The sequence below is a fragment of the Paenibacillus jepli genome, from assembly GCF_047238105.1.
Lineage (GTDB): Bacteria > Bacillota > Bacilli > Paenibacillales > Paenibacillaceae > Paenibacillus_D.
This window is the reverse complement of the sequence record NZ_JBDFMD010000001.1, coordinates 1,700,001-2,161,373: the sequence shown is the minus strand read 5'-3', so window position 1 is coordinate 2,161,373 and position 461,373 is coordinate 1,700,001. Positions and strand designations below refer to the sequence as shown.

The following is a 461,373-nucleotide window of genomic DNA, read 5'->3' as shown; positions in this document are numbered from 1 at the left end:
CGCCGGCTTCATCTCTCTGGTGGATAGTCGGGTTGCGGCGTTGTTCGTCGATCAGGCCAGCCAAGGGAAAGGCCTGGGCAAAGCCTTGCTGCGCCACGCAATGACGCTGCGCCCCAAGCTGGATCTGCAGGTGTACCAGAAAAACGAAGCGGCGGTAAACTTCTATACAACTCAGGGCTTTGCCGTTGTCGAAGAATGCACCGACCCCCATACCGGCGAGGAAGAATACGTCATGGCGTGGGAGCATTCTTAAACCCGGCCACACAACAATGCTAATCCTGTTCCGTATGCAGGAAGCCCCGCCAGTCGATCCGACCGGCGGGGCTTGCGTATCTTGACCGGGCGACGGACCGGAGCCCTCGTCGGCCTGGCTAATCCTACACCGGGTCAATCATTGACCCCATACATCGTTCAGTCCTGAAAGGAAATCAACACTCATGCCAATACTTCTGTTTGTCATTGCCATCATCCTCGCCTCGCTCAATATGCGTCCTGTCATCACGTCCGTGCCTCCGCTGCTCGGCGAATTCCAGAGCGAGCTGGGGATGAGTGCACTGGCTGTCAGCTTGCTTACCTCTCTCCCCGTGCTCTGCATGGGGGTGTTCGCGCCGCTCGCCGTCACGCTTGGGCGCCGGATCGGCGTGGAGCGGGCGATCCTCGGAGCGATGGTGCTGATCGGCTCCGCGACGGCGATCCGGGCCTTCACTACGGCAGCGCCGCTGTTCATCCTCACGGCGTTCCTGTCCGGCATCGGCATCGGCATCGCCGGGCCGCTGCTCTCGGGCTTCATCCGCCAGCGGTTCGCCAACGGCTCGCTGCTCATCAGCGTCTACTCGGCCTCGCTCGTCCTGGGCGCTGCGCTGGCCGCAGGCTTCTCGGTGCCGCTCTACGAATGGCTCGGCGGCTCCTGGCAGCACGCGCTGGCGAGCTGGGGACTGCTCGCGGCAGCGGCAGTGCTCTGCTGGGGCTTGGTCGCCGCGAAGCCTGCCCCGCGTGCGCCGGACTCGGCAGGCTACCGGCTGCCCCTGGGAGACAAGAAGGCATGGCTCCTGACCCTCATGTTCGGGCTGATGGCCAGTATCTTCTACTCGATGACAGCCTGGCTGTCGCCGATCGCCGAGTCGATGGGGTATACCAAGCAAGAAGGTGGTATGATCCTGACCGTCTTTACCCTGATCCAGCTGCCGATGAGCTTCCTGATCGGCTGGCTCGTCGCCAAATATCAGCGGCTGGCGATGTGGCTGGTGCTGTGCAGCATCAGCGAGCTGATCGGACTGGCGATCCTGCTCGCTGCCGGCTCGCCCCTGATCGGGGGGCTGCTGATCGGGATCGGCGCCGGCGGATTGTTCCCGCTCGCACTCCTGCTGCCGTTTATCGTCACCCGGCGCCCTGAGGAAGTCAGCTCGTGGTCAGCGCTCAATCAGGGCGGCGGCTACATGCTGGGTGCCGTCGGGCCGCTGCTGGTCGGCCGTGCCGTCGACTGGACCGGCAATTATCAGCTGGCGCTGTACGGACTTGTCGCCGCAGTGCTCGTCATGATGACGCTGCAGATCGTCGTCGGCAGCAGCCTGCAGGCGAAGATCGCCATCAAACCCGGCGATTGAAGCTGCGAGGAGCGAGCAGGTCCGGTGCGCTGGGCGTTTCGATATTTCGACTGCATCGAAGCTGGCAATACGCAGTTTTGGGACCGGGAAAATATTCTTACTGAAACAGTGTGTCCAAACCCCATGAGGGAAGGACGCACTGTTTTTTTGTCATGCAACCGGCCGCTAACCGGACTTGTGGCGAAGTGGCGAGTGCAGCATCGGTAGGGGACGAGAGCAGTCTGCCGTAGACAAACGCATCAAGCGGAGAGATGCATCATCTGCAGCCAGGGGGAGAGATGCATCACCGCTGTCCCTTACTGCGAATAGGCAGACAAGGTCCCCGCATCATACGATGAAGTCACAATAACAGTCTGTTGAAAATGAAGTCCTTTCAATAGCCTGCAAAAGGAGGTAGATGCCCATGCCCGAAGCTTCGGCTGCGAGCGGCAGGCTGCAGCAGCCTGTGGCCAAGAAGTCCCAGACCGGCTGGCGTGAGGTGTGGCGACGGCTCAAACAAAGCCGGTATTACTATGTAATGTTTCTGATCCCGTTTTTGTTTTTCGTTATTTTCTGCTACGTGCCGATGTTCGGCATCATCATTGCCTTCAAAAATTACAATGTGTTCGACGGCATCGCCGGCAGCCCTTGGGTCGGACTCCAGCACTTTAAGAACTTTCTGTCCGATCCTTACTTCTTTGTATTGATCCGCAACACGATGCTGATCAGCGTCTACCAGATCATCTTTGCCTTCCCGGCGCCGATCATCCTGGCGCTGCTGCTCAACGAGCTGCGTCATGTCCTGTTCAAGCGGTTCGTGCAGACGGTCAGTTACTTGCCGCACTTTCTGTCTACGGTCGTCGTGGCCGGGATGATCGTCAACTTTGGATCCTTTGAAGGGCTGATCAATCAGTTCCTGGGCTTGTTCGGAGTAGAGCCGATCCATTTCCTGATGATGCCGGAGTGGTTCCGAACCATCTATATTACCTCGGAAATATGGCAGGGCATCGGCTGGGGCTCGATTATCTATCTGGCTGCGCTGTCCGGCATCGACAGCCAGCTCTATGAGGCGGCGAAGATCGACGGGGCGGGCCGCTGGCGGCAGATGTGGCATGTGACGCTGCCCGGCATCGCGCCGACCATCATTATCATGCTGCTGTTCAGCATCGGGGCGATCATGGCGGTCTCGTTCGAGAAGGTGCTGCTGCTCTCCAACGGCTCCAACTTTGAGACCTCCGATGTCATCGCGACCTATGTCTACAGGCGGGGGCTCGTCTCCAGCGACTTCAGCTATGCGACTGCGGTTGGATTGTTCAATTCTGTCGTGGCGCTCATCTTCCTGACGACGGCCAACTATCTCAGCCGCAAATACAGCGAAACCAGTCTATGGTAGCAGAAAGGAGTCCGCTATGAGGACAAGTGTGGGCAGCCGGATATTTGATACGGCCAATGTCGTCTTCCTGTTGGCCCTCGTATTCGTCACCTTCTACCCGATCTATTATATCTTCATCGTCTCGGTTAGCGGCGGCAATGCCGTCATGCGCGGCGATGTATCATTCTGGCCGGTCGATTTGAACTGGCAGACTTACCTTCTGGTGTTCGAGGACCCCTCCATCGGGCGGTCTTACTTCAATACGATTCTGTATACGACGGTCGGCACGGCCATCAATCTGATCTGCACGACGCTGTGCGCATATCCGCTCTCCAAGCGGGATTTCTACGGGCGCGGCTTTTTCACCCTGATGATCGTATTTACGATGTTTTTCAGCGGCGGCCTCATCCCGTCCTATCTGCTCGTGCAGAACCTTGGCATGATGAATACGATGTGGGCGCTTGTCATCCCCGGCGCCATCAGCGTCTGGAACATGATCATCATGCGGACGTTTTTCCAGAACATTCCCCACGAGCTGTATGAATCGGCGGCGCTGGACGGGGCTTCGGAATTAACGTCACTGGTGCGAATCACGCTGCCGCTGTCCAAGCCGGTGATGGCGACGATGGCCATGTTCTATGCGGTGGGCCACTGGAACAGCTTCTTCCCGGCGATGATCTATCTCGATGAGAAGGCCAAGTTCCCGCTGCAGATCATCCTGCGCAACATGGTCGTGATGGGCGAGATGTCGAGCCAGTCGCAGGAGATCAGCGGTGTCTTCGCCAGCGTCACGGCGACGAATATCAAGTATGCGGTCATCATTATTGCCGTCGCGCCGATCCTGCTGATCTATCCGTTTATACAAAAGTACTTCGTCAAAGGCGTCATGGTAGGCTCCCTCAAGGGATAACCAGCGGTTGTTCAGCCTGTTTCCAGCAGTCATCCAGTTGACCGGCAGGCAGGCTCGAATAATAATAAGACTAAGAAGACAGGGGCGATCAATCAATGGCAAAACGAATGGGTTACTGGGTAACGCTAGGCCTCGTATTCACACTGCTGTTCTCAGCGTGCAGCGGCGGAGGTTCAGGAAATGGGCCGGGCAGCAATGCGGGAGGCGATGCGGGAGGCAATGGGACACAGACTCCGAGCGCTTCGACGGAGACGGAAGGCCAACCGCAGATTACGGTGCGCATGATGCGCGGGGAGAATCCGTCGCAGGTGATCAAGACCGACACACCTGTGCTGCAGGAGATTGCGCGTCAGACGGGGGTCACGATCAACCTGGAGCCGGTGCCGGGCAGCAACTATCTGGATAAGAAGCGGGCGCTGCTGGCAACGAACAACATTCCCGATATTATGGGCGTGGAAGCGAGTGAAGTGGCGGAGTTTGCAGGTACGGGCATGTTCGTGGCCATCTCGGACTACCTGGATCAGATGCCTAACCTGCAGGCGGCGATCGAGGAGAATCCGGAGATCAACAAACTGTTTATCGACGGCAAGCTCTACTCTCTGCCGATTACGGAGAAGTTCAAAATCCAGGGCGGCAAGACGCTGCTGATGCGGATGGATATCCTGGAGGAGCTGGGACTGGATGCGCCGACGACATTTGAGGAGCTGTACGAGGTGCTGGCAGCGATGAAGCAGGCGTATCCCGACTCTTACCCTTGGACGACGCGCGGGATGTCTTTCATGGATGCGTTCTCATTCGGCATGGGCAGCGGCTACGGCATGACGCTTGATCCCGACTCGGACAAGTATTTTTACGGGACCAACAAGCCCGAGTTCAAGGAAGTGCTCTCTTACCTGAATCGGCTGTACAGCGAGCGGCTGCTTGACCCGGATTTTGCGGTCAACACCAAGCAGAATTGGGATGAGAAGCTGAGTACGGGGCGTTCCTTTTTCTACTATGACAATAACCAGTTCGCGGTCAACTATAATACGATTCTCCAGGAGAGCAATCCGGAGGCCCGCTTCGACCGGCTGCCGTATCTGGAGAATGCTCAGGGCCAAACCCGGGGCTGGCTGTATCCCAAAGGCTGGCTGATCGACAACTATGTCATCAGCTCCAAGACTAAAAATCCTGAAGCACTGATCAAAATGTTCGACTGGATGTACGGCGAGGAAGGCACGACGGTCACGAACTATGGCGTCGAGGGCGAAACGTATGAGGTCGTGAACGGGCAGCCGGAGATCAAACCGGAAATACTGGAACAATACGTCACTGCTTCGGATCCGGCACGCGTCATGATGTCGGAGATCGGAGGCGGTCTGCTGGCACTGGCTGTACGCGTCGACGAAGGGCCTACCCGGCAGATGGCGCCGCCGGATCTTGTCCGCTGGGGCGAAGAGCTGGTAGCCGATCCGGGGGCAATTATCGTGCCGGGTCTGGCGCCCGCCTTCACGGATGAAGAGAATGACCGCATCAAGGACTATACCACCCGGATCTCCGTCCTGGAGCAGGATGTGGTGAAGTTCATCATCGGCACCAAATCCCTTGATGAGTTCGATGCGTGGGCGGGCGAGCTGACAGCGGCCGGAGCCGAGGAGATGGAGCAGATCTACAACGACGCTTATAACCGTACCAAATAAGTCGCTTTTGGTCACGAAGGGATAAACACGAATTGAAGGAGGACTTGAAGATGACGAAGTGGCTCGCTTTGCTGAGAGTAAACAAGTTGTTCTTCAAGATCCTCCTCTATTTTTTGTCGCTGCTGGTGCTGGTTATCGTCATCGGTGTGTTCTCGTATACCAACTATGTCAAAGAGTTCAAACGCGATTACCATGACAAGCTGACGATGAACCTGCAGTCCTCTGCAGATGCGATCGACGGTTATCTGCAGATGATCCACGAATCGGGCGTCGGCTTCTTTGGCGATCCGGTGGTGAAGCGACTGCTCAAGCCCCGGTCCAGCTATACGGAAGATGATCTGGCGGAGTTGTATCTGCTGCCGCAGAGCGTGGGGCGGACGCGTTACAGCTTGAACCGATTTATCGACGAAGTGTTTGTCTACGCAGATGACAGCCATGTGTATACGGCAAGCGGGCTTAACGCGTTCGATTCCTTCTTCGGCAAGTTCTATCGCTATTTCGACTATGATGCTGCTTATTGGACCAGTCGTCTGGAGAGCCGTTCCTCTATCGAAATCCTATACCCCGCTACCGTGGACAACTCTTTCGGCACGAAGCGGGTCATCTCGTTCATTGCAACCAACCGCGACGGCGCGCATCCGGCCGTTCTCGTAGCGACGATACGGGAGCGGACGCTGCTAAGGACGATGGAGGTCATCCTCGAGCCGGGCGTGACCCGGGTCCTGGTCGTGGACAGTCAAGGCGAGATCGTGCTGGGCTCGGATTCGTCTTTTGCATCGTTTGAGGCGCTGCAGCAGATCCGGGGAGGGGAGGCCGAGACGCTGGTAGAGCCGAGGACTGCGGCTGCGGAGGTGTCGCTAACCGGGCAATCATTTACTGTCTCCTCGGTGACGAGCGGACTATACGGGTGGACGTTCTATGCGCTGACGCCAGTGGATGAGTTTCGCCGCCAGGCATCGGGCATGCTCGATCTGATCGTCGGCATCTGCGTGCTGCTGGTCGTGATCGGCGGGCTGTTCTCCTTCATCTTCTCCTTCCGCATCTACAATCCGATCCGCAAGCTGGGCGAGGTGCTGGCCCAGGAGCAGAGCGGTCTGAACTGGGGCAAAGAAAGCCAGGCGCATGCCGGTGACCTGCAGCAGATCGGCAGCGGCATTCATGAGCTGATCTCCTACCGGCTGCGGTATCAGCATGAACTGCACACGCTCACCCAGGAATACCTCGATCAGTCGCTGCTGCGGCTCATGCACGGGATTGACCAGCGCCAGGATCAGAACGAGGAGCTGCTGCGGACGATGCGGCAGCGGCTGGCTTTTGACCAGTCCGGATTTGTGTGCATGATCGTGTCTGTGGAGTTCCTGACGCCGTTCTATCAGGACATCCAGGACGTCGACCGGATCGTCATTCAGAGCAAGCTGAAGAAGATTATGGACGGGCTGCTGCGCGATTTTATTACGGTGTATGTCCTCGAGTCCCGCAAAAATACGTTTTTGTGCGTCGTCAATGCAGAGGACGGGACGATTCGCGAAGCCATCGGCCAGGGATTGGAGCGGCTGGTGCAGACCTTTATCCATGATTGGGCCTACTGCCGCATCCATGTTGGGGTTGGCAAGTTTCATGACCACGTACAGGGCATTACGAGATCCTACCGCGAGGCGGTTGCGGCCCTGCATGCGATTGAAGATAATGAGCCGTTTACTGTCCGGTATGCCGAGGATCTGGGGAGCGCCGGCGCTCAGCACTACTCGTTTGCCGATGAGAACCGCCTGCTCAATCTGCTGAAGGTGGGCGACAAGGAAGGGCTGGAGGAGATGGCGGATGAGCTGCTGGAGATGTCGGAAAAGCGGAGCGCGCCCTACCGGGTACGGACGCGGTTGCTTGCTGAGATGTACCAGACGGCGATGCGCTATGCCCGTGAACGTGGAATGGATGCGGAGTCCCTGCTCTCGGATGAGGAGCACGGCCGGATGACGGGTCCGCTGGAGCGGCCGGAGGATTTCCGGCAGAGCCGGGCGCTGCTGGTACGCCTGTTCCACGCTATCGCAGATCGCGAGGCCGACAACCACCGCCCGCCAGGCAAGTCGACAGAGCTGGCACAGCTGATCAAACAATATGTGGAGTCGCACTTCACCTCCGATCTGTACCTTGAATCCATCGCCGAACAGATGGGCGTCTCGATGAAATACGCCTCGCGCGTATTTAAGGGCAAGTACGATATGAATCTGACCGACTATATCAGCTTTCTGCGGATCGGCAAGGCGAAGGAGCTGCTCGCAGGCGAGCAGACCATTGCCGAGGTGTCGGAGCAGTGCGGATTTTTTAACCGGACGACCTTCCTCCGGACCTTCAAGCGTCTGGAGGGTGTGTCGCCCAATGATTATCGCAAGCTGATACGAAAGGATGAGCGACGTGACAATGCAGCATCTTCCTGATGGAAGAGAGTATATCAACGCGATTGGCATGCAGCTGGTGCGCATCGAGCCGGGCACCTACCAGCGGGGCAGCGACAGCGGCGACCTCGACGAGCAGCCTGTGCATCAGGTGCGGATCAGCCAGCCGTTCTATATGGGCAAGTATCAGGTGACTAACAAGGAATATGAGCGCTTCGATCCGCGGCATCGCGAGCTGCGGGGCAAGCTGGGCTTCTCCTGCAGCGATGACGAAGCGGTCGTCTTCGTCAGCTGGCACGAGGCTGTGGCCTACTGCCGCTGGCTGTCGGAGCGCGACGGCCGGCCCTACCGGCTGCCTACGGAAGCCGAGTGGGAATACGCCTGCCGGGCTGGATCGGAGACGGCGTATGCGATGGGCGAGGAGTTCCCCCGCAGCCAGTACCGGAACCAGCAGCACAGCTGGTATCCCGACCCGGTCAAGACGAAGCGGGAGTTCGAGGTGGTGCCGCTGACGGTGGGCGAGTTCCCGCCCAACGACTGGGGCCTGCACGATATGCACGGCAATGTCGAGGAGTGGTGCCAGGACTGGTACGGCCCCTACGTGGAAGGGGAGCAGACAGATCCTGTGGGCAGGGTGGATGGGGACTTCCGCGTGACACGGGGCGGCAGTCATTCGACCGATCCGCGCTATCTGCGCTCCGCCGAGCGGATGGCGACGTTGCCGGAGGACAAGCATTGGCTGATCGGCTTCCGCGTTGTATTGGCAGAGCCGGTGGCGACGGAGCCGCTGCCGCTAGCTGAGCCCTATCCCTATCAGCTGGGAGTTTCGCAGACGGTGCCCTGGGAGCAGAAGCATACGCCGGCGGGAGTGGGAGAAGGCGGAGCTCCGGGCACGGATGCGCCTGGGTCCAACAGATCCGGAGCGGCAAAGGTGATGGGCGCTGGCCCGGCGGAAGAAGGGGCGTCTCGTGCGGGAGCGGGGGGACAAGCGCGAGTGACGGATGCTGGAGCTGGTGCGGAAGAGCAGGGTTCTCAGACGGGGCAGCGCGAAGCGTTCGGCGGAGGGGATGCCTGCCCCGGCGGGCAAGGAGCGCTCGCGCGCTTGACCGATGCGTCATATTTTGCCCGGCCCCGGGTCTATGTCAAGCTGACGCCGACCGAGCGCGGGCCGTTCTTCCGTCACAATCACTCGCCTTATGTGGCTGAGACGCCCAATGGCGATCTCCTCGCCGTCTGGTTTACAACCAATGAGGAGAGCGGGCGCGAGATGAAGCTGGTGGCGAGCCGGCTGCGCCATGGCCATGAAGAGTGGGATGAGGCGTCGCTGTTCTGGGACGCGCCGGACCGCAATATGACGGCGGGCGCGCTCTGGCTCGATGAGCAGGGCAAGCTGCTGCATATTACCGGACTGGGTGCGGCAGGCACATGGGGCACGCTGGTGCAGGTGCTGCGGACCTCGGAGGACAACGGCGTCACCTGGAGCAAAGGCCGCATCCTCTACCCCGAGCACGGCGTGCGGACGATGCCGATCCCCTCGCTGTTCCGGATGAACGATGGCACGCTGGTGTTCTCCTGCGATGCAGAGACGGGCAGCACGGGCGGCAGCACCGTGTGGCTCAGTGAGGACGACGGCGATTCCTGGTTTGACAGTGGCGGCTTGATCCGCGGGATCCACGCGCCGGTCGCGGAGATTGCCGGGGGCCGGCTGCTGGCCTATGGCCGCGGCGATGAGGTGCATGGCCGGATGGCGCGGAGCATCTCTCCGGACCGGGGCAAGAGCTGGGTGTACAGCGAGAGTGAGTTTGATCCGATCGGGATGGGGCAGCGCGCCGTCATGCGGCGGTTGCAGGAAGGCGTGCTTTTCCTGGCGTCATTTGCAGACGGCATGGAGATCCGCGACCGCGACGGCGAGCTGCGTCCGGTGTATGGGCTGTTCGCCGCAGTCTCGCTCGATGACGGGGAGACGTGGCCCTACAAGCGGCTGGTGACCACTGATGAGGATGGCGGCAAGTGGGACGGCGGCGCCTGGACCGGCGAGTTCCGGATGGATCGCTCGCATGCCGAGCCCAAGGGATATCTGGCGATGGTGCAGGCGAAGAACGGGCTCATCCATCTGCTCAGCAGCCGCATCCATTACTGCTTCAACCTCGAGTGGGTGATGGCGCTGTCGCCGGGGCTTGGTGGAGAGGGCGCAGAGCCGGAAGCAGCAGATGCGGGGAAGAGCTAAGCCGATGAGTAGCTTGTGCGGAACACATGGGAGGGTGAAGTGATGAAGAAGCTGTACGGTGTGACGACAGCGATGGTGACGCCGTTTGATGCGCAGGGCGCGGTGGATCTGGGCAAGGTAGAGGCGCTCACCGAGTTCCTGATCAGCAAGGGTGTGCATGGCCTGTTCCCGCTGGGGACAACGGGCGAGATGATACGGCTCTCGGAGGAGGAGCGGATGGCAGTTGCAGAAACTGTGGTCCGGCAGGCGGCGCGACGGGTCGTCGTCTACATCCATGCGGGCGCGATGACGCAGCCGGAGACGATCCGGCTGGCTCAGCACGCGCATGCCATCGGTGCGGATGGCGTCGGCGTCGTCACGCCGATGTTCCTCGGCGCGAGCGACCGCGAGCTGGAGCAGTACTATGTCACGGTGGCCGGGAGTCTGCCGCAGGACTTCCCCGTCTATCTGTACAATATCCCGCAGTGCTCGGCCAACGACCTGAAAGCCGAGGCGGCAGCGCGCATCGCGGAGCGGTGCGTCAATGTGGTGGGCGTAAAGTACAGCTGGCCGGACTTCCTGCGCACGGACGAATATCTGCGCATTGGCGGCGGACGCTTCGCGGTCATGCAGGGTGCGGACCGCCTGATGCTGCCAGCGCTGGCGCAGGGCTGCGACGGCGTCATCTCGGGCGTCTCGTGCGCGTACCCCGAGCCGTTCGTGGCAGTGTATGACGCCTACAGGCGCGGCGATCTGGAGCAGGCGCGGGCGCTGCAGCGGGTGGCGACCGCCTACTGCGAGGCGCTGCGCAGCGGCAGCAACATGTCGTACTTCAAGGAGGCGCTGCGTCTGCGCGGGGTAGACGTCGGCGTCATGCGGGCGCCGCAACTCGACCTGCAGCCGCTCGAGCTGGAGCAGCTGCAGGCGGAGCTGGCAGCGCTGCCGCCGGTGTCCGCGCTGTAGCGGCTCGACTGGCCGGGAGCGCAGCTGCAAGGGAGAAAAGGTTCGTTACAGCGGCCGGCTTGGCACTGCAGTCCCTTGGTCCGGCGCCATATAAACGGATAGACCTTGGCCCCAAGCGGTGGATCAACCGCTAGCCGGCCAAGGTTTGTTCAAATATAAGGTGCTTTCAAAGCTAGTTTTGCTTTGCAAAATTCTTAGGCGAAGCCGGTTCACCTTGGTCGTTGCCGATGGCAACTGCGGCCTCTGGTCCATGAAGCGGGAGTCATCCTATGGTACAATAAGGAATTAGACAGGGCTCAGCGCCCGCTGCCATCACGTGACCGGGAGGATGCCATGCGACAATTTCCAGACCAGATTACATTCCGCTACCCTTGGCGTTCGTACCAGCAGCGCATCCTGGACGGACTGGATGTCCATCTGCAGAGCCGGCATCTGCATCTCGTGGCACCGCCCGGCTCCGGCAAGACAGTGCTCGGGCTGGAGGTGATGCTCCGCGCCGGCCAACCGACGCTGATCGTGGCGCCTACACTGACCATCAAGCAGCAGTGGGCGGAGCGGTTCACAGAGTTGTTCCTGCAGAGCAATGAGCGGCCGGACTGGCTCTCGACATCCCTGAAGGAGCCGGCGTTTGTGACCGTGACGACGTATCAGGCTCTGCACAGTCTGTATAAAGAGGATTCGGGTGGACCGGAAGAGCAGGACGATCCGGACGAGGAGATGACGGACACTTCAGAGGAAGACGGGGATGACGTTGTCGGCGCCCTGGCAGCGATCCAGGGGATCGGTTTCCGCACGCTAATCCTCGATGAGGCGCATCATCTGCGGGCGGCGTGGTGGCGCAGCACGTTGAGATTCCGCAAGGAGATGGAGCGGCCGACGGTCGTCGCGCTGACGGCGACGCCTCCTTATGATGTACAGCAGCTCGAGTGGCAGCGTTACGTAGAGCTGTGCGGCCCGATCGATGCCGAGATCAGCGTCCCTGAGCTTGTCCGGGAGGGTGAGTTATGCCCGCATCAGGATTATATCTATCTCTCGACTCCGGTCGAAGCCGAAGCCGGGCCGCTGCGCATCTTTCGCTCCGAGGTCTCCCGCCTGCGCGTTGATCTGGTCGCAGACGAGCAGCTGGCGCAGCTGGTGGCAGAGCATCCGTGGATCCGCGAGCCGTCGATGCATGTGGAGCAGATCCTGGATTCACCGGGCTATTACTCCAGTATGGCGATTTATCTGCGCGCCTGCGGCCGCGATGAATGGCAGGGCGCTCTGGATATCCTCGGCCTGAAGGCCGCCCGGATGCCTGCACTGGATGAGGAGTGGCTGGAGGAGCTGCTGACAGGCCTGCTCTATCGCGATGATCAGGTGGACGTCGAATTCCCCGAGCTCCAACAGTTGGCCCGGCGATTAACCCGGCTGGGAGCCGTCGAGCGGCGCAAGGTATATCTGCGCTCGACGCCTACCTTCGACCGGTCGCTCATCCACAGCGTCTCCAAGCTCCACAGCATCGAGCGGATCGTAGCATTCGAAGCAGAGCAATTGGGGGAGCGGCTGCGGATGGTCATTCTCTCGGACTACATTCGCAGAGAGGATCTGCCGAAGGCGGCCGGCGATGAGCAGCCGCTGACCCGCTTGGGCGTGGTGCCGGTGTTCGAGCTGATCCGCCGGCAGCATGGCGGAGAGCTGGAGGCGGCGATCCTGACCGGCTCGCTGGTCGTCCTGCCGGTCTCCGCGCTGGAGCTTGCCCGGACTTGCGCTGCTGGGCTCGGGCTGGAGCTGCACAGCCGGCCGCTCGCTCACGATCCGCGTTTTGCGTCTCTTGCGGTAAGGGACGGCAATCGGTCCCAGATCGTGGCGATGATGACCGAGGTGTTCGCGCGCGGCGGTGTCCGGGTGCTCGTCGGTACGGCGGCTCTGCTCGGGGAAGGTTGGGATGCGCCGAGCATCAATTCGCTCATCCTTGCTTCCTACGTAGGCTCATTTATGCTCTCCAACCAGATGCGGGGGCGGGCGATCCGTACCGAGCGCGGCAATCCTGACAAGGCATCGGCCATCTGGCATCTCGCCTGCGTCGATACCGGGATGCCAGGGGGCGGACAGGACCTGGCATCGCTGGGCCGGCGTTTCCGGTCACTCGTAGGCTTGGCTGTGACCGGGGAGACGATCGAGTCGGGGATCGCCCGCATGGGCATCGACGAGGGTCAGTTCCCGCAGGAGCGGATCTCCCGCATGAACAGGGGGACGCTGGAGCGGGCCGCGGCTCGCGACCGGCTGCGGGAGAAGTGGCTGGCGGCCATCACGCTGGAGGGCGCCATGACCGAGGAATTGCTCATGCCGAAGGAGCGGGCGCCGCGTCCGGTGATCTTCGGCGATACGATCAAGTCGCTGCTGGTCATCGCCGGGACGACCTTCCTGGCCGTGTCCTCCGAACTGCTCTCCGATCAGCGGATCGTACTAGCCGATATGCCGTTCTGGCACAAGCTGCTGCTCGGCGCGGGCATCGGGGCTGTGGCCAGCAGCTACTGGCTGCTGCGTGCGCTGCGGCTGTCGCTGCGCCACCGTTCGATCGAATCCAGCATCGGCCAGGTTGGCTATGCCGTCTATGCAACGCTGTACGAGATGGAACTTCTCACAGAACAGCCGAGTATCCATCGGATCGCGGTGGAGGAGCAAGGCGGCGTCTTCGTCTGTTGGCTCAAGAGCGGTACAACCCAGGAGCAATCGCTGTTCCTGGCCGCCATGCGGCAGGTGCTCGATCCGATCGATAACCCGCGGTATCTGCTGTACCGGGAGTCGAGGGGGCTGTTTGGCGTCAGGCGGGATTACCATGCGCTGCCCGAAGAGGCGGCCCGCCGCAAGGAGCACGCCGAACGTTTCCTTTACTGGTGGCATCGCAAGGTGGGACCTGCGGAGCTCATCTATACGCGGACTGCCGATGGCCGCAGGCTGCTGCTGACGGCACGGGCCCAAGCGATGTCGGCTCACTTTGCGGCAAAGTCCGAGCGAGTCAGCGCCTGGCGCTAGCCGGGGTCCACAGGCGCCGCGAAGCGCTGCGCGTGGACGAAAGCGGGATGCATCTGATAGAATGAGGGCAGGCAACGAAGAGATAATAGTGGAGGAAGGAAGCAAGCCATATGCCGATCATACAAGCGCTCGATCGGGCGCTGCGGATCCTGGATCTGTTCGATGAACAGACCCGGGAGCTCAAGATTACTGAGATCAGTGCCCGGATGCAGTTGCACAAAAGCACGGTGCATTCCCTGCTGCGGACGCTGCAGATGCACGGCTATATCGCCCAGGATGAGCAGAGCGGCAAGTACCGGCTGGGGATGACGCTGGTCGAAAAAGGCCAGCAGATGCTCCAGGGAATGGATTTGCGGGATCTGGCGCGGCCGCATCTGCAGGCGCTTGCGCAAGCGAAGGGGCAGACGACGCATCTGGTTATCCTGGACGGAAGTGAAGGCGTATACATCGACAAGGTGGAGGGCGCCAAGGCGGCCATCCGCTACTCGCGCATCGGGCGGCGGGTGCCGCTGCACAGCAGTGCAGTAGGCAAAGTCTTGGCCGCGTACCAGGGCGAAGCGCAGCTGCAGCGGCTGCTGCAGAGCTACAGCTACATGACTCGCACCGAGCGAACGATCAGCTCAGAGGCGCAGTTCCGGCGCGAGCTGGAGGCGGTGCGCAGCGAAGGGATCGGCTACGACCGTGAAGAGAATGAACCGGGTGTGCGCTGCGCGGCAGCGCCGATCTTCAACCATGCCGGCGGCGTAGCAGCGGCCATGAGCATCTCGACGATGGTCGCCCATGTGGATGATGCGGAGCTCGCCGAGCTGGTAGGACTGCTCCGGCAGGAGGCGGCAGCAATCTCTCGGAAGCTGGGATACCGCGAAGTCATCTGAATTCATCCATACAGGCATCAGACGATAACTGCGTATGCACGGGCTCGGATTTGCAACCTTGCCTTCTCTGTCTCGTCCAATAAGTATTGAGAGTTGGGAGGAGATGGCAGGATGCTGCACAGAGGGGTCCAGCGTTGGTGGATGATCGCGCTGGCGGGGCTGCTTGTCTTTGTATGGCAGCCTGGAGGCGCCAGCGCGCTGGATTGCGCCGTTGATTATAATCCCGAAGAGGCGTATCAGTCATACGACGGCATCGTCCTGGCGAAGGTGGAACGGGCCGGTCCTGCGATCGGATCCGCAGACACCAGGGTGCGGATCATCGTGGAGCGCAGCTTCAAAGGCATTCAGCAGGAGAGGATGCATTTTTGGGAGGATTCGTTCTGGGGTACAGGGAGTGCGCCGAGTGAGAAAGGAAAGCGTTATTTGTTCTTCTTGAACAAGACTGCCGGAGGGTGGAAAAGCCAGCTCTGTTCTCCCTCGATGAACGCGGCTGACGCTGGCAGCATGCTGGCTTATCTGGCCGATTATGAACTGCCCATCACTGAGACGGGAACAGCACGAGATCCCGGCTGGCTGCTCTTCGGCGGGATCGTGCTCGTCGTCGGACTCATGGCAAGCGTGACGTTCCTGATCAGAGGGAGGCGACGCGGCACGTCGCGGCAGTGATTTGTTCAGATCCGGATTCCCATTGCTCGGCGGTTGTGCTATAATAGCCGCAGAGTGCGAACAATTGTTCCTATTGGAATCGGAGAGGTGCAGCCATGGATTTGGGTAAATATGCAGAGGTCGATGCAGCGATTGCTTATATCCACCAGCATTTGTACGAGCCGATCGAGCTGTCTCAGCTTGCGGATCATGTCTCCTATAGCAAGTACCATTTTGCGCGGATATTTAAGGAGCGTACAGGACTGTCGCCGCTCTATTACATCTCTGCGCTGCGCCTCCAGAAGGCCAAGGATCTGCTCCTGACGACCAATCTGACGATCCGCGATATCGGCCTGGAGATCGGACAGCAGAGTGTCGGTACGTTCTCCACCCGTTTCATCGAGCGGGTCGGCATGTCTCCGGCGAGATTCAGGCAGTCAAGGGAGTCGGCCGGGACCACCTTGGGTTCGCTGCAGGCGCTGGAGGATTGGCAGGAGCGGCTCGTGTCGGTGGATCCTGCTGCCAGGCTGACGGGTACGATCCGGACAGAGGCGCCCTTCGAAGGTGTTATCCTGATCGGGCTGTTTCCGCGGCCGATTCCCGAGGGGGTCCCGCTGTACGGCACACTGGTGAACACGAGCAGCTTTTGCTTTACCGGCGTCAAGCCGGGCACGTACTATTTGATGGCAACTACTATATCCTGGGGGACGGGGGCGCTTGACTTGCTGATGCCTCGATCGACCCTCAGGACACGTTCGCGGACGCCGATTGTGGTGCGTCCTGGAGTGCCGTCGCCGCCGCTTGAGATCACGCTGCACCCGCCCCGCCTGGATGATCCGCCGATCTTGATCTCGCTGCCGCTGCTGATGGAGCGTTTTATGAGCCGTATGCATGGTGCCAGCCAGCTTTCAGGGAGACAGCCATGAGAGCAGGAGTCCAGACTGTAAGCGCGGACATTTGAGAACCAAACTCTCTGTTTGTTGTAACCTTTTCCCATTATGTTTCGTCTGGAGGTTGAGGTAGTCTCTGTACACATACGAAGAAGGAGCGTGAAGATGATGAAGAAATGGATGTCTGCGATGATGGCCGCAGCTTTTGTAGTTTCGCTTGTGCTGCTGCCGAAGCCTGCTGATGCTTGCTCTTGCATGCCTTCCCCCGGTCCGGCCGAAGAGATGGAGCGCCAGGAATTTGTGTTCTCCGGCGAGGTTGTGGAGATCGAGGAGCCTGCGGTTGTGGAGAGCTCCGGCGATCCGGTGACTGTGCATTTCGAAGTCGACACCGTATGGAAAGGCGAGATCGGCGCCCAGACCCAGGTATGGACGGCATACAGCAGCGCCACCTGCGGCTTCCACTTTGAAGTCGGTCAGCAATATATCGTGTACGGCACGATAGATGAAGAAGGCGGCCAGCATGTCGGTCTGTGCTCGCGGACAGCTCCGCTGGATCAGGCTGCTGAAGATCTGAGCATCCTGGGCGAAGGCGTGAAGCCGGGAGACGATGAAGGAGAAGCTGATCCGGTTGAAGCCGAAGAACCGACAGTAGAGGCGGAAGAGCCAGCAGAGCCTGGAGTTGAAGTGGAGGAGCCAGCCGTTGAGCAGCCGGTTCCCGTTGATGCTTCCGGCATCAGCATTGTCCTCGAGGGTGAGCGACTGGTATTGGATGTGCCGCCGTTCCTTCATAACGGCGTAACCTATGTACCGGTACGGGCGGCCGAAGCGATCGACGGCATCGAGATCGGGGCTTGGGACAGTGAGACCAAGTCTGTAACGATCCGTCACGAGTCTGGCGCTGTGCTGACCCTGAGAGCGAGCAGTTCGCTCTCCAGTGACGTGCAAGCGCTGAGCCTGGCCGAGGGCGAGCCCGTTCTCGTCGACGGTCGTATCATGGTGCCGGTGAGATTCATCGCCGAGTCCTTGGGATTGAGCGTCTCGTGGGATGGCGCCAGCAAGACGGTTTCGATCCAGCGTCCAGTTCAATAATTTAAGCATCTCCCACAAAGAGACCTTCTCCGGCTGGAGAAGGTCTCTTTGTGCTTGTTTAGGAAATGATGCAACTTTTGAAAATGTGGATAAGTAGATCGACGGAGTATGGAAGAAGACCGCTGAGGGTAGGGCTCGCTCACGATCGGACACAGTAGCCCTATTTTCGAGCAGGGAGTCTATTGTGTCCGTATCGCAGTGCCAACCTGCGTGAGCAGGTTTTGTTCAAATATAATTGACCTCATCCCTGCGCCAGCTGCGCAATCCGATCTGCATATTGCGGATGCAGATGGGACCAATGTTCCTCGCGATCGTCGATTGTGCGGCCGCCGAGCAAGGCTTCGATGACGTCCAGGCAGACGTGCCAACCGGCCAGATCCTTGGGCGAGTGGTCGGTAAGCTGACGGATTTTCTCGATCAGGACAAGCTTGCAGCCAGCCGGCTCAGGGTAGAGCTCGAATCGCACCTGATCCTCGCCCCAAGTATACTCCAGCACTTCCTGCCATTTCATCTCCAGGATCCGCAGCTCTTCGAAGGTACCATCCTGCATATCGAACTTGATCAGACCGCCCTCCTCCAGCGTCTCGACTTCCAGCTCGGAGAACCAGCGCTTGAGCTTGTCATTCTCAGTAAGATAGGCCCATACACGGTCGACGGGGTGTCCCAGATGCCGCTCGAAGCGAGCGGTGGTTCCTTCCGGAGTTTGGCTTAACAGGGCTAACATAATTGTCCTCCTTCAGATTATCAATTCTCTGATTCATCCAGTGCTTGCTCTAGCTGATCCAGCTTATCGGACCAATACTGGCGGTAAGGCTCAAACCAATGATCAACATGCTGCAGCGGGAGAGGATTCAAGCGATACAGATGCTGCTTGGCCTCTTTGCGCAGCGTCACCAGTCCTGCTTCCCGAAGGATGCGCAGATGCTTGGACACACCGGGCTGGCTGAGCGGCATCAATTGGACCAACTCGCCAACCGAGCGTTCGCGCATGCGTATCAAGTCCAGCATCTGTCGACGGTTGGGTTCGGCCAGGATCTCAAACAAATGATTCGTGTTATTCATAAATATATATTACTTCAATTTCATATTTCTTTCAAGTTATATTTCCGTTAAGGAATATGTACTCTACAGCTCTTACATTGACACGTCATAACTGACCAGATGCGTAACATATAATAGAAGAAACTAGTTGCTTGTTATTGTCACCATCAAAGCAATGGGCGAATACACTGGGCTTATGCATCATCAATCAGTTGGAAATGATAGTAGGCAAAGCGGCAAAAAAGCGGTATGCTAGGAAAAGCTGAGTGGAGCGTGACTATCAGGCGTATGAAAGGGTAAAATCATGGACGGGAATGTATTATTTGCTTTTGGCCTTACATTGATGGCAGGACTGGCTACAGGCATCGGAAGTCTGATCGCCTTTTTTGCTTCGACGACGAACACCAAGTTTTTGTCTGTATCGCTTGGCTTCTCGGCAGGTGTGATGATCTATGTGTCGATGATCGAGATTTTCGTCAAGGCACAGGATGCGCTTGTCTCAGCCAAGGGCGCAGAGGCAGGGAATTGGATTACAGTGGGTGCTTTCTTTGGCGGGATGCTGCTGATCGCGATGATCGACCGATTCGTCCCCAAGCAGGGCAACCCGCATGAGATGAAGAAGGTCGAGGATGCGGAGAAGCAGGTCAAAGACAAAGATCTGCTGCGGATGGGCACATTCACAGCCTTGGCTATCGCGATCCACAACTTCCCGGAAGGGATCGCTACGTTTACCTCGGCCCTGCAGGACCCGGGACTCGGGATCGCTATTGCAGTAGCCATCGCGATCCATAACATCCCCGAAGGCATTGCCGTCTCGGTGCCGGTCTACTATTCGACAGGCGACAAACGCAAAGCGTTCAAGCTGTCGTTTCTCTCAGGCTTGTCTGAGCCTGTGGGCGCGGTGGCAGCGTATTTTATCCTGATGCCTTATCTAAACGATACGATGTTCGGCATCATCTTTGCAGCGGTTGCGGGGATCATGGTGTTCATATCGCTTGACGGGCTGCTGCCCGCCGCCAAAAAATACGACGAAGGCCATTTGCCCATCTACGGACTCATTGCAGGCATGGCTGTGATGGCGATCAGTCTGTTGCTGTTTATCTGACAGGTTTATTATTCTCGTTCCCCGTCTAGTTGATGGGGACTATTTTGCATGGGAACCGAGAAAGGTTTACAATTTGGAGATAAAATTGTGATACCACGGAGACAGCTTATGGGTAATATGAGGTATATCCATCATATTCCTATAAAGAAGGTGCTTACAACGATGAAAAAAACGTCAACAATGTTGCCTCACGCCAAATTGTGGACTCTGACCGGTCTAGCTGCAGTGTTATTGGGAGCTCAGACGGCGGCGCCCGTCACCGTGCTGGCGGCCCCGACCTCTGCGCCGGCAGTAATAGCGTCTGCTGCATCGGAACAGGTCTATAACCGTTTCCTGGAGATGGTCCAGGCACCTAACCGGATCGGCTCATCCCTTGCGTACCTGCGGGCCCATATTACTGAAGTTACGCCTTATCAGGCTTCCCTGATGGTACTGCGTCTGGAGAACGCCCTCAAGCGCAATCTGCCGGCGATCGAGGAACGGTTCTTCGCGAGCAGCATCCAGGAAACGATCGGCAGCGTCTATCAGCCGGGGTTCGGCTTCGGCGATGTCCGCAGCCGGATCTCCGATACCGGGGTGCAGCAACTGCTCAACCAAGCCTCCGCCCAAGGGTACAAGCTCGAGACAGCGGAAGGGATGTATTATCCGATTATCAATTATTCGATCTTCCGGGAATTTCAAGAGCATGTGAATGAAGATATTCGGACGTACATCAATATTATGGCGGAGGAGTCCAAGCAGGCGTCAGTAAAGGATGCTGCGTTGGTCATCGGCTATCAGCAGCTCGTCAGACGGACACTGGCTATGGAGCAATTCGTGCTCAAGTTCCCGAACTCCAACCGGACGGCGGACGTCAAGGAACGGTTCGAGTTATACAAGAGCTTTACGTTTTACGGGACGAACAATACGCCTTTGTTTGATTATGAAACCAAGGCGATGAAGGAGAATGCACGGACCGGCTATACGAACATATTGCAATGGGTGTCGGTTGAATCCAGTCCTTACCTGGATACCCTGGCTGAATTTATGGATCTAGCAGCGGCCAATGATTATCAAGAAACGGCGGAGATCAGAGATTTTGTCCGCAATCAGGTATCGGCCAATTAAATCTTGAACAGTGTTTCAGTGTAGAGCAGGCTCTTCATCTCCTCTTGGGATGTGAAGGGCTTTTTTGTAGTGAAAATGTTTGAAAAGTATTAAGAGTATAAGCTCTCTTGTCGATACTATCCTTATGGAAAATTAATCTGAGTCATAAAATTCCTTGATTTCATTCCTTTTTTTCAAAAAAATAGAAGACGAATTATTCAAAATGAATAGATTTTCATAATTTCCTAAATAGTAATCTAACTTAATTTAGGTATACTAGAATAGTGAATTGAGCAGGGAATGCCATAGGGGGTGGATCAGGATCAGACGACAATGTGTGAGGATGCGAAATCGATGACGATGAAGTGCAGCGGCCATGACAACGCAGTCCCAATACCACAATCGGAGGTAGGATAAATTTTGAAATACAATCGAATATTGACTTGCATGCTCGTCGTTGTCCTTAGTCTGGGATTAGTCGGCTCAGTAAGCGCAAGGGCGGCAGAAATGACCCGGACGTTTCAGGCCTCACAGGATTATAGCGGCGTACAGGGCCAAGGCCAGTGGTTCAACCAGCGGCTATCGGGTACGGTATATCTGGATCTGGATTACCACGAGCAGTCCAAGCAATGGCAGGCCGATACCAAATATCCTTGGATATCCGCCACAGCGATGCATCCCGGACAGGACTTTGACGCGGTGCGCAAATGGGTGTCTCCAGGCAAAGGCAAGATCCGCATCTCGGGCACAGTGAGCAAAGGGGACAGCGAGGGCGACGGCGTATTGGCTACCATAAAGCGGAACACAGTTACGCTGTGGAGCTCCGAGATCAAGAGCGCTGAACCTGTTCATCCAACAGGAGTCGAGGCGATCGATGTTGACCAGGGAACCGAGATTTACTTTATCGTCAACCGGGTGAACCGGATCAATAACGACCACACGAATTGGAATCCGACCATCCATTATGAAGGCAATAAGCCGGGCGCGACCGCTCTCCCTCAGACACTTCAGGCCAAGGCGCCGCTCAGTGCCGAATTATCAGTTCAGGCTTGCGGGGCCGTGCCAAATGATGATAAAGACGATTATGCTGCATTTGTCGCTTGTATCGCCAAAGCACGCAGTACAGGACAGGAGCTGTACGTGCCTGAAGGAAGGTACCACCTGAGCAATATCATCACCTTGGACGGGGTTAGCATGAAAGGGGCAGGGATGGCTTCGACAGTGCTGATCTCAACCAACCCCGCTCGGGGCTCGATCGATATCAGAGGGGAAGGCGTCAAGGTCAGTGACTTCAAGCACGTATACAATACCACTGTACCGCGCGGTGACGGGTCCAATGAGAAGAACAGCTTCACGGTCCGGGGCGCCACAGGGTTCGAGCTCTCCAATCTTCATGTGGTCAAATCCAGTACCGCCGGCATTATGGTACGGGATGGAGCCTCAGACGGGTTAATCGCCCACAACATCGTCGAGTCGACGGGGGCAGACGGGATCCATGTCACCAGCGCCAGTCATAACATCCGGATCGAGTCCAATCACGTCAAGGCTACCGGCGATGACGGCATTGCAGTCGTCAGTTATGCCAAGGACCCGGCGGTCTCCCGCGACGTAACGATCCGCAAAAACAACATCGGCCATCAATCCAAGGCCAGAGGGATCGCCATCGTCGGCGCGCAGGACGTGCATATTGAGAACAACAATATCAAGGATACCATGATGGCCGGCATCTACATCTCCGTCGAGAAAACGTATGATACACGCAATGTAGAGCGGGTAACCGTCGTTGGCAACACGATCGATCATAGCGGGATGGACGCCGTTGCCAAGCATCCGAATATCCTCGTCTATGCATCTCAAGGGATGATCGACGAGGTCAAGTTCACGGGCAATACGATTACCAACGCAGCATACAGAGGGATAGGCGTTTGGGGAACCGGCCAAATCAAGAATATCTACTACAGCCAGAATAAACTGGTCCATCTCAAAAGCGGTGCAACTACCTTTACAAGCGGAACGATTCATCTGAGCGACAATATCGGTTTCTAAACATACAGACGAAACCATTCATTCCAAAGTTCATGAGAATATCATCAGAATTCTTTATCGGCAGCAGCTGCAACTGATGTCGATATGTCCGGGCCGATACCAGCTGCAACTGGTGTCGGCCTTGTTAATTACTAATATGTTATGGATGGCTGAAGCGAGCATTCATTGGCCGGAAGCCCTGAATTAATGGACAGCCTAGGCTATCATTACCCACTGCCCGATTCAATTAAACGTTTTCAGCCGCGGAAGTTTTGATTGGGATTCTCTCATCCTTGTTTATGACCACCCATTGGTGGTGATACGATAGGTAATAGCTTCAGTACCGTTAAGGTGCGGGGGTGATCGATCAGGATGGGGGAATGATATGAGCAAGACTGTCAGCAACAAACGGGTATGGCTGGCCGGCGCGACGCTGCTGCTGGTGCTGGCCGGCGCGGCGGTGCTGCTCTGGAGTCCATGGCAAGAGCCGCGGGATCCCAGAGGCTTGTCCTTGCTCGATTGCGGCGCTGTGCCGGATGATGGAGAGGACGATTTCGAGGCGATCAAACAGTGTATCGCAGAGGCTAGAGCGTCCGGGGGACAAGTGTTTATCCCGGAAGGCCAGTTCCATGCCAGCGATATCATCGAGATGGATGGCGTCAGCTTGATCGGCGCAGGACCCGAGGTGTCGGAGATCGTGTCGACCAATCCGGCGCGGGGGTCCATAGACTTGTCAGGCGAGGATGTCGCATTGCGTGATTTCAAGCATACGTACGAGTCGACCGTCCCCCGCGGCAACGGGGCCAACGACAAGAACAGCATCACGGTGAGGGGAGCCAACGGGTTCACGATCTCCGGCATCCATATCGATAAGTCCAGCACAGCGGGTATCTTGATCCGGGATCAGGCCACGGATGGCATCATCCGGGACAATCTTATCGAGAACACGGGTGCGGATGGCATCCATGTAACCAGCGGCAGTAATAATATGCTGATCGAGGGCAATGTTGTCCGCCAAGCGGGTGACGATACGATCGCTGTCGTCAGTTACGCCCGGGACGGGGGAATCGCCCATCGGATTACGATCCGGGACAACGATGTCGGCTACCAGTCGCGCGCTCGCGGGATCTCGGTCGTCGGCGGAGAGGATATCGAGATCGAGGGCAACACGATCCAACTGACCGACATGGCAGGGATCTATATCTCCGTCGAAGAGCAGTACGACACCAATAATACGAATCGGATCACGGTGCATAACAATATCATCGACTCGACAGGTCTGCGGGAGAACAGCGATCATCCCAATATTCTGGTCTATGCGTCTCAAGGGACACTGGATGACGTGACATTCACCAACAATACGATCAAAAATGCGACCCACAGCGGCATCGGCGTCTGGGGAGAAGGACAGATCGGCGATATCTATTTCCGTGCCAATAAGGTGATAGATTCTGCAGGCTCACCGACCGCTTTCAAAAAAGGAGATATCCATCTCGAAGAAAACCAAGGTTTTGAGTAGTGAACTAATGCTTTAGTATTGTTTTTCTAATATTTGGGTTTTTCAGCCGCGGTTGCTTATCGCGGTTTTTTTGCGCGTCTATATTAATTTATACTCATGCTAATTTCTATTTTTTGTAAGTCAGAAGATCGTTGATAACGCTTAATAAAAACGCTTACCTGCAATGATACTCGTTTTAATCAGAAAATAAAAGTTAATTCTTATCTTACTCAGATTAAAAAATTTTATTATTCATAATGTGAACTTTAAGGTCATTAGGACTTTAGTCCGCCTGATTCATTGTGTAAATGTGTTGTTTATAATTGCAAATACAAACGAGAGGACAAGCGTCAGGGAAACAAATGAGGAGACGGAGGTAAACCATGGAATTACAGGGATATTTGAGGGTTCTCAAACAAAGGTGGTGGATCGCCGCTGTATTGGCGGTTATGAGCTGCACTGCGGTATTTGTCTACAGCAATTACTATGTCCAACCGGTGTACCAAGCTTCAACCGATCTCATCGTCAATAAGCCGGCCGATACGGCCGCGACGACCGGGCAGCCGCAAGTCGATCAGAATTCGATCAATACGAATCTCATGCTCATCAACACGTACAAGCAGATTATCAAATCGCCGGCTGTCCTGCGACAGGTACTGGAGACCAACCCCGGCCTGGGGTTGACGACGCAGGAGCTAAACGAGAAAGTTACGATCGACTCGGTGCGAGATACTCAGATGATGACGATCAGTGTTCAGGACAGCTCGTATGAACAAGCTGCAGCGATCGTGACGGCGGTGTCCAATGGATTCCGCGAACGGGTCTCGACGGTTATGAACCTGGACAACGTAAGTGTGTTGAACGCAGCCGACCCGGCAGACAATCCTGCTCCGATCAATACCAACCACAACGTGTTGTATTTGTTCGCGCTCATGGTATCCGTCATGGTGGGGCTGGGGCTGATCTTCCTGCTCGACTACCTGGACGATACTGTCAAGTCGGAGCACCAGATCGAGCAGGTGCTGGGACTGACACTGCTCACCAAAGTCCCGAAAATCCGGAGCAAAGATATGGCAAGGCAGGCAAGCATGAAGGTCAAGCAGCCTGAGCAGGCCGCGGTTCTTCGCTCCAATAACAGCAGAGTGTAGTAAAACAAACCATAATCAGGTACGCGGATTGTTTTGGCCAACAAGTCTGTATAGGATGAACCGAATGAGAGGGTGGGCATGGCATATGGCAAGAGGAAGCAATGAATATCTGTTGGTTACAAAAGAAAACCCGAGCTCGTCGATCTCTGAAGCCTATAAAACACTGCGGACTAATATTCGTTTCTCTGCAGTGGGCAAGGCAGTCAAGGTACTCTTGGTTACTTCGGCCGGTCCGGAAGAAGGGCGGACGACCACGGCGGCCAATCTGGCGGTTACCTACGCGCAGGAAGGCAAAAATGTGCTGCTGATCGACGGTGATCTGCGGCGGCCGGCCATCCATCACATCTTCAACCTGCCCGGCAATCTGGGGCTGTCGGATCTGCTCGTAGATGATCGCAGGCCGTCCGGTGTTATCTCCAAGTCGGGTGTGAAGGGACTATCGATCCTGCCGGCGGGCAGCATCCCGCCCAATCCGTCGGAGCTGCTCGGCTCGGTCCGAATGGATGAGATCCTGCAGGAGCTGCGTGAGGGATATGAGGTCATCATCATCGACTCGCCTCCTGCATTGTCTGTCACCGATGCCCAGATCTGGGGAGCGATGAGCGACGGCGTCGTGCTGGTCATCCGTTATGGCAAAGTGCCGTTGGAGGACATCCGGACGCTGAAGTCGGGGATGGAGCATGTGCAGGCCCAAATACTGGGCGTTGTCTTGAACCGGAGCACCAGGTCCAAAAAAGACAGCTACTACAAAAACTACTACGGGAGGAATAGCGGATGAACAACCGGAAGTCAGGGGCAGCCGTCTACGCCGCCGTGTCGTCAGCCCCAGGGGAGAACGCATCTGAAACGGTGAAGACGGGACTGCATTTTGCGTTCGTCAAACGCAGCATGGATCTGCTGGCTGCAGGCTTCGGTCTGATCTTCCTGCTGCCGGTCTTCCTCGTCATCGCCGTATTGATCAAGCTCGAGGATCCCAAAGGACCGGTATTCTTCCGGCAGCCCCGGATCGGCAAGCATCACAAGATGTTCACGATCTACAAGTTCCGCTCGATGGTGACGAGCAGCGAGCAGCGGCTGAGGGAAGACAAGGAGCTCTACCAGAAATATGTCGACAACAACTATAAGCTCGAGCAGGATGAGGATCCGCGGATTACCCGAATCGGCCGCTTCCTGCGCAAGACGAGCCTCGACGAGCTGCCTCAGCTGATCAATGTCATCAAAGGCGAGATGAGCCTGGTCGGTCCCCGCCCGGTCGTCGCCGAGGAGCTCAAAGAGTATCGCGAGAAGAAGAGCGAATTCCTCTCGGTCAAGCCCGGGATTACCGGCTACTGGCAGGTGAGCGGACGCAGCGACGTCGGCTACCCCGAGCGTGTTGACCTCGAGCTGCATTACGTCTATAACCGGACGATCTGGCTGGATATCAAGATCCTGTTCTTCACCGTTTGGAGCGTATTGCTCAAGAAGGGCGCTTATTAAAAAGGGGATGAAGTAGAAGCCTGCGCGGGTCGGATCATTCTTCCGATCGCTGTTGTCCCCAGATTTCTTGATTCTTTTATCCCTTCCAGGGTAGAAATCCGGGGACAAAGGCGAGCGTTCCACTTCTCCAGAACGATTCCGCCCTCTCCGGCACTTTTTCATCTCATTTTGAATAGCTGAAGAAAAAAGCAAAGGATGGATATCACGATGAAAGTAGCGATCGTTCACGATTGGCTGACCACCTACGCGGGGTCGGAGAAAGTGTTGGAGCAGATGCTCCAGCTGTATCCAGAGGCGGATCTGTATGCGACCGTCGACTTTCTTAGCGAAGAGGACCGGGCTTTCCTGCAGGGCAAGCCTGTCCGCACCACCTTTATCCAACGGATGCCGATGGCCAAGAAGAAGTACAGGCAGTATCTGCCGTTCATGCCGTTTGCGATCGAGCAGTTCGACCTGTCGTCCTACGACCTGATCCTCTCCAGCTCGCATGCCGTATCCAAAGGCGTGATCACCGGGCCCAACCAGCTGCACGTCTCCTACGTGCACTCCCCGATCCGCTATGCCTGGGATATGCAGCACCAGTATCTCCGCGAGTCCAATCTGGAGCGGGGGATGAAAGGGCTGCTCGCCAAGCTGATCCTGGGCCGCATGCGCATGTGGGATTACCGAACCTCCAACGGCGTCGATTCCTTCATCGCCAACTCGGGCTTCATCTCCAAAAGGATCTGGAAGGTCTATCGCAGAGAATCGGAGGTCATCTACCCGCCGGTCAACGTCAAGGCTTTCGCCTACAACGAAAAGAAGGAGCCCTTCTACCTGACCGCATCGCGGATGGTGCCTTACAAGAAGATGGATCTGATCGTCCAGGCCTTCGCCGCCATGCCGGACAAGAAGCTGGTCGTTATCGGCGACGGACCGGACATGCCCAAGGTCCAGCAGCACGCCCAAGGCGCGCCGAATATCGAGGTGCTCGGTTACCAGTCGGATGAGGTGCTCATCGATCATATGCAGCGCGCTCAGGCGTTCGTGTTTGCCGCCGAAGAAGACTTCGGCATCACCGTCGTCGAAGCCCAAGCCTGCGGTACGCCGGTCATCGCCTTCGGCAGAGGCGGCTCGCTGGAGACCGTGCGGGGACTCGAGGAGACCAATCCGACCGGCGTGTTCTTCCATGAGCAGCAGGTCGACTCGATCGTGGACGGCGTACGGCGTTTCGAGCAGGAGCGGGCCCGGATTGCTCCGGGCAACTGCCGCAAGAACGCCATGGGCTTCACGCCTGAAGCCTTCCGCAGCAATCTCAAGCAGCACATCGACCAGAGGGTCCATCAAGCGAGCAAGCCTCCAAGCAAGCAGATGGCTGTGCTTTGAATAAATACCTATGTGATGATTGGAAGCCTGGGTTGGGTGTAGTTGGTGAAAGATGCCAAAGAGGTACGGAATTGTCCTGGAGAAGCGATAGCGCTCGCCTTTGTTCCCGGAATTCACCCTTATCCATGGAGTTCAGAAAATTCTGGGAACAACAGCGATCGGAAGGACAATCCGTTACCCGCGGGCTTACTTTTTCACCGCCTTTAACTACATCCCTATAGGCACCACACATCACAATGAAAAGGAGTGACCCCATGAAGTTGACGTTTATCGGAACAGGCTACGTCGGTCTCGTCTCAGGCGTATGTTTCTCGAAGCTGGGCAATCACGTCACTTGCGTGGACAAGGACGAGGCCAAGATCGCCAGGCTGAACGCCGGCGAAGCACCGATCTATGAGCCCGGCCTGGAAGAGCTCATGGCCGAAGGCAAGCAAGCGGGACGGCTGCAATTTACAAGCGGACTGGCCGGTGCGGTGCAGACGGCGGAGGTGGTCTTCATCTGCGTCGGCACGCCGTCGCTGCCGAGCGGTGAAGCCAATCTGGCGTTTATCAAGCAGGCGGCACAGGATATCGCACTGGCGATGAACGGCTACAAGGTCATCGTCGTCAAGAGCACCGTGCCTGTCGGCACGAACGATCTGATCGCCTCGATCATCGGCCAGCTCAGCCCGCATCCGTTTGATGTCGTCTCCATCCCCGAGTTCCTCCGGGAAGGATCGGCCATCAAGGATACGCTCCATCCCGACCGGATCATCATCGGCACTGACAGTCCGCAGGCAGCCGAGCGGCTGACCGAGCTGCATCGGCCGCTGACCGAGCGGATCATGGTGACGGAGCGCCGGAGCGCGGAGATGATCAAGTACGCCTCCAATGCCTTCCTGGCGACCAAGATATCATTCATCAACGAAATTGCGAATATATGCGAGAAAGTCGGCGCGGATGTGACGCAGGTGGCCAAAGGCATGGGCTACGATCAGCGGATCGGCGGCTCCTTCCTGCAAGCGGGCATCGGGTATGGCGGCTCGTGCTTCCCCAAGGACACCGACGCGCTGATCCAGATTGCGGGCAATGTCGACTATGAGTTCAAGCTGTTGAAATCCGTAGTCGAAGTGAACAAGGACCAGCGCTGGAGCGTCATCGACAAGCTGCTTCATTCGCTGGGAGAGCTAAAGGGCAAGCGGATCGGCATCTGGGGACTGGCCTTCAAGCCCAATACCGATGATGTGCGAGAAGCGCCGGCACTGGACATCATCGCAGCGCTGCTGGGAGCGGGCGCCGAGGTGCAGGCTTATGATCCGGTGGCAACCGCCAACTTCCGCAGCGTGTTTGGCCGCGAAGCCGAGGTGCAATGGATGAACAGTCCGCTCGCCGCCGCCGAGGCCTGCGACGCGCTGTGCCTGCTGACCGATTGGTCCGAATTCGCTTCGATCGATCTGGTCCGCGTCCATGGGCTCATGCGCAGGCCGATCCTGATCGACGGGCGCAACGTCTACACCAAGGAGCAGATCGACGGCGCTGCCCTCCAGTACTATTCCGTAGGCCGTCCGCAATACGGCAGTCTCGAAGCCTATGAGGAACTGCCGATCAAGCTGTAGAACAGGGGAGATCACCGGCATGAACAAGAAACCATATCAAGGGTTCTCCTTGTGGTGGATGAATCCGACCTATCTCTTCGTGCTGGTGATGGGGGTCGTCATCAGCGGCGCCTACCTGATCCCCGCTGCAAGCTATGAAAGTTTCTATCGGGTAGACAAATTTATCAACGGCCAGAACATCTGGTACAGCATCCTGCCTGCGGTCTTCTTCGTCGCAGGGACGATGCTGGCGCGGATCACGACCCGGGGGATGGCGCCAGCGGCCGTCTTCGAGAAAAGCGTGATTCAGCGGGAAGGCTTCGTGCGATTCTGCATCGGGCTGCTGTTCGCCTTCACCATGTTCGGCTATATGGCCTGGTTCCTGATCATGGTTCGAAACGGATTGTCCGTCGGACTGTTCCTCAACGTGCTGCGGGGCGAGCCCGGGGCCATCTACCAGATCACCCACAACTTTGAGATGATCACAGGCGTCACTTCGTTTACGAACTTTGGCATCCCATTTACAATTCTGGCCGTTTACTACATGTGTCTGCACCGTCGGCTCACGTATATCCCGATGCTGGCCGTCGTCTCGACGTTGACGCTGTTCCGCGCGATCTTCTTCTCGGAGCGGCTGGCGATTCTTGAGATCATGCTGCCGGCGGCGATCATCTTCATCGCGATGCGCCTGAAGAGCGGACGCAGACTGCCCCTGGTAAGACTTTATCCGCTGTTTGCGGTAGGCGGGCTGATCGTATTCTTTGGTCTAAGCGAATATTTTCGCTCCTGGACAAGCTACTACGTCAACATCTACCCCTCCTTCTGGGACTTCATGGTGACGCGGTTCTTCGGCTACTACGTAACGGCGATGAATACGGGCACGCTTTATATCGAGCAGCTCGGTTTCCAGTCGCTGCCCTTTCCGTACTTCACCTGGGAGTGGATGTGGAATTTTCCGGGTATCGGAGGTCAGGCTTATCCGGCTGCCTTCGGCGTTGTTCCCGGTACTGAACTTACGAATACTCTGGAGACCCTGGGCAACCCGGAGTTCAACAATCCGTCGGGATTGCTGCTGCCCTATCATGATTACGGCCTCGCAAGCTCCATGGTGTACTGGCTGATCATCGGCTTTGTCAGCGGACTCTTGTACACCTGGTTCCAGAAGGGGCACACCTTCGGCATGATCCTCTACCCCATCTGGATGGTCGGGATCCTGGAGGTGCCGAGGTATCTGTATTTTAGCAGCGGCAGATTTTTTCCATGCTGGATTGTGCTCCTGATCTTCGCGCTGGTGATCCATTACAATACACGCAAAATGCCAAGCTGGCATCTGGTAGGAGGGAAAAGCGGATGAGTACGACAACGATCTATATCAACGGCAGGTTCCTGACGCACAGCATCACCGGCGTGCAGCGCTACGCGATGGAGCTGATCCGTCAGATGGATGCGATGATCGGCGAAGGCGACCCGGCTTTTGCGCCATACCGCTTTGTCATCCTGGCGCCGCACGGCGAGCTGCAAAAGCTGGAGCTGACGCACATCGAGCAGCGCCAGGTCGGGCCGCTCAGCGGTCACCTGTGGGAGCAGCTGACACTGCCGCTTCATACGACGGACGGCTTCCTGCTCAACCTGTGCAATACCGCGCCGCTGTTCAAGCGGAGCCAGGCGGTGACGATGCACGATGCAGCCGTCTACGCCGTTCCCCAGACCTACTCCTGGGCCTTCAAGGCCTGGTACAAGATCGTCTTCCGGACGGTCGGGATGACCGCCAGGCGCATCATCACCTGCTCGGAGTTCTCCAAGCAGCAGTTGATAAAATACGTGGGCATCAAGGAAGACAAGCTGCAGACGATCTATCACGGCAAGGAGCATATGCTGGATACGCCGATCGCAGACGGATATACCGAGGCGAAAGGGCTGGAGCGGCCGTTCGTGCTGGCCGTCAGCAGCATGAGCCCCAACAAGAACTTCCGTGCTATCGTCGCGGCCCTGGAGCTGATCGGCGACAAAGACTTCGACGTGGTGATCGCCGGCGGCAAGAGCAACATCTTCAACGAGACAACGCCCGGCGGCGAATCGTCCGGCAGGGTCCACTATCTGGGCTATGTGGCAGAGGAGGAGTTGCGGGCGTTGTACGACAAGGCAGCATGCTTCGTCTTCCCGTCGTTCTACGAGGGGTTCGGGCTGCCGCCGCTGGAGGCGATGGCCTGCGGCGCTCCGGTGATCGCCTCGGGGGCCGCCTCGCTCCCCGAGGTGTGCGGGGATGCGGTACTCTATTGCGACCCGCATGACCCGCAGGATATCGCCGATCAGATCCGCCGGGTCATGGGCGATCCGCAGCTCCGCGAGGAGCTCCGCGCCAAGGGCAGGGCGCAGGCGGCCAAGTTCTCCTGGAGCCGCTGCGCCCGCGAGACGATCGGCGCCGTCGCCCGGGCGCTGGGCACGAGCGAGGTGTACCGGGAGCGGCAGGCCGGCAAGAGCGCGATTGCCAGAAAGTAATCTCACTGTAAAAGAGGGGTCAGCGCAGATGAATATCATGTTCGCAAGCCATACGTATATGGGCGGGCCGTTCGTAGTCGGCTCGCACCATCTGGCCAGAGAGATGGAGAAGCTGGGACACGCCGTCCTGCACGTGAGTACGCCGATCACGCCGTTCCATCTGCTCAAGCTCCGCAACCCGGACTACCGCGAGCGGTTCCGGATCCTGACTGGCCGCAGCAAGAGCGCCAGCCCGCGCCTCATCAACTCGGTGCCGCTCTCCTGGTTCACCTGGAAGATGGCCGGACCAATCTTCCAGCGGACGGGCAAGAACTGGATGGTCCCGTCCATGAAGCAGCTGCTGCGCAAGCACGGCATGGACAAGGTCGACATCCTGTTCATCGACCAGCCGAGCTTCGTCGGTCTGGAGAAGGTGGTGAAGCCCGAGGTGACCGTGTACCGGCCTACGGATCTGTACAGCAAGCTGACGGGCAACGAGACGATCGCCGCTGCCGAAGCAGCGATCCTGGCTGACGCGCAGGCGCTCGTCTCGACATCCTCTCCGGTGCTGGAAGAGCTGCAGGGCTACAATCCGCAGATCCCGACACTGCTGCTGGAGAACGGCGTCGAGTACGACCACTTCGCCAGCTGCGCGCAGGAGCCGGAGGAGCTGCGGGATATCCCGCATCCACGTGCCACCTACGTCGGCGCGCTCGACGAGCGGCTCGACCGCGAGGCGCTGCTGCGGCTGGCACAGCAGCAGCCGGACACGAGCGTCGTCATCATCGGTCCGCATACGCCGGAGGACGAGGCCTACTTCGCCGGCTGTCCCAATGCTTATCTGCTGGGTGCCAAGCCGTATGCGCGGATGCCGGACTTCCTGCACCACTCGGATCTGGCGCTGCTGCCGCTCAGCGACCACTCGGCCAACCGGGGCCGCAGCCCGATGAAGCTGTACGAGTATGCCGCAGCCGGCCTGCCGGTCGTCGTCACGGAGACGCCGGAGCTGCTGCGCCGGCAGGAGGATTTCCTCCACTTCTACCAGAGCAGCCAAGACTTTCCGGCCAAAGTACAGGAGGCGCTGGCGCTGCGGCAGGACAAGGACCGCGTCCGCAGCCTGGCCCGCAGCCACGCCTGGGATGCCAAGGCCACGCGCCTGCTTGATTTCGTAAGCAACTTGTAAGGAGGAGCCCGGAGACCATGTCATTAAAAGGCAAAGGCATAGCTGCGATGAAATGGTCCAGCTTGTCCACCGTCATATCTATCGTGATCCAAATGCTGCAGCTCGTCATCCTCTCACGCCTTCTCAGCCCGGAAGACTACGGTCTGATGGGCATGATCATGGTCGTCGTCGCTGCAGCCGTAAATTTCAGTGATATGGGAATCTCCAACGCGATCATCCATCGCCAGGACGTGACGCGCAATCATTTGTCGACACTGTATATTCTCAATATCGGTACCAGCGCAATACTCTGTCTGGTCATCTTCCTCTCGGCACCACTGGTGGCCGCATTCTACAATGAGCCGCGCCTGGTCGAGCTGGTGCAGTGGATGTCGCTGCTCTGTTTGTTTCCCGCCTTCGGGCAGCAGTTTGAGGTGATGTTCCGCAAGGAGCTGAAGTTCAATAACATCGCCAAGATTCATATCCTGGGCTACACCTCCGGGTTTGTCGTCGCGGTACTGGGCGCATTTTTCGGCTATGGCGTCTATGCGCTGATCGGCTCGCATCTGACCAATGCGCTGGTGCGTTCCCTCGGTCTGGTGGCGATCGGCTGGCGCGTCTGGACGCCTAAGCTGCACTTCGCGCGGACCGATCTGAAGGGATATCTCAGCTTTGGCGTCTATCAGATGTCCTCCAATGTGCTGCAGTCGCTGATCTCCAATCTCGATTATCTGATCATCGGCCGGCTGTTCGGAGCGCAGGTGCTGGGGTATTACAACTTCGCCTACCAACTGGTGTATATGCCGCACCAGAAGATCGGCCCGCTGGTCAATACCGTGGCGCTGCCGCTGTTCGCCAAGATGCAAAACGATACGATCCAGCTGCGCGAGGGCTTCCTCAAGGTGCTGAACGGTGTCACGATGCTCAACGCGCCGATCTATCTGGGAATCGTCGTCACGGCGCCGGTACTCGTACCGTTCGTCTTTGGCGACCAATGGCTGCCGAGTGTCGTGTTGATCCAGATCCTGGGGGTCATGATGCTCATCCGCTCGATGATCATCCCGATCCAGCCGCTGCTGCAGTCCAAGGGCAGAGCGGATATCTACTTCCGCTACACGCTGATCAACGTGGCGCTCCAAGTACCGATCCTGATCATCGGCGGAATGGTTGGCGGCAGCGTAGGCGTCGCACTCGCATTCATCCTGGTGCAGGTGCTGCTGTTCGGCATCCAATACACGTATGCGGTACGCAAGATGGTGGGCCCTTGTCTGCCCAACTATCTGCGAAGCGTCTTGCCGGGCTTGCTGTGCGGGAGCGCAATGCTTGCCGGGGTGCTGCTCTTCAACTACCTGTATGAGCTGATGATCGGCAGTGTGCCGCACTTCATCCTGCAGGTCGCGGTTGGCATGATCCTGTACGGGGTCATCGTCTACACCTTCGTACCGGAGGTTGTTCAATTCGCCAAGGAGATGGTCAAGCGCAAGGTCGGCAAGAACAAAAAAGCGCCATCCGTTTGAGGGCGCGAGAAATGAGAACCATTAAGAATTCATCATAAACATAACCCTGTCCGCACAATGCGCGTCTGGAATAGAAGGACCAACAAACCAACAGGAGGTTATCCCAATGTCAAAAATCAAAAAAGCGATTATCCCGGCGGCCGGTCTGGGGACTCGGTTCCTGCCAGCAACCAAAGCCATGCCCAAGGAAATGCTGCCGATTGTAGACAAGCCGACGATTCAATACATCGTAGAGGAAGCGATCGACTCGGGGATTGAAGATATCATCATCGTCACCGGCCGCAGCAAGCGGTCGATCGAAGATCACTTCGACAAGAATCATGAGCTGGAAGCCGACCTGGAGGACAAGAATAAAAACGAACTGCTGGACATCGTCCGCGAGGTGACCAATCTGGTCGAGATCCATTGTGTACGCCAGAAAGAGCCGCTCGGACTGGGTCATGCCATCTGGTGCGCCCGCAAATTCATCGGCAACGAACCGTTCGCCGTCCTGCTCGGCGATATGATCATCGACAGCAAGGTGCCTTGCCTGAAGCAGATGATGGATGTGTACGACGAGCGTGAGGCGAGCGTGATCGCGGTGGAGGAAGTACCGTGGAAGGACGTCAGCAGCTATGGCGTCATCGAGGGCAAGCGCGTATCGAACCAGCTGGAGCTGATCACGAACCTGGTGGAGAAGCCCAAGACGAACCCGCCGTCCAATCTGGCGATCATCGGCCGTTACATCCTGGACGCCGAGATCATGAATATCCTCGAACATATCCAGCCAGGTGTCGGCGGCGAGATCCAACTTACCGACGCGCTCAAGGAACTGGCCCATCTGCAGGAGATGTACAGCTTCAGCTACGAGGGCAAGCTCTACGATGTCGGCAGCAAGATCGGCTATCTGAAGGCCAATATCGATTTTGCCCTGATGCGCGATGAGCTCGGCGGCGATCTGCTCTCCTATATGGAGCAAGCCGTCGCCAGCCGCACCCAGCCGATTGAGAGCAAGATCGAGGCTGTCCTCAAGGAGCGCGAGCGTGAAGCGAAGCTTAAGATTGTCTAGTAAAAATAAAGGTCAAAAAATCGGTTTTCAGCACCGAGAAGGTTGGATGCAGGAGGAAATGAGGAGCGGAGCGTAGTGGCAGCTACGTGAGCACCGGAAGTTCCGACTGCATTCAAACTTCGATGTCGAATAAGCTTCAAAGCAACACATCGTGATCAAAAGCGCTTTTTTGACTTCATTTAGGAGGGGATTCTATGAAGCTTGTATTGTTATCTGGAGGTTCCGGCAAACGGCTCTGGCCGTTGTCCAACGACGCACGTTCCAAGCAATTCCTGAAGGTGCTGGAAAACGACAAGGGCGAAATGGAATCCATGGTCCAGCGGGTATGGGGACAGATCCGGTCGGCGGGATTGGATCAGCAGGCGGTCATCGCGACCAGCAAGCTGCAGGTTGATATTCTGCAAAATCAGCTGGGAGATGTGCCGATCGTCCCTGAGCCTGAACGGCGTGACACCTTCCCGGCGATCGCGCTGGCCGCTTCGTACCTGTACTCCGTCCAGGGCGTAAGCCTGGATGAGACCGTCTGCATCCTGCCTGTCGATCCGTATGTCGAGGATCACTTCTTCGAGCGGATCAAGGCACTGGAGACTTCGCTCCAGGCGTCAGGAGCCAATCTGGCGCTGATGGGCGTCAAGCCGACTTATCCGTCTTCCAAGTACGGCTATATCGTGCCGTCAGCGGATGCCATGGACGCCGACTATCGCGCCGTCAGCCGGTTCACGGAGAAGCCGACCGAAGCGCAGGCGCAGGCGCTGATCGCCGAGGATGCGCTCTGGAACTGCGGCGTCTTCGCCTTCAAGCTCGAATACATCGTGACCAAGCTGCTGGAGCGGGGCTGGCCGGTCATGTATGAGGAGCTGTCGCAGCAGTATCAGGAGCTGCCGAAGATCAGCTTTGACTACGAGGTCGTCGAGAAAGAGGATCGGATCGTCGCCGTAGACTACGATGGCTACTGGAAGGATCTCGGCACCTGGAACACGCTGACGGAGAACATGGGCGTGCAGCAGATGGGCAACGGCGCGATCTGCGAGGCGTCCCGCAATACTCACCTGATCAACGAACTGGATATCCCGGTTACGGTCATCGGCATCTCCGATGCGGTCGTCGCGGTAAGTCCGGACGGCATCCTGGTCGCCGACAAGCAGGCGAGCCCGAAGATCAAGGATATGGTGCTGCCGGGTCAGATGCCGATGTACGAGGAGCGGACCTGGGGCTGGTACCGGGTGCTGGATTATGCCAAGTATGAGGATGAGGACGAGGTGCTCACCAAACGGATCGGCCTCAAGCCGGGCAAGCATCTCAACTATCAGAAATATAGTCTGCGGGCTGACACCTGGACGATCATCAGCGGCGAAGGGCAGCTGGTGAAGGGCCAGGAGATTATCCCGGTCAAGGCAGGCGATGTGTTCCATATCCCGGCTAATGAGTATCGTGCGCTCAAGGCTGTGACCGATATGGAGATCATCGAGATTCAGAAAGGCAACGTGCTGGAGTGTGTAGAAGAGGCCTTGGAGCATGTACAGAGCTGGGAAGAGCTGGAGAGTCTTTGTCTGTCGGGCAGGATCCCGTCATGAAGCGGCGGATCATCTATGGCACGCTGGCTGCCTTTAGCGTCATCGGACTGGCGCTTGGCATCTATCTATACCAGATGTACGATTCGGTGAAGGACACCGTAGCAGCCATCTACGAGCCGCTGGAGCCGCCGGCGCTTGCTGATGATCCACGGGCCACTGCATCCGCTGCCGAGGAAGAGCAGACGGATGAGCTGATCGAGACAGTCAACGGTGCAGAGCCTGGGCTGATCGATCCCGCAGCGGTTCGGGGCAGCGCCCTGACTGCGGGTCCGGTGGACCTGGCGAACAAGGAGCCGTTCACCCTGCTGATCATGGGAGTCGATGAACGGATGGGCGACCACGGCCGTTCCGATACGATCATCGTGCTGGCAGTCAATCCGGCGCAGAACGCGGTGCTGATGTTCAACATCCCGCGCGATACGCGTACGGAGTTGATCGGCCGGGGGACGCAGGACAAGATCAATCATGCCTATGCCTTCGGAGGCACCCGGATGGCGGTCGATACCGTCAGCGATTTCCTGGGCGTACCGATCAATTATTATGTCAAGGTCAATATGGAAGGTCTCGTGCAGATCATCGATATACTGGGCGGCGTCAAGATCGACAATCCGTTCACCTTCCGTTACGAGGGCGTCACCTATACAGAGGGACCGCTGTCGTTGAACGGCCGGGACGCGATGATGTACACTCGGATGAGATATGACGATCCGCGCGGTGATTTTGGCCGCAATGCGAGACAACAGCTTGTCTTGTCCGATCTGATCGACCGCGCCAAGCGCATTTCGACGGTTACGAAGATCCCGGATATCCTCCAAGAAGTCGAGGAGAATACGCGGACCAATCTGACCCTGGACGATATGACAGACATCTACACACACTACCGCCATCAGGCGAGAGATATTTACAAGGACGAGATCAAGGGCTCCGGCAAGCATATCGACGGTATCTACTATTATATAGTGGATCAAGCCGAGCGCGACCGGATGCGGAGCAAGCTGGCTGCTCACCTGCAGCCTTAGCCGGCAAGAAAGGAAACGGGACGAGGAGGGCGCGAGTCTGACCTGAGGCGCATGATCATAAGAAATATGTTTAACGCATCGGAAGCAAGGGTAATACTGCATAATTTCGGGGCCAGTGTCGGGCACACATGCAGGCGCGTCGCTATAAACTCGGCAAAGAGAGGTCGAGGCGGAGCGCAACTATTAATGATGAAGGGGAATGGTTATGGGGAAAATTATCATTGTTGGCGGTCAGATGGAGAATAAAGGCGCGCAGGCGATGACATTTACAGTAATCAACGAGATTCGCAAACGTTATCCCGGCAAAGAGATCTACGTCAACTGTCAGGATCCGGATAAAAACTATAATTTCAACCTGCTGCGCATTGGCAGAAAGCTAAAGCTCGAGATGATTGGCGGACTCTATGGAATGCTGGGCAAAGTGCTGCCCAAGGCGTCTAACGTCAATGTCAACCGTCAGGAAATGGAGGCGCTGCTGGGGGATACGGATCTGATGATCGATATTAGCGGCTTTGCACTGTCGTCGCAGTTCAGCTTCCGTCATTCCCTCAATTATATGGCGAATATCATGCTTGCCAAGAAATATAATGTTCCGATGGTGCTGATGTCTCAATCATTTGGCCCGTTCGACTACAAGGGGATAGATAAGCTGATCATCCCGCCGCTCATCCGCAAGCATATCAGCTATCCGAAGCGGATCTATGCCAGAGAGTTTGAGGGCCAGCGGTATATGAGCCAATATACGAAGGACAATCTGCACAAATCCGTAGATATCGTCCTGCAGGGCAGCGAATTCAATATCGATCATCTGTTCCGGCCGGGCACCTACCAGACGGGAGCAGGGGTAGCGGTAAAGCCGGATTCGGTCGCGATTATTCCCAATGTGAAGACGATGAAATACGGCACCCGGGAAGAGATGCTCAGCCTTTACCAGAAGATGGTGGATCAGCTGCTGCTGAAAGGCAAGCACATCTACCTGCTGCGCCACTCTACGGAGGATCTGGAGATCTGCAAGGAGATCAAAGGGCGCTATCCGGAGCAAGAGCGTGTTGTGCTGCTGGAAAAAGAATATGACTGCATCGAAATCCATCATATTCTCAACCAGTTCGACTTTATCGTCGGCTCCCGGTATCACTCGATCATCCATGCCTATAAAAATGGCATCCCGGTGCTGGCGTTGGGCTGGGCTACCAAATACAAAGAACTGCTAGGCATCTTTGGCCAGAGCGATTATATCTTCGATGTGCGAAACCTCGAACACGCCGAGCGGTCGATCGGGCTTGCGCTTACGCAGATGATCGATCGCCGCGACGAGGAGGCGGCCAAGATCCGCGCCAAGATGGAGGAGCTGCAGGAAGTGAATATCTTCCATGAGGTGCTCGGCGATCTGCCCGTGGATGCGCTAACGCATGCAGCACCGGTGGAACCGGTGCAGGAGCAGGCGCAAGGCGAGCCTGCCGCACAAGCGGCAGGGGCGTAGACCGGTAGACTCCGCGGCCAGGTCGATTCATTTTTACTCCCAGCGTATCTTTGGACTAGCCAATGTCGTTCAGATTTTATAGACTTGGATAAAGAGTCATATCAAGCACGCCAAAAAGGAGTGATAGCAGATGGCTCACAAACGATTTACGCTTGCGGAAGCGACCGCGATGCTACCTGAGCTGAGCGCCGACCTGAAGCAGCTGCAGGAAGTCACTCAGGAGCTGCAAAAACAGTACGTGGAGCTGCAAAAGATCAAAGCCAGATATAAGCAGGCTCAGGCTGCAGGCGTAGCTGCCGGAAGAGATGAAGATCCATTCTTCGAGCTTGAGGCGAGGCTGGAGTTCCTGCAGATGGAGGCCGAAGTGGATATCGCCAACTTTGCCCGGAAGGGTGTCTTGCTGAAGATGATCAGCCCCGGTCTCATCGACTTCCCGGCTGTCATCGATGGCGAGGAAGTGCTGATCTGCTGGAAGGAAGGCGAGGAGCGGATCACGCATTATCACGGCTGGCATGATGGGTTTGGCGGCCGCAAGCCGCTGCCGGATGATCAATGACGGGCCTTGGGAATACGGCTGAACCGCCAGCAGGGGATCAAGTCGAGCAGAAGACTACTGCCGGAGAGCATGTCCGCCGGCCCGTTATCGCGCTATCCGGCGCGAGCGGCTACATTGGACGTAATCTATGGCAAGCGCTGACGGCAGACGCAGATGTAATCGCGCTCTCCCGCAGCGGCGGCGAGCGCCAGGACACCGCATCGGTGACCTGGCGCTCGTGTGATTTTTATGACCTCGATGAGGCCATAAAAGGGCTGGCTGGTGCAGACTATGCGATCTATCTGCTGCATTCCATGATTCCGTCGGCCAAGCTGACGCAAGGCAGCTTCGAGGATATGGATGCGATCCTGGCAGCGCACTTCGCCCGTGCGGCACGGACATGCGGCATACGCCAGATCATCTATCTGAGCGGGATGATCCCGCCGGATACGGACAAGGAGGCACTCTCTCGCCATCTGCGGAGCCGGCTGGAGGTCGAGGAGATCCTGGGCGCTTGCGGCGTGCCGGTGACCACGATCCGTGCCGGCCTGATCGTCGGCCCCGAAGGCTCTTCCTTCCCGATCCTTGCCAAGCTGGTGCGGCGGCTGCCCTTCATGATCCTGCCCCGCTGGACGAGAACCAAGACGCAGCCGATCGCGCTCTCCGAGCTGCTGCATGCGATCCAGGGCAGTATCGGCGTCCGCGAGCTGGAGGGACGGGTGATCGATGTCGGCGGCCCGGACGTGATGACTTACGCGGAGATGCTGGACGAGACCGCCCGGCTGTCCGGACGCAAGCTGCGTTTTGTGCCGTTTCCTTACTTCTCGGTCTATCTCTCCCGGCTCTGGGTCTCCCTCGTCACAGGCACACCCAAGGCGATAGCCTATCCGCTGATCGAGAGTCTGATCCATCCGATGGTAGCGGCGAGCAGGCACTGCGTAGCGGGACTAAGCGACGGGAAGATCTCGTTCCGGGACGCGGCGGAGCAGGCGCTGGAGGAAGAGCGGGAGCAGAAGCAGAAGGACAAGAAGAAGGAGGCAGCACAGGACGAAAAAGACACAGCACCGCGTCTGCCCGCTGCCGACAAGCGTGCAGCGCAGTCCGACGTCCGGTCCGTGCAGCGGCTCATCCTGCCCGAGGGCAAGGATGCGGCCTGGGCGGGGGCCTATTACTTGAAGTGGCTGAGCCGGTTCGCCGGGCCGGTCTTCCGGGTGACGGAGGAGGGGCTGATCAGCCGCCTCTACCTGCGCGGCTTCCGTAAACCGCTGCTCCAGCTGACGTATGATGAGGAGAAGAGCAGGCCTGATTATGCCAGTTACCGCATCTCCGGCGGCGCTTTTGCCCGGATGTCGGAGGTGCACAAGGGGCGCCTCGAATTCATCCAGCTCTCAGGTGGGCGGGAGTGCGTGGTGGCCATCCACGATTACATGCCTTCGCTGCCGTGGCTGTTCTACAAGTACACCCAGGCCAAGCTGCATCTGCTGGTCATGTGGCTGTATAGGCGGCATTTGTTGCGGGTGAAAGGTGCCTGATAAATGAAAGGCGTATACGGCCAGCAAAACGATCTGTGGTGCTTACCCGAGCATCGCAGTTTTTTTTATGTGTACAATAACCGGGACTTCCTCCTGAGCAAATCGGGGCCGGATGAAACGATTTCGTATACGTACAATCATGATGGAAGCCGGAGCAGCATGGTAGATCGCGGCACGCAGATCACATCCTATACGTATCACCAATTCTCAGGACAGTTGACGGGGGTAACGTACCCGGACGGCAAAACCCTTGCCTACACGTATGATAATCGAGGGAATCGTGCCAGCATGACAACTCCTTTTGGAGATCTGGCGGAGTATGAATATGATGTGGTCAATCAGTTATCTAGCGTGAAGTGGAAAGAGGCCCCAGTAGCATCCTTCAACTATCTTGGGAATGGTCAATTGGAGACCAAGAATGCGGGATATAATCTGCTCACACAAACGTATAGTTATACGGATGGAAGGCTGACGGGACTGGAACACTTGCAAGGCGTCAATGTTGTCCGGAATTACACGTATGATTATGACAAAAATGCAAACATAACGGCTATTAATGAGTACAATTTCCGACCCAATTCGTTGACATCAAGTGAGACGTTTGCCTATGATAATCTCAATCGAATCAGTACGGCCTCCTTGCTAGATGAAACTTACACGTATGACAACCGTGGTAATCGTCAGACGATAATGACCGATGCCGAGATGGATCTGAGCGACGTGAGCTACGAATATGATGCGTGGGATCGCCTCACCAAGGTTACCAGGGAGGGGCAAGTTGTCGAATATGCCTATAACGGCGACAACTTGATGGTTGAACGTAAGCATAATGGAGTCACAACAAGATACTACTACGACGGAGACCAGATTATTGCGGAAGGAACCGTTGGAGGCAATGGAAATGTTGCAGAGGTGGCAACGTATATACGGAGTGGAACGGAACTTATTTTGCGGGATGATGCATATGAAAATAAAGGCTACTATCTGCATAACGGACACGGTGATGTAACCGAAATGCTTGCCATTAACGGACAAGTGCTCAATCAATATGAGTATGATATCTGGGGCAAACCACTGCGAATTCAAGCGCCGATGGATAATCCCTTTCTGTACTCGGGAGAGTATTGGGATGATACAACGCAATTGCAGTATTTGCGTGCCAGGTGGTATGATCCTAGCGTAGGGCGGTTTATTAATGAGGATACGTATGAAGGGGAGTTGAATAATCCTTTAAGTCAGAATCTTTATACCTATGTGCATAATAATCCGGTATTCTGTTTTTTACGAGGTGAACTTAAAAACGTGGGAATCAGCAGCAAGTCGGCATGAAAGGCCACCTTTGGAATTTAAAACGAAGGTGGCCTTTCATATTTTTCATACTCAGAACTATGACGAATGCTATAGCAAATGCTATAATGAAGTATCGGCTCGGAGGTGAAACAATGTCTTTGAGTAATATAGTCAAGCAAATCAGGGAAGAACTTGAAATTAGCCAAGAACAACTTGCAAGGGAATTGAACATAAGCTTCTCAACAATAAATCGCTGGGAAAATAATAAAAGTACTCCAAGTCGTTTGGCAAAAGATCGACTTTGGGCTTTCTGTGAAAATAAATCAATATCCACAGCAGTTATTGACCAATTAAAAAAACAATTAGTGGGTGGAACAAGTGGCACGAGCTGATTTGCTTTTTGAAGTAATTAAACACGGTCTTTCTGGAGATATGCCTCATTTAAGACGAGCAGTAGAAGCGATATGTGCTGAAGAACGGGCAAAGCAGCATACTATTGTGGCTAGTCGCATTGAGGAATTACTTAAAAACACCAAAAACGAAATACGTAACAATCAAGCTAGTTTCCCTCTCATAAAACAGGTGTCTAACGAGCAAAACTTCATCTCAGAACTAGTTCCAAAAAAAAGACTTGACCAGCTAATCTTACCCGAAGCGGTTTTGCAGTTATGTAAGGAAGTTGTCGAAGAACACAATCGTGCGGATTTATTACGTTCATATGGTCTGGAACCCAGAAATAAATTGTTATTTATTGGTCCTCCAGGTAATGGAAAAACTTCATTAGCTGAAGCTATTGCTGAGTCACTAATGATTCCCCTCTTGTCGGTAAAGTATGAGAGTATCGTTGGAGCCTATCTAGGTGAGACGGCAATAAAACTTGCCAAGCTATTTGATTATGCAAAGACCCGACATTGTGTTCTGTTTTTTGATGAATTCGAAACGTTAGGAAAAGAACGCGGAGACGTACATGAAACTGGAGAAATAAAAAGGGTCGTTAGCTCACTTCTATTACACATCGATTCGTTACCAAGCTATGTTATTGTTATTGGTGCAACCAATCATGAAGGATTACTGGATAAAGCCGCATGGAGAAGGTTCCAATTACACTTAGAATTACCTTACCCAAGCAGGGCTAATCTAGAATCATGGTTCGCCCAATTTGAGAGACGTACGGGCTTCAAGTTCGGTTTAGAATGCAGCACATTAGCAAAAAAGGCCTTAGGATGTAGTTATGCTGAAGCTGAAGAGTTAGCAATATCAATTTACAGAAAGTACATATTGCAACTTCCTAATACAGATGCTAAACATCTAACATCAAGTACACTCAGATTATGGGAAGCGCAGAAGAAAGCTAGAAGAGCGACCAATAATTCAGAGGTGAACAATAATGGCTGAAAGACCACTAATTCTATTCAAAAAATTTGAAGAAGCCAAGAAAGCAAACCTTAATGGGAGACCACCTAAATTTGCTGTACCATCAGTAGAGACCCAAATGTCTAAACTATCTCCAAAATTCCAAGAATTACAGAGTGCTATTGATAGAAAGACTATTGCAATTCAAAATTCACCTTCAGGCATTAATCCAGATAGCGCATTGGTTCTCGAAACCGTAGGATCAGTAGATAGCTTTTATAGTGTGATTAAGAACATTGAAGATTTGGAATTAATGTTAGATATAACTTTAGATGGAATAGAAAAAGATGAGGATTTTTATTTAATCGACAACCAAGGTAACTTAAAAGATGGTGACCTACCTGGGAAGTTATACTGTGTATTAACAAATAAAAAAGCATTAGATCAACTAATTTCCCTTTGGAAACAATATGTTCAGAATCCTAATATGACATTTCGGCGAGGCTTTAATGGCGTCAAGGATATGTTTAATCAACTTAAAGAAATCAGATATTGGAGCCCTCAAGATCGTATTGAGGAAACAAGAGTAGTAGATTATTGGCAAGAAAGCCTTCAGTTCAACGGAGACGAAAATGTCAATTTTGAAATTGAGCTCTTTTTTAGAAAAACCACTGAGCAGAGAAACAATTCATCTTTAGTTGTAACAGATGCTATAAAAAGCATGGGAGGGCTTGTTCTTTCGGAATGCGTCATTCCGAATATTATGTACCACGCTATTCTTGTTACTTTACCAAGGAATCAGATTGAACTGCTAGTTAATAGCTATGAGCAAGTCGCACTTACACGCGTTGATGATATTATGTTTTTCAGACCTGTAGGACAAATTGCATTTCCTTTTCATCTTTCTGAAACTGATCAAGAACCCACATCCAAGACTCCCCACCAAGCACTCAAAATAGATCAACTGAGCGAAGACCCTATTGTAGCGATCCTAGACGGCTTTCCTATGCAGAATCATTCTTTTTTGGAAAACCGACTCATTGTTGATGATCCAGATAATTGGGCAAATGAATATGTTGTTAGAGATAGAGTACACGGTACAGCAATGGCATCGTTAGTAGTCCATGGAGATTTAAATGGTCTCAGTTCCCCTATAGATAGCAAAGTTTATATCAGACCTATCTTAAAACCCATGAGAGATTTTAATGGTAAATTAACTGAATGTGCTCCTGACGATGTCTTATTGGTTGATCTGATACATACTGCTGTCAGAAGAATTGTTGTTGGGGATGAAAATAATAGAGCCATCACATCAGTAAAAATAATTAACCTATCATTCGGTGACCCTTCCAGAGTATTTATTAATATGATGAGTCCTCTCGCGCGGTTACTTGATTGGTTGAGCTACACTTATAAAGTCTTGTTTATCATTAGTGCTGGTAATCATAATCAAAATGGAATTGATATTGGGATTCCTTTTGACGAATTTAAGAGGCTTGCTCCCGAAGAAAGAGAGACCATAATCTTACAAAACTTAAACAGCAACAGCAGAAACATCAGGTTGTTATCTCCAGCCGAGAGTATTAACAATCTTGCCATTGGGGCATTATTCAATGATTTTTCCGATGCTGCCGAGAATGAAAGATTTATTTTTCCCTATAAGCAACCGTTACCTAGTCCCGTTTCAGCAATTGGTTTAGGGTATAATAGATCGATTAAACCAGATATCTTCTACAATGGTGGTAGAAAGTTTATAAGAGAATCACTAGGTTCGACAGTAATTAATTGGATTCCGTTACCTACAAGACCGCCGGGCTGCTGTGTAGCCACTCCAGGTCAAAACAATGAAATTAATGAAGTTGCTTACACATTTGGGACTAGCGATGCTGCCGCGCAAGTTTCACATGAGGGGGTTAAATGTCACTCTGTCTTACGAGAAATTTTCCTAACACAAACTGGAGATGATATTCCGAATAACCACGCTGCCCTGCTCATAAAGGCAATGCTTGTTCACGGAGCAACATGGAATCATAACATTGTTATTGCCAATGCTTTGGAAATTGCAGAAAATCGAATTTTTAGATGGTTAGGAAATGGCGTTCCTGACATTAGCCGAGTAATGGAATGTGCTAAAAACAGAATGACATTAATCGGATACGGTGCTCTTCAAAAAGGCAAGGCTCATGTATATCAGCTTCCAGTCCCATTTGAATTTAATACAAGACGTTTTTTCAGGAAGCTTACAGTTACTCTTGCTTACTTTTCACCTACTACCTCATCCAGACAAAAGTATCGGTCAGCACACTTATGGTTCAATATAGAGAATAACAAACTTACGCCTAACAGGCTTAATACTGATTATAAAGCTGTACAAAGAGGTACTACACAACATGAAATATTTTATGGAGATCAAGCAACTGCATGGAACCCTAATGACTTTGTTAATATACGAGTAAATTGTCGTGAAGATGCAGAAAACACGATACCAGATATTGAATATGCAGTACTTGTCACATTCGAGCTGGCTGAGGAGATATGTGAACAACTAGACATCGATGTATACGAAAGCATAACTACAAAAATTAGAGAACTTGTCCCTATTACACCAAGTTCGCCCAACTGATATCAGGTTAGGTAAACTTGCACAAAATAATGAGCCTGCCACCAAATCTGGGCAGCAGGCTTGTATTCGTATTCGCTTTATAGGGATCGTTCCGATTCATGACGTTTTCCGGTTCGAAGTCAATACCGCTGATCGCATGTTCGTACATAGCTTGTTCTCACTCGTATCGTTCGAAGTACAGTAGGTTGACAATAATTCGTTAAATCGCTTCATATTTCTCTCTGTGATGGTCAGCATACCATGTCCGCTCACTACAAGAAGCTTGTTCACAAGTGGAAGGGAGTTTCACTTGGTCCATCCCAAAATATTTGCCGCCGCGCCCCATTGAAAAGCCATAATGGCTTTCTCCGTGGCGGTCATGTCCACGGCCAGCAAATCCGGTGATCTGTTTTTTACGAGGTAAACTTAAAAACTTGGGAATCAGCAATAAATCGGCTTGAAGGGCCACCTTCAGAATCAAAATGAAGGTGGCCCTTCCGTATAACGTCCTTGAATTCACAAACCTTCACTGCCTTAAGTGACCACGGGGAAACGGGAACGGCCGCGACGCGGTTAGGCAGTGAAGGTTTGTACGGCTATATCAGCTTCCTTGCCACTGAAAATGTGAAAATGCTCCAATCGAATCGGATTCTATTACTCCGGTCTGAACCAAGCCTCGTAGCTGCGCAGCGTGGATACGGTGTTAGGCGAAGTAATTGCCTTTATTAAGTAGGCTATCAAGAGTCAATTTCCTTATTATTGAATTTAAATTCTATAGTTGCGTTTGCGTTTATATTTTGTAAATAATTATTGATAATTGCAACAAACTTGTTCACCTCTTCACTTTTAAAATGCATAGTGTTAACATTGCGTCCTAAACCAAGTGTAAAAATATAAATCCATTTTTTTTTCAGTTGAAGTCATTTTTCTGACCCCGATACAATCGACAAATGCAGCTGTCAATAGCTCAGTTATTATTAATTCCCTATCTATATTGGTACTTCTTCTAAAGTCGGTCTCATACTCTTCATAACTTCTTTTGTCTACATCCATAATGCAATTATGTATTAGCTTAAGCCTTGCCTTCATTGCTATCGATAATGTTTCATTCCTAATTTTTGGAACTGGAAAATTTGAATATTGTTCTATTGTGAACGCACCTTTTGCTGATTCTTTCAGAGTCTTTTCAATAGATAGCATTCTAATGATATTTTTATAGATGTCTGGTCTAATAATTTTAATTAGTTTTATAGCTATTTCATCAATGTCAAACTCGGAAGTTACTACTATTGAAAACTTGTCTGCTAAAGTTAGACTGTACTTAGCCACATCCTCTTTATTAATGTTTAACCAAATTGGTAATATTATTTTTTTGTTTAATAACATTTCTTTAGTTTTTAGGCTAACATATTCGTGATCAGTCCAAGTTTTTTCGAAAAAATCTTTGCTTAGGATGACAATACCAAAAGCTGATTCTTGTAATCCTTTCTCAATAGAAGCTATCAATGAATCACCATGTTCTATTGAAAATTCATCATACCAAACGTTTACTTTATAAACTTCAGACAATTGATTAGCCAGTTGTCTAACAAATATGTCTTTATCTTCTGAAGCATGTGATATAAATACATCCCACATAGTGTACTTCCTCTCTATTTTTTGATCCTGCATGAAATAGAAAGCCCACTGCCAAGTTCAGGCAACAGGCTTGGATTGCATGCATATTCACTTTATCGTGAGTGCGCTGATTCACGATGCTTTTCCGGCTCGAAGTCAATGCCGCTGATCGCATGTTCATATAAAAACTGCTTAATTTGGCTCATATCGTTCGTCGTATAGTAGGCTGACAACAATTCGTTAAACCGCTCCATATTTTTCTCTGTAATGGTCAGCATACCATGTCCATTCTCGACAAGAAGCTTGTTCGCAAGCAGGAGAGAGGTTCGCTTGTTTCCATCCCAAAACATTTGCCGCCGCGCTCCCCATAGGAAAGCCGTAATGGCTTTCTCCGTAGTGGTCATGTCCGTGGACAGCAAGTTCTCCAATTCTTGTTCGATCTCGCTCCGCACCGGGAGCGGCGGTACATAATCCGTGCCTGAAATTCCAACACGCCCGGTTCTTAAAGCGCCCCATTCGAGCGCTTCATTCCTCGCGACGTATTCATTGAGTTTGCAAATGAGGGGAAGTGTAGTCGGCTCATCAATCGCGTTCAACAAATAACGCCAGGCATTCCTCATATTAAGGACGGCTTGTATGTCATCCAGCGTTACACCAGGAACATTGACACCGTTCAGTATCGTTTGGGTTTGCGAAAAAGTAATATTCCGGTTTTCCATCTTCATGCCGCAGTATATATTTTCGTCCCGTTTCTTCTTAGCCAGAAACAGGCTTTGTTGTTTGGTCAGCGCATATTTATTTGAAAGTGGTTTCATTTTGTATCCCTCCTGCCAGTTATCATTATATTTGGTTTTGAAATCAAAATCACCTATATTGCCTTAAATAAAAGTGATTACTCACTTGAAATGCGAATAGAAATGAAGTATATTTAATTCATAAATGAGTAAGTACTCACTTTTTTCATTATAGGGAGGGTATTCGGATGACTATTAACAATGAAATCTGTGTACAAACGAGAGGAGTTACACGTACATTCGGCGGCCTGGAGGTTCTGCACGGAATCAGCTTGGCTGTGCGGAGAAAAGAAATATTCGGGCTGCTTGGCCCGTGAGGCTCCGGCAAAACGACATTCGTGAAATTAATCGCCGGCATCGACGAAGCCACAAGTGGAGAAATCGAGGTGTTGGGCACGCGAATGCCTAAGCTCTCCATGATGCAGTGCATCGGCTACATGGCCCAATCCGACGCAATGTATAGCGAACTGACAGCAAAGGAGAATCTGATGTTCTTCGGCGCACTGTTTGGGTTAAAGGGTGCGGAGATGAAGCGGCGGATCGACAACGTTATGGAGCTCGTGGATTTGACCCGTCACTTAAATCAACCCGTCGGCACCTTTTCCGGAGGCATGAAACGCCGCTTGTCGCTAGCGATTGCCTTGATGCATGAGCCCGAAGTTCTGATCCTCGACGAGCCTACCGTCGGGATTGATCCGGTGCTCCGCCAATCGATATGGCGCGAATTCGATAACCTCAGCAGGCAGGGCACGACGATTATTGTGACCACCCATGTCATGGACGAAGCGGACAAATGCCATCGGCTCGGCATGGTCCGGGATGGTCATCTGATTGCCGTTGGTTCGCCCGATAAGTTGAAGCAGGAGACCGGAAGCTTGACAATCGAGGAAGCCTTCTTGTTTTATGGAGGTGCACGGGTATGAGAGTGCGAGCTCTGATTGTACGTATCATCCGCCAGTTCATTCACGATAAACGTACGTTGGCTTTATTGATCATTGCCCCGCTGCTTGTTTTGTCCCTCATGTATCTTGTATTTAATGGAGAGGCTTATCAGCCGAAAATCGGGGCGCTGCAGCTGCCGGCTCCTTTGGTAGACCGCTTAGAGCAAGCCGAATCGCAAGTGACGCTCCTTCAGATGGACGATGAGGCGGAGGAGGCGCTCGCCAATCAGGAGATCGACGCCATCATCCGTTTCCAGGACGGCGGGCCCCATATCACACTGGAGGGCAGCGATCCCGCCAAAAGCCGGGCGGTCATGCTGTTGATCCAGAAAGCATGGCAAGGGGAATCGGCCAGCGCGGGGCAAGCGATCACTTTCGAATATTTGCATGGGGGCGCTGATTTGTCTTCCTTCGACACCCTGAGTCCCGTATTTATCGGTTTGTTCGCTTTCTTCTTCGTATTTCTGATCGCGGGTGTTTCTTTCCTGCGTGAGCGAACGAGCGGGACGTTGGAACGGTTGCTTGCTACTCCGCTGCGCCGCTGGGAAATTGTTGTTGGCTATATGGCGGGCTTTGGCATCTTTACCGGCCTGCAGTCGGTGTTGATTGCCGGTTATACCATATATGGTCTCGGCAGCATGATGACGGGCTCCTTCGGATATGTGCTTTTAATCATGCTGTTATTGTCGCTCACCGCGCTGAGCTTTGGTACCTTTCTGTCCGCATTTGCCCAATCGGAATTTCAGATGATCCAGTTCATTCCGTTAGTGATCGTGCCGCAGGTGTTTTTCTCCGGGTTGTTTGATCTGGATAGCATGTCCCCGTGGCTGCGCTGGATTGCTCATATTACACCGCTTAAATATGGGGCCGATGCTTTAAAGGACGTGATGATTCGAGGCGGCGGGTGGCACTCCATTGCCACAGACGTTTATGTACTGGCCGGTCTGTCCTTTGCTTTCATGGCAGCCAACGTCGTCGCCTTGCGAAAACATCGCAAAATATAGTACGCTGGTCTAGAAGATTGGTGAAAAAGTGCCGGAAGTGGGGCGGAATTGTCCTGGAGAAGCGGAGCGCTCGCCTTGGTTCCCGGAATTCAACCTCAACCAGAGGTTATGATTCAAGAATTCTGGGAACCACAGCGATCGGAAGGACGATCCGCACAACGCAGGCCTAATTTTCACCACACTTCTAGATGGAAGAAGCATCTGAACTTGAAGGGGGAGAGGCCTCTATGTCGAGCAAGAGGGAACAGTGGCTGGAGGACCTGATCCGGATGACGGAAGAGGATACAGAGAAAAAGACGGAGAAACAGATCAGAATCTTAGAAGCGGCTACGGAAATTTTTGCGGAAAAAGGCTTCAATGCCACTTCAACGAGCGAAATCGCACAACGGGCCGGCGTTGCTGAAGGAACGATCTTCCGGCATTACAAGACCAAAAAGGATCTGCTGTTATCCATCGCCGGACCTATTATGATCAAGCTCGTGACGCCTTTTCTAATGCGGGATTTTGCCAAGACGATTGATATGCCCTACGATCGGGCGGACACATTTTTCAGAGCGCTTGTCAAAGACAGGATCAAATTTGTGCGCGAGAACACGAATATCATTAAAATTCTAATACACGAGGTGCCCTTTCAGCCTGAGTTAATGGCTCAGGTACGAAATCTCGCATCAGAGATTGTATTCCAACGGGTTCAGAAAGCTATCGCTCATTTCCAGAAAGAGGGCCAACTGGTGGAGGCTCCGTCATGGCGGCTTGTGCGCGTGGGGGCCAGTGTCATGATCGGCCTCATCCTGACACATGTACTCATCATACCGGACTTCCCGTTCGATGAAGACCAAGAGATTGATCAGACGATAGACTTGTTGATGTACGGCATCGCAAGCCGGGCTGACTAACTGGCCATTCCTTCGGGTCGTTTTAATCTGAATCAAAGAATCTAAAAACCACCTGCGCGAGCTAGGGCTAGCCCTAACAACACGCAGGTGGTCTATTCCCGTTTATCCCCGCATCAAAGACTCGGCCCCGTCGATGTAGATATCGACGCCGGAGATATGGCTTGATTCCTCGGATGCGAGGAAGAGCACCAGGTCTCCGCACTGCTCGATCGTGCCGGACTTGAACTCGAGCGGCTGGCTGCCCTTCGGATATTCGATCGGCATCTTGACCTTCTCCAGCGACGGCGAGATGTTGGTGTTGTCGTCGATGTTGGTGTCGATGGCTCCCGGACAGACGGCATTGACGCGAATCTTGGACGGCGCCAGCTCCAGGGCGATCATCTTCATAAAGGCGACCTGGCCGGCTTTGCTTGAGCTGTAAGCCGTTGCGCCTGTGTTGGAGAAGATCCGGTTGCCGTTGACGGAGCTGGTGATGATGATGCTGCCGCCGCCGTTCTCCTTCAGGAATGGGACGGCGTACTTCACGGTCAGGAACGTTCCCTTCAGATTAATGCCCAAGGTCTGATCCCAATCGTCGACCGTGAGCTCTTCGATCGGCGCCCAGGTGCCGTTGATCCCGGCATTGGCGAAGACGATGTCGATGCGGCCGTGCTTGTCCACAACCGCTTGCATGGCTTTCTCGACCATCTCGGGCTTGGCGACATCGGTCTCGTATACGTCGGCTGTACCGCCGGCTGCTTCGATCTGAGACTTTACCTCATTGGCGTTGTCCAGCGTCCGGTCCAGCATACAGACGATGGCGCCTTGCTCTGCCAGCTTCAGTGCGGCGCCTTTGCCGATCCCGGATCCGCCGCCGGTGATGACGGCTACTTTGCCTTCGACTCGTTTTTCGCTGCCCATGTCTATCCACTCCTTTTTTATAGTAAGGTTCCCCAAACATCTATAGATGATTAAACGGTTCCACTTCACATGAAGCAGCTTGGATGGGGTTTTTGTTGTTGTAAACTCGGCGGAAGCCGTCAGAGCAGAGGCCGCAGGCAAAAAAAGGCGAGGGAGCAGCCCCATGTCATTAAGATAGAAAACTTAATGACATGGGGAGCAGCTCCCTCGCTTGAAGGCTTACATCTCATTTATGGAAGGTCGGGCCGATACGCTGCCGCTGCTCTCGCGCTCGCCTCCGCTCTCAGCCGAAGGAGCATCAGAGCTGCGGAGCGGGATCTCGCGCATGAAGACGACGAGGATGAACGCGACGACGAGCAATCCGGCTCCCGTGAGGAAGACCGTGGTCAGCGCGTCGCTGAGCGCGCCCCGCATCATGCCGACCATCTGCATCGCGACCGATTGCAGCTCATCGGGCAATGAAGCCGTCAGACGCTCCAGCTCCGGTTGATTGGTGAGCAGCTGCGGGTCCATAAACGGTTGCAGCTGCTGCATCACTTCCGGGTCAGCTGCGGCCGGGTTGCTCGCGCCGGCATTGCTCATGGCGGCGCTGATATTATGCGCCATCCGCGAGATCATGATCGAGCCCATGACCGCAATGCCGATCGTACTGCCGAGGTTGCGGAACAGCTGGGAAGAGGCGGTGACGACGCCCAGCTCGCTCGGCGAGACCGCATTTTGGGCGGCCAGTGTGAAGACGGGCATCCCCAATCCCAGTCCGATCCCGAAGACGATCATACTGACGATGGCGACAGGAATATTGTCCATATACGCCATGATGACCATCCCCACCGTCATGATCGCCATGCCCAGCAAGGCGAAGCGCTTGTACTTGCCCGACTTGGTCATCCAGCGGCCGGTCAGGGCGCTCAGGACGATCATGGCAATCGACATCGGCATCGTCACATAGCCGGAGTACGTAGGCGAGATGCCTTCGACGCCCTGCACGAAGAATGGCAGATAGATCAAGGCGCCCAGCATGCCTGCGCCCATCAGGAAGCCGGCAATATTGGAGATCGTGACGACCGAGTTGCTGAACAGGGACAGCGGCAGTACAGGACTCTGCACCTTGCGCTCTACTAATACAAAGAGGAAGATGCTGACCAGACAGGCCGCGAACAGGCCGATGATCTGCCAGGAGAGCCATGCATATTGGGTACCGGCCCAAGTAAAACCTAACAGCAGCGGGATGATGGCTGTCGTCAGGAACAGGGAGCCGAGATAGTCCACTTTCTCGTTGTAGTTGCGTTGCGGTTTCGGGAACAGCCGCCAGATCATCGCGAAGGCGATGAAGCCGATCGGCAGGAAGATCCAGAAGATCCATTCCCAGTTCATATGATCGACCATCCAGCCGCCGAGCGTAGGGCCCAGGACGCTGGAGAAGCCGAAGATGGCCATCATCATTCCTGTCCACTTGGCACGCTCCCGGGGGGCGAACAAGTCGCCGATCGCCGTAATAGCGGTCGCCATGATAATCCCGCCGCCGACGCCCTGGATCCCCCGGTAGAGGATCATCTGGCCGATCGTACCGGCCGTGCCGCACAGGAAGGCGCCGATCATGAAGAAGATGATGCCCAGCAATAGAAACGGCTTGCGGCCGTAGATATCCGAGAGCTTGCCGACCAGCACAGTGGCGATGGTAGAAGTCAGCATATAGATGGTGATGACCCACGTATACAGGTCCATGCCGTTGAGCAGGGAAGCGATCCGGGGCATCGCCGTACTGACGATTGTCTGATTGATCGCTGCAAAGAACATGGCCGCCATGATGGCGATCATGATCAGCACTTTTTGTCGTTGGGATAAATGTTCGATGATAACCTACTCCTTATTTGTCGTTTCGATCAACTCATGCATATGGTTAAAAATGCGAAACAGATGTGCCTTGTCTTCATCTGGTATTTGTTCAAAAATACGCGCATAAAGCTCATTATACCGCGCTCCGAGCTCCTCTTTGCGCAAGAGGCCCTCTTCCTTAATCTCAAGATAGACGACACGACGATCAACCTCGTCACGAAAGCGCGAGATGAGTCCGTATCGGATCATGCGGTCGGCCATCCCCGTCACAGCACCGGGTGTGACGGACAGCAGATCGGCGAGATCGGCTACCTTAAGTTTGCCATGGGCAGCCAGCAGATGCAGCATCCGGTACTGGCTGATCGTAAATGAATCCGGGCTGCCCCGGTTCCAGGCGTCATTTGCCTTGCGGATGAGCGTCTTGAACAATTGAAACAACTCGAGCGACTGCTCGGTCTGGGACATCAGTCCGCCTCCTGTCTCCAAAGTAATTACTCTTATATATGAGTGCTCAATCATTTATATCCCAATCATTTAAGAGGATATATTTTAGACCTAAACAATTAACATGTAATGTACTTTACTCCTGTTTGTGATGAATGTCAATGGCTTATCATGAAGGTCCTGCAGACGCTGAAACATATAAAAAAGCAAGCAGAATGCCGTCTGCTTGCTTCATCTCGAATCGCGGCCTCATGCCGGTCAACTCGCAACTTCGGTAAATCTGGCGTCCCAAACGTCCTGTACGTAATCCGGATCGCGGAGCGGCTCCTGGACGGACGTCCGCCAGGCTGCCGGATCGAGCAAGGTAGAGATCGCACCATACTGCTCGCCGATATCGGAGCGGCTGATCTCATAGTTCACATCAGTAAATTGATACCGGATGACCTCGAGATTGCCGATCAGGGCGATAGCGGCGGTCGAATTATAGATCAGTGAGCGCTGCAGATGGAGCTGTGCGGTATCGGTCGCTGCTGATTCAAATCGAAGTACCGCTGTCAGCTCGTCGGGGTACAGCTGAAATGTAAAAGCCAAGTCTTGCAGCGGCAGATGGCCAAACAGCTGGGTCAGATTGCCTGCGTTGCCCATGTACAGATGCCGATAGGGCAGCACCTCATCCAGATGATGGGTCAGCGGATCGAGCTGCTCGGCCCGGTAACGCTCCTGCTGCGCCGCCTGGCGGGGGAGATAGCCCGCCTCCATATAGACGAACATCCCTGCACCCAGGACAAGCAGAGCCAGAAGGATCGAGATACGGGGCTTCATGGCTGCTCACTCCTCTCATGGCGATGCAGAAGTCGCAGCGCTGTCGTGCCAGTCAGCGGGATGACGATGCTGAGCGCTGGCAGCATATAGCGGTATAGGAGGGAGGCGAACTGGTACGGTCCATCGATCCTCACAGGTCTTCCGAACCAGAGGTTGCTGCCAAAGTGCAGCGCCGAGGTGTTGAGCCACGAGACGATGATGTACACGCCCCATAGAATCCAGAGGATCCGCACCACCCGCGCGACCTTGACGGTTCGTACAGTACGCCAACTATCCGACCCGCCATGACTGACGCTGCGGCGCAGCAGCAGATACCAGATCCCGACCCCGACAATGCTGACAATCAGACACGATTGAGCAAGCATCCCGGCCCCTACGGCCCGCGCCGGAATCGTGAAGATCCAGGCGGTCAGCAGATAAAACAGTATCCAGTGAGCCAGCTCCAGTTGGAATGGCTTAACGGCAATCCGGACATGGTCATCCATTAGGCCGTCGATACTGGTCAGACTTGCGGCCGCTTGGCGCCGGGCTTCATCCGCAGGTATGCCCTGGGCTTCCAGGTCAGCAGCTTTGGCTTCCAGGTTGCCCAGGATCTCCTCCTTTAACTCCCGTACCCTATCACTCTCCCGGTAGCCCCGGAACAGCTCATCGACATGTTGCTTCAAGTTACTCATCAGCTGCTGTACTCCTTTCTATCAACTTCCCGATCAACCGGCTGGCGTGATGCCAGTCGGCTACGGCTTTACGATACGCGGCTTCGCCGGCGGCAGTAATCCGATAATACTTGCGCCTGCCGCCCTGGCTCTGGTCGCCCCAGTAAGACGAGATCAGGCCGCCTGTCTCCAGCCGCTTCAGACTGGTATAGAGCGAAGGCTCCTTCAGCTCATATTGCCCCTCGCTTGCCAGGGCGATCGCTTTGATAATCTCATAGCCATAATTGTCTCCCTCGCTGAGGAACCGGAGGATGATCGTATCGATATGTCCCCGGATCAGCTCGCTGCTGATTCCCTGCTCTGTCATGGTGAGCCGTCCACCTCCTGTAAAAGCATTATGCCGCATATTACTATGTGTGTCAATGTACTTTGTGTGAGATTATACTTCCGCTTGGTAATCACCGCAAAAAAAAGCACCTGCTCGTCATAGACGAGTCAGGCGCCTTCTCAAAGGACGATAGAGACCTAGGCCGCGGATCGACCGGGAACCGGGTTAGCGATCCGATGGTCAATTCTCTAAGTTCAAGCGGTTTAGACGGAGTCCGAAGCAGACTGGACATGCGTTACTGTCTTGCCGCTCTCGCAGCGGTAACGATAGTTCTGCTCACACAGCTTGAGCAGCTCGGCTTTGAGTCCCCGCCGGGGCACCGTCACACGGATACCCTTGCGGCCGGACCGGCGGAGGGCAGACTGAACTGCGGCCGCGTCGGCTGCCTGGCTGACGATCAGCTCGTCCGGTCCGCTCTCGCGATAGTGACTGAGCAGGAATAGGTCCGGGGCATACTCCCCCGCCGATCCGGCATAGGGGTGCAGCGCAAACGACCGCAGCATGCCCTCCTGCACTCTGGCGATCAGCACTTCGCGCTTGCCGAAGTACAGCACCTCCTGGATCGTGCCGAGCTCGCGGTCGACGATCTGCTTGGCTGGCAGCTGCTCCAGGATACGGATGTGCGTGAGCATATTGCCTGCCCTTTCATATTCCATCCGCTCGGCATACTCTGCCATCTTCTCCCGCATCGCTTCGAGCAGTTGGCCGTCCTTGCTCGTCAGGAGCTGCGTGGCCTGGCGGGCCGTGTCGCGGTAGGCTTCCGGGGAGATGTGTCCCTCGCAGACGCCGCTGCATTTATGGATATGATAGAGAAGACAGGCCCGCTTGGGCAGTGTGGTGCAGCTGCGCAGCCGATAGTGGTCCGTGATAAAGGCGAGTACGGCATTGCGGAAGCGGGAGCTGTAGTACGGGCCGAACCGGTGCGGGTTATCCCCGTAAGGGGATCCTGTAGTTCTGGCGTCAGCTGGACGATCGGCAGGCTCGCGGCGGTCGCGGTACAGCACGTCGATCCGGGGCAGCGGCTCGTCCGTCATTTGCAGATAGGCATAGCCGCTGTTGTCTTTTTTCAGTGCCCGGTTGTAGGCTGGCTTGTGAATCTTGATCAGATTATTCTCCAGGATCAGACTCTCGGCTTCGTTATTGACGATCATCACCTCGATCGAGGCGATCTCGCTGACCAGCTGGATCAGGCGCTTGCGCGTGTGTCGGGTATGGAAGTACGAGCGCAGCCGGTTGCGCAGGTGCTTGGCCTTGCCGATATAGATAATCGTCCCTTCGCTGTCGCGCATCAGGTAGCAGCCGGGCAGCTCGGGATAGTCATTGGCTTTGAATTGAAAGGTGATCGGAGTTCACCTCCGTTTTTATGATGGCGAACATTAGTTCCACTATTCATAGTACAGGAAGGCCGTAAAGATTTCTAGATCGAAAATTCCACTAAGTCAATTATTAGTATCTAATGGTAGAAATTTGATATTTATTGTTCGGTATGGAGGATCAAGATGAAGGTTGAATAAGATCATATTTCCCCATTTGGACCAGATTGGTGACGAATGTTGTCGTGGATCAAGGTGGACCGTTCCTCGTAGTAAATTACCTTCCTGATTGTAGAACATTAGTGGTCGGGAGGGTTTTCTTCCAGGTTGATTTTAAGCAAATATACCTTTTTCTCCTCTTGAATCATGCGCTCCAACTCTGCGGAATCTTGCAGATTGTAGGGGTGGAGACTCCTCTCGTTCACCCGGTAAGCAGCCAAGACTAAAGTTTCCCCATAATGCAATGGTACGGTATCTCCAGGAGCGTAAGCTTGATTCCACGTGGAGATCCCCCCTTCGGGCAGAGAAAACATCGACTGATCCGCATCGTTAGATGCGAACACATCTCCCAAAAACATCAACATGGCTGCAGCATCGCTATTCGGGAAGAGGACGGACCATCCGAATGGCCCTTCATGCTCCGGTTCCAGGAAAAGGCCGGTGGACAGCTCCATCATCCGCGGCGGGTCGGCAAGCTCGCCGTCTTCATAGCTCTCTGCGTAGAACTCAATCCAGCTTTTGTCGGCTTCTGTAAGATTGAGGTTGTAATAGAGCAATTCTCCAAGGTGGAGATCCTTGAAGGTGCCGGTATGGGGCGAATCTTGGAGAATTGTGATGAATGCAGGTGCATCACTGATTTCGTTGCTTGAGTGGCTACAGCTTGTGGCAAGCGGAATCAGCAATAGAGTGAGGCCGATAAGGGTTAATTTCAGGTTGATTTTCATCATATACCTCTCTTGGTGCAAGAATAGTGGCAGAGGATGTCGCAGGACGCAGCCCGCAGCAAGACCAGACAGTCCGGCTCTTATTATGACACACCTCCTAATATTTTCCTAGTTGACGGCGATACATCGGCTGGCTATGCTCTCTTGTAAGTGAAGCACGCACGCATGGCTGGTCATCCCGCCCTCGCAGCCCCTCATTTGCCCAAGCCTACGGGAGGAGTCATAATATGTTCTATTCACTCAAAAGCCGGCTGATCGCCGTCTTCATCCTGCTCTTCGTCCTCACCTTCGGGACGTTGTCCGTAGTGCTGTTCAACGAGGCGCGTACCATCATCCGCTCGTATATCGAGTCCTCCGCCTTGGAGAAGATGGAGGAGTATGGCTCCTACGTCAGCATGGTGCAGACCCAGGTGTACGACCTGGCCTCGATCGTCTTCAACAGCGAGCAGACCCGGATCTGGGACAACAAGGTATCCGACCCGGAGGCCAGTGCCGGGGACAAGATGTTCGCCCATATCGAGATGAGCGCTTTTCTCACCCGGACGACCAATAGCTACTCCAGCGTCTCCAATGTGGCGATCTACCGCCAGGAAGGCGTATGGGTGGGCGCCGAGCAGGCGATCGTCCAGGAGACGGACTACATGCAGCAGTCGTGGTACATCGACTTTTTTGCCCAAGGGCGGCACTGGATGTCGGCGCACACAGACGAGGCTGAGCTGATGCGCAATAATCCGCACCCCGTCGTCAGCATGCTGATGCCGATCGGTACGTTTGAACCGACACTGGCCAAGAGCGTCATGAAGGTGAATGTAAGCGCAGACTATTTCCTGCGTCCGCTCAGCCGCATCCATCTGGGGGAGAGTGGTACGATCTATCTGCTGGATGACCGCGGGCAGCCGGTACTGGGGCAATCGACGTTCGGAGATTATCCCGGAACGGGGGAAGCGCTCAAGGAGATCCGCAGCGGGGGGAGCCGCAGCGGCGTCATCTACCGGGAGGACGGGCAGGGGATGGGTGATATCATCGTCTTCAAAAAACTCCCCCGCACCAACTGGACGCTCGTCGGCTTCGTCACTGAGGAGGATCTGTATGCACCGCTGTTCAAGCTGCGCAACAGTATCGTCGTCTTTGCTTCGATCCTGCTCGTCGTGGCGGTGCTGCTGGCCGTCTGGTTGTCCCATGGCGTGACCAAGCCGCTCTCGCGACTGGTGCTGGCGATGCGGCAGGTGCAGCGGGGCGACTTCGACAGCGCCGAGCAGCGGCTCCCGGAGCCGCGGCAGACGATGGCCAGCGAGATCGGCTTTGCGACGTCCACCTTCCGGACGATGGTCGGGCAGCTGCGCCAGCATATCAAGACCGAGTTTGAGCTGAAGCTGCTGCGTCAGCAGGCCGAATACAAGGCGCTGCTCATGCAGATCAATCCGCATTTCCTCTTCAACACGCTGGAGCTGATGAGCAGTCTGGCGATGCAGCGCCGTACCGAGGATACGGTGGAGGTGATCGAGTCGCTCGGCAAGATGATGCGCTTTTCCCTGAAGTTCAGCGACGACCTCGTCATGCTGGAAGAGGAACTGCGGTATGTGCGGGATTATATGACGATCCTGCAGGTGCGCTTCGGGGAGCGGCTGGAAATCCGGCTGACGCAGGACGGCGAGCTGGAGCGGATCAGAGTCATCAAGTTTATCCTGCAGCCGCTGATCGAGAATGCGGTCAAGTACAGCTTCCGGGAGCAGGCGCAGGCGCGGGTGCATATCGATATCAGCCGGCGTGAGGGCAGGCTGTGCCTGATCGTGAGCGACAATGGTCCGGGCATCCCTTACGAGGTGGGCGAGCAGCTCCGGCAGCAGCTGGCGTCTGTGCAGGTGGAGACGATGCTGGACAATCGGACCGGCCAGATCGGCCTCGGCAATGTCCTGGCGCGCTGCAGATTATATTACGGCGACCAGTTCGAGATGCACTGGGGTCCCGGACTGGATGGGGGCACCCGGATCGAGCTGAGCTTGCCGGCACAGGAGGTGGAGCGGGATGTACCGCGTATTGATCGTCGATGATGAGCCGGAGATCCGTCAAGGTCTGCGGCTCAAGGTGAACTGGGAGGGGATCGGGCTGCATGTCGCCGGCGAGGCTGGACATGGCGGCGAAGCAGCCGAATGGCTGGAGCGGGAGCCGATCGATATTGTGATCACGGATATGAACATGCCGGTCGTGGACGGCTTGTCCTTCCTCGACTATTGCCGGGAGCAGCATCCGGAGCTGCGGCTGATCGTCATCACGGGCTATGAAGACTTCCAGTATGCCCATGCCGCGATCCGCAACCGCGTGCGCGATTACCTGCTCAAGCCTGTTACCCGGGATGAGCTGACTTCGGCGCTGCAGCGGATCAAGCAGGAGCTGGACGGGGAGCGCAGCAGCCGGGACGAAGCTTCGGCCCTGCAATGGCAGCTCTCGCGCTACTACAAGGAGATGAAGGAGCATTTCATCGTCCAGCTGGTCCGGGGCGAGCTGGCGCATGCGCATGCCCAGTCCATCCAGGAGCATGCGGGGCGATTCCGACTGGAGTCGTGGGGCGAGGCGGAGGTGCGCTTCCTGACAGTCGGTATGGCGTCTGGCGGCGCTTCGGGAGAGGATGCCCGAGCGAGGACGCCCGAACAGTTCCGATTGGCCTTGGAGTTGCTCTGCCGCGAGTTTGTCGAACGTCGGGGAGAGGGAGAGGTGCAGACGGGTGGCAGTAATACGGCTCAGCTGGAGGTGTTCCGGGATGCGAGCTGTCCAAAGCTGGAGGTATTTCGGGATGCGAGCTATCCGGGACTGATGCATCTCGTATGCCGCGGGACTGCAGAGGCAGCCGGAAGGGTCGCTGCGTTGCTGCAGGCCGAGATCAGAAGGCTTGCGCGGCTGGAGACCAGCGTCGGTTTCGGTGAGCCGGTTAATGGTTTTGGAGAGTGGAAGGACGGTTATCTGTCAGCGCTCATCGCCTGGAACATGGCCGGGAGCAACCTTGCCAACGAGGAGCAGTCGGCGGCTGGCCAGGCAGCGGTGTTGATTCCGGAGGAGACGGTGAAGGTGATGCGACGCTACCTCTCGCGGGGCGAGCTGCCCGCCTTCCAGGGCGCGATGAGGGAGGCGCTGGAGGAGGCATATGCCGCGTCGCGTGCGGGATTTGTGAAGATGATCTTCCAGCTGTCCTTGCTATTGGAGAGTGCCGCAGCCGATGCACAGCTGGGGTTGAATAGCCGGGAGCAGCTGTGGCTGCGTCCGGAGCTGGCACTTGGCATGGACACTGTGGCCAAGGCGGAAGCCTATCTGCTGGAGATGGCAGCCAAGCTTGCGGACCGCGCAGCCGAGAGCGCCGGCGATGCCGATCAGAGCGTGATCGAAGCGGCCAAGCAGTTTATCGAGGAGAACTATCGCTACGATCTGAACCTGACGATGATCGCCGAGCGGTTCAACTATCACCCGTCGTATTTCTCCGAGTTCTTCAAAGCCAAGGTGGGCCGCACCTTCATCCAGTACCTGACTGATGTGAGAATGGCAGAGGCGGTGAGGCTGCTCAAGGAGACGACGCTCAGCCTCTGGGACATCGCCGAGTTCACCGGCTTCTCCAATGCCAGCTACTTTAGCGCCAAATTCAAGAAGGTGTACGGCGTCTCACCGTCAGAGTATCGCAGCGGGCAGGGGAAGTGAGCGAGATCGTCGTCGGCACGGGCCCGCGCGCGGTGTAGTGCGCCGGAACAGCCGGAGTAACTGCCGAATGGCAGTCGGATAAGTTGGCGAGGGCCGTGAGCGCCGAAATAACTGCCGAATGGCAGTTGGATGAGCTCGCATGGGGCGCGAGCGCCGAACTAACTGCCGAACGGCAGTCGGATAAGCTGGCGAGGGCCGTGAGCGCCGAAATAACTGCCGAACGGCAGTTGGATAAGCTCGCATGGGGCGTGTGCACCGGAATAACTGCCGAACGGCAGTTGGATGCGCCCGCATGGGGCGCGAGCGCCGAAATAACTGCCAAATGGCAGTTGGATGAGCTCGCGAGGGGCGTGTGCACCGGAATAACTGCCGAACGGCAGATGGATTCGCTCACATGGGGCGCGAGCGCCGAAATAACTGCCGAGTGGCAGTTGGATGGGCTTGTGTGGGGCATGAACGCCGAAATAACTGCCGAATGGCAGTTGGATGCGCCCGTGTGGGGCGTGCGCGCCGAAATAACTGCCGAACGGCAGTTGGATGGGCTTGTATGGGGCATGAACGCCGAAATAACTGCCGAACGGCAGTTGGATGCGCCCGTGTGGGGCGTGCGCGCCGAAATAACTGCCGAACGGCAGTTGGATGGGCTTGTGTGAGGGACGAGGCGCCCAACCAGGGGTAAAATGTTACTTGGATTTCCGCAAGCGTGACGTCGGGCTAGCCGGAGGCTTGCTCCCCAAACCGCACCAGCACATGCCAGAGCAGCTTGAGCTCCTGCAGCACCTGGGCCGGCTCGCCGCGGTCCTGCCAGCGCTCGGGGTGGCGCCGGACATCGACGGCCGCAGCGCCGATCCGGGCGGCATCGACGCGGCCGCCCTCGGCGATGCGCGCGGCGAGTGAAGGCATCGCCCGTCCGCGGAAGTCCGGCGGCACCTCTGCGGCGTCCATGGCGAAGCCGCTGTGCCAATGCAGCGCCAGCCGGTATGACTGGCAGAGCTGCTCCAGCGCCGCGCCAGCCGGCGTGCCTCGGAACGAAGGATCCGCGACCAGCGCCTCGGCGTCCTCAGCCAAGGATACCGAGCCATGCACCTGGGCTTCGACATAATGATTGAGATTGCGCGCGGGCTGGCCGCGCAAACGCTCAGCCACGGGAGCCGCCAGACGCTCCCGCAGATGCGCGATCAAGCGGGGCGGTGTCAGGTTGCGCTCGCCAACCGCAAAGTCGGCGAGAAACGCATCCCGCAGGATCGCGGCCATCATGCCGTCAAAAGCACGGTACGTGCACTTCTCTTCCGGCAGCTGGTGCGAGTCGAGGTAGGTGAAGGTGGCGCGCTCCGAGACGGACGGCTTCAGCAGCAGATAACACGAGCCGAAGCGCGGCGAAGGTCCATCTGGATGCAGCATCAGGTCGAGCGCGCCATACTTGGGGCGCTCGCTGCCATCAAACCCGCTATCACGATCCCTAAGATCGCCGCTCTCATCGGACTCGTCACTCCCAACCCCGCCGCTCTCATCGGACTCACCACCGCCACTCCCAAGCCTTCCACTGTCCCCAGACTCGCCACTCCTAAACTCGCTCCCGCCGCTCCGGGACTCGCTGCTCCCGCCGCTTCTAACCTCGCTGTGATAAGCACCGCCAAACAACTGCCGCTCCCACAGATCACGCTGGCCGCCGGGATAGGCGGTGACACTGCCGTTCGAGATGCCGCTCTCGAACTGGTTGGTGTACATTCCCTGCGCCAGCAGCGACTCAGCTACCGTGACCCCTGTGTGAACCAACCGGTCCGGGTGGAAATGCAGCGCAATCCGGGCATGCCGCTTGAGCGACAACACCGCCTCCCGATAATCCCCGTCCGAGATATCGCACATCGCCCGGATCTCCGCCAGCACCTGCTGAGCAGCAGACTCCCGACCGAGCGCATAGTCCGTGATGTGATCCAGTGCCGCCTGCTGTGCCTGGGTCAACTGATAGGACATGTTCTCCAGCACTTCCTTCCCGCTCCGTTTTGCTATACCATACCATCTCGTCGTTCCTTGCGCCATTTCGTTTTGCTCTACCATACCATCCCGTTTTCTCCTGCGCCACGCCTTCTACCCCCCATCCGAAAAAATTAATAGCCAACTCCCGAAGAAATGCGATTCATCACCAGCTGCCTCCCCGGTAAGATGGAATCAATCACATGCTGCAACCAGAGGAGGAGGCCTGCTATGCGCGCCGCCAAACGGCTCAAAATCACTCAGCACAACCGAACCGCTTATCTGTTCCTGCTGCCTTGGCTGATCGGTTTTCTCGGCTTGACTGCCGGACCGATGCTGGGCTCGCTCTACCTCTCGATGACCAAGTACGATCTGCTGAGTCCGCCAACGTGGATTGGATTAGACAACTTCCGGCAGATTTTTACGGAAGACAGCACGTTTAGCGGCTCGCTGTGGCTGACCTTCACCTACGTGTTCCTGTCCGTGCCGCTGCGCCTCGCATTTGCCCTGTTCGTGGCAATGGCGCTCAACAAGGGCATTCGCGCCCTCGGCATCTACCGCACAGTCTATTACATCCCGTCGCTGCTTGGCGGCAGCGTCGCGATCGCCATCGTCTGGCGGCAGATCTTTGACGGCGGCGGCGCCGTCAACAAGCTGCTCAGCTTTTTCGGCATCACCGGCCCATCCTGGATCTCACATCCGGACTATATCGTCTACACGATCGTTACGCTCTCGATCTGGCAGTTCGGCTCGGCGATGGTCATCTTCCTGGCCGGTCTGAAGCAGGTCCCCGGCGATCTGTACGAGGCTGCTCAGATGGACGGCGCCGGCAAGATCGGGCAGTTTTTCAAGATCACGCTGCCGATGCTGACGCCGGTCATTTTCTTCAACCTGATCATGAGCATGATCAATTCATTCCAGGTGTTCACCCCGGCCTTCGTGATCGGCGACGGACGCGGCGGGCCGCTTGATGCGACGATGTTCTACACGCTCTATCTGTACCTGCAAGGCTTCTCTTACTTCAACATGGGGTATGCCGCAGCGCTCGCCTGGATGATGCTGCTGATCATCGGCGGCTTCACGGCAATCTTGTTCCTCACCTCGAAGTTCTGGGTCTTCTACGGGGACAGCAAGGATGGGAGGTAATCACTGATGCAAGCCAAGCTTATCTACACCAAGGGTCTCAAGCATCTGCTGATCATCGGCTTCGGGCTGCTCATGCTCTATCCGGTCCTCTGGCTGATCAGCAGCTCGTTCAAGCCCAACACGCAGATCTTCTCGCAGCCGGGACTATGGCCTTCGACGTTCACGCTGGATAATTACATCAACGGCTGGCGCGGGCTGTCGGGCATCTCCTTCGGGACGTTTTTCCTGAATTCGGCGGTCATCTCGGTACTCAGCGTACTGGGCAATGTCATCACCTGCTCGCTCGCGGCCTTTGCCTTTGGCCGGCTCAACTTCCGGCTCAAGAGCCTGCTGTTCGCGATGATGCTGGTGACGATCATGCTGCCGTATCACGTCACACTGATCCCGCAGTATATCATCTTCAACGAGCTGTCGTGGATCAACACGTATTACCCGCTGGTGCTGCCGAAATGGCTGGCCACGGACTCCTTTTTCATCCTGCTGATGGTGCAGTTCATCCGCGGCATCCCGCGGGAGCTGGACGAGAGCGCGACGATCGACGGCTGCGGCCAATCGCAGATCTATTGGCGCATCATCCTGCCGCTGCTGCTGCCCGCGCTGATCACGACGGCGATCTTCACCTTCATCTGGAGCTGGGACGATTTCTTCAGCCAGATGATCTACCTGAGCGATGTCCGCCTGTTCACCGTACAGCTGGGGATCCGTTCGCTGTTTGACCCGTCGGGCTCGTCGGATTGGGGCGCGCTGCTGGCCATGTCGACCTTGTCGCTGGTGCCGATCTCGCTGATCTTTATGATCTTCCAGCGTTATTTCCTGGAAGGGATCGCGACCACCGGGTTAAAATAAACGGAAGCGCGATCCGCTCCACGCAGGTCTAGTGTTCACCGAACTTTTTATCCGAAAAAATAACGAATCAACAGCCGAAGGAATCGCATTCATCCGGCTGGGGGATTGGCTTAACATAGCAAGTGTAAGCAAGCAGGACAACTACTTGTATGGGGGAGAAAAAAACGATGAAAAAACGGATGCTGATGGTAGCGCTGATCATGGTACTGACATTCGTAACCGCTTGTTCCGGGGGCACGAGCAGTCCCGGCGCGGGAGGCGGCAACACGCCGGGCAATGAAGCACAAGGCGGAACGACCACACCGCCGGCAGGCAGCGAAGACGCAGAGGTCGAGCTCCGCATCATGTGGTGGGGCGACCAGAAACGCGCCGACATCACCAACCAAGTGCTGCAGCTGTTCCAGGAGAAGCACCCGAATATCCGTATCATCGGCGAGTTCTCGCCGGCTACTGGCTACTTCGACAAGCTCAATACGCAGCTGGCGTCGGGTACGGCGGCGGATGTATTTTTCCTCGGCGGCAACGTCGTCGACTACGCGACCAAAGGCGTACTGCTCGACCTCGAACCCTATGTAGGCAACCAACTGGATCTCTCCGACATGGACGAGGCCATGATCGAGTATGGCGACCTTGGCGGCAAGCTGGTTCATATCTCTGCGGGCGCCAATGCGAGAGGCATCGTGCTGAACGAGCGGCTGTTCGAGGAAGCGGGGATGCCGCTGCCGGAGGACGGCTGGAACTGGGAAGACTATGCGCGCATCAGCAACGAGATCGCAGGCAAGCTGGACGGCGTCTATGGCAGCTACAACTTCACAGTGGAAGGCATGGACATCTACCTGAAGCAACACGGCAAGCAGCTCTATGACATGGAGAACAACCAGTTGGGCTTTGAGGAAGCGGATATCGTCAACTGGTTCCAATATTGGGAAGAAACCGCACAGGGCGGCGGCATCGTCACCCCTGAGCTGGCCGTCTCGCATCCGCAGGGCGACACGAGCAAATCGCTCATCGTCACCGGTCAGGTCGCGATGGGTCTGATCCCGTCCAACCAGTTGGCCGCGCATCAAAGTCTGACCGAAGACAAATTGACGATGGTCCAAGTGCCGAGAGGCGAGAAGGGGACCGGTGTCGTCTTCGAATCGAGCCAAGGCCTCTCCGGTTACGCCAAGACCGAGCATCCGGAGGAAGTAGCGATGCTGATCAATTTCTTCATCAACGATCCGGAAGCCGCCAAGATCCTCGGCAACGACCGCGGCGTGCCGGTGACGGCCCAGAACCGTGCGCTGCTGGAGAAGGAGACCGACGAAGTGCAGCAGATCGTCTATGATTATACGAGCCGCGTCTCCGAAGCGACGAAGACCGAGCCGTTCAACGTCAGCTACAACATGCCGGGCAACACCGAGTTCACGACGCTGGCGGAGAAGTCGGTACAGGAGATCGGGTTCGGACGCAAAAATGTCGAGCAGGCAGTAGCGGACTTCTACAGCGGCACCGTACGCATCTTCAACAGCAACATCCAAGCGCAGTAATCCGGCCGCAAGCAAGAGGATAGGATAGCAAGGCCCAACAGGCTGCCGTGCCCCGGCAGCCTGTTGGCATGAATAGCGGTTGCAGTTGGGAGCAAGCTGCGCGATTGAAGCGGTCGTTGCCGAGAAGCCAGAGTCCAAGGGTGTGCAACCCTGACAGGGGCGGTACGAGTGATGAGTGGTGTGAAGCCAGACCTGCGGGGACGGTGTACATGCTAACGCCGGCAGACGCCCGGATATTGTCCTGCTATGCCGATCAAGACTGGCGTACTGGCAGGGCTTATGTCATGATCGGTACAAGCAACAAAACCAGGAGAGGGTGTAGCGGATGAATGATTCATTGCTGAGCAGACTGCGGGAGGCGGACCTGCAGACACGTGTAGGCGAGCTGGGCAAACCGGGAGACGAGGCGGTGCTCCGTCGATTCGCAGCGACGGGCGTGCAGTTTGCAGCGGCCGCAGGCAAGCTTGAGAGCGTCTGGGAGCTGGCCGTAAGAAAGCTGTTGGACTGCATCGTACCGACAGGGGGAGGCGAACCGATCCTGCATGAAGGCGGCATCTACCTCGGGTGCTGGCTGGAGAGTACAGGCACGATCAATGCCGAGCTGCTCTCGCGGTTCGTCCCGGAGGTCTCCGAGGCGACGTACCTTTCGTTTGCAAAGCATCAGCGGGAGGACGGCATGTTCCCCTACAAAGTGACCGAGCAAGGTCCGGCCTACCGCCAGATCCAGCTGGTGACGCCGCTTGCCCGCAGCGTGTGGCGGCATTATGCGCTGCATGGCCGGGACAAAACATTCCTGCGCACGATGTACGAGGCGATGGCACGTTACGACGCGTGGCTGGCAGAGTACCGCGATACGCGCGGCACAGGCTGCGTCGAAGCGTTCTGTACGTTTGATACGGGGCACGATCTGTCGCCGCGCTTCTGGCATGTGCCGGATACGCCGCATCAAGGCGACGCAACGCAAGTTGACCCCGACTCGCCCATGCTGCCGTTCCTCGCTCCCGATCTGACAGCCAATGTGTACTGCCAGCGTCTCTATCTGGCGCGGATGGCCGAGGAGCTGGGAGAGAGCGGCGCAGGGTGGCGGACCAAGGCCGAGGCGTCGCTGCAAAGCTTGTTCCGATATTGCTTTGACGAAGACGACCATTTCTTCTATGACCGCGACCGCCATGACCAGCACGTCAAGGTGCAGTCGGACGTGCTGCTGCGGGTGCTGGCGTGCGAGGTCGGCGACCGGGCGTTTTTTGATGCGGCGCTGCGGCGGTATCTGCTCAATACGCGCAAGTTTTTTGCCAAGTACCCGTATACCTCGATCGCTATGGATGATCCGCGCTTCGATCCGAGCTCCAGCTACAACAGCTGGGCTGGTCCGTCCAACTTCCTCAGCCTGATCCGCACGGCGCATGCGTTCGAGACGCATCACCGCTATGTCGAGCTGACCTGGGTGATCCAGCCGATCCTCTCGGCGATGGCGCATACGGAGCGGTTCGCGCAGACGCTCAGTCCTTGGACCGGCCAGGAAGGCTTCACCGAGACCTATTCCCCGGCGATCCTCTGTCTGCTCGATTTCGTCGAGCGGCTGAGCGGCATTCTGCCGACGGCGGAGGACGAGCTGTGGTTTACGGGCCTCATCCCCTATGCGATGGATCACGGCGAGACGGTCGCCGGAGAGACGGCTTACAGCAGGGACACAGACGGTGTGAAGTATGAGCTGGTCAACACCCGCGAGGGCTGCGCGATCTACCGGGACGGCGAGCTGCATATGCGGTTCCCATACGGCGTGCGGATCGTCACCGACCGGGCGGGCGCGCTCCTCGGCGTGATCGGCATGAGTGCCAGAAGCATCGAAGGCGCGGTGTTCTACGGAGGCAGGGAGCTCCCGTTTGTCGCAGCGGGCAACGACTGGCTCGCGTATCGCGGCGGGACGCTCCAGGCGGAGCGGCAGATCGGCGTGGTGCCGCCGGCCTACGCTTGAGGCGGGGGCTGATCGATTGCGTGTGGTCTTCGTGGCATTGGCGCGGTGCGGGCAGGGCGGAGTAGGAGAGGGCGTTTGTGAACGCCTAGCTGGCGGGTGCCCGGGAGTAGGCCGAAGAGCCAACCAGGGGTAAAAAGTTACTTGAATCCGGTCAAAGTCGGTCGGGGCGCCCAATGAGGGGTAAAATGTTACTTGAATCGCGGGAAAAGCCGGTGGGTGCGCTAACCAGGGGTAAAAAGTTACTTGAATTCCGCAAAAATGGGGCGGGACGCTCGAGCAGGCGGCATACAGTCCACCATAGAAAGGATGAAGCAAAGATGGCCAAACTAACCAATCAAGAGGTGCAGATCCGCGACCCGTTCGTCGTACCGGATCTGGCAACGAGGCGGTATTTTTTGTTCGGCAGCACGGACAAAAACATCTGGGGACCCGGCACAGGCTTCGACGCTTATGTTGGCGACGATCTGCAGCACTGGGAGGGACCTTATCAGGTGTTCCGGCCGGACGAGGATTTCTTCGCCGACAAGAACTTCTGGGCACCGGAAGTTTACGCGCATGACGGCAGCTATTACATGTTCGCCACCTTCCGCAGGCGGGACAACGATCTGCTCGGTACGGCGGTTCTGGCCGCAGAAGAGCTGTTGGGACCGTACAAGCCGCACAGCGACGGGCCGGTGACGCCGAAGGCGTGGAGCTCGCTCGACGGCAGTCTGTACATCGACGAGCAGGGCGATCCGTGGATGGTCTTCTGCCACGAGTGGCAGCAGGTCGCAGACGGTGAGATCTGCGCGATGCGCCTGTCGGCCGATCTGCGGCAGGCGGTCTCCGAGCCTGTCGTCCTGTTCCGGGCTTCGGAAGCGCCGTGGACGACGCCGTTCCATGCGCCGCGGTATCCGGACCAGGACAATTATGTGACCGACGGGCCGTATCTGTTCCGCTCCCCGAGCGGCGAGCTCCAGATGTTGTGGGCAGGCTTCATCAACAACCGGTACGCGCTCGGCATCGCCACCTCCGCATCCGGCACCGTAACCGGCCCTTGGAAGCATGGCGAAGAGCCGCTGTACAGCAATGACGGGGGGCACGGCATGGTGTTTCGCACCTTCGACGGTGAGCTGATGCTGACGATTCATACGCCGAACCGTACGCCGGATGAGCGGCCGATCTTCCTGCGTCTGACCGAAGGGGCGGACGGGGGAATCCAGGTCGAGGAAGACATTGCGCAGCAAGACACATGATGATAGAGTGGCCTTAGCAGCGTCCCAAGACGGGCTGGGTGCTCGATCGAGAGGGCATCCCCGGGCTGGGGGTGTCCTCTTCCGTATGCGGGACCTCCAGCCGTTCGGACGTAACGCATTCAGAGAGGGGAAAAGTCAACATGACCAAACCGCAGCTGGTGCTGGATGTCGCAGGCGTGCTGCTCACCAATCTGTCTCCGGGTCTTTGGAAGGCGGCAGCCGGAGCCGCGGGTATATCCGGGGCTGATGTGCAGGCGCGGTTCCGGGCCGAAGCCCGAGAGGCGCTGTGGCATGGCCGGATGAGTGAAGAAGAATTCTGGCACTGGTTCACCGGAGTGCTGCCTGGCATCGATCCCGCGCTGCTGCAAACGGCGCTAAAAGCGAACCTCCAACCGCTCCCGGCACTTGGGGAAGTCGCGAGGTGGAGCCGGACGGCGGACGTCCATCTGCTGACCAATCACCGGCATGAATGGCTGGAAGAGCCGCTGTCTGCCATTGGCGACACGATTGCTTCGCTAACCGTATCCAGTCAAGCGGGCGTATGCAAGCCCGATCCCCGGATCTACGATCGCGTGCAGAGCAAGCTGCCGTCTGCGGCCCTCGTCATCTTCGTCGATGATCAGGACTGCAATCTCGCGCCGGCGCGCGCGCTCGGTTGGCGAACCGTGCTGGCGGATCCGGCAGCACGGTGGATCGCCGAGGTCGACCGGTTGCTGCAGACTGCGGCGGAGGCCCGCTGCCCCCTTTGCGGCGGAGACAACAGGTGCGGTGTGCTAAGAGGGACGGCCATCGAGGACTGCTGGTGCTACCGAACGGCGGTCCCCCGCGAACTGCGAGAGCAGGTGCCGGAAGAGCTGGCAGGCAAAGCTTGTATCTGCGAAGCGTGTGTCGCCAGACACCGTGCGTCTCGTGACTGAAGGGCGGCATGGCCGGAGCTGAATCCGTTATGATCCATCCCATGCGATCGGATTGTCCGACGCAAGCCGTTTTACACAAGCCGTACTCAAGTCAGTGCGCAACGGACAGTCCGCGCAGCCAATGCACTGACCTTTAGTTTTACCCGTCAAGGGGCCCAGCCGCGTCGGAGTATAGAACAAGGATACCAGGGTATCCATCATCTTCCATCGAACCGGAGGACGAAACCGGGAGGGCTGTACGCCAAAGACCCTTGGTTTTTTAGGCCAAGGGTCTATAAACACAGCGGTACAGCCGCTCGGGAGGTGAAGGGCAAGCCAGGGTGGCGGGGGTGCGCGCCTGAATGCTGACCACGGCCGGGTTAAGCAATAGCAACATCGACGGCTACCTGCGTTGCTCTTTAAGCGTACGCGCGAACTTCGACGACTTCGGCGCGCGGGCAGCCGTTGGTCGCCTCAATCACCAGCCGGAGCGCGTCGGCGCGGACCTCCTCGGCCAGGGTGTGGTTCCGCTTGCGCTTGTAATTGTCCGTAACCTCTGCGATCGTTACCCAGGCGTCGCCGATCCGCACTTCCAGCCGGTAATCCTTCACCAGCTCCGGGATCGCTTCAAAGGGCGTGCGGTGGTGATGCAGATTGATCAGGTCCTCATTGACATCGTCGTTGAACACGAGCTGCACCGTACGTAGGCTGACCGGCGAGCGCCAGTCGTATTGAAGCCATGCCGGCTCGCCGTCTGCGAGCAGCTCTGAGCTCCACAGCTGCGGACCGCCGTACGGGCGGAGATACCCGCCGCTGGTACGGTCCGGCCCATAGGCGGTCGTCTCCGGGTAAGCCCGCAGACAGACCGCCCTGCGGCGCAGGCCGTTCATGCTCCATTCCTTCAGCGGCTGCGGCCGTGTCCCGGCATCCGGGTCTAGCTGCGGCGCATCCCCCCGGAGGAAGAGCAGCATTCCCGACTGCTGGCCACCCGTATGAACGCTGATATGCGGGTTGGCGGCGAGAATCAGGAAGCCGTTCCGCTCGCTCTCCGGCTGCCAGCTCAGCGGCACCTCGATCCATTGGCTGGCACCTTCAGGTACCCGCAGCGTCGTCCGTGCGATCTCGGTGTGAGGGACATAGTTCTCGGGACGGCCTGTATCCCACAGCGAGACGGTCAGCTCTGTATCCGCGGCGGCATCGATCAGCAGCTCGATGCGCTTCAGCTCGGGAGCGACCGGCAGCAGGATACCGAGGTCCGCCTCCGCCAGCGCGTGCGTACCGTCCGCATCCTCGACCGCGAAGCGGGATAGCGTGCTGGAGGCGGTAACCTGGGCTTGACGGATCAGATCCTCCGGGTCGGCGCTGCGCAAGCCGATGATCGACGCATCCTGGCGCAGCATCTGCTGCTGCAGCTCGGCCATGTGCTCGCGGTGGATCGCCCTCGGCGAGACGCCTCGCCGGACCGCCAGGGCGGCGCCGCTGCCGGCTGCCTCGCCGATGACCGCGCAGGTGGCCATGACCCGGGTCGTGCCGAAGGCGACATGGCTGGCGCTGATATCCCGTCCGGCAAACATTAGGTTCCGGGTATTGGCGGAGTAAAGTGAGCGGAACGGGATATGATAGATCCCGTCGGCGAACAGATGCTTGGAGCCGCGTTCGGTCGCGTACACGCCTTGCGGCGGATGCAGATCGATCGACCAGCCGCCGAACGCTACGCGATCCTCGAACGGTTCCTGATTCAGGATGTCCTGCTGGTTCAATACATAATCGCCGACGAACCGGCGGTATTCGCGTTTGCCGGGCACCGAGCCGATCCACTCCAGCGTCATGTTGTCGCTATCAAATTGCCCGGAGTTTTTGATGTAATCCCAGATGCCGTAGATGACCGACCACAGCTCGTCGCGGATCCGCTCGTTGTCATGTACGGTGTCCAGCTCGCCGCCCCATTCGATCCACCAGTAAGCGCAGCCGTTGTCTCCGCTGCGGATGACCCGATTCAGCGGAATACTCGTCTCAGCGATGTTCTTGGCAAAGGAAGGCGGCGTGAACTTGACCGGGTGACCCGCGTCCTTCGTATAGAACAGCATGGTGCTGCCCAGGGTGATGTCATCCGCAACTTCCGGCGCCCAATCCTCCTGGTATTCATGTCTGGCCTCGCGTCCGATCCGGAAGTCTGCACCGGCGAGGAAGCCGACCAGCCCATCGCCGGTACAGTCCAGATAGATGGCGCTTTCAAAACGGATCCGGCGCTCGGAGCCCATCATCCAGCCAGTGATCGAGCGGATCATGCGATCCTCGCGGGGGCCATCCGCTTCCACCTCGTGGACATCGGTATTGAGGAACAGCCGGATATTGGGCTCTGCGCGTACCGCCTCCAGCACGACCAGATCCCAGATGTATGGATTGCCGTCCATATTGCGGTATTGATTCTCTACGAACAGCTCGCCCATGACGCCTGTCTCCCGGGCATACCGGTTGGCCCCATGGGCGGTCGCGCCGCAGACCCAGACCCGCACCTCGCTGCTGGAGTTGCCGCCCAGCACCGGCCGGTTCTGCACCAGTGCTACCTGCTGGCCCATCCGTGCTGCGGCGATCGCCGCGCAGACGCCTGCCAGACCTCCGCCGACGACGGTAATGTCGCTTGCTACGGTTTCATTTTTCATCGTTCATCTCACCTCATGTAAATAGTTATATCTTTGATTTCACTATACGACAGCTTATAATGAAATAAAATGCAGTTGATTTCAAAATAACATATACTTTATTTCATAAACAGCCTTCAGGCGGAAGGAGGATGACGCATGCGCTATCGATTTGTGAGCCATATGTACTGGTTCCGCAAGGAACGGTTCCTGCTGGAGCGGGACCGCTATGCGGTATGGACGGTGTTTGCCGTGGAGTCCGGCAGCTTCCGTTATGAGATCGACGGCGAGAAAGGTGCCGCTGGGGCGGGGGATCTGGTCATTTGTCCGCCGCAGCGCTCGTTTGCCCGGGAGGTGCTGGAGCCGCTGACGTTTCACTTTTTTCACTATCAGGTGCACAGGGATGAGGAGCGAACGGACGAGCCGCTGGAGTATCCGGTCCTCTGCAGGATTCAAGATAAGGGGCGGCTATTCTCCACTTACCGCTACATCCGCAGCGTCATGGACAGGGAGGAGCCGGAGCGTGCGCACAAGCTGGAGCATCTGCTATGCGATCTGATGCTGCTGGCGGAGGAAGGGGAGGAGCTTGGACGTGCGGAGCAGGAAGCGGGTGAGCATGGAGAGGATCAAACGATGCTGCACGCCAGACGGTGGCTGGATGCGCATGCTACGCAGGGCACTGGCATCCGGGAGCTCGCGGGGCAGCTGGGAGTTACGCCGGTACAGCTGACGAGGAGATTCCGGGCGGCACACGGTGTCAATCCTCAGGATTATGTAACGGAGCTGCGGATTCGCGAGGCGGGCCGGCTGCTGGCCGGGACCCGGCTCCCGCTTCATGAGATCGCCGGCCGCTGCGGCTATGAGAACGGCTATTATCTGAGCCGCGTCTTCCGCAACAAGACCGGACTGAATCCGTCCCAGTACCGCAAGCAATATCAGGTCTGAGCCCTGGGGAGAGAAGCAGCCTCGTAGAGGTTGTGTCAAGAACGAACTCGATTCGTTTGGCAGAACTGAACGACTGAAGTGTTGGTGTAACATGTGTTATACCTGGAAAAGGGGGGGGCTCCATCATCGACCGATGTTGGGGCCCCCCTTCTTTACTGCGCTATTAATTTGCGGTTTAGCTGCTGCCGTAGAGCTGACCGCATGCGGCATCGATGTCGCTCCCGAACTGGGTGCGCACCGTGACGTTTACACCTTGTGCCCGCAGCAGCCGTACGAAACCGTCTATCCTGGCCTGGTCCGATGACTGATAGCACCCTGGGGTCACGTCGGTTGAATTGTAGGGAATCAGATTGACGTGATACAGATATGTCTGAGGACCTCTCTCCTGCAGGAGGGCCGCTAGCGCTTCGGCGTGCTGCTGTGAATCGTTCTGCTCGCGAAGCAGGATATAGGCCAGGTATACCTTCCTGCCTGTTGCAATAATATGGCGGTCCAGCACCGCCAACACATCCTGGAGCGGAAACGTGCGATTGATCGGCATCAGCTCGCTCCGCTCGTCGTCGAAAGGCGAGTGCAGCGAGAAGGTCAGATTGATCTGCGGGAAAGCCTGCGACAGACGCTCGATACCGGGGATGAGACCGATCGTGGATACGGTGATCCTGCGGTGTCCCAGCCCGAAGCATCGGGAATCCGTCAGCATGGTCAGAGCTTCGAACAGATGGGGATTGGCCAGCGCTTCTCCCATGCCCATGAAAGAAACGCTGTCCAACCGGTGACCATCGAGGCGAAAATAGAGCAGCTGGTCCGTAATCTCATCGGCCGTCAGATTCCGCTTCAGCCCTATCGTGCCTGTCGCACAAAACCGGCAGCCGTACCCGCACCCGCACTGGCTGGATATGCAATACGACTTCCACCCTCGCTCGTATCGCAACTGGACGGCTTCCACACGCTCTCCTCCCGGAACGGCAAAAAGCAGCTTGCTCACTTGTCTGGAGGTCTTCTGCGCGACCGGCGTCAGGCTCAGCACCGTCTCGCCGAGATGGCGGATCAGTTCATTTCTCACGTGCTTGGGCAGCATGGTCATCCGGTCATATTCACCGATATGCTGCTTGAATATCGCATCCAGGATTTGCAGGTAACGGTACCGGGGTTGGTTCAGACTGGTCAGCAGCCGCTGGATGCGATCATATTTTGAAGTTGGTTTCATGAGACGTCTCCCTTTAAGCCGGAGAACATGCAGCGCATTTCATTAACCAACCAGGTCTAGAGGGAGCGACGTGGCGACAGCAGAGTGGCGCTACGTGCACCTATCCGCAGGTGGAAAATGCTCCGGCATCCGTTTGGTATTCTGGTGAACCGAGCCAACGGACAATGAACGATTCACCTGATCAACTACGGGTTCGAACATGGTTTTCAGCCTCCTTCAATTTGGTTGTGAACATAAAAAATGAGCTGCAAGAAAGTTACCTTTCTTACAGCTCAAATATGAAACGATCCTGCTCTTCGGTCAAAAGAGAAAGCGGAAACGACATGATCTGAGTGAAAGAAAACGTAACTTTCCTGCTTGAAAAGAATAAAACACCGAATGTTTTACCCTTTACCTAAGCAAGAAATATTACATCTTCTCTCATCTCCTGTCCTTAAAAGTTGAGACCATTGTAGCATAGCCTCCGGGCCGGATCAATCCGACTGCTCGGCTGCAGGAGAAGGGAAGGCGGGATTCGCCGCATCGTCCGCCCCGTTCCCGGCGGTGTTTCCTGCCTCATCGCCTGCCGTTTCAGCCGCGCCATCTGCGGCCTCCTGAGGCAGCGGACGCGGCTTGCGCGTGACCGGCTTCGGCGGCTTGGCGGCCTCCTCGGCAAAGTAAACCTGCAGCTCCGCCACCTTGCGGGGATCCGCGAGCATCGGCTTGTCCTTGCCATAGTGGGAGACGAACAGCTCCCATGTCGGCACGGTCTTCTGGGCGTGCATGGAACGGATCGCGTTTTTGACGATGCGCCGTTCCTTGGCATTGCTGAACACATCCTTGTACTGTTTGCGCTGCTCAAAGTCCAGCTGGCTGAAGACGCTGCGGAAGATCTCCGCCGTCATCCGGGCATCGTCCAGCGCCCGGTGCGCCGACCCGGAGGCCGGAATGCCCAGTTCCTGGATCGCGGCCTCGACGCTCACATCATTGGTAAGCTGCTTGCACTTGAGATAGCCTTTGAGCAGATCATAATAATAGACCGACAGCCAATAGGCGTCATCGAGCTTGTGCATACGGGTATCCAGGACGATCCGCTTCATGTCCTCGCCGCCCCAGGTGACGAGCAGCGGTTCGTCGCTTTCCTGAAGCCAGTCCATGAAGGCGCGGATGACCTTGGGGAAGCGGCTTGCCGTGTCGATATCGGCCTGGGGGATCCCCGTCTTCTTCTTGATAAAAGAGTTGAGCTTGGCAAAATAGACCGGCTTGATCAGCGCGGAAAACTCGCCGGTCTGTTCAAGCGAGCTGTTCAGCCGGACGGCGCCGATCTCGATGACCTCCATCGGCAATTCGCTGGCGAACTTGCGCCCGTTAAATTCAATATCCAGTATGATGTAATCCATCGTCTTCGTAATCCTCCAGTAAGATGCACGTCTCTTCCTTCCATTCTAGCAGAAAATACCCCCTAAAGGGAAAGGGAGTATCGTAGTCCGCTCTGATCCGTCACTCGGGCCGACCGCCCGGGGGCTGGCGACAGCCGCGGCACCAGGTCGCCGCATAGCGGCAATCAGCGTGAACAGGACGTAAAACGCGCAGTATGTCCCATCGATGGGCAGCGTGAAGGCACGCGCCGCAAGCAACAAGCCAGATCCAGCTGATATGTACTTAAAACTCATTTTTAAAGCGGGCTGTAGCGGGGATAGAACAAAAAACGCCCGCTAACTTCGGCCCGTCCCAATATTTGAACCTGATCGAAGCCGACGATGGTAAACATGGTGGATTGACCGTTGGATACCCGAAGTGTGCTGACCAGCGTTTCATTGCACAGAAACAACATCCGGATATCGCCCATCTCCCCGGGATTGCAGGTGATGACGCCGGAGCCGTAGACCAGTTCGTTGGAGGTGTAGACTGTGGTGGATTGCTCGCTGCCGATGCGCCACTCGCATTCCAGACAGTCTTGAGCCATCCCCTCTCTTTCGAGATTGCAGCGATTGCCGTTATCCGGTGCCATCGTCGATCTCCTTCCTCCCCTTGCAGGTATTCGCCTTATGGGAGCAGTCTATTACGGCGGGGCCGGGGCAGCGCGGGACAGATGACCATTTCATCGAAAAATAAGCGGATGTCTAGGGCTGATGCCATGCTATGCCCATAAGTTAAAACAAAGATTAGCTAATGGTAAATGCCGGCAGGTACAGAAGGCTTCTATGCCTGTAAGGGGGAGAGCATGAGCAGATGCAAGCGCAAGGCCAGAGCAGTGCAGGCTAACAAACAGGCCAGGGTAGTGCAGGCTAACAAACAGGTTAATATAGTTCAGGTTAACTGCCCGGGCAAAAAGAGCAGCCGGCGGAAAAAGCGGATCCGCTACCGTCCCCGCCCGGCGGGCTACTATCTTGCTGCCGGACGGATTTTCCAGCGCTGCGGCGAAGGGATACGCACGTATTATCATGCGCCTAACGGACCTTGCGACACTATCGTAAGAATTGATAACGATACGCGCTGTACCATGCACATCCGGCTTGAGCAGCAGAACGGCCGCTTCATTACCGGGGAGGCCGAGCAGGGGCAACAGGTTTCCTTTGCCGTGCCTGCCCTGCTGAAGCTCACTATCGAATGTCGCGGTGGGGGCGGCATCTGCAAAGGCTTTTACCGGATCCAGCTGCTGCAGTAGACCTGACTTGACCAACTACGAGAGGGAGTGACTGCGCTGAAGCAACAGGATGACGGAGGGAACCGCTCGGTACGTCTGCAGAATGTTCTGGAATTGTGGTATGTCTGGCTGTCGGCCGGACCGGCCGTACTGTGCGGGCAACGGGAGATGGAACGGATGGAGGCAGCAGTGAGATCACTGAGCGAGACGGGCGATTTCATGGAGAGCAGCGCGATCGTCAAGGCGGACTGGTTCTTGAATGAGGGCTCGCAGCAGATGCTCGAGCGGATCCGGGAGGATGCTTACGATAGTTATGAATAATCATGGACAGCACTATATCGACTGTATCGGGAGAGGCTGCGCTGCCTGGCGCCGCGGAGATGACGAGGAAGGCAGACAATGGTTCCAGCAGGCTTGTCTGCTCTGGCTGGCGGAGCTCCGTCAGCCGGATCGCGAGGCGTCTACAGACAGCGACGGCATGTCCGCGCCGCAGGCAGCGCTGCGGACGATGGAGCAGATCTTGCTGCTGCTGCAGCGGGAGGATGTGGCGGCGGCCACCGATCTGCTGGAGTATGAGCTGCTGCCGGAGCTCCGCAAGCAGTTCGGCAGCGACAGGGCAGAGACGGATGAAGAGCCCGGAGGACGCGACCGATGACATCGCTGCTGGAGTTGAATCGGGCTGCCATGCCGCAACATCTGCAGGAGCTGCTGCCGGGACGTCATCCGGAGATAGCCGTCGTCCGCGGCGAAGCGGGCTGGCCGACCGCGCAGCTGCCTTCGCCGGCTACCGGCGAGCGGGTACATCTGAACAGCATGATCGACCCGTGGCGAGAAGCGGAGGCCTGGGCGGACTCCCTCGCGCTCGGGCAGTCCAGGATCGGGTTCGTGTATGGCTGCGGATTTGGCTATCCGCTGCTGGCTTATATGAAGCGGATGCCGACGGAGCATCAGCTGTTTGTGTTCGAGCGGGACGCCGCCCTGTTCCTGGCGATGCTGTCTGCCATCGATGTGCGGGCACTATTTGGGGATCGCCGGGTCCATTGGCTGATCGGCGAGCCGGAGGCGCTCAAACGTCAGCTGGCTGCTTACATGGGGGGCGACTTCCTCGTCCGGTGCGCGATGATGAATACGGCCTTTACCCCGTGGGCCCACCGCAATGACCGGTCATTCTATCTGTCGCTGCATGAGTCGCTGCACGGACTGCTGGGTTTGATGCTGCGCAGCGGCGGCAATTCGGTGCACGACACGCTGGTCGGGCTGTACAACACGGTTGCCAATGCGCCGGCCATCGCTCAGGCCGCGTCGCTGACCTCGGTCAAGGATGCATATAAGGGCCGGCCGGCCTTTATCGTGGGCAATGGGCCGTCGCTGGACGGCAATGCTGAGCATCTCCTGCGGGCGCAGGGCAAGGCGCTGATCCTGACGGCAGAGTCGGCGCTCCAGCCCTGCTTGCGGCGGGGGATCATTCCCGATGCCGTATGTGTAACCGAGCGTACCCCGCAGGTGTATCACATTCATTTTCGGGACCGGGAGCTGCCGCAGGAGTTGGCCGTTGCAGGGCTGACGCTGGTCGATCCGCGGGTGCCGCCGCTGTTTGGCCGCCGCTGGCTGCCTATATTCCGCAGCGTCGAGACGTCAGGACGCTGGGTGCAGCGGGCCCTAGGCGAGCGCAGTGCGCTGAACGGCGGCAGCTCCTCGGCGCATCTCGCGTTTGAGCTGGCCTTGTGGGCAGGGGCGGATCCGATCGTATTCGTCGGCATGGATCTGGCTTTTGGCAAGGATAAGGCGACGCACAGCCGGTTGTCCGACTATGCAGACGGGCCGCTGACCGAGCAGGTGAAGCAGCTCCAGGCCGAAGAAACGCTGATGGTGCCCGGCGTACACGGCCAGCCCGTGGCGACGACGAGGCTGTGGCAGGAGTTCCGGCTGTGGCTGGAGCATCAGATCAGTCTGTACCCCGGGCGTCGCTTCATCGATGCGACGGAAGGCGGCGCCCGCATCGAGGGCACGAGCCTGGCCGGGCTGGAGGAGACGGTCGGGCGCTGGTGCAAGACTGCGGCCGGTCCGAGGCTGGCAGCGCGGCTGGCCGCAGCGGCACCGCCGGAAGGGGCACCGCCGGAAGGGGCACCGCCGGGAGCGGGTGCCACGCAGGAGGTGCTGCAGCAGGAGCTGGCAGCGATATGCCAGCAGCTGCAGACTTGGCACAGCCGGGCGGCGGACGACAAGCGCAGCTGCAGGGTCATCCGCGAGGCCTGCCGGCTCCACAGCTGTTACGAGGGGCTGGCACTGCCTGCTTTCGTTGGCGAGCTCGCAGCCCGGATGGACCGGGCCTATATCGGCTATACGACAGACGAACAGTTGTCGATCTATCTAAATCCCATCATCTATGCGTTCCAAAAACGGACTGTCGAGCTTGGCGCCATCGACACCCTCGCGCAGCTGGAGCGGCTGGCGGCCGTGCAGGAAGAGATGTTCTCCTATCTCCAGCGGCTGTGCGGCGCCCTGCACGAACAGTTTGACGCGCTCGCCGTCAAGGCCGTGACAGCCGGCTGACCGAGCGGAAGCTCAGCACCAGCGAATCACCCAAACGCACTGCAGGACAGCACACCAACTGAATAAACGCACATATTGTATATGACAGGCAGAATCCCCAGTTCGTTTGTCTCCTCCTGACATAGATTGGATTATCTACCCCCAAAGGAGGAGTTCAGCTATGAGTTGTTCCACTAATTCATCCTGCTGCCAAAAACCGATCGTCAGTGTGTGTCTGCCGGAGCAGACCTTTCCGGTCGCCGCGACGACCGGCAGTACGCTGTTTGGCCCAAACCCGGCTCCCATCGCGGCTTCCGGCGTCATCAGCAATGAGTCGACTAACGCGGCCGTCCTGGATGTGACCTTCTATCGCGGTACGGCTGTCATCGCGACATTGTCGGGCATCGCCTCGGGTCAGAGCCGCGCTTTTGCGGTGACAGGGTTTACGACGATCAGTGCCACACCTACCGTATCCGCTGCTGTAGCTAACCTGTGCATGACCGAGTTTTTCCGTCCTTCAGTTTAGCCATTCGGTAAGAAAGCAGTTCGGCCGTGGCCGAGATTCGCTTTACCTGGCGCAATTTTGGTCACGCCGGCGCTTCTCCGCCGCCGGAGGTCCGCGGCTGTCCTTGTCTGCGGGCAGGGAACAGTGTACTTACCTTTATAAATTGGCCAGCCGGACCAAGCGGTCCGCAGCCTGCTGGGAGGCCCTCGGCACGTGGTAGCGGCAGGAAAGGGTCGTTGCAGCTGGCCGCACGATCTGAAGGGAGGAGCATGATGCACCATAACCCTGCCGGGCAACACTTCCCAGTCGTCCTGATGGCGGGGGGACTCGGCACCCGGCTGTTGCCGTTGACCGAGGCATGCCCCAAGCCGTTGCTTACGATCGGCCGCAAGCCGATCCTTGAGATTCTGCTGGAGGCGTTGATCCGCCAGTCCTTCCGGGAGTTCTATATCGCAGTAAACTATAAGCGTGAAATGATCGAATCGTTCTGCGGCGACGGCAGCAGGTTCGGCATCCGCATCCGCTATCTGCGGGAGACGCGCCAGCTCGGGACGGCGGGTGCGCTGGGATTGCTGCCCAAGAAGCTTGAACGGCCGATCCTGGTCATCAATGCCGATCTGCTCACTGATCTGGACTGCCGGATGATGATCCGGCATCATCTGAACAGCGGCGGCGCGGCTACGATGGGGGTACGCGAGCATCTGCTGACCGTCCCTTACGGCGTCGTGGAGGCGAACGGCAGCCAGTTCGAAGGCCTGGTGGAGAAGCCGGTCCAACGGCTCCTCGTCAATGCGGGCATCTACGTGCTGGAGCCGTGGGCCGCCCAGCGGATACCACCCGATATCCCGCTCGGCATGCCGGCATTGTTCGAACTGTTGAAGCGGCAGGGAGAGCGGCTCACCGTGTTCCCGATTGCCGGGGAGTGGCTGGATATCGGAACGCCGGAGTCCTATGCCAGGGCCAACAGGGAGTACGGGGAGGTCTATACGTGAATGCACTGATCATCGGTTACGGGTCGATCGGTCAGCGGCACGCCCGTCTGCTTGCCGGACTGGGCTGCAGTGTCAGCGTCGTCAGCAGCCGACCGCTGCGGGGGATGTGCGCATATCCTACGATTGCGGAGGCGATGTACAGCGATTCATGGGATTATGTGGTCATTGCCAACCGGACGCATCAGCATCATACCGCGTTGAAGACGATCCGACAGCGGGGGTACAACGGGGATGTGCTGGTGGAGAAGCCGCTCTTCGACCGGCTGCGGGAACTGCCCGGGTGCTCCCTGGAGCGGGTCTATACCGCCTATAATCTGCGATTCCATCCGATTCTGCAGCGATTGCGCGAGCTGCTGCAGGGTCAGCGTGTGCTGTCCGCGCAGGTGTATACCGGTCAGTATCTTCCGGGCTGGCGGCAGCAGGATTACCGCGGTGTCTACTCTGCGAGACGGCATGAAGGCGGCGGCGTGCTGCTCGACCTCAGTCACGAGCTGGACTATCTGCTCTGGCTGTTCGGGCCCTGGCATCATCTGGTAGCGACCGGCGGGCAGTACAGCTCCCTTGCGATCGACAGTGACGACATCTATGTCTTGCTGGCCCGGATGGCGCATTGTCCAATCGTCAATCTGCAGCTTAACTACGTAGACCGCCAGCGGCAGCGCCAGATCATCGTCAATACAGACGAGCATACGTATACGGCAGACCTGATCGCGGATACGCTCAAGACCGACGGCGAGACGGAGCAATATTGCCTGGATCCGGACATTACCTATCTGGAACAGCATAAGGCGCTGCTAGGAGGCCAAAGGGAGCTGTTGTGTTCGGTGGGGGAGGCCAACGCAAGTCTGTATATGATCGAGCGTGCGCAGCATTCCGTAAGGATCGGGGGGTGGGTGAGCAATGAAAAGGTTATGCACGATCTGCGCGCGGGGCGGGTCGAAGGGCATTCTTCATAAAAATATCCGGCTGCTGAACGGGACCCCGCTGATCGCTTATACGATCAGGCAGGCGCTCGCATCGTCGCTGTTCGCTCTGGTGGCGGTCAGCAGCGACTCCGATGCGGTCCTGTCCGTCGCAGCCGCTTATGGCGCGCATGTGCTGGTCCGGCGTCCGGCTCACCTGGCAAGCGACGAAGCTCCCAAGCTGTCGGCGATCCGTCATGCGGTGGCGGCGGTTGAAAGACGGCGCGGCAGCCGTTATGAGACGATCGTCGATCTGGATGCGACGGCGCCGCTGCGACTGACGGGGGACATCCGGGAGGCTGTGCGGCTGCTGGAGGAATCCGGGGCGGGCAATGTCATTACGGGTACGCCGTCGCGCCGTTCGCCTTACTTCAACATGGTCGAGTACAAGCCGGAAGGCGGCGTGGGGCTGGTGAAGCAGCCGTCTCCATCCGTCCACCGAAGACAGGATGCGCCGCTCACCTATGACATGAACGCCTCGATCTATGGCTGGCGGCGGGACGCGCTGATGGCGGGAGACACGCTGTTCAGGGACGATACGCGGCTGTATGTCATGCCGCCAGAGCGTTCATGGGATATCGACAGCGAAGCGGACTGGGACTACGTGGCGTACCGGATGGCAAGAAGCGGTACGGGCGCGGATGCGCAGGGGTAAAGCGATGTTGCATCTTAAGGAAGGGGAGACAGCGTATGGCGGGTCGGTTTGACTTAAGCGGACGGACAGCGGTCGTCACGGGCGGGCTGGGAATACTGGGACGGCCCATCTGCGAGGCGCTGGTCCGGCATGGCGCCCGAGTCGCTGTCGTCGATCTGGACGGGCCGGGAGCGGCACGCCGCGCCGCCGAGCTGTCCGAGCTTGGCGGCACGGCCTGCTTCGGCTGCGGCTGCGACGTTGCCGATCCGGGAGCGGTATCGGCGATGGTGGAGGCGTGCGCAGACGCGCTCGGCGGTATCGATATCCTGCTTAACCATGCGGCGAGCAAGTCGCGGGATGCGGCAGCATTTTTTGCCCCGTTCGAGGAGTATACCCTGGCGCAGTGGCGGTCGATCATGGCCGTCAATCTGGACGGCATGTTCCTGACTGCCCAAGCGGTCGGCAAGCAGATGCTGCGTCAGGGCAGGGGCGGCTCGATGATCTTCACCTCGTCGATCTACAGCGTGCTGGCACCTGACGATCGCATCTACGAAGGGTCGCTGTATGAAGGCCGGCCGATTAACACCCCTGCGGTCTATGCCGCCTCTAAGGCCGGGGTCAATGGCTTGGCGACCTATCTCGCCGTCCGCTGGGCCAAGCAGGGAATCCGCGTCAATACGCTCATCCCGGGCGGCATGCAGAGCGGTCAGAACGAGACGTTCATGGCGCAGTACGGTGCCCGCGTGCCGATGGGCCGGATGGGACGGCCTGCCGAGCTGGAGGGCGCGGTGCTGTTCCTGGCTTCTGATGCTTCCAGTTATGTGACCGGTCATCAGCTCTTCGTCGACGGGGGACTGCAGGCCTGGTGAAGGTGCGGCATGGGTCAGTATGGGCAGTATCGGGGGCAGTAGTTTGTATGGCTGGGGGGGCAAGCTGGGCCGGCGTACAGGGAAGCAGCATGCTCCTGGTAGTGGGGAGCAAGCCTCCGTCAGCTGTGGTTTCCACGTCTGCGCTTGCCGCCGGTGCTCTGCCGCCGCTTGAGCTGCCGCCGTGGCGGACCTAATAGCGCCTATTCCAGACAAGTCCCCGGTTTTGGGATGACAAAAGGACAGAGGATCCTTTATTTGACTCGCGAGGGCCCATGCGATCCCTTTCCGAAGCAAATAGCGGATTGTCTGTCCGTTTGACGTGCTGTTATCCCTCTACTGTGCATATCAGCGACTCCTGTGTCCGGAACGAACCTATCGCAGAAATCATTCCCGTCCGGCCCTTCAGCGCGCCGGATTGCCCTTGACGGTACTGCGGGCCGGTACCGAACGGGTGACAACTGCACCGGCTCCGATTATTGCATTGTCGCCCAGCGTCAATTTGCCCAGGACGGGATGGCCGGGCAGGATGACCGCTCCGGCCCCTACATAGACGCCATCCCTCAGCCGGACATTGCCGCACAGATTGGCGCCGGGGCCGATCGTCGCGTAGTCGCCAATCTCGCAGTCGTGTGAGACAGTGCAGTTCGGATTGTAGATGCCGAAGCGGCCGTAAGAGATCGAGGAGGTAAACCGTACCCCGGCCATGATGATATTGCCCGGCTTGGCGGGCAGCAGCGCGCGCTGGGCGGCAGGGAGCGTAGCCGACGGATGGACGAGACTCGTATAGGGCAGGTCCGGATAGCAAGCGTGCAGGCGCTGACGGATCCGCGGATCGCCGATGGCGATGGCGAACCGGTAGCCTTCTGTTACCAGCCGTTCGATCTCATCCTCCGGTACGGTATGGAAGGCGCCGCCGCTCGGGCAGGGATCTGCGGGATGGATCAGGACCGCCTTGCTATAGCCTAGCTCCATCCCCAGATGCGCTGCCTCGTCGGCGAGTCCCGAGGTGCCGAACAGGGCAAGCTTCATCGGATCTGCTCATCCTTACGGTAATCGCGGTCGGCGCATGAGCCCAGCAGCTCCCAGTAGCGGGCAGGGGACATACCGGTGCCGGGGCGTTTGATCGCCAGATTGCGTTCGGTGAACGGCTCGCCGGCAGCGATCGGAGCGGCGGCGACGAGGCTGCGCCGGACAAGCGCTGCGGTCTGCAGCTCGGGCGTCGCCGGGAGTTTGGCCCCGGAGCCGAGCGCCTGCTCGACCTGGCGGATCCCCCGGACCATCTCCGCGAACGCTGCAGGCTCCAGCGAGGCCTGCTGATCCACCCCGGGGAGCATCCGATCCAGCGTCAGGTGCTTCTCGATGACACAGGCGCCGCGGGCTGCGGCAGCGATGGCGATAGCGCTGCCCTCGCTGTGGTCAGACAGCCCTGCAGCCAGTCCGAAGGCGCTGCTCAGCGTATCGATAGACCGCAGGTTGCAGCTGGCGGGCGGGGCGGGATATTCGCTGGTCGCATGGAGCAGGATGACATGGCGCTGCAACGCAGCTTGCCCCGCCGGGGAGACATACGCGTGGCGAAATGCGGCCGGGGAAGGGGGATCGGGCAGAGCGGCCTCATCTGTCTCGCCTGCGAGCAGCCCGTAGGCAAGGACAGCCAGCGCCTGCTCGACTTCGGCCAGCGTACTCATGCCGGTCGACAGCAGGAGGCACCGTCGGTAGCGGGCCGCTTCAAGCAGGAGCGGCAGATGGGTAAGGTCCCCCGAGCCGATCTTGATCGCAGGCGCGGCGAGCTGTCGTGCCAGGAAATGGAGCGATGGGCTGTCGAACGGCGTGGCGAGCAAGTCGATCCCCCGTGCGACGCAATCGTCACGCAGCTCCAGGATCGTCTCCTCCGGCAGCTCCAGCGCCTGCAGCAGCTCCCGCTGCGTGTGGCCGGCGTCTGCGGTGCGGCGCTGGTACTCAGCCAGCGGGGCGTCGTCGCAGACGAGCAGAGAGGTGTGGAACAGCTGCAGCTTCACGGCATCGGCGCCTGTGCTGGCAGCCGCTTCGACCAGGCTCGGTCTAACCGTGGCGAACCGTTATGATTGACGCCGATCTCGGCAATGATGTAGACCGGCCTGCTCTGCGCCGGATCAGTAGGGACAGGAGGTACTGGCATTTGGTTGCTCATGGGGTTACACCTCGTGAAAAAGTTTGGGGCCCGCCGCTTCAAGGGACAAGCGCGCGAGCAAGGCTGCGGCGATCCGCTCGCTGCTGTTGCCGTCGCCGTACGGATTGACGATGCTGCTGCGGTCCATGCGCAGCGCCTGATGGATCGCCGCTGCGATCATGCCGGCACGGGCCTCGCAGTGAAGGACGGAGTCTCCCCTGTAACGGCCCTGCTGTCTGCAGCCGATGTCGACGGTGGGCCTGCGCAGCGAGGGAACCTCCAGCAGGCCGCTGGAGGAGTTGCCGACGACGGCATCGACGGCCTGCACCAGACTGAGATACATTCGCGTTCCGAGCGAGACGTAGCTCCAGCTGCGGGGTCTGCTGCGGACGAACGCATCGATCATCGCTGCCATCCGTCGGCCCTGGGCATCCGCATTGGCGCCCGTAAACAGCAGGCCGATCCCCTCGTCAAGCCGCTGCAGCGCTTCAAGCAGCTCCTGCAGCTCGCGTTCGGCTCCTTCCTCCGACAAAGTAGCCGGGTGGTAGGTGACAAGCAGATTGACAGGCTGCAGCGCACAGCCGAGCGATTCCTCGATCTCCTGCCGGCTCAGCAGCCGGCAGCTGCGGACGGCATCGATGCCGGGATGGCCGACCGTCAGGACGGCGGCAGGACTCTCACCTAGCTGGATGACCCTCCGGCGGGCGGCTTCATGAGAGACCAGATGCAGCTGGGCCAGCTTGGTGATGCTGTGGCGGTAGCCGTCGTCGAGCGCGCCGCCCGTCACATCTCCGCCTGCGATGTGAGCGAGCCGGATGCGGGCATTGTAGGCGGCGAGGGCGGCTGCCAGGATCTCGAATCTGTCGCCGAGGACAACGACCCAGTCCGGCCGCAGGCGGGCGAGGGCGTCGGCGAATCCAGCAAGCCCGAGCGCCATCGCCTTGCTGGTCCCTGCCGCCGTATCGCTGGCGAGCAGGGTCTCGATGCGGGCTGCAATCGGGAAGCCATCGGCTTCGATCTGCCGCCAGCTATTGCCGAACTCAGGCGCCAGATGCATGCCGGTGACCGCCACTTGCAGCTCCACCGCCTCCTCGCGCTGCAGGATATGGAGCAAGCCATACAGCAGACCATAGTCGGCGCGGCTGCCGGTAACGACGCAGATGGCCGGTTTAGCCACCATCTCTCCTCCCTTCCAGATGTGGACTGCTGGGCAGGCACACGGTTCTTGCGCATAGCGATTCCGTACCGGAGAGATCCATACGCGGACATTTCCGGTACATGGTCAGCTGATGCAAGGGGGTCCACAGCGGCCTGGCAAGGATGCCCTCGCCATGCAGCCGCTCCAGCAGCGGCTGCAGCAGCGACTCCCGGCCGGGCTCAAGCAGCAGCGCATTCAACCAGTAGTTGCTGCGGGCGCGGCGGGGCTCCACCAGCATCTTCGCGCCGGTAACGCCCCGCATAGCTTCCCGGTAGCTGCGTGCCAGCCGGCGCTTGCGGACGAGGCTGTCCTCCAGCCGCTCAAGCTGTGCAAGTCCGAGGGCGGCGTTGAGCCCGGGCATCCGGTAGTTGAAGGCAACGGCGGTATGTTCGTAGCGCCACGGATGGGCTTGTTTGGCCGCAGCCGCCAGATGCCGCGCCGCTGCGGCGAGCTCATCGTCATCGGTCAGCATCGCCCCGCCGCCACCGGTCGTGATGATCTTGTTGCCATTGAAGCTTATGGCCGCTGTCCTTCCCCAGGAGCCGCACGGTATGCCGTCCCTGTGACTGCCGAGCGCGGCTGCCGCATCCTCGACGAGCGCCAGCCGGTGCTTGCGGCAGATCGCGGACAGGGCGGGCAGATCAGCGGGATGGCCTAGCACATGGACTGCAACGAGCGCGCGGATCGTCCGGCCGGTGCGGCGATTGCGGCAGCGGCCGCGGGCCATCTCTGTCTCATCCGCCAGATGACGCTCCAGCTTCTCTGGAGAGAGGCCGAGATCCGGCAGACTGCTGTCGGCAAAGTGCGGGATGGCGCCGCAATAGGCCACCGCATTGGCCGTGGCTACGAAGGTGAGTGCAGGCAGGATCACTTCATCCCCGGCCGTCACGCCTGCTGCGAGCAGCGCGAGATGAAGGGCGGCGGTGCCGCTAATAACAGCAACGGCATGCCGGACGCTGGCCGTTCGGGCCAGTTCGGTCTCGAGGAGGGATACCTGCTCGCTAACCGCCGATACGTAGCCGGTTGCCAGGCAACGCAGAAGCTGCTCCTGTTCGCGCTGTCCCAGCTCCGGCTCGTGCAGCGCGACGGGGCGGCGCTGCTCCTGCAGGACAAGCGAGATGCGCGAGGAGAGCTCCGCCAGCAGCGCTTCGCCTCTGGTCATAGATGGTAGCCCCGGCTGGCGTAGCGCTCCAGATGGCCGCTGCTGCCGAGCCATTCGGCTGTCTCGAGCATGCCCCTGAGCAAGCCCTCCCGCCCGTCGTAGTCCGGTGTCCAGTGCAGCAGACGGCGGGCTTTGGTATTGTCTGCGCATAGCCTGGTGACTTCGCTGTCCTCGGGCCGCAGGCGAAGCTGCTCCGTCTCGATGACCGCTTCGACGCCGAGTGCATCCGCGGCCAGCTTGGCGAGTTCGCCGATCGAGATCTCGAAGCCGCTGCCGAGATTAATCGACTCGCCTACGGCGCCGGGAGCGTCGGCTGCCGCCAGAAAGCCGCTGACCGTATCCTGGACGAAGGTGAAGTCCCGGGTCGGATGGAGCGCGCCGAGTCGCAGCACGGGGAGGCCGCTGCTCAGCTGGGCGAGGATGGTCGGCAGCACCGCCCGCAGCGATTGTCGGGGGCCGTATGTATTGAAAGGCCGGATGGTGACGACGGGCGTATGAAAAGCATAGTGAAACGAGGCCGCCAGCTGATCGGCGCCGATCTTGGTGGCCGCGTAGGGAGACTGCCCCTGCAGCGGATGCGTTTCCGACATAGGTACATAGCAGGCGCTGCCGTAAACCTCGCTGGTGGAAGTGTGGATCAACCGCTCCAGCTCCAGCTCTCGGACGGCCTGGAGCACATGAAGCGTGCCTTTGATATTGGTATCCACATACGACTCTGGAGCGTGATAGGAATAGGGAATCCCGATCAGAGCCGCCAGATGGAAGACGATCTGCTGGCCGGTCAGCGCTTTGCGTACGGCATAGGAATCCCGGATATCTCCGGCTACGATACGCAGCTGGGAGCGGACATCCTGGGGGATGGCGTCGAGCCAGCCCGTTGAGCCGTCTGGCTGATACATGACAAATGCCGTGACCTCGGCCCCCGCCCGCACGAGCCGCTCGGTCAGGTGGGAGCCGATAAAGCCGCATGCTCCCGTGACGACTGTTTTTTTGCCTGCAAGCCTCATCCTGTCACCACCTTCAACTGTTTATACACTTTATTGCGGGAGCGGCCCGAATATGCAGCCTGTCGATTGATGTCGCGTACCTGCGGCAGCAGAGCGGAGAGCTGGTGCTGGACAGGACATGCGCAGTGACCATCTCGGGGATGTCCACATGTAATAGAGAGAGAAGCTAGATTAGCTCAAAAGAGAGGAGGACTGTCGATGGCTCCGATATGCGGGAATCATCATTGTGTGATCAAAGGCGCGTGCTGCTGTGGCGGTCAACAGGTGTACTATGAACCCCGGCGGGGTCCGGCCGGTCCTCCAGGTCCACCAGGCCCGCCCGGTCCGGAAGGGCCAGAAGGTCCACGGGGGCCCCGGGGAGTGACGGGAGCGACAGGAGCGACAGGAGCGACGGGTGCGACGGGTGCGGCGGGAGCGACGGGAGAGGCGGGAGAGGCGGGAACGACGGGTGCGACAGGGGCCACGGGAGCGACGGGAGCGACAGGAGCCACGGGAGCGACAGGAGCCACGGGAACGACGGGAACGACGGGTGCGACGGGAACGACGGGTGCGACAGGGGCCACGGGATCGACGGGAGCGACGGGAGCGACGGGTGCGACAGGGGCCACGGGAGCGACGGGAGCGACAGGGGCAACATTCAACACATCGGGCTCTGCCGCAAACAATGTCGGAGCGACCATCGTCCTTACTGTATTAAATCCGACGGCTAACATCCCTTTTCCCAACGCCCAAAACTTTTCGTCCGATATTACCGTCAACAACCCGACAGCAACGATCTTTACCGTGAATACGGCCGGACGTTATCTGATCACTTATGTGATCTATTCCGGGATCAGCATTGTAGCAACTTATCAGTTATTTCGTAACAACGTCGGAGTCAATGGCACCCAACTCACAATTGCGGGAAATGTACCGATTGCGCACAACCAGATTGTGTTGACCCTGGCTGCGGGGGATACGCTCAGAGTTACTGTCACCACTACCGTAGCCGGTACATTAACGCTTGCTGCAGGCTCTACGAATGCAACCTTCTCAATCGTACGAGTAGGATGATAGATTATAGACAGGGGGTGCCATCCCAACAATCTTCTGGAACCAAAACGAGCTCCGGGTCACCTGCCGTTGCCAGACATAGCACCGCTCAACTTTTGGCCGTTCTAAGCATGATTCAGTGTTACTTTGAACTGTCGGACAGGACAATTAGGACTAGCTCCTAAAAATAATTGCAACCTAAATCTTCCTCGTTACGTCTAATATAACAAGTCACCAAGCAGCACATGATCTGTAGGGCTTATCGCTGAACTGTTCCGAGGCACAGGGGAAAAAGCAAGATTGCCCAGGACAGAAGCGACTGCTCCCATCCAGCTCATGGCAAGTTTTTTTACAGACATTACCGATTCAAGAACCACATATTGGAGTAATAGAAGGATGGGATTACTTCGTGTTACCAGAGATCTTGCAAGGGGAAGCAGGATCGGATCAGTAGGGTTCAGACAACAGAAATTCTGAATGCTTGAACTGATAGGATACCAGGGTAACCTATGTGGACGAGAGAGGGAGAGGAACCGGATGAGAAAACAACTACGCGCAGGCATGATTATGATGCTGGCTGCGGTACTGGTCACGATGACGGCCTGGACCGGGACAGCTGATGCCAACACCAATCGTATTTCGTCCAGTCAAGATCAATTGATCGTCGTCAACAAGAAGACCAACAAGCTCGCTTTTTTCGAGGGCGGCAAACTGGTGCAGGAATATACGGTAGCCACCGGGCTGACGCCCGATCTGACGCCGGAGGGTAAGTTCAAGATCGTCAATAAGATCAAGAACAGACCCTACTACAAAGAGGGCATCAAGGGCGGCGATCCCACCAATCCGCTGGGCGACCGCTGGATCGGTCTCGATGTCAACGGGACCAAAGGAACGACCTACGCCATTCACGGCAACAACAACGAGCGCTCCATCGGCAAGTATGTAAGTGCCGGCTGTATCCGGATGCATAACAAATCGATTCACGAGCTCTTCGAGAAGGTCAAGGTGAATTCGTATGCTGTTGTAACGACCTCTTCGCTATCCTTTGAAGAGATTGCTCGCAACAATGGTTACGATGTGGGCCCACAGAAGTATAATGGCAAGATCGTTATCAATGGCACGGAGCAAAAGCTGACCCAATCCATGATCATGTCCGACCAGCGTATCTTCGTACCAATGCGTGATCTGTTCCAGCTCTTGGGTGCGACGGTGCAATGGGACAACACGACCAAAACCGTGACAGCATATAGTAGAGGACTCGTCCTGGTGCACAAGCCGCTGACCGGGTCGGCCACGGTTAACGGAAGCTCGGTCAGCATCAACACGTCCATGATGCACAACGGTTCGGTGATGCTGCCGCTGCGGGATATCTCGACGCTGTCGCAGTTCGACGTTCACTGGGAGTCCAAGAACAATACCGTATATCTGACTAGCAAAGCTACTGCAACAAGCAAATAGGCGTGTAGCCCCCTGCCAGAAAAACCGTTAGTTGCCGAATGTATTCATTCAGCAGACTAGCGGTTTTTTCTTGCGCTTATTCGAAAAAATATGTGCAGCACAAATTATCTTGCGGTTTTTGAAACCATTTGACCCAGAATTTCGTCTTTTTTTAGGGGTAATGCTGCATCCTCTGTGAAAAGCAAAAATGATAGAAAAAGAGTAAAGAGGATAAGTCTATCTGGGGTCTGGCGCTAACTCCAAAGCCTACAAAGTCGCCACTACTCCGGGTGAGCTGCCGAGAGAGTGAAATACCTGCCAAGCGGCAGTTGAATAAGACTGTAGCGGGAATGTTGCTCAATGCGATTCGCAAGACTGCAGCCGGTGCAGATGCGGGTCTCGTGGCAAAGATAATAATCGTCGCGGTACCACATAATCTTAGTACTAGGAAGCAAGCGAATATTAACGTAATATAAAGACACGGCACGTTAATGAAAGGCAATCATTCGGAGATTGACAGCGTATATGAATACTCCCGCCACTTGCCGATCCTGAAGCACGGCTGAAGTGGGGGTTTCAGATGTCTCAACCTGACTTTCTCAGGATGCTTAACACCTGTGGAGTTGACACGTTGACGGACTGGTTACCATCCAACCCCTCTATCCCATCCATGCGTTTGGCACGTATGTTTGGGAATACTTTGCGCAGGAGGTTGGCCGCTCCATTCACATCGGCATGAATCATGCCGAGCGGGCTCACATACAGCCCACGGTGGACCCGCTTGCCGGAGAAGGCACAGGTCACCGCCTCATCAAAACGCGGTAACGGATCGTGATCCTGGAAGCTTGCTTTGGACGTATATGCTTCTTCGGTCACGATCACCGTGATGCCTTGCTCTGCTGCCTTATACTGGATCATCCCAATGAGCAGCCCGTGCGGGAGGTGACAGAACGACTGATTGTTGCACCGTCCCATGCCGGTGCCTTGCTTCCATCCTGTGTTTTGACCGATCACGATGGTGCCGATACGCGCCTCCACGGCCAGCCTGACATGTGATGACTGATCTTGTGAAACAGGTCCTTGATTCGGCGATAGCGCTTCAGGTGTAAGCGTTCCAGTCGTTTCGACGTATGCAGGCCTTCTCGCGGGTCCTTGCCGTGGCGAAGAATACGCGAGTAGTGCGCTTTCATCTTGTTGTAGTATTGATTGATCGCTTTGACGATCCCGCCCTTCACGAGCATCGGCTGCGCGCCGGTTGTCGTGACCATGGTTGCGAGATTGTCCACGCCGAGATCAATCGCCATGCAACATGCAGATGGAGCAGCGTCCGCTACCGGTTTTGGCACTTTCAGAGGGCGAGCGAAGATCAGTTCGACAACATAGTGCCCATGACGAGGGACGACACGCACTTGCTTAAGTCTGCCGTCCTTACAGCCCAGCTTGCCGATGTTCAGTTGCCGTTTTGTTCGGGGGAGTTTAAGATACTTCCCTTCTTTGATGACGCAGTCCTGATTCAAGAACACCACTTCCTTCACCTTGCTTCGAGCATAGCCCGGCATCTTCGGCTTGCCCGTGAATCGCTCCGGCTGTTGTCGGTACGCCTTCATACTGGCGAAAAAGGAAGCCCAGTTCTGAAAAGCCACCTTCAGGATGCCTTGGCTGCTCTGTGCAGGAAGCGCGCGGTAATCCGGCTGGTTCATCACCCTGAACAAGGCATCCAGGAAGGCATACGAGAGGAAGGGCCGCTCCGGCGAGGGCAACACAAAGGGACGAGCACGATTTTTCGCGCTTCTTCGCTCGTTCATCGCATCCAGATGCGCGGAGAGGGTATCCATCACTTGCCGTTGCAACGGCTGGCAAGCAGCAGACTGCCCCCTGGCAGTAAACACTTGCCGGACAAGGTGAAACGGCTGTCGCCGTTACCGCGCAGTCAGTTTCATTCCGGAGAAATACAAGCTTAGTAGATAAGAGAATCATATACGTTCTAGTATTTTATAAAAGGTAGCCGTATTATACAGATTCTTAGCATGTTGGCACGTTTCATCGAGGTAAGAAAATAACGGATTCCCTGGCTTGATCCACACTTGAAACGTTCGATATTCGGATTTTGGCACGGACATGAGGTCACCTCCTTCCTCACTCAATAAGCGAATGTATGTTCCTATTTATTATACCGTCGCAAAGGAGAAAAGGAAAGAAGATTTTGTGGGCTAGACGAGAAGTCGCCGATTCACCTCACCAGTTGAAGAAGTGGGAGTCCTCTCGGCGAAAGTTGATAGATAATAGAGAAAAAGGGAAGTTGAGAGAATTAAGGTGGAGGTCGAAAGGCATGGCACGCGAAAAGGAGATACATATTGTGTTGACGGATACCGGCACGGTGCTGAACCGGGCGATCCGATGGTGTACGAAGGATCCGCTCAATCACGCATCGATCGCCTTTGACCGTGAGTTGAGGGAGGTCTACAGCTTCGGTCGCAAAAGTCCCGGCAATCCATTGATCGGCGGTTTCGTGCAGGAGGACATGTACGGCAGGCTCTTCAGAGACGCATCCTGCGCCATCTACTCTTGCCGGGTCAGCGAGCAAGTATACGATCGCATCCGCAGGCGGGTGCGGGCGATGCACCGCAAGCAGGAGTTGTATACGTACAACTTCGTCGGTCTGTTCGCGCTGCTGCTCAATATTGAATGGCGCCGGAACCGCGCCTACTTCTGTTCGCAGTTCGTCGCTTATTTGTTCGAGAGCAGCGGGATGCCGCTCGTGAACAAATCGCCGCTGATGACGACGCCCGGCGATCTGGCACGCGCTCGATTCCTCCGGCTGGAGTACGAGGGCAAGCTTCAGCACTACGCCTTCCTCGGCGAGTCCGCGATGGCTCGGCGGCCCGCAGCGGCAAGCCGTCTGCGCAGGCTGCTTACCCTGCCGATTGCCGGACTGCAGAAGATGCTGCCTTATTGAGACCTGACGTCAGTTTACCGCGAGTGCATCGTTACACATCAGAGACCTTTACCCTGGCCTTGGACACCGGGGTAAAGGTCTTTTTGTGGAGCGAGTTCAGGTTTGTGTCTTGATCAGGTGCGCGATGGAACGGGTCTTGGCAATCTGCATCGCCAGCTGGCCCAGCTCTTCAAAGCTTAAGGTTCTCAACTGTCCAATCAGCGGATCGGGTACGCGGCCCCCGCCCAAGATGCTCTCCGCAATATCCAGTACGGCTTCGATACGAGCCTCGTACTGCTCCGGAGTGATTTTTCTCATCCAGTCCCTCTCCATTCTTCAGCGGTAATCCTATCATTATTAGAGCATATTAGAACGTAAACTGATGATTGCCTATTTTGGCTGCCGCGCTGCGGGAGTTGAAATAGGTGGACGTGGAGATGTCCGGATTATAGAAGAAGAGCGCACCGCTCGTAGGGTCCACGCCAGCAGCGGCATCCAACGCCGCCTGATAAGCCGTCGCATCCGGCTTCATGTTATAGCGGCCGTTGTGGACGACGGTAAAGGCATTGGGCTGCATGATGACATCCCGGACCGTGTCCGGGAAAAGGTCGGACGTCATCCGGTTCAGGATGACAGCGCCAACCCCGACCTGGCCGTCGTAGCTTTCTCCTCTGGCTTCGGAGTAGATGATCCTGGCGATCAGGTTGATTTCTTCCTCGGTCAGGCTATAGCCCTGGTTATCCAGGCTGCCTAGCGTCTCCGGTCCGGCGATGCCGTCGACCAGCAGGCCGTTGGTCTCTTGATATCGAATCACGGCCTGCTCAGCGGCCTGTCCGTAAGTAGCGTTGATGGCGTCCGAATAATAGCCAAGCGCATGCAGACGGGTTTTCAGTTCCTTGACGGCAGCCCCCTGGCTGCCGAGCTTGAGGAGCGGCGTCGACGCCTCGGCTTTGCCTACAGCTGCGGTTGCGGTTATGGTCATGAGGACAAGAATAAGCAGAAGAAGTCTTTTCATCGTTGTTGTTATCCCTCCGAAACATGAATTTGTTGTGAGCAAGGGTGGTTATATAAGAAAGTAAATGTGTTCTCATCTACTTAGCTTATATTTCTCCGGAATGAAACTAACGGTTTCGCCAAAGAATGGCAACAGCCGTTTCACCTTGCCGGTACTGATTCTAGCACAGTTGATATCGCGTATTGAATAATCCTTATAGAATTATAATGATATTAAAACGTTCTAATGCAACCCGAAACAGGTTAAAAACGTTGGCTGACCTGGTCGAGCAGGCAGCTTGACAAATCATCAGTTAATAACTAAACTGATAACAACAAACAAGCAAAGGAGGGCGGCGGGATGACAGAAGAGGGCGAGCGATCCGGGAGGATGCCTAGCGATGACAGGCTTGGCCTGTTGGTCTGGTACCGCTTGTCCCGGGCTTACAACCAGAGCCTGCGGGCATCCTCTCTGCATTTGAAGCAGTGGGACCTGACCGTAGCCCAATTCGATGTCCTGGTACAGATTGGTGCCCAAGAGGGTCTCACACAGCAGGAGCTGGGAGAGAAATTGTTCGTCACGAAGGGCAATGTTACCCAATTATTGGGCAAGCTGGAGGAACAGGGCTGGATCAGGCGGGAGAAGCGCTGGAAGAGCAAGCATCTGTCGCTGACAGCAAAGGGCCGCGAACTGATAGATGCGGTGGCGCCGCGGCAGGAACGACAGCAGGCCTCCCATTTTCACGGGTTAAGCAAGGAAGAGAAGAAGCAATTGATTACCCTGCTGAAGAAGGTTCAACCGATGCAGCAAACGGACGATAATCATTAAAGGAGGCAACAACCAATGGAACTGACATTAAAAGGCATCCATCACTTGTCGGCGATTACGGCCAAGGCGGCAGCCAATTTTGATTTTTATACTAAAGTAATGGGCATGCGGCTCATCAAAAAAACGGTCAACCAGGACGATACCAGCGTCTATCACTTGTTCTACGGGGACGAGAAGGGCAACCCGGGTACCGAGCTGACCTTCTTCGAGATCCCGATGGCAGGCCGCAGCCGCGAGGGCGTGAGCAGCATCTCGGGAACATCGCTGCGCGTCGCGTCGAACAAGGCGATCCTGTATTGGAAAGAAAGATTCGAGCAGTTCCAGGTGGACCACGACGAGATCACCGACCGCGGCGGCAGGGAGACGCTGGCCTTCCGCGATCCCGAAGGGCAACGGCTGCTGCTCGTCTCCGACGAGACGAACGAAGGGGTCGCCGGGGGGACACCGTGGGACCGCAGTCCGGTACCGGCCGAATACGGCATCACGGGTCTGGGTCCGATCTATCTGACGGTTCGGGATCCCGAGCCGACAGTCCGGACGTTGACTGACCTGATGGGCTTCCGTCCGGCAGGCAGCTATGCTTCTGTAGTCGAGGGCCAGCCGGACATCCTCGTTTTTGAGACGGGAGAGGGCGGCACAGGCGCGGAGATTCACATCGAGGAGCGGTCCGATCTGCCTCGCGAGCAGCAGGGGCGCGGCGGCGTCCATCATGTGGCCTTCCGGGTCGAGGATGAAGCCGAGCTCCGCGCGTGGGTAGAGAAGCTTCGGGCAGCGCGTGTGCCGAGCTCGGGCTTCGTCGACCGTTTCTACTTCCGCTCGCTGTACTTCCGCGAGCCGAACGGCATCCTCTTCGAGCTGGCCACGGACGGTCCCGGTTTTGATACGGACGAGGAACTGGCGCATCTGGGCGAATCCCTGGCCTTGCCGCCATTCCTGGAGCCTCGGCGTCGGGAGATCGAGGCGGGACTGCAGCCGCTGGATACGGCAGGACAGGGTAGGTAAGAGGCGGACATTCGTCAGAGAGGGAACAGACCGTTCACACGGATCACTAGATGAGGAGGAATCATAAGATGAAGCATCGATTCGAGCAAGGAAGCGATCCTGGAGCGCCAGTACTGCTGCTGCTGCACGGTACCGGAGGCAATGAGGATGATCTGCTGCCGATCGGCCGCATGATCTCCCCGGGGTCGTCACTGCTGGGGGTTCGCGGCAATGTATTGGAGGCGGGCATGCCGCGGTTTTTCCGGCGGTTGTCCGAGGGGGTGTTCGATGAGGAGGATCTGATCTTCCGTACCCGGGAATTGCATGATTTTGTGGACGAGCAAGCGGAAGCCTATGGATTGGACCGGAGCCGGATCGTCGCTGTCGGTTACTCCAACGGCGCCAACATCGCTGCGAGCCTGCTGTTCCATCATGCCGATACGCTGGCCGGCGCTGTGCTGCTGCATCCGATGGTGCCCCGCCGCGGCGTGACGCTGCCCGATCTGAGCCAGGTAGGCGTCTTCATCGGAGCCGGGCGCAACGACCCGCTCTGCCCGCCGCAAGAGAGCGAGGAGCTGGAGCGGCTGCTGACGGGAGCAGGAGCCGATGTAACGCTGCATTGGGAGAACCAGGGTCATCAGATCTCGCGTACAGAAGTGGAAGCAGCGGCGAAGTGGTTCGCCCAGGTCTTTCCAGGTTAAAAGCTCCATCAGGGGGAGTGTCATCCATGAAGCAAGTAATGCAAGCAGCAAACCTGCGGGAAGCATACGTAGTCGGCAATTTCCAGCGGCAGCTCGGCGTTTCCGGCGACTGGCTGCCGGATAGTCCCGCTACCCGGATGACCGATATCGGCGGCGGCATGCACAAGCTGACGGTACGGCTGACGGCGGGAGATTATGAATACAAGGTGGTTCTTGGCGGTAGCTGGGAGGAGAATTATGGCGCCGGCGGCGATGCGGGCGGCGGCAATATTCCATTCAAGCTGGAGCAAGCGGGGGAGATCACGTTCCTCTACTGCGAGGATGGCGGGAGACGGCGGATCTCTGTGTGGCCGGGCGAGCCCGACGGGGCTCAGTTGGCCGAGGCGAGCTGGGACGAACTGGACGCGCTCTGTTATTATGATGGCGACGACCTCGGCGCGGTGTACAATGACGGAGCTGCAGTCTTGAAGCTGTGGGCGCCCAAGGCGGACGCGGTGACGGTCTGGTTCTACGATAAAGACGATCCCGAGCTGGCGATCGGCGGGGTGTCCATGACGCGGCAGAGCTGCGGCGTGTGGTCGGCCTCCGCCGAGCCTGCGGATTTTCAGGTGGACGACCTGAGGGGCTACTATTATCAATATGAGGTGAAGCACGGCCGACGCTCCAGGCGAGTGCTGGACCCGTATGCACGGTCGATGGCGCCTTTCCGGGTGAATCCGGCGGGCATCCCGCTCGGCGGCGACCGCGATGCCGTGGGCAAAGCCGCGATCGTCGACCTGAGCCGGACCGAGCCGGAGGGCGGCGTGCGGCCTGCGGCTATCCCAGGCTATCAGCGCAGAGAGGACGCGATTATCTATGAGGTGCATATCCGCGACTTTACGTCTGATCCGGCGATAGCGGGGGATCTGACTGCGCGGTGGGGTACCTTCCGTGCCTTTATCGACAAGCTGGCGTACATCCGCTCGCTTGGCGTTACCCATATCCAGCTGCTCCCGGTCATGGCATGGTATTATGGCGATGAAGCGGCGATGGGAACGCGGGAGCTGGAGCCGTCCACCTACAATAACCAGTACAACTGGGGATACGACCCGCACGGCTACTTTGCGCCGGACGGCGCTTATTCCGAAGATCCCGGCGATCCGGAGCTGCGGATCCGCGAGTTCAAGGAGCTGGTCGAGGCGATCCATGCCGCCGGCATGGGGGTCATTCTGGATGTCGTCTATACGCATATGGCCAAGCATTGGCTGCTGAGCGACATCGTGCCGGGCTATTATTTCTGGGAGGATGCGGACGGCAAACTGCTCGGGGGCTTTGGCAGCAATCTGGCGACCAATCACAAGATGGCCGAGAAGCTGATGATCGACTCGGTCGCCTACTGGTTCTCCGAATACAAGATCGACGGGATGCGGTGGGATATGATGGGCGATGCGACGTATCCAGCCGTCCAGCGCGCGTATGATGCGGCCCGGGAGATCTGTCCAGACGCGCTGTTCATCGGTGAAGGCTGGCGCACCTTTGCGGGTCATCAGGCCGAGCCGGCTCTGCAGGGTCTAGCTGCCGATCAGGACTGGATGGACAAGACCGATGACGTCGGCGTCTTCTCCGACGAGTTCCGCGATGAACTCAAGGGCGGCTTCGGCAACGAGGGCGAGCCGCGCTTCCTGACCGGCGGCGCACGCAGCATCGCTGCACTGTTCCGCAACCTGAAGGCACAGCCCGCGAACACGCCGGCCGATGCGCCAGGAGATATGGTGCAATATATCGAAGCGCATGACAACTTGACGCTGCATGATGTCATTGCCCTTACGCTGCAGGTGGATCCAGGCGAGGCGAAGGCTGAGCGGGAGATTCACCGGCGGATCCGGCTGGGGCAGGTGCTGCTGCTGACCGCGCAAGGTACAGCCTTCCTCCATGCCGGGCAGGAATACGGCCGCACGAAGCGTTGGGAGGGGGCAGGCGCACCTGCCAGCCAGGCGCATACACTGCGCGACCGGCTGGGAGAGACGATCGGCTATCTGATCCACAACTCCTACGATTCTTCGGATGCGATCAACCGCTTCGACTGGGCCAAGGCGACCGATCCGGCGCTGCATCCGGTCTGTGCGCAGACGAGCCGCTACACGGCAGGGCTGATCCGGCTGCGCCGTTCGGCCGATGCCTTCCGATTGCCTGCACAGGCGCTGGTGAATCGCTGCGTGACGCTGATCGGGGCGCCGGAGATCCGCGAGCATGATCTGGTCATCGCCTACCGCTGCAGCGAACCGGAAGGGGAGGCGTCATACTACATCTTCGTCAACGCCGATACGCATGAACGCCAGTTGACCTTGGAGACGGATCTGACTGGCGGCGAGGTCCTCGTCGACGGCGAGCGAGCCGGCATCGAGCCGCTGCAGCAGCCGTCAGGGTTCTCACTGACGGCAGGTGGGATCACCCTGCAGCCGCTGACGGCGGCGGTGATCCGGGTCCGTGAGCTCGCTGAGCTGGAGGCGTGATCCGGCTCCTGCTCCTGGAGGTCGCAGAGCGGGAGGCGCTTGTCTAACCGGGTGAGAGTCTGTATAGTAGAGGGAAGCGTATGCTGTGGCGCATGGGCGGGATAAGAAATTATATACAACGGTAGGAGGCGGTAGAGATGGCACGTTATCTGTTCTCATATGAAGTGAAGTCCACCGGCCGCAAAGGCGAGTTCAGCTGGTCTGCGGATTCGGAGGCGGAGGCTCGCGAGCTGGTGCACGCCAAGATCACCGACTTTGAATTCACAGAGCCGGAAGACATCGTCGTCGGCGACCTGCTCGAGGTCAAGGAAACGACCGGCAATCAATATTACGAATGCGAAGGCTGCAGCGCGTAAGCGGCCTTGAGCACACGAAGGGCGGTGCAGAGGTGATCTGCACCGCCCTTTTATTGCGCAGCTTAGGCTCATAGCGGTGTGCCAGGCTGCAGAGATGCGTGTGGATGCCGCTGCAACGAACCTTTTCTTCCCTTACAGCGGCCCACCCGGCTTACCTGCCTGCTGCAACGCACTTTTCTTCCCTTACAGCGACCAACCGGGCTTACCCGCACGCTGCAACGAACCTTTTCTCCCTTACAGCACCCAACCCAGCTTACCCGCACGCTGTAACGAACCTTTTCTCCCTTCCAGCGACCAACCCGGCTTACCTGCATGCTGTAACGAACTTTTCTTCCCTTACAGCGTCCAACCCGGCTTATCCGCACGCTGCAACGAACTTTTCTTCCCTTACAGCGACCAACCCAGCTTACCCGCACGCTGTAACGAACCTTTCTTCCCTTACAGCGTCCAACCCGGCTTATCCGCACGCTGCAACGAACCTTTCTTCCCTTACAGCGACCAACCCAGCTTACCCGCACGCTGCAACGAACCTTTTCTCCCTTACAGCACCCAACCCAGCTTACCCGCACGCTGCAACGCACTTTTTGTATCTCCGCGGCCCGCTTACACCATCACCTTGCCCAAGGCGCGCACATACAGCCATTGGGCGACGACGAAGTAGAGTAGCTGCAGCGCGAGGAATACGCCTGATGCGAGCAGTACCGGGCCAAAGAACACATGGATCCCGATCGCAGACAGGAACGGCTTGACGACGACCATCGTCTGGATGGCAGAGACGACGATCGGCACGAAGAACAGGATGGCGATCTGCCGCACCGCCGAACTCCGCATCTCGGCTGCGCTTAGTCCGATCCGCGAGAGCGCCTGATACATCCTGGCATCGCCGGCCAGATCGGTATGCAGCTTGAAGTACAGGAAGCTGGCGGAGCAGACAGAGAACAGCAACGCGATGAACATGCCGACGAAGGTATACAGCATCGTAGCCTGCTTTACTTTCATAAACTCAGAGCCGCGGGCGTACAGATAGCCGCTGCCCTCATCACTTTCCGACAGACGTTCATCCACCAGTGCCCCGACAGCAAGCTCTGGCGCATCTCCGGCCGGCGGCCCCGTATTCCACTCGGGAACATAGTAGCGGTACGTCTCATAATTGACGAATCCGTCTGCCTTGGCCATCGCCTCCTGAACGGGTGCATAGGTCTGATCATCCAGGACCAGCAAGCCGCCGGGATTGGTGACGCTCGCTGCCTGCTCATGCAGCTGGACGTTGACAGTAACTGCAGCTTCGGGCTCATGGATCAATCCAATCGTGTCTCCCTGGACCAAAGGGGACGTCTCGATCTCATCCGTGTGGATGACCAGCGCAGTCCCGGGAGCAAGCTCTGCCGCCGGTATGTCCAGCGCTTCCGCCATGGCATTGTAAACGGATAGCGGGAAGGTCTGCATGTAATGATCTGCTCCGTCTGGAAGCGTGATCCGGCTGTAGAGCTGGCGCGAGACAATCTCGCGGTAGACGATGCCCTCTGACTCCAGCACCTCCCGGATAGCTGCGGGGGTTTGAGGGGAAACTGCCTCTTCGTACGCGTTGTACTCATAAGCGAACGGTCGAGCTTCAAACTCCTGCCGGTTCGTCTGATCGATCGCCAGGATGATGCCGGTGCTCATACTGGCGAGTGCCGTCATGACCGTGATCAGGAAGAGCATCCGCGCATTATCCCGCAGCTTGTAGGCCATCTCGGAGATCCAGAGCAGATGGACGCCGCGCCAGACCCGGCTCCGATTGCGCTTCAGGCGACGCATGGTCAGGACGGACAACTGGGAATAGAAGAAATACGTGCCGGCGATGCCGCTGGCGGCGGCGACCAGGATCGTCAGCGGGGTCAGAAAAACCCATAGCGACAGGAAGCCGATGATCAGCAGCGCGATACCAAAGAGCGACAGCAGAATCGACACTTTGGGTTCTTTTTTGGGCTTGCTGCTGCCCTTGAGCAGCTCCAGCACCTGATTGCGCCGCAAGAAGGCGATCGTGCAGACCGAGACGACGGCGAACAGCACAAGGAAGGCGCTGACGGTCAGGATCATTGCCGATACCGGCAGGTACATCGGCAGGCTATCCTGGCCGAAGGTGTTGGCGCTCAGCCCGAGGAACCAGAAGGACAACGGGAAGCCGCCGGCCAGACCAGCCAGGATGGCGATGACGCCGACGATCATATTCTCGGTGAAGATGAGGCGGTTCAACTGTCCCGGGCTCGTGCCCAGGATCGTAAGAATACCGAACTCCTGGTTGCGCGACTTCAGAAAAGCACTGATCGAATACAACACAAAGAAAAAGGCGAAGACATAGACGATCACGGAAGCCGCCGCCAAACCCGCCGCTGTGCGGGGGCCGGTATCCGTCTCGCGGATGGCCGGATGAAGGATGAATACGGCATACGTGAAAAACAGCGTCACCATAAACGCGCTGCTCAGCAGATAAGCCAGATACGCGCGCAGGTTGCGGCGGACATTGTTAAAGGCGAACTGTCGAAAGCTCATCGGCATTGCCTCCCCACGATGACAGCATGTCGATGATCTGCTGGAAGAATGCCTGACGGCTCTCTCGCTGGTGGATCTCGCCTGCCAATTGACCGTCCTTGATAAAAATAATCCGATCGCAATAGCTCGCCGCCAGCGGATCGTGCGTCACCAGCATGATCGTCGTACCATCCTCGCTGTTGATCGCGCTGAGCGCCTCCATCACATTGCGGGAGCTGCGCGAATCGAGCGAGCCAGTCGGCTCGTCCGCCAGGATGAGCGACGGCCGGCTGATGATGGCGCGGGCAATCGCCGTGCGCTGGCGCTGGCCGCCCGATATCTCATAGGTGCGTTTGCCGAGGATATCGGTGATGCCGAGGCGGGTTGCAACCTGCTGCACCAGCGCTTCCATCTCGCTTAGCTTGCGGTAGTCGAGGGTCAGCGGCAGGACGATATTTTCTTCTACCGTCAACGTATCCATCAGATTGAAGTCCTGGAAGACGAAGCCGAGCTGTCTGCGGCGGAATTCGGCCAGCTCCTTCTTCTTCATGCGGTTGGGATCGACGCCGCCGATCGAGAGCTGGCCCGAGCTGGGCTTGTCGATCGTCGAGACCATATTGAGCAGTGTCGTCTTGCCGCTCCCCGATGGTCCCATGATACCGACGAATTGTCCTTTGCTCACCGTCAGCTGTATATTCGTCAGGGCATGGGTAGTCACTTTGCCCGGGTAGATCTTGTTTAGTTGTTTGACCTCCAGCATATTCATAACGTATGATTCCTCCCCTGATTGCCGGGCCCTGCCCGGTATGGATGAGCGGCGGCATGTTGTCCACGACGCTGAACATCCTTATTTGTGAATGACTTTATCGTACCTGTCAAAGTTCTTTTTCTTTATGATTTTCTCTTAAATTTTCCTTAAACCTGATCCTGGCCTGCCGTGTGATGAGATGACTTTACTTGCAGACGATTTTCCCTTACTCTTGTTAAGGGAGTGATGCGCTTGCAGCCGGTATCCGGCTCGGGCATATCGCATTTTACGATGGATAGTGGGGGATACCGAATGACACGTATTGGAGCAATCGAAGCCGGCGGGACCAAGTTTGTATGCGGCATCGGCAATGAGCATGGACAGATCGAGGACCGGGTCAGCTTCCCGACCGGCAAGCCGGAAGAAACGCTGGCGCAGGTCATTTCTTATTTTAAGGACAAGCAGGTGGAGGCCATCGGGGTCGGCACGTTTGGTCCGATCAATATCGACCGCAACAGTCCGCAATACGGCCATGTAACGACGACGCCCAAGCCGGGCTGGACGAACTATCCGTTCCTGGGGACGCTGAAGGCCGCGTTCGATATTCCTTTCGGCTGGGATACGGACGTCAACGCCGCGGCGCTGGGAGAGGCGACGTGGGGCGCAGCCAAAGGGCTGAACAGCTGTGTCTATTACACAATCGGCACTGGCGTAGGTGTCGGTGTCTATACAGAAGGCAGACTGGTGCATGGTCTGGTCCATCCCGAAGGCGGGCATGTGCCGATCAGGCGTCATCCGGAGGATACATACGAGGGCTTCTGCCCGTACCACGGCGACTGCCTCGAGGGATTGACGGCGGGGCCTGCGCTGCTCGGACGCTGGGGCGTTCCGGGGCATGAGCTGCCACAGGATCATAAGGCCTGGGAGATCGAAGCGTTCTATATCGCCCAAGCGCTGACAGGAGCGATCCTGATGCTCTCGCCGCGCAAGATCATCCTGGGCGGCGGGGTGATGCACCAGCTGCACCTGTTCCCGCTGATCCGGGCAGAGGTGCTGCGCAATCTGGCAGGCTATGTGCTGGCACCGGAGATTATCGAGGGGATCGACAGCTATATCGTGCCGCCGGGGCTTGGCGACAATGCGGGACTGAGCGGCTCGCTGGCGCTGGGGCTCGAAGCGTTGGCTGGGAACTGAGCGATCCGTTAAGCTTGGAGGGAGGACATTATGGCCAAAGGCAAGTATTACGTCGTCTGGCAGGGCAAGCAGCCGGGCATCTATACCAGCTGGCCGGAGTGTCAGAAGCAGGTGAACGGCTATACGGATGCCAAGTACAAGTCATTTGGCACCAAAGCCGAGGCTGAGCAGGCGTACCAGAAAGGCTGGAAGGGCTACTGGGGCAGCAAGAGCGGTGCGGCTGCGGGGACGGCATCGGCGAAAAGCGGCGGGGTCCGCCGCACCAAGACTGCCGAGCCGGCTGGCGAGATCGACTATGACAGCATCTCCGTCGACGTCGGCACCAGGGGCAATCCGGGCCCTGTCGAGTATAAGGGCGTGGACACCCGGACTGGCGAGATTATTTTCTCAAAAGGACCGATCCGTAAGGGCACCAACAACCTGGGCGAGTTTCTCGCCATCGTGCATGCCCTCGCCTTGCTCAAGTCGCAAGGCAGCAGCAAGACCGTGTATACCGATTCGGTCAATGCGATGAAGTGGGTCAAGGAAAAGACCGTGAAGACGACCCTTCCGCGCGATGCCAGCACCGAGGAGATCTGGACCATGATCGACCGGGCGCTGCAATGGCTGCAGACGAACACGTACGACAACAAGGTGCTGAAGTGGAATACCAAGGCGTGGGGCGAGATCAAGGCGGATTATGGCCGTAAATAACGCCGTAAATAACGGCGGGAGTCTGGCGAGCAGCCCAGGGGGAGACCCGTTTGGGCATCGTCCAAACATCGGTCACAAAAAAGTTGATTTGTCCTGTTTCAGCTGTGAGGGGCTGGGGTAATAGGAATCAAGATGGGAAGTGAATGTTAGAATCAGACGACAGAACGGATGCCACACGTTGTCATTCCGAAAGGTTGTTGATTGCTATGCACTCTCAATCAAGGAGGAGAAGAAGGAGAGTACGCTTGCTCCGATATTTCTCCGGTAAGGTCCCGCATAGCTGGAAGCTGGCTTAATGGCGGGGAATCGAACGGCACGACCCTATACTTTTCAATCGCTTCCCATTGATGATGGGCCCTGCGGCTTTGATGCCGCAGGGCTTTTTATTTTTGGGGCTCCTTGCAAAGTACCTGATTATGCTTCGAAAACAAGCTCCATTTTGGAGATTTTCGTCTCTTGTGAATAAGTTGTGCTGCCGGCTCAGTTGGATGCAGCGCTCCGCAACCAAGAGTAAACAGTTACTTGAGTGCGGCCGTTTGATAGAAAACCGCCTAACCAAGGGTAAAATGTTACTTGAATCCGGCCCGATTGGTGGGCCCGATCAGTTGGCTTCTGCCGGGGGTGTCCCGTTAGCGGCAATTGTGACCGCACTCCAAGGCTAATCTGCGTGAGCAGGTTTGGTTCTGTTGGCTCTGGTTAGGTCAGGTGAGATGGACAGAGTAATTGAGCTGATTTGGACTCACATGTGGGTAAGTTGGGTGTTTTTGTGGATGGATTGAGGATAACTCGAAGGTTAATGTGAATAATTAATAGAGTTATGTGCATAAAACAGAGGGTTTTGTGGATATCCATGTGGATAACTATGGGCGAATTTTGGGTCCGGTAACCCTAAGCGCCAAAATGGCGCTAAGAGGAGCGCTTCGCCCACCGTAAGCGCCAAAATGGCGCTTGATCGGGATGGGAGCGCTGGGGCCCCAGAGTCGAACGATGATAGTGTTACAACACATGATGGACAAGCAACTGGCGTGCCGAAATCCAGCAACTAAGTGGATTGATTAGCTTTCCAAATGATTAATGAGCATAATATTCAGACAAAAACCGGGAAAATGGGGATAACTAATGAGGGTTTTGTGTATAAGTAGGGGTGAATTGTGTGTAACTCCGACCTAGTTGTGGATATCTTTGCAGTGCTGAGAGTTACTCCCCAGCCAACAGACGGGATATAAAAGGCTCCGCAGCCAGGGACAGACGACGTTCGCCGTGTATCGCGAGCCCGATCCCGCGCGCAGGTACCGGGCGCTCCGTAGCCAGCTCGACTAGACGACCTGCCGCCAGCTCCTCCTGGATAAAAGCTCGGGTCAGCAGGGCGACGCCAAATCCAGAACGTGCGAAATCAGCCAGCAGCTCAACGCTGCCCAGCTCGATGTCCGGCTCAAAGACACACTGGTCCGCCGCAAACCATTGCTCGGCAAAGGAGCGCGTACTGCTCTCCTCGGAGAACGACAAGAGCGGCAGCTCTGCCAGCTCACGTGTCGAGAGCGGCCGCTCCGTCAGATGACGGAACGACGGTCCGGCGAAAAAACCGTCCTGGAGCTCCGCCAGCGGCTGGATCGTCAAGCCTTCTCCGTCAGCGGGCAGATGGACCAGACCGCAATCGAGCTTGCCCTCGCGGACATGCTGCAGGATCTGCGCGGATCTGCCTGGAGACAGCCGGATGCGGATGGCGGGATACTCGGCATGGAATGCATTGAGATGCGGCAGCAGCACATGCTTGATCAAAGACTGACTGGCGCCGATCCGCAGCTCGCCCCCGGTCCGCTGTCTGATGGCGGCGATGCGCGCCTCTCCGGCTTCAAGGACAGCTAGCGATTGCTCGACATAGGCGAGCAGCGCTTTTCCCTCCTCCGTCAGCTCGACTCCCTTGGACAGCCTGTGGAACAGGACAACGCCCAGCTCCGACTCCAATTGCTTGATCGCATAGCTCACCGATGGCTGGGTTACATACAATTGTTTGGCGGCGTGGGTCAGATTGCCGGTGCGGGCGGTATAGAGGAAGATGCGGTACCACTCCAAATTGATCATGGCATAAATCCTTTCTATGACAAAGGATGATTATTGCAATTTCATTTATTTCATAAACTTGATTATACTTGTTGTTAACTGGTTTGAACAGCAAGCGGGGACGACCATCTCCCCGATCAAGGAGGGCTATACATGGCAGGCAGTACGTTTGGAGAACGATTGACATTGACCACCTTTGGCGAATCGCATGGCGAAGCGGTAGGCGTGATCGTCGATGGGGTGACGCCCGGCGTGGAGATCGATGAGGCTTATATCCAGCGGCAGATGGATCGCCGGCGGCCCGGACAGTCGTCCGTAACGACGCCGCGCAAGGAATATGATGTGATCCGGATTCTCTCCGGGGTCTATGAAGGCCGGACGACCGGAGCGCCGGTGGCTATCATGCTGAACAACCACGATATGCGTCCCTCGGCGTACGATGCGATCCAGCACGCATACCGACCGGGGCATGCCGACTATACGTACCAGGTCAAATATGGACATCGCGATCACCGCGGCAGCGGCCGGGCTTCCGGCAGGGAGACTGCCGGGCGCGTTGCAGGCGGCGCGGTGGCCCGCAAGCTGCTGGAGCAGCGCGGCGTGGAGATCGTGGCCTACACGCGGGAGATCGGCGGCATCGTATGCCAAGTGACCGATGAGTCGCAGATCGAGCGCAACCCGGTGCGGGCTTGCGACCCCGAGGCGGCGGTGGAGATGGTCCGTAAGATTGAAGCGCTCGCGGCGGCAGGCGACAGCTGCGGCGGGATCGTGGAGTGCCGGATCCGGGGCGTGCAGCCGGGTCTGGGCGAACCGGTCTTCGACAAGCTGGACGCCGAACTGGCGCATGCGATGCTCTCGATCGGTGCGGTCAAAGGCATCGAGTTTGGCGCAGGCTTCGCCGCCGCAGCGATGCAAGGCAGCGAGCACAATGATGAGATGGACAAGAACGGCTTCGTAACCAATCATGCCGGCGGCATCGTCGGGGGGATCAGCACTGGCGCCGAGATCGTCTTCCGCGTAGCGGTCAAACCGACGTCTTCGATCTCGGTGCCGCAGCAGACTGTCAATCAGGCCGGCGAGGAGCAGACGATCGTCACCGAGGGCCGGCATGATCCCTGCATCTGCCCGCGAATCGTGCCGGTGGTGGAAGCGATGGCTTGTCTCGTGCTGGAGGATCATTATAAACGGCACGCAGCGCTGCACGGTTGAGCGTCGGCCAAGCCCAACCATGCCCCGCAAGCTTAGCTGTGCGGGGCATGGTTGTGAGTAGGGATGAGCGTAGGGCGGTACGGCGAGCTCCAACGCCCCTTTGTGCCGCTATTGCGGCGAAACGGGCGGCTCGTCTAGCAGCAACACTCCTTTGTGCCGCTGCAGCGGCGAAATGGATGGCACGGTGAGCTCCAACGCTCCTTTGTGCCGCTACAGCGGGGAAATGGGTGGCTCGGCGAGCTCCAACGCCCCTTTGTGCCGCTATTGCGGCGAAACGGGCGGCTCGTCCAGCAGCAACGCCCCTTTCTGCCGCTCCCCCGCAACGAGTGGCTTCCCTGGCAGGTTTTGCGCAATCTGAGCTAACGCGATATCAGCTTACACTGACGAGCCCGGCGAACTCACTTGCAGCGCGGCCGCCGCCGTGCAGAAGCGCTCCAGCGCCTCGGCCAGCACCGCGCGCGGGCAGGCGACGTTGATGCGCAGATAGCCGGAGCCTTCGTCGCCATAGACGGAGCCTTCGTTGAAGGCGACCCGGGCGTCCTTGTACATCAGGTTCTTGAGGCCGGAGATGTCCAGCCCGAGCTCGCGGAAGTCGACCCAGAGCAGATACGTCGCCTCCGGCTTCATCGGCACGGCCTGCGGCAGATGCTCCTGCAGGTAGGAGATCGCGTAGGACATGTTCTCCTCGACATAGGCCAGCATCGCATCGAGCCATTCGCCGCCCTCGGTGTAGGCTGCAGTGATCGCGTCATTGTTGAAGTAGTGCATCATATGGATGCTAAGCGCCTTCAGCCGGTAGTCGAACCGCCGCTTGAGCTCCGGGTTGGTGATGACGACATAGGACGACTGCAGTCCGGGCAGGTTGAACGTCTTGGTCGGCGCGAGCGCGGTGATCGTCCGCTTCGCCAGATCCGGCGAGACGGCAGCGGTCGGCAGATGCTTGTGGCCGGAGAGCACCAGATCGGCATGGATCTCGTCGGAGGCGATGATGACATCGTAGCGGGCGCACAGCTCGCCCAGACGCTCCAGCTCCTCACGAGTCCAGACGCGGCCGCCGGGGTTATGGGGACTGCACAGCAGCAGGAGCTTGGCGCCGCCCTGCATCAGCGTCTCCAGATGGTCGAAGTCCATCTCGTAGCGTCCGTCCTTGATGACGAGCGGGTTGTTGGCCACGGTGCGGCCGTTCATCTTGATGACGTCATAGAACGGATAGTAGACGGGCGATTGCAGGATCACCGGACTGCCGGGCTCGCTGAACAGCTCGACGCACAGGCTGAGCGAGGTGACGACACCGGGTACGTCAGTGATCTGGCTAGGCGTGACTTCCCAGCCATGACGGTCCCGCAGCCAGCCGACGATCGAGGCGGCATAGTCCTCGGAGCGGAACGTATAGCCATAGACGCCTTGCTCGGCGCGCCGGATCAGCGCTTCCTTGACGGCCGGAGGACTGGGGAAGTCCATATCTGCCACCCACAGCGGCAGAATATCCGGATCGCCGAACAGCTTGGCGGATTGATCCCATTTATACGAGTGGGTGTTGCGGCGGTTCGGTACTTGGTCGAACGAGTGATTCATATACAGCTTCCTCCTATCGTAATTTCATCTTGTCTCCATCAATTTAGTACGTATTATAGCACGAACCGGACGTTGCATCCTACCTGGAAGAGATCTGGTATAATTGCAGACACGACGAAGTTAACGGCTATGACCACGCAGAGGGTCAATAGTATTCCCGGCCCAGGATCAACGCGCCGGATCAAGAAGAAAACGTCTGCCGGTACTCCGACGGGGTCAAGCCATGGATCTTCTTGAAGCTGCGCATGAAGCTGGTGACGTTGGCATAGCCCACCTGGCTGGCGATCTCGTTGATCGTCAGGTCGCTCTCCAGCAGCAGCGTCTGCGCTTCTTTCATCCGGACCTGGATGATATAGTCCACGAAATTCATCGTCGTATGATCTTTAAACGACCTGCTCAGATAGCTCTGACTCATGTTGAACATCCCGGCGAGATAATGGAGGGAGATGTCCGGATTGGCGTAATGCTCATTAATATAGTGGATCACTTTTTCGATCGTGTCCCCGGTCCGCTTCCTGGTTTTTTGCTTTTCCAGCAACCGGTCGATAATAGAGCTCACGATCTCATGAAGCAATCGCTTCATATCCTCGATCGTCTCGCATTGCTCCAGATTCTGCTCAATCTGAACATAATCCTCTTGCAAGTAGGCGGCCACCTTCTCGTCTGCGGAAGCCCTCCCGGCCCGATAGATGAGCTGCATGGCGAATTGCACCATCCCGTGATGAGTAAAGTTGCTATCGGCAGCGATGTCGAATATGACATCCATAGCCCGCTCCGCCCCTTCACGACTCACTTGTCTGATCGCTTCCAGCAGACGCTCCGCATGATCGTACACCTGAAGAACACCGCTCGTATCCTCTGCGATATCCATCCGTGTAATTACCGAATTCCGCCCCATGACCATCTTGTAACGTATCAACTGCTGCGATTCCTGGAACGACAGTTTGATGTCGCTGAATGCCCGGTGATGGCCGCCCACTCCGATACTGATCGTCCGCTTGAAGTACAGATCGACGGCTTTGCGCAGCGCATGGGCAAAGGAAAACGCGATTGATGCGTTCACCTCCGGCTGTTCGTCTTCAAAGTTGATGAGAATGGCGATCTGGAATTCATTGATCTGGATTGCGGCGCCGCGCAGCCCGTGCTCGTCGGCATGGAGCAATTCTTCGGCGACGTTGCAGATCGCATAAAGATACAGGTTCATATCCTTGTTCTGGTCATGCGAGAAGCGGTTGTCGAGCTCGGCAGTCATAACCAGGAAGTGCTCCGGACGCAGATAGATCCCGATCGTGTCGAAATACGTCTTGGCCGGCTCATAACGCGAACGATGCCCGGTAAAGATATCGAAGAGGATCTGCAGCTTGAGCGCCGGCTTGCTCTCATGCAGCTGCCGCTCGGCATCGGAATAGCTGGTCATCACATGCCGAATCCGGTTTTCCAGCGAGCCGAGGCCCGCCACGGTCTGTCTGCTCTTCAGACGCGGCCCGTGGGCCGGTTTTTCGATCAACTGTTCGATCTTATCGATGAATTGCTCCACAGGATGGAACCATGCCCGGTTCACGAACACCACGGAAGCGACGGACAGCAGGATCAGGAAGGCGGCGAGCGCGATCAGAATATTCCTTATGGTGAGATACAGGTCGCTGACTTGCTTCTGGGAGACGATGTAGACGACCTTCCACCCCGTGTAGGGAGAGGCAGAATAGAATACCCATTCGGCATCGCCGCCGTTTTTATGATGAATGGAGCCGCTGTCTTTGCGGGACAGCACTTCCTCGGCATATTTGTCGGAGGAGATCGTTTGACCGATTCTGGACTTGTCGTTGTGCGATAGAATCGTGCCCTGATCATTGATCAAAAAAACATTTCCGCTCTGGTTGAAACGAAGATCCGAGAACAGCCTGGATACGCTCTCTTCCTGGATGTGAAACGCAATCATCCCCGTTCGCTTGTCCGGCTTCTCGGCGACGGGGTAATGCCTGATCAAGGTTAGCGTATGCCGGGATACTTCCCGGTCGCTTGCAACCGGATCTGCCGTCCATGAATAATAGGGGCCCGCATCGCGGTAAGCTGCGATCCATTCCATGCTGTTCTGGCCTGGCAGCAGCTGATTGTGCGAATCACCCGACAGCACCGTATCATTGCGTTTGGAGTACAGATAGATCGAATAAATCGAGGGATGCGCGCTTTTCAAACTGTTTAATTGATTCTGGAGCTCCGACAGCCGGATTAAATAGTTCGACTCCTGACTCCGAAGGGTGCCGTAGTAGAACTGTGCATCATTCGTGTTCAGCAAATGAATCGCGGCACGGTCGATCTCGCTCAGCGTCCCGTCGATCCGTTTATTGATCTGATCGAGCATATTGAGATTGGAGAGCACCACTTCGTCCTCCAATTTTTGCGAACCGCTGACATAGGAGATAATCACCGTGCTGAAGATGATGATGACCAGGAGCAGGATGTAGACAAATTGAATGCGATCGGATAACCTTCTCATACGTTTGGTACCCCCAACTGTTGTTGCCTGCGTGTGTTTTTTTGTATTCCTACATCTTAATAAGCGCACGCTGGCGTGGCAAGTCGCATTTTTCAACCGGGCTTGCATTTCTTGCGATGGCTCCAAAAAACGCGAAATGTAAGCCGAAAATCAATGTTGTGACTGGCGGGACGGCTTGAATTCTCTTATAGTGAACCACATCGGGATGCGGAAACGCTTACTGACACTATTCCACTGAGGAGGTCATCAGATGCGCATCAATAAAAGAAAAGGGGCTTCAGGCATCATCCTCACCCTATTATCGGTCACGCTGCTCGTCAGCGCCTGCAGCAACGGGGGAGGCGGGGCAGCCAGTCCGGGCGAGGAACCGCAGCGGAAATTCTCGGCTTCCATCTATGATCGGGGCGCGATAGCGGCCGACCAGGGCACTTATGAAAAAAACAAATGGACCGACTGGATCGATCAGCAATCAGGCACTGACGTGACCTGGGTGCCCATCCCCCGCTCGCAGGAGCAGGACAAGCTGAATGTGATGGTCGCCTCCGGCCAGGCGCCGGATATCATTACTTCCTATGACCGGGCCATGCTGGCGCGCTTCATCAACCAAGGCGTCGCGCAGCCGATCGATGACTATATCGAGCAATACAGCACGTCGTACAAAGCTTATCTGGAGGAGCATCCGGAGCTGATCCCGCATCTGACGTTTGACGGGGAGATGTATGCGATCGCAAGTCTGAGACCGACCCGGGCGCAGACGCAGATCTGGATCCGCCAGGACTGGCTGGATGCCCTGGATCTGTCTATGCCGACCTCTGTCGATGAGCTGCTGGATGTCGCCAGAGCGTTCCGCGACGGCGATCCGGACGGCAATGGCGCGAACGATACGACGGCGATTGCGATGTCCTCCGCCTATGGCGCCATCATCGATGACTGGTTTATGGCGCGCAGCGGCGAGTGGTTCCTGGAGGACGGCAAGGCGATGCTTAATTTCTTCACCGGGCGGTTCGAGGATTCGCTGGCTTTCCGCAAGCTGGTGTATGAGGAAGGGCTGGTGGACAAGGAGTTTGTCACCGATCAGAATCATGCCAGACAAAAGCAGCTGTGGGTCACAGGCAAAGCGGGCATCATGTTCGGCACGATGCTGGACGGACCGTACCCTGAGTTTTTTGAAAATCAGCCCGATGCGGAGATGGTTCCCGTCCCGCCGCTCGCTGCCAAGTATGGCACCAACGGGTACCAGAAGGAACAGCCCAACTACTTGCTATCGATCATGAATAAGGACGCCAAGGACCCGGAAGCAATCATCAGATTCGTCGATTGGATGATCGAGGACGGCTGGAAGCCGCTGACGTACGGCGAGGAGGGGGTCCACCACGAGATCCAGGGCGAGCAAGCGGTCATCATCGATTCCGAGAAGTTCAAGAATGAAGTTTCTTTCATGGGAGAGTACCGAATCGTCCACCAGGAGCAGATGACGCCGGAATCGCTGATGGCAGCTGCGGGAGACGACCCGATCCAGCAGCAGATCGCGCGACTGCGCGGCGAGATGATCGAGATCTCCGAGGCCACGCCTTACCGCAAGGATTTCCCTTATCCGCCTACGGTCAATGAGTTCTCAGACGTATCCGGCCAGTTCGGCAAAAAGTGGAGTGAAGTCGTCACGCAGGTGACGATGGGAGGCCCTGCCCAGACACCGGAGTGGGGTGTGGAGCAGTTGCGCAAGGAATGGAATAACCTGGGCGGACCGGCGATCGACGAGCTCGTCCAGGAATGGTATGAGACCAACAAAGACAACTTGAACTAACGGCAGACGGTCAGGCTGCCCGCAATAAGCCGGAGAGGCATGGAATCGAATCGGCTTTCTTGTGAGGGCAGCCTGAAACGGAGCCGCTGTGCGTTAGGGTATGCCCAAGCAGACAGGAGGACGAACAACGATGAGGGATGAACAACGGTTGCTGGAGGCGCTGGAGCAGCGCTGGGCGGCATGCCGGTCTTACCAGGTGAAGGAGGCGGACAGCCACTGGCGAGGGGCGTTGGAGATCCCTGACGAGCAGTACGAGGGGATGTCCGCTCAGATCGAGGCTGGGCTGCAGCTGACGGTGCCCTTGTATTGCCATGCCGGTTCGAGCTGGTACCGCGACGAGGAGCTGCTCGGGGTGATCGAGGAACAGATCGCGTATCTGCTTCGCTCCCAATATCCCTCGGGCTGCGTCTCCTTGATCAATTGCAATATCGACTCTCCGCCGGACACGGCTTTTGCCGTCCATATCGCGTCTCTGAGCTACCATGCGCTGGCGTCGGTTGGGGCTCCGGAAGCAGGGGCAGCCTCTGATCAGTTAAAGCTGTTCCTGGAGCGGGCGATCCCGTGCCTGCTGACCGGCGGCGTCCATACGCCCAATCACCGCTGGGTGATCTGCGGGGCATTGGCCTTGCTGTATGAGATCTTCCCCGACGAGCGGCTGCGGGAGCGTGCCGACAGCTATCTGGCAGAGGGACTGGATATCAATGCCTCCGGCGAGTGGACGGAGCGGAGCAATGCGGTCTACAATGCAGTCTGCTGCGACTTCCTCTATCATACCGCGCGGGTGTTTGGCTATGACGATCTTCTCGAACCGATCGCCAGCAATCTGAAGATGATGACCTATATGCTCCATCCGGACGGCGTCATCGTCACGGAATACTCCAGCCGCCAGGACCGCGGCAGGAAGTTTCAACTGAGCGATGAGTATTATGTGGCCTTTACTCTGATGGCCGCACACACTGGCAATGGCGAGTTCAAGACGATGGCAGGCGAAGCGATCCGTCATCCGAACAATCCCGGGATCGCGCTGCTGTACTGGATGAGGTTCCCGCAGGTCATGAGCAGCGAGATCGTACCGGCCGCGCTTCCTGAGACTTACGAGGTGATGCTCAATGAAGGCAGCCAGGCTCCCGTCTCGGGCGCTCTGCCGCTCATCCGAACGTCCGTGCATGCCGGCTCGCCCCTGGTCCGATACAGGCACGACGAACTGAGTGTGACGATCGTGTCGGGGCAGCCGGAATGTCTGTATGTGCAATATGGCCAGGCGAGAATGATCGGTCTGCGATGGTCACTGGGCTGGTTCGGCATCGCAGGCGCGCCGATGCAGCAGCTCGTCAAGCAGCGGGAGGGTGTCTATGAGCTGTCGATCGAGCTGGAGGGCTCCTATCGCGGGCCGTTGGCAGGCGCGGACAAGGGCCGGACCGGACGCTCCGTCTTTGATTATACCAACACAGGCCGCGACAAAACGCATATCTCCAAGCTCAGGCTGCGTGTCGTCATCACATTAGAGACGGATGGCTTGTCTGTTCAGCTGCATACCGACGGGCATCCGCATATCTTTGCACAAGCAGTGCTGGTCTTTGATGGTTCAGGTGCTGTTGCGGGGGAGGGATGCGAGCGGCTCGCCGATCATCTGTATCTTCAGACGGCTGGCAAGCTCGTTTACCGGAGCGGGGACGACATCATCGAGGTGACCGGCGGCGGCGCGGAGCACCGCTATGCCTGCCTGCGCAACGATCATATGGACCCGGAGGCCTTGAACGTGATCTGCAACTATGTGACGCCGATGGCGGCAGAGCTTCGCTTTGCATGCAAGAAAGCGGGGAAGGGAGTGACACCATGATGACCAAGAGCAGTGGTGTGATGCAAAGCGAGGCGATTCGATGAATCAGGGCAGCTCTCGCATGTGGAAGGATATCGTCCGGGACAAATATTTGTATTTGTTTTTGCTGCCGGGACTCATTTTCTTCGTCCTGTTTAAATATGCGCCGTTGTATGGCGAGATCATCGCCTTCAAAGACTTTCGGATAATGGACGGGATCTGGGGCAGCGAGTGGGCGGGGCTCAAGCATTTTGACCGCTTGTTCAGCGACCGGGATTTCTGGATCATCTTGCGCAATACGCTGCTCCTGAACCTCTACAGCATCCTGTTCGTCTTCCCGGCGCCGATCGTGCTGGCGCTGCTGCTGAACGAGGTCCGCAGCCATTGGTTCAAACGGTCGCTGCAAAACATGCTGTATCTGCCGCATTTCATCTCATGGGTCGTGCTGGGGGGCGTCATCATCTCGATCCTCTCGCCGAGTACGGGGCTTGTGAATATCATCCTGTCCAAAGTGTTCGGCATCACGCCGATCTACTTCATGGCCAGTCCGTTCTGGTGGCCGATCGTCTTCACGCTCTCGTCCATCTGGCAGACGGCGGGCTGGGGGACCATCCTGTATCTCGCGGCGATGGGCAATATCGACCCGCAGCTCTACGAGGCGGCCAAGATCGACGGAGCGAGCAAGCTGAGACAGATCTTCCATGTCACCTTGCCGGGGATCCGGGGCACCATCGCGATCCTGCTCATCCTGCAGATGGGCAAAGTGATGGATGTCGGCTTCGAGCAGGTCTTCAACCTGCAGAACAGCGCTGTCTTCAGCGTGGCGGATGTCATCAGTACGTACGTCTATCGTATGGGTCTGCTGGGCGCGCAATATAGCTATGCCACGGCGGTAGGGTTATTCCAGGGCATCATCGGACTGATCCTCGTACTGCTCGTGAACAAAGCGATCAAGTCGATGGGGGAGGGAGGACTATGGTAAACGTCAACCGAGCGGCCCGGGTGTTGAATGGCCTGTTCCTCATCCTGTGCGCCTTTGCGGCGCTCTTCCCGATGCTCAATGTGCTTGCCGTCTCCTTCAGCAGCAGCCGCTCGATCCTGGCGGGCGAGGTGTTCCTGTGGCCGGTCGAGTTCAATATTCAAGCCTTTGCAAAGCATTTCGAGTCAGGTCTGCTGTTCACGGCGATGCGCAACACGGTCATCATCACCGTCGTCGGGACGCTCCTGCAGATGGCTGCGACGACGCTGACGGCCTATTCGCTGTCCAAGAAACGGCTGCGGGGCCGGGCATTTTTCCTGCTGATGATCCTCTTCACCATGCTGTTCGGCGGCGGGCTGATCCCCATGTTCCTGCTGCTGCGCAACCTGCACATCCTCGACACCTTTTGGGCGATCTGGCTGCCGGGGCTGATCAGCGTCTACAACCTGTTCGTCATGAAGTCCTTCTTCGAGGGGTTGCCCAAGGAGATCGAGGAATCTGCGACCATCGACGGTGCCAACGATCCTATGATCCTGGGGAAAATCGTCCTGCCGCTCAGCAAGCCGATCCTGGCGGCCTTGTCGCTGTTCTACGCGGTCGGCCTGTGGAACGTCTATGCGCAGGCCCTGTACTTCCTGACCAGCACCAACCTGATGCCGCTCATGGTCCGATTGTACCAGCTGATCCAGGTCAACTCACTGGACAGCATGCTCGACAACTCCGAGCTGAACCTGGTCCAGCCGGAGAGCATCAAGGCCTCCGCCATCGTCATCTCGGTCTTGCCGATCCTGTGTGTTTATCCGTTCTTGCAGAAGTATTTTGTGAAAGGGGTATTATTGGGGTCGGTTAAGGGGTGAGTAGGGGAGTGTGATGAGGAGTTTGCTAGATCGTATTGCGGGAAGAAGCCTCTTTTCTGCTTTGGGCAGAGAGGGGCTTCTTTTGTCGATGGGTAAGATAGTTCTAGCGAAAATAAAAAATTCCAGATTTGGGTTAACTGGGCCTTTAGACCCTGTTATAATGAAAGGAGGAAAATAACACTTATTCAACTAGAATATTGTACCTACAACGGTAACGGAGAGGCTGGGAGCCGGGACCATGCCTTGCAAGCCGCACTTCTACACGTTCATCTTGACCCGACCAGAGACAATGATTTCAACGTGGGTGTCCACAAGTGCAACCAGGCTATCGTCAACTGAAAAATATCGCTCCTACGGTGATATCCTCATCCACTTCATCGACCAGGAAGAGACGTTGAATCTCGGTCCTGCTGATTTGAGGAAACCAACTATGAGCACGTCCATCTGTGCTGATTGATGGGAACGTGATTGGGTTTTTGAAGTGAGGGAAGATTGATTTTTCGACTACGCAGAAGACCATTGTTATGAAAGATAATTAACAGAAAGATATGGCTGATAGGTTTCGGAATAGGCTATATCGAGAAGTTAGTGAAAAAACTTTAGGTGCAGTAAAGTTTAGGAGTGTGAGAGCATGAGACCAGAGGAAGAACTTGTGAAAGAGATCATTATTCAACATATTAAAAGCTCGGAAGACAAGGACGCATACGCAATTAATGGTGAAGATCCACCAGACTACTATTTGAGTAATAATGGTAAGAAAATAGCTTTAGAAGTAACTAACGCTGAAGATGTGTTTCTTAACGATGAAGGGGAAATTGAACATGCAAGAAGGGGGTTAGACACTTCTATTAGCAAATATATCAGAACATTAAGAGAGAAATATGATGGTCATATCCCGAATAATGATTCTATTATTATATTTTTCGAAGGACCGTTTACTGACTTTCATAAGTTTAAAAAACACCTTGATGGTTATATAGACGATATTTGTAAGTTTAATAAACAGGCAGATGATGAAATTAAGTTATTTGGTGGAAAAATCAAATTAAAGAGGATAAGTAATAATGTGAATAAAATAGTTGGTATTATTGGGGTTAAGTCGAATAGGTTCTCGGGGAACATTGAAAAACACGCGGAAGTAATATTGAAGAAAATAATTGAAACGAAAGAAAGAAAAATAGATGGTTCCTCAGTAGATGAAAAATGGATAGGAATTTTAAATAATTGTGTGCTAGCAAATATAGATACTTTCCGGAGGGTATTTAAGCGGATAGAAGTAAAGCATGATTTTAAAAGAATATATATTGTTGATCATGAGGGTAGTATCAGAGATGTCCTCAATTGATTTCACTATAACCGTATTCATGCGGCAGGATAAGTCTTAGATATGTCTGTATCTCGTTTTTGATTCGTTTATCGGTTAGTGTTGTGAAACCTCTCCTAACCTGTATAGAGAGTGGTTTTGTGAGGTTATTGCCTGTAGTGAAGGGATGAATTCAAAAGCAACTGGCGGACATCATCGCTTTTAACGTAACATAATAAATAATGTAAAAAATATTGTTTATGAAGAAGTTTTGGAGTTCGTAGTTCAAGGGTCATCCATGATTATTATGAATTTTATAGCAGTCGTCTATTTTTTAGTATTACTATTAGCGTAATGGCCAGCACGAATACGATAATCAACACGTGAGCGAAATGAACTTTTCTCAGAAAATGAATGTAACGAATGTAGCGCAATCTTCTTAGAAGTATAACGGTAATAAAATATACATGACTTATGGAGGATTATTATGAAGGGTTTATTGTCAAAATTTTTTGTAGGTTTTCTAATTACATTGTTTGTCGCTTTCCCCTCAGTGATAGCCGCTTCTGATGATTCCGGACTTACACTTCAAGTCAAAACCCATCAAAACGTTATGCCTGGCGAGGAAATATTTCTTCAAATCAAATTTTCAGACCAGGAGGCGGTAGAGCTAAGCGGCCTTGATAAAGCTGAAATTGTCCTCCAGTACGACGAAAAAGTATTTTCGACCGAAGGAAGGTTAATGGTTGATGAGGCTGGTAGAGAGGTGTGGCGCGATGATATGCATACATACCGCTCAGTGCACGAAGGGATTGACGCTTTTGGGCTTGGCAGACCTTATCCGCAAGACGTAGATCCATCAGATGGGATGCAGGAGATCGTCCTTACACTGAACGGAGACGAAGTGATATGGGCGCCCGAATGGGAGCGCGAAAACATCTTAACCATTGGCTTGTTTGTACGTAAAGACGCACCTGCAGGCACATCGGTGATAAGCTTGCGGAATACTATACTGACGGATCGTCATGGCAACGTTCTTAAATATCAAGTCTCTCAACCGAACGTGACAGTTCAAACTCCCGTCGCTCTGGATGTCGTTAAAGGAACTCTACAGCCTTCACCAGATCCATTTATCCTTACTGTTGGTCATGGCACTGAAATGAATTCCAGTGCCTACTTTTTAACAGGCCCCAAATCTTACATTACTAACATGCTTGAATGGGAGTCTTCGGATCCTACGATATTCGAAGTCACCCATAAAGGCTCTGTTCGGGGTGTAAAGCCCGGCACGGCCACGCTAATCGTCCGATATGGTGAAATCAAAGCCCATCATCCGGTAATTGTAATTAGCTCCTCCGAAAATCACCCGCAAACTGAGAGACACTATAATAACCGGGATTACATCCAGGTCAGAGTGGATGACAGTCTGAGCGCAATGGGGCGACTTGTTGATGGTCACACCTACATCCAACTGAGGGCACTGGGTGAATCGTTGGGATTTAACATAGGTTATGATCAGCAGGGAAAACACCCCATTATCAATGGCACCCCAGTGAAAGCATTTAAGAATCTGGACGGCAAAACCTATATAAAAGCCAGGGACATCCAGCCTTTGCTTGGAACCGATTTTCATTGGGATAACAACAACAAAATTCTTTCTATAAGTAAAAAGTAATTGCTATACAAGACTTATACTTAATAATCAAGATCCGTTTTGGCGATTGCAATAGTTACTCCAAAGCCGATCCTGATATTATCTTTATGCGGATGAAAGAAGATCACATGAATGCGAACCTGATTTGGGGGAAAATGAAAGCCAAGCCCAAAATAGCCCTTGAGGGTGAGTAGTGAACCGTAGTCTATTCTCAGTGTAAAGTCGAAGTCGAAAGCATGTTTGGTCAAATCAAGGAGAACCGCAACTGGTCGTTTCGTCGAGTTCGGGATATGGCATTGGCCCACAATCTCCTAATAGTGGCAGGCATCAACCTCGCTATAACTCATGTAAAGCATGCATACAAAAAGAGTGGACGGAAAACCTTATGTTTTGGGACTGACCCCAAAGCGTGAGACAAATTAAAACACCTTCAAGAGAAGCCAACAGCTTTACTTGCTCATCGGTAAGCCGCCGAGGTTTGCCAAGTGAATGGCCAAGAGCTAGACCTTCAATTCCCTCACGAGTATAGCTATGAATATACCCGGCGGTGGTTTTCTCCGTGCGTTTGATCATCTTCGAAATGGCTTAAATTGTGTGTCCCTCAAGCCGATGGAGAACGGCTAAGTAACGCTCATACATCCGTTTGTCGGATGTCTCGTGGAGAGCCTTTTTAAGGATTTGCTTTTCTTCGGTCGTTACCATAAGATCACATCCTAAATGGTTGTTGTTTCCTCTATTAACTCATTTAGGTCAGGTCAATTTTCCGAGGTGCAATTCTTTAATTCAATCTATATAGCAGATTGAAAAGTTGATCAATTAACGAGAGGTGATTTCCCAATGTTAATTAAGAAAAATCTGGATATTGAAGCGATATTGGAGGCAATGAACAGAGATCATCTTGTATTATTTGTCGGTGCAGGGGTTTCAGCAAATTCTAATTTGCCCAGTTGGACGGGGCTTGTAAAAGAATTTGCAACTGGATTAGGTATTAATAGGGAGATAAGCTCAGATGACTTTTTAAAAATTCCGCAATATTATTACAATCAAAGAGGGAAAAATGAATACTTAAAAAAGATAATTGAAATTTTCGATACACCATTGTCTCCGAATATAATACATAGTTACATTTTAAAATTTAAGCCTAGACATATAATAACAACAAATTATGATAATTTAATTGAACAAGCAATAGAGAAAAATTTCATGTTTTATGATTCAGTAAAAGAGGATCTTGATCTTCCCTATTCATCTAATGGAAGAATGCTTATTAAAATGCATGGGGATTTATCCAAAAAAAATATTGTTCTAAAAGAGGATGATTACTTAAACTATTCTACTGAATTCAAATTAATAGAATCTTATGTGAAATCAATTTTTATTAATAACACAGTACTTTTTGTAGGCTATTCACTTCAGGATTATGATTTGAAATTAATACTGAAAAATCTGCAAGGGATACTAGGTGACCACTTTCAAAAAGCCTACTTGATTGATTCTTCAGAAAATCCTAGACTTTCTGTGGAAAAGGATTATTTCAAAAATCTCGGTGTGAATTTGATTGATATATTTGATATATCAAAAGAGTATTCTGATAAAGAAATTTCTGAACTAAAAGCTCCTCAAGGAAAAAACATTGTTAGAATTCTAGATTATATTCTTCAATATAGAGAGTCAGTTAGCAATCCCTTAGATTTTTGTTATGATAAATTTCAGGCTTTTGATAGCTTGAATGCAGTTAGATTGAAAGATATAATTAATTTACTCGAAATAGGTAATTACTTCATAGAAGAAAGAACAACTTTAAAAGTGTTTCCCACCAATGATGATAATTTTTTTATTGGTCTTATTAATCGTTTAAATGCTATAAAAAAGTCATATGAAAAACAAGATGGTGAAACAAAACGTAAATATGACTATATTAATTCTACGTTCGCAAAGACAAAACTGTCAAAGGTAATTGTTGAAGATCAAGAATTTGTATTTGATGTATCATATCGAAATGAGCCAGATATCATCAAAAATGTATTATTTAACGATTATTATTCAGTAAATCTTGTAGCCAAACAAGATTATAAAATGATTAGTGATTTCGAAAACAAAATCGTTAATGAACTAATGAGGGCATATGCAAAATACTTAGTCAATCAATTTGTCTCTGCATTTGAAATCCTTGAGAAAATTTCAATAGAATCTTATCGTAAAAAAGATTTTATTCTGCTATATATTATTGAATTCAACAAGAGATATTTAATTAGGAAACTTAAACGTAACAAACTAGGTGTTCAGACGGTAATCTTGGGAACTGACTTAGGAGAAAGCGTTTTTGTTGAACAAATCGCTACAATTATTGAAGTATATGAAAATTCTAATCTTAAAATAAATGATGTTTATGATATGTTGGCTCGAAAAGATAAGGATAAAGTGAAATTCATTCATGATTTATTGCAAGAACAAGGATATGTATCCCAACAACTACTTCGTATTAAAGAGTTAACTGAGAAAGTGGAAAAGGATTTAAATACCAAATTCAGTAATCCTGATTCTACATCAGTTAACAATATGGTCAGTGAAGTACAGGAGTTTTTTGATTATACGCATAGTAATTTTATTATGTTGGATCAATACTCAGAAGTGAAAGAGTATTACTATCTTTATATAAAATCATTGCTCAGTACTTATTCAGTTAAAGAAAAGTCCGAAGTTCAAACAACTGAAGATGCTCTTTTTTCTGGATTTTTGTTTCATCGATTACCGAATCATCGTTTTTCAACTAAAGATGTCTTCATAACCTTGAAGTATATGGATTGGAAAAAATTGAATGAATTATTAGAAGAATATAATATAGATGAAATTGAAATATCGTTTCCTAGCATTCATTTAAAGGGACTATTCTCAAACTTAATCACAAGCTATTTAAAAATTGAGTATGTTATTGGTTTGAGAGAGAATTTGAAAAATATGTTATGTTTATTTTGTAAGATAAAGATCAATAGGGATGACTTAAATGAGTTAATTGATAACTTGCTAAGGCTATTGAGTTCAACGTATGTGGAGCATGAAATCTACATCGCATTATTAAATTTTTTATATGCCCAAAAGAAAAAACAGAATATAGAACATTCGGTTATTACCGAATTAATTATAAATTTTGTAAAAAAAATATTAGATTTAAAGTATAATGGACATCAAGGAGGATTTGAACTTGAAGCGCTCAATTATAACGGATACATTCAAGGACTAGTCAATCTAATCGACAAGAGTGAATTCGACAATATTAGTATTGAAATAGATATAAAAAAGTTAATCCTCTCGATTGAACATGGAAATCTATCAAATAATAAGTGGAGCATTATACTTCGAGTTCTAATACCGCTGTATAGATTTTTGGATCCAGTAGATCAGAAATCAGTAAAAGCAACTATAGAAGAGTTCTTATTACAAAACTTTGATGTTAAGATATATGGTGCAGCTTGTGATAATGATATTTTGCTTTCAACTGTGAGTTATGAAGAAAGACTATTTCTAAAAGTACAACAAACAAAAAATGAAATTGAAAGAAGTTCATTGAGAAGTTATCCTGATCCTTTAAGAAGCGAGTTAGGAGTAGTGGTTGTACTTTTACGGCATAACAAGATAATTAATAATGAGCCTTTCAAAGAGTTTATTGGAATTGATGACTTTTATGATTTAGTGCTTCAAGAGGATAATTTTGATTATCAGAAGTTCAACTTGGAGTGGTTTCCATACCTCAATGAAGATGAGGTCAAGAAAATACTCAGTAATCCAATTAACAAGGGAATTTTAAGAAAAAAATTCATAAAATCACTTATGGAAGATAAACTCGAAACTAAGATCAAACAGTTTTATTTGGACTATTTTGAGTCATGAAGTATTTAAAAAAGTGATGGTTCTCAGTGTACTTCAAACCACATCTCCAAGGAGATGTGGTAAGAAACACACCCAAAAGTGAGCGGCGGGAAGCGTTGATTTTATTGAAACATAGGTTGAAGTCGGCAAGAACCTGAAATGCACTGAACATAGTGTTTTGTCCTGCTACTTGTTTAATGGCGGAGAGTTTGCCAATATAGCACTAGCTGTAACCACCCTGTCACATCCCCACTCCCTAACCAATGCACTAATCTGATATAATGGAAGCCAACTGGTATTCGGACACATTGCATCGGAAGGGGGAGCAGCCATGGGCGTGCCTGTAGGCGTGTGGATTGCGGCGGTTATTATCTTTATCATCTTGACCTGGATGACGTTCTGGGTGACGAACAAGGCGTATTCACGCAAGTGGGAAAACGAGAAGGATCATGATAGTTTGAAATCCTGAGCATTCATCTACCACATAACGAAGCACCATCTACCGTTAGCGCGGAGGATGGTGCTTTTTTCATTGCTTTTGAAGAGTCGGGTTGTACCAATCGCCTACTCCTACTCGGCCACGCTTGTAAGCAGCGAACGAAGTGCCGCGGCGCGGGAGCCGGAGATGGTATACATACTATTGTTGGACGCCATAATGATGATCCGCTGCAGTCCGAGTTGTCCCAGGTTCCCGGTCCAGTATGAGGCGACAAGCGCGAAAACGGCAAGTACAACGGCGAGTACGATAAGCGTTCGTCTAACCAACCCGCAACGCCCCCTTCCAAATCGTGGATACCTATTGGACGCTGCAGGAGGGGTTGAAGTTGCTGTGATACCCTACACCCAATTCACCAAAGGCACAACAATCGCCCCATAAGCAAACGCACAGATGATGACAAGCGCCGGGTGAATCTTGCGGATCTGCATCGCCCAGAACGCTACAGCTGCGATGAGCAGGGACTGGATGATGCCGATCGAAGCGATCGAGCTGTCTACAAACTGCCATGTCAGGAGCACCATCATGATCGCGATGACGGGCTGCACGAGCAGCGTGATGCCTTTGACGATGGGCGATTGACGGTGCTTGCGTAGGATCCGCAACATGAGCACCAAAGCGATAGCCGACGGAGCGATGGTGGCGAACAGCGCGATGAAGATGCCGATCCAACTGCCTGCGTCAAAGCCGACGAAAGCGGCGATCTTGGTCGCGATCGGGCCGGGCAGCGCGTTGCCAAGGGCGAGGATGTTGGAGAACTCCTCCGGTGTCGCCCAGCCGTGATTATCGACCACCTCTCGGTACATGAGCGGGATCGACGCTGGTCCGCCGCCGTATCCGAGCACATTGGCCACGAAGAATCCGACGAAGATGTTCCACCATTCAGTCCATGCCACTGCTCATTCCTCCCCCTTTCCTATGCTGCTGGTCGCGGATCCGTTTCTCCAGCTTGCGCTCCTGGCGCAGCTTCAGCCTCGCCACTGTATTCATATGAATCGCTCCGTAAGCGATGAAGATCATGATGACGACCGCAGGATGAACCTTTACCCCTTGGAGCATGGCAAAAGCCAAGGCAAAGAAGCCGATGCCTGCCGGAATGCCCAATCCTTTGACGGCTTTCTCGCCGAATTCGTATGCCATGACGCCGAGCATGACAGCCACCACGGGAATAACCGCGCCGATCATCCCCTGGATGATGGCAGAGCCGCTCAAAAACTGAACAAAGCTCAGCAATGCGATCATCGCCACACTGGAAGGCAGGATGTGCGCGAGCACGGAAATGACGGCCCCAAGCACGCCCTTCTGATGATAGCCCACATAAGCCGCCATCTTGGTGGCGATCGGGCCGGGCAGCGCATTGGCCAGCGCCAGAATCTCGCCGAACTCCTCGTCGTCCATCCACTTGTAGGCCGTTACGGCCTCGTAGCGGATGAGCGGGATAACGGAAGGCCCGCCGCCGTACCCGAGGATGCCGGTCTTGATCATCGCCCAGGACAGCTGGCCGTATTTGTTGTCTGCAACTGCTTCACTCATCGCTACAACCTCATCCCCATCCGGCTTTTGTAACGGTTGATCAGCAGCTGGCACTCGACGCTCATGATTCCGGGCAGGGTGTACAGTTTGTCTTTCATGAACTGCTCCATCTCCTCATTGTTGCGGAACAAGCCGTGCATATGGAGCTTGCTCGGTCCGGTCATATGATAGAGGCTGGTGACGAAAGGCTCGGTCGAGAGCTGATCGGCCACAGCATGCAGATGCTTGGGCTCCACCTCGACATTGAAAAAAGCGGACACCCGGATACCGATCTTCTCGGGGTTGATGACCGCAGTGAAGCGCTCGATGACGCCGGCGTCGGTGAGGGCGCCTACGCGGGCCTGGACGGCTACTCTGGAGAGACCGACTTCCTTCGCCAGATCTGTATAGGAGATACGTCCGTTCTCGTGCAGCAACGCGACGATCTTGCGGTCCGTGTCATCGAGTACGACCGGTGACGGTTCTGGATTGCTTTTTGCACTCATATGCTTCCCGTTCCCTTCTGGTTCGACGGATTACCAAATGAAATGATAACGTCCTTTTTACTTTCTATATGATCAAATATATACGCCTATTCGTTCGTTTTCAATATATTTTTTCGTTTTTAGCTGACATAACGGTTGAATGTTGACGAGCGAGATGGTAGATTAGAAACAGGAAATCATGTGAAGTTATCTATCATTTAGAGATGGGGATGGACGGGATGAGGCAAGCAGTGATAGGTTCGCAAGCGATGGTCGTCAGTCCGCATCATCTGGCGTCGGCAGCTGGTGCGCGCATCCTGGAACGCGGGGGCAATGCGTATGATGCGGCGATCGCGGTCAGTGCCGCGCTGGCTGTCGTCTACCCGCATATGACCGGGCTCGGCGGGGATTCGTTCTGGCTCGGGTGGCATCACCTGGAGGGCAAGGTACGGGGATACAATGCCAGCGGCCGTGCAGGCAGCAGCTGCACGATCGATGCCTACGAGGGGATGGATGCGATCCCGAATCGCGGCGTGCGCAGCGCCTTGACGGTGCCGGGCATGGTCGACGGATGGGCGGCTGTGCATGGCGAATACGGGCGCTTGCCCTGGGCGGAGGTGCTGGCTCCGGCGATCGGCTATGCGGAGGACGGCTTCCCGATGTCGCCCGATCAGGCGGCGCATACGATGGCGCACCGGGAGATGCTGGCGGCGACCGAGGCGACGGCAGCCGTCTACCTGCCGGGCGGTGTCCCGGCGGCGGCCGGCGAGCGGTTCCGGCAGCCAGATCTGGCACGGACGCTGCGGCGGATCGCCGAGCAGGGCAGAGACGAGTTCTATAAAGGAGAGACGGCGAGCGAGATTGCCGGTTATCTGGCCAAGCACGGCGGCCTGCTGACGGCGGAAGACCTGGCGGCGCACCGCGGCGACTGGGTAATGCCGGTGACCGGAGGCTACCGCGGCTACGAGCTATACCAGATGCCGCCCAATTCGCAGGGCTTCACCGGGATTATGACGCTGCAGATGCTGGAGCATTTTGACCTGTCCACGGTTCCGCACGGTTCGCACGACTATTACCAGCTCTGTATCGAGGCGCTCAAGCGGAGCTTCCGCGACCGCAACCGCTATTTGAGCGACCCGGCATTTACGGAGGTGCCTTTGGAGAGACTGCTGTCCCGGGAGTATGCGGCGACGTTGGCTTCAAGCATCGACCTCAAGCAGGCTGCCGACGAAGAAGCCGTCTCACTGGGCAGCGACACGGCTTATGCGGCGGTCGTGGATGAGGAGGGCAATGCTGTCTCCTTCATCCAGAGCTTGTACTTCGAGTACGGCTCGGGTGTCGTCGCCGGGAATACCGGGGTGCTGCTGCAGAATCGAGGCTCCTTCTTCTCGCTGGATCCGGAGCATGTCAATGTGCTGCAGCCGGGCAAGCGCACCTTCCATACGCTGATGCCGGCGATGGCTCTCCGGGGCGGCAAGCCCGCCATCCTCTACGGCACGCAGGGCGGCGAGGGCCAGCCGCAGACGCAGACGGCGATCTTCACGCGGATGGTCGACTACGGCATGGACCCGCAGCAGGCGATCAACGAGCCGCGCTGGGTATGGGGCCGCACCTGGGGCGAGGCGACGCGGGAGCTCAAGGTGGAGAGCCGGGTGGCGCCGGAGGTGCTGGCTTCGCTGGCGGCGGCGGGGCATCAGGTACGTGCAGTCGGTGATTATGACGGCATCATGGGCCATGCCCACGCGATCGTGCGGGATGAGCACGGCTTCCTGCAAGGCGGCTCCGATCCGCGCAGCGATGGTGCGGCCATCGGGTGGTAAACCCGATGTGTATAAGCGTCAGGACCAGGGCAGCAGCGACAATCGAATTTGTGCTCAGGACGGATGACGGGCGAAGCGAGCGGCCTCGAATTTCGGAACGTTTCAGGAGAGTAGACGGGGTGGTGCTCGCATCGTGTTGCGACATACAGCATTTTCTAAACGGGGGAAGGGGAGAGAGGGAAGAATGACTAACAGCGCGGCAAGCGAGACACAGGTGAGCGGGATCGCCGCTGGCGGGGCCTATATTAATAAGGAGCTCCATCTGAAACCGACGGGGAGCGGCAGTCTGGACGGCCTGACCTTTGCAGTGAAGGACGTATTCGACATCGCTGGACATGTATCATCTGCCGGTAATCCGGACTGGCTGCGGACGCACGGTCCGGCCGAGACGCATGCAGCGGTAGTGCAGCAGCTGCTGGGTGCAGGTGCGGCGATGCGGGGCGCGACCGTAACGGACGAGGTCATGTACAGCATCAATGGCGAAAATGCCCACTACGGCACGCCGCTCAATCCGGCAGCCCCGGGACGGATCCCGGGCGGCTCCTCGAGCGGCTCGGCTTCGGCGGTAGCCCAGGGCTTGGCGGATATCGGCATCGGTACCGACACCGGCGGCTCTGTAAGGGTACCCTCAGCATATTGCGGACTATATGGCATGCGGCCGACGCATGACACCGTGGACGCTAGCGGGCTGATCCCGCTGGCGCCGAGCTTTGACACGGTCGGCTGGATGGCGCGGAGCGCAGAGGTCCTGCTGCGTGCCGGTCGCGTGCTGCTGGGCGGGCAAGGGCAAGATGGTGTCAGCACGGAGCGACCGGACGAGACTGCAGGCGCATTTCAAAAGCTGCTGGTGGCCGAGGATATGTGGGCGCTGGCTGACGCTCCTACCCGCGAGGCGCTGACGGCGTATCTGCCTGAGTTGGAGCGGCGTGTAGCTGCGGCCGAACGGGTAACGCTGGCGCCGGAAGGGCTGAGCGAGTGGATGGCCGCCTTCCGCCATATCCAGGGTATCGAGATCTGGGAGGCGCATGGCGCGTGGATCGGCGAGGTGCAGCCGGCATTTGGACCGGGCATCGCCGACCGCTTCGCCTGGGCCGCGACGCTGCGGCGGGAGGACCATGAAGCGTCCTACCGCAAGCGCGAGGAGGTGCGGGAGCGGCTGCTCGGATTGCTGGACGGCGGCGCAGTCATCGTCGCGCCGACCGTGCCCGGCATCGCGCCGCTGCAGGGGCTGAGCGGCGAGGCGGTCGAGCGCAGCCGGGTGGCGACGCTGCAGCTGAGCTGTCCGGCCGGGCTGGCGGGGCTGCCGCAGCTGACGCTGCCGCTGCGCGGCGAAGGCGGCATGCCGGTCGGCTGCTCGCTGATCGCCGGCCCGGGCCAGGACCTGCGGCTGCTGGAATTGGCGGCGGTGCTGGCAGGCAGCGCTTAGCGTAGGCTGAGTGCGGGGCGCTCGGGAGCTGGCAGGAGGCGCCTAAGGGCGCGGGAGAGTTGGCAGGAGGCGCCTAAGGGAGCTGGAGAGAGTTTGGGGTCGGCGGGTGAGATGCGGCATCGCTCCTCTGGCTGGCGGCTGACAACGGCGCATATTCGGAGATGTCTGCATCACGGCCGGAGGTGCCTGCCGCTGTTGTTTGTTGATAGGCTACTGATGATGATCTGCCGACGCCGGCAGGTCTTTTTGTCATTCCCGCCTAAGGATGCCAGCACTCTAAGGCTAATTTCTAGATCTGCAGCCGCACAAGCATCAATGAAATTCTGGGTTGCCATTATCCAATACTTGGGTTAAAGTAGGTAAAATCATTTGCCGAGGAGGCAGACTCTATGTCCATTAGCATCGCTGCAACAGAGGAAGACATCCTGGCTACATATCCGCTGATGAAGCAGCTTCGTCCGCATCTGGAAGCTTCGCATTACAGTCAGCGCATCCGGGAGCTGCAGGCGGATCGCGGGTACCATTTGGCCGTCTTGGTCGACGAGGGTAGCGCCCGGGCCTGTGCCGGTTTTCGGCTATGCGATTCCTTGGCGTGGGGCCGGCATCTGTATGTGGACGATCTCATCACCGATGAGGCGAGCCGCGGCAAGGGGTATGCGGGACAACTGTTCGACTGGCTGGAGGAGGAAGCAAGCAGACTCGGGTGCGCCGAGCTGCATCTGGATTCGGGCGTGCATCGGCACGATGCGCACCGTTTCTACCTGAATCGCAAGATGAACATCACCTGCCACCATTTCGCTATATCGTATGATCGCCCGTAAGCGGGAGACGATTCGCCGCCATGCCCGTCACCCATTCGAAAGGAGGAAGCGCCATGCAAGAGCATCTGGACCGCATTCGAGACGAGTTTCAAAAACAAGCCAGAGGCTTCGCTAATCCGCAGTTGACCATGAATCAGGAGGGTTACCTCCAGTGGATCCTTGATAGTCTGACCCTATCGAAGTCGATGACCGTGCTCGATGTCGCAGCAGGCACCGGCATCCTGAGCCGGGCGATCGCGCCTCACGTCCTGCAGGTGGTGTCGGCGGATCTGTCGGATGATATGATCAGGGAAGGCATCAGACTGAATACGGAGCACAAGCTGGACAACATCGTCTACCGTCAGACGGATGCGGCAAGCCTGCCTTTTGCGGATGGGGCGTTCGATCTGGTTGTAAGCCGGTTTGCCTTTCACCACTTTGTCGATCCTGGCGCGGTGCTGGACGAGATGGTCCGGGTCTGCAAGCCGCAGGGAAGAGTTGGCGTCATCGACATGTCGGGGCCGGAAGATCCGGTCCAGTATGAGGGTTACAATCATTATGAACGACTGCGCGATCCGTCCCACACGTACGCGCTTCGGCACAGTTACCTGACAGAGCTGTTTCAGGAGCGGCAGTTGGGCCCGGAGCGAGCGGACTTGCTCGATGTACCGGTGCACGTCCAGCGTTGGATGAATCTCACCCAGCCGGCACCCGAGGTGAGGGACCAGATCGAGCGGGAGCTGCGGGAAGATCTGGCGAGTCCGGAGCGGCAGACGGGCATGCGTCCTTACGAGCAATCGGGCGAGCTGAAGTTCATGCAGCAGTGGTCCAAGATCATCGGCATCAAACCGCAACAAAGAGCAGTACGCCAGCTTTGATGAACACTACAACTATTTTGAGTACGATGTCCAGGCTGAAGCGCTCGATGGATGAGAGACTGCCAACACGAGGCTGTGCCAAAAACCAGCTTGCCCTCAAAAGTGCCAATGGGTGCGGAATCGAGTCTGGGGCATTCTGAAAAACAGACTTACTTGGCGGGACAGAGCGACTGATCCAAGTGAACTGGACGGAACTCACAGGCGCTATTTCGCTAAAACAAGGCGTTCCCCGGGCGTAACGGAGCTGTGCGCCTTTATTGGCAGCAACAAGCGTGCATTCGAGGTTTTTTGCCGGATAAAGGCTTCCAGTTCCGTTAGCATCGTTCTTGACGGGGAAATAGGCGGCATAAGGTACCTGAGTTGAGTTGGCGGCATCTCCATCCACCCATCCATCCACTCATGCACCCATCCACAGGCCGGTCATCTGTTACGAACGAATCGTGGCGTCCCTCGATCATCAACCGATGATTGTTGGGACAGCCCGGAGGCGGATAAGCCCTCCCGACAAACGGTATCCGGTTGTTCCACCGCTCTCATCCTGCTGAACTCCGCGTACAGGAGGCGGCGTCCAGAGAGCGGTTATTTCGCGTTGTGCCAAAGCCCCGCCGCCGGCTACCCCTGTGGTTCGCCGCCGCCATAGTGCTCGATCACCTGCTGCAGGTACGGCTCGCCTTCGGCCATCAGGTCCCGCTCCCCCTGGCTCCAGCTGGCGCGGTTTTCGTCTACCCGCTGGAACGCTGCCGTGATGGCGGGGTCGCCCGACGTCACACGCGCCACCATCGCCTGCCAGTCCTCGAACAGCGCCTTCGCCAGATCGGAGGCGAGCGGGACGCCGGAGGCATGATAGGCGGCAGCATAAACCATCAGCCGGCGGAATTCATCGTAGAAGTCCAGCATCTCTTTCCGGGTGGGGAACAGCTTGCTGAATAGTGCGAGGTCCGCCTCCGGAAAGGCGTACTCGCCCCAATGGTCGACCGGATCAAGCTCCAGCGCCTGCATCAGGCAAGACAACACCTCCCACGGCATGCTGTAGCCGGCCGAGAGCAGGTTCTGGGACACCTCGATGCCGTGCAGCTTGGCCTGTACGCTCTCGAGCTGCCGGTGCAGCAGCCTGCTCTGCGCCTCCAGCATCGCTTCCATCGAAGCTTTGGAGCCCGCCGACGCCAGCTTCACCTTGATCTGCTCCAGAGAGAAGCCCAGGCTTTTGTAAAAGTTGATCTGGGTCAACCGCTGCAAGTGATCCTCGTCATACACGCGGTGTCCATTTTCATCTCTGGTCGCTGTGAGCAGACCTTCATTATCGTAATACTGGAGCGTCCGCCGGGATACTCCGCTTATGTCGGCCAACTCCTTGACCGTGTAGGTTCGTCGCATAGGGCAGTCCTCTATTCAATGGCAAGAATGAACGCATCGATCGCGGCAGCCAGCTCCGCCGGATATTCGCCGTTGATGGCATGGGAAGCCTCTTCGATGACGAGCACCTCACTCGATGGGTGGGTCAAGCCTTCCCGGGCTGCCGCCTCGGCTTGCTCAGGATGATGAATCGTCGAGCTCCCCGCGATGATGGCCAGGACAGGAAGGGACAGCGCGGTCAGATCTTCCTTCTTGAATTCGGTGGGCATCGGCAGCTTGCTCTTGAACGCACGCATCCCTGTCTCGATCAGTCTAGCGGTCGGATCATCCTCGTCGATCACCGCGCCGCCGGCGATATAGCTCAGCATCCGCTCGCGGATCGATTGGGGGACGATCGGCAGCGAGGCGGGGATCGAGACCAGCACCATCTTCAGCGGAATCGGGCCAAAGACATGGACGGGATCTACCAGAATCAGCGAGGCCACTTGCGGCACATCTTCCTGTAACATTACATTGACCGCGCTCCAGCCGCCGAAGGAGAGACCCAGCAGATGGAGGCGGGGTTCATCCAGTGCAGCGATGACTTCACGCAGCCATATGGCCTGATCCTCATTATCCTCGATCCGGACCTGTTCGACGCTAAGGCCAGGCTCTCCCAATAAGTCTATCGTATAGACCGGGCGCTCGCGAATCAAGTCGGCCAGGTTGGCCTCCCACATCGGAGTGGACGCCGACTTGCCGGGCAGCAGCAGGAGCGGGGTTTCATCCATCGCAGCAGGCTCCTGAAATTTATACAGCCGCACCTCACCAAACGATGTGACGATCGTCCTCGTCTCCACAGGGACAGGCAGATGCTGCATCGCTTCCTCGTAAACGGTCTTGAACTCCGCTTCGCTCTCCGCACTCACAAATCCCGACAGGGAGCCGTCATCATAGAACAGCACGAATCCCAGTACTCCGATCACAAGAGTGATGATGATAACGCCGGTCCAAAGCAGCTTTTTCTTCATGATGTCTCTCTCCTTATATCCTGATATGGTCTCAGCTTATCCTATTACGTTGCGTAATAGGCAAGGGGGGGAGAAGGGGTTCGGGAGGGATCGGCGCCGTCATCGAAATAAACTTCCTCAGATTTTCAATCTCTTCATTCTGTCATAACATCCCGCTGATATTCGATAGGTAAAGTTGAAAAGGCTCTGTGTGCGCAGGTGCGGACATGGAGGTCCAGGCTTTTCGATGCCTATACCTGAGCGACAGTTGACGGGAAGAGGGAGGAATAAAACGTGAAACGAATAGTGAGACAGCTGCATGTGGTGTTGGCTTCATTGTTGGTCTTATCTCTGCTCCAGCCGGCGGCGGCCCGCGCGGCGATGCCGGAGCTGCCCGAGACCGGGTACGGCAAGGTGCTCGATGTCCGCAAAACCGAGCTTGCGCCGGGAGCGATCTATACTTGGTATGACCTGGAGGATCACCGGGGCAATCAGAAAGTACATATGGTGGAATTTGACCCGAACTCGCCGCACTTGGAGCTGCGAGCTGGCACCAAGGACGGCTATGTGTACGGGATGAAAGGCGTCACCGAAATGGCGGCTCATCTCGATGGCCCCGGCAATCGGGTCATCGCAGGCGTCAACGGAGATTTCTACGACATCTCCGGTACGGCGACAGGCGTACCCAACGGCATGTTCATGGACGGGGGCAAGATCCTGACGAGCCCGTCTTCAAGCTTTGCCTTTGGACTCCGGGCCGACGGCACATCGATTTATGGTTCGCCCCAGCTCGACCGGTCGATCACGATCGGCGGAGCGACGACAAACCTGACCCATATCAACCGGCACCGGGGCGCCAATGCGCTGGTGCTCTATACGTCGGACTATTATACGTCGACAAGATCCGGGGCGGACGGCACTGAGGTGGTCCTGGATATCGTCTCCGGCGAGGTGAAGAGCGGCGAGACGATGCAGCTGCAGGTACTAGAGATCCGCAGCGGGCAAGGAGATACGCCGCTTGCGGCGGGACAAGTCGTCCTCTCTGCCTCGGGATCGGCGGTGCCGGCGATCGCCGGACTGCAGCCGGGCGACGAGGTGTCTGCCAGCTTCCAGCTGCAGGGCGAATGGGCGGACGTGCTCCTGGCCATCGGCGGCAACGGCCCGCTGGTGAAGGATGGCGTGCCGCAGGATACCGGCTTCAATGCCGGCGTCCATCCCCGTACAGCCATCGGCACCAAAGCCGACGGTTCGATCGTGCTCTTCGAAGTGGACGGCCGGCAGCCGGGCACCAGCGAAGGCGTCCAGACCAATGAGCTGGAGCGGATGCTGCTCGATGTCGGGGTCGTCGATGCGATGAATCTGGATGGCGGCGGCTCGTCGACCTTCGTCGCCCGCATGCCGGGCACGGGCGGCGTCCGGATGATGAATACGGGCTCGGACGGCGGCGAACGCCGCACCGGCAACGGACTTCTGCTGATCAATACGGCGCCGGAGCTGGGCGAGGCCGCGCGCCTAGCTGTCTCGCCGGGCGCGGAGCGTATCCTGCAGGGCTCCACCCTTACCTTCAGCGCCGCCGGCATCGATGCCAACGGCCACCCGGTAACCGTAGCTGCAAGTCCGCAGTGGCAAGTGACGCCGGAGCTCGGGACGATCGATGAGCAGGGCGTCTTTACGGCTGGCGACCAGCCGGGCTTTGCCGCCGTGCTAGCCGCTGCCGCAGCGGTTCAGGGCGAGGCGGCTATCGAAGTGGTGACCGTACTCGACTCGCTGCACTTCCCCGAAGCCAATCGGTCGCTGGCTCCCGGTGCGGAGCTGACGCTGCAAGTGACAGCGCTGCGCGACGGTCAGCGCATCCATGCCAGCAACCGCAGCTTCACGTGGGAAGTGACCGGCGACATCGGCACCATCGATGAGAACGGCCGCTTCACGGCAGCCGATGACAGCGGCCTGGAAGGCCAGATCATCGCCAGGTATGGCGAGATTGAAGCTGTCATGCAGGTCGTGATCGGCCAGCCGCCGGTCATCCTGGAGGGCTTCGAGGACGGGATAGGCGCTTATCGGGCTACAGGCGCCCAGTTCCGCTCGGTCAACATTGAGGAAGTGACGGATCCCGACTATGTGCGCAGCGGCGAGAAGTCGGTCAAGCTGCAATATGACTTTACCGGCACCAGCGGCACCTCCGGCGTGTACCTGCAATCAACCGCGCCGGGCAACCTGGAGATCCCTGGTTATCCCCAGAAGATCAGTATGTGGGTATATGGCGACGGCAACAATCATTGGCTGCGCGGACAGATTACCGACGGCAACAATGGGACGATCAATCTGGATTTCACCGACTCCGTCCCCGGTGTGGATTGGACAGGCTGGCGCTATGTCGAGGCGGACGTCCAGCAGGGGCGGCCGCTGCCCCTGCGGATGGTGCAGGCGGTCCGGTATATGGAGACGAGCAACCTGAAAAAGGATGCCGGCGCCATCTACATCGACGATATCCGTGCCGTCTACGGTCCCATCGAGGAGGATCGTACGCCGCCAGTCATCCGGGCGCTGAGCCCGGCGCCCGATGCGATCGTCACCGAGGCAACCCCCGAGATCAGAGTGATCGCGGAGGATGCGGGCTACGATCCGGGTCAGCACCCGGGGACGACGCTGATCGATCCGGACAGCATCCGCGTGTACCTTAATGACGAGCGGGTGGAGCATAGTCTGTATCCGCCGGAAGGACGCATCGCGTACCGCCCGGTGACCCCGCTCCCCGAGGGGCGTCACAAGGTGAAGGTGGCTGCACGGGATCTGAGCGGCAACCAGACGATCCGCGAGTGGTATTTTACGGTCAATATGGGCTCGCCCTACTACGCCTATGAGACGCCGGAGACGGTCTTCACCGGCCGGACGTATACGCTGGACATCTCGGCTGCCCAGGCGGCGGAGCTGACCGGCGGCGATCTGTCCTTTACCTTCGACCCTGCTAAGGCGGGGAATCTGGAAGTGGTCCGGGGCGCCAAGCTGACGGAAGAACAGCTGGCGTCGGCGGTGAACGACACGACCGGGCAAGTGAGTCTGGAATTCAGCCGATTGGACGGCACGTTGCTCGCCGAGGAAGATTGGATAGCTCAGATTCGCTATACGATCAAGCCGGATGTCCTCGGTCCTTATATTATGGATCAGGTGGAGGGAGGAGTCTCCGGGGAGCATGTGATCGCCTTTGCCTCGGGCACGATCGAGACGGCAGACGGCGCCTCGCAGCCGTTCATCGGTCATTCGCCAAGATCGCGGGTCGAAGCGGAGCTGAAGCTGACGTGGGATCATTATGCGACGGCTTTGGGCGAGCCTGCGGTCTTCACAGTCGCCGAGATGGCCGGGGGAGCCAAGGTTGAGGGGGCCGATCTGCTAGTAGACGGCGAGCGGCTCGGCAGCGGACAGTCCGGTGCGGACGGCAAGCTGACATCGGCGGAGGCGACCGGAGAGGCGGGCGCCTACCGGGTGCAGGCCGTGCGCGGCGACGCGTACAGCCCGATTATGACCTTCACAGTAGCTCCTTCGGCGGGCACACGCGAGCCTTATAATATCAGCGTGACGATGGGCAATGACGCGCAGTCCAGCCGCCAATTTGCATGGCATACCCACCCGGAGGTAACGGATACGGTCGTCGAGCTTGTGGAGCAAGCGGCGTTTACCGATTTTGAGGCAGGCGACGTCATCCGGATCCAGGGCGAGAGCTCGACTTATACGACGTTCAAGGATGGGACGATGCGTGTGCACAAGGCGACGGCTGCCGGGCTGGAGCCGGGTACCGCCTATGTGTATCGGGTAGGCGATGGTGCCGGTTATGTGAGCGCACAGGGCACATTCCGTACGAGCGATCCTGATGCAGCATCGACGCAGTTTCTGTTCCTGACCGACTCGCAAGGGGGAGATGCCAGTCAATTTGAGACATGGGGACGGACGCTGGACAAGGCGCTGACTTATATGCCGGAGCCGGAGTTCCTGCTGCATGGCGGGGACTTGATCGACAAAAGCTTCGAGCAGCGGGAATGGAACTGGTGGTTCGAATACGCCCAGGAGGAGCTACTGAACACGACGCTCGTCCCGGTCATCGGCAACCATGAGGTGAACGGAAGCAACGGGTACGGCGATTACCTGGCTCACCTCAACAACCCGGATAATGGTCCGGTTGGTTCGCAAGGCATCAGCTTTTCCTTCGACGTGCAGGATACCCATATCGTCGTGTTGAACACGGAGGGGAGCGTCGCTAGCTTCCAAGAGCAGGCGGAGTGGCTGGATCAGGATCTCGCCGCGAGCGACAAGAAGTGGACGGTGGTAGCGCTGCATCAGGGGCCGTATGGCAGTACCTATGCCAACACCAACGTTCAATCGCTGTGGGTGCCGCTGTTCGACAAGTATGAGGTTGATCTCGTCTTGAGCGGTCATGATCATATCTACCTGCGAACTTATGCCATGCAAGGCAATGAGATTTCCCCGGATGGTCGGGGGACGCGATATGTCATCGGCGGCTCGTCGGGAACCAAGTTCTATCCGTTGACGCCAAGGCCGTATCAGGAGGTTGTGTTTGCCGAGAGGGAGCAGGTGTACACCGCTGTCCAGATCGAGGGCGACGAGTTGACGCTCACTGCCCGGGCGGTTCATGGCAATGCGGAGCAAGAGGTTGACCGGTTCACGCTGACCAAGGAAGATCGGGAGGAGCCGGTGCCGGTAACTGTGACCGTGGATCCGCCGACAGCGGGGATGGCGCTGCAGGAGACGCTCCAGCTGCAGGCGACAGTGACGCCGGAGACGGCGCCGTCGCAGGAAGTAACGTGGTCGGTCGTCGACGCACAGCCGGAAGGCGCAGTGACTGTAGACGAGCATGGGCTGGTGACGGCAGTCATGCCGGGGACGGCGACTGTGCGGGCGACCAGCGTGTTGTCTGAGGACGCTTATGCAGATAGTGTGATCACGGTGGCCGATGCGGTCGTCGGTATCGAGCTGCAAGGCTTGCTGGAGCTGAAGCCGGGCGAGTCGGATCAAGTCAGTGTGGAGGCAGTCTATGCTTCCGGAGAGCGGACGCCGCTCTCGGAAGGGCTTGTGTTCTCCAGCAGCGATCCCGAGATCGCGGCGATCGATGAGCAGGGCTTGGTGACGGCGATGCAAGTGGGCGAGGCCGAGATCTCCGTCAGCTATGGCGACCTGGAGGATGCGTACCGACTCACAGTGACCGAGGCTGATCCGGTACTGACAGCTATTGAGCTCGAAGGACCGGCTGAGCTGGCTGTAGGCGAGGTGGGCAGTACCGTTACTAATGCCGTGTATAGCAACGGTGTGAGAGAGCCGCTCACCGAACGGCTGACTTTCGCAAGTTCCGATCCCGAGGTCGCGGCTGTGTCGGAGGCGGGCGAGATCACCGCATTGTCCGAGGGCACGGCGACGATCCAGGTCACCTATCTGGAGCTGACAGCAGAGTTGGAGGTGCGGGTCTATGCGGAGACGATAGAGCCGGAGCTGGATCGTCTGGAGCTGTCGGGACTGCCTGCGACACTAACGGCCGGACAGCGGCGGACACTCACTGTCGAAGCGATCTACACTGACGAGACGCGTAGGGACGTGACCGAGGAAGCAGTATTCGCCAGCAGTGAAACGCGGGTCGCTGACGTGTCGGAAGCAGGCGTCGTCACTGCGCGTCAGGCGGGCCGCACCGAGATTACAGCCAGCTATGAAGGCTTGACGGCAACGGCAATGCTGCAGGTGCAGAACGCCTGGGCGCCAGACCCGCCGACAACACCGGAGCCTCCTGTGACTGAGGAGCCTGAGGAGCCGGCAGTGCCGGAGCAACAGGAACAGCCGGAGCCGGAGCAACCGGAGCCGGCTAAGCCGGGGCAACTGGAGCCGACGATGGAGCAGCTGCAGTCTGCGAGCGGCGGTCGCCCGGTCGTCCTGGCCTATGAGGGCAAGCTGTCGACACTCGTCCTGCCGGGCCACGCAGCCGAGCTGCTGGGCGGGTCGGCGCTGACTGTGACGGCGGATAATCTGACACTGACGATCCCGCGGTCGGTATTGGCGGAGCTGATGCGCGAGCTGCCTGCCGGGGACCGTCAGCGAGGCAAGATCACGCTGCAGGTCGCGCCGCTGACACCGGGGCAGACGGTGCAGTTCGTAGCGGAAGCGTCCGCGCAGAGCGGCGCAGCCGTCCGCGCAGCGAGCGAGGTGCTGACGTTTTTGCTTCATGCAGAGGATGCTGCAGGGGCTGTCCGTATGCTGGATAAACATCCGACTGCAATCTCGATTACCTTGCCGGTCGACCCTGATATCGATCCTGCACTGACAGGTCTGTACGGGGTGACGGAAGCGGGAGCACTGGTCTATATCGGCGGCAAGGTCGAAGGCGGCCAGTTGACCGCAGAGCTGGCACAGTTCAACAGATATGCTGTTCTGGAGTATGACAAAACTTTTGCAGACTTGCCTGCCCAGCATTGGGCCGCGATGACGGTGAAGCGGCTGTCGGCCAGACAGCTGGTAAACGGCGTCGCCGAGGACCGCTTCCAGCCGACAGGGCAGGTGACGCGGGCGGAGTTCGCCGCGATGCTCGCACGCGTCCTTGGTCTGGAGAGCGGAGGCAGTACGTCGTTTGCCGACGTCCCTGCTGACCAATGGTACGCGCAGGAAGTAGCTGCGGCGCATTCGGCAGGCATCGTCAATGGTGTGGACGGGGACAGCTTTGCGCCGAAGGCGCGAGTTACCCGACAGGAGATGGCGACGATGCTCATCAGAGCTTACGTGTATGCTACGGGCAATACGCCTTCGGCGGAATCGGGAGAATCCGGCTTTACCGATCTTGCCGGCGCGCCTGTTTGGGCGCAAGCCGCGATCGGCGCCGCACGCGGGTTGGGATTGATCCAGGGCCGAGAGCCCGGCCGCTTCGAGCCGGCAGGCCACGGCACCCGCGCCGAGAGTGCGCAGCTGATCCTCAATCTGGTGCAGCTGCTGGAGAGCGGCGAGTAATCATACCTTTGTCGACGGTGACCAATCCAGGTGATTATGAACTGCATCCCGTCAAGTAGACAGTAATAAAAGTGAATTAAGCGGCCTTTGTCCACAATTCCGTGGGACGGAGGCCGTTTAGTTTTGCCTGAAGCCCTTCATGATCTTGATGTTTCTTTCGTTGACCCCCTTAGAGACGACGAGGTCGTTTTATCTTGAAAAATAAGACCCCCATGCCGCTGCTCAACTACTTGTCTTATTGTACTCCGGAATGAAACTTGCTGTGCCGTATGCTTTTGAAGCCATTTTGCTTTGCGAAACTTTTCGGCGTAGCCGTTTCACTTTATAGAACAACATGTCCGAACGATAAAGTAGCGGATCGCTCTAAGCCCCAAAACGGTACTTACAGCCCCGCTCCGACGCCCGTGCGGAGCAAGGTCCTTGCCAAGCCTAAGCCTATTCGCAGACGTGGCATGGGGCGAAAGTAGCCGGCGGCCGTGTGACAGGGCCGAGTGGCGAAGGGTCCTCCCGCCTCAGCCGGGCAGAAGCAGGAGGTGGAGTGTTCAAGGAAAAGTGTACGCGAAAAAACATTGCGCTAAGGTGTAATGCACATGCAAAAAGAAAGACGGTGAATAGGATGAGGAGATAATGTAATTCGATAGGCAAGGAGGTTCAACTGATGTCACAAGGTAACATTCCTAATATTACCCCCGTCATTACAATCACTCGAGATGATGCGGTCACTTTATTGTTATCTTCCATAGCCATGGAAGAATTGGGATTAAGTCATATCATCAACGCCGAAGGGGAGAAGCTCCAGTACATCCTGGGGACGCTCCCTGGGCTGACGGGGCCGCCTGCTACCATAAGCGATATTCTCAATGTCAATGCTAGCGTCAGGGATACGATTCGTGCGCTGACACAGAAAGAGTGGCTCCTGCAAAACAAGCTGGACAGCATCTTGTCTACGCCGATATCGATTGGTCCTACAGGAGCAACAGGGCCCACTGGTCCGTCGGGAGGTCCTCCCGGTCCGACCGGCGCGACAGGGGCAACGGGTGCTACGGGAGCAACAGGAGCAACGGGGCCGACGGGGACCTTTGATCCCGGTACGGTGCTGTTCAATGTCCTTGGTCCAACGGGCGCGGCAACGGTGGAACTCGGTGAGAACATAACCTTCTCATCGGACACGTTGGATATCCTCGTCACGCAAGGGTCCGCCAACGTATCGATCGAGAGCCGGAACGTAACCGGCCCGACTGGCGTTGCTGGAGCCACGGGTGCGACAGGCGCAACTGGAGCGACTGGCCCGACCGGAGCAGGCGAGACCGGAGCAACGGGAGCTACTGGAGCGACGGGTGCGACGGGTTCAACAGGAGCGACTGGCCCGACGGGGGCAGGCGAGACCGGAGCAACGGGAGCCACCGGAGCGACGGGTGCGACGGGCTCAACAGGAGCGACTGGCCCGACGGGGGCAGGCGAGACCGGAGCAACGGGGGCTGCCGGAGCCACGGGTGCGACGGGCTCAACAGGAGCGACTGGCCCGACGGGGGCAGGCGAGACCGGAGCGACAGGAGCAACAGGAGCGACGGGTGCGACGGGCTCAACAGGAGCGACTGGCCCGACGGGGGCAGGCGAGACCGGAGCAACGGGGGCTACCGGAGCGACGGGTGCGACAGGCGCAACAGGAGCGACTGGCCCGACGGGAGTGGGTGTCACGGGTGCGACGGGAGCCACCGGAGCTACCGGAGCGACAGGTCCGACCGGAGTGCTTGGCCCCAATCCTTTTGATGTGTATGTACTGGCAGGATCGGTTGGCGGAAACGGTACACAGGCCAGTCCGTTTGGCACGATACAAGAAGGTGTAACGGCTGTGTCGCCGACGGGCACCGTGCATATTCTCGGTGGTACCTACCCTGTTGCTACACAGATTGTAGTTAACAAGGCCGGTGTCGTGCTCAAAGGATACCCAGGCACACTGATCTCCCTGCAGGCCGCTACGATTCTCTTTCTCGTTACCGGCAATGGGATCACTTTGGACGGTCTAACGATTACAAGCAATGCTGCCTATGCAGTGGAATTCATCCAACTGGCGGGAACAAATCATAAGCTGGTGAACAACGTTATCTTTGGCCCTCCGCAAGCAGGACCATCAACCGGCTGGGTTGTGAATCGTGGCTTTGTGACACAGTCCAATGTAGTGAATCTGATTGTTCAGAACAATCTATTTTATTCACTGCGGCAGCCAGCCTATTTGAATCCAAACTCAACAGGAAATATTCTGAATAATGTTGTATACAACACGCGTGGGTTTGTAGTGGATGGAGCTGTCTTTGTCTTCTCGGGCAATGCATGGGGAAGCCCGGTCAACGCAGTGGATATTGCACTCTTAGTCGGTACGGTAGCTGGTCCCCCCTATGATCCGTTAGCTGAATTGGCGGACAATAACAGTAATGCTTCGATCAGCGACCAGCGTTAAGCGAGCCCTCCTGCTACGCTGCCATACTGACCAGTATGAAACCAAGCTCTCAAGGCTCTTGCCTTGGGGGCTTGGTTTGTTTCAAATATAAGAAAGTATATGTTTACACATCTACTTGGCTTCTATTTCTCCGGAATGAAACTTGCGACGCCGCCAGAGGACGGCGATAGCCGTTTCACCTTGTTTATGTACACAACCCCTCTTTACATCACCTTAACATAACTCCTTATGTCAACTTATCTGTCTGCAGCTTTGTTTTTCTTTTGTAAAATGGATTGACAGACTTATTATTATGATATAATGTTATAACCAGTTAGACGAAAGTGGTTATATCCTTTCGACACAATTCTACACGATACGACGAATTATTTGGAGGCGCTCAAGTGTTAGACGAAACGCTGCCTGTAACGCTGCAGTTTCAGCTGCGTAGCAGGATATTGGAAAAAATCGAACAAAAATTTTGGCCGCCCGGCGCCCAGATTACCAGCGAGCGGGAGCTGTGCGAGGAGTACGGCGTCAGCCGGATGACGGTAAGAGAGGTGCTGCGGGCACTCGTCCAGGAAGGCGTCCTGGTGCGCAAGCAGGGAAGAGGCACCTATGTGTCGCTGCCGAAGTTCGAGCATGAACTGACCAGCTCGTACAGTCTCTCCCGTGAGATCGAACGCGAAGGGCTGCGGTCCCACTTCCAGCTGCTGGACTTCAAGAAGTATGCCGCGCCGGTGTTCCTGCGTCCGGTGTTCGCCCTCTCAGCCGACGATCCCGTCTACGAGATCACCCGGCTGCGTTATATCGGCGATGAGCTGTTCGCCTGGGAGCGGGCCTATACGCCCTGCAAGCTGCTGGAAGGGGCGGGCGAAGAGGAGCTGCAGCGGGAAGGGCTCTATCCTACCGTATACCGCGCCTCGGGTCTGATCGCCGAGACGGCCGAGGTGGAGACCGAAGCGGTCAACTGTCCGCCGGAGATCGCCGAGCTGCTCGGGATCAAGAAGAAGACGGCTGTGCTGCACCTGACCCGCATTACCAAGGCGCAGGGGCAGAGCATCGAATATTGCGAGAGCTATGTCCGCAGCGAGAAGTACAAATACAAGTACAAGCAAGCTTTGCGCAAGAAGGCTTTCCAGGATCGCGACGGCCTGCATCTCGACGGCATGTAACCGCAACCCCAGCCGCTTGGTACAGCCGGAGCCCGCCAAAGGGACGGGATTCGGTTCATAGTATCAAATTTATATGTGTATTGGGATCCCCGCAGAGCACCTGATTAGGCTGTGATGCGAAGACGCCACTTTGTGGGGATCTCTTACCTTATATTAAGCTTCATCATACAAGGAGGGTATTGTTTTGAGAAAAGTCAGTTCGTCACTAGCGTTCGTCCTGCTGTCCAGTATGATCTTGTCCGCCTGCAGCGGCAACAACGGTCCGTCGGGTGCACCCGAGGATACGCCGGCGCCAGGCAATAGCGGGAATAGTCAGGCTGCTGAGGTGGTAAACGCATCGGGCTTCCCTATCGTGGACGAGCCGATCACGCTTCGTGCGATGGTACAGCTGAGTCCCGTGCAGCCAACCGACTGGAACGACATCCTGATCTGGCAGGAGTATGAGAAGATGACGGGCATCCGCATCGACTGGGAAGCCTACACCGCCGCAGACATTACCGAGAAGCGCAATCTGGCGCTGGCCAGCGACCAGCTGCCGGATATTTTCTACCGCACCCGGATGCCGGACAACGACGTGGACAAATATGGCGTCGAAGGCTCGTTCGTCCGTCTCAACGATCTGATCGATCAATACGCTCCCAACTTCAAGGCGGTGCTGGAGAAGTATGATGATGTGCGCAAAGGTGTGGCTACCGCCGATGGCAGCATCTACGCTTTGCCGAATCTGACCGATTCGCCGAGTATCGAGATTACCCGCAAGCTGTTCCTGAACACGGACTGGCTGGAGAAGACGGGCCAGCAGATGCCGACGACGATCGATGAGCTCTATGAGGTGCTGGTCGCCTTCCGCGACGGCGATCCCAACGGCAACGGCCAGCAGGACGAGATCCCGCTCGCTGCCGACTCGCTCGATGAGCTCCTACTGGTGCTGCGTGGAGCATACGGCCTGGGCAACATGGGGATCGGCAACAATAACTGGGATATCGATCCGGACTCCGGCGAGCTGCGCTTCTTCCCGGCCAGCGAGCGCTATATGGAGCTGCTGACCTTCGTGAACAAGCTGTATGCCGAGAAGCTGATCGACCAGGAGATCTTTACAACCTCCGGCACAGACGTGCTGGCCAAGAACGAGCAGAACCGGCTCGGCGGCTTCTCCTTCGGCAATGTCGTCGGACGCGCCAACTCCAACGCGGACAGCTTCGCCGGACTGGATGCGGCGCTGACCGGACCGCATGGCGACCAGTTGTACACAAGCGCGCGCGGCCATCTGGGCGCCCGGGGGGCCTTCATGATCAGCAAGTCCAATCCGCATCCCGAAGCCTCGATGCGCTGGATTGATCATTTTTACAGCGATGAGGGCATCCGCATGCTCTACCTGGGCATCGAAGGCGAGACGTATGCCAAGGATGCGGACGGCAATTATGATTTCCTGCCAGAGATCGTAGACAATATTCCGGAGGGCTCCTCCTTTGACCAGGTGGTATCGCAGTACGTGCCTTATGCTGGCGGCTCGATCCCGACGCTGATCATGGAAGACTACTTCAAGGGCGGCGAGACCCAGCCGTCGGCCAAAGCTGCAGCTGAGAATCTGGCGCCGTACCTGCCGGATGAGCTGTGGGCGCCGTTCAGCTTCACCACGGAGGAAGCGGACGAGAAGCTGGCGATCGAAGCGGATATCAACGCGTTGGTTACGCAGCGGACGGCCGAGTTCGTCCAGGGCAAGGCTTCGCTGGCGGACTTCAGCACCTATGTGACCCAGCTCGAGCGCATGGGCCTGAACCGGCTGAAAGAGATCTACGAAGCGGGTTACGCACGCTACCAGGAATAGCCGAGAAGATAGCAGAGGAGGATCCGGAACAGGCGGGATCGGCCAGGAACCGATTGGAGGCGATCCCGTCTCCTCTCCTCGACTACTTGTCTCTAAGCAATAGCACAACATAGCTTCCTTCATCAAAGGAGTGTGGATATGGCCTCAAGTTACGAAAGGGGAAGCCGGAGGGCGCTGCTGCCGCGCTCGGTACGCAAAAATTGGGATCTCTATCTGCTTATTTTGCCGGTTGTCGTCTATTTTCTATTGATCAAATATTTGCCGATGTACGGCATCCAGATCGCCTTCAAGGACTTCTCGGCAGCCAAAGGCATCTGGGGCAGCGACTGGGTCGGCTTCAAGCACTTTATCCGTTTCTTCAATAATTATCAGTTCTGGACGCTCATCCGCAATACGATCGGCATCAGTCTCTACCAGATTGCCGTCGCCTTCCCGATCCCGATCCTGTTCGCCCTCTTGGTCAATGAGGTGCAGAGCAAGTGGTTCAAAAAGAGCGTGCAATCGATCACGTTCATGCCGCATTTCCTCTCCACAGTCGTGCTGGTCGGGATGCTGATGGCGTTCCTGTCGCCTTCGACAGGACTGGTGAACAACATCATCAAGCTGTTCGGCGGCGATCCGGTCTACTTCATGACCGAGCCGGGCATGTTCAAGTCGATCTATGTGTTCTCGGACATCTGGCAGAACATGGGCTTTGCCTCTGTCCTGTATATCGCCGTGCTGGCGGGCATCGACAAGTCGCTCTACGAAGCGGCGATGATCGACGGGGCGACCAAGCTGCAGCGGCTCATCCATATCGCCATCCCGTCCCTGATCCCGACGGCGATCATCATGCTGATCTTCCAGTTCGGCTCGATGATGGATATCGGCTTCGAGAAAATCTACCTGATGCAAAATGATCTCAACTATTCCGCCTCGACGGTGATCTCCACTTACGTGTACGAGATCGGCCTGCTGGGGTCGCAATTCAGCTTCTCTGCAGCGGTCGGCCTGTTCAACTCGGTGATCAACTTCATCCTGATCATCCTCGTGAACAGCGCAGCCAAGCGGATCAGCGGCACGAGTCTGTGGTGATGGAGGGAGCAACCAATGGAACATACCAAATCAACCAGTGTGGGTGACCGCATCTACGATTTTGTCATCTATGCGATCCTGACCGTCGTCATGCTCGGCACGCTGTATCCGCTCCTGTATATTGTCAGCGCTTCGATCAGCGATCCGCTGGCGATCGCCAGAGGCGAGCTGTGGCTATGGCCCAAGGACATCACGTTCAGCGCCTACGAGCGAGTGCTGCAGAACCCGGATATTCTGATGGGCTACCGCAACTCCATCATCTATCTGGTGGTCGGCACCTCGATCAATCTGATCATGACGACGATGGGCGCGTACGCGCTCTCGCGCAAGGACTTCAGGGGACGTTATGTACTGACGCTCATCTTCACCTTCACCATGCTGTTCAACGGCGGTCTGATCCCTACTTACCTGGTGTACAAGAACATGCTGGGTCTGTACAACAATCTGTGGGTCATGGTCATCCCCGCTGCGGTGAGCATCTGGAACCTGATCATCATGCGCACCTACTTCCAGACCTCGATTCCTTACGAGCTGCAGGAAGCGGCGTTTATGGACGGGTGCAGCAATGTCCGGACGCTGGTCTCGGTCATCCTGCCGCTCTCCAAGCCGATCCTGGCGGTCATGGCGATGTACTACGGAGTCGCGCATTGGAACTCGTATTTTACGGCGCTGATCTATCTCAATGATTCGTGGCGACAGCCGCTGCAGATGGTGATCCGCACGATGCTCATCCAGGAGGATATGGGCGGGATGGCCGGGGGAAGCGGCGAGAGCATCGTCGAGCAGCTGCTGCTCATCGAAGGCATGCGCTATGCCATCATCGTCGTCTCGAGCCTGCCGATGCTGCTGGTCTATCCGATCGTTCAGAAGCATTTCGTCAAAGGCGTCATGATCGGCGCGGTCAAAGGGTGAAACGAGTTTATTGAATTACCCTAATAAAAGCAAGGTGGAAAAATGCAGGAGAGGACGGAATCGTTATGGATCAACGCTTTCTGAAAGAAAGCGACTTCGGAAGCTTTAGCTTGGAATGCTCGCCTTTGTCCCCGGATTTCACCCCCTAGAGGGATTAGATCAATCCAAGAAATCTGGGGACAACAGCGATCGGAATAACGATCCGTTCCACACAGGCCTATTTTACTCGGGGTTTCTAAATAAAATGCAAATGGGAGAGTGCTGATGGAAGACCTACAACACGAAGACGAACAGACGGTGCTGCTTAGTAGGGGCAAGCGCGCCTGGGCCGAGCAGGAAGTGCCGGGCCATGAAGCCAATCAGGCGGTAGATGGACGGGCGGATACGTGCTGGGCGGGCGCCCCTTACTACAAATGGTGGAAAGTCGATCTCGGCAGCCTCTGCCGCATCGACCGGTTGTTCATCCGTACCCAGGCGGAGAATGATGCAGACAACTACACCCGCTACTTCATCGAGACCAGCCCGGATGATCTGAACTGGACGCTGGCGGCGGACCGTACAGATGTGGATGCTCATGACAAAGGAGCAGGCCAGAGCTATGATACCGCGCTGACAGCCAGATATGTGCGCGTGACGCTGACTTACTGCTCATCCGGAGAGACGGTGCGGATCTATGATTTCCAGGTTTATGGCAAGGCGCTGGCCGAGCAACAGCCGGCCGTGGATCGCAGTGCGCCACACAAATTTGCAGCTGTGCATGCTGACGAAGTCCATGGCTTCGAGACCGCAGAGGCGGACGATATCGAGCCGGGCGCGACCTACCCCGTCCTCCGCAGCGGCACAGCCGGCAGTTACTTGGCCTACCGAGGCGTAGATCTGTCGAAGCAGGGTGTCGACCAGCTGCGCGGCATGTTCGGCTTCAGCGACCTGGACAAGTCGAAGCGGGTGACGCTGGAGGTGCGGCTGGACCGGCCAGACGGCGAGCTCGCAGGCGAGCTGGTGCTCTTCAAACAATGGAAGCGCTGGTCCAATCTCGCAGGTCAACTGTCGACTGCCGACCCGGCCCGGCTTGCCGGCATCCGCGATATCTATCTTGTACTGCGGGAAGCCGCTCCCGGCCAGGAGCTGATGATCCATTGGCTGGCATTTGCCCGGGGCACGGCGCTGCCTGAGCCTGCTCCCCGTTCCGAGGCGCTGCCGGCGCCGGAGGGAGAGTACCGGATATATTTTGGCAATCTGCATAGTCACACCGGATTGTCCGACGGCATCGGCACACCGGACGAAGCTTATGATCATGCCCGTTATGAGGCGGGACTGGATTTTCTGGCGATTACCGAGCACAGCAATCTGTACGACCACGACCTGGATTGGAACCGCAGCCGCAAGTGGGTCGATATCCAGCAGACGGCTGCACGCAAGACGGAAGACGGACGATTCCTCGCGCTCTATGGCGCGGAGACGACCTGGTACAACCAGTTTGGCCATATGAACACGTACAATATGGATTGCTTTATCAACGCATACGAAATCAAATATAATGACATCGCTCATTATTACCATACAATCAAGCAATACCCGGATTCGATCCAGCAGTGGAACCACCCGTGGTCCTGCGGCAACCGTCATCTGGACGGCTTCGATCCGTATGATGCCGAGCTGGACGAAGTGATGCATACGATCGAGATCAACACGATCGAGTCCAAGGAGCTGGGCGGTCTCTACTATTATGTCATGGCGCTCGACAAGGGCTGGCATGTGGCGCCCGTAGGCAGTCAGGACAATCACCACGGCCAATGGGGCTCGGAGAACACGCTGCGCACCGGCATCCTGGTGGATAAGCTGACGACCGAAGATTTCTATGACGCGCTCCGGCATCAGCGGGCATACTTCACCTCGGCGCTGCATCTGAACGTCTGGTTCCGGGTCAACGGCGCCATCATGGGCTCGCGCATCCCGCGCACCGAGACGATCGATATCGAGATCAATGCTTTGTACAGCATGCCGACCGACCAGCGGATCGTCCGCATGGAGATCATCGGCGAAGGGGGCCGGGTGCTGCATGCGATCGATCAGGACGGCGATGAACTGGATTACCGCGTATCGCTGGCATGGCCGGACCGCTACTGCTTCGTGAAGATCTACCAGGAGGACGGCGAGTTCGCAGCGACGGCACCGGTATGGCTTGAAGACTAAGGGGATGAAGCCTGATGGCTTGGATAGGCGAGCAATTGATGATGCATTTCGGCAAGTATGGTGAGGTCTATCTGCGGATTACGCTCAGCGCGTTCTGCGGCTTCATCATCGGCTGGGACCGGGAGGCCAAGAGCAAGCCGGCGGGGCTGAAGACGTATATGTTCGTCTGTGTCGCCAGCGCCCTCATCACCGTCATCTCGATCTACAGCGTCGGCAAGCTGAGCGGCATATACGCCAATACGATGATGGATCCGATGCGGCTCGCCGCACAGATCGTCACCGGGCTCGGCTTCCTGGGAGCCGGCGTGATCCTCAAGGACGGACTGCAGGTCAAGGGACTGACATCGGCGGCGATGATCCTGTTCGTCGGCGGCATCGGCATCGGGATCGGCGCAGGGTTCTACGGAGTCGTGCTGTTCGCAGTCGCCCTGTGCATGACGATGGCGAGGATCGCCAACCGGATCGAGAAGCAGCGGTATCGCAAGGATCTCGCGCTGCATGCGAGGCGTTCCGACGTGCAGGAATTAAGCAAATAAGCGTGGATCTGCGCAAGCGGCGCCTGGCAACGGCATCTGGCAATGGAACCTGTGCAACGGCGCCTGTGCGGCTCGGCTAGGCACCTGGCGGCAGCTCGGACGGCTCGCTGCGCGGGGACGCGGCAGCTTGCATGCATCAACCAGGGCAGCCGAGGCTGCCATCGCTTGTGCCGCTCCCTAGCACGCAGCGTTCGGCCTTCTCATTGACAATCGACTGGCTATATTATAACGTTATGACCAGTTGGTTAGAGTGCGGCAGCGTGACTTATCGTCGCTAAGCCCACTTCGGTGAAGGAGGAGAACCTATGCTTGATGACACATTGCCCGTGACGCTGCAGTTTCAACTGCGCAGCAAGCTGCTGGAGAAGATCGACGGCCGCGTCTGGACGCCGGGGACCCAGATCCCCAGCGAGCGGGAGCTGTGCGCCGATTACGGCGTCAGCCGCATCACCGTTCGGGAAGTGCTCAAAACACTCGTACAGGAAGGCTATCTGATCCGCAAGCAAGGCAAGGGGACATTCGTCGCGATGCCCAAGTTTGAACATGAGCTCACCAGCTCGTACAGCCTGTCGCAGGAGATCGAGAAGGAAGGTCTGCAGTCGCAATTTCAGATGCTCGGATTCCGCAGATATCCGGTGCCTGACCGGCTGAAGCCGATCCTCGGTCTGAGCGGAGAAGATGAAGTATGCGAGATCACCCGGCTGCGGCTGATCAGCGACGAGCTGTTTGCCTGGGAGCGTGCGTACACCCCCGGTGTACTGCTGGAGGGCGTGACCGAGGAGCGGATCGCGAAGTCCGGGCTGTACTTCTCCATCTATCGCAGCTCGGGCTTCAGAGCGGAGGAGGCGGAAGTCGAGGTTGAGGCGGTCAATTGTCCGGACGAGATCGCGTCGCTTCTGAAGATCAAGAAGCAAGCGGCCGTTCTCTATCTGCGACGGCTGACGACCGCGCAGCAGCGCTGCATCGAATATTGCGAAAGCTATGTACGCAGCGAGACTTATAAGTACAAGTATAAGCAGCAGCTGCGCAAAAAGCCGTTCTATGACGAATCCTATGGCGGTTCCGCGAGCGCTCAGGAGTCGCAAGACTGAAGGATGTCGGCAAAGAAACGGGCAAGGCAGGACCGGGCACGCGCGATGTCCGGCTCCTTGCCCCAACCGCTGAGCGGCTGCAAACCGGAAAGGAGGCGATGCCAGGGTAGTCCATTCAGAGTATATAAGTCAGAATATTCTGTCTAATCAAACGGCAGCAAAGAAAACCTATGTGGTTCGGATGCTTCTCAAACCAGATTCCGATGACTCAGGTGTCTTTGTCATGCCCCAAAAAGGAGGCTTTATCAATGATACTTATGAAACGCTGGATGCATCTCGTCTTATCGCTGGCCCTTGTCCTGTCCTTGTCGCTGGGAGTTGCGCCTTATGCTCCGCTGCCAGTCCATGCTGCGGCTGCAGCAGAATCGACGGTTATCCAGAGTGCAGCCGATCTGGAACTCATCCGCAGTAATCCGAGCGGCAACTTCCGACTGGGGGCGGATATCTCGCTCACCGGCAGTTTTGAGCCGATCGCCAGCTTCAGCGGTACGCTGGATGGCGACGGCCACCGCATCACCGGATTGACGATCTCGGCGACCCCGGGTCAGCCGAAGGCGGCTTTTATCGTCGTCAATCACGGCCGGATCGAGCGGATCGGCTTTGAGGGGGTAGCGATTACAGGCCTTAGCACCGATTCGACTTACTGGGCCGGGGCCATCGCCGCTACCAACCGCGGGGAAATCCGGGAGAGCTATGTGACGGGCTCGGTTACGGGCGGTTACCGGAGCGCGGGCGTGGCGGTGACCAACTATGGCGTCGTCCGTCATGTGTACGCGGATGTCGAAGTGCAGGCGCTCGTGGAAAGCGGCGGCCTGGTGGCCGTCTCCGAGCCCGGCTCGCTGCTGGAGAGCTCGTATGTGATCCCGGATGTCCAATCGGTCCAGAACAATACCGGCGGGATCACGGCATATGCGTATACTGGAGCGATCATCCGCGACAATGCCGTGCTCGCCGGCAGTATCGACAATGGCGGCGGCACCAATATCGCCCGGATCGTCGGCCGCGTGAACGGGACGCCGACGCTGCAGAACAACCGGGCTTCGCAGCAAGCGCTCGTGCAGGGCAACCCGGTCAGCGGGGGCGCATTGACGGACCCGCAAGGGCTGACGACGACAGCGGCGGACCTGGCTCGCCCCGACGTCTATCTGAACGGTCTCGGCTGGAATTTCGCCACGGCGTGGCAGTGGAGCGCGGCGCTTGAGCGGCCGCAGCTGCGCGGCGCCCGTCAAGCGGCGCCGACGCCGATCGCGACGGCTGCCCAGCTGGAGCTGCTCCGTACGCAGCCGGACGGCGACTATGTGCTGACAGCCGACATCAACCTCTCCGGTTCGTTTGCGCCGATCGCCAGCTTCTCTGGGACGCTGGACGGCGACGGTCATCGCATCACCGGCCTCTCGATCACGGCTAGCGCCAGCGAGCCGAGGGCTGCGCTGATCGTCACCAACGAAGGCGTCATCGAACGATTGGGACTGGTGGACGTTGCGATTACAGGGCTGAGCACCAACTCCTCCTATTGGGCAGGCGGACTGGTCGCGGCCAATGAAGGCGTGATCCGCGAGAGCTTCGTCACCGGCTCCGTCACGGGCGGCTACCGCAGCGCGGGCATCGCGGTCACCAACTATGGGATCGTCCGCGACGTCTATGCCGACGTCCAGGTCCGTGCGCAGGTCGAGGCCGGCGGCCTCGTGGCGGTGTCCGAGCCGGACTCGCTGCTGAGCGGCTCGTATGCCGTGCCGGACGTGCGATCGGTGCAGAACAACACCGGCGGCATCACAGCCTATGCATACACCGGTGCGGTCATCCGCGACAATGCCGTGCTCGCCGGCAGTATCGACAACGGCAGCGGCAGCAACATCGCCCGCATCGTCGGCCGGGTGAACGGCACGCCGACGCTGCAGAACAACCGGGCTTCCTCGCAGACGACGGTGCTTGGCGCGCCGGTCAGCGGCGGCTCGCTGACGAGCGCCCAGGGACTGACGGTCAGCGACGCAAGCTTGAAGCAGCCTTCGGTCTATGAGCTGGACATGGGCTGGGATCTCTATGCGACCTGGGCCTGGAGCTCGGCGCTGCAGCGTCCGCAGCTGCGCACCGTGCGGGAGGCCGAGCCGACTCCGATCGCGACGGCTGCCCAGCTGGAGCTGCTCCGCAGCGCTCCCGCAGGCGATTACAGACTGACAGCGGATCTTGTCATGACCGAGGCTTTCGAGCCGATCCCTGCCTTCAGCGGCACGCTGGACGGCGACGGTCACACGATTACCGGCCTGCTCAGCGTCACGCGCACGGACCGTCCGACCTCCGCGCTGATCCTGGAGCTGACCGGGGTGATCGAGCGGGTAGGGCTGGTCGATGTCGCGATCGTCGGCAGCAGTGGTGCCACCACGCAGTGGGCGGGCGGCTTCGTGGCGACGAATCGCGGGACGATCCGCGAGAGCTTCGTCACGGGTGTCGTCACGGGCGGCTACCGGAGCGCGGGGATCGCGGTGCATAACCACGGCCGGATCCAGAACAGCTACGCCGACCTGATCGTCAAAGGACGCGGGGAAGCGGCATCGCTCGTAGCGGTGGCGGAGAGCGGCTCGCTGCTGCAGACCTCGTATGCCGTCCCCGACGTGCACTCGGAGCTCAACAATACCGGCGGTCTGACGGCTTATGCATACACCGGCGCGACGATCCGGCATAATACGCTGCTCGCCGGCCGTATCGACAACGGCGGCGGCAGCAACATCGCCCGCGTCACCGGACGTGTCAACGGCACCCCGGTCTTCGAGGGCAACCGCGCTTCCGAGAATGCGTTGGTGCAGGGTCAGATCGTCACGGGCGGGACGGCTGCGAACCGTCAGGGCCAGTCGGTCACGGACCAGACCCTTGCCCTCCAATCGACCTATGAAGGCACGCTCGGCTGGGATTTCGACCGGATCTGGCAGATGGAACCGCAGACGCAGCGGCCGGTGCTGCAAGCGTTCGAGCCGGTGCCGGAGCGGGAGACGCATCCGATCCTCTACCGTGTATTCCGCGATGAGAGCTGGACGCTCTCGGCAGGCGTCTCGCACCGGCAGATGGATTTTATCGATAGTAGAGGTCACGTACAGAAGGCAAATATTATCGACGCCGATCTGACGCTGCCGCAGAACAAAATCATCGTCGGCGTGAAGGACAATCAGGTGCCGCCGACCGACGAGAATGGCAACTATATCCGCATCGAGGATGAGAACGGCTCGGATGCGATCCGCGGTACGGTGCCGGAGCAGATGGAGACGACGATCCTGCCGGGCCGGGACGTCATCGCCGGCGTCAATGGCGAGTTCTATACCGAGCAGGGACCGGAAGGCTACATGATCAAGGATGGCTCCGATATCATCAACGGCGTGCGGGTACCGGGCGTCGACGGCAAAAACTATCCGTTCCACGGCTTCTTCGGCATCCGCGATGACGGCACCCCGCTCATCGGCAACTACAGCGACGACTGGGAGCGCGAGAAGGACAATCTGTTCCAGGCGTCCGGCGGTCAATACTGGATGGTCCAGAACGGCGTGGTGCAGGATTTCAACGGGCTGGTCATCTCGGATGAGAATCACCCGGACTTCGACTACGAGACCTACTACCGTCACAAGGACCGCCATCCGCGCACCGCAGCGGGGATCCGGGACGACGGCACTGTCTTCTTCGTCGTCGTGGACGGACGGGGCGCCAATGGCTCGGTCGGCTTCTATATCGAGGAGCTGGGACTGTATATGAAAGAGCTCGGCGCCGAAGAGGCGATCAATATGGACGGCGGCGGTTCATCGACGGCGGTGACGCGCAACAGCGTCACGGGCGCGTACGAGGTGAAGAACACGCCGATCAACCGGGTCGATGGCGTCAATACGCCTGGCGTCGCCCGGCGGGTGTTCTCCTCGCTGCTCGTCGTGGTTGATCAGCCGGAGTAAGCTGCAGCTTCTGTCTGCCTATGGGCCGACCCTCGGGCCGGCTCAGGCGGATGGATAGCAAAGGTTGGCTCGCGACATGCGGCCTAAGGCGCTAGCGTGTCCCTAGCGGCAGAAAGGGTCGTTGCAGCGTGCCGGATCAGCGCTAACGTGTCTCCAGCGGCAGAAAGGGTTGCTGAAGAGTGGCGACCCGTCACCAAAGTAACTCTAGCGGCACTAAAGGTCGCTGCCTTCGATTCAAAGTAATTAAACTAACATTTTGCCGGCCTTTTGGCCGGCTTTTTCGTGTCTGCATTCCTCGCTGCCCCGCCAATCCGCGCCAACGAACACGAAAAATCGTGTTCGTTGGCCGCAGCACCGCCTGCCCGCGTCAAACACTCCACGCAAGCGGCCGTTTCCTAATCTGCGCTTGACCCTTGCTCCTGCTCTTTACTCCTGCTTCCCACGCTCCAACTCTCCAACTCTACTCCTTCACCGACCCGATCAGCAGGCCCTTGATAAAGTACTTCTGCAGGAATGGATAGAACAGCACGATCGGACCGATCGTCAGGATCGCCGTCGCCATCTTCACCGACTCGCTGGGCAGCACGGCATTGATTCCCAGATCCATCGTGCTCTGCATGGACTGGATCATGCTGATCTCCGAGTTCAGCTTGAAGAGCAGATACTGCAGCGGATACAGCGCTTCACGGTCCACCAGCATGATGGCGTTGAACCAGTTGTTCCAGTAAGCGATGCCGTAGAACAGCGTGATCGTCGCCAGCACCGGCAGACTGAGCGGGAAGAAGATGCGGAAGGCGATATAGGCGTCGCCCGCCCCGTCGATACGCGCCGCTTCGGTCAGCGAAGGCGGGATCTGCCGCATATAGTTGCGCACCAGGAACAGATTGAACGGATTGAACAGCAGCGTCGGGATGATCAGCGCCCAGATCGTGTTGCGCAGTCCCAAGCCGGTGCTGATCAGATACCACGGCACGATGCCGGTGTTGAACACCATGGTGATGAAGAAGAAGACAGCCAGATGGTTACGGTAGCGCAGGTGGCTGCTGGAGAGCGTGTACCCCGCCAGTCCCGTAATCAACACTGCGATTGCTGTCCCGACCACCGTGACGATGATCGAGATCATATAGCTCTGATAGAGCGGCGTGCTGCCGAGCAGCAGCAGATTATAGGCGTCAAAGGAAAATTGCTCGGGCAGCAGCTGGTAACCGTTGCGCTGGATGGCCCGTTCATCGGTCATGGAGACCATCAGCACCAGCAGCATCGGCAAAGTACAGGCAAGGGACACTATCGTGATAAAAACATAGTTCAGGCTGTTAAATAACCGGTTGGCCGGCATGGGCCTCACCTCCTTATGAGAGTACATCGCGTTCCTACGCAGATTCCAAAAAAAGGTTGTCGAACTCGTATCGACATACCTACGCTGTCTGAAGCGTTCAGTCGCCTGCCTCTAGAACAGTGCATTATCCGGATTGATCTTGCGGACGATCAGGTTGCTGCCGAAGACGAGGATGAAGCCGACCACCGCCTGATACAGCCCGATCGCCATCGCCTGCGCGGGATTGCCGATATTGCGCAATGATCGGAAGACGTAGGTGTCGATGACATCCGTAGTCGGGTAGAGCAGACCGTTGTCCTTGACGATCGCATAGATCATATCAAAGCTGCCGTACATGATCTTGCCGAGCGCCAGCAGCGACAGGATCGAGATCGTCGGCAGGAGCAGCGGCAGCGTGATGTGGCGGATGAGCTGCCAGCGGCTGGCACCGTCGATGCGGGCGGCTTCGTAGTAGCTGCCGTCGATACCCGTGATCGCCGCCAGATAGATGACCAGCGAGATCCCGATATCTTTCCACACGTTGGCGCCGACGAGGATGGCCGTCCAATATTCCGGCGAAGCATACCAATTAATGGCGTTCATATCCAGCCAGGCCAAAAGCCGGTTGGCGATCCCGAACTCTGTAGAGAAGATACTGTAGACGATATAGCTGACGACGACCCAGGAGAGGAAGTGGGGGAACAGGATCGTCGACTGCGTGACTTTGGAAAATAGACGGCTGCGAAGCTCGTTGAAGAGAATAGCCAGGATGAGTGCGCACACGGTGCCGACAACAATGAACAGGATGTTCAGCTTAATCGTGGTCCAGGTAATCTGCCACGCCCGCGGCGAGGAGAAGAAGAACCGGAAGTTGTCCAGACCGACCCAGGGCGAGCCGAAGATGCCTGTCCGGTAATTGAACTTTTGAAACGCGATCACCATGTAAGGCATAGTCAGGTAACCGAACACAAGCGTATACAGCGCCGCCGGCACAGCAAGCAGATACGCCATACCGTTTTTGCGGAGCTCGCTGATCGGCGAATGTTTTTTGGCGGGTGAACTCATAGCTTCACGTCCTTACATCAGAGATTGGATTGGCGCTTATGTTCCTCAGTCTAAGGACAGCAGGGGCTCCGGGTAAACTTTGAATAGTCGATAAGGTCTACAAATGTACAATTTGAGCACTTCATTTTTGAACAATAGATTCGAAAATGAACACCGGGCTTCAACATGTTGCACTGTATCCGCTATAATCGTAGGACAAAATAAGAATGGGCGGAGGGGAGCGCGACAGATGAAGAAGAGACATCGTTTGATCCGGTACTCGGTGTATCGCAGCATGATGGTAAGTTTTTTGCTCCTGACCTCGCTCATCATTGCCGTCGTCTGCGGCGGCCTGTTCGCGTTGTTCTCATGGAGCACGGCCAAAGAAGTCGGCAACATCTCGGAATCGATGCTGCGGCAGAACAGCTACGTCGCCAAGGTCATCAAGGATCAGGTGTACAGCCTGGGCAACCAGCTGCTCAACAACAAGGAAGTGATGGCGGCGATGGTGGACCGGAACCGCGACAAGCTCAAAGCCTTCCATGCCATCAACGAAATGCGGGCCATCCAGGCCAACTATCCGTTCATCCAGATGATCGGACTCTACAATCCCGCAGCCGAGCAATATGTCAATACAAGCGGCGTCACCTATGAGGAAGAGGAGGTGCACTTGTCGCGGATCGAGGCCAGCCGCAGCGCATACTTCAACTTTATCCCCCGTCAGGTGAATACCCCGGCGTCAGGCAGCGGGACGGCCAATGTGCTGACATTCCTGCTGCTGCCGAGCTACTATACGCAGATGCCTGCCGGAGATGGCATTATCGTCATCAATATCGACGAGACGTACATCCAGCGCATGATCGGCGGTTACAAAAACTACAGCACCGACTCGCTGTTCGTCATGAACGAAGAGGGCATGGTGATCACGCACTCCGATACCGGGCAATTCATGCGGAGCGTTGCAGATCAGCCCTATACGGCCAAAGTGCTGGCAGCGACAGCGCCAACCGGTTACTTCACGATCGATATCGACGGCAAGAAGAATCTGGTCAGCTACGCCAAGTCGGAGGAGATGAACTGGGTGTTTGTGGGCGTCAGCCAATACGACAACCTGCTCTTCAATATGAACGAACTGCGCTGGTCGACGCTTGGCATCGCACTGGCCATCTTCATCGTCAGCCTGTTGATCTCGATCTGGCTCACCAACCATACGTACCACCCGATCCGCAATCTGATGGACAAGATCATCGGCCAGATGAAGATGGAGAAGGAGCAGCAGGCCATTAATGAGGTGGAACTGCTGGATACGACGTTCGCCGACATGACAGGACAGCTGAGCGCCATGGTCTCGGCACAGGCGACGGCGCGGCGGGCGGAGCTTGCGCATTTTTTCAAAGGCAGCCAGTCGGCCCCAAGTCCCGCGCTGCAGCAGGAATGGGAGGGCCAGCGCCTGTTAACGGTACTGATCCGGATCGACGCCTTCGAGCAGTTCCGGCGAGCCAACTCCGTCAAGCTCCAGTCGCTTATGCATTTTGCCATCTGCAATATCGGGGAAGAGCTCGTCGGGATGTACTACCCTTGCGGCGTGATGGTCATCGAGGAGGGGGAGCTGGCGGTGCTGGTGCGCCTGGAGCAGGACTACTGTCCGCCGCAGCTGCTCGCCCAGCTGCAGGAGCTGCAGAGCAAAGCGAGCAGCTACTTCAAGCTGGAGCTCTCGATGGGCATTGGCACCGTCGTATCGGCGATGGATCAGATCCGCGAGTCGTACAGACGCGCCTGCGAGGCGCATGAACAGCGGTTTTTTGAGGGGACGGGGAGGATCCTCGTCTATGACGCGGCTAGCAGGACAGGCGAAGAGGGCGAGGACAGGGCGTATCCGGTCAAGCTGGAGAAAAAGCTCGTCGAGGCGATCCGCACGGGAAATGCCGCCAAGTCGGCTGTAGAGGTCGACGCGATCATCAAGGAGCTGGGGCGGTGCGACTACCAGCAGGCGCAGTTTTTCCTGCATCAGCTGGCGATGAGTCTCTACAAGCAGTTTCATACCGCTACTCCTGTGGATGGTTCCGACCTGCTGTCGGCCTTCTTCCGGCAGCTGCCGGCATTTGAGACGCTTGCCGAGATCGGCGGAGAGCTGAGCGCGATTGCGGAGCAGCTATCAGAGCGGCAGCAGGATGCTGCCAGCCAGCAGAACAGCCGGGTGGTCGAGGAGGTCAAGGCCTATGTCGAGGCCAACTATGCCAGAGCCGATCTGTCATTGGAATGGATGGCGGGGCAGGTCAAACTCTCCCGAGGCTATCTGGGACGGCTGTTCAAGGCGCAGTGCGGAGTGTCGTTCAGCGACTATCTCAACCGGATCCGTCTGGAGCGGGCGAAGCAGCTGCTCGGCTCCGACGAGCCGATCCAGCAGATCAGCGAGCGGGTGGGCATCCTGAACACGACGTATTTCTATACGCTCTTCAAGAAGAATTATCAGATGTCGCCTGCGCAATACCGGGCTTCGCTGAGCAACAATTTGAAGGATGAAGCGCAATAGTGAAGTCCCTGGGACGAGTGCAAATGTGCGGAAAGCACAGGATTGAAGTTTACGGGCCGCAGCAATCTCCCTTACGCTGGGAACATCATCACATCATGCGAAAAAGGGGATGAATGCAAATGAAAGGAAGTCAACATTTTAAAATGCTGACGGCAGGGGCGCTGGCGGCGGTCATGTTGTCCGCCTGTGCCTCGCCAGGCGCCGAAGACAATAGTTCCGGGGGGACGACAGGAGGCGGGAGCGACTCGGCAAGCAAGCCGGTCCGGTATCTGCTTCCGGGCAATGCGCCGCAGGATCTGGACAGCGCTGTAGCCGCCATTAATGCCAAGCTGAAGGAAGACGGTCTTAATCTGACTTACGAGCCGACATATATTCCTTGGGACGTCTGGGATCAGAAGACCAACCTGATGATGTCGACGGGCGAAGAATTCGAGCTGGTGGCGATCATGCATGATGTGAAAAGCCCCAACGTGCTGGTGGGCAACGGCGGCATCCTGCCGATCGGGGAACTGCTGGAGGAGCACGGACAGGATCTGAGGGCAGCGATGCCGGACTGGATCTGGGAGTCTGCCGTCGTCAACGGCGAGATCCAGTATGTACCGAACTTCTGGGCGGATACCGCCTTCAACGGCGGTATGGTGACGATGCGCAAGGATCTGCTGGAGAGCCATAACCTGGGCGCGCCGCGTTCTCCCGAGGAGCTGCTGGATGCGGCGGCAACCATCAAGGAGCATTGGCCGGACGAAGACAAAAATGTCTACATCAAAATGTTGAATGAACCGGCGTATTATCTGCACAATACGTACGAGACGTTCCCGTTCACGGTGGTGGACAACGTCATCCGCGTCGACCAGGACGGAACCGTAAGCTCCTGGCTGGAGTCCGAGGAGTTCAAACAGGACGTCGAGTTCATGCGGACAGCTTACGAACGCGGACTGGTTCATCCCGACGTACTGACCGTACCGACCGAGGTCATGAACCAGGAAGAGATCGCGGGACGCTACCTGTACCGCCAGGGCGATGTCGGCATCGGCGACAATGTGAGAGAGCGGTATCCTGGCGCCGAAGTGGATATCTACTATCTGGCGGATCAACCGCATTTTCGTTCGTACGCGATCCGTAACTCCAACGGCGTCTCGGCGACGAGTCCGCACCCGGAAGCGGCGATTCAGTTCTTGAACTGGGTCTACGGCGATCAGGCCAATTTTGATCTGGTACTGTATGGCGTAGAGGGCGAGCATTGGCGCGATGGCGGCGACAACCTGCGGGAGACGCTGAAGACCAATGAGAACGGCGGGCCATCCTACGAGCTGGCCAGCTGGCTGCTCGGCCACGTCGAGATGAACCGCTATCCCACCAACTTTGACAAAGACAGGCTGGAGCGCCGCACGACGATCGCTGATGATGCGGATGTCGTGAACAGCGTCACGATCGGCTTCAACTTCGATCCTTCTCCGGTAGCGGCGGAGTATGCGAATGTCTCGGCCGAGCTCAAGACGAGCGTGGAGCCGCTGCTCTATGGCGTCGTTAGCTACGACCAGGCGTTCAGCGGCATGCTCGCCAACATGAAGGCTGCTGGACTGGACCGGGTCATCGAGGAATACCGCTCGCAGTTCGAGGCATGGCTGGCGGAGCGATAAGAACAGCAAGGGTGATCTATAGGAGTGCAAGGACGGACAGGGGAGTGCTTCGGGCGCTCGCCTGTCTTTTTTTGGGTACTTAGTGGAAGTCCATGCCCGGTGCGAAGAGCCGATCCAGCTGTGACCCTTGCCGCCGCTGCTCGGGGAGGGCTATGTACGACCAGGGGCTGGCAGCCCCGAGGGCAGAACACATGACAAGCGGCTTGCCGCCCCGCTATAATAAAACACATCAGCAAGAAAGGGGTTGTTGTCCATGCAGGCGGAGCGCGTCATCTACGAACGGTTCGGAGAACCCTGGCAGGTACTGCAGGTGGAGCGGGTCCGTCCGCAGCTGCCGGGCCCTGGAGAATTGCTCGTCCGGATGCAGGCCCGTCCGATCAATCCGTCTGATCTGATCCCGATTCGCGGTGCCTATGCCCATCGTATCCGTCTTCCGGCGCTTGCTGGCTATGAAGGCGTGGGGATCGTCGTCGAGGCAGGCGATGCGGCGGACAGGAGGCTGATCGGCCGCCGGGTGCTGCCGCTCAGAGGCGAGGGCACCTGGCAGGAGCTGGTACGGGTGCCATCGGCCACGACCGTCGAGGTACCGGATCGGCTCTGCGATGATACGGCGGCGCAAGCCTATATCAACCCGCTGACGGCATGGGTCACCTGTACGGACGTACTGGGCTTGCGCGAGGGCGACTCGCTGCTGGTCAATGCGTGCGGTTCGGCGCTTGGGCGGATCTATGCCCAGCTGTCGCGGATGCTTGGCTTCGAACTGATCGCAGTGGTGCGGCATAGCCGTCACAAGGGTGTGTTGCAACGGCTGGGCGCTGCCCATGTGGTGGTTCATGTGCCCGGGATGGATGCGGATAGGGAACCCGGAAGCCTGCGGGCGACAGTCCTGGCTGTGACCGGCGGGCGAAGTGCGACAGCGGCGATCGACTCTGTAGGCGGGGCTGCGGGGGCAGAGCTGGCTCGCTGTGTGCGTCCCGGCGGTCGGCTGCTCACGGTCGGCCTGTTGTCGGGGGAGGCGGTAGCTTGGAGCGAGGTAGCCGCTGAGACGGGGGCGCGGGTGGAGCTGTTCCATCTGCGGCACTGGAATGACCGTGTGCCGATCGTGCGCTGGCGAACAGAGCTGTCGCAGCTGCTGCTGATGATGGCGGACGGTCGGCTGACGCTGGCGGAGCCTGCGGGTCGCTATGCGCTGGCCGATGTGGTGCAGGCGGTGCAGGCTGCGGAGCTGCCGGGCGCGGGGAAGCTTCTATTGATATAGGAGCTGACGGAAGTGACCGATATAAGTAATATGCGTGAGGTAATTGACGAATTCAGCCCTAACGGATCGTAAGGAGAGGTGAACGCTATGGCGACACAAAGAGAGGGAGTAGCGAGCAAGACCCGGATCTACCTGGTCCGGCATGGTCAGACGGAGTGGAATGTCGAGCATCGCTTTCAGGGGCACCAGGATTCGCCATTGACGCCGCTCGGATTGCAACAGGCCGGGTGGCTGGCGGACGCCTTGCAGGAGGAGCCGCTCGATGCCATCTATGCGAGCAGCAGCACAAGAGCGATGCGGACGGCTGAGATCATCCGAGGGGAACGGCAACTGGCGATCCAGGCTAGCGATGGACTGCTGGAGATGAATCTCGGCGAGTGGGAAGGCGGCGTGCAAGAGGAGATCAAGGAGCAGTACCAGGAGCGGTTCGCGGCCTTCTGGGAAGATCCGGAATCGTTCCTGGTCGCAGGCGGCGAGACGTTCCGCGAGGTGGAGGCGCGTGCGACGGCGGTGCTGGAGCAGATCCTGAAGGAGCATGCAGGGCAATCGGTGCTCATCGTCACCCATACCGTCGTCCTCAAGCTGCTGATGGCTCGCTTCGAAGCGCGTCCGCTCAAGGACCTTTGGCAGCTGCCTTATATCTACCCGGCCTGCCTTTGCCACATCGAGGGCTCACACCCGGACTATGAGATCCTCCTCCATGGCGATACCAGTCACTACCGCGAGGCGCCCGTCAAAGGCTAGGCCACGGTCCAAAGTGGCAGCGCGCTTGCGGGCCGGAAGAGCGGCTTTCACAGGCTGCGGGCGAATGCGTCGAACCAAGTAACAAAAGTTACCTGGATGCGCCCGCACCCGGGCAAAGCGAGCGCTGCGCCTACTGGGCAAGCGCCGGTTCGGGGTTACAGATGCTCGCGGTTCACTTGCTCGTTGCGGATCATCTGTTCGAGCTTCTCCACCAACCGGGCATGCTCCTCGGGCGTTTTCTTGAGTCCGAACCATGTGCGCCGCTGCTCCTGCTTGAGCAACTGCAGCATATATTGCTTTTCTTTGAAGGTAAACATCACGAACTCACCCCCTGTGTCTGTTATATTGTAACTTGCCTGCTCCGGCCGAAGCAACCGGGTCATCGAGGGGAAGCAGCAGTAATAGCTGAACACACAAAGGGACCCGCAGCAACCGGGCTGCGGGTCCAAAGAGTCATGCTATATCAAAAAAGGGGGTTGAATAGAGTATACCCCGGCGATGTTAATGGTTGATGAAGCTGACATTTCAATTTGATTACAAATCCCTTACCGTCAGTTGGGAATCACGCGGTACTATGATAAAATGACAAGAGAATCGGGTATATAAGAAGTGACCAACCAACCAGGAGGGATAAGGCATGAATAAGGATCAAGAGGCGCTGCGCAGCAAGCTGTCGCCGATGCAATATAAGGTTACCCAACAGAACGGAACGGAGCCTGCCTTCCACAATGAATATTGGGATCACAAGGGCGAAGGGATCTACGTCGATATCGTCTCCGGGGAGCCGCTGTTCAGTTCGCTGGACAAATATGATTCGGGATGCGGCTGGCCGAGCTTCACTAAGCCTCTCAGAGCGGAGCAGATCAAAGAGGAGACGGACACTAGTCATTTCATGGTGCGGACCGAGGTGCGCAGCACGGAAGGCGATTCGCATCTGGGCCATGTGTTCAATGATGGTCCGCAGCCCACGGGCCTCAGGTACTGTATCAATTCGGCAGCATTGCGTTTCATCCCGCGTGATGAGCTGGAGCAGGAAGGCTACGGCGAGTTCAAACAGCTGTTCGAGAAATAACCGGGGCCGCTGATGTCCAATTTCAGGGGCCTTGGGTCCAGCGGAGCCCGCAGGATTGCCGGTTATCTGCTGCTGGGGATTGCCGCTGGGCTGCTGACACTGATATTCTTCGAGTTGGCGGAGCAGCTGCTGGACGATGAACTGATTGTCTTCGACGAGACGGTGCTTTATCACCTGCAGCAGCTCATGGGGACAAGGGAAGCGGTCGGTACGGTGATGCGAGGTATTACCCGTTTGGGCGACGGGGTGGTCCAGACCGTTTTGCTTGTTGTAGCAGCCCTGTTGTTTTGGTTTGCCGACAAGCGCCGGGATGCTGTCATCCTTGCCGTTTGTCTGGGCGGGGGCTGGCTGCTCAATTACACGCTGAAGGCTTTTTTTGGACGGGAACGTCCAGAGCTGGAGTTTCTGGTGGAGGCTTCAGGCTTCAGTTTTCCGAGCGGGCATGCTATGGTGTCGATATGCTTTTACGGCATGTTAGGTTATTTGTTGTATCGCTACTTCCGCAACAGATGGCGGCTGAGCTGGGTTTTTAATGTCGTAGCCGTTCTGACTGCGATGGCGATCGGGATCAGCCGCATCTATCTGGGCGTGCACTTTGCCAGCGATGTGATCGCAGGCTTTGCGGCCGGCGGCATCTGGCTGATTTCTTGCATCTTAAGCCTCAAACTGTTGCGTCTTCGCCGCTAGCAGAAGCCATTATGTTTATCAAGGAGGACCTTGATTTCACGACAGCCGTGAAGTCAAGGTCCTTGTTTGATTATGTATGTTTATGTTATAGTGAACATATTCGAACCTTATCGAACCGAAGGAGGAGTTATGTAATGAAAGTACGTCATGCGTCCAGCCCTGGAGAAGTCAAAGGGATGGATACTGCCGAGCTAAGGGAGCATTTTCTGATCGAAAAGGTGTTCGAGGCTGACCGGGTCCACCTGACTTATTCCCATTACGATCGTCTGATCATCGGCGGCGCACAGCCCATCCAAGAGGAGCTCGCGCTGGCAGCCGATCCATCCTGGCATGTAGGGAGCTTCTTCGAACGCCGCGAGGCTGGTATAATCAATATCGGCGGGCCCGCCATCATCACGGTTGACGGGGAGACCCATACGCTCGATCGGCTGGATGCGCTGTACATCGGCCGCGGCGTCCAGGAGGTCAAGCTGGCTAGTCAAGACAGCGGCAGTCCGGCCAAGCTCTATATTACCTCGGCCCCGGCCCACGCCGATCATCCGACGGCGAAGATGGCTATCGACACGGCTACGCCTACGGATCTCGGTACCATCGAGACCTCCAACGAGCGGACGATCTACAAGTATATCCACCAGGACGGCACGAGGAGCTGTCAGCTGATGCTCGGAGTGACGATCCTGAAGACGGGCAGCGTCTGGAACACGATGCCCGCCCATGTGCATGACCGCCGGATGGAGGCTTATCTGTATTTCGACTTGCAAGAGGATGCACGGGTATTTCATCTGATGGGCGAGCCGGAGGAGACCAGACATCTGGTTGTGGCCAATGAGCAAGCAGTCATCTCGCCGAGCTGGTCGATTCATTCGGGAGCGGGGACGAGCAATTATTCATTTATCTGGGTCATGGCTGGAGAGAATTACACCTTCCAGGACATGGATGTTACCGATATGAAGACGTTGAAGTAAAGGACCGGAGCACGACCAAGCCCGGCACTTGCTTCGCTAATTAAGGACGAAGGACGGGTGGCAGGGATGCTGGCAATCGACAGACACAAAGCGATCATGGATCAACTCGCTGAACACGGCTCGCTCAAAGTATCGGAGATGAGCAGCCGGCTCCAGGTGACGGAGAAGACGATCCGGGAAGACCTGGAGAAGCTGGAGAAGCGGGGACTGCTGCAACGGATCCACGGCGGGGCCGTACCCTGCGAGGAGAAGGGGGAAGGGCTGTACCCGCCGAGCTTTCCGAACACGCGGCAGCTGGAGGAGAAAGAAGCGATCGCAGCCAGAGCGGCGCAGGCTGTCGAGCCTCACGATATTATCGCCCTCGACAACGGGAGCACGACGCTCGCGATCGCCCGAAGGCTGGATAACATGCCGCTGACCGTCGTGACCAATGACATCATGATCATCCGCGAACTGGCGCTCAAGAATCAGATCCGGCTGGTCGTCCCCGGCGGCTACCGTCAGAACAACCTGCTGATCCAACCGGAATCGCTGGACTGGCTGCGGCGGATGAATATCCACAAGCTGTTCCTGTCCGCGACGGGGATCCATCCGGAGTATGGACTGACGATCTTTACAGCGGAGCTGCTGCCGATCAAGCGGCTGCTGGTGGACGCCTCGGGCACCGTGTGTTGTGTGGCAGATCACAGCAAGTTCGGCAAGGGGGCGCTGCATACATTTGCGACGCTCCAGGAGGTGGACCGCTTCATCACCGGTGTACAGCTGGGCGATGCAGCACAGGCGCCATTCCTGGCTCAAGGCGCGCACATCGAACGGGTGTGACAGGCAAGCCTGTGCGCCTGCCTGCGGTATGGCGTTTTGGGCAACACACCTGGACATAGAAGGGATGGATGAGGACATGAATCTATTTAATCTGAGCGGCAAAGCCGCGTTAGTGACCGGCGCCGGGCGCGGGCTGGGAAGAGATATGGCGCTGGGACTGGCGGAGGCGGGAGCAGATATCGCACTGGTCGTAGGCAGCAGCAGCGCCGCGCAGGTGAAAGCAGAAGTAGAGGCGTTGGGCCGGAAGGCTATCGTCATCCAGGCTGACCTGGCGGACACCTCTCTGCTGCCTGGTGTCGTACAGCAGACTGTGGACGGGCTGGGCCGGCTCGATATCCTGCTGAACAATGCGGGCATCATCCGGCGCACGCCGGCCGCCGATCATGCGCTGACGGACTGGCAGGAGGTCATGCAGGTCAATCTGCATGCGGCCTTCGCGCTGTGTCAGGAAGCCGGCAGACGGATGCTCAGCCAAGGCTCGGGCAAGATCATCAATATCGCCTCGATGCTGAGCTACCAGGGCGGGATCAACGTACCGGGCTACACAGCCAGCAAGCATGCGATAGCCGGGCTGACCAAGGCGCTCGCTAACGAATGGGCGGCCAAGGGCGTCCAGGTCAATGCGATAGCGCCGGGCTATATGGCGACCGACAACACCCAGGCGCTGCGCGACGACCCTGACCGCAGCCGGTCGATCCTGGAGCGCATCCCGGCCGCCCGCTGGGGCTCCGGCGCTGACCTGAAGGGAGCGGCCGTCTTCCTGGCTTCTGCTGCTTCGGATTATGTGAACGGCCATCTCCTTAATGTCGACGGGGGATGGATGGTTAGATAATTGGGTAAAAAGAAGATCGTATCCTCTGGACCAGCAGAGGAGCGATCTTCTTTTGTTACTCGAGCCTCACGCAAATCACTGACCAGATGCCATAAGAAATCCCCCCTGAGCCGCCGGGCTTCTGTGCTATAATGATCAGAGTCAACTTAAGAAAGATCCCGGCTTACCGTGTCGGGACGGAAGGACGATGACAGACCATGAGGGGTTTATCCCGTTTCGCTTTAAGACGTAATCCCGTGCCGTTGGAGCGAAGGCTCTCGAAGGAAGCGGTGACGTCGCTGATCATTCACGGCTGCTTTCAATTCGGGGCGTCGATGTCCGGGCTGTTCCTTAATCTCTACCTGTGGCGCCTTACCGGGGATCTGCTTGTAAACGGAGTTTATAATATCATTGTCTTTTTCATTACGCCGCTCGGTTTTGCGCTGGGCGGATGGATCGCCAAGAAAAAAGACCGGATGGTCACCTATCGGTTAGGTATTGTACTGATCGCATTATTCTATCTCGGCGTCATCATCGCGCAGGAGCGGGTGGTAGACTTCTATGTCGGGTTTGCGCTGTTCAGCGGGCTGGCCCAAGGCTTCTACTGGACGGGGTATCTGGTCCTGATGTACGACGTCTCGACCGACAAGAACCGGATCCGCTTCCTGGCGATCAATATGATGGTCTTCAATGCTGCCGGCCTCGCAGGTCCGGCTCTGGCGGGCTATATCATCCAGCTCAGCGAAGGTCTCTCGGGTTATGTGATGACCTTCGGCATCGCCTTCGTCAGCTTCTTCATAGCGGCGGTGATCAGCTTCCGGATCCCGACGATCACCTCGCATCACCGGACGTACTATCTCAAGCTGGTAGGCGCCGTACTGAAGCGCAACCGCAGCTGGCTGCTGTCGCTGATCGGCTTCCTGGTGCTGGGGCTGCTGCAGGGCATCATGCTGTTCCTGCCCAATATTCTGCTGTTCCAGACTGTTGGCCGGGAGGACTGGGTCGGCTATTTGGGCGTGCTGTTCGCCTTCTTGACCGTTGTCACAGGCTTCATCATCTCCCGCAAAGCGAGAGAAGAGCATGCGTACCGTTATGTGACGCTGTCTTCGATCGGGGTTATCTGCGGCGCTGCGGTGCTGCTGATCGACATCAGCACCTGGTCGGTTGTCACGTTCATGGTCGTCTTCTCGCTCTGCAATCCGCTCACGATCAACACGCTGACCTCGTATTACTACCGGATCATGGGGACACTGCCGCTGAAGGGACAGTTGCGGATCGAGTCGGTGGTCATGCGGGAGCTCTTCCTGAACATCGGCAGGGTGGTGTCGATCGGCCTGCTGATCCTGTTCGCCCGGGATGTGACGTCGATCCGCCTGCCGATGGTACTCGTAGGGGCAGCATTGCTGCAGCTCAATCTGATCTGGCTGGTCAAGCGGCGAGGACATGCCGACTAAGAGACAGGGATGGAAATTTAGTTAAGCGACCGGAACTGCAGCGGTGTCAAGCCCGTCCGCTTGCGGAAGGTGGCGACGAAGTGGCTGGGTTCGCGAAAACCGACCTGCCCGGCGATATGGCTGACGGTCCAATCCTGGCGGCTGATGAGCAGCTCCTTGGCCTTGCGGATCCGGAGATTGAGCAGATAGGCATACGGCGCGACGCCGAAGGCGCGGCGGAACAGGTCGCTGAGCCGGCGTCCCGAGATGCCGAGCTGCCCTGCCAGTTCGGCCAGCCCGAGCTCCGGGTCAGCCAGCTCCGCCTCCATCGCTTCGATGACCGGACGCAGCTGCTCCAGCTGCAGGGAGAAGGCAACGCTTCCCTGCGGCTTGCCGTATTTGCTGAGCGTGATGAGGAACCGGTAGACCTCGCTGGAGACAGTCAGCCCGAAGAGGTCCTCCGTCTGCTCCAGCTTCTCCAGCAGCCGCTGCATGCTCCAGGGCATATCAGGCTCCCAGCGGTAATACGCCGATCGATCCATATCGAGCGAGCGCAGCAGCGGCTGTGCCATCGGTCCGTCGAAGGTGAGATACATCGTCTCCCAGGTCCCTGACACCGCTTCATAGCTGTGGGGGACAAGAGGGGGCAGCAGCACGCCGCTGCTCGCCGGGAGGGCATGCTCTCTGCCCTCGAACCGGATCCGGCCTTCCCCGGCGGTCGTCTGGATCCAGTGATAATGCGGGAATCCCTCGGGGCGGACGATCGGCTCCTGATCGTTATTATGGCCGAGGCTCTCAGCGAACAGGGGCAGGGACTGCCCGCCCATCGGGGTCAGTTCGAGACGGCGGTGCGGACGGATCATGGACGAGCCTCCTTTAGGCGGTGTTGCGGTTCCGGATTATGATAGGCTGATGCGGATATCTTATATATATCCCAGCTCCAGGTGAGCGATACAATGGTCATATCGTTATATATCCAATGATAAAGGAAGTGTCCACTATGATCAACGAGAAGCTGCCCAAGATCTGGTACGGCGGCGATTACAACCCCGAGCAGTGGGGGGCGGACGTCTGGGAAGAGGATATCCGCATCTTCAAGCTGGCCGGTATCGATGTGGCGACGCTCAATGTATTCTCGTGGGCGATGATCCAGCCGGATGAAGACACCTATGACTTCTCATTTCTGGATGACACGATCGACAGGCTGTATCGGAACGGCATTTACACCTGCCTGGCTACCTCCACCGGCGCGCACCCGGCATGGATGGCCAAGCGTTACCCCGATGTGCTGCGGGTCGACTATGAAGGACGCAAGCGCAAGTTTGGCGGCCGCCACAACTCCTGCCCCAATTCGCCGACGTATCGTCTCTATTCGGAGCGGATCGCGGACAAGCTGGGCGAGCGCTACAAGGATCACCCGGCCGTCCTGATCTGGCATATCTCCAATGAATACGGCGGCTACTGCTATTGCGACAACTGCGCTGCCGGCTTCCGTACATGGCTGCAGGACCGTTACGGGACGCTGGAGAAGTTGAACCAAGCGTGGAACACCCGCTTTTGGGGCCACACCTTCTATGAATGGGATGAGATCGTACCGCCGAACGCACTGAGCGAGGAATGGAACGGCAATCGGACGAACTTCCAGGGCATCTCGCTGGACTACCGCCGCTTCCAGTCGTGGAGTCTGCTGGAGTGCTACAAGCTGGAGCGCGATGCCGTCAAGAAGCATACGCCGGATCTGCCGGTGACGACCAACCTGATGGGAACCTACCCCGAGCTGGACTATTTTGAGTGGGCCAAGCATATGGACGTCATATCATGGGACAACTATCCGTCGCTTGATACGCCTTACAGCTACACGGCGATGGTGCATGACCTGATGCGCGGGCTGAAGAGCGGCCAGCCGTTCATGCTGATGGAGCAGACGCCGAGCCAGCAGAACTGGCAGGCCTACAATTCCCTGAAGCGGCCGGGCGTGATGCGGCTGTGGAGCTACCAGGCGGTGGCGCGCGGCGCCGACACGGTCCTGTTCTTCCAGCTGCGGCGTTCGATCGGGGCGTGCGAGAAGTATCACGGCGCCGTCATCGAACACGTCGGCCACGAGCATACGCGGGTATTCCGCGAGTGCGCCGAGCTCGGAGGCGAGCTGGGCAAACTGTCCGATCAGATCCTGGATGCACGGGTGAAAGCCAAGGTAGCCATCGTCTTCGACTGGGAGAACCGCTGGGCGGTCGAGCTCTCGAGCGGACCATCGGTCGCGTTGAAGTATGTGGATGAGGTGCACAAATACTACGACGCCTTGTTCCAGCAGAATATCCAGGTCGACATGATCGGCGTGGAGGAGGACCTGAGCGGCTACGATATCGTCATCGCGCCTGTCCTGTACATGGTCAAACCAGGCTATGCCCAGAAGCTGGAGACATTTGTGAAGGGCGGCGGCACGTTCCTGACGACGTTCTTCAGCGGCATCGTCAATGAAAACGATCTGGTCACGACGGGCGGTTATCCGGGCGAGCTCCGCTCTCTGCTCGGCATCTGGGCCGAGGAGATCGACGCGCTGTTCCCTGGCAATACGAACCGGATCGTCATGGAGCAGCCGTGGGGCGCGCTGCAGGACAGCTACTCGTGCAGCATCCTGTGCGACCTGATCCATGCCGAGGGCGCCGAGGTGCTGGCGCGCTACGGCGAAGACTTCTATCAGGGGATGCCGGTCGCCACGGTCCACAAGTTCGGCCAAGGCAAGGCGTATTATATCGCGTCCAGCCCGGATGAGGCGTTCCTGCAGGGACTGCTTGCCAATCTGTGCGAGGACAAAGCCATCAAGCCGCTGCTGCCGCGCAGCGAAGGCGTCGAGGTAACCAGCCGGGAGAAGGACGGCCGCGAGCTGCTGTTCGTCATGAACCATCAGGCGGATCCAAGAGAAATCGATGCGGGCGAGCGCAGCTACACGGATCTGCTGGCTGACCGGACGCTCTCCGGCGTCATCGAGGTGCCGGCCAAGGGCGTACTGATTTTGGCGCAGGCTTAAACAGTGTACAAGGGAACGGGCACCGGGTTTGCGGTGTCCGTGCTTTGTGTGCTTGCGTCTCGTCGTCCCGCTGGGAGGTCAAGCTCCGCCCTTGCTGCCAACATATTTAATTATTTTGCCCCCAGATGTTCACATTCTTGCTCTTATTTCCACTCCGGTACGATATAATAGAAGGGACAAACTCCGCAGATTGCCCGGACTTGAGCTGCGATATTACACCGGACAGGATGGGATCTAGTGCAGGAATGGATTGAGAATTCAATAGAGCAGCTTATCGCGTTAACCGGCCTTCACGGCCATTATCTGCTGCTCGTGACGTTCCCCTTGGCACTGATCCAGGGGATTATAACGATCTTCCCATTTGCGACACTGCTGCTGCTGCATGTCACCACCTTCGGCTGGTTCGAGGGGATGATGATCAGTTGGGCTGCCGGCACGCTGGCGAGTATCGCCTGTTTTTACCTGAGCCGCACGCTGCTGAGCAACTGGATCGACCGGCGTTTCGGCGAACGGCTGGTGAAGTACCGCAAGTGGCAGACACGCATGAACAACTACGGCGTATGGGTCGTGATCCTGCTGCGGTCGCTGCCGTTCATGCCGAGCAATATCGTCTCGGTCATGGCCGCGGTGTCACCGCTCAAGCCGCTCGCCTATATCTGGTCGACGACCGTAGGCATGTTCTCGCAGGTGTGGCTGTTTATGCTGCTAACCGCAGAAGTCATCTTCCCGGAGAAGGAGATCCGGTCGATGTGGATGGGCTATATAGCGTTTTGCGGGGTTCTGATCCTGGTCCTGCTCATCGTTCTGCTGCTGGATCGCCAGCGGGAGGAACCGAGCTCGGAGCTATAGGACGCTATCCATGCGAACCAGACATTTCTTTCTGAACGGGCCTGGTCTATAATGAGATTGGATTATAGAAACGGTCTGGAGGAACGAACCTATGAAAAAACTGAAGCTGGTCCAGCAACTGTCTGATCTGGGCGTCGTGGCGGTGCTGCGCGGGGATACGCCGGAAGAAGTGGTCGAGATGGCCGAGCAGGCGATTGCCGGCGGTATCAAGGCGATCGAAGTGACAATGACCGTCCCGTTTGCCCTCAAGGCAATCGAGAAGCTGGCTGTATCGTATTCGAGCACAGCAACCGATCCCGACAAGCATGCGGTCATCGGCGTTGGGACGGTGCTTGACCCGGAGACGGCGCGGATGGCGATCCTGAGCGGAGCCGAGTTCGTGGTCGGACCTTCATTGAATCCGGACACCGTCCGTTTGTGCAACCGCTACCGCGTGCCGATCATGCCGGGGACGATGACGGTGCGGGATATCGAGGAGGCGTTGGAGCTGGGCGTCGATATCGTCAAGCTGTTCCCTGGCAATCTGTACTCGCCAGCCATGATCAAAGCGATCAAAGGTCCGCTGCCGCAAGCTAACATCATGCCGACGGGCGGTGTCTCGCTGGACAACCTTGGCGAATGGATCAAGGCTGGAGCTGCAGCGGTCGGCATCGGCTCGGACCTGACCAACGAAGCGGTCAAAAAGGGCGATTACAGCCTGGTTGCCAAGCGCGCGGCGCAGTATATCGACGCTTACAAAGCAGCGAAGGCGTAAGAGCAAGTTTCAGGAGGAGCAGGTCTGTAGCGGTGACAGGCGGATCGGCTGCTGTAAGTCTAGAAACTAGCACTGGAGCGCCGAAAGTATGCCGCCCGGTCGCTGCAAGTCTAGAAGCTAGCCTTAAAGCACCGAAAGTGTGGTGTCTGGTCGGCTGTAAGTCTAGAAACTAGCCTTGGAGCGCAGTTGTAGTAACATCCGCAGCGAAGATGCAGCAGTCAGAGCTTGCGGCGCTAATTGGTTCCATGTAATTCCTTCACGAAGACGGGCCTCATCGGCCCGTCTTTTGTGAAATTATAAGAAATTATATGTTTCACTCCTATATCAGCTTATAATTCACCGGAATGAAAGCAGCAGCGCCCCTTTCTGCCGCTGGAGCGGCGAACTCGCAGGCCCGCGCAGATGGAGCGCCCCTTTCTGCCGCTGGAGCGGCGAACGCGCAGGCCCGCAAAGCAGCAGCGCCCCTTTCTGCCGCTGGAGCGGCGAACGCGCAGGCCCGCAAAGCAGCAGCGCCCCTTTCTGCCGCTGGAGCGGCGAACGCGCAGGCCCGCAAAGCAGCAGCGACCCTTTCTGCCGCTAGAGCGGCGAACGCGCAGGCCCGCAAAGCAGCAGCGCCCCTTTCTGCCGCTGGAGCGGCGAACGCGCAGGCCCGCAAAGCAGCAGCGCCCCTTTCTGCCGCTGGAGCGGCGAACGCGCAGGCCCGCAAAGCAGCAGCGACCCTTTCTGCCGCTAGAGCGGCGAACGCGCAGGCCCGCAAAGCAGCAGCGCCCCTTTCTGCCGCTAGAGCGGCGAACGCGCAGGCCCGCAAAGCAGCAGCGCCCCTTTCTGCCGCTGGAGCGGCGAACGCGCAGGCCCGCAAAGCAGCAGCGCCCCTTTCTGCCGCTGGAGCGGCGAATGCGCAGGCCCGCAAAGCAGCAGCGCCCCTTTCTGCCGCTAGAGCGGCGAACGCGCAGGCCCGCAAAGCAGCAGCGACCCTTTCTGCCGCTGGAGCGGCGAATGCGCAGGCCCGCAAAGCAGCAGCGCCCCTTTCTGCCGCTAGAGCGGCGAACGCGCAGGCCCGCAAAGCAGCAGCGACCCTTTCTGCCGCTGGAGCGGCGTATTCGCCTGGCGTCGCACTTTCACCTAAAGTTCACCTTAGAAGTTCACAATGTCTACTCTGCTCCGCCCTATTTCATAGCACTGAAGTGTATGGCTCGGCACGCACCATAGACATGTCCCTACGTTACGATGGCGCCCCTGTCGCATGTCCGGTTTTGAACCGCCCGGCGAACGGTTAATGAGGAGATAGACCAATATCCAGTCTGGAAAGGGGATTACGCTATGCTTACCTTACATAATCAGCGTTACTGGCATGTGTATGTCGGTACCTATCAATCCGCCGCGGAGGAGGCAATCCGCCACTTGATCTTCGACTCGCAGGCCGGCAGTCTGCGCGAGGACATCGGGATCTCGGGAGCGGAGCGGCCCTCCTTCCTGACAGTCGATACGGAGCGCAACCGGCTGTATGCCGTCTGCGAGACGGATGAGCCCCAGGTGGTGGGCTATCTGCTCAACCCGCAGAGCGGTCTGCTCGAGGAGATCAACCGCCAGCCGATCCCCGGCATGCACGCTTGTCATGTCAGCCTCCACCCGTCCGGTGATTGGCTGTACGCGGTCAACTATTCCTCCGGCAACGTCTGCCTGTTCCCGATCGACGAAGAGGGACGGATCGGGGAGCTCGCCGACCAGCAGGAGCATACCGGCTCCGGCCCGCAGCAGGACCGCCAGGATGGTCCGCATCCGCACTCGATCGTCACCGAGCCGTGGAGCGGCAGGTTGCTGGTGCCGGATCTGGGCACCGACCGCATCGTCGTCTACGACCTGGATCGTCTGGCCGGCAAGCTGAGACTGCATGGCGAGGTGGAGACACCGCCGGGAGCCGGTCCGCGCCATTTGGCGTTTCACCCGGAGAGCCCGATCGTCTATTGTGCAGATGAGCTCAGCTCGACTGTCTCCGCTTACAAGTACCGGCCTGAGGACGGCAGCCTCACGCTGATGCAGACCGTGCCTACTCTGCCGGATGACTTCGAAGAGGCCAATACGTGCGGCGACATCCATGTCAGCATGTGCGGCGGCTTCCTGTACGTATCCAATCGCGGCCATGATTCGCTGGCAACCTTCCGGATCGATGAAGACGGGCTGCTGACACTGACCGGTTGCCCGTCGGTCCAGGGCCGGACGCCGCGCAATTTTGCCGTCGTACCGGATGGCCGGCATGTGCTGGTTGCCAATCAGGATACCGACTCGATCGTCGTCATGGCGCTGGATGAAGACGGCATGCCGGCGCCCCAGGGAGAGCGGTACGAGACGGGCACGCCCGTCTGCCTGAAGCTGGTTCCGGTCATCGAATAACCCGGCACGCGTGCCATCCTGCGGTAGCCTTTACCGATCAAGAACGAATGGCGGGAGGCCCGGGAATCAAGTATAATGGGAGGCAGAAGCAACGGCAGGAGGGCTGACAATATGCTTACCGAGGAAGAATTGAAACGGGAATCGCGCAACCGACGGCAGTTTTCATTTCGGCTTAATCTGTTTTTTTTCGTCACCTTCCTGGCTTTCTCGGTGCTGATCGTCCGTCTGGCGGTGCTGCAGTTCGTGGAGGGTCCGGAGCTCAGCGCCCGAGAGCATGACAACCGCACCCGCAATGTGCTGATCCCGCCGATCCGCGGCAATATCTATGACCGGGAGGATTTCCCGATCGCCTATTCGACATCGACCCAGTCGCTGTACTATACGCTGGAGCCGGGCGTCAAAGAAACGCAAGCGCGCGAGATGGCGGAGCTGCTGGCAGAGGAGCTGCGCGTCTTCGATAAGCCGGAGCAGGTGTCGCTGACCGCCGAAGAGATCTTCAAGATGATGGATATCTCCGGCAGGCTCACTTACGTCTACGAGCCGAGACGGATCAAATCGGGCCTCACCACCAAGGAGATCGCGTACTTCAGTGAACACCGCGACAAGTTCCCCGGCATCGAGATCGTCGAGGAGAGCATTCGTCACTATAGTACGGACACGATCGCGGTCCAGCTCGTAGGCTATATGAAGGGCTTCAATTCTCTCTACGGGGAGAAGAACGGCCTCAGCAAATACCGGGACATCTTCATGAACAACAAATCCTTCCCGCCCGCCGAACAATATCTGGACAAAGAAAAGGTCGGCTATGAAGGACTGGAGCTGATGTACCAGGATGAGCTGCGGGGCAAAAACGGCGTCAAGACGTATCCCGTCGATTCGCAGAGTCGGATCATCGGGCCTGTCCAGCTGACTGTGCCGGAGAAAGGCAACAATCTGCATCTGACCATCGATCGTGACGTGCAGATGAAGACCGAGGATGCCATCATGGAGCACCTCGCCAAGATCCGCAGCTCCAGCAACCGGCGGGAGTATGCGCCGCATGCCAAGACGGGCTATGCGGTGGCGATGGAAGTGAACACGGGCAAAGTCGTGGCGATGGCGAGCATGCCGGACTATGATACCAATGTGTGGAGCGACGGCATGAGCCAGGAGCAGTACGATCTGCTGAAGTTCTACGAGCCCAACGGGACGATCCGCGAGGCATATCCTTATTACGAGGACCCGAAGGTGGGGCGCAATCATCCTTCATCGCTGGTGCCGCTCGGTTCGACGATGAAGCCGCTCTCCGTCCTGCTCGGATTGAACGAGAAACTGTTCACGCCGACGACGACCTATTATGATCCGGGGTATTTCAGCTTTGGCCGGGAAGGCCATGAGGCAAGGGTCAACAATGCCAGCAATGCTGCCAACGGTTCTCTGAATGCGGCTCGGGCGATCTCCAAATCCTCCAACGCGTTCATGTCGGCGATGGTCGGCAACAATCTGTACCTGAACCGCAAGAATGGGCTGGACATCTGGCATCAATATATGGTCGATTTTGGCCTGGGAGAGCTGACCGGCAGCGGACTGCCCAATGAGAGCAAAGGCGTCATCGAATACTACAATGAAGCCAAGACCGGCAGCGCCCAGTCTGCGCTTATCTACGCGTCGTTCGGTCAGCAAGGGCGTTACACCGCTCTGCAGCTGGCGCAATATACGACGATGCTGGCCAATCGCGGCGACAAGCTGCGGCCGCAGTTTGTGGAGAAGATCACCGACGCCCAGGGCAATACCGTCCAGGAGTTCGAACCGGAGATTATGAGCCAGGTCGATATCCCTGATGCCTACTGGTCTGTGGTCCAGAGCGGCATGAGCAATGTCCCCGTCCAGGGGTTCGAGGACTTCGAATACGACTTCATCCGCAAAACGGGTACCTCGCAGCAGGATGTAGGCAACCGCAGCAGGCTCGAGAATGCCGTCTTCATCGCTTACGCACCGGCTCAAAACCCGGTGCTGGCGGTAGCTGTCGTCGTGCCGGACGGCGGCTATGGCGGCTGGGGCGCCGCCCCGATCGCCCGCAAGATCTTCGATGCGTATGATGAAGAGATCGGGCTGACCGGTACACCCAAGAAATCCCAAGCGGTAGATGGCGAACCCTCCGGGACGCCGGAGCCCTGATGCTATTCTAACGCCTGCATGCGAGCGCATGCAGGCGTTTTTGTGCATTTATGATTCGCCGGAATGAAACGTTCTGCGCCGGTGCTGCTTTAGGAGCAGCCGTGAGGAAGCAGCTGTCACATCTTTTCCCAATTCCCGGCGCATACTACCTCTGTTGCATACTTTTCCACATGGAGGTGCGCTATGCCGCATTGGCTGGAGATCGCCTTTCGCACGATGCTGGCGCTGATCGTGCTGTTCATTATTACGAAAGTGCTGGGGAAGCGGCAGATCTCTCAGCTGTCCCTGTTCGAGTACATCACCGGCATCTCCATCGGCAATATCGCCGGCTATATCTCGATCGATACCGATACGGAGTGGTATGTGGGGCTGGTGTCGCTGGCGGTGTGGGCATCGGTGTCCGTCGGTGCGGAGAAGCTGACAGTCCACAGCAAGTGGGCGCGCAATATTATCGACGGGAGGGCTGCCGTATTGATCGAGAAAGGAAACGTGATCGAGAACAACCTAGCCAAGGAGCGTCTGACGGTGGACGAGCTGCTGGGCGTGTTGCGGGATAACAATGTATTTCGCATAGCCGATGTGGAGTTCGCGCTGATGGAGCCTGGAGGCAAGGTGAATGTGATGCTCAAGTCCGAACAACAGCCGCTGACCCGGGCTGATCTCGGAATGCAGCCCAAGGAGAATCTGCCGGCCGAGACAGTCATCATCGACAACAAAATTATGGCAAAGCCCTTGCGGGACTCGGGCTATGACGAGAACTGGCTGCGCAAGGAGCTAGCCAAGCAGAAAATCAAATTCGAGGATGTGTTCATGGCTCAGATCGACGATCAGGGACAACTGCTGGTCGACAAATATGATCCTCCGGAGAACAGCAAAAAAAAATAGGCTCGCGGACGACCGTCGTGTCCAAACGAGCCTGTCCGGCTAACCTCTGCGGAGGTTTTTTTTGTACTTAATATAGGTTTCCGGCGTTGTGTATCCTACCCGATGATAATCTCTTCCTTGGGGTAATGGTAGCTCTGCTTGCGCCGGCGCTTGCGGAAGATGAACAGCAGCGAGAGGATGCCGATCCGGCCGATGAACATGAGCAGGATGATGATCCACTTGCCCGCGGTGCTGAGCTCCGGCGTGATCCCCATCGACAGTCCGCTGGTGCCGAAGGCGGAGCAGATCTCGAAGATCAGGGCGATCAGCGCGATTTGGTTCTGCTCGGTGTAGGCGAGCACGGTCATACTGAAGATAACGAGGATCGAGGCGGCGGTGAAGACGACGAAGCTCTTCAGGATATCCTCCTGCTTGATCGAGCGGCGGAAGGCACGAACATCATTGCGCCCCAGAGCATAATCGTAGAGCGTCAGCATGATCACGGCAAAGGTAGTCGTCCGGATGCCGCCGCCGACGCTGGACGGACTCGCTCCGATGAACATCAGGATCGCCAGCAGCAGCTGCGTCGGGATGCTGAAGGCCGCTACATCCATCGTCGCCAGCCCGCCGCTGCGGGTCGTGACAGAGTTGAAGAGCGAGAAGAACAGCTTCTCATGCCAGGGCAACGCTGCATAGTACAGATCTTTCTCCATGAACCAGATGCTGACCGCACCTGCCAACACTAACAGAAAGAACATGATGCCGGAAACTTTGGTGTAGAGGGAGAACTTGTACCGGTCATGCTTGCCGAAGAAATATTCCCGCAGCTCGATCAGCACCGGAAAGCCGATCGCGCCGAACATCAGCAGCAGCATCGTAATCGACTGGACGACATAATCCTGAGCAAAGTTCGAGAGCGAGCTGCCATAAATATCGAACCCGGCGTTGGTGAACGCCGAGATGGCATGAAATACACTATGGACGAACGCCGTCAGCCAGTCGTCGTAGTACCCGGCCCATTTGAAATAGACTGTGAGCAGCACTGTGCCGATTCCTTCAATATATAAAGCAAGGATAAAGACGATCCTCAGCAGCTGAACCAGGCCGGAGAGATTGTTGCGGTTCTGATCGACCATGATCAGCTTGCGGTAGGACAGACTGATGTTGCGCCCCAGGATTAGCCACAGGAAGACGCCAAGCGTCATGATGCCGATGCCGCCAAGCTGAAACATGAAGAGCAGCGCGATTTTACCGAATGCGCTGAATGACTCGGCCGTATTGACCACCGTGAGTCCTGTTACGCTGACTGCGCTGGTTGCCGTGAAGAGCGCATCCATCCAGGACAGACGGATGCCTTCGCGCCAGCTGATCGGCAGCCGGAGCACGATCGTGGAGACGATCACGGTCGCCAGATAGCCGATTACGATAAATTGCGTCGGGGTGATACGGTTCACAAAGGTTTTCCATAGTGCATTCATCTCGGGATGCTGCGCCTCCGTCACAAGAGTATTGCCACTAATCATACCTGATTCCGGACAAACAATCCATGTGCTAAAGGGAGTGCTGCGGCCAGGCGAGGGATGGCAGGTACCGTGTAGATGAGTCGTGTGTGGGCGGAGCGTGTTTTGCGTGTGCAATGGAGCGGCGGAGAGAGTAAGTGTTGCGCGTGTGTTATGGAGTAGCCGGGGGATGGGACGATGGCCGTGAGTTGAACTCGAAAAATCAGCTTCATTATGGCATTTTACGGTGAATCTGCGCAATGAACACGATATTTCATGTTTATTACGCCTTATCGCGAGAAAAATGCCAAATGAATATGAAATTTCATATGGGATGAAAGCATGACATTCCCCGAAAAAATAGACAGTTAATCAGGCCTGTTTCCTTGCAAAAGATCAGGCATCTCCCGTTTCATCCGGCTCAGATTGGCAATACTATACTATACAGCATTGTTACGTGATCAAAAGTGTTATTTGGGAAAGGGAGGGATGAAGGTGGCTATACTACCCATCCACGAGCGTCTCGCGGAGCTATGGACGCTGCGCGGGACGCGAGAACTGACAGATTCGGAACAGATGGATATGGAGCATTGCCTGGCGGTCAATGCTTCGTACTGCCGTGAGCTTGCGAATCTCCGGAATCTGTCGCTTCTTGCATCCATGACAGAAGACGAGAACTGGCAGTACGAGATCTGCACCGAGATCGAGCGCCTTGGCGGCGTCCCTCCGACTAAGCGTTACTAGCGGCCTCTGCAATTAGTACAGGTGATGAATAATGTCCTCGAAGTCAGGCTCATCCATCCGGACGTCCTCGATCCTGCCGCAGGTCTCCAGCAGACGTAGGGCATCCATCGGCCGCAGCTGCTCGCGGTTGCAGCTTACCGAGAGATGGCGGCCGTCCTGGCTGACGAGCGTCAGCAGGGGAGAAGGCGGCTCCGGAAGCGATACGGGCGACTGGAAAGTGACGTGGATGACGGTCGGCAGACCGATCCGGCTGCGCAGCTGAAGGGTGGAGCCGTCAAAGCCGATCCGGCCGTCATTGATGACGATGACGCGGCTGCACAGCTGCTCGATATCGTCCATATCGTGCGTTGTTAGCAGAATTGTCTTGCCGAGCTCGCGACCCAACTGGCCGAGCAGCTTCCGGATGCTGCGTTTGGCGGTCACATCGAGACCGATCGTCGGCTCGTCGAGGAAGAGGATCTCGGGATCGTGCAGCAGGGCGGCGGCGATGTCGGCCCGCATGCGCTGGCCGAGCGACAGCTTGCGGACGGGCATATCCAGGAAGCTATCCAGTGCCAGCAGTTCCACCAGCTCACGGAGCCGGGCATGCTTACGTGCGCCATCGATCCCGTACATCGCCGAGATGATGTCGAAGGAGTCGCGGACCGGCAGATCCCACCACAGATTGGTACGCTGGCCGAACAGCACGCCGATCCGGCGCGCCACCGCGCGGCGTGCCTTATGGGGGTTGTCGCCGGCGATCCTCACCTCGCCCGAAGTGGGATGCAGGATGCCGGACATCATCTTGATCGTCGTCGATTTGCCGGCGCCGTTGGGGCCGATAAAACCGACGAACTCGCCGGGTGCGATGCGGAAGCTGATGCCGCTGACCGCTTGTTTGTCTACATAATTTCTTGAGAACAGCATGCGGACGGTCTGGAACGGACCGTTTTTGGGCTGCAGCAGCCGAAACGTCTTGTGCAGGTCAGTGACTTCAATCATGTCTTGAGGTTCTCCTCTCACGGTTTTTTAGCTGCCGGTGCTCTGGTACCGGGAGATGCCGACCCGCCAGAACAACAGGCCCAGTCCGGTGAGCGTCAGCGCCACGGCCCAGGAGGCGAGCAGGATGAGCGGACTGTGCTCTCCCTTCAGGATATAGAGCGAGGGCAGGTAATTAACGAATGCAACGGGAATGATGCCGGTAAGTACGCCCTGGAGCCAACCGGGATAGATCGACATTGGATACTGGGCTGCCGTCTTGGCGGCGTCTTCGGTGAAGTTCTGCAGGACGCTCGTACGTGTCAGCCAGAAGCCGGTTGTCACGCTGAGCAAGCCGATGGCGAAGAGCAGGACAGCGCCGGCTCCGACCGCCATCAGCGTAGGCGCTACAGCTGTCCAGCCGATCTGGCCTTCCCTCATCATCGTGCTCATGCAGATGGCTAGAATCGCGCTGCCCTGCAGCAGCTCCCCGAACCGCAGATTGAAGTTCTGCGTCATCAGCGCCAGCAGGATCGGCACCGGCCGCAGCAGCAGTTTGTCGAGGTCGCCGGAGAGCAGATAACGCTCCAGATAGTGGACGTCGGAGGCCAGCGAGCGATAGATGGCCCGCGAGAGAGTCAGGATACCGTACAGGTAGCCGCACTCGATGAGCGTCCAGCCCTGGATATGCTCGAAGCGCAGGAGGACGACAGCCAGCATCAGGAACTCTACGGCATTGACCAAGGCGGATATCAGCGTCGAGAACCAGAAGTTGAAGCGGTATTGCATACGCGAGCGAATGCTGGCAGCGATCAAAATAGTATACATGCGCAGCCAGTTCATCCGCCCTGCACCTCCACCTTGTAGCGCATCAGACGCGTCGTCAGCACGCACAGCAGCGTCAGCGCCGCGCACCACAGCAAGCCGCCGGCCAGCAGCGAGACCGAGTCCATCCCAAGATAGATGCGGGTAGGTACATAATGCAGGTAAGGGTAGAAGGAATACGCACTAATCGCACACAGCGGGCCAGGCAGCCACTCGACGGGGATCAGAAAGCCCGACAGCAGCATGCTGAAGGCATAGTTCACATAGACAAGCCAGGATGACTCCGTCGTCCATAGGCTGGCTGCGCCGATCAGATACTGCAGACAGATCGCGATGTAGCCTGCAACGACGAGCGCCAGCGCCGTTCCGGCTACAACGGCCAGCGAGTCCGGCACATGCAGCGGCAGCACAAAGAAGTACAAGATGTAGATGGGGATGAACTTGTACACGAGTTGATAGGCGGTCTGTCCCCATTCCTTGCTCATCAGGTGATAGAACAGATGGACAGGGCGCATCAGGTCCATGGCGATCTGGCCGCTGCGGACGCTGGCCTCCATGCCGAGACCGTTCGTGGGAAAACCGGAGATCCAGATACTGGCCTGATTGAAGGCGATATAGCTGATCATGCCGCTAAGGCCGTATTCACCGAGCGACCGGCTCTCGCCGATGCCTGTCCAGATCGAGATGTAGATAAAGCCGAAGATGGCGCTTGCCAGATTTTGAACGAGATGAGAAGCGCGAAATTGCAGATTGCGGATATACGACTTGCGGGCTAGGGTAAGAAAAAGCATGCGGCACCTCCATCTGAGTCGGATTGGAATCGCACCGTTACAGTGGAGCAGGTGAAAAATAGCGTAGAGAGAGCAATATCATAGCAGCGATGAAAAGAGTTGGCAAGTCCTTTTTAAAAAGTTTATTTGACATTGATAATCATTATCACTTAAAATAGACCAAGTAAGATGATAAGGAATCGTGTTAAAACAACGATGTTGGTTTGTGATACATAATCCGCGGATGCCCCGGCTGCCAAGGGGACTGCGTAAAGGAGTGAAAGCCGTGTCACAGCAAGAAGGGCGGGGGCGCGACTGGTTATTGTTCCATTTCTCATCGGTGAAGGTGTTCGATGAGCGGACGCTGGTCGCCGCGCCGATGGGGCAGGGAGTCATGCGCAAGATCGATGCCGGGGAGTGGGAGAGCCTTGACGAAGGCTGGCCGGAGGAGACGCATGTGAACCGTCTTCATGTCCAGGGAGGCGAGGTGTACGCATCAACAAGCACTGGCTTGTGGGTGTACCGGCACGACCGCTGGGAAGCGACGCCGCTTGCGATCGGATGCTATCAGTTCCGGAAGCTCGGCAGGCTGTCGATGGCGGCGACAGAGTACGGGATCTGGAGCCAGACCGACGGGGAGTGGCATAAGTCTGCTTACGGAGAATCGATTGTATATGACTTTTTGTATCTGCCTCAATTTATCGTCCTGGCGCTGAATACGGGGATCGCCATCTATGACCGCTTGACCGACAGCTGGATGGACTATGCGCTGGGCGACGCTGTGACCTCTCTGGCTGTTGCAGCCGGCAGAGTCCTCGCAGTAACAGAGAGCGGCAAGCTGCTCCAAAGCAATGGAAGGGGCGGCTTCGAGAGAATCCGGTTCGACCACCTGTTCCTCTTCTCTGTCGTTATGCAGGGCCGCTCCGTGTTCCTCTGCTCCAACCGGGGCTTGTACCGTGTCAGCTGTATCGGCGAGAGACTGATGGTGCGCTCGGTGAAGCTCGGCTGTCCGGTTACCGATATGGATACCGACGGCGACAGCCTATATGTGGCGACGATGTTCGAGGGCGTCCTGCAGCTCGAAGGTTAGGGGCCAGGCGTCTGCTGCCTGCTTCGGCAGGCAGAGGGCTGCCTTTGGCATATCCGCATACACGGAACCACGGTCCGTAAGGTGCTGCCAACCCCCGCTCTGTCGCAATTAGGTTCTACTGAGTCCGATCCAGCGGAAGCGATTGGCCATTCTCCGGAATGAAACTTGCGACACCGCATCCTTACAAAGCTAGTTTTGCTTTGCAAAACGTTTAGGCGGAGCCGTTTCACCTTGTATGGCTGGTTGAACGAATTAAAGGGGAGCGCCTCTAAAACTTATTGATAATGATTATCATTACCTCCACCGATTTAGTCGTGTTGGCATTCCGTTCTAAAATGCGCATCGGCGCATATAAATATAATTCGGAGGTTGAAGCACATGGCAGACGTTATCATCATCTACGCAAGCATGACAGGCAATACAGAGGAGATGGCTGAAGCGATCGCAGAAGGCGTGCGTGCCGGAGGCGGCGAACCGTTGGTCAAATCGGTTATGGATGCCTCAGCGGTCGATCTAGCGAGTTACCGGGGGATCATCCTCGGCGCCTATACGTGGGGAGACGGCGAGCTCCCGGACGAGTTTTTGGATTTCTATGAGGAGATGGACGAGGTGCGGCTGGACGGATGCCGTTGTGCGGTGTTCGGTTCCGCAGATTCTTCCTATCCTGAGTTTGGCGCGGCGGTCGATCTATTGGCTGCGAAGCTGCAGCAATGCGGCGCAGCTCTAGTGCAGGAGGGACTAAAGATCGAGCTGAGCCCCAGCAGTCAGGAGAAGCAGGATTGTGTCGCGTATGGCAAGCGTTTTGCGGCACAACTGGCCGCTGAGACTGCTATACAGGGTTAGACTTGTATGTAATCTGTATGAGGAGGGATCATCATGGGTGTGCTGTATGAGATTATCCGGCGGGCCGCGAAGGGCTCGGATACCAGTGGCCGGGGATCAGAGCGGACGATCGCGGGAGGCGTGGCCGAGGAGTTGCTGCGGCTGAGCAACCGTAAAGCCGACCAAGAGCTTCTTCAGCAGTATGGACGGGAGTCCCGGAGGCTGCCGCTGCGGCATAAGCCTGATCTGTAGCCGGTGCCTCGCATACGTTCAGGCCACCGGAGGCAGCATCGGCCGTGACCAGGCCAGGCCTGCTGTCGCTTGCCTGCTGCCGTACCCGCGCGCTGGGAGCTGCGCGCGAGAAGAGAACAGCCCCGAAGGCAGAGCAGCCCAGCCGGCTCGGGGCTGCCTTGCGCCCGATTAAAGGTCAGCCAGCTTGCCCTGGCTGGCCTTTTTGCGTGCGTTTCGCGGGCGGTAGGCGCTCGCAGCCGCCCAGGCCGGCTAAGGCTGGCCGCATGCTCTCCGCGATCAGACGGATCTGTGGTAAAATGTCGTTAGTAGAGGAGGGAATGGCATGATCAAGCTGCTGATCGTGGACGACCATGCCGTAGTCAGATCAGGATTGCGCATGCTGCTGCATGGCCGTCATGAGATCGAGGTCGTCGGCGAAGCGGGCAACGGCGAAGAGGCGGTTACCCAAGCCGAAGCGCTCGTACCCGACGTCGTATTGATGGATCTCAGCATGCCCGGCATGGACGGGATGACGGCGGTGGGCGAGTTGCGGCGGCGGATGCCGGAGCTCGGCATCCTCGTGCTGACCATGCATGATGACGACGAATATCTCTTCCGGGCGATCCATCAGGGTGCGTCCGGCTACATCCTGAAGAACGCGCCGCATGAGGAACTGCTAGCCGCGATCCGGCTGGTCGCCGAGGGTAACGCTTATCTGTATCCGACCGCAACCAAGCGGCTCATGAGCGAATATATCCAGCAGGCGTCCCAGCCGCCGACGGGCGATGCGCGATGACGGCGTCTATGCCAAGCTGTCGGAGCGCGAGAAAGAGATCCTGGCATGGACGGCCAGAGGCTATGCCAACAAAGAGATTGCGGAGCATCTGATCATCAGCGTGAAGACGGTGGAAGCCCACAAGAGCAATCTGATGGAGAAGCTGGGGCTGAAGAGCAGACCCGAGCTGATCAAGTTCGCGATGAAGAGGGGGCTGCTGGATTATGACTGAGGGCAATCAGGCGTCAGGCCTGGAGAAGATGACTGCCGGCGAACTGGCCCAGGGGGTGGAAGCCTTGATGCGCCGTCTGGAGGAGGGACTGGACGATGCATCAGTACGCGCCGAACTGCAGCAGGCGCTCAAGCAGCTGGCGGATGTGAAGTTCGCCTTGGATGAATCGTCGATCGTGGCGATAACCGATGCCAAGGGCAAGATCCTGTACGTCAACGACAAGTTCTGCGAGATCTCCCAATACAGCCGTGACGAGCTGATCGGCCGCGATCACCGGATCATCAACTCCGGTTATCATGACAAAGCATTCATGCGGACGCTGTGGCAGACGATCCAGTCGGGCAAAGTATGGCGGGGAGAGGTCAAAAACAAAGCGCGCGACGGCTCTTTCTACTGGATGAATACGACGATCGTGCCGTTCGTGGACGATCAGGGCAAGCCATACCAGTATCTGGCGATCCGCAATGAGGTGACCCGGCTCAAGGAGACGGAGGACGAACTGAAGCAGATGATGGTGAAGGTGATGCATATCCAGGAGGAGGAGCGACGGCGTTTCTCCAGGGAGCTGCATGACGGGATCGGCCAAAGCCTGTTCTCGCTGCAGATCGAGATCGACCGGCTGATCCTGGACAGGCAGCTGCCGGAGCTGAAGCCGCTGCGTACGGAGGTGTCGCGGATGATCGAGGACATCCGGGGGCTCGCGTGGGAGCTGCGCCCTTCGGTGCTTGACGATCTCGGCGTCGTGCCGGCGATCCGCACCTACCTGGCGAACTTTAGCGGCCACTTTGGCATCCAGGTCGCCTTCGAGTGCAACCTGCGCTCGCGTCTGTCACACGGTAGTGAGACCGCAGTGTACCGGATCATCCAGGAAGCGCTGATCAATATTGCCCGCTACGCGGGAGTGACCGAGGCCCAGCTGAGCATCAGAGAGGATGCCGGGCAGGTACGGGTGACGATCTCCGACCGCGGCGCCGGCTTCACCCGAAGCGCGGGCGGGCGCGGCGTCGGGCTGTTCAGCATGGAGGAGCGCGCCCGGGCGATTGGCGCGAGGCTCTCGATCCAGTCGGCGCCGGGTGAAGGCACACGAATAAGTCTGACGATCGACAAAGAAAATCAGGACATGGGGGAAGGTCAATGAACGGTTGGCGAACAGGAGCAGCAATCACGATGTGTACTGTCATGCTGGGAGGCGTCTGGCAAGGGGCGGCGCCGGTCGGCGCCATATATGCGCAGGAGGCCTCTGAGCCGGGAGCAGACGCGGCCTATGGCGTCCAGCGTGAGCAGATCGCGGATCTGGGCGATTGGTCATACATGGAGATCACAGGCGTATCGCTTCAAGGGACGTTGTTCTACCAGGGTACGCGGGACGGTCTCCGGGGGGCATACGGTGCTGCCGGGAACGGAATAAGCTGGACCGCAGAGCAGAGGCAAGGCAACTATGTCGTGGTCGGCGAAGGCAGTCAGGGCGTCGTGTATGCGTATGAATACACGGACAACGGTTTTGAGGTGTTCGCTTATTCGCCTACCGGCGAAAGCCGCCGGATCGAGCACCGCCCGGGGATGGTGAACGGGCATGTCCGCCTGCTCCCGGACGAACGGCTGATGGTGGAATACTACACCGAGAAGGGCCGGCACGAGATTCGCTTGATCGATCGTAACGGCACTTTGATCTGGGAGCGGACTTTCAAAGGGCTGCTGAACATACAATTTGCACACGGAAGATTCTACGTCGTGGACACGGAATATGGCCTGCTCGCGCTCGATGGGCAGGGCAGTGTCGTGTGGCGGCATAGCGGCCGGATCGAAACGGACATGTTGCTGACTCCGGATACGTTCAGTGATACGGTCTACCTGCAGCAGCCGGAGCCTTACGCTACGCGTGTGCACGCGTTGGACGGCGCAACAGGCACCGCTCGCTGGGAACGACAGATGGTCGCTTATAACTGGCTGTTGGAAGTCGAAGACGGTTTGCAGCTCGTCGACAAGTCTTCGGGCGATCTGTATCGCTTCGATCGCAATGGCGATTATCAATGGGCTTCCCTGTTTTACCTCGGCAAGCCACTGACAGGCATCGATTATTATACGGGCGTAGTCATGGCAAGCGACCAGGGCGAGGTGATCTATCAGCCTCTGGATGAGACGGGCGGTCCAGTGGCTTACCGGCTCGATATGGAGACCGGCCGTTATCTGGGCGAGTCCGCGGTGCCGCAACTGACGGGTTCGCAGGGCTTCAGCCAGTTCACGCCAGAGGGAATCTACCATTGGGAGCAGGAGTCGGGACAGCTCAGAGTCGTCGGTTACGACGATACCGAGTTAACGGCAGCCGACGTTCCGGGCTGGCCTATCCGCACCGCACCAGGCGTGTTATACTACGCCGATGGCGGCAAGCTGTACCGGCTAAGCATCAGCGGCCTGGCAGAGTAGACAACAGTAACCGGCTTGAGCCACGAGTGAAGGGACAGGATATACCATGAATGTAATGTCAGTAGAGAACCTCAGTAAAAGCTACGGCGAGAAGCAATTGTTCGCTGACGTGTCATTTGGTCTTGATGAAGGCGACAAAGTCGGCATCATCGGCGTTAACGGAACCGGCAAATCGACCTTGCTCAAGGTCATCGCCGGCCTGGATCAACCCGACAGCGGGCGGGTCGTATTCGGCAGCAGCATCCGCGTACAGATGCTGGAGCAGAATCCGGCTTTTGACCCCGAGATGACCGTGCGGGAGCATCTGTTCCAGGGAGACAGCCCGGAGCTGCGGGCGCTGCGGGCGTATCACGAAGCGATGGCTGCGCTGGAGCTGAAGCCGGAGGATACGGGGCTGCAAGAGCGGATGGTCGCAGCGAGTCAGCAGATCGATGCGCTGCAGGCCTGGGAGCTGGAGAGCGAAGGTCGGTCCGCCCTGACCCGGCTCGGGATCACGCAGTTCGATGCCCGGCTGGGCACGCTCTCCGGCGGCCAGCGCAAGCGGGTGGCGATGGCGGCGGCGCTCATCCAGCCCTCGGATGTGCTGATCCTGGACGAGCCCACCAACCACATCGACAACGAGTCGGTGGCCTGGCTGGAGACGATGCTGCAGAAGCGCAAGGGCGCGCTGCTCATGATCACGCATGACCGCTATTTCCTGGATCGGGTCAGCAACCGGATCCTCGAGCTCGATCGCGGCCGGGCGTACTTCTACACCGCCAACTACAGCCGCTTCGTCGAGCTCAAGCTCGAGCGCGAGGAGCGCGAGGCGGCAACCGAGGCCAAGCGGCAGAATCTGCTGCGTAATGAGCTGGCCTGGATCCGCCGCGGCGCCCAGGCCCGCTCAACCAAGCAGAAGGCCCGGATCGAGCGGTTCGAGGAGCTGCAAGCGGCAGGCCCAGGCAGGTCTCAGGGCAAGCTGGACGTGTCCGTCGCCTCGGCGCGGCTGGGCAAGAAGATCGTCGAGATCGAGCATGCGGCCAAGGGCTATGGCGACCGCCGGCTGATCGAGGACTTCAGCTTCATCGCGGTGCCGGAGGACCGGGTCGGCATCGTCGGCCGCAACGGTACGGGCAAGTCGACGCTGCTGAAGCTGATCGCCGGCGAGCTGGAGCCCGACGCCGGCAAGGTAGAGCTCGGTCCTACGGTGAAGCTGGGCTGGTTCACGCAGGAGCATGAAGCGATGGATGAGCAGCTGCGCGTCATCGAGTACATCCGCGAGGCGGCTGATCAGGTACGCACCGGAGACGGCACGACGATCTCGGCTTCGCAGATGCTGGAGCGTTTTCTATTCGACTCGACTATGCAGTGGACTCCCATCGCCAAGCTCTCGGGCGGCGAGAAGCGGCGCCTGCAGCTGCTCCGCATCCTGATGACCGCGCCCAACGTGCTGCTGCTGGACGAGCCGACCAATGACCTGGACATCGCGACGCTCACCGTACTGGAGGATTATCTGGACGAATTCCCCGGCGTGGTCTTCGTCGTCTCCCATGACCGCTATTTCCTCGACCGCACGACGCTGCGCATCCTGGCTCTGGAGGGCGACGGCCGGGTGGTGGAGTCAGTGGGCAATTACTCGGACTACGTAAGGCAGACCGAGCGTACCGGCAGTGGATCGTCTGGCAAGGGTTCGTCCGGCAGCACGGCTGCCGCTGCGCCTGCAGCGCCGGCCGCAGGGCAGGCGCCGGCGCGCACGGGAGAGCGGGGGCGTGCGCTCAAGATGAGCTACAACGAGCAGAAGGAATATGAGGTGATCGACGACCGGGTCGCGGCGGCCGAGCAGACACTGGAGCGCATCCAGACGCAGATGGAGCAGTCGGCGAGTGATTCAGCCAGGCTGCAGGAGCTGATGCAGGAGCAGCAGGCGGCCGAGGCGGAGCTCGAAGAGCTGATGGACCGCTGGACGTACCTGAGCGAGCTGGCGGAGAAGATCGCGGCGCAGAAGCAGGGGTAGCCTTACTGCCTACGGCAGGCGTTATGTTCTCAACTTTCGCAGCTCTAAATCACCGATTAGGCCTTGCATCGTGCGCTCCCAGAGCATAGATTTCAGTGTATTGACAGAAATCCAACTTTTTGTTTGGTAAAATGGAATTTGTCAGGAATGTTTCGAGGAATTCAATGCGGTTACTGAGTATCCACATTTCGGGTGATACGATATTGGAAGTGGCTGGATATCATGCAGATACAATATATGCTAGACTGCAGGCCAGTTTTAAGAGAGTCAATACTTGCTGTCAACTTGATGGATGAACCATCCGCTGCCACAATTCGTTGTGGTTTTTTCTTTTTTAGAGCAAATCTTATGATGGGCTTACCGGACACAGTGGAATAAAGGTAACCATACGGGGCTTGGCGAATGAAGCTGACACCAACCGCAAAGTAAATTAAAACAATGCAAAAGGCTTTTTACTGGTATAACCTCTAAAAATAATATTTACAGGTTATAACAAAGATGGTATATTGACATTATAACTGGTAAAACGAAAATAATCAGGTTATATAAGAAGAGGAGGGCTATAGGTGAACATTCAAAAATTGCCTTGGGCAGGCATCCGTATCGAGGCAGGCGACATCGCGATTGTCATCGACCCAATTACTCGCATTCTCGAGGAGTTTGGGGGTGCTCGTGAGCCGATGTATCCGATCAACTATTTCGGCAAAGCTGATGCCGTATTGATTACGCATCTGCATGAGGATCATTTTGATCCGGCTGCGATTATTGAGGCATACGGAGCTGCGATCCCGGTCTATGTGCCAGCCGGATTGGAAGATGCCGCTCAGGCCGCAGGGTTGACGAACGTAAACGGCGCAGCAGTTTACGCATCTTTCGAGCTAGGTAGAGATGTGAAGGCGACCGCATTACCATCCGTAGATGGTCTCGGCGACATCCAAGTTGCTTGGTTCGTCGAAGGAGCAGGACGTAAAGTTATTCATTGCGGGGATACACTCTGGCACGGTTACTGGTGGAGCTTTGCTCAAAATTACGGGCCGTTCGATGCGGCATTTTTACCGGTCAATGGTGCAGTGCTTGAATTGCCTGCGATGATGCCCAGCGGGCAGCCCATCTGCCTGACACCGGAGCAGGCCGTTGCGGCAGCCGCAGTTCTCGGTACCAAAATGCTTGTGCCTATTCACTATGGAACTATGCAATATCCGCCTATCTATAACGAAACCCCGAATATTGCAGCCCGCTTGGCTGCAGCTTCGGAAGGTAAAGTGAATATCAACATGATAAAAACAACAAAAATAATAGCATTGTAATTTGTTGACGGCAGCGTACAAAACCAGTTACAGAGGAGCATCATTCATGGAACAGAAGGTATTTACACTTGGCGGTGCAGTATGGATCAATCTGGCCAATACGTTCGTGATGCAGGACAATCACAAAGTCGATGTTCTTGAAGAGCCGAATCACGTGCTACAGTGGCTTGAGGGCAATGGCCTGCTCATAGGTGAACTTCCGGAAGATCCGGAAATGGTCTCTATTCACGACACGCTGGTACGCCTCAGGTACATTTGCATAGATGCGATCTCCGATCTGCTCCGGGAAGGACGCTTGTCCGAGCGCACCTTTACCAGACTCGAGAAGAAGTCCGGCGAACTCGTTCTCGATGTTCGGATGGTGCGGCAGGATGGTGTTCCTCATTTGAGCCACGTAGGACGGAGCTTGATGGACCGGGTCAGTTACGCGGTATTGCATTCTCTGGTAGAAACGGTTGCTCAATATCCGCCGGAACGGATACGCAAGTGTGAGCACGATTCCTGCATCCTTCATTTCGTGGATACATCCAAAAGCGGTAAACGCCGCTGGTGCAGCATGGACCTTTGCGGTAATCGCCAGAAGGCGGCCGATTTTTATGCCAGAAAAAAAGAACGGTCGGGGAGTTGAACGGCGTGAATACAAGAGTAGAGGCTCCATCTTTGTCTCCTCGCCATCGGCATCGGATCCGCCATATTCCATCAGGAATCTTCAAGAGTCGCCTATTTGGCTGCCGGCTCTAACCGGGGGTTGGCACAGTCCATTTTTCAAGTCGGAGGCAACATTGGCCATTCGCTCGGTCCAATCATGACGGCCGTTCTCTTCTTCCATGTCGGCCAAGGCGGCGTGCTGTGGCTTGCGATCGCGGCGGTTGTAGCCATTGCGATCCAAATATACGTAGCGAAATGGTATGGTGGGACGCATTTATCTGATCCAAGACTACGGTGTCGGTATCAGTCAATCACAATGGTATCTGTTCGCTTTCCTTGCCGCTGCCGCTGTCGGAACTGGCTGCCGAAGATGAACAATTGAGGTGAACGAGATGACATCCCATAATAAGGATATCGCCGTGATCGGCGGGGGACTTGCCCAAACCGTTAAGTTAAATGAAGCGCTATTCAACCTAGGTCCCCATGCTATGTACGAGGGAGGAGCAGCACATCGGCCAAATCGATACCGAATCGATCCGGGGATGATGCCAGGACGAGTCTCGTCGCTCTCCCGCGATTACTCGCCTAGGCTACGCTTCGTCTGGAAATATGTACTGCCGGCACTGCGTCCATTCCACCCCGGCGTTCGCAGCACCAGGCAGTCAGGAGCGCATCTGGCCCATCTCCTCTTCAGTCCGCGAGTCGCAAGCGGCTCGTATTGGGACGGGAAGCGCCAGATCCCTTCATCGGATGAGTCTTATGACCGCAGCCGCGCCGAGGAGCTCTGGTACTGGAGCTCGGGCCGATTCGGACTACACTCTGAGATTTGACGCCGCCCATCCGGTAGTGCGATAATGCAGGCACAAGACGGCTGTTGGGACAACAAGCAATCTGTACTTCAATGAGGACGGTCACAAGGAGGCGAATCAAAACATGAAGGTGCTCGTAACGCGGCGGCTGCCGGAGCGGGTGATGGCGTATCTGGAAGAGCGGGCGGATGTGACCTGTGCAGCGGAGGACCGGGGACTGACGCGCGAGGAACTGATCGCCGGGCTCCAAGGCAAGGATGCGCTGCTGTGCCTGCTGACAGACAAGATCGACGCAGAGGTGATGGACGCCAATCCTTATCTCAGGGTCATTGCCAACTACGCAGTTGGGTATAACAATATCGATATCGAAGCGGCGACGGCCAGAGGGATCACGGTAACCAACACGCCGGATGTCTTGACGGCAGCTACGGCGGATATGGCGTGGGCGCTGCTGATGGCAGTCTCGCGCAGAATTGTAGAGGGCGATACGCTTGTCCGTTCGGGCGGCTGGACCGGCTGGGCGCCGCTGCAGCTGATCGGCGGCGACGTCACGGGGGCGACGCTGGGTCTGGTCGGTCTGGGCCGGATCGGCCGGGCGATGATGCGGCGGGCACAGGGCTTTGATATGGACATCCTCTACTGGAACCGCACCCGCCTGGCGGCAGAAGAGGAGGCGGAGCTGGGTATCCGATATGGCACGCTGGAGGAGGTGATGCGGACGGCTGACTATGTATCGATTCATGTCGCCTATACGGAGCAGACGCATCATCTCATCGGCGAACGGGAGCTGCGGTCGATGAAGCCGGGTGCCTACCTGATCAATACCGCGAGAGGCGCCCATATCGATGAGGCCGCTTTGGTCCGGGCGCTGCGGGAAGGCTGGATCGCAGGTGCAGGACTGGATGTCTACGAGCGGGAACCCGAGCTGGCCTCAGGTCTGACGAAGCTGGAGAATGTCGTGCTGGCTCCGCATCTGGGCAGCGCGACGCTGCAGACGCGGGAGGAGATGGGGATGATGGCGGTTCGCAGCATCCTGGCTGTGATGGATGAAGAGCGGCCCGATCATGTCGTCAATACCGGATTGTACGAGCAGTAGCAGGGCCGCTGTGATCATACGCCTTCATACATCAGGCGCGAGGCTGGCTGGCGAGCGGTAATCCCGCCTTAATCCTTGATCAGCTTGAGATGAAACTGCCGGGTCCGCGGGCCGTCGAATTCGCAGAAGTAGATACCCTGCCACTGGCCGAGCAGGAGCTGTCCCTCGCTGATGATGACGGTTTGGGAGGTGCCGGTAGTCATCGCTTTGAGATGAGAGGCCGTGTTGCCCTCGGCATGTCGATACTTGGGATGCTCCCACGGATAGACCTCATCGAGGCGCATCAGCACGTCGAGCTTGACGTCGGGATCGGCATTTTCCTGGATCGTAATACCTGCGGTCGTGTGCGGCGAATAGATGACAGCCAGGCCGTCTCTGATCCCCTCTTGGCGGATTAGGGCGGTGATCTGGCGCGTAATATCGATCATCTCGTCGCGTCGTGACGTTCGGAGAGATTGGGTTAGCAGCATCGGATCAGGCTCCTCTCTGGACTAGTAGTATTGTTCTCTTAAAGTGTGGCATGGCCGATAGGGGAAGTCAACTATGCTCCTGCAGTCCGCCGGTACGTGATAGAAGCAGGCTTATCGCGGGTAATCTAAAGTAAATACGACTAGAAGGAGTGCTGGCGATATGAGAGCGGATGTGATCACAGTCAAAGGGATGTCGTGCGAGCATTGTGTAAAAGCGGTCGAGGATGCGCTCGCACCACTAGGGGCCAAAGGCGAAGTGGACCTGGGCGCAGGGACCGTCAAGGTGACGTACAACGAATCCAGCGTCTCCATCGAAACGATCCGGGAAGCGATTGAGGAGCAAGGGTACGAGACGAACGCATAACATACCGGTCCCAGTGGTTAATCTTGTCCTCCAACCGGTTGAACGGAGCCTGGCCGGGCTTGTGTCAACCGGTTTTTTTGTTGTTCAGGAAAATGGCCCGCGAGAGTACAGAGCAGGAATGAGGGAGAATTGTGTGTTCTTGTACATACAAGTTGCAGATGTGCTATACTACTTTCATAAAATTAACGGATAATCGAGGTGTCCGCGTGAACGAGCAGCATCCGCCCAAGTACAAAAGACTGAAGCTGGAGATCCTGTCCTGGATTGCCGACGAGCTGTTCAAGCCGCATGAGAAGCTGCCTTCGGAGAACGAGATCGCCAAGCGGTTCGATATGAGCCGCCAGACCGTGCGTCAGACGCTGGGGGAGCTGGAGCGGGAGGGCTGGCTCTACCGCCGCCAGGGCAAGGGCACCTTCATCGCGGGCGCTCCCGAGCAGGTGCGCCCGGACGTGTCGGAGGGCATGAAGATCGGCATGATTACAACGTATATCTCCGACTATATCTTCCCGACGATCGTCCGCGGGGTCGAATCGGCGCTGCGCGCCCGGGGGGCGAGGCTGCTGCTGGCGAGCACGGACAATGAGAAGAACAAGGAGCGCGACAGCCTCGAGTCGATGCTGCGGGAGCCCCTCAGCGGACTGATCATCGAGCCGACGAGGAGCGCTGAAGGCAATCCGAACTTCCCTTATTTCCTGGCCTTGGAGTCTCAGAATATACCGTACGTCATGATCAATGAAAGGTACGCCGACGTCGATGCGCCGTGCCTCAGGGTAGACGACGAAGCGGGCGGCTGTCTGGCAACGGAGCATCTGATCGGGCTGGGCCACGAGCGGATCGTCGGTTTGTTCAAGATCGACGACTATCAAGGCGTGCACCGGATGCGCGGCTTCCGCCGGGCTCACCGCGAGCACGGGCTGCCGCTGGCGCCGGAGCATCTGATCCGATACACGACCGAAGAAAAGGAGGGGCTCCCTGCAGAGGCGCTGGCCGCCTTGCTGGCAGCGGAGCCGGGACAGCGGCCGACGGCGATCGTCTGCTACAATGACCAGCTGGCAGTCCGGCTGCTGGATGTCATCCGGGGGCAGGGGTTGACCGTGCCGATGGATCTGTCCATCGTCGGTTTCGACGATTCGACTCTGGCGACGGCAACTGAAGTCAAGCTGACGAGCATTGCTCATCCCAAGACGAAGATGGGAGAAGATGCCGTGCAGCTGCTGATGGGGCTGATCGAAGAGCGGGGAGCGCGCCTGCCGGGGGAAGACCGTGTCTATGCTCCGCAACTGATAATCCGGCAATCTACACGACGGCGAGGATAGAAACTTTTGCGTGACACACTTGTACGTACAACCTATAATGAACATTAGGCAGTCAATCAAGGAAGGGGCTGGAGGACAACATGTTGGAATCACTGAAACAATTGGTATGGGAAGCGAATATGGACCTGCCCAAGTACGGGCTGGTCACCTTTACCTGGGGCAATGTAAGCGGGATTGACCGGGACAGCGGGCTGGTCGTTATCAAGCCGAGCGGCGTGCCGTATGAAGAGCTGCGGCCGGAGCAGATGGTCGTGGTCGATCTGGACGGCAAGGTCGTCGAAGGGAGCTACAAGCCTTCGTCCGATACGGCTACCCATGTGCTGTTGTACAAAGAGTTTGCCGGTATCGGCGGGATCGTGCATACGCACTCGCCATGGGCGACCAGCTTTGCCCAGGCGGGCCGCGCGTTGCCTGCACTGGGAACGACCCATGGCGACTACTTTTATGGCGAGGTGCCCTGCACGCGTCCGATGACCGAAGCGGAGATCAAGGGAGCGTATGAGCTGGAGACGGGCCGCGTCATCGTCGAGACCTTCGTCTCGCGGGGCATCGATCCGATGCAGGTGCCGTCCGTATTGGTGAACAGTCATGCGCCGTTCTGCTGGGGTAAGGACGCGCACAATGCAGTCCATAATGCCGTCGTGCTGGAGGAATGCTCCAGGATGGCCGTTCATACCTTTGCGCTCAATCCGTCGGTGGCGCCGATGGACCAGCATCTGCTCGACCGCCACTATCTGCGCAAGCACGGGGCGAACGCCTACTACGGCCAGTCGAGATCTCCAGGCAGCGAAGATGGCGGCCATTAATCTTCAGCAAGTCCGCAATGGTTTTCTATCGGCACAGCATATCCGGCTGTGCCTTGTTTTTTTTGCGGATATTGTAAAAAGTTTCTTCCGCTTGGGAAGCTAAAGGGGTGCCTGGGGACAAATCGTTGAAATGACAACGCTTTTCAACTATACTTTTTGGTAGAAGTTCCTAATCTAACTACATCTGGAGAGCCTGCGCTATGGACAAAAGCAGAAGAAAAGAGCCCTTCCGGTATATCTTCCATACCCCGGAGGCGTGTACCTTTCAGATCAATCGGATCAATAATCAACCGGTAGACAGCAAGCGAGCGCAAGCGGAGATCATCAATCTGAGCCGCTCCGGCTGCAATATGGTGAGTGCGCTCAATCTCGGCACGGCCGAGCATGCAGTGGGACTGGTGCTCTATGCCCAGTTTAATGAAGAACCTTGGGAGCTGCATGGCGTGATCCGCTGGCAGACGCTGAAGGACGGGCTGTATTGCTACGGCATTCAGTTCGAGACCGGCGACGGCTTCCGGGAGCGCATGAACATCGAGCTGCGGCAATTGGCCGCTACCAACCGGATCATCGCCCAATAAATCAAGTGAGGTTACAGCATGAAGCATCTGCAACACGGGATCGGCGTCCTGATGCTCTGTCTGCTGGTTGCCGCATCCGGGTGCTCGGGTGAACAAGCGGCGGAAGACGGCAGGCTCACAGGCGCCGTGACAGAGAAGAAAGGCTCGGTCTTGACCTTGATCGATGTCCCTGAGGAGGGCAATTATACGACGACTTATCTGACCGTCCCGGAGAGCACGGCCGAGCAGATCGATATCGGCAGCTACGTGAGTTATCTATCGGATGATTACGATGGCGCGGAGCCGGCCTACGGGACGTCAGCGGATATCCGGGTGACGGGTTATCATCTGTCAACCTGGGCCCGCAACGATCAGCGGGTGGACGAAGTCATCGTCCGGGACACTGCAGACGGCCGGGAGGCAGGTACGGATACGAGGCGTGGCGTCACCCAGTTCACGAACATCCTCGACGATGTCGCGGAGAAAGTGCCGGAGTCCGGCCAGGAGCAGGCCGGCCCTTACATCTTCATCATGGAAGACGACCAGGATCGTGAGATCCTGTCCTTCTACATGGATGCCGACGGTCGTCTCGTCTCGGATCGGGGCATCATGCTCCCTGAGTCGGGTCAGGCTGTGGCAGACAAGCTGATGAGCTGGGCAGAAGAGCAGCTTGCTCAGGCGGACTGAGAGACGCCGACGGCGGCCGGTCAGTAGACGGCTGGAGGAGGCGGTACAGCAAGAGATACAGATTACAGAAATGGAGGCTTGTCATGGCACAATCACGGAGTCACGAGCAGTGGATGTCGGAGGTCGCGCGCACACGGGTGCCGGAGGGGATGGCGGCAGTATGGTTCCTGGGTCAAGAGAGCGTTATCCTCAAGGGCAAGGAGACGGTCATCTATATCGATCCGTTTATCTCGGGGACGCTGTCGGAGATCCGCACCTTTGCCCCGCCATTTCCGCCGGAGGCGATCGACACGATCGATGTCTGTCTGATCACGCATGAGCACATCGACCATCTCGATCCCGAGACGGTCCGCGTCCTGGCGCGGACGCAGCCGGGTACGCGTTATGTAGCCCCCGCCTGCTGCAGAGAGCTGCTGACGGACTGCGGCGTACAGCCAGAGCGGATCACCGACGCGATGGCCGGAGAATGGCTTGATATCGGTTCCGCCGAAGACCCGATCCGGCTGTTGCCGGTGTCTGCAGCGCATGAGGTGCTCGAACGCAATGAGCAAGGTTATGACCGCTATGTCGGTTATGTGCTGCAGATGAATGGACTTACGATCTACCATGCCGGTGATACGGTGATCTACGACGGACTGGCGGAGACGCTGCGGGAGCAGCGGATCGACCTGGGGCTGCTGCCGATCAATGGCGGCGACTATTATCGCCGGAGTCAGCACATCGTAGGCAACATGGACTACCGCGAAGCGGCAGAGCTGGCTGTTGCGGCGGAGATCGAGACCGTGGTGCCGTTGCATTATGATATGTTCGCAGGCAACAGCGAGAAGCCCGGCCATTTTGTGCAGTATTTGTACGAGCAGTATCCCGAGCAGAAGTGCCATGTGATGGCCCGCTTTGAGCGGTATTTGTACGCATCGGACAAAGCATTTTTGTAACTCAAGCGCCCGTAGAGGGCAATGTCATTCATGTTATGATATTGCCCTCTACGGGCGTGTTTTATTTGTGCTGGAGCAAGGCTTATAGCTTACCTCATCCTGATTTCGGCGCGTTGCTCGGCTGCGGTCGGATCCGACTGCCGTTTGGCAGTTATTGCGGTAGCATTTTGGGTTGGGGGCAACTATGGCGGGGTTATAGTTCAGCTCTTGCTGCTGTTGGAGCGCTGACGGTGACGCTTCGTTGCCAAGGCACTACACAAAGGAGCCCCTCCACAATAGGGAGGGGCTGGCTTATACGGCTACACGTAGAACAGTTCAAGGCCGACAGCATCGCCAGGCTGCAAGGGCAGATAGATCTGGCTGACCGGGAGCGGCCGGCCATTCAGACGCAGTGTATAGCGAACGTTGCTGGAGATGTAGATGCCGCTCACGGCGACGATCTGCCCGCTAAACGAGATCTGAACCACCCCCGTCTCCAGCAGGGCCTGATACACCGTGAGGCCTGGGCGGTAACGAATGTAATACGGCTGTGTGATCTGCGGGAAGGAGCGCCCGCCATTGATCACCACGGTGACGTTGCGCTGCTGGCCCGGGATTGGTATCGGCAGCGGGATCGGCAGTGGGATGGGCAACGGAAACGGCGGAAACGGCCCCGGCCCGGGTGGAAACGGCCCCGGCCCGGGTGGAAATGGCCCCGGCCCCGGTCCCGGTGGAAATGGCCCTGGTCCTGGCGGAGGCGGGAACGGTCCCGGCCCAGGTGGCGGCGGGAACGGCCCTGGTCCTGGCGGAAACGGCCCTGGCCCAGGTGGCGGCGGAAACGGTCCGGGTCCAGGACCAGGTCCGGGACCGGGGCCCGGTGGCGGCGGGATCATGCGTGACTGCTCGCCGGAGCACCCGCAGCCGCTTTTTACCGGGAGGCTGGGATAACCGTTGGGAAACTCTGATCTTCGCATCGTGAACACTCCTTTAATTGGAGACAATCTTGGGGATGTCAGCCCTGGGCGGTTGGAATGCAGGTGGATGCCCGCCCATGGGCGGAACTCGATGCAGTATTGTATGCACTGGGCGCTTATCCGGTGTCGCAGTGGTTGTAGATATGCCGGGAGTCCGATAAAATACCATTAGAAGGAATCAAGCCCTCATACAAAGGAGCAGGTAAAACATGCACAACATGACGAAGCTGCTGATGCAGCATAAAATAGTAGCGATTTTCCGCAATATTGAAGAGCAGGCAGCCGATGCGGCGGCCCAGTCCCTGATCGACGGCGGGATCCGATTAATGGAAGTCACGATGAACACGAAGGGCGCGACGGGATTAATCCGGGGATGGCGCGAGCGGTTCGGCGAGAAAGCGGCGATCGGCGCCGGGACAGTGCTCGATGTAGAGATGGCAGAGGAAGCCGTTGATGCCGGGGCGCAGTTCCTCATCTCCCCCAATCTCGACGAAGCGGTAATCGAGTATGGCATCCGGCAGGATGTGCCGGTCTGGCCCGGCGTGATGACGCCGACAGAGATCGTCCGAGCGTGGAAGGCCGGGGCGGAAGCGGTCAAAGTATTCCCGATGGCTTCGCTGGGCTTATCGTATCTCAAGGAAATCCGGGCGCCGCTGAACAACATCCCGATGATTGCTACGGGAGGCGTGGATCTGGATAATATTGGCGCGTTTCTGGAGGCGGGAGCGTGCGGAGTGGGGCTTGGCAGCAAGCTGGTGAGGCAGGATTGGATCGAGAGCGGCGAGTTCGACCGGCTGCGTAAGCAGGCGTCGCGGTTTGTCCAGGCGATACAGGAGCAGGGATAACCCCTTGAACGGGTAGCAGTTGATCCGCTTGAACGTGCAAGTCGCCGTGCGCCATCAACCAGTCGATGGCGCGCGGCACAACCGTTCACAGATGGATTCGGTGTGCGGGGTCTCTCTTGTCGCTCGCAGTGTCGCTCCACGAGAGGACACAGCCCATATACACAAAGACACCTGCGGCACGCAGCCACAGGTGTAAGAGAGAAAATATATAATAAAGGGGGGTCATGTCTAATAGTATAGAGAGACAAGCTGAACCCAACCTGAGTGTAATATTACAATTACATTACAAATCAAGTGAAGCAAATGGAGCGCGTCCAAGTTGGAGGTGCAAATTAATGAGGGGGAAAATTGGATTACAGCGGGCGGTATAAGCTATAATGTACAGAGGCAAGCCCTGTACGTTATGAAGCAAGGGGGTCTTCAATGAAAAAATTCATCTTGCGAAGTGGGATTTTACTTTCGATCGTAGCTGTTTTGCTGGCCTTGGAGTTAAAGTATGAATTTGTCACGGCAGATTCCTCCGCCATCTCCAGCGCTTCTACTTTGGAAGAGACGATCTATCAGCATCTGAGCGGTCAACAATCCGAGTTTACAATCACCTACACCGGAAGCCAGTCCGATCTTTCCGAGCAGATGCCCGGGATCATCCAGGCTGCGATGGCCAAGGATGACTATATAGCGTATATTGTGGATTCCTACCAGTACTCGATCCAGAGCTGGAGCCAGCGGGCCAAGATCAAGATCATGATAGAGTATCGGGAAACGTCAGAGCAGACCGCTTATGTGGATGAGAGGGTAGCCGACATCGTCGCCCAGATCATCCATGACGGGATGAATGCTCACCAGAAGGTTAAGGCCATCAACGATTGGATCGTCCTGAACGTCGCTTACGACGAATCTCTTCAGAGCTATACGGCGTATGAGGCACTGGCTGACGGGCGCGCGGTCTGTCAGGGGTACTCCCTGCTCGCCTACAAGATGCTCGAGGCTGCGGGAATCCCTAACCGAATCGTCGAAGGGACTGTGGATACGGGCAACCATGCCTGGAACATCGTCAATGTCAATGGCTCCTGGTATCATCTGGATGTGACTTGGAACGATCCGGTGCCGGATCAGCCGGGAGAAGTCAGCTACGCTTATTATCTGAAGACGGATCAGGAGATGCGCAAGGACCATACGTGGACACGCAGTTATCCGCCGGCAGTGACTGTGTATGCGGACACGCTGGGCAAGCTGATGCAGCAGGACACAGCGCGCGCAGCATTCTACCTGGAGTTGGAGCGCGAGCTTGGGCTGCACTGGCTGCAGGCCGAGCATGTCGCCGCCGGGGTCAACGACCTGACGGTTCGCATCCGGCAGGCGATCCAGGCAGGGGAGAGTGCCTTCCAGATCCGTTATCTGAATGGGGCAACACTCAAGGCAGATATCGATCAGGCGATGCGAGCTACCGGTCGTGTTGCTTCCTACGAGCTGTCTTACCGGGATTACGGCGATGATGGTTCCGTGCTGTTGGATGCAAAATTCACCCTTCATCGTTAGCCCGCCATGTGGCGCAGACGGCAGAACCCCCGTGTCGAGAGAGACACGGGGGCTTTGACGTTCCTAGAGGGACGCGGCGTCTAATGAGGGGTAAAAAGTTACTTGGATTCGGAAATAGTGGGGCGGCGGCGCGCCGGTCAGCCACCGTGGGCTGATGCAGGCGGCGCCGCCGCTTAAATAGTGTAAGGAATTGTGGGGCAACTACAGCCCTACTGCCCGCGGCGGCTGGCAGTCATCTGCTGCCAAACGGAGCCGGCCGCTTCCTCGCCGCGTTCGATCCGCTCCAGAGCGATCGAGGCCTGCAGCTGGATCTCGAACTCGCTGTCCCCCGCAGCCTCCCGGAGGGCGGGGATCGCAGTCTCGTCGCCCAGCTCGTACAGGAAGCGGGCGGCCCTCCAGCGGACGAGCTTGTTAGGATCGGCGAGCGCTTCGATCATCGGGCCGATCGCCGCCGGGTCGCCGAGATCGGACAAGGTATCGCCGGCGGTCCGACGGACCGACACCGACTTGTCCCGCAGCGCGGCGAACAGATGCGGCAGCGCCTCCGGACTGCGCAGGTCGCCGAGATAGACGACCGCCAGCCGCCGGATCGACGTGTTCTCGTCGGTTACGGCTCGCGCCAGCTGCGGCAGCATCTCCGGCACCGCCGTGCCGACACGCTCCAGCGCTGCATACCGGACGCGCCAGTCCGGCTCCTCGAGCAGCGAAGCCAGCTCCGCCGGCGTCGGCGGCGCCTGCCTCGGCGCCGACGCAGCCTGCTCCGCTGCCGTGGCGTCCGCGCTCAGCGCGGCGGCTGCAGCGATGAGCTCGCGCAGCCGCTCCGGCGTATAGGCCGCGGACAGCTCGGCCGCGACCTCCGCCGCGATCTCCTCGGGGTCGCCATAGCGGACCCCGAGCTCCTCGAGCTTGCGCTCGCGGATCATGCTCGCGCCCGCCGCTTCCTGCACCGCCGCCGTGAACTGCTCCGGCAGTGCCGTCCGATGCTCGCCAGCGCTCGTCTGGATGCGCAGCTGCATCGGGATGCCCCGATACGTCTGCATCAGTACGTGGGCTTCGCCAAACGTCCGGTCGCCGGCATTCTCCGCATCTGTGCCGTGCTGTCCTTCGGCGCCCCCGAGCAGTGTCCGGGCAGCCTCCAGGATCGGCTGCCAGTCGCTGCTGGGCTTGCGGTCCAGGGCGATGAAGTCCGCCGTCCGGAACAAGCTGCGGACGCCGTCGATCGCGAGCAGGCTGCGCAGCGGCTCAGGCGCCTCGGCGGCCTGGTTTTTGGTATACGTATCCCGCTGCTGGGAAGGCAGCTTCTCATCGACATTGAGCTTCATGGAATTGGGACTTGGCGTCGGTTCGATCGAAATCAGCTTCATATCGGGTACCTCCTGATCATCAAGATAACTATAGCGTTAGTGTACCCCATCTGACTGCCGATTGCGAACCCTCGGAGACGATGTATTCTCGTTTATGCTGCACCTTTTGCGGGTAATTTGCGTACAATGCGTCTCTCTTGTTATTCTAGGGGAGACATCAGAAGGCGAGGAGATGACGGTTTGCGAAGATTGCCATTCCAGAACTCAGATCCCATACAAACCGCCAAAACAATGGCTCAGTTCAAACGTTGGCGCCAAGAACGCGTGCGCAAGGCCAAATATAAAGATTATTCCTATGTGGTACCCAATACAGCTCCAGATCTGACTTACCTGGATCATAACGATTCGGAGCCTTCGATTACATGGATCGGCCACTCGACGTTTTTGGTCCAGCACTCAGGGCTCAATATCGTGACCGATCCCGTCTGGGCGGCCAAGATGGCCATGAACAAGCGGATGACCCCGCCCGGCATCGAGATTACCGATATGCCGCCGGTCGATATTGTGCTCGTCTCTCATTCGCATTACGACCACCTCAATATCTCGTCGCTGCGGCGGCTGACCGGCTCCAAGCTGCTGCTCGTGCCAGCGGGACTTCGCTCGAAGCTGCGGCTCAAGGGATTCATGCGCATCAAGGAGTTCCATTGGTGGGAGTCGATTACGATACGGGGCGTCCGCTTCACGTTCGTCCCGTCCCAGCACTCGACCCGGCGGACGCCGTGGGATATGAACAAGTCGCATTGGGGCGGCTGGGTTATCGAGCCTGCGCCGGATGCGGAGGCGCAGGACGATCCGGGGGCAGCAGAGCGTCACAAAGCTGCGATCTCTGCGCTTGCAGCTCCCAAGAGCGAGCGCGCTGAACCTGCGGCTGAGGCGCGTGAGGAACGTCCGGTCGTCGGCGATCGGCCCGTGATCTATTTTGCGGGGGACAGCGGATACTTCCGGGGATTCGAAGAGATCGGCCGGCGGTTCGAGATTGACGTGGCGCTCATGCCGATCGGCGCATACGAGCCGGAGTGGTTCATGGCGCCGCAGCATGTCTCGCCGGAGGAGGCGCTGCAGGCGTTCCTGGATACGGGAGCGAAGCTGTTCGTGCCGATGCATTACAGCTGCTTCAAGCTCGCCGACGATACGCCGCGCGAGGCGCTGGACCGGCTGGAGAGCGGCAGATGCGACTTGAAGATTGAACCGGAACGTCTGGTGATCCTCTCGCATGGAGAGACTTGGCGTCTGTCGGGAAGATAGGAGCGAAGCGGCGACCCGCTGTTCCGGGCTGAGATACGGGCCTGGACAGCGGTTTTTTGTGTATTTATAAGTGTTTATATGATTCCTGGGAGTCAGGCTAGAAAAAATGCGGCATTAGCGGCAGAAAGAGTCGTTGGAGCAGCTCAAGCTGTAGATTACGACATAATAGCAGCAGAAAGGGTCGTTGGAGCAGCTCAAGCTGTAGATTGCGACACAATAGCGGCAAAAAGGGTCGTTGGAGCAGCTCAAGCCGTAGATTGCGACGCAATAGCGGCAGAAAGGGTCGTTGAAACTGCTCATGCCGGGGATCTCGTGGCACTAGCGACTGGTCCGACCGTTCACCGCGCTCCGTAAGTACCCTTTCTTCCCTCAGCGCGTCGGAGTTGGGCGTCTTTCAAGGACGGCGTAGCCGTTTCACCTTGAAATAGCAAGAAAGTATATGATTCTCCTATCTACTTGGCTTGTATTTCTCCGACAAAGCTCTTCGCACGTCCTAGAAGGACGACGAAGTCGTTTTTTCTTATCTAGCGCGGCAACTCCCGGGAGTACAGCTTTGGGAAAGTGCACCACTTGTAGTAAGCTATATCTAATTGATAACATGCTTACACGCAACGTAACAAAAGAGGGAGGAACTGGCGATGGCACCATCCTACTGCAAAGTGTTGATCGTCGATGACGAGCAGCTGATCCGCCAGGGGATCAAATACTTCATGAACTGGGAGCAGGAAGGCTTCCAGGTCGTCGGCGAAGCCGCGAATGGCCAGGAAGCGATGGAGAAGATCGCCGAGCTGGCTCCGCACATCGTCATCACAGATATCGTCATGCCGCTGATGGACGGGGAAGAGCTGACCAAGCAGATCAAGCTGCACTATCCGGAGATTGAGGTGGTCATCCTTAGCAGCTTCGGCGAGTTCGACTATGTCCGCTCCACCTTCCAGAGCGGCGTGGCCGACTATATCCTCAAGCCCAAGCTTGACATGCAGCATCTGCTGACCGTGCTCAAGCTGGCAGCCGAGCGCATCCCGACGCTGCAAGCGACGACGCAGGGAGAAGGCGGACCGGATGTGCCGCTCCATACGCTGCTCGAACGCTGGCTCACGGGCTTCGAGGCGACAGCGGAGGAGACGGCGAGAGTCTCTGCCATACTGCCCCATCCCTATTATTGCCTGGCCGGCGTGCGTCTCGCCGCAACTGCCGGGGAGCAGCGGCCGCATGACGAACGGACGCGGCAGCAGCTTGGAGCGCTGACGGAGCGCACGCTTCCCGGTGTCGAGGTCTTGCCGCTGCCGACCAACAAGCCGGTGGCAGCATTTCTGCTGAATATGCAGGCACAGGAACTCGGCAGACTCGGCGATTGGGCCGCAGCGCTGGCAGACGAGCTCGGTGCAGGCGGCAGTATACAGACTGCGGTATGCATCAGCGAGCCGTTCACGGAACTGCAACAAGTCGGCGTCATCTACCGCGAGCGGCTGCTGCAGCTGATCGGCTATACCTTTTACTTCCCCGGCCGGCAGGTGCTGCTCGAGCAAGAACTACCCGAACCCCCGGCCCGCAGGGAAGCCTTCCACCTGAGCCGGTTCGCCGATGAGTTCAAACGCGAGCGGTTTGCCGACGCCTTCGACTACCTGCAGGAGCATGTGCAGGCTCTGGCCGACGATTACACGACGGATGTGTTCGAATACAAAACATTCCTGGGCAATCTGATCTTCAACATAACCGTCATGCTTGGCAATATGGATTACGATGTCCAGGAGCTGGAGAAAAATAAGTATGCCTACTTTAAAGCAATCGAAGAAGCGAACTATGCCGATGAAGCGGCGGCTTGTCTGAACCGTTTCATCGCGGAAGCCAGACAGGTTATCGAGACGCGCACGGCTGACACCGGCAATGTCAACATGAAGCGGCTGCTTCAATATATCGATGAGCATTATGCGGAGCCGCTCAGCCTGACCGAGCTCGCCCGTCATTTTCACTTCAATCCGTCCTATCTCTCCAGCTTTTTTACCTCGCATCACGAAGAGGGTTTTGTCGATTACCTGCAGCGCGTACGCACGGACAAGGCGGCCGAGCTGCTACGGGCTGGCGCAGCGACGATCGCCGAGATCGGCGGGATGGTCGGTTTTGCCGATCACAGCTATTTTACGAAAGTATTCAAAAAACACACCGGACTCTCCCCGAGCCGGTACCGCAGACAATATCTGGGGGATGAAAAGGAAGGATAAGGATGCAGCGGATATTCGATCGATTCAAATATAACGGCCTCTTCGTCAAAATGTTCCTGATCATGCTCATCAGCATCGTCGCCGTTGCGGTTACCGTGACATGGACAACGATCAGCATGTCCGAGCGGGTATTCATGAACACCTTCAGCCTGACCAACTCCAAAATCATCGGCCAGATCGAATCAGCGATGGACACCTACAACTATTCCATCGTGCTGACTGCCAACGGGATCTCGCAAAGCGGCACGGCCCGCAGCTTCCTCACTCAGGAGAACGGCAATTCGCTTGACCAGAATAACAGCTACTACAGCATGGGCCGCCTGTTCAGTCAGATCAGCACCGGCTTGGAGGCGTATGAGGTTGGCATCTACATCACCGGCAGCAACGGCAGAAGCTATGCGACGGAACGCACCTTCTGGCCGGTTACGGATACAGAGCTCCGCGAGCACCGGGCTACCGAACGGGCCATGGCGGAGCCGCGCCGGCTTATCTATCAGTATGACGATCCCCGCGAGGCAGGGATCCCGGGGAGTCAGCCGGCGGTGATCGTCACCAAGGCGATGATCGACCGCTCGTCGGCATCGGTCTATGGCGTGATCTACTTCTCCATGCTCGAGACGGAATTCCGCCGTTTCTACTCCAGCTTCACCACCCCGGGCAACGATGTCGTCATCATGGGATCGGATGGAGCCGTCATCTCCTCCAATCGCGAGGACTGGCTGGGGATGCAGGACCATGAATGGCTGTCGTACGCCCGCCAGATGCAGGATGACGGACTGCCCTATCTGGAGGCGGACATCGCCGGTACCGACAGCATCCTGGTCGCCAATTACAATCCGTCTCTGGATCTGTATATCCTCAACATCATCGACAAAAAAATCGCTATCGGCCAGTTTATCGATACCGATACGATTATCCTGGGAGTTACCGCCATTGTTGCGATTGCCCTGATCATCGTCTTCCTCATCTCACGCCGGCTGACCCGATCGCTGTCGCTGCTGGTGAAGCAGATTTCGACCATTTCCAAATACGAATTCGACCATCATGTGAGCGCAACCGGCAGCTATGAGACTCGCCAGCTGGCCAGTGCCTTCAATGCGATGATGGACGAGCTGCAAGCGTACGTGCGTCAGTTGGTCCATACCCAGAAGCAGCAGCGGAACGCCGAGCTGTCGGCGCTGCAGCAGCAGATCAATCCGCATTTCCTGTACAATACGCTGGCCTCGGTCAAATTCATGGTGCAGCAGGGCAGCAAAGAAAAGGCGGCGGAGATTATCAACGCGCTGATCTCACTGCTGCAAAACGCGATTGGCAACGCCAGTGAAACGATCACGATCGGCCAGGAGCTGGCCAATCTGCGCAATTATGTATTTATCAATCATATCCGCTACGGCGAACGAATCAAGGTCAACTATTTTGTCTCCCCGGATTGTATGGGCTACTGCGTGCCGAAGCTGATGATCCAGCCATTCATCGAAAATGCGTTCTTCCACGGGTTTGGCCGCAAGTCGGAGGGGCATATCTACATCATGGTCTCCCAGGATGGAGATACGCTGCTCTGCGAGGTCGTCGACAACGGCGACGGCATGGTGCTGGACGCGGGGAGCGGACTCCCGGCTCCCAGCGGCAAGCGGCAGCAGTTCACCGGCATCGGCGTAAGGAATGTCCATGAACGCATCCGGCTGTTGTATGGCGACGGCTATGGAGTGACCATTACCAGTGAGCTGGGAGAAGGGACCAAGGTCCGCATCCGGATCCCGCTGATCGAAGGGTAAAGATATTACCACTATCCAAAAATCGTACCAATAGGAAAATTAACAATCCAAAAACCTATAATAATCTGACCAAAGCTGGCAAAGATAATCCTAACCAGCGCAAACCTGCCAATGCTAAAATGAATGCAGTGAGCGGGGAAACGCTTACAGGATGATAGACAAATGGAGGTCTTGACATGAAAAAACTCTTTGCCTTGCTGTTGGTCACGGTGATGGTCCTGACGGCGTGCACGACTGGCGGCAACAACAATGAAGGGGCGGCGGAAGGCGGCAGCGCAGACAAGCTGGTCGTCTGGGCCTGGGATGCCAATTTCAATGTGAAAGCGATGAATCTGGCCAAAGAAGCCTTCGGCGGGGACATTGAAATACAGGTTATCGAAAATGCCCAGGACGATATCGTCCAGCGTCTGAATACCGGTATGAGCTCCGGCACGACCCGCGGTCTGCCCAATATCGTCCTGATCGAGGACTATCGGGCCCAAAGCTTCCTGCAGGCGTACCCGGACATGTTCTATCCGATCGGCGACAGCTTCCAGGTTTCGGACTTCGCAGATTACAAGATCGGCCCGACCAGCGCTGACGGCGAGCAGTACGGCCTGCCGTTCGACTCCGGTGTAGCAGGGCTGTTCGTCCGCACCGACTACCTGCAGGAAGCGGGCTACAGCGCAGATGATCTGCAGAACATCACTTGGGACGAGTACATCGAGATCGGGACCAAGGTCAAAGAAGCAACAGGCAAGGACTGGATCTCCCTTGACCCCAACGATCTGGGCATCCTTCGCATGATGATTCAGGCGGCCGGTTCCTGGTATGTGCAGGAAGACGGCGAGACTGCCGATCTGAAGGACAACGCGCCTTTGAAAGAAGCTTTTGAGGTGTATAAAAAAATGATGGACGCCAACATCGTGCGCATCCACTCCGACTGGAGCCAATACGTAGCGAACTATAACAGCGGCAATGTCGCTTCCGTACCGACAGGCAACTGGTTCACCGCATCGATCACCGCTGCCGAGGATCAAGCCGGCAACTGGGCGATCGTCCCGATGCCGCGACTGTCGAACAACGATTCCGTCAACGCAACGAATCTGGGCGGCAGCTCCTGGTATGTGTTAAACGTTCCTGGCAAAGAGCAGGCGGCCGAGTTCCTGGGCCAAACCTTTGGTTCGGACGTTGATTTGTACCAGACGCTGGTACAGGAGATCTCCGCCATCGGCACGTACCTGCCGGCAGCGGAAGGTGAAGCTTACAAGGCGCCCAACGAGTTCTTCGGCGGCCAGCACGTCATCTCCGACTTCGCTGCCTGGACGGGCGAGATCCCGAACGTCAACTACGGCATGAACACGTACGCCATCGAGGATATCCTCGTTGTTGAGATGCAGGCTTACCTCAACGGCAAATCCGTCGATCAAGCGCTGGCTGACGCACAGACGCAAGCCGAGACGCAGATCCGATAACCACGTGGTTGCGCCCTACAGATAAAAGCTGCGTATGTCCCGGCCGGACTTGCCGGCCGGGACATGCGGCATGCCGCAAGCCTGCGGTTTCGACAACGGTGTGAGAGAGGCGAATATCATGAATATAAGAGCAAGAACGAATGCTGTCGGTTGGTCGTTCATCGCATTGGCGGTCATCATGATCTGCATTTTCTATTTTTATCCGATGGTTCGGGCCTTGATGCTCTCGTTTCAATCGGGTACCGGCACCAATCTGTCATATGTCGGAATAGACAATTACGCTCGTTTGCTGACCGACAATACGTTTAAAACAGCGCTGTTCAACACCTTCATCTATCTGATCATTCAAGTGCCGGTCATGATTATACTGGCTATTTTTATTTCCGTGCTGCTTAATGATCCGAAGCTGAAGTTCAAAGGTTTTTTCCGGACGGCGATCTTCCTGCCGGCGGTCACTTCACTCGTTGCGTATTCGATAATTTTCAAGTATCTGTTTGCCGGCGACGGTCTCGTCAATATGTTGCTGATGAATCTGCATATTATCCAGACGCCGATTCAGTGGATTACCGACCCGTTCTGGGCCAAGGTGACGATCATTATCGCCATCACGTGGCGCTGGACAGGCTACAACATGATCTTCTATCTGTCGGCATTGCAGAATATCGACAACTCGATCTACGAAGCGGCGCGCATCGATGGCGCAAATGCCTTCACCCAATTTACGAAAATAACGGTTCCGCTGTTGAAGCCGATTATATTGTTCACCTCGATCACGTCGACCATCGGAACACTGCAGCTGTTCGACGAGGTCATGAATATTACCCAGGGCGGTCCGGGCAATGCGACGATGACGCTGTCCCAGTATATCTATTACCTCTCGTTCCGCTACACGCCTGACTTTGGTTATGCGGCTACCGTTTCGTATGCGATCGTGATCCTGATCGTGATCTTCTCGATTCTTCAGTTCAGATTGGCAGGTGACCGTAAATAATGGCAACCCTCAAACGTATTTTGATGTATGTGTTCCTGAGCGGGGCGGCGGCGATCTCGATCTTCCCGTTCCTATGGATGATCATCAGCTCCACCAACCGCTCCGTCGATGTCACCCAGGGTAAGCTGCTGCCGGGCAATGCCCTGGGCGATAACCTGAGCAAGGCCTTCGGGACGATCGACATCGTGCCGGCCCTGATGAACTCGGCGCAGATCTCCATCATTACGACATTGCTGGCGATGCTCATCTCTTCATTGGCCGGCTATGGCTTCGAGATCTTCCGCAGCCGGGCCAAGGACATCGTCTTCAGCATCCTGCTGCTCTCGATGATGATCCCGTTCGCCGCATTGATGGTGCCGCTGTACCGGATGTTCGGCAGCATCTCGCAGACGATGCCGTTCATCGGCATCGATACGATCGGCTCCGTCATCCTCCCGACGATGGTGACGGCCTTCCTGATCTTCTTCTTCCGCCAGAGCACCAAGATGTTCCCCAAGGACATGCTGGAGGCGGGCCGGATCGATGGCCTCAGCGAGCTCGGCGTTTTCTTCCGCATCTATGTGCCGACGATGCGCACCACCTATGCGGCTGCGGCGATCATCACATTCATGGCCAGCTGGAACAACTACCTGTGGCCGCTCGTCGTGCTGCAGTCGCCGGAGAAACGGACGATCCCGCTGCTGATCTCCAACCTCGGGTCCAGCTATTCGCCGGACTATGGGGTCATCATGACTGTGATTCTGATCGCGACGCTCCCGACGGCGATCGTCTTCTTCCTGATGCAGAAGCATTTCGTAGCGGGGATGACCGGCTCGGTCAAATAAGGACCTGGAGGAGAAATGATGACAACTACAGAACCTGCTCTGGCGTGGCTGAGCGACCCGGCGGTATTTGCCGTCAATCGTCTGCCGGCCCACTCCGATCATACCTACTATCGGACCCGGGAAGAGGCGGCGCGGCGGGGCGCGATGACGATGCGCCATTCGCTGAACGGCGTTTGGTCGTTCAACTATGCAGTGAACCCTGCAGCGCGGCCGGCGGAGTTCTACCGTGATGACTTCAGTACAGCTGGATGGGGCTCCATCCAGGTACCGGGACATATCCAGCTCCAGGGCCACGGACAGCCGCAGTATGTGAACACGATGTACCCGTGGGACGGCAGGGAGGAGCTGCGTCCGCCGCAGATCTCCGAGGAGCATAACCCGGTGGGGAGCTATGTGCGTCATTTCTCCCTGCCCGCAGAGCTCGCGCAAGGACCCGTCTACATCTCGTTCCAGGGGGTGGAGACGGCCTTGTATGTCTGGCTGAACGGCGAGTTCGTCGGATACGCCGAAGACAGCTTCACGCCGTCGGACTTCGAGCTGACCCCCTACCTGCGCGAAGGGGACAACAAGCTTGCCGTCGAGGTCTATCAGCGGAGTACGGGCAGCTGGCTGGAGGACCAGGACTTCTGGCGCTTCTCCGTGATCTTCCGCGAGGTGTACTTGTATACCGTACCGCAGCTTCATGTCTTCGATCTGGATGTGAGACCGGAGCTGGATGCATCGCTTCAGCAGGGCGAGGTGAAGGTTGCGATGAAGCTGCTCCCTGCCGCCCCTGCGGGTGCCCGGGCGGTTCTCTCGCTGCTGGATTCAGCAGGCCGAGAGGCAGCCTCCGCTGCCGTGCCTCTGATAGCCGGGGAGGAACAGGTCCATGCGATCCTGAGTGTATCCGATCCCTGTCTGTGGAGTGCCGAACGTCCTTATCTGTACGAGCTGTATATCGAGCTGCGGGCTGCCGACGGTGCGGTCGTCGAGGTCATCCCGCAGCGCGTCGGCTTCCGCCGCTTCGAGATGGTGGAGAAAGTGATGCAGATCAATGGCGAGCGTATCGTCTTCAAGGGCGTCAACCGCCATGAGTTCCATCCACGCCGCGGCCGCGCGATCTCGCGCGAGGATATGCTGTGGGATATCCGGACGTTGAAGCAGAACAATATCAACGCTGTCCGCACCTCGCATTATCCGAACCAGACGCTCTGGTACGAGTTGTGCGATGAGTACGGCATCTACGTGATCGATGAGATGAATCTGGAAACACACGGTTCGTGGCAGAAGATGGGGGCCGTCGAGCCGTCGTGGAATATCCCGCGCAGCGATCCGCAGTGGCAGGATATTGTGCTGGACCGTGCGATCTCCATGTATGAGCGCGACAAGAATCATCCGTCCATCCTCATCTGGTCGCTCGGCAACGAGTCGTATGTCGGCGATGTGCTGCTGGAGACGGCGCGTTATTTCCGCAGCAAAGACAGCGGCAGGCTCGTCCATTACGAAGGCGTGTTCTACGACCGCGCCTATACCGAGTGCAGCGATATGGAGAGCCGGATGTACGCCAAGCCGGCAGATATTATCGACTACCTGGAGAATGACCCGGACAAGCCGTATATCAGCTGCGAATACATGCATGCGATGGGCAATTCGCTGGGCGGCATGCGCCATTATACCGATCTGGAGGCGCAGTACCCGCTGTACCAGGGCGGCTTCATCTGGGATTATATCGACCAGGCTCTCTACAAGAAAGACCGGTACGGCAAGGAGTTCCTCGCCTATGGCGGCGACTTCGGCGACCGGCCGACCGATTACGGCTTCTGCACCAACGGTATCGTCTATGCCGATCGCACCTTATCGCCGAAGATGCAGGATGTGAAGTTCCTCTACCAGAACCTGAAGGTGTCGCCTACCCGTGAGGGTGTACGGGTGCGCAACGACAATCTGTTCACGTCGTCGTCGGACTTCGAGCTGGTGGTCGTGCTGCGCCGCGAAGGCGTGGAAGCGGGGCGTCTGACACTGCGTACGGATGTCGCGCCGTTGACAGAGCAGGTCGTACCGCTGACGCTGACTGATGGGCTGTCTCTGCCTGGCGAGTACACGATCGATGCGGCATTCGTGCTGCGCGAGTCGACGCTGTGGGCGGCAGCCGGGCATGAGGTGGCCTTCGGCCAGCATGTGTTCCGGGTGGAGGGTGAAGCGGGGGCGGAGGGACGGACTGGCAGGGACAACGGTCAAACGGGGCTGTCTGACGGTAAGGTGACAGGCGCGTCTGCGGCTGGAGGCGGGCCGGACGCGGGGTCGACAGCAGTAACGCAGCCACAAAGGGGCAGCGCTCCACTGACTGCGTGGCCGACGGGCTTCACGCCGCTCCAGGTCGCCGAGGGCGATGTCTACGTCGGTGTGCGCGGCGAGGGCTTCAGCGCGATGTTCTCCCGTCAGGGGCTTGGGCTTACCTCGCTCCGGTATGGCGACCGCGAGCTGATCGCCGCGCCGCCGGCGCCGCTGTTCTGGCGGGCGACGACGGACAATGACCGCGGCTATGCCCAAGGCTACGACGCCGCGCTGTGGTATGCGGCGAGTCTCTCCCGCAAGCTGGTCAGCTTCGACTGGCAGGCGGCAACGGACGGCGGCGAAGCGCGCTTCACGTACCGCTATGCGCTGGCGATCCATGCGGAGGTGGAGGTGTCCGTGGAGTATACGGTGACACCTGACGGGCGCGTCCGTGTCGACAGCAGGTACAAAGGGGCGGCCGGACTGCCGCGGCTGCCGATCTTCGCGCTCTCGTGGAAGGTGCCGGCGGATTACAGCCGTCTCGCCTGGTATGCGCTCGGACCGGCAGAGAATTATGCCGATCGCGCCGAGGGTGCCCGCCTGGGTCTGTTCGAGGGCACGGCAGCCGGCAATGTCGCAGGCTACCTGAATCCTCAGGAGTCGGGCAACCGTACCGGCGTCCGCCGCGTCAGCGTGCTGGACGAAGCGGGACGCGGCTTGCGCGTCAGTGCGGCGGCGGATGGCGAGCCGCTGGAGTGCAATGTCTCGCCCTACACCGCCTTTGAGCTGGAGAACGCCCAGCACCACTATGAGCTGCCGGAGATCCATTACTCCGTCATCACCGTAGCGGGGCGTCAGATGGGCGTCGGCGGCGATGACAGCTGGGGGGCGCCGGTGCATGAGCCGTACCAGATCCCGAGCGACGGCGAGCTGGCTTTCCGCTTTGTTCTTAGCCGGGAGGGGCTGTAGTCCCTGGTCCTGCGGTATTTCCCGATCTCCGCTTTGGCCTTGGAAGGCCCGGGCGGAGATCGTTTTTTCGTTTTTTTTACAACCAGACCTATTCATTTCCAGACGTGCGGCTTCCCCGCAGGCGAGGCTGTCCAGCATCAGGCAGGGCAGTCTCGCTTCCGTAAGCCGGCCTTAACCGCATTGTGCCGCCTCGCGTCAGAAAATGCCCGTCAAGACTGGTATAATCGCGGGGACAAGCGTATACTTGTAGGCAGTAATCTTACCAAGGGGGAACGACTACATGTCTACACAGCAAGTCCGCATCGGGATGATCGGCGCCGGGGCGATCGGCGATGTGCACATGAACGTATTCAAGCGGGTACCGGAAGCTCAGATGGCATCGGTTACAGACGCTTATCTTCCGCTGGCGCAGGATAAGGCGAAGATCCATGGCATCGAGAGGGTCCACGATAACCCGCAGGCGATGCTGGAGGACAGCGAGATCGATGCGGTCATCATCGGCGTCCCGAACCAGTATCATGCGCCGCTGGCGGTAGAGGCGCTCAAAAACGGCAAGCATGTGCTCCTGGAGAAGCCGATGGCGATCGACGCCGAATCCGCTCGGGAGATCGTAGAGGCGATGGAGGCATCCGGCAAAATCCTGATGATGGCCCACCAGATGCGCTGGACGGGACTGGCCCGTGCCTTCAAGCAGCATATCGAGAAGGGAGATCTGGGCCGCATCTACCACGGCAAGACCGGCTGGTTCCGCAAGAAGGGCATCCCGGGCTGGGGCTCGTGGTTCACGCGCAAGGATCAATCCGGCGGCGGCCCGCTCATCGACATCGGCGTACATATGCTGGATCTGTCGCTCTACCTGATGGGCAACCCGCGGCCGGTATCGGTGTACGGTGCGACATATGCCGAATTCGGGCCGCGCAAGCGCGGCATGGGCACATGGGGTACGCCCAACTGGGACGGTTATTATGATGTAGAGGATCTGGCGACGGCGCTGATCAAGATGGACAACGGCTCCACCCTCTCGCTGGAGGTCAGCTGGGCTGCTCATGCCGCAGGTCTCGGCCAGGAACCGTTTATCCATCTGATGGGTACCGAAGCGGGCGGCTCGATCGTCGGCGACAAAGGCACCCTGGTTACGCATGCCTTCGATCAGGTCGTCGAGGCCGAGATCAAGCATCTGGGCGGCGAAGACGACCGGACGATGATGAGCAAGCATTTCGTCTCCTGTATCCTCGAGAACCAAGAGCCGATCTCCTCCGCGCTCTCCGGCTACACCAATAACCGTATTCTCGGGGCCATCTACGAATCCTGCAAGACGGGCAACGAGATTAAGCTGACATGGTAGCGTAACGCGGGGCAGCAGCACTGGAGACGGAGAGGATCAATATGTCGCCTCAGGAAGAGATAGCAGGCATCACTTAAGCCCATAACCGAGTCTGCATCGAGGTGCAGCTCGGTTTTTTGGACTTGCTGCCATGGAGCCTGCTCCTGAGCGTGGATGAGTAGGAGGGACATTCACTTGAAGACAGTAGATTTGAATTGCGATATGGGGGAAAGCTTCGGCACATATAGATTGGGCTCCGATGCCGAGATTCTGAAGTTCGTCACCTCGGCCAATATCGCTTGCGGCTTCCATGCGGGGGATGCGGGGACGATGCGGCGGACAGTGAAGCTGGCACTCGAGCACGGCGTTGGCATCGGCGCTCACCCGGGCCTGCAGGACCTGGTCGGCTTCGGCCGCCGCCGGATGGATATCTCTCCACAAGAGGCGTATGAGATCGTCGTCTACCAGATCGGCGCGCTGTGGGGGTTCGTCCGCTCGGAAGGCGCACAGCTGCAGCACGTGAAGCCTCATGGCGAGCTGTACAATATGGCGGCGCAGGATGCCGCGCTGGCGGAAGCGGTAGCCGAGGCGGTCTACAGGATCGATCCGGCGCTCGTCTTGTTCGGACTGGCAGGGAGCAAGCTGGTGGCTGCAGGCAAGAAGATCGGTTTGCGGACCGCTTGCGAGGTATTCTCCGATCGCACGTATCAGGCTGACGGCTCCTTGACTCCCAGGAAGCAGGAGGGGGCGCTGATCGCTAATGATGAAGCCGCGACAGCACAGGTCATCCGGATGATTGAGGAAGGCAAGGTGATGTCCCGGCAACTGGTCGATGTGGACATTCAAGCGGATACTATCTGCATCCATGGGGACGGCGATCATGCGCTCACTTTTGCCCGCACCATCCGCAAGGCGCTGGCGCAGGCTGGCATAACGGTCCGGGCCGTCGGCAGGACAGCGGACGTGTAAGCGCGGGAGAACCGCAGATCGTTTATGGGGAGCCAGTCGCTCTCCGACGAAGTCATATCCGCCTCCCTGTCGAGCATAGACTGGTGCCAAGAACCGCAGCGCCGGTTTATTTGACTAGCCGAGAGGGAGGGACGCTCATGCGTGCTATCGCAGCCGCCTTACGGCGGTGTCAAGAAGAACGTCGATCTTGCGTGTGCGCCACGATCATCCGGGTGGAGGGCTCGGCTTACCGCCGGGAGGGGGCACGCTGTTTGATCCATGCCGACGGCAGGATCACCGGTATCCTGAGCGGCGGGTGCCTGGAGGCCGATATCCGGGAGCAGGCCCATACCGTCTTCGCCAGCGGCGTGCCGAAGAGGCTCGCCTACGACCTCCATGACGTGGAGGACGAGCCGTGGGGGCTCGGGGCGGGGTGCAACGGTTCGGTCACGGTCTGGCTTGAGCTGTTCGATCCCGTCAGCCTCCCGGATACGGCATCTGCGATGCTTGCTGATGGCGAGGAGAGGCTGACAGCCAAGGCGGAATACTGGGCGTTGATGGTGCTGGCCGACAGGAGCGGACGTTATGCGCCGGGGACCCGCTGGCGGCAGTCGTGCGATGCTTTGAGAGGTGAGCATGGGGGATGTAAAGCGTCAGGATCTGTAACGGCAGAGCTTGGGCTGCCTGAGAGCGGCGATGGGATATGCGCCGTGATCATAGATGGTCAGCCTGTAGAGGTGTTTGCGGAATATATCCGTCCCCAGCCCAGGCTGTACATCATCGGTGCTGGCGCCGACGCCGAACTGCTCTCGCGTGTGGCCGCCATTCTTGACTGGCCCGCGACGATCGTGTATCACCGGACCACACAAGCGGAGCCTTCGCGGTTTCCCGCTGCCGACCGGGTCCATCACGTGCCGCGAGCGGACTTCTCCAGCCTGGCTGCCCTCCCGGGCGGATATGCGGTCGTCATGACCCATCAGCTCGAGCTCGATCAGGAGGCCGTCCGGCAGCTGCTGCCTATGGAGGGGATCGTCTATGTCGGCGTCCTCGGCTCCCGCAGCCGCATCAGGCGTATCGTCACGCCTGCCGTGGCTGCCGAGGGCTTCCGTGCCGAATGGCTGCACAAGCTGCACGCGCCGATCGGCCTGGACATCGGCGGCGGGACGCCGGAGGCGATCAGTCTGAGCATCTTGGCCGAACTGGTGGCGCACCGCAATGGTCGCTCCGGCGGCCGGCTGCGCGATCTTGGCATGCTCGAGGAGGCTGCGGGAAGAGCCGGGTCCGCAAGGAGGGAAGGTGTGCGGGAGGGACAGCGACAGGTGAGCCGCGAGGCCGATGATGGAGCGGCCCCGTTATGAAACGACTGTCCGTATGGATCGCTATCGCTGCCGCCGGACAGTCGCGCCGGATGGGCATGCCCAAGCAGCTGCTGCCGATTGACGGCGTGCCGATGCTCCGGCATGTGATACGCCGGGTTATAGCTGCTCGGGGAGAGCTGGATCTGGCGGCGCTGCGAGGCTGTCCGTGTGCGGCAGCGGACCTAGAGGCGGCTGACCGCTCAGAGCCGGAGCGTCCGCCTGGCTGTCCCCATGCGGCTCCGGGTGCAGCAGCGCCTGACCTGCCGGCGCCGGCGCAGACGCGTGGCTGTCCGGAGCGTCCGTCTGGCGGCGCGACAAACGGGGCAGCCGGGTCGGGCTCCGAGTGCGCCGGCGGACTGCAGCAGGCGCAGCTGCAGGTGGCGGTCATCGCCGCCGACGATCCGGAGCTGCGGGAGCGCTGCGAGGAGGCGGGGGTGCGGTGGATTGTCAATCCCGAGACGAGGCAGGGGCTGAGCAGTACGATCCGCACGGCGGTCTTGCATGCCGAGCGGGAGGATGCGGAGGCGCTCCTGATCCTCCTTGGCGATCAACCGGACATCGATCCATCGGTGGTGATGATGGCGGTCAAGCTTTATTTGGCGGAGCAGCCGGTCATCATCCAGGCTAAATATGCAGACGGGCCGGGTCATCCGGTACTCTTCGACAGACGCCTGTGGCCCGAACTGCTGCAGCTGCAGGGTGATTGCGGCGCCCGCGCGCTGATCCGCAGCTACAGGGAATTCGTCCGTTATGTCGAATCGCCTGCGCGCGCTCCCGTCGATCTGGACACGCCGGAGGAATATGCAGCCTATATGCGCAGGCGTGGGGGAATCTGAGCCAGACAAGTCTAGCCATGAAAAAGGAGCGGAGATCTATGCACCAAAAAATGGTGCTTAGATCTCCGCTCCAAGTGCCACTTGACCGATCCAAGCGCCAAAATGGTGCTTACAGCTTGGTCTCGATCACTGCAAGCACCAAAACGGTACTTAGAGCTCTGCTCCAAGTGCCGCTTGACCGCTCCAAGCACCAAAATGGTGCTTACAGCTTCGTCTCAATCACTGCAAGCACCAAAATGATGCTACGAGCCCCGTGGCGGGCGCCATTAGCCCGCTCCAAGCGCCAAAATGCGCTACGAGCCGCGTCTAGGTAGCTGCGGTACCCGCCATCTCGTCGCCGCACTGGATGCAATACTTGGAGCTGATGTCGTTCTCCGTGTTGCAGTTGCGGCAGATGACGCGGATATCGCCCGTCGTATCCTCCACTTGCGGCTCCTCGGGGAACCGCTTGCCGCACTCGGGACAGAATTTGAGGTCGATCGGCACAACTTTGCCGCAGCTGCAGGATTTCTCGGATTTCATATTTTTGATCTTGTCCTCGATGACCTCGATATCTTGCTGGAGCAGGACGAGCTCCTCGCAGTAGTCCAATACCTCAGTTTCGGACTGGGCCAGATCCCCGGCCGTGAACGCCCGATAGACGGATTTGCCGATCTTGAGCTGGATTTTGTCCATCTCTTTTTCTTTCGAGGAGATCTGACTCTTCAGCTTGGTAATCTCCATGGTCTGTTGGGCTTTCTTGGCCGCTTCCGAAGCCCCTTGCTTCACCTTGTTAAAAAACGACATCTGTACTCTCTCCTTTGATTCGCCATGAACGAAACAGAACTTAACCAATACCATTATATTAAACCTTGGCTGGAACATTCAAACAATTTACGGTTTGAATTACAAGTATATTCGATTCTCCTATCTACTTGGCTTGTACTTCTCCGGAATGAAACTAACTGCGCCGTGTGCTTACGAAGCTAGTTTTGCTTTGCAAAACTTTTAGGCGAAGCCATTTCACCTTGATAGTAGCGTATATGATTCCTGGGAGTCAGGCTATAACTGATGAGCATAACCAGGAATCGGTCGCTGAGCTGCAACGCACCTTTTTTCCCTTAGAGCGCCGGAGCCAGACGTTCATTGAGCTGCAACGCACCTTTTTTCCCTTAGAGCGCCGGAGTCGGCCGTTCATTGAGCTGCAACGCACCTTTTTTCCCTTAGAGCGTCGGAAACGACCGTCCGCTGAGCTGTAACGCACCTTTTTTCCCTTAGAGCGCCGGAAACGACCGTCCGCTGAGCTGCAACGTACTTTTCTTCTCCTCAGCTTTCAGTCCGGAGAGCAAGCTGTTCCCAGTCATTTAAGGACGCCGCTAGCCATTTCACCTTGTCTCGACCAAAAAAGCCAACATGCAACAAACCCGCAGCCAGCCGGGTTCGGCTGATTGCGGGTTTATGGGCAAGTCGGGTCAGGCTTACACAGGAGCGTACATGCTCTCCCGCAGTGCTTTGACCTCGTCGCTATCGAGATATTCGTCATAGCTCATCGTCCGGTCGATCAGGCCTGCCGGTGTAATCTCAATGATCCGGTTGGCGATCGTCTGGATGAACTGATGGTCATGCGAGGTGAAGAGAATCGTGCCGTCAAAGTCGATCAGCCCGTTATTGAGCGCAGTAATCGATTCGAGATCCAAGTGGTTGGTCGGTTCGTCGAACAGCAGCACATTGGCGCCGTTGAGCATCATCTTGGCCAGCATGCAGCGGACCTTCTCGCCCCCGGAGAGCACGCTTGCCTTCTTCAGCGCTTCTTCGCCTGCGAACAGCATCCGTCCAAGGAAGCCGCGCAGGAAGGTCTCATCCTGGTCTTTGGAGTATTGGCGCAGCCAGTCGACCAGGTTGATCTCCACGCCGTCGAAGTAGGCGGAGTTGTCCTTGGGGAAATAGGCTTGCGTCGTCGTGACGCCCCAGGTGTACTCGCCCTGATCGGCTTCCAGCTCGCCCATGATGACCTGGAACAGGGTTGACTTGGCCACACCGTTCGGTCCGACGAAAGCGATTTTGTCGCCCTTGTTCACGACAAAACTGAGGTTATTCAGCACCTTCTCGCCATCGACGGTCTTGCTCAGCTGATCTACGGTCAGCAGCTGCTTGCCCGCCTCGCGCTCCGGCTTGAAGTGAAGGAACGGGTATTTGCGGTTGGAAGGACGGATATCCTCAAGCGTAATCTTATCGAGCGTCTTCTTCCGGGATGTTGCTTGCTTGGACTTCGAAGCGTTGGCGCTGAAGCGCTGGATGAACGCCTGCAGCTCCTTGATCTTCTCTTCCTTCTTCTTATTCTGGTCGCGGGCCATCTTCAGCGCGAGCTGACTGGACTCGTACCAGAAGTCATAGTTGCCCATATACAGCTGGATCTTACCGAAGTCGATATCCGCGATATGCGTACATACCTTGTTCAGGAAATGCCGGTCATGGGATACGACGATAACGGTGCCTTCATAGTCGAGCAGGAAGTTCTCCAGCCAGCGGATCGATTCCAGGTTCAAGTGGTTGGTAGGCTCATCGAGGAGCAGGATCTGAGGGTTGCCGAACAAGGCTTGCGCCAGCAGCACCCGGACCTTCTCATTGCCTTCGAGTTCTTTCATCTGCTTCTCGTGCATCTCGGTAGGGATCCCCAGGCCGTTCAGCATGCCGGCGGCCTCTGCTTCCGCTTCCCAGCCGTTCAGCTCGGCGAACTCGGCTTCCAGCTCACCGGCGCGCATGCCGTCTTCATCAGTGAAGTCGGGCTTGGCATAGAGCGCATCCTTTTCCTTCATCACCTCGTAGAGGCGTGCGTGGCCCATGATCACCGTTTCGAGCACCGGGTACTCGTCATATTCATAATGGTTCTGCTTCAGCACGGCCACCCGCTCGCCCGGCGAGATATGGACTTCGCCGCTGTTGGCTTCCATCTCACCCGAGAGAATCTTCAGAAACGTGGATTTGCCGGCGCCATTGGCCCCGATCAGGCCGTAACAGTTGCCGGGGGTAAATTTGATCGTGACATCTTCAAATAGCGGACGCTTGCCGTATCGCAGCGTCACGCCGCTAGTGCTAATCATCTCATCCCGTCCTTTTACTTATTTAATGTTCATCCGTTCATTATAACACACTCTGCCGGAGAGCGGCCAGAATGAAGCGGGATGTGACGCAAGCGAAAGGCGTCTGGCTATTGCCAAGCTGTCACCAACTGCTTAATATAGACAACAGACAGACCAATTGGAAAAAGGGAGAGATGTTGGCATGGGCCAGGCTACGACGATATTGTTTACCGGAGATTCCATCACGGATTGCGGACGAGGACGGGGCGAGGACCAGAATCATGTGCTGGGGCAAGGCTATCCGAATCTGATCGCCAGCAAGCTCGGCAGCCTGTATGCCGAACAGCAGCCGTTGTTCCTCAACCGGGGCATCAGCGGCAACCGTGTCTCCGATCTCTATGCGCGTATGAATGAAGACGCTATCAGCCTGAGGCCGGATCTGCTCAGCATCCTGATCGGCATCAACGATATCTGGCGCATCATGAACAATCTGCCAACCGGTGTGACCGACCGCTTCGAGCGTGTCTACCGCCATCTGCTGGAGGAGACCCGGGAGGTGCTGCCAGCGTCTGCTCTGGTGCTGTGTGAGCCGTTTGCACTGCCCGGTTCCGCAACCAGCGAACGCTGGGACGGATGGCAGGACATGCTGCGGCGCTATAGCGAGATCCTGCAGGGACTGGCAGAGGAATACGGCGCTGTCTTCGTGCCGCTGCAGGGGGCTTACGATAAGGCCGCGCAGCGCGCAGACGCGGCATACTGGCTATGGGACGGCGTCCACCCGACAGCCGCCGGTCATGATATTATCGCCGAGGAATGGCTGATCGCCGTCAATAAAAGCGAATTGGATATTTTCTTCAAACGGTAGATACGAGCAAGCCAAGGCTTTTGCCTGGGGGAGGGACCTTATGGTACCCTCCCTTTTGCCGCGTCTGCAAGTCGCGGCCGCTGCTCCTGCGGCACGCAAAGAGAATATATTTCTAGTACGCCCAAACGCCGGACTGCCGCGATGCATAGACTGGTGAGAGCTTGTCTATTGGTGATGCTGCGCCATCGATATAGTCTGACTGCGTGCCAGGATGGGCAGACTGGTAGACATAGAGGGGACAGGCTAGTTGAACCCTCGCAAACATGTTGCAGCAGGGCATCATTTAGCGCACCGGGTCAACACTGTTTCTCTAGACCCACAAGGGAAACTTCGGGTAAGATACCCCTATTGGAAGCAACTCTGGAGGTGGCTGAGCTGGAAACGTATGACAACATCAGACAAGGGGAACGGGGCGCTTGGCTCAGTATCTTCAGTTATATTGTCTTAGCGGCGTTGAAGCTGACGATCGGTTATTTGTTTTTATCCGAAGCCCTGATGGCTGACGGGCTCAACAACGCCTCGGATATCGTCGCCTCCGTCGCCGTCCTCATCGGCCTGCGGATCTCGCAAAAACCGCCGGACAAAGACCATCCGTACGGACACTTCCGCGCAGAGACGATCGCGGCGCTCGTGGCCTCTTTTATTATGGCGATGATCGGCTTGCAGGTACTGATCGGAACGGTGCGGAGTCTGTTCGCGGGTACGCATGAGGCGCCGGCCATGCTGACGTTCTGGGTGGCGGTCGCTTCATCCGTGGCGATGTTTGGCGTATATTCGTACAATCGGCGCCTGGCGACGCGGATCAAGAGCCAGGCGCTGATGGCTGCCGCCAAGGATAATCTGTCGGATGCCCTGGTCAGTATCGGTGCGGCCATCGGCATCATGGGCGCGCGCCTCGGTCTGCCGTGGCTGGATCCGGTAGCGGCGCTGGCAGTCGGACTGATCATCTGCAAGACGGCATGGGAGATCTTCTACAGCGCGACCCATGCATTGACTGACGGGTTTGATGAAGCGAAGCTTCAATCGATGCAGAGCGATGTAGCCGCCATCAAGGGGGTGCGCGAGATCAAGGATATCAAAGCGCGCATCCATGGCAGTAATGTATTGGTCGATGTCATCATCCTGGTCGACCCGTCGCTCACATTGATCGAGAGCCACCGCATCTGCGACGAGGTCGAGAAGAGGATGAAGCGCATGCATGATATTATCCATATTCATGTGCATGTAGAGCCATTCATGGGAGCCGCGCCCTCGTAGTGTTAGAATGTCTGTATGCAATGATCATAAATCCCAGAAAATGAATGAAACTTTGCGCTCAAAATTATCGTCTAATCTAGCAGAACAGACAGAAACCAGCAGATTAAAGCGCGCTTTATACCCACGGAGCCGCTTTGTTTAACCTGCCAATTTATTCCGGGTCCTAGAAGGGACCAGCGATTCCCTGCATCGCTGGTCCTATTTTTGGTCGCCCTTGATTTTTCCAATTATATTTCATTCATTTGGCAAAATAATTGGCTAACCTTGGTTTGAAAGCGGTTTCAATAATTTTGATGAGAAATTATTCATCTTTTTCCCCCGGTTTCCAACTTGGTGAAGGGGGCATCCGGTCAGCGGGGCAATTGGGCCTGCTGGAGGATGCAGAGGCAAACAGGATGGCTCTAGAATGGAGACAGCATTCGGATGAGAGGAGGACAGACACGCATCCCGATAATCCATGATGGAGGTTGAATTTTTTGAAAAAATCCTTGCTCATTGTTATAGTCCTGACCCTGCTGATGCCGCTCCTGCCCGTCACAGAGCGTGCGGAGGCCGCAGCGACCATTCAAGTCAAAAAGTCTGTCAGTTTCCGTGACCAGCCCAACACTTCTTCCCATGTTAAACGTTATCTGAAGGCCGGAGAACGGCTGACGGTTCTGGGCCAGCCCAACTCTTACTGGTACCGGGTCCGCGACGCAGGCGGCACGACAGGCTATGTGTCCTCCAGCTCGCAATACATAACCGCATCCTCCGGCGGCTCCGGAAGTACGGGAAGCGGCACGGGAAGCGGTACGGGAACGATCGTATCTTCCGTCTCATTCCGGACAGGCCCGTCTACCGGCGCGTCCCGCATCCGATATATCGGCAAAGGCGAGACGGTAACGATCCTGAGTCAGCCGAACTCCTATTGGTACCATGTACGCGACTCCAGCGGCAGGACGGGGTATGTCAGCAGCCAGGCCAAGTATATCCGGGTCGGCGGAAGCGCAGCGCAGCCCCCGGCCAGCGGCGGCACTTCGCAGAACGGAAGCGCCGAGCGGGCCATCACAGCAGGCATGCGATTCCTAGGCACTCCGTATCAATATGGCTCCAATCGCAGCAGCACGGCAACCTTTGACTGCTCGGACTTTGTCAGACGGGCATTCTTGAACGGGCTGGGCATTACCTTGCCGGCAGATTCCAGAGGTCAGGGCGCCTATGTCAAAAACAAAGGCAATGCCAAATCCAACTGGCGCAATCTCAAGCGTGGCGATCTGATGTTCTTCATGAGTTACAAAGGGACAAGCGCATCGTCGTACAGCGGGATTAACAAATCTACAGCGACGATCACGCATGTCGGCATCTACCTGGGCAATGGCCAGATCCTGCATACGTACTCCAAAGAGTCCGGAGGCGTGCGCACCGACAGTATTGCCGGCAGACATTGGGAGCATCGTTTCCTCTTCGGCGGTTCGGCGCTGTAGCCGGAACTTGTTGACAGACAAGCATCCAAACTTTAGGATAAGTTTATAGATCCAACACGATCACTTTACTAGGAGAGGGGAGTATCCGCCATGAAGAAAAATTGGCTTGCGTCGCTCGCGTCCGGCTACGGATACTCCACGGCTGTTTTTTTCTAGCATCCGGCAGACGGGAGCAGTCTGTCTATGGGTGAGGAGAAAATAGCACTATTTGAAAAGTGAAGGTGATTGGAGAATGAGCGGTATATTACGAATGAATCCGGCGGGCGTTAGCCCCCCTGTAGGCAACTACAGCCATCTGACGAGGATCCCCAGGGGAGCCGAGCTCTATGTGAGCTCGGGACAGGTCGGCACTGCAGCCGACGGCAGCATCCCTGAGTCGATCCAGGATCAGATCGCGGGCACGTTCCGCAACATCGAGGCGCTGCTGCAGTCGCAGCAGCTGCGTGCCGAGGACGTCATCAAGGTCAATATCTGGGCTACCGAAGAGTTGGATTGGACCTACTTGTACGAGCAGTGGGGCGCGTTGTTCGGAACGAGCTATCCGTCGATGACAGTGGGGTATCTGACGGCACTGGGCCTGCCGGAGCTGAAGGTCGAGATCGAGTGGTGGGCGGCCAGACTAGAGACGGATCACCAATAGGGAATCATCAATTCGTGTCGGGAGATCTGTATCCCGCTCGTGAGCCGCGGGGTTATTCCCGCGGCTCTTTGCGTGCGACGCCGCTCTGGAGGGCCGCCTGGATGACCCGTCTTCTGACTTCTTCGACAACGCGCTGGTTGAAGACGCTGGGGATGATGTAATGCGGCCCCAGTTCTTCGGGTTCGATGACGGCCGCGATCGCCTCGGCGGCTGCGAGCTTCATCGGCTCGTTGATCTCGCTGGCCCGGCAGTCGAGCGCTCCGCGGAAGATGCCGGGGAAGCAGAGGACATTGTTGATCTGGTTGGGATAGTCGGACCGCCCGGTGGCGAACACGGCGACGAGGTCCTCCGCCAGCTCCGGCCGGATCTCGGGCTCCGGGTTGGCCATGGCGAAGACGATCGGCTGCTCGGCCATCGAACGGATATGCTCGCGGGTCAGGATGCCCCCGGCGGAGACGCCGATGAATACATCCGCCTGCTGCAGCGCCTCGGCAAGACCGCCCTGCAGCCGATCCGGATTGGTATGCTCGGCATACCATTGCCACATCGGGTGCGCGTAGGTGCGGTCGGCCGTCAGGATGCCTTCGCGGTCGACCCCCAGCACATGCCGGGCCCCACCGGCGAGCAGCATCTTCGTACAGGCGGTGCCGGCGGCTCCGATGCCGCAGACGACGATGCGCACGTCGCTTATCGACTTGCCGACCAGCTTGAGCGCATTGATCAGCCCGGCATACAGGACGACAGCGGTACCGTGCTGATCGTCATGGAAGACCGGGATATCGAGCTCCTCGCGCAGTCTGCGTTCGATCTCGAAGCAGCGGGGCGCGGCGATGTCCTCCAGATTGATGCCGCCGAAGGCGGGCGCGATCGCTTTGACTGATGCGATGATGCTCTCTGTATCTTGCGTGTCGAGGCAGATAGGGAAAGCATCGACCTCTGCAAATTGCTTGAACAGCATCGCCTTGCCCTCCATCACGGGCATGGCTGCATACGGTCCGATGTTGCCCAGCCCAAGGACGGCGCTGCCATCCGAGACGACAGCAACCATGTTGCGCTTGACCGTAAGGGTGAAAGCTTTGGACGGATCCTCGTGGATGGCGGTGCAGACACGGGCGACCTCAGGCGTATAGACGCGTGAGAGATCGTCGCGGTTCTGGATGGGTGACTTGGGCGCGATGGCGATTTTGCCGCCCAGATGGAGAAGGAAGGTGCGGTCGGATACATTGACCAGCCGGATGCCGGGCAGCTCGCCAAGCGCCGCAGCGATCCGATTCGTCATCGAGGCCGCCTCGACCTTGACGGTCAAGTCCCGGATCGTCCGCTCCCGTCCCGTCTGGATCACGTCGATGGCGACGACGTCTCCGCCCGCCCCCTCGATCGCCGAAGCGGCGCGACTAAAGTTGGCCAGTTTGGTGTCCAGTTCCAGCCGCAGGATGATCGTTTTTCCGTCAAGCGATTTGCCGTTCATAGCAGTCCCTCCGTTTTGTTTCTTCTATTATTACACCAGTGGCCTACACGCATAAGCAGGTTGCTGCAGAGAAAATAATAAACCGCCGTCTTGACATGCAAGCGACGGTCGTTCTCTAGGGTGTATATCTCAGCCCGCGCAAGGCGATAAGCGGGACGGAAGGCCGCAAGGGCTTACTGCATCATCGCCAGGACGGCTTGAGAGCATTTGGTCGGGCTGTACTGCTGATTGCGCTTGTTGATCAGGGTGTGCCGGAAGCGGGAAGCCGCATAAGGCTCCTTGATCATGGTGAACCATTTGTCGATCGTCTCGGTCGAGCTGAGCATCTCGCCGAAGCCGTGCTGGATGAAGTACTCGCAGTTCTCCTCCTCCTGACCGGGGATCGGCTCGTAGAACAGCATCGGGATGCCCTTGCTCAGTCCTTCCGTGCAGGTCATGCCGCCCGGCTTGGTGATGAGCAGATCGGAGACATCCATCAGCTTGCTGACATCGTTGGTAAATCCGAGAATCTTGATGTTGGGGTGCTGGAAGCTGGGATCAGCCAGCAATTTCTCCTGCACTTTCTCGTTATTGCCGACGCAGAAGATCAGTTGTATGGTTTCCCTCCACTGGGTCATATATTCCATGATGTGGTTGTTATCGCTGAGCATTCCCCAGCCTCCGCCCATGATCAGTACCGTCGGCATGCTCTTGAGCTGGAATTCCTGCTGAATGGCCGGTTTATCATACGATGTCCAGAACTTGGGATGCACGGGAATGCCGGTTACTTCGATCCGCCCCGGCGGGATGCCGTGTGTCATCAGCTTCTTCTTTACGAGCGGCGTCGAGACCAGGTACTTGTTCACTTCCGGGCTGGTCCAGGTGCCGTGGGCATCGTAGTCTGTAATCAGCGTATATAGCGGTACATCCAGTCCAAGCCGCTTGAGCCGGGCGACGACCGCATTGGGCACCGGGTGGGTGCAGACGATGAGATCGGGCTTCAATTGGGTGATGAGCTGGGAGGTCTGGGTATAAAAAACGCGATGCAGCGCAAGCTGGGCAAAGCGGTTCAGCGATTTGTGGTACTGCGTGCGATACATCATGCCGACAAGCTTTGGCTGCTTGCTGACCGTCTTGCGGTACGCAGACATGATCCAGGGGCCGACGATCGGATTGAGAAATTTGCCCAATTCAATCACGCGGGCCTGAATGCCCGGGGAGAGCTGCTTCAGTCCCATAGCAAGCGCGTATGCAGCTTGGGTATGTCCGGAGCCGAACCCTTCGGAGAGCAGAAGTACTCTTTTCTTCCGCATCATCTCACCTACTTTTCCTAATTACCATATTACGACTTGAAAGCAGCCAAGACAAGTTCAGAAATAGCACTTGCGCCTTTCTACTACATTAAATTATCCTAAAGGATAAGTAAACCATCATGTTGGTAAGATGGACGATACAACATGATTCGACATGGGGGAGTGCTGAGATGAAGGAATCAGGACAGGAACTGACAAGCGGAACCATCGTCAAGATGAATTATAAAAGCGGTGTCTATGTCGGAGAACTGGTGGAACCGGGCTCGCCCCGCGCCGTAGTCAAGGTGCTGGCGGTGCTCAAGCATCCCGATCAGGGAGACCTGCATCATCCGTACAACCCCGACGTCCCGATGTTCCACGAACGCCGTGCGCTCAGCTACACCGAGAAGGCGCTGGTGCCGCTGCGGGACATCCAGCCGCATGCGGGCGATGTGCCGGACTACAAGGCGTCGCTGGAGCTGGCGCTGCAAGCGGAGATCGAGATGCTGGACAAGCTGAAGCGCTGGGCCGAGCGCGGTCTGCAGCAGCTGGACGGTTTGCGGCGGGAGTACAAGTAGCGCGCCGCACTCACCGCCAGACCAGGTGAAACGGCGTCACCTAAAAGTTATGCAAAGCAAAACCGACTTCGTAAGCACACGGCGTTCGGCACTTATCCGTACAGTAGCTGCGCGACCGCATAGAAGAGGGGAATCCCGACCGACAGATTGAAGGGAAAGGTGATGCCCAGTGCAAGTGTCAGATAGATCGAAGGCGACGCCTCCGGTACAGATGCGCGCAGGGCGGCTGGTGCCGCGATATACGAAGCGCTGCCCGCAAGCACGCCGAGCAGCACAGCGCCGCCGATCGACAGGTCGATGATCGAACCGACCCACACGCCAAGCGAGCCGAAGAGGACGGGGGCAAGCAGCGCGAAAGGCAGGAGCGACAGCTGCTCGCGGCGAAGCTCCTTCAGCTTCGCGCCGCACACGAGCCCCATGCCGAGCAAGAACAAGAGGAGGAAGCCGCGGTACATATCGATGAAGAGCGGGCCGACAACAGGAAGGGCTTCCTCGCCGCAAATCCAGCCAATCGCCAGCCCGCCGATGAGAAGCAGCACGCTCTTGCTAAGCAGCGCTTCGTGAACGGACGCCCAAGGAAGCTGGGGGAGAGGCAGCCACCGGGACTGTAGAGTAGCCGCTGTGGACGGCTTGCGTGCGGCACCTGCGCTCTTCCACGCCTTAAGCATGATCAGGGACACCAATATCGCTGGCACCTCCATCAGTGCGACGATCGCGTTCATGTACCCCTCGAAGCTGAGCCCCAGGCCTTCGACAAAGTCAACACCTGCACCATACGTAACGATGCTCACGGATCCATAGGTTGCTGCTAGCGCCACTGTGTTGTATTTATCAAGTCCCCGCAGCCGGAAATATCCGATGACGAGCAGCGGGATGATCATTCCCAGCATCAGTCCGGCCCACATGGGGCGCACGAGCTCCGAGACCGGATAGGCCGACAAGCCAATCCCTCCCTTAAAGCCAATGGCAAGCAGCAGATAAATACTGAGGGTATCACTTAATCCCTTGGGGAAAGCCAGGTCCGACTTTGCGAGCGCGGCGACCAGACCAAGCACAAACAACAGGACAGCGGGAGACAACATATTCGTATAGAGCATTTCCAACATCATTCATTCCTCCTTCAAAATTAGGACAAACAAAAACCGGCAACAATCGCAATGCAAGTGAGAATTCCCTTGAACATTGAGATTATTGCCGGTTTATCGAAAGCAGCCGGTCCATTGGACCCTCTGCCGATCTACTGGCGGTTATTTGGTTTTGGACGTAAGCCGCTCCTCAAGATTGCGCTCAAGCATAAACACCATGACGCGTTCGCCGGTCTGCGTGGAAAGATCCGTGTGGAAGGAGACCACGCGCTCTTCTGTAATGCTCCCGATCATGTCACCCAAATCCTTGCGCCCCGCCTCGACAAGATCGGAACGAATGCGCTTGACAGACAACATGCCATTCTTCTGCTCGGACAAGAGCTTCTCTGCTGGTGTTAAGACACCCTTCAGCACGACAACGACCATATTACGGAGAATGTCGGCTTTCACGATGACGGAACCGCGGCCCAGGAAGTCCTTCTCCCATTGCGTGAGCGCCATGCTGATCTCAGCTTCTATCTTACCTTTTGTCTTCATGGCAACCCCTTATTTTGTACTACATGATAATTTATCTCGGAATTGCGCTTTTGTCAATCCCAATTATACATTTCGATTATCGATTGATGAATGCCGTCTTTGTGTTGGCGCTGTACACAACCTGGAACCCCAGACCGTCCGCAAGCACGGCCAGAGGCACATACGTCTTCATCTCGCCATTCATCGGCTGCAGATAGGCCGGCGTGTCGATGGCGACCGGCTGACCGTTCACGTGCATCACTGCCGAATCGATCTGCAGCACCACTTCCCGGCTGCCGGAGCGGATCGTCGCCGTCTTGGCCTTGGCGTCCCAGACCGTAGTTGCCTTCATCGCATCGGCAATATCCTTGATAGCCAAGTATGTGCGGTCTTGCTTCAATACCGGCCGGTTAACCGTGAGCATCTCGCTGCCGTCTACAACAACCGAGATGCTCACGCCTTCGGCGCGCGGGGCGACCTGCCGTTCATCTCCCCAGATGGAGAGGGCGAAGGCGCCGCCGATGGCGGCATAGCCCGTCTGGTTCGGGTGGATGTCGCGGCGTATGATGTAGGTCATGCTGGCTTCTTTGCCCACGAAGGCGTCTGCGCTGTAGGCTGCTCTGACGTCGCTGCCGGCTGTTTCAAAACGCTGGACGACGGACGCTAACCGCTCCTTGATCAATCCGATGGTGTCCTGGAACAGCTGATACTGAGCCGCTGTGATCCCTGCGATCGGCAGGTTGGGCACCGGCGAGTAAAAGTCGGAGACGACGATGCTGGCCTCCGGCCGGATCTCCAGCAAGGTGCGGACCGCAGACTCCAGGGAAGCCTCGTACGCATCCAGTGCTGCTGTACGCCAGCTGTCGATCGCCTCCCGGCTCTGGTTCATTTGATCCATCAGCTCAGTGAAGTTGTTGGCGCCGATCGTGATGACTACAAGATCGGCCTGCTGCAGATCCCGGCCCAGCTGAGCCGTGCTCTTGACGATCGCGTCCGCACGCGGATCGACGGCCGCGCCTGCGATCTCTGCCGGCGTGATCTCACGGCCGTCTCTGGCGGCTGCTAGCCAGGCGTCGAGGCCTTCCGTACGCAGTCCGAGGATTCCGTAGTTGGCCACCTCGGTGCGGCCGCGGAACAGCGCCTGCTCGTAGATACGCTCAACATAACCGTAAGGCTTGGAATCCTCCGTGAAGCCGAGCTCGTAACCGGCGGTGAGGGAGTCGCCGATGGCGACGATCCGGTACGGCTCATGGACGGCGGATGATTGAGCCGCTGCAGACGGCGGGGCGGCATTCGCGGCAGCTGCGGCTCCCGAGGCAGGCAGAGCACCGATGACAAAGGTACATGAGAGCAAGATGGCGGCAGAGATTTTGCCCAGTTTCCTTATGTTGCTATACAACATGTCCACATCCTTCTGATATAATTTGTACTATCTCGGTGCTGAAAAACGACCTTTTTGAACACCATTTTATGTAAGAAGAAGCTCAAAAAGCCCGCTTTTGATCACGGAGCGAAGCCAATTGTAAATCAGGGGCAGTTTTCGTCTTGGCCGGCCGCGGGGTTTAAACAATCTTATCAAGATTATAAAAATATTAAATTGATATCGTTTTGGCGTAATGATAAAATAATGTAATACCAAAAACGCGCAAACCAGCTGTCATGCTGCGTCGAGATGTGAACAGAATGCCCCCGCGCAAGACGAAAACCATGTAAATAGTACAAACTTTTCGTGATTTTCTGCATTATGTCAGGGGTGGTCACCGTGTATGCTTAAGTCCATGCTTAGGAACCACGTGACCCTGTTGTCTTCTCTTCGGCAGTACGGCCGGGACTGACAGGTCCTGCGCCCACAGATTTATTCTATGTTAAAACAGGCTGGAGTGAAAGCTTTTTGTTGCTGAGTACAAGTGTCGCCATGAATTCTAAGCTTCTGCCGGTTGAGCGCTATGATTTCTTAGGATTCTAGGAGACTCCTACAAGAGTCAGAACACTTGTATTTTTGTCGCGGGCGCGTGCCGACCCTGAGGTGCGGGCACACCGGGGTGGCAAGCTTGCGGCTTCTGTAGCAGGAGCTGCTATTATATGTACTACTCCAGCAGCGGACCGATCAAGCAAGTTTCGGATGGGCTGGATCAAATCTTTTGATAGAAAGGTTGCATTGCATACAATGAAAGATACACGTTATGGATTGCCGCCTAAGCAAGGCCTTTATGATCCGCAGTATGAGAAAGACGCTTGCGGTATGGGGTTTGTGGCGAACATTAAAGGCATCAAATCACACACAATCGTACAGCAGGCGCTCACGGTGCTGGAGAATATGGAGCATCGCGGCGGACAAGGCAGCGAGCCGAATACCGGTGACGGCGCCGGCATACTGATCCAGATCCCGCACGGCTTTTTCAAGGGCGAGATGGCTGGAGCAGGCGTAGAGCTGCCGGCAGAAGGCGATTATGCGGTAGGTATGATCTTCTTCCCGCAAGACGAAGCGGCGCGCAGCGAGCATGAGCGGCGGCTCGAGGCGATCATCGCCGAGGAAGGGCAGACACTGCTCGGCTGGCGGACCGTGCCGACCAACGATGAGAAGCTCGGCGAGTCCGCCCGGGCTGCGATGCCTTATGTGCGCCAGGTGTTCATCGGCCGTGCGGCGGGACTCGAGGGCGAGCTGCCCTTCGAGCGCAAGCTCTATGTCATCCGCAAACGCGCCGAGCATGCGATCCGCTACTCTGGTCTTGCGGGCGGCGACATGTTCTATTTCCCCAGCCTCTCGAGCAAGAAGATCGTCTACAAAGGCATGCTGACGACGGAGCAGGTGCGCTCGTTCTATATCGAGCTGAACGACGAGTCGCTCGAGACCGCGATCGCACTCGTCCACTCGCGCTTCAGTACCAACACCTTTCCGAGCTGGGAGCGTGCGCATCCGTACCGCTACATCATCCACAACGGAGAGATCAACACGCTCCGCGGCAATGTCAACTGGATGCATGCGCGCCAATCGCTGTTCGCGTCGGAGCTGTTCGGCGAAGATATGGATAAGGTCAAACCGATCATCAATCCTGACGGTTCGGATACAGCGATGTTCGACAACACGCTGGAGTTCCTCTATCTCTCGGGACGCTCGCTGCCGCATGCAGCGATGATGATGATCCCTGAGCCATGGTCCAACCATGAGAGCATGGACGACGACAAGAAAGCTTTCTACGAATATCACAGCACGCTGATGGAGCCGTGGGACGGCCCGGCGGCGATGGGCTTCACCGACGGTACCCGGATCGGTGCGACGCTCGACCGCAACGGCCTGCGCCCGGCCCGCTACTATGTGACCAAGGACGATGTCATCATCCTCGGTTCCGAGGCAGGCACGGTGCCTGTCGATCCGGCGAACATCCTGTACAAGGATCGTCTGCGCCCGGGCAAGATGCTGCTCGTGGATACCCAGGAAGGCCGCATTATCGCTGATGAGGAGGTCAAAGCTGCCATTGCGGCGGAGAATCCTTACCGCGAGTGGCTGAGCGAGCACTTGATCGGACTGCAGGACCTGCCCGAAGCGCCTGAGCTGCCGGAACCGGATCATGCGACGGTCAAGCGCCGCCAGCAGGCATTTGGCTACACCTATGAGGACCTGCGCAAGATTATCGAACCGATGGCAAGCAGCGGCGTCGAGCCGATCGCTTCCATGGGCTACGACGCTCCGCTGGCAGTCCTCTCGGAGCGGCCGCAGCGCCTGTTCAATTACTTCAAGCAGCTGTTCGCCCAGGTGACGAATCCGCCGATCGATGCGATCCGTGAAGAGATCATCACGGCGACGGGTACGACGATCGGCTCGGAGCGCAATCTGCTGGCTCCAGAGCCCGAGAGCTGCCGTCACATCCGGCTGGACTCGCCGATCCTCTCCAATGAGGACTTCGCGAGACTGCGCCATGTGCGCCGTCCGGGCTTCAAATCGATCACGCTGCCGATCTTCTTCCCTGCGGATCAGGGTGAAGAAGGACTGCGGACCGCGCTTGCCGAGATGTGTGAAGCTGCCGACCGCGTCATCGACAAGGGTCACAATGTGCTGATCCTGTCCGACCGCGGCATCGATCGCGACAATGCGGCGATCCCGTCGCTGCTGGCTGTCTCGGCACTGCATCACCACCTCATCCGTCAAGGTACGCGGACACGCGTCAGTCTCCTGCTGGAGTCCGGCGAGCCGCGCGAGGTGCATCACTACGCGCTGCTGCTCGGTTATGGCGTGAGCGCAGTGAACCCTTATCTCGCCTTCGAATCGCTCGACGATATGATCCGCGAGAACATGCTGACCAATATCTCGCACGACAAAGCCGTGCGCAACTATATCAAGGCCGCAACCAAAGGCGTCGTGAAGATTCTCTCCAAGATGGGGATCTCGACGATCCAATCGTACCGCGGCGCCCAGATCTTCGAGGCTGTCGGCCTGAAGGAAGAGCTGGTGGATCAATACTTCACCTGGACCCCGTCCCGGATTGGCGGTATCGGTCTGGATGTGATCGCCCAGGAGGCGCTGGAGCCGCATCATCTGGCTTATGACGACAAGGAAGGTACCGAGCGTGAGCTCTCTTCCGGCGGCGAGTACCAGTGGCGCAAGGACGGCGAGGATCATCTGTTCAACCCGCAGACGATTCATACGCTGCAGATGTCTGCCCGTGCCAACGACTACAACCTGTACAAGAAGTATTCGGCTCTTGTCCAAGGCGAAGATCAGAAGCACAACACACTGCGTTCCCTCCTCAGCTTCAAGAAGGACGGCAACGTAGTGCCGCTGGAGGAAGTCGAGCCGGTCGAATCGATCGTCAAACGGTTCAAGACCGGTGCGATGTCCTTCGGTTCGATCAGTAAGGAAGCGCACGAGAGCCTGGCCATCGCGATGAACCGCATCGGCGGCAAGTCCAACACCGGTGAAGGCGGGGAGGACCCTGACCGCTACACGCCGGACGCCAACGGCGATCTGCGCCGTAGTGCGATCAAGCAGGTAGCATCCGGACGCTTCGGGGTTACCAGTAACTATCTCGTCAACGCTGACGAAATTCAGATCAAGATGGCCCAGGGTGCGAAGCCCGGCGAAGGCGGTCAGCTGCCCGGACGCAAGGTCTATCCTTGGGTAGCGGAAGTGCGCGGATCGACGCCTGGCGTCGGCCTCATCTCGCCGCCTCCGCATCATGACATCTATTCGATCGAGGATCTGGCAGAGCTGATCCATGATCTGAAGAATGCCAATCCGCGGGCTCGCATCAACGTCAAGCTCGTATCGGCTGTAGGCGTAGGTACGATTGCTGCAGGCGTGGCGAAGGGCCGTGCGGATGTCATCCTGATCAGCGGCTACGACGGCGGTACGGGCGCTTCGCCGATGAACTCGGTGCGTCACGCGGGCATGCCGTGGGAGCTCGGCCTTGCGGAGACCCATCAGACGCTGATGCTCAACAACCTGCGCGACCGTGTCGTCGTCGAGTGCGACGGCAAGATGATGAACGGCCGCGACCTGGCGATCGCCGCGCTGCTCGGTGCTGAGGAATTCGGTTTCTCCACCGCGCCGCTCGTCGTCATCGGCTGCGTCATGATGCGTGTCTGCCAGCTGGATACCTGTCCGGTTGGTGTAGCGACTCAGAATCCGGAGCTGCGCAAGAAGTTCATGGGCGATCCGGAGCACGTCGTCAATTACATGCTGTTCGTCGCACAGGAGCTGCGCGAGATCATGGCGGAGCTGGGCTTCCGTACCATCGAGGAGATGGTCGGCCGTGTCGACAAGCTGGAGACCAAACAGCTGATCGACGCTTACAAAGCCAAAGGCGTCGATCTGACGCCGTTGCTGCACCAGTCCGAGACTACCAAAGACGCGGTCCGCCACAATGTCCAGCAGCAGAACCACGGTCTGGAAGAGTCGCTGGATATGCAACAGCTGCTGCCGCTGGCGATGCCTGCGCTGGAGACCGGCGAGCGAGTATCAGGCACGCTGGAGATCTGCAACACGAACCGGGTAGTCGGCACGATCCTCGGCAGCGAGGTTACTCGTCGCTATGGAGCGGCTGGACTGCCGGAAGATACGATCAAGCTGCACTTTGTCGGTTCGGCCGGTCAAAGCTTCGGTGCCTTCGTGCCGAAAGGCATCACGCTCTCCTTGGAGGGTGATTCCAATGACTACGTGGGCAAAGGGCTGTCCGGCGGCAAGATCATCGTGGCGCCTTCGCCGGCAGCGACATTCCCGGCTGAGGACAACGTGATTATCGGCAATACCGCGTTCTATGGCGCGACCGGCGGTGAAGCCTATATCCGCGGAATCGCGGGCGAACGCTTCGCCGTCCGCAACAGCGGCGTGTCGGTTGTCGTCGAAGGCGTGGGCGACCACGGCTGTGAGTATATGACTGGCGGCAGAGTCGTCGTGCTCGGCGAGACGGGACGCAACTTTGCAGCCGGGATGTCCGGCGGTATCGCCTATGTCCTGGATCGCAAAGGCGACTTCTACAAGCATTGCAACCTGGAGATGGTTGGTCTCGAGCGGGTCGAGGAAGAACGCGACATCGCCGAGCTGCGCAGCCTGATCGAGCGTCATGTCGAGTACACGGGCAGCGTGCCCGGGCAAGCAGTACTGGCGGACTGGGAGCAATCGCTGGAGCAGTTTGTCAAGGTCATCCCGAAAGACTACAAGCGGATGCTGGCTCAGATTGAGAAGATGGAGCAATCCGGTCTCGAAGGCGAAGCTGCGCTGTTGGCCGCATTTGAAGCCAATATGCGTGAGCTGGCCCGCGTGGGCGGCAACTAAGCAGGGTCCAATAAATAGAGCTTATCCAATGGCGGTGTCAGGGTTATCCCTGCACCGCTATTTTAATATTTACGGCGATAGCCGTTTCAACTGCGTTCGACAAGACGATCAATTTAGAGCGCTTTCATCAAAAGATGAAGTCGGTATTCGACAAAATAAGAACAAAAAAGCGAAATCCGACAACGAGTATCCGACAGTCAAGCCTGTAAGTTTTTAGCTATAATAGCAGTGTTGATCTGAAGAGAATAGATAAAGGTGGGGAGTGGGAGTGCTTCTTATGGGAAACCAAGAACAAAAAGAGGAAGCCCAGGACTCTCCGGTTTTACTGGACGTAAGGGTCATCCTGGAGCAATTGGGCATTAGTTCGGCAACACTGCTGGAAGAGCTCGATCCATCAACTAAACAAAATAAAAACCCCCGTTGAAGGGGGGGTGAAAACGGGAGCCGCTGGTCGGCTCCTATTTCATGTTGCGCTCGGCTCTGACAAAAGCGATGAAACGCCGCGATTCATCAGGCGTCAGCTTGCGTCCGTCGATGGTCAGATCAAACTTCTCCAGAATCTCCTCATCGGACAACTCCAGCCGGTCCACGAAACTCCGCGTATCTTCATGTAATACCATATCTGAGATCTCTGTGCGACCTACCAGATAATCAATGGAAACCTTGAACAGATCTGCAAACTTTGAGAGCGTCTCCATGTCTGGCTCGCGCCGGTTTTTCTCGTAATGTGATAAAGCGGCCCGCGAAATTCCAAGCAGCGTCGCAGTTTGTTCCTGCGTCCACCCCTGCTGCTCGCGAAGCTGAGCGATTCGTCTGCCAGTTATCATCATGTTCCTCCTAACCCTGTTAGCATCATAATAATATGTAAAAACGACGATTGCATGCAATGATACAATTAGTCGCAAAAATAAAAAAAACTATCGCACAGGTCTTGACTTGTTACGTTCTGTATCGTAAAGTAAGGTTCATAATGATACGTTATGTATCACATTTCAGCAGTATTCTCATCTTACGACAAGTTTATTCAGTCTGTGCCAAAATTTGCGAACGGATGTGGCCTATGATTATCCGCACAAAGACCAAGACATCACGACGCAAGCAGCCGAGGCTCCGGTTGTCGCCCGCGCTGAACGCCGATCTCGCCATCTGCGAAATCAGGGGACAGGCCGTGACAACCCGCTCGAGACCGGTGCTGGTGCTGGACGCAAGTCCCGGCGGATGTTCTATTATGTCCGTATTGGACCTGCCTGTAAGTCCGGATTATGCACTGGAGCTGAATATCGCTGAGCCTTTGCGGCTTGAGCTGCGCGGACAGGTGCGGTGGAAGCGGCGGGAGGGCAATTTCTTCGAATATGGCATCGCATATGTACCCGCACCTTCGTCCTCGCTACATTATCAGATTGTTTGCCTGCTGAACCGGCTGTTACTGCAGCAAAGTCCGGCACAAGCCAAAATCCATTCCTTGTATCAGCAACTAAGCGGCCTGTCGCGGCGCTGAGGAAGCATCCCGCCTTCGGTCCCGGCACACGATTGGATTACAGATTCCTTACTTGCATCTCTCCTATTATAACGCAAAACGCGTAAAAAGTGGGATGCTGCCGTAAAAAAGGTCACCCCTGCTGCACCTTTATCACTGCGGGGACTCGGTCATGCTGTGGGCTGTTACACGCCTTAGACGTAGATCGTCGAGGGTATGATGCGAGGGTGGGTTAGATGCCCGAACATCAAATATGCTGTGCCATTAATAAACAGAGAACAGGATAGGTGATGGTTGATGAAAAAAGTCAAAAAAGCCATTATTCCCGCTGCCGGTCTGGGCACCCGTTTCTTGCCGGCCACCAAAGCAATGCCAAAGGAAATGCTGCCAATCGTCGACAAGCCGACTATTCAGTACATCGTGGAAGAGGCGATCCAATCCGGTATCGAAGACATCATCATTGTGACCGGCAAGGGAAAACGGGCGATCGAGGATCATTTCGACAATGCGTTCGAGTTGGAGCATACCCTTCTCGAGAAAGGCAAACACGATTTGCTCCGCGAGGTTCAAAAATCATCGGTTGTCGATATCCATTACATCCGTCAAAAAGAGCCCAAAGGCCTCGGCCATGCCGTCTGGTGTGCGAGGAACTTCATCGGTAATGAACCGTTTGCTGTACTGCTGGGCGACGATATCGTCCAGTCACAGGTGCCGTGCACCCGGCAATTGATCGAGCAGTACGAACAAGTCGGCGCCTCTGTCGTCGGTGTCCAGACCGTCTCCTATGAGCAGACCAACCGCTACGGCATCGTCGATCCGATGGGCACCATCGACCGGCTGGTCCGCGTCCGCGAATTTGTCGAGAAGCCGCCGCTGGGCCAGGCGCCTTCCAACCTGGCGATCATGGGTCGATATGTGCTGTCACCGGAGATCTTCGATTATCTGCAGCTGCAGGAGACCGGCTCAGGCGGCGAGATCCAACTGACCGATGCGATCCAGAAGCTCAATGAAGCCAGCGGTGTATATGCCTACGATTTTGAAGGGGTCCGCTATGATGTGGGAGAGAAGCTGGGTTTTATCTTGACGACACTGGAGTTCGCACTCCGCAACCATGAGCTGCGGTCGCCGCTGGTGAATGCGCTGGAGAGCATCCTGGAGAAGGAACTGCTGAACAAGCTGGTATCTGTCCGGGGTGAGATGAGATGAGTCTGCCTACATCGACCAAGGATCGGGAGCTTTCCAGATCTGAGCTGGAACGTTATTACCCGCTCGCTAGAGGGGCTCAGGTATTCGAGAAACCTGTTTACCTCATGATCAAACGGTGCATCGATATTCTGGGTGCGGCGATCGGCCTTCTCGTACTGTCGCCGTTGATCCTTGCTGTCGCGTTGCTGATCAAATTAGAGGATCCGCGGGGGCGGATCTTCTACCATCAGACGCGGATCGGCAAGGATGAGCGTCCCTTTCGCATGTACAAACTGCGCTCCATGGTCAGCAACGCCGATGAGCTGCTCCAGCAGCTGCGTGGGCGCAATGAGATAGAGGGTGCGATGTTCAAGATCAAGGAGGACCCCCGGGTGACGAGGATCGGCCGCATCATCCGCCGGACCAGTATCGATGAGCTCCCGCAGCTGTGGAACGTGCTGCGCGGCGAGATGAGCCTGGTCGGACCCCGGCCGCCGCTGCCTGGCGAGGTCGAAGCCTATACCGCATTTGAAAAACGCCGGCTTTCGGTTGTACCCGGGTGCACCGGATTGTGGCAGGTAAGCGGCCGCAGCCAGGTCAGCTTCCAAGAGATGGTCGCCCTTGATATGGAGTATATCCGGATGCGCAGCACGATGTATGACCTGAAGATTATGCTGCGTACGGTGCGGGTGATGATCGGCGCCAAAGACGCATACTGAGACCTAACCTCCTCCCGGTGGCAAGAATCCTTTTGCAGCGGCATACATATGAAGAAGATCATGCGTACAGAGGAGCTGACGAAGTGAACATTTTGCCAACGGGAATGGAGGACGTGCTGTTGCTCGAGACGGCCCGTTACGGAGATCATCGCGGTTATTTCGAAGAATGCTATAACGCAGAGGCGTTTGTCCGTCATGGCCTGCCGATCTCATTCATCCAGGATAATCATTCATACTCGGCGGAAGCGGGCACGATACGCGGACTGCATTATCAGCGGGCTCCCAAGGCCCAGACGAAGCTGGTTAGGGTCGGCATCGGCGCCATCTATGACGTGGCTGTCGATATCCGGCCTGATTCGCCGACTTATGGTCACTGGGTAGGCGTCATCCTCAGCGAGAGCAACGGCCGCCAACTGCTGGTGCCTGCCGGGTACGCCCATGGGTTCTGCACGCTGGTGCCGGATACGCATGTGTACTACAAGGTGGATGCGCCTTACGACAAGGGCCTGGACAGCGGTATCCTCTGGTCCGATCCGTCGCTCGGCATCGACTGGCCGGTCGCCCGGCCGATCCTGTCGGCGAAGGACGAACAGCTGCCCACGCTTGAAGCGGCTGCGGCTGCAGGTGTACTGGATGCTTAAGGTGCTGGTGACAGGCGGAGAGGGGCAGCTGGGCAGGGATCTCGTAAGTCTGCTGCAGGCCGCCGGATATGACGTCGAGGGACCCGGACGCGATGCGCTGGATGTCACCAGGCATGAGGCCGTCCGTGAATGGCTGCAGAGCAGACGCCCGGATATCATCGTGCACTCTGCCGCCTATACCGATGTGGACGGAGCGGAGCGGGCTATCGATACGGCATGGCAGGTCAATAGCGAGAGCACCCGCAATCTGGCAGCAGCTGCGGAAGCACTTGGGGCCAAGCTGGTCTACATCAGCACCGATTATGTATTCGGCAGCAGCGGGCATACGCTTCCTTATGAAGAGGCGACCCCCGTCGATCCGATCAATGTGTACGGACAGACCAAGGCTTCAGGAGAAGCCCATGTGCAAAACCTGCATACCCGCCATTTCATCATCCGGACCTCATGGATGTATGGCCGCCACGGGCGCAATTTCGTGAAGACGATGCTTGAGCTCGCCAAAGGCGATATGCCGATCCAGGTGGTGGATGACCAGGTGGGCTCGCCGACCTGGACGGAGGATGTCAGCAGGTGCATCCTGCGGCTGATCGCTACCGAAAAGTATGGGATATACCATGTGACTAATGCGGGAAGCTGTTCCTGGCATGAGTTCGCTGCGGCCATTTTTGAGCTCAGCGGCATCGACAAGTCCATACAGCCCGTCTCCTCGGCCGAGTTCCCGAGGGCGGCGAGAAGACCGGCATATTCAGTGTTGGCGCACAGCGCTTTGGCCGCAGGCGGCTTCCCGCCGATGCGGCACTGGCGGGATGCGCTGACCGACTATTTGGCTTAGCTAGGAGAGTGTGTGTGATGAGAATGGTCTTATTATCCGGAGGATCCGGCAAGCGGCTGTGGCCGCTATCCAACGATGCCAGATCAAAGCAGTTTCTCCCGGTCCTGGAGAGTCCCGCCGGCACTGCGGAATCTATGGTTCAGCGGGTCTGGCGGCAGCTGTCAGACACCGGTCTGCAGGAGCGGGCGTGCATAGCAACCAGCAAGAGCCAAGTGGAGATGATCCATGCCCAGCTCGGACACGGGACCCCCATCGTCGTCGAACCGCAGCGGCGGGACACCTTCCCGGCGATTGCGCTTGCCGCCGCCTATCTATATTCCGTTCAAGGCGTGAGTCTGGAGGAGACGATCGTGGTCATGCCGGTCGATCCCTTTGTCGAGACAGCCTTCTACGATACGATCGCCAGTCTGCCGCATGTATTGGCAGACAGCGGGGCTGATCTGGCGCTGATCGGCGTCCAGCCTACTTATCCCTCGGAGAAATACGGGTACATCGTGCCCGAGAGAGGAACGTCAACTGGCGGCGATGGCCTCCAGGTCCCGGCGTACAGCCGAGTCAGCCGATTCCAAGAGAAGCCCCGCAAGGAAGAAGCGACCGTGCTGATCGAGCAGGCTGCGCTTTGGAACTGCGGGGTATTCGCTTTCAGGCTGGATTATCTGATCAACCTGCTCATCGCTATGGAGCTGCCGATCCAGTACGAGGAGATGGCCCGGCAGTATGCCAAGCTGCCGGCGATCAGCTTCGACTTCCAGGTCGTCGAGCGTGCGGCTGATATCGCAGTGACTCCCTATGCGGGAGAGTGGCGCGATCTCGGGACGTGGAACACGCTGACCGAGGAGATGAAGCAGCCGCTGGTCGGCAAAGGCATCCTGACGGAAGATTGTCATAATACCCATCTCATCAACGAGCTGGATATCCCGATTGCGGTGGTCGGTCTCTCGGATGTGATCGTCGCGGCCAGCCCGGACGGGATCCTCGTCAGCGACAAGTCGGCCAGTCCGCGGATCAAGGAAGTGCTGAAGCCGCTGGAAGGGCGGCCAATGTATGAGCAGCGGCGCTGGGGACACTATCGCATCATCGACCACCTGATCGCCGAAGGCGGCGAGGAGGTGCTGACCAAGCGGATTGCCATCCGCAGCGGCTGCAACCTGAGCTATCAGCTGCATCTGAAGCGGAGCGAGATCTGGACGATCGTCTCCGGCACAGGCGAACTGGTCCAGGATGGCGTCTATCGCCGGGTAGGCGCCGGTGATGTCGTCCGCATCCCGGCCGGCAGCCATCACAGCATCCGAGCCGTGACGAATCTGGAGATCATCGAGGTTCAGTCGGGTCCCGAGCTGATCGAAGAGGACATTATCCGGCTGCATATGGATTGGGAAGAGATCCTGCAAGTGAGCCGAGCATGAGGAGTGAAGCCATGAGAATCGCAGTCATCGGAACCGGGTATGTCGGCCTGGTATCGGGCGTTTGCTTTGCCTATCTGGGACATCAAGTGACAGCTGTCGATCTGGACGAGCGCAAGATCAGCCGGCTGCAGCAGGGCGAGGTGCCGATCCATGAGCCCGGTCTGCAGGAGCTGATGCAGCGGTGCATGGCAGAGGAGCGGCTGTCCTTTACTACAGCCCTCGCGGACGCTGTCGGCAGCGCAGAGCTCGTCATCATCGCAGTCGGCACGCCGCCGAGTCCTGGCGGAGAAGCCAATCTTCAATACATCGAGCAGGCGGCCCGAGATATCGCGCTTGCTCTGGGAGGCTACACGATCATCGTCACCAAGAGCACCGTCCCGGTGGGGACCAACGAGCGGATCGCCGAGATCATCGGCGGCTTGACGGAGCATCCGTATGATGTGGTCTCTGTGCCGGAGTTCCTGCGGGAGGGCTCTGCCGTGCTGGATACCCTTCATCCGGACCGGATCGTTATCGGGGTGGACCGCCAGCGGCCGCTGGAGCGTCTGCGCGAGCTGCATCAGCCGCTGGCCGAGCAGATCTTCATCACGGATATCCGCAGCGCCGAGATGATCAAGTATGCGTCCAATGCTTTCCTGGCGACCAAGATTTCATTTATCAATGAGATTGCCAACATTTGCGAGAAGGTAGGCGCAGACGTGACGGAGGTGGCCCAGGGGATGGGGTATGACCGCCGGATCGGTTCGACCTTCCTCAAGGCGGGCATCGGCTACGGCGGCTCGTGTTTCCCCAAGGACACCCAGGCGCTGATCCAGATTGCCGGCAATGTGGACTATGAGTTCAAACTGCTGAAATCTGTCGTGGAGGTCAATACGGATCAGCGGCTGAATATGGTCCGCAAGCTCGAAGCTGTCTGCGGGGAGCTCACGGGCAAGACTGTAGCGATCTGGGGACTGTCCTTCAAGCCAGATACGGACGATATGCGCGATGCCCCCTCGCTCGACATCATCGCAGAGCTGCGTCAAAAAGGGGCGGCGATCCGGGCCTATGATCCGATTGCTATTCCCAATGCGCGGCATATGATAAAAGATACAGAGATTGTATGGTGCGCGGAAGCCATGGCAGCGTTAGACGGTGCGGATGCGTTGTGTCTGCTGACGGAGTGGCAGGAGTTTGCAGACTGCGACTGGGAAGAGATGAAACGGCGGATGCGGCAGCCGGTGCTGATCGACGGACGCAATCTGTACCAGGGGGCCGACGCGGCATCCTCCGGATTCATCTACCGGTCAATCGGGCGCCCTCGGCTGGAAGGCGCGGCGATGCTGGCGCCGGGGCAGCTCCAGCGATGAGCAGACGACGTAAATTACTGATGGGCTGCAGCGCATTGGTCACCGTCATCCTGCTCGGCGCTCTGGCCTATGGCTGGCGCATGTACAATGCTGTAGAAGATACTGTCTTGCGGATGTATGTGCAGGTGGAGGAAGACAAGCCGCTCTATGTCAGCAATGATCCGGAGGTGAAGCAGGCGACTAGCACACCTGCGCCGGAGCGACTAGCCAAGCGGGAGTCGGTGACGATCCTCGCGCTCGGAGTGGACGAGCGGGCGGGCGACCGCGGCCGATCGGATACGATGGTCGTGCTCCAGATCAATCCGGCGAAGGAAAGGTTGGTCATGTTCAATATTCCCCGGGATACCCGGACTGAAATTATCGGACGCGGTACCATAGACAAGATCAACCATGCGTACGCCTTCGGCGGCGTTGAGATGGCGCTGGCGACGGTGGAGCATTTCCTCGATTATCCGATCGACTACTATATCAAGGTGAACATGGAAGGCTTCGCCCGGCTCGTTGACCTGTTCGGCGGTGTTGAAGTGAACAATGATTTTGCCTTTCAACTGGACGGGCACACCTTCGCCGCGGGTCAGCTCAAGCTGACCGGCACGGATGCATTGGCCTACTCGAGAATGCGGATGGACGATCCCCGGGGCGATCTCGGACGCAATACGCGTCAGCGTCAGATCATTCAGGCGCTGCTGCAGGACGCGCTGCAGCTCTCCACTGTAGCCAGACTGGACCAGCTGCTGCAGGAAGCCGGGCAATACGTCCGCACCAATGCCAGCTTCCAGGACATGCGTTCCTTTGCTATGGGCTACCGCAACGCGCTGCGCAGCAGCCGCATGGTAGAGATCAAGGGCGAGGGCCGCAAGATCGGCGGCATCTGGTACTATATCGTGGATGAGCAGGAGCGGGCGCGGATTCAAAGCGTGTTAAAGGAGCAGTTGTAGAGCATCCGAAGCAGTATAGGACGAAGGGAGTGCGGCTGTAGGTCACATTGATTCGACAAAAAGTGAGAAAATGTGCCTATTTATAACAATATGCTACATCCAGTATCATAGACTAGTCAGCATTGCTAGTATTGGCAGTCTATGTATATGTGCATAGAGCCTCTACAACATGTGACAACTTCAGAGAAATAGGGGCTTGATGCGTATGTTTTATAAAGTGATAAAACCTTTGATTGTGGTGTTAGTATTTATTGTCTGCTTCAGCAGTTTTGTTCCCGTAATTGCGAATGACACTTCTGCTGCCAAAGGAGGGGCTTATGTGGATTGGCGTCAACAAGAGATCCCTTTCGGGCAGCATTCCTACTATCTTGCCCCGTGGCGTTCATATATGGATACCTGGGACAAGAATAAATATTTGAACAGTCTGGGCGTTGTGTTTAACGGAGTTACAGCCGCAGAGGCCGATGCCACTGCGCAGGTGTTGTCTGAAGCGGGAATCCGGCATGCTCGGGTGGAGGTTGGATGGGACACTATAAGCTATGAAAACGACAACGTCCTCAATCCACACATGGAGAGGGATCTCAGAATCCGTCTGCAGGCGCTGGCAAAACACAATATTCGGCCGCTAATTCTGCTAAATGCCAACTCTGGCGCGCCTGGACCTAACGTCGTATGGGATGGCATACTCAAACAGCCTGCTGAAGCGGGCGCACGAGAGGTCTATCTGGAGTCGGTAGATGGCATTGTACCTTATTACACTGGCTTATCTGGATTATCTATTATGATGCATCCTGTGATTACCGCTGTGGATCCCACGACGGGAAAAGCAACCTTATCTGCCCCGCTTCCCAGAGCTTTGCCGGCTGGCAGCCAACGCTTGGCTAAAATGCGGTACCAGCCTTTTTCAGGTACAGTCTGGGGGGACGGGACGCCAAATCCAGCTGCCCAAGAGACATTAGATGGCTGGGTGAAGTATGTGGCGACCATTACCACTTTCGTTAAGGATACGCTACAAAGCGGATCAGCTACCGATGCCGGCTTTGATCTTGAGGTGTGGAACGAATTAACGTTTGGTTCTCAGTTCCTGGATATTAATAACTATTACAACCCCAAACTTAACTTCTCTCAGCAGCCAACGTACACTGAGGGGAACCTGAAGGTGTCGGGGGCACAGGTTATTTTTCCTTTAACGATTAATTATGTGAATGACCGCGCGAATGAATTGCCCGGCGTCCGTGTTATAAACGGTTTTTCCAACCAGCGCCCTTGGGATAACGGCACGGAGATGTGGACGAATCAGGATGGATTCAGCCGGCATTATTATACGGGGACAGACTTTCTCGCTTCCAATATGAGTATCCACAATACGAACCTTAAAAAGGATTCCATGCTGGATGCATTTGGCAAGCCTATGGCTACACCATTTATCCCAGCCCATATCAGCTCGTTTCCGGAACGCTGGTATTATGGTTATCAGACAGAGTTTGTCGTGCGTGATCTGCAGCCATTCCCTGGCCCATGGAGCCATCATCACCGGTATGCCAATCCGGGCAATGGTCATCCAGCCGAAGTATGGATGACCGAGTCGAATCTCTACAGAGGTCCATTTGCCCAGTTTCTTCGTTATCACGCTAATGTGAGTCTAACAGATCCGCGACTGACCAGTTTGATGCATCATATGGGGACCAAAACGACACTGCGAAACTATATTTTTCAATCACACAATGGACTTGAGAGGTTGTATCTCTACGCAGCCAAGCAGAAAGACCATGAGTTTGCATTGCTGCCGGAAGCCTTCTTCTCGGAGCTGCGGAATAGCGATTATCAATTGACAGATCGTGTGCGTAAGCAGATTGGTCCGCAACTGACAGCAGTAGGGAATGTGACGCGCCTTATGAAGAGCGGGGAGACGATCGAACAGCCGCGTCACATTCAGGTTAATGGCGTACGGGCACACCAGCCCCAAGTGGTGTTCAAAGGAGACGGTACGGCTGCGAACCCGGATCGTTATCAAGTGGAGGACTTTGCGGTACTGCCCTATCAGCTTCAAAGCAATCAGTTTGCTGTAGGGTACTATGTTGTCACTAGAAATGTAACGCAAGTCTGGGACTCCAAGAAAGATCCTCTGGACCCGGGTCGTTACGATATGCAGCCTCAACAATACGATATTACATTAGATAATGTGAAAGGCAGCGGAGCAAACGTTCATGCATACGATCCGATGACAGGACAAACCCTGCCTGTTCCTGTCAAGCAGGCAAACGCCAATTCGCTGACGGTGCAGTTGGAGGTTACGGACTATCCCCGGTTTCTGATCATTCAGGAGGATGGCGTCCAGCCGCTCATTGAGCGCCCGGAGCTGGTGAGAGTCGGCGGGGGAGCGGAGCTTGCCTTCACCTCCAATGTAGAAGGTCTGGCGACGGTCACTTGGGGCACGTATCCCTTCCGTACAGGCGGCAGCTTTGTCCAGGAGACATTTGCAGGGGATCAATTTAAAGATATCATCAATAGTTCACAAGTCGGGAAAATCGATTTTCGTGATCTGCCGGCACGTAAAAGTGCCTATCGCTGGACAGGAACGATCCAGCCGCAACATACTGAGGCGTATACCTTTATTGTGGATTCCGATACGTGCAATAACAAAGTCTATATTGATGGCGAGCTTATCGTTGAGGGCTGCGGCCAGCAGAAGATGGGCAGCATCGCTCTAAACGCCGATCAAACGTATGAGTTGCGTGTGGAATATCATAATGCCAATGAAACTGTGCACCGCATAACCTTGTATTGGGCAAGCCAAAGTCAGCCGAGGGAGACGGTAGCCCCCTCTCCGGATGCTGCTAATGCCATGAAGCTGGATGTCAAAGCCGGGGAACGTGTTCGCGTTGATCTGCCAGAGATGGCCATTGGCGAAGGCGTAAAAGTAAACTTGACCAGCAACGGCATTACAGCTGTGTATCCGCGTTGGAATTATGACACACAGGGTGCGATTTGGACGAAGTAACCTAGAGGCAAGAAGAAAAGAGCTTCTTTCGGGACGATGTCATTAAGATAAGCTTCACTTAATGACGTTGTTCCCGTGGAGGCTCTTTTCTTTGTTCGCAATGGAGGGACTAAAAAATGCGTCTGCTGAGATTAAGGACCCGCGCCATTCGACAGGGGCTCTTCATCTGCTTGTTATCCGCAGTGGTGGCTATTAGCGGCAGCGGCCCGACAAGTATATCTATATCCCAACTGCGTCTCTTGGCAGGTCCTTATATTGATGTATCGCAGCAGGGGCTTCCCTTCGGCTCACATTCTTACTACCATGCTCCTTGGCGTGCCTATATGGACACGTGGGATGCCTCCCGATTATTGGAATCGTTGGGTGTGGTATTCAATACGAATCCGCAAGAGGCCGATGCGACTGCCCAGATACTGGCAGAGGCAGGCATCGTATCTGCGAGAGTGGAGATCGGCTGGGGCTCGCTCGATTATGATGATGACAGCCGACTGTTGCCGCAGCAGCAAGAGAATGTGCGGCAGGTGCTTGGGGCGTTGCGCAGGCATGGGATTCGTCCCTTGATCTTGCTCAACAGCCATTCCGGGTTGCCCGCTCCCGCCAAGAGCTGGGAGGTGGAATTGGTCAAGCCGGCTATCCAAGGAGACAAAGTCATTTATCTCTCGGAGAGCAGCGAGATCGAGCCGCACTATACAGGCTTAAGGGGAGTGGCACACTATATGTATCCGGTCATTACGGCTATTGACCCACAGACGGGAAGAGCTACGCTGTCAGCCCCATTGCCCGCTTCTTTGCCGGAAGGCAAGATCGGGATAGGAAAGTTAAAGTATAGACCCTTCTCAGGGACTCATACGATAGATGGCATGGCAAATCCGGCGGCACAGGAAACGTTGGACGGGTGGATGACCTATGTCAGAACTGTAACAACCTTTGTGAAGGAGATCCTCGGTACGACTGGTTCACAGGATGCCGGTTTTGATGTGGAAGTATGGAACGAGCTCTCCTTTGGTTCACATTTCCTATACAGCAACGAATATTACGATCCGCCCATAGAATATGGACAGAAGCTGTCTTATCGTCATGGAGACCGCGAGGAGACGGGTCCTCAAGTCATTTTGCCGATGACCGCGGCTTATGTGAAGGATCCGGTCAATGAGCTTCCCGGAGTGAAAGTCATCAATGGATTTGCCAATCAGCGGCCTTGGGATCATGGCGCCAGTCTCTGGCCAGGACAAACAGGATTCAGCCGTCACTATTACACCGGTTGGGATCCCGTAGCGTCAATGATTACCCCTGAGAATCAATCCTTGAAGCGGGACACATTGCTGAATCGGTGGGGGGAACCGGATGTGTCGGGATTCATCCCGGCGCATGTAAGCGCCTTTCCTGAAAGGTGGTACTATGCGTATCAAACAGAATATGTGGTGCGGGATCTACAGCCTTTTCCCGGTCCCTGGAAGGAGCATCACCGCTATTCCCACCCTGGGGATAATGTGCCGCCTGAGGTGTGGATGACGGAGAGCAATCTGTACCGCGGCGCCTTTGCCAAAGAGCTGGCAAATCAAAGCGGCGTGGAACTGACAAATGTCCGGCTGTCTCGTGTGATGCATTATATGGGTACTAAAAGCACTCTGAGAAATTATATTTTCCAAAGTCACAAAGGCATAAAGTTAATTCACCTCTATGCTGCTAAAAGCAAAGATACTGAATATGCACTGCTCCCGGAATCGTTCTATGAGGAACTCAAACGTTCGGACTACCGGCTAACCCCCGATGTCCGGCGAGAGGCAGGACCTCAGATCCAGGCGATCCGGAACGTTGTCGATCTGATGAAGGAGGGGGAGACCATCGATCAGCCCCGCTTTCTTGGCGTCGAAAGCATTCAGTCTGACGATGACGTGCTCGTATTTGAGGGTAATGGGACGGAAGCTTTGCCGGACCGTTATCGGCTGGAGGACCTGGCTGTTCTCCCTTTTCAGCTGCGCGACAATGCATTTGCTGTTGCATACTACATCGTCACCCGGGATATCACGCATTCATGGCATCCCGAGCAGGGGCTGCTTGACCCGGCACGTTATGATATGCAGGAGGTTGATTATGAGATCACTCTATCGAATGTGGCTGGTCTCGGAGTCTCGCTAACCGTCTATGATCCGATAACGGATGAGCAATGGCAGCCGAGACTAATAGAGGCTACTAAAACGACCCTCACCGTTCGGCTTCCGGTTACAGATACGCCGCGTTTTCTGATGATCCAGGAGGAGGGGCCCCAACCCTTGATTGTTACCCCTGTTTTAGCTGCACGGGATTCGGGTGCAACTTTCAGTTTTACAGCTACAGTGGCTGGAGAAGCACTGTTGCAGTGGGGGGCATATCCGCTGCGATCCGCTGCAGATCCTGCCAACAGATATGAATTCATTGTTCAAGCCGGTGAACAAGTTATGGTGGATCTGCCTGATCTGGTATCAGGGGATGGGATCAAGCTCATGTACACCTCAGAGCAGGGAATCGAGACCAGCTATCCATACTGGGATTATGATGTTCGGGGGGTATTCCGTGGAAGGGATAACGATTCATAACACGCGTGGCACGAGGAATAGGCTTGTTTTTGAAAAAGCTTGACGATAGAAAATGAATTTAGTATGATTCAAATATGATACAATATGTATCGAAAAAAAGTGGAGAGGGTGAAAAATATGAAACCATATGTCAAGCCGGTTGTATTGGCGCATAGCCAGGTGAAGTTTGAGACGGTGATCTCCAACTGCGTGCCGCCTAGCTTTCCTGGAACATGGCCGGGAGGAAACATCTGCGTTAATCCGGATGGAAGCTGGACGCCTCTGCCTTAATTTTTATGTTAAAGCTTCAAAACCAGCATACATGGGATTAATCGGGGATTTCCGGTTAATCTCTTTTTTTGTTGAAATTAATCGTAATGGAAAATAAATCTTGACAGCGTTTGGACGATGGACTAAATTAAAGGTGTGATACGAACTGTAACAATCTATGAAATACTAAGATGGGATGCTGGAGGAAAAAGCAATGATCAAACTACTGAACGCCTTATATAGCGACAACGGCGAACCGTGGCCGGACTTGGCCCAGACGGACCTGCTGCAGGAGATCGACCAATTCTCGATGCACGCCCAGATCTATCACCTTATGATGAGGCACCCTCATATCTCGAAACGCTTGCCTGAGCAAGTGCAACAAAGCTTTAAACGCGCACATGATCAAACGGCTATTCAGAACCTGATGCTCCAACATACAGAACGTCAAATATTGCGCCGGTTCGACGAACATCGAATCCTGGCGATGCCTTTGAAAGGTACTCGCTTTGCCGAACGATTCTTTGGTTCCATCGCAGCACGTGCTACATCGGATGTCGATCTGCTCGTGCAGCCTGCACATCTGGATCAAGCGATAGCGCTTATAACAAACATGGGCTTCACTTTAGATAAAATATTACATAATCATGCCGTGCTCTATAGACCGATAACACCAACCATTCCCTTAATGATCGAGCTTCATTGGACATTGGATAAGCCGCATCTTTCGGAGCTGCGTGATGCCCCGTTCTGGGAGAGCTCACTGCCTATGGAGGGGTATAGCGGCATACGGGAGCTTGATAGCCAGTCAACCTTTTATTTTATGATCCTCCATGGCATGCGGCACCGGATGGACTCGCCCCGCTATCTGGTTGATCTCGCACAAATGCTGTTCTATCATGGCGAGGCCATTGACCTTCAAGACCTTGCCGTGCGGGCGCGTGAGGATCGGACCTTGCGGCGTGTTCAAGGGGCCTTGTCGATTGTCTATCAGCAGTTCCCGCGGCTGCATGACCTCAAGCCTCTCCCGTTCCCCGTCATGGAGACCTATTGGACGTACGAGGCGATATACGACCGCAAACGCGGCAAGCGCGGACTGGACGACTACAAGAACCGAATGTTTTTCCGCTTCGGGATTTACGATACGTGGAAGCACCAGATTTTGTCCCAACAGCCCATCTACCGGCGGCTCGGCAAACGGCAGCCGGAACAAACGACAAAGGAGATTCCTTATGGTTGAGTTGAAGGTTCAGATCGCCGAGCACAACCTGCAAGTCCTAACCTATTCACCACATGTGGCTATTTTTTTTGAAGAGCATTATCTTCCAGCAGAAGATACCGGAGGGGAGCCCGATCTGACCCTTGTCGTCCACGACAGTTACGGATGCCCTTTCGATGGCTATGAGGTGGAAGTCAATACACATGAGAGGGTCATTCAGTTCTCGAGAGCCGATTACCGAATCGATGTCGATGAAGACTTTACCCGGGCGTCGGTGCAGGTCCATGATACCTTTGCACTGAAGCACGCCCTGATGAACCTGTACAGTGCCTTCGCCGCACATCGGGGCTGGGGGCTGCTGATCCATTCCTCCTGCATCATGGAGAAGGAGCAAGCTTATCTCTTCGCAGGTCCATCAGGAGCTGGCAAGTCTACTGTCGCTTTGCTGTCTCGACCTCGTCCCATCCTTGCCGACGAAGCGACCATCGTGAAGATAGGCGATGAGGAAGCTGTGGTGTTCGACTCTCCGTTCCGCAGCGACTACGGGTCGCCGAGCCGCCGCGATAGCGTGCCGCTGCGTGCGATTCAGCTGCTCCGTCAATCGCAGGCTAACAGCCGCGAGCTGCTTCCTGCCATGGATGGGTTGATGGGAATTATGGATAAAGTGTTCTTTTGGACTTCGGATGTGGCCTCGACGCAGCGCGTCATGCGTCTCTGTTATCGCCTGGCCGCGACGGTACCGGTATATGAACTGTATTTTCAAAAAAACGATTCGTTCTGGGAGGAGATCAGCTGATGACCAGCTATGTGTGGAGTGAACAATGCAATGAAGCTGTACAGATGGACGACGCTTGGGTGATTCTTAATCCGGTGACGTTTACGGTGACTAAGCTAAATGAAGCTGCGGGCTTGTGTTGGAATCTGCTGAGCGAGCCGCGAACCTCTGTTTCACTGGCCCAGATCCTCCAAGAGAATTATGAGATCTCAGAGGAGGAGGCCAGCAGAGACGTGGAAGCATTTCTCGAGCAAATGCAGCAGATCGGACTGGTACGGCATGCAAGCTGATGCAGATGTCATCCGTATGGTGAAGCATACCGTGCAACACCGCGGATATATCGATCTTCCTTCCCAGGGAAAAAGTATGTATCCACTGATCCGCCAAGGCGATCTGTGCCGATTCGTTCATGCTGAATTCAATGAACTGAGACCGGGAGATATCCTGCTCTTCCGGTCGCGTGAAGGGCAATTGGTGGGACATCGCTATCTGCACACACGCAGTCAGGGGGGGGAGCCGGTGCTGGTCTGCAAGGGCGACTCCAACCTGAGATCGGATAGCCCAGTTCCTTACGGAGATATCATCGGCAAGCTGTTGTGGATCAAGAAGAAGGACCGGTTGATCCTCTCCAGCCACTACCGGGCGCGTCTGTTGGGCCAGGCGTTGACCCGGTTCCCGGGCTGCTCCCGCTATATCGCACTTTATCTTAGATGGAAGAAAACTACGTGAAGGCAGAGGTAACGCCAATGAACATGCGCGCAAAGCTGACCACGAGAATGAAGCGGCTGCTGGAGATCGGCGAGATGAAAGAGCCCCTTAAGCTGATCTACGGCTATATGAAGCGGTACAAAACCCTTTATATCGAATTGTTTGTTTTTATGCTGATCGGTATTGCCTTGACAATCTCCTACACCTGGTTCCTGAAGCAGATCACCGATTCGGCCTTGCTTGGCGATGTCGCTACAGTCCGGCAGTTGATCCTCATGGGCGTACTGTTTATTCTGCTGAACGGCATCATCAACTATCGAGTCTTGGTGGCAGGAGCTTCCGCAGTGCAGCAGGTAAAACGTGATTTGAAGAGCGATCTGCTCCACCATATGTTGCGTTTGCCGGCGGGCTACTATAACAAGCATCATTCGGGGCAAATGGTGTCTCATCTGACTAACGATGTGAACGGCATGGACGGGGCGATCGGGACGAATGTACTGGAGATGATCCGACTGCCGCTGATGGCGATCGCCGCTTTTGCTTACCTGGCCACGATAAACATGGAGCTGACGCTGATCTGCGTCATCATTGGTCCGATAGCCGCGGTAGCGGGCGGGGTGTTCGGCAAGCTGCTGCGCCGCCGGAGCCGCGAGATCCAGGGATTGCTGAGCCGCATTCAAGTATTCCTGAACGATACTTTCTCAGCGCACACGGTCATTCGCGCCTTCATGATGCAGAAGAGAGTGCATCAGACCTATAGCGAGCATAATGAATCCTTGCTTCAGCTTGAGATGCGAATGGCAAAGCTGCGCGGATGGTTCCAGGTTGGATCCGGAGCAGCGGGAACAGTCGCTTTTTTTATGAGCATGGGGCTGGGGGCCGTCTATGTGGCACAGTCTAAGATGTCGGTAGGCTCACTGCTCGCCTTCGTCAGTCTGATGCAATACCTGATCTCTCCGATGACAGGCATGGCCTCGCTTTGGGGAGCCTTTCAGCGCTCCATCGCGGTTGTTGAGCGGCTGGTTGGGCTGCTGCGTGCGGATACGGAGTCGCGGTCGCTGCCAGATCCAGTTCAAGCAGTAGGGGATGCGCCAAGCCTGAGCTTCCATGATGTAACCTTTGGCTATGAGGAAGGCGAGTCTGTGTTCGAGCGCTTCAATCTTGAGGTGCCTGGCGGCACGGTTGTCGCGCTGGTAGGACCCAGCGGTTCTGGCAAGAGTACGCTATTTAATCTGACGCTAGGCTTCTACCCGCCGGGGAAAGGCTCGGTCTGTATGGATGGTACGGACACGATGGCTATGCCGATGGAAGAGTGGCGCAGTCGCATCGCTTATGTGCCGCAAGAGACGTATTTGTTCACAGGCACGATCGGCGACAATATCGGCTGCGGCCGGGAAGGGGCAACCATGGCCGAGATCGAGCAAGCAGCGATTGCAGCGGGTATCCATAGTTTTATCTCTGCCCTCCCTGACGGCTATGAGACTGAAGTTGGCGAACGGGGGGTCAAGCTCTCTGGAGGACAGCGTCAACGCATCGCGATCGCTAGAGCCATCCTGAAGGATGCGCCTATCTTGTTATTGGACGAGGCGACTTCGGCGCTTGACAGCGAGACTGAGCAAGAGGTGCAGGAAGCATTGGAGCGACTGATGGAGAACCGGACTACGCTGGTTATTGCTCATCGTCTATCGACGATCAAGTATGCCGACACCATCGTGGTTCTCGATGATGGCAAGATCGTTGAGCAGGGTGCCCATCATCAGCTTATGGAGAGCAAAGGGCTATATCACCGGCTCTATAATTTGCAGTATAAACAACAGGATAGGGGAGACTCGCTTCGATTAATGGCGAATCCGTAAATTATATGATACATTTTGTATATTTTCCAGAGGTGATTATAAAAATAACATTTGACATGATACAAAATGTATCATATATTTAGCGATAAGGATGCTACAGTTGGTAGCATTAATTTAGGAGGCTCGGAGGGAAATGACATTGGAGATTAAAGAATATGTCCGATTGATCGTGAAGCGGATCTGGATCGTTATTGCTTGTGTGATCATTGCCACGGCTACGACTGCTTACTATATGTATGCCACTTTTCAACCTGTATACGAGGCATCGACCAAGCTGATCATCAACAGTACGATCGGTCAGTCCGGCAATGAGCAGATCGACTATGGCACGTTAACTTTCACTCGTATGTTTCTGGATACCTACAGAGAGATTATCAACACTCCGGCGATTATGGAGAAAGTGGTAGAGGAACACCCCGAGCTGCAACTCACGGCCAACCACCTGATCCGGAATGTCCAAGTTCTGACTAATAACACTTCGCAAGTAATGACACTTCGTGTATTCGATACGGATTATGAGCGGGCAGCATTAACTGTCAATGCAGTCTCGCATGTGTTCAAGGAGCAAGTTCCCATCATCATGAAGGTGGATAACATCACCATCCTCAATGAGGCTCCTGTAACCGCCAATCCCTTGCCTGTGAACAACAATATTAATCAAACCATTATCATGAGCTTTGCCATCGCCCTTATATTCGGGATCGCATTATGTTTCCTGCTGGAATATCTGGACGATACCCTGAAAACAGAAGAGGATATCTCGGAAGTGTTTGGAGCGCCAACCCTTGCGAGTGTAGCCAAGATTCGTAAAAGCGATCTGAAACACAGACGTCAGCAGCAGACCAAAAAGGCAGGTGAAGCCAGTTATGCGACAATCTCAAAATAGTCAGGCCTTAATTATGGACATCAACCCGGAGTCATCGATTGCTGAGTCATATCGGGCGATTCGGACCCGCATTGCCTTTCCTTCAGACGGTAAGGAACTCAAGGTCATCATGATTACTTCTACCAAACAAGGCGAAGGCAAGTCGAGCACCGCGGCGAATATTGCCATCTCCATCGCTCAGACCGGGAAGAAGGTGGTATTAATTGATGCTGACCTGCGGAGACCTGCTTTGCACCAAATGTTCGGCGTGGTCAACCACACGGGTTTGGCTAATTACTTGGCTAATTTATCCGTGGAACCTGACGAAGTCGTTCGATCCCTGCACATTGATAATCTGTTCTTTATTCCTTCCGGGCTTACACCTCCGAATCCTGCGGAGCTGTTAACGATGCAGCGGATGGATGAGATTCTTGCATATCTCAAAAAAGTCTACGATGTCATTATTATCGATACTCCGCCTGCTCTGTCTGTATCGGATGCCCAGATCGTGGCTGCCAAATCGGACGGCGTGGTTGTGGTCGTGGAATATGGAAAGGTCAATCGATCCAATGCCAAAAAAGTAAGCTTCTACCTGAATCAAGTCAATGCCAAGCTCCTTGGGGTTGTTCTGAATAAGGTGAAACGAAAAGACCTCCGGGTCTATCAATAGCTTGCCTATACAGGTAATGTCTACTGCACCTTTATCACTGTAGATACTCGGCCATGCTGTGGGTCCCAAGCGACCTTAGACGTTTATCGTCAATGGTGTGGCGTGAGGACGGGTTGAATGCCCCTTATACCTTTATAAGCATTAAGTATGCTGTTTTGAGGACTCGATCGTATTCAAAACAGCATACTTAATGTCTATATAAAAGCGAAGTCAGTATTGGAGGGGACAACGTTGAGGAAAAAGCCAGTCATTGTATATGTGGCTCATGATGTTGGTGGACAAGGAGGGATGGAGCTTCATTTGGAAGAGATCATCACCCGCTTAAAACACCAATGCGAGCTCGTAGTCGTGTCTACAACATTAAAATTAAGCCAAAAAGAAGGCATTCGTCATATCTATATACCTGTTATTGCAAGGCCAGCACCGATAAGAATGATTATGTTTGCCGTACTGGCTACCATTCGTATTTTCTTTTTAAAACGAGACTTGCTTCATACGACGGGAGCCATAGTTTTTAACCAGGCGGATTATTCAACCATCCATTTTTGTCATGATGGCTTTATTAGAGCTGTTGGGAATACGAGGGCTAATTTGGACCAATCATTTCTAAGAAAGCTGAATAGCAGAGCTGCCACCTCAATAGCTTTGATAATGGAAAGAATGATTTATGTTCCAAAACGAACCAAACATCTGATTGCTGTTTCCAAACGAGTGCAGCGAGAACTGCTCGATGCATTCCCTTACAAGCCAACAGAAGTATCTGTTGTTCCCAATGGCGTCGACCTTACTAAATTCAAACCCGCTGAGGGGAAAGACAAAAATAGATTAAGAAAGCACTACGGTTTGGATCAAGAAAAAACCTATTTACTCTTTATGGGGGGGGATTGGCCCCGCAAAGGGTTGGATTATTTAATTGATGCATTTAATAAACTTGCGGATTCATTTCCCGATATCGGTCTGCTAGTGGTCGGAAAAGGAGATCCAACGCCTTATAAAAACCAGTTAAGACCGGAAGCTAGGGAGCAGGTTGTTTTCGCCGGGATGCAGTCTAAACCGGAAGAATGGATGGCGCTAAGCGACATTTTCGTGTTTCCCTCCAGCTATGAAACATTTTCATTGGTGGTGCATGAAGCAGCTGCTGCAGGTCTGATTATTCTTACCACTGAAGTTGGCGGTATTGAAGATTTGATTCGTAATGGGAAAGACGGAATATATATCGAACGCGATGCGGATAACATTTACCATGCCTTGAAGCAGGTCCTTAGCGATTATGACGATCATCTCCAAATGGGTGTCAGTGTGAGAGAGCGCGTTCGTTCTTTGACATGGGAAAACACATACGAAAAAATGATGAAGCAGTACATGATTGATCTCGCAAAGATAGAAAGAAGGGGAGGCCAACTTGAACATCTTAATGAATAGGAGCAGGCGGTCGATCGGAAACAACAACGGCTTGTGATGGTATAAAGCCGATATCCGTGCAATAAAAGGGAGAGAAAAGAGATGAGAGTGGGATTAATCATGCCGCTGGCTAATCAGCGTGGAGGAGCGGAGCTTATGCTTATGCATCTGCTCAAAGCTAATAAAACTTACGGTAAGATCGACTATCAGGTTGTTTTCCTGGAAGATGGACCGCTCGCACAATATGCACAAGCATTGGGCTATCCTGTGCAAGTCTTTGAGGCGGGTCGAGTGCGGGATCTACATAAGTATATTGCCTTGGTCTTTAAATTAAGGCGATGGATTAAGGAGCAGGAGATCGATCTAGTCATGTCTTGGATGAGCAAAGCGCACTTATATATCGGTCCAGCGGCTTTGCTGTCCGGCACGCCTGCAATCTGGTGGCAGCATGGAAAGAGTGGTGGAAGCTTGATGCAGAAATTGATACATGTCATTCCTGCAAAAGCTGTCATCTGTTGCTCGGCTGCAGTAGAGAGAGAGCAATCCGTCATGACCCCCAAGCTCACAACAAAAGCAATCTATCCTGCTATTGATGCAGAAGTCATGAACAAAACCATAACCATATCTGTCGATGAGGCAAGAGATCAATTAGGTTTACCCAAGGATAAAATTATAGTAGGCATAGCAGCAAGAATGCAACGGTGGAAGGGTGTGCATGTGTTCGTTGAGGCGGCTAAGCTCATTCATGAACAGAATAAGAATACGCATTTTGTCCTTATTGGCGGCGAGCATTTTTCTGAAAAAGAGTATCACACGGAGATCAAACAGCTTATAACTACCTCTGGATTGTCTGCATGCACGACATTTGGAGGGCATCAAAGCAATCCTGCCTTATGGATGCGCGCGTTCGACATCGTCGTTCATGCGTCCATTGGTTTTGAACCTTTCGGTATGGTTGTTATTGAAGGCATGGCGCTTGAGAAAGGGGTTATTGCAACAAAAACAGGCGGACCTGAGGAAATTATCAGCGATGGAATCAACGGTTTGCTTATCGAACCCAATGATCCGTCGGCATTAGCTTCTGCTATCGGAAGACTGATTGAAAAGCCGTCATTTTTGCAAGAACTGGGGAGTAAAGCGAAATTGCGGGCGGGTGACTTTCGCTCTGAACGACTGGCCGAGGATACCGCGGATTTTATTTGTTCTGAATATAACGGCCGAGTTGTACGGCGGCCTTCTCATAAAGCAAAGGCACATGGTTAAAAGGAGAGGACGTTTTTGAACATCTTAATACGTAAAGTAAAAAGCAGCAATTACGCACAGGTTGCTGTCGTATTCCTGCTTGCTGGTCTGTCAAGTTATGTATTAGGACGTTTGGTCATTAATCCTCAAATGAGCAGGTTTTTGATTTTTGCCGTCCTTTTTTTAATCTCCTTTGCCATAAGTTTAAAGAAGCCAAGGGTCGTTCTCGTGGGGCTGCTGCTCTATTTACCTTTTATGGGCTTCTTCAGAAGGCTGCTCATTCCTCATGCCGGATGGAGTCAATTTGATCCGCTCGTGCTGCTTGCGCCCGTCATTGTTCTAATGCTGGGCTCCTATTGGCTTTATCGGACCTATATGCAGCGTCAAATCATTGAAGACGATAGTACCCTATTTAAGCTTATCCGCGTTTTAGTACTCCTTGAAGTTTTACAAATTTTAAACCCTCTTCAGGGATCAATTATGGTGGGCTTCGGAGGGATATTGTTTTATATCGTTCCTTTGGCTTGGATGCTTATGGGCAGATTGTACATGAATTTACTATGGATGAAACGCATTTTTATGCTTGTTGTCGTTATAGGCGTCATAAGTTTGCTCTATTCCTACAAGCAGGTCAATTATGGTTTTTTTAGCTTTGAAGAAGCGTGGATCGAATTGGGCGGATATGCAGCTTTAATGGTTGGTCAGGGTGCGAGAGGATTCTCCTTTTTTACCAGTGCTTCGGAGTACGCGCAGTATATCACATTCGGAGCCGTGATATGCTGGGGACTTTTGCTGCAAGGCAAGAAATCGTTTAAACTGGCAGCGATTATCCTGCTACCGCTGTTTTTCTACGCGATTATGATGACCGGAAGCAGAGGTCCGCTGCTGTTCACCATCGTAGCGATAGCAATCATGACGATTATGAGTGTGAGGCAATTGAAGACGCGGGTTCTCGTTACCGGATTAGTTGCATTTGGACTGGTCTTCACCTATCAATTCATCATCTCCATTGATGCCAGTAACAACGAGCTAATCGCTCGCCAAGTGAACGGATTTGCCAATCCTACGGATGAAAAGCATTCTACGCTTGGACTGCATTGGGCTATTTTTGTGGAAGGAATTAAGAATGGATTCTCCAATCCGATTGGGGATGGATTGGGGAGTACAACCCTGGCAGGAAAAAAGTTCTCTGAAAACCACGTTAACTCTGAGGTAGACCTCAGCAACATGTTCACCTCTCTAGGGCTGTTCGGAGGGATCTTGTACATGTTCATTATTTTTCATGTATTGAAATTAGCTTTTAGACACTGCAGAGACGGTGTTGTGTTTATGTCCATTTTGGGCATTCTGATCTGCAGCATCGGTAGCTGGGCCATTGGTGGGAACTATTCAACCGCCATCCTAATCTGGCTATGTATAGGGTTTTTGGATAGATACAAGCTTTCATAAAACTCTGGATTTAAAGAAAGGAGTGAAATTTTAAGGTGAGAATCTCCATTGTCGTTCCAACCTACAAACGGATCTCCGATCTTGAACGATGCCTGAAGGCGATTGATGGATTGAAGCTCCAGCCCCATCAAGTTATCATTGTATGCCGTGATATAGATCAAGAAACGCAAGCCTTTCTGGTTGTGTGGAAAGAGCTCAAAAAAGCATACAAAAAAGAGACTAAAATCGTTACTCTTCCTGGAGTAATACATGCGATGAAGGAAGGGTTGAAACTGTCCGAAGGCGACGTAACTGCTTTTATTGATGATGATGCGGCTCCTCGACCCGAATGGCTCCAATCCTTGGCCCGGACCTATTCAACTCCGGATATTGGAGGCGTCGGGGGGAGAGACGTCATTCATAATACAACCACCGAGATGCTGCCGCAAAAAAGAGTAGGGCAGTTAACCTGGTACGGACGAGTGATCGGGAATCATCATCTGGGCTCAGGTGAGGCTAGGGAGGTGGACATCCTAAAAGGTGTTAATATGTCTTTCCGAACCCATTTGATTGAATTCCCTGATTACTCCAAAGGAGAAGGGGCGCAGGTTCATTTTGAAGTGTATCTATGTTTAAGGATTAAAAAGATGAGATTCAAATTAATCTATGACCCCAATATTATCGTGGATCACTACCCTGCGAAACGATTCGATATTGACCAGAGAAATAAAGTGGTGCCCTTGGCTATTACAAACGCCTCCTTTAATCAAACTGTTGCCTTGTTAACCTGTGCACCCACGCACAAGGTTATTTTTCGTTTTCTATATACCGCCATGATTGGAGACCGGAGTACACCTGGGTTGGCCCGGTTAGCATTAGCCGTATTACTTAGTGAGGAGAATGTGATGAAGTCTTATATACCAGCGTTAAAGGGACAGTGGAAAGCAGTCGGTTTCTACTTGAAGCATCTTTTTTCCAAATCGACAGCCTTAAAGTCCTGAAATGCCAAGGAAGGTATGAATAATGAAGCAGTTATTTATGAGGGGCATTGTAATCAACCTTGGGGTTATGGCCATCAATTTACTAACGGGTATTTTAAGTGCCAGATATCTTGGACCGGAAGGAAGGGGGATTCTAGCAATAGCCATGAGATATAGTGGGCTGTTTGCCATGATTTTTACCATAGGCCTCCCAGGCGCGGTAATTTTCTTAGGTAAATCTTTTCCTCATAGGCAAAAAGAGTTGTTCGGCACATTTTTAGTATTGGGAGGTATCATGGGAGTTATTGGCTTAACAATTGGTCAAGCCATTATTCCAAATGTGCTAAGCAGCCAGCCTCAAGAAGTTGTTATATTGGCTCAAATTGCAATGATTGCCGTCCCATTTGGTGTTATGGCAGATGGACTCATTGGTACGTTGCAGACTTTGAATAAGTTTGGACACGTCATGTTGCTACGTGTTTTGAATCCAATCGGCTTGTTATTCATTATTTTAGTATTGATAGCAACTGACAATTACTCGGTAAGCACATTTATTAAATGGAATTTGCTCTTTTCTGTATCTATGTTCCTATTGCCTTTAACTTGGACAATTAGAAACGTCAAACCAAAATTTTCTCGGTTAAAGACCAATTCAAAGGAATTGTTAAAAAAGGGAATGCAGATTTATTCTGTCGGTCTCGTATCAAGCTTTGGAGGCTCATTAGATCAACTTGTACTTTCTTTATTTTTAACTACTTATACTCTTGGTTTATATGCGGTCGCTTCAAGTGTTGGGAGTATTCTGCCTTCCGTTGTTATTGGCGCGTTGGGGATTTACCTGTTTCCCAAATTAATGGATTTGTCTGATGGTGATAAAAAACATAAAGTGCAACAATTGCATAATGCACTTCTTTATGGAACTGCGATATTGTCTTTAAGTTGCAGTATAATCTTGCCGTATGCGCTACCGTTTGTATATGGAGCTGAGTATAAACAAGCGGTAGTTATTGGACAAATTTTGCTAATGAGCGGTATTATGCTAGTTCCTTATATGGTCCTAAGTAATTTTTTATCGACTAAGGGGAAATTCCACTTTATTACCGTTGCAGAGATCATTGGGCTGAGCTTTGGAATTGGAATAGCTATTCTTTTATTAAAATCATTAGACGGTGTAGGGGCAGCTATAGGATTGGTAAGTGGCGCATTTGCAAAATGGGCCTTTTTGGTTTATCAATGTAAGCGCCTTGGAATCAGTTTAAGGGGACTTTTTTTTCCGGATATCGTTTCTTGGGGAAGGTTGGCCATCAAAGGATGGGGTCGCAGGGAACAGACAAAAGAAGTAGGCAATTAAAAGGTAGAGTTGAGTATGATGTATTCTCAGTCGATTGACCTTGAGGTGAAGGGATGAAAGTAATACAAATTGTAGATGAATTCAGTTCAGCAGGTGGGATGGAACGTTTTATATATGATTTCTCTGTAGAACTTCTTATGAAAAATCATGAGGTTTGTATTATGACATTGCAAGCTTCAGATTATGGGAATTGGGGAAATGACAATGTTGAAGTAAATGTTTTAGGGAACAATATTCATTCTTGGAAAGGCTCTGTGGAAACGTATAGTCCCGATTTAATTGTATGGCACGCAACTCCGCATACGGCTACCCTTGTGGAGGAACTGTCTCATATTTATAAGGTAGCTTGCGTCATACACGGGGTTGTATGTCCATCAGGAAGTAGATTGTACAGGGATCGCAATGAGGTGTGCAAAAGAGTAAGTGGGAGTTACTGTTTGGTTAATTGGTACATGCGACAGTGTGGGAATGTGAAATCTCCCAAATTGGCTATTCAGGCTATTCAATCCCATCGCAAGATTTTAAGTGCTTTGATGAGCTGCCGAGAGGTCTATGCAGTCAGTAATGCTGTGCTTGAGTTTCTTGTAATAGAAGGAATCAATCGAGAAAACATCGTAGTATTTGATAATTCAGAGTGGTCTTTGAATGCAGTACCGCCATTAAAAGTGCCCAAGCCCAATCAAAAGTTAAACTTGCTGTACGTCGGTCGACTCGTCTATTCAAAAGGGGTTCAGTTTTTAATTGAAGCTGTACAACAGTTGGTCAAAGAAAGTGTTTCCGTTCATTGCTATATTATAGGTGATGGTTGGTACCATTCCAAACTAAAAGTATTAGTTCATAATATGGGCTTACAAAGCAATATTACATTTCTCGGTAAGCTCCCCAGAACGAAGGTGGAAACATGGTATGAAAATACTGACATCGTCGTTGTTCCTTCAATTTGGCCCGAACCTGCGGGGTTGGTGGTTCCAGAAGCGAGACGTATGGGCAAGCCTGTAATTGTATTTGAAAGCGGGGGGTTACCGGAGTGGAGCACGGAAATGGACGGTATTTTCATTTCAAAACACGCTGATGCCATCAATTTGGCGGAAACAATTAAAGGTGTACTTTACTTCACTCCTGAAAGTGATAATCACTCAGTTCAACATAGTAAGACTCGGAACTCATTGTATAAGGAGATTATGCACAGAAAAGACTATATTTCTAAACACCATAAAAGGAAGGTGCCGTAAAGTTTTGATTTTCAAAAAAGTGTCCAACACTATACGAGGAGGAAAACCATGAACATCCTCGCGTCAGGCATGGGATGGATCGATCACACTCATGGCGGGTTAAACCGGTACTTTGCAGACTATACAGCGGCCATGCAAGCCAAGGGACACACCGTCAAAGGTCTAATTACCGCTCATGGCGAGTATACGACTGCGCCTGCCTACATCCAGGAGGTACTATCCAGAGAAGCCAAGGTCAATCCGATCGTACGAAGTCGTGCATTCGCGAACAAGTTCCGCAATGAGCTTCGAGCGAGCCGCCCGGATGTGTTCAATCCGCACTTCGCACTCTACGCTTCTATGATTACACGTCAACAGGTGCCGATTGAAATTCCTATCATTACGCACTTTCACGGTCCTTGGGCACAGGAATCTCAGGTAGAGGATCGCGGTGCGAGTATGGGGCAAAAGCTACGATATCAGTTGAAGAAGAGTGTGGAGCAACTGTCATATCGGCGTTCCGATTATTTTATTGTTCTCAGCCAATACTTCAGGGATATTCTGGCAAACGGATATGGGGTCCCGACGAACAGGATCCACATCGTACCCGGAGCGGTAGACGTAGATCGTTTCCGTCCGGCCAAGGCTCGCGACGATGTCCGCCAGCGGCTTGGGCTGCAGCCGGAGCAGAACGTCCTGTTCTGCGCGCGCCGTCTGGTCAACCGGATGGGCATCGACCGGTTGATTGCGGCCATGCCCGCAGTGCTGGCGCAGGCACCTGATACCGTATTGTACATTGTGGGTGACGGTCCGCAAAGGGAAAGGCTGTCGGCGTTGATCGATCAGCTGCGTTTGCAGCAGTCGGTTTTCCTGCTGGGCAAGGTGCCCAATGAAGAGTTGGTCAGCTGGTATCAAGCGGCGGATCTGAGCATCGTGCCGACAGTGACACTGGAAGGGTTCGGTCTGGTTACGGTCGAAGCGCTCGCCTGCGGGACGCCGGTACTGGGGACGCCTTATGGCGGTACCCGGGAAATCCTGGAGCAGTTTGACGCCAACCTGCTCTTCCGTGACCACAGTCCGGAGGCGATGAGCGACAAGATCATCTCCGCCCTCAATGGACACTGTAAGATTCCCTCCCGCGAAGCCTGCAGGGCGCATGTCATGGAACGGTATACGTGGGATATCGTATCGGAGTCTGTAGCAAGGATCTTCGAGATGGCAATCTCCGATCGAAGGAGGCTGGCGGCAAGATGAAGGTAGCGTTCTATAACCATACCAGTGATGTAAGCGGGGCCGAGATCAGCCTGCTGCTGACGATGAAACATCTGCAGCAGGCGGAGCCGGTCCTTTTTGCGCCGCCGGGCGAGTTGGCGGATCGAGCAGTTCAGGCGGGAATCGAGGTCATCCCGGTCGATTCGTATCGTGCCAGGCTATCCAGGAATCCGCTTCGTCTGCTTAAGGATGCACTCGGCATGCTGAGATCGGGCTGGGTGCTGGCCCGGGCCGTCCGCAAGGAGCAGGTGGACACGATCCATGCCAACTCGCTCCGTGCCGGCATGATGGCCTCCCTGTTCGTCTGGCTGCATCGTCGTCCCGTGATCTGGCATGTCCGGGATATGCCACCAGGCGGTCTGATCGGCAGGATGATCAATTGGCTGGCTCTGCTTACCGTGACAGCGATCATCGGCATTTCTCATCCGGTGCTCCGTGGATTCCCGGCAAGCGCTCTACAGCGGCGGCTTCTTCTCGTCCATAATGGAGTAGAGGTGGAGGAGCTGACGGAGCTGGAGCGCGCCAGGCATCGGCAGCAGATCAGGAAGGAGTGGCATACGCCGCAGGACGCCAAGGTGATGGTCATCATCGGACAGATCGCGCCATGGAAGCGGCAGGAGGATGCGATTGCCGCTGCAGAGCGGCTGATACGCTCAGGGAATGATCTTTATTTGTGGGTCGTGGGCGCCCCGAAGTTTCGCCAGGAGAACATTGATTACTTCCGTGATCTTCGGGACCGGGTCGCGGGAGCTGAGCTGGAGCATCGGATTCGTTTCGCGGGCTTCCGCGAGGATGTCACTTCCATCTGCTGCGCAGCCGATGTGTTACTGCTGTGCTCGGATAATGAACCGTTTGGCAGGGTGATCATCGAAGCCATGGCCCAACATGTGCCGGTGATCGGCACACGCGCCGGAGGGGTGCCGGAGATCGTCCGCCACGGTCAGGACGGACTGTTGTACGAGACGGGCGATGTGGATGAGCTCGTCACCTGCGCTTCGCTATTGCTCCAAGACCACAGGTGCAGGCGTGACATGGGCGAAGCGGCCGCAGGGCGGGTACGTGAATCGTTTACGATCGAGAGAACAGCCGGGCGAGTCGAGCAGATATATGACCAAGTAGTGGGCAGATCGTCTGGCCGCAGAACAGCTGCAGAGGCCAGGCGTCTGCTCAGTGACCAACCCCGCATCGCCATCGTCCATGATTATCTGAATCAGATGGGCGGGGCCGAGCGTGTCGTCGGCACCTTGCACAGGATGTTCCCGGATGCGCCGATCTATACGACGATCATCGACCGGGAGGGGCTGCTGCCAGAGCTGAGGGAGGCGACCATCCATACGACCTGGATGCAGCGGATCCCCGGGATTCAGAAGCGGTTCAAGCTGTTCTTCTGGCTCTATCCGCTCGCGATGCGGTCAATGAAGCTGGATGATTATGATCTGGTGATCAGCTCCAGCAGCGCTTACGGCAAGGCCGCTCCCGTCCGCAAAGGCGCACTCCATCTGTGTTACTGCCATACGCCGATGCGATTCGCCTGGGACTTCGACACTTATATGGAAGGGATGCGCGTCTCGCCGGTGCTCAAGCTGGCGGCACGCTTGCTTGTGATGCCCTTGCGTCTATGGGACCGGGCGAGTTCCCGGCGTGTGGATATGATCGTGGCCAACTCAACAATCGTCGGCCAGCGGATCAAGACGCATTACAACCGGGACGCTCCCGTCATCTTCCCGCCGGTTAATCTGTCGAGGTACGAGCCTGGTGGCGAACCGCCAGGGGATTACCTGCTGGTCGTCTCCCGGCTCGTCTCCTACAAGCGGATCGATCTTACGGTCGCGGCTTGCTCCAGCCTGGGACTGCCGCTCATCGTCGTCGGTGACGGTCCGGACCGGACCCGGCTGGAGGAGATGGCAGCACCTTGCGTACGCTTCCTGGGGAGACTGCCGGATGAAGAGGTTCGGGAGCTGATGCAGGGATGCCGGGCGTTCCTCTTTCCTGGACTGGAGGACTTCGGCATCACGCCGCTGGAGGTCAACGCCTGCGGGCGTCCGGTGATCGCCTATCGGGGAGGCGGGGCCCTCGACACCGTCAAGCCGGGCGTTAACGGACAATATTTTGAGGAACAGACGGTGGCTTCGCTTTCCGAGACGCTCAAGCATTTTGATGACCGGCAGTTTGATCCCGCTATAATTCGTCAGCACGCTGAGCAATTCGACGAGGCCCGCTTCATGCAGCAGCTGCAGCAGGCAATCGCGCAGCTGCGTTCACGCCCTACCCCTGTAGCAGGCTTGAAGAACGAATCACAGACCGTCCAGGCGGGCGCATAACGTAATGTCTATTCTTCCTATCCTCTTCATAAACTGTACAAGCTGACAGTTGACGGGAGGAAGCGCATGCTGAGAAGAAGACGCCGGATCCGCCTCCTGCCCCTCCTCCTCATCGCCGTGATGGCATGGGGCGGGTGGTTGGTATTCGGATGGTTGCAAACGTCATTTGGCTCCAGGGAGGCGGAGCTGGCGCGAGTCGTCGATGCCTTTTATGCGTTTGAGCAGCAGGGCGATTTCGGCAGCTCCTGGGAGCTGTTCCATAGCGATATGCATGCGCGGTTTACCAAAGAATCGTATATTGAGACGCGAGCGCATGTGTTCCTCAATCATTTTGCCGTTCGGACGTTCAGCTACACGCTGGACGAACCCGAGTTCGTCGGCGAGTGGCGGATGGATGCCCGTGCGGGCAAGTTGTCACATGTCTATAGGGTCAAGGCTAGAACCGTATTCGACAGCCCGATCTTCGGCCTGTTCGAGCTGGCGCAGCTCTGTTATATCGCCCAAGAGGACGGGGAATGGCGGGTGCTGTGGGATTACCGCTCGGAGATGGGGGCGGAGTGATCCGGCGATCATAAGACGTCATGGAGATGGAGGTCCCTATGAGCCAACTGGTCTACTACCGAGCCGAATGCGATACCCCGTCGCAGGTCCGGCTGCACCGCAACTCCCGGGGCATGCTGGTACTGGAGATGGATGGCGCCAGATACGAACGGATCCGGCTGGTCCGCGGGCTGCCGCGGGTGATGCCGGAGAGTTATATCTCTGTATTGCAGCACACTGGTGAGCAGATCGCACTCATCCATCATCTGAGCTTGCTCGACGAAACCAGCCGTTCGGAAGCGGAGCGTGAGCTGGAGCGGGGGTCGCTGCTGCCCGAGATCGAGCGGATTGATTCGATCTCATGCGAGCGCGACGGTTGGGTCTGGCAAGTACAGACCGACTGCGGCGCGGAGACGATCGTCCTGCATGCAACCGGAGAACAACTTCACAGGATTGCGCCGACACGGTGGATCATCGTCAACTACAACGGTCATCGCTGCCAGCTAAGCGATCTGACGGCGCTGGATGGCGGCTACAGTCACCGGCAAGTCGAAACCTGGCTGCGGCGGTACGGCTGATTACCCCAAGCTTATTTCATATTCTCTGCGCCTCAACCCCATCACGGTTCGCCACCTCCCCCGGTTTCTCGACAGTTCTCGGTCCGCCTTCTGGCGCGCTTGTTTTGGGAAGCGCATACACGACAAAAGCCTACAATATTTCCAGGATTAGCTTGACAATAATCGATATTTGTCATAAATTTAGGTTAACAAAGATACAATATGTAACAGTAAAATATTTTAGATACAATTCGTATATCTTATTCCGAGGAGAGATCGTCGATGTACAGATCAGACCAATATTACTGTGTGGGCTGCGGGCGTATGGAGAACCTGGAAGAGGCGCAGCTTTTATTCCGAACGGGCTTCTTCCGGATCGTGCATCCGCTCGGCTGCTGCGTAAGATGTAGTGGGGCGGAACAAGGCATGCAGGATTTGTCCTATCCGCTTGCTGACAGCGATCCGACACTGGCTGGCAGGCATCACATCGCTTCCCCCTCCAAGGAGCGCAAGGAGCTGGCCTACGCCTATTGAAGGCCCCGTGGCAGCAGATTCACATGAACCGCACTGCTGGATGACGCAGGCGGTTTTATTTGTTCATCGAGCCGTTTCACCTTGAATTGCTAAGTTTTTGCTAAATGACTATCAATGCCTAACTCACATCAGCTATAATAAATGGAAGTTTTGATGAGAGGAGAGATGGCATGATGTCCAGCTCAGCTCCTGCGGGAGCATACGCCCCCCGTCCTGATCCAGAACCAGTTGTACGGATGCAAGGTGTCACCAAGCGTATAGGCAAGCGCACCATTATCGACGATCTCACGCTGGATGTCCCTCCCGGCGAAGTATTTGGTTTCCTGGGTCCCAACGGCTCCGGCAAGACAACCACAATCCGCATGATGGTAGGGCTGATGAAGCTCTCCAGCGGCGAGATCCTGATCCGTAATCACAGTATTACCAGAGACTACGAGAAGGCGATTCGGCATGTGGGAGCGATCGTCGAGAATCCGGAGATGTACAAATATTTGACCGGCTACCAGAACCTGCTGCACTTTGCCAGGATGATCCCCGGCATCACGAGACAGCGGATCGATGAGGTGGTCCAGTTGGTCGGCCTGGAGGCCCGCATCCATGACAAGGTGAAGACTTACTCGCTAGGGATGCGCCAGCGGCTTGGCGTCGCCCAAGCGATCATGCACAAGCCTTCACTGCTCATCCTGGACGAGCCTACCAACGGTCTGGACCCGGCAGGGATCCGCGAGCTGCGCGATTATCTGCGGCTGCTGGCCAGAGAAGAAGGCATCACAGTGTTCGTCTCAAGCCATTTGCTATCCGAGATGGAGCTGATGTGCGACCGGGTCGCCATCATTCAGAGCGGCCGATTGATCGACGTACGGCCGATGAGGGAGCAGCAGCTGGAGACGGCGCTTGGCCAAGTGTTCTTCGAGGTCGATCAGCCGCAGACGGCGATGGAGGTGCTCGCCGAGTTCGGAGCGGCGCTCGAGGGCAACCAAGTTGCGTTCCTGGCGGACCGTGACCAGATCGCGGCAGCCAACGCGGCACTGGTACAGGCCGGGATCAAAGTATTCGGCATCCGCCAGCATACCAAGACGCTGGAAGACCAGTTCCTTGAAGTGACGGGAGGCGAGCGGATTGTTTGATTTCATGCAGCTTGTAAACAATGAGAATATGAAGATCTACCGGCGCCCCCGCACTTGGATCATGCTCGGTCTGCTGCTCGTCATCACGCTCAGCATTCCTGTCCTGATGTACCTCTATAGCGGCGATATGAAGCCCTCGATGTGGCTGGCCGTTCAGATTCAGTCCATGATGGCGATCATGATGGTAACGGTGTTTACCGTGGTTATCGCCGCAGAGACGGTCGCAGGCGAATTCAGCTCCGGCACGATCAAGCTGCTCATGATCCGCCCCTGGAGCCGATCCAAGATACTGCTGTCCAAATACATCGCCATGCTGCTGTTCGGCCTGCTTTTCATGGTTGTGCTGTTCGGATGGAATATCTTGAGCTCGATGATCCTGTTCGGCTACGACGGCGAGGAGCTGATGGGCAATCGTTCATCCATCGCTTACTGGACGATGAATTACTTCTATGAATATGTCAGTCTGATCATCGTCGTCACGCTGGCCTTCCTGATCTCCACGGTGTTCCGCAGCGGCGGGCTGGCGATCGGCCTCTCGCTGTTCCTGCTGCTGGGCGGCAGTGTCATCACCGGGATCATCAGCATGCTGGATTATGAGTGGGTCAATTATCTGCTGTTTGCCAATCTGTCGCTCACAGATTACCTGGTCAGCGATGTGTCCCAGACGACCGGCAAACCGATGGCGTTTACGCTAGGCGTGCTGGGCGCTTATTACGTACTGTTCATAGCGGTGACCTGGCTGGTCTTCAGTAAACGGGATATCGCTTAGCTGTTGCTTCCCGCGTCTGCTCGAACAAGAGGGCTGCGCCTCCGGTCAATCTGTCCGGTAGGCGCAGCCCTTTGCCGCAATTCAAGAAATCAGCCGGCAGCGCGTGCTTTTTCCTTGCTATCTTTGGTGTCTTTGACTGCCGCCACCGCAGACTCTTCCTTCCGGCTGGAAGCCCCTGCGCTGCTGTTAGCAGCGGCCGCCGCTTTGATCATCGTGCAGTGACCAGTCAACTGGCCGCCTTCTTGGATGATCAAAGCTGTCGTGCTGACGGAACCGTGGATCTGTCCGGAGGCAGTGATGATCAGACGACCGGTGGTCTGTACTTCGCCATAGACGATGCCTGCGACAGTCAGATCGCGCGAGACCAGCGTCGAGCGGGCGACACCGCATTCGCCGACGATGATCTCTCCCTTGCACTCAAGGTCCCCCCGGTGCTCCCCTTCAATTCGCAGATCGCCCTCGCACGTCAGCTTGCCTTCGATCACTGTCCCTTGGCCGATCAGCGTGTCTGCAGAGGAATAACGCTTGTTTTCTTTGAACATAGAGCAGTCCTCCTTTTTCGTCGTCCCAAAAGGGATGCCTCTTTGAACGCATACTTAAATGGGATCATGACTCCTACGCCTCTTTAGCTATTTATTCGCTTGCCTGTCTATTCATGCCTGATTTGTACGTCGGGTGATGCAAGGCGGCATCCGGCGGGGTATAGGGAAGTATAATCGCTTTCGCGGATGCAGAACCTAACCGGAAGGCCAAGTTTGCATTTGCGGGCCGCCCTGAAAGGAGTCTTCTATGATTTGGCTAGTCCTGGCACTGTTCATCTTTATCTTTCAAATCGCGACCATCCTAATTGCCGAATTTAGACGCCCTTCCAAGGCTGTGGCCTGGCTGCTCATTCTGTTCGTCTTTCCCCTGATCGGCTTTGTCATGTACTATTTTATGGCCAAGGATTTTCAGCGCCGCCGTACGGTGCGCAAACGGGGGGTTATCGCGGGAGAACATCGGCTGGAGGCGATGCGCCGCTGCAAGCTTGTACACCGCATGTCGGACTTGGGCGAGGGACGCTTCAATCATCAAGAGCGCTTGTTTCACCTGCTGCATAATCTGGCACAGTCGCCGATTACCGGATGCAACAAGGTCAAGATCCTCAATAACGGGGATGCCACCTTTGAAGCCATCCTGGCGGCTATGGAGCAAGCGGAGCATCACATTCATTTGGAATACTACACGATAAGACACGATGAGACGGGTGAGCGGTTCAAGGATGTCATGATCCGCAAGGCCAAGGCGGGAGTGGAGGTGCGGCTCATTTTTGACGGCGTTGGCAGTTACGAGCTGAGTGCCGCATACTTGCAGGAGCTTTGTGACGCTGGGGTGCACACCCATTGCTTTCTGACGCCGCGGCTGGCTTTTTTCGACAAACGGATGAATTATCGCAATCACCGCAAGATTGTCGTCGTAGATGGTACAGTCGGCTTCCTGGGCGGGATCAATATCGGAGACGAATATATCGGCAAAAATCCGAAGCTGGGCTTCTGGAGAGACATCCACCTGCAGATCGAGGGAGATTCGGTCTACTTCCTGCAGGACGTATTCATGAGAGACTGGTGGTTCACGGCACGGGAGAAGCTGGAGGACAAGGCTTATATGCCCGAGCATCGCTGCAATAACGACCAGCATGTGCAGATCATCTCCAGCGGTCCCGACAGTACGGCCGATACGATCCTGGAGTGCCTGTCCGGCGCGATCAGCGTGGCCAAACAGAGCATCTATATCGCCACGCCTTACTTCATCCCTGATCAGAGTATCTTGATGGGTCTGCGAACGGCTGCCCAAGCGGGCATCGATGTGCGTATCCTGATCCCTGAACAAGCCGATTCCCGGCTCGTTATGTATGCTTCGCTATCTTATGTCGAGGATCTGATGACCGCCGGTGTCCGCTTCTTCCGTTATCGTAAAGGGTTCATCCACTCCAAGGTGACGATTGTCGACCGGCTGATCGCCTCCGTAGGTACGGCTAATATGGATATGCGCAGCTTTTTCAGCAACTTTGAGATCAATGCCATCCTCTTCGACGAGGAGCCGATCCGCGCGCTCACCGATGACTTCATGGCTGACCTCGAGGACAGCAAGGAGCTGCATCTGTCTGACTTTCATGAACGGCCGCGCTGGCAAAAAGCGAGCGAGATCGCGGCGCGGATGCTCTCGCCGCTGCTCTAGCGCTTGCCGATAAACTCTAGGATCGGCCGCAGCTGCTGGGGCTCGGTCTGCTCCATCAGGTCGCCGACGCGGGAGAGCCGCTCGCTGATGTTCAGCAGATGGTAATCGGCAGGGCGAGGTGATCGGCGCACCTCGTCCCAGGTCAGAGGCGTGGAGACGGGCGCGCCGGCCCTTGCCCTTGGTGTATAGGGGGCAGATAGCGTCTTGCCTTGATAATGCTGCAGATAATCGACATAGATCAGATCGCCACGATGCTTCTTCAGCCGCTGGGTCGTGAACAGATCAGGGTGGGTGGAGGACAGATACTCGCCGATGAAGAGGCCAATCCTGCGCAGCTCGTCAAAGCTGAGATCCGGGACGAGCGGGACGGTGATCTGTACGCCGGTTGCCCCCGAGGTTTTGGGGATACTCTGGATTCCCAGGGATTCGAGCAGCCGGCCGACGAGCATCGCGGCTTCCATGATGCGCGGCTCTTCCTCTTGCGAGGGGTCAAGGTCGAGCACCCACTCGGTCGGGACGAGCGGCTCGCCGATCCGGTCGAAGGAAGCGTGAAATTCCAGCGCCGCCAGATTGCCCAGCCATAGCAGCGTCGGCAGCGAGTCGAGATGGACATAGTGGATCCCGGACTGAACCGCAAGGTTTACGAACGGCGGCTGAGGCTGCGGGCAATTTTTCTGGTAGAAGGACTTGCCGTCGATCCCATGCGGATAACGGATCGTCGTCAGATAGCGGTTCCGGCAGTGCTTGATCAGGTATGGAGCGAGCTCGCCCAACCGCTGCAGATAGATCAGCTTGGAGATCCCGCTCTCGGGCCACAGCAGCTTGTCCGGGTTGCTGATGACCAGCTCGTGCCCGTCTATCATCAGTGTGCCTTTTACGGTTGACGGCATAGCCCCTTCTCCTCCCCTCTAAGAGAAACCCCTGTCGCAGTACTTCACATGTTTACTCAGCCTTCTTGGAGCGCGCGGTCGTCTTTTTCTTGGTCGTCTTGCCAGGCTTGGTATCCTTGGCTCCGGTATCGCCGGTGGTGTTGACCGCTTCGAGCGAAGCCTGCAGCGCTGCCATCAGATCGACGACATTGGTCCGCTGCTGCTCCGGAGCGACATGCACTTCCTCGCCGGCGATCTTCTTGCCGATCAGGTCCATCAGACGCTGGCGGTAATCGTCCTTGTACTGCTCCGGCTCGAAGGGCGTCGTCAGCTGATCGATCAGCATCGCTGCCATCGACAGCTCTTTATCATTGACCTCGACCTTCTCCGGCAGGCCCGGTACTTGAGCGATCGGGCGGATCTCATCGGGGTAGAAGATCGTCTCCATCGCCAGGCAGTTGTCCATCACCCGGATGGCTGCCAGAGAGCTCTTGGAGCGGATCGAGATGTGGGCGATCCCGATGCGCCCGGATTGCTTCATCGCCTCGAGCAGCAGATTGTATGCATTGCCACCCGCCTGATCCGGAGAGAGGTAGTAGGTTTTCTGGAAATAGATCGGATCGATCTCATGCAGGTCGACGAAGTCGACGATCTTGATCGTCCGGCTGCCGTCGCTGCCGAGCTGGTTCAGCTCCTCTTTCTCGAACAGCACGAAGCGCCCTTTCTCGTACTCATACCCCTTGGCGATATCCTCCCACTCTACATCGACCTCACAAGTCTTGCATTGTCTGACATAGGCAATCGGCGTCCCGCACTGCTTGTGGATCATCCGCATTGAGATATCCTTGTCCTCAGTAGCCGAGAACATCTTGACCGGCACATGGACCAGCCCAAAGCTGATCGCGCCTTTCCATACCGTATGCATCGCATACGCCTCCTTATCCGGAACAAAGTCTAAAGCCCATTTTGATATAGGATTCCCTGAATGCATGATAATCAACCGGGGAGGGCATATTTTCACAAGAGACTGCTAAGGAGGAACACGAGGATGGATAATAACAGGCAAACGCGTCCGCTCGAAGAAGATCACGAGGGACGCAAGGCGTATGAGATGGACATCGACCGGATGGTCAATGAAGGGCTGGGAGGCGGCCAGGTCACCAGAGACAACGGCTTGATCGACGAGACCACGGTCAATACGATGGGCGGTGCGCAACGCGTGTCGGAAGTCGGCTTGGACGAAAAAGATCTATGAGAAGGGAGGGACAGGGATGAATACCACGCGCGCATTGGAAATCTATCATGCCAAAGAAACGATCGGTGTCCAGTTGAATGGCGAACCGGTCTGGATCGAGCATGTGGATGAAGCTAATGGGATGGCAACCGTGCAGGTGGGTACGCGGCCAACGGATACGCAAACGGTATCTGTAGAAGTCCTCACCGAAGGAGATTGACGGATGAGGCGGACCAAGCTGTTGTCTGCATTCATGCTGAGTATGCTGCTGCTGGGCTGCGGCGCTGCGGGGGGAGAGCCAACTGGCGACACGCCAGACGAACAACGGGGCGGTATCGTCACCGGGATGAGCGATACCGTCCGCAGTCAACAGCCGGAGACGCCGCCGCTCACACTGGACGAGCTGCGCCGCAAATATCCGGAGACGTTTATCTTTCATGGCCCGCAGAACGCCCGGGTGGTCGCACTGACCTTCGATGATGCGCCGGACGATATCTTCACGCCGCTGGTGCTGGATGCTCTGAGGGAGGCAGGCGTCCAGGCGACCTTCTTTGTCGTGGGCGAGCGAGTGGAGAAATACCCCGAGGTCATGCGGAGGCTTGTAAGGGAAGGACATATCGTCGGCAACCATTCCTACAATCATGCCAATCTGCCCAGGCTCAGCGAGTCGGAGTTCCGATCGCAGATTACGCGGACGGACGAGCTGATCCGCCAGTATACCGGATATGTACCGAGCTACATCCGGCCGCCCTACGGCAATATCAATGAACCGCAGCTGCAGTGGCTGGCCGCGCAGCAGCGCAAAGTGGTCAACTGGAATGTCGACTCGCTCGATTGGAAGGACCTGCCGGCCGAGGAGGTTGTGGACAATATCCTGTCGGCCGTCAAGCCTGGCGCGATCATCCTCCAGCACTCCGGCGGCGGCGTCGGGGCGGACTTGACGGGGACGGCCGAGGCGATCCCGACGGTTGTAGCGCGGTTGAAGGAGCAGGGATACAGCTTTGCGACGATCCCAAGGTTATTGGGAGAGCATTAGAGCTCCCGGCATCACTTGTATAGTTGAACCGGAACCGGTCCATGCCGCTACAGTGCGGCTGGGCCGGTTTTTGGTGTGGATTGGACCCTGATTAGGAAATCTTTTGAAACCGGATTCCTTATTTTTCCGTATAAGTATAGCGTTTTCTATATTAGGAAGACGACTATCTTGCGAAAGGAAGGATCTAGTGAAGCGAAATCAGAAGAAACGTAGTCAGGTCATGAAGCTGGCGGTCGCGAGCTCGCTCAGTCTCGCACTGCTGCACGGTCCGATCGCCCCGGGCGTATCGGCAGAGACGTCATCCGTAACGGAGGTCGACACAGCAGTCTCATCGAGTACCACGGGAGGGAGCGGGCAGGCGACACCGCCGGATCCGGCCGGTGCCTCTCAAGGTCCGCGTCCCGATCCGAGTGAAGTGAAGTTTACGAAGGAGCAAGCGGAGAAGCGGGTACGGGACCTGTTCCCCGAGCTGCAGGACGCGCAGCTGCGCGGGATCGAGCTGGGCAATCCCAACTCCTATCCCCAGAGCAGCGAACTGATATGGACGTTGGATTGGCACGTTACCCAGGGCAATAGCAGCCACGGCTTCAGCATCCAGGTCGATGCGCTGAATGGCGACATCCGCAGCTACTATCGGAGCAGCAGTTTCGAAGATGAATATGCGCACGGCTATCCGCCAGCGGTCAATCGACAGGCGGCCGAAGAGATCGCCAAGGCGTTCGCAGTCAAAGCGGCCCCTTCCTTGAAGGATGTGCAATTGAGAGACTTCCCGCGTACATATCCTTCTTCGTCGTTGTCGAGTCTGTTTGCGCTCGCTAATTATTCGTTTGAATTTCAGCTGGTCGTTGACGGCGTCCCCAGCGAAGTGGAGAACCTTAGTGTGATCGTAGACGGCAACGGCGAGATTAGGCAATTCTTTTTTAACCGTTATCAAGGCGAATACCCTTCTGCCTCCGCTGAGGTCAGCGAGGAAGAAGCGCTGGCATGGATCCGCGAGCAGATCAAGCTGGAGCCGGCTTACATCAGCACCAACCGCAATTCTTATGCCTATTGGAATAATAGAGAAGCTGGCGCCTGGACGATTGGTTATGTGCCGGTGATCGGCTCCCGGTCGCTCCAGGCTGACGACGGCGAGCCATTGGATATGCCGACAGTCGGCGGTGGAGTCCCGCAGCCGCTGCCGGAGAGTGACGAAGTGTTCACACCGCATCAAGGCGCGCAGCTCACGGTGGAGCAGGCAAGGGCGAGAGTGGCCCAGGTGTATACGATTCCGGAGGAATACGTGCAGCAGCAAGGACATCTGAACCCGGATTCCAGAGCTAATGGCAAACAGGTATGGCAGCTGAACTGGATGAAGGCTCCAGGTCCAGGCTTCATGGAGCGGATCTCCGCTGCAGTGGAGGCTGATACGGGCAAGATTATCAATTTCTCCAATGACAGCCGGATGTATTACGGCTATCAAGAGCCGGAGGAGCCGTCCATCACGGAAGCGGAAGCGCGGACAGAGGCGCTCCGGCTTATCCATTTGCTTTATCCGGACGCTGGTTCGGAGCTGAAGTTCAGTCCACCTGCGGAGAGCCGGGAGTCATTGAACCGAGGACAGTTTAGTTATCACTTCCCGCGCTATTACGGAGAGTATCTCTTGCATTCGGCAGGCGTGTATCTCACGCTCGACGGGAACGGCGAGCTAATAAGCTATTACGATTACGGTTTATCGAATAAGGAGCTCGCGGACAAACTGGAGCCGCTGGAGCTGGAGATTGCGTTGGAGGAAGCTGAGGCGACGTATCTCGAAGCGCTCTCCACGGAGCTTGTCTATACAGGCATTCCCGGAGAGATCGTCCAAGGGCTGCAGCAGCAGAGCGATGTCCAGCTGGCCTATGTGCCGCTGCTGAATGGGCAGCGCACGGAAGGCTATGTCGACGGCATCACCGGCAAGCTGAAGCTCGACTGGTTCGGAACAGAGCCGTCCGAGACGGGGGAAGCGACCGATATCGAAGGCCACTGGGCCCAGGAACAGCTGGAGACGATGCTGGCGGCAGGCGTCTTGTCGTCAGATGAAGAAGGCCTGCTGAGACCCAATGGCGAGATCTCGCTTGGCGACTGGATGCTCATGATCACCAAAGCGCTATACGGCGAGCAAGCTGCATATATGGGCTACTATAGAGACGACGAGACGCTGTTTGCGGATGTTCCCGAAGACAGCCCTTACGTCGATGCCGTCCGGTTGTTCGTTCAGCAGAAATGGCTAAAAGCGGATGCGGCTGCCGAGCTGAATCCCGAACAACCGCTGACACGGCAGCAGCTGGCGGTCATGCTGACACATATGCTCAATTACGATAAGCTTTCGAACTTCATGCAGCAAGACGTCGCAGTTAACAGTCTGAACGACGCGGGTGCGATCCAGAACAAGGGCGCGGTTGCCATCGTAGCCAGCCTGGGTCTGCTGCAGCCGGCCGCCGGCCGCTTCAACCCGGATGGGGTCGTGACCAAGGCGCAGGCGGCGACGATCATCATGCGGCTGGTTGAGCTCCAGGGACGCACGGACAATTTCTTGTTCCGTTGACGGGGATACGTTACAATGAGGACGTATTACATATCCGTCTTGGGATGAGAGGAGCGACTTGAAGCATGTACGAAATCGCGATTATCGGAGCCGGGCCTGCCGGAGCCAGCGCCGCACTATTCACTGCCAAGGCCGGCAAGTCGACACTGGTGCTGGACAATAATCAGAGCATGACGAAGCGAGCCTGGGTGGAAAATCATTACGGCGTGCTGGAGACGACCGGCCCCAAGCTGGTCGAGCTCGGCAAGCAACAGGCGGCCAAATTTGGCGCCGAGATCATGGAAGAGCTCGTGACGCGTCTGGAGCCGATCGAGGACGGGATCCTGATCCATACGGATACGGGCGAGAACTACGAGGCCCGTCAGGTCATCATTGCTACCGGGATCGCCCAGGATCTGCTGGAGACGAGCGGCATCATGACCCGTCCCGGTACCGAGCCGCGCATCAAGACCGTCATCGATTGCGACCCGCAGGGACGCACCTCGATGGAGCGCGTCTGGGCGGCAGGGACAGCCGCAGGCATGAGCGTGCATACAATCATCACCGCCGGCGACGGCGCGAAGGTAGCGATCAATGTCATCAGCGAGCTGAACGGCGAGCGTTACGTCGATCACGATGTCCTGAGATCATAAATGAATTCCATTCACTGATAAGAGCATGGAGCCCCTCGGGGCGGACAGCAAGCGGTACTTTCTGTATAGCAGGAAGCGCGCTTGCTGCCCGCATTCCCGCAGGGGCTTTTCCCCGGTTCAGGATACTGCCGCCTTCAGTCACTTCCTCCCGGCTTTGAATCTGCGGGTGTTTCAGTTAAAATAAGAGCATTGACTTGGTAGGGTATAGAAGGGAGTATATTTTGTGGTTGCAATGCAGCATCACCGGTTGACCAAAGCGGACATTGGGAGGCGGGTCTTTTTTATCTTGCTGGGCGCTGCGCTTGTCTCTGTCGCACTCGAGATCTTTCTGGTCCCGAACCAGATTATAGATGGCGGTATTGTCGGCATTTCGATTATGCTGGCGCACTTGTTGTCCTTGCCGCTGGGGCTCTTTTTGTTTGCGTTGAATGTGCCGTTCCTGTTCCTGGGCTACAAGCAGATCGGCAAAACATTTGCGGTCTCAACTCTGTTCGGGGTGACGCTGATGTCGGTCGGCACCTTGCTGCTGCATCACGTCAAACCGCTCACCATCGATACGTTCCTGGCGGCGGTGTTCGGCGGCGTCATCCTGGGCATCGGTGTCGGACTGGTCATCCGCTTCGGCGGATCACTGGACGGCACGGAGATCGTGGCGATCCTGATCAACAAAAAATCGCCGTTCTCGGTGGGAGAGATCGTCATGTTCTTCAATCTGTTCATCATGACGACTGCAGGCTTCGTCTTCGGGTGGGACCGTGCGATGTACTCGCTGATCGCCTACTTCATCGCCTTCAAGACGATCGACATCATCATCGCTGGCTTCGATGAATCCAAGTCCGTCTGGATCATCAGCGAGGAAGCGCGGGAGATCGGCTCGGCCATCATGGACAGGCTCGGCCGGGGCGTTACCTTCCTGCAGGGCGAGGGCGCTTTTACGGGAGATAGCAAGCAGGTGATCTTCTGCATCATCAACCGGCTGGAGGAAGCCAAGCTGAAGTCGATCGTACAGGAACTGGACACATCAGCCTTCCTGGCCATCGGCAATATCCACGATGTCAGGGGCGGCCGGTTCAAGAAGAAGGATATCCATTGATCGCCGGAGGGAAGCCGGCGCATAAGGAAGGCGGGGCTGGCATGCAGCTGGATGAGTTTGGAAGAATACGCCATTGGACGGCGCAGCGGCAGTCGGCTGCATGGCTGGCCGAGCAGGGCGTCATCCTCGGCATCGGCGACGATGCGGCGGTGGTGGAGCCGTTGCCGGTGGATGGGAGCGGGGGGTGGCGGCAGCTGATGGCTGTCGATACGATGGTGGAGACGGTGCACTTCCTGCCGTCCACGATGACGGAGGCGGATATCGGCTACAAGGCGCTTGCCGCCAATGTCAGCGACATCGCAGCGATGGGCGGCTTGCCCCGGCATGCGCTCGTCTCGGTGAGCGCGCCGCCCGCATGGGGTCCGGAGCGGGTCCGGCGGATGTACGACGGGCTGTATGCATGCGCCGAGCGCTATGGCGTCGCCGTCGTCGGCGGCGACACGACCTCCGCGCCGCAGCATCTAGTCATCAGCGTGACGCTCACCGGGGCCGTAGAGCGGGATGCTGTGATCACGCGGGGAGGTGCGCGCCCCGGAGATATGATGTTCGTGACGGGGCCGCTCGGACTGTCCGCAGCCGGGCTGCATTATCTCCTGGCGGCGGATCCAGCCAGGGGGACCAGTGCGGACAAGGTACCGCCGGCGGCGGACGATGAAGCCGCGCCGGCCGCGCTGATCCGGGCGCACCGGCGGCCGCAGCCTTCGGTGCAGGCCGGCCGCTGGCTGGCGGCGCGAGGCACCTGCTCGTCGCTCAACGATGTGAGCGACGGGCTGGCGAGCGAGGCGTGGGAGCTGGCAGAGGCCTCGGGCGTCAGGCTGGTGCTGGAGTCGGAGCGGCTGCCCCGCCACGGCTCGCTGTTGTCCTATGCCGCCGCCATCGGCGCCGATCCGCTCGAGTGGATACTCTACGGCGGCGAGGACTATGCTCTGGTCGGCACGATCGCAGCAGCGGACGCGCTGGCTGCCAAGCAGGAGCTGGGCGCGCAGGGCCAGCCTTTTTATATCATCGGGCGGGCCGAGGCGGCGGATGACGGGCCGTCGGTCTGGCTGGAGACGGCGCACCCGGGATCGGCAGCCATCCGCAGGAAGCCGCTGCAACGGCGGGGCTACAATCATTTTGCGACACCAATCCAAGACGAAAGAACTGATAGGCATGATAGTTAAACATACGGTATGGCAGGCTGGCGAGGAAGCGGATACGGTCCGGCTCGCCAGAACTTTGGCGGCCTGGGCCGCTCCGGAGACGGTGCTGGCCCTCGACGGGGAGCTGGGAGCGGGCAAGACCCGATTCTCCCAGGCCTATGCAGAGGCGCTTGGCGTGCGGACGGTGGTGAACTCGCCGACGTTTACGATTATTAAGGAGTATCAGGGCGAGCAGCTGCCGCTTTATCATATGGATGTGTACCGGCTGTCGCTGATGGAAGCGGACGGGCTAGGGCTGGACGAGTACTTCTATGGCGACGGGGTGACGATCGTCGAGTGGGCGAGTCTCATCGAGCCGCTGCTGCCGCCGGAGCGGCTGGAGCTGCGAATCCTGCACAGGGAGGACGGCGGCCGCCGCATCGAGCTGACCGGCCGTGGTGCGCGCTGCGCCGCCTGGTGCCAACAACTTGAGGAGATGGGAGCGGAGAAGGCATGAACCTGCATGACGGTTTGAAGAGTGGCCTCCACCTGTATGAGCCGGGATCGGACGAGCCGCTGGTGCTGGCTTTCGATACGGCGACTGCGGCTTTTGCGGCAGCCCTGCTGCAGGGTGATCGGATACTGGGCGGGGTGCAGTCGCTTGCCGAGCGCAATCATTCGGTCAATATCATCCCGCAGCTGCAGCAGCTCCTGCGGGAGACGGGTGCTGGGGGTGAGGCGCTGACCGGGCTGGCTGTGGGAATCGGGCCGGGCTCCTATACGGGCGTCCGGATCGCGGTCACGGCTGCCAAGACACTGGCCTGGGTGTGGGATAAGCCGCTGGTCGGCGTCTCCAGCCTGGAGCTTCTGGCTTTGGGAGGCGGACCTCTCGGTCACGCAGAGGGGGCAGAGCCAGGTGACGAGGCCTGGGTCGTGCCACTGATGGATGCCAGAAGAGGACAGGTCTACACGGCTTTGTTCGACGCAGCGCCGTCCGGGTGGTCGCGACTGGCGGAGGACCAGATCCGGCTGATGAGCGACTGGCGGGGAGAGCTGATACGCAGGCTCGAAGCGGCTGGGGATCATACAGGCGAGGGTTTGCCTGCACGTCTTCGTTTTACGGGCGATCCCGCGCTGCATCTGGAGGAGATCGGCTTGTTAGAACAGGAGCTGGCTGACCGCTATCCGGATCTCCGTCTTGAGGTGCGGCCGCATGTCGCCGAGGGGCGATGGGCGGCATTGCTCGGCAGCGTCCGTCTGCTCGCGGGGGAGCAGGATACGGCGCATGATCTGGTCCCCAACTATACCCAGCTGGCCGAAGCCGAGGCCAAGCTGCAAGCCAGACTGCGGGAGGGATCCTGATGGCGGGGAGCAAGGGAGCGGGCACGGGCCGTGACCTGCAGGATGCGCTTGTGTTTCGGATGATGCGGGTGGAGGATGTGCCCGCGATCTGTCAGATCGAGCAGGAGGCATTTACGAGCCCGTGGACAGCGGAGGCTTTCATCAACGAGCTGACCAACAACCACTTTGCCCGGTATATGGTGATGATCCTGGATGGAGAAGTCATCGGGTACGGGGGCATGTGGACGATCATGGATGAAGCTCATATCACCAACATTGCAGTCCGTGAGGATTATCGCGGTCAGGGACTCGGGGAGCGGCTGCTGCTGGAGCTGCAGCGGACGGCGCTGTTCTTCGGCATGAACCGGATGACGCTGGAGGTGAGGGTCAGCAATGAGGTCGCGCAGCGCCTGTACCGCAAGCTCGGATTCGTACCGTCGGGTCTGCGACCGGGCTATTATTCCGACAACAACGAAGACGCCCTCATCATGTGGGCTGAGCTGGATCAGAGGAGAGCGGGTGAGAGGGCATGACGACAGAGATGATCACAACAAGGGCAGAGCAGGGAACAGAGGAGCTGATCCTGGCGATCGAGACGAGCTGCGATGAGACGTCCGCAGCCATCGTGCGCGGAGGGCGGGAGGTGCTGTCCAATATCGTCTCCAGCCAGATCGCCACGCATCAGCAGTTCGGCGGCGTGGTGCCGGAGATCGCTTCCCGCCAGCATGTCGAGTCGATCACAAGGATCACGGAGCAGGCTGTGCGTAAGGCGGGCATCAGCTTGCGGGATATCTCCGCAGTGGCCGTCACGCAAGGGCCGGGGCTCGTCGGGGCTCTGCTCGTCGGCATCGTCGCCGCCAAGAGTCTGGCGATGGCACTTAGCGTGCCCCTGATCGGCACTCATCATATCGCCGGTCATATCTATGCCAATGCGCTCGTGCATGAACTGGAATATCCGCTGCTGGCGCTGGTTGCCTCCGGCGGGCATACCGAGCTGGTGCTGTTGGAGCGGGAGGGCGAGTTCCGCATCATCGGCCGGACGCGTGACGATGCGGTCGGCGAGGCCTACGACAAGGTGGCACGCTCGCTAAAGCTGTCTTATCCCGGCGGCCCGCATATCGACCGGCTGGCACAGCAGGCAGACCGCGCGACGCCGCTGCCGAGGTCGTGGCTGGAGTCGGACTCGTACGACTTTAGCTTCAGCGGTCTGAAGTCTGCGGTGCTGGCGGTCATCAATCAGCATGGGATGAAGGGGCTGACGCTGGATGAGCCTGCGCTCGCGCGGGGCTTCCAGGAGTCGGTGATCGAGGTGCTCACCGAGAAGGCGATCCGTGCGGCCCGGTCCGCCGGTGTCCGGCAGCTGCTGCTGTGCGGCGGTGTCGCTGCCAACAGCGGCCTGCGCCAAGCGTTGGCCGAGCGTTGCGACGCCGAGGGCATCCCGCTGCTCGTACCGCCGCTGTCGCTCTGCTCCGACAATGCCGCGATGATCGCCGCCGCCGCCCATCTCAAGTGGCAGCGGGGCCAGTTCACCGAGCTGGACATGAAGGGCGACCCGGGCCTGTCGCTCGAGGACTGGTCGGTCAGCAGGCATAGGGAGAGTTAAGACTTAACTTTTGAAGTGCATACAAGAGCTTATTTCAATCGTGGCTGATTATTTGCGCCGGTTAGAACACCAACTTGAAGGGAAGGGCCGGGAGGACGGCTGGGGGAGGCTCTCCTGTTCGCGGCTGCTCGCCAGCCTCTCGCGGGAACCCCTCGCCGCTCTCCGGCCGGGAGATAAAGGCAAAAGTGCCTCTGTTACAAACAGGTTATCTATATTACTCCAATTTTGAGTGAATTATATGTGCATTTGCACTTAAATTCTTATCACGGAGTGATGGGTGAAGAGTACACAACTGTTTGCTTTTGGATTCTTAAAGAGGTTGTTCAAAAAGTCTGCCGCCCATCACGAAGTGATTCAGAGAAGTGGATTCGACATCGAATCTTGAATTCAGTCGAAACTTCCGGTGCTCACGTAGGTTCGCGTACACTCCGCTCCTCATTTTCTCCTGCCTCCAACCTTCTCGGTGCTGAACACCGACCATTTTTAACACGCACTTAAATGGATTAATACCGAATTGGGATCTGATTTATAATAACAAATCCTTGATTGTAAAGAGCAAGGAATATTAAAACACGATACAATACCCCCATGGTTAACCCTGTGGGTGGCCATCGTACGGGTTCGACCCCCGTCCTCGGCACTTCATAAAAGTCTTCAATCCCTTGATACATAAGGGGTTTTATTTTTGGGGGGTTAGAAATGAAGCGTCTCAGTTATCGCGCTCCACTTCCATTTTTTTGGGAGCGAATTGGGGACGAGATTTTGAATCGAATACATCGAGGAGGGAGGTCGATTGGCGGCTGAGCTTCTTGGTCACATGGGCATAGATAGGTGTCCCGGGTAACTTGAGAAGTAGAGTGTTGGCTTTTACACCAGTCTTGCCATCGTTGGGAGGTCAGCGTTAAGCCGAGATTAACGGTCAACCGCCATTTATCCTCTCCTTGTTTTTCAATGCTGAATATTAATATAATATTACTTAAGTCAAACATATGTTCTTTTTCGGAAGCGTCTTGTAGCGGGAAAGCGCTAAGTATTAATAGAAAACATGAAATACATCTGGAATCCCACAGCGTAACAGGAAGTGCTGACGGGATTCGCCCTGAGCTGGATTCTCATCTCCAATCAATAAATGCAGGGCGAAAGTGTTTGCTTGACGTTCTAACTTGTCCACCACAAAAAGAGTATTTTTTTTTAAGAAAGGGGTGCTAATCCCCCGATGCAATAGATGGTGAGCCAGTTCATGGCCGGCAGTGAATAGCTGGGCAAAATCACCAGACCGATTGTTGATGTGAATGCAAGGGATTCGGTTGATGCAAGTGTAATACCCCCAAACGTCTTTTCCCAGGTCGGCAAACAGAACCATAACGTTTCTCTCGGATGCAATTTTCAACGGGCTATTGGTTCCGTGGGTTTGAATTAGGTCTTTGACCAGTTGTCGTTCCATTCTATAACCCCCGGCAGGTTATCCCCTATATTTTTTCGGTGTGAATTTCTTCTTAGCCATTTCTTTAGACAGCCGGATCGTATTTTCTAGTGATATGCGAAGTAACTCCCGATCCTCTTCATCCATTGGCTCGCCCATAAAAGCGAGTGCAGATCCAGAGTTGAGATCATTCATCATTTCTTCGAGTTTCTTGGCAATGTCCTTTTCATCTTTTTCATTAAGAGCATAGTGCGGCTCGGCTTTTTTCGGTGCTTCTTGTTTTGAAACGCCTAGCAGGAAGTCAACGGTTACTCCAAAAAAATCTGCTATCTTTTGGAGCTTCTCCTGCTTAGGCGTGTATTTTCCTTGCTTCCAACTCGTTAAAGTAGCAGTTGTAACTCCTGTTTCTTTCGCAACACGGTAAGCTGTAATCTCACGTTCTTCCAACAATCTTTCAAATATCTGATACATAGCTTTCCTCCACCTTTTCTCAGCCGAAAAAATAAAGTCAGAAAACTAAGCTAAATGTTGTTGACTGACTCATAAAGCTATGCTAATATGACAGACATAGCTTAGATAACTGAGCTAAACAATGAATAGCTAAGGTTTCTTTTGTAACTTAGGTCTCACTATTTATTGTATAAGAAAGCTTAGTTAGTAGTCAACTATTTTCACAGGAAAGAGGTGAAGAAATTATAAAAAAAGTTCCAAAAGCTACTTAATAAAGCGAATGTGACGCCGTATCAGGAATCTAAAGAGACGGGGTGTCCACTTCAACCTAAGTAATTGGAAGAGCGGAAAGACTTGGGTGGAGCACGTGAATCAAGACACAGGGAATCAAACCCACACGGGCAATGATGTCGTTCACAGGCTCATCCGTAGATTCGATAGGACATGAATCCTCTTGGAGGCCAGAGCGTGATCATGACCGACGCCATGCTGAGCCAGTACCTTCAAACCAAACTTGGGCCTGCCTATGTCCGTTTGCATCAAGCGATACCAACTGCAGGACGGCAGCACACACCTATTCTACCCAGAGCGATACTCTACATTAATTCCAGACGGAAACCTAGGCAGCACCTGGTACGGTACGACGCCGGAAGAAGCTGACTTGATGAGCGGAGCCACTGCTGCACAAGTGGAAATCTTGAACACGGGCGTAGCCCTCACAGCCATCAAGGAGCCGCACCCGGTCAACGTGGAGACTATCGTATCTTTATCCTGCCTTCGTTCGCGACCATTGACAATGTATTTATCCCCAAAGTGGCGTAGCATAAGGGGTCTCGGGCCCTAAAGGAGAAAGCAATTGAGCGAAAAACGAAAGGTAAGGTCATGAAGAACGTCAAATACGGTAAGCAGTGTTACCGGTCGGGTGATGTCGTCGAGATCGAGCAATTGGAGTATGACGGCTTTGTCCGTTGACACGCTGATTGATCGGAATTACGAGCCACCAGCGCCCCCGGAGCCACTCGAGCCGAAGACGGTCGACGAGATGACGTTGCCAGAGCTTAGGAAGTACGCAGCAGATAATAACATCGATCCTGACGACGTCACGAAGAAAGACGAGATTCTAGCGGCTATCAAGGCCGCATCAAATGAAGGGAGTGGTAAACAATGAGTGTGATGGGAATCAATGTTCTTGACTATGGTGCTGACCCGACGAATACTCTAGACTCGACACAAGCCTTCCATGATGCAATGGTAGATTGTCAGATGCGGCATACACTGATTATTCCAGCAGGTACCTACAAAATTACGGACACTATTCTTAACAATGCAGCGCGAATCCAGGGTGAAGGCAAATATATAGATTCAGGTAAACGCGGAACACGAATCGTATTTAGCGCACCTATCAACACAGCTAACGATTGGAAGCCTTGTTTTCTATTTGATAAAGGGGCGCATATCTGGGTTGAGCACCTAACCATCCACGGAGTGGTAGACTATAACGTTCGAAACCTCACCACGTACATCGACAAAGACTTGTTTGACCAAAGGAAGATAGAGATGTTTGCGCCTGGATTGACCGGAATCAAAATTGGAATAGGATCCCAGGTAAAGTTTAACAACGTCATGACAAGTAAATTGAAATGCGGCGTCCAGTCCGATAATCGCACCGGTCATATTACGTGGCTTGAATGTGACATTGGTGGCCTATTCGGAATTTACGTTTCCCGTCCGACAGGCGACTACTATTATCATGGTGGCACACTTAAAGGGGCATTTGCAGGATGTCTCTTGGGTGACAGTGGATGTAATTGGGAAATGATGCGCGTGCACATGGGGTTTAGCCCTTATGGGTTTTTCCAAGTTAATGATGGCCGACTAGATCGCGGTGAAGTGGGCAGCAGAAAGGGGATGGAAGCTTGGCAACTTCGCTCCATCAAGTTTGAAGTTATTGGCGAGTGCGCCATTGACCTATTACCAGATTCACTGAGCTGGGAATCTTCAATCGAAGCTTATGGTTTTAGTTGGTCGACATTAGACCCATCTGATAGTTGGTTCTACGGAATGCCCGATCAGCTGGTCGCACCAGCTGACAAGCAAAAGCGGGCGTTGCGTCTAGGCATTGTTCGTGATGTAAGATTTTTGTCTCAATACACCACAGCGGGGATATTTAGGTACAGTCCGGGTCGTTATAGAACTAACGGAGATCGGATTGTTGAGGTTGATTTTTTGGATGGTGATGCAATCTTCGACAGAATTCATGAAGATGACATTCAAATCCGCACTAAGGTTGCAGGAGCGCGGATCGATGCAGGTTATCCACGGATGTTCTCTCAGGCCACAAGCGCTCCGTTTAATCCTATTCGAAGCGGAAACTTGGTTTTGACTGGGCAGAGTGAAATCATCACGACTAGGTGCGTATTGACCCCGGTAAATCGTAATCAGTTGCCCGAAGGGCTCGATGTCCCGCGTGAAGTGGTAGATCTGTACGGCCAGAATCCACCAATCTATCTACTCACCCCGAATGAAGGGATAAATCAAAATCCTGAATTATCCTTTAATTTTGCTGATGGGGGCAATGCAATATATGACAGGGATTATTTATATTACAGAGCATTTGCGATGATGCCTGGGGGGATAACATCTCCCACCTCGCGTATTGGCGTGGACATCGAAGGACGCGACCTCGACAACAATCAAGTGAGGTTTACGCGGCACGCATACACGAATTTTTATAACTCGGCCGGAACAAGTACATCAACGACAATGCCATCATGGAGAATGTTATCAGGTAATTACGAGAGGATCAATAAGGCCAGATACACGAAAATGCGTTATATATATTCGGAACAGAATGCAGGTCGGCCGATTTACATTATTCCGCCGATCGTTACGCTCAACGCATTAACCCCGTACTCACCTTATCGCAAGCCATATGCGGTAGATGATGTGTATTTTCCGCCTGGAAAGGGACCAGTCATAGAGTCTCAAAATGGATCAAAATTCCGAATTACTGTTTCAGATGAGGGCATTTTTTCGGTATCTCCAGTATGAGGAGGAGCGTTCGATGGCAGCAAAGCGTGAAAAAGTCTGGCCGCTGGTAGAGTCGTGCCGTGGCCTTACCGACGACGTCTACATGGAATTAACGGTGATCTACATCGAAGAGAGCGGCCGTAGCAGGGGCACACAGCAGATAACAACATCGATATGGGAGATGCGACTAAGAAAGACGAGATTCTAGCGGGTGTTCAAGCCGCACCAAATGAAGGGCGTGATATTCAATGAACGACGTTATCAAGTTTTGGGACACTATCACCCAGAGTGCTATGGATGTTGCTTCTGACTGCCCACTCCCAGTGTCAATTGTAGGAGGGGGTGGTGAGTCACTTCCGATTGAAGTAGTGCTCCAAAACGAATCGACAGCTGCTGGTAATGGAACACCTTTGACAGTGGGTGAATACAAGACACTTACGATTGAAGTATATGGTACATCCGTCAGCAGGACGGTCATTTTTGAGATTCAGAGCGTAAGCAACGCTTGGTACCCGATCCAAGGAATAAAGATACAGGATTACTCCATGGCGACACAGACGACAGGAAGTGGTGAGGTGTGGCAATTTGATATTACAGGGGTAACTGCGGTCCGCGCTCGCATTTCTGCTGTCGCAGGTGGCAACGTGAGCGTCCGAGGAAGGGCGGTGGTGTAAAGTGGATATAGTTGCTCGTAGTATTGCTGGTCGGGCTGGTTCCGGGGTCGGAAGCATCCGAGAAACAACACTCAATGTAACAGATTTTGGGGCCATCGGGGACGGCGTTTTTGATTGTACGCAAGCGTTTGTTGACGCTATGAACGCATGTAACTACCGTCGAGAACTGCGAATTCCGGCAGGTAACTACCTCATTAGGCAAACCGTAACTAATAAGGCACGTAGGATATACGGAGAAGGTGCGTATGTTGATTCTGGCGCTGGGGGGACAAATCTAATTTTCCGGCCAGTTACTTTTACGGACTTGATGCCATGTCTGCACTTTAGCACTATGGCTGAAGTTATTGTTGAAAACTTATCTATAAATGGCAACAAGGCATATTTCGTCAGAAACCTCTCGGATTATATCGACAAGTCTTTGTTTGATGAACGTAAGTATGAAATGTTTGAATCGGGTGTTGTTGGAGCTACAGTTTCCCTAAATTCAACCGTAGTTTTTAGGTCTGTGCGGACGAGAAACATTAAAATCGGTATACGCCTTGAAAACTATGTTGGACATATTACTATTTATGATTGCAACCTAAATGGAGGCTTTGCAGGACTGTATATAGATCGCAATAATTCTGATTATTTTATTCAGGGCGGTGCTATAAATGGCAGCTTTGCCGGGATACTGCTAGGGACTTCAGGTACAAATATGAGTCTTAAGCGGGTGCATTTGGGGTTTGCGCCTTACGGAATCTACCAAGTCGAGGATGGGAAAAATTACGGACTTAAGGGGATGGACTCCTGCACATTAGATGATGTGAGGTTTGAAGCAGTAGGGGAGTGTGCAATTAGTTTATTAGACCGTACAGAAATGTGGGATACACAAATCGGCGGGTTTGGTTTCAGTTGGTCCGCGTTGAATCCTGCTGATCCCTGGTTTCAAGCTCTACCAGAAGAGCTACTTGCGAATCGTCAGCAATATGCTTTAAGACTCGGGAAATTACGCAGATCAAGGTTGCTTAACTTACAGTATGGCGGGGTAAGGGCTAGCACGAATGTCACGGGCGGCAGAATTGCAAGCATAGCGCATATAACTGGCACTAACGACTTGTCGGCGATACCGGACATGAACCTTATGGACGTAGGTAGAAAGGACGGTTCAGCATACACAACATTGAACCTAGAGCGTGTTCATGACTATTTGCAAAGTCCAATTAATCACCCATTGCTTCGTGGTGGTGGGCTAGTTAATCAGAACACTAACGCTTGGGAGAAGAGTTTGTGTATTTTAGAAGAGGTGACGGGGAATCTTGCTGAAATACCAGTTTCTTTAAGCCCTCGCATTCAAGAGTATTATGGTAGTGCACTGAGGGTTTTTAAAATGACACCAACATCAAATCAAGCAAGTGTTAACATCCCCTTGATTGGCACGGCAGCAGAGCGTCGTTTTGACAAGTCGGTTAATATCAAGGGATTCCTTTATAGCACTGGTCAGTCTATGTTGGAACTTGCAGTCGATGATACCGGGTCCATACTTCGTTACCTCTACAATTCCCCAAACGCAGGTGGAAGTTGGGTGGAGAAATTCGGAGTGGATGAGACCCGCCCAGGATGGACATATCGGTTCCTACGTATTCGACCGTTTGGAGGTCATACAAGTCCCGTATATTTTACGATTCCAATGGTTTCCCTCGGTGAACTCTTGCCGTATGCTGAACACAAACATGCTCAGATCGACAACGATCTTGAATTGTTAGGAGGGAAAGCTTTGATTCTCCGCTCGGAAGATGGAACGAGACATAAGATTGCGGTTAACAATTACGGAAATCTAGTCATAACAGTCATTTAGGCGCTGTCGCTTGAGAGTAAATAATCAGTTCTTTCAATTGGCAATGACTGAACGCTAACAACCGAAAATGAGAATCGAGGGATTTCGATGTCACGAAGAAAGACGACATCCTTGCCAAAATCAATGGCGTGCCTCCTACAGGGGAGTGATGAGTGGTGAGTTTTCGGATAAAGAAAACTGCTTGGCCTATCGGCTGGGCGGTTTACTTTTTTTTCAAATTTATCCATAGCTTGATCACCGCACCGACCGAGGCTAACCCAGCATGCGTAGTGAAGAGAAGTTCCTTTGATTGGATAGATTAGATTTTCATACTCAGCACCTTACAGGTGAAAGCAAGAATCAACGATTATCTTTACTTTTCGCCACCATAGGTCTGTTTTTCTTTGATTAACTCATATTTCACTCGTCTTATATCACGGATTCAGGCACTTATCCAAGGTGAATTAGGTTTTCGGCGAATTTAGATGCACTTTTCAGGCTGTTGAAAAATGGCCGGAGAGGCACGGAATCGAATCTGGAGAAGCGCAGCGTTCGCCTTTGTCCCCGGATTCACCCCTAAAAGGGGTAAAAATCAAAGAAATCTGGGGACAACAGCGATCGGAAGATCGATCCGTGACTGTAGGCTTTCTTTTTTCAACAGCCTGACTTTTGCGCTTATCGGGTGATGATGAATGTATAAAAGACAGCGGCTGGATATCCAGAGCTGACCATCGGTCAGACTCCGGCTATACCAGCCGCTGCAGGTTTGTCTCCTATTTGAACAATAAAAAGTTGGTGGCGAGCTGCCGCAGGTTGCCGTCGGAGGGCTTGTTGACGACCCGGCCGTTGAAGACGAGCGTCGATGAGCCGCCGCCGTCCAGGTTATACGCATCCTTCACGCCGAAGCGGGAGAGCAGAATCTGCAGCTCCTGCAGCGTAGCGCCGGAATTGCCGTATTCATCCGAGCCGTCGGTAACGAGGAACAGCAGCTGATCGTCCTTGTAATTGGCGATCACTGTCCGTGGCGCTCGGCGCGGGCTTGTCTTCCATTTCTCCGGGATGGGCTGGACGACACCGTTCTTGAGCAGGATCGGTACGAAGGATGCCCCGAACCGCGGATTCTCCTGGTCCAACTGCTCGCGAGAGGCGTATTTGCCGCCGATCAGCTTGAGATCCTCGCTCAGTCCGACGAAGAACAGGTCGGCAAACGAAGGCTCGAAGCCGTTGACGTATTCGCTGTTGGTCACAGTCGTACTAAGTGGATAACGACCGCTGCGGCTGTCGGCGAAACCGCCGGCATTGATGCCTGCGAGCGCATTGTACCGTTTGACGGCGGACATCGTCGTCTCGCTGCGCCCGAACGTATCGTGTCCAAGGACCATGTCGATGGCGTTCTCCGATTTGAGCTTGACCTTGAGCGCATACCCTCTGAAATGCTGTGCTTTGATATGGAAGAGCTGTGCAGTCAGCTTCTCGCTCTGGACTTCCTCCGCAGCATATCCCAGCTTTCGTACGATCCGTCGGTCATAGATGTGCCATGCCCGGCCGGCCTGGTTGCTGGCCAGCTGCAGCAGCGCATTCACTTCCTTGTTGGTCTGCTCATAGAGCTGGGTGTCCCGCTTGATCGCCTGCGCGGTAACGGTCGCCATTTCTTTGGCCTTGTCCAGTTCCTGGATAAGGCTGCCTGTGTATTCGGACGCTGTGACCTGCGAAGCAGGGGCAGTGATCTCCTGCGGCAGTTCGTTCAGTTCGACGGCGGGGTTGAAGATGATCAGCCACGCCAGGACGCCAAGGAACGGAGCACAGGTCAGCAGAGCCAGACGGTTGATATGCTTGATCTTCATTATTTCAACACATCCAGGCTCTGTTTGAGCTCGTTCAGTTTTTTGTTGACCTCATTAATCTGTGTATATAATTGATTGCTGTTATCTGTCTTCTCCGTCGTATTGTCCTTGGCGAAAGTCAGCAGCTCGTTTAGGGCATTAACCTTGCCTTCCAACTGGGTGATCTCGGTGGCAAATCCGTCCTGCAACTGGGCGATCTGAGTCTGATAGTCTGCCTGTACGGCTGCGATCTGCCTGGCAGTCTGCTGCTCGATCACAGCGGTCAACTCGGCCTGCTTCTTGTCTGAGTACCAGATGGCGCCGGCTATGCCTGAGCCGATAAGCACGACCCATACCAGCAAAAATACCACCACGGACTTCGTCGTCGATCGTCGGGCTCCTCTCTCTGGTAGGCCCTTGGATGTCTGAATATCTTGATTCATAGCTTGGTCTCCTCACCTCAACAAATAAGACGCAGCCGGAGTCCAAAAGTTGCGAATAAACCGGTGAGAATTGGATGAGAAATGACTCATAGTGCGTGTTCAAAAAGGTCGGTTTTCAGCACCGAGAAGATTGGAGGCAGGAGGAAGTGAGGAGCGGAGCGTAGGCGAACCTACGTGAGCACCGGAAGTTCCGACTGCATTCAAGCTTCGACGTCGAACCCGCCTCCTGAATCACTTCGTGATCAAAAGCGGACTTTTTGAACAACCTCTCATAGTTGACAGACCGGATCGATGTCGCTATACTGGGTAACAATACATGGAAGACATCCATATCGGAACACGCGATGAACAGGAACAGTAAGATGCATCGGGGCCAGAAGCCGGACAACCGGCGGATGGATCAGAGAGCTGCGGGACGGTGCGACGCACCCCATACCATCTGAAGCTCGCCTGGGAGCGGGAGGCTGGAACGTAATACGGACGCTTGGCGAAGCCGGTTACGAGTACATCCTCACGGCAGCCCCCGTGATCGGGCAGCGTATCGGTTCTTGGATCCGGACCAGAGCAGATACGCAGGTAAGGTGGGCGCGCTCCCCGGGGAGCATGAGCGTCAACAAGGGTGGTACCGCGCGGACAATGGTCTGTCGTCTCTTGCAATAGAGATGACAGGCCTTTTTTGATGCCTTCGCAAGTGTCCAACTTGTATACCGTTCGATTGAAGGATGCTAACATGTCAATAAAACTTTACTGCCCGGCTGCGGCACGTGTATGCGCTGGCCGGCATAGAATTGCATAGAGAAACGCGATGAACAGGAGCAGTAGGAATCACGTCGGGAACCAGAGAGCTGTGGGGTGGTGCGACACAGCCGAAGACGATCCGAACTCGCCTGGGAGCGGTGTGCCGGAAAGGGAAAAGCGCGTGAGCGCTTGAGTCCCGGCAAGGCGCGACGGTTAACCCCCGTGACCGGGTGACGAGCGGGTCCGGAGCATGAGCTCCAGGCCAACAAGAGTGGTACCGCGGCAGCAGCAGCCTGTCGTCTCTTAACAATCTAAGAGACGGCGGGCTTTTTTGTATGGATACTAACATTTCAGGAGGATGATTATTATGACAATTCAAAATATTCGGATCTTTGATACGACACTGCGTGACGGAGAACAATCGCCAGGAGCTTCTATCGACCCTGCCCAGAAAATCGTCATCGCCCGTCAATTGGAAAAGCTCGGTGTGGATATCATCGAGCCGGGCTTCCCCGTCTCCAGCCCCGGCGAATTCAGCGCCGTCCAGCAGATCTCGCGAGAGCTGCAAAACACGGAGATCGTCGGATTTGCCCGCGCAGTGAAAGGAGATATCGAAGCAGCGATCCGGGCTACGGAGGATGCGGCTCGCCGCCGCCTGCACCTGTTCATCTCTTCTTCCGATATCCATCTGGACTTCCAGCTCAAGAAGACGCGGGAAGAGGTCATCCGGATCGCCCGCGAGATGGTAGCCTTCGGCAAAGCTTCGGTCGATGAGATCGAATTCTCGCCGATGGACTCGACACGGACCGGCATGGCATTCGTTATCGAGCTGGTGGAAGCGGTCATCGAGGAAGGCGCCACCGTCATCAATCTGCCGGATACGCTGGGGATTGCGCTGCCGGATGAGTATGAGGCCTTGTTCCGGACCGTGCGCAGCGGGGCCCGCGGCGGTGACAAGGTACGCTATAGCGCCCATTGCCATAACGACTTGGGGCTCGCCGTGGCCAACTCGCTGGCGGCCATCCGCGGCGGAGCGACCCAGATCGAGGTAACCGTGAACGGAATCGGGGAGCGTGCGGGCAACTGTTCGCTGGAGGAACTGGTGATGGCGATGGAGACACGCCAAGAAGCCTTGCAGGCCGGTACTGGCATCCGCACGTCGGAGATCTATGCCACCTCGCGGCTGGTCAGCCGCACGATGCACTTCCCAATTGCTTACAATAAGCCGATCGTCGGCCGCAACGCCTTCCAGCATGAATCCGGCATCCACCAGGACGGCTTGCTGAAGAACCGCAATACGTACGAGATCATGGACCCGGAAGCGATGGGGATCCCGCGCAGCATGATCATCTTGGGCAAGCACTCGGGTCGTCATGCGATCAAACACCGGATGGGTGAGTACGGGATCGAGGTGACGGGAGAACAGCTGGAGGAGGTCTATAACCGCTTCAAGGCGGTGGCCGATGAGAAGAAGATCGTCACCGACGATGAGCTGCTGCGCTTGGTTGGCGAAGCGACGGCAACCCAGCATGATCCGTATGTACTGACGGATCTGCAGGTGCAGACAGGCGGCGCCCAGTCGTGCACAGCTCAGATCACGGTGCGGACTCAGGACGGCGCCCTGCATACCCGGACCGGAGAGGGGACGGGGCCTTTGGAAGCGGTGATCCGCAGCATCCAGGAGGCGATCCCGGTAGCGGCCCAGTTCGAGGATCTGGAGCTGCATTCGCTCTCTACAGGCGAGGATGCACACGGGGAAGCGGTAGTCAGCATCCTGCACGAGCAAGCGCGTCATCAGGGCACGGCGATCCACAAGGATATTATCCTGGCCGCCGCCACCGCTTATGTTGCCGCCTGCAACCAGGCGCTGCTGAGCTCCGCCCGCAAAGGGCAGCAATCGCAAGTCTAGTTCGCTTCGCTAGGTTAGAGCCGCAAGCAGCTGCCGACGAGGCACGCTCTTGTGGCTCTTTCTCTCACGATACAAGCTCCACTTGCCGACGAATATGAAATATTAATCTGACCCTGTGAACAAAAGTTATCCACATATCCTCCACAATCTGTGGGTAACTCTTGTAGATATTGATAAATCAACGTTTTTTTATTCCGCTAGGTTGGGGATAGAAATTCATAGTGATTGTTGTGGATAATGTGGACAATGTGTGTAAAACTTTCATTATTGGCTTTGCAAAAATGTCAATCTTAATTTTTTATGAAGAAAAGCCCGTTTGGGAAGGTTCATTATCGACAGAATTGCCTAACAATTCACAGAAAGCTGTGGATAAGTCTGTGGATGACGGGGATTAGTGCTAATAAGGGGGGCAAAGGAATGAAGATTGCCATATTTGGCGGGACAGGCCGGGTAGGACGCGAGGTGTTGTCGAAAGCGATGGCGGATGGCCATCAAGTGAGGGTGCTGGTGCGGGACATACAGCGTCTAGAGACACTGTTGGAAGCGTCTTTTGCGGGAATGAAGAGGCGTGATACGCTACAAGTATACGAGGGAGACGCGCGAAGCGACCAAAGTGTCCGTGCGGCAATCGCTGGCGCAGATGCGGTTTTCAGCGCTCTCGGTACGGACGGCGGTACGGTACTCAGCGAGACGATGCCGCACATCCTCTCCGCGATGTCCGAGTCGAGGGGCAGGCGGCTCGTGACGATCGGCACGGCCGGGATCCTGCGAAGCCGTGCGGAGCCGGACCGTCTGCGCTACGAGTCAAGCGAATCCCGGCGTACCCAGACCCGTGCCGCGCTGGAGCATCGCAGGGTATGGGAGATGTTGGAGCTGTCCGATGCGAACTGGACGATTGTCTGCCCCACCTACCTGCCAGATGGAGAGCGTACGGGACAGATTCGTGTCGAACGCGAATATCTGCCTGCCGGCGGGCGGGAAATTTCAGTGCCGGATACTGCGGATTTTGCCTATAAGCAGTTGTGGGATTTGTCGTTTACCCGTTGCCGGGTCGGGATCTGTTATTAGGAACAACGATACACATGACAAAAGGGGCGTCCCTCCGTCATCAACTGATGACGCTTTGGGACAGCCCCTTGAGATGATCCAATTAGTTGAGCAGCTCTTCCCAATCCGCATAGACGCCAGACAGCTCTTCCTTATAGCGTTCGATCGCTTCTTGACGTTCGCCTACGGCTACATAATCGTTATAGATATCGGGCTGGGTAAGCTCATCCTCCAACGCAGCGATTACCTGCTCCAGACGAGCGATGTCCGCCTCCGCTTGCTCCAGCTTGCGCTGCCGCTGCCGCTCATCTTTTTTGGCTTGTTTTTCGGCCTCATACGACGAGGTGGGCGAAGGGGCTGCAGATGTTGCCGCGGCTGCCGTTTTTTGGCCGGATTCCGCCGCGGCTAGCTCCTCCAGCTCCCGCAATTCCTGTTTTTTCTCGATCATTTCGTCGTAATTTCCCAGGAAATGTTGTGTCCCTGCCGGTGTCAGTTCGACAATCCGCTCGGCCATTTTGTTCAAGAAATACCGGTCATGCGAGATAAACAGCAGGGTTCCCTCGTACTCCATCAGCGCAGACTCCAGCACTTCCTTGCTGAATAAGTCGAGATGGTTGGTCGGTTCGTCAAGGATTAGCACGTTCGCCTCCTGCAGCATCAGCTTCGCCAGCGACACGCGCGCCTTCTCACCGCCGCTGAGCGCCGAGACCCGTTTCTTCACATCCTCGCCGCTGAACAGGAAGTTGCCGAGCACGGTGCGGATGCGTGCTTCCTCCAGGTGGGCGTATGCGCCCCAGACCTCCTCCAGTACCGTGTTGCTTGGGGTTAGTCCCGTTTGCTCCTGGTCATAGTAGCCGATCTGGACGTTGCTCCCCCATCGGATTGTGCCGGCGGCAAGCTTGGCATGAGGATTGATCAGCGCTTTGAGCAGAGTAGACTTGCCGACACCGTTGGGCCCTATGAGGGCCACCGTCTCCGAACGCTGCAGACGAAAGTCGACATTCCGGAAGAGCGGTTCGTCCTGGCCTTCAAAGGCGAGCGACAACTGCTGGACCTCCAGCACGTCTTTGCCTGTGCGGCGCGTGATGCTGAAGGCGAAGTGGGCTTTCTTCAGCTCGCCGAGCGGCTTGTCCAGCCGTTCCATCTTCTCCAGCGCCTTGCGCCGGCTTTGCGCCCGCTTGGTTGTCGAAGCACGGACGATATTGCGTTCGATAAAATCCTCCATGCGGGCAATCTCGTCCTGCTGTTTCTCGAACGCTTTCATCGTCGCTTCGTATTCGGCAGCTTTGATCTCGATGTAACGGCTGTAATTGCCGGTATATCGTTTGGCGGAGTGGCGTTCGATCTCCACAATGGCGGTCGCCAGCGCATCCAGAAAATAACGGTCATGCGAGACGACCAGGATGGCGCCGGGATAGCCGCGCAGATAGTCCTCCAGCCAGGTGAGCGTCGGGATGTCCAAGTAGTTGGTCGGCTCATCGAGCATCAACAGATCCGGAGCCTGCAGCAGGATGCGCGCCAGCGCCAGCCGGGTCTTCTGTCCGCCGCTAAGCGTATGGATCGGCGTCTCTGGGTCGAAGGTGCCGAAGCCCATCCCGTGGAGCACGCTGCGGATCCGGGTGTCGATCTCAAAGCCGCCCTGCTCGCGGAACCACTCCGAACGGACGGCATAGCGGTCCAGAATATCCTGATAGCGCTTTTCATCAGTCTGCATCGCAGGATCGGCGATCTGTTGTTCCATGGCGCGAAGCTCCTGCTCGGTGTCCAGCAGCTCCGAGAAAACGGCCAGCATCTCCGCCTGGATCGTACGGTCGGACTGGAGCCCGCTGTTCTGCGCGAGATAGCCGATGCGGGTTTCTTTTGACTTGAAGATCGAGCCTGAGTCAGCTGACATCTCGCCGCAGATGATCTTGAGCAGCGTAGACTTGCCGGCGCCGTTGACGCCGACCAGACCGATGCGCTCACGCTCCTGGATCTGCATGGTGATATGAGAGAGTACGGACTTGACGCCGTAGCTTTTGGATAGATCAGATACTTGTAGCAGCATAGCAACCTCCGGACGATGGATTCATCCTTATATTGTACCATAATGAAAGTCGGCACGTCTCTGTCTGCCGCGCAAGGTTTGCTGAGCGTCTTGGCGAAATCCAGGGATCAATGGTAAACTAAAGCATAACAAAAGCAACAGAAGACTGGAGAGGCAGAGCGTATGAAGCAGCCGGTGACCGCAGCAGATAAGAGCTTGCTCCGGCAAGTGATGAAAGACCGCCGGGACAGGCTGGATGACACGGTGCGGGCCCAGTGCTCCAGACGGATCACGGAGCTGGCGATGACTTATATCCGCGGTCTTGACGCCGGATCCGTCATGCTCTACCTGTCGTTTCGGTCGGAGGTTCGCACGGATGCGCTGATCGAGTCGTTATGGTCGGAAGGCCGGGCGGTGATCGTCCCCGTGAGCAATCCGTTCGACCGTTCCCTGACCTTGTACCGACTCCATGACTGGGAGCATCTGATCACAGGGGCTTATGGGATCCGCGAGCCCGATCCTGGACTGGCCGAGCCATGCGGGCCGCAGTTCGTGCCGGATCTGGTCCTTGTACCAGGATTGGCCTTTGACGCCAAAGGCGGAAGACTGGGATACGGCGGCGGGTATTATGATCGGTTCAGAGAGCAGATGCCGGCACGGCAGTCGGACTCATCCGCCGATTCTCTGCGGGCTGCGGCACCGCTGTGGATCGGTCTTGCTTATGAGCTGCAGATGATTGACGAAGTGCCGATGCAGCCGCATGATGCGGTCATCGATGGCGTCATTACCGAGCAAGGGATCCGGCTGACATCAACGTTAGAAAGGGGATGAGGATGATGAAAGGCTTTACCCATTTCAATGAGCAAGGACGTGCCCGCATGGTGGATGTCTCGGAGAAGGAGACGACGGCCCGCAGCGCTTCCGCGCGCTCGTCGGTGAAGATGGCGGCAGAGACGCTGCGGCAGATCAAGAGCGGCGGCATCAGCAAAGGAGATGTGCTGTCAGTTGCCCAAGTTGCAGGGATTATGGCGGCCAAACGCACGTCCGAGTGGATCCCGATGTGTCATCCGCTGCCTCTGACAGGGATTGATATTCAATTCTATGACAACGACAGCGATGTGCTCTTCATCGAGGCAACAGTCAAGACGACCGGCAAGACAGGCGTGGAGATGGAGGCCTTGACAGCGGTCTCGGCCGCTGCTCTGACAGTCTATGACATGTGCAAGGCGCTGCAGAAGGATATGCTGATCGGTCCGACGATGCTCATCCATAAAGCGGGCGGCAAAAACGGCGATTACCAGGCAGCAGAATAAGAAGAGGTCCGCAGGCGCGGTAAGAAAGGTGAACAGGATTGGGGGGCTATGGATGAGATGGAAAGTGGCGATACTGACAGCCAGCGACAAAGGCTCGGCAGGGGAACGGGAGGATACGAGCGCCCAGGTGATTCGAGAGCTGGTAGAGGAAGAGCTCGGGGGCGAGATCGTCGACTACCGGATCGTGCCGGATGAACAGGACGAGATCACGGCAGCGCTGATCGAGATGATCGACTATTATCAGGCCGATCTGGTGCTTACGACCGGCGGCACCGGATTGGGACCGCGCGACGTGACCCCGGAGGCGACACAGCGCATCATCGAGCGGGAGGTACCGGGTATCGCCGAGGCGATGCGGATGTTCTCCATGCAGAAGACCAAGCGGGCGATGCTCTCCCGGGGCATCTGCGGCATCCGCGGACGGTCGTTGATCCTCAACCTGCCGGGCAGCCCCAAGGGCGTGCATGAGAGTCTCGTAGCGATCATGGACCAGCTGCCTCATGCACTGCAGATCCTTACTGGCGCGATCGGGGAGCACAAGCGATGAGCCGGGCCAAGGGCGGGACGAGACTGACGGAGGTTCCGGTGCATGAGGCAGTCGGGCTGCGGCTGGCCCATGATCTGACCCAGATTATCCCCGGTCAGTTCAAGGGGCGGCTGTTCACCAAAGGGCATCTGATCACGGAGGAGGATATCCCGCGTCTGCTGGATATTGGCAAAGAGCATATCTATATCATGGAGCTCGGTGAGACCGAACTTCATGAGGATGAGGCCGCGCAGCGGCTCGCTGCCGGCTTATGCGTGGAGGCCGATCTGGAGGCAACGGATCCCCACGAAGGCAAGGTGACGATCAAGGCGGGACGCGCCGGCCTGCTCGAGATCGACGGCGAGCTGGTGCATGAGATCAACCGGCTGGGCGAGATCGCTCTGGCGACGGTAGCCCATCGCACCGTCGTCCAGCCGGGCCAGAAGATCGCAGCCACGAGAGTGATCCCGCTATTCGTTGACCGCGACAAGATCGCCCGCGCCGAGCAGCTGCTTGCGGGTTACCGGGACGCGCGAGGAGAAGCGCCGCTGCGGATCCGTCCGTTTCGACGGATGCGGGTGGGCTTGCTCACGACCGGCGGCGAGGTGTTCAGCGGCCGCATCCAGGACCGATTCGGTCCGGCCGTGCGCGACAAAGTGGCTGCATTCGGCTCCGAGGTCATCGAGCAGCGATTTGCTCCCGATGATCGACATACAATTGTCAAGGAAATACTCTATTTGCTGGACGCAGATTATGATATGATACTAGTAACTGGCGGCATGTCAGTCGATCCGGATGACCGTACACCGGCCGCGATCCGCGAAGCCGGCGCCGAGATCGTCAGCTATGGCACGCCGATGCTGCCGGGCTCGATGCTGTTGATGGGTTACCTGCGAGGCGTCCCGATCTTGGGATTGCCGGGCTGCGTCATGCATGATCCGTACACGTCGTTCGACGTGCTGCTGCCGAGGATTTTGGCTGGCGACGTGATCACGCGAGAGGACATTGTCACGATGGGATTTGGCGGTATGCTGGGCTGTTGACCGTGCGACCTGAGACACGCGCTGCTGCAGGCTTGCAAGTCTTTGAGCGTTTCTGGGAATACTGCTTGGAGAGACATAGGCATGAAGCAGATCGATTTGCTGAGTATAGACTGTTTTTACGGGATGATCGATGGAGGAGGTTAAGGACTATGATGGGTTTGGGTACAACAGGGATTATTTTTCTGGCGATCGTGGCGCTGCTGTTGTTCGGACCGAACAAGCTGCCTGAGCTTGGCCGGGCTTTCGGACGAACACTGAGAGAATTCAAGAGTGGAGCCAAGGATATTATGGGCGATGAGGATCAGAACGAACGCAAAACTGTGGGTGCCGTGCAGGCTGATGCTTCGCGCTCGGTAGAACCAATGAACAACAAGCGCCTTCCGGACTGACCGGAGACGCTTTTTTTGTGACATCAGACGAAATGAATATGGCATAGAAAGGCGGTTCTCCAGGTGGCTGAAGAGAATAAAAAGGCCTCTTCCGGCAAAGGCAGGGAGGAGACCTTTGCAGAGCGGATCGGCCAGGAAGGCCTGATGCCGTTGCTCGGACATGTAGGTGAGCTGCGCAAGCGGATCATTGCTGTGCTGGTGGTGCTTCTCCTGGGTCTGATGGCCGGGTTGTCACTGGCCAAGCCCGTCTACGATTTCCTCATGTCGCAGGAGCCGGCAGTTCATCTGACCGTGCATAGCTTCTCGCTCTGGGACGGGGTAGGCATTTATATGAAGTTCGCCCTCATTATGGCGCTTCTCGTAACGCTGCCGTTTACGTTCTATCAGCTGTGGTCTTTCGTAAAGCCCGCCTTGGCTCCGAGTGAACAAAGAGCAACGCTCAGGTATATTCCGTTAGCCTTGATCATGCTCTTGCTGGGTTTGTCATTCTCTTATTTTGTTGTGTTCCCCATGGCGTATTATTTTACGACTGCAATCACCCGAAGTCTGGACTTGGTCGAGACTTTCGGTGCGATTCAGTACCTTCAATTCATGTTTAATATTATCATTCCGATCTCGCTCCTTTTCGAGCTGCCGATCCTGATCATGTTTCTCACCAAGCTGCGCATCCTCAATCCGGTCCGTCTGCGCAAGATGAGACGCGTGGCGTATTTCGTGCTCATCACCATATCGGCTCTTATCACACCGCCGGACGTTGTGTCCGCTATTTTAGTGGCGATTCCGCTCATTATCCTATATGAGTTCAGCGTGTTTCTGTCCGGCCGGGTCTATCGCAAGCAGTTGGAGAAGGACGCCGAGATCGAAGCCCGCTATGCGAACAGCGAAGCATGATTCCGTTCCTCCATACAGTCCCGTACAGATCGAACCCCCGATATGTACGGGACTGTTGACATTTTACAGAAAACTCTCGCAAGAGGACTTGAAATTTGAAGGTAAAATAGGTATTATAAAAATGGCTGTTAGCACTGCGAGGTGTCGAGTGCTAAATGTGCCGATATTTGGCGACAAATTTAAAAGGAGGCTATTTTTCATGATCAGACCTTTGGGTGAGCGCGTTTTGATCGAACCAATCGCGAAGGAAGAGACTACAGCTAGCGGTATCGTCCTGCCGGATACGGCAAAGGAGAAGCCGCAAGAAGGCAAAGTAATCGCAGTTGGCATCGGTGCGCTTAAAGACGGTGTGCGCGTAGAGCTGGAAGTGAAAGTAGGCGATCGCGTTCTGTTCTCCAAGTATGCCGGTACAGAAGTGAAGTACGATGGAAAAGAGTATTTGATTATGAAGGAAAGCGACATCCACGCGATCTTCGGCTAAGAGACGCGTTAGGAAACCCACATAGATTGCAGGATAGATACTTATTTGTTTTAAATCTAAGGAGGTTAATCAAGCTATGGCAAAGGATATCAAGTTTAGTGAAGACGCTCGCCGCTCGATGCTCCGCGGTGTCGATGCGCTTGCAAATGCAGTTAAAGTTACGCTTGGACCAAAAGGACGCAACGTCGTACTCGAGAAGAAGTTCGGCAGCCCGCTGATCACCAATGACGGTGTATCGATCGCCAAGGAAATCGAACTGGAAGATGCATTCGAGAACATGGGTGCTCAGCTGGTTAAAGAAGTAGCCACCAAAACCAACGACGTCGCTGGTGACGGTACGACTACCGCTACTGTACTGGCACAAGCGATGATCCGCGAAGGCCTGAAAAACGTAACCGCCGGCGCGAATCCGATGGTTATCCGCAAAGGCATCGAAAAAGCTGTGAAAACGGCTGTTGCTGAATTGAAAACGATCGCGAAGCCCATCGAAGGCAAGCAATCGATCGCTCAGGTTGCTGCCATCTCCGCTTCTGACAACGAAGTAGGCGAACTGATCGCTGAAGCGATGGAGAAAGTCGGCAACGACGGCGTAATTACTGTCGAAGAATCCAAAGGCTTCATCACCGAGCTTGAGGTTGTCGAAGGTATGCAGTTCGACCGCGGCTACATCTCGCCATACATGATTACGGATACGGACAAGATGGAAGCTGTGCTGGACAATCCGTACATCCTGATCACTGACAAGAAGATTACCAACATCCAGGAGATCCTGCCTGTACTGGAGAAAGTCGTACAATCCGGCAAGCAGCTGATGATCATCGCTGAAGATATCGAAGGCGAAGCGCTGGCAACGCTGGTTGTCAACAAACTGCGCGGTACGTTCACTTGCGTTGGCGTCAAAGCACCTGGCTTCGGCGACCGCCGCAAAGCGATGCTGCAGGATCTGGCTGCCCTCACTGGCGGTCAAGTGATCACCGAAGAGCTGGGTCTGGATCTGAAAGGTACCGACATCGAGCAGCTCGGTTCGGCGCGTCAAGTACGCATCACCAAAGAAAATACTATCGTCGTCGACGGCAGCGGCAACTCCGCTGACATCGTTGCACGCGTCAACCAAATCCGTGCGCAGCTGGAAGAGACCACTTCCGACTTCGACCGCGAGAAGCTGCAAGAGCGTCTGGCGAAGCTGTCCGGCGGCGTAGCTGTCATCAAAGTCGGCGCTGCTACCGAGACTGAGCTCAAAGAGCGCAAGCTGCGCATCGAAGACGCCCTGAACTCGACACGCGCTGCTGTTGAAGAAGGTATCGTATCCGGTGGCGGTACGGCCCTCGTGAACGTATACAACGCAGTTGCTGCAGTGACTACTGAAGGCGACGAGCAGACTGGTGTGAACATCGTTCTGCGCGCACTGGAAGAGCCTGTACGCACGATCGCGGCCAACGCCGGTCAAGAAGGCTCCGTTATCGTCGAGCGTCTCAAGAACGAAGCAATCGGCATCGGCTACAACGCCGCTTCCGGCGAGTGGGTGAACATGTTCGAAGCGGGTATCGTTGACCCTGCGAAGGTTACTCGCTCCGCGCTGCAAAACGCAGCTTCCGTCGCTGCGATGTTCCTGACGACCGAAGCTGTTGTAGCTGACAAGCCAGAGCCGAAAGGCGCAGCTGGCGCCGGCATGCCTGACATGGGCGGCATGGGCGGTATGGGTGGCATGGGCGGCATGATGTAATCAAGGGATTAAACCCTTGATTCATCAGCGGTTTCCGTCTTAGGAAACGCCGTTTGACCACATTGAATAAAAAAGAGGCTTCTCATGAGTTCAACTTCGAACTTATTGAGAAGCCTATTTTATTTTGCGTTGCGAAGTTACTCAAGCATTTTCGTAGTGAATCAACGATTAGTGGTCGTTCCACCTTGTACATCTTCCCAAGCACATATACAACCTTTGCATTGACCTCGTTACCGACAACTTTCTCGGCGAAAGTTGATAGAAGAGTAGATATTGCTGAATGATGGAAGGGAAGATGTATAACACGAATCCATTAGGTTTATGCTGACAATGTGATATAATGGATTCACTGAAATAACTCCGTATCGGAGGTGTCATAAATGGCAGTTGATAAAAATAAAGTCATGCAAATATTTGATCAATTAACCGAATCGGCACAACAATCGGCATTTGATTTTATGCAATACCTTTCCACAAAACAGAATCAACTTGATTGGGAGGATATTGCGAAATTGGAGCCGGATGCCGCACCGTTAAGCGAAGAAGAAGAACGCCAATTAAACAGCGAGAGCGGATTTATGTCTTGGGAGGAAGCGATGAATGAGCTTAACTTACCGACTGACATTAAATCGTGATGCCGTTAAATTTGTGGCCAAACAAGAAAAGGCTATCCAGGAACGCATACGCAAATCATTGCTTGGCTTAACTGTTCGACCACCGGTAGTGACATAAAGCCGTTAAAAGGATATGACAAGCGTTTTCGACTGCGGGTGGGAAGTTTCCGGGTGTTATTTGAAATTAATCATCAAGAACAAGTCGTCTATATTATGGCAATTGATAATCGCGGTGACATTTATTAATTTAAGGAGACATTTTCCCAGCCCTCCCGCAATCTTCTTCGATCGTTACTTGATTAAAATAAACGGGTTTTTCAGAACTATGACTTGAAACGGTCACATTTTGGGTCACAGTTGCTACAAATCAGAGGTTTCTCATCAGTTCTCCGAACTTTTGGGAAGTCTCTTTTTTGCGTGGCTTGGTCACAGGCAAATAGACGAGCTTTATGCCGTCTTCACACCGCCTATTCATAACACTCCAACCACGAATCAGCTAATACCTCGAACGACAAGTTTTTTTACGTAATAGGACTACATTTGGTCAGCACATGCAAAGATTCCGAAGTTAGAGAAGATAGGTGGAGATTCAGGTGCGAGATTTGACACGAAAAACAGGAATTATCGCATTATCAATTGTGCTATTGATGGCGAGTTTTATGTCGTTTCCAGTATCAACAGTATATGCGGCTGTGGAGGGTGATTTTGAATATATCCATCTGGGCGACGGAACCGCTAAAATTACCGGTTATACGGGGCCAAGTGGAGGGAATGTTGATATTCCTGGTAGTGTGGGCGACGATTTGACCGTGGTCGAAATCGGCTCTCAGGCGTTCCAAGACAATCAACTTACTTCAATAACTATTCCGGACAGTGTGACGACGATCGGGGAGATGGCTTTTCGTGATAACCAACTAACGGAGTTAACCCTCCCAAGCAGCATTACGAAGATTAACCCCTATGCTTTCATGGACAATCAGCTGACTAAACTAGAGATACCGGACAGTGTGACGGTGATCGGGACAGGAGCATTCGGTAATAATGCACTAGAGGATGTTCTGATTCTCAACCATGATGCAGAATTTGGAAATATTGTCTTTATTAATAATCAAGTCACGTTGACGCTATATGGTTATGATTCATCCACAATTGGGTTTTGAAGTGGATGAGATGAACATGAGTATTAGGATCTCAACCTTGACTGGAGCGGCTAAGGAAGAATTCGCCGTGGCTGCTGAGGGGCAAGGGTTGTCGTTGCTCAGCCAAGTGGTCGAATTTCAATTGATTGTAACCGCCGGCGACGAATGGGTGGAGATAACGGACTTTGGCGGCACGTATATGACCAAGTCGATCGTGCTGGATGAACAATTCGCCGATCGAAATTACATGGCTGTTTTATACGATCCAACGGATGGAACATTCACGTATGTACCCGCAGTCACGTCGAGCCGAAATAAAGGTCAAGATGAAGCTGTGATCCAGATGCCGCACAATAGTATTTATGCGATCGTGGAGGCGGACTGTATTGCATTCACTGACATGCAAAGACATTGGGCAGAGCCCAAGGTTGAGCAGCTGGCATCCAAGCGGATTGTCAGGGGGATAACGAGTGAGGACTTTGCACCGAATCGCAACATCACGCGTGCGGAATTTGCTTCCTTGCTGGTTCGTGCACTTGGGATCAAGACGGATCGGAGTGCTTCGGGAGATGTATTCCAGGATGTGGCCGCTGCTTCCTGGTATGCCAAGGAAGTGGAAGCCGCGTTCAGAGCGGGGCTCGTGCAGGGGATCAGCGTCACACATTTTGCACCGGAGGCACAGATTACGCGGGAGCAGATTGCTGTCATGGTCATGAACGCGCTGGCACTTGTGAACGATGAATCGAGCTCTAGTGAACAGATCCCGAATTAACTCACTTCGTATAGCGATGCTTCGGACGTATCGCCTTGGGCACGAACTGCGATGTCGCAAGCTGTCGCCAGTGGACTCATTGAAGGGATGAGTATTGATGAATTAGCGCCTTCCGCACCGGCAACGCGTGCACAAGCAGCAGTCATGCTGCACCGTTTGCTAGTTGCAATTGAATTTTTGGATTGATTGCTATTAGAGGTTGCGAGAATTCCAGCTGAATCATGTTAAAGCAGGCTTCTCACGAGTTCGTTATGACGGTGTGAGAGGTCTGTTTTTTTGGCTCTTCGCCACCGATGTATTTCTTTCATAGTTCATTAAGCAATGGTAGGATGGTTAAAAAATGGAGATTTGACCTTAAATGAAAAGAAAACTAGCGGGTCTCGTTCCCGCAGGGCTGGCGCTGGCCCTGGTTGCTGCCCCGCTCGGCGCGTTCGCAGCGGAACCGAAGTTTCATAGCCCGTTTCCCTCGTATACGCTGCCCAGCGGTGGGATCGATGAGCTTGCATTTGAAGATTTGAACAACGACGGTCACCAGGACGCATTATTACTCGATTATGTGAACAACAGAATCGCCATTTTTAAGGGCAATGGAGACGGCACCTACCCCGCGCCGGTCTATTATCCGGTCGGCACGTTCCCCTTCGACGTCGTCGTCAGCGACTTCGACGAGGACGGCGATCCAGACCTGGCCGTCTCCAACGACGGTTCAGGAAGCATCAGCATTCTGCTCAATAACGGAGACCGGACCGTTGCGGCCAGCGTCTACGGGGGGCTTAACGCACCTACGCAATTGGTGTCCGGAGACTTCAACGGCGACGGGAACGCCGATCTCGCAACCGCGGAAAACGGGAACGATGCGGTGACAGTCCTGCTCGGCACAGGCGGCGGTGCCTTCGCGCCTCCCGTATCGTACACAGCCGGTCCGTATCCGATCGACATCGCCATGGGAGATTACGACGGAGACGGCCGCCTCGATCTGGCCAGTACGAACCAGTGGAGTTCAATCTCCATCTTTAGCGGCAACGGGGACGATACCTTTCAATCAAAGTTCGATCTGCCAATCGAGGGTTTCGTAGCCTCCGGCGACTGGAATGAAGACGGCTTGGCGGATTTGGCTTTTGCCCGTAATGCCAAGTTGACGTTGTTGACCAGCAGAGCCGAAGGCGAATTGGCCTTCTCCGCGCCGACGTTCTCCGCCTCGGAGAAGGATGCGAACGCAATCGTATCCGTCAATCGTACCGGCAGTGCATACGGCCAGACGAAAGTTCGCATTCAGACGTCGGACATAACGGCCGTGGCGGGCACCGACTATGACGCTGTCGACGAGATGATCGTCTTCGGTCCCGGCGAGACGACGAAAAACGTGACGGTGCCGGTCAAAGACAATTCGACCCACGGTACGGACCGGACGTTCGGCGTGACCATCTCCGGTCCGACCAACGAAGCGACGCTTGGCACGCTGACGAGCGCGGTCGTCACCATTCAAGAGGACGATCCGGCGCCGGATACGAGCGCGCCCGTCCTTGACTTGACGAAGTTCGCCGCCGTCGACAACTACAGCGGCACGCCTGACCGGCTCGCAGGCGCAGTGGCGGCGGTAGACGAAGCTGGCGCGACCGTGCGTGCCTACCGCTGGATCGACGCCGACGCCGACAGTGTCGTCGATGCTGAAGAGCTAGGATCGGCGATCGCGCTCGGCACGAGCGGCGCCGACGGCTCCGTCCCGGGCGCCGACATCGGCGACCTCGGACCGGGAACTTACCCATTCGTCGTAACCGCCGAGGACGCTGCCGCCAACGAATCGCCGCGAACGGCGGCGGCCGTGACCGTCACGCTGACGAAAGACCTAGCGCCGGACGTCGCAGTGCCGACCTGGCCGGCCGATGCGGCGCTGACCGTTTCGTCCGTCACTTACGAGAGCCTCCGGCTCGAATGGCCCGCTGCAGTGGACGACCGCGGCGTCGACCGCCATGAGCTGACGAAGGACGGGGGAGCGCCCGTCGTCTTGTCCGCTGCGACGTTGTCGCGCGATATCGAGGGCTTGTCTGCGTCGACCGCATATGAATTTTCCGTGGTTGCCGTCGATCCTGCGGGCAACCGGAGCATTGGATTGGTCGCGTCGCCGACTACGCTGCCTCAGCCCGAACGGGAGCAGCCACAGCAGCAGCAGCCGATCGCCTCTGGAGAAGCCCGGCTTCAACAGCTGACGCTCGCAGCAGACGCTGGTCCCGTCAGCTTGACGCCTGCCTTCGACAGGAACGTATTCGCCTACGAAGCTAAGACCACGGCGTTACGCATCACGCTGAACGCCGAGCCTACCATCCGCCGTCTTGCTGGTGAACGGGATAAGCGCCGTCGGCAAGCTCCCGCTCTCGATCGAGCTCGATCTGGGCAAAAACGTCATCCAGATCGAAGGGGTAGCGGCCAACGGAAGCGTACGGACCTACAGCCTGACGATCAATCGCCAGGAGAAGCCTCCGGCCGACTCTTGCTTCGGTGATATCCGCGGTCATTGGGCGGAAGCGGAAGTTAAAGAAGCCTGCGCCCTCGGCCTGTTTCAAGGCGGGCCGGAAGACCTTTTCAGACCGGACAGCCCGGTCACGCGAGCCGAGTGGGCCGTCATGATTGCAAGAGGGTTGAATCCGGACACCCAAAGCATCACGCCGGTCTCCGGGTTCGCGGATGCAGCCGGCATTCCAGCTTGGGCCAGGGAGGCGATTGCTTCAGCGACGCGCAGCGGCATCCTGATCGGCTATCCTGACGGTACGTTTCGCTCCGCCGTAACGATTAGCCGCGCCGAGACCGTGGCCACCCTCGTCCGCGCCGCGAAATGGCAGACGGATCCCGCGGCGGCGACTTCCTTCGCGGATGACGCGAGCATCCCCTCGTGGGCGAAGCTGTACGCCGCGGCAGCAGCGAGTCAGGGCATGCTACGCGGCAAAGCTGGCAATCGCTTCGAGCCGATTGCGCCGACGACTCGCGCCGAAGCGGCGGCCTTTCTCGTCCGTTTGTCCAAGCTCTCCAACGCCTGAACATAAGCAATACGGGATGAAGCACGCTAACTGCTTCATCCCGTCTTTTTATGCTTGCAAAAAAGTTGCCTTGCCCAGAACAGGCGCCATTTAGTAAGCGCATGAATATCTAGGCGGCGAAGATAGCTCTCCCGCCAGCCCCGTCATTCGGCAAAGGTATCAAACCCCTGCGCAGCAAGATCGGCTTGCGCTCTTAAATGGCCCAGTCGGTCAGAGGTTTCTCATGAGTTCTCCGAACTTTTGGGAAGCCTCTTTTTTGCGTGGTTTGGTCAGCGCATGGAGATTCCGAAGTCGACTGTTGTTCTTCTATCTTCGTTTTGAATCCGCTCCATTTGGGCTGAATCGTTGTTATAAGTGATTTTTTTAAAGTGTTTGCCGATTTATTGATGGTACATAACAATATCCCCATATTTACAATGGGCCGATTCTAGAGGATAGTCTAGGTAACGTATGTGATCTATACTTGTATCCGAAGCTCACATCCGTTATTCTGGGATATTCAATAGTAGATCAAATCGTAAAGGAAGGGGAAACGTATGAAAAAGAACCGAATCGGAATGAAGTCAATGGTGGTTCTAATATCAAGCATGTTGTTGGCAGCTTGCTCCAATTCTCCAGAAAACAGTCTTGGTGAACAAAGAGATGAGAATCTGCCGAAAGCTAACAACGAACAAAGCACGAAGGAACAAGCGCCGAATATTAATACGGAAGGGTTCCCAATTGTTCCAAACAAAATTGAAGTTAGCATGGCAATGGTACAAAACCCTAATGCACCGGAGACAGAGAAGCTTAAGTTTTTCCAGCGAATGGAGCAGGACACGAATATTCAATTTAACATTAATGCGATCCCAACTACAGCATTATTAGAAAAAAAGAACTTATTGCTGGCAAGTGGCGATTATCCTGATGTATTCTTTAAAATGGGTATAACACCGGAAGATGAGATTGTCTATGGACAACAGGGTATATTCATTCCACTAGAAGATTTGATTGCAGAGTATGCCCCTAATTTAAGTAGAATCTTTGAAGAAAGACCTGAAGTCAAGAAGTCGGTTACGACGCCATCTGGCCATATTTATGCCTTGCCAGGTTTATTGCAAACCGGAAGCACCGCTCACTTTTACATTAATAAAAAATGGCTTGATGCACTAGGTCTGGAGGAACCAACGAATACGGATGAGTTTTATCAAGTTTTGAAAGCGTTTAAAGAAAACGATCCAAACCAGAATGGTCTGCAAGATGAAATACCAATGTCAACGGTTCAAATTACACACTTACAGCAATTTTTACACAACTTTGGGCTATTTCCTGGTACTTATACGCAAGATGGCACAGTTCAGTATTCTTTCAATGATTCCAAATATAAGGACTTCCTCTTATTCTTCAAAAAGCTGTATGATGAGAATCTGTTGGATAATGAGTCCTTTACGCAAAATCCACAGCAGATTCAAGCAAAAGGGAAGGCACCCGATGAGCTTCTAGGTGTGTTCTTCGATGCTGGGGCATTCCTGACTGTCGGGGAGGACAGACACTTTGACTATACTACATTACTGCCATTTGTAACCGATGATGGCCAACAGATCTGGACAGGAAGTACTGGTGTACAGCGCGGGACTTTTGTCATAACGGATAAAAGTGAGCATCCGGAAGCATTAATTCGTTGGGCAGATCATTTGTACGGGGAGGAGGGCAGCAAGCTTGCATGGGCAGGCCGCGAAGGTGAAGAATACAGCATGAATGCAGATGGTACTTGGGATTGGATTCTGGGTGAGGGGCAAGCCCAAAATGCGGTGCGGGGTTATGGAGCGATCCAAGGTGTACAGCATATACCGGGCGTTAAACCACTTGCGTTCTGGGATAAAATAAATAACGAATATGAAGCGAGTCTCACTGAGATCCGTGGAAGAATAAATAAATTCGAGAGAGAAGCCTATCCACTTCTTTATCTTACGCCTGATCAACAAAAGACTGTCAACGCCATCAATGCGGATATTGTGGCTTATGTAAATCAATTCATGGCAGAGTCGATCACAGGTGCAGTGGATATCGAACAAGAATGGGATGAGTACGTTTCAACGCTTGATAAAATGAGATTGGATGAGATGATATCCATATACCAGCAAGCTTATGACGATTATCAAGCCTTGGATTAAAAAGTAATATGAAGGAACCTGAAGCGGGAGGCATCACTGCTCCCGCTTTTACTTGGTGATGGATTAATACGAACAGCAAACCTTTGGAAAGGGGGAAGGATATTGTTTTACCGATACTTAGTCTCTTATGCTCTCATTTTATTTATCCCCATGGTAATCATGCTCTTAATGATACAATCCTTCATTCTCCCCGTTCTAAAACATAACATCGTTGAAACAAGTATTAATTCTTTACAGGACACGAGCGCCCGTTTTCAGAATGAACTGGAAACGTTACAGAAGATTGCCTATGGTATTTCTCGAGATTATGATCTTACTCCGTTCAGACTGAAAGAAAATCATTTGAATGGCATAACGAAGTTGCAGATGTACCAGCAATCGAATGGATTCATTCATGATCTCTTGTACTATATTGCAGAGGAGAACAGGGTTTTCGGTGCTTATAATAATGTAACCGTACCTATGATGACCCGTTCAATCTATCCTTTCAAGCAATGGAATGAAGATCGGTTTGTTCAGATGATGGAACAAATCAGTCAGCCTGAACTGAGAGCATTCAATACAGGTGCCGGAGAGGAGTACGTAGGTTATCTTTATCCGCTTCCTCCATACCAGCCGTATGCCATCATTACTTTTCTGATTAGCAGCGATACAATTAGGAGTATGTTTCCTTCCGAAATTGAAGAGTCGGACAGAAATGGAATGATTCTAGACAGCAACAACGAAATTATAGTTGCGCTTCATCCGGATCAAGCCACTGTGATGCAACAACTCGACCTGATCAGAGAGGAGCTCGTTGATCGAACGAATAAGAATTTGACGATCTCCAAAGACCAATATTGGATCACCGTCATAAGGTCAGAAACGGGCGGACTTAGCTATATTTACTTTACGGATAAAGAGTTGGTGATGAAAAAAGTTACGATCATCAATCGTTGGATCATTGGAACCATAAGTGTGATTTTTTTGTTAGGGGCTTGTCTCATTTACTGGTTTAGTCGGAAGCATTATTCACCGATCCAGAACCTGCTGGAGAAAATACCGAGAAGCTTTGATGTGAAATCAGACAGGGGAATGAAGGAATTTGAATTCATCGGCCATGCATTTGATGAAATCATACAAGAAAATATCAGCTTACATAAAAGTATCGAAAAATACCGTCCTGTATTTCGGGAGTATTTGTTTAATGAGCTGCTTCATGGACGGGAACAGATCAATCAATTTCTATCAGAAAAAGTGATTGATGAGCCCACCTATGGCAATAAATCCTATTTCCAATGTATTGTCGTTCAAATAACGAGTGAAATGAACAAGAGTGAGGCGGGAATACGTTGCAAAGAAGCCATTCAAGCTTATGGAAGTGATGATGACACCACAGTATTGGAAGCTTATTTTATCGATACCACCGAAAAGAGCAAAGTCGTTATCATCTTTTCATTCATAGAGGAGGTTGTCGAGCAAACCGCGATCATTATTTCGGATGTGTTTTCCAGTCTTAATCATGGCGACGGGGAACATTTATTACTGGGAGTTGGGAATGTATACGGGGATATCCTTTCGATTGGCCAATCCTACTTTGAAGCAAACAAGGCGCTGGAGTTGGGGCTCGATCCAGAGAAGCATATTATATTCTACGAAAAGTTAGAAGATTTCGATTTATCTCAAACAGAGACTGCATATCCGTACGATCAATTGCAAGCACTTGAAGAACATATTCACCAAGGCAGAGAAGAAGGCATCAGAACTACATTGCAACAGATTTATAGCACAGTGGGAGCAAGCAATGTCCCAAGATTTTTAGCGAGATGTGTTGTCTTGGATGTATTGAATGTCATTATCAAGAAGGTTATTGAATTGAAACTTGATACCAAGGAGTTCAGGGAACAATATCTGGATAACTTGATTGCAGCCCAAGTGTACGATATTAAAAAGCTGAATCATCTGCTCATCGTAACAAGTGTGGAAATGTGTGAATATATTTGTGACCAAATCCGCAAGAAAAATGAAACCTTCGATGAAATATTGGCTTATATTGATAAGCATTACTTAGAGTATGATTTTACAACTGTACAATTGGCAAGCCATATAGGCCTCACACCTTCCTACTTAAGCTTGTATTTCAAAGAGCGAGCAGGGGAGAACTTAAGTAATTACTTGTGGAATCTCAGGGTAACGAAAGCGAAACATTTATTAGAGACGACAGAGTTAACCATCAAAGAGATCGTCTACCGCGTAGGATATGTTGACGTCTCAGCGTTTACGCGCCGCTTTAAGTCAAGCTTGGGGGTCACTCCAGGAGAATACAGAAATAAATTCAAAGCCAATTAACGCCATGTCTAACGCTTATAACCCTGCTGAATGCCTGCTGATTTATAGATTCAACATAGTATTATCCACATATTTACGCAGCCTCCATTATGACTTGATAATAAGAGCATAAATAAAGACAGAGGTGAGTACGTGGATAGAATACAAAAAGAAAATGTCGTTTACCGCATCATTAAGAATATAAAAAAACAGCATGTCCTATACTTGTTGAGTTTACCCACTTTCATTTATATTATCATTTTTGAGTACTTCCCGATTTATGGGTTACAGATTGCATTCAAAGATTTTATAGCCAGGGAGGGCTTCCTTGGAAGTCCTTGGGTAGGGTTTGAACATTTTGAACGATTTTTTAATTCTTATAACTTTACTCAGATTTTGATCAATACATTAGAGATTAGTGTATATTCCCTTATTTTTGGATTTCCACTTCCTATTTTACTGGCGCTAATGCTTAACGAATTGAAACATAAGATGTTTAAGAATTCTGTACAGATGATCACTTATGCACCCCATTTCATTTCCACTGTTGTACTTGTCGGCATGTTATATGTATTTGCTTCTCCCAACTCTGGTTTGATTAATAACATGCTGCAGCTCTTTGGCATTGAACCCGTTTCCTTTCTTACCGATCCTAGTTGGTTTAAACCACTATATATTCTCTCCGGGATATGGCAGGGCATCGGCTGGGGATCTATTATCTATATGGCAGCTTTATCGGGGATCGATCCCCAATTGTATGATGCTGCCATGATGGACGGTGCATCAAGGCTCAAAAAAATTTGGCATATTGACATACCGGGGATTCTACCTACGATTATGATCCTGTTGATTCTGAATGTCGGTCAAATCATGAGCGTCGGGTTCGAGAAAATATTTTTGATGCAAAATGACTTGAATATTCGTTCATCTGATGTAATTGCAACTTATGTATACCGAATGGGCATTCAAAACGGAGACTACAGCTTTTCAACCGCAGTCGGATTGTTCAATTCCGTTGTGAATTTTATTTTGTTGGTCATTGTCAATCAGGCCGCTAGACGAATGGGGGGACAAAGCTTATGGTAGGGAAGCCAATTAAACAGGGAATGTCGGATAACCTATTTATGTTTATAAACAGCACCTTGCTCGTTATCCTATCCTTGCTGTTTCTTTACCCCCTTTGGTTTATAGTGATTGCCTCGATAAGCGATCCCAATGCGGTTTGGAATGGGAATGTATGGATTATGCCTGTGAATGCCAGCTTTGACGGTTACCAACGCATCTTCTCGAACGAGAGCATCTGGACGGGGTATAGGAATACGATCCTTTATGCTGTTCTAGGCACTGCAATCAATTTATTGTTAACGCTTACTGCAGCATATCCATTATCCAGAAAGGACTTTAAGGCGCGCAATACGCTCATGGTTATTTATGTACTCTCTCTGTTTTTTAGTGGCGGGTTAATTCCGACCTACTTGGTTGTTAAAAACTTGGGGATGATTAATACGATTTGGGCGATGATTATTCCCGGTGCTGTATCCATCTGGAATGTTATTGTTACCCGAACCTTCTTTCAATCGACAATTCCCCATGAGCTTTATGAAGCGGCTACGATGGATGGGTGCCGTGAATTCGGCTTTTTTACTCGCATGGTGCTGCCGCTGTCGACGCCAATTATCGCTGTTATGAGTCTGTTTTATGGCGTCATGCACTGGAACAGCTTCTTCAACGCATTAATTTACTTGAATAATAGTGAGCTGTACCCCTTGCAGCTGTTTCTACGAGAGATATTAATCCAAGCGCAGATTAGTCAGGATCTCGTTGGTGTGGATCCTTCGATGGCTGCTGAAAGTCAACAGGTAGCAGAGACGATCAAATACGGTGTCATTATTGTCGCAAGCTTGCCAGTACTAATCGTATACCCGTTTGTTCAACGTTTTTTTGTGAAAGGGATTATGATTGGCTCGCTTAAAGGTTGAACAACAAAAGGAGGTAGGATGACTAGTGGATCAGAATAACGAATGCCCCAACATCCTTATCATTCAATCCGATCAGCATCGATATGACTGCATGGGATACAGTCAGGCTTATCCTGTGCACACCCCTAATATCGACCGTTTGGCAGCGGAGGGAATGTGGTTTTCTAATGCCTATACACCTATTCCGCTTTGTTGTCCGGCTAGACAGACTTTATTGAGTGGGAAAAGACCGGAAGCCATGGGCTGTTTATGGAATTATGATTCAGCTTTGCCTACGAGAGCACTGGATCCTGGTGAATTTACATGGACGAAAGAATTATCACAGCAGGGATATCGCACAGGATATTTGGGTAAATGGCATGTCAATCCTCATCATGATCCGATTGATTTTGGATTCGATGAATACATTTCGGACCAAGATTATTCAGCGATGAGGAATGGGAAGTTTCCTGATGTTCGATTTGAAAATGGATTTCTTGGGGAAACCGATCCCGTGCCATTGGAGTTTACCCGCACGCATTGGACGGCAGACCAAGCAGTTAGGCTTATGGAGCAATATAAAAAAGAAGGCGCGCCTTGGCACATGCGTCTTGATTTTCACGATCCTCATCTGCCGTGCAGACCTGCGGACCCGTTCGCTACAATGTATAAGCCAGAGGATATTCCCATGTGGAAAAGCTTTAGGGATAACTTCAATAACAAACCTTATATTCAGAAACAGCAGTTATACAACTGGGGAGTTCAAGATTACTCTTGGGAAGATTGGGCTCCCATCGTTGCGCGCTATTACAGTCTCATTAGTCAAATGGACGATGCTGTTGGTCATGTATTGCGTGCGCTAGAGCGGCTGGGGATGGCGGATAATACAATGGTGATCTATACCTCCGACCATGGAGATATGTGCGGGGGGCATCGAATGTTGGATAAGCATTATATTATGTATGACGACGTGGTGAAGGTGCCTCTGGTTATACGCTGGCCTGGTAAGATAGATGCGGGGACCCACTGCCATGCATTCGTCTACAACGCGCTTGATTTACCCCCTACTCTTTTAGAAGTGGCAGGGCTAGATGCTCCCAGCTTCCTTCATGGGCGATCGCTAATCCCTCATTTGTATGGAGAAGACGTTACGGATTGGAGACTAGAGGCCGTATCCACCTACAATGGACAGCAATTTGGCCTGTATACGCAACGTATGATAAGGACGACCGAGTGGAAATACGTATGGAACACGACAGATGTAGACGAATTGTACCACCTTCGGTCCGATCCGGATGAGTTGATTAATTGTATTCACGAGCCTCGAATAGAGGGGATTCTCCATGAACTCAGAGGACGGCTTTATGCCGAGCTGCGGAGAACGGGAGACGGTCTTGTGGCGAGTGAATGGATGAAGACCCAATTGTTAATGGGGACCAAAATAGTGGACTTCTCCCCAAGGAAGGAAGGGGGTGATGACAATAATCAATCAGGTTCCGAGATGGATATGGCACCATGAGGGTGAAAGGGTAAGTAACTTTGTCCTAAGTCGGGTCATTCATTTAGAGGAGGATGTTAGCGGCTTAGCTCTCCATATGAGCCTGACTGGCGAGGCTCTTATCTTGGTCGATGGGCAATTTGCTGGTCGAATGGAGGAAAAGCCGTCTAACGTTGCAGCCTTACAGCAGATTAGTGGCTTCCCTTCCTCTTTAAAATCTGGAGAACACCGAGTGGATATTCAAGTTTTGTCGTCAGCTCCCATGCCTGTTAAAGATGTAAGTATTCATTTATCCAACAGATTGGTAGGTATCTTGGGTTATCTTACTGGTGATGATTTGTATCTTCCAACAGACGAAGCTTGGGAGATAGAGGGTTCTCCGGCAAGCGTAATCTGTCATTATGGCGATGAACCTTATGGGGATTTGGAGAACAGTCCAGATTGGTTTTCAATGGGGGGATATGGAGAGATCGAATCGACTTTCATTCAGAGACTCGATATTGTCAGTACAAACTCCACCGTTCAAGCTCAATGTAGCGAGGGTAAGCTTAACCTCTCCGGGACGCTGCAAGGAACTCTTTGCGTGGAAAAACCTCGCAGGAAGGATAAGTATATATTTTACCATCTAAGAAAGCAACTGGAATGGAAAGAGCTGCGGGAAAGCCTTAGTCATACGGGGATTGAGAGCCTGCCCTCCATTACAATTCGCTTGGATCTGGAATATAACGCGAGATTCTGTATACACAACCAATCGGATTTGTGCTTGAGTATTGTGTGGATGGGGGCAGAATCGATGTATGAGTTGGATCATTACGATTCTGTTATTACGGAAGCTTTTGAAGTCAAGGGAGGGCAATCATCCTGCACACTACCGCAAGGCCTAAGATACGTAAAGCTATATTTTCTGGGTGCAGTGGGAGGGGCAATGAAAGCCAGTATCCAGTTTGAGGCGCTTAACGCAAGGCTCAACCAACAGAGTGTGATTAGTACAGACGTTGAGCTGGTCAACCGCATTTTTAATACATCGGTGCACACCAATCGGGTCTGTCACCAAATCGGTCTATGGGACGGGATTAAGCGTGACAGATTAAACTGGGCTTATGATTTTTATCTTGCAGGAAAAGCCGACTATGTCTTGTGGGAAGACCTCACGATTCTAAAACGAGCTATAGAAGAGATTGGGAGGGGTACACCGTACGGGTATTGGATGAATGCAATCGCCTCCTACACGTTCTGGTGGATCAATAATGTATATGAATATTATCTTCATACGGGAGATGCCTTGTTTTTAATAGGGATGAAAGACGATGTTCATAAGCATATCCAATGGATCGAGGCGAACATAGATGAGGAGCAGGGAGGATTGATACCGGGACTCCCAACATTATTGGAATGGGTTCCGATTACGGAGGTTGAAGCCGAGCTGGGTATGCAGGCTTTATTCCGTCTTACGGCCGACAATCTAAATCGATTAGCAAAGTGGGTACCAGAGCTTGAATTAAGGATTGACTGGGCTTGGGCGAGGTTGACTGAAGAGGATTTTCTCACTACATCCTCGTTAATCGTGCCATTGCTTGGCATAATCAGCGGGTATGTCAGTGAGCATCGTGGAAGACAATTCTTAACGTCATACGAGCTGAAGGATCCAATTACCCCACTGTCGTCCTTCTGGCTTGCTGAATGCTATTCCAATATAGGCCTTCATGACAAGGCATGGGAGACCATAAAGCAGGTGTGGGGGAAAATGCTGGATCAAGATGCAACGACCTTCTGGGAAGGAATCTTATTGTCAGATGAACAAGCAGATTTTCATAGAGGACTTACTACGTATACGGCCTATGACTCCTATCGAATGAGTTTGTGCCACAGTTGGTCAAGCACACCCGTCCAGTGGCTCACTAAATATGTACTGGGAGTGCAGCCTTTAGAGCCTGGTTACAGAAAAGTCCGGTTTTCACCGCAAGCGGTTGGCGGCATGCAAAAATGTACGGGTGATGTCGGCACCCCGTTAGGAGCCATAAAAGTGGAGTGGGAGCTAGGGAAGAACGGTCAATTACAGAGCAGCATCAAGGTTCCGGATGAAGTGCTAATTGAGTATCGTTCTGCAGCTGTAGATGAAGAAAGGACGACTGAATGATGAGGGGGGATACTTCCTATGGACAGTAAGCTAAGCGAATTATTCGATAATCCTTCTCCTGCCTATCGGGGCAAGCCGTTCTGGTCATGGAACGGGAAGCTTAATCATGATGAGCTCATAAGGCAGATCCATGTATTCAAGGAAATGGGTTTTGGCGGGTTCTTTATGCATTCCAGGACCGGTCTTGTCACAGAATACCTTGGCGAGGAATGGTTCGATCTTATTAATGCCTGTACCGAAGAAGCTGAGCGGCTTAACATGGAAGCGTGGCTGTATGACGAAGACAGATGGCCAAGCGGCACCGCGGGGGGAGAGGTAACACAGAATCCCGCCTATCGATTGACATTCATCCGGCTTCGTGTAGTCCCCATTGACGATTTTGTGTGGGAGGAGGGGCTGCTAGCCGTGTTCTCCTGTAAATTAGATGGTTTGGCCTACTCCGAGCTTCAACGAATAGTGCACCCGGGGAACTTAGAAGAATTAATACAATCAACTGCAAGGGGGCATGAATACAGCATCCTTGCCTTCAGCCTCGAAGAGCAGCAGCGAGAGAGCTTTTATAACGGATATACTTATCTGAACACGATGGATCGCGAAGCTGTAGAGAGGTTTATCGAATTAACGCATGAGAGATACAAATCAAACTGCAGTCAACACTTCGGCAAATCCATGCCGGGGATCTTCACCGATGAGCCTCATCGGGGCTCGTTAATGGATGGCTTCGGCTTAGCTAATGAAGATGCGCATTGGCTTGCGCCATGGACCCATACATTGGTATCGAAGTTTAGTGAAAAATATAGCTATGATCTGGTGTCGAAATTACCGGAATTATTCCTTCAACCGAAAGGTCGTGCCGTATCACAGGTTAAATGGCACTATACAGATCTTCTGCAGGAGTTGTTCCTTGAAAACTATATGATGCCGATTAACGCATGGTGTGAGCGTAACAACCTGTTCTTAACGGGCCATGCCCTTCATGAGGACAGCTTGACGGCCCAGACGGCCATGGTCGGCTCCATAATGCGCGTCTATGAGCATATGGGCTATCCCGGAGTTGATGTACTCACGGAAGGCAATCGAAAATATTGGATCGTTAAGCAGCTTACCTCCGTTGCACGCCAGCTAGGACGCGAATGGCGGTTGTCCGAGCTGTATGGGTGTACCGGCTGGCAAATGTCACTAGCTGGTCATAAAGCGGTGGGGGACTGGCAAGCGCTGTTCGGGATTAATCTACGCTGCCATCATTTATCCTGGTATTCCATGGAAGGGGAAGCAAAGCGGGACTATCCAGCTAGCTTCTCATTTCAATCCAGTTGGTGGAGGTTGTACAACGAGGTTGAGACCTATTACGCCCGATTAGGCGTTATTCTATCTCAGGGTACACCGGACTGTGAGTTGCTTGTCATCCATCCAGTCGAAAGCGTATGGTGTCAAATCTACCCAGGATGGTCTCGTCGCTTGCAAGCAGCTTCTCCCGCCATACAAAAGCTGGAGCAGCATTTTGAAGATGTCTTCCATTGTCTGGCTCGGATGCAAATTGATTTTGATTATGGGGACGAAGAGATGATAGCAAGAATGTATGCTGTGGAAGCAGATGGTGCAGGCAAAATTCGGCTCCGAATAGGTCAATCCAGATATACATCTGTCCTCATTACAGGAATGACGACGATCCGTTCCACTACCCTCTCCCTCTTAGAGAAGTTTGCCAACGCGGGTGGTCAGGTCATCTTTGCCGATGAGCCTCCGTCCTATGTAGACGCAGCACCTTCTGAGAACGCTTGCAAACTGGCTGACCAAGTTACGAGAATTCCCTATTCGGAAGAAGAGTTAGGAAGCACACTTCAGGCTGTGACTAGCCGAATCGTAAAGATTGAAGACGTGAAGCCAAGTGAGGGGAAGCAGGATCTATTCATGCAAGTCAGGCAAGACGGAGAAACCTGCTATCTAGTCATCATGAACATGAATATTAAAGAATGGAGGCGGAATGTTCTTATTACCGTTCAAACAGACGGCATCATAGAAGAGTGGAATTGTCTGTCGGGAGAGCGAAGCCTCGTTCCGACCCTAATTACAGATGAGGGCCGGCTCTCATTCATCGTGGATTTTCCACCAGCGGGGGAGCACGTATATATCATTAAGGATCAAGCCTCGGCAGGAAACTCCGCTGCCCTACCGACCCTCCCATTGGTTGAAGAGATTGATTCAGTAGCGCTTCGGGGTCCTTATGCTTATCGGTTGTCCGAGCCCAATGTGTGCGTGCTTGATCGTGCAGCATATAAGATAGGAGAGCAGGAATGGTCAGGACCAGTGGACATCTTAAAGGCGGACCGGAAGATTCGGGAGCAATTGGGTCTATCCTACCGATCGGGTGACATGATTCAGCCTTGGTACAGGAATAAACAGAGGGAAGAATCGCTTCGAGAGGGTAAGCCCCTAACTCTGCGTTATAGGTTTGTAGTGGAAGAATTACCTTGTCCGGATCACCTGTTTTTATTTGTGGAGAGTCCAGAGAAGTTCAAGATACGAATCAACGATCAATCCATTCACACGAGTACAGCGGAGGGGTGGTGGATAGACCCTTGCTTCGTCAAGCTGCCGATTCCGCCTGGAGTATTAAAGGCAGGAAACAATTGGGTAGAGTTATCTGTTGTGTTTCATCCAGAAATAAATTTAGAATCCGTGTATTTGATTGGGGATTTTGGCGTTCGTCTTGAAGGCTCAACGACTGTAATGACGAAGCTGCCTGAGAAGCTGACAACAAGTGATATTACATCGCAAGGACTTCCATTCTACGGGGGGGCGATCTCATATCTTGTAGAACAGGATGCAGTTATGGAAGCTGTTGATCATTTTCAATTCGATCGTGATAGTCATCGCTATTGCCTGAGCCTGAGGTTCCCGTCTTTCGAAGCTGCTGCGCTCTTAATGCGAGAAGGGAGCGAGCAAACATTCCTGCCTTGGGAGCCATATGAGGCCAAGATAACGGGAAACGATGCGCTGGAAATCGAGGTGTTCTTGACAAGACGAAACACGTTCGGGCCGCTTCATCAATTGCCGCTCCATACTGCAGCATACGGTCCATTTAACTGGATTACAGATGGGGAACGGTTCAGTAATCGTTATGTTTTGCTTCCATCGGGCCTGCTGGAAGAGCCGCAGATCATTCTAAAGACTACGTCTGTAAATTTATTTCAAGGAGATGAAGGGGATGCAGGTAAATTTGAAGGGTTCAAATAAGTGGGCTATATTCCTCGCTTTAATTGTCTTAGTGCTGGTCCTAACATCTACAAGAGGGTTTGCAGCTGAGAATGGGGAGTATGAGGAGTTGAATAATGACTTCGCTAATGGGCAGGTGAATGATTTGCTTCTACAAAACGGTAGAGGCGGATTGACCCTTGAGGATGGGGTGTTAAAATTAGGAATCGATGCGAACGGGGATGCCATTGGTTGGGGAGCTGCAGGCACGGTCAGAAAATATAGTCACGCAGAGGTTACAGCAGATGTACTTGTTACAGGTTACTCTCCTGCTCAAACCAATTCGCCTAACAATGCGCTGCTTATTGGGGTTAGGCTGACAGAAGTTGGTCATCTGTTTACTACTCCGAATAAAAGCGGACTATGGTTTTCTATTGATGACGACGAACGGATGCTGATCGGTCTAGATGAACCGGGAATGTCTTATCTCTATGAACCTTCCGGCATTCGGTTTGATGAAATGAAGTCGCTTACTGTCAAAGACAACGGATCGCAAATTACGGTCTCTGTCAAAAATGCACTAAATGAAAACCAAGTCATAGTCGTTGCTGAAATTCTGGAAGACAGTGTAGTTTTGTATAATGCCCAAAATCAAGCCATGGCTACTTTGCCTATGGAGTTAGCTCCCTTTGGCCATGTAAAACTGTTTGGTCACCATGCCCCTTCTATTGTTGATAATTTCAATGTGAAAGGAACAGTCATATTCGATAGCCCCTACCCAAGAGAAGATATTATTGAGGTGCCGCATTCCCCCCCTAGTAATTATAATGGACCTAGAGAAAAGCTGGTGGGTCTGGCCTATTCGACCTGGTTCGATACCGCAACAGGAGGGAGATGGGACAATGTATGGGGAACCCCGCAGCTTGGGTTCTACAAATCGGATGATTCAAACATCATTAACCAGCATGCGGAATGGATTGCTGATGCCGGGGTAGACTTCATCACCATCGATTGGGCTAATAATGTAAAAAACCTGCCGGAACTTGCTGCGAGGCCGGATCTGCAATCTATCGAAGACAACACCATTGCATTATTAGAGCAATATCTGCTGCTGGATCAAAAGCCGAAAGTCAGTATCATGCTTGGAACAGGCGGGGCGAATAAAAATCAGGAAAGCATCAAAGGCGGTTATTTGACACGAAAAGCTGATCTTCTCTATGAACAAATCGTTGGAAATCCGAGATATGCTGATTTAATTCAATTTTATCTTGGAAAACCTTTGCTTATTGTCTATCTAGGGACGCCGACTCCGTGGCCGAATGGCGTTCCTAGCTGGAATGACGATCGTTATACGGTACGCTATATGACCGGTTTTGTTACCCAACAGCCTCATCTTCTGGGTGAAGACAGGGAAAGCAAGTATGGCTATTGGTCATGGGAGGACCGGGGTGACCAAACCTATGCAATGCATAATGGTCATCCTGAAAATATGGTTATTACCGCTTCCTACCGTGGTGTAGACGTAAATGAAAGCATGGGCAGGGGGAGAGAAAATGGACAAACCTTTAAGGATCAATGGGAACGTGCGCGGGATCTAGATGTCGATGTCGCGTTCGTTCAGTCATGGAATGAATGGGTTAGCCATGAGGAGCATTCACCTGAATTCAGCAATGACCTGGAGCCTTCCTTGGAGCATGGCGACTTTTATTTGCAATTGCTTGAGGAAGAAATTGCGAAGTTTAAGGAAGAACCGGAGTTTGAGGTGACGGCAATCATAACGGCTAGTCCGAGCTCTGCGGCTGCGAATGGAACGAGCCCTGTCGAGCTCACCGTGCAGCTGCAGCAGGATGGCGAAGACTTGACTGCAAGTGGCGGCGAGGTCGCGCTTGCAAGTACGCTCGGCGATATGGGAGAAGTGACGGATCATGGGGACGGCACGTATAGTGCCGTGTTAACGGCGCCAAGCATGGCTGGAACAGCGCTAATCAGTGCGCAGCTTAATGGCGAGGCGATTGCCGGCACGGCATCAGTGACGTTCACTGCCTATAATTCGTCGGTCTATTATCCACCTGCTCTTCCGGAGCCGGAGAAGGCTATTATTGTGGGGGAGGATGACAATGGCATCGTATTAAGACTGCAGACTGAATCGTTGAATGAGCTGATCGCGATGCACACCAAGGGCGAGGCGCTAGTAATCGAGACGAACCATGCTGCAAAACAATACGAAGTTGTCTTCCCGCAAACGGTTGTGGAAGGCTTGATCGCGTATGACTCGGAGCAGATGATCGACATTCGTACGCCGCTAGGAGCCTTTCAACTTCCTCTGCGTGTGCTGGATCTATCCGATGTAGAAGGAGAAGACAAAGAGGTTGTTGTCACCTTGCAATCCGTTGACTTCGCCGGGGAGTGGATGTCAGGCGGTACAGAGATGGTGGCTCCGCTAATTTCCTTTGACATTGAAATTAGAGCAGGAGATCAATCCAAATCGCTGAATCAGTTCGGAAGCACCTATGTCAGCAGAATAATCTATCTCGAGGATAAATTAATCGATCCGTCTCATTCCACAGGTGTGGTCTTCGATCCGACGAGCGGAGAATTTCGCTTTGTGCCGACCGTCTTCCGTCATCATGAAGGAAGATGGGAGGCGATCATTCAACGCACGAGTAACAGCTTGTACACGGTTATTACGGGTTATCGCATCTTCAACGACGTCAAAGGACATTGGGCGGAGGAGGATATTGAGATGCTGGCTTCCAAGCGAATTATAAACGGAGTGACGGAGGAGTTGTTCGATCTGGGCAGCAGCCTCACCCGGGCGCAATTCACGACGCTGCTAGTACGTTCTTTGGGGCTGGACGATGCGCAAGCAAACGATGCTCGCTTCATTGATATTGCAGAAGGCGCATCCTATGCGGGTCCGGTCTATGCGGCATTGCAAGCTGGTCTGATCGGCGGCTATAGTGACGCTACCTTCCGTCCGAACCAAGCCCTCCATCGCGAGGAACTGGCCGTGATTCTTAGCAATACGCTGACTTATCTTGGCAGGGGAGGCGAGTTGCAGTCTGCCATTGAGCATTCGCTTGCTTATGCTGATGCCGCTGAAATCTCCGCATGGGCGGTCGAATCAGTCGGCTTGGCAACTGAGATCGGTCTCATGCAGGGCAGATCAGATCATGCATTCGCGCCGATGGGAATGATTACACGTGCGGAAGCCGCCGTTGTACTCAGACGGTTGCTGCAGCATGTTGGGTTCATTAATTAGTTTGACATGGATACGGCCGCGACACACCGAACGAGTATACAAGTATTTTGCGTGTGCATCCTAGCAATCCATGAGAAACCGGGCATGCTGTTGGCTGATAAAATGTAAGAAACATAAAGGCAATATGGGGAACGTGCAACTGCTATGATGAATGAGCGAGAAAACCAGGAAGGAGTGTCTGTCGCATGGCAAAGATCGTTTACGCATTGAACATGTCTCTGGACGGATTCGTCGACCATATGGCATTTCAGCCCGACCCTGTGCTATTCCGTCATTTTATCGATGACGTTCGGGGGCTGGCGGGTAGTCTGTACGGCCGCCGCATGTACGAGACCATGCGGTATTGGGACGGAGACCATGTAGAATGGGATGGTCCGGAGCGGGAATACGCAGCAGTGTGGCAGAGCAAACCGAAGTGGGTGGTGTCGAGTACGCTGACGTCCGTCGGTCCGAACGCTTCTCTAATCGAGGGTGACCTCGAAGCGGCCATACGTGGGCTGAAGGCCCGGCATGATGGGGAGATTGAAGTTTCCGGGCCAGAGTTGGCGCACAGTCTAATGGAGCTCGGTCTTGTCGATGAGTATCGACTCTATCTCCATCCAGTCGTACTGGGTCACGGCTAGCCGTTTTTCGCCGGTCCGCGGCCGCCGCTACGCCTTGTGGCAAATGAGCGCATTGGCGAGCAGGTGATTAAGTTGACCTACGTTCCAGCTTAGTATCGCGGTTGAACTAGCGGTCTGAAGAATACGTAAGTTTAATGGATCAGCGGTAGTCTAGGATTGTATTTCAATCCTGGGCTGCCGCTGATTTTTTAATTCTAGGCACTCTATCATCAAAATTAATACTTGACGTATGGTTACGTTAATACTAATATTAATACAAATATCAAATGTAGTAACTTTTGATTCGTGCTTTATACTACTACACATGCTTAACTGGAGGTGGAACGCACTATGCATCGGTCATCGGATATGGCCCAGACAGTTGATTTTGAAAGCGGTGTCCCTCTTCATCTTCAGGTTAGGGAGATTATCCGCAATGGGGTTGAAGCCCTCGTCTTGGATGAGAATGGCAGAATGCCTACCGAGGCGGAGCTGGTTGAACGCTTCGGGGTCAGCCGTGTGACGATTCGCAATGCCATGCAGTCATTGGTGGAAGAAGGAATGTTCCGTCGCGAGCGAGGACGCGGGACGTTTTTGAATTCGAATCGACCGGAGAACTGGGTGGGAAGACTGATGGGGTTCACGGAATCGATTCGGGAGGCCGGTTTCGAGCCGGGAGCTAGAATTCTTCGTCAGGGCATGACCAAGGATCACCCTGATGCCGTAAGAGAACAAATGAATCAGCGTGCGATGTGGGAGCTTAAGCGTGTCCGGCTTGCAGACGGTTTGCCGATTGCCATCGAGCAGGCGTATTATCCACCGGAGATTGGTCTTGATCTTGAACGTCAGGATCTCCTGACCATTGCCGTTTATAAGTACCTTGAAGAAGAGCAAAACATCTTTCTTAAAGAGGCGGACCAAAAGATAAGTGCCGTCAAGGCGCAGGAAGAGGAAGTCGAGCTGTTGGGCATCTCCCCTGGTGATCCCTTGCTCTATATCGAACGAATCTCATACGCGCACTCCAACGAACCAATAGAATTCCTGAAAGCGCTCTACCATCCCGACTATTACCAGTACATGATTAAGCTGATGCGCCGTTCCCCAGGATAATGGAAGCGCCGTCATAATTGAAAGGAGACCGTCACATCTATGAATCGCAAACCGAACATTTTACTCATCATGAACGACGACATGGGCTATTCCGACCTCGGCTGCTATGGCGGGGAGGTACAGACCCCAACGCTGGATCGGCTGGCGCAGGATGGCATGCGCTTCACACAATTTTATAATACGCCACGGTGCAGTCCCTCTCGGGCTTCTCTCTTGACTGGGCTCCATCCGCACCAGACGGGGATAGGGATTCTCACATACGACAACGGACCAGAAGGATATGCCGGTGATTTGAACGACCGTTGTGTAACCATTGCAGAAGTCCTTAAAGCGCAACAGTACCGCACCTACATGAGCGGCAAATGGCATGTTTCCAAGAGCTTGACCGAGCCGAGCGATTCCTGGCCTTTGCAGCGCGGGTTCGATGAGTTCTACGGTACGATCATCGGAGCTGGGAGTTTTTATCATCCCAATACGCTGACCAGAGGCAACGAGAATATTGAGCACGAAGCTGTGGAAGATGATAATTTCTTCTACACCGACGCCATCAGCGATCAGGCAGCCCGGTTCATCGAAGAACACGCCGAGCGCCATGCCGAGCAGCCATTCTTCCAGTACGTGGCCTATACGGCGCCTCACTGGCCCTTGCATGCGCACGAAGAGGACATTGCCAAGTACAAAGGTCGCTTCGACAAAGGCTGGGACAAGCTTCGTGAGGAGCGTCTGCAACGGATGATCGATGCCAAGTTGCTGGATCCATCCTGGAGCTTGACCGAGCGTGACGCATCTGTTCCGGCTTGGGAAGAAGCGGAGGACAAGGAATGGCTTACGCGGTGTATGGAAGTCTATGCCGCGCAGATTGACCGTATGGATCAGGGAATTGGCCGTATTGTCGATGCTTTGAAACGCACCGGTCAACTCGAGGATACACTGATTATTTTCTTATCAGACAACGGGGCGTGCGCGGAGGATATTCCCCCGGACGTGAAGCCGGAAGATTTGGTCAACCAGCTGATGATTGCCCAGATGAACACCCGCAAGGGCAAGCCGGTCCAATTCGGCAACTTCCCGCACATTATGCCAGGCGCAGAGGATACTTACCAGAGCTACGGGACAGGCTGGGCGAATCTCTCGAATACGCCGTTTCGTTTGTACAAGCACTGGACCCATGAAGGCGGCGTATCGACGCCATTCATCGTCCACTGGCCTAATGGAATTCAAAATCCAGGCAGCATCTGCACGAATGAGGCACATTTGCCTGACGTCATGGCTACGATTGTCGATATTACTGGCACTGACTACCCCGAGCAATATCATGGACGAGAGATTCTGCCGATGGAAGGCGTAAGCTTCGATCCACTGCTGAAGGGACAGCCGATGGAGAGGCCGATGTTCTGCACCGAGCATGAAGGCAATGCTTCGGTTCGGGATGGACAATGGAAGCTGGTCAAGAATTATCCAGGCGATTGGGAATTATACAACATGACAGCTGACCGATCCGAGACCAACGATCTGGCGGGCATCTATCCCGAGAGAGTGAAAGAGCTCAGCGAAGCCTACGAAAGATGGGCAGAGCGTTGCGGTGTCATTCCGCGCGGGAAAATACTGGCATTGATGGCCGAGTCGGGCAAGGCATTCTGGGAAAAAGAATAGACATCATAAAAGGGGTGCTCTCAATGAAAGCATGGAAGGTTGGACTAGTAGCTACGATGATGGCAGGCGTACTATCGGCTTGCGGAGGTTCCGAATCCCCCTCTGGCAATACGGAAGGAGGCGCTTCGGCGGATCAAGAAACGTATGAAATTAAAGTCGCCAATGTGCTTTCGGGAAGCGACGTCACGGCCCATGGACTCAACAAGTTTGCGGAGCTGGCCGCTGAGAAGTCGGACGGACGAATACAAGTGGAGGTGTTCCATGGCGGACAGCTTGGCTCCGGGGTAGAAACCTTCGAAGCGGTCAAGAACGGCAATTTGGACATGGCGTCCGATTCGTTTGCGAACCTGGCCTCCATTACGCCGGCATTTGAAATTTTCCATCTCCCATTCTTGTTCGACTCTCGCGAGCAAGCGCTTGCAGCAATGAACAGCGAACGCGTGCGTGAACGAGTCAATAATGAGCTGGAGGTCTCGAATCTGCAATGGTTCGCTTCCTTTGAAATCGGCGGTCCGAGGGAAGTCGGCACCTCGAAGAAAAAAATAACACGCTTGGAGGACTTCCAGGGGATGAAGCTGCGCGCATCTCGCTCGCCACTGGAGATCGCTGCGCAGGAAGCCTGGGGGGCCAGAGGGGTAACCGTCGACTGGCCGGAAACGCCGGAGGCGGTCCGTATGGGTATGGTTGACGGGTTGACCGTGCCCTACGCCAGCTTCTATTCCTCGCAATTCTACGAAGGCGGACTCATAAAATACATGCTCGATCTTAATTTCCAGTGGTATTCCTTGGTAACGGTCGTGAACCGAGAGAAGTGGAGCAGTCTTCCAGAGGAGATCCAGAACATCCTATCGGAGTCGATCGAAGAGGCGCAGGCATGGCATATTGATTTTGTTAGCGATTACATCACTGACAACATCAAGACCATGAGGGAAGCAGGCGTAGATATCTATTCGCTTTCCGAAGAGGAACAAGCTCGAATCAAGGATTTGACGATTGACAAAGTGTGGACTGAATTTATCGGACAGACCGGGATTCCTCAAGACAAGCTGGATCTCATTCAGAGCCAGATTGCAGAGGCTGACGGCTCTTCTGGTTGGGGTTATGCCATCGATTGACAGGAGGAGGCATCATGGAGAAAGCGAAGCTCACGCGGGTAGTGACGAGGGCGGACCAGCTGTTATACAAATCGGTGCAGGCTGTTACCGTGCTGTTACTGTTCGGTATAGTTACTCTCATCTCGGCGTCCGTTATTACCCGCTGGATTATCTTTTACCCGCTTAACTTTGCGGACGCCCTGGCAAAATACATGCTGATGTGGCTGGCTTTTCTAGGAATGGGTCTGGCCCTTCGATCTGGTGAGCACATCGCAGTCGATATGCTGATTGCCAAGCTGAAGCTGTCGAACAACCGGTTCGTCACCCTGTCCATTCACGGACTGATTTCGGTGTTTTTGCTCGCCGTTGCCTATTACGGGTTTCAATATGCATGGAACGGAAAAGACAGCTACGACCCCTTTGTATTCGGAATTTCGATGATGGTTCCCTATTTGTCCGTTTCTGTCGGGGCATTTTATGCCCTCGTCCAGATCAATCTGGCTCTGATTGCCCGGCGGCTTGGAGGTGACGCATGAGTGCATTGTTAATTTACGTCGTTTTATTTCTTCTGCTCATTGCGTACAGTCTGCCGATTGCTTTTGCCTTAGGTATTTCCACGTTGAGTGTCTTTGTATTAACCGGGCAGCCGCTGGACCTGTTCACGCAACGGATGTGGACAGGACTGGACAAATTTACGCTGGTCGCTATCCCGCTATTCATTCTGGCTGGCGAGTTGATGGGCGGCTCCGGCATCTTGATGCGTCTGATGGATTTTGCGCGTCTGATGGTGGGGCGGGTTCGCGGCGGCCTGTTGTACATCAACATTCTTGTCAGTATGTTCTTCGGCGGCGTCAACGGTTCGGCAGTTGCGGACACTAGCGCCATTGGTTCAATGATGATCAAACCTACTGCCAAAGAATACAACGATCCCGATACGGCAGCGGCCATCACGGCTAGCAGTTCGATCGTTGGACCGGTTATTCCGCCCAGTCTGCCCATGCTCATCTATGTGTTTGCTGCAGGCAACGTATCGGTGGCCGGCATGTTCATCGCCGGACTCATTCCTGGCATCATGCTGGGATTGGCCATGCTCCTCGTTACCTTCTTTATTACGAAGAAGAAGAACTATCCAGCGGACGGCAGACGCTACACATGGGGAGAGATTTTCGTTATTATAAGACGGTTCGCGGTAGCGGCTATCCTGCCGATTATTATGGTCGCTGGCATTGTCGGAGGTGTAGCATCGCCGACCGAGGCTGGCTGTATCGGCGTTTTGTATGCGCTTGCCATAGGATTTTTCGTTACCCGCGAGTTGACGTTCAAGGCGGTTTATGAAGCGATGGTGCGGACGATCGGCATAACGTCCATTGTGATGATCATGATATCCATCGGTAATGTTGCGATTTGGTGGCTGACGATGGAAGGGATTCCTGCTCAGATCAGCAGTTGGTTCCAGGGCATGACCGACAGCAGTGCCTTATTCCTGTTATTAATGATTATCTTTTACTTGCTCATCGGTCTCTTCATTGAACAGGCTGCAGCCATCGTCATGCTGGTTCCCGTCTTTGCTCCACTTGCCAGCACGTATGGCGTAGACCCGCTGCACTTTGGCGTATTCACATGTCTGGCCTTGGCGATTGGACTAATCACGCCGCCTGTAGGTCTGTGCTCGTTTGTAGCCAGCTCGATCGCAGGTATACCGGTACAGCGCGTGTTTCGGGCCTCGACTCCGTTTCTTGTCGCTATCATGTTCATTTTGCTCATTGTGGCGTTTTTGCCGCAGACGTTCTTGTGGCTGCCTCGCATGCTGGGGTTGAGCTGACGAGCCTAAAGGCTCGCAGCGCGGCATTCTCATATTGCTCATATGTGCCGAACAAGAAGGCCTCACCGACATTCGTTGGTGGGGCCTGATTTTTATTACCTAATAATTAGCTATTGAGTCTTGAGCAATTCCCTTAGCCCAGCGTATTGATGATGGATTGCTCGAAGTGCCGGATAAACAACCGGTCAATGCTGCCGAGCTCGCCATCATGGTACGCGATGAACACCTGGCTTGGAGGAAACGGATTGGGATGAACTTCGATTTGCACCATGGAACGTTCGCGAATCTCGTTACGCATGTAGAGCTCGGCCGAAAAATGGACGCCATTGTTGCTCTTAATAAAATGCTTGATCATAGCGAGGTTATTGGTCTCGTATTTGACATGGAAGGGGAGGTTATGCTGGGTGAGGGTCATCTCCAGAAACTTGCGATATTGTGTCGTCTTCTGATAGGTAATCATCGGCTCCCTAAGCGCTTCTTCCAATTGGACGCTCCCCTTGCTGGCGAATGGATGGTCCGGCGAGACAAACAGCTTCATCTGGTCCTGATAGACGGGCTCGTAGATGAGATCGGAACTGTTGCTCGAGAACCGGGTGATGCCCACTTGAAACGTACGGTTTTTCATCAAGCGGACCAGCTCTGAGGAGCTGTAGCAGTAGATTTTTATCGACACATTGGGATGCTTGGTAGTAAAGGAATCGAGCACCTCAGGCATAATACAGGAGGCAAATGAGTTGTTGCAGCCAATCGAGAGCTTGCCAGAAGCGCCGCTCTTTACCTGATCTACAGCCTCGACGCCCTCTCTGAGCGCGCTGGAGACCATCCTCGCATAGGGCAAAAATGCCTTGCCTTCCTCTGTCAGCCGAACCTCCCCTTTGCCGCGGATCAACAATGGATTGCCAAGCTGCTTTTCCAGCTGATTAATCCGGTGCGACACAGTCGGTTGGGGCAGATACAGCTGTTCAGCCGCTGCTTGGAAGCTGCCTGCCTGATATACTTTCAAAAATGTAAGGATCTGTTCCAGATTCATGTTGACCCTCCTTAATCCCTACTTTGGAATTGTTAAATAAACTAACATTACATATTGGTATCCCGAAAATAACATGGAAATAGTTTACTCGATGAGTAACTTTATTTCTCGTATCTACATAATAGCACAAATAAAAGGCGCTTTCATTCATATTTTTAATGCGCTCATTCAGTAATGCTCATTTACGAGTAAAGTTTTTTAACATACCATTAACTCAAGTTAGTTCACACCTCATCTAAAAGGAGCGGTTGCACATGACAGTATCATCATCCTCAGGTTGGGAAGCGTTCATGACGGACAGGGACAAGGAGCACGATCTTGCACGGGGGAAAAAAGCGCCATTCGGATTCGGGAGCAAACCAGCCTTGCTATTGATTGATTTTTACATCGGGGCGCTGGGCCTGACACGCCAGCCATTGATGGAACAGATCAAGACGCATCCCGGAGGGATGGGGCTGGAAGGCTGGGAAGCTGTCGACCGGACCAAAGTGCTGCTTGAAGCGGCCCGCAAAAACGGCATCCCGGTTATCCATGTGACGAAGCTCGACCGAGACAACGTCGTAGGGTGGGCCAATCGGACCGGCCGCAAGAAGCAAGTGGCGCAAACGGAAGCGAAAATGCCGGAGGAGCTCAAACGTCGTTCTGCGGAAATCGTCGCAGAGGTTGCGCCGATTGAGGGCGAGTTAGTGATCCGCAAGGCGGCGCCAAGTGCATTTAACGGTACGGTGCTGCCGCATATGCTTCAAAGCTGGGGCATCGACACCTTGATTGCATGCGGAGAATCGACCAGCGGCTGCGTCAGGGCGACCGTGGTCGATGGCACCTCGTACAGCTTTAAGATGGGTGTCGTGGAAGAGTGCACCTTCGACCGCACGGAGATGTCGCACTGGGTTAATTTGTTCGATATGAACGCCAAGTATGCCGATGTGGTCAAGCTGGAAGCCGCAGTTTCCTACTTTGAACAAATCGCAGCTGAACGTGAGCGTTCGCTGGCCGGCGTATAACGGAGACTCATTATCCTATTTGGGGGGCCTTTACCATGAAAATGAAAATCACGGGTCATCTTGTGCTGCTGCTGATTATCGCCATTGCGCTCTCGGCGTGCGCGGCGAACGAAGTCACCACGCCCGGCAGCAGCCCGGATGCGGGGGCTGGAAGTGTCGCGCCTGCCGTAGACGAGGGTGGTGAGAAGGTGCTGCGTATCCGTTTCTATGACGATCCGGCGGGTTTTGATCCGGCTACCGTATTCCGGGTCGAGAACGAAGCGATCGCCTTCAATGTATTTAGCGGCCTGACCACCTACGATTCCGAGACGGGCGAGATCCTCCCGGACCTGGCTGAGAGCTGGGAGACTTCTGACAACGTGACGTGGACCTTCAATCTGCGGGAAGGCGTTCAGTGGCAGAAAGGCTACGGGGAATTTACGTCCGCTGATGTCGTCTACACCTACGAGCGTATTATGGCCCCGGATACGGCTTCGCCGTATGCCACGGATCTGGCCAACGTCAAATCCTTGACGGCACCGGACGAATACACCGTCGTGTATGAGCTGCATCAGGCCGATGCGAACTTCCTGCATGTGGTGGCGAACTATCACCAGGGGCAGATCGTCAAGCAGGAGGCTGTCGAAGAGCATGGGGAGCAATTCCGCTGGAATCCGGTGGGCACTGGACCCTACGAGCTGGAGAGCATCAGCACCAACTCCGAGATTGTCTTGACCCGCCACGAGGATTATTACAAAGGACCGGCGCCGATCGCCAAGCTGCAATTTATCATTATCAAAGATGAGGAGACGGCAACGATTGCCCTGCAGAACGGGGAAGTGGACATTGCCATGCGGATTAACCGCGACGAGGCGTTGGCTAGATTGGAGCGGGATGGTTTCTCGATGAATGCGCGCATGGACCGGTCTATCTCCGTCAAGGTTTTCAATACCAGCGAGCCTCCATTTGACGATGTGAGGGTCCGTCAGGCTTGGGCGCATGCCGTCGATTACGCTTCGATCTACGAGACGCTGCAGCCTTATCTGGCGCAGGGAACGACGAACATCCTGCCTTCCTGGATGGACGGTTATTCTGAGGAAGTCCCAGTCTATGCCTATGATCCGGAACGGGCCAAGGAGCTTCTTGCAGAGGCAGGATATCCGGACGGCTTTACGGTTACTCAGCCGCTGGTTGCTTCTAATGGCGTCAGAGAAGCGGAACAGCTGGAGCAGGAGTATCTGCAGGCCGTAGGCATCCAGCTCGAGTTCGAGCTCGTCGATGCCCCTGTGTTTAACCAGCGCCGCAACAGCGGTGAGTTCCAGCTGTCGTCGCGGGCGCTGCCGGCGATCAATCCCGACACGATTCTGTTCAGTTATCTGCACCCGGATAACATCGCGCCGAGGGGCCTCAACGGTGCAAGATATGACAATCCCGAGCTGACGAAGAAGCTGGAGGCAGCCCGCGCCGAGGTGGACGCAGAAGCCAGAGCTGAGTTGTATAAGGAAGTACAGCAGATTGCGCTGGCGGATCTTGCCTACCTGCCTACCCAGTCGCTTCATGGCTACTGGCCGAGTCAACCGTATGTGGTGGGTGTGCATCTGAACCCGCTCTCCAAAGTGAACTTCTACGAAGTCGATATCCAAAACTAGGAGGTGGCATCCATGGCTGACTATGCCTTGCGAAAGCTGCTGCAGCTCATACCGACAGTCATCGGCGTTGTTACGCTTGTCTTCATTGCCATGCGTCTGATTCCCGGTGATGCGACAGGCTATATGGCCGGCGACAATCTTTCCGGTGATGCATTGGCAGCCATGAATGAGCGTCTCGGGCTAGGGGTGCCGATCTGGCAGCAATATATCGCTTATGTGACGGGGCTGCTGCAATTTGATCTTGGTACGACGATCGTGACGGGGCTTCCCGTGGCCAAGCTAATCCTTGATGCGCTGCCGATCACGGTGATGATCGCGGTCCTGACGGTGCTGATCTCTTGCATCATCGCGGTGACCATCGGTACGGTGGCCGCATACCTCGCCAATAAGGGCAAGAAGTGGTTTGATCAGATCATTACCTGGCTGACGATGCTGGTGGACTTGATGCCCTCCTTCTGGGTGTCTCTGCTGCTCATGCTGCTCTTCACCCTGACGCTGGGCTGGTTCCCGGCCTCAGGCACGATCAACTTCAGCGATCCCTCTCAAATGCTGCAACGGATCGCACTGCCGCTTATTGTGCTCTGCTCCGGCCAGATCGCCACCATCGCCCGCATCACACGCACCTCCGTACTGGAGGTGCTGGGCGAGGACTATATCCGCACGGCAAGAGCATTCGGACTGCCGCAGCTGCGTGTCGTATTCCGCCATGCGCTGAAGAATGCGGCCATGCCGGTCATTACGGTTGCCGGCCTGGCGTTTGGCAATCTGCTCAACGGGACCATTATTACGGAATTTATCTTTTCCATCCCCGGTATCGGCACCTTGCTCATCAATGGCATCAATAGCCGGGATTACACATTAGTGCAGAGCGTTATTCTCGTCTATGCGTTTTTGTTCATCCTGGTGAACATCATAACGGATTTCATCTACAAGTATATCGATCCGAGAGTTAGACTCTAGCGGAAGGGAGGGATACGCATGAAACGGCGTTTTACGCATCTGGCCCTGGCAACGGTAAGTTACCCGCTCCGGACAATGCCGGGGCTCGGTTGGTTAAGGTCGCTCCTCGGCAACCGGATCGGCTTGATCGGCCTTTGCATCCTCGTGCCGGTGCTGCTGCTGGCAGTGCTTGTGCCGATCCTGCCGATCTCAGATCCGTTCAAGACCAATGTCAGTCACAGCTTGAGCAGCCCGTCGCTGGATCATCCCTTCGGCACTGACAAGCTTGGCAGAGATGTCTTCGCCCGAACGTTGAAGGGTCTGCAGATGTCGTTGTCCGTCGGTTTTCTGGTGGCAGGCATTACGTTGTCGTTCGGACTTTTCTTCGGGACACTCTCCGGTTTCTTCGGCGGCAGACTGGACCGTCTGGTGATGGCAGGCGTGGATATTTTCCTGTCATTTCCTTCGCTGCTTCTCGCCATCGGGCTCGTCGCCATCTTCGGGGCAGGTTTCCTGCCGGTGGTGGCTGCGATCGCGATTGCCGATATTCCCAGGGCGATCCGGCTGCAGCGGTCCTTGGTGCTCAGCATCAAGAACCGGGCCTTCATCGATGCCGCCCGGATGGTATCCGCTTCGCCCGGCTGGCTGATGGGTCGGCATCTGGTGCCGAACACGATCGCGCCAATGCTCGTAGCTGCGAGCATTACAGCTGCCAACGCGATCCTTACCGAGGCATCGCTGAGCTTCCTGGGCCTGGGCATTACGCCACCCGAGCCATCCCTCGGCAACATTATCCGCGAGGGGCAGATGTACATGCAGGAAGCGTGGTGGATCTCGACGCTGCCAGGCCTTGTCATCTTATTAATCGCGATCAGCTTGCATCTTGTCTCTGATGGCATCCGGGAAGTTCTGGATCCACGGGCACGCAAGTCATAATATCTGGTATGAGGAGCGTGATGGACGTGACCAAACCACTGCTGGAAGTTGAACAGTTGCGGACTTATTTTCATACGCGGGACGGTGTGGTCCGAGCCGTCAACGATGTCTCCTTCACACTGAACAACGGCGAGCGGCTGGCCGTAGTCGGCGAGAGCGGATCGGGCAAGAGCGCCATGGCGATGTCGCTGCTCCAACTGGTGAGCTTTCCCGGGCGGGTCGAAGCCGGGCGGGTGCTGCTGGAGGGGCGGGACCTGCTCCGCATGAAGGAGGAGGAGTTGAACCAGGTGCGCGGCGGCGAGATCGGGACTGTGTTTCAGGATCCGATGACATCTCTCGATCCGATCATGTCTATCGGCGATCAGCTCGTGTCAAACATGATTCGCCACCTGCGGCTCCATCCGCGTCAAGCGAGAGAGCGGGCGTCTCAGCTGCTGACACAGGTCGGAATTCCCGATGCCGAATCCCGATTGCGAAGCTATCCTTACGAGCTTAGCGGAGGGATGAGGCAGCGTGTCCTTATTGCGATGGCACTCTCCTGCAAGCCCAAGCTGATCCTGGCCGATGAACCGACGACAGCATTGGACGTGACGATACAGGCGCAGATTGTCGAGCTGTTGAAGGAGATTTCTACCGAGACCGGGATGGCGCTGTTGTTTATTACTCATGATCTTGGTCTGGTTGCGCGGTTCGCCCAGAAGGTAGCGGTCATGTACGCTGGGCGAATTGTGGAATACGGCTCGGTCTATGATTTGTTCCAGCACCCGCAGCATCCCTACACGCAAAGCTTGCTGCGGACGATTCCGAGCATCAAGGGCCCCAGGCCGAAGCGTCTGCTTCAGATCGGCGGATTTCCGCCGGATATGCGCCAGCCCATCGCCGGCTGCCCGTTTGCAGAGCGCTGTCAGGCGGTTGTACAGCAATGCCGTACAGAAGCGCCTGCTCTCGAAGTGAAGAATGGCAGGCAGGTTGCGGCTTGTTGGGTGGATGGGGGCATTGGCGCCGATGCCGCGGAGAGCGGCCAGCCCATCGCCGGTAAGGAGCCGGAGCGCAAGCAGCCGGCAGTTGATGGCGCAAAGCAGGACGAAGAGCCGGTCCTTCGCCTGGAGGGCTTGTCCAAGCATTTTAAGACCGATACATCGATCTTCCGCCGCAAGGGCCGGACGGTTAGGGCGGTGGATGAGATCGAGCTGTCGCTGGCACCCGGCCAGACGCTCGGGCTGGTGGGCGAGAGCGGCTGCGGCAAGAGCACGACGGCTCGCATGCTGCTGCGGCTCGAGACGCCTACCGATGGAGGCATTGTCGTGGAAGGTGTAGATATTGCCAGACTAAAAGGGGAAGAACTGAGAATGTTCCGGCGGAAGGTGCAGATGGTGTTCCAGGACCCCTATTCCTCCTTCAACCCGAAGATGAAAATCCGCGACATTATCATGGAGCCTTTGACGGTGATGGATGTCGGCACCCGGGAAGAGCGGGAGAGCAAGGTGCAGGAACTGATCCGTACGGTCGGCCTTGATACCGCCTATCTGGAACGCTATCCGAGCCAGCTCAGCGGCGGACAGCGGCAGCGGATCGGCATCGCCAGGGCGTTGGCACTGGATTCGTCGATTATTATCGCGGACGAACCGACCTCTGCGCTTGATGTGTCCGTGCGCGCCCAGGTGATCAATCTGCTCGCCGATCTTCGGGAAAGGCTGGGAATCAGTATTTTGTTCATCTCTCATGATCTCTCCATCGTACGGCATATTTCTGACAAGATTGCCGTGATGTATCTTGGCAAGATTGTCGAATACGGCGAAGCCGAGGTTATCTTCGCAGAGCCGAAGCATCCGTATACGAAGGCGCTGCTGTACGCAGCCCCCGTGCCTGATCCGGCAACCGAAGAACGGCGGACCATCCAATTGCTCGGAGGGGATCTGCCCAGTCCAAGCAATCCGCCGCCGGGCTGCCATTTCAGTACCCGCTGCCCGATGGTAACCGACCATTGCAAGCAAGCGCAGCCGGTTCTGATGGAGCTGGAGGATACGCGGAAGGTAGCTTGCTTTTACGCATCCTAACGGACAGACGGAGGACAGACTATGCAGTTGAAGAATCTTGGTGTCGCAGGCGGCGGCATCCATTTTGCCATCGTTGCCATTACCCAGCCGTTTTTCTCGCTCTATGCTTCAGAGCTTGGCGCCTCGACAGCGCTGATCGGATTCATGGTCACGTTGAAGGCATTGCTGCCGCTTTTCATTGCGATGCCTTCCGGTCAACTGATCGACAAGCTTGGGGCCCCGATCATGCTGACCATCGGCAACGGCATTACGGTGATCTCGCTTGCTCTGATGGTGTGGAGTCCGAATCTTCCGGTGCTGGCATTATCGCAGATTCTGGTGGGAGCCGGCACCTTGCTCATGGCCGCTTCGCTTCAGGTTGTTGTGTCCGAGGGCGACAGATCGGAGCGCGAGCGCAACATCGCGAGGTACTCAGCCTGGTCCTCAGCCGGCACGATGATCGGCCCGGTCGTCGGCGGGTTGATCATCACCGCAGCGGTCTCCGGGTGGCTGCCCGGTATCGACGGCAGCGATGGACAGGGGTATAAGTCGGCGTTCCTGTTTTCCCTGGTGATGGCGCTGCTGTTTATGGTCGCAGTGCTCGGAAGGACAAGAAAAGCTGCACGCGAGCGGGTAAGCCTGCCGGAGATCGGCCGCATGCTCGGTCCGAAGAGCGTCCTGCAGAGCTATACCAGCGGTGCGCATCTGATCAAGCATGAGGGTGTTCAGTTCGGCCTGGTCAGCACGTTTCTGATCCATTATTTGCAGGCAATCTGGATGAGCTTTTTCCCGCTCTATATGGACACGCTCGGCTACTCGGCGTTTGTCATTTCCTTGCTGGTGGCGATCCGCGGCTTCGCCAGCTTTATTTCGCGCGCCTTCCTGCCGTGGCTCATGAAGGGGATGTCGCAGCCGGGACTCCTCATCGCGGCGGGCTGCATCGCCGCCGTCTCCCTGTCGGTGCTGCCGATCTTTACCGGGCATGTCTTGTGGATCGGTCTGGTCAGCTTCGTGCTCGGCAGCGCCGTTGGCGTGAACATGCCGGTCAGCACTATGATCATGGTCACAGACGAGAACAGGGGGGAACGCGGACGAATTATGGGCTTGCGTCTGTTTATGAACCGCGTATCGCAGATTGCGGCGCCGGCCATGTTTGGCCTGATGGGTCAAACGATCGGCTTGAGCGCAGCGTTTTACACGGGGGGCGGCGTGCTTTTGGCAACCATCGCCGGCTTCGGATATATGAAGCGATCAACCGTTGCGCAAGCCTCGGTCAAAAAGCAGGAGCCAGCCAAAGAATCGCAAAGCACGCTGCAAGCCTGACACCGCCGCTAGCCCAATTGCAGCTCGCATAATTGAATCTACTTCATGCAGGGGGGGGATGATGATGTCCAGAGTCAGCGCCAACCTGCTCCTTTTCGTCTTGGCCGTCATGTATTGGGTCGGATTCAGTATGGTCAGGCCGATTGTATCCCTGTATTTTAACGAAGTGGGCTACTCCGTAACCGCGATCGGTCTGTTCATGGCGGCACAGGCCGTCATCCCGGTGCTGCTCGCGATGCCGGCAGGGAGCGCGATCGATCGGATCGGCACGAGACGCGCCACGCTTGTCGGCTCGGGCATGCTGCTGGCAAGTGGTCTGCTCTACTGGACCGGCGGCGCGATCGGTTCGGTCCTGCTCATACTGGCCGGGCAGATCATTAGCGGGCTGGGGAGCCTGATGAGCTGGGGAGCGCTGCAAGCGGGAGCGGCCCAGACAGCCAGACGATTTGCGGAGGAGCGCCGCAAAGACCGCATGCTGGCCAATTTTGCTTTCGTCAACTCGCTCGCCCAGTTTGCCGGACCCGTTACGGGAGGCTACCTCTCGGATCAAGGCGGCTATAGCTCGGTGTTCCTGCTCTTCGCCGGACTCGCGGGAGTGTCGCTGCTGCTCGGCCTGCGGCTTCCTGAGCTTGATCAGCGGTGGGCAGCGGTGCGGACGAAGCTGTTATCCTCGGCCAACGCGGCCTGCAGTCATGACGATGATCTTGCCGACGATGATAAGCGCCGTCAGCAAGCTGGCGATAATCCAGGCCGGGGTCGCGGGGTATGGTCCAGCTACGTAAGCGGTTACATTTTGCTTCGCGACAATCGACCGTTTATGATGGCCATAATCGTCAATGGTGTGCTTTTTGTGCTGATTGACATGCAGAGCGCTTTTTTTCCACTTTACCTGTCTGGCGCTGGTCTGAGCAATACGGAGATCGGATGGATGCTGTCGATCGGTGCTGCTGCGTCTATACTGATTCGGCCGTTGGTGGGTCACCTGATCGGCTGGCTCGGGCATCAACGCATAGTCCTCTATAGTATGGTCTTGGGATCGGTTTGCCTGCTCTCCCTTGTTCTCACGCCGCCGCTATGGGTGCTGGGTGTGATTGTTTTTCTATGGGGGATCTGCTCCGGGATGAATCAGCCGATGGCGCTGATCATGGTGGCTCGCACGGTCCGATCCAGTCAGCAAGGCATGGGGATGAGCTTGAGAACGATGTCCAACCGGATCGTCCAGGTTGCCAACCCGGTAGGGTTCGGTATTTTGTCGGGATGGCTGGGATTAACGCTAGGCTTCGGGGCGGTGGGTTGCTTGATGATGGGCGCTTCGGTGCTGGTGCATCGCTTTTACCGTGCCTCGGCTTGAATGCGAGTATCATAGTAGTAATGACCAACCCTGGTGAATTGCACTATACTGAAAGGAGGAGATTTCGTAGAGGAGGACTTTCGTTATGAGAACGGAGCTCACGCATTTGTTTGCGCCCTACGAATTAAAAGGGCATAATATCAAAAACCGCATCGTGATGGCGCCGATGGAGCTGTTGATCCGGCAGACGAGGGGAGGATTCGTCAACGAAGGTCATCTCCGGCACTACGGGGAAAGGGCAAGAAGCGGGATCGGTCTGATCATCGTCGAGGCGACGAGCGTCGATCCACGCAGCATGAACGTAGAATCGCAGCTGGGCGCCTGGTCGGATGAGCATATTCCGGGATTGCGGCAGCTGGCCGCAGAGTGCCGACGTTACGGAGCGAAAGTTATGCTCCAACTGCAGCATCTCGGCGTCCGAATGAAGCAGGATCCGATCGGGCCATCCGCTTTTAGGGACAAGTCGGTACACGCCCGCGAGATGACCCTTAAAGAGCTTCATGCGCTGCAGGATGCGTATGTATCTGCTGTTCAGCGTGCGTATCAGGCGGGTTTCGACGGGATCGAATTTCACGGCGCACACGGCTACCTACTGAATCAGTTCTCGTCGCCGGAGGTGAACAGGCGAGCGGATGGCTACGGCGGCTCGCTGGACGAGCGACTTAGGTTTATAAAAGAGATTTTTGACCGAGCCCGAGCGTCGACGGATGAACGGTTTATCTTCGGCTACCGCATGGGCTGCAATCAGCCTACTATTGAAGAAGGCGTGCGGATGGCTCAGCGGCTGGAGCAGATGGGCATGGACATTATTCATGTGTCCTCCTGCGGCTACTCCGCCTTCCGGCCGGATCTGCCGTCCGACTTCCCGTACAATTGGGTCATTTATGGCGGCAGCTGCATCCGTGAACAGGTGGATATTCCCGTCATTGTCGTCTATGAGATCCGAACGCCGGAGCGTGCGAACGATATCATCGAGCGAGGGTACGGGGATTTTGCGGCCATCGGGAGGGAGCTGATCGTCGACGCCGATTGGGTCAGGAAGGCAGCAGCCGGCGAAGAGATTCGCTACTGCATTCGCTGCCAGCCGTGTGTCATTTTCAGCGGCAAGGATTGCGTCATGCTCTGATTATACAGCTCCACCGCTACCAGAAACGTAAATAACGCTAAGGCCGGTCACCCCAGTCTTAGCGTTATTTACGTTTACAGCGTTTAAGCTTCCACCAGATCCGCACGTTTGACTTGCAGAGGCGGCGGGATCAGCCAGCCCTTTTCTTTATTGAGTCTCAATATTTTCAAGCCAATCGCTGCTTTCGTAGCATGGTACTTGGCAAACAGCGTAGCGATATCCTCCCGTACAGCCTTGGCCATGATCTGACTGCAATTGACCAGTCCCAGGGCTGTATCGGCTGCGATCATCGAAGCAATCTCCTGATCCGAGAGCTTGACGCCGACCGGTATATCTTCGAGTTTGACCGCCGGCCTTGCCGGAAGAGCCGGAATCGGAGCGATCCCGTTATGGGTCAGGATCGTATCGCATTCGCTGGCTTCCAGCTCCGCTTGGTCGATGATCTCTTCAAGAATCTTCTTCAGGTCATTGTCTCCTGCGTGGTAGCTGCTGGCCCGGTTGGCTGAGATACAGCCTTTGGCCACAAGTGAGAACTGCCAGACATCGTAGATCTCGCCGTAGTGAAGCGGTTCGTCTTTCGGATTACCACTTAAAATCCCCATCTTGAATCATCTCCTATTTTTACATAATTAATTTAGAAAACAGCGCTGGAAGAAAATGCAATTAACTCCTGTACGCTTGTTGATGATAAGGCGAAGTTTGCTGTTGAGCGTTAAATGCGAAGGTGTTGCTCATGGTGGACTGCTCGACTTGCTGACAGATTTGCAGGGCGTGCTGCATTTGCTGCATCGCGGTTTGATGGCCTTGTAGAGCAGTCTGAATTACTTGTACAGCGCTTATTTCGCGTTGTGCCAGCTCTTCCAGACGGGCCGCATTTTGCTGTTCTTGCTGCAGCAGTTGTTGGTACGTATGGGAAGCTTGTTGCGTTTGCTGCATCAATTGGTTGATGATTTGCTCGCACTGCTTGATTTGGTTGGTGAACTGTTGGTTCATCTTTTTAACCCTCCTCAAAAGTAATGTTGTGCCAGAGAGTAGGATGCTCACAGGTCCACTTTTCTATCCCGTTTTTTTGTGAACTGAACGGGATATATTTGACTTCGAGAGGCAATTTATTGCGCCTGCTCCAGCTCTTCGGTCTCCTTCGTCTCATGAAGGATCGGATTGCGCTTGACCTTGACCTCCTGGAACGTAATCTTGTTGGAGAGGATATACTCCGGCGTCTTCCGGTGAGCGTGGGACTCCCGGAAGGCTTCGCTCCTTGTCCAGTTCTGGAAGTCTTCTTTGGTCCGCCACCGGGTGACGACCGATACCTCATCATATTCCTTGAGATTCTGCGTCAGCAGCACCTCCAGGCCCAGAAAGCCCTCCATCGCTTCGACCTTGCCGATCCGGTCGAAACGCTCGATCAGCTTGTCGCCGTCCCCCTTAGTAATCTGCGAGATGTTCGTTACGATAATCATCGTTGTTTCCTCCTCTATCGTGTGAGTAACCGGTATGATGACCGGGTATTGCCCTTCAAAACTGACGCTGGCCTCGATCTCGTACACCTCTCTGAGGAAGCCGGCATGGATCACTTGCTTCGGTGGACCTGAGGCGGCGATCTCGCCGTCCTTCATGGCGATCAGATGGTGACAGAAGGCGGCGGCATGCTGCAGATCATGCAGCACCATGACGATCGTGATGCCGTGATCCTGGTTGAGCTTCGTCAGCGTGCGCATCACTTCGAGCTGGTGCGCGATATCCATGTAGGTCGTCGGTTCGTCCAGCAACAGGATGCCGGTCTTCTGGGCGAGGGCCATCGCGATCCGGGCCTTTTGCTGCTCGCCGCCGGAGAGCGTGTGGAACATGCGGTCCTCGTGCCGCCGGATGCTCATCACCCGCATCGCCCAGTCGACGATCTCTTCATCCTCGGGCGTGAGTCCCTGCCGCAGCAGCCGCTTGTAGGGCGCCCGCCCGTAGGCGACCAGCTCGCGCACGGTCAGCTCCGGCATCATATCCTTGGCTTGCGGCAGCATCGTCAGCGTCCGGGCGAACTGGCTCATTGTATAATCGTCGGCCGGTCTGCCGCGGACTTCGATCCGGCCAGCGGCAGGCTGCAGCAGACCGGTGATCAGCTTGAGCAGCGTCGACTTGCCGGAGCCGTTAGGGCCGACGATCGCTGTGATCCGCCCCGCAGGGAGCTGCAGCGAGAGATCGGGGAGCTCGAACATCCCCGCTTCGTAAGCCAGGTTAACCGTCTCGATTGCAGTCATCGCCATGCGCTCCTTTTTCTGAGAATGTACAGGAAGAACGGTCCGCCGATTACGGCCAGCAGGATGCCGACCGGCAGCTCGACCGGATCGAACCAGCTGCGAGCGGCGGTGTCCGCGAAGACGACAAGCGCCGCCCCGCCTGCCATGGACAGGGGCATCAGATAGCGGTAGTCATCGCCGATCAGCAGCCGGATCACATGCGGCACGACCAGCCCGACGAAGCCGACCAGCCCTGCCACGCTGACAGCTGCGCCAGCGAGCAAGGAAGCAAGCAGGATGAGCAGCAGCCGCTGCGTCTCGACCTTTTGCCCCAGCAGGCGGGCCGAATCATCGCCAAGCAGGAGCAGATTTGCTGGTTTGATCGCCAGCAAGGCCAGGATCAAGCCGATCCCCGCATAAGGGGCCATAAACGAGAGATGATGCCAGCTGCGGCCGTTCAGACCGCCGGACAGCCAGGGCAGCACGGCCTGGACGCGGTCGCTGTAGACGACCATCATCCCGTTCATCACGGCGCCGAGGATGGCATTGACCGCCACGCCGGCAAGCACGATCTTGACAGGCGACGTGCCTTTATCCCAGGCAAACAGATAGATGACCAGCGAGGTGGCGAAGGCGCCGATAAATGCGGCTGCCGGCAGCAGGTAGCTGAACTGGGGCAGCACGACCATCGTGATGACGGCAGCCAGCCCGCCTCCCGCCGACACTCCGATAATGCCCGGGTCGGCGAGCGGGTTGCGCATGACGCCCTGCAGCAGAGCGCCGGATGCGGCAAGTGCGGCGCCCGTCAGCAATCCGACAAAGATACGGGGCAGCCTCAGATCTATCAGGATCGTCGTATACGGCGTGACTGCACTCGTTGTAAATGCGGTCCAGATCTCATGGAGCGGGATCGTCACCGATCCATAGGCTAGGCCGAACAGGGAGCTTAACAGCAAGAGGAGCGGAGCAGAGAGAAGCATCATTTTTCTGCGCTTGGTGCGTTGTAGTTTGTTCATGTCATTCCCTTCAAGATGAGGCAAGGCCCAGCTTCTCGTGCATGAGCGCCAGCGCTTCGACGATCCGGGTGCCCGGATTGGTCCCGAACAGGTCGGCGGGCAGTACCTCGATCCGCTCGTGGATGACCGCATTGATACGGTTCCAGGCGCTGTTTACCTTCATCTCCTGGTGGAAGCTGGCCTCGACTTCATCGGGCTTGCCGTGCGTCAGGATGAATATGTAATCGGGATTGGCCTGGACGATCCGTTCGCTGCTGAGCTGGGCATACTGCGGGTAGCTCTGCAATCTCGGGTAATCCGACGCGATGTTGATGCCGCCTGCCGTCTCAAGGATGTTGCCGCTAAGCGAGTTGGGCAGCGCCGCCATGAATGTCCCCGGCGCTCCATAGACGAGGAGCGCCCGCGGGCGCTCGGCATCTGCGAGCTGGTCGTTGTAGCTGGCGGCTGCAGCATCGATCTCGGCGATCAGCTCACGGGCTCGCGTTTCCTGATCGATCAGCTGCCCCAGCAAAGCGATCTGCCGCTGGATATCCGCGATTGAGTTGGCGCTGGTCAGGACGACCTGAGCCCCGATACCTTCGAGGACCGGGATGTCCTTGGTATTCATCGGATGGTGTCCGAGCACGATGTCAGGACGAAGCAGCGTGATGCGCTCCAGATCCACCTCGTGCGTGCTGCCGATCTGCGGCACGGCTGCAGCGGCAGGATCAGACGGCGGGCGATCGGTAGTCGGTCTGCCTGTGAGCGTGCCGCCCAGAGCGTAGATGATGTCGGTCTCGCCATTGCCCAGAGCGACGATGCTTGATGGCGTGGCGTCCAGCACAATCTGACGCTCTGCAAAGTCGGTGAGGACGGTGGTGCTGGCCCCCGGCACGAGTAAACGGTCGGGACCTGCGCTGCTGCTGCAGCCTGCAGTGAGGAGTGAGGCAAGCAAGACGGGCACAGCCAGCCAGATAGGCTTCACAGGATCAACTCCCTCTGGGTAGAAGTAGCAAATGATACTGATAATCAATATCACAAACATGATAATCCTTCTCATTTATGTTGTCAACAAAAATTTGGAAATTGTTGAAATGCTGCTGCTGCTCTCTGCTAAGCCATATCTGCTGTTGGGCCCAGAAAGAAGACAACCGATATTTTTGCATTAAATGTAGCGTAAAAATCAAGCGCAAAAACGGGTTGACGGGAAGGAAAAAAGTGGAGTACTATTTTGAGGAACTAGCAAGAAGAGGTGAGCTTGAGCGTAAAGCTCTTCTTTTTTCAAGATTAATTGAGAATGATAATCAACAATAATCACTTGATTATCAGTATCATGTACCGGAGGTGAACACTGATTCTTATGCGACGTAGGTTGTCCCAGTGGGTCCTGCTGGGGTTACTGTGCAATCTGATGCTAGCCGGGATCGCGCATGCCGGGCCGCTGGACAATGGTGTCTATACAGCGGATTATACGGTGCTCAAAGCGGAGGATGACTCCGCATCCATGGCCAACGACTACTGGGAAAAGCCCGCCAGAATCACTATGAAGGACGGCCTTGCTACGATCCAGCTGACAATCAACCACAGCAAGTGGGTAACTGAATTCAAGGTGCCGGGCGGCGGAGGATATGTCGATACCAGGATCATCAGTACCGACGAGGCCAGCGACAAACGAACCGTACAGTTCGCCGCGGCCGATATCTCCCAGCCGATCCTGTCGAAGATTCATGTGACGGTAGCCGAGATCGATTATGATCATGACTATACCATCCGTCTGGTCTTCAAGCCTGAGAGCATCCAGTTGATCGAAGCGGCGGAATCGCCAAAGAACCCGGATCCGCCGGCAGAGACTGCATCGGCGGCCGAGCAGCCGGCAAGTCCGGCTAAGCCGCCAGCCGCAGCCGAACAACCGGCAGCCGGGCAGGTCGGCGGCAGCAAGCCGCAGGAGCCTGCGGCTTCGGCATCATCGGTCCCCCCTCCTCCGGCGACGACAACTGGCACTGTCAGCCAGGATAAGCCGGCTGCGAGCGCCGCTCCCGCTGAGGAGCCGCCCGCAGCTGCTGCCGGTCCCGGCACGCCGGCTGAGGAAGGGGCTGGCACCAGTGTTGCGGCTGAACAGACGGGGACAGCTGCAGCAGAGCCGGCCGTCACGGAGCCCCCTGCAGAGGAGGCCGCTGCTCCGGAGACGGACACAGCCGTCCAGGAAGAAGAGTCTCCTGCAGCGGAACCCGTCGGCAGCTCCGAGACAGAGCAGTCTGCCATCGCCTTGTCCGCTGCTCCGGCGCAAGCCGGCGATTCATCAAGCAGCGCCAAGCTGTGGCTGTTCGTCGGCATCGCCGTTACCGGAGCTGCCATCCTCGCAGCAGCCGGTATCCTGATCTACCGCCGGCGGCTTGCCGCCCGCGAAGTGTAATCCCTCGAGTCTGGCCGTGCGTCGTCCGCAATGTCCGCGGAAGGCGGTGAGCTGTGCAGCTCCGGCCAGCCTCACTTATCCATCATAATCAAAGGAGTATGAAAACAAGTGACAATACGCAAATCGTTTCGGTTGATATCCCTGGCGGCAGCTCTGCTCGTTCTGCTGTCCGCCGTACATATCCCGCCAGCCTCCGCAGAGCCTGAGCCTCTGGAGGATGGCCTCTACGGCATCGAGCTTCTGACCTACTCGCACGGTACCGATAATATCTCTGTGATGAACGACTATATCGGCAATGCTGCGGTGCTGGAGGTCCAAGGGGACAAGAAAACCGTCCATGCGCTCGTACGATCCAACAACTGGATCAGGGCGCTGAAGGTTGGAGCCGCTGCCGATGTTCTGGAGGATGTGGAATTTCTGACACCAGAACAACCGGTTGCAAGTCTGAAGGGTACGGTAGAAGATGTTCTTGTGTCGCGCACTTATGCTGCGGTGAGTTTTCCTGTAGATGAGTTGGGCGATTACAACTACGAGGTGTTTACCCATGTCGTTATCCCGAATGGGTTGCTTCCCTTTCCTTATGACCATACCTACGACGTTCACATCCGTGTAAGTGAGCCATTGCACACGGTGACTAACCCGACCGGCGATATCGAGCAGCTTCATAACGCTATAGCAGAGGCAGAGCAAGTGCTCATCGCAGGACGCGACCACTCCTCGTTTAATCCGGCAAGCAGTGCTGACGGTTCCCTGCAGAACAGCCTCATTTTTGCAAAAGCTGTAGAGAAGCTCCCGGGCGCAACGCCGCTGCAGATCGCAACCGCACACCATTACTTGACGCACGACGGGGCTGAGTTCGGACATTTGTACCCGGCCACTGGCGAATCCATCACCATCCAGGGTGTACACGCGACTAATGATTACGAAGCTTCGACGATGAACAGTTACCTGCTGTATCCGAATGTCATCATCGAAGACGGCGTGACGACGGTTCGACTGACGCTCAGAGATCATAGCTCCATCCCGAGCTTCAAAGTTGAGCAGAACGGTGAACTGGTGGAGGCCGCTACCCTGAGTGTCGACACGCAAGCGAATACCCGGCGGGTAAGCTTCCCAATCGCCAGTCTTCAGGATGAACTGGACGCCGCGGTTTCGATCTCCATAGGAACTTATAATCAAACCCGTGAATTCCGTATCATCTTCAACCGACCGCTGGACCGGACCGAGCTGCTGGCCGAAGTAACAGCAGCACAGACGCTGCATGACCAGGCAGTGACCGGCACAGCCGCCGGACAGTATCCGGCAGCTGCCAAGACCGCGTTAAGCACAGCTATTGCCAAAGCCAAAACAGACGGCAGCATGCTCTCTACACAAGAGAAGGTGGACACTGCCGTTACCGAGCTGAAGGCAGCGGTCACGACCTTCAGAAATGCTGTTGTCGCTCCAGATAGCGGCGGCGGTCCGGTTACGCCTCCGGTTGGCGGTTTGACTGACGGCAAATACAACATCGGCTTCCGTATCCTCAAAAATGGGACATCCGAGACCTCAGTCATGGATGGCTTCCTCTACCACCCAGGAAGACTGCTTGTGCAAAACGGCAATAAAACCGTCATGTTGAAGCTCAGTGAAAGCGACAAGATTACTTCCTTTTCAGTGGGGGGGTCAGCAGTCGGTGTGGTTGAGTCGAACAGCGGAGCAAATACCCGCTGGGTCAGCTTCCCGGTCTCGAATCTGGACCAAAAGCTAAGTGGCCATGTGACCATTCACTGGCCTGCCGCAAATTACAACAACAAGGCATACGATATTCAAATTGAGCTTTATACCCCAAGCAAGGTGGAGGAATGGTCAGAGCCCGGTTCCCCCAATCCAAACGTGCCGGATGGCCCAGGCTCTGGAGGTGCGGACAACCCTAATCCTCCGGCGACAGGCGGAGGCGGCGGAGGCGGCACCGTTACAACGCCGACAGAGGAAGAAGAACAAGACAGCGAATCCGGGACGGATACGCCTTCCCGGCCTGGCGGTTCGAACGGTTCAAATGGCGAAGGCAATGAGACGCCTGTAACGCCACCTGCGCCATCGGTCGAGTTCACGGACACGGATACGCACTGGGCATATCCGTCGATCGCCAGAGCCACCCAGCTAGGCATCATCAACGGCTATACCGACGGTACCTTCAAGCCCAATGCCACCGTCAACCGGGCGGAGTTCGCGGCGATCATCAGCCGCGCCTTCGAGCTGCAGCTGAATACGCCAAGCGCTTCGTTCAGCGACTGGAACAGCGTCCAGGACTGGGCAAAGCCGTTTATTGAGCAAGCAGTAGCCGCAGGCATCATCAACGGCTATGAAGACGGCTCTTTCCGTCCTGGCCAGCAGGTGAGCCGCACCGAAATCGCGGTGATGATCGTCCGGGCGCTAGGTCTGCCTACGGATGCGGCGGCTGCCCTGAGCTTCCGGGATGCGTCGCAGATTCAGGCCTATGCCCAGCCTTCCATCGCTGCAGCCGCCCAGCACGGGCTGATCGAGGGCCTCGGCGACAATACGTTTGGACCTCAGGCGCCAGCTACTCGTGCCCAAGCCGTGACCCTGATCCTGCGTGCACTGGATTACTTTGCCGCAGCACAGTCCGGACAGGCGGCTTAACCACCTGCACAGCAGGAAGCACATGCTTCAACCATGGATGAGGACGCCAGAGCTCTGGTGTCCTCTGCCCAGTTGGACAGAACAGTTGGTTAGAAGGAGGAATTATGACTAGACGACAAGGAATCAACGGGCTGCTGTCGGCTGTCCTGCTGCTCCTGCTGCTGGTTGCCGCAGCTTGCGGTTCGGAGCAGGGGGAGCTTACAGGCGGTGCCGGCAACGCAGCAGCGGAGACGGATACCGTCCATGCTGCTGCAGCCGAGCCAGAGCAACAGGCGGAGCCGGAGCAGCAGAGCGGGCCGGAGCACCGCATCGTCTCGACAACCGTGGCGGTCACGGAGATTATGGATGCGCTCGAGCTCGATCTGGCAGGCATCCCCAAGACCGTCAAGACGCTGCCATCGCGTTATGATGGCGTCATGGAGGTGGGCAACCCGATGAGCCCGGATATGGAGCTCGTCAAGTCGCTGCGGCCGACCGAGGTGCTGTCAGTGACGACCCTGCAGTATGAGCTGGAGCCGGTCTTTGAGAACATCAATCTCGATGCGACCTTCCTCGACCTTACTTCCCTTGCGGATATGCAGACGGCGATCGAAGATCTTGGCGCACGCTACGACCGGGAAGCGCAAGCCGCGGACATCGTGGAGAAGCTGGACCGCAGGGTCGCGGATATCCGCGAGGCAGCCAGCGGCCGGGAGCAGCCGACCGTGCTGATCCTGCTGGGCGTACCGGGCAGCTATCTGGTGGCGACGGAGCATTCGTACATCGGCGATCTGGTCCGGTTGCTCGGCGGCATCAACATCGTCCAGGGCGAGTCGGTGGAGTATCTGGCCTCCAATACCGAGTACCTGCAGCAGGCTAGTCCCGATGTCATCCTGCGGGCAGCTCACGGCATGCCGGAGGAAGTGGTGAAGATGTTCGACAAAGAGTTCAAGACCAATGATATCTGGAAGCATTTTAGTGCTGTCCAGACCGGGCGGGTGTACGACCTTGAAGAAGCGCTGTTTCCGACGACGGCCAATCTGGCGGCGGACCGGGCGCTTGAAGCGCTGGCAGAGATGCTGTATCCGTAACCATCCGCTTATCCCATACAGATGAAGGAACGATTGCATGTCCAAATTGAAAATTACTGTCACATTTGCCGTAATCCTCATCCTGCTCGCGGCAGCCGTGCTGATCTCCGTAACGACGGGCAGCATCAAAGTCGGCTTGGGCGAGCTGATCCGGGGACTGATCTCGGGGACTAATGAACAAGTCGAGGTGATCCGGGATCTGCGCCTGCCCCGCATCATCGTCTCTATGTTGTCCGGAGCGGCGCTTGCCGTATCCGGCGTGCTGCTCCAGGCGGTCATGCGCAATCCGCTGGCAGATGCCGGAGTGATCGGGATCGCTTCGGGAGCAGGCTTTGTCTCCTTGCTGCTGGTCACGCTGTTTCCGGCGATGTTCTTTTGGATGCCCCTGTTTTCATGCCTGGGCGGAGCCCTGGCCTGCTTCCTGGTCTACTCGCTGTCCTGGCGTTCGGGCCTGCAGCCGATGCGTCTCATCCTGGTCGGTGTCGCCATCAATGCGACGTTTACCGGGCTCGGCCAGTCGTTCAATTACCGGGGCAGTTATGCTGTGACTTCAGTGAATCAGGCGATCAGCTCGATCTTCACGATGAAGACGTGGTCCGACGTCGAGATCTTGGGGATCTATGCCTCGATTGGACTGCTGGCCTCGCTGCTGGTCTGCTCCTGGTGCAACATGCTGGCGCTGCAGGACAAGACGGCGGGCAATCTCGGTATGCGCGTCACACAGACGCGGCTGCTCATCTCCGTCATCGCCGTGCTGCTAGCCTCTACCGCCACCGCCATTGGCGGGCTGATCGCCTTCGTCGGTCTGCTGGTCCCTCATATCGGGCGCTTGATTGTCGGCTCCGATCACCGGACGCTTATCCCGTTCTCCGCGCTTAGCGGCGCGCTGCTCATCCTCGTGGCGGATACGCTGGGGAGGTCGCTGCTGGCGCCGACGGAGATTCCGGCCTCCATCCTGATGACGATCATCGGCGGCCCGTTCCTGATCTTCATGCTCAGAAGGAGTGATCGTCTCCATGGAGCTTAATGAACTGACATATTCCTACGACGGCAGCACCGATCAACTGAAGGGGGTGAGCGGCCAGATCCCGATGGGCCGCATCACGACGATCATCGGCCCCAACGGCAGCGGCAAATCCACACTGCTCGGCGTCATGGCGCGCAATCTGTCGCCGCGCGCGGGCGAGGCAGTGCTGGACGGCAAGGCCGTCACCGCCTATGCGCCCAAAGAACTGGCACGGAAGCTGGCCGTGGTCCATCAGCATAACGATGCGCCGCCCGACCTGACGGTGCAGCGGCTGACCGGATACGGCCGTCTCCCGCACCGCCGTCTCTGGACGCAGCAGGGGGCGGAAGACGAGGCGGCCATCACTTGGGCGCTTGAGAGCACGCGACTGCTCGATAAGCGGAGCAACCGACTCTCTACCTTGTCCGGCGGCGAACGACAGCGCGCCTGGATCGCGATGGCTCTGGCCCAGCAGACGAAACTGTTGTTCCTGGACGAACCGACGACCTACCTGGATATGTATCATCAGATCGAGCTGCTGGAGCTGATCCGCAAGCTGAACAGGGATCATCGGATTACGATCGTCATGGTGCTGCACGATATCAATCAGGCGCTGCGCTACAGCGACCATCTGATCGTCATGAAGGAAGGGGAAGCCAGGCTCAGCGGAGAGCCGGAAGCGGTGATCACGGAAGCGGCGTTGCTGGATATCTATGGCGTCCGAGCGTTGCTGCGGAAGGATGAGGAGGCTGGGCTGGTGGTGATCCCGCTCGGGACGACGCCGGGCCTCTCCGGTTATCTGGGGAGGGGCGGATAGACAGCGCCGCCCCGGACGGGATCAATCGGCGGCAAAATCGACGGCTGCTGCCTCGTCGTATCCGTCGATAGTGAACAGGACGACCGTGCCGTCAGGATACTCGCTGAGCTGGTTGCTCACCCAGGAGCCCGCGCCGCGGTTGTCAGAGGGACTTATGTAAGCGATGCTTGCGCCTTCGCCGCCTTCGGCGCACATGGCCATCGGCCACTCATCGCGGTCCAACCCTTTGCGGGTGGGGATCCCGCGCAGCGACAGATCGCGGTTCCGGTCGGCGCCGTCCCTGTCGATCGTGCAGGTCTGGGAGTGCCCGCGTTCGATCGCTGCGGCGATATGCGCCGCTGTCTCGGGATATCGCTCTCCGGGAAATAACAGTTCATAATCATGCACCCCGGGGGGAGCCGGAGCAGGCGCCTCGGGCTGCAGCCAATCCTGCGGCAACACTCCGATCGAGACCAGAACTGTAAGCGCCAGACCGATCAGGAGCACTGCAGGGGCGGCGGGACGCTTGTTTCTTCTGCGTGTGCTTCTCATATACCCTCCTCTGAACTTGCTAACTTCTGCCAAAGGATAGTATACCACGGCAGCTTCAGCCCCGGTTCACAAATCGTACAACAAACAAAAAACCGCCGGTCCCTTGGGGCAGGCGGTTTCATCAGACACTGACAGTCTTGCGTGTCATCATTTCATATAAGGTATGGTAGGCTCTGGAGATTTCAGAGTTAGGGTTCGCATGCAGATGCTGTCTATATTCATGACTCATCTCCATCAGCAGCTCCCGGTAATGGCGTTGTTTCTCAACATCCGGAAAGAGGGACCGGCTCATAAGCAGAGCTTCGTCGAGATATCGCTGCGGGGGCTTTCTCATGCTGATCAACTCCTTGAAGTAGGACTAACCTATATTAACATTAACCCGGCTTTTCGCAAACGAATCGTTTTTTTACAAAAAAATCATATTGTCTCTCAGGCAATGGAGAGCATCTGGCGTGGTCTGCAAAGTTCAAAAACGCCCCTCTGGCAGCACTTGCTGCCGCGGGGCGCCCGATGAAGCCTCTGGCACGCTCGGCCATAGAAGCGTTGGGTTATAGTTATCTTTGCGAAGCAGCTGCGGTCTCCACAGCCGTTTGTCTGCCGTACAACTGACGCAGCAGATGGGGTTTGCGCGGAGCGGAGAAGATGAGCTCGTCGGCGCCGATCACCGTGATCGCTTCCGTTTCGCTGCCGATCACGGCACCATCCTCGATGATCGAGCCCTCGCCGATAATCGCCCGAGTGATCTGCACATCACGTCCGATCTTGACACCGGGCATGATGATGCTGTCCGCGATCTGACTGCCATGGCCGACCCGTACGCCATGGAACAGCACTGAGCGGTGTAGATCACCCTCGATGGAGCAGCAGTGGTGGACCACCGATTGTTCGACCGTGGCGAATGGATCGCGGTACGATGCGATGTTCGCAGGAAGCGCCTTCGTCTGCATCGGCCAGGCTGCGGTGTTGATCGCAAGCTCTCCGTCCAGCAGGTCCATATGGGCTTCCCAAAGACTGTCGACTGTACCGACATCGCGCCAGTACCCCGCGAACGGGCAGGCATACAGCTCGATCTGGTCGGCCAGCATCCGGGGAATGATATCCTTGCCGAAGTCATGGCTGGATCTGGGGTTGGCGGCATCTGCGACCAGATAGGCCCGCAAGCTCTGCCAGCGGAACATATAGATGCCGAGAGAAGCGAGGTTGCTGGCCGGGTTCGCAGGCTTCTCCTGGAAGCCGATGACACGCTGCTGCTCGTCGGCATGCATAATCCCGAACCTGTGGGCTTCCTTCCAAGGCACCTCCTTGACGGAGATGGTTGCTTCTGCACCGCGTGCTTTGTGGAAGTCGAGCAGTTCGCGGTAGTCCATATTATAGATATGATCTCCTGAGAGGATAAGCACATGCTCCGGATTCAAAGCGTCGAGATAGGCGATGTTCTTGAAGATGGCATCAGCCGTTCCCGTATATCCTTCCTTGTCCTCCGGTGCAGGCGGCAACAGGTTGAAGCAGCCCTCCGCCTCTTGCGGCATCCAGTTGGCGCCATCTTCCAGATGGCTATGCAGGGATTCGGCTTTATATTGCGTAAGTACGCCGATCGAGTGAATCCCGGAATTTTTGCAGTTGCTCAGGGGAAAGTCGACAATCCGGTACCGGCCTCCGAAAGGGACTGCGGGCTTGGCGAGCTTTGCCGTCAGGGGTGCAAGCCGTTTCCCTTCTCCACCGGCCAGAATCATCGCTACACATTCATTGGAAATCATACGTAAAGTCCCTCCCGTTTCTGGTAAAAATTAAAATGATAGTGTATATATAACGCCTAAGTTGGATTTTGAAACCTCCCCCTTTACGCAAAGGATTCATCAGGCCCAACGGCGAACTAGTTAATGAATAATTCGTGAACTGGACCTTGGGATGCTTCAATATCGAACCATTCGGGTAAGAGAACTAAAATTATGCATGAAACAACTTTAAAAACTAAAGTGAATGATGGTGGTGAATACGTGCAGGGAATGGTGAGTTCAGAGGATGTCTTTTTGTTTCATGAAGGAACGAATTATGCCAGCTACCGCTTCCTGGGCGCGCATCTGATCCGCGGGAAGGACGGCGAAGGGGTGCGGTTCACGGTCTGGGCGCCGCACGCGCAGGCGGTTGGCGTTGCGATGGACCGGAACGGCTGGCAGGGCGGTGCCCATCCGCTCGAGCGGGTTGCCGCGTCAGGACTCTGGTCGGCGTATATCGAAGACGTCGGCGAGGGTACGCTATATAAATATGAAGTGATAGCGGCCAGCGGAGAAAGGCTGCTCAAATCGGATCCCTATGCTTTCGAGTGCGAGCTAAGGCCGAACACCGCTTCTGTCGTACGCGATATCGGAGGTTACGCCTGGCGCGATAAAACGTGGCTGAGGAAGCGTAAAGCGCCTTACGATCAGCCAATCAACATCTATGAAGTCCATCTCGGGACATGGAAGTACAATGCGGAGGGCGAGCTGCAGACGTACCGCGAACTGGCTGCCTCCCTGCTGGATTATGTCGAGGGGATGGGGTATACCCACATCGAGCTGATGCCGCTTGCCGAGCATCCTTACGACCTGTCCTGGGGCTATCAGGTGACCGGGTTCTATGCGGCAACGAGCCGTTTTGGCGCTCCTCACGATCTGATGTATCTGATCGACGAGTGCCACCGCCGGGGCATCGGCGTGATCATGGATTGGGTGCCGGCGCACTTCGCCAAGGATGCGCACGGCCTGCGGCAGTTCGATGGCCAGCCGTTATATGAGCATGAGGACCCGCTGATCGCGGAGAAGCCGGGCTGGGGCACGCTGGGCTTCGATTACAGCAAGCCGGAGGTGCGATCCTTTCTGATCTCCAACGCCTTGTTCTGGATGGAGATGTATCATATCGACGGGCTGCGGGTCGATGCGGTGACCAGCATGCTGCTGCGGGACTTCGAGAAGTCCGAGTGGCGTCCCAATAATGAGGGTGGCAGGGAAGACCCTGATGCTATTGCTTTTCTTCGGCGGCTCAATGAAGTTGTCTTCCAAGCTTTTCCCCATGCCCTGATGATGGCGGAGGAGTCAAGCGCCTGGCCGATGGTGACGGCGCCTGCCAGTCATGGCGGGCTGGGCTTCAACTACAAATGGAATATGGGCTGGATGAATGATACGCTGACGTATTTCGAGCTCGATCCGATCCACCGCGCCGCCAAACAGTCGTTGCTCACCTTCCCTATCGCTTATGCCTACTCGGACAATTTTGTGCTGCCGCTGTCCCATGATGAAGTCGTTCACGGCAAAAAGTCGCTGCTGAACAAGATGCCTGGCAGCTATGAACAGAAATTTGCGGGACTGCGAACCCTGCTCGCCTACTGGTTGTCGTTTCCCGGCAAGAAGCTGATGTTCATGGGCGGCGAATACGGGCAGTTCATCGAGTGGAAGGATCAGGCGGAGCTGGATTGGCTGCTGTTGGATTATGAGATGCACCGTCGCATGCTGGACTACACCCGCACGGTAAACCATCTGTACCGCCAGGAGAAGGCGCTCTGGCAGCTGGACCACGATCTATCCGGCTTCCGTTGGATCGATCATGAGGACCATATTCAGAATATCATCGTCTATATGCGCAGCGGCAAGCGGCGAGGCGAGAATCTGATCGTCATCTGCAACTTTGCTCCGGTAGAGCGGCGCGGCTACAGGATCGGCGTGCCGTCCGCCGGCGCATACAGGGAACTGCTCAATACAAGTGATGCTGCGTACGGGGGCGAAGGGACGACAGCCGATACGCCGTACAGCACGGACAAGCTGCCGTGGCACGGCTGCAAATATAGTCTCGAGCTAACCTTGCCGCCGCTGAGTGTGATCTGGCTCAAGAAGCTGCCCGGACGTGCGTCAGCTAAGACAAAAAAAGAAACGTTGGAGAGGGGTTAAGCGATGAAAGTGCTGTTTGCTGCTGCAGAGGGAAGCCCGTTTATGAAGACGGGAGGGCTGGCGGATGTGGTCTCGGCGCTGCCCAAGGCGCTGCTGAAGGACGGTGTCGACGTCCGTGTTATCATGCCCAAGTATCATACGATTCCCGAGAACTACCGCACGGCGATGCGTTTTGTCAAGGCGATCGAAGTGCCGGTAGGCTGGCGGCAGGTCTATTGCGGCATTTTTGAGCTGATGCATGAAGGCGTCATGTTCTATTTCCTGGACAGCGAATATTACTTCGGCGCCAGAGATACGGCATACGGTCATTACGACGATGGCGAGCGCTTCGCCTTCCTGGATCGGGCGATGCTGGAGGCGCTGCCGCATGTGGCGTTCCAGCCCGATATCATCCATAGCCATGACTGGCACACCGGGATGGTGGCGCCGCTCCTGGACAAGCATTACCGCCATGATCCGTTCTACCAGAACATCCGCACGGTGTATACGATTCACAACCTGCAGTTCCAGGGCGTATTTCCCTATGAAGTGCTTGGGGACCTGCTTGGCCTGGACCATGACTACTTTCATCCGGAGCGGCTGGAATACGAGGGCGGCGTCAGCTTCATGAAAGGCGGCATCGTCTACGCGGACCGTGTGACTACGGTCAGCCAGACCTACGCGGATGAGATCCGGACATCCTATTACGGCGAAGGTCTGGACGGGGCGCTGCGATGGCTGGGTGGAAGATTGAGCGGCATTGTCAACGGCATCGACGACGAGTCGTACAATCCGGCGGCAGATCCTCATCTGTTCCTGAAATATAGCGCCGACAGCCCTGAGAAGAAGCTGGCGAACAAGGCGGAGCTGCAGCGCGTGCTCGGCCTGGAGCAGGACAAGAGCATCCCGCTGATCGGCATGGTGACGCGGCTCACCGACCAGAAGGGCCTGGATCTGCTCGCTCATGTGCTGCAGGAGATCCTGGAAGTGGACAACGTACAGTTCGCGATCCTGGGCAGCGGTGATCCGAAGTATGAAGGCTTCCTGTTGGATAAAGCCTACCATCACCCCAAGCAGCTTGCGGTGCAGGTCCGCTTCGACGAGCGGCTGGCAAGACAGATCTACGCTTCCTCCGATCTGTTCCTGATGCCGTCGCGATTCGAGCCATGCGGCCTTAGTCAGTTGCTTGCCCTGAGGTACGGCAGCATCCCGATTGTCCGAGAGACCGGCGGCCTGGTCGACACGGTACAGGCTTATGATGAGTATGCGGGAACCGGCAACGGCTTCTCCTTTACCAATTACAATGCCCACGACATGCTGCATACGATCCGTTATGCTCTGTCATTCTACGGGACAGACGTGTGGGAGAAGCTAGTGGAGCAGGCGATGGCGGCAGACTACAGCTGGGAGCGGTCGGCTGCCGCGTACAAGGAACTGTATGGCGAGATCCTCGGCGCTGACGCTACAGCTACTGCAACCGAATCCTGAACGCCAAATAAACCGACAGCGGGGTCATCGTGCGTTGTTCCGGCCTGACTAGTGTTGTTTATTCCCATAGCCGCAGGGGTAATAATGGGAATCAAACGATGCAACAGCACGATGGAAAGGATGACTTCCCATGCTGAGATTAAAGCTTGCAGCAGTGATGATCATTGGCCTGTCAACCATTTCCCCACCTGCAGAAGGACCATCAACGGAGAACGGATCTTATACCCCTGCCCCTTCCTATCATCCTTCGGGTACCGCGGCCTTGGAGGAGGCTTCAGTACGCGAACCCGGATTCACTATGGATATTCACCTCCCGCTCGTCGGTTTGCTGCCCGTCCAACAGCGGCAGTCAGTAGGTGCAGCATCGAGCGGATACGAGTCCCCGGGGACCGATGCCATCCGCCCGTCTGCTGATGATTCCGGAGGACCATCAGCAGCTCCCGAAGAGAGCCTGGCCGCTGCGCCCGAAGAATCGCAGAGCTCTGCACCGGAAGACGCCGCGGCTGCTGCTCCAGAAGAAGCGCCAGCTACAGCGGAGCCTGTCCGTGATGACGAGGCTTCTACGCTTAACTATCAGATGATCAATGGTCTGGATCTGAGTGCCGATAGGGAAGCTGTGACGCGTCTGTTCGGAGAGCCGCTGGCGATTGTGCCGGACGACTGGACTCCGGGGATGGAAGAATATCAGTACCGGGATATTCGTGTCGGGTTGTATGAGGACTATATCGATTATCTGATCGTACCTGTGTCGGCTGGGCAGGTGAGGATCGGCGATGTCACGGCGGCGCTGGATATGGAGCAGCTGCAGGAGCTCTTGGGCGAGCCCGAGTTCACGGCCGAGGATGGCTTGGTCTACATCCAAGACGGGGTATGTATCAAGCTGTTTTTTGAAGATAACGGCACGGATCTGAGTACGCTGCAGGTCTATTGGGCAGCCCATGTGTAAGGAATCAAGGGAGGACAAAAAATTCCAGCAGTCCCCTGTTTCATCCCGCTAGGTCAGTGGTAATGAGAGCTATGCTGGTCAATGCATATGAATAATCACATCAATACCAATATGAATGGAGGAGAAGAAACATGAGACCGAATGTACAGGTTGTCGATAACGGAATGGCTGCTATTAATGCCGTAAGAGAGCTCAACTCGCGGGGCTACAGTCAGGAGGATATCTACGTGCTTGCTCACGACAGCGATCAGACCGAGTCGCTGAAGGACGCAACAAACACGAATAAGATCAGTATGTCGGAGGAAGGCGTATTCAACTCCATGGCGAATTTATTCCGGAGCAGAGGCGATGAGCTGCGGGCCAAGATGGAATCCGTAGGCATGACCCAAGCGGAGGCTGAGCAGTATGAGTCGGAGCTTGACCGGGGCAAAGTCCTTGTCATCGCAACGGTTCATTGAGGGCCCGGATCCCAAAACCGCTGACCAGAATAGAAAGGCAAGCCTTCTTATAAGGCTTGTCTTCTATTTGCGTGCAGCTGCAAGAGACGGAAGAAGCGAAGGGGCATAGAGAATGAAGATTAGAACGAAACTGATCGTCAGCTCGGCGATTATGATCGCACTGCTGCTGGTCTTGGCTGGCGTCGCCATTAATAATATCGTAGGACTAAGCGGGCAGATGAACGAGATGTACAGCGACCGCTATCAGAAGATGGAGCTCGCATACGAGGCCAGAGGTCAGATCAATGAAGTGGCCAAGGAAATCTCGGGCCTGCTGAATGCTCCGACCGCAGACAATGTTAACCGCGCCATGCCCGCTATAGAAGAAAGCTACCGGATCGCAGACGTCTCGTTTGCAGAGCTGGGAGAGAAGGTGCAGCATGGCGATGTCCAAGTGTCTGCGATGGAGCTGCAGCTGCTGTCTCAGGTCGAAGCCGCCAGGATGCAATATTCTCGTTACACAGAAGAGCTCATGACCCTGATCCAGGGCGGCAGAGCAGAGGAAGCGCTGGCGCTTCAAGCTCTGCAAGGAGAAGCGTACGAGAACGATCTGATTGCCAAAACCAACGAACTGGCCACATACCACAGCCGTTTGATGGACAGCGCCTTCACGCACTCGATCGGGACAAACGAGCGGACATTATCGGTGATGATTGCCGTGGCCGTGATGGGACTGTTGATCGGCATCGTGACGATGCTTTGGAACATGAGGAATGTCGGACGCGGGCTTGGAAGCCTCTCGGCGATGATCCGCGGTTTTGCCCAAGGCACCGTCGATTCGTCCTCCCGGGTAGAGCATCTGACCGATGACGAGTTCGGCGATGTCGGGCGGGTATTCAACACGCTGGCAGAGAATCTGGAGGAGAAGGGCGCCTACGAGCTGCGTTATAATAAGCAGATGGAGGATGGGGCGTGGATTAAAACCCATCTTACTCAGATCGTGATGGCCATTCAAAGCCAGACCGACCTGGGCAAGATGAGCCGGGGGTTCATCCAGGAGCTCGCACCGCTGACGGAAGCCAGTTACGGTGCGCTCTATATCCGCGAGGGTTACGGTACCCAGCAAGCGCTGCGGTTGCAAGGCACTTATGCGTTCCCGGATGAGGCTGCGCTGCACACGACCTTCCTCTATGGTCAAGGACTCGTGGGCCAGTGTGCGGAGACTCGCAAGGTGATTGAGCTGCAGGATCTGCCTGCGGATTACATCAAAGTACAGTCCGGTACGGGAGAGACCGATCCCAAGCATCTCGTCCTGTATCCGATCCAGTATCAGGATGAGCTGCTGGGCGTACTGGAGCTTGCTTCGCTACGGCCATTTACGGACGTCGAGAAGCAGCTGCTGGACGAGACGGTGGAGAGTATGGGGGTCATCCTGAACAATCTGTTCGGAAGGATCCGCGTCGAAGAGCTGCTCCGTGAGTCCCAGACGCTCAGCGAAGAGCTGCAGGCCCAGTCGGAGGAGCTGCTCAGCCAGCAGGAGGAGCTCCGCAGCTCCAATGAGCGGCTCGAGGACCAGACGCGCCAGCTCAAAAAGTCGGAAGAGCTGCTGCAGAGCCAGCAGGAGGAACTGGAGCAGAGCAACGAGGAGCTCCTCCAGAAGACGCATCTGCTCGAACTGCAGATGAAGCAGACCGAGGAGAAGCACGAGCAGGTCGAGAAGACGAGACTTGCGCTGGAGAAGCAGACTGTTCAGCTTGCGCTATCCTCCAAGTACAAGTCGGAATTCCTCACCAATATGTCGCATGAACTGCGGACACCGCTTAACAGCTTGCTGATCCTCTCGCAGATGCTGATGGACAATAAGGAAGGCAACCTGACTCCCAAGCAGCTCGAATTTGCCAGTACGATCTTCGCTTCCGGCAATGATCTGCTCAAGCTGATCGATGAGATCCTGGATCTCTCCAAGATCAGCGCGGGCAAGATGGACGTGGTGATCGAGCATCTGCCGATCTCCGAGCTGGACCTGTACCTGAGACGGAGCTTCACCCCTGTCGGCTTGCAGAAGGGGCTTCAGTTCGAGACACGCTTGGATCCAGGACTGCCTGATCAGGTCTATACCGACAGCCATCGGGTCAAGCAGATTCTGAAGAATCTGTTGTCCAACGCCTTCAAGTTTACGCAGCAGGGCTCGGTCGAGTTGACGATTCGCAAGGCAGCTCCGGAGGAAACGGACTTGCCGGATGGCGAGATGATTGCATTTGAAGTGAAGGATACCGGCATCGGCATCCCTGAGGATAAGCAGCAGTTGATCTTCGAAGCCTTCCAACAGGTGGACGGCACGACAAGCCGCATCTACGGCGGTACGGGGCTGGGTCTGGCGATCAGCCGGGAGCTCGCCGGCCTGCTGGGCGGTACGATCACGCTGCAGAGCAAGGAAGGGGAAGGAAGTACGTTTACCTTGTATTTGCCAGAGTTTTTGGTTGCAACCGAGCAAGGCAGCAGCGAGCTGCATGACAACGTATTGGCCGCCTCGGCGCTGGCCGACACACTGAGCGATCCGGCCGTGGAGGCTGCGCCGGCCAAGGAAGCCGCCAGCTCCAGCAGCAATAGGCAGTCTGCCGCCAAGATCGATGATGATGCCGAGCAGATCCAGGATGGCGACAAGGTGGTGCTCATCATCGAAGATGATGTCCACTTCGCCCGGGTGCTGCTGGAGATCGCGCGTTCCCGGGGCTTTAAGGGAATCGTCGCGATGCAGGGGGATAAAGGGCTGTCCTATGCCCGGACTTACAAGCCGGACGCGATCCTGCTCGATATCCAATTGCCGGTGCTGGACGGCTGGGCGGTCCTCAATCAGCTCAAGCATCACGCAGAGACGCGGCATATCCCGGTTCACGTCATCTCGGTTGTCGACGATATCCAGCACGGGCTCGCCATGGGGGCGATCGCTTACCTCAAGAAACCGACCAGCAAGGAGCATCTGGAGCAGGTGTTCTCCCAGATTGAAGGGTTCCTGGAGCGGAATCTGAAGCGGCTGCTCGTCGTAGAGGACGATCCGACCCAACGCAACAGCATCGTCGAACTGATCGGTCATGACGATGTGCTTATTACCGCTGTGTCCACTGGACGCGAAGCACTTGCAGAGCTGAAGAACGCCCATTACGATTGCATGGTGCTGGATCTGGGACTGCCGGATATCTCAGGGTTCGAGCTGCTTGATGCCATCCGCCAGGAAGACGGACTGGGCGATCTGCCGGTAATCGTCTATACGGGACGCGAGCTGGACAAGAAAGAAGAGCTGCGGCTGAAGCGGTATGCAGGGACGATCATTGTCAAGGACGTCAAGTCGCCGGAGCGGCTCCTCGACGAGACGACGTTGTTCCTGCACCGGGTGGAGGCGGATATGCCCGAGGATAAGCGACGGATGCTCCGCAAGCTGCACAATATGGAATCGATCTTTGAAGGCCGCAATATTCTGATCGTCGATGATGATGTGCGCAATGTCTTTGCCCTCTCCAGTGTGCTGGAGAACTACAAGATGAATATCACATTCGCCGAGAACGGCCTTGAAGCGCTGCAGCAGTTGGAGAAGCATAATGATTTTGACCTCGTGCTGATGGATATCATGATGCCGGAGATGGATGGCTACGAAGCGATGCGGGAGATCCGCAGCATGCCGAAGTTCGACAAGCTGCCGATCATTGCGATTACGGCCAAGGCGATGAAGGACGACCGTGACAAATGTATCGAAGCCGGAGCTTCCGATTATATCGCCAAACCGGTCAATACCGAGCAGCTGCTCTCTCTGATGAGAGTATGGTTGTATAAATAAGCAGGTGACAATGAGATGGAATCCGAAGAACGAGAACGCATCGAGATCGAGATGCTGCTTGAGGCGATATTCAGACTGTACGGACACGACTTCCGCAATTATGCCTATTCTTCGATCCGGAGAAGAGTCTGGCACCGTGTTCATGCTGAGCGGCTGACCACCATCACAGGGCTCGCGGAACGGGTCATTCACGACCGCTCCTGTCTGGATCGGCTGCTCTCCGATATGACGATCCATGTAACCGAGATGTTCCGGGATCCGCAAGTGTTCCAGACGTTCCGGACCCAGGTCGTTCCCATCCTCCGTACGTATCCGTTTATCCGGGTGTGGCATGCGGGCTGCTCGACGGGCGAAGAGGTTTACTCGATGGCGATTCTGCTATATGAGGCCGGGCTGTACGACAAAGCGCGGATCTATGCGACCGATGCCAGTGCAGAGGTGTTGAACATCGCCCGTGAAGGTGTGTTTCCACTGGAGCGGATGCAGCAGTATACCCGCAATTATATGGACGCCGGGGGGACCGAAGCATTTTCCAATTACTACACCGCTAGATATGATTCTGTCATTTTTCATTCATTTTTGAAAAAGAATATCGTGTTTGGTCAGCATAACCTTGTGACGGACGGCTCGTTCAACGAATTCAACGTCATCCTGTGCCGCAATGTCATGATCTATTTCAACAAACAGCTGCAGGATCATGTGCACCGCTTGCTGTACAATAGTCTGAGCATGTTTGGGATCCTGAATCTGGGTACCAAAGAGTCGATCAATTTCACCTCGCACGCAGAAGATTATGAGGAATTGGACAGTCAGAGTCGACTCTACCGCAAAATCGGATAAGGAGAACCTCTATCTAAAGGCAAAGAACAGAAAGGTGAGCGGCATGGGTACGGAAGAATTTCCAATCAATATTTTGCTGGTGGACGATAACCCGGATAATCTGCTGGCGCTTGAGGCTGTACTGGGCAACCGTGAGTATAATCTGGTGAAATGCCTGTCCGGGGAAGAGGCTCTCCGCAGCTTGCTCAAAGACGATTATGCGGTTATCGTCATGGATGTGCAGATGCCGGGTATGGATGGCTTCGAGACGGCGCGGCTGATCAAGTCGCGCGAGAAGACCAAAGAGATCCCGATCATCTTCATCTCCGCGACGAGCAAGGAGTCGGAGCATTTCTACACCGGTTATTCGGTAGGCGCCATCGACTACATGCTCAAGCCTTTTGTGCCGCAGATCCTGCGTACCAAGATTGAGAATTTCGTCCGCATGTTCATCAGCAACAAGAAGCTGCAGCTGCAGACCGAGCTGCTGCATCAGAAGACAGTCGAGCTGGAGCAGATGAACCGGGAGCTGATGCGCACTGCTTACATGCTCAGCAAGACGGAGGCCCAGGCCCGTGTTATCCGCGAGACCTCGATCGATACGATGATCACCTTCGGTGAGCAGGGTACGATCCTCGATGTCAATCCGGCGCTGGAGGGAATGTTCGGTTATCGCCAGGAGGAAGTAGTCGGGCAGTCGATCGAGATGCTGATCCCCGATCTTGCGGATTATGACTACAATGACCATGCCAACAGCCCGCTCACCGGCGCCACCCCGGGCAAGCTGATGGAGATTATGCCGCGGCGCAGCGATGGGACACTCTTCCATGCCGAGATCCAGATCGGCAAAGCGATGGTGGATGATGAGCAGATCTATGCCTGTACGGTGGCCGACATCACGCAGCGCAAGCAGTTCGAAAGCGAGCTGTTGGAAGCCAAGGAACGGGCAGAGATCGCAGCGCGGGCGAAAACGGAGTTCCTGGCGATGGTCAGCCATGAGATCCGTACGCCGATGAATGGCGTGCTCGGGATGACCTCCCTGCTCATGGAAACCGAGCTCAGCGAGGAGCAGCAGGAATATGCAGACATCATCCATAAGAGCGGCGACGCGCTGCTGCTGGTCATCAACGATATCCTGGACTACTCCAAGATCGAATCAGGCAAGATGGAGCTTGAGGAAGTTCCCTTCCAGCTGTCATGCTGCATCGCCGAAACCTTCGATCTGTTCACGGTGACACCCAAAACGCAGCGCCTGAATCTCACTTGGGACATCGATCCGAAGATTCCGGGCGAGCTGGTCGGCGATGTAACTAAGCTGCGGCAGGTGCTGATCAACCTGGTCGGCAACGCAGTCAAGTTTACGGAAGAAGGCAGTGTGCACGTCTCTGCCGCTTTGACTGCCGAATCCGTCGATGATGTGAGGATCGAGATCGCGGTCCAGGATACTGGCGTCGGAATCCCGCCGGAGAAGCTGCCGCTGCTGTTCCAGCCCTTCTCTCAGCTGGACTCCTCGATGTCCCGCAAGTATGGCGGTACGGGGCTGGGGCTTGCGATCTGCAAAAATCTCATCGAGCTGATGGGCGGGAGCATCTCGGTGCAATCCCGGCATGATGCAGACGGAAACGGCGGTACAACCTTTCTATTCGAGCTGCCGCTTCGCAAAGGACAGTCGCTGCCCAGTCTCTCTGAGGAAGAGCATGAGCCAGCCGCGTTTTCCTTTGCTGCTTTGCTTGAGGAGGACGAGCGGGAGGAAGCCGTGGCTGCTGAGGAAGCGGCTATCAGACTTGCTGTAGATGTATCTTCGCGGGACGGCCTAGCGGATGTGGTGTCCGAGGATTATCGGATCCTCGTGGCCGACGACAATGAAGTGAACCAGAAGCTGTCGCTGAGGCTGCTGGAGAAGATCGGCCTGACAGCAGATGTGGTCAGCAACGGCCGGGAAGCCTGGGAACGGGCCAGCTCGGAAGATTATAACCTGATCCTTATGGATATCCAGATGCCGGTCATGGACGGCTTCCAGGCCACCCGGGAGATCATCTCCACCGTGCCGCAGGACAGACAGCCGGTCATCGTCGCGATGACGGCCAATGTCCTCCGAGGCGAACGTGAAAAATGCATCGACTCGGGCATGAAGGATTTCATCAGCAAGCCGATCCGATTGCAGGCGCTGCAGGAGATCGTCGATCGGTACCGTTACAACTATCCCTATGATCACAATGCGACCGTCCCGACCGCCCCGCTGTGACAGCGAGGCGGCTGCTCGGCGTTATTTGATAGAAGGCGAGGAACCGGGAATGACAGATGAGCTGTATCGCGATATGAATGGTTGGAAGTGGTACAGGATTGGAGAACATGCTTCGTTCCAGGCAGAGAAGCTCCTCCACAGTAAGCCGGAGCTGCAACGATGGTATGAAAGGATAAATGGACGCTCATCCAACTATATGGGATTAAGAACCCATGCAGGTGAGCAGAACGCACTCTTCGGCTCGATCGTTGTTCTTAGGGATAAGGAAACGCTGGAGCAGCGATCCATCACACATTACTATCTTACCGGGAGCTTCCTCGTCACGATTGGCTGGGATACTAATGTGCTGTGCAGGACGTCGGAGCAGGAGCTGACTGCCAAACTGGATGGATGCAGGACGCCTCTCGACGGCTTTTTTTTGCTCATCGGAGAAGCGTTGGACAGCTACATGGAGGGTATGGATCAGTTTGAAGAAAAGCTTATGCGAGTGGAATCTGAGATGAGGCAGAACAACGGTATTCGCGTGCTGGATCATATCATGGAATGCCGCTATGAGCTGCTGCGATGGGCGGCGTTAACTCTGCCGATGCGGGAGATCTTGGCGGCTGCCAAAGAGGTGTTCATGGAAGAAGTGGAAGAGGCTGTCGAGTATAAACGGACCCGGCTGCGGGCGGATCGGATCGTCATGCTGGAGAAGCAGTATGAGCACGAAGTAGAGACACTTCTGAAGATGGATGATGGCATAGGCAGTGTGCGCGGCAATGAAATAATGAAAACCCTGACTGTATTTACTGCGGTGTTCACACCTGTGATGGCGCTGGGCGCACTGTGGGGAATGAACTTTGAGAAGATGCCTGAGCTGGAATGGCCATGGGGTTACGCCGCTGCGCTTGTACTGATCCTGGCAGGCACGGTGGCCGTTTACTGGTATCTTTACTTGAAAGGCTGGACCGGCGACCTCCTCAAGCACAAACGTAACAAATCCGTCCGTTAAAACCGTTTGAGAGACAGCCCAGACGTTTAATGTATCATACAGCGGTCCTGTGGATCCGCTGAAGCTGGATATTATACAGGAGAAAGCGGTGAATGATGATGGGAAAAGACATTCGCATTCCTTGTTTTGACAGTGAAATCATTGTAAAGCCTAGTCGGGAACAGGAAGGAGCTTTCGCAGTCAGCATTCAGGATACCGCCAATCCGCTGGCGTTTGGCAATGAACTCGCGACATTTTCGACAGAAACCCAGGCAGAAGAGCGCGCCCGTCATTTTTGCGCTTTCTACGCCAAAGCCCGCGAGATGGGATACTATTTGAAGAATCATGCCTTCGTCAAGCCGGACTTTGAAGATATCGATGTTGGTGTCGTGTTCCAGGAGGACCTCACCGAAGAACAAAAAGAAGCACTGCTGCGAGAATAGACCCTTGAGCAGCCATATTCGTATAAAGGGATGTCCACAGACCGTGTAGGCGGCGCAGACATCTCTTTTTGGCATGCTTTTTGGGATACGTATTGACTTGGTAGGGAGCGCGGCGCTATAATCCGCCATAGACTGCATAAGGCGAAAGAGGTGGAAATGTATGAGCCGGGAAGAGAAGATCATCCCCGTATATCTGGTCTCGGGCTTCTTGGGCAGCGGCAAGACAACCCTGCTGCGGCGGCTGCTGGAGCACAGCCAGATGGCAGGCCAGCGTGCGGCAGTCGTGATGAACGAATTGGGCGATGTCAATCTCGACGGACAGCTGGTCGATGAGGGGATCCCGATGAGCGAGATGCTGAGCGGATGCATCTGCTGCACGATCCGCAGCGATCTCAGCATGGAGATCAAAGCGCTGGTCGATGACCATGCGCCGGATCTTATCTATATCGAAGCGACAGGCGCGGCCAATCCGCTGGAGATCGTCGATGGCGTCACCGAGGCCTCGATGTTCGTGCCGATCGAGCTGCGCTCGCTCATCACCGTTGTCGACGGACCTGAGCTGTTGAACCGGAGCAAGCGGGGCGGCGGCCGCACGCTGAAGCTGATGCGAGAGCAGATCCGCTGCGCCAGCCAGCTGCTGCTCAACAAGGTAGACAAGCTGGCCCCCGAGGAACTTGTCGAGACCCAGCAGCTCATCCGCGATTGGAACCGGGTAGCGCCGCTGACGGCTACACGCAGCTGCATCATCGATCCGGAGCAGCTGCTCGGGATAGCAGAACCGCTGGGACGAGTGCCGGCACCGAGCGCTGCTGGCAGGGCGGAGGAGGCAGGGACAGGGGCCGATGGACTGGACGGGAACTCTCCGCCAGAAGAAGCGAATGAGCATTCGCACGAGCATAAGCACGAGCATACGCATGAGTCCCATGCGCACGTGATGGTGTATACGCACTATTTTGGCGGCGCGGTCGACAGCGCTGCATTCGAAGCACTGCTTGCCCGGTTGCCGGAGGAGGTCTATCGTGCCAAAGGGATCGTTACTTTCCGAGATACTCGGAGCCGCTATATGTTCCAGTTTGCTTTTCGGGAGAGCGATTTCCTGCCGATCCGTCCGCAGGGCGAGGTGCGGGATGTGGCCGTCTTCATCGGCGAGCACTTCGCCAAGGACCGGCTGCGCGAGGAGCTGGAGGAGATCGAGGCAGCGGGGTGAGCAATTCCAACGGATTGCGCGGTAAGGTCAAAGGCGACGCCAAGGATCGGAAGTAACCTCCCTGAGACTCGTTATAACCAAAAAGGCATCTACTCCAAATGGCGGGTACATGCCTTTTTTGGTTGTCTTGCGTCAGTCGTCCAAGCTGTCCGGATCTTGTCCTCATATATTGCATTATGCTTTATATGAGAGGAGCAGTTGCACATGAGAAAATGGGTTGGCATCTCCCAGACGTTTCCCCGTCTGACTGTGTATGACGAGGAGAATTTCCGCGGCAGAAGCCGCATCCTGCGAGGCAATCTCGGGATCCGCGACCTGGATAATATCCTGGACGGCATCGAGAGTCTGCGCTTTTTCTCCACCAATCCCAATGCTACGCTGGTACTGTTCACGAGAACAAGATTCCGCGGCAACTTCCGGATCCTCCGCGGCAACCGCAGCATCCGCGATCTGGACGATCTGATCGCAGGCAACGACGTCGAGTCGCTGATCTCGACCAACCAGCGTCTGACGATCGAGCAGGTTCGGCGGATCCGCCGCACCGGCCGGCTGCCGCAAGGCTACCGGGTCATCTGATCCGGATCCCGGCCCGCTCCCTTCCTCGGGAGCCGCTTAGAGGTTCGCCACAATGCGGCGCAGGGTTGACACCTGCGCCGCATTTCATGCTGACTCCCGGCACCTGTACGTACCTTGAGAGACCCGAAATTATACGGACTTTACTCTGAAATATGTCCAACCCATGGCGGAGAACACGACAAAGCTTGCCGCCACCACGGCGATCAGCGTCCCGGAGGCGATGCCGAAGGCTCCAAAAGCCATATGCTCCCGGGGGATCATCGCCAGCATCGGTTGGACCCACGGATAATAAGGGCCATACTCGGCCGAATTAGCGATCAGCATATTGGGCAGCGTGAAGACGACGCCAGCCGCCACGGGGGCCGCGAAGCTCTGGAACAACGCGGAGAAGAACAGCTGCAGCGCCGCCAAGGGCAGGCAGGCGAGCCAACCGCCGATCACCGACGTGAGCAGGAGCTCCCAAGGGACGGCTTGACTGCCCGCCTTCAGGAAGCCGAGAAGCAGCAGCACCAGCAGGAATGCCAACTGTACCAGCAAGAGCAACAATGCCACGACGGCCAGCTTCACAAGATAGACGGCTGTTCGTGAGACCGGCATAGACAGCAGCTGCTTCCAGCCGCCATGGAGATGCTCATAACGGCAGACCAGCGCGGCAATGATACAGGTGAGCAGGGGCAGGAGCAGCATGCCGTGCAGCACCGACAACACCGCGATGAGCTCTTGCCAGGGCGGACCGCCATCATGTCCGGCGCCCAGCCAGCCCACTGGCAGGGAGAGCAGCGCGCTTGCGAGGATGAGCAGCCAGACGACCGAACGGCGGAGCTTGAGCCATTCCGAACGCATCAGGGCAACCATAGGTTACCTCACATCCTTTCTGGTGAATTCCAGCGTGCCGACTGCCAGTATGAGCGTGCCGGCAGTCACTCCGGCCAGTACGGAGTATAGCGGGTCCCCGTATTGATTCTCCAGGAGGGGCCACCTCCAGGGCATCCAGTCCGGCAGCCAGTATGCGAACATCGAGACGACAGTGCCCAGGATGCCGACGGTAAGCGGGAGTGCCTGGTTATGCATCGTCGTCGACAGCCAGGTCTGGAGGGCGACGAAAGGCATGATCGCCAGATACGGATAGTAGGCAGCCTGGAGCATGCTCGCCAGCGGCGGCTTCATCGGATGGCCCAGCAGACTGCCGAGGATTATCGTAAAGACGATGATCAATGTGCTGGAGACGAGCAGCAGCAGCGCCGTGATGACGAACTTGCCCAGGAATACATGCGTCCGGCTGACCGGCAAGGCGAGCGTCTGCTTCCAGGCGTTCATCTGATGCTCGATGCCGGCGTTCATGGAGGCTAGAATCGCAAGCCCGATGAACATGGAAGGCAGCATCAAGCCTGTTACATTGCCGATCAGCCGACCCCACGGATCATCCGCATACAGCGGCATCAGATAATCGTAGCGAAGCGCGTAATTGATTCCCTGAAGTCCGACGGCGCCCAGCGGACCGAGTAAGACGAGGAACCAGATCCACTTGCGGCGGATTTTCAGAAATTCGGCGGCCAGTACGCGGAGCATCACAGGCTTCCCTCCGTTCCGGTCATCTCCAGGAAGATGCTTTCCAGCGAAGCGTGCGATTCTTCGATCCGGTAGATCATATGCCCGCCTTCGATCAGCTTGGCCGCGATGGCGGCGGTCTGCTGGTCCGGCAGCTGGCGGGTCGTGACGATCCCGGATTCCACGCTCGCCTGGCAGCCGAGAGAGAGCAGCAGGCGCGCAGCCAGCTCCGGCTCGCTCACGCGGAAGCGTAGACTGCTCTGGGCCTGTTTGCGCAAGCGGTCGATGCTGTCCTGGAAGATCATCCGGCCGCCGGTGATGATGCCGACCCGTGTCGCCATCTGATCCACCTCCGAGAGCAAGTGGCTGGAGATCAGGATGGTGACGCCATGCGAGCGGGGCAGGCTCTTGATCAGCTCGCGGATCTCCAGGATGCCTGCGGGGTCCAGACCGTTAGTCGGCTCGTCGAGGATGAGCAGCTCTGGTCCCCCCAACAGGGCTGTGGCGATGCCCAGCCGCTGCTTCATCCCGAGAGAATAGCCTTTCACTGGACGTTTGGCGTCCTTGGTTAGCCGCACGATGGCCAGCACTTCGTCGATCCTGCTCTTGGGCGTGCCCAGCAGGAGTCGGACCGCCTCCAGATTCTCGTATCCGCTTAGATGTCCGTAATAGGAAGGATACTCGACCAGCGAGCCGACGTTGCGCAGGATCTGGATCCGATCTTTGCGGATATCTTTGCCGAGGATCCGGATCTGACCGCTGGAAGGCTTGGCCAGCCCGAGCAGCATGCGGATCGTCGTCGTCTTGCCGGCGCCGTTGGGGCCGAGGAAGCCATAGATCTCTCCCTTCTGTATGAGCATATCCACACGGTCGACGACGGTTTTGCCGCCCAGCCGTTTGGTTAATTGCGTAGTTTCGATCATCCATGGACTATTCATGTACACTCACCTCATATATGAATGTACCAGACCGAGGTTAAAGCGGATGCCGGGCAAGTTTAAAATCAGTTTAAATAATCCCCGTGAAGTGGAGTTTTGGCTTCGAAATGGCGTCAGATACTTTGCGGGGGCCCCTGAACTAAAAAAGACAAGCGGCCCTAAAGGACGCCTGTCGCATCAATCATGCCGGATCGTTATCGTCGTCCCGTCTGCAGAGCTGTCCATGGACCACTCCAGCCGCATCTCCTTCAGCATGAGCGAGACGATGGATAAGCCGAGACCGGCGCCCGGGTTCGCCGAATCGCCTTGCATGCCCGGACCCCGGTCGAGGACAACGATGCTGCTGCCCGTGTGACCCTCAACAGAAGCGTCAGCAGACTCGACCCGGATCTCGACATATCGTCCTGCAGCGGCATGCCGCAGCACGTTCTGGAACAGATTATCGAGGATGCGCTCCAGCCATCTGGGGTCGATCTGCCAGTGCACGCTGTATTCGGGGAGCTTCAACTCCATCTCGAACTGCTTCTCCTCGAACGAGGGGTACCAATGCGCCGCCTGCGCCCGGACGAGACGGACGATGTCGATTCGTTCGGGACGGTAGGGGTATTTGCCCGCATATAAGAGAGAGTAGGAGAGCAGATTGTCGATCAGGTCGCTGAGGTAGCTGATCTTGCTCTCGATGAGCAGCAGCGAAGATTGACCTTCCGGACTGCGCACCTCCTCCTGCAGACTATAGACATGACTGCGGATAGCTGTGAGCGGCGTTCGCAGGTCATGCGACAGATTGGCGATCAGCTGACGCCTCAGCTGTTCTTCTTCCTCTTCGCGCTGCCGACTCTGCCGGAGCTGTTCGACCATGTCGTTGAAGGAGCTCTCCAACCGGCCGATCTCATCGGGATTGCGCACGGCGACAGGCTCGGGTATGCCGCGCACCTCGGTCGTGGTCATGGCTTGCTGCAGCCCCAACAGGCGCTTGCGGATGCGATAGAAGAACAACCAGGAGAGCAGAAGGAACAAGAACAGGATAACGGACATCATCAGGATGACGAAGGTCGTTTCCTGAATCCACAGCCGCTGGAACGGAGGCTGCATGACATCGCGAGGCACCTGCATCACCATGAAGCCCGCTTCGTCCTGCTGCCCGAGGAAAGCGACGACCGTGAACGGATCGCCGTTGTAGCCCTTTTTCATGAAGGCTACAGTATAAGAAGGAGTCCACCGCTCCGGCAAGTCGTCCCGCTCCGGCAAAGAGAACATCGTCTGGCCGAGATCGTCAACCCAGAACATAGCAGCTTCGGGATAGATCGCCTTCAGCTCCCGCAGCTTGGCGTCGATATCCACTGCGCCGGCCCCTGCCAGACTTCCGGCTTCCTTGTGCCACATCGTCTCCAGCGCTTTCCCGTCTACATAGGGATTGGGAGCGGGGCTGGTGTTACTGCCAATATTGAACAATACAATACTAACGGCGGGCAGCGCCAGCGGGATGAACAGCACGGCTGCGATAATGAGCAGCAAGTATTGCGAGATTAGGGAGTTCTTCAGTCCTAGCCAACGCCCGCCCCTCATGGCAGTCTCACCCGGAAGCCGATCCCCCGTACAGTCTGGATAATTGTCGGCTGCGAAGGGTCGACCTCCAGTTTCTCCCGCAGGTAGCGGATGTGGACGTTGAGCGTTTTGTCCCCCTCCAGATAGCTCTCGCCCCAGACGGCCTCGTAGATCTGTTCCTTGGTCAGTACGCGATTGGGATGCTTCAACAGATACATGAAGATCTGATACTGCTTCCCGGCGAGCAGCACCTCTTCTCCTGTGCGTGCATCGGTGATCTGATACCCCGGGAGCTCGATCCGCAGATGTCCAAGCGTCACCGTCCGGCCTTCTTGGCGTCCCGACCGCCGCAGCAGCACCTGGATGCGTGCCGCCAGCTCCTCCGGATGAAACGGCTTCGTCAGATAGTCGTCGGCGAATTGCAGTCCCGACAGCTTGTCATCCACTGACGTGCGGGCTGACAGCATGAGGATCGGCAGGTCGGCCGCTTGCTTTTTCAGCCGTTGTCCGACCGTGAAGCCGTCCAGTCCCGGCAGCATGACATCAAGGATGACCAGATCGGCCTCGCGGGCATGCTCGCAGGCAGCTTCCCCGGATGTCTGCCAGTTCACTTCATAGCCGCGCTTGTGCAGGTCATGCGCAGTCCAGCTGCCGATATCCCGGTCATCTTCGATATACAGGATACGTTTCATGCGCGAGCCTCCTTCGCTGCTTTTATTTCATAGCCTTACTATAATCCAATCCGGCAGCAAATGAAAAGCCGACGCGATTGTTCAGTTTTTGTACAGAATGACATGGTATGCTGGAGTTATTGTAGGAGGTGGGGCATTATGGCATCCATCATGATCGTAGACGATGCCGCATTTATGCGAGGGATGCTCAGGGACATCCTGGAGCGGGGCGGACATCAAATCGTATGTGAAGCAACCAATGGCGAAGAAGCGGTACGCAGCTTCAGCACGTATAAGCCGGACCTGGTAACGATGGACATCACGATGCCGTATATGGACGGTGTCGATGCAGTGAAGGAGATCGTCGTCAAGGATCCGGCGGCCAAAATCGTCATGTGTTCGGCGATGGGCCATCAGCCGATGATTATCCGGGCAGTACAGGCCGGGGCCAAGGACTTTATCCTCAAGCCGTTCCGGCCGGAGCGCGTGCTCGCGGCGATCGACAAGGTCATCTGCTCGTAAACGCAGCCCAACTATAGAGACAGATGTGGAAGACTGTACTGAACCCTGCGGGGAGGTGCAGTCTTCTGTTCATTTATAAGCGCATATGTATCTGCGGCCTCCGCCAGGCCCAGCGTCGCGATGAATCGTACTGCCTCCATGCTTGCGAAGGTACGGAGGAACATCCAACGAATATGAAATATCATGCTTATGTCGGGGGAAATCGAAAAAGTTGCAGAATGAACATGATTTTTCGAACTCGTTTGCAGCATTTGCGTCATTTGCGTCAAATGAATATGAAAAATCGCGTTCATAGGCAAGTTGAGTCGGGCGGAGCGGCCGCCACCACGTGTACGCAGCGCCGCTCCATCGCGCCAGGCGCCAAAATGGCGCCTGCCGCCGGAAGCGAAGCCCCGCCCGGCAGCTCCCCGAGTCCTGCTCGCATGCTCTAGCAGCCCGAGCTTACTGACGCTGTCCGCCAAGAGCCGGCAACTGCAGACGGTCCGACTCCTGCTCGAAGCGGTTGATGATGCCGGTGATGACCTGGACGGCCTGCACCATCACATCGGCTGAGACGTATTCGTAGCGCCCATGATAATTCTCCCCGCCAGTGAACAGATTGGGCGTCGGCAGCCCCTTGTAGGAGAGCTGTGAGCCGTCGGTGCCGCCGCGGATCGGCTTGATGAGCGGCGTGATGCCAAGCTCCAGCATCGTCTCCCGGGCGATCTCGACAATCTCCTGCACCGGCTCGATCTTGTCCCGCATGTTGTAGTACTGGTCACGAATTTCGATCTCAAGGCGCTCCTTGCCGTAGGTTTGCTGGAACTGGTGGACGATATCCTGCAAATGGGCTTTGCGCGCTTCAAAGCGTTCCTTGTCGAAGTCGCGGATCAGATACCGCAGTTCCGCTCCCTCGACTGTCCCTTCCAGCGCCACCAGATGGTAGAATCCTTCATACCCTTCCGTAAATTCCGGCGCTTCCCCTGCGGGCAATTGACGATGAAGCTCCATGGCGATCTTGGCCGCATGGATCATCTTGCCTTTGGCTGTACCGGGGTGGACGTTTTTGCCCCGGATGCGGATCGTGGCCGCAGCGGCATTGAAGCTCTCGTATTCCAGCTCGCCGAGCGGTCCTCCATCTACCGTATAGGCACACACCGCACCAAACGCCGCTACGTCGAAACGATGCGGTCCTCTGCCGATCTCTTCGTCAGGCGTAAAGGCAATCCTGACCTTGCCGTGCTTGATCTCCGGATGCCGGATCAGGTAATCCATCGCCGTCATGATCTCGGCGATCCCCGCTTTATTGTCCGCTCCCAGCAGCGTCGTTCCGTCGGTCGTAATCAGCGTATGGTCCCGATAATTCGCCAGCTCAGGAAAGTCGACGGGTGTGAGGACGATGCCCTGCTCCTGGTTCAAGGTGATCTCCCCGCCGTCATAAGCTTCGACGATCTGCGGCTTGACGCCGGCCCCGGTCATCTCGGTTGCCGTATCGAGATGCGCGAGGAAGCCGATGACCGGCACCTGACGCTCGGTATTGGCGGGCAGCGTGGCCATGACATATCCGTTCTCATCGATAGTTACCTCTGCCATTCCGATTGCCAGCAGCTCATCTGCCAGCAGCTTCCCCAGCTCCAGCTGTCCCGGCGTGGTCGGGCATGTATCGCTGTCTTCCGTAGACTGGGTGTCCACCTGCACATAACGGACGAACCGGTCGATGATCTCTTGTTTCATTCCTGCTCCACTCCTTTGGTATAAGAATAGATTCCCTATTGTGTAGTTGCCTGATGCGTACGGGATACAGTGTCTTGCCACAGATTATAAAAAAAGATTGCGGCTGTAGCAAACTTTTCATGAACTCGGCAGGTAATACTTATATAACAAGATCTTGTTGAACGTTGCAAGGAAGGAGTGGATGAATTGGATCAGGCATGCATGCAAAGAATCGTCCAGGGCGACCGGGAAGCTTTCCGTCAGTTATATGATGCTTATTTTGACTATGCGATGCGAACCGCCAAATTGGTAATCAAACATAACGAATGGGCCAAGGATGCCGTACAGGAAGCCTTCTTGAGAGTGTACCGCAACAGTTGGCAATACGACACGAGCAAGCCGTTCAAACCTTGGTTTTACTGCATCCTTCTCCGAGAATGTTATCGGGTGATGGAGCGCGAGAAGAAGGTCGTGCCGCTCGGAGAGCAGCTGGAACGGATCACGGTCGAGCCTCAGCTGCCGGACCAGCAGGTTGATATCTATGAGGCGCTTCAAGGGCTGGAGGATCTGTACCGGATTCCCTTGATCCTCAAATATCTGCATGACTATAGCGAGAAAGAGATTGCCGAGGTGCTCGATGTCAATGTCAATACACTCAAATCCCGTTTGTTCAAGGGCCGGGAAAAAATGAGACAACGACTGGGAGGGGATCAATATGGAACGCAAGCTTAAAGAGCGTCTGCTGGAGGAAAGTGAAATTGAGCCAGGCGTTAAAGACGAAATCTGGGACAAGCTGGACGCCCATCTCGATCACGAGCCTCAGCCGGCTCGACCGTCCCGCAGTCAACAGAAAAATCCACTTCAAAGGAGAGCAAAACTTATGAAACGAATCAAAATTACAACCGGTGTCGCAGCAGCGGCCATCGCAGCAGGTGTCTTCTTATCCATGCCTGCAGGCACAGCACTTATGAGTGAGATCCAGGGCTGGTTTGCCCCGGAGAAGGAGGTGCAGGTCGAGGTGGAGGGCCAGACCGAGCATACGCAGCAGGAACTGCATCAGGATGAAGAAAGCAATTATGTCATCTATTACGATATGGACCGCTACAAGCTGATCGAAGGCGAGCATCAGGACGTGATCACGACGAAGGAGCCGCTGCCGGAGATGTATCCGGAGGTGTCGCTGACGATCGACCAGGCGCTGGACGTGACGCCGGAGCAGGTGGCTGCACAAGTGGCGGAGCAGCTGCAGGCGGATTATGCCGTTGTGCGTGAGCCGGAGCAGATCGAGGAGCCGGTGGCCGGGTATGTCGTCCATGCCATCGATGGCAGCGAGTGGGACAGCGAGGTGACGCGCGTCTATCTCGTGGATAACGGCAAGTCGGGCACCTTCGTACTGCAGGCCAAGTATTTCCTGGAGGCTGCCGAAGGACATGGCGCCCGTTTCGAGCAGATGCTGAAGGAGTTCCAGGTGCTGGAAGAGTAATCGTCAGTTTTTAGAACATGCAGCAGTCATGTATAGCTTGGTGACCAGCCCCGTTTCCCTTTCCCCGAGGGAGGCGGGGCTTTTGCATACGCAGACCGGAATGCGGCCCGGTCTGGGCAACTATGCTTATTTCCTCTTCGATCCGGGTAATACTAACTATCACTAGCACATATAATGAGTATACAACCTAAGGAGTGATAGCGATGGTGAGACGATGGACAGGCAAGCTGGGACGGGGTGTCATGCTACTACTGCTCGCTGCAGGGCTCTTCATCGGTACAAGCATTGGATCTTCTGCTTCGGCAATGACATGGTTCCATAATGGATTAACAGGATATCAAGCCGTATGGCATGCGATTACCCAGGACGGGATGCTGGGAGAGGAACATCTGAAAGGCACCGGCATCTATGTCGGGATGGCCGATCCGCATACGATCGAAGTGAGAGTGGACGGCGAGGCTCAGTCCTTCCAGGTGGGGGATGACCTGAGAGAGACGGTGGAAGCGCTCGAGGAGGACGATGTAGTCGTCTTCGAATATACGGAAGAACATTTGGACGAGATCGCGATTCTGCGTACGCTGCTATCGATCGAAGCTGTGGAGCAGGAGTAAGCGTGATGATGGGAAGAGCTGCATGTGCTGGACAGCGCAGGCGGCTCTTTTGTTCTGCTCGGAAATGATGGGGTAGCGCCTGAAGTGCTGCTAGCGGCAGAAAGGGTCGTTGGAGCAGGTGGAGGAGCGCGGCGAGCCTAGCCTAGCAAAAAGCGCTGCCGCGCCAGAGTCAGTCTCCGCGCGGCAGCGCCGGTATCTATGCGCTTCGCTTAACTGTTGCTCTTGAGGAAAGCGAGCAGCGAGGCGTCGAACTTCTCCCGCTCGTCAAAGAGCATGCCGTGGCCGCTGTTCTCGAACGTGACGACCGATGCGCCCGGGATACCGTCCAACAGCCGGTCGGCAAACTCCGGCGGGCAGATCTTGTCTAGCTTGCCCTGGAAGATCGTCGTCGGCACCGTAATTGCGGACAGATCGCCAAACAGCTCCTCATCACGGAGCGACTCGGCCACACCGATCGTGCCCCAAGGCGTCGCTTGCAGTCCCAATTGATGCAGCCATCCCTCAAAAGCCGGGCTAACCCCCTGGGCAAGGAATAACTTGCCGAAGTCCTTGAGCATCTGCGGTCGGTCGGCCTGCACGGCCGCGATCTGATCGTCCACTTCCCCCTTGGTCATCCCATAGGGATAGCCTGTCCGTTGCGTAAAGCAAGGCGCAGCCGCTCCGAGCAGTGCTAGCCTGCCTACGCCATGCTGAGCATGGCGTGCCATATAGCGAACGGCGATGGCGCCGCCTACGGAGAATCCAACCAGCGTGATGTCTTCCAACTGAAGATGGTCGATGACAGCCCGCACATCATCGGCCAGCCGGTCGTAGTGATAGCCTTCCGCAGGCGCGTCGGAGTTGCCGAAGCCCCGCAGATCAAGTGCGATACACCGATATCCTTCTCTGGCAAGTGAAGTCAGCTGGTATTCGAACATCTTGTGGTTCAGGGGCCAGCCGTGGATGAACAATATTGCAGGTCCTGAGCCTATATCTTCCACATACAGCTGTACATGCGGTTCGATTTCAATGTAGTGTCCCATTCCTCAGTCTCCTTTGCCGTAGAGTTAGATATCCTTACCCCAAAAGCAGAGCGGCTAACAGCGGAAAACCGACAGGCAACAATGTGGATGGGCTGCTGCCACGAAAAAGCCTGACGGTCATGACCGTCAGGCTGAAAACACGAAGCGCTCAGGCTGCTTCCTCCTGCTCGCCGGCTTCCTCCATCATCGCTGCGACGATGTGGTCGGTCGGCTGGGTGAACATGGCATAGAGCATCGCCGCATCCTGTGCGCGGGTGAGGGAGTCGCGGGAGCGGAAGTCGGCTGCGCCGTCTTCAGCGAGTGTGACCTCTGGGCCGTGCAGTCCGAGCGCCACCATCATCTGAACGGCCTGGACGGCCCACTCATCCGTCTTGCCCGAGAGCGGCACCTCGTCGAAGAGCTCCGCGGGATACTGCATCACGAGCAGTCGCCAGCTCATGACGGCGGCTTCCTGACGGGTAACGGGACGGTCCGGCGAGAAGCTGCCTTTGCCGTCTCCTGTCACCATGCCGAGCTCATAGGCCAGCTGGATATAAGGTGCGGCCGGATGGCCGGAGATATCGGCGAAGGCGTAATCGGTGGCCGGGCTGCCGTCAAGGTTGCTGGCGATCAGCAGATTCATGAGATACTCGGCCCGGCTTACCGCCCGGTCGGGCTCGAAGCTCTGACTGGCATCGTTGGGATAGTAGCCCAGCGACTGCAGCGGCAAAATGGCGTAAGCATAAGGATGATCAGCCTCCAGATCGGCAAAACCGGCAGGTTCTTGACCTTTCTGGACATAGCCCATCGGGTTGATGAGCGGTTCCTTCATATAGGCGACATTTCCTTGTTCGTCCAGCTTGAAGGCAGTGAACAGTCCGGTTGTTTCGTCCACGAACAGCGTATCGTCGACCTGACGCAATGCGCCCTCGCCCAGCAGCGCGCTTGCGACCTGGAGCGCTCCGGCGTTTTCACCGGATTGCAGTCGGGTGATAAAAGCCCGGATTCTCAAGTCGGCGTAGTAGCCGTCATATCTGGCGAGCGTCTCGGCCGATTCCGGCTCGAACGCCGCAAGCTCGACAGGCGCCATGTATTGCGGGAAGAAGGTGGCGATGAATTCCGGATAGAACAGATTGCGCAGGATGCTGTTCTGGTTGTAGGTGATGAAGACACCGGTCTCCTGCTCGGGAATAAAGAACAGATAGGAGCTAAACCCATTCAGATCGCCGGCCTTCGTAATGATGGCCGGATTGCTGCCTGCACCCGGCAGCTGGATCGGCGCTTCGAAGCCATAGGTGGTGTCAGGCAGCAGCGGATGGATCTCGGAGCGGTAAGGCTCCATCAGAGCGACGGAGGCTTCGCTGAGGATCCGGCCGCTCTCGCCTTCTCCGCCGTTTAGGAAAGCAATCATAAATTTGCCGATATCCTCTGCCGTAGACAGCATGCCGCCATGCGGCATCGGGGTGGGCGAGATCGTGTACAGCGGCAGCGCTTCTTCTCCTGCGTACCCTACAGCCAGATTGTCCTTCAGGCTGCCTTCGAGGAGATAGCTGCTATTTTCCATACCAAGCGGTTCGAATACATAGGTATCCATGTAGTCCTCGAACGGTTCGCCGCTGACGTTTTGGACGATCAGCCCGAGCAGGAGCGAAGCAAAATTATCATACATATACGAGCTGCCCGGTTCGCGCACGACCGGCGGCATATGCTGACGGACATAATCCTCGATCGTTACGATTTTCTCGAAATCATCATGGATATCCTCAGGCTTGGGGTCGCGGATCTCAAAGCCGCTGGTATGCAGCAGCAGATGCTCCACGGTTACCGGTTCAGGGAAAGGATTGTCGAGGGCAAGACCGGGTGTATAGTCGAGAAAATCGGCCTGCAGATCAAGCTTCCCTTGTTCGGCCAACTGCATGATGGCAACGGCAGTGAAGGATTTGGAGACGGAGGCGACACGAAAGACGGTGCTGGCCGGATCCACGCCTTCATTCTGCTTCACGTCCGACAAGCCGTAGCCTTCCTGCGCGATCACCTCGCCGTCTTTGACGATAGAGACGGCAGCGCCGGTGAAATGAGGCTGTACATGCTCAGCTGCGAAAAACTGGTCCAGAAACGTTTTGGCAGTCTCCGGGGTGAGCGCCTGCGCTTCCGCCTGAACCGGCGGCTCCGGAGCGGCTGCTTGAACCGACGAGGCCACCAGACTTAGACTCAGCAAGAGGGCGGCCGCGGTCTTGGTCCACAGACTGCGGGGCTTGGCTGTAGGTGCATAGATCAACATGAATTCCTCCATTTTCAGTATATTGTATGTGAACTCGCCTGGCCGGAAGGCCGGGAAAGTGCAGCTACTTGCTCCGATAAACCTTTGATGCTTCCAGATAGTACGCGGCTTGCTGGACCATCCAGATGATGCCCAGGACGATAATGGGCAGCGGGCTGAAGGTGAAGAACACCGAGTACAGGACGAATCCGAACATGCAGATCAACAGCACAGCATTCACCGCTTTGTATGCGCTGAACGCGGAACGGTACACGGTATATTTCTCAGCCTCGTCCAGCTTGTCAAAAAACTCCTTCTGGCCATCCTTGCCGAAGTAATCCAGCGAGCGGCTGGGAAAATGCTTATTGTATAACTGTACACTACGAAACTGGAGGAAGGTGGTTGCAAGTACCGCTCCGGTGCCGGCGAGTATAACACCGATAATAAAGCCTCCCTCTGAGGGGGCTGCCGCAGATGATGCGGCATAGGCAATTGCTGTAAGCATCCAGATCATCGTCACGATGCTGTTGTACGTGCTGATGATCAACAGCTTGCTCAGGGCGTACTCTTCCTTATTAACCCAATCCTCCGACAACTCACCCAGCGGCGCAGGTATATTCCGCATCCGGTACAGACCGGCGATTGTCAGCCCGGACAGGATGAGGAAGATCAGGGCGGCGAAACCGAACGGCACATCGTATTTGTAGTAGATCGACGGGTCGAACCGCAGATTAGCCGCACCTTCCTGGAGCCAGCCGCTGGCGACTACAAAGCCGAATATGCCGCCTCCGACCATAAAGATCACGAGGTGCAGGGTTTTTTTAACGATTTTCGTCATGTTCTTAGTCATGGTTCGTTCCTCCCTCGAGGGCAAAAATCTCTTCCACGCTTGCTTTGAATACGGCCGCGATCTTCAGCGCGAGCACGACTGAAGGCGAGTAGTCGCCTCGCTCGATCAGGGCAATCGTCTGACGAGATGCACCGATCTGTCCGGCGAGGTCGCTTTGGGACATGCGGTCGCGGGCTCTGAACTCGCGGACCCGATTCGTCAGTTCACTCACCTTCTCACCTCCTATTGCTATTGATTGTATATTATAATATACAAAAAGTAAATAAAGATATACAAAAGGAATAGGATCATATACAAAAAAGAGCCGTCCCCGATCAACGGGGACGGCTTCTGGTTAGCGAAGCGTGAAGCTCCTATGGCGATTAGAAACGAACCTCGGCAGATGGATCGGACAAGACACCCGCGCCGCCGCTCTGAGGTAAGGACAGGACATAGATGCGGTAAGCGCCCCCGGCGGTCAGATTCGCGCCCGTGCTGTCCCGGTCGCTGGCGAACAGAGACGTCGATCGCGTGCCAGCCCCGCGTTGGAGCTGGATATACCAGCCTTCTGAGACGGCCCTATTGGCCGCCGCCAGATCAAAGGGAGCTCCGGCAGGTGCGGCAATGACTGCATAGGAGGAGATATTGCTTTCATTGAGCGCGGTAGCGAAGCTGACCTGCAGCTCGGTCTTGTCGCCGTTCTGCACGACCGTGGCAACGACGCCGGATGCCGGCAGTACCGGAGAGCCGAGCGTGAGATCGGCCGAGCCGGTCGACAGTGCATTGGTCAGCGAGCCCGTACCTACGGACAGGACGAACACTTTGTAAGCTACGCCGTTCTGGATCGGCGCACCGTCGGTATCCCGCGCCCCGGCAGACAGCGTTTGGGAGATATTGCTGCCTGTCTTGCCGATTACGGTGTAGTTCGATGAAGCTACGGCGTTAGCAGCCGTAAGGTTGAAGCTCGATGCATTGGCCGACTTGACGACCAGTATCCGGTAATCTCTGACGCGCGTTTCGTCGGACGCCCGATTAAAGGAAACCTGCAGATCCCGGCCATCGCCGAAGTCGCTGACATCCGAAGCTGTCACACCTGTTACCGGCTGAGCTGAGCTATTGGACAGCTGGATCACGCCTGACGCTGAAGACAGGGTGTTGGTGCCGTTGCTGGCGCCGCTGCCCACAGAGAGGACGAAGATCCGGTACTCGATGCCGTTCTGGATCGGCGCGCCGTCGACATCGCGCGTCCCGGCCGCGAGCGTTTGGCTGATATGCGCGCCAGTCTTGCTGACGGTCGTGTAGTTGCTGCTAGCGACGCCGACTGCGGTAGCGAGCGTGAAGCGGCTTGCGTTGGCCGACTTGACGACGTAGACCCTGTACTGCCCGATCTGTGATTCGTCCGTCGCCCGGTTGAAGGAGACGAGCAGATCGCGGCCGTCGCCGAAGTCATTGACATCCGACGCGGTCACATTCGTTACTGCCGGTACGCTGTAGTTTGTGGACAGCGTAATCGCATTGGAGGCAGCCGACAGCGCATTGCTGCTGCCGGATCCGCCCTGGCTGACCGACAGGATGAAGACGCGGTAGCTGATTCCGCCCCGGATCAGGTTGCCGTTGACATCGCGGGCGCTGGACGTCAGGGTTTGGCTGATGTTGCCGCCCGTTTTGCTCACAGCCGTATAGTTGCGGCTGGAGACGTTGTTCGCTGCCGCCAGATTGAACGCATTGGCATTGGTGGCAGGGACAACCATGATGCGGTATTGGTTGATCAGCGATTCGTCGCCTGGCCGACTGAAGCTGACGAACAGGTCGCGACCATCGCCAAAGTCGCTGACATCAGCGACGCCGACATTGAATGCCGGCTGGGTGCCGAAGTTGTTGACCAGCGTGACGACTCCCGAAGCAGCGCTCAGTGTATTGCTGCCGGAGTACGCGCTTGTGCCGACCGACAGGACGAAGACGCGGTAGCCGACGCCTGTCCGGATCAGGTCGCCGTCGGTGTCGCGGGCACCCGAGGCCAGCAGCTGATTGATGTGGGCGCCAGTCTTGCTAACCGCCGTATAGTTGCGGCTGGAGACGTTGGTTGCAGCTGTCAGATTGAAGGCATCCGACTTGCTGCTCTTCACAACGATGATGCGGTATTGGGCGATCGTGCTTTCATCGGCCACCCGGTTAAAGGTGACGCGCAGGTCACGGCCGTCGCCGAAGTCGCTGACGTCGAACGCGGCGACATTGGTCGCAGCGCCGAGACTCAGGTTCTGGCTGAGGGTGATGGCGTCGGATGCGGCCGAGAGCGAGTTGGCCGTCTGTCCCACAGCCATGACGAAGACCCGATAGCTGTTGCCATTGCGGAGGAGTGCGCCGTCGACATCACGGGCTCCGCTCTCCAGCGTCTGGCTCAGATTGCTGCCAGTCCGGTAGACTACGGTATAGTTGCCTGCCGTCACATTCAGCGCCCGTTGCAGATTGAAGCTGCTGGCATTGCCCGATTTGACGACATATACGCGGTAGTGATTGAGACGTGTCTCATCGGCGAGTTTGTTGAAGGTGACGCGCAGGTCGCGGCCGTCATTGGAATCGCCGATATCGCTGACCCTTACGTTGGTGACCGCAGGCAAGGTGTTGCTGGCGGTCAGCGTGAAAGCCGGGGAAGCGCCGGAGAGCGCATGCTGGCCGTTGCTCTGGCCGACGGTCAGGACGAAGATCACATACGGCTGATCGGCTCGCAGCACCTCGCCGTCCGTATCGCGGCTCTGCGCTGTGAAGGTGAGACTCTGATCACGGCCGGTCGGCAGAAGCGTCGTATACTGACGCGACGAGACGCTGAGTGCTGCGGCAGTGGTGAAGCCCGATGCTTTGCCGCTCTTGACAGCGAATACGCGGTAGTGGCTCACTGCCGACTCGCCGGAGGATGCCCGGAAGCTGACGGTAACGTCGCGGCCGTCGCCCTGACTGCCAGTGACGGCGGCTTGGAGTCCCGTCACGGCATTTACCGCTACCGGCGCCTGGACGGTGGTGATGAATACCTGACCGGTCTGCCAATCGACCTGAGCGCCGATCGATTCGCTGACGAAGCGAAGCGGGACCAGCGTCCGGCCGCCGACGACCTGGGCCGGCACATCAAGCGTGACGTTTTGGCCGTTGACAGAGGCGGTGCGGGAGCCTACCCGCAGGATGATTGTCGTACCGCTTTGCGAAGCGGTGATTGTCTTGGTTGGACTGTCATAATCAACGATCGCATGGAGCCCTTCGAAGACGGCCCGCAGCGGGAGAAGGATGCGACCGCCAGTGATCACCGGCTGCTGGTCGGTGACGAGCCGGTCCCCATTAATGTAGATTGTTGTTCCAGTTGCTGCCTGGGCTCCTGATTGCGGTAAGAGTGAGATGATCAGGATGAATGCCAGACATGCGGACACCAGCTTTTTCACACGTGTTGCCTCCCCATTAGGAATATAATTTTCTGCTGAATACTACTTTGACGCAGAAGCGGTACCAAAAGTTTCTAGGTTTTTTCCTTTTCGAAAAAAATATCGGCCGAGGGCCGTTTTTTGTTGATTGGGAGGGGATGCGGTATACTTGAAATACAAGGATATGCTTCTAAAGGCAGTGATCAAGCAGGAGGCTGAGACCATATGCGGTTTATCGATAATCGGAATTGTCATGACCCGGCAGTCAATCTGGCGCTGGAAGAGTACGTGCTGCGCCGCCTGCCGATGGAGGATGGCGGCTATCTGTTGTTCTATGTCAACGAACCGTCCATCATCATCGGCAAGAACCAGAATACGATCGAAGAGATTCATGCCGAGCATGTGGAGGCCCAAGGCATCCATGTCGTACGCAGGCTGTCCGGGGGCGGTGCGGTCTATCACGATCTGGGCAATCTCAACTACAGCATCTTGACCCCAGACGACGGCAATTCCTTTCATAACTTTGCCAAGTTCGTCCAGCCAGTGATCGAGGCGCTCGGCAAGCTGGGCGTGGACGCGGCACTGACGGGCCGCAATGATATCCAGGTCGGCGAACGCAAAATATCGGGCAACGCCCAGTATGTATCCAAAGGGAGGATGTATACGCATGGCACACTGCTCTTCGACTCCGACATGGAGCAGATCGTCTCGGCCCTGAAGGTAAAGCCGATGAAGATCGAGTCCAAAGGGACCAAGTCGATCCGTTCGCGGGTGGCCAATATCAGCGAGTTCCTGGAAGCGCCGATGACCATCGAGGCTTTCAAGCAGCGGCTGCTGGCAGAGCTGTTCCATTGCGACCCCGAGGAAGTCCCGGTCTATCCGCTGAGCGAGGAGCAGTGGGCCGAGGTGCATCAGCTGGCTGACGAGCGCTACCGGAGCTGGGACTGGAATTACGGGCTCTCGCCCAAGAGCAATATTGCCCACGCGGTCAAATTCCCTTCCGGCATTATCGATGTCCGGATGCAGGTGGAGGATGGCCTGCTGACAGACATCCGCCTGTTCGGCGATTACTTCGGCGCACACGATGTGACGGAGCTGGAGGCGCAGCTGAAGGGCGTCCGTTACGAAGAGACAGCTCTGCGGGAGGCGCTGTCGGGCGTTGACCTGAGCCGTTACTTCGGAGCGATCACGCAAGAGCAATTTATCGGTCTGCTGATGCTCCGGGTGCAATCTTGACTTGGCGAACCGGACGAATACATGTAGAATAAAACATAGGAATGATGAGCGCTGTTCGGATCGATCGGCGATGACTATGGGTATGGAGTGAATTAGGATGAAATACAGAAGTACAAGAGGCCAAGTGACAGGCAAGGGCTTCATCGAGACCCTGCTGATGGGACTGGCCGATGACGGCGGACTGATGATCCCCGAAGAGATACCTGTGATCGATGCCGCTACGCTGCAGCAGTGGGGCAAACTGAGCTATGAAGAGCTGTTCCTGGCGATCTTCGCCTATTATACCAATGACGAGATTCCGCATGAGGATCTGAAGGCGATGGTCTCCCGTGCGTACGGGCGTTTCCGTCACCCCGACATTACACCGCTGAGACGAATCGACGACCAGCTCCATGTGCTGGAGCTGTTCCACGGCCCGACATTTGCCTTTAAGGATGTCGCCCTGCAATTTATGGGAGAACTGTATTCGTACGTTGCCCAGAAGCATGGCGAGACGATCCATATCCTTGGCGCGACCTCTGGCGATACCGGCGCTGCGGCGATCGAAGGCGTACGTGGCAAAGAGGGCATCCGCATCTGCATCCTGCATCCGCATCAGAAGGTCAGTATCGTGCAGGAGCGCCAGATGACGACGGTGAACGACCGCAATGTGCTCAATCTGTCGGTCAAAGGAAACTTCGACGACTGCCAGCGCGTCATCAAAGAATTGTTCGCTGACCTGCCGTTCAAGAGCAAGTATCATCTGCGGGCGATCAACTCGATCAATTTTGTGCGGATTCTTTCACAGTCCGTTTACTATTTCTATGCTTATCTGCAGCTGCAGGATCAGCTTGCAGGCGCCGAGGTCAACTTCTGCGTCCCTTCCGGCAATTTTGGCAACATCTTCTCCGGCTATCTGGCCAAGCGGATGGGGCTGCCGGTGGGCAAGCTGATCATCGCTACCAACGAGAACAATATTCTCGAGAACTTCGTACGTACCGGGCTGTACCGCTCGGGCGAGTTCAAGAGCACGCACAGTCCATCGATGGATATCCAGGTCGCCAGCAACTTCGAACGTTATCTGTACTATCTGCTCGGAGAAGACGCCGGGGCGGTTGCCCAGGCGATGAAAGGCTTCCAGGAGCAGGGCGCCATCGAACTGGAAGGCGAACTGCTGGAGCTGGTCCAGCGGGACTTTGCAGCCTATGGGATCGACAATGCCAGCTGCTTGTCCACGATCGGCAAGTACCAAGAGGCGCACGGCTATCTGCTTGATCCGCATACGGCTTGCGGCGTCACGGCCACCGAGAGTTATGCCGCCGATTCGGGCGATCAGCGGATTGCGATCTCCTTTGCGACCGCGCACCCGGCCAAGTTCGACGAAGCGATCCGCCTCGTCGATATCCAGCAGGAGCTGCCTGCCGAGATTCAGACGCTGTTCACGTTGGAGCAGCATCAGACGGTCATCGAGCAAGACAAACAGGAAGTCGTCCGCGAGCTGGAGCGGTTCTTCCAGTTGTAAATTCATAGCTTAACGGCCAAGCCGCTGCGGGGGAGACCCTCGCGGCGGCTTTTGTTATACTTTTTAGAATCGTACCGGATGACCGTACTGCCGGCAGGACGGATGATGCGCGTTCAGATGGGCATAAGGATGGGCGTGCGACTGATAGCTTGGCTGCGCAGGCTGCTGCATGGACGTGGGGGAGTTAACGGCAGGCTCCCTGGTACCGGCGTAGCCATAAGCGTCTGCCGGCGCACTCATGCCTGGCCCGCCGTACTGGGCTTGTGAGTAGGCAGGGACCGTCATCTCAGGAACCCCATAGCCGCCAGGTGCTGGTGCGTGATGCACGTTGTGTCCGGTCTGGGCCGGTCCGAACTTGATGGCAGGAGCGGCGGCTGCGCCATGCACCTGCTGACTGTGGCAGTCCTTCGGCGGGCCGATGACAACCGTCTCTTTTATAGGGGCCAGTGCAGACTTGATTTTGTCCCGATCGAGACAGTACGAATGCGCGAGCACCTCAGGCGGCGTCAGCCGCAGGATATCCGACCCGAAGATGACATCCGGGATGGGGGCGTCGAAGATGGCCAACAGATGGGTATTGTCCTCCGTAGCGGCATCATAATGCCACCAGCCCTGCGGCACATTGGCTACCTGACCGGGTTTGATCGGGAAGTGCAGCAGTTCTTGGGTAAACGGGTTAAGTACCGAGATAAGGGCAGCTCCGGAAATGCAGTAGACGAGCTCTGTTGAGTTTTGATGGTAATGGGGTTCGACGAGATTGTCCTTGCTGAGGAAGATGTCGAGCAGCGACACATTGCCGAGCGTATTCAACTGCTTGATGCTGAGCTCGGTAATATAGTTGCGGTTATCTTTCTGGAAGGTAATATTCTGATTGAGATCGTAGGTAAACTGCACATTCGGTGCAGTGAAGTCCATATAGGATACTGCCATTCTGTGATCCGCTCCTTCGTAAGTGGTTAATCTTAAGGCCGTTATGCAATACTCTATGTTCCTGCCCATGGGTTGGTGTCTAGCGGATGCTCAGGAGCCTGGCGGAGAGGTTAAATAATTACAAATAATCTTGGCTTTGTCTCTGGAGCGAGTCGGAGCAGGCATTATATAATGTGGGCGTGACAAGTTGAGCTGAAGCGGAGCGTGGGAATGTGAAGCGTACGATAGGAGAGTTTCTACAAGCGATGAAAGCGCTATCTGGGGATGCGTCTTCTGTTGTGGACGGGTGGATCTACGGCGATCCGCAGTGGCCGGTTACCGGCGTGGCTGTTGTCTTCTCGGCCACGCTGGCGGTGCTGGAGGAAGCTGCGGGTATGGGGGCCAATCTCATCATCGCCCATGAGGGACCCTATTACAGTCATCATCCCGGAGAAGCCTGGCTTGCCGGAGACCCTGTGTACTTGTACAAAAAGCGCTGGATCGAGGAGCGGCAGCTGGCAATCTATCGCAATCACGATCATTGGCATCGTCGCCAACCCGACGGCATCATGCAGGGACTGCTGCGTGCGCTGCAATGGGAGACGCACGTCGAGACGTATCTGCCGACAGCGGCTATCGTCACTTTGTCCGCCGTCACGCTGGCGGAGCGGGCTGGCGAGCTCAAGGAGCGGCTGGGAGCGCCGTTCGTCAGGCTGGCGGGCGATCCGGCGATGACGAGCCGCCGTATTGGACTGCTGGCCGGTTATCGGGGCAGTGCCGCACAAGCGCTGCCATTGTTCAGCGAGCATCGGGTTGACACCGTAATTGCAGGCGAAGGCCCGGAGTGGGAGCTGCCCGACTATATCGCCGATGCGTGCCGGCAAGGCAGCCCTCGGGGGCTGCTCCTGCTGGGGCATGCCGTCAGCGAGGAGCCGGGGATGCGCTACTTGGCGGAGGAGCTGCAAGCCGTGGGGCCGGATGTGCCTGTCCGCTATATCGCGGGACAGCAGCCCTTCGCGGTGAGGTGAGTGAGGCTGCAGCTTAGTCCAGCGGGATCTTCCGCGCAGCGGACGGAGGGTAGCCTTTGAGCGAGCGGAACACATTGCTGAAATAACTGATATCCTGGAAGCCGCAGCGCTCGGCGACCTCGGAGACGCGGAAGCCTCCGGCAGCCAGCATCATCTCCGCATGATTCATACGGACCATGTTGACGAACTGTTTGAAGGAGGTGCCGGTATCCTGCTTGAAGCGCTTGCTAAAATAGACGGGGTGGAGGCCGGCCAGCTCGGCCACCGTCTCCAGCCGCAGCGGCTCGGCATAATGGTCGGCGATGTAGGCTCTGGCCATCGCCATCCGCTCATCGGTCTGCGCGCCGGCTCCCAAACGCGATGCGAGCAGGAGCAGCCGGTGCAGGATCAGGAGGAACAGTCCTTTGGCCTGTAACTGATGCCCCAGCTGCTTGGTCATCCATACTTGGGTGAACTCCTTGAGGTAGCGCATGATCTCCGGCGTCTGGCAGCCTTGGGAGACAGTGGCCAGGGGCAGCGGCGGTATCGCTGCAGGATGTATATGAAAGTTGAAGGCATACGAATGCATGGGGTTGTCCTGACGGGTCGTGGCCTGTCTCACAGCACCGGGCGGGATGTAGAGCAGGTCGCCGCCGGTCACGGTCACGAGCCGGTCATTGATATAATAGTCGGCCTGGCCGGCCACGACGAACGTCAAGTCGTGGAAGCCGATACGTTGCCTGATAATCTCCCAGTCGGGGTAGCAGCGGCGGTCGACGAACAGGAACACTTCGGGGTCCATGCTGGCATAGCTGGACAAATCCATCGTACTCCCCCTTCATTTCTTGGATCGCGGGCCCGTACCTAGATAAAGGTTGAACCCATAATATGATTATACCAGACGAGAGGCGGAGAAGAAGCAAATGACCACACCTATCTATGATCAGCCAGGGTATCACTGCTGGCTGGACTATCGTTTGATTAAAGATGAGCAGCTTAGAAACGACTATGCCGAGTTCGGCTCGGCGTTCACAGTGCTCGGCGACTCGCCGCTGCGGCAGTCGGCAGCCGAAGAGCTGAAGCGGGCGCTAACCGCTCTGCTGGGTAAGGAGCCGGAGGTCCGGGGCCCCGGTACGGAAGGCAAGGCTGTCATTGCCGGCACCTGGGACGAGATCGGCAAGACCTACCCTTCCGTGGCCCTCGAACCAGGAGTGGATCTGGGGGAGGAAGGCTATGTGCTGCAGTCAGTCCGTGAGGGGATTATCCTCGCCAGCGCTGCGGAGCGCGGCGTGCTGTATGCCGTCTTCCATTTCCTGCGGTTGCTGCAGACCGGTGCTTCGCTCGACGGGCTTAATATTCAAGAGCGGCCGCGCAACGGACTGCGGATGATCAACCATTGGGACAATATGGATGGCTCGATCGAACGCGGTTATGCCGGACGCAGCATCTTTTATGAGGCTAACCGCTTCCGCCAGGACGCGCGGAGGATCAAGGATTATGCAAGGCTGCTCGCATCGGTGGGGCTCCATGCGATTACGATCAACAACGTCAATGTGCACCACCACGAGACCAAGCTAATAACGGAGGAGTATCTGGGTGACGTTGCCAAGGTGGCTGACCAATTCCGCGCCTATGGCATCCGGTTATATCTGAGCATCAACTATGCGGCACCGATAGAAATCGGAGGTCTGGCGACAGCAGATCCGCTCGATGAGGGGGTACAGACCTGGTGGCGGGAGCGCTGTACTGTGATTTACAAGCATATTCCGGATTTCGGCGGTTTCCTGGTCAAGGCGGATTCCGAATTTCGTCCGGGCCCGTTTACGTACGGCCGGGATCATGCCGATGGCGCCAATATGCTGGCCGATGCGATTGCCCCATATGGCGGCCGAGTCATCTGGCGCTGCTTTGTCTATAACTGCCTGCAGGACTGGCGGGACCGCAGCACCGACCGGGCCAGGGCAGCCTACGACCATTTCATGCCGCTGGACGGCCGGTTCCGGGACAATGTCCTGCTGCAGATCAAGAATGGTCCGATGGACTTCCAGGTTCGCGAGCCGGTGTCGCCGTTGTTTGGCGGGCTGGAGCGGACGCAGCATCTGCTGGAGCTGCAGATCACACAGGAGTATACCGGCCAGCAGCGTCATTTGTTCTATCTGGTGCCGCAGTGGAAGGCGGTCCTGGATTTCGATACCTTTGCCAGAGGCGAAGGTTCGACCGTCGCGGAAGCGGCCAGCGGCCGCATGTTCGGTCAGAAGCTTGGCGGAATCGCCGCCGTAACCAATCTTGGCGATGATGCCAACTGGACGGGGCACGGTCTGGCCCAAGCCAACCTGTATGGCTATGGCCGTCTGACGTGGGATCCGGGCTTGACGGCGGAGGCGATCGCCTCGGAATGGGTCCGGATGACCTTGGGTAACGATGATCAGATAGAGCGCGTCATCCTGGAGATGCTCCTCGCTTCGCCGGAGATCTACGAGTCCTATACCGCCCCGCTCGGCGTCGGTTGGATGGTCAACCCTAACCATCACTACGGCCCCAATGTCGACGGGTATGAGTACGCCAAATGGGGAACGTATCATTTTGCAGATTGCCAGGGTATTGGAGTGGACCGCACTGTGGAAAATGGGACTGGCTATATCGGTCAGTATCATAAGCCATGGTCTGACATCTATGCCTCCACCGAGACCTGTCCCGACGAGCTGCTGCTGTTCTTCCATCATGTGCCGTATACCCATAAGCTTCACTCTGGCAAGACCGTGATCCAGCACATCTATGACACGCATTTCGAAGGCGCCGAGCGGGCGGCAGGACTGCTGGGGCAGTGGGATGCTCTGCAGGCCAAGATCGAGCCGGGCCTGCATGCCGGCATCCGGGAGCGGCTGGTCCATCAGGCCGAACACGCCTTGGAGTGGCGGGATCAGATCAATACGTACTTCTATCGCAAGTCGGGAATCGCGGATGGGCGGGGGCGGACGATCTATTAGATTGGCAAGAAGAAAGAGGCAATACCATAAGCAGGGCAAGCCGAATGGGGCTTGCCCTTGTTCTGTTGAGCAGGTGAAGCCGGACCTTAGCGTGTCACCTAGCGGCAGCGGCAGAAAGGGATGCTGCAGCGGACCGAGCGTGCGATCGCAAGGCAATAGCGGCAGCAAAGTTGTCAGCCGGTGACTGTGCCAGCCGCCGGGCCGGGAGCGGGCGAAGGCCCATCCTCGACAGGCTCGCTCTCGCTGATCCCGTAGCGGTCGTGGATGCGGCGCAGCAGCGGAGGCGCCCACCAGTTGGCTCCTCCGGCCAGCTTCATAAAGGCCGGCACGAGCACGGAGCGGATGAGGGTGGCGTCGACCAGTACGGCCAGCATCATGCCAACTCCGAGCATTTTGAGGAAGACGACCTCGCCGGCGGCATACGCTGCAAAGGTGAAGGCGAGGATGAGTGCGGCTGTCGTGACAAGAGAGCCGCTTTTTTGGAGGCCGCTTGCTACTGATTCCTCCAGATCGCCGGTACGATCGTACTCTTCCTTGATCCGCGAGAGGATGAACACCTCATAGTCCATCGACAGACCGTATGCGATACAGAACATCAGGATCGGGATGCTTGGTTCGATAGAGCCCGCTGGCGTGAAGTTCAACAATCCCGACAAATTGCCGTTCTGGAACACCCAGACCAGAGCCCCGAACATGATCGTCAGACTCAAGAAATTGAGCAGCGTCGCCTTGAGCGGGAGCAGCAGGCTGCCGCTCATCAAGAACAGGATGACGAAGGTGATGATCAGTACAAGACTTAGAGCCAGCGGGATCCGCTCCAGCAGCTTGTCGCGGAAGTCGGTCAGATCGGCCGGGTAGCCGCCGACCATCACCTCCCAGGGTACCTCTGCCGCACGGATCTCCCTGACCATGTCTGTAGCTTGGGTGGAGATGCTCTCTCCATATGGGATTACGGTCAGATACGTGCCGCCTTGGGCGCCGGCGAATCGATCATAGCCATCATCAGGCTCTATGATTCGCACACCGGCAGCATAGGAGCCTGCCAAGGAATCGACCTGGATGATCCCGTTCAGCAGCGACAGCCGCTCGGCATACGCGGCAATCTCCGGCAGCGCTGCAGTCGGATCGCCCACTCCGGCAGCGATGATCTGGATCGCATCGGTTTCTTCCGCCGGGAATCCTGCGGCCTTCTGTTCTTCGACCTGACGGCTGGTCGTATCGGCAGGCAGCACGCGGTGGTCGGGCAGGCCAAACTGCAGCTGCAGGATCGGCGATCCGAGGAGCAGGAGCAGCAGGACAGCCGCTCCGCCGTACAGGACAGGACGGCGCATGATCGTCTTAGCCGTGCGGTACCACCAGCCGCCCCTCTGTGCGACAGCCGGCTGCTGCGGGGAGAGGATGGCGCCATGTTTGTTGCGTCTGGCCAGTCGTTCACCCAGAACGGCAAAGAAAGCCGGGAGGATGAAGACAGAGCCGACGATGCCGCTCAGTACGACCAGCACGCCGGTATAAGCAAAGGATTGCAGGAACGGGAAGGGGAACACGAATAGAACGGCGCAGGAAGCAGCGACCGTCACGCCGCTGAAGATCACGGTTCTCCCGGCCGTCTGCACGGTACGGATGGTCGCCTCATGAGCGGCGCGGCCAGCGGCGAGCTCCTCGCGGAAGCGGGCGATCATGAACAGGCTGTAGTCGATGCCGAGCCCGAGCCCCATCACCAGTGTCAGATTCAGCGCAAACGTCGAGACTTCTGTGAAGGGGACGACAGCGCCAAGCGCGGCCAGGGTGCCGACCATCGAGAACAAGCCGACGCCCATCGTCAGCGCGGTCGCCCGGAACCGGCGGTAGACGAGCAGGAGGAGCAAGAATACGCCAGGCAGGATGATCAGCTCGGCACGGACAAAATCTTGCCTTGCCAGCTCGGCGGCCTGCCGGAAGATCTCATCCTGTCCGCCGACCTGTACGGTGAACTGGTCATTAACCCGCGTGAACTGAGGCGATAGCTCGGCGAGGGCTGTGCGCGCTTCGGTCACTGTACCTTGCAGATGAGCGAGGATCAGCGCCTGCCTCCCGTCTTCGCTGCGGAGCGTCGGGGTATTGCCGCGGGACCAGTAGGAATAGGCTTCTTTTACGGCCTCCTGCGATGCCAGCTCATCCATCAGGGCAAGACCGGCGTATCTGTTGTCCTCCTGGTCGATATCGCCCTGCTTCATCGTCACCAGTAGCGCCAGATTGGGACTGCCCGAGGCAAACTGCTGCTCCAGCAGCCTGCCGGCCTGATACGACTCCGAACCGGGGACTTCCCACCGGCTGAGTGACAGCTTGTCGACCGTTCCGGCACCAATCACCGCTGAGACGATGAACAACAGCAGGCCGGCTGCGATGACCCGCCTCCTGGCCTTTACAATCATCCGGCCAAGCTTGCGTAGCAAGGACTCCTTTCCAGACTTAGGCCTTACGTGGTCCTTGTGTTTGTTCACTGTCATACCCATCTCTCCTCCACGCCTAATTTTTGGTATTTGTTTGATTGATCAAACAATATACCGCAAAAAAAATTAGTTTCTCTATCTGTTTTCCTGCCCAAGCCGGCCGATGTAGGCTTCGAGCATCGCGACCAGCGTATCATAGGCGCCGTCATAATCGAAATCCGCGTCGCTTAAGCGTTGCAGACCCAGCCCATCCAAAACGGACATCAAAATGGGCGACAACTGCCTTGCCTGCTCCTCGGGCAGACCGGCTACCGCTTCGATCAACCCGGCCAGATGCTGGCGTTTGCGCAGCAGCGTGTCCTTGATGCTGCCGGAGACGGCGGGATTGCGCAGCCCCAGCGCATACAATTCGTAGCGAAGCCGGATATACTCGGGATTCTCATCGGCTCGGGACTTGGGCTTCTCCAGCGCGGCGCGAATCGTATCCGGCGTCAGTGGCCGCGGCTCCTGATGCTTCAGGAACGACATCGACTCGCAGTAACGATCCGACTCGCGGCGGAATACTTCGGCGAATAGCAGATCCTTGCCGGAGAAGTAATAGCTGATCAGACCCTGAGCGACCCCGGCTTCACGGGCGATCTCCTTGGTCGAAGCCTCATCGTATCCGCGTTCCGCCAGCACCTTGAGGGCGGCTTGGATGATTCGTTCGCGTTTATCGTTATCGGTCATCCTGGGCCTCCTCCAACATTTGTTTGAACGCTCAACCAATAGATTAGCATAGATTTATCCGGCTGACAACTCCTTGCTGTTACGGTATCGTGATGCATACTTTGCCGAAGTGCTCGTCTTTGGCCGGATAACGCAGTGACTTTGACCGTCTGGCAGAAGAGAACCGCGCAGGACAGTCCCGCTAAATAAGCGCAAGCCCCGGAAAGGTCCGGAGGCTTGCGCTTATTTTTACAGCTTTGGCATGGACGTTATCACTTTATCGATAAGGCCATAGGCCAGCGCCTCTTCAGCGGACATGAAATAGTCGCGGTCCATGTCGCGTTCGATCTTCTCGGCAGGCTGGCCGGTCCGTTCAGCCGTGATCTGCACGACCTTCTCCCGGATGTACAGGATGCGTTTGGCGCTGATGGCGATATCGCTGGCCTGGCCTTGAGCGCCGCCGTGCGGCTGATGGATCATGATCTCGCTGTTAGGCAGCGCGTACCGCTTGCCTTTGGCTCCGGCCAGCAGCAGCAGAGAAGCGAAGGACGCGGCAAAGCCCGTACAGATGGTGTGGACCTGCGGTGTGATATACTGCATCGTGTCAAAGATGCCGAAGCCTGCCGAGGTGGAACCGCCCGGACTATTGATGTACATATGGATGTCCTTCTCCGGATCCTCCGCTTGCAGGAACAGCAGCTGGGCAACGACGCTGTTGGCCAGGGCGTCGTCGATGGCGGCGCCGACGAATACGATGCGGTCTTTGAGCAGCCGCGAGTAGATATCATACGTGCGCTCGCCGCGGGTGGTTTGCTCGACGACATAAGGGACAACATTCATTTCTTGATCGCCTCCAATGGGAAAGTTTCGCTACGTAAACGGATCAGGGGAGGCAAAAGATACGCACATCCAGCGTATCCTTTTGCAGGTCTTAATCGTTTATACTGTAAGCAGAACTTCGGAAAGTTAGGAGCGGATAATATGATCACGGAGCAACGCCATAAGGCATGCGAGCAAGAACGAGATGCCCAGCTGCGGACGAAGCTGTACAGCTACTGTCTGTCGCTGACACGATCGCCGGCGGATGCCGAGGATCTGGTGCAGGAGACGCTGCTTAAGGCCGAGGCCAGGCGGCAGCGCCGCGGCGATCACGTCAATCCGGAGGCGCTGCTGCTGAGGATGGCCAAGAACACCTGGATCGACGGTCTGCGACGGACGGCGGTGTTCCGGGATGTCGTAGAGCGGAAGTTGAGGCATCAGGAGAAGTATGGGGCAGTGGGGGCGGAAGCGGACATGGAGCGGATGGAGGCGGCCTTTCATGTGCTGATGCGCGACTTGTCCCCGCCCCAGCGCACGGTGCTGCTGATGCGTGAGGTGCTGGGCTACTCCGCAGCGGAGTGCGCGGACCATCTAGGGACGACGGAGGGGGCGGTCAAATCGCTGCTGCACCGGGCGCGCCATGCGCTCGCGCCCGCAAGAGCGGAAGGGGCCGAGGCATACGAAGAGGCGCTCCTAGACGAAGGGGCCCCCGATTATGGCGAGCTCGTGGAAGCTTATGTCCGGGGCGACATCGAGCGTCTGCTCCGGCTCATCAGCGGAGCGGAGAGCGCCCCCCGCACCCTTGTGGAAGCAGTCTCATCGATCCGCATGGGAAGTTCCACCGGCGGAGCTGCCGCCCCTTACGCATCATGGACGGGGATGGAGATGCGTTTGGTCTCCTGATGCTTCGTCCCATGATTCAGCAGCAGTCGGGCCGCCCGGGGCCCCTTAACTACTGTCCGCGCCCTTTGTCATAAGCGGCAGAAGCTGCCGGTAGATGCCGATAACCTCCTCCACCGGCATGCGGACTAGCCCGCTTGAGGACGGGGCGACGAAGTCCGTGATCCCCTGGGCGACAGGCTGCTCCTGTGTGCCCCAGGGGATGACGCGCTGCTCGGTCAACTGCTCGTACACCCCTTTCCCCACATAACAGACAACCTTGGGGCGATAGTGTAAGAGCTTCTCCCTTAACAATCGCGCCCCTTCCCGGTATTCCTCCTTGGTGATCTCGGCCGCCGTCCGTGTAGGCCGGGCCACGATGTTCGTAAATCCATAGCCGTAGTCCGCCAGCAGATCGCCGTCTTCATCGGGATGATAGCGCCGCCTGGTCAGGCCAGCTTCGTGGATGATCTTCCAGAAGCGGTTGTGCGGATTGGCATAGTGATGTCCGGTCTCCCCGGAGCGCAAGCTGGGATTGAAGCCCACGAACAGCAGGTTCATGTCCGCTGCCAGATGATCCGGAATCCCGTTTAGCATGTCTTCTCCCCCTTCGGTTATAAAGTCCACTCTTTATATACCCCAATTATACGACAAACTTAGAAGAGAACAGAGTTTTTGCTGGGCAGTGCATCCATATTGTGTTACTATATTGACAAAAAGTAACACGAATCAGGAGCGATTGACTGTTGAACGGAAACAAACGCCCCGCCCGCTTGCCACACGTCTTCCATCCCGATGAACCGAATATGAAGGTCATTGTCCCGCTATTGCTGGCAGCAGCCATCTTAACTGTCGTAATGGCGATCGGTATCGGTCCGGTGTCCGTCCACCCATGGACGGTGGCGCGGATCGTGCTTAGCAAGCTCGCCTTGCTGGCGCCGCACCTCCCGGCAGACTGGACTCAGCTCGATGAGAATATCGTGTGGACGCTGCGTCTGCCCAGAGTGCTGCTGGGTATGATCGTGGGCGCCTCGCTCGCTGTCACCGGGGTTGCCATGCAGGCGCTGGTGCGCAACTCCCTTGCGGATCCCTTCCTGCTGGGGGTATCCTCGGGCGCTGCGGCGACGGCTACGCTGGGCATGCTGTTTGGTGTCTTCGCCTTTCTCGGCAGCTATGCCCTCTCGATCAGCGCCTTCCTCGGAGCGGCAGCGACGATCTCGATCGTCTATGCGATCTCCCGGGTCCGGGGGCGGATCCATATCACGCAGCTGTTGCTCTCAGGCGTCGTTATCGCGCTTATCATGGACGCCATCACCAATATTATTACCCTCAGCGCACCCAATGCGCTGGGGCTCCATAATGCCGCATTTTGGATGTCGGGCTCGCTGGCTGGCGCCAAATGGGGGTATCTCACCGTCCCACTGATCGTTATCGTCTGTTGCATGACTGTCTTGATGCTCCTGTACCGCTCGCTGAACGCTCTGCTGCTCGGAGATGAGACGGCCGGGACGCTGGGCTTCAATATAGGTCGCGTGCAAAAGCTGCTTGTTCTGATCGCATCGCTGCTGGCAGGCGTGACGATTGCGGTGAGCGGCGCGATCGGCTTCATCGGATTGATGGTCCCGCATATGACGCGGATGCTGGTCGGCTCGGACCATAAGCGGGTGCTGATCGTGAGCGCGCTGCTCGGCGGCATTCTCGTCGTATGGACCGATGTGGCGGCACGGATGGTTATCGCTCCGCAGGAGCTGCCGATCGGGCTGCTGACGTCGCTGGCAGGCGGGCCGTTCTTTATCTGGCTTCTGAAGCGCAGGACTAAGGCATGAAAGCGGGGAGCGTATGAAACTGCAAGTGGACGAGCTAAGCTTTGCTTATGATGAGAACGCGATAATCCAGAATATCCGGCTTCACGTGAAGACGGGTGAATTTGCCGGCATCCTGGGCCCTAACGGGAGCGGCAAATCGACGGTTCTCAAAAATATCTACCGGGCGCTCAGGCCCGATACCGGCGTAGTCCGTCTGGACGATGAAGATCTGCTGGCGATGAGCAGCAAGAAAGCTGCGCTGAAGATGGGCGTGGTCGGACAGGAAAATACGGTGCCGTTTGACTTTAAGGTGGAAGACATCGTCGCCATGGGCCGCAGTCCCCACAAGCGCTTGTTCGAAGGAGACAATGGGGCCGACCGCGAGATCGTAGCCAGGGCATTGGAGCAGACCGGGATGGGCGCAAAGGCCAAACGGGACTTCAGCGACCTCTCCGGCGGCGAGAAGCAGCGGGTGCTGCTGGCGAGAGTGCTCGCGCAGCAGACCGAGCTCCTGCTCATGGACGAGCCGACCAATCATCTGGACGTCTATTATCAGCTGCAGATGTTTGATCTGATCAAGGGGCTGGGCATTACTGTGCTCTCCGCGATCCATGACTTGAACATGGCGGCATTGTACTGCGATCGCCTCTACGTGCTGAAGTCGGGATATCTGTATGCGACGGGGAGTCCGGAAGAGATCTTGACTCCGGAGCTGATCCAGGACGTGTATGGGATCCATGCCGAGGTTGCTGTCCACCCGGCGACCCGCAAGCTGTCAATCGCCTATGTGCCGGACAGTATTCGAAGACCAAAGGAGCGTAAGACATGAACAACCGAATGATGAGCACAGGTCTAGGTGCAATTATGCTGGCAGGATTGCTTGCGGGCTGCGGCGGTTCCCCAGGGAAGACGGCAGATGTGCAAGGAGCAGCATCGCCAGCGGAGCAGACAGAGCAGCTAGAGCAGTCTGACTACGCGCCGCTAATCTTGGATAACTACGGTCGGGAAGTGACGGTGACGAGCAAGCCGTCCAAGGTGCTGACGCTCGGACCGAATGCGTCGGAGCTGTTTGTGGCGCTCGGACTGACCGATTATGTCATCGGCAACAGCCTGGACAATCACAGTCGGGGCGCGCTGCCGGAATATGAAGAGGATTATGCCCGGATTCCCGAGCTCACCTACGGCTCGGCCACCAGAGAAGCGGTCATCACGAGCGGGGCGGACTTCATCTACGGCATCGATTGGGAGTTCGGGGGCGAAGGGCTGGATGTGGAGGAGCTGGCGGGTCTGGGTATGTCAACGTACATGAACAGTGCCTCCTCGCTGGAAGAGATGTATCAGGAGATCCGGGATCTCGGCCGGATCTTCGGCATCGAAGAGGCGGCGGAAGCGTTTGTAGCCGATCAAGCAGCAAGGATTGCAGCGGTGCAGGAGATGATCGATGGCCTGGAGCCTGTCGATGTGCTGGTCTACGACAGCGGCGGCGAGGGCGTATTTACAGCAGGCGGTACGAATTTCGAGACGCTGCTGATCGGCTATGCGGGCGGCAGGAACGTCTTTGGCGATATTACGGACAAGCAGTGGACTACCGTCAGTTACGAGGAAGTGTTGAAGCGGGATCCGGATGTCATCGTCATCCATGACTACGATGCCCCTTCGCTGGAGCAGAAGATCGCGGATATCAAGAGCAATCCTGCGCTCTCCCAACTGGCCAGCGTCCAGAACGAACGTTTCGTCGCGATCTCGCTGGAGAGCGTGCTGCCGGGCAATCGGATGGCCTATACCGTAGAAACGCTGGCGAGAGGTTTTTATCCGGAGCAGTTTGAATAATACCAAAGAGCCCTGCTGTCTCTCTTAAGAGGAGCGAGGGCTCTTTGGTATGTTGATTGCCGATGCGTCAATCCGGCTTAGCTGTTCACGAAACCGACCTGCCGGAGAAAGCGGAGCAGCACGACAGCGGACTCGGCACGGGTGGTCTCGCCCCCGGGAACGAACTGATCAGGCGACCTGCCTGTCATCAGACCGGATTCCACCTGCATCGCCACTGCCTGCCTGGCCCAATCACTGATCATTGTGTGGTCCTGGAATCGTTCCAGCGCCGCTGTTCCGTTTGCCGTATTGGCGGCTTGACCTAAGTATTCCAGCACATGGAGCGTCATGAGCGCCAGCTCTTGTCTGGAGATCGGACGGTGCGGACCGAACGTCCCGTCGGGATAACCCTGGACCAGTCCGTTGTCCGCTGCCCAATGTACGGCATCCGCGTACCAGCTGTCTGCGGCCACATCACTGAACCGATGACGCTCTGCTCCCTCGACATCTACGCCAAGCGCCCGCACCAGCAGCGTCATGAATTGGGCGCGCGTCACGTTTGCATGAGGCTCATAAGCGGAGCTGCTCATGCCGAACACGATCTGCTTGGCGGCCAGTGTCTCCACTTCCTGCTGAGCCCAGTGGCCTGCCATATCATCAAAGGCGACGCTGCCGCTGATGACGGTGTAGAGGCTGTTGCGGTTGCGCTGAATCCATACCCTCCAGCTGCCATCCTCCTGAACAAAGCGGCTCGGCACAAACTGCCACGATCCGGTATCGGAGTCGAAGGCAATGCCGGTCGAGCGGTTCGGATCAAAGGCGGCGCCAGGATCGAACGGAATGGAGCGCGGGATAAAGGTCGAGCCGAAGTCTTGCAACATGACTTCACGAGTGCCGGAGCGAGCAAAAAGCTCAAAAGCGACAAGCGGTGCAATCCGGCTCAGATCGCTGGCTGCAAGCAACGGATCTGCAAGCGAAGCATCCGCCAGACTGATCCGGATCGCCACATGCTCTAGACCGTCTTGCAAAGAACCTTCCAGTGACGATGGGAGCACTGCCAGAGGAAGCCGGTAAGAGCCTGTAGGCGTATCAAACGCCAGCACTCTGGATGGGTCCAGCCGGAGCATCGTCTCCCAAAGCTCCGTCTCCAGCAGGAGCTCCACGCTGTCGGCGGCGCTCGCTGAAGTCACCCTGAGCATGCCTTCACCCGCCTCGTCTGCCAGCCAGGTCAACATGGCTTCCGTATCGAGATGGACAAGCACGGTGCCATCCTCCGCAGTCGATTCCGAGACGAATCGCTGCGGGATCGCTACTACGGGCGACTGGTCCGGGACGTCAGGATCGTCGGGCTCATCCGGATCTGGACGGTCTGGATCCACGGGCCCGCCTGGCCAAACCGGCCCGCCCGGTCCAGCGGGTCCCCCCGGACCGCCGGAGTTGTTGCGCACGGTGATGGCCACCGGCTCCGACTCGGTATGATGCCCGGTCGCGTCACGCGCGATTGCCGTCATCGTATAGGTGCCGTCGGCTGCCTCGCGGCTGTCCCACTCCGTAGCATACCGCTCCGTGTCGGACGCCAGCTCCGGTCCGATGTTATAGCCGTTGATCCGGAACTGGACGCCCGCTACGCCGTCATTGTCCGTGGCCGTGGCTGCCAGTTCGATCGTCCCCGATACCGTGAGACCGGCAGCAGGCGAGACCGGTGTGATGGCCGGCGCGACGGTGTCGCCCGTACTGCGGTCGATCAGCCGCTGTGCGATAGAAGCGTCAACGGTGGCGCGGGTGACGACATATTGGCCGGGATTGCCTTTGAAGTGCAGGCAGCCGCATTCGGTGACTTCCCGGTGCAGCAGGAAGGCGCCGCTCGGCGTATCCTTCCTTTCGACCAGATAGTAGCCTTTGTTGAGATCCGTAAGCAGGATATCCTGCAAGCCTTCGCCTTCGACCTGGAAGTGAAGATCGGAGAGAGGGGCGCCGTTTTTGGAGAAGAACACCGTCTTGTTGAACAACCGGGCGCCGACTGCGTTGCCGCTGGCGAGCAGCATCGGCTCCACAGCAGCAGGCGTCCCCTCATAGCTCGCCGCAATGGCGTGAAGGAACAGGCCGGGGTAGGCCTGGTCCTGCCCGGTGACGTTCAACTCATGTGCCGAGCCCTGCGGGCCTGTGCCGAGCTCCGCTTGCTGCGGCAGCAGCGTCCAAGAGCTGGCGCTTTCCTGACCGGATTGAAAATCTGCCCGGTTGCCGTCAATCACCGGAGCGGCATTCGAAGAAAGATGGAATGATAAAGGAGCGGACTGCTCCGTCTTCACCCGGTCGAAGACAAATATAGCCAGCGGATGCTGCATGTCCCCGGTCGGCATCGTGACCATCGAACGGGTCACCCTTGGCAGTCCGGCAGGTGACGGTTCGTAGGCTTTGCCAAGCTCTCCGCTTATATAGGCGAAGCTGTAGCGGCCGCCGTCCTCATCTGTCCCGTAGGCCAACAGATCGGCCATATCCCGGCCGCCCCGGGGATCCAGCGGATCCGTCTCCGGCGATGGAGTCCGCGTGCCCTGCCCATCCAGGCGGACCGGTCCTCCTTGCAGGAGCGTGCCGGTACCGCGGAGCTGGAACACGCCGATGTCTTCTTCCGCCTCCGCGTATTTGCCGATGCGCAGCCGGACCTCATAGTCCGGCGCTCCTCCCGGCGCGCCATTCGCTTGCGCGATGATCTCCGAGCCCTGGGGCTCGGAGATGTACCGTACCGGAGACGGAGTTTCCGCATTGACTTCCGATGGACTTGCTGTCCAAAGTGCAGCGGTCATGGTCGCTGCAAGAAGGACAGATATCGAACGTTTGTAGCGCATGCTTTCATTCTCCTTTCGTGACGATCAGATTGTCGAACTCGACCTGGTCGTTCAGCGTGCCCAGTCCGACATAGCCGCCTTGGAAGGTGCCGTCGGCCGCTTGCGCCACTTGCTGACCGTTCCAGAAGACGGTGATGAGATCTCCGCTGCGTACGATTTCGACCTGATGCATCGTCTGCGATACATTGGCTGCCGTAGTCGCGGTAAGCTTGGTCAATACGCCATCCTCGTATTTGAAGACGCCGCTGGAGCTTGCATTTTCTGTGAAGTTGACATAATAGTGATTGTCCTCATCCTGGTAGTCAAAGTAGATTGTGAAATCACGGAAGCCGTTGCCGCTGGCTGTGGTGCGTCCCTCGACGGCAAGCGTATAATCCGGCTCCAGCAAGGTTTGGTGCAGATTGATATTGAAGTTGGGCTCATTGCCGCCGTTGCGGACGGGATTGCGCAGCTCGTAGCGTCCGTTGTATACATTCCATGCTCCGCCGGCGACAAGGTTGAAGCGATCTGCATCGTAGGTGAAATACTCGGCGATCAAGGGAAAGGATGCGGGATCGCTGTTATCGACGGTCACGAGTACCGGCTGCGACCGGCCTTCATTGCCATTCACATCGATGGCGACTGCCTCCAGGCTGTACGTACCGTCAGGAAGTGTGCGCGTATCCCACTCCGCCTCGTACGGCGCCAGGGTATCCACCGGACCGAGCGGCTGCCCGTCGAGATAGAACTGTACGGACGCCACCGCCACATTGTCTGTCGCATCCGCAGTTACATTGACACGATGCTGGACTGTGTCGCCATCACCCGGGACAGATACCGAGACGTCTGGCGGCAGATTGTCATCGATGGAGAAGTCGCTCTGGATGACGATCAGATTATCGAAGATCGAAGGATCGTTGCGGCTGCCCAGACCGACCCGGCCGCCGCGGAACGTGGAGTCAGTCGCCACGGCCACCAGCTCACCGTTCACATACGCGCCGATCTCCAGTCCATTGCGCCGGATCGTGATGTTGTGCATCATCCCGCCCATGACCTGCTTGGTGATATCGGCCAGCTCGGTCAGCACCCCGTTCTGATAGCGGAAGATTCCGTTATTCTGCGGATCGGGGTTGATGTTCTGAGACAGGCTCACATAATAATAATTTTGCGGATCCTGATATTCGAGCAACACCGAGAAGTCGCGGAACCCGCCTGCAGTTGTATTGCCGGCATCGACATTGATCATGTAGCTGCCGTCAAGCTCGGTGGTGTGCACCGACATATTGCCGTGCGGGAGCACATTGTCCGGCGAATCGAGCACGTAACGGCCGTTAACTACGGACCAGATGCCGCCAGCGATTTCCTCGAAGTTGCCTGCCCCTTCGGAGAAATCCTCCTGGATCAGCACGGCGCCGCTGCCGTTGTCGACAGTGAAGAGAACCGGTGCAGAGACAGACTGGTTGCCGGTCCGGTCTGTGGCCACCGCGCGCAACTCATAGGTTCCGTCCACTCTCGTTGTACTGTCCCATGTATAGACGTACGTATCGTTCTCCGCTGCTTGGGTCACCGGAGAGCCGGTATGGATGCCGTTGATGCGGAATTGAACGCTGCTGACGGCATCGTTGTCCGTAGCCTCGGCTCGGAACTCGAACGCGCCCGACAAGGTCTCCTCGGCAGAAGGCGCGATGACCGCTACAGCAGGCGGCGTCACATCGACAGGCGATTGATCCTGGAGCGGGTCCACCGTGAGCCGATCGAAATGCACGTTCGTAGCGCGGCCAGCCAATCCCAGGCGGCCTCCGGCGAAGGCGTCGTCGACGATCTGGCCCATAAACCGGTCGTTCAGGTAAATGTCCGCGCTCCCGCCGATCCGGCTGACGGAAAGGCGATAGGTTGCTCCCGGGATCACTTGGCTGTTCAGAGCCAGGATACGCGTGGACTGGCCTTCTACGACTTTGTAGATGCCGCTGATCTCCCGATTCTCGCTCAGGCGGTAGGCATAATAGTTGTTTTCATCCTGCACGTCAAACAGCAAGGAGAACTCCCGCTCCCCGTTCGTTATGGATTTGACGGAAGCCTCCACGGCGAGACGGTAGTCTTCATCGAAGGGCCGCTCATGGATGGACAGGCTGTCTGTACCGGACTCCCCGGCACTTAGTCGATATACGCCGTCGATGACATCCCAGACGCCGCTGTATACCTCGAAGCGCCCGGCATCCGAAGTGAAGTGCTCACGGAGCGGCAGGAAGCCTGCTTCATTGTGGACGATGACGGTAACCGGCTCCCCCGAAGCCGTATGCCCCGCCTCATCGCGTGCGCGGACAGAGAGGGTGTAGGTGCCGTCAGAGACCGTCGAGGTATCCCAGCTGTAACTGGCTGAGCCGCCAGGCTGTTCGGGACCAAGCCGCTTGTTGTTCAGGAAGAACTGTACGCCGGCCACGCCTGCGTTGTCCTCGGCCAGTGCGGTCAGTTCAACGGTGCCGCTGATGGTCTGCCCATCGGCAGGCGCAGCGAGCTGCACGGTCGGCGGCGTGGTGTCGCCTTCGCTCGTCTCGATCCAATGCTGAGCATCTTCCGCCTCTGCACTTGTGCGGGTGACGGTGTACGATCCTGCAGCGCCCTCGAAATAGATGCACTTGCAGGTGCTGTCGACCGTCTGGTAGTCGAGATTGGCGCCGGATGGCAGGTCCGTACGATCGATATAATAGGCGCCTTCTGCAAGATCGGTGACCAGGACGCCTTGAATCCCATCGCCTTCCAGCTCGACATCAACCCTGGTCGAGAGAGAGCCGTCCTTGGAGAACAGCACGGTTTTGTTGAACAGCCGCGCGCCTACCCGGTGCTCGCCAAGCTGGATGAGCTCCGGCTCCACAGTGACCGGCGTACCGTCCTCGGAGACCGTCATGGCGTGCAGGAAGTAGTGGTCGAGGCCAGGCTCGCTGTCCGATACTTCGAGCCGATAGATCATACTCTCGAAAGTATCTCCGCCTTCAGGCACGCCTGGGTCGTATTCTCTCTCGTTTTCGCCGTAGCCGGTCTTGTATCCCTCGACAACGTCGAAGGACGGATTCTCGGGCAGCAGCGACCACGAGACGAGCTGGCCGTTGTAGCCAAGCTGGCTCCGGGGCGCCGCTGTCTGCACGCGATTGCCGCTGATGACGGGATCTTCGGCTACATGCATGACGAATTTCTTGTCGTAGGCTGCATCCAGCGCACGGATGCGGTCGAATACGAAGAAAGCGAGCGGGTGGTCTGCTTCCTCCGTCGGCATCGTCACCATGGAGCGGGTCACCTGCTCCGCGCGGTCGGGGTTGTCAGTGTCATAGGGATGGATGAACCCTTTGGTCAGATCGCCGGAGATGTAAGCATAGCGATATTCTCCATCGGCTTCATCTGTACCCTGTGCCAGCACGTCAGCCACCGCATAGGTGTTGCGAGGGTCGACGAGCTGTGCAAGGTTGCGGGGCTGGCTCTCGCCCGACTGCCGCGGGAAGCCGATGCCGCCGTCATTTTTGGGATCGTAGGGCAGGGCGCCATCGACTTGGTTAGGATTGTAGATAATCAAGCTGTTATGCGCGATTGGCAACCGGTAATAGTGCAGGTCATGCTGTGAGTTGGCTCCCGTATTCGAGCCGCGGTAAGCGCCGCTGTCGCCGGTCAGGTTGCCTTTGTAATAGATCTGGAACGTGCCCATATCCATATGCTGGTGATTGCCGAACCAATACTGACCGATCCGCATCTGCACCAGATAGTCGTCGCTCGCGGGTCCGCCGATCTCCCAGCCGCTCCGGGCTGTCATCTCAGCACCTACAGGCTCGGGGAAATAGCGCACAAGCGGCAGCGTATCGAGCGGCCGTTCTCCGAGTCCTGCGGGCCGGGTGAGAATGTCCAGGATGGCCTCGAACACAGCATCGCGCGTCGAAAAATACCGTTTGGCATACTTCATGTATTCGTTTTCATAAAGATTGGCTGTATTATCCAGCACACTGACTCTGAATTCTTCCCGGCCCGACGTATCGCCCGCTACATCTGCGGTACGCAGCTGCTCGCCGTCAGGGCGCAGGTGGTAGAGGAGCTGATAAGGCACGTCCTCGGCTGCGGCATCGAAGGCGTCTTTGTCCGTCAATTGCCGCATCAGCAGATTGAAGTTGGAGGCATGTGCGTGCCGGGTTCCTATGTACCAGCCTTGGTGATGCAGTCCGGAGCCGTAAAACCAATCGCGGACCGTCTGATGCTGGGCAAAAAAGAAGCTCAGCGCGCCGTTCCACATCCGTGGATCTTCGTCATAGATGGCGAGGCCGATCAGCAGCTGATTCCAGAACCACCCTTCGACATCATGGCCGGTAATGGTAAGCGATCCTGTCTTGATGGGGAAACCGGGTGATTTGCCCGGGGCAGTAGCAAAACGCATGAATTGTTGAATAAACCGGTCTTTTTCGTCTTCGGTGAGCAGATCATAACACCAGTCGTACACAAGCGGAGAAGTGGTATAAATGCTAAGAAACGGCCTTCCACGGTCGAGTACGACGGCGTCGCTGAGTCCTTCCAGCTCAAGGAGCGCGGAGGCGATCGCCCCTCGGCCATCGGCTTCGTCCCCGTGTATCAAGTAGCGGAAAGCCTTGGCGAGCATGTGATTCTCATTGCTCATGATCAGATGGTACTCGTCATACATGTCGGGATCCTGGAAGATGCGCGTTTTCACATCTTCCAGCCCTCCCGGGGGAACGAACAAGCGGGGATGCACGCCGGAAAAATCGGGAATGTCGCTCGGGGACAACAGCGTCGCGCTTTGTCTGTCGTGTTGTTCATCGGGGTTGGCAGGCGAAGCTTGCCCTTGAATCGTGTTTGCGCTTACATTTTGTTGGGAAGAAAACCAGCTTGGCCATCCTCCAGTAAACAGCAGCAGGGCACACATCCACGCGGCAATCATTTTTAATCCGTCACGTTTCGTCATCCTAATCTCCTTTCGATGCGTATTGAATTCCGTTTGGATTCAACTAAGATCTAAGTTCGATCTAGCTAAGATTATAGGGGGAGATCTTGATTTTGTAAACTAGAATTAGGTGTATTGTGACTATGAAACTATATCGCCGCGTTCAGCACCAAAAAAACCAGGCTCCAGGTCACGATGACCTGGAGCCAGTTAAGGTTAGGCAAGAAATTGGACGCCGGATAGCAGCAAGCCTCCGACCACAGCCGACCACAGCACAACCGAAATGGCGATCCACAAGCTGACATAGCTCCTTGCAGCGCCTGCCGCCAGGGCGATACCGGCCGAGATGTGGAAGCCTAACAAGATGCCTGCGAGAGACACGCCCGGTACGCCGTACTTTTCGAAATATCGCTTGGCTTTGACGGCGCGTTTGCTCGGTTCTTTCTTTTGTTTTCTTGTCATCCTGGATCGCAGCTTGATGATGACCCAGACAAACGCCATGACCGATACCAGGTTGCCCACGATACCTGTCAAAATGACGGGAATGGCTGGGAAACCCAGGATGATGCCGAACGGGATGGCCCCGTAGGATTCAAAAAACGGAATTAAAGAGAGAACGAAGATACTTAATAACTGTAAAAACACATTGCCTTCCAGACCGGGTACCAGCCCCAGGTAAAACTCTTGTATATTTTCAAGCATAGTTTAACTCCACTCCTTATATATCCCCAGAGGGGTTATTTTTTTAATAACGGCTTGCCATCCTCATCCACCAATACGGTCAAGCCTGACCCGACATTGGGGAAGATCGCCAGCAAATACTGTACGCCTGTTTCATTATCTGTAATCACATTCGCCATGGTGCCGCCTTTGGCCGAAAGGTATTCTACTTCGAATCGGGTTGCTTTAGACATGATTGCTCGCATCCTTTCAAGGGTGATGGTATTAATCAAAAAAAAACAGGTCTTCAAACTTCTTGTCCAAAGCAATGCATAGGATCAAGGCAAGTTTGGCGGTAGGGTTGAATTGCCCGGTCTCGATCGAGCTGATGGTGTTCCGGGACACCCCGACCATCTCCGCAAGCTGGGCCTGGGATAAGTGCTGCGCGCTCCGTATTTCCTTCAACCGGTTTCTCAGAATGAGTTGATCATCCATCGGCTCACCCCGCAAGTCCGGCTTGCTGGACCAGCTGCCAGATGTGGGCCGCCGACAAAATCAAGGTGGCCAGCGTGTAGATGACGCCCATGACAATATCGCGCTTGCGTCCCCTGCGGATAGCCTGGTAAATGGAGCTGGCAGCGGAGACTGAGACTATGATGGCGTACAAACTAAAATTGAAGCCAGCGCCCATGAGAGACTGTGTTACGAAAAAGATCGTGGCCAAGAGCGTCGCCGTTAGCGAGCCGATACTTGCCGCATGGATTTTAATCTCAATTAAATGCAGATCTTTATCTTTATTTTCTTTTCTGCTTCTAGCTAAAATGTCATCCTTGTCGATGGCCAGCCCCTCCTTACTTGATGCCAAGTATACTTGTCATGATCTTATTGTAGCCTTGCCAAGTGTACTTGTCAATAGCAGATCTTAAACCAGAAATAGAAAACCACTCCGCCGGCAGGCAGAGTGGCTATCAAACGAATCTTGCGTTCACACAACGTGTTATTACTCGGATGCCGGGGGAATCGGGTTCTCCGCCTGCGCCTCTTCGACTTTGACGAACCGGACCGCACTGGCGCGAGTCGGCGTTACACCAGTAAAGGTGTTCTTATTGTTTCTGACATAACCTGTATTGCCTGCGTTAAAGGTAAATGTGCCGAGATCGACCCATTCGGAAACCCCTTCCGTATAGTCCAGATAGGTCGTCGATACGCCATCCCGATGATGAACTTCGATCTTGGCGTTGGGATCGCTGTCGGCATGCTGAACTTTCCAGATCTGGACATTATATTCCCCTGGAGAAGAGAGGGCAGGGGCCCATTGCGCATACACGGGCGGACTAGTATTGCTGCTCCCCGCCAGACGGGTCGGTGTTCCGGCATACCCGGTAACGCTGCTGTTGCTGAAGCTTCCAACTTCAGTATACCCGTTATCTGACGGATAAATGACGAAGACGCCTGCACCTTCTGACAATCTCTGCTCCAGGACGTTCAAGTGAATTGCGATCAGGTCCCTGGAGTCGGTAAGCGCCTTGAGCTGTGAAGCGGCAGCGCTGTTCCCGCTATGCCAGGTTGCGAATATGCCATGATCTTGTTCGTCCAACACATCAAACACCTGTTCAAAATAATCCCGGGCATCAAGGAGCTGATCGTAAGCCTCTTGCCAATCCTGCTCCAGCTCTGCTTCTCTGGATAGTACGACATGATGTAGCGTCTGGTTGAGCGCCAGCATGAACATGGCCTGTGTACGAATCATATCATTGAAGAAGGACTTGCCCTGACTGGGGAGCGCGTTCAAGAGCAGATCGGCTTCAGCGACGACCGCTTCCAGCTCCGTTATTGTCTGCTGGGTACCGTTTCTCATTGCTTCGAATGCCCCATCGGCGTTATTGTCCTCCGGATAGATCATCAGCCAGCTGTCACTGTCGAAGACAGACTCGCTGCGGCCTTGCAGGATGTCCCGGATCACACGCGAGTAGCGCAGATCCTGGAAGATGAACTGCCGGTCAAATCCGGAGATCGTCGGCTGCTTCTGCTGCCAGTACGAATCGATAAATTGCGCATACAAGTCCGCCGTGGCAGCGGCATGCGTTGCCCCGAAATATTGTGTGGCGAATCGCTCCATAAACGCGTCGCTATCATAATCATCCCAATGCCACAGCAGGCTGGCCAAGGCCGAGCCTTCGATCAGATGCTCTCGAAGGTTGCCCATGTTGCCCTCTGCGAAGACCAGCGGGGAGGTGCTGAGGCCGTCGATGGTACGATAATTGGTTTCGATCTTCCAAGGACCCTCGGCCTGGGCATAGTGGGAGCCAGTTGACGTAAATTGGAAGTTCATGTAATACCCGAGCGGCTGATTGCCAAAATCGGTATCCCGAATGCCGTCCGGCGGATAATGGTCGCGGCGGGCGGCTACGAAGTTATAGATCACTCGGGGATCGTCAGGCATCTCCAGCAGCCCGTCGGCATACAGATCGGACACTTCGTTATATAAGGTCGTTCGAGCTGTAAACGGTTCGTTGCCATACTTGTCTTCCAACAGCTGCAGCTGTGCGTCCAGCATCTCCTCGATAATCGCTGCGCGCTGGGCGTTGCCCTGCGGTGCATCATGGAAGGTCTCCCAGAACGGGACATCGCGGTGACCACGAAAAGCCAGTGTCCATATGACTTCTACGTCCTGGCTGCGAAGCGCATCGATGTTTCTGGACCAGAGATCGAACAGGTTATGGATGGTCGCGATATTATTCACATCCGATTGCGGGATGCGCGTACCCAGAGGTGAGATATGCGTATTAGCCAGGATAAGGCCATACGACTTGGCGATCTGGGCATCGTCCGTCAGCTGGCCGCCGGGAATATTGACAACGGAGTGCCTTGTGGCGCCGTTATTGTAGCCCGGCACCGTACTGTTGCCGAAGCCCTCTCTTTCGAGATAACCGGAATCGCCAGGCTGCACGATAATTTCAGCCGCATTGTCGACACGGGTGAATTTGACCGCACTCGTCCGCAGATTAGTCTGCGGACCAAAGGAATTCTTCGTATTCCGGACGAAGCCGAGCTTGCCTTTTTGGAACCAATGGGTGCCCAGATCGACCCATCCCGAGGTTCCCTCCGTGAAGTCTACATAGGTGGTATCCAAGCCGTCCCTGTGGAAGACATCAATTTTGGCGTTGGCATCGCTGTGCTGATGCTGTACTTTCCAGATCTGCACATTGTATTGTCCATCCTCCGGAAGGTTGGGCAGCCACTCCGCATACGTAGAAGCGGTCAGTAGATTATCATTGACGATCGTGTTCAGCTTGAGGCGCATCATCGTCTCCGCCCAGATCTGCTCGCGATCCGCATGTCCCTGGCGCCAATTGTTGTAACGGACCCTGTCATTGGGATACCACGAACGATATTGGACATAAGGCGCGTCATATCTGATGTCGGTGCCCGGTGGGATCTCGATCTCCGTCTGTGTCTCGGCTTCCCAGGAAGCCCAGAACCATAAAGGGGGGATGCCCAGGATTTCTTCAGACAACGTATAGATAGCATAGATGGCTCCACGCATATCCGAGCCTTGCAGCACCAGGTAGGCGTCATTCCCTGCAGGTTCTACAAACACTCGATGGGCTTCGGCTTCCGTCATCCACCGGTCCTGCCCGACAGTGAATTCGGACTCGGGCCCGATGATGACGATGGCGTCTCCGCCTGACACATCCGCCAGATCGTGAAATACCGGCGAAGCGGTTCCGAACACCTTCTGCAGATCCCGCTGCAGATCGGCGACAGCCCGATGCACCTGCGGAGCTTCGTCCTCCGATACCACAATCGGAATGCCCGGATACAGCGTCAGCGTATCGGCATCTTCCGTAAGGCCTACCTCGCTTGCGGCTTGTGCTTCATGGTATGCGAACAGGAGAGACGAAGCCAACAATGATAGCGCTACCAACAATACAATGAATCGGTTCCTCGCTAGACTCAAAGTCATTCCTCCAATCAATGGGTTGTCGTTTCACTCCCATTATAAAAATATTGGAGAGGTGCAACTAGTTGAGGTTTTGTTGGGGATAGCGTCTTACCGACACGCCCTCCGAGAGCACGGCTCGGATGCGGATATGCTCATAGGGCATATGCGGATTGGCGATCCGCCACAGCATCCGCTCCACCGCACGCTGAGCCACATCCTGGAGCATAAATCGATACTGCGTCAACTGGTGGTACCGGGTATGCACATTCAAAGAGGTGCTGACGAGTGAGCAGTCTTCCGGTATGCGCCGATCAATCAGATGAAAGATGTAATAGATCAGATCAATATTCATATTGCACAAAATGGCTGTCGGGTCCACCTGGAGAATCTTGGCGCTGATGATCTCGGTCAGGTTTTCCTTATGCAGATCATAGATAGCGTGCATTTCTTGATCCACCGGCAACCCGCAGGCTTGCATGGCATCCGCGAAGGCGTTCCAACGTATTTTGTACCCTCGTTCCTCCTCGATGTTGCCCATGAACATGATGTGCCGGTGACCGTACTGATACAGGAGCATGACCGCTTGATAGACGGGCGTGTACACGTCCCAAATGACACTGTCGACTTCGGACGCGGGCAGGGGATAGTTGATGAGAATTTTGGGAACCTTCAAGCCGATCAGGGCTTCCTCTAGCTCTTTAGGAAGACCAGGATTTAAGAACAGACCGTCCGCATACATCACATTGTGCTGCTCCACCCAGTTGGCAAATGCGGCTGTGCCGCTCATTGAGGGAGCCAGCAGAATCTCCGCATAATCGCCGAGATCATAGATGCGCTGCTGCAAGCTCTCGATGACCAGCTGATTAATCATCGTGTTGCGACCCATAATAATTTGAAACCGCCGCCGGTAGTTGGCATGCAGATTGATTCGTTCGGCTGCAAAGCTTTGTTTTTGTTCCCTGGTCCGATATCCTAATCTTTTGGCCACGGAGATGACCTCGGCACGGGTCTCGTCAGACATACCCGGCAATCCACGAAGCGCTTTAGAAACGGTATACTCGGACAAGCCAAGCGAATCGGCCAATGTTTTTTGCGTCACAGTTTTTTTTCTCGGCATCGAATCACTCCTGTGGGATAAGAATCGGAAAAGTGAAAAGGGTTTTAGTTTATATCTTAACTCAAATCCGAGCTGGGATATAGTTGGGGTTTTGTTGGGCTTGGCGCTTGTCTTTGTATTCTGGGAAGTCGTTTGCCATATGCAGCACATGACTACTTTTCAAGTCATCTGCTGCTTATTGCATCCCAAATTCAGGATCCCTATAATAATACTACTATCGCGGCATAGGGAGACTGCATTTTATGATGAAGTACAGTTATTTGAGGAAATTATTTGTATACAGCTTGATTTTGGGAGCCTTGCCGGTCATGGTCATGGGCTTGTTCTCTTATCATCGCTCTGCGGCAGTTATCCAGCATAAGGTCGATGAAGCTAATCGGCAAATCTTGGACCGGGCCAAGAACAGCATTGAACATAAGTTGGAAACGGCACACATCATGGCCACTCAATTTGCCAATTCGACATTGGCTGTGTCTGTCTTGGGACAGGAGCTGAACCGGCATCAGTTTGAGACGGTCAACGACTTGGTCAAGGCCATCAGGGGATTTCAAGTATTTGATTTTGTTGAGAGCGTCTATTTCGTAAATCTTGAAAAGCAGTGGCTGATCAGCTACAAGGGACTGGAACGGCTGCACGATACCGACGCGCTCACGGAGTGGTCAGATATGTTGTCCAGTCCTGCTCAGTGGGACACGGGAGGAGGGGAAGGGGAAGTCCAGCTAATCAAATCCCTGCCCTTTTTATCAGGCCAATCCCCGCCAAGGGCAGCATTTGTCCTAAAGTTTTCTTCCCGGTTGTTTGATGCGCTGGTTCGAAGTGAGAGCTTCGGCGACACCGTCATCTACAACGAACATATGGATATGATCTTTCGCAATTCGGAAACCTTGAGCTCGCAAGAGCAGCAAATGAAGCTTGAGCGGGCGCTGGAGCATCGGGCTGCCGAGCGACAGGAAATCAGGATCGAGCTGGACGGCGCGCCTATGCTGATTACGACACAGCATTCGGGTTATAACGGCTGGAATTATGTGTCCCTGGTTCATTTGTCAGAGATCACTAAGGAAGCTGAAGCCATCGGCTGGGTAACGCTGGCGGTGTGTGTCACGATTATTCTGATCACGTTGACTCTGGCCTGGCAGGGCTCGAAAATGTTCTATTCCCCGATCCGGATATTGCGGGACATGGTCGCCGGTTCCAGTCATGATGCGGTATCGCCGCCAGCCGCGGACGAGATTCAGTATATTCGTAGGGGGATCCAGGGGCTGCTCGGGAATAAGCTGGAGCTTCAAAAACAACTGCAGGAACAGTTTCCCTATTTGCATGAATTGTTTGTTATCAAACTGTTGTTGGGTCAATTAAGCAGCAAGGAAATCCATGGGCATATCGAGATGTTTGATATTGCTTGTGACTGGCGGCGCTGCAGTGTCCTGACGCTTCGCATCTACTCTCTCGATCGGTCCCGGTTTGAAGAAGGGGATCTGGGGCTGATTCTATACGCCGTCAAAAATATGATGGAGGAGATCCTGACAGCGGCACAACCTTTTAAGCCGGTCATTATGAATGAAAGCTGTGTTGCTATCGTAGTCGATGCTTCAGAAGGAAAGCAGCTGGGCGAGGAACGCTTAAGACGTATCTGTGAGGAAATAAAAGAAAAGATTCATACGTTTCTTGGTTTGGAGATTCAAATGGGGGTCAGCCGATTTCATACCGAACTGGAGCAAGCCTCAGTCGCTTTTGCAGATTCAACTACTGCTTTGCACTTCTGCCAGCGAACCGGCTATCGCGGCGTCATGCGTTCGGAGGAAGCAGACCCGGGCAGACTGCTGGAGATGACCTATCCTGCGCGTCAGGAGCAAGAATTGCTGGAGGCGGTCCAAAGCGGGGACCGGGAAGCGGCGCACGCGATCGTAGCGCGCATCCTGGGAGAGATCGAGAAACGGCAATTTACTCAGATGGAAGCCCAGGTATTATTCTATCAGCTGTTCGTTAAGCTGCTCGGCCTGCTTCAAAGAGATGAGCAGACCTTGAAGAAAATGCTGCTCGATGTAGAGCATGTCCAAAGCTTGTTCCGCACAGCAAGCTTTGAGGAGCTGGGACACTGGTTTACGGATATAGGATTAGAACCCTTGTTTCAACTGTTGCTTGCTCGCGAGCAAACCCATCAAAGCCAGATGGCCAAAAATATCAAGGCTATGGTACATACCCGGTTTGAGGAGAATCTGACGTTGGAAGCGATTGCGGATCGGATGAATTTTAATGCGAATTACTTGAGCCGAGTGTTCAAACGGGAAGTGGGGATGAGCTTCAGCGAATATATGGCAGCTACCAAATTGGAAATGGCCAAGCAGCTATTGACCGGAAGCGACATGCAGATACAACAAGTCGCCGAAAAACTGCATTATCAGAGTACAGCGGCCTTTATACGTTACTTCCGCAAAATGGAGGGTATGACCCCCTCCAGCTACCGTGAGATGAAGCAGTAGCGATCCGGGATATCGGAGGCTTCTTGTTTAACGAGGAAGGGGCTGTCTCAAAAATCATCTTTGAGATGAATTTTTGGGACAGCTCCTTTGCTTGTAAACTAAAATGGCTATGCGCTGAATGCAGCATGTGACCTGAAGCCAGGCAACCTGGTGCATCATGCAGCCGTATCAGGCGGTTTTCATGCGTCTGGCCTATGCAGGAAACGTCATGACATGTGAGAGTGCAGTGCATATAGACTTCCCGCACCTAGCCGGCTTAAGGTGAGTGTACTAACGGGAAGGAGGGAAACCAGATGCAGCATGTGTCTGCGGCTCGTCGGTGGCAACGGCAATTGCGACGAGACCGTTGGTTGTATTTTATGCTGTTGCCAGGCATTTTGTATTTTCTGGTTTACAAGTATCTGCCGATGTGGGGGGTAGTGATTGCCTTTCAGAACTATTCTCCCGGTCTGGGATTGTTCCAGAGTGAGTGGGTAGGGCTTAAGCATTTCGAACGCTTGTTTTCCGAACCTACCTTCTGGATGTTATTTCGCAATACGCTTCTGTTGTCCGCCTATCAGCTGATCTTCTTTTTTCCGATTCCGATCGTGCTGGCGCTCATGCTAAACGAGCTGAGGCAGCAGGTGTTCAAGCGATTCGTCCAGACGGTGATCTACATTCCGCACTTTGTCTCCTGGGTCGTCATCGCAGGGATCAGTTATTTGTTCCTGACGCCGGAGGGCGGGTTTGTCAACGAACTGCTGGGGGTGCTCGGGCAAGAAAAAGTAAATTTCTTGATGAGCAGCGATTGGTTTAGAACGCTGCAAGTGTCTCAGGTCATCTGGAAAGAAGCCGGCTGGGGTACGATCATTTTCCTTGCGGCTCTTGCCGGAGTGGATACCCAGCTCTACGAAGCTGCCAAAATCGACGGGGCCAACCGCTGGAGACAGCTTTGGCATATTACATTGCCTGCGCTCCGCAGCACCATCGTCATCCTGTTTATTCTGAGATTGGGCGACATTTTGGATCAGGGGGTTGAACATATCCTGCTGCTTCTGAATGCGGTGAATCGTGAGGTCGGGGAAGTATTCGACACCTATGTCTATACGGTAGGGCTGCTGCAAGGTAATTTCAGTTATAGTGCCGCGGTAGGGTTGTTCAAATCTCTGGTCGGCTTGATCCTTGTTGTGGCGGCCAACTATCTGGCCAAAAAGTCAGGTGAAGAGGGGGTGTTCTAACATGGCAAGGCGTTCCTTCGGAGAGAAGGGGTTTGATGTCATGAATAGCGTCATATTAGGCTGTATCGCCATGCTTATGATATTTCCGTTTATCTATATCATCGCATTGTCCTTTTCGGATGAAAAGACGATTGCCCAAGGCGGCCTGATCCTGTTTCCCAAAGGCTGGTCCCTGGAGGCTTACCGGTATATCTTCTCCACGGATACATTACTGAGAAGCCTGTATAATTCCATCCTGATTACGGTGGGAGGAACGATTGTCAACTTGGCCATGACCAGTCTGATGGCGTATCCATTGGCCAAGACGTATCTGTTAGGCCGAAGAGGGCTGCTCATGCTTGTCATCTTCACCATTTTGTTTAGCGGCGGCTTGATTCCGACCTTTCTTGTCGTGAAGTGGACAGGACTGCTGGACAGCCTGTGGTCGGTCATTATTCCCACCTCGATCAGTGCATTTTATTTGATCATTCTCAAAAACTTCTTTCAGCAAATTCCAGACGGGCTGGAGGAGTCCGCCAAGATTGACGGCGCCAACGATATGGTCATCCTGCTTCGCATCGTATTGCCGTTATCGTTGCCGGCGATGGCGACATTTGCCCTGTTTTACGCCGTCAATCACTGGAATATGTACTTTCATGCCATTATGTATATCAACGATCATTCGAAATGGCCGATCCAGGTGCTGCTGCGGCAGATCGTCATCCTGTCTCAGAGCTCGGTAGGGGACAGCTCCTCCTTGGCAGACGAAACGGTCCTGCCTCCGCAGTCCATTAAAATGGCCGTCATCGTATTTGCCACCGTTCCTATCATGCTTGTGTATCCATTTCTGCAAAAGCATTTTGCCAAAGGCGTTCTCTTAGGCTCCGTGAAAGGTTAATCTGAAGAGGGAGGTTATGTACATGAGTAGCAAAAGTTGGTTTACCGGGACAATCGCAGGTCTGACATTACTGGGGCTGGTGGGATGCAGCTCCGACGAGACGCCGCAGGAGGCGGGTTCCAAGCAAGGGCAAGCAGGCGGGAACCCGACGGAGACAGAGCAGCCTTACGAGATCAGCATGATGTTCAACTATGATATCGAGCCCCCCAAGAACGGCTCCGAGGTAGCGACAATCATCGAGGAGTATACGAACACGAAGCTGGATCTGCAAGCGGTCCCATCCTCTACGCGGTCAGAGAAGTTCAATGTTATGGTCGCTTCCGACAATTTGCCAACGGCGGTCAAAGCCTTTTATGAGATACCAGAGGTCAACGCTATCAAAAACGGACTTTTCTGGGAGATCGGTCCTTACCTGGATGACTACCCGAATCTGTCTGCGATTAACCCGCTGGTCTATGATAATCTGAAAGTCGACGGCAAAATATACGGGATTCCATCCGTTCGGGATCTGGCACGCAATACCATCGTTTACCGCAAAGACTGGCTGGAGAAGTTAGGACTCCCGGAGCCCAAAACGTTGGATGATTTGTATAACATGGTGCATGCCTTCGCAACCCAGGATCCCGACGGCAATGGCCAGGACGATACGTACGGGCTGATTGAGAACGACGGGTTGTTCAACATGGACTTGATTGCCGCCTATCATGGCGCGCCCAACCAGTGGGGAATTGAAGATGGACAATTCATCCCTTCCTTTTCCACGGACGCTTATCTGGAAGCGCTGCAGTTCTACCGCAAGCTGTATAACGAGGAACTCATCAATAAAGACTTTCCGATCACCTCGCGCGACCTCTGGTTCAATATCTGGAACTCTGGGAAAGCGGGAGCGATGCGGCAGATTACCGCCAACGGTTTAGTGCGGCAGCAGGATGCGCAGAAGGTGGATCCCAATGCCGAGATCGGGATGGTCTCGCTGCTCGAAGGACCGCGGGGCACGATGATCTATTCAGAGAGAGGAAGCAATGGGTTTTTCCTGATCTCGAAATCTGCGGTCAAGACGGAAGACGAATTAAAGCGGGTGCTGTCTTTCTTTGATCAATTAATGGATAAGGAAATGGCCGATCTGTTCAACTGGGGCATCCAGGACAGGACATACACCATCGAAGACGGAAAAGCCAAGTATGTCGAAGGCGATGCCTACTCGAAGCTTATGGAGCCCTATATGCAAATTGCTGTCGGGGACATCGTGAAAAATGCAACGCCCGGCATTCTTCATCCGCTTCATCAACAGGCGGTGGAGATGAACGCAGAAAATGAAAAAGCAGCCGTGCTTAATCCTGCGCTGACGCTGGATTCTCCTACAAACAACGAAAAGAGAGCCCAGCTTAACAAGATCATCGAAGATGCCCGAATCAAGTTTATCCTGGGAGATATCGATGAAGCGGGATGGGCAAAAGCGATCGAAAATTGGAAGAAGAACGGCGGACAAAACATCATGGAGGAGTTTACTGCAGCATATGAACAAAGTCAGTCTTAGAGGATGATAACAAGATGAATATTGTGTATTTGCATTCTCACGATACGGGTCGCTATATCCAGCCCTATGGTCACCAGGTACCGACCCCTCGACTTATGAAGCTTGCAGAGGAGGGGGTCTTGTTCCGCCACGCGTACTGTGCGGCTCCGACCTGTTCGCCCAGCCGGGCCGCTCTCTTAACAGGCATGTCGCCGCATTCCTGCGGGATGCTGGGCTTGACGCATCGCGGATTTGCGCTGGTGAGCCCCGAGCGGCATCTGGCATCATACCTGCGCGAGAACGGGTATGCAACGGTGTTGTGTGGCATTCAACATGAGGCAGTAGATGCGACCGAGCTTGGCTATACGGATATCTTGCCCGTGCCATCCGGCACGGATGATCGACGCAATGCAGCACTTGCAGCCGACTTTATAAAGACCTACCAATCCGCAGAACCCTTCTTTTTGTCGTTCGGGATGTTCAATACGCACCGAGCTTTTCCGGAAGCGGACCCGGACTTGCGAGCGGATTATGTCATGCCGCCCGCAATGATGTACGATCATCCGGACAACCGCGAGGATATGGCCCGCTATATGACCTCGGCGAGAGTGATGGATGACAGCATTGGGATCGTCCTGGATGCGTTGGCGGAGTCGGGGCGGACAGCCGATACCCTGATCCTGTATACGACCGATCACGGCATCGCCTTCCCGCACATGAAGAGCCAGCTGTATGACACCGGAATCGGCGTATCGCTCATCATGAAGCATCCGTCGTTCTCCCGGCAGGGAGCTGCAGATGCCCTGGTGTCCCACCTGGATGTGTACCCTACCTTGTGCGAGATGATCGGGCTGGATAAGCCGGCCTGGCTTCAGGGCGTCTCGCTGCTCCCGGTGCTGACAGGCGCGGCAGAACAGGTCAGGGAGGAGATCTATGCCGAGGTAACCTATCATGCCGCCTACGAACCGATGCGCTGTATCCGAACGCCGCGCTACAAATATATCAGACTTTTTGAGGATCATGGGAAGCACCTCGCTGCCAACATCGACGACGGGTTAAGCAAGACCTTCATGATGGAGCATGGGCTGCTGGAGGAGACGCGCGGGCAGGAGATGCTGTTCGATCTGTATCTGGATCCGGTGGAACGGGTGAACCTGATCGGACGAGGCGATTATGCGGAGATTCAGCAATCGTTGCAGGACCGGCTGATGAGGTGGATGAAGCTCACGGGAGATCCGCTCCTCGCTGGCCGGGTGGAGAAGCCGGCAGGAGCCCGGATCAACAAACAGAGCACCTTGAGTCCGGGTGAGCGAGATTTTGAATAACACAAAGGAGGGGCTCCCCAATTTTTGGGCCCCTCCTTTGTGTATCACACATCGGTACTAACCGACTCATAATGACCTGGCTATTTTCTCCGGTAACGCATGAACAGCCCGACAGCCGCCAGTGCAAGTGCCAGGACAGCTGCCCAGAGCCAAATATTTGCGCCGTCTTGCGGAGACTCGACGGGGGCGTTGACTGTTTCGCCCGCGGCTTCTTCTTGTACGCTGGGCTTCTCTGTCCAGGCCTCAGGCTCGATCCCGTGCGCGGCTAGATAGGCCTCGATCTCTGCCTGGCTGAAAAATCGGGATTCAATCTCTCCATTGTCCTTCAGTTGGATGAAGCCCTGGTGAACGCCTGTTACATTGTAGCCGTCCTCGTCAGGGGTTGCGTTCAGGATCAAGAGGTAGGTTTTCCCCTCATGCAGGACCCCTTCATCCGCCCAGTTTAACACTTGGACAGGAATCGTCTCTCCGGCAGCAGCCTCCCCTTTGATCGCCGCTGTGACCGTTACCTGGTACTTTAGATACCAGCTCTCGATATCCCCTTCCTTACTCTCTATAGTGCCGATGAGAACCTCGTCAGACAGCTCCACCACTTCCTCGAACGGATACACCGCAAAGTTTAAGGCCTGCACGTTGGCAGGCATCATCATGCTCATGACGGCGAGAAGAAGGATCCCGGCCAGCAACCGTTTCATAAGGGGCGTCCCTCCCAAAGTTTCAGATTATATGGTACTGACGGAGGTGCTGGGAAAAAGTTGCAGCTGGAGTCGGTTTTTTGTGATGGAATCCGTCACATTCGGCATAGCTTGGATATTTCCGGTGGATGCTTGTCAAACCCGTCCGCATAATTGGTCAAGTCCCCTCATAGACATGTTATCAGCCTGTTAAAACATTGTGCAGAGGGGATGATCTTCATGCGTCGCATCACATGGATCGCAGCCATCATCGTGAGCTTCTCGGTGCTGCTAGCCGGTTGCGGAACGAAAGATGCTGGATCGGTAGTCAAGGATTTGGACAAAGTGGTTAACTCATTGGAAAGCTACCAAGGGAGCGGCACCATGACCCTGCATACCGGGCAGGAGCCCTTGACGTATCAAGTGGATGTCTCCTACCAGAAGCCCAAGTATTACCGGATCGCCCTGACCAATCCGGAGAAGGATATCACGCAGATCGTACTCCGCAACGATGACGGCGTATTCGTCCTGACGCCGCATCTGAACAAGAGCTTCCGCTTCCAGAGCGACTGGCCGGACAATCAGGGGCAAGTCTATCTGTATCAGACCCTGGTGCAGAGCATCCTGCTCGACAATTCGCGCCAATTCGCCGCAGATGAGAACAACTATGTCTTCGACGTCATGGCCAACTATCAGAACGGCTCCCTGGCCCGTCAGAAGATCTGGTTGAGCAAAGACGACTACAAGCCGCAGCAAGTGCAGGTGAGCGATGCCAACAACACCGTGATGGTCGAAGTGAAATTCACCAGCTTCGAGTTCGACAAGAAGTTCGACAGCGATGCCTTCGACATGAAAAAGAACATGGGACCGGCAGCGAGCGGGGAGAAACCGACTGAAGCCGATCCGGGCCACGGACAGCCTGGTCATACGCACGACCAGCAGACCTCCGAGGATGAGGGCGGCGAAGCGGGCAATCCCGAGAAGGAAGGCGAGGATGCAGACAGCGGCGCGAACAACGGGGAGGCTGCGCAGCCTGAGGAAGAAACGGATGCCACGACAGGTGCAGCTGCAGCCGAACCATTCGTCGTCATGGAGCCGGGATATCTGCCGGAAGGCGTGGCCCTGCTCGATATGAGGGACATCCAGCTGGGTGAGAGCCGGGGCAACATGATGCGCTTTACCGGCACCTATGACTATACCCTGATCCAGGCGCAGCAGAAGGACAGAGCCGTCGCCCTGGTGCCGGGCAAGAAGTTCGATCTCGGCCATACGATCGGTCTCCTGACCGGCGAGGAGCCGCGCACCTTGACCTGGACGTATAACGGGATGGAATACCGTCTCTCCAGCGCCGATCTGCCAGACTCCGAGATGCTCAAGATCTCCCAATCCGTGATGGCCGCGATGACCAAATAATAGCTATCAAAGAGCCGGCGACTGCCGGCTTTTTTCTCCCGATTCTCCCAATTAGCAGCTATTGTTTCCGGAGTGCAGGGTCAATCTGCATCTGCCGGTTTTGTTCACTTTTCCTCGAGTGGTTCGAGACTTCCAATCGGCGACAGAAATTCTCATCTTTTAGCGCATTGACAGTACCTCGGGAACGGTTTAACATTAGTCATATTGGTTTATAGGGTCGTCATGGTGAAACGGCTGTATGCAATCTCCATATTGTAATTGTACAGGTTTGTGACAGCAAGCCTTCCCCGTCCTAAGCGGGCGAGGCAGTTGTTTTTGCATGGCCAGGGAAGAAGGTGTCTTACTGTGAGTTTGTATTACCGTCCGACGATCGCCGAGATTTCCCTGGACGCTTTGCGGCATAACATCTCCGCCTTCCGCAATCATATGCCCGCCGGGACACGGCTGATGGCTTCGGTCAAGGCCAACGCCTACGGCCATGGAGCGGCGGGGGTTGCCAGGGAGGCGCTTGCATGCGGCGTCGATTATCTGGGTGTGGCTTTCCTGGACGAAGCGCTGCAGTTGCGGCGGGATGGGATCGACGGGCCGATTATGGTGCTGGGCTACGTGCCTCCCGAGGGGCTGGAGCTTGCAAGAGAACAGGAGATTACGATCGCGCTGTTCCGGGAGGATATCCTGGCTGCGATCGCTCTGCTGCCGGCCTGCAGCAAGCGACTCAAGGTTCATATCAAGCTGGATACCGGTATGGGACGACTCGGGTTGCTCCCCGACCAGGATTGGCAGGATTTCATCCGCCGGACGCTAGGGACGAAGGGCGTGGAGGTCGAAGGCATCTTTACTCACTTCGCCCGGGCAGACGAGCAGGACAAGAGCTACACGCAGCTGCAGCATGATCGTTTCCTGGAAGCTGCCGAATATGGGCGCCTGCAAGGCATCCCGATTATCCATTCCGGCAACTCTGCCACAGGTATCGATACTCCGCAGTGGGCTGGCAGCATGCTGCGTCTTGGGATCAGCATGTACGGGCTGTACCCCTCGGATGAAGTGGCGCATGAGAGCATCCACCTCCAGCCGGTGATGAGCCTGAAGACGCAGCTCGTCATGGTCAAGTCGGCTCCGCCGTCGTGGGGGATCAGCTACGGCAGCCGATATGTGACGAGCGCGCGCGAGCGGATCGGCACGCTGCCGGTCGGCTATGCCGACGGGTACAGTCGGATGCTGACCGGCCATGCAGAGGCGCTGCTGCGCGGCCGCCGGGTGCCTGTACTGGGGACGATCTGCATGGATCAGTGCATGATCGCCATCCCGGACGACGATGTCCAGCCGGGCGAGGAAGTGGTCTTGATGGGCTCCCAGGGAGACGAGACGATCTCGGCCGAGGAGCTAGCGGGCGAGCTGGGCACGATCAACTATGAGGTGACATGCATGCTCGCCGACCGCGTACCGCGGGTATTCCTCAAGGACGGCCAGCGGGTCGTCAGCAACCGGCTGCTGGATTGAATCGGCAGCAGCCGTCCGGGGGCCGCTTCGTTGGACGATTATGCCGCTTCCAACGCCTGCCGCTTTATCCGGCGCGGCACAGTTTGCCGCCGGCGATGGGACAACAAGCGACAATTTATTTTTCGGGTATGGAGGAATTCGGGGCCTACATCTCGAATATGTAGAACAGCCAATGAATATATCGCACATTATACAGCGTGTACATCATATTTGCTTTACGCCGGGCATAGATATGGGAATGTATATTTCGTTCTGTTTATCGAAATAATGGGAATAGGTTTTCTTTGGAAATGTTTTGGGGGTGCGGACTTGGTGGTCAATATGCAGAATACGAAGCGGATCATGATCAGCTTACCGAATCATCTGTTGCAGGAAGTGGATGGAATTGTGGCGCGTGAAAATTCGAACCGCAGTGAGTTTATCCGCCAGGCGATGAGGTTATATCTTATCGAGCGCAAAAAACGCCAGATCCGGGAGTCCATGCAGCGCGGCTATCTTGAGATGGCCAAAATCAACCTCAACATGGCCTCGGAAGCTTTTTTGGTGGAGGAAGAGGCCGAAAGCATGCTCGGTCGTCTCGTAAGCGGGGTGTAGAGTTTGATCGTAAAGCGCGGTGATGTGTTCTTCGCAGATTTGTCACCTGTTGTAGGCTCGGAGCAGGGCGGGGTGCGTCCTGTTCTGGTTATCCAGAATGATATCGGCAACCGCTTCAGCCCGACGGTCATCGTGGCGGCCATCACGGCCCAGATCCAGAAGGCGAAGCTGCCGACCCATGTCGAGATCGATGCGGCAACGCATGAGTTTGATCGAGATTCGGTCATCCTGCTGGAGCAGATCCGCACGATCGACAAGCAGCGTCTCACCGACAAGATTACCCATCTTGACGATGAGACGATGCGCAAGGTGGACGAATCGCTGCAGATCAGCGTCGGTCTGATCGATTTTTAAGAGCATAGCGGCTTCCCGCGTCCCATCCGGGAAGGGGGAAGCCGTTTATGCTCAGTGAACGTATCGCCGGAGCCCTCCTTGGAGGGCTTTTTGCTATGTCTGGCGCCCCTAGGCTAGCCCCCGTGCGAGTCTTATTTGAGGATTTCTAGCTGGATGTGGCAGAAGCGCCTTCCTGCCTAAGTTCGGCCAGCTTGCCGGCCATCCACTTGTTTTGCTCCCGGGTCATCCGGAGCATCTCATTTAAGGCTGCGCTGATACGGACCTGATCTTTGGAAGCGATAGCCGCGTCAAAGGCGCGGTGCACTTCCCTCACTTTTGTACGCTGAGCTTGCCAATTTGACGGCTGTTTCGTTTTGCGGGCTTCCTTCCACTTCTGGCGCGCCTCCGGCGATAGTCCCGAGATCGCCTGATGAAGCTCGGTACGCAGCTGGGTTGCTTCCTTCAGCACCGGTTCCCACGCTTTGGCCGTGTTCGGAGCGTATTTATCGACCAGCAGCTTCAGGTACATCTCGTGATGGGCTGCCCCCTGCAGTCCCCAGTCATGATGGGGGCGTCGGGTGCGGTGCTCGTGACGCTCGCCTTCTTGCTCTTCCTGGCGCGGGTGATCCTCCACGGGTGAGGCGATATGGACGGCATGGACGAGACTTTCCGGAGCAGCGGCCTGTGAAGGAGAGGCATCATAGCCCGCCAGGCCAACGCTGAGGCCGAGCATGGCGATGCCGACGATAAATCGTCTGCTTGCTTGCATATTGTGATCCCTCCAAATCGACTGTGTAATGGTGTGTGTCCACCTGTTATTAGCATGCACTTATGCAGAGGAAATATTAGGTCGTCTGCATCAGTATAGGAACCACTAGAAAAAAATATTACCTTATGGTAGACAGCTCCAGAAATTTCTGGTAATATAGCCTCATCAAAGATTTACATATTCATACTAAATAAGCAACGGCTATGCGAAGAACGCAAGCAAGGGACTATACCCCTGCTGCGTTCTTTTTTTGTTGCTTGCATGAGGGAGGCGTCATGAATCGTAGAAGAAATGTATTGATCAGTCTGCTGGCCGCCGTACTATCTGGCGTGCTCGTGTACAGCATTTACGTACTCCAGTTGAAGCAGATCGAACTGCAGGAGACCGTTCAGATCATCGTGCCCAGCCGTTTTGTCGCTACGGGTGAGCAGCTCACGGCCGATATGCTGACTACCAAGTGGATCGCCAAAGCCTCTTATGAGCAGGAGATGATCCTGAGTGCGGCGGAAGTGGTCAGTCTGGAGACGGCGGTGCCGCTCGGAGAGGGCGAGCCGATCCTGTCCTGGAAGGTCAGTCCCTACCGTTTGCTGCCGAAGCGGGACGAATCCACCTTCCAGATCCCCCGGGACTATGTGCTTAGCGTGTCCAACGGGATCCGGGCCGGGGACCGGGTCGTGCTCTACATCTCAGGCGAGGAGACAGCTTCCTCCCGATTGTTTGACCAATTGGTTACTGTTGCCTCGGTGAAGACCTCCGGCAATCTGGAGGTGGATGATCCGAAGAATCCTAATATCCTCTCACTGGCCAACGGCGACCGCGAGAAGATGTATGCGTCGCGGCGCGATGCCAATGCGATGATCGACTACGTCAATCTCAACCTGACGGAAGAGCAGTGGCTGCGCATCGACCAGCTGTGCAAGCAGGGCGGACACAAGCTGGTCATCGCCTACAGCCCGATGTCGCTGGACTCGGTGCGGCCGCAGCAGACGGGAGGGCAGCCATGAGCAGCATGGGATATCACGCCTTAACTGTTATTACGGGCACGACGCCCAACATTGGCACCTCGGCCGCAGCATTCGCGACCGCAGCTCAGGTCGCCAGGCTGAGCGGTCAGCCGGTCGGCCTGCTGTGCCTCAATCTGAAGAGCGCCAAGCTGCACAGATATCTGGGCGTCGATCGTCCGGCCGTGACCCTCGATTCGCTTCGGCCGGAGCTCCGCTCCGGGACGCTGACGGCGGACAAGCTCAAGAGGGCAGCCTATACGCCTCCCGCTTGCCCGGGGGTGTCCGTCCTGTTCGGCAATCTGATGCGGGATCAGGCTGAGTTTTTTGCCCCGGAGGATATAGAGCATCTGCTCACAGTGGCTAGGGAAGCCTACCGGCTGACGCTGGCTGATGTCAGCGCCTACTGGGACAATGCGGCGACGATCACGGCGATGCGGATGGCCGACTCGCGGCTGGTCGCCACAAGCAGTGCGCTGTCCAGTTTTCAGGAAGACGGCCAGCGCTGGATCGGTCAGGTCGCGCCGTTGTTTGGGATCACAGCCGCTGGAATGGAAGGCATTGTCATACACCCACCTTGGAAGAACGGAGGTTTTCCTGTGAAAGATATTCGCAAAGAAACCGGACTGAATGTCGTGGAAGAAATGAAAATCTCAGAATCGCTATTGTCTCAGCTGGATAGCGGGCGCCTGGACACCTGGATCGCTTCGGATCAGCAAGGGAAACAGACGATGCGCCGAACGGCCGAGCATCTGATGGCGAAGCATGTGATTGCCGGAAAGTCAGGGATGAACGGACAGCCATGGTATCGCAAGCTGATGAGCCACCGCAACGAGGTAGGCTCATGAAGCGGCTGGATGAGGGGCGGTTCTCCCCGTCGGCCTATGCGACGCAGCTGCGGATGGATCCGCAGGACAGCCCTGTAGAGGCTAGGTCGCCGCAGGCCGCAGATCAGGAGTTCCAGGCATTGGCCGAGGACATCCGCAACTATCTGGCGACGCCTCGCGGCTCGTCGGAAGAGGAGCGGCGTTCCTACAGCGAGCGTCTGAACCGCGCCGTCCTAGGTTTCCCGGAGGAGCGGTCTGAGCTGCTGGCGGTCATCGATGACCGGCTGATCCGTCAGCGCATCCATCAGCTGCAAGGCTACAGCCATCCCTACCAGTCGCTGGCTGAAGCTCTGTTTGCCGAAGTGATCGGGCTGCACGTGCTCGAGCTGGTGCTGCAGCACAAGGAAGGGCTGGAGGAGATTCAGGTGGTCGGCACCCGCATCTATGAGATCAGGGACGGCAGAGCAGTCTTGTCTCCCTATGCGTTTGATTCTATCGCTGAAGTCGAGCGCATCCAGCAGAATCTGGTCCTCTACAACAACGACCGGATCAATCCCCGCAAGCGGTGGGCCGAGGTGATGCTCACGGACGGATCGCGGGTGACGATGACGGGCTTCGGCTTCACTTCGGAGCCGACGCTGACCCTCCGTTTTTATACGGTGCGTCATTTCGATCTGCCGCTGCTGTGCGAGCCGGACAAAGCGACGATGAACGAAACCGTCATGCATATGCTGCTGGCCCTGCTGGAAGCCCGCTTTAACCTGGTGGTGATCGGACCGACCAACAGCGGCAAGACGCACCTCATCAAGGCGCTGATCGCCTCTCTTCCGGATGAAGAGCGGATCATCACGATCGAGACCCGGCTGGAGATGATGCTGCGGCGCGACTTCCCCCGCAAGAATATCGTCGAGTACGAGGCGGACGAAGAGGACGAGGCCCATAAGGCTGCCCAGGCCTTCAAGCTGGCGCTGCGTCAGTCGCCGCAGCGGATCGTCCACGCCGAGATCCGGGACGAGGATGCCAATATCTACGTCCGCGCCTGCACGCGAGGGCACTCGGGCAGCATGACGACCGTCCACGCCAATGAGCTGGAAGACGTGCCCGAAGCCATCACCGACATGTGCATGCTCGACGGCCGTTCGATGAATCCCGAGCGTCTCAGCAAGCGGATCACCCGGTATGTGACGCAGATCGGCATCGAGATGCGACAGAGCGGAGGCAAGCGCCGGGTTTACCGGATCGGCGAGCTGCAGTGGGAAGACGGGCGCGTCCGGGTACGGGACTGGGCTCGGTATGACGAGGGCAGCCGGAGCTGGAACTATCCGGATCGACCTTCGCGACAGGCGGAGGCGAGGCTGCAGTCGGCGCCCAGCTGGGCGCGCGTGGGAGCGGCAGCCGGATGACCCCGTGGCTCTGGCTGGCAGCCGCCGTCCTCTTCCTGCTGCTGCTGATTATGCTCCAGCGCATCATGCTGCTAATGGCCGAGCAGGAGCAGCGCACCGACCGTCTCCTCTACCGTCAGCGGGCCAGGTGGAGCGTGAAGCTGATGGGGCTGCTCACGGCCAACCGCCGCCTCGCAAGCCATCTCTCCGATGCGCTCGAGGCGATGCGCTGGCCGCTGGGGGCGGGGGGCTTCCTGCTCCTCTCCTGCATGATGCTCCTGTGTGGTCTCGCGGTTGGCGGGATCCTCTTCCAGAGCATCAAAGGCGTTCTGCTGAGCGGAGGATTGGCAGGCGCAGCGCCGTACCTGTGCCTGCGGATGCTGCTGACGCATCGACAGCTCCAGACCCGGATGGATTTCCTGCCGGCGGTCGAGCTGTTCTATCAGTGCTATCTCATCAGTGGCGGCAGGCAGATCAAGATCGCGCTGCAGCGGACCGTAGAGGAGCGCCGCATGCTGGGCGAGATGCAGCACATTTTCGAGCAACTGCAGCGCAATCTGTCGGTGCGGGGCGATGACGAGGCCTCGCTGCGGATTTTTGCCGGCGCGCTCGGACACGTGTGGGGTGATTATTTTGCCCAGATCATGCGTGTTGCGCTGGCCGAGGGACACCCGGTGGCCGACAATCTCAAGGAGCTGATCACGGATATGCGGAAGGCCCGCCGGGCCAATCAGCAGGAGCGCAACCGGCTGCTCGAGATCCGGATCGCCAACTTCTCGCCGGTTGTCTTCCTGGCGCTCTTCGTCGGCATCAACTTCCGGTACAATCCCGAGAGTGCTTATTACTACTACGTGTTGGATCCCCATGGCCGCGACCTGCTGCTCAATGCTGCGGTACTGATCTGTCTGTCATTTGTGATGGGGCTGTGGCTGTCCCGCAAGAAAATGTAAAGGAAGTGAGGCTATGCATGCCGAGATGAGCCGGCTCGTCCTCTGGGCGGCGCTGGCTGGTCAATACGTCACCGGCTTCATCTGCGCGGCCGCGCTGCTGAAGGCGCTGGCCGAGCGCCCGCCCCGCTGGCTGCACGCGATGCAGCAGAGCTGGCGCCAGCGGGAAGTGCCCGAGCGCTGGCTGCGGCTCTGGGGCCTCTCCCGGGAGAGCGCTTCGTTCCGCACGTACGAGACGATGCTCGGCGGTCTGAATTTCGGTCTGGATCCGGCCATCTATCTGATGTTCCGGCGGGCAGCGCTCACCGTGATACCACTGTTCGCCGGATTGATCGCGCTTGGCCGGGCGCTGGTGCCCGTCTCGCCATCCTGGCTCTATATCGCTCTGGCGGCAGCCGCATGCCTGTACGGAATGATCGTCTGGGACAAGCCGTGGCTGGAGTCGCTCCAGCGTCTTCGGGCCCAGCGGATCACCCGCGAGATCTACCTCATCAGCACGCAGCTGCTGTATCTGTCGGGCTCGTCGCTGCATATCCATACCAAGCTGATGCGCTGCCTGCCTTATGCCCGGGCGATCCGAGGCGATCTGGAGCGGCTGCTGGCGGAGTGGTATCAGGATGCGGATGATGCACTGCGGCGATTCAAGCTGCGGCTGGGCACCGATGAAGGGATGACCTTTGCCGAGACGATCAGCTCGCTGCGGCTCCATGAGAGCGAAGAGTATTACCGTTTGCTGCGCGAGCACATCCAGGATTACAAGGAGAAGATCGAGTTGGTGCGGGAGAGCCGTAAGGAATCGGCCTCTTATCTTCTATTCCTGCTGGCGGGTTTGCCGATCCTGTACATGTTTCAGATCTTCATCCATCCGTGGGTCCAAGAAGGCCAGAAGCTGTTCGAGAGTCTCAATTAGTTGCTAAGGAGGTGAGAGATGCATGCGCAATATACTGATGACTGTAATGATGCTGGTAGTCGTGATCCTGCTGTTCAACGCCATCATCACGCAGGATAACACGGGGACGCAGGCCCAGATCCAATCCCAGGGCAACACGGCCAATACGAGAATCGGCTCGATGCTGCCTTAATAGTTGAACGGCTTGAGCAGGAGGAGGAATAGATAGTGCGGTCCATTCTAATATCCGTGATGATGGTCGTCCTCGTGATTGTCATCTATGATTCATTTGGCAGGACGGATCAGGGCGCTCAAGAGGATGTCAGGCAGTGGGGCGGGCGCTTCGGACGCGCGGTTCGGGAGATCGATCCATGAAGACGCTGCTGATGTTCGTCCTGCTGGCTTCGACAATGTGCTGGTTCATGTTCTCCCCGATCTACAAGCATGTGTTCATGGTGCGGCAGGCGGTACTCCAAAAAGAAGTCGACTACATGCTGGAGGTGGGCGCTGCCGGAAGCTACGGCTATATCGATGGCGCGATGGTCGCCGCTTCGCGTGAACGGTTGTCCGCCTATGGCATGGATGCGGATCGGGCCGAATACGAAGTGAGCTCCAGCAGCGGGCTGACCGCCACCAATCCGGCCGCTCCGCTGCTGCGGGGCACCGGTCTTATCCTGACGATCCGCTACCCGTATGAGCGTCTGTTCGAGATCGACCGGCTGATCGGTCTGACGCCCCCGAAAGTCCGGACACCCGGATGAGCGCCTCTGGCATGAAGATGAGCGAGTATGTGCCCTGATCTCGCGCCGGGATGAGATGCAGCGATGAGGAGGGGAGAAGATGTACAAGCTGCTGCTGTTTATCTTGTTTATGGTTGTCTGGACGCTGCTGCAGGCAGTGCAGACGGATGGGGAGCTGGCGATACAGACGCTGTTTCAGGGCAAGCATGCGGTCAACCGCGCGGCCCATGCCGCTGCCCAGCAGTTGGACTCTGCGGCCTTGGCCGAGGGCTGGATCCGTATCGACGAGCATGCCGCTGCAAGCGCCGCAAGGGAGTATCTCCACTACAATCTCAAGCTGGACGGGGCTGGTCAGCCGTTGACGGGTTCTTCCTTGCGAGAGCCGGTACGTATCGTCGTGCTGGAGGTGATTAATAGCGACCGGGAATTTCCCTACACCTACCGAAACCCTCAATACGATTATGAAGTAACCTTGCAGCGTCCGGGAGTCGTGGTCATCGCCCATGTCCCGTACACCCGGGCATTTCGGGTCATCGATCCGATCGCATGGCACATCAAAGGAACCGCAGAGCTCGTAACGAGTTGACGGCAGGGGAACATAACTGGTGTAATGAGGGCATAACCATTGGTAGGAGGAGATGCTTTGTGTACACCAGGCTTCCCGCGGAGGAAAGCAATGATCGAATCGAGCGGCTGCAGGCAGCTATGGTCGAGCAAGGGCTGGATGGCTGTCTCATTACCCAGAATGTCGCCATCTACTATCTGACGGGCTCGATGCAGACCGGTTATGTGTTCGTGCCGCAGGAGGGCCGCGCCACCTACTACGTACGGCGCAGTGTTGGGCGGGCCGAGCAGGAATCAAATATTCAGGTCGAGCCGATCGGATCCTTCCGTACGTTCGGCCGCACGCTGGCTGCCCGGTATCCTGCCAGCTTCGCCAGCGGCCGGAGGGCCAAGATCGCTACAGAGCTGGATGTGCTGCCGGCGCAGTTGTATCTCAAGCTGTCATCCGTGCTCCAGACCGCTGCCGAGGACGGGGTGGAGCTGGTCGATGGGTCAGCGATCCTGCGCCGTCTGCGAATCGTCAAGTCAGCATATGAGATTGAGCGGATCGAGCAGGCGGCCGCTGCCCTGGCGGAGTCGCTGGACATCGCCCTGGCGTCGCTGCGCGAGGGCGTGACCGAGCTGGCCTGGATCGCTGTACTGGAGCACGAACTGCGGCAGCGCGGGCATATCGGCCTCATGCGGATGCGCGGCTACAACCAGGAGATCATGACCGGGATGGTCGGCGCGGGGGCGTCTGCGGCCGAGCCCAGTTATTTTGACGGCCCTGCCGGCGGACGCGGACTCGGTCCGGCAGCGCCGCAGAGCGTCAGCCGCTGGCCGATCCGCGCGGGCGAGCCGATTCTGATCGATATTGGCTGCTGCATCGACGGCTACGTCATCGACCAGAGCCGCACCGCCGTAATCGGCGAGCTGCCGGACGATCTGGCAGCGGCGTACCGCATGGCCGAGTCGATCATCCGCCGGACGGCGGAGCGACTGCGTCCGGGAGTGCGGCCCTCCGAGCTGTATGCCGAAGCATTGACGATGGCTGGTCAGGCCGGACTCGCTGATCATTTTATGGGCTATGGCGCGGATCAAGTGCGTTTCCTCGGCCATGGGATCGGCCTGGAGATCGATGAGTGGCCGGTACTGGCGGCAGGTTTTGATGAGCCGATGGCAGCAGGCACCGTGGTGGCGGTGGAGCCCAAGTTTACCTTCCCTGGCCGGGGTGTCGTCGGCATCGAGAACTGCTATCTCATCACGCCGGACGGGGCGCGGGCGCTGACGCAGACGCCGGAGGAGCTTATCCGCATCGCTCCTTGAGCAGATCCCGAACTTAAATGCACAGCTTGAATTGGACACGTCTATCATTTTTTAGTAGGATAGTGTCATAGAGCTTGTGAACCTGCATTCATAGTTTCTTGAGCTGCTAGAGGTTAGGGGGCATACATGCGATGTGGAAGCTGGGTCAACGTGTCATCGTCATATCGGATCAGTTCGAACAACACCTCCCGGTCGGGGAGTATGGGTATATAATCGCTTATGACCGCAATCAGGACAATGCATTCGATTATGTCGTGCGGATCCCGAAGGCGAACAAAAATTTCTTCGTGCCGGCAGCGGACCTGGAGCTGGAGGAAGTGCTGCTCCAGCAGGAAGCGGAGCGCATCGAGCGCGAGGCGTTGATCGACTACGCTTTGGCTACGCGCAACGAAGAGCTGTTCAACTGGATTATGAATGGCGAGGACGAGGCGGAGGAAGAAGAGCAGGAGGTGCCCCAGGACGGGCAAACCCGTGAAGACTTCATCCGTCAGATTAATTTGAAGGCGTGGATCTAGCTAGATCCAGTGCCGAGTGATCAGGAAGCTTCCCGTGCAGGGGAGCTTCTTTTCATGTCAGCCGGCCGAACAAGATGGTTTGAGGCGTCTGCGGCCCCGCTGTCTGCCGGACCCAGCGTGTTGCTCCTGCCAGGGTTTCGTCATTGAGTTGCCGCCAGCTCTGGGCTATAATAGGAAGAATGAGCAATTGTGCAAACGTGGAAGGAGGCAGATAAGAGATGAGCATTACGAACCAGGACGTCGAGCATGTGGCCAAGCTGGCCCGGCTAGAATTGACTCCAGAGGAGACCGAGACCTTCACCGAACAGCTGAGTGCGATCTTGAAATACGCCGAGAAGCTGGGCGAGCTGGATACGACAGGTGTTGAACCGACGACGCACGTACTGCCGATCACCAATGTGATGCGAGAGGACGAGGTCCGCGAGTCGACAGGCACGGAGCAGGCGATGAAGAATGCGCCGGACGAAGAGGACGGGCAGTTCCGGGTGCCGGCTGTATTGGAATAATCATAGCGGAGGATGAAGGGAGGAGCTCAAGTTGGCTTCGATTTTTGATATGCGGCTGCAAGAGGTACATAACAAGCTGCGGGACAAGGAGCTCTCGGTAACGGAGCTGGTGGATGCGTCTTATGCTCGCATCGGCAGCACCGAGCCGGAGATTAAGGCATTTATTACCCTGGATGAGGACGGCGCTCGCACGGAGGCAGCCCGGTTGGATGGGCAGATCGCCGAGAGCGGCGAGCTGGGGCTGCTTTTTGGTCTGCCTGCAGGGATCAAGGATAATATTTCTACCGAGGGCTTGCGGACGACATGCGCCAGTCAGTTCCTGGATAATTTCAATCCAATTTACGATGCGACCGTGACCCGGAAGCTGAAGCAGGCGCAATCCGTGACGATCGGCAAGCTTAATATGGACGAGTTCGCCATGGGCGGCTCCAATGAAAACTCCAGCTATCATGCCACTCGCAACCCATGGAACCGTGAGCGCGTCCCGGGCGGGTCGAGCGGCGGCTCTGCGGCAGCTGTAGCGGCTGGTCAGGTCTATTTCTCGCTGGGCTCGGATACCGGCGGATCGATCCGCCAACCGGCATCGTACTGCGGCGTGGTGGGTCTGAAGCCGACGTATGGCCTGGTATCGCGCTTTGGCCTCGTGGCTTTTGCTTCGTCGCTCGACCAGATCGGACCGATCACCAAAAATGTCGAGGATGCTGCGTACGTCCTGCAGGCGATCGCCGGCTACGATGAGATGGACTCCACCTCGGCCAACGTCTCGATTCCCGATTACGTCAGTGCCCTCAGCGGCGATGTCAAAGGACTGCGGATCGGCGTACCGAAGGAATACCTGGGCGAAGGCATCGACAGTCAGGTGAAGGAAGCGGTCCTGGCCGCCCTCAAGGTGTATGAGGATCTGGGGGCAACCTGGGAGGAAGTGTCGCTGCCGCATACCGAATATGCCGTCGCGACGTATTATCTGCTGGCATCCTCGGAAGCTTCGTCCAATCTGGCACGCTTCGATGGCGTGCGTTACGGCGTGCGGGCGGACAACCCGGACAACCTGATCGACCTGTACCGCAAATCCCGCAGCCAGGGGTTCGGCCCCGAGGTGAAACGCCGGATCATGCTGGGCACGTATGCGCTGAGCTCCGGCTATTACGACGCTTACTACCTGAAGGCACAGCAGGTCCGCACACTCATCAAGCGGGACTTTGACCAGGTGTTCGAGCGCTTCGACCTGATCATGGGACCGACTGCGCCGACGACCGCCTTCCGGATCGGCGAGCAGATCGGCGATCCCTTGACGATGTATCTGAATGATATCTGCACGATTCCGGTCAGCCTGGCAGGCGTGCCGGCGATCAGCGTCCCTTGCGGACTTGCGGATGGACTGCCGGTCGGCCTGCAGATCATCGGCAAAGCTTTTGACGAGTCCACGGTGCTGCGGGCAGCGCATGCCTATGAGCAGCATACCGGACACCACACCTTGCGTCCGCAACTGTAAGAGGTTGTTCAAAAAGCCCGAACGCGCTCGATAGGGCGACGCAATCCACCCATAGCAGGAGGAACGAGAATAATGTCTGAGACATCCAAATATGAAACGGTAGTCGGACTTGAAGTCCATGTGGAGCTGCACACGAAGAGCAAGATTTTTTGCGGCTGCTCCACGTCCTTCGGAGCGCCGCCGAACAGCCACACCTGCCCGATTTGCCTGGGGCATCCCGGCGTGCTGCCAGTGCTGAACAGGCAAGCGGTGGAGTATGCCATGAAAGCTGCGATGGCGCTCAATTGCGAGATCGCATCGGAGAGCAAGTTCGACCGCAAAAACTATTTTTATCCGGATTCGCCCAAGGCGTATCAGATCTCCCAATACGACAAGCCGATCGGCGAGCACGGCTGGATCGATATCGAAGTAGACGGCCAGACCAAGCGGATCGGCATCACCCGTCTCCATCTGGAGGAGGACGCCGGGAAGCTGACGCATGTCGACGGCGGCTACGCGTCGCTGGTCGACCTGAACCGGGTCGGCACGCCGCTGGTGGAGATCGTCTCCGAGCCGGATATCCGGACGCCGGAGGAAGCCAAGGCCTATCTCGAGAAGCTGAAGGCGATCATGCTGTACTGCGACGTATCGGATGTGAAGATGGAGGAAGGCTCGCTGCGCTGCGACGCCAACATCAGTATCCGCCCTTGGGGGCAAGAGAAATTCGGTACGCGCGCCGAGCTGAAGAACATGAACTCCTTCCGCGGCGTACAGCGTGGTCTGGAATACGAACAGTGGCGTCAGGCCGAAGTACTGGATAGCGGCGGAGAAGTCGTCCAGGAGACAAGGCGCTGGGATGAGGCGCAAGGCAAGACGATCTCCATGCGCGGCAAGGAAGAAGCGCATGACTACCGCTACTTCCCGGATCCGGATCTGGTGCGTCTGACGATCGGCGAAGACTGGAAAGAGCGTGTCCGCGCGTCGATCCCCGAGCTGCCTGATGCCCGCAAATCCCGTTATCAGGCGGACTATGGGCTGTCGTCCTATGACGCCGATGTCATCACGGCCTCGATGAAGCTGGCCGATTTCTTCGAAGAAAGCTTGCAATATACGAAGGATGCCAAGTCCGTGGCCAATTGGATCATGGGCGAGCTGCTCGGCTATCTGAACACCAACAACCTGGAATTGGCCGACGTGAAGATCACCGGTCAAGGCCTTGGGGAGATGATCGGCTTGCTGGAAAAAGGCGTGATCAGCGGCAAAATTGCCAAGACTGTATTCAAAGCGATGCTGGAGTCCGGCAAGCTGCCCCAGAAGATCGTCGAGGAGCAAGGGCTGGTACAGATCAGCGATGAGGGAGCGATCCTGGAGATCGTCGACCAGGTGATCGCCGGCAACCCGCAATCGGTCGAAGACTACAAAGCTGGCAAAGAAAAAGCGATCGGCTTCCTTGTCGGACAAGTGATGAAGGCTTCCAAAGGCAAAGCCAATCCCGGCTTGGCCAACAAACTGCTGGTCGAGCGGCTGAATGGCTGAGACCTGTCGAAAACGGTTATGAACCTCGCCGTTATGGTTAAAAATACAAGAGAGATATGATTCTGCTATCTACTTGGCTTGTATTTCTCCGGAATGAAACTTGCTGCGCCGTATGCTTACGAAGCCAGTTTTGCTTTGCAAAACTCTTAGGCGAAGCCGTTTCACCTTGTCTTAAACCGTCATGTGACTTGTAAAAAGGCATGGCGGTTTTATTCTACCCATATGTATATAGTTATGTGGAGAAGTCCCATTTGAGGAAGGGGAGGAGTGCCTGTGGAGCTTGTTGCTGACAGCCCGTGGTACATTAGCGAATATGAAATATTGATCCGTCTATTGATTGCCGTCCTGCTGGGCGGACTGATCGGCTTCGAGCGGGAGCACTCCAATCATCCGGCAGGACTGCGCACCAATATCCTGGTCTGCCTGGGCTCCTGCTTGCTGATGTTGTTATCCATCTATGGTTTTTCCGAGTTCGTCAATGAAGGCAATGTCCGACTAGATCCTGCTCGTCTGGCTGCCCAGGTCATCACGGGGATTGGTTTTCTCGGCGCCGGCACGATTCTTTTCACGGGGAAAGCAATTACGGGACTGACTACGGCAGCGACGCTCTGGGTCGTCTCTGCGATTGGACTGGCGGTAGGCGCGGGTTTTGTTTATGCTTCTATATTTTCTACTGTGATGGTCCTCATCATCCTGTGGGCGCTCAACAAGATGGAAAAACGGTTTCTCAGAGGCAAGCAAGAACACTTGCTGGTCATCCGTGCGGCAGAGCAGGGCGTAATCATGGAGACAGTCACCACCCTGCTGACCAAGCGCAATATTATGATTCGCAAAGCGTCTATCGTTGATCACGCTGATAAAGAACTGCTGATGCCTGATTATATGCTTCATCTGAAAATCACGCTGCCCAGCGGCGAATCGCCCTGGATGCTCGTGGACGAGATTAAACGGCTCGACGGCATACGGGCGGTGAGCCTCGATTAATGACCCACACCGATAACGATTCGCAGCCAGTCCCTAAGCGCCGGCTTCTGTCAGGTCTGTTTGGGGCTATGCTGCCGGGAGGCGGCCAACTCTATTTGGGCGATGTCACCAAAGGCCTGCTCTTGCTTGCAGCAGCCATCCTGGACGCGACGGCTGCCGTTTACTATGCCAATGCCGCCGGCGGAAGACACCTGCTGCTGATCGTCTATCTGGTGCTGCTGCTTCCGGTTCTATATGGCTACAGTGTCTATGACGCCTTGCAGCTCGCAGAAGCAGAGAGCAACATCAAGCCGTACCGGAAGACTCTTGCGATGCGATATGGTCAAGTAGTAGTTTTGATCCTTATCGCTGCGTGCATCATCCTGTTGATTCGTGCTCCCTCAGGGGCATCCGGCCCGCTTCAGGCCGCCGGGGATGCGGCGCCTTCCGTGATGACAGCTATGATATCAGGATTCTTAATCTGGCGCTTGTCCAGAGGCAGCTGGCCGTTTGGCAGGGGGACGGGAGCGCTGGTTCTGCTGCTTACTGCGTTCACCCTGGCGGCAGATCGTGTGCTGAAGCTGCCTAATGCTGAGACGATTTATAGCTATTGGCTGACTTGGTGGCCGCTTGTGTTCGTGCTGCTCGGTCTTGAGTGGACAGCGCTTCGTCTTCGTAACGCCCGTCGATATCGGTTGGATGCGCCGGCACTACTGACAGCAGCCGTTGCATTCACAGCAGCCTTAGGCGTCGCCCACTATGCCGACCTGCCCGTGCGATGGCTGGACCAATGGGCAGCGGAGCATCGTGAATTCGCAGGCTACACCGGAGAGACGGGATACTCCTACGAACTGGAGCCTATCCTGCTGGAAGCGGAAGCGTGGGCAGAGCTTCGAGTCGACAATGACAACGGGACAATCACGCTGAAGAGCGACGATTCCTCCCAGCTCCGTATAGAGGCTGTCGTCTGGATCGATCTGCCTGATGAGGAAGCGGCCCGTGCAGTTGCAGAGCGTTCGGCAATCCGGGTTAGCGGAGATGAAGCACTTGTCATCCAGACGGAAGGAGCCGGGTATGGGCCCGAGGAAGGGTGGAAGCCGCGGATCAATGTGACGGTTACGATACCGCTCCCCGCTGATCAGGAGAATCCCGGTCCACTTGCGGTGTTCCTGAGGGGTACGGCGGGCGATATCTCGGTTCGCGATATCGCAGCCCCGAAAGGTTTGCACATCGAGAGAGTTTACGGTGAGGTGAAGACAGTCGGTACAACCGGTCCGCTGTATATCTCGACACGCAACGGCAGTATCGAGGCCTGGGATGTTTCCGGCAGCGCAGAGCTCCGCGGAGCTAACGGCCACATCGAAGCCGGCAATGTTACAGACGATCTGACGATCGTTACCGTGAACGGCGATCTTCGGATCAGCGAGTTGGGCGGGGCGCTGGATGCGCAGACTAAGCACGGTGAGATCGAGGTCGAGGAAGCGGCGGGAGCGGTGGTTGCGGATACGCTGAATGGGGAGATTCGGATTCGCAGCAGCCGCGTAGGCGGGAGCTGGCACCTGGACAGCGCGATCGGCAACATCACCGCTGCGCTGCCGAGAGAAGGGGATTACATCGTATCGGCGACCGTCACATTCGGCGAGATCCATTCGGAGCTTCCCTTATTCCAGTCCGGCAATCATGCGGCAGGGTCTGTGGGAGACGGCGAGCATCCGGTGCGTCTCCGGGGCAATAGCAGCATTTCCTTGCATTACTATGAATAGCCCAAAACGTCCGTTACATTGACAAAGTGTAAAAACTGCACGTAAAATAGTAAGTAACTACTGAGAAAGGCGGGAGGACGATGGGGACAAGTGTTCAGCAAGCATTAGAGCAATTGAAGTTGACCGGCGTCCGGATGACCCCGCAGCGCCATGCGATATTGACCTATTTGATGGATTCGACGACTCACCCGACAGCAGATGAGATCTACAAGTCACTCTCACCGAATTTTCCCAGTATGAGCGTGGCTACGATTTATAATAATTTGCGGTTGTTCGTAGAGGCTGGTCTGGTTCGCGAATTGACCTACGGTGATGACTCGAGCCGTTTCGATGCCGACCTGACTGATCATTACCACGCGATCTGCAAGTCATGCGGGACAATCGTCGACTTTGATTATCCGCCTCTCATTGAGGTGGAGCAGGTTGCTTCCCGGGAGACCGGTTTTGTCGTAGAAGGTCACCGGATGGAGATTTATGGTCTCTGTAAGAAGTGCAACACTGTGAAAATCCAATAAGCGGCAAGAAGAAGACCGTATAGCGGGTGGACGTCTCAGGCAGTCCGCCCGATTGTACGATCTTTTTTATTGCCATTCGACAGACATGTTAAGCGTATGCTTACGATGCTAGTTTTCCTTCGGAAAACTTTTAGGAGGGATGAAGTGGAGACGGTTCGACTCCAGCAAAGACATCGACGGAAGGGCAGAGCCTTCAGAGGCTTCTTGCTCATATGCATCGCAGGTATCGTCTTGTCGGGCGGTTACCTCGGCTGGTACTATCTTATACCCAACCCGGAGCGGATCGTCCCGGACTATGAATATGAGCATCCTATCATGTATCAAGGCGAGGAGTTGGCGTTCGGGGCACTGATGGAGGGCGGTTCAGCCAAGCTGCCGATCGAAGCGGTTGAGCTGGTGATGGCCTTGGACGAGCCTATTCGTTACGAGGCGGACAGCGGAAGCGTCATCATGACGACTGCAGACAAGGTGCTGCACCTGACGAAGGATAGTCTGATGGCAAGTCTGAATCAGCAGCCGTTCGAGCTGGCGTTTGCCCCCCAGGAAACGGAAGGTCACGTCTACCTTCCGATTACACCGCTTGAGGAGCTCTACGGGCTGCGAGTGTATTATCACGAGACGACTGGCGTGGTTACGCTGCAGACGCCAGGGATGAAGATCCAGCATGCAGCAGCTGCCAGAGACAGTGCGGTTCGCAGCGGACCATCGATCCGAGAGCCTGTGCTTGAGCCCGTGCTTGCCGGTCAAGAGGTTCGGGTCTGGCAGGAGGCTGACGGCTGGTATCGAGTCCAAGGTCGAACGGGCTATGTTGGCTATGTTCCCAAGCGGGATCTAAGCCTGACGACGACGGAGACTGTACCCGAACCGGAGCGCGGAGAAATATTTATCCCGTGGCAGGAGGACGGAACGCGTATCAATCTCACATGGGAGGCTGTCTACTCCCGCAACCCGGATACGGCAGCGATCCCTGCCATGCCGGGAGTCAATGTCGTGAGTCCCACCTGGTTCGAACTGACAAGCGGTGATGGCCAGATCAACAGCAAGGCGGATCCAGGTTATGTGGCATGGGCTCACAATCGCGGGTATCAGGTATGGGCGTTGTTCAGTAATAGCTTTAACCCCGACTTGACGACCGAAGCCTTGGCCAGCTATGAGAACAGACTGACGATGATCAAGCAGCTGCTCGCCTATGCCGAGATGTATCAGCTGCAAGGGATCAATATCGATTTTGAGAATGTCTATACAGCAGATAAGGACAATTTAATCCAATTCGTACGGGAAATGACGCCGCTGCTGCATGAACAGGGACAGGTCGTCTCCATCGATGTCACACCCAAGTCAAACAGCGAGATGTGGTCGGCATTCCTGGACCGCGAGGCGCTGGCCCGATCGGTTGACTATATGATGCTGATGGCCTATGACGAGCACTGGGCGTCTAGTCCTGTTGCTGGATCAGTTGCATCGCTGCCTTGGGTAGAGCGGTCGATCCGGCGCCTATTGGAAGAGGATGACGTTCCTCCGCACAAGCTGATTCTTGGCATTCCGCTGTATACGAGGGTATGGACGGAGCAGCAGCGGGAGGACGGATCGGTCGAAGTGAGCTCGCGTGCCATCGGTATGGAGACCGCCGAGCAGTTGCTCGCCGATCGGGGGCTGCAGCCGGAGCTGGACCCTGCTGCCGGACAGCACTATGTCGAATATGAAGAAGACGGAGCGAGGATGCGGATCTGGCTGGAAGACGGCACCTCTGCCAGAGCTCGCGTCCAGCTCGTCAAGAAGTATGATTTGGCTGGCATTGCTTCTTGGCAGCGGGGGTTTCAGAAGCCTCAAATCTGGGAGGTGCTCGATCAGGAGCTTCAGGAGCAGCCTTGAGGATTGCAGCAATTAT

At 56.1% G+C, this 461,373-nt stretch carries 382 protein-coding genes and 6 pseudogenes (1 of these 388 cut by a window edge); 285 read left to right on the top strand and 103 right to left on the bottom strand.

Annotated elements, in window-relative coordinates; genetic code table 11:
- From ABC336_RS09635 to ABC336_RS09575, 13 genes are all read left to right on the top strand, one after another.
- A protein-coding gene (locus ABC336_RS09635) for an N-acetyltransferase (RefSeq protein ID WP_413238462.1) crosses the window boundary here: on the top strand, positions 1-253 show its 3' portion. It extends 179 nt beyond the left edge of the window; the window shows 253 of its 432 coding nt (coding positions 180-432); its start codon lies off the left edge, out of view; its stop codon occupies positions 251-253.
- 184 nt (positions 254-437) lie between these two features.
- Positions 438-1,604, top strand: a complete 1,167-nt coding sequence (locus ABC336_RS09630) for an MFS transporter (protein ID WP_413238461.1) — start codon at positions 438-440, stop codon at positions 1,602-1,604.
- 403 nt (positions 1,605-2,007) lie between these two features.
- On the top strand, positions 2,008-2,976 hold the full coding sequence (locus ABC336_RS09625) for an ABC transporter permease (RefSeq protein WP_413238460.1): 969 nt from the start codon (positions 2,008-2,010) through the stop codon (positions 2,974-2,976).
- A gap of 16 nt (positions 2,977-2,992) precedes the next feature.
- Positions 2,993-3,865: a carbohydrate ABC transporter permease gene (locus tag ABC336_RS09620; RefSeq protein ID WP_413238459.1), complete on the top strand. Its 873-nt coding sequence runs from the start codon at positions 2,993-2,995 to the stop codon at positions 3,863-3,865.
- Between the two features lie 95 nt (positions 3,866-3,960).
- Positions 3,961-5,544 carry an extracellular solute-binding protein gene (locus ABC336_RS09615; RefSeq protein WP_413238458.1) on the top strand — a complete coding sequence of 528 codons (1,584 nt, stop codon included), beginning with the start codon at positions 3,961-3,963 and terminating at the stop codon, positions 5,542-5,544.
- Between the two features lie 50 nt (positions 5,545-5,594).
- Positions 5,595-7,976 carry a helix-turn-helix domain-containing protein gene (locus ABC336_RS09610; RefSeq protein WP_413238457.1) on the top strand — a complete coding sequence of 794 codons (2,382 nt, stop codon included), beginning with the start codon at positions 5,595-5,597 and terminating at the stop codon, positions 7,974-7,976.
- Positions 7,960-10,161, top strand: coding sequence for an SUMF1/EgtB/PvdO family nonheme iron enzyme (locus ABC336_RS09605; protein ID WP_413242477.1), 2,202 nt, complete (start codon positions 7,960-7,962; stop codon positions 10,159-10,161). Before ABC336_RS09610 ends, ABC336_RS09605 begins: the two co-directional genes overlap by 17 nt.
- Positions 10,162-10,203: 42 nt before the next feature.
- A complete protein-coding gene (locus tag ABC336_RS09600) occupies positions 10,204-11,103 on the top strand; it encodes a dihydrodipicolinate synthase family protein (RefSeq protein WP_413238456.1) in 900 nt (299 codons plus the stop codon).
- Between the two features lie 333 nt (positions 11,104-11,436).
- Positions 11,437-14,118, top strand: coding sequence for a DEAD/DEAH box helicase family protein (locus ABC336_RS09595; RefSeq protein WP_413238455.1), 2,682 nt, complete (start codon positions 11,437-11,439; stop codon positions 14,116-14,118).
- 110 nt (positions 14,119-14,228) lie between these two features.
- A complete protein-coding gene (locus ABC336_RS09590) occupies positions 14,229-14,993 on the top strand; it encodes an IclR family transcriptional regulator (RefSeq protein ID WP_413238454.1) in 765 nt (254 codons plus the stop codon).
- 111 nt (positions 14,994-15,104) lie between these two features.
- Positions 15,105-15,659, top strand: coding sequence for a hypothetical protein (locus tag ABC336_RS09585; RefSeq protein WP_413238453.1), 555 nt, complete (start codon positions 15,105-15,107; stop codon positions 15,657-15,659).
- A gap of 95 nt (positions 15,660-15,754) precedes the next feature.
- Positions 15,755-16,564, top strand: a complete 810-nt coding sequence (locus tag ABC336_RS09580; RefSeq protein WP_413238452.1) for a helix-turn-helix domain-containing protein — start codon at positions 15,755-15,757, stop codon at positions 16,562-16,564.
- Between the two features lie 129 nt (positions 16,565-16,693).
- Positions 16,694-17,617: a stalk domain-containing protein gene (locus ABC336_RS09575; protein WP_413238451.1), complete on the top strand. Its 924-nt coding sequence runs from the start codon at positions 16,694-16,696 to the stop codon at positions 17,615-17,617.
- A gap of 241 nt (positions 17,618-17,858) precedes the next feature.
- Here the strand turns inward: ABC336_RS09575 and ABC336_RS09570 are convergent, their stop codons facing one another.
- Together ABC336_RS09570 and ABC336_RS09565 are read right to left on the bottom strand one after the other, a co-directional pair.
- A complete protein-coding gene (locus ABC336_RS09570) occupies positions 17,859-18,341 on the bottom strand; it encodes an SRPBCC family protein (protein WP_413238450.1) in 483 nt (160 codons plus the stop codon).
- Between the two features lie 20 nt (positions 18,342-18,361).
- Positions 18,362-18,679, bottom strand: coding sequence for an ArsR/SmtB family transcription factor (locus tag ABC336_RS09565; RefSeq protein WP_413238449.1), 318 nt, complete (start codon positions 18,677-18,679; stop codon positions 18,362-18,364).
- A gap of 283 nt (positions 18,680-18,962) precedes the next feature.
- On the opposite strand from ABC336_RS09565, the gene zupT reads away from it, so the two are divergent.
- The 23 genes from zupT (at position 18,963) to ABC336_RS09450 (ending at position 47,546) form a co-directional block, all read left to right on the top strand.
- The gene (gene zupT / locus ABC336_RS09560; protein WP_413238448.1) at positions 18,963-19,763 is read left to right on the top strand and encodes a zinc transporter ZupT; all 801 of its coding nucleotides are present in this window, start codon (positions 18,963-18,965) and stop codon (positions 19,761-19,763) included.
- A gap of 162 nt (positions 19,764-19,925) precedes the next feature.
- Positions 19,926-20,870 carry a hypothetical protein gene (locus ABC336_RS09555; RefSeq protein ID WP_413238447.1) on the top strand — a complete coding sequence of 315 codons (945 nt, stop codon included), beginning with the start codon at positions 19,926-19,928 and terminating at the stop codon, positions 20,868-20,870.
- A gap of 399 nt (positions 20,871-21,269) precedes the next feature.
- Entirely contained in the window at positions 21,270-22,895 is a 1,626-nt protein-coding gene (locus tag ABC336_RS09550; protein ID WP_413238446.1) for a right-handed parallel beta-helix repeat-containing protein, read from the top strand.
- 364 nt (positions 22,896-23,259) lie between these two features.
- Complete coding sequence (locus tag ABC336_RS09545; protein WP_413238445.1) at positions 23,260-24,393, top strand: right-handed parallel beta-helix repeat-containing protein; 1,134 nt, start codon at positions 23,260-23,262, stop codon at positions 24,391-24,393.
- A 362-nt stretch (positions 24,394-24,755) separates the two neighbouring features.
- Positions 24,756-25,520, top strand: a complete 765-nt coding sequence (locus ABC336_RS09540) for a YveK family protein (protein ID WP_413238444.1) — start codon at positions 24,756-24,758, stop codon at positions 25,518-25,520.
- Positions 25,521-25,605: 85 nt separating this feature from the next.
- The gene (locus ABC336_RS09535) at positions 25,606-26,298 is read left to right on the top strand and encodes a CpsD/CapB family tyrosine-protein kinase (protein ID WP_413238443.1); all 693 of its coding nucleotides are present in this window, start codon (positions 25,606-25,608) and stop codon (positions 26,296-26,298) included.
- A complete protein-coding gene (locus tag ABC336_RS09530; protein WP_413238442.1) occupies positions 26,295-26,996 on the top strand; it encodes a sugar transferase in 702 nt (233 codons plus the stop codon). Before ABC336_RS09535 ends, ABC336_RS09530 begins: the two co-directional genes overlap by 4 nt.
- Positions 26,997-27,203: 207 nt before the next feature.
- Positions 27,204-28,361 carry a glycosyltransferase family 4 protein gene (locus ABC336_RS09525; protein ID WP_413238441.1) on the top strand — a complete coding sequence of 386 codons (1,158 nt, stop codon included), beginning with the start codon at positions 27,204-27,206 and terminating at the stop codon, positions 28,359-28,361.
- A 254-nt stretch (positions 28,362-28,615) separates the two neighbouring features.
- Positions 28,616-29,956: a UDP-glucose dehydrogenase family protein gene (locus tag ABC336_RS09520; RefSeq protein WP_413238440.1), complete on the top strand. Its 1,341-nt coding sequence runs from the start codon at positions 28,616-28,618 to the stop codon at positions 29,954-29,956.
- Positions 29,957-29,975: 19 nt separating this feature from the next.
- A complete protein-coding gene (locus ABC336_RS09515; RefSeq protein ID WP_413238439.1) occupies positions 29,976-31,289 on the top strand; it encodes an O-antigen polymerase in 1,314 nt (437 codons plus the stop codon).
- Complete coding sequence (locus ABC336_RS09510; protein ID WP_413238438.1) at positions 31,286-32,434, top strand: glycosyltransferase family 4 protein; 1,149 nt, start codon at positions 31,286-31,288, stop codon at positions 32,432-32,434. Before ABC336_RS09515 ends, ABC336_RS09510 begins: the two co-directional genes overlap by 4 nt.
- Before the next feature lie 28 nt (positions 32,435-32,462).
- The gene (locus ABC336_RS09505) at positions 32,463-33,596 is read left to right on the top strand and encodes a glycosyltransferase family protein (protein WP_413238437.1); all 1,134 of its coding nucleotides are present in this window, start codon (positions 32,463-32,465) and stop codon (positions 33,594-33,596) included.
- A gap of 17 nt (positions 33,597-33,613) precedes the next feature.
- Complete coding sequence (locus tag ABC336_RS09500) at positions 33,614-35,092, top strand: MOP flippase family protein (protein ID WP_413238436.1); 1,479 nt, start codon at positions 33,614-33,616, stop codon at positions 35,090-35,092.
- A 106-nt stretch (positions 35,093-35,198) separates the two neighbouring features.
- On the top strand, positions 35,199-36,140 hold the full coding sequence (gene galU / locus ABC336_RS09495; protein ID WP_413238435.1) for a UTP--glucose-1-phosphate uridylyltransferase GalU: 942 nt from the start codon (positions 35,199-35,201) through the stop codon (positions 36,138-36,140).
- A gap of 194 nt (positions 36,141-36,334) precedes the next feature.
- A complete protein-coding gene (locus ABC336_RS09490; RefSeq protein WP_413238434.1) occupies positions 36,335-37,714 on the top strand; it encodes a sugar phosphate nucleotidyltransferase in 1,380 nt (459 codons plus the stop codon).
- Positions 37,711-38,733 carry an LCP family glycopolymer transferase gene (locus ABC336_RS09485; protein ID WP_413238433.1) on the top strand — a complete coding sequence of 341 codons (1,023 nt, stop codon included), beginning with the start codon at positions 37,711-37,713 and terminating at the stop codon, positions 38,731-38,733. Before ABC336_RS09490 ends, ABC336_RS09485 begins: the two co-directional genes overlap by 4 nt.
- A 205-nt stretch (positions 38,734-38,938) precedes the next feature.
- Positions 38,939-40,213 (top strand): polysaccharide pyruvyl transferase family protein, encoded by a 1,275-nt coding sequence (locus tag ABC336_RS09480; RefSeq protein WP_413238432.1) that lies wholly within the window; start codon positions 38,939-38,941, stop codon positions 40,211-40,213.
- A gap of 130 nt (positions 40,214-40,343) precedes the next feature.
- Positions 40,344-40,769 carry a DUF2203 domain-containing protein gene (locus ABC336_RS09475; protein ID WP_413238431.1) on the top strand — a complete coding sequence of 142 codons (426 nt, stop codon included), beginning with the start codon at positions 40,344-40,346 and terminating at the stop codon, positions 40,767-40,769.
- Positions 40,766-42,280, top strand: coding sequence for an NAD(P)H-binding protein (locus ABC336_RS09470; RefSeq protein WP_413238430.1), 1,515 nt, complete (start codon positions 40,766-40,768; stop codon positions 42,278-42,280). The genes ABC336_RS09475 and ABC336_RS09470 overlap by 4 nt, the downstream gene beginning before the upstream one ends.
- A 3-nt stretch (positions 42,281-42,283) precedes the next feature.
- Positions 42,284-43,609: an RHS repeat domain-containing protein gene (locus ABC336_RS09465; RefSeq protein ID WP_413238429.1), complete on the top strand. Its 1,326-nt coding sequence runs from the start codon at positions 42,284-42,286 to the stop codon at positions 43,607-43,609.
- Between the two features lie 113 nt (positions 43,610-43,722).
- Complete coding sequence (locus ABC336_RS09460; protein WP_413238428.1) at positions 43,723-43,962, top strand: helix-turn-helix transcriptional regulator; 240 nt, start codon at positions 43,723-43,725, stop codon at positions 43,960-43,962.
- Positions 43,949-44,965, top strand: coding sequence for an AAA family ATPase (locus ABC336_RS09455; RefSeq protein ID WP_413238427.1), 1,017 nt, complete (start codon positions 43,949-43,951; stop codon positions 44,963-44,965). Before ABC336_RS09460 ends, ABC336_RS09455 begins: the two co-directional genes overlap by 14 nt.
- Positions 44,958-47,546, top strand: coding sequence for a S8 family peptidase (locus ABC336_RS09450; RefSeq protein WP_413238426.1), 2,589 nt, complete (start codon positions 44,958-44,960; stop codon positions 47,544-47,546). The genes ABC336_RS09455 and ABC336_RS09450 overlap by 8 nt, the downstream gene beginning before the upstream one ends.
- A gap of 199 nt (positions 47,547-47,745) precedes the next feature.
- Here ABC336_RS09450 and ABC336_RS09445 read toward each other — a convergent pair whose 3' ends face one another.
- From ABC336_RS09445 to ABC336_RS09435, 3 genes are all read right to left on the bottom strand, one after another.
- Positions 47,746-48,006 carry a hypothetical protein gene (locus tag ABC336_RS09445; protein WP_413238425.1) on the bottom strand — a complete coding sequence of 87 codons (261 nt, stop codon included), beginning with the start codon at positions 48,004-48,006 and terminating at the stop codon, positions 47,746-47,748.
- Positions 48,007-48,386: 380 nt separating this feature from the next.
- A complete protein-coding gene (locus ABC336_RS09440) occupies positions 48,387-49,163 on the bottom strand; it encodes a TIR domain-containing protein (protein ID WP_413238424.1) in 777 nt (258 codons plus the stop codon).
- Positions 49,164-49,255: 92 nt separating this feature from the next.
- Positions 49,256-49,957 (bottom strand): Fic family protein, encoded by a 702-nt coding sequence (locus ABC336_RS09435; protein ID WP_413238423.1) that lies wholly within the window; start codon positions 49,955-49,957, stop codon positions 49,256-49,258.
- Between the two features lie 167 nt (positions 49,958-50,124).
- Here ABC336_RS09435 and ABC336_RS09430 point away from each other — a divergent pair.
- From ABC336_RS09430 to ABC336_RS09420, 3 genes and pseudogenes are all read left to right on the top strand, one after another.
- Positions 50,125-50,859: pseudogene (locus ABC336_RS09430) on the top strand (ABC transporter ATP-binding protein).
- Complete coding sequence (locus ABC336_RS09425) at positions 50,856-51,881, top strand: ABC transporter permease (protein ID WP_413238422.1); 1,026 nt, start codon at positions 50,856-50,858, stop codon at positions 51,879-51,881. The pseudogene ABC336_RS09430 and the gene ABC336_RS09425 overlap by 4 nt, the downstream one beginning before the upstream one ends.
- Positions 51,882-52,150: 269 nt before the next feature.
- Positions 52,151-52,777: a TetR/AcrR family transcriptional regulator gene (locus ABC336_RS09420; protein ID WP_413238421.1), complete on the top strand. Its 627-nt coding sequence runs from the start codon at positions 52,151-52,153 to the stop codon at positions 52,775-52,777.
- Positions 52,778-52,879: 102 nt separating this feature from the next.
- Here ABC336_RS09420 and ABC336_RS09415 read toward each other — a convergent pair whose 3' ends face one another.
- The 8 genes from ABC336_RS09415 to ABC336_RS09380 all read right to left on the bottom strand — a co-directional run bounded on the left by ABC336_RS09415 (position 52,880) and on the right by ABC336_RS09380 (position 60,080).
- Entirely contained in the window at positions 52,880-53,677 is a 798-nt protein-coding gene (locus ABC336_RS09415; protein ID WP_413238420.1) for an SDR family oxidoreductase, read from the bottom strand.
- A gap of 219 nt (positions 53,678-53,896) precedes the next feature.
- Positions 53,897-55,531, bottom strand: a complete 1,635-nt coding sequence (locus tag ABC336_RS09410; RefSeq protein ID WP_459564710.1) for an MDR family MFS transporter — start codon at positions 55,529-55,531, stop codon at positions 53,897-53,899.
- A 6-nt stretch (positions 55,532-55,537) separates the two neighbouring features.
- Positions 55,538-55,978 (bottom strand): MarR family winged helix-turn-helix transcriptional regulator, encoded by a 441-nt coding sequence (locus tag ABC336_RS09405; RefSeq protein ID WP_413238418.1) that lies wholly within the window; start codon positions 55,976-55,978, stop codon positions 55,538-55,540.
- 237 nt (positions 55,979-56,215) lie between these two features.
- A complete protein-coding gene (locus ABC336_RS09400; RefSeq protein WP_413238417.1) occupies positions 56,216-56,779 on the bottom strand; it encodes a DUF4825 domain-containing protein in 564 nt (187 codons plus the stop codon).
- Positions 56,776-57,453, bottom strand: a complete 678-nt coding sequence (locus ABC336_RS09395) for a permease prefix domain 1-containing protein (RefSeq protein WP_413238416.1) — start codon at positions 57,451-57,453, stop codon at positions 56,776-56,778. Before ABC336_RS09395 ends, ABC336_RS09400 begins: the two co-directional genes overlap by 4 nt.
- Positions 57,446-57,799 carry a PadR family transcriptional regulator gene (locus tag ABC336_RS09390; RefSeq protein WP_413238415.1) on the bottom strand — a complete coding sequence of 118 codons (354 nt, stop codon included), beginning with the start codon at positions 57,797-57,799 and terminating at the stop codon, positions 57,446-57,448. Before ABC336_RS09390 ends, ABC336_RS09395 begins: the two co-directional genes overlap by 8 nt.
- A 224-nt stretch (positions 57,800-58,023) precedes the next feature.
- Positions 58,024-59,109 (bottom strand): GIY-YIG nuclease family protein, encoded by a 1,086-nt coding sequence (locus ABC336_RS09385; RefSeq protein WP_413238414.1) that lies wholly within the window; start codon positions 59,107-59,109, stop codon positions 58,024-58,026.
- Positions 59,110-59,432: 323 nt separating this feature from the next.
- A complete protein-coding gene (locus ABC336_RS09380; RefSeq protein ID WP_413238413.1) occupies positions 59,433-60,080 on the bottom strand; it encodes a hypothetical protein in 648 nt (215 codons plus the stop codon).
- Positions 60,081-60,304: 224 nt separating this feature from the next.
- On the opposite strand from ABC336_RS09380, the gene ABC336_RS09375 reads away from it, so the two are divergent.
- From ABC336_RS09375 to ABC336_RS09365, 3 genes are all read left to right on the top strand, one after another.
- Positions 60,305-62,128: a cache domain-containing sensor histidine kinase gene (locus tag ABC336_RS09375; RefSeq protein WP_413238412.1), complete on the top strand. Its 1,824-nt coding sequence runs from the start codon at positions 60,305-60,307 to the stop codon at positions 62,126-62,128.
- Positions 62,103-63,761, top strand: a complete 1,659-nt coding sequence (locus ABC336_RS09370; protein ID WP_413238411.1) for a response regulator transcription factor — start codon at positions 62,103-62,105, stop codon at positions 63,759-63,761. The genes ABC336_RS09375 and ABC336_RS09370 overlap by 26 nt, the downstream gene beginning before the upstream one ends.
- A gap of 95 nt (positions 63,762-63,856) precedes the next feature.
- A complete protein-coding gene (locus tag ABC336_RS09365; protein ID WP_413238410.1) occupies positions 63,857-64,414 on the top strand; it encodes a hypothetical protein in 558 nt (185 codons plus the stop codon).
- A 61-nt stretch (positions 64,415-64,475) separates the two neighbouring features.
- Here the strand turns inward: ABC336_RS09365 and ABC336_RS09360 are convergent, their stop codons facing one another.
- Entirely contained in the window at positions 64,476-65,819 is a 1,344-nt protein-coding gene (locus tag ABC336_RS09360; protein ID WP_413238409.1) for a DUF3626 domain-containing protein, read from the bottom strand.
- Between the two features lie 147 nt (positions 65,820-65,966).
- Here ABC336_RS09360 and ABC336_RS09355 point away from each other — a divergent pair, with 147 nt between their 5' ends.
- From ABC336_RS09355 to ABC336_RS09330, 6 genes are all read left to right on the top strand, one after another.
- Entirely contained in the window at positions 65,967-66,881 is a 915-nt protein-coding gene (locus tag ABC336_RS09355; RefSeq protein ID WP_413238408.1) for a carbohydrate ABC transporter permease, read from the top strand.
- A gap of 6 nt (positions 66,882-66,887) precedes the next feature.
- Entirely contained in the window at positions 66,888-67,727 is an 840-nt protein-coding gene (locus ABC336_RS09350) for a carbohydrate ABC transporter permease (RefSeq protein WP_413238407.1), read from the top strand.
- Positions 67,728-67,894: 167 nt separating this feature from the next.
- Positions 67,895-69,256: an ABC transporter substrate-binding protein gene (locus tag ABC336_RS09345; RefSeq protein ID WP_413238406.1), complete on the top strand. Its 1,362-nt coding sequence runs from the start codon at positions 67,895-67,897 to the stop codon at positions 69,254-69,256.
- Positions 69,257-69,581: 325 nt separating this feature from the next.
- The gene (locus tag ABC336_RS09340) at positions 69,582-71,231 is read left to right on the top strand and encodes an MGH1-like glycoside hydrolase domain-containing protein (protein WP_413238405.1); all 1,650 of its coding nucleotides are present in this window, start codon (positions 69,582-69,584) and stop codon (positions 71,229-71,231) included.
- 317 nt (positions 71,232-71,548) lie between these two features.
- Entirely contained in the window at positions 71,549-72,466 is a 918-nt protein-coding gene (locus ABC336_RS09335) for a glycoside hydrolase family 43 protein (protein WP_413238404.1), read from the top strand.
- Positions 72,467-72,606: 140 nt separating this feature from the next.
- Positions 72,607-73,383 (top strand): cysteine-rich CWC family protein, encoded by a 777-nt coding sequence (locus ABC336_RS09330; protein WP_413238403.1) that lies wholly within the window; start codon positions 72,607-72,609, stop codon positions 73,381-73,383.
- Between the two features lie 398 nt (positions 73,384-73,781).
- On the opposite strand, the gene ABC336_RS09325 is transcribed toward ABC336_RS09330, so the two are convergent.
- Entirely contained in the window at positions 73,782-76,025 is a 2,244-nt protein-coding gene (locus ABC336_RS09325) for an FAD-dependent oxidoreductase (RefSeq protein ID WP_413238402.1), read from the bottom strand.
- A 138-nt stretch (positions 76,026-76,163) separates the two neighbouring features.
- On the opposite strand from ABC336_RS09325, the gene ABC336_RS09320 reads away from it, so the two are divergent.
- Positions 76,164-76,949, top strand: a complete 786-nt coding sequence (locus tag ABC336_RS09320; RefSeq protein WP_413238401.1) for a helix-turn-helix domain-containing protein — start codon at positions 76,164-76,166, stop codon at positions 76,947-76,949.
- 175 nt (positions 76,950-77,124) lie between these two features.
- Here ABC336_RS09320 and ABC336_RS09315 read toward each other — a convergent pair whose 3' ends face one another.
- The 3 genes from ABC336_RS09315 to ABC336_RS09305 form a co-directional block, all read right to left on the bottom strand.
- Positions 77,125-78,156 carry a Cfr family 23S rRNA (adenine(2503)-C(8))-methyltransferase gene (locus ABC336_RS09315; RefSeq protein ID WP_413238400.1) on the bottom strand — a complete coding sequence of 344 codons (1,032 nt, stop codon included), beginning with the start codon at positions 78,154-78,156 and terminating at the stop codon, positions 77,125-77,127.
- A 473-nt stretch (positions 78,157-78,629) separates the two neighbouring features.
- Complete coding sequence (locus ABC336_RS09310) at positions 78,630-79,535, bottom strand: 3'-5' exonuclease (RefSeq protein WP_413238399.1); 906 nt, start codon at positions 79,533-79,535, stop codon at positions 78,630-78,632.
- A gap of 275 nt (positions 79,536-79,810) precedes the next feature.
- The gene (locus ABC336_RS09305; protein ID WP_413238398.1) at positions 79,811-80,146 is read right to left on the bottom strand and encodes an S-Ena type endospore appendage; all 336 of its coding nucleotides are present in this window, start codon (positions 80,144-80,146) and stop codon (positions 79,811-79,813) included.
- 213 nt (positions 80,147-80,359) lie between these two features.
- Here ABC336_RS09305 and ABC336_RS09300 point away from each other — a divergent pair, with 213 nt between their 5' ends.
- The 10 genes from ABC336_RS09300 (at position 80,360) to ABC336_RS09255 (ending at position 87,470) form a co-directional block, all read left to right on the top strand.
- On the top strand, positions 80,360-80,803 hold the full coding sequence (locus tag ABC336_RS09300; RefSeq protein WP_413238397.1) for a hypothetical protein: 444 nt from the start codon (positions 80,360-80,362) through the stop codon (positions 80,801-80,803).
- Between the two features lie 27 nt (positions 80,804-80,830).
- A complete protein-coding gene (locus ABC336_RS09295) occupies positions 80,831-81,103 on the top strand; it encodes a hypothetical protein (RefSeq protein WP_413238396.1) in 273 nt (90 codons plus the stop codon).
- Positions 81,096-81,437 carry a hypothetical protein gene (locus ABC336_RS09290; protein ID WP_413238395.1) on the top strand — a complete coding sequence of 114 codons (342 nt, stop codon included), beginning with the start codon at positions 81,096-81,098 and terminating at the stop codon, positions 81,435-81,437. Before ABC336_RS09295 ends, ABC336_RS09290 begins: the two co-directional genes overlap by 8 nt.
- Positions 81,434-83,335 carry a motility associated factor glycosyltransferase family protein gene (locus ABC336_RS09285; RefSeq protein WP_413238394.1) on the top strand — a complete coding sequence of 634 codons (1,902 nt, stop codon included), beginning with the start codon at positions 81,434-81,436 and terminating at the stop codon, positions 83,333-83,335. The genes ABC336_RS09290 and ABC336_RS09285 overlap by 4 nt, the downstream gene beginning before the upstream one ends.
- A 160-nt stretch (positions 83,336-83,495) precedes the next feature.
- The gene (locus tag ABC336_RS09280; protein ID WP_413238393.1) at positions 83,496-83,840 is read left to right on the top strand and encodes an S-Ena type endospore appendage; all 345 of its coding nucleotides are present in this window, start codon (positions 83,496-83,498) and stop codon (positions 83,838-83,840) included.
- 248 nt (positions 83,841-84,088) lie between these two features.
- A complete protein-coding gene (locus ABC336_RS09275) occupies positions 84,089-84,811 on the top strand; it encodes a nucleotidyltransferase family protein (protein WP_413238392.1) in 723 nt (240 codons plus the stop codon).
- Positions 84,808-85,767, top strand: a complete 960-nt coding sequence (locus tag ABC336_RS09270; RefSeq protein ID WP_413238391.1) for a Gfo/Idh/MocA family protein — start codon at positions 84,808-84,810, stop codon at positions 85,765-85,767. Before ABC336_RS09275 ends, ABC336_RS09270 begins: the two co-directional genes overlap by 4 nt.
- Entirely contained in the window at positions 85,712-86,428 is a 717-nt protein-coding gene (locus ABC336_RS09265; protein WP_413238390.1) for an acylneuraminate cytidylyltransferase family protein, read from the top strand. Before ABC336_RS09270 ends, ABC336_RS09265 begins: the two co-directional genes overlap by 56 nt.
- A 35-nt stretch (positions 86,429-86,463) precedes the next feature.
- Positions 86,464-87,276 (top strand): SDR family oxidoreductase, encoded by an 813-nt coding sequence (locus tag ABC336_RS09260; RefSeq protein WP_413238389.1) that lies wholly within the window; start codon positions 86,464-86,466, stop codon positions 87,274-87,276.
- Between the two features lie 47 nt (positions 87,277-87,323).
- Complete coding sequence (locus ABC336_RS09255) at positions 87,324-87,470, top strand: hypothetical protein (RefSeq protein WP_413238388.1); 147 nt, start codon at positions 87,324-87,326, stop codon at positions 87,468-87,470.
- A 208-nt stretch (positions 87,471-87,678) separates the two neighbouring features.
- On the opposite strand, the gene ABC336_RS09250 is transcribed toward ABC336_RS09255, so the two are convergent.
- Genes ABC336_RS09250 through ABC336_RS09225 form a run of 6 tightly spaced genes read right to left on the bottom strand, consistent with a single transcriptional unit; the run spans position 87,679 to position 92,789 of the window.
- A complete protein-coding gene (locus ABC336_RS09250; protein WP_413238387.1) occupies positions 87,679-88,305 on the bottom strand; it encodes an LbetaH domain-containing protein in 627 nt (208 codons plus the stop codon).
- Complete coding sequence (locus ABC336_RS09245) at positions 88,302-89,291, bottom strand: N-acetylneuraminate synthase family protein (protein WP_413238386.1); 990 nt, start codon at positions 89,289-89,291, stop codon at positions 88,302-88,304. The genes ABC336_RS09250 and ABC336_RS09245 overlap by 4 nt, the downstream gene beginning before the upstream one ends.
- On the bottom strand, positions 89,288-89,443 hold the full coding sequence (locus ABC336_RS09240) for a hypothetical protein (RefSeq protein WP_413238385.1): 156 nt from the start codon (positions 89,441-89,443) through the stop codon (positions 89,288-89,290). The genes ABC336_RS09245 and ABC336_RS09240 overlap by 4 nt, the downstream gene beginning before the upstream one ends.
- 4 nt (positions 89,444-89,447) lie before the next feature.
- The gene (gene neuC / locus ABC336_RS09235) at positions 89,448-90,602 is read right to left on the bottom strand and encodes a UDP-N-acetylglucosamine 2-epimerase (protein ID WP_413238384.1); all 1,155 of its coding nucleotides are present in this window, start codon (positions 90,600-90,602) and stop codon (positions 89,448-89,450) included.
- Positions 90,592-91,782: a LegC family aminotransferase gene (locus ABC336_RS09230; protein WP_413238383.1), complete on the bottom strand. Its 1,191-nt coding sequence runs from the start codon at positions 91,780-91,782 to the stop codon at positions 90,592-90,594. Before ABC336_RS09230 ends, neuC begins: the two co-directional genes overlap by 11 nt.
- Positions 91,779-92,789, bottom strand: coding sequence for an SDR family NAD(P)-dependent oxidoreductase (locus ABC336_RS09225; protein ID WP_413238382.1), 1,011 nt, complete (start codon positions 92,787-92,789; stop codon positions 91,779-91,781). Before ABC336_RS09225 ends, ABC336_RS09230 begins: the two co-directional genes overlap by 4 nt.
- 198 nt (positions 92,790-92,987) lie before the next feature.
- Here ABC336_RS09225 and ABC336_RS09220 point away from each other — a divergent pair, with 198 nt between their 5' ends.
- Complete coding sequence (locus tag ABC336_RS09220; protein ID WP_459564706.1) at positions 92,988-93,842, top strand: BclA C-terminal domain-containing protein; 855 nt, start codon at positions 92,988-92,990, stop codon at positions 93,840-93,842.
- 516 nt (positions 93,843-94,358) lie between these two features.
- Positions 94,359-95,279, top strand: a complete 921-nt coding sequence (locus tag ABC336_RS09215) for a L,D-transpeptidase family protein (RefSeq protein ID WP_413238380.1) — start codon at positions 94,359-94,361, stop codon at positions 95,277-95,279.
- 564 nt (positions 95,280-95,843) lie between these two features.
- Here the strand turns inward: ABC336_RS09215 and ABC336_RS09210 are convergent.
- Positions 95,844-97,378: pseudogene (locus ABC336_RS09210) on the bottom strand (RNA-guided endonuclease InsQ/TnpB family protein).
- Positions 97,379-97,587: 209 nt separating this feature from the next.
- On the opposite strand from ABC336_RS09210, the gene ABC336_RS09205 reads away from it, so the two are divergent.
- Positions 97,588-98,214 (top strand): hypothetical protein, encoded by a 627-nt coding sequence (locus ABC336_RS09205; protein ID WP_413238379.1) that lies wholly within the window; start codon positions 97,588-97,590, stop codon positions 98,212-98,214.
- Between the two features lie 96 nt (positions 98,215-98,310).
- On the opposite strand, the gene ABC336_RS09200 is transcribed toward ABC336_RS09205, so the two are convergent.
- Positions 98,311-98,511 carry a hypothetical protein gene (locus ABC336_RS09200; RefSeq protein ID WP_413238378.1) on the bottom strand — a complete coding sequence of 67 codons (201 nt, stop codon included), beginning with the start codon at positions 98,509-98,511 and terminating at the stop codon, positions 98,311-98,313.
- Positions 98,512-98,560: 49 nt separating this feature from the next.
- On the bottom strand, positions 98,561-99,208 hold the full coding sequence (locus ABC336_RS09195) for a cell wall hydrolase (RefSeq protein ID WP_413238377.1): 648 nt from the start codon (positions 99,206-99,208) through the stop codon (positions 98,561-98,563).
- 369 nt (positions 99,209-99,577) lie between these two features.
- Here ABC336_RS09195 and ABC336_RS09190 point away from each other — a divergent pair, with 369 nt between their 5' ends.
- The 5 genes from ABC336_RS09190 to ABC336_RS09170 all read left to right on the top strand — a co-directional run bounded on the left by ABC336_RS09190 (position 99,578) and on the right by ABC336_RS09170 (position 104,545).
- Entirely contained in the window at positions 99,578-100,015 is a 438-nt protein-coding gene (locus ABC336_RS09190; protein ID WP_413242476.1) for a MarR family winged helix-turn-helix transcriptional regulator, read from the top strand.
- Between the two features lie 21 nt (positions 100,016-100,036).
- Positions 100,037-101,017, top strand: a complete 981-nt coding sequence (locus ABC336_RS09185; protein WP_413242475.1) for a ring-cleaving dioxygenase — start codon at positions 100,037-100,039, stop codon at positions 101,015-101,017.
- Positions 101,018-101,085: 68 nt separating this feature from the next.
- Positions 101,086-101,697 carry an alpha/beta hydrolase gene (locus ABC336_RS09180; protein ID WP_413238376.1) on the top strand — a complete coding sequence of 204 codons (612 nt, stop codon included), beginning with the start codon at positions 101,086-101,088 and terminating at the stop codon, positions 101,695-101,697.
- A 26-nt stretch (positions 101,698-101,723) separates the two neighbouring features.
- On the top strand, positions 101,724-104,189 hold the full coding sequence (locus tag ABC336_RS09175) for a pullulanase X25 domain-containing protein (protein WP_413238375.1): 2,466 nt from the start codon (positions 101,724-101,726) through the stop codon (positions 104,187-104,189).
- 137 nt (positions 104,190-104,326) lie between these two features.
- Positions 104,327-104,545 (top strand): hypothetical protein, encoded by a 219-nt coding sequence (locus tag ABC336_RS09170; RefSeq protein WP_413238374.1) that lies wholly within the window; start codon positions 104,327-104,329, stop codon positions 104,543-104,545.
- Positions 104,546-105,148: 603 nt separating this feature from the next.
- Here ABC336_RS09170 and ABC336_RS09165 read toward each other — a convergent pair.
- Positions 105,149-107,080, bottom strand: coding sequence for an FtsX-like permease family protein (locus ABC336_RS09165; protein ID WP_413238373.1), 1,932 nt, complete (start codon positions 107,078-107,080; stop codon positions 105,149-105,151).
- Positions 107,055-107,825, bottom strand: a complete 771-nt coding sequence (locus tag ABC336_RS09160; RefSeq protein ID WP_413238372.1) for an ABC transporter ATP-binding protein — start codon at positions 107,823-107,825, stop codon at positions 107,055-107,057. The genes ABC336_RS09165 and ABC336_RS09160 overlap by 26 nt, the downstream gene beginning before the upstream one ends.
- Before the next feature lie 294 nt (positions 107,826-108,119).
- Between ABC336_RS09160 and ABC336_RS09155 the strand changes: the two genes are divergently transcribed.
- Both ABC336_RS09155 and rnhA read left to right on the top strand, forming a co-directional pair.
- On the top strand, positions 108,120-109,001 hold the full coding sequence (locus ABC336_RS09155) for an ROK family protein (protein ID WP_413238371.1): 882 nt from the start codon (positions 108,120-108,122) through the stop codon (positions 108,999-109,001).
- Positions 109,002-109,031: 30 nt separating this feature from the next.
- Positions 109,032-109,694, top strand: a complete 663-nt coding sequence (gene rnhA, locus ABC336_RS09150) for a ribonuclease H (RefSeq protein ID WP_413238370.1) — start codon at positions 109,032-109,034, stop codon at positions 109,692-109,694.
- Between the two features lie 1,197 nt (positions 109,695-110,891).
- Here the strand turns inward: rnhA and ABC336_RS09145 are convergent.
- Positions 110,892-111,776, bottom strand: a complete 885-nt coding sequence (locus tag ABC336_RS09145) for a LysR family transcriptional regulator (protein ID WP_413238369.1) — start codon at positions 111,774-111,776, stop codon at positions 110,892-110,894.
- Positions 111,777-111,908: 132 nt separating this feature from the next.
- On the opposite strand from ABC336_RS09145, the gene aroC reads away from it, so the two are divergent.
- A complete protein-coding gene (aroC, locus tag ABC336_RS09140) occupies positions 111,909-112,964 on the top strand; it encodes a chorismate synthase (RefSeq protein WP_413238368.1) in 1,056 nt (351 codons plus the stop codon).
- A gap of 375 nt (positions 112,965-113,339) precedes the next feature.
- Here aroC and ABC336_RS09135 read toward each other — a convergent pair whose 3' ends face one another.
- Both ABC336_RS09135 and ABC336_RS09130 read right to left on the bottom strand, forming a co-directional pair.
- Entirely contained in the window at positions 113,340-114,539 is a 1,200-nt protein-coding gene (locus ABC336_RS09135; protein WP_413238367.1) for a MalY/PatB family protein, read from the bottom strand.
- Positions 114,540-114,720: 181 nt separating this feature from the next.
- Positions 114,721-117,036 (bottom strand): helix-turn-helix domain-containing protein, encoded by a 2,316-nt coding sequence (locus ABC336_RS09130; RefSeq protein WP_413238366.1) that lies wholly within the window; start codon positions 117,034-117,036, stop codon positions 114,721-114,723.
- A 250-nt stretch (positions 117,037-117,286) separates the two neighbouring features.
- Here ABC336_RS09130 and ABC336_RS09125 point away from each other — a divergent pair, with 250 nt between their 5' ends.
- From ABC336_RS09125 to ABC336_RS09090, 8 genes are all read left to right on the top strand, one after another.
- A complete protein-coding gene (locus ABC336_RS09125) occupies positions 117,287-118,840 on the top strand; it encodes an extracellular solute-binding protein (protein ID WP_413238365.1) in 1,554 nt (517 codons plus the stop codon).
- A 130-nt stretch (positions 118,841-118,970) separates the two neighbouring features.
- On the top strand, positions 118,971-120,680 hold the full coding sequence (locus ABC336_RS09120; RefSeq protein WP_413238364.1) for a hypothetical protein: 1,710 nt from the start codon (positions 118,971-118,973) through the stop codon (positions 120,678-120,680).
- A gap of 40 nt (positions 120,681-120,720) precedes the next feature.
- The gene (locus ABC336_RS09115) at positions 120,721-121,641 is read left to right on the top strand and encodes an ABC transporter permease (protein ID WP_413238363.1); all 921 of its coding nucleotides are present in this window, start codon (positions 120,721-120,723) and stop codon (positions 121,639-121,641) included.
- The gene (locus ABC336_RS09110) at positions 121,635-122,495 is read left to right on the top strand and encodes a carbohydrate ABC transporter permease (protein ID WP_413238362.1); all 861 of its coding nucleotides are present in this window, start codon (positions 121,635-121,637) and stop codon (positions 122,493-122,495) included. Before ABC336_RS09115 ends, ABC336_RS09110 begins: the two co-directional genes overlap by 7 nt.
- A 631-nt stretch (positions 122,496-123,126) precedes the next feature.
- Positions 123,127-123,840: a hypothetical protein gene (locus tag ABC336_RS09105; protein WP_413238361.1), complete on the top strand. Its 714-nt coding sequence runs from the start codon at positions 123,127-123,129 to the stop codon at positions 123,838-123,840.
- Positions 123,841-124,285: 445 nt separating this feature from the next.
- The gene (locus ABC336_RS09100) at positions 124,286-125,473 is read left to right on the top strand and encodes a hypothetical protein (RefSeq protein ID WP_413238360.1); all 1,188 of its coding nucleotides are present in this window, start codon (positions 124,286-124,288) and stop codon (positions 125,471-125,473) included.
- Between the two features lie 816 nt (positions 125,474-126,289).
- Positions 126,290-129,340 (top strand): SIR2 family protein, encoded by a 3,051-nt coding sequence (locus tag ABC336_RS09095; RefSeq protein WP_413238359.1) that lies wholly within the window; start codon positions 126,290-126,292, stop codon positions 129,338-129,340.
- A gap of 310 nt (positions 129,341-129,650) precedes the next feature.
- Positions 129,651-129,788 (top strand): hypothetical protein, encoded by a 138-nt coding sequence (locus tag ABC336_RS09090; RefSeq protein WP_413238358.1) that lies wholly within the window; start codon positions 129,651-129,653, stop codon positions 129,786-129,788.
- A 101-nt stretch (positions 129,789-129,889) separates the two neighbouring features.
- Here ABC336_RS09090 and ABC336_RS09085 read toward each other — a convergent pair whose 3' ends face one another.
- The 4 genes from ABC336_RS09085 to chrS form a co-directional block, all read right to left on the bottom strand.
- The gene (locus ABC336_RS09085) at positions 129,890-130,084 is read right to left on the bottom strand and encodes a hypothetical protein (protein WP_413238357.1); all 195 of its coding nucleotides are present in this window, start codon (positions 130,082-130,084) and stop codon (positions 129,890-129,892) included.
- Between the two features lie 72 nt (positions 130,085-130,156).
- Complete coding sequence (gene chrA, locus ABC336_RS09080) at positions 130,157-130,711, bottom strand: chromate efflux transporter ChrA (protein ID WP_413238356.1); 555 nt, start codon at positions 130,709-130,711, stop codon at positions 130,157-130,159.
- On the bottom strand, positions 130,698-131,348 hold the full coding sequence (gene chrB, locus ABC336_RS09075; RefSeq protein ID WP_413238355.1) for a chromate efflux transporter ChrB: 651 nt from the start codon (positions 131,346-131,348) through the stop codon (positions 130,698-130,700). The genes chrA and chrB overlap by 14 nt, the downstream gene beginning before the upstream one ends.
- Positions 131,349-131,350: 2 nt before the next feature.
- Entirely contained in the window at positions 131,351-131,833 is a 483-nt protein-coding gene (gene chrS / locus ABC336_RS09070; protein ID WP_413238354.1) for a chromate efflux transcriptional regulator ChrS, read from the bottom strand.
- Between the two features lie 218 nt (positions 131,834-132,051).
- Here chrS and ggt point away from each other — a divergent pair, with 218 nt between their 5' ends.
- The 4 genes from ggt to ABC336_RS09050 all read left to right on the top strand — a co-directional run bounded on the left by ggt (position 132,052) and on the right by ABC336_RS09050 (position 136,736).
- A complete protein-coding gene (ggt, locus tag ABC336_RS09065; protein ID WP_413238353.1) occupies positions 132,052-133,632 on the top strand; it encodes a gamma-glutamyltransferase in 1,581 nt (526 codons plus the stop codon).
- A gap of 184 nt (positions 133,633-133,816) precedes the next feature.
- Positions 133,817-135,058 (top strand): amidase, encoded by a 1,242-nt coding sequence (locus ABC336_RS09060; protein WP_413238352.1) that lies wholly within the window; start codon positions 133,817-133,819, stop codon positions 135,056-135,058.
- Positions 135,059-135,447: 389 nt separating this feature from the next.
- Positions 135,448-135,879 carry a GNAT family N-acetyltransferase gene (locus ABC336_RS09055; RefSeq protein ID WP_413238351.1) on the top strand — a complete coding sequence of 144 codons (432 nt, stop codon included), beginning with the start codon at positions 135,448-135,450 and terminating at the stop codon, positions 135,877-135,879.
- A gap of 53 nt (positions 135,880-135,932) precedes the next feature.
- A complete protein-coding gene (locus ABC336_RS09050; RefSeq protein WP_413238350.1) occupies positions 135,933-136,736 on the top strand; it encodes a class I SAM-dependent methyltransferase in 804 nt (267 codons plus the stop codon).
- On the opposite strand, the gene ABC336_RS09045 is transcribed toward ABC336_RS09050, so the two are convergent.
- The 3 genes from ABC336_RS09045 to ABC336_RS09035 all read right to left on the bottom strand — a co-directional run bounded on the left by ABC336_RS09045 (position 136,702) and on the right by ABC336_RS09035 (position 139,099).
- Positions 136,702-137,133: a hypothetical protein gene (locus tag ABC336_RS09045; protein ID WP_413238349.1), complete on the bottom strand. Its 432-nt coding sequence runs from the start codon at positions 137,131-137,133 to the stop codon at positions 136,702-136,704. The genes ABC336_RS09050 and ABC336_RS09045 overlap by 35 nt on opposite strands.
- Positions 137,134-137,348: 215 nt before the next feature.
- A complete protein-coding gene (locus tag ABC336_RS09040) occupies positions 137,349-138,110 on the bottom strand; it encodes a MerR family transcriptional regulator (RefSeq protein ID WP_413238348.1) in 762 nt (253 codons plus the stop codon).
- Between the two features lie 11 nt (positions 138,111-138,121).
- A complete protein-coding gene (locus tag ABC336_RS09035; RefSeq protein ID WP_413238347.1) occupies positions 138,122-139,099 on the bottom strand; it encodes an alpha/beta fold hydrolase in 978 nt (325 codons plus the stop codon).
- Between the two features lie 273 nt (positions 139,100-139,372).
- Between ABC336_RS09035 and ABC336_RS09030 the strand changes: the two genes are divergently transcribed.
- The 10 genes from ABC336_RS09030 (at position 139,373) to ABC336_RS08985 (ending at position 161,243) form a co-directional block, all read left to right on the top strand.
- On the top strand, positions 139,373-146,071 hold the full coding sequence (locus ABC336_RS09030; protein ID WP_413238346.1) for an Ig-like domain-containing protein: 6,699 nt from the start codon (positions 139,373-139,375) through the stop codon (positions 146,069-146,071).
- Positions 146,072-146,729: 658 nt separating this feature from the next.
- Entirely contained in the window at positions 146,730-148,529 is a 1,800-nt protein-coding gene (locus ABC336_RS09025) for an alpha-helical endospore appendage domain-containing protein (protein ID WP_413238345.1), read from the top strand.
- Positions 148,530-148,912: 383 nt separating this feature from the next.
- The gene (locus ABC336_RS09020; protein ID WP_413238344.1) at positions 148,913-149,683 is read left to right on the top strand and encodes a GntR family transcriptional regulator; all 771 of its coding nucleotides are present in this window, start codon (positions 148,913-148,915) and stop codon (positions 149,681-149,683) included.
- A 184-nt stretch (positions 149,684-149,867) separates the two neighbouring features.
- Positions 149,868-151,511, top strand: coding sequence for an extracellular solute-binding protein (locus ABC336_RS09015; protein ID WP_413238343.1), 1,644 nt, complete (start codon positions 149,868-149,870; stop codon positions 151,509-151,511).
- A 138-nt stretch (positions 151,512-151,649) separates the two neighbouring features.
- Positions 151,650-152,585 (top strand): ABC transporter permease, encoded by a 936-nt coding sequence (locus ABC336_RS09010; RefSeq protein ID WP_413238342.1) that lies wholly within the window; start codon positions 151,650-151,652, stop codon positions 152,583-152,585.
- Between the two features lie 15 nt (positions 152,586-152,600).
- A complete protein-coding gene (locus tag ABC336_RS09005; RefSeq protein ID WP_413238341.1) occupies positions 152,601-153,497 on the top strand; it encodes a carbohydrate ABC transporter permease in 897 nt (298 codons plus the stop codon).
- Positions 153,498-153,761: 264 nt separating this feature from the next.
- Positions 153,762-155,690: a CehA/McbA family metallohydrolase gene (locus tag ABC336_RS09000; RefSeq protein ID WP_413238340.1), complete on the top strand. Its 1,929-nt coding sequence runs from the start codon at positions 153,762-153,764 to the stop codon at positions 155,688-155,690.
- Positions 155,691-155,704: 14 nt separating this feature from the next.
- The gene (locus ABC336_RS08995) at positions 155,705-156,226 is read left to right on the top strand and encodes an MgtC/SapB family protein (RefSeq protein ID WP_413238339.1); all 522 of its coding nucleotides are present in this window, start codon (positions 155,705-155,707) and stop codon (positions 156,224-156,226) included.
- A 305-nt stretch (positions 156,227-156,531) separates the two neighbouring features.
- Positions 156,532-157,317 carry a GntR family transcriptional regulator gene (locus ABC336_RS08990; protein ID WP_413238338.1) on the top strand — a complete coding sequence of 262 codons (786 nt, stop codon included), beginning with the start codon at positions 156,532-156,534 and terminating at the stop codon, positions 157,315-157,317.
- 248 nt (positions 157,318-157,565) lie between these two features.
- Entirely contained in the window at positions 157,566-161,243 is a 3,678-nt protein-coding gene (locus tag ABC336_RS08985; RefSeq protein WP_413238337.1) for a phosphodiester glycosidase family protein, read from the top strand.
- 460 nt (positions 161,244-161,703) lie between these two features.
- On the opposite strand, the gene ABC336_RS08980 is transcribed toward ABC336_RS08985, so the two are convergent.
- Both ABC336_RS08980 and ABC336_RS08975 read right to left on the bottom strand, forming a co-directional pair.
- Positions 161,704-162,579, bottom strand: coding sequence for a carbohydrate ABC transporter permease (locus ABC336_RS08980; protein ID WP_413238336.1), 876 nt, complete (start codon positions 162,577-162,579; stop codon positions 161,704-161,706).
- 111 nt (positions 162,580-162,690) lie between these two features.
- Positions 162,691-163,623 (bottom strand): ABC transporter permease, encoded by a 933-nt coding sequence (locus ABC336_RS08975; protein WP_413238335.1) that lies wholly within the window; start codon positions 163,621-163,623, stop codon positions 162,691-162,693.
- A gap of 229 nt (positions 163,624-163,852) precedes the next feature.
- Here ABC336_RS08975 and ABC336_RS08970 point away from each other — a divergent pair, with 229 nt between their 5' ends.
- The 4 genes from ABC336_RS08970 (at position 163,853) to ABC336_RS08955 (ending at position 169,777) form a co-directional block, all read left to right on the top strand.
- Positions 163,853-166,135: a helix-turn-helix domain-containing protein gene (locus ABC336_RS08970; protein WP_413238334.1), complete on the top strand. Its 2,283-nt coding sequence runs from the start codon at positions 163,853-163,855 to the stop codon at positions 166,133-166,135.
- Between the two features lie 119 nt (positions 166,136-166,254).
- On the top strand, positions 166,255-167,775 hold the full coding sequence (locus ABC336_RS08965; RefSeq protein WP_413238333.1) for an extracellular solute-binding protein: 1,521 nt from the start codon (positions 166,255-166,257) through the stop codon (positions 167,773-167,775).
- Between the two features lie 253 nt (positions 167,776-168,028).
- Positions 168,029-169,033 carry a zinc-dependent alcohol dehydrogenase family protein gene (locus ABC336_RS08960; RefSeq protein ID WP_413238332.1) on the top strand — a complete coding sequence of 335 codons (1,005 nt, stop codon included), beginning with the start codon at positions 168,029-168,031 and terminating at the stop codon, positions 169,031-169,033.
- 87 nt (positions 169,034-169,120) lie between these two features.
- Positions 169,121-169,777 (top strand): histidine phosphatase family protein, encoded by a 657-nt coding sequence (locus ABC336_RS08955; protein WP_413238331.1) that lies wholly within the window; start codon positions 169,121-169,123, stop codon positions 169,775-169,777.
- Positions 169,778-169,932: 155 nt separating this feature from the next.
- On the opposite strand, the gene ABC336_RS08950 is transcribed toward ABC336_RS08955, so the two are convergent.
- The gene (locus ABC336_RS08950; RefSeq protein ID WP_413238330.1) at positions 169,933-170,097 is read right to left on the bottom strand and encodes a hypothetical protein; all 165 of its coding nucleotides are present in this window, start codon (positions 170,095-170,097) and stop codon (positions 169,933-169,935) included.
- Positions 170,098-170,423: 326 nt separating this feature from the next.
- Between ABC336_RS08950 and msrB the strand changes: the two are divergent.
- The 6 genes and pseudogenes from msrB to ABC336_RS08920 form a co-directional block, all read left to right on the top strand.
- A pseudogene (gene msrB / locus ABC336_RS08945) lies at positions 170,424-170,849 on the top strand (peptide-methionine (R)-S-oxide reductase MsrB); the annotation flags it as partial.
- A 12-nt stretch (positions 170,850-170,861) separates the two neighbouring features.
- A complete protein-coding gene (locus tag ABC336_RS08940; RefSeq protein ID WP_413238329.1) occupies positions 170,862-171,536 on the top strand; it encodes a phosphatase PAP2 family protein in 675 nt (224 codons plus the stop codon).
- A gap of 134 nt (positions 171,537-171,670) precedes the next feature.
- Complete coding sequence (kduI, locus tag ABC336_RS08935; protein ID WP_413238328.1) at positions 171,671-172,501, top strand: 5-dehydro-4-deoxy-D-glucuronate isomerase; 831 nt, start codon at positions 171,671-171,673, stop codon at positions 172,499-172,501.
- Positions 172,502-172,567: 66 nt separating this feature from the next.
- Complete coding sequence (locus tag ABC336_RS08930) at positions 172,568-173,323, top strand: DeoR/GlpR family DNA-binding transcription regulator (RefSeq protein WP_413238327.1); 756 nt, start codon at positions 172,568-172,570, stop codon at positions 173,321-173,323.
- 76 nt (positions 173,324-173,399) lie between these two features.
- A complete protein-coding gene (gene kduD / locus ABC336_RS08925) occupies positions 173,400-174,155 on the top strand; it encodes a 2-dehydro-3-deoxy-D-gluconate 5-dehydrogenase KduD (protein ID WP_413238326.1) in 756 nt (251 codons plus the stop codon).
- A gap of 236 nt (positions 174,156-174,391) precedes the next feature.
- Positions 174,392-175,588, top strand: coding sequence for an MFS transporter (locus ABC336_RS08920; RefSeq protein ID WP_413238325.1), 1,197 nt, complete (start codon positions 174,392-174,394; stop codon positions 175,586-175,588).
- A gap of 17 nt (positions 175,589-175,605) precedes the next feature.
- On the opposite strand, the gene ABC336_RS08915 is transcribed toward ABC336_RS08920, so the two are convergent.
- Positions 175,606-176,430: an AraC family transcriptional regulator gene (locus ABC336_RS08915; RefSeq protein ID WP_413238324.1), complete on the bottom strand. Its 825-nt coding sequence runs from the start codon at positions 176,428-176,430 to the stop codon at positions 175,606-175,608.
- 137 nt (positions 176,431-176,567) lie between these two features.
- On the opposite strand from ABC336_RS08915, the gene ABC336_RS08910 reads away from it, so the two are divergent.
- The 3 genes from ABC336_RS08910 to ABC336_RS08900 all read left to right on the top strand — a co-directional run bounded on the left by ABC336_RS08910 (position 176,568) and on the right by ABC336_RS08900 (position 180,198).
- Positions 176,568-178,595 carry a beta-galactosidase gene (locus tag ABC336_RS08910; RefSeq protein ID WP_413238323.1) on the top strand — a complete coding sequence of 676 codons (2,028 nt, stop codon included), beginning with the start codon at positions 176,568-176,570 and terminating at the stop codon, positions 178,593-178,595.
- 237 nt (positions 178,596-178,832) lie between these two features.
- On the top strand, positions 178,833-179,444 hold the full coding sequence (locus ABC336_RS08905; protein WP_413238322.1) for a TVP38/TMEM64 family protein: 612 nt from the start codon (positions 178,833-178,835) through the stop codon (positions 179,442-179,444).
- Positions 179,445-179,535: 91 nt separating this feature from the next.
- Complete coding sequence (locus ABC336_RS08900; protein WP_413238321.1) at positions 179,536-180,198, top strand: bifunctional 2-keto-4-hydroxyglutarate aldolase/2-keto-3-deoxy-6-phosphogluconate aldolase; 663 nt, start codon at positions 179,536-179,538, stop codon at positions 180,196-180,198.
- A gap of 319 nt (positions 180,199-180,517) precedes the next feature.
- On the opposite strand, the gene ABC336_RS08895 is transcribed toward ABC336_RS08900, so the two are convergent.
- Positions 180,518-181,210: a hypothetical protein gene (locus ABC336_RS08895; RefSeq protein ID WP_413238320.1), complete on the bottom strand. Its 693-nt coding sequence runs from the start codon at positions 181,208-181,210 to the stop codon at positions 180,518-180,520.
- A 308-nt stretch (positions 181,211-181,518) separates the two neighbouring features.
- Between ABC336_RS08895 and ABC336_RS08890 the strand changes: the two genes are divergently transcribed.
- The 3 genes from ABC336_RS08890 to ABC336_RS08880 all read left to right on the top strand — a co-directional run bounded on the left by ABC336_RS08890 (position 181,519) and on the right by ABC336_RS08880 (position 185,631).
- The gene (locus ABC336_RS08890) at positions 181,519-182,589 is read left to right on the top strand and encodes a lactonase family protein (RefSeq protein WP_413238319.1); all 1,071 of its coding nucleotides are present in this window, start codon (positions 181,519-181,521) and stop codon (positions 182,587-182,589) included.
- Positions 182,590-182,700: 111 nt separating this feature from the next.
- Positions 182,701-184,746, top strand: coding sequence for a peptidoglycan D,D-transpeptidase FtsI family protein (locus ABC336_RS08885; protein WP_413238318.1), 2,046 nt, complete (start codon positions 182,701-182,703; stop codon positions 184,744-184,746).
- A gap of 183 nt (positions 184,747-184,929) precedes the next feature.
- Entirely contained in the window at positions 184,930-185,631 is a 702-nt protein-coding gene (locus ABC336_RS08880; RefSeq protein ID WP_413238317.1) for a DUF421 domain-containing protein, read from the top strand.
- A 95-nt stretch (positions 185,632-185,726) separates the two neighbouring features.
- Here the strand turns inward: ABC336_RS08880 and ABC336_RS08875 are convergent, their stop codons facing one another.
- A complete protein-coding gene (locus tag ABC336_RS08875; protein ID WP_413238316.1) occupies positions 185,727-187,088 on the bottom strand; it encodes a TrkH family potassium uptake protein in 1,362 nt (453 codons plus the stop codon).
- A 516-nt stretch (positions 187,089-187,604) separates the two neighbouring features.
- Between ABC336_RS08875 and ABC336_RS08870 the strand changes: the two genes are divergently transcribed.
- Positions 187,605-187,853 carry a DUF7667 family protein gene (locus ABC336_RS08870; RefSeq protein WP_413238315.1) on the top strand — a complete coding sequence of 83 codons (249 nt, stop codon included), beginning with the start codon at positions 187,605-187,607 and terminating at the stop codon, positions 187,851-187,853.
- A 12-nt stretch (positions 187,854-187,865) separates the two neighbouring features.
- Here ABC336_RS08870 and ABC336_RS08865 read toward each other — a convergent pair whose 3' ends face one another.
- From ABC336_RS08865 to ABC336_RS08855, 3 genes are read right to left on the bottom strand one after another with little or no spacing between them, the layout of a single operon-like run.
- The gene (locus ABC336_RS08865; protein WP_413238314.1) at positions 187,866-188,834 is read right to left on the bottom strand and encodes an ABC transporter ATP-binding protein; all 969 of its coding nucleotides are present in this window, start codon (positions 188,832-188,834) and stop codon (positions 187,866-187,868) included.
- A gap of 27 nt (positions 188,835-188,861) precedes the next feature.
- Positions 188,862-189,653, bottom strand: a complete 792-nt coding sequence (locus ABC336_RS08860; protein WP_413238313.1) for an ABC transporter permease — start codon at positions 189,651-189,653, stop codon at positions 188,862-188,864.
- A complete protein-coding gene (locus tag ABC336_RS08855) occupies positions 189,650-190,426 on the bottom strand; it encodes an ABC transporter permease (protein WP_413238312.1) in 777 nt (258 codons plus the stop codon). The genes ABC336_RS08860 and ABC336_RS08855 overlap by 4 nt, the downstream gene beginning before the upstream one ends.
- Before the next feature lie 265 nt (positions 190,427-190,691).
- Between ABC336_RS08855 and ABC336_RS08850 the strand changes: the two genes are divergently transcribed.
- The 12 genes and pseudogenes from ABC336_RS08850 (at position 190,692) to ABC336_RS08800 (ending at position 201,832) form a co-directional block, all read left to right on the top strand.
- The gene (locus tag ABC336_RS08850) at positions 190,692-191,495 is read left to right on the top strand and encodes a beta propeller repeat protein (protein WP_413238311.1); all 804 of its coding nucleotides are present in this window, start codon (positions 190,692-190,694) and stop codon (positions 191,493-191,495) included.
- Positions 191,496-191,873: 378 nt separating this feature from the next.
- The gene (locus tag ABC336_RS08845) at positions 191,874-192,338 is read left to right on the top strand and encodes a flavodoxin (protein WP_413238310.1); all 465 of its coding nucleotides are present in this window, start codon (positions 191,874-191,876) and stop codon (positions 192,336-192,338) included.
- Between the two features lie 33 nt (positions 192,339-192,371).
- Positions 192,372-192,569: a hypothetical protein gene (locus ABC336_RS08840; RefSeq protein WP_413238309.1), complete on the top strand. Its 198-nt coding sequence runs from the start codon at positions 192,372-192,374 to the stop codon at positions 192,567-192,569.
- A 322-nt stretch (positions 192,570-192,891) separates the two neighbouring features.
- A pseudogene (locus tag ABC336_RS08835) lies at positions 192,892-193,555 on the top strand (response regulator).
- The gene (locus tag ABC336_RS08830; RefSeq protein ID WP_413238308.1) at positions 193,548-194,693 is read left to right on the top strand and encodes a PAS domain-containing sensor histidine kinase; all 1,146 of its coding nucleotides are present in this window, start codon (positions 193,548-193,550) and stop codon (positions 194,691-194,693) included. Before ABC336_RS08835 ends, ABC336_RS08830 begins: the two are co-directional and overlap by 8 nt.
- Positions 194,690-195,979, top strand: a complete 1,290-nt coding sequence (locus ABC336_RS08825) for an outer membrane protein assembly factor BamB family protein (protein WP_413238307.1) — start codon at positions 194,690-194,692, stop codon at positions 195,977-195,979. Before ABC336_RS08830 ends, ABC336_RS08825 begins: the two co-directional genes overlap by 4 nt.
- A gap of 46 nt (positions 195,980-196,025) precedes the next feature.
- The gene (locus ABC336_RS08820) at positions 196,026-197,972 is read left to right on the top strand and encodes an ABC-F family ATP-binding cassette domain-containing protein (RefSeq protein WP_413238306.1); all 1,947 of its coding nucleotides are present in this window, start codon (positions 196,026-196,028) and stop codon (positions 197,970-197,972) included.
- A gap of 566 nt (positions 197,973-198,538) precedes the next feature.
- Entirely contained in the window at positions 198,539-199,279 is a 741-nt protein-coding gene (locus tag ABC336_RS08815) for an MBL fold metallo-hydrolase (RefSeq protein WP_413238305.1), read from the top strand.
- Between the two features lie 46 nt (positions 199,280-199,325).
- Positions 199,326-199,907: a CGNR zinc finger domain-containing protein gene (locus ABC336_RS08810; protein WP_413238304.1), complete on the top strand. Its 582-nt coding sequence runs from the start codon at positions 199,326-199,328 to the stop codon at positions 199,905-199,907.
- A gap of 33 nt (positions 199,908-199,940) precedes the next feature.
- Positions 199,941-200,067: pseudogene (locus tag ABC336_RS31930) on the top strand (MFS transporter); the annotation flags it as partial.
- 252 nt (positions 200,068-200,319) lie between these two features.
- A complete protein-coding gene (locus ABC336_RS08805) occupies positions 200,320-200,757 on the top strand; it encodes a Rossmann-fold NAD(P)-binding domain-containing protein (protein ID WP_413238303.1) in 438 nt (145 codons plus the stop codon).
- Positions 200,758-200,860: 103 nt separating this feature from the next.
- Positions 200,861-201,832, top strand: coding sequence for a 2-hydroxyacid dehydrogenase (locus ABC336_RS08800; RefSeq protein ID WP_413238302.1), 972 nt, complete (start codon positions 200,861-200,863; stop codon positions 201,830-201,832).
- A 68-nt stretch (positions 201,833-201,900) separates the two neighbouring features.
- Here ABC336_RS08800 and ABC336_RS08795 read toward each other — a convergent pair whose 3' ends face one another.
- A complete protein-coding gene (locus ABC336_RS08795; RefSeq protein ID WP_413238301.1) occupies positions 201,901-202,302 on the bottom strand; it encodes a secondary thiamine-phosphate synthase enzyme YjbQ in 402 nt (133 codons plus the stop codon).
- Positions 202,303-202,462: 160 nt separating this feature from the next.
- On the opposite strand from ABC336_RS08795, the gene ABC336_RS08790 reads away from it, so the two are divergent.
- The 6 genes from ABC336_RS08790 to ABC336_RS08765 all read left to right on the top strand — a co-directional run bounded on the left by ABC336_RS08790 (position 202,463) and on the right by ABC336_RS08765 (position 206,967).
- Positions 202,463-202,666, top strand: coding sequence for a cation transporter (locus tag ABC336_RS08790; RefSeq protein ID WP_413238300.1), 204 nt, complete (start codon positions 202,463-202,465; stop codon positions 202,664-202,666).
- A gap of 206 nt (positions 202,667-202,872) precedes the next feature.
- Positions 202,873-203,982, top strand: a complete 1,110-nt coding sequence (locus ABC336_RS08785; RefSeq protein ID WP_413238299.1) for a GntR family transcriptional regulator — start codon at positions 202,873-202,875, stop codon at positions 203,980-203,982.
- 80 nt (positions 203,983-204,062) lie between these two features.
- A complete protein-coding gene (araD, locus tag ABC336_RS08780; protein ID WP_413238298.1) occupies positions 204,063-204,788 on the top strand; it encodes an L-ribulose-5-phosphate 4-epimerase in 726 nt (241 codons plus the stop codon).
- 200 nt (positions 204,789-204,988) lie between these two features.
- Complete coding sequence (locus ABC336_RS08775; RefSeq protein ID WP_413238297.1) at positions 204,989-205,366, top strand: hypothetical protein; 378 nt, start codon at positions 204,989-204,991, stop codon at positions 205,364-205,366.
- 18 nt (positions 205,367-205,384) lie between these two features.
- Complete coding sequence (locus ABC336_RS08770; protein WP_413238296.1) at positions 205,385-206,032, top strand: hypothetical protein; 648 nt, start codon at positions 205,385-205,387, stop codon at positions 206,030-206,032.
- A gap of 83 nt (positions 206,033-206,115) precedes the next feature.
- The gene (locus tag ABC336_RS08765; RefSeq protein WP_413238295.1) at positions 206,116-206,967 is read left to right on the top strand and encodes an MBL fold metallo-hydrolase; all 852 of its coding nucleotides are present in this window, start codon (positions 206,116-206,118) and stop codon (positions 206,965-206,967) included.
- A 299-nt stretch (positions 206,968-207,266) separates the two neighbouring features.
- On the opposite strand, the gene ABC336_RS08760 is transcribed toward ABC336_RS08765, so the two are convergent.
- Positions 207,267-207,920, bottom strand: a complete 654-nt coding sequence (locus ABC336_RS08760; RefSeq protein WP_413238294.1) for a hypothetical protein — start codon at positions 207,918-207,920, stop codon at positions 207,267-207,269.
- A gap of 209 nt (positions 207,921-208,129) precedes the next feature.
- On the opposite strand from ABC336_RS08760, the gene ABC336_RS08755 reads away from it, so the two are divergent.
- Positions 208,130-208,765 carry a bifunctional 4-hydroxy-2-oxoglutarate aldolase/2-dehydro-3-deoxy-phosphogluconate aldolase gene (locus ABC336_RS08755; RefSeq protein WP_413238293.1) on the top strand — a complete coding sequence of 212 codons (636 nt, stop codon included), beginning with the start codon at positions 208,130-208,132 and terminating at the stop codon, positions 208,763-208,765.
- A 423-nt stretch (positions 208,766-209,188) separates the two neighbouring features.
- The gene (locus tag ABC336_RS08750; protein WP_413238292.1) at positions 209,189-210,304 is read left to right on the top strand and encodes a transglutaminase domain-containing protein; all 1,116 of its coding nucleotides are present in this window, start codon (positions 209,189-209,191) and stop codon (positions 210,302-210,304) included.
- Positions 210,305-210,513: 209 nt separating this feature from the next.
- Here the strand turns inward: ABC336_RS08750 and ABC336_RS08745 are convergent, their stop codons facing one another.
- Positions 210,514-211,668 (bottom strand): conserved virulence factor C family protein, encoded by a 1,155-nt coding sequence (locus ABC336_RS08745; protein ID WP_413238291.1) that lies wholly within the window; start codon positions 211,666-211,668, stop codon positions 210,514-210,516.
- 180 nt (positions 211,669-211,848) lie between these two features.
- Here ABC336_RS08745 and ABC336_RS08740 point away from each other — a divergent pair, with 180 nt between their 5' ends.
- The 11 genes from ABC336_RS08740 to ABC336_RS08690 all read left to right on the top strand — a co-directional run bounded on the left by ABC336_RS08740 (position 211,849) and on the right by ABC336_RS08690 (position 227,867).
- Positions 211,849-212,913 carry an MBL fold metallo-hydrolase gene (locus tag ABC336_RS08740; protein ID WP_413238290.1) on the top strand — a complete coding sequence of 355 codons (1,065 nt, stop codon included), beginning with the start codon at positions 211,849-211,851 and terminating at the stop codon, positions 212,911-212,913.
- Positions 212,914-213,551: 638 nt separating this feature from the next.
- Positions 213,552-215,135, top strand: coding sequence for a response regulator transcription factor (locus ABC336_RS08735; protein WP_413238289.1), 1,584 nt, complete (start codon positions 213,552-213,554; stop codon positions 215,133-215,135).
- A 2-nt stretch (positions 215,136-215,137) separates the two neighbouring features.
- Positions 215,138-216,910, top strand: a complete 1,773-nt coding sequence (locus tag ABC336_RS08730; RefSeq protein ID WP_413238288.1) for a sensor histidine kinase — start codon at positions 215,138-215,140, stop codon at positions 216,908-216,910.
- Between the two features lie 176 nt (positions 216,911-217,086).
- Complete coding sequence (locus ABC336_RS08725) at positions 217,087-218,364, top strand: ABC transporter substrate-binding protein (protein WP_413238287.1); 1,278 nt, start codon at positions 217,087-217,089, stop codon at positions 218,362-218,364.
- A 118-nt stretch (positions 218,365-218,482) separates the two neighbouring features.
- Entirely contained in the window at positions 218,483-219,355 is an 873-nt protein-coding gene (locus ABC336_RS08720; RefSeq protein ID WP_413238286.1) for a carbohydrate ABC transporter permease, read from the top strand.
- A complete protein-coding gene (locus tag ABC336_RS08715; protein WP_413238285.1) occupies positions 219,355-220,179 on the top strand; it encodes a carbohydrate ABC transporter permease in 825 nt (274 codons plus the stop codon). Before ABC336_RS08720 ends, ABC336_RS08715 begins: the two co-directional genes overlap by 1 nt.
- Before the next feature lie 18 nt (positions 220,180-220,197).
- Positions 220,198-223,401 (top strand): beta-galactosidase, LacZ type, encoded by a 3,204-nt coding sequence (gene lacZ / locus ABC336_RS08710; protein ID WP_413242474.1) that lies wholly within the window; start codon positions 220,198-220,200, stop codon positions 223,399-223,401.
- 280 nt (positions 223,402-223,681) lie between these two features.
- Positions 223,682-224,746, top strand: a complete 1,065-nt coding sequence (locus ABC336_RS08705) for a Gfo/Idh/MocA family protein (protein ID WP_413238284.1) — start codon at positions 223,682-223,684, stop codon at positions 224,744-224,746.
- A 174-nt stretch (positions 224,747-224,920) separates the two neighbouring features.
- Entirely contained in the window at positions 224,921-225,694 is a 774-nt protein-coding gene (locus ABC336_RS08700; RefSeq protein ID WP_413238283.1) for a LamB/YcsF family protein, read from the top strand.
- Positions 225,695-225,831: 137 nt separating this feature from the next.
- A complete protein-coding gene (locus tag ABC336_RS08695; protein WP_413238282.1) occupies positions 225,832-227,031 on the top strand; it encodes an XdhC family protein in 1,200 nt (399 codons plus the stop codon).
- The gene (locus ABC336_RS08690) at positions 227,028-227,867 is read left to right on the top strand and encodes a nucleotidyltransferase family protein (RefSeq protein WP_413238281.1); all 840 of its coding nucleotides are present in this window, start codon (positions 227,028-227,030) and stop codon (positions 227,865-227,867) included. The genes ABC336_RS08695 and ABC336_RS08690 overlap by 4 nt, the downstream gene beginning before the upstream one ends.
- A gap of 306 nt (positions 227,868-228,173) precedes the next feature.
- On the opposite strand, the gene ABC336_RS08685 is transcribed toward ABC336_RS08690, so the two are convergent.
- Both ABC336_RS08685 and ABC336_RS08680 read right to left on the bottom strand, forming a co-directional pair.
- Complete coding sequence (locus tag ABC336_RS08685) at positions 228,174-228,653, bottom strand: double zinc ribbon domain-containing protein (protein ID WP_413238280.1); 480 nt, start codon at positions 228,651-228,653, stop codon at positions 228,174-228,176.
- A 671-nt stretch (positions 228,654-229,324) separates the two neighbouring features.
- Positions 229,325-230,947 (bottom strand): ABC-F family ATP-binding cassette domain-containing protein, encoded by a 1,623-nt coding sequence (locus ABC336_RS08680; protein WP_413238279.1) that lies wholly within the window; start codon positions 230,945-230,947, stop codon positions 229,325-229,327.
- 181 nt (positions 230,948-231,128) lie between these two features.
- Between ABC336_RS08680 and ABC336_RS08675 the strand changes: the two genes are divergently transcribed.
- From ABC336_RS08675 to ABC336_RS08660, 4 genes are all read left to right on the top strand, one after another.
- Positions 231,129-231,791 carry an SGNH/GDSL hydrolase family protein gene (locus tag ABC336_RS08675; RefSeq protein WP_413238278.1) on the top strand — a complete coding sequence of 221 codons (663 nt, stop codon included), beginning with the start codon at positions 231,129-231,131 and terminating at the stop codon, positions 231,789-231,791.
- 366 nt (positions 231,792-232,157) lie between these two features.
- Positions 232,158-233,048, top strand: a complete 891-nt coding sequence (locus ABC336_RS08670; RefSeq protein ID WP_413238277.1) for a cation diffusion facilitator family transporter — start codon at positions 232,158-232,160, stop codon at positions 233,046-233,048.
- 476 nt (positions 233,049-233,524) lie between these two features.
- Positions 233,525-234,511 (top strand): C40 family peptidase, encoded by a 987-nt coding sequence (locus ABC336_RS08665; RefSeq protein ID WP_413238276.1) that lies wholly within the window; start codon positions 233,525-233,527, stop codon positions 234,509-234,511.
- A gap of 232 nt (positions 234,512-234,743) precedes the next feature.
- Positions 234,744-235,151 (top strand): RidA family protein, encoded by a 408-nt coding sequence (locus ABC336_RS08660; protein WP_413238275.1) that lies wholly within the window; start codon positions 234,744-234,746, stop codon positions 235,149-235,151.
- Positions 235,152-235,203: 52 nt separating this feature from the next.
- Here the strand turns inward: ABC336_RS08660 and ABC336_RS08655 are convergent, their stop codons facing one another.
- Together ABC336_RS08655 and ABC336_RS08650 are read right to left on the bottom strand one after the other, a co-directional pair.
- The gene (locus ABC336_RS08655) at positions 235,204-236,619 is read right to left on the bottom strand and encodes an NAD-dependent malic enzyme (protein WP_413238274.1); all 1,416 of its coding nucleotides are present in this window, start codon (positions 236,617-236,619) and stop codon (positions 235,204-235,206) included.
- A gap of 173 nt (positions 236,620-236,792) precedes the next feature.
- The gene (locus ABC336_RS08650; protein ID WP_413242473.1) at positions 236,793-237,911 is read right to left on the bottom strand and encodes an MGDG synthase family glycosyltransferase; all 1,119 of its coding nucleotides are present in this window, start codon (positions 237,909-237,911) and stop codon (positions 236,793-236,795) included.
- A 170-nt stretch (positions 237,912-238,081) separates the two neighbouring features.
- Between ABC336_RS08650 and kapB the strand changes: the two genes are divergently transcribed.
- Positions 238,082-238,468 carry a kinase-associated lipoprotein KapB gene (gene kapB / locus ABC336_RS08645; RefSeq protein ID WP_413238273.1) on the top strand — a complete coding sequence of 129 codons (387 nt, stop codon included), beginning with the start codon at positions 238,082-238,084 and terminating at the stop codon, positions 238,466-238,468.
- Positions 238,469-238,560: 92 nt separating this feature from the next.
- Here kapB and ABC336_RS08640 read toward each other — a convergent pair whose 3' ends face one another.
- The 3 genes from ABC336_RS08640 to ABC336_RS08630 form a co-directional block, all read right to left on the bottom strand.
- Positions 238,561-239,577, bottom strand: a complete 1,017-nt coding sequence (locus ABC336_RS08640) for a sodium-dependent bicarbonate transport family permease (RefSeq protein ID WP_413238272.1) — start codon at positions 239,575-239,577, stop codon at positions 238,561-238,563.
- A gap of 138 nt (positions 239,578-239,715) precedes the next feature.
- Positions 239,716-240,090: a Na-translocating system protein MpsC family protein gene (locus ABC336_RS08635; protein WP_413238271.1), complete on the bottom strand. Its 375-nt coding sequence runs from the start codon at positions 240,088-240,090 to the stop codon at positions 239,716-239,718.
- A 76-nt stretch (positions 240,091-240,166) separates the two neighbouring features.
- Entirely contained in the window at positions 240,167-241,471 is a 1,305-nt protein-coding gene (locus tag ABC336_RS08630) for a stalk domain-containing protein (RefSeq protein ID WP_413238270.1), read from the bottom strand.
- A 765-nt stretch (positions 241,472-242,236) separates the two neighbouring features.
- On the opposite strand from ABC336_RS08630, the gene gltB reads away from it, so the two are divergent.
- Both gltB and ABC336_RS08620 read left to right on the top strand, forming a co-directional pair.
- Entirely contained in the window at positions 242,237-246,841 is a 4,605-nt protein-coding gene (gene gltB, locus ABC336_RS08625; RefSeq protein ID WP_413238269.1) for a glutamate synthase large subunit, read from the top strand.
- Positions 246,842-247,118: 277 nt separating this feature from the next.
- Positions 247,119-247,265, top strand: a complete 147-nt coding sequence (locus tag ABC336_RS08620) for a hypothetical protein (protein ID WP_413238268.1) — start codon at positions 247,119-247,121, stop codon at positions 247,263-247,265.
- Between the two features lie 34 nt (positions 247,266-247,299).
- Here the strand turns inward: ABC336_RS08620 and ABC336_RS08615 are convergent, their stop codons facing one another.
- A complete protein-coding gene (locus ABC336_RS08615; RefSeq protein ID WP_413242472.1) occupies positions 247,300-247,668 on the bottom strand; it encodes a helix-turn-helix domain-containing protein in 369 nt (122 codons plus the stop codon).
- Between the two features lie 233 nt (positions 247,669-247,901).
- Here ABC336_RS08615 and ABC336_RS08610 point away from each other — a divergent pair, with 233 nt between their 5' ends.
- The 30 genes from ABC336_RS08610 to ABC336_RS08465 all read left to right on the top strand — a co-directional run bounded on the left by ABC336_RS08610 (position 247,902) and on the right by ABC336_RS08465 (position 282,040).
- On the top strand, positions 247,902-248,339 hold the full coding sequence (locus tag ABC336_RS08610) for a PilZ domain-containing protein (RefSeq protein WP_413238267.1): 438 nt from the start codon (positions 247,902-247,904) through the stop codon (positions 248,337-248,339).
- Positions 248,340-248,615: 276 nt separating this feature from the next.
- Positions 248,616-249,524, top strand: a complete 909-nt coding sequence (gene galU, locus ABC336_RS08605; protein ID WP_413238266.1) for a UTP--glucose-1-phosphate uridylyltransferase GalU — start codon at positions 248,616-248,618, stop codon at positions 249,522-249,524.
- Positions 249,521-250,222 carry a sugar transferase gene (locus ABC336_RS08600; RefSeq protein WP_413238265.1) on the top strand — a complete coding sequence of 234 codons (702 nt, stop codon included), beginning with the start codon at positions 249,521-249,523 and terminating at the stop codon, positions 250,220-250,222. Before galU (ABC336_RS08605) ends, ABC336_RS08600 begins: the two co-directional genes overlap by 4 nt.
- 83 nt (positions 250,223-250,305) lie before the next feature.
- Positions 250,306-250,863 (top strand): dTDP-4-dehydrorhamnose 3,5-epimerase, encoded by a 558-nt coding sequence (gene rfbC, locus ABC336_RS08595; RefSeq protein WP_413238264.1) that lies wholly within the window; start codon positions 250,306-250,308, stop codon positions 250,861-250,863.
- Positions 250,826-251,695: a dTDP-4-dehydrorhamnose reductase gene (rfbD, locus tag ABC336_RS08590; protein WP_413238263.1), complete on the top strand. Its 870-nt coding sequence runs from the start codon at positions 250,826-250,828 to the stop codon at positions 251,693-251,695. The genes rfbC and rfbD overlap by 38 nt, the downstream gene beginning before the upstream one ends.
- A gap of 17 nt (positions 251,696-251,712) precedes the next feature.
- Positions 251,713-253,101: a sugar phosphate nucleotidyltransferase gene (locus tag ABC336_RS08585; RefSeq protein ID WP_413238262.1), complete on the top strand. Its 1,389-nt coding sequence runs from the start codon at positions 251,713-251,715 to the stop codon at positions 253,099-253,101.
- Positions 253,102-253,112: 11 nt separating this feature from the next.
- Positions 253,113-254,450: a UDP-glucose dehydrogenase family protein gene (locus tag ABC336_RS08580; RefSeq protein ID WP_413238261.1), complete on the top strand. Its 1,338-nt coding sequence runs from the start codon at positions 253,113-253,115 to the stop codon at positions 254,448-254,450.
- Positions 254,447-255,388, top strand: a complete 942-nt coding sequence (locus tag ABC336_RS08575) for an LCP family glycopolymer transferase (protein WP_413238260.1) — start codon at positions 254,447-254,449, stop codon at positions 255,386-255,388. The genes ABC336_RS08580 and ABC336_RS08575 overlap by 4 nt, the downstream gene beginning before the upstream one ends.
- A 205-nt stretch (positions 255,389-255,593) precedes the next feature.
- Positions 255,594-258,389 (top strand): PA14 domain-containing protein, encoded by a 2,796-nt coding sequence (locus ABC336_RS08570; RefSeq protein ID WP_413238259.1) that lies wholly within the window; start codon positions 255,594-255,596, stop codon positions 258,387-258,389.
- A gap of 323 nt (positions 258,390-258,712) precedes the next feature.
- Positions 258,713-260,965 carry a hypothetical protein gene (locus tag ABC336_RS08565; protein ID WP_413238258.1) on the top strand — a complete coding sequence of 751 codons (2,253 nt, stop codon included), beginning with the start codon at positions 258,713-258,715 and terminating at the stop codon, positions 260,963-260,965.
- Between the two features lie 463 nt (positions 260,966-261,428).
- Positions 261,429-262,454 (top strand): nucleotidyltransferase domain-containing protein, encoded by a 1,026-nt coding sequence (locus ABC336_RS08560; RefSeq protein ID WP_413238257.1) that lies wholly within the window; start codon positions 261,429-261,431, stop codon positions 262,452-262,454.
- Positions 262,447-263,229, top strand: coding sequence for a hypothetical protein (locus tag ABC336_RS08555; protein ID WP_413238256.1), 783 nt, complete (start codon positions 262,447-262,449; stop codon positions 263,227-263,229). The genes ABC336_RS08560 and ABC336_RS08555 overlap by 8 nt, the downstream gene beginning before the upstream one ends.
- Entirely contained in the window at positions 263,229-263,498 is a 270-nt protein-coding gene (locus ABC336_RS08550; RefSeq protein WP_413238255.1) for a PqqD family protein, read from the top strand. Before ABC336_RS08555 ends, ABC336_RS08550 begins: the two co-directional genes overlap by 1 nt.
- Positions 263,488-263,937 (top strand): signal peptidase I, encoded by a 450-nt coding sequence (locus ABC336_RS08545; protein ID WP_413238254.1) that lies wholly within the window; start codon positions 263,488-263,490, stop codon positions 263,935-263,937. The genes ABC336_RS08550 and ABC336_RS08545 overlap by 11 nt, the downstream gene beginning before the upstream one ends.
- A 17-nt stretch (positions 263,938-263,954) precedes the next feature.
- Entirely contained in the window at positions 263,955-265,772 is a 1,818-nt protein-coding gene (locus tag ABC336_RS08540) for an ABC transporter ATP-binding protein (RefSeq protein WP_413238253.1), read from the top strand.
- 133 nt (positions 265,773-265,905) lie between these two features.
- Positions 265,906-266,658, top strand: a complete 753-nt coding sequence (locus ABC336_RS08535) for a YveK family protein (protein WP_413238252.1) — start codon at positions 265,906-265,908, stop codon at positions 266,656-266,658.
- Positions 266,639-267,307, top strand: a complete 669-nt coding sequence (locus tag ABC336_RS08530; protein WP_413238251.1) for a CpsD/CapB family tyrosine-protein kinase — start codon at positions 266,639-266,641, stop codon at positions 267,305-267,307. Before ABC336_RS08535 ends, ABC336_RS08530 begins: the two co-directional genes overlap by 20 nt.
- Positions 267,308-267,538: 231 nt before the next feature.
- A complete protein-coding gene (locus tag ABC336_RS08525) occupies positions 267,539-268,729 on the top strand; it encodes a glycosyltransferase family 4 protein (RefSeq protein ID WP_413238250.1) in 1,191 nt (396 codons plus the stop codon).
- Between the two features lie 81 nt (positions 268,730-268,810).
- Positions 268,811-269,971: a glycosyltransferase family 4 protein gene (locus ABC336_RS08520; RefSeq protein WP_413238249.1), complete on the top strand. Its 1,161-nt coding sequence runs from the start codon at positions 268,811-268,813 to the stop codon at positions 269,969-269,971.
- Between the two features lie 15 nt (positions 269,972-269,986).
- A complete protein-coding gene (locus tag ABC336_RS08515) occupies positions 269,987-271,399 on the top strand; it encodes an O-antigen ligase family protein (RefSeq protein ID WP_413238248.1) in 1,413 nt (470 codons plus the stop codon).
- A 35-nt stretch (positions 271,400-271,434) separates the two neighbouring features.
- Positions 271,435-272,379 (top strand): glycosyltransferase family 2 protein, encoded by a 945-nt coding sequence (locus tag ABC336_RS08510; protein ID WP_413238247.1) that lies wholly within the window; start codon positions 271,435-271,437, stop codon positions 272,377-272,379.
- Positions 272,380-272,401: 22 nt separating this feature from the next.
- The gene (locus ABC336_RS08505) at positions 272,402-273,709 is read left to right on the top strand and encodes an oligosaccharide flippase family protein (protein ID WP_413238246.1); all 1,308 of its coding nucleotides are present in this window, start codon (positions 272,402-272,404) and stop codon (positions 273,707-273,709) included.
- A 53-nt stretch (positions 273,710-273,762) separates the two neighbouring features.
- Complete coding sequence (locus ABC336_RS08500; RefSeq protein WP_413238245.1) at positions 273,763-274,941, top strand: glycosyltransferase family 4 protein; 1,179 nt, start codon at positions 273,763-273,765, stop codon at positions 274,939-274,941.
- A gap of 48 nt (positions 274,942-274,989) precedes the next feature.
- Positions 274,990-276,174, top strand: coding sequence for a glycosyltransferase family 4 protein (locus tag ABC336_RS08495; RefSeq protein ID WP_413238244.1), 1,185 nt, complete (start codon positions 274,990-274,992; stop codon positions 276,172-276,174).
- Positions 276,171-278,513 (top strand): glycosyltransferase family 4 protein, encoded by a 2,343-nt coding sequence (locus ABC336_RS08490; RefSeq protein ID WP_413238243.1) that lies wholly within the window; start codon positions 276,171-276,173, stop codon positions 278,511-278,513. The genes ABC336_RS08495 and ABC336_RS08490 overlap by 4 nt, the downstream gene beginning before the upstream one ends.
- A 66-nt stretch (positions 278,514-278,579) precedes the next feature.
- Positions 278,580-279,074: a hypothetical protein gene (locus ABC336_RS08485; protein WP_413238242.1), complete on the top strand. Its 495-nt coding sequence runs from the start codon at positions 278,580-278,582 to the stop codon at positions 279,072-279,074.
- Between the two features lie 38 nt (positions 279,075-279,112).
- Entirely contained in the window at positions 279,113-279,631 is a 519-nt protein-coding gene (locus ABC336_RS08480) for a DUF1854 domain-containing protein (RefSeq protein WP_413238241.1), read from the top strand.
- Between the two features lie 261 nt (positions 279,632-279,892).
- Entirely contained in the window at positions 279,893-280,144 is a 252-nt protein-coding gene (locus tag ABC336_RS08475) for a hypothetical protein (RefSeq protein ID WP_413238240.1), read from the top strand.
- A gap of 170 nt (positions 280,145-280,314) precedes the next feature.
- Complete coding sequence (locus ABC336_RS08470; RefSeq protein ID WP_413238239.1) at positions 280,315-281,271, top strand: ABC transporter ATP-binding protein; 957 nt, start codon at positions 280,315-280,317, stop codon at positions 281,269-281,271.
- Positions 281,264-282,040: an ABC transporter permease gene (locus ABC336_RS08465; RefSeq protein WP_413238238.1), complete on the top strand. Its 777-nt coding sequence runs from the start codon at positions 281,264-281,266 to the stop codon at positions 282,038-282,040. Before ABC336_RS08470 ends, ABC336_RS08465 begins: the two co-directional genes overlap by 8 nt.
- A gap of 89 nt (positions 282,041-282,129) precedes the next feature.
- On the opposite strand, the gene ABC336_RS08460 is transcribed toward ABC336_RS08465, so the two are convergent.
- Positions 282,130-282,582 (bottom strand): bactofilin family protein, encoded by a 453-nt coding sequence (locus ABC336_RS08460; RefSeq protein ID WP_413238237.1) that lies wholly within the window; start codon positions 282,580-282,582, stop codon positions 282,130-282,132.
- Between the two features lie 247 nt (positions 282,583-282,829).
- On the opposite strand from ABC336_RS08460, the gene cls reads away from it, so the two are divergent.
- Entirely contained in the window at positions 282,830-284,257 is a 1,428-nt protein-coding gene (gene cls, locus ABC336_RS08455) for a cardiolipin synthase (RefSeq protein WP_413238236.1), read from the top strand.
- Here cls and ligD read toward each other — a convergent pair.
- Together ligD and ku are read right to left on the bottom strand one after the other, a co-directional pair.
- Positions 284,254-285,147, bottom strand: a complete 894-nt coding sequence (gene ligD, locus ABC336_RS08450) for a non-homologous end-joining DNA ligase (RefSeq protein WP_413238235.1) — start codon at positions 285,145-285,147, stop codon at positions 284,254-284,256. The genes cls and ligD overlap by 4 nt on opposite strands.
- 52 nt (positions 285,148-285,199) lie before the next feature.
- Positions 285,200-286,051 carry a non-homologous end joining protein Ku gene (gene ku, locus ABC336_RS08445; RefSeq protein ID WP_413238234.1) on the bottom strand — a complete coding sequence of 284 codons (852 nt, stop codon included), beginning with the start codon at positions 286,049-286,051 and terminating at the stop codon, positions 285,200-285,202.
- A 123-nt stretch (positions 286,052-286,174) separates the two neighbouring features.
- Between ku and ABC336_RS08440 the strand changes: the two genes are divergently transcribed.
- The 11 genes from ABC336_RS08440 to tsaD all read left to right on the top strand — a co-directional run bounded on the left by ABC336_RS08440 (position 286,175) and on the right by tsaD (position 295,752).
- Positions 286,175-286,381: a hypothetical protein gene (locus ABC336_RS08440; protein ID WP_413238233.1), complete on the top strand. Its 207-nt coding sequence runs from the start codon at positions 286,175-286,177 to the stop codon at positions 286,379-286,381.
- 16 nt (positions 286,382-286,397) lie between these two features.
- Positions 286,398-286,580, top strand: coding sequence for an H-type small acid-soluble spore protein (locus ABC336_RS08435; protein ID WP_413238232.1), 183 nt, complete (start codon positions 286,398-286,400; stop codon positions 286,578-286,580).
- 3 nt (positions 286,581-286,583) lie between these two features.
- Positions 286,584-287,396, top strand: a complete 813-nt coding sequence (locus ABC336_RS08430) for a polysaccharide deacetylase family protein (RefSeq protein WP_413238231.1) — start codon at positions 286,584-286,586, stop codon at positions 287,394-287,396.
- Between the two features lie 187 nt (positions 287,397-287,583).
- Positions 287,584-289,962 (top strand): YcdB/YcdC domain-containing protein, encoded by a 2,379-nt coding sequence (locus tag ABC336_RS08425; RefSeq protein WP_413238230.1) that lies wholly within the window; start codon positions 287,584-287,586, stop codon positions 289,960-289,962.
- 65 nt (positions 289,963-290,027) lie between these two features.
- Positions 290,028-290,594: an FAD-dependent oxidoreductase gene (locus tag ABC336_RS08420; protein ID WP_413238229.1), complete on the top strand. Its 567-nt coding sequence runs from the start codon at positions 290,028-290,030 to the stop codon at positions 290,592-290,594.
- A 232-nt stretch (positions 290,595-290,826) separates the two neighbouring features.
- A complete protein-coding gene (locus ABC336_RS08415) occupies positions 290,827-291,687 on the top strand; it encodes a YitT family protein (RefSeq protein WP_413242471.1) in 861 nt (286 codons plus the stop codon).
- Positions 291,684-292,850, top strand: a complete 1,167-nt coding sequence (thiL, locus tag ABC336_RS08410) for a thiamine-phosphate kinase (protein ID WP_413238228.1) — start codon at positions 291,684-291,686, stop codon at positions 292,848-292,850. Before ABC336_RS08415 ends, thiL begins: the two co-directional genes overlap by 4 nt.
- Positions 292,840-293,325: a tRNA (adenosine(37)-N6)-threonylcarbamoyltransferase complex ATPase subunit type 1 TsaE gene (tsaE, locus tag ABC336_RS08405; protein WP_413238227.1), complete on the top strand. Its 486-nt coding sequence runs from the start codon at positions 292,840-292,842 to the stop codon at positions 293,323-293,325. The genes thiL and tsaE overlap by 11 nt, the downstream gene beginning before the upstream one ends.
- A complete protein-coding gene (tsaB, locus tag ABC336_RS08400; RefSeq protein WP_413238226.1) occupies positions 293,322-294,170 on the top strand; it encodes a tRNA (adenosine(37)-N6)-threonylcarbamoyltransferase complex dimerization subunit type 1 TsaB in 849 nt (282 codons plus the stop codon). Before tsaE ends, tsaB begins: the two co-directional genes overlap by 4 nt.
- Complete coding sequence (rimI, locus tag ABC336_RS08395; RefSeq protein ID WP_413238225.1) at positions 294,170-294,682, top strand: ribosomal protein S18-alanine N-acetyltransferase; 513 nt, start codon at positions 294,170-294,172, stop codon at positions 294,680-294,682. The genes tsaB and rimI overlap by 1 nt, the downstream gene beginning before the upstream one ends.
- A complete protein-coding gene (gene tsaD / locus ABC336_RS08390) occupies positions 294,679-295,752 on the top strand; it encodes a tRNA (adenosine(37)-N6)-threonylcarbamoyltransferase complex transferase subunit TsaD (RefSeq protein WP_413238224.1) in 1,074 nt (357 codons plus the stop codon). Before rimI ends, tsaD begins: the two co-directional genes overlap by 4 nt.
- Before the next feature lie 1,033 nt (positions 295,753-296,785).
- Here the strand turns inward: tsaD and ABC336_RS08385 are convergent.
- Both ABC336_RS08385 and ABC336_RS08380 read right to left on the bottom strand, forming a co-directional pair.
- The gene (locus ABC336_RS08385; RefSeq protein WP_413238223.1) at positions 296,786-297,196 is read right to left on the bottom strand and encodes an ImmA/IrrE family metallo-endopeptidase; all 411 of its coding nucleotides are present in this window, start codon (positions 297,194-297,196) and stop codon (positions 296,786-296,788) included.
- A gap of 18 nt (positions 297,197-297,214) precedes the next feature.
- Positions 297,215-297,646, bottom strand: coding sequence for a helix-turn-helix domain-containing protein (locus ABC336_RS08380; RefSeq protein WP_413238222.1), 432 nt, complete (start codon positions 297,644-297,646; stop codon positions 297,215-297,217).
- Between the two features lie 1,143 nt (positions 297,647-298,789).
- On the opposite strand from ABC336_RS08380, the gene ABC336_RS08375 reads away from it, so the two are divergent.
- The 3 genes from ABC336_RS08375 (at position 298,790) to ABC336_RS08365 (ending at position 303,166) form a co-directional block, all read left to right on the top strand.
- On the top strand, positions 298,790-300,676 hold the full coding sequence (locus ABC336_RS08375; protein WP_413238221.1) for a glycosyl hydrolase family 28-related protein: 1,887 nt from the start codon (positions 298,790-298,792) through the stop codon (positions 300,674-300,676).
- Positions 300,677-300,903: 227 nt separating this feature from the next.
- The gene (locus ABC336_RS08370) at positions 300,904-301,329 is read left to right on the top strand and encodes a hypothetical protein (protein ID WP_413238220.1); all 426 of its coding nucleotides are present in this window, start codon (positions 300,904-300,906) and stop codon (positions 301,327-301,329) included.
- Between the two features lies 1 nt (position 301,330).
- Positions 301,331-303,166 carry a glycosyl hydrolase family 28-related protein gene (locus ABC336_RS08365; protein ID WP_413238219.1) on the top strand — a complete coding sequence of 612 codons (1,836 nt, stop codon included), beginning with the start codon at positions 301,331-301,333 and terminating at the stop codon, positions 303,164-303,166.
- Positions 303,167-303,918: 752 nt separating this feature from the next.
- Here ABC336_RS08365 and ABC336_RS08360 read toward each other — a convergent pair.
- Both ABC336_RS08360 and ABC336_RS08355 read right to left on the bottom strand, forming a co-directional pair.
- The gene (locus tag ABC336_RS08360; RefSeq protein ID WP_413238218.1) at positions 303,919-304,989 is read right to left on the bottom strand and encodes a phosphodiester glycosidase family protein; all 1,071 of its coding nucleotides are present in this window, start codon (positions 304,987-304,989) and stop codon (positions 303,919-303,921) included.
- Entirely contained in the window at positions 304,989-305,411 is a 423-nt protein-coding gene (locus tag ABC336_RS08355; protein WP_413238217.1) for a hypothetical protein, read from the bottom strand. Before ABC336_RS08355 ends, ABC336_RS08360 begins: the two co-directional genes overlap by 1 nt.
- 1,105 nt (positions 305,412-306,516) lie before the next feature.
- Here ABC336_RS08355 and ABC336_RS08350 point away from each other — a divergent pair.
- Together ABC336_RS08350 and ABC336_RS08345 are read left to right on the top strand one after the other, a co-directional pair.
- The gene (locus ABC336_RS08350) at positions 306,517-308,058 is read left to right on the top strand and encodes a 2-isopropylmalate synthase (protein ID WP_413238216.1); all 1,542 of its coding nucleotides are present in this window, start codon (positions 306,517-306,519) and stop codon (positions 308,056-308,058) included.
- 417 nt (positions 308,059-308,475) lie between these two features.
- Positions 308,476-309,126, top strand: coding sequence for an NAD(P)-dependent oxidoreductase (locus ABC336_RS08345; protein ID WP_413238215.1), 651 nt, complete (start codon positions 308,476-308,478; stop codon positions 309,124-309,126).
- A gap of 82 nt (positions 309,127-309,208) precedes the next feature.
- Here ABC336_RS08345 and ABC336_RS08340 read toward each other — a convergent pair whose 3' ends face one another.
- Positions 309,209-311,152: an ABC-F family ATP-binding cassette domain-containing protein gene (locus ABC336_RS08340; RefSeq protein WP_413238214.1), complete on the bottom strand. Its 1,944-nt coding sequence runs from the start codon at positions 311,150-311,152 to the stop codon at positions 309,209-309,211.
- Positions 311,153-311,314: 162 nt separating this feature from the next.
- On the opposite strand from ABC336_RS08340, the gene ABC336_RS08335 reads away from it, so the two are divergent.
- From ABC336_RS08335 to ABC336_RS08200, 28 genes and pseudogenes are all read left to right on the top strand, one after another.
- Positions 311,315-311,962, top strand: a complete 648-nt coding sequence (locus ABC336_RS08335) for a 5-formyltetrahydrofolate cyclo-ligase (RefSeq protein WP_413238213.1) — start codon at positions 311,315-311,317, stop codon at positions 311,960-311,962.
- Between the two features lie 5 nt (positions 311,963-311,967).
- A complete protein-coding gene (moaC, locus tag ABC336_RS08330; RefSeq protein ID WP_413242470.1) occupies positions 311,968-312,444 on the top strand; it encodes a cyclic pyranopterin monophosphate synthase MoaC in 477 nt (158 codons plus the stop codon).
- 52 nt (positions 312,445-312,496) lie between these two features.
- Positions 312,497-312,991, top strand: coding sequence for a MogA/MoaB family molybdenum cofactor biosynthesis protein (locus ABC336_RS08325; protein ID WP_413238212.1), 495 nt, complete (start codon positions 312,497-312,499; stop codon positions 312,989-312,991).
- Positions 312,988-314,013: a molybdopterin-binding protein gene (locus tag ABC336_RS08320; protein ID WP_413238211.1), complete on the top strand. Its 1,026-nt coding sequence runs from the start codon at positions 312,988-312,990 to the stop codon at positions 314,011-314,013. The genes ABC336_RS08325 and ABC336_RS08320 overlap by 4 nt, the downstream gene beginning before the upstream one ends.
- A gap of 149 nt (positions 314,014-314,162) precedes the next feature.
- Positions 314,163-314,402, top strand: a complete 240-nt coding sequence (locus tag ABC336_RS08315; RefSeq protein WP_413238210.1) for a twin-arginine translocase TatA/TatE family subunit — start codon at positions 314,163-314,165, stop codon at positions 314,400-314,402.
- A 63-nt stretch (positions 314,403-314,465) separates the two neighbouring features.
- Complete coding sequence (tatC, locus tag ABC336_RS08310; RefSeq protein WP_413238209.1) at positions 314,466-315,293, top strand: twin-arginine translocase subunit TatC; 828 nt, start codon at positions 314,466-314,468, stop codon at positions 315,291-315,293.
- A 199-nt stretch (positions 315,294-315,492) separates the two neighbouring features.
- The gene (groES, locus tag ABC336_RS08305) at positions 315,493-315,774 is read left to right on the top strand and encodes a co-chaperone GroES (protein WP_413238208.1); all 282 of its coding nucleotides are present in this window, start codon (positions 315,493-315,495) and stop codon (positions 315,772-315,774) included.
- 76 nt (positions 315,775-315,850) lie between these two features.
- Positions 315,851-317,497 (top strand): chaperonin GroEL, encoded by a 1,647-nt coding sequence (gene groL, locus ABC336_RS08300; protein ID WP_413238207.1) that lies wholly within the window; start codon positions 315,851-315,853, stop codon positions 317,495-317,497.
- 380 nt (positions 317,498-317,877) lie between these two features.
- Positions 317,878-318,132, top strand: coding sequence for a hypothetical protein (locus ABC336_RS08295; RefSeq protein WP_413238206.1), 255 nt, complete (start codon positions 317,878-317,880; stop codon positions 318,130-318,132).
- A 572-nt stretch (positions 318,133-318,704) separates the two neighbouring features.
- Positions 318,705-319,271, top strand: coding sequence for a leucine-rich repeat domain-containing protein (locus tag ABC336_RS08290; protein WP_413238205.1), 567 nt, complete (start codon positions 318,705-318,707; stop codon positions 319,269-319,271).
- Positions 319,272-319,287: 16 nt separating this feature from the next.
- The gene (locus ABC336_RS08285; protein WP_413238204.1) at positions 319,288-320,022 is read left to right on the top strand and encodes an S-layer homology domain-containing protein; all 735 of its coding nucleotides are present in this window, start codon (positions 319,288-319,290) and stop codon (positions 320,020-320,022) included.
- An 18-nt stretch (positions 320,023-320,040) separates the two neighbouring features.
- Positions 320,041-320,208: pseudogene (locus tag ABC336_RS08280) on the top strand (S-layer homology domain-containing protein); the annotation flags it as partial.
- Positions 320,209-320,380: 172 nt separating this feature from the next.
- Positions 320,381-322,522, top strand: coding sequence for an FG-GAP-like repeat-containing protein (locus ABC336_RS08275; protein WP_413238203.1), 2,142 nt, complete (start codon positions 320,381-320,383; stop codon positions 322,520-322,522).
- Complete coding sequence (locus ABC336_RS08270) at positions 322,410-323,054, top strand: S-layer homology domain-containing protein (protein ID WP_413242469.1); 645 nt, start codon at positions 322,410-322,412, stop codon at positions 323,052-323,054. The genes ABC336_RS08275 and ABC336_RS08270 overlap by 113 nt, the downstream gene beginning before the upstream one ends.
- Positions 323,055-323,590: 536 nt before the next feature.
- The gene (locus ABC336_RS08265) at positions 323,591-325,207 is read left to right on the top strand and encodes an extracellular solute-binding protein (protein ID WP_413238202.1); all 1,617 of its coding nucleotides are present in this window, start codon (positions 323,591-323,593) and stop codon (positions 325,205-325,207) included.
- A 102-nt stretch (positions 325,208-325,309) separates the two neighbouring features.
- Positions 325,310-327,535: a helix-turn-helix domain-containing protein gene (locus ABC336_RS08260; protein WP_413238201.1), complete on the top strand. Its 2,226-nt coding sequence runs from the start codon at positions 325,310-325,312 to the stop codon at positions 327,533-327,535.
- 141 nt (positions 327,536-327,676) lie between these two features.
- Positions 327,677-328,600: an ABC transporter permease gene (locus tag ABC336_RS08255; protein WP_413242468.1), complete on the top strand. Its 924-nt coding sequence runs from the start codon at positions 327,677-327,679 to the stop codon at positions 328,598-328,600.
- Positions 328,594-329,493, top strand: coding sequence for a carbohydrate ABC transporter permease (locus tag ABC336_RS08250; protein WP_413238200.1), 900 nt, complete (start codon positions 328,594-328,596; stop codon positions 329,491-329,493). Before ABC336_RS08255 ends, ABC336_RS08250 begins: the two co-directional genes overlap by 7 nt.
- Before the next feature lie 25 nt (positions 329,494-329,518).
- On the top strand, positions 329,519-330,991 hold the full coding sequence (locus tag ABC336_RS08245) for a sulfatase family protein (RefSeq protein ID WP_413238199.1): 1,473 nt from the start codon (positions 329,519-329,521) through the stop codon (positions 330,989-330,991).
- The gene (locus ABC336_RS08240) at positions 330,948-333,107 is read left to right on the top strand and encodes an alpha-L-rhamnosidase C-terminal domain-containing protein (RefSeq protein WP_413242467.1); all 2,160 of its coding nucleotides are present in this window, start codon (positions 330,948-330,950) and stop codon (positions 333,105-333,107) included. The genes ABC336_RS08245 and ABC336_RS08240 overlap by 44 nt, the downstream gene beginning before the upstream one ends.
- Positions 333,108-333,125: 18 nt before the next feature.
- Positions 333,126-336,344: a hypothetical protein gene (locus ABC336_RS08235; protein ID WP_413238198.1), complete on the top strand. Its 3,219-nt coding sequence runs from the start codon at positions 333,126-333,128 to the stop codon at positions 336,342-336,344.
- A complete protein-coding gene (locus ABC336_RS08230; RefSeq protein WP_413238197.1) occupies positions 336,316-339,564 on the top strand; it encodes an S-layer homology domain-containing protein in 3,249 nt (1,082 codons plus the stop codon). The genes ABC336_RS08235 and ABC336_RS08230 overlap by 29 nt, the downstream gene beginning before the upstream one ends.
- Before the next feature lie 185 nt (positions 339,565-339,749).
- Entirely contained in the window at positions 339,750-340,187 is a 438-nt protein-coding gene (locus ABC336_RS08225) for a dihydrofolate reductase family protein (RefSeq protein WP_413238196.1), read from the top strand.
- A 330-nt stretch (positions 340,188-340,517) separates the two neighbouring features.
- Positions 340,518-341,276, top strand: a complete 759-nt coding sequence (locus tag ABC336_RS08220) for a GntR family transcriptional regulator (RefSeq protein WP_413238195.1) — start codon at positions 340,518-340,520, stop codon at positions 341,274-341,276.
- Between the two features lie 39 nt (positions 341,277-341,315).
- Positions 341,316-342,929: an arylsulfatase gene (locus ABC336_RS08215; protein ID WP_413238194.1), complete on the top strand. Its 1,614-nt coding sequence runs from the start codon at positions 341,316-341,318 to the stop codon at positions 342,927-342,929.
- Between the two features lie 23 nt (positions 342,930-342,952).
- Positions 342,953-344,044 carry a TRAP transporter substrate-binding protein gene (locus tag ABC336_RS08210; RefSeq protein WP_413238193.1) on the top strand — a complete coding sequence of 364 codons (1,092 nt, stop codon included), beginning with the start codon at positions 342,953-342,955 and terminating at the stop codon, positions 344,042-344,044.
- 14 nt (positions 344,045-344,058) lie between these two features.
- Positions 344,059-344,559, top strand: a complete 501-nt coding sequence (locus ABC336_RS08205) for a TRAP transporter small permease (RefSeq protein ID WP_413238192.1) — start codon at positions 344,059-344,061, stop codon at positions 344,557-344,559.
- Entirely contained in the window at positions 344,556-345,845 is a 1,290-nt protein-coding gene (locus tag ABC336_RS08200; RefSeq protein WP_413238191.1) for a TRAP transporter large permease, read from the top strand. The genes ABC336_RS08205 and ABC336_RS08200 overlap by 4 nt, the downstream gene beginning before the upstream one ends.
- 133 nt (positions 345,846-345,978) lie before the next feature.
- Here the strand turns inward: ABC336_RS08200 and ABC336_RS08195 are convergent, their stop codons facing one another.
- A complete protein-coding gene (locus tag ABC336_RS08195; RefSeq protein WP_413238190.1) occupies positions 345,979-346,875 on the bottom strand; it encodes a LysR family transcriptional regulator in 897 nt (298 codons plus the stop codon).
- 254 nt (positions 346,876-347,129) lie between these two features.
- Here ABC336_RS08195 and ABC336_RS08190 point away from each other — a divergent pair, with 254 nt between their 5' ends.
- The 8 genes from ABC336_RS08190 (at position 347,130) to ABC336_RS08155 (ending at position 357,218) form a co-directional block, all read left to right on the top strand.
- On the top strand, positions 347,130-347,879 hold the full coding sequence (locus ABC336_RS08190; RefSeq protein WP_413238189.1) for an isochorismatase family protein: 750 nt from the start codon (positions 347,130-347,132) through the stop codon (positions 347,877-347,879).
- A gap of 35 nt (positions 347,880-347,914) precedes the next feature.
- A complete protein-coding gene (locus tag ABC336_RS08185; RefSeq protein ID WP_413238188.1) occupies positions 347,915-349,507 on the top strand; it encodes an ABC transporter substrate-binding protein in 1,593 nt (530 codons plus the stop codon).
- 12 nt (positions 349,508-349,519) lie between these two features.
- The gene (locus tag ABC336_RS08180; RefSeq protein ID WP_413238187.1) at positions 349,520-350,467 is read left to right on the top strand and encodes an ABC transporter permease; all 948 of its coding nucleotides are present in this window, start codon (positions 349,520-349,522) and stop codon (positions 350,465-350,467) included.
- Positions 350,468-350,485: 18 nt separating this feature from the next.
- On the top strand, positions 350,486-351,382 hold the full coding sequence (locus ABC336_RS08175) for an ABC transporter permease (protein WP_413238186.1): 897 nt from the start codon (positions 350,486-350,488) through the stop codon (positions 351,380-351,382).
- Between the two features lie 26 nt (positions 351,383-351,408).
- Complete coding sequence (locus ABC336_RS08170; RefSeq protein WP_413238185.1) at positions 351,409-353,439, top strand: ABC transporter ATP-binding protein; 2,031 nt, start codon at positions 351,409-351,411, stop codon at positions 353,437-353,439.
- A gap of 21 nt (positions 353,440-353,460) precedes the next feature.
- Positions 353,461-354,741, top strand: a complete 1,281-nt coding sequence (locus ABC336_RS08165) for an MFS transporter (protein WP_413238184.1) — start codon at positions 353,461-353,463, stop codon at positions 354,739-354,741.
- A 58-nt stretch (positions 354,742-354,799) separates the two neighbouring features.
- Positions 354,800-356,092 (top strand): MFS transporter, encoded by a 1,293-nt coding sequence (locus tag ABC336_RS08160; protein ID WP_413238183.1) that lies wholly within the window; start codon positions 354,800-354,802, stop codon positions 356,090-356,092.
- Between the two features lie 85 nt (positions 356,093-356,177).
- Positions 356,178-357,218: an oxidoreductase gene (locus ABC336_RS08155; RefSeq protein ID WP_413238182.1), complete on the top strand. Its 1,041-nt coding sequence runs from the start codon at positions 356,178-356,180 to the stop codon at positions 357,216-357,218.
- A gap of 83 nt (positions 357,219-357,301) precedes the next feature.
- On the opposite strand, the gene ABC336_RS08150 is transcribed toward ABC336_RS08155, so the two are convergent.
- The 5 genes from ABC336_RS08150 to ABC336_RS08130 all read right to left on the bottom strand — a co-directional run bounded on the left by ABC336_RS08150 (position 357,302) and on the right by ABC336_RS08130 (position 361,429).
- Positions 357,302-357,820 carry a DUF3231 family protein gene (locus ABC336_RS08150; protein WP_413238181.1) on the bottom strand — a complete coding sequence of 173 codons (519 nt, stop codon included), beginning with the start codon at positions 357,818-357,820 and terminating at the stop codon, positions 357,302-357,304.
- Between the two features lie 61 nt (positions 357,821-357,881).
- Entirely contained in the window at positions 357,882-358,211 is a 330-nt protein-coding gene (locus ABC336_RS08145; RefSeq protein ID WP_413238180.1) for a hypothetical protein, read from the bottom strand.
- A 116-nt stretch (positions 358,212-358,327) separates the two neighbouring features.
- A complete protein-coding gene (gene isdG, locus ABC336_RS08140; RefSeq protein WP_413238179.1) occupies positions 358,328-359,470 on the bottom strand; it encodes a heme oxygenase in 1,143 nt (380 codons plus the stop codon).
- Positions 359,467-360,465 carry a FecCD family ABC transporter permease gene (locus ABC336_RS08135; RefSeq protein ID WP_413238178.1) on the bottom strand — a complete coding sequence of 333 codons (999 nt, stop codon included), beginning with the start codon at positions 360,463-360,465 and terminating at the stop codon, positions 359,467-359,469. The genes isdG and ABC336_RS08135 overlap by 4 nt, the downstream gene beginning before the upstream one ends.
- A 10-nt stretch (positions 360,466-360,475) precedes the next feature.
- Positions 360,476-361,429 carry an ABC transporter substrate-binding protein gene (locus ABC336_RS08130; protein ID WP_413238177.1) on the bottom strand — a complete coding sequence of 318 codons (954 nt, stop codon included), beginning with the start codon at positions 361,427-361,429 and terminating at the stop codon, positions 360,476-360,478.
- A gap of 375 nt (positions 361,430-361,804) precedes the next feature.
- Here ABC336_RS08130 and isdC point away from each other — a divergent pair, with 375 nt between their 5' ends.
- The 5 genes from isdC to ABC336_RS08105 all read left to right on the top strand — a co-directional run bounded on the left by isdC (position 361,805) and on the right by ABC336_RS08105 (position 368,390).
- On the top strand, positions 361,805-362,857 hold the full coding sequence (isdC, locus tag ABC336_RS08125) for a heme uptake protein IsdC (protein ID WP_413238176.1): 1,053 nt from the start codon (positions 361,805-361,807) through the stop codon (positions 362,855-362,857).
- A gap of 108 nt (positions 362,858-362,965) precedes the next feature.
- Positions 362,966-365,497 carry an NEAT domain-containing protein gene (locus tag ABC336_RS08120; protein WP_413238175.1) on the top strand — a complete coding sequence of 844 codons (2,532 nt, stop codon included), beginning with the start codon at positions 362,966-362,968 and terminating at the stop codon, positions 365,495-365,497.
- 104 nt (positions 365,498-365,601) lie between these two features.
- Positions 365,602-366,567, top strand: coding sequence for a heme ABC transporter substrate-binding protein IsdE (gene isdE / locus ABC336_RS08115; RefSeq protein ID WP_413238174.1), 966 nt, complete (start codon positions 365,602-365,604; stop codon positions 366,565-366,567).
- Positions 366,568-366,604: 37 nt separating this feature from the next.
- Positions 366,605-367,594: a FecCD family ABC transporter permease gene (locus ABC336_RS08110; protein ID WP_413238173.1), complete on the top strand. Its 990-nt coding sequence runs from the start codon at positions 366,605-366,607 to the stop codon at positions 367,592-367,594.
- On the top strand, positions 367,584-368,390 hold the full coding sequence (locus tag ABC336_RS08105) for an ABC transporter ATP-binding protein (protein WP_413238172.1): 807 nt from the start codon (positions 367,584-367,586) through the stop codon (positions 368,388-368,390). Before ABC336_RS08110 ends, ABC336_RS08105 begins: the two co-directional genes overlap by 11 nt.
- 21 nt (positions 368,391-368,411) lie before the next feature.
- Here ABC336_RS08105 and ABC336_RS08100 read toward each other — a convergent pair whose 3' ends face one another.
- The 3 genes from ABC336_RS08100 to ABC336_RS08090 form a co-directional block, all read right to left on the bottom strand.
- Complete coding sequence (locus tag ABC336_RS08100; RefSeq protein ID WP_413238171.1) at positions 368,412-368,921, bottom strand: hypothetical protein; 510 nt, start codon at positions 368,919-368,921, stop codon at positions 368,412-368,414.
- 121 nt (positions 368,922-369,042) lie between these two features.
- The gene (locus ABC336_RS08095; RefSeq protein WP_413238170.1) at positions 369,043-369,255 is read right to left on the bottom strand and encodes a hypothetical protein; all 213 of its coding nucleotides are present in this window, start codon (positions 369,253-369,255) and stop codon (positions 369,043-369,045) included.
- A gap of 220 nt (positions 369,256-369,475) precedes the next feature.
- On the bottom strand, positions 369,476-370,678 hold the full coding sequence (locus ABC336_RS08090; protein WP_413238169.1) for a glucose-1-phosphate adenylyltransferase: 1,203 nt from the start codon (positions 370,676-370,678) through the stop codon (positions 369,476-369,478).
- Between the two features lie 249 nt (positions 370,679-370,927).
- Here ABC336_RS08090 and glgB point away from each other — a divergent pair, with 249 nt between their 5' ends.
- From glgB to ABC336_RS08035, 11 genes are all read left to right on the top strand, one after another.
- Entirely contained in the window at positions 370,928-372,841 is a 1,914-nt protein-coding gene (gene glgB, locus ABC336_RS08085) for a 1,4-alpha-glucan branching protein GlgB (RefSeq protein WP_413242466.1), read from the top strand.
- Positions 372,842-372,844: 3 nt separating this feature from the next.
- Entirely contained in the window at positions 372,845-374,308 is a 1,464-nt protein-coding gene (glgA, locus tag ABC336_RS08080) for a glycogen synthase GlgA (RefSeq protein ID WP_413238168.1), read from the top strand.
- Positions 374,309-374,438: 130 nt separating this feature from the next.
- Positions 374,439-375,254 carry a hypothetical protein gene (locus ABC336_RS08075; protein WP_413238167.1) on the top strand — a complete coding sequence of 272 codons (816 nt, stop codon included), beginning with the start codon at positions 374,439-374,441 and terminating at the stop codon, positions 375,252-375,254.
- Between the two features lie 131 nt (positions 375,255-375,385).
- Positions 375,386-375,712 carry a YflT domain-containing protein gene (locus tag ABC336_RS08070; RefSeq protein ID WP_413238166.1) on the top strand — a complete coding sequence of 109 codons (327 nt, stop codon included), beginning with the start codon at positions 375,386-375,388 and terminating at the stop codon, positions 375,710-375,712.
- Positions 375,713-375,824: 112 nt separating this feature from the next.
- Positions 375,825-379,523: a response regulator gene (locus ABC336_RS08065; protein WP_413238165.1), complete on the top strand. Its 3,699-nt coding sequence runs from the start codon at positions 375,825-375,827 to the stop codon at positions 379,521-379,523.
- Positions 379,524-379,538: 15 nt separating this feature from the next.
- Positions 379,539-380,363, top strand: a complete 825-nt coding sequence (locus tag ABC336_RS08060) for a CheR family methyltransferase (protein ID WP_413238164.1) — start codon at positions 379,539-379,541, stop codon at positions 380,361-380,363.
- A 43-nt stretch (positions 380,364-380,406) separates the two neighbouring features.
- Complete coding sequence (locus ABC336_RS08055) at positions 380,407-382,587, top strand: response regulator (RefSeq protein ID WP_413238163.1); 2,181 nt, start codon at positions 380,407-380,409, stop codon at positions 382,585-382,587.
- 49 nt (positions 382,588-382,636) lie between these two features.
- Positions 382,637-383,581: a magnesium transporter CorA family protein gene (locus tag ABC336_RS08050; protein ID WP_413238162.1), complete on the top strand. Its 945-nt coding sequence runs from the start codon at positions 382,637-382,639 to the stop codon at positions 383,579-383,581.
- Between the two features lie 92 nt (positions 383,582-383,673).
- Complete coding sequence (locus ABC336_RS08045; RefSeq protein ID WP_413238161.1) at positions 383,674-384,003, top strand: hypothetical protein; 330 nt, start codon at positions 383,674-383,676, stop codon at positions 384,001-384,003.
- Positions 384,004-384,163: 160 nt separating this feature from the next.
- Entirely contained in the window at positions 384,164-385,210 is a 1,047-nt protein-coding gene (locus ABC336_RS08040; protein ID WP_413238160.1) for a CobW family GTP-binding protein, read from the top strand.
- A 204-nt stretch (positions 385,211-385,414) separates the two neighbouring features.
- A complete protein-coding gene (locus ABC336_RS08035) occupies positions 385,415-385,786 on the top strand; it encodes a hypothetical protein (RefSeq protein ID WP_413238159.1) in 372 nt (123 codons plus the stop codon).
- 129 nt (positions 385,787-385,915) lie between these two features.
- On the opposite strand, the gene ABC336_RS08030 is transcribed toward ABC336_RS08035, so the two are convergent.
- The 5 genes from ABC336_RS08030 to ABC336_RS08010 all read right to left on the bottom strand — a co-directional run bounded on the left by ABC336_RS08030 (position 385,916) and on the right by ABC336_RS08010 (position 390,509).
- Positions 385,916-386,641 (bottom strand): ABC transporter permease, encoded by a 726-nt coding sequence (locus ABC336_RS08030; protein ID WP_413238158.1) that lies wholly within the window; start codon positions 386,639-386,641, stop codon positions 385,916-385,918.
- Between the two features lie 3 nt (positions 386,642-386,644).
- The gene (locus tag ABC336_RS08025; RefSeq protein WP_413242465.1) at positions 386,645-387,355 is read right to left on the bottom strand and encodes an ABC transporter permease; all 711 of its coding nucleotides are present in this window, start codon (positions 387,353-387,355) and stop codon (positions 386,645-386,647) included.
- Entirely contained in the window at positions 387,355-388,272 is a 918-nt protein-coding gene (locus ABC336_RS08020; RefSeq protein ID WP_413238157.1) for an ABC transporter ATP-binding protein, read from the bottom strand. The genes ABC336_RS08025 and ABC336_RS08020 overlap by 1 nt, the downstream gene beginning before the upstream one ends.
- Positions 388,273-388,449: 177 nt before the next feature.
- Complete coding sequence (locus ABC336_RS08015; RefSeq protein WP_413238156.1) at positions 388,450-389,838, bottom strand: HAMP domain-containing sensor histidine kinase; 1,389 nt, start codon at positions 389,836-389,838, stop codon at positions 388,450-388,452.
- Positions 389,835-390,509 (bottom strand): response regulator transcription factor, encoded by a 675-nt coding sequence (locus ABC336_RS08010; RefSeq protein WP_413238155.1) that lies wholly within the window; start codon positions 390,507-390,509, stop codon positions 389,835-389,837. The genes ABC336_RS08015 and ABC336_RS08010 overlap by 4 nt, the downstream gene beginning before the upstream one ends.
- Positions 390,510-390,647: 138 nt before the next feature.
- Between ABC336_RS08010 and ABC336_RS08005 the strand changes: the two genes are divergently transcribed.
- Entirely contained in the window at positions 390,648-391,010 is a 363-nt protein-coding gene (locus ABC336_RS08005) for a response regulator (RefSeq protein WP_413238154.1), read from the top strand.
- Positions 391,011-391,451: 441 nt separating this feature from the next.
- On the opposite strand, the gene pepT is transcribed toward ABC336_RS08005, so the two are convergent.
- On the bottom strand, positions 391,452-392,723 hold the full coding sequence (gene pepT / locus ABC336_RS08000) for a peptidase T (protein WP_413238153.1): 1,272 nt from the start codon (positions 392,721-392,723) through the stop codon (positions 391,452-391,454).
- A gap of 186 nt (positions 392,724-392,909) precedes the next feature.
- Between pepT and ABC336_RS07995 the strand changes: the two genes are divergently transcribed.
- From ABC336_RS07995 to ABC336_RS07985, 3 genes are all read left to right on the top strand, one after another.
- Entirely contained in the window at positions 392,910-393,434 is a 525-nt protein-coding gene (locus ABC336_RS07995; protein ID WP_413238152.1) for an RNA polymerase sigma factor, read from the top strand.
- The gene (locus ABC336_RS07990; protein ID WP_413238151.1) at positions 393,418-394,185 is read left to right on the top strand and encodes a hypothetical protein; all 768 of its coding nucleotides are present in this window, start codon (positions 393,418-393,420) and stop codon (positions 394,183-394,185) included. Before ABC336_RS07995 ends, ABC336_RS07990 begins: the two co-directional genes overlap by 17 nt.
- 203 nt (positions 394,186-394,388) lie before the next feature.
- A complete protein-coding gene (locus ABC336_RS07985; RefSeq protein ID WP_413238150.1) occupies positions 394,389-394,796 on the top strand; it encodes a hypothetical protein in 408 nt (135 codons plus the stop codon).
- 209 nt (positions 394,797-395,005) lie between these two features.
- On the opposite strand, the gene ABC336_RS07980 is transcribed toward ABC336_RS07985, so the two are convergent.
- The 5 genes from ABC336_RS07980 to ABC336_RS07960 all read right to left on the bottom strand — a co-directional run bounded on the left by ABC336_RS07980 (position 395,006) and on the right by ABC336_RS07960 (position 402,314).
- A complete protein-coding gene (locus ABC336_RS07980) occupies positions 395,006-395,818 on the bottom strand; it encodes an alpha/beta fold hydrolase (RefSeq protein WP_413238149.1) in 813 nt (270 codons plus the stop codon).
- Between the two features lie 148 nt (positions 395,819-395,966).
- On the bottom strand, positions 395,967-398,078 hold the full coding sequence (locus tag ABC336_RS07975) for a serine hydrolase domain-containing protein (RefSeq protein WP_413238148.1): 2,112 nt from the start codon (positions 398,076-398,078) through the stop codon (positions 395,967-395,969).
- 64 nt (positions 398,079-398,142) lie between these two features.
- Positions 398,143-398,907 carry a DUF3169 family protein gene (locus tag ABC336_RS07970; RefSeq protein WP_413238147.1) on the bottom strand — a complete coding sequence of 255 codons (765 nt, stop codon included), beginning with the start codon at positions 398,905-398,907 and terminating at the stop codon, positions 398,143-398,145.
- A complete protein-coding gene (locus ABC336_RS07965) occupies positions 398,900-399,118 on the bottom strand; it encodes a helix-turn-helix transcriptional regulator (protein WP_413238146.1) in 219 nt (72 codons plus the stop codon). The genes ABC336_RS07970 and ABC336_RS07965 overlap by 8 nt, the downstream gene beginning before the upstream one ends.
- Before the next feature lie 151 nt (positions 399,119-399,269).
- Complete coding sequence (locus ABC336_RS07960; RefSeq protein ID WP_413238145.1) at positions 399,270-402,314, bottom strand: stalk domain-containing protein; 3,045 nt, start codon at positions 402,312-402,314, stop codon at positions 399,270-399,272.
- Positions 402,315-402,518: 204 nt separating this feature from the next.
- Here ABC336_RS07960 and lplA point away from each other — a divergent pair, with 204 nt between their 5' ends.
- Together lplA and thrC are read left to right on the top strand one after the other, a co-directional pair.
- Complete coding sequence (lplA, locus tag ABC336_RS07955) at positions 402,519-403,529, top strand: lipoate--protein ligase (protein WP_413238144.1); 1,011 nt, start codon at positions 402,519-402,521, stop codon at positions 403,527-403,529.
- A 97-nt stretch (positions 403,530-403,626) separates the two neighbouring features.
- Positions 403,627-405,030, top strand: coding sequence for a threonine synthase (thrC, locus tag ABC336_RS07950; protein WP_413238143.1), 1,404 nt, complete (start codon positions 403,627-403,629; stop codon positions 405,028-405,030).
- Between the two features lie 63 nt (positions 405,031-405,093).
- Here the strand turns inward: thrC and ABC336_RS07945 are convergent, their stop codons facing one another.
- Positions 405,094-405,960: a cupin domain-containing protein gene (locus tag ABC336_RS07945; RefSeq protein ID WP_413238142.1), complete on the bottom strand. Its 867-nt coding sequence runs from the start codon at positions 405,958-405,960 to the stop codon at positions 405,094-405,096.
- 245 nt (positions 405,961-406,205) lie between these two features.
- On the opposite strand from ABC336_RS07945, the gene ABC336_RS07940 reads away from it, so the two are divergent.
- Positions 406,206-406,967, top strand: a complete 762-nt coding sequence (locus ABC336_RS07940) for a Nif3-like dinuclear metal center hexameric protein (protein WP_459564705.1) — start codon at positions 406,206-406,208, stop codon at positions 406,965-406,967.
- A gap of 13 nt (positions 406,968-406,980) precedes the next feature.
- Here ABC336_RS07940 and ABC336_RS07935 read toward each other — a convergent pair whose 3' ends face one another.
- Positions 406,981-407,772, bottom strand: coding sequence for a helix-turn-helix transcriptional regulator (locus tag ABC336_RS07935; RefSeq protein WP_413238140.1), 792 nt, complete (start codon positions 407,770-407,772; stop codon positions 406,981-406,983).
- A gap of 97 nt (positions 407,773-407,869) precedes the next feature.
- Here ABC336_RS07935 and ABC336_RS07930 point away from each other — a divergent pair, with 97 nt between their 5' ends.
- Positions 407,870-409,933 carry an alpha-glucuronidase family glycosyl hydrolase gene (locus tag ABC336_RS07930; protein WP_413238139.1) on the top strand — a complete coding sequence of 688 codons (2,064 nt, stop codon included), beginning with the start codon at positions 407,870-407,872 and terminating at the stop codon, positions 409,931-409,933.
- 173 nt (positions 409,934-410,106) lie between these two features.
- Here ABC336_RS07930 and ABC336_RS07925 read toward each other — a convergent pair whose 3' ends face one another.
- The 3 genes from ABC336_RS07925 to clpP form a co-directional block, all read right to left on the bottom strand.
- On the bottom strand, positions 410,107-412,419 hold the full coding sequence (locus ABC336_RS07925) for an MMPL family transporter (RefSeq protein ID WP_413238138.1): 2,313 nt from the start codon (positions 412,417-412,419) through the stop codon (positions 410,107-410,109).
- Positions 412,420-412,497: 78 nt separating this feature from the next.
- Entirely contained in the window at positions 412,498-413,091 is a 594-nt protein-coding gene (locus tag ABC336_RS07920; protein WP_413238137.1) for a TetR/AcrR family transcriptional regulator, read from the bottom strand.
- Between the two features lie 228 nt (positions 413,092-413,319).
- Positions 413,320-413,910, bottom strand: coding sequence for an ATP-dependent Clp endopeptidase proteolytic subunit ClpP (clpP, locus tag ABC336_RS07915; protein ID WP_413238136.1), 591 nt, complete (start codon positions 413,908-413,910; stop codon positions 413,320-413,322).
- 141 nt (positions 413,911-414,051) lie between these two features.
- On the opposite strand from clpP, the gene ABC336_RS07910 reads away from it, so the two are divergent.
- Positions 414,052-414,792, top strand: coding sequence for an RNA polymerase sigma factor (locus ABC336_RS07910; protein ID WP_413238135.1), 741 nt, complete (start codon positions 414,052-414,054; stop codon positions 414,790-414,792).
- A 45-nt stretch (positions 414,793-414,837) separates the two neighbouring features.
- Here ABC336_RS07910 and ABC336_RS07905 read toward each other — a convergent pair whose 3' ends face one another.
- Positions 414,838-415,365 (bottom strand): mismatch-specific DNA-glycosylase, encoded by a 528-nt coding sequence (locus ABC336_RS07905; RefSeq protein WP_413238134.1) that lies wholly within the window; start codon positions 415,363-415,365, stop codon positions 414,838-414,840.
- A gap of 149 nt (positions 415,366-415,514) precedes the next feature.
- On the opposite strand from ABC336_RS07905, the gene ABC336_RS07900 reads away from it, so the two are divergent.
- From ABC336_RS07900 to ABC336_RS07890, 3 genes are read left to right on the top strand one after another with little or no spacing between them, the layout of a single operon-like run.
- Positions 415,515-416,594 carry a FecCD family ABC transporter permease gene (locus ABC336_RS07900; protein ID WP_413238133.1) on the top strand — a complete coding sequence of 360 codons (1,080 nt, stop codon included), beginning with the start codon at positions 415,515-415,517 and terminating at the stop codon, positions 416,592-416,594.
- A gap of 13 nt (positions 416,595-416,607) precedes the next feature.
- On the top strand, positions 416,608-417,402 hold the full coding sequence (locus ABC336_RS07895) for an ABC transporter ATP-binding protein (RefSeq protein WP_413238132.1): 795 nt from the start codon (positions 416,608-416,610) through the stop codon (positions 417,400-417,402).
- Positions 417,399-418,403, top strand: a complete 1,005-nt coding sequence (locus ABC336_RS07890; RefSeq protein WP_413238131.1) for an ABC transporter substrate-binding protein — start codon at positions 417,399-417,401, stop codon at positions 418,401-418,403. Before ABC336_RS07895 ends, ABC336_RS07890 begins: the two co-directional genes overlap by 4 nt.
- A gap of 77 nt (positions 418,404-418,480) precedes the next feature.
- On the opposite strand, the gene ABC336_RS07885 is transcribed toward ABC336_RS07890, so the two are convergent.
- The 8 genes from ABC336_RS07885 to ABC336_RS07850 form a co-directional block, all read right to left on the bottom strand.
- Positions 418,481-421,228, bottom strand: coding sequence for an S-layer homology domain-containing protein (locus tag ABC336_RS07885; RefSeq protein WP_413238130.1), 2,748 nt, complete (start codon positions 421,226-421,228; stop codon positions 418,481-418,483).
- A gap of 4 nt (positions 421,229-421,232) precedes the next feature.
- Positions 421,233-426,161, bottom strand: a complete 4,929-nt coding sequence (locus tag ABC336_RS07880) for an Ig-like domain-containing protein (protein ID WP_413238129.1) — start codon at positions 426,159-426,161, stop codon at positions 421,233-421,235.
- Positions 426,162-426,356: 195 nt separating this feature from the next.
- Positions 426,357-426,842 carry a small multi-drug export protein gene (locus ABC336_RS07875; RefSeq protein WP_413238128.1) on the bottom strand — a complete coding sequence of 162 codons (486 nt, stop codon included), beginning with the start codon at positions 426,840-426,842 and terminating at the stop codon, positions 426,357-426,359.
- Between the two features lie 35 nt (positions 426,843-426,877).
- Complete coding sequence (locus ABC336_RS07870; protein ID WP_413238127.1) at positions 426,878-427,054, bottom strand: DUF6440 family protein; 177 nt, start codon at positions 427,052-427,054, stop codon at positions 426,878-426,880.
- A gap of 31 nt (positions 427,055-427,085) precedes the next feature.
- Complete coding sequence (locus ABC336_RS07865; protein ID WP_413238126.1) at positions 427,086-427,295, bottom strand: helix-turn-helix transcriptional regulator; 210 nt, start codon at positions 427,293-427,295, stop codon at positions 427,086-427,088.
- Between the two features lie 4 nt (positions 427,296-427,299).
- Positions 427,300-427,665 (bottom strand): DUF6442 family protein, encoded by a 366-nt coding sequence (locus ABC336_RS07860; protein ID WP_413238125.1) that lies wholly within the window; start codon positions 427,663-427,665, stop codon positions 427,300-427,302.
- A 135-nt stretch (positions 427,666-427,800) separates the two neighbouring features.
- Positions 427,801-430,761: a glycosyl hydrolase 115 family protein gene (locus tag ABC336_RS07855; RefSeq protein WP_413238124.1), complete on the bottom strand. Its 2,961-nt coding sequence runs from the start codon at positions 430,759-430,761 to the stop codon at positions 427,801-427,803.
- 64 nt (positions 430,762-430,825) lie between these two features.
- Positions 430,826-431,863: a LacI family DNA-binding transcriptional regulator gene (locus ABC336_RS07850; RefSeq protein ID WP_413238123.1), complete on the bottom strand. Its 1,038-nt coding sequence runs from the start codon at positions 431,861-431,863 to the stop codon at positions 430,826-430,828.
- A gap of 242 nt (positions 431,864-432,105) precedes the next feature.
- Between ABC336_RS07850 and ABC336_RS07845 the strand changes: the two genes are divergently transcribed.
- From ABC336_RS07845 to ABC336_RS07825, 5 genes are all read left to right on the top strand, one after another.
- The gene (locus ABC336_RS07845) at positions 432,106-434,343 is read left to right on the top strand and encodes an AraC family transcriptional regulator (protein WP_413238122.1); all 2,238 of its coding nucleotides are present in this window, start codon (positions 432,106-432,108) and stop codon (positions 434,341-434,343) included.
- Positions 434,344-434,636: 293 nt separating this feature from the next.
- Complete coding sequence (locus tag ABC336_RS07840; RefSeq protein WP_413238121.1) at positions 434,637-435,560, top strand: ABC transporter permease; 924 nt, start codon at positions 434,637-434,639, stop codon at positions 435,558-435,560.
- A 1-nt stretch (position 435,561) separates the two neighbouring features.
- Complete coding sequence (locus ABC336_RS07835; protein WP_413238120.1) at positions 435,562-436,437, top strand: carbohydrate ABC transporter permease; 876 nt, start codon at positions 435,562-435,564, stop codon at positions 436,435-436,437.
- A gap of 22 nt (positions 436,438-436,459) precedes the next feature.
- On the top strand, positions 436,460-437,974 hold the full coding sequence (locus tag ABC336_RS07830) for an extracellular solute-binding protein (RefSeq protein WP_413238119.1): 1,515 nt from the start codon (positions 436,460-436,462) through the stop codon (positions 437,972-437,974).
- A 14-nt stretch (positions 437,975-437,988) separates the two neighbouring features.
- Positions 437,989-439,278, top strand: coding sequence for a sulfatase family protein (locus tag ABC336_RS07825; protein ID WP_413238118.1), 1,290 nt, complete (start codon positions 437,989-437,991; stop codon positions 439,276-439,278).
- A gap of 80 nt (positions 439,279-439,358) precedes the next feature.
- Here ABC336_RS07825 and ABC336_RS07820 read toward each other — a convergent pair whose 3' ends face one another.
- On the bottom strand, positions 439,359-439,973 hold the full coding sequence (locus tag ABC336_RS07820; RefSeq protein WP_413238117.1) for a hypothetical protein: 615 nt from the start codon (positions 439,971-439,973) through the stop codon (positions 439,359-439,361).
- A 219-nt stretch (positions 439,974-440,192) separates the two neighbouring features.
- Here ABC336_RS07820 and ABC336_RS07815 point away from each other — a divergent pair, with 219 nt between their 5' ends.
- The 4 genes from ABC336_RS07815 to ABC336_RS07800 all read left to right on the top strand — a co-directional run bounded on the left by ABC336_RS07815 (position 440,193) and on the right by ABC336_RS07800 (position 443,813).
- Positions 440,193-441,365 (top strand): LolA family protein, encoded by a 1,173-nt coding sequence (locus tag ABC336_RS07815; protein WP_413238116.1) that lies wholly within the window; start codon positions 440,193-440,195, stop codon positions 441,363-441,365.
- A gap of 345 nt (positions 441,366-441,710) precedes the next feature.
- Positions 441,711-442,865: an alanine racemase gene (gene alr, locus ABC336_RS07810; RefSeq protein ID WP_413238115.1), complete on the top strand. Its 1,155-nt coding sequence runs from the start codon at positions 441,711-441,713 to the stop codon at positions 442,863-442,865.
- Positions 442,866-443,177: 312 nt separating this feature from the next.
- Positions 443,178-443,459, top strand: a complete 282-nt coding sequence (locus ABC336_RS07805) for a CopG family ribbon-helix-helix protein (RefSeq protein WP_026297411.1) — start codon at positions 443,178-443,180, stop codon at positions 443,457-443,459.
- Positions 443,460-443,462: 3 nt separating this feature from the next.
- Positions 443,463-443,813: a type II toxin-antitoxin system PemK/MazF family toxin gene (locus ABC336_RS07800; protein WP_413238114.1), complete on the top strand. Its 351-nt coding sequence runs from the start codon at positions 443,463-443,465 to the stop codon at positions 443,811-443,813.
- A 145-nt stretch (positions 443,814-443,958) separates the two neighbouring features.
- Here the strand turns inward: ABC336_RS07800 and ABC336_RS07795 are convergent, their stop codons facing one another.
- Positions 443,959-444,561 (bottom strand): hypothetical protein, encoded by a 603-nt coding sequence (locus ABC336_RS07795; protein WP_413238113.1) that lies wholly within the window; start codon positions 444,559-444,561, stop codon positions 443,959-443,961.
- A 275-nt stretch (positions 444,562-444,836) separates the two neighbouring features.
- Between ABC336_RS07795 and ABC336_RS07790 the strand changes: the two genes are divergently transcribed.
- From ABC336_RS07790 to ABC336_RS07705, 18 genes are all read left to right on the top strand, one after another.
- Complete coding sequence (locus ABC336_RS07790) at positions 444,837-445,565, top strand: CpaB family protein (RefSeq protein WP_413238112.1); 729 nt, start codon at positions 444,837-444,839, stop codon at positions 445,563-445,565.
- Positions 445,562-446,410: a CpaE/TadZ family protein gene (locus tag ABC336_RS07785; protein ID WP_413238111.1), complete on the top strand. Its 849-nt coding sequence runs from the start codon at positions 445,562-445,564 to the stop codon at positions 446,408-446,410. The genes ABC336_RS07790 and ABC336_RS07785 overlap by 4 nt, the downstream gene beginning before the upstream one ends.
- Complete coding sequence (locus ABC336_RS07780) at positions 446,407-447,792, top strand: ATPase, T2SS/T4P/T4SS family (RefSeq protein ID WP_413238110.1); 1,386 nt, start codon at positions 446,407-446,409, stop codon at positions 447,790-447,792. The genes ABC336_RS07785 and ABC336_RS07780 overlap by 4 nt, the downstream gene beginning before the upstream one ends.
- Entirely contained in the window at positions 447,789-448,721 is a 933-nt protein-coding gene (locus ABC336_RS07775) for a type II secretion system F family protein (protein ID WP_413238109.1), read from the top strand. The genes ABC336_RS07780 and ABC336_RS07775 overlap by 4 nt, the downstream gene beginning before the upstream one ends.
- 13 nt (positions 448,722-448,734) lie before the next feature.
- Positions 448,735-449,628, top strand: coding sequence for a hypothetical protein (locus ABC336_RS07770; RefSeq protein WP_413238108.1), 894 nt, complete (start codon positions 448,735-448,737; stop codon positions 449,626-449,628).
- Between the two features lie 22 nt (positions 449,629-449,650).
- Complete coding sequence (locus ABC336_RS07765) at positions 449,651-449,800, top strand: hypothetical protein (protein WP_413238107.1); 150 nt, start codon at positions 449,651-449,653, stop codon at positions 449,798-449,800.
- A gap of 35 nt (positions 449,801-449,835) precedes the next feature.
- Positions 449,836-449,982 carry a hypothetical protein gene (locus tag ABC336_RS07760; RefSeq protein ID WP_413238106.1) on the top strand — a complete coding sequence of 49 codons (147 nt, stop codon included), beginning with the start codon at positions 449,836-449,838 and terminating at the stop codon, positions 449,980-449,982.
- Entirely contained in the window at positions 449,979-450,368 is a 390-nt protein-coding gene (locus ABC336_RS07755) for a hypothetical protein (protein ID WP_413238105.1), read from the top strand. Before ABC336_RS07760 ends, ABC336_RS07755 begins: the two co-directional genes overlap by 4 nt.
- Positions 450,369-450,447: 79 nt before the next feature.
- Entirely contained in the window at positions 450,448-450,933 is a 486-nt protein-coding gene (locus tag ABC336_RS07750) for a hypothetical protein (protein WP_413238104.1), read from the top strand.
- A 59-nt stretch (positions 450,934-450,992) separates the two neighbouring features.
- Entirely contained in the window at positions 450,993-452,216 is a 1,224-nt protein-coding gene (locus tag ABC336_RS07745) for a M24 family metallopeptidase (RefSeq protein WP_413238103.1), read from the top strand.
- 131 nt (positions 452,217-452,347) lie between these two features.
- Positions 452,348-452,731 carry an ATPase gene (locus ABC336_RS07740; protein ID WP_413238102.1) on the top strand — a complete coding sequence of 128 codons (384 nt, stop codon included), beginning with the start codon at positions 452,348-452,350 and terminating at the stop codon, positions 452,729-452,731.
- A 218-nt stretch (positions 452,732-452,949) separates the two neighbouring features.
- Entirely contained in the window at positions 452,950-453,237 is a 288-nt protein-coding gene (gatC, locus tag ABC336_RS07735; RefSeq protein WP_413238101.1) for an Asp-tRNA(Asn)/Glu-tRNA(Gln) amidotransferase subunit GatC, read from the top strand.
- A gap of 49 nt (positions 453,238-453,286) precedes the next feature.
- Positions 453,287-454,729, top strand: a complete 1,443-nt coding sequence (gene gatA / locus ABC336_RS07730; RefSeq protein WP_413242464.1) for an Asp-tRNA(Asn)/Glu-tRNA(Gln) amidotransferase subunit GatA — start codon at positions 453,287-453,289, stop codon at positions 454,727-454,729.
- 72 nt (positions 454,730-454,801) lie between these two features.
- Positions 454,802-456,244 carry an Asp-tRNA(Asn)/Glu-tRNA(Gln) amidotransferase subunit GatB gene (gatB, locus tag ABC336_RS07725; protein WP_413238100.1) on the top strand — a complete coding sequence of 481 codons (1,443 nt, stop codon included), beginning with the start codon at positions 454,802-454,804 and terminating at the stop codon, positions 456,242-456,244.
- Positions 456,245-456,517: 273 nt separating this feature from the next.
- Positions 456,518-457,228 carry an MgtC/SapB family protein gene (locus ABC336_RS07720; protein WP_413238099.1) on the top strand — a complete coding sequence of 237 codons (711 nt, stop codon included), beginning with the start codon at positions 456,518-456,520 and terminating at the stop codon, positions 457,226-457,228.
- A complete protein-coding gene (locus ABC336_RS07715) occupies positions 457,228-458,970 on the top strand; it encodes a DUF4097 family beta strand repeat-containing protein (protein WP_413238098.1) in 1,743 nt (580 codons plus the stop codon). The genes ABC336_RS07720 and ABC336_RS07715 overlap by 1 nt, the downstream gene beginning before the upstream one ends.
- Before the next feature lie 80 nt (positions 458,971-459,050).
- Positions 459,051-459,485, top strand: coding sequence for a peroxide-responsive transcriptional repressor PerR (gene perR / locus ABC336_RS07710; protein ID WP_413238097.1), 435 nt, complete (start codon positions 459,051-459,053; stop codon positions 459,483-459,485).
- Positions 459,486-459,629: 144 nt separating this feature from the next.
- Complete coding sequence (locus tag ABC336_RS07705; RefSeq protein ID WP_413238096.1) at positions 459,630-461,357, top strand: glycosyl hydrolase family 18 protein; 1,728 nt, start codon at positions 459,630-459,632, stop codon at positions 461,355-461,357.
- Positions 461,358-461,373: the final 16 nt, after the last annotated feature.

Bases quoted from the DNA above. Each gene is read 5' to 3' on its own strand.
- ABC336_RS08715 (WP_413238285.1), top strand. From the start codon at position 219,355: ATGGCAACCCTCAAACGTATTTTGATGTATGTGTTCCTGAGCGGGGCG.
- ABC336_RS08990 (WP_413238338.1), top strand. From the start codon at position 156,532: ATGCTTGATGACACATTGCCCGTGACGCTGCAGTTTCAACTGCGCAGC.
- ABC336_RS09120 (WP_413238364.1), top strand. From the start codon at position 118,971: ATGAGGGATGAACAACGGTTGCTGGAGGCGCTGGAGCAGCGCTGGGCG.
- ABC336_RS08695 (WP_413238282.1), top strand. From the start codon at position 225,832: ATGCGTGCTATCGCAGCCGCCTTACGGCGGTGTCAAGAAGAACGTCGA.
- ABC336_RS09230 (WP_413238383.1), bottom strand. From the start codon at position 91,782: ATGACCAGAGGCGAAGCGCTGCTGGCGGAGCTCTCCTCGCGCATCTCG.
- ABC336_RS09250 (WP_413238387.1), bottom strand. From the start codon at position 88,305: ATGAAGCTTGCCCTGTTCGGCACCTCGGGACTCGCCGACGAGGCAGCG.
- ABC336_RS07785 (WP_413238111.1), top strand. From the start codon at position 445,562: ATGAGCAGCATGGGATATCACGCCTTAACTGTTATTACGGGCACGACG.
- ABC336_RS09510 (WP_413238438.1), top strand. From the start codon at position 31,286: ATGAGTACGACAACGATCTATATCAACGGCAGGTTCCTGACGCACAGC.
- ABC336_RS08600 (WP_413238265.1), top strand. From the start codon at position 249,521: ATGAGTCTGCCTACATCGACCAAGGATCGGGAGCTTTCCAGATCTGAG.
- ligD (WP_413238235.1), bottom strand. From the start codon at position 285,147: ATGCCGTCAACCGTAAAAGGCACACTGATGATAGACGGGCACGAGCTG.
- ABC336_RS08230 (WP_413238197.1), top strand. From the start codon at position 336,316: ATGCAGGTAAATTTGAAGGGTTCAAATAAGTGGGCTATATTCCTCGCT.
- ABC336_RS09450 (WP_413238426.1), top strand. From the start codon at position 44,958: ATGGCTGAAAGACCACTAATTCTATTCAAAAAATTTGAAGAAGCCAAG.
- ABC336_RS08940 (WP_413238329.1), top strand. From the start codon at position 170,862: ATGTCCAATTTCAGGGGCCTTGGGTCCAGCGGAGCCCGCAGGATTGCC.
- thrC (WP_413238143.1), top strand. From the start codon at position 403,627: ATGAAATACAGAAGTACAAGAGGCCAAGTGACAGGCAAGGGCTTCATC.
- glgA (WP_413238168.1), top strand. From the start codon at position 372,845: ATGAAAGTGCTGTTTGCTGCTGCAGAGGGAAGCCCGTTTATGAAGACG.
- ABC336_RS08195 (WP_413238190.1), bottom strand. From the start codon at position 346,875: ATGAATCTGGAACAGATCCTTACATTTTTGAAAGTATATCAGGCAGGC.
- ABC336_RS08490 (WP_413238243.1), top strand. From the start codon at position 276,171: ATGAAGGTAGCGTTCTATAACCATACCAGTGATGTAAGCGGGGCCGAG.
- ABC336_RS08325 (WP_413238212.1), top strand. From the start codon at position 312,497: ATGAGATGGAAAGTGGCGATACTGACAGCCAGCGACAAAGGCTCGGCA.
- ABC336_RS08550 (WP_413238255.1), top strand. From the start codon at position 263,229: ATGACCAGCTATGTGTGGAGTGAACAATGCAATGAAGCTGTACAGATG.
- ABC336_RS08215 (WP_413238194.1), top strand. From the start codon at position 341,316: ATGAATCGCAAACCGAACATTTTACTCATCATGAACGACGACATGGGC.
- ABC336_RS09500 (WP_413238436.1), top strand. From the start codon at position 33,614: ATGTCATTAAAAGGCAAAGGCATAGCTGCGATGAAATGGTCCAGCTTG.
- ABC336_RS09585 (WP_413238453.1), top strand. From the start codon at position 15,105: ATGCTGCACAGAGGGGTCCAGCGTTGGTGGATGATCGCGCTGGCGGGG.
- ABC336_RS09420 (WP_413238421.1), top strand. From the start codon at position 52,151: ATGACGGAAGAGGATACAGAGAAAAAGACGGAGAAACAGATCAGAATC.
- ABC336_RS09145 (WP_413238369.1), bottom strand. From the start codon at position 111,776: ATGATCAATTTGGAGTGGTACCGCATCTTCCTCTATACCGCCCGCACC.
- ABC336_RS09255 (WP_413238388.1), top strand. From the start codon at position 87,324: ATGGCTGGGGGGGCAAGCTGGGCCGGCGTACAGGGAAGCAGCATGCTC.
- ABC336_RS09620 (WP_413238459.1), top strand. From the start codon at position 2,993: ATGAGGACAAGTGTGGGCAGCCGGATATTTGATACGGCCAATGTCGTC.
- ABC336_RS08135 (WP_413238178.1), bottom strand. From the start codon at position 360,465: ATGAACAAACTACAACGCACCAAGCGCAGAAAAATGATGCTTCTCTCT.
- ABC336_RS09575 (WP_413238451.1), top strand. From the start codon at position 16,694: ATGATGAAGAAATGGATGTCTGCGATGATGGCCGCAGCTTTTGTAGTT.
- ABC336_RS09310 (WP_413238399.1), bottom strand. From the start codon at position 79,535: ATGGATTACATCATACTGGATATTGAATTTAACGGGCGCAAGTTCGCC.
- ABC336_RS09485 (WP_413238433.1), top strand. From the start codon at position 37,711: ATGAAGCGGCGGATCATCTATGGCACGCTGGCTGCCTTTAGCGTCATC.
- ABC336_RS08440 (WP_413238233.1), top strand. From the start codon at position 286,175: ATGGATAATAACAGGCAAACGCGTCCGCTCGAAGAAGATCACGAGGGA.
- ABC336_RS07895 (WP_413238132.1), top strand. From the start codon at position 416,608: ATGAAACTGCAAGTGGACGAGCTAAGCTTTGCTTATGATGAGAACGCG.
- ABC336_RS09095 (WP_413238359.1), top strand. From the start codon at position 126,290: ATGTTAATTAAGAAAAATCTGGATATTGAAGCGATATTGGAGGCAATG.
- ABC336_RS08680 (WP_413238279.1), bottom strand. From the start codon at position 230,947: ATGATTAGCACTAGCGGCGTGACGCTGCGATACGGCAAGCGTCCGCTA.
- ABC336_RS09320 (WP_413238401.1), top strand. From the start codon at position 76,164: ATGCGCTATCGATTTGTGAGCCATATGTACTGGTTCCGCAAGGAACGG.
- ABC336_RS09475 (WP_413238431.1), top strand. From the start codon at position 40,344: ATGGCTCACAAACGATTTACGCTTGCGGAAGCGACCGCGATGCTACCT.
- zupT (WP_413238448.1), top strand. From the start codon at position 18,963: ATGGACGGGAATGTATTATTTGCTTTTGGCCTTACATTGATGGCAGGA.
- ABC336_RS09370 (WP_413238411.1), top strand. From the start codon at position 62,103: ATGTACCGCGTATTGATCGTCGATGATGAGCCGGAGATCCGTCAAGGT.
- ABC336_RS08585 (WP_413238262.1), top strand. From the start codon at position 251,713: ATGAGAATGGTCTTATTATCCGGAGGATCCGGCAAGCGGCTGTGGCCG.
- ABC336_RS09115 (WP_413238363.1), top strand. From the start codon at position 120,721: ATGAATCAGGGCAGCTCTCGCATGTGGAAGGATATCGTCCGGGACAAA.
- ABC336_RS08065 (WP_413238165.1), top strand. From the start codon at position 375,825: ATGAAGATTAGAACGAAACTGATCGTCAGCTCGGCGATTATGATCGCA.
- ABC336_RS08020 (WP_413238157.1), bottom strand. From the start codon at position 388,272: ATGAATAGTCCATGGATGATCGAAACTACGCAATTAACCAAACGGCTG.
- ABC336_RS08955 (WP_413238331.1), top strand. From the start codon at position 169,121: ATGGCGACACAAAGAGAGGGAGTAGCGAGCAAGACCCGGATCTACCTG.
- ABC336_RS08220 (WP_413238195.1), top strand. From the start codon at position 340,518: ATGCATCGGTCATCGGATATGGCCCAGACAGTTGATTTTGAAAGCGGT.
- ABC336_RS07920 (WP_413238137.1), bottom strand. From the start codon at position 413,091: ATGACCGATAACGATAAACGCGAACGAATCATCCAAGCCGCCCTCAAG.
- ABC336_RS09165 (WP_413238373.1), bottom strand. From the start codon at position 107,080: ATGAGCTTTCGACAGTTCGCCTTTAACAATGTCCGCCGCAACCTGCGC.
- ABC336_RS08755 (WP_413238293.1), top strand. From the start codon at position 208,130: ATGCACAACATGACGAAGCTGCTGATGCAGCATAAAATAGTAGCGATT.
- gatC (WP_413238101.1), top strand. From the start codon at position 452,950: ATGAGCATTACGAACCAGGACGTCGAGCATGTGGCCAAGCTGGCCCGG.
- ABC336_RS08725 (WP_413238287.1), top strand. From the start codon at position 217,087: ATGAAAAAACTCTTTGCCTTGCTGTTGGTCACGGTGATGGTCCTGACG.
- pepT (WP_413238153.1), bottom strand. From the start codon at position 392,723: ATGAAACAAGAGATCATCGACCGGTTCGTCCGTTATGTGCAGGTGGAC.
- ABC336_RS09480 (WP_413238432.1), top strand. From the start codon at position 38,939: ATGGGGAAAATTATCATTGTTGGCGGTCAGATGGAGAATAAAGGCGCG.
- ABC336_RS09400 (WP_413238417.1), bottom strand. From the start codon at position 56,779: ATGAAGCCCCGTATCTCGATCCTTCTGGCTCTGCTTGTCCTGGGTGCA.
- ABC336_RS09330 (WP_413238403.1), top strand. From the start codon at position 72,607: ATGACCAAACCGCAGCTGGTGCTGGATGTCGCAGGCGTGCTGCTCACC.
- ABC336_RS08480 (WP_413238241.1), top strand. From the start codon at position 279,113: ATGAGCCAACTGGTCTACTACCGAGCCGAATGCGATACCCCGTCGCAG.
- ABC336_RS08750 (WP_413238292.1), top strand. From the start codon at position 209,189: ATGAAAAAATTCATCTTGCGAAGTGGGATTTTACTTTCGATCGTAGCT.
- ABC336_RS07930 (WP_413238139.1), top strand. From the start codon at position 407,870: ATGACCACACCTATCTATGATCAGCCAGGGTATCACTGCTGGCTGGAC.
- ABC336_RS08795 (WP_413238301.1), bottom strand. From the start codon at position 202,302: ATGCTGCTAACCCAATCTCTCCGAACGTCACGACGCGACGAGATGATC.
- ABC336_RS08960 (WP_413238332.1), top strand. From the start codon at position 168,029: ATGCAGGCGGAGCGCGTCATCTACGAACGGTTCGGAGAACCCTGGCAG.
- ABC336_RS09195 (WP_413238377.1), bottom strand. From the start codon at position 99,208: ATGAAAAGACTTCTTCTGCTTATTCTTGTCCTCATGACCATAACCGCA.
- ABC336_RS08355 (WP_413238217.1), bottom strand. From the start codon at position 305,411: ATGAATCAAGATATTCAGACATCCAAGGGCCTACCAGAGAGAGGAGCC.
- ABC336_RS07925 (WP_413238138.1), bottom strand. From the start codon at position 412,419: ATGACAGTGAACAAACACAAGGACCACGTAAGGCCTAAGTCTGGAAAG.
- ABC336_RS07830 (WP_413238119.1), top strand. From the start codon at position 436,460: ATGAGTAGCAAAAGTTGGTTTACCGGGACAATCGCAGGTCTGACATTA.
- ABC336_RS08685 (WP_413238280.1), bottom strand. From the start codon at position 228,653: ATGTCGTTTTTTAACAAGGTGAAGCAAGGGGCTTCGGAAGCGGCCAAG.
- ABC336_RS08620 (WP_413238268.1), top strand. From the start codon at position 247,119: ATGGGAAACCAAGAACAAAAAGAGGAAGCCCAGGACTCTCCGGTTTTA.
- ABC336_RS08995 (WP_413238339.1), top strand. From the start codon at position 155,705: ATGGCTTGGATAGGCGAGCAATTGATGATGCATTTCGGCAAGTATGGT.
- ABC336_RS07910 (WP_413238135.1), top strand. From the start codon at position 414,052: ATGATCACGGAGCAACGCCATAAGGCATGCGAGCAAGAACGAGATGCC.
- ABC336_RS08565 (WP_413238258.1), top strand. From the start codon at position 258,713: ATGGACACGTGGGATGCCTCCCGATTATTGGAATCGTTGGGTGTGGTA.
- ABC336_RS08005 (WP_413238154.1), top strand. From the start codon at position 390,648: ATGGCATCCATCATGATCGTAGACGATGCCGCATTTATGCGAGGGATG.
- ABC336_RS08295 (WP_413238206.1), top strand. From the start codon at position 317,878: ATGGCAGTTGATAAAAATAAAGTCATGCAAATATTTGATCAATTAACC.
- ABC336_RS08885 (WP_413238318.1), top strand. From the start codon at position 182,701: ATGCTTACCGAGGAAGAATTGAAACGGGAATCGCGCAACCGACGGCAG.
- ABC336_RS08880 (WP_413238317.1), top strand. From the start codon at position 184,930: ATGCCGCATTGGCTGGAGATCGCCTTTCGCACGATGCTGGCGCTGATC.
- ABC336_RS09520 (WP_413238440.1), top strand. From the start codon at position 28,616: ATGAAGTTGACGTTTATCGGAACAGGCTACGTCGGTCTCGTCTCAGGC.
- ABC336_RS08360 (WP_413238218.1), bottom strand. From the start codon at position 304,989: ATGAAGATCAAGCATATCAACCGTCTGGCTCTGCTGACCTGTGCTCCG.
- isdE (WP_413238174.1), top strand. From the start codon at position 365,602: ATGACTAGACGACAAGGAATCAACGGGCTGCTGTCGGCTGTCCTGCTG.
- ABC336_RS08050 (WP_413238162.1), top strand. From the start codon at position 382,637: ATGACAGATGAGCTGTATCGCGATATGAATGGTTGGAAGTGGTACAGG.
- tsaD (WP_413238224.1), top strand. From the start codon at position 294,679: ATGACGACAGAGATGATCACAACAAGGGCAGAGCAGGGAACAGAGGAG.
- ABC336_RS09360 (WP_413238409.1), bottom strand. From the start codon at position 65,819: ATGGTAGAGCAAAACGAAATGGCGCAAGGAACGACGAGATGGTATGGT.
- lacZ (WP_413242474.1), top strand. From the start codon at position 220,198: ATGACAACTACAGAACCTGCTCTGGCGTGGCTGAGCGACCCGGCGGTA.
- neuC (WP_413238384.1), bottom strand. From the start codon at position 90,602: ATGGTGGCTAAACCGGCCATCTGCGTCGTTACCGGCAGCCGCGCCGAC.
- groL (WP_413238207.1), top strand. From the start codon at position 315,851: ATGGCAAAGGATATCAAGTTTAGTGAAGACGCTCGCCGCTCGATGCTC.
- ABC336_RS09105 (WP_413238361.1), top strand. From the start codon at position 123,127: ATGAGACCAGAGGAAGAACTTGTGAAAGAGATCATTATTCAACATATT.
- ABC336_RS08675 (WP_413238278.1), top strand. From the start codon at position 231,129: ATGGGCCAGGCTACGACGATATTGTTTACCGGAGATTCCATCACGGAT.
- ABC336_RS09570 (WP_413238450.1), bottom strand. From the start codon at position 18,341: ATGTTAGCCCTGTTAAGCCAAACTCCGGAAGGAACCACCGCTCGCTTC.
- ABC336_RS08660 (WP_413238275.1), top strand. From the start codon at position 234,744: ATGAGCGGTATATTACGAATGAATCCGGCGGGCGTTAGCCCCCCTGTA.
- rimI (WP_413238225.1), top strand. From the start codon at position 294,170: ATGGCGGGGAGCAAGGGAGCGGGCACGGGCCGTGACCTGCAGGATGCG.
- ABC336_RS08180 (WP_413238187.1), top strand. From the start codon at position 349,520: ATGGCTGACTATGCCTTGCGAAAGCTGCTGCAGCTCATACCGACAGTC.
- ABC336_RS07820 (WP_413238117.1), bottom strand. From the start codon at position 439,973: ATGAAACGGTTGCTGGCCGGGATCCTTCTTCTCGCCGTCATGAGCATG.
- ABC336_RS09385 (WP_413238414.1), bottom strand. From the start codon at position 59,109: ATGCGCGACAGCGAAGGGACGATTATCTATATCGGCAAGGCCAAGCAC.
- ABC336_RS09540 (WP_413238444.1), top strand. From the start codon at position 24,756: ATGGAATTACAGGGATATTTGAGGGTTCTCAAACAAAGGTGGTGGATC.
- perR (WP_413238097.1), top strand. From the start codon at position 459,051: ATGGGGACAAGTGTTCAGCAAGCATTAGAGCAATTGAAGTTGACCGGC.
- ABC336_RS09225 (WP_413238382.1), bottom strand. From the start codon at position 92,789: ATGAGGCTTGCAGGCAAAAAAACAGTCGTCACGGGAGCATGCGGCTTT.
- ABC336_RS09090 (WP_413238358.1), top strand. From the start codon at position 129,651: ATGGGCGTGCCTGTAGGCGTGTGGATTGCGGCGGTTATTATCTTTATC.
- isdG (WP_413238179.1), bottom strand. From the start codon at position 359,470: ATGACTGCAATCGAGACGGTTAACCTGGCTTACGAAGCGGGGATGTTC.
- ABC336_RS09535 (WP_413238443.1), top strand. From the start codon at position 25,606: ATGGCAAGAGGAAGCAATGAATATCTGTTGGTTACAAAAGAAAACCCG.
- ABC336_RS08285 (WP_413238204.1), top strand. From the start codon at position 319,288: ATGAGTATTAGGATCTCAACCTTGACTGGAGCGGCTAAGGAAGAATTC.
- ABC336_RS08055 (WP_413238163.1), top strand. From the start codon at position 380,407: ATGGGTACGGAAGAATTTCCAATCAATATTTTGCTGGTGGACGATAAC.
- ABC336_RS08145 (WP_413238180.1), bottom strand. From the start codon at position 358,211: ATGAACCAACAGTTCACCAACCAAATCAAGCAGTGCGAGCAAATCATC.
- ABC336_RS08385 (WP_413238223.1), bottom strand. From the start codon at position 297,196: ATGGAACGACAACTGGTCAAAGACCTAATTCAAACCCACGGAACCAAT.
- kduI (WP_413238328.1), top strand. From the start codon at position 171,671: ATGAAAGTACGTCATGCGTCCAGCCCTGGAGAAGTCAAAGGGATGGAT.
- ABC336_RS09000 (WP_413238340.1), top strand. From the start codon at position 153,762: ATGGAAGACCTACAACACGAAGACGAACAGACGGTGCTGCTTAGTAGG.
- ABC336_RS08025 (WP_413242465.1), bottom strand. From the start codon at position 387,355: ATGCTCCGCGTACTGGCCGCCGAATTTCTGAAAATCCGCCGCAAGTGG.
- ABC336_RS09465 (WP_413238429.1), top strand. From the start codon at position 42,284: ATGAAAGGCGTATACGGCCAGCAAAACGATCTGTGGTGCTTACCCGAG.
- ABC336_RS08840 (WP_413238309.1), top strand. From the start codon at position 192,372: ATGGGTGTGCTGTATGAGATTATCCGGCGGGCCGCGAAGGGCTCGGAT.
- ABC336_RS07990 (WP_413238151.1), top strand. From the start codon at position 393,418: ATGGAACGCAAGCTTAAAGAGCGTCTGCTGGAGGAAAGTGAAATTGAG.
- ABC336_RS07780 (WP_413238110.1), top strand. From the start codon at position 446,407: ATGAAGCGGCTGGATGAGGGGCGGTTCTCCCCGTCGGCCTATGCGACG.
- ABC336_RS08910 (WP_413238323.1), top strand. From the start codon at position 176,568: ATGATCAACGAGAAGCTGCCCAAGATCTGGTACGGCGGCGATTACAAC.
- ABC336_RS08915 (WP_413238324.1), bottom strand. From the start codon at position 176,430: ATGATCCGTCCGCACCGCCGTCTCGAACTGACCCCGATGGGCGGGCAG.
- ABC336_RS09110 (WP_413238362.1), top strand. From the start codon at position 121,635: ATGGTAAACGTCAACCGAGCGGCCCGGGTGTTGAATGGCCTGTTCCTC.
- ABC336_RS09010 (WP_413238342.1), top strand. From the start codon at position 151,650: ATGGCCTCAAGTTACGAAAGGGGAAGCCGGAGGGCGCTGCTGCCGCGC.
- ABC336_RS09305 (WP_413238398.1), bottom strand. From the start codon at position 80,146: ATGGCACCGGATAACGGCAATCGCTGCAATCTCGAAAGAGAGGGGATG.
- ABC336_RS08475 (WP_413238240.1), top strand. From the start codon at position 279,893: ATGTACAGATCAGACCAATATTACTGTGTGGGCTGCGGGCGTATGGAG.
- ABC336_RS07795 (WP_413238113.1), bottom strand. From the start codon at position 444,561: ATGCAAGCAAGCAGACGATTTATCGTCGGCATCGCCATGCTCGGCCTC.
- kapB (WP_413238273.1), top strand. From the start codon at position 238,082: ATGAAGGAATCAGGACAGGAACTGACAAGCGGAACCATCGTCAAGATG.
- ABC336_RS08045 (WP_413238161.1), top strand. From the start codon at position 383,674: ATGATGATGGGAAAAGACATTCGCATTCCTTGTTTTGACAGTGAAATC.
- ABC336_RS08520 (WP_413238249.1), top strand. From the start codon at position 268,811: ATGAGAGTGGGATTAATCATGCCGCTGGCTAATCAGCGTGGAGGAGCG.
- ABC336_RS09340 (WP_413238405.1), top strand. From the start codon at position 69,582: ATGAATGATTCATTGCTGAGCAGACTGCGGGAGGCGGACCTGCAGACA.
- ABC336_RS08190 (WP_413238189.1), top strand. From the start codon at position 347,130: ATGACAGTATCATCATCCTCAGGTTGGGAAGCGTTCATGACGGACAGG.
- ABC336_RS08160 (WP_413238183.1), top strand. From the start codon at position 354,800: ATGATGATGTCCAGAGTCAGCGCCAACCTGCTCCTTTTCGTCTTGGCC.
- ABC336_RS08415 (WP_413242471.1), top strand. From the start codon at position 290,827: ATGCAGCATCACCGGTTGACCAAAGCGGACATTGGGAGGCGGGTCTTT.
- ABC336_RS07890 (WP_413238131.1), top strand. From the start codon at position 417,399: ATGAACAACCGAATGATGAGCACAGGTCTAGGTGCAATTATGCTGGCA.
- ABC336_RS08555 (WP_413238256.1), top strand. From the start codon at position 262,447: ATGGTTGAGTTGAAGGTTCAGATCGCCGAGCACAACCTGCAAGTCCTA.
- ABC336_RS08655 (WP_413238274.1), bottom strand. From the start codon at position 236,619: ATGAACGGCAAATCGCTTGACGGAAAAACGATCATCCTGCGGCTGGAA.
- ABC336_RS08765 (WP_413238295.1), top strand. From the start codon at position 206,116: ATGGCACAATCACGGAGTCACGAGCAGTGGATGTCGGAGGTCGCGCGC.
- tsaB (WP_413238226.1), top strand. From the start codon at position 293,322: ATGAACCTGCATGACGGTTTGAAGAGTGGCCTCCACCTGTATGAGCCG.
- ABC336_RS08580 (WP_413238261.1), top strand. From the start codon at position 253,113: ATGAGAATCGCAGTCATCGGAACCGGGTATGTCGGCCTGGTATCGGGC.
- lplA (WP_413238144.1), top strand. From the start codon at position 402,519: ATGCGGTTTATCGATAATCGGAATTGTCATGACCCGGCAGTCAATCTG.
- ABC336_RS08745 (WP_413238291.1), bottom strand. From the start codon at position 211,668: ATGAAGCTGATTTCGATCGAACCGACGCCAAGTCCCAATTCCATGAAG.
- ABC336_RS08980 (WP_413238336.1), bottom strand. From the start codon at position 162,579: ATGCCGGCCAACCGGTTATTTAACAGCCTGAACTATGTTTTTATCACG.
- ABC336_RS08800 (WP_413238302.1), top strand. From the start codon at position 200,861: ATGAAGGTGCTCGTAACGCGGCGGCTGCCGGAGCGGGTGATGGCGTAT.
- ABC336_RS09380 (WP_413238413.1), bottom strand. From the start codon at position 60,080: ATGATGAAAATCAACCTGAAATTAACCCTTATCGGCCTCACTCTATTG.
- ABC336_RS08735 (WP_413238289.1), top strand. From the start codon at position 213,552: ATGGCACCATCCTACTGCAAAGTGTTGATCGTCGATGACGAGCAGCTG.
- ABC336_RS08175 (WP_413238186.1), top strand. From the start codon at position 350,486: ATGAAACGGCGTTTTACGCATCTGGCCCTGGCAACGGTAAGTTACCCG.
- ABC336_RS09175 (WP_413238375.1), top strand. From the start codon at position 101,724: ATGAAGCAAGTAATGCAAGCAGCAAACCTGCGGGAAGCATACGTAGTC.
- moaC (WP_413242470.1), top strand. From the start codon at position 311,968: ATGAAAGGCTTTACCCATTTCAATGAGCAAGGACGTGCCCGCATGGTG.
- ABC336_RS08015 (WP_413238156.1), bottom strand. From the start codon at position 389,838: ATGAGGGGCGGGCGTTGGCTAGGACTGAAGAACTCCCTAATCTCGCAA.
- ABC336_RS09315 (WP_413238400.1), bottom strand. From the start codon at position 78,156: ATGAAACCAACTTCAAAATATGATCGCATCCAGCGGCTGCTGACCAGT.
- ABC336_RS07845 (WP_413238122.1), top strand. From the start codon at position 432,106: ATGATGAAGTACAGTTATTTGAGGAAATTATTTGTATACAGCTTGATT.
- ABC336_RS09220 (WP_459564706.1), top strand. From the start codon at position 92,988: ATGGCTCCGATATGCGGGAATCATCATTGTGTGATCAAAGGCGCGTGC.
- rnhA (WP_413238370.1), top strand. From the start codon at position 109,032: ATGGCCAAAGGCAAGTATTACGTCGTCTGGCAGGGCAAGCAGCCGGGC.
- ABC336_RS07840 (WP_413238121.1), top strand. From the start codon at position 434,637: ATGCAGCATGTGTCTGCGGCTCGTCGGTGGCAACGGCAATTGCGACGA.
- ABC336_RS08060 (WP_413238164.1), top strand. From the start codon at position 379,539: ATGGAATCCGAAGAACGAGAACGCATCGAGATCGAGATGCTGCTTGAG.
- ABC336_RS09290 (WP_413238395.1), top strand. From the start codon at position 81,096: ATGAATAATCATGGACAGCACTATATCGACTGTATCGGGAGAGGCTGC.
- ABC336_RS08875 (WP_413238316.1), bottom strand. From the start codon at position 187,088: ATGAATGCACTATGGAAAACCTTTGTGAACCGTATCACCCCGACGCAA.
- ABC336_RS09625 (WP_413238460.1), top strand. From the start codon at position 2,008: ATGCCCGAAGCTTCGGCTGCGAGCGGCAGGCTGCAGCAGCCTGTGGCC.
- ABC336_RS08470 (WP_413238239.1), top strand. From the start codon at position 280,315: ATGATGTCCAGCTCAGCTCCTGCGGGAGCATACGCCCCCCGTCCTGAT.
- ABC336_RS09435 (WP_413238423.1), bottom strand. From the start codon at position 49,957: ATGAAACCACTTTCAAATAAATATGCGCTGACCAAACAACAAAGCCTG.
- ABC336_RS09040 (WP_413238348.1), bottom strand. From the start codon at position 138,110: ATGCGACGAACCTACACGGTCAAGGAGTTGGCCGACATAAGCGGAGTA.
- ABC336_RS09505 (WP_413238437.1), top strand. From the start codon at position 32,463: ATGAATATCATGTTCGCAAGCCATACGTATATGGGCGGGCCGTTCGTA.
- ABC336_RS08650 (WP_413242473.1), bottom strand. From the start codon at position 237,911: ATGCGGAAGAAAAGAGTACTTCTGCTCTCCGAAGGGTTCGGCTCCGGA.
- ABC336_RS09025 (WP_413238345.1), top strand. From the start codon at position 146,730: ATGTCACAAGGTAACATTCCTAATATTACCCCCGTCATTACAATCACT.
- ABC336_RS09190 (WP_413242476.1), top strand. From the start codon at position 99,578: ATGCCTAGCGATGACAGGCTTGGCCTGTTGGTCTGGTACCGCTTGTCC.
- ku (WP_413238234.1), bottom strand. From the start codon at position 286,051: ATGCATACGGTATGGAAAGGCGCGATCAGCTTTGGGCTGGTCCATGTG.
- ABC336_RS08345 (WP_413238215.1), top strand. From the start codon at position 308,476: ATGAAGATTGCCATATTTGGCGGGACAGGCCGGGTAGGACGCGAGGTG.
- ABC336_RS08855 (WP_413238312.1), bottom strand. From the start codon at position 190,426: ATGCTTTTTCTTACCCTAGCCCGCAAGTCGTATATCCGCAATCTGCAA.
- ABC336_RS08185 (WP_413238188.1), top strand. From the start codon at position 347,915: ATGAAAATGAAAATCACGGGTCATCTTGTGCTGCTGCTGATTATCGCC.
- ABC336_RS08975 (WP_413238335.1), bottom strand. From the start codon at position 163,623: ATGAGTTCACCCGCCAAAAAACATTCGCCGATCAGCGAGCTCCGCAAA.
- ABC336_RS08575 (WP_413238260.1), top strand. From the start codon at position 254,447: ATGAGCAGACGACGTAAATTACTGATGGGCTGCAGCGCATTGGTCACC.
- ABC336_RS08265 (WP_413238202.1), top strand. From the start codon at position 323,591: ATGAAAAAGAACCGAATCGGAATGAAGTCAATGGTGGTTCTAATATCA.
- ABC336_RS08830 (WP_413238308.1), top strand. From the start codon at position 193,548: ATGACTGAGGGCAATCAGGCGTCAGGCCTGGAGAAGATGACTGCCGGC.
- ABC336_RS08240 (WP_413242467.1), top strand. From the start codon at position 330,948: ATGACAATAATCAATCAGGTTCCGAGATGGATATGGCACCATGAGGGT.
- ABC336_RS08720 (WP_413238286.1), top strand. From the start codon at position 218,483: ATGAATATAAGAGCAAGAACGAATGCTGTCGGTTGGTCGTTCATCGCA.
- ABC336_RS08275 (WP_413238203.1), top strand. From the start codon at position 320,381: ATGAAAAGAAAACTAGCGGGTCTCGTTCCCGCAGGGCTGGCGCTGGCC.
- ABC336_RS08690 (WP_413238281.1), top strand. From the start codon at position 227,028: ATGAAACGACTGTCCGTATGGATCGCTATCGCTGCCGCCGGACAGTCG.
- ABC336_RS07815 (WP_413238116.1), top strand. From the start codon at position 440,193: ATGCGTCGCATCACATGGATCGCAGCCATCATCGTGAGCTTCTCGGTG.
- gatA (WP_413242464.1), top strand. From the start codon at position 453,287: ATGCGGCTGCAAGAGGTACATAACAAGCTGCGGGACAAGGAGCTCTCG.
- ABC336_RS09440 (WP_413238424.1), bottom strand. From the start codon at position 49,163: ATGTGGGATGTATTTATATCACATGCTTCAGAAGATAAAGACATATTT.
- ABC336_RS08530 (WP_413238251.1), top strand. From the start codon at position 266,639: ATGCGACAATCTCAAAATAGTCAGGCCTTAATTATGGACATCAACCCG.
- ABC336_RS09180 (WP_413238376.1), top strand. From the start codon at position 101,086: ATGAAGCATCGATTCGAGCAAGGAAGCGATCCTGGAGCGCCAGTACTG.
- ABC336_RS09215 (WP_413238380.1), top strand. From the start codon at position 94,359: ATGAGAAAACAACTACGCGCAGGCATGATTATGATGCTGGCTGCGGTA.
- ABC336_RS08845 (WP_413238310.1), top strand. From the start codon at position 191,874: ATGGCAGACGTTATCATCATCTACGCAAGCATGACAGGCAATACAGAG.
- ABC336_RS08165 (WP_413238184.1), top strand. From the start codon at position 353,461: ATGCAGTTGAAGAATCTTGGTGTCGCAGGCGGCGGCATCCATTTTGCC.
- clpP (WP_413238136.1), bottom strand. From the start codon at position 413,910: ATGAATGTTGTCCCTTATGTCGTCGAGCAAACCACCCGCGGCGAGCGC.
- ABC336_RS07835 (WP_413238120.1), top strand. From the start codon at position 435,562: ATGGCAAGGCGTTCCTTCGGAGAGAAGGGGTTTGATGTCATGAATAGC.
- ABC336_RS09335 (WP_413238404.1), top strand. From the start codon at position 71,549: ATGGCCAAACTAACCAATCAAGAGGTGCAGATCCGCGACCCGTTCGTC.
- ABC336_RS08500 (WP_413238245.1), top strand. From the start codon at position 273,763: ATGAAAGTAATACAAATTGTAGATGAATTCAGTTCAGCAGGTGGGATG.
- ABC336_RS08545 (WP_413238254.1), top strand. From the start codon at position 263,488: ATGCAAGCTGATGCAGATGTCATCCGTATGGTGAAGCATACCGTGCAA.
- ABC336_RS07850 (WP_413238123.1), bottom strand. From the start codon at position 431,863: ATGCCGAGAAAAAAAACTGTGACGCAAAAAACATTGGCCGATTCGCTT.
- ABC336_RS08495 (WP_413238244.1), top strand. From the start codon at position 274,990: ATGAACATCCTCGCGTCAGGCATGGGATGGATCGATCACACTCATGGC.
- ABC336_RS07975 (WP_413238148.1), bottom strand. From the start codon at position 398,078: ATGTTGATCTATGCACCTACAGCCAAGCCCCGCAGTCTGTGGACCAAG.
- araD (WP_413238298.1), top strand. From the start codon at position 204,063: ATGTTGGAATCACTGAAACAATTGGTATGGGAAGCGAATATGGACCTG.
- ABC336_RS09590 (WP_413238454.1), top strand. From the start codon at position 14,229: ATGCCGATCATACAAGCGCTCGATCGGGCGCTGCGGATCCTGGATCTG.
- ABC336_RS08380 (WP_413238222.1), bottom strand. From the start codon at position 297,646: ATGTATCAGATATTTGAAAGATTGTTGGAAGAACGTGAGATTACAGCT.
- ABC336_RS09135 (WP_413238367.1), bottom strand. From the start codon at position 114,539: ATGAATCACTCGTTCGACCAAGTACCGAACCGCCGCAACACCCACTCG.
- ABC336_RS08095 (WP_413238170.1), bottom strand. From the start codon at position 369,255: ATGAGAAAGCCCCCGCAGCGATATCTCGACGAAGCTCTGCTTATGAGC.
- ABC336_RS09515 (WP_413238439.1), top strand. From the start codon at position 29,976: ATGAACAAGAAACCATATCAAGGGTTCTCCTTGTGGTGGATGAATCCG.
- ABC336_RS09350 (WP_413238407.1), top strand. From the start codon at position 66,888: ATGCAAGCCAAGCTTATCTACACCAAGGGTCTCAAGCATCTGCTGATC.
- ABC336_RS09325 (WP_413238402.1), bottom strand. From the start codon at position 76,025: ATGAAAAATGAAACCGTAGCAAGCGACATTACCGTCGTCGGCGGAGGT.
- ABC336_RS08485 (WP_413238242.1), top strand. From the start codon at position 278,580: ATGCTGAGAAGAAGACGCCGGATCCGCCTCCTGCCCCTCCTCCTCATC.
- ABC336_RS07865 (WP_413238126.1), bottom strand. From the start codon at position 427,295: ATGGATGATCAACTCATTCTGAGAAACCGGTTGAAGGAAATACGGAGC.
- ABC336_RS09530 (WP_413238442.1), top strand. From the start codon at position 26,295: ATGAACAACCGGAAGTCAGGGGCAGCCGTCTACGCCGCCGTGTCGTCA.
- tsaE (WP_413238227.1), top strand. From the start codon at position 292,840: ATGATAGTTAAACATACGGTATGGCAGGCTGGCGAGGAAGCGGATACG.
- ABC336_RS08615 (WP_413242472.1), bottom strand. From the start codon at position 247,668: ATGATAACTGGCAGACGAATCGCTCAGCTTCGCGAGCAGCAGGGGTGG.
- ggt (WP_413238353.1), top strand. From the start codon at position 132,052: ATGAGGCAAGCAGTGATAGGTTCGCAAGCGATGGTCGTCAGTCCGCAT.
- ABC336_RS09050 (WP_413238350.1), top strand. From the start codon at position 135,933: ATGCAAGAGCATCTGGACCGCATTCGAGACGAGTTTCAAAAACAAGCC.
- ABC336_RS07970 (WP_413238147.1), bottom strand. From the start codon at position 398,907: ATGACTAAGAACATGACGAAAATCGTTAAAAAAACCCTGCACCTCGTG.
- ABC336_RS09600 (WP_413238456.1), top strand. From the start codon at position 10,204: ATGAAGAAGCTGTACGGTGTGACGACAGCGATGGTGACGCCGTTTGAT.
- ABC336_RS09605 (WP_413242477.1), top strand. From the start codon at position 7,960: ATGCAGCATCTTCCTGATGGAAGAGAGTATATCAACGCGATTGGCATG.
- ABC336_RS09160 (WP_413238372.1), bottom strand. From the start codon at position 107,825: ATGAATATGCTGGAGGTCAAACAACTAAACAAGATCTACCCGGGCAAA.
- groES (WP_413238208.1), top strand. From the start codon at position 315,493: ATGATCAGACCTTTGGGTGAGCGCGTTTTGATCGAACCAATCGCGAAG.
- chrS (WP_413238354.1), bottom strand. From the start codon at position 131,833: ATGAGTGCAAAAAGCAATCCAGAACCGTCACCGGTCGTACTCGATGAC.
- ABC336_RS09355 (WP_413238408.1), top strand. From the start codon at position 65,967: ATGCGCGCCGCCAAACGGCTCAAAATCACTCAGCACAACCGAACCGCT.
- ABC336_RS07770 (WP_413238108.1), top strand. From the start codon at position 448,735: ATGCATGCCGAGATGAGCCGGCTCGTCCTCTGGGCGGCGCTGGCTGGT.
- ABC336_RS09060 (WP_413238352.1), top strand. From the start codon at position 133,817: ATGACTAACAGCGCGGCAAGCGAGACACAGGTGAGCGGGATCGCCGCT.
- ABC336_RS09285 (WP_413238394.1), top strand. From the start codon at position 81,434: ATGACATCGCTGCTGGAGTTGAATCGGGCTGCCATGCCGCAACATCTG.
- ABC336_RS07935 (WP_413238140.1), bottom strand. From the start codon at position 407,772: ATGGATTTGTCCAGCTATGCCAGCATGGACCCCGAAGTGTTCCTGTTC.
- ABC336_RS08110 (WP_413238173.1), top strand. From the start codon at position 366,605: ATGTCCAAATTGAAAATTACTGTCACATTTGCCGTAATCCTCATCCTG.
- ABC336_RS09300 (WP_413238397.1), top strand. From the start codon at position 80,360: ATGAGCAGATGCAAGCGCAAGGCCAGAGCAGTGCAGGCTAACAAACAG.
- ABC336_RS09375 (WP_413238412.1), top strand. From the start codon at position 60,305: ATGTTCTATTCACTCAAAAGCCGGCTGATCGCCGTCTTCATCCTGCTC.
- ABC336_RS08350 (WP_413238216.1), top strand. From the start codon at position 306,517: ATGACAATTCAAAATATTCGGATCTTTGATACGACACTGCGTGACGGA.
- ABC336_RS09205 (WP_413238379.1), top strand. From the start codon at position 97,588: ATGGCACGCGAAAAGGAGATACATATTGTGTTGACGGATACCGGCACG.
- ABC336_RS08810 (WP_413238304.1), top strand. From the start codon at position 199,326: ATGGAACAGAAGGTATTTACACTTGGCGGTGCAGTATGGATCAATCTG.
- ABC336_RS08970 (WP_413238334.1), top strand. From the start codon at position 163,853: ATGAAGAAGAGACATCGTTTGATCCGGTACTCGGTGTATCGCAGCATG.
- ABC336_RS08010 (WP_413238155.1), bottom strand. From the start codon at position 390,509: ATGAAACGTATCCTGTATATCGAAGATGACCGGGATATCGGCAGCTGG.
- ABC336_RS09170 (WP_413238374.1), top strand. From the start codon at position 104,327: ATGGCACGTTATCTGTTCTCATATGAAGTGAAGTCCACCGGCCGCAAA.
- ABC336_RS08730 (WP_413238288.1), top strand. From the start codon at position 215,138: ATGCAGCGGATATTCGATCGATTCAAATATAACGGCCTCTTCGTCAAA.
- ABC336_RS09525 (WP_413238441.1), top strand. From the start codon at position 27,204: ATGAAAGTAGCGATCGTTCACGATTGGCTGACCACCTACGCGGGGTCG.
- ABC336_RS08805 (WP_413238303.1), top strand. From the start codon at position 200,320: ATGACATCCCATAATAAGGATATCGCCGTGATCGGCGGGGGACTTGCC.
- ABC336_RS08570 (WP_413238259.1), top strand. From the start codon at position 255,594: ATGTTTTATAAAGTGATAAAACCTTTGATTGTGGTGTTAGTATTTATT.
- ABC336_RS09545 (WP_413238445.1), top strand. From the start codon at position 23,260: ATGAGCAAGACTGTCAGCAACAAACGGGTATGGCTGGCCGGCGCGACG.
- ABC336_RS08320 (WP_413238211.1), top strand. From the start codon at position 312,988: ATGAGCCGGGCCAAGGGCGGGACGAGACTGACGGAGGTTCCGGTGCAT.
- ABC336_RS07905 (WP_413238134.1), bottom strand. From the start codon at position 415,365: ATGCTAAACGGGATTCCGGATCATCTGGCAGCGGACATGAACCTGCTG.
- ABC336_RS09490 (WP_413238434.1), top strand. From the start codon at position 36,335: ATGAAGCTTGTATTGTTATCTGGAGGTTCCGGCAAACGGCTCTGGCCG.
- ABC336_RS09580 (WP_413238452.1), top strand. From the start codon at position 15,755: ATGGATTTGGGTAAATATGCAGAGGTCGATGCAGCGATTGCTTATATC.
- ABC336_RS08210 (WP_413238193.1), top strand. From the start codon at position 342,953: ATGAAAGCATGGAAGGTTGGACTAGTAGCTACGATGATGGCAGGCGTA.
- ABC336_RS07740 (WP_413238102.1), top strand. From the start codon at position 452,348: ATGTGGAAGCTGGGTCAACGTGTCATCGTCATATCGGATCAGTTCGAA.
- ABC336_RS09405 (WP_413238418.1), bottom strand. From the start codon at position 55,978: ATGTCCCAGACCGAGCAGTCGCTCGAGTTGTTTCAATTGTTCAAGACG.
- ABC336_RS09125 (WP_413238365.1), top strand. From the start codon at position 117,287: ATGCGCATCAATAAAAGAAAAGGGGCTTCAGGCATCATCCTCACCCTA.
- ABC336_RS08775 (WP_413238297.1), top strand. From the start codon at position 204,989: ATGGACAAAAGCAGAAGAAAAGAGCCCTTCCGGTATATCTTCCATACC.
- ABC336_RS08705 (WP_413238284.1), top strand. From the start codon at position 223,682: ATGTCTACACAGCAAGTCCGCATCGGGATGATCGGCGCCGGGGCGATC.
- ABC336_RS08900 (WP_413238321.1), top strand. From the start codon at position 179,536: ATGAAAAAACTGAAGCTGGTCCAGCAACTGTCTGATCTGGGCGTCGTG.
- ABC336_RS08825 (WP_413238307.1), top strand. From the start codon at position 194,690: ATGAACGGTTGGCGAACAGGAGCAGCAATCACGATGTGTACTGTCATG.
- ABC336_RS07885 (WP_413238130.1), bottom strand. From the start codon at position 421,228: ATGCGCTACAAACGTTCGATATCTGTCCTTCTTGCAGCGACCATGACC.
- ABC336_RS09005 (WP_413238341.1), top strand. From the start codon at position 152,601: ATGGAACATACCAAATCAACCAGTGTGGGTGACCGCATCTACGATTTT.
- ABC336_RS08075 (WP_413238167.1), top strand. From the start codon at position 374,439: ATGCTGAGATTAAAGCTTGCAGCAGTGATGATCATTGGCCTGTCAACC.
- ABC336_RS08205 (WP_413238192.1), top strand. From the start codon at position 344,059: ATGGAGAAAGCGAAGCTCACGCGGGTAGTGACGAGGGCGGACCAGCTG.
- ABC336_RS08030 (WP_413238158.1), bottom strand. From the start codon at position 386,641: ATGGTTGCCCTGATGCGTTCGGAATGGCTCAAGCTCCGCCGTTCGGTC.
- ABC336_RS09425 (WP_413238422.1), top strand. From the start codon at position 50,856: ATGAGAGTGCGAGCTCTGATTGTACGTATCATCCGCCAGTTCATTCAC.
- ABC336_RS08035 (WP_413238159.1), top strand. From the start codon at position 385,415: ATGAGAAAATGGGTTGGCATCTCCCAGACGTTTCCCCGTCTGACTGTG.
- ABC336_RS09415 (WP_413238420.1), bottom strand. From the start codon at position 53,677: ATGGGCAGCGAAAAACGAGTCGAAGGCAAAGTAGCCGTCATCACCGGC.
- gltB (WP_413238269.1), top strand. From the start codon at position 242,237: ATGAAAGATACACGTTATGGATTGCCGCCTAAGCAAGGCCTTTATGAT.
- ABC336_RS09055 (WP_413238351.1), top strand. From the start codon at position 135,448: ATGTCCATTAGCATCGCTGCAACAGAGGAAGACATCCTGGCTACATAT.
- galU (WP_413238435.1), top strand. From the start codon at position 35,199: ATGTCAAAAATCAAAAAAGCGATTATCCCGGCGGCCGGTCTGGGGACT.
- ABC336_RS08860 (WP_413238313.1), bottom strand. From the start codon at position 189,653: ATGAACTGGCTGCGCATGTATACTATTTTGATCGCTGCCAGCATTCGC.
- ABC336_RS07755 (WP_413238105.1), top strand. From the start codon at position 449,979: ATGAAGACGCTGCTGATGTTCGTCCTGCTGGCTTCGACAATGTGCTGG.
- ABC336_RS08250 (WP_413238200.1), top strand. From the start codon at position 328,594: ATGGTAGGGAAGCCAATTAAACAGGGAATGTCGGATAACCTATTTATG.
- ABC336_RS07880 (WP_413238129.1), bottom strand. From the start codon at position 426,161: ATGACGAAACGTGACGGATTAAAAATGATTGCCGCGTGGATGTGTGCC.
- ABC336_RS09240 (WP_413238385.1), bottom strand. From the start codon at position 89,443: ATGAGCAACCAAATGCCAGTACCTCCTGTCCCTACTGATCCGGCGCAG.
- ABC336_RS09595 (WP_413238455.1), top strand. From the start codon at position 11,437: ATGCGACAATTTCCAGACCAGATTACATTCCGCTACCCTTGGCGTTCG.
- ABC336_RS07985 (WP_413238150.1), top strand. From the start codon at position 394,389: ATGGTGAGACGATGGACAGGCAAGCTGGGACGGGGTGTCATGCTACTA.
- ABC336_RS08315 (WP_413238210.1), top strand. From the start codon at position 314,163: ATGATGGGTTTGGGTACAACAGGGATTATTTTTCTGGCGATCGTGGCG.
- ABC336_RS07980 (WP_413238149.1), bottom strand. From the start codon at position 395,818: ATGGGACACTACATTGAAATCGAACCGCATGTACAGCTGTATGTGGAA.
- ABC336_RS07945 (WP_413238142.1), bottom strand. From the start codon at position 405,960: ATGGCAGTATCCTATATGGACTTCACTGCACCGAATGTGCAGTTTACC.
- ABC336_RS07870 (WP_413238127.1), bottom strand. From the start codon at position 427,054: ATGTCTAAAGCAACCCGATTCGAAGTAGAATACCTTTCGGCCAAAGGC.
- ABC336_RS08930 (WP_413238327.1), top strand. From the start codon at position 172,568: ATGCTGGCAATCGACAGACACAAAGCGATCATGGATCAACTCGCTGAA.
- ABC336_RS08760 (WP_413238294.1), bottom strand. From the start codon at position 207,920: ATGCGAAGATCAGAGTTTCCCAACGGTTATCCCAGCCTCCCGGTAAAA.
- ABC336_RS09345 (WP_413238406.1), top strand. From the start codon at position 67,895: ATGAAAAAACGGATGCTGATGGTAGCGCTGATCATGGTACTGACATTC.
- ABC336_RS09035 (WP_413238347.1), bottom strand. From the start codon at position 139,099: ATGAAGAAAAAGCTGCTTTGGACCGGCGTTATCATCATCACTCTTGTG.
- ABC336_RS08460 (WP_413238237.1), bottom strand. From the start codon at position 282,582: ATGTTCAAAGAAAACAAGCGTTATTCCTCTGCAGACACGCTGATCGGC.
- kduD (WP_413238326.1), top strand. From the start codon at position 173,400: ATGAATCTATTTAATCTGAGCGGCAAAGCCGCGTTAGTGACCGGCGCC.
- ABC336_RS08430 (WP_413238231.1), top strand. From the start codon at position 286,584: ATGAGGCGGACCAAGCTGTTGTCTGCATTCATGCTGAGTATGCTGCTG.
- ABC336_RS07825 (WP_413238118.1), top strand. From the start codon at position 437,989: ATGAATATTGTGTATTTGCATTCTCACGATACGGGTCGCTATATCCAG.
- ABC336_RS08820 (WP_413238306.1), top strand. From the start codon at position 196,026: ATGAATGTAATGTCAGTAGAGAACCTCAGTAAAAGCTACGGCGAGAAG.
- ABC336_RS09100 (WP_413238360.1), top strand. From the start codon at position 124,286: ATGAAGGGTTTATTGTCAAAATTTTTTGTAGGTTTTCTAATTACATTG.
- ABC336_RS09265 (WP_413238390.1), top strand. From the start codon at position 85,712: ATGAAAAGGTTATGCACGATCTGCGCGCGGGGCGGGTCGAAGGGCATT.
- ABC336_RS08235 (WP_413238198.1), top strand. From the start codon at position 333,126: ATGGACAGTAAGCTAAGCGAATTATTCGATAATCCTTCTCCTGCCTAT.
- ABC336_RS08225 (WP_413238196.1), top strand. From the start codon at position 339,750: ATGGCAAAGATCGTTTACGCATTGAACATGTCTCTGGACGGATTCGTC.
- ABC336_RS07775 (WP_413238109.1), top strand. From the start codon at position 447,789: ATGACCCCGTGGCTCTGGCTGGCAGCCGCCGTCCTCTTCCTGCTGCTG.
- ABC336_RS08340 (WP_413238214.1), bottom strand. From the start codon at position 311,152: ATGCTGCTACAAGTATCTGATCTATCCAAAAGCTACGGCGTCAAGTCC.
- ABC336_RS09630 (WP_413238461.1), top strand. From the start codon at position 438: ATGCCAATACTTCTGTTTGTCATTGCCATCATCCTCGCCTCGCTCAAT.
- ABC336_RS09395 (WP_413238416.1), bottom strand. From the start codon at position 57,453: ATGAGTAACTTGAAGCAACATGTCGATGAGCTGTTCCGGGGCTACCGG.
- ABC336_RS08375 (WP_413238221.1), top strand. From the start codon at position 298,790: ATGAGTGTGATGGGAATCAATGTTCTTGACTATGGTGCTGACCCGACG.
- ABC336_RS07765 (WP_413238107.1), top strand. From the start codon at position 449,651: ATGCGCAATATACTGATGACTGTAATGATGCTGGTAGTCGTGATCCTG.
- isdC (WP_413238176.1), top strand. From the start codon at position 361,805: ATGCGACGTAGGTTGTCCCAGTGGGTCCTGCTGGGGTTACTGTGCAAT.
- ABC336_RS08985 (WP_413238337.1), top strand. From the start codon at position 157,566: ATGATACTTATGAAACGCTGGATGCATCTCGTCTTATCGCTGGCCCTT.
- aroC (WP_413238368.1), top strand. From the start codon at position 111,909: ATGGCAGGCAGTACGTTTGGAGAACGATTGACATTGACCACCTTTGGC.
- ABC336_RS09260 (WP_413238389.1), top strand. From the start codon at position 86,464: ATGGCGGGTCGGTTTGACTTAAGCGGACGGACAGCGGTCGTCACGGGC.
- ABC336_RS09615 (WP_413238458.1), top strand. From the start codon at position 3,961: ATGGCAAAACGAATGGGTTACTGGGTAACGCTAGGCCTCGTATTCACA.
- ABC336_RS08100 (WP_413238171.1), bottom strand. From the start codon at position 368,921: ATGAGAAGCACACGCAGAAGAAACAAGCGTCCCGCCGCCCCTGCAGTG.
- chrB (WP_413238355.1), bottom strand. From the start codon at position 131,348: ATGAGTGAAGCAGTTGCAGACAACAAATACGGCCAGCTGTCCTGGGCG.
- ABC336_RS08040 (WP_413238160.1), top strand. From the start codon at position 384,164: ATGAGCCGGGAAGAGAAGATCATCCCCGTATATCTGGTCTCGGGCTTC.
- ABC336_RS08540 (WP_413238253.1), top strand. From the start codon at position 263,955: ATGAACATGCGCGCAAAGCTGACCACGAGAATGAAGCGGCTGCTGGAG.
- gatB (WP_413238100.1), top strand. From the start codon at position 454,802: ATGTCTGAGACATCCAAATATGAAACGGTAGTCGGACTTGAAGTCCAT.
- ABC336_RS08150 (WP_413238181.1), bottom strand. From the start codon at position 357,820: ATGGGGATTTTAAGTGGTAATCCGAAAGACGAACCGCTTCACTACGGC.
- ABC336_RS07940 (WP_459564705.1), top strand. From the start codon at position 406,206: ATGAAAGCGCTATCTGGGGATGCGTCTTCTGTTGTGGACGGGTGGATC.
- ABC336_RS09200 (WP_413238378.1), bottom strand. From the start codon at position 98,511: ATGAGAAAAATCACTCCGGAGCAGTACGAGGCTCGTATCGAAGCCGTA.
- ABC336_RS08200 (WP_413238191.1), top strand. From the start codon at position 344,556: ATGAGTGCATTGTTAATTTACGTCGTTTTATTTCTTCTGCTCATTGCG.
- ABC336_RS08790 (WP_413238300.1), top strand. From the start codon at position 202,463: ATGAGAGCGGATGTGATCACAGTCAAAGGGATGTCGTGCGAGCATTGT.
- ABC336_RS08890 (WP_413238319.1), top strand. From the start codon at position 181,519: ATGCTTACCTTACATAATCAGCGTTACTGGCATGTGTATGTCGGTACC.
- glgB (WP_413242466.1), top strand. From the start codon at position 370,928: ATGGTGAGTTCAGAGGATGTCTTTTTGTTTCATGAAGGAACGAATTAT.
- ABC336_RS08505 (WP_413238246.1), top strand. From the start codon at position 272,402: ATGAAGCAGTTATTTATGAGGGGCATTGTAATCAACCTTGGGGTTATG.
- cls (WP_413238236.1), top strand. From the start codon at position 282,830: ATGATTTGGCTAGTCCTGGCACTGTTCATCTTTATCTTTCAAATCGCG.
- ABC336_RS08770 (WP_413238296.1), top strand. From the start codon at position 205,385: ATGAAGCATCTGCAACACGGGATCGGCGTCCTGATGCTCTGTCTGCTG.
- ABC336_RS08090 (WP_413238169.1), bottom strand. From the start codon at position 370,678: ATGATTTCCAATGAATGTGTAGCGATGATTCTGGCCGGTGGAGAAGGG.
- ABC336_RS08635 (WP_413238271.1), bottom strand. From the start codon at position 240,090: ATGAAGACAAAAGGTAAGATAGAAGCTGAGATCAGCATGGCGCTCACG.
- ABC336_RS08535 (WP_413238252.1), top strand. From the start codon at position 265,906: ATGACATTGGAGATTAAAGAATATGTCCGATTGATCGTGAAGCGGATC.
- ABC336_RS08105 (WP_413238172.1), top strand. From the start codon at position 367,584: ATGGAGCTTAATGAACTGACATATTCCTACGACGGCAGCACCGATCAA.
- ABC336_RS08965 (WP_413238333.1), top strand. From the start codon at position 166,255: ATGAAAGGAAGTCAACATTTTAAAATGCTGACGGCAGGGGCGCTGGCG.
- ABC336_RS07715 (WP_413238098.1), top strand. From the start codon at position 457,228: ATGACCCACACCGATAACGATTCGCAGCCAGTCCCTAAGCGCCGGCTT.
- ABC336_RS08155 (WP_413238182.1), top strand. From the start codon at position 356,178: ATGAGAACGGAGCTCACGCATTTGTTTGCGCCCTACGAATTAAAAGGG.
- ABC336_RS09275 (WP_413238392.1), top strand. From the start codon at position 84,089: ATGATGCACCATAACCCTGCCGGGCAACACTTCCCAGTCGTCCTGATG.
- ABC336_RS09130 (WP_413238366.1), bottom strand. From the start codon at position 117,036: ATGAGAAGGTTATCCGATCGCATTCAATTTGTCTACATCCTGCTCCTG.
- ABC336_RS07875 (WP_413238128.1), bottom strand. From the start codon at position 426,842: ATGCTTGAAAATATACAAGAGTTTTACCTGGGGCTGGTACCCGGTCTG.
- ABC336_RS09390 (WP_413238415.1), bottom strand. From the start codon at position 57,799: ATGACAGAGCAGGGAATCAGCAGCGAGCTGATCCGGGGACATATCGAT.
- ABC336_RS08610 (WP_413238267.1), top strand. From the start codon at position 247,902: ATGATTATCCGCACAAAGACCAAGACATCACGACGCAAGCAGCCGAGG.
- ABC336_RS08370 (WP_413238220.1), top strand. From the start codon at position 300,904: ATGAACGACGTTATCAAGTTTTGGGACACTATCACCCAGAGTGCTATG.
- ABC336_RS08560 (WP_413238257.1), top strand. From the start codon at position 261,429: ATGATCAAACTACTGAACGCCTTATATAGCGACAACGGCGAACCGTGG.
- ABC336_RS09470 (WP_413238430.1), top strand. From the start codon at position 40,766: ATGACGGGCCTTGGGAATACGGCTGAACCGCCAGCAGGGGATCAAGTC.
- ABC336_RS08420 (WP_413238229.1), top strand. From the start codon at position 290,028: ATGTACGAAATCGCGATTATCGGAGCCGGGCCTGCCGGAGCCAGCGCC.
- ABC336_RS09460 (WP_413238428.1), top strand. From the start codon at position 43,723: ATGTCTTTGAGTAATATAGTCAAGCAAATCAGGGAAGAACTTGAAATT.
- ABC336_RS09155 (WP_413238371.1), top strand. From the start codon at position 108,120: ATGACACGTATTGGAGCAATCGAAGCCGGCGGGACCAAGTTTGTATGC.
- ABC336_RS09565 (WP_413238449.1), bottom strand. From the start codon at position 18,679: ATGAATAACACGAATCATTTGTTTGAGATCCTGGCCGAACCCAACCGT.
- ABC336_RS08435 (WP_413238232.1), top strand. From the start codon at position 286,398: ATGAATACCACGCGCGCATTGGAAATCTATCATGCCAAAGAAACGATC.
- ABC336_RS08335 (WP_413238213.1), top strand. From the start codon at position 311,315: ATGAAGCAGCCGGTGACCGCAGCAGATAAGAGCTTGCTCCGGCAAGTG.
- ABC336_RS08640 (WP_413238272.1), bottom strand. From the start codon at position 239,577: ATGATGTTGGAAATGCTCTATACGAATATGTTGTCTCCCGCTGTCCTG.
- ABC336_RS09610 (WP_413238457.1), top strand. From the start codon at position 5,595: ATGACGAAGTGGCTCGCTTTGCTGAGAGTAAACAAGTTGTTCTTCAAG.
- ABC336_RS09555 (WP_413238447.1), top strand. From the start codon at position 19,926: ATGAAAAAAACGTCAACAATGTTGCCTCACGCCAAATTGTGGACTCTG.
- ABC336_RS08070 (WP_413238166.1), top strand. From the start codon at position 375,386: ATGAGACCGAATGTACAGGTTGTCGATAACGGAATGGCTGCTATTAAT.
- galU (WP_413238266.1), top strand. From the start codon at position 248,616: ATGAAAAAAGTCAAAAAAGCCATTATTCCCGCTGCCGGTCTGGGCACC.
- ABC336_RS07750 (WP_413238104.1), top strand. From the start codon at position 450,448: ATGTACAAGCTGCTGCTGTTTATCTTGTTTATGGTTGTCTGGACGCTG.
- ABC336_RS07790 (WP_413238112.1), top strand. From the start codon at position 444,837: ATGAATCGTAGAAGAAATGTATTGATCAGTCTGCTGGCCGCCGTACTA.
- ABC336_RS08630 (WP_413238270.1), bottom strand. From the start codon at position 241,471: ATGTTGTATAGCAACATAAGGAAACTGGGCAAAATCTCTGCCGCCATC.
- ABC336_RS09280 (WP_413238393.1), top strand. From the start codon at position 83,496: ATGAGTTGTTCCACTAATTCATCCTGCTGCCAAAAACCGATCGTCAGT.
- ABC336_RS08865 (WP_413238314.1), bottom strand. From the start codon at position 188,834: ATGATTGAAGTCACTGACCTGCACAAGACGTTTCGGCTGCTGCAGCCC.